The sequence below is a fragment of the Mesorhizobium sp. B2-1-3A genome, from assembly GCF_006442655.1.
GTDB lineage: Bacteria > Pseudomonadota > Alphaproteobacteria > Rhizobiales > Rhizobiaceae > Mesorhizobium.
In genome coordinates this window covers 1-455,331 of the sequence record NZ_VFWK01000002.1, presented here as the reverse complement: position 1 = coordinate 455,331, position 455,331 = coordinate 1, and the positions used below count along the sequence as shown (strand labels likewise).

411 protein-coding genes, 1 tRNA gene, 3 pseudogenes and 1 riboswitch (1 of these 416 only partly in view) are annotated in these 455,331 nt (G+C 63.7%); of the genes and pseudogenes, 175 read left to right on the top strand and 240 right to left on the bottom strand.

Annotated elements, in window-relative coordinates; translation table 11 throughout:
* The 7 genes from FJ977_RS08730 to FJ977_RS08700 all read left to right on the top strand — a co-directional run.
* Positions 1–201: the end of a GntR family transcriptional regulator gene (locus tag FJ977_RS08730; RefSeq protein ID WP_056568764.1), read on the top strand. The gene continues 570 nt to the left of window position 1, outside the view; the window shows 201 of its 771 coding nt (coding positions 571–771); the start codon falls outside the window, past its left edge; it ends in the stop codon at positions 199–201.
* 262 nt (positions 202–463) lie between these two features.
* Positions 464–1,528, top strand: coding sequence for a substrate-binding domain-containing protein (locus tag FJ977_RS08725; RefSeq protein ID WP_246682870.1), 1,065 nt, complete (start codon positions 464–466; stop codon positions 1,526–1,528).
* Positions 1,529–1,594: 66 nt separating this feature from the next.
* The gene (locus tag FJ977_RS08720; protein ID WP_140770469.1) at positions 1,595–2,662 is read left to right on the top strand and encodes a substrate-binding domain-containing protein; all 1,068 of its coding nucleotides are present in this window, start codon (positions 1,595–1,597) and stop codon (positions 2,660–2,662) included.
* Positions 2,663–2,730: 68 nt separating this feature from the next.
* Positions 2,731–4,233 carry a sugar ABC transporter ATP-binding protein gene (locus tag FJ977_RS08715; RefSeq protein WP_244735275.1) on the top strand — a complete coding sequence of 501 codons (1,503 nt, stop codon included), beginning with the start codon at positions 2,731–2,733 and terminating at the stop codon, positions 4,231–4,233.
* 3 nt (positions 4,234–4,236) lie between these two features.
* Entirely contained in the window at positions 4,237–5,265 is a 1,029-nt protein-coding gene (locus FJ977_RS08710; protein WP_140770463.1) for an ABC transporter permease, read from the top strand.
* A complete protein-coding gene (locus FJ977_RS08705; protein WP_140770461.1) occupies positions 5,262–6,230 on the top strand; it encodes an ABC transporter permease in 969 nt (322 codons plus the stop codon). The genes FJ977_RS08710 and FJ977_RS08705 overlap by 4 nt, the downstream gene beginning before the upstream one ends.
* Positions 6,231–6,232: 2 nt before the next feature.
* A complete protein-coding gene (locus tag FJ977_RS08700) occupies positions 6,233–7,114 on the top strand; it encodes an SMP-30/gluconolactonase/LRE family protein (RefSeq protein WP_140770458.1) in 882 nt (293 codons plus the stop codon).
* 9 nt (positions 7,115–7,123) lie between these two features.
* Here FJ977_RS08700 and FJ977_RS08695 read toward each other — a convergent pair whose 3' ends face one another.
* The 19 genes from FJ977_RS08695 to FJ977_RS08610 all read right to left on the bottom strand — a co-directional run bounded on the left by FJ977_RS08695 (position 7,124) and on the right by FJ977_RS08610 (position 25,770).
* Positions 7,124–7,816: an amino acid ABC transporter permease gene (locus tag FJ977_RS08695; protein ID WP_140770455.1), complete on the bottom strand. Its 693-nt coding sequence runs from the start codon at positions 7,814–7,816 to the stop codon at positions 7,124–7,126.
* A 3-nt stretch (positions 7,817–7,819) separates the two neighbouring features.
* Positions 7,820–8,485, bottom strand: a complete 666-nt coding sequence (locus FJ977_RS08690) for an amino acid ABC transporter permease (RefSeq protein WP_140770453.1) — start codon at positions 8,483–8,485, stop codon at positions 7,820–7,822.
* Positions 8,486–8,544: 59 nt separating this feature from the next.
* Positions 8,545–9,354 (bottom strand): transporter substrate-binding domain-containing protein, encoded by an 810-nt coding sequence (locus FJ977_RS08685; RefSeq protein ID WP_140770451.1) that lies wholly within the window; start codon positions 9,352–9,354, stop codon positions 8,545–8,547.
* Positions 9,355–9,540: 186 nt separating this feature from the next.
* A complete protein-coding gene (locus FJ977_RS36630) occupies positions 9,541–9,672 on the bottom strand; it encodes a hypothetical protein (RefSeq protein WP_281406808.1) in 132 nt (43 codons plus the stop codon).
* Positions 9,673–9,683: 11 nt separating this feature from the next.
* Complete coding sequence (locus FJ977_RS08680; RefSeq protein WP_140770449.1) at positions 9,684–9,899, bottom strand: hypothetical protein; 216 nt, start codon at positions 9,897–9,899, stop codon at positions 9,684–9,686.
* A complete protein-coding gene (locus FJ977_RS08675; protein ID WP_140770446.1) occupies positions 9,896–10,651 on the bottom strand; it encodes a COG4280 domain-containing protein in 756 nt (251 codons plus the stop codon). The genes FJ977_RS08680 and FJ977_RS08675 overlap by 4 nt, the downstream gene beginning before the upstream one ends.
* Before the next feature lie 79 nt (positions 10,652–10,730).
* Positions 10,731–11,774: an ABC transporter ATP-binding protein gene (locus FJ977_RS08670; protein ID WP_140770443.1), complete on the bottom strand. Its 1,044-nt coding sequence runs from the start codon at positions 11,772–11,774 to the stop codon at positions 10,731–10,733.
* Positions 11,771–13,594, bottom strand: coding sequence for an ABC transporter permease subunit (locus FJ977_RS08665; protein WP_181179710.1), 1,824 nt, complete (start codon positions 13,592–13,594; stop codon positions 11,771–11,773). The genes FJ977_RS08670 and FJ977_RS08665 overlap by 4 nt, the downstream gene beginning before the upstream one ends.
* 37 nt (positions 13,595–13,631) lie before the next feature.
* Positions 13,632–14,636 carry an extracellular solute-binding protein gene (locus FJ977_RS08660; protein WP_140770439.1) on the bottom strand — a complete coding sequence of 335 codons (1,005 nt, stop codon included), beginning with the start codon at positions 14,634–14,636 and terminating at the stop codon, positions 13,632–13,634.
* A 74-nt stretch (positions 14,637–14,710) separates the two neighbouring features.
* A complete protein-coding gene (locus FJ977_RS08655) occupies positions 14,711–15,604 on the bottom strand; it encodes a MurR/RpiR family transcriptional regulator (protein WP_140770437.1) in 894 nt (297 codons plus the stop codon).
* Positions 15,605–15,918: 314 nt separating this feature from the next.
* Positions 15,919–16,548 carry a phosphonate metabolism protein/1,5-bisphosphokinase (PRPP-forming) PhnN gene (gene phnN / locus FJ977_RS08650; protein WP_181179708.1) on the bottom strand — a complete coding sequence of 210 codons (630 nt, stop codon included), beginning with the start codon at positions 16,546–16,548 and terminating at the stop codon, positions 15,919–15,921.
* The gene (locus FJ977_RS08645) at positions 16,545–17,684 is read right to left on the bottom strand and encodes an alpha-D-ribose 1-methylphosphonate 5-triphosphate diphosphatase (RefSeq protein WP_140770435.1); all 1,140 of its coding nucleotides are present in this window, start codon (positions 17,682–17,684) and stop codon (positions 16,545–16,547) included. Before FJ977_RS08645 ends, phnN begins: the two co-directional genes overlap by 4 nt.
* A gap of 36 nt (positions 17,685–17,720) precedes the next feature.
* Positions 17,721–18,428, bottom strand: a complete 708-nt coding sequence (locus FJ977_RS08640) for a DUF1045 domain-containing protein (protein ID WP_140770433.1) — start codon at positions 18,426–18,428, stop codon at positions 17,721–17,723.
* A 153-nt stretch (positions 18,429–18,581) separates the two neighbouring features.
* Positions 18,582–19,394 (bottom strand): 5-deoxy-glucuronate isomerase, encoded by an 813-nt coding sequence (gene iolB / locus FJ977_RS08635; RefSeq protein ID WP_140770430.1) that lies wholly within the window; start codon positions 19,392–19,394, stop codon positions 18,582–18,584.
* A 199-nt stretch (positions 19,395–19,593) separates the two neighbouring features.
* On the bottom strand, positions 19,594–19,812 hold the full coding sequence (locus tag FJ977_RS08630; RefSeq protein WP_140770427.1) for a DUF3329 domain-containing protein: 219 nt from the start codon (positions 19,810–19,812) through the stop codon (positions 19,594–19,596).
* A 43-nt stretch (positions 19,813–19,855) separates the two neighbouring features.
* Entirely contained in the window at positions 19,856–20,773 is a 918-nt protein-coding gene (gene iolE, locus FJ977_RS08625; protein ID WP_140770424.1) for a myo-inosose-2 dehydratase, read from the bottom strand.
* 106 nt (positions 20,774–20,879) lie between these two features.
* Positions 20,880–22,730, bottom strand: coding sequence for a 3D-(3,5/4)-trihydroxycyclohexane-1,2-dione acylhydrolase (decyclizing) (gene iolD, locus FJ977_RS08620; protein WP_140770421.1), 1,851 nt, complete (start codon positions 22,728–22,730; stop codon positions 20,880–20,882).
* Positions 22,731–22,764: 34 nt separating this feature from the next.
* Positions 22,765–24,699, bottom strand: a complete 1,935-nt coding sequence (gene iolC / locus FJ977_RS08615; RefSeq protein WP_140770418.1) for a 5-dehydro-2-deoxygluconokinase — start codon at positions 24,697–24,699, stop codon at positions 22,765–22,767.
* 225 nt (positions 24,700–24,924) lie between these two features.
* A complete protein-coding gene (locus FJ977_RS08610; RefSeq protein ID WP_140770416.1) occupies positions 24,925–25,770 on the bottom strand; it encodes a MurR/RpiR family transcriptional regulator in 846 nt (281 codons plus the stop codon).
* Positions 25,771–26,008: 238 nt separating this feature from the next.
* On the opposite strand from FJ977_RS08610, the gene FJ977_RS08605 reads away from it, so the two are divergent.
* Positions 26,009–27,118 carry a Gfo/Idh/MocA family oxidoreductase gene (locus FJ977_RS08605; protein ID WP_140770413.1) on the top strand — a complete coding sequence of 370 codons (1,110 nt, stop codon included), beginning with the start codon at positions 26,009–26,011 and terminating at the stop codon, positions 27,116–27,118.
* 3 nt (positions 27,119–27,121) lie between these two features.
* Here FJ977_RS08605 and FJ977_RS08600 read toward each other — a convergent pair whose 3' ends face one another.
* Entirely contained in the window at positions 27,122–27,826 is a 705-nt protein-coding gene (locus FJ977_RS08600) for a YafY family protein (protein ID WP_140770410.1), read from the bottom strand.
* A 129-nt stretch (positions 27,827–27,955) separates the two neighbouring features.
* On the opposite strand from FJ977_RS08600, the gene FJ977_RS08595 reads away from it, so the two are divergent.
* A complete protein-coding gene (locus FJ977_RS08595; RefSeq protein WP_140770407.1) occupies positions 27,956–28,591 on the top strand; it encodes a LysE family translocator in 636 nt (211 codons plus the stop codon).
* 207 nt (positions 28,592–28,798) lie between these two features.
* Here FJ977_RS08595 and FJ977_RS08590 read toward each other — a convergent pair whose 3' ends face one another.
* The 9 genes from FJ977_RS08590 to FJ977_RS08550 form a co-directional block, all read right to left on the bottom strand.
* Positions 28,799–29,890 carry a 3-deoxy-7-phosphoheptulonate synthase gene (locus FJ977_RS08590; RefSeq protein WP_140770405.1) on the bottom strand — a complete coding sequence of 364 codons (1,092 nt, stop codon included), beginning with the start codon at positions 29,888–29,890 and terminating at the stop codon, positions 28,799–28,801.
* 192 nt (positions 29,891–30,082) lie between these two features.
* Entirely contained in the window at positions 30,083–30,319 is a 237-nt protein-coding gene (locus FJ977_RS08585) for a type II toxin-antitoxin system Phd/YefM family antitoxin (protein ID WP_140770402.1), read from the bottom strand.
* Between the two features lie 86 nt (positions 30,320–30,405).
* Positions 30,406–31,200 (bottom strand): SDR family oxidoreductase, encoded by a 795-nt coding sequence (locus tag FJ977_RS08580; RefSeq protein WP_140770399.1) that lies wholly within the window; start codon positions 31,198–31,200, stop codon positions 30,406–30,408.
* Positions 31,201–31,232: 32 nt separating this feature from the next.
* Positions 31,233–32,228 carry an inositol 2-dehydrogenase gene (gene iolG / locus FJ977_RS08575; protein WP_140770397.1) on the bottom strand — a complete coding sequence of 332 codons (996 nt, stop codon included), beginning with the start codon at positions 32,226–32,228 and terminating at the stop codon, positions 31,233–31,235.
* A 124-nt stretch (positions 32,229–32,352) separates the two neighbouring features.
* Entirely contained in the window at positions 32,353–33,120 is a 768-nt protein-coding gene (locus FJ977_RS08570; protein ID WP_027040720.1) for an ATP-binding cassette domain-containing protein, read from the bottom strand.
* A gap of 2 nt (positions 33,121–33,122) precedes the next feature.
* A complete protein-coding gene (locus FJ977_RS08565; RefSeq protein ID WP_140770395.1) occupies positions 33,123–34,199 on the bottom strand; it encodes an ABC transporter permease in 1,077 nt (358 codons plus the stop codon).
* Between the two features lie 108 nt (positions 34,200–34,307).
* Positions 34,308–35,249: a sugar ABC transporter substrate-binding protein gene (locus FJ977_RS08560; protein ID WP_140770393.1), complete on the bottom strand. Its 942-nt coding sequence runs from the start codon at positions 35,247–35,249 to the stop codon at positions 34,308–34,310.
* Between the two features lie 358 nt (positions 35,250–35,607).
* The gene (locus FJ977_RS08555; RefSeq protein WP_140770390.1) at positions 35,608–36,402 is read right to left on the bottom strand and encodes a hypothetical protein; all 795 of its coding nucleotides are present in this window, start codon (positions 36,400–36,402) and stop codon (positions 35,608–35,610) included.
* Positions 36,403–36,472: 70 nt separating this feature from the next.
* Complete coding sequence (locus FJ977_RS08550; RefSeq protein ID WP_140770388.1) at positions 36,473–37,504, bottom strand: LacI family DNA-binding transcriptional regulator; 1,032 nt, start codon at positions 37,502–37,504, stop codon at positions 36,473–36,475.
* A gap of 166 nt (positions 37,505–37,670) precedes the next feature.
* Between FJ977_RS08550 and FJ977_RS08545 the strand changes: the two genes are divergently transcribed.
* From FJ977_RS08545 to FJ977_RS08530, 4 genes are read left to right on the top strand one after another with little or no spacing between them, the layout of a single operon-like run.
* Positions 37,671–38,762 carry a fatty acid desaturase family protein gene (locus FJ977_RS08545; protein ID WP_140770386.1) on the top strand — a complete coding sequence of 364 codons (1,092 nt, stop codon included), beginning with the start codon at positions 37,671–37,673 and terminating at the stop codon, positions 38,760–38,762.
* 38 nt (positions 38,763–38,800) lie between these two features.
* Entirely contained in the window at positions 38,801–39,115 is a 315-nt protein-coding gene (locus FJ977_RS08540) for a MocE family 2Fe-2S type ferredoxin (protein ID WP_140770385.1), read from the top strand.
* A 5-nt stretch (positions 39,116–39,120) separates the two neighbouring features.
* Positions 39,121–40,350 carry an FAD-dependent oxidoreductase gene (locus FJ977_RS08535; RefSeq protein ID WP_140770382.1) on the top strand — a complete coding sequence of 410 codons (1,230 nt, stop codon included), beginning with the start codon at positions 39,121–39,123 and terminating at the stop codon, positions 40,348–40,350.
* A 40-nt stretch (positions 40,351–40,390) separates the two neighbouring features.
* Complete coding sequence (locus FJ977_RS08530) at positions 40,391–40,594, top strand: hypothetical protein (RefSeq protein WP_140770381.1); 204 nt, start codon at positions 40,391–40,393, stop codon at positions 40,592–40,594.
* 25 nt (positions 40,595–40,619) lie between these two features.
* On the opposite strand, the gene FJ977_RS08525 is transcribed toward FJ977_RS08530, so the two are convergent.
* The 5 genes from FJ977_RS08525 to hslV all read right to left on the bottom strand — a co-directional run bounded on the left by FJ977_RS08525 (position 40,620) and on the right by hslV (position 44,761).
* Positions 40,620–41,579, bottom strand: a complete 960-nt coding sequence (locus FJ977_RS08525) for a DUF1402 family protein (protein WP_140770379.1) — start codon at positions 41,577–41,579, stop codon at positions 40,620–40,622.
* Positions 41,580–41,752: 173 nt separating this feature from the next.
* A complete protein-coding gene (gene hslU / locus FJ977_RS08520; RefSeq protein WP_140770376.1) occupies positions 41,753–43,063 on the bottom strand; it encodes an ATP-dependent protease ATPase subunit HslU in 1,311 nt (436 codons plus the stop codon).
* 2 nt (positions 43,064–43,065) lie between these two features.
* Entirely contained in the window at positions 43,066–43,665 is a 600-nt protein-coding gene (locus FJ977_RS08515) for a DUF2585 domain-containing protein (protein ID WP_140770374.1), read from the bottom strand.
* 3 nt (positions 43,666–43,668) lie between these two features.
* On the bottom strand, positions 43,669–44,220 hold the full coding sequence (locus FJ977_RS08510; protein ID WP_140770372.1) for a GNAT family N-acetyltransferase: 552 nt from the start codon (positions 44,218–44,220) through the stop codon (positions 43,669–43,671).
* Positions 44,210–44,761 (bottom strand): ATP-dependent protease subunit HslV, encoded by a 552-nt coding sequence (gene hslV, locus FJ977_RS08505; RefSeq protein ID WP_137928919.1) that lies wholly within the window; start codon positions 44,759–44,761, stop codon positions 44,210–44,212. Before hslV ends, FJ977_RS08510 begins: the two co-directional genes overlap by 11 nt.
* Before the next feature lie 260 nt (positions 44,762–45,021).
* Here hslV and hisB point away from each other — a divergent pair, with 260 nt between their 5' ends.
* The 9 genes from hisB to coaA are packed head-to-tail and all read left to right on the top strand — an operon-like array spanning position 45,022 to position 50,742.
* On the top strand, positions 45,022–45,621 hold the full coding sequence (hisB, locus tag FJ977_RS08500; protein WP_140770370.1) for an imidazoleglycerol-phosphate dehydratase HisB: 600 nt from the start codon (positions 45,022–45,024) through the stop codon (positions 45,619–45,621).
* Positions 45,622–45,625: 4 nt separating this feature from the next.
* On the top strand, positions 45,626–46,102 hold the full coding sequence (locus tag FJ977_RS08495) for a DUF2628 domain-containing protein (protein ID WP_140770367.1): 477 nt from the start codon (positions 45,626–45,628) through the stop codon (positions 46,100–46,102).
* Between the two features lies 1 nt (position 46,103).
* A complete protein-coding gene (hisH, locus tag FJ977_RS08490) occupies positions 46,104–46,754 on the top strand; it encodes an imidazole glycerol phosphate synthase subunit HisH (protein WP_140770364.1) in 651 nt (216 codons plus the stop codon).
* Between the two features lie 3 nt (positions 46,755–46,757).
* Complete coding sequence (locus FJ977_RS08485) at positions 46,758–47,048, top strand: DUF1330 domain-containing protein (RefSeq protein WP_140770362.1); 291 nt, start codon at positions 46,758–46,760, stop codon at positions 47,046–47,048.
* 3 nt (positions 47,049–47,051) lie between these two features.
* Entirely contained in the window at positions 47,052–47,801 is a 750-nt protein-coding gene (gene hisA, locus FJ977_RS08480) for a 1-(5-phosphoribosyl)-5-[(5-phosphoribosylamino)methylideneamino]imidazole-4-carboxamide isomerase (protein WP_140770360.1), read from the top strand.
* Positions 47,798–48,634 carry an arginase family protein gene (locus FJ977_RS08475; RefSeq protein WP_140770358.1) on the top strand — a complete coding sequence of 279 codons (837 nt, stop codon included), beginning with the start codon at positions 47,798–47,800 and terminating at the stop codon, positions 48,632–48,634. The genes hisA and FJ977_RS08475 overlap by 4 nt, the downstream gene beginning before the upstream one ends.
* Positions 48,631–49,425 (top strand): imidazole glycerol phosphate synthase subunit HisF, encoded by a 795-nt coding sequence (hisF, locus tag FJ977_RS08470; protein WP_181179773.1) that lies wholly within the window; start codon positions 48,631–48,633, stop codon positions 49,423–49,425. The genes FJ977_RS08475 and hisF overlap by 4 nt, the downstream gene beginning before the upstream one ends.
* 9 nt (positions 49,426–49,434) lie before the next feature.
* Positions 49,435–49,758: a phosphoribosyl-ATP diphosphatase gene (locus FJ977_RS08465; RefSeq protein ID WP_140770354.1), complete on the top strand. Its 324-nt coding sequence runs from the start codon at positions 49,435–49,437 to the stop codon at positions 49,756–49,758.
* A gap of 24 nt (positions 49,759–49,782) precedes the next feature.
* Positions 49,783–50,742, top strand: a complete 960-nt coding sequence (gene coaA / locus FJ977_RS08460) for a type I pantothenate kinase (RefSeq protein WP_056568914.1) — start codon at positions 49,783–49,785, stop codon at positions 50,740–50,742.
* Between the two features lie 56 nt (positions 50,743–50,798).
* Here the strand turns inward: coaA and FJ977_RS08455 are convergent, their stop codons facing one another.
* From FJ977_RS08455 to FJ977_RS08440, 4 genes are all read right to left on the bottom strand, one after another.
* The gene (locus FJ977_RS08455) at positions 50,799–52,340 is read right to left on the bottom strand and encodes a DegQ family serine endoprotease (protein ID WP_140770353.1); all 1,542 of its coding nucleotides are present in this window, start codon (positions 52,338–52,340) and stop codon (positions 50,799–50,801) included.
* 254 nt (positions 52,341–52,594) lie between these two features.
* Positions 52,595–53,314 (bottom strand): MBL fold metallo-hydrolase, encoded by a 720-nt coding sequence (locus FJ977_RS08450; protein WP_140771354.1) that lies wholly within the window; start codon positions 53,312–53,314, stop codon positions 52,595–52,597.
* Positions 53,315–53,331: 17 nt separating this feature from the next.
* Complete coding sequence (locus FJ977_RS08445; protein WP_140770351.1) at positions 53,332–54,498, bottom strand: diphosphate--fructose-6-phosphate 1-phosphotransferase; 1,167 nt, start codon at positions 54,496–54,498, stop codon at positions 53,332–53,334.
* Between the two features lie 186 nt (positions 54,499–54,684).
* The gene (locus tag FJ977_RS08440; RefSeq protein WP_140770350.1) at positions 54,685–55,452 is read right to left on the bottom strand and encodes a L,D-transpeptidase; all 768 of its coding nucleotides are present in this window, start codon (positions 55,450–55,452) and stop codon (positions 54,685–54,687) included.
* 238 nt (positions 55,453–55,690) lie between these two features.
* Between FJ977_RS08440 and FJ977_RS36625 the strand changes: the two genes are divergently transcribed.
* Both FJ977_RS36625 and FJ977_RS08430 read left to right on the top strand, forming a co-directional pair.
* Positions 55,691–55,813: a hypothetical protein gene (locus FJ977_RS36625; RefSeq protein ID WP_080680899.1), complete on the top strand. Its 123-nt coding sequence runs from the start codon at positions 55,691–55,693 to the stop codon at positions 55,811–55,813.
* 157 nt (positions 55,814–55,970) lie between these two features.
* Positions 55,971–56,594: a LysE family translocator gene (locus tag FJ977_RS08430; protein WP_140770348.1), complete on the top strand. Its 624-nt coding sequence runs from the start codon at positions 55,971–55,973 to the stop codon at positions 56,592–56,594.
* 31 nt (positions 56,595–56,625) lie between these two features.
* On the opposite strand, the gene FJ977_RS08425 is transcribed toward FJ977_RS08430, so the two are convergent.
* Positions 56,626–59,415, bottom strand: a complete 2,790-nt coding sequence (locus tag FJ977_RS08425) for an autotransporter outer membrane beta-barrel domain-containing protein (RefSeq protein WP_140770346.1) — start codon at positions 59,413–59,415, stop codon at positions 56,626–56,628.
* Between the two features lie 225 nt (positions 59,416–59,640).
* Here FJ977_RS08425 and FJ977_RS08420 point away from each other — a divergent pair, with 225 nt between their 5' ends.
* Positions 59,641–60,963 carry a tetratricopeptide repeat protein gene (locus FJ977_RS08420; RefSeq protein WP_140770344.1) on the top strand — a complete coding sequence of 441 codons (1,323 nt, stop codon included), beginning with the start codon at positions 59,641–59,643 and terminating at the stop codon, positions 60,961–60,963.
* 81 nt (positions 60,964–61,044) lie between these two features.
* Entirely contained in the window at positions 61,045–62,499 is a 1,455-nt protein-coding gene (gene xylB / locus FJ977_RS08415; protein ID WP_140770342.1) for a xylulokinase, read from the top strand.
* 32 nt (positions 62,500–62,531) lie between these two features.
* Here the strand turns inward: xylB and FJ977_RS08410 are convergent, their stop codons facing one another.
* Entirely contained in the window at positions 62,532–62,894 is a 363-nt protein-coding gene (locus tag FJ977_RS08410) for a nuclear transport factor 2 family protein (RefSeq protein WP_140770340.1), read from the bottom strand.
* 113 nt (positions 62,895–63,007) lie between these two features.
* Here FJ977_RS08410 and xylA point away from each other — a divergent pair, with 113 nt between their 5' ends.
* From xylA to FJ977_RS08395, 3 genes are all read left to right on the top strand, one after another.
* A complete protein-coding gene (gene xylA / locus FJ977_RS08405; protein ID WP_140770338.1) occupies positions 63,008–64,333 on the top strand; it encodes a xylose isomerase in 1,326 nt (441 codons plus the stop codon).
* 88 nt (positions 64,334–64,421) lie between these two features.
* The gene (locus FJ977_RS08400) at positions 64,422–64,901 is read left to right on the top strand and encodes a GNAT family N-acetyltransferase (RefSeq protein ID WP_140770336.1); all 480 of its coding nucleotides are present in this window, start codon (positions 64,422–64,424) and stop codon (positions 64,899–64,901) included.
* A gap of 176 nt (positions 64,902–65,077) precedes the next feature.
* On the top strand, positions 65,078–65,281 hold the full coding sequence (locus tag FJ977_RS08395) for a hypothetical protein (RefSeq protein ID WP_140770334.1): 204 nt from the start codon (positions 65,078–65,080) through the stop codon (positions 65,279–65,281).
* Here the strand turns inward: FJ977_RS08395 and FJ977_RS08390 are convergent.
* Positions 65,278–66,258 carry a GlxA family transcriptional regulator gene (locus FJ977_RS08390; RefSeq protein WP_140770332.1) on the bottom strand — a complete coding sequence of 327 codons (981 nt, stop codon included), beginning with the start codon at positions 66,256–66,258 and terminating at the stop codon, positions 65,278–65,280. The genes FJ977_RS08395 and FJ977_RS08390 overlap by 4 nt on opposite strands.
* A gap of 136 nt (positions 66,259–66,394) precedes the next feature.
* Here FJ977_RS08390 and FJ977_RS08385 point away from each other — a divergent pair, with 136 nt between their 5' ends.
* The 7 genes from FJ977_RS08385 to FJ977_RS08355 all read left to right on the top strand — a co-directional run bounded on the left by FJ977_RS08385 (position 66,395) and on the right by FJ977_RS08355 (position 74,199).
* The gene (locus FJ977_RS08385) at positions 66,395–67,312 is read left to right on the top strand and encodes a 3-keto-5-aminohexanoate cleavage protein (RefSeq protein ID WP_140770331.1); all 918 of its coding nucleotides are present in this window, start codon (positions 66,395–66,397) and stop codon (positions 67,310–67,312) included.
* Between the two features lie 17 nt (positions 67,313–67,329).
* Positions 67,330–67,959: an HD domain-containing protein gene (locus FJ977_RS08380; RefSeq protein ID WP_140770329.1), complete on the top strand. Its 630-nt coding sequence runs from the start codon at positions 67,330–67,332 to the stop codon at positions 67,957–67,959.
* The gene (locus FJ977_RS08375) at positions 67,956–69,050 is read left to right on the top strand and encodes a carnitine 3-dehydrogenase (protein ID WP_140770327.1); all 1,095 of its coding nucleotides are present in this window, start codon (positions 67,956–67,958) and stop codon (positions 69,048–69,050) included. The genes FJ977_RS08380 and FJ977_RS08375 overlap by 4 nt, the downstream gene beginning before the upstream one ends.
* Positions 69,051–69,054: 4 nt before the next feature.
* Positions 69,055–70,218 carry an acyl-CoA dehydrogenase gene (locus FJ977_RS08370; RefSeq protein ID WP_140770325.1) on the top strand — a complete coding sequence of 388 codons (1,164 nt, stop codon included), beginning with the start codon at positions 69,055–69,057 and terminating at the stop codon, positions 70,216–70,218.
* Between the two features lie 85 nt (positions 70,219–70,303).
* Entirely contained in the window at positions 70,304–72,382 is a 2,079-nt protein-coding gene (locus tag FJ977_RS08365) for an acetate--CoA ligase family protein (RefSeq protein WP_140770323.1), read from the top strand.
* Positions 72,375–73,157, top strand: a complete 783-nt coding sequence (locus FJ977_RS08360) for a carnitinyl-CoA dehydratase (RefSeq protein WP_140770321.1) — start codon at positions 72,375–72,377, stop codon at positions 73,155–73,157. Before FJ977_RS08365 ends, FJ977_RS08360 begins: the two co-directional genes overlap by 8 nt.
* Positions 73,158–73,269: 112 nt before the next feature.
* Positions 73,270–74,199: an alpha/beta hydrolase gene (locus FJ977_RS08355; protein WP_140770320.1), complete on the top strand. Its 930-nt coding sequence runs from the start codon at positions 73,270–73,272 to the stop codon at positions 74,197–74,199.
* 444 nt (positions 74,200–74,643) lie between these two features.
* On the opposite strand, the gene FJ977_RS36620 is transcribed toward FJ977_RS08355, so the two are convergent.
* The 10 genes and pseudogenes from FJ977_RS36620 to FJ977_RS08310 form a co-directional block, all read right to left on the bottom strand.
* Complete coding sequence (locus tag FJ977_RS36620; RefSeq protein WP_281406807.1) at positions 74,644–75,159, bottom strand: dihydrodipicolinate synthase family protein; 516 nt, start codon at positions 75,157–75,159, stop codon at positions 74,644–74,646.
* A gap of 37 nt (positions 75,160–75,196) precedes the next feature.
* Positions 75,197–75,499, bottom strand: a pseudogene (locus FJ977_RS36615) (dihydrodipicolinate synthase family protein); the annotation flags it as partial.
* Positions 75,420–75,989, bottom strand: a complete 570-nt coding sequence (locus FJ977_RS36235; RefSeq protein WP_246682867.1) for a hypothetical protein — start codon at positions 75,987–75,989, stop codon at positions 75,420–75,422. The gene FJ977_RS36235 and the pseudogene FJ977_RS36615, both read right to left, overlap by 80 nt.
* 38 nt (positions 75,990–76,027) lie before the next feature.
* Positions 76,028–76,249 carry a hypothetical protein gene (locus FJ977_RS08340; protein WP_244735271.1) on the bottom strand — a complete coding sequence of 74 codons (222 nt, stop codon included), beginning with the start codon at positions 76,247–76,249 and terminating at the stop codon, positions 76,028–76,030.
* A gap of 16 nt (positions 76,250–76,265) precedes the next feature.
* Positions 76,266–76,457, bottom strand: a complete 192-nt coding sequence (locus FJ977_RS08335) for a hypothetical protein (RefSeq protein ID WP_140770314.1) — start codon at positions 76,455–76,457, stop codon at positions 76,266–76,268.
* A gap of 201 nt (positions 76,458–76,658) precedes the next feature.
* Complete coding sequence (locus FJ977_RS08330) at positions 76,659–78,317, bottom strand: FAD-binding dehydrogenase (protein WP_140770312.1); 1,659 nt, start codon at positions 78,315–78,317, stop codon at positions 76,659–76,661.
* Between the two features lie 73 nt (positions 78,318–78,390).
* Entirely contained in the window at positions 78,391–79,377 is a 987-nt protein-coding gene (locus FJ977_RS08325; protein WP_140770310.1) for a Gfo/Idh/MocA family oxidoreductase, read from the bottom strand.
* 290 nt (positions 79,378–79,667) lie between these two features.
* Positions 79,668–80,243, bottom strand: coding sequence for a YceI family protein (locus FJ977_RS08320; RefSeq protein ID WP_140770308.1), 576 nt, complete (start codon positions 80,241–80,243; stop codon positions 79,668–79,670).
* 68 nt (positions 80,244–80,311) lie between these two features.
* Positions 80,312–80,884, bottom strand: a complete 573-nt coding sequence (locus FJ977_RS08315; protein ID WP_140770306.1) for a cytochrome b — start codon at positions 80,882–80,884, stop codon at positions 80,312–80,314.
* 127 nt (positions 80,885–81,011) lie between these two features.
* Complete coding sequence (locus FJ977_RS08310; RefSeq protein ID WP_140770304.1) at positions 81,012–81,902, bottom strand: LysR family transcriptional regulator; 891 nt, start codon at positions 81,900–81,902, stop codon at positions 81,012–81,014.
* 96 nt (positions 81,903–81,998) lie between these two features.
* Here FJ977_RS08310 and FJ977_RS08305 point away from each other — a divergent pair, with 96 nt between their 5' ends.
* Positions 81,999–82,994 (top strand): aldo/keto reductase, encoded by a 996-nt coding sequence (locus FJ977_RS08305; protein WP_140770302.1) that lies wholly within the window; start codon positions 81,999–82,001, stop codon positions 82,992–82,994.
* 266 nt (positions 82,995–83,260) lie between these two features.
* Here FJ977_RS08305 and FJ977_RS08295 read toward each other — a convergent pair whose 3' ends face one another.
* The 9 genes from FJ977_RS08295 to infC all read right to left on the bottom strand — a co-directional run bounded on the left by FJ977_RS08295 (position 83,261) and on the right by infC (position 90,914).
* On the bottom strand, positions 83,261–83,863 hold the full coding sequence (locus FJ977_RS08295) for a nucleotidyltransferase family protein (RefSeq protein ID WP_140770300.1): 603 nt from the start codon (positions 83,861–83,863) through the stop codon (positions 83,261–83,263).
* Between the two features lie 83 nt (positions 83,864–83,946).
* Positions 83,947–86,355, bottom strand: coding sequence for a phenylalanine--tRNA ligase subunit beta (gene pheT / locus FJ977_RS08290; RefSeq protein WP_140770298.1), 2,409 nt, complete (start codon positions 86,353–86,355; stop codon positions 83,947–83,949).
* Entirely contained in the window at positions 86,352–86,774 is a 423-nt protein-coding gene (locus FJ977_RS08285; RefSeq protein WP_140770296.1) for a GFA family protein, read from the bottom strand. Before FJ977_RS08285 ends, pheT begins: the two co-directional genes overlap by 4 nt.
* A 99-nt stretch (positions 86,775–86,873) precedes the next feature.
* Positions 86,874–87,296, bottom strand: a complete 423-nt coding sequence (locus FJ977_RS08280) for an ASCH domain-containing protein (protein ID WP_140770295.1) — start codon at positions 87,294–87,296, stop codon at positions 86,874–86,876.
* The gene (pheS, locus tag FJ977_RS08275) at positions 87,293–88,390 is read right to left on the bottom strand and encodes a phenylalanine--tRNA ligase subunit alpha (protein WP_140770293.1); all 1,098 of its coding nucleotides are present in this window, start codon (positions 88,388–88,390) and stop codon (positions 87,293–87,295) included. Before pheS ends, FJ977_RS08280 begins: the two co-directional genes overlap by 4 nt.
* A 255-nt stretch (positions 88,391–88,645) precedes the next feature.
* Positions 88,646–89,047, bottom strand: coding sequence for a 50S ribosomal protein L20 (gene rplT / locus FJ977_RS08270; RefSeq protein ID WP_006201247.1), 402 nt, complete (start codon positions 89,045–89,047; stop codon positions 88,646–88,648).
* A gap of 93 nt (positions 89,048–89,140) precedes the next feature.
* Positions 89,141–89,344 (bottom strand): 50S ribosomal protein L35, encoded by a 204-nt coding sequence (rpmI, locus tag FJ977_RS08265; RefSeq protein ID WP_006201248.1) that lies wholly within the window; start codon positions 89,342–89,344, stop codon positions 89,141–89,143.
* Between the two features lie 182 nt (positions 89,345–89,526).
* A complete protein-coding gene (locus FJ977_RS08260) occupies positions 89,527–90,153 on the bottom strand; it encodes an isoprenylcysteine carboxylmethyltransferase family protein (RefSeq protein WP_140770291.1) in 627 nt (208 codons plus the stop codon).
* A gap of 224 nt (positions 90,154–90,377) precedes the next feature.
* Positions 90,378–90,914: a translation initiation factor IF-3 gene (gene infC / locus FJ977_RS08255; protein ID WP_010912915.1), complete on the bottom strand. Its 537-nt coding sequence runs from the start codon at positions 90,912–90,914 to the stop codon at positions 90,378–90,380.
* Between the two features lie 221 nt (positions 90,915–91,135).
* Here infC and FJ977_RS08250 point away from each other — a divergent pair, with 221 nt between their 5' ends.
* The 4 genes from FJ977_RS08250 (at position 91,136) to FJ977_RS08235 (ending at position 94,526) form a co-directional block, all read left to right on the top strand.
* On the top strand, positions 91,136–91,924 hold the full coding sequence (locus FJ977_RS08250; protein WP_140770289.1) for an alpha/beta hydrolase: 789 nt from the start codon (positions 91,136–91,138) through the stop codon (positions 91,922–91,924).
* A 2-nt stretch (positions 91,925–91,926) separates the two neighbouring features.
* On the top strand, positions 91,927–93,069 hold the full coding sequence (locus FJ977_RS08245) for a benzoate/H(+) symporter BenE family transporter (protein ID WP_140770287.1): 1,143 nt from the start codon (positions 91,927–91,929) through the stop codon (positions 93,067–93,069).
* 117 nt (positions 93,070–93,186) lie between these two features.
* Entirely contained in the window at positions 93,187–93,669 is a 483-nt protein-coding gene (locus FJ977_RS08240; protein WP_140770285.1) for a DUF2852 domain-containing protein, read from the top strand.
* Positions 93,670–93,767: 98 nt separating this feature from the next.
* A complete protein-coding gene (locus FJ977_RS08235; RefSeq protein ID WP_140770283.1) occupies positions 93,768–94,526 on the top strand; it encodes a M48 family metallopeptidase in 759 nt (252 codons plus the stop codon).
* Here the strand turns inward: FJ977_RS08235 and FJ977_RS08230 are convergent, their stop codons facing one another.
* Positions 94,527–94,745 (bottom strand): hypothetical protein, encoded by a 219-nt coding sequence (locus tag FJ977_RS08230; protein ID WP_140770281.1) that lies wholly within the window; start codon positions 94,743–94,745, stop codon positions 94,527–94,529.
* A gap of 120 nt (positions 94,746–94,865) precedes the next feature.
* On the opposite strand from FJ977_RS08230, the gene FJ977_RS08225 reads away from it, so the two are divergent.
* From FJ977_RS08225 to FJ977_RS08205, 5 genes are all read left to right on the top strand, one after another.
* On the top strand, positions 94,866–95,525 hold the full coding sequence (locus FJ977_RS08225) for a phosphoribosylanthranilate isomerase (RefSeq protein ID WP_140770279.1): 660 nt from the start codon (positions 94,866–94,868) through the stop codon (positions 95,523–95,525).
* Between the two features lie 33 nt (positions 95,526–95,558).
* The gene (trpB, locus tag FJ977_RS08220; protein WP_140770277.1) at positions 95,559–96,809 is read left to right on the top strand and encodes a tryptophan synthase subunit beta; all 1,251 of its coding nucleotides are present in this window, start codon (positions 95,559–95,561) and stop codon (positions 96,807–96,809) included.
* A gap of 2 nt (positions 96,810–96,811) precedes the next feature.
* Complete coding sequence (gene trpA, locus FJ977_RS08215) at positions 96,812–97,651, top strand: tryptophan synthase subunit alpha (protein ID WP_140770275.1); 840 nt, start codon at positions 96,812–96,814, stop codon at positions 97,649–97,651.
* Positions 97,652–97,747: 96 nt separating this feature from the next.
* A complete protein-coding gene (accD, locus tag FJ977_RS08210) occupies positions 97,748–98,674 on the top strand; it encodes an acetyl-CoA carboxylase, carboxyltransferase subunit beta (RefSeq protein WP_140770273.1) in 927 nt (308 codons plus the stop codon).
* Positions 98,675–98,857: 183 nt separating this feature from the next.
* Complete coding sequence (locus FJ977_RS08205; protein ID WP_140770271.1) at positions 98,858–100,183, top strand: folylpolyglutamate synthase/dihydrofolate synthase family protein; 1,326 nt, start codon at positions 98,858–98,860, stop codon at positions 100,181–100,183.
* Positions 100,184–100,213: 30 nt separating this feature from the next.
* On the opposite strand, the gene FJ977_RS08200 is transcribed toward FJ977_RS08205, so the two are convergent.
* From FJ977_RS08200 to FJ977_RS08135, 13 genes are all read right to left on the bottom strand, one after another.
* Positions 100,214–100,495 (bottom strand): cupin domain-containing protein, encoded by a 282-nt coding sequence (locus FJ977_RS08200; protein WP_140770270.1) that lies wholly within the window; start codon positions 100,493–100,495, stop codon positions 100,214–100,216.
* Positions 100,496–100,685: 190 nt separating this feature from the next.
* A complete protein-coding gene (trxA, locus tag FJ977_RS08195; RefSeq protein ID WP_140770268.1) occupies positions 100,686–101,009 on the bottom strand; it encodes a thioredoxin in 324 nt (107 codons plus the stop codon).
* Between the two features lie 77 nt (positions 101,010–101,086).
* Positions 101,087–104,593, bottom strand: coding sequence for a double-strand break repair helicase AddA (gene addA, locus FJ977_RS08190; RefSeq protein ID WP_140770266.1), 3,507 nt, complete (start codon positions 104,591–104,593; stop codon positions 101,087–101,089).
* A complete protein-coding gene (addB, locus tag FJ977_RS08185; protein WP_140770264.1) occupies positions 104,590–107,724 on the bottom strand; it encodes a double-strand break repair protein AddB in 3,135 nt (1,044 codons plus the stop codon). Before addB ends, addA begins: the two co-directional genes overlap by 4 nt.
* Positions 107,721–108,440: a nucleotidyltransferase family protein gene (locus FJ977_RS08180; protein ID WP_281406806.1), complete on the bottom strand. Its 720-nt coding sequence runs from the start codon at positions 108,438–108,440 to the stop codon at positions 107,721–107,723. The genes addB and FJ977_RS08180 overlap by 4 nt, the downstream gene beginning before the upstream one ends.
* Before the next feature lie 23 nt (positions 108,441–108,463).
* On the bottom strand, positions 108,464–109,975 hold the full coding sequence (tsaE, locus tag FJ977_RS08175) for a tRNA (adenosine(37)-N6)-threonylcarbamoyltransferase complex ATPase subunit type 1 TsaE (protein ID WP_140770260.1): 1,512 nt from the start codon (positions 109,973–109,975) through the stop codon (positions 108,464–108,466).
* A gap of 8 nt (positions 109,976–109,983) precedes the next feature.
* Entirely contained in the window at positions 109,984–112,536 is a 2,553-nt protein-coding gene (locus tag FJ977_RS08170) for a PAS domain-containing sensor histidine kinase (RefSeq protein ID WP_140770258.1), read from the bottom strand.
* Between the two features lie 199 nt (positions 112,537–112,735).
* Complete coding sequence (gene ahcY, locus FJ977_RS08165) at positions 112,736–114,136, bottom strand: adenosylhomocysteinase (RefSeq protein ID WP_064985125.1); 1,401 nt, start codon at positions 114,134–114,136, stop codon at positions 112,736–112,738.
* Between the two features lie 182 nt (positions 114,137–114,318).
* Entirely contained in the window at positions 114,319–114,615 is a 297-nt protein-coding gene (locus tag FJ977_RS08160; RefSeq protein WP_056569043.1) for an HPr family phosphocarrier protein, read from the bottom strand.
* Positions 114,612–115,013 (bottom strand): PTS sugar transporter subunit IIA, encoded by a 402-nt coding sequence (locus FJ977_RS08155; RefSeq protein WP_010912939.1) that lies wholly within the window; start codon positions 115,011–115,013, stop codon positions 114,612–114,614. The genes FJ977_RS08160 and FJ977_RS08155 overlap by 4 nt, the downstream gene beginning before the upstream one ends.
* 164 nt (positions 115,014–115,177) lie before the next feature.
* A complete protein-coding gene (locus tag FJ977_RS08145) occupies positions 115,178–115,639 on the bottom strand; it encodes an HPr kinase/phosphorylase (protein ID WP_140770254.1) in 462 nt (153 codons plus the stop codon).
* Between the two features lie 50 nt (positions 115,640–115,689).
* Positions 115,690–117,474, bottom strand: coding sequence for a sensor histidine kinase (locus tag FJ977_RS08140; RefSeq protein ID WP_140770252.1), 1,785 nt, complete (start codon positions 117,472–117,474; stop codon positions 115,690–115,692).
* A gap of 138 nt (positions 117,475–117,612) precedes the next feature.
* Complete coding sequence (locus FJ977_RS08135) at positions 117,613–118,314, bottom strand: response regulator transcription factor (protein WP_010912942.1); 702 nt, start codon at positions 118,312–118,314, stop codon at positions 117,613–117,615.
* Between the two features lie 343 nt (positions 118,315–118,657).
* On the opposite strand from FJ977_RS08135, the gene FJ977_RS08130 reads away from it, so the two are divergent.
* The 4 genes from FJ977_RS08130 (at position 118,658) to FJ977_RS08115 (ending at position 122,195) form a co-directional block, all read left to right on the top strand.
* Positions 118,658–120,268: a phosphoenolpyruvate carboxykinase gene (locus FJ977_RS08130; RefSeq protein ID WP_140770250.1), complete on the top strand. Its 1,611-nt coding sequence runs from the start codon at positions 118,658–118,660 to the stop codon at positions 120,266–120,268.
* A 97-nt stretch (positions 120,269–120,365) separates the two neighbouring features.
* Positions 120,366–120,803 (top strand): alternative ribosome rescue aminoacyl-tRNA hydrolase ArfB, encoded by a 438-nt coding sequence (arfB, locus tag FJ977_RS08125; RefSeq protein WP_140770248.1) that lies wholly within the window; start codon positions 120,366–120,368, stop codon positions 120,801–120,803.
* Between the two features lie 89 nt (positions 120,804–120,892).
* Complete coding sequence (gene lysM, locus FJ977_RS08120; RefSeq protein WP_140770246.1) at positions 120,893–121,357, top strand: peptidoglycan-binding protein LysM; 465 nt, start codon at positions 120,893–120,895, stop codon at positions 121,355–121,357.
* A gap of 220 nt (positions 121,358–121,577) precedes the next feature.
* Positions 121,578–122,195 carry an alpha-ketoglutarate-dependent dioxygenase AlkB gene (locus FJ977_RS08115; protein WP_140770244.1) on the top strand — a complete coding sequence of 206 codons (618 nt, stop codon included), beginning with the start codon at positions 121,578–121,580 and terminating at the stop codon, positions 122,193–122,195.
* A gap of 9 nt (positions 122,196–122,204) precedes the next feature.
* Here the strand turns inward: FJ977_RS08115 and FJ977_RS08110 are convergent, their stop codons facing one another.
* On the bottom strand, positions 122,205–123,752 hold the full coding sequence (locus FJ977_RS08110) for a hypothetical protein (RefSeq protein ID WP_140770242.1): 1,548 nt from the start codon (positions 123,750–123,752) through the stop codon (positions 122,205–122,207).
* An 89-nt stretch (positions 123,753–123,841) separates the two neighbouring features.
* On the opposite strand from FJ977_RS08110, the gene FJ977_RS35745 reads away from it, so the two are divergent.
* Positions 123,842–123,979, top strand: a complete 138-nt coding sequence (locus tag FJ977_RS35745) for a hypothetical protein (protein WP_181179706.1) — start codon at positions 123,842–123,844, stop codon at positions 123,977–123,979.
* 33 nt (positions 123,980–124,012) lie between these two features.
* Here the strand turns inward: FJ977_RS35745 and FJ977_RS08105 are convergent, their stop codons facing one another.
* The 7 genes from FJ977_RS08105 to FJ977_RS08075 are packed head-to-tail and all read right to left on the bottom strand — an operon-like array spanning position 124,013 to position 130,935.
* A complete protein-coding gene (locus FJ977_RS08105) occupies positions 124,013–125,482 on the bottom strand; it encodes a nucleotidyltransferase family protein (RefSeq protein ID WP_140770240.1) in 1,470 nt (489 codons plus the stop codon).
* On the bottom strand, positions 125,482–126,159 hold the full coding sequence (locus FJ977_RS08100) for a glycosyltransferase family A protein (RefSeq protein ID WP_140770238.1): 678 nt from the start codon (positions 126,157–126,159) through the stop codon (positions 125,482–125,484). The genes FJ977_RS08105 and FJ977_RS08100 overlap by 1 nt, the downstream gene beginning before the upstream one ends.
* Before the next feature lies 1 nt (position 126,160).
* Positions 126,161–126,913: a glycosyltransferase family A protein gene (locus FJ977_RS08095; protein ID WP_140770236.1), complete on the bottom strand. Its 753-nt coding sequence runs from the start codon at positions 126,911–126,913 to the stop codon at positions 126,161–126,163.
* Positions 126,910–127,959, bottom strand: a complete 1,050-nt coding sequence (locus tag FJ977_RS08090; RefSeq protein ID WP_140770234.1) for a serine kinase — start codon at positions 127,957–127,959, stop codon at positions 126,910–126,912. The genes FJ977_RS08095 and FJ977_RS08090 overlap by 4 nt, the downstream gene beginning before the upstream one ends.
* Positions 127,960–127,991: 32 nt before the next feature.
* Entirely contained in the window at positions 127,992–128,570 is a 579-nt protein-coding gene (locus tag FJ977_RS08085) for a PqqD family protein (protein WP_246682859.1), read from the bottom strand.
* Positions 128,567–129,667, bottom strand: coding sequence for a hybrid-cluster NAD(P)-dependent oxidoreductase (locus FJ977_RS08080; protein WP_140770232.1), 1,101 nt, complete (start codon positions 129,665–129,667; stop codon positions 128,567–128,569). Before FJ977_RS08080 ends, FJ977_RS08085 begins: the two co-directional genes overlap by 4 nt.
* 20 nt (positions 129,668–129,687) lie before the next feature.
* Positions 129,688–130,935, bottom strand: a complete 1,248-nt coding sequence (locus FJ977_RS08075) for an aromatic ring-hydroxylating dioxygenase subunit alpha (RefSeq protein ID WP_140770230.1) — start codon at positions 130,933–130,935, stop codon at positions 129,688–129,690.
* 115 nt (positions 130,936–131,050) lie between these two features.
* A riboswitch (cobalamin riboswitch) is annotated at positions 131,051–131,252 on the bottom strand.
* 494 nt (positions 131,253–131,746) lie between these two features.
* On the opposite strand from FJ977_RS08075, the gene FJ977_RS08070 reads away from it, so the two are divergent.
* The 3 genes from FJ977_RS08070 (at position 131,747) to FJ977_RS08060 (ending at position 132,528) form a co-directional block, all read left to right on the top strand.
* Positions 131,747–131,947, top strand: a complete 201-nt coding sequence (locus FJ977_RS08070; RefSeq protein WP_140770228.1) for a DUF680 domain-containing protein — start codon at positions 131,747–131,749, stop codon at positions 131,945–131,947.
* Positions 131,948–132,019: 72 nt separating this feature from the next.
* Entirely contained in the window at positions 132,020–132,223 is a 204-nt protein-coding gene (locus tag FJ977_RS08065; RefSeq protein WP_140770226.1) for a DUF680 domain-containing protein, read from the top strand.
* A 68-nt stretch (positions 132,224–132,291) separates the two neighbouring features.
* The gene (locus FJ977_RS08060; RefSeq protein WP_140770224.1) at positions 132,292–132,528 is read left to right on the top strand and encodes a DUF680 domain-containing protein; all 237 of its coding nucleotides are present in this window, start codon (positions 132,292–132,294) and stop codon (positions 132,526–132,528) included.
* A 77-nt stretch (positions 132,529–132,605) separates the two neighbouring features.
* Here the strand turns inward: FJ977_RS08060 and ugpC are convergent, their stop codons facing one another.
* From ugpC to FJ977_RS08035, 5 genes are all read right to left on the bottom strand, one after another.
* Positions 132,606–133,718, bottom strand: a complete 1,113-nt coding sequence (ugpC, locus tag FJ977_RS08055) for a sn-glycerol-3-phosphate ABC transporter ATP-binding protein UgpC (protein ID WP_140770222.1) — start codon at positions 133,716–133,718, stop codon at positions 132,606–132,608.
* Between the two features lie 31 nt (positions 133,719–133,749).
* Positions 133,750–135,414, bottom strand: a complete 1,665-nt coding sequence (locus FJ977_RS08050; protein WP_140770220.1) for an alpha-glucosidase family protein — start codon at positions 135,412–135,414, stop codon at positions 133,750–133,752.
* A 4-nt stretch (positions 135,415–135,418) separates the two neighbouring features.
* Positions 135,419–136,573, bottom strand: coding sequence for a carbohydrate ABC transporter permease (locus FJ977_RS08045; RefSeq protein WP_140770219.1), 1,155 nt, complete (start codon positions 136,571–136,573; stop codon positions 135,419–135,421).
* A 1-nt stretch (position 136,574) separates the two neighbouring features.
* A complete protein-coding gene (locus tag FJ977_RS08040; RefSeq protein WP_140770217.1) occupies positions 136,575–137,588 on the bottom strand; it encodes a sugar ABC transporter permease in 1,014 nt (337 codons plus the stop codon).
* A gap of 196 nt (positions 137,589–137,784) precedes the next feature.
* A complete protein-coding gene (locus tag FJ977_RS08035) occupies positions 137,785–139,140 on the bottom strand; it encodes an ABC transporter substrate-binding protein (RefSeq protein WP_140770215.1) in 1,356 nt (451 codons plus the stop codon).
* A gap of 363 nt (positions 139,141–139,503) precedes the next feature.
* Here FJ977_RS08035 and FJ977_RS08030 point away from each other — a divergent pair, with 363 nt between their 5' ends.
* Both FJ977_RS08030 and FJ977_RS08025 read left to right on the top strand, forming a co-directional pair.
* Entirely contained in the window at positions 139,504–140,526 is a 1,023-nt protein-coding gene (locus FJ977_RS08030) for a substrate-binding domain-containing protein (RefSeq protein ID WP_140770213.1), read from the top strand.
* A gap of 167 nt (positions 140,527–140,693) precedes the next feature.
* Positions 140,694–142,040 (top strand): FAD-binding oxidoreductase, encoded by a 1,347-nt coding sequence (locus tag FJ977_RS08025; RefSeq protein WP_140770211.1) that lies wholly within the window; start codon positions 140,694–140,696, stop codon positions 142,038–142,040.
* Between the two features lie 95 nt (positions 142,041–142,135).
* Here FJ977_RS08025 and FJ977_RS08020 read toward each other — a convergent pair whose 3' ends face one another.
* From FJ977_RS08020 to puuE, 14 genes are all read right to left on the bottom strand, one after another.
* Positions 142,136–143,584, bottom strand: coding sequence for a S8 family serine peptidase (locus tag FJ977_RS08020; protein WP_140770209.1), 1,449 nt, complete (start codon positions 143,582–143,584; stop codon positions 142,136–142,138).
* A complete protein-coding gene (locus tag FJ977_RS08015) occupies positions 143,574–144,242 on the bottom strand; it encodes an anti-sigma factor (RefSeq protein ID WP_140770207.1) in 669 nt (222 codons plus the stop codon). The genes FJ977_RS08020 and FJ977_RS08015 overlap by 11 nt, the downstream gene beginning before the upstream one ends.
* Positions 144,239–144,805: a sigma-70 family RNA polymerase sigma factor gene (locus FJ977_RS08010; protein WP_140770205.1), complete on the bottom strand. Its 567-nt coding sequence runs from the start codon at positions 144,803–144,805 to the stop codon at positions 144,239–144,241. Before FJ977_RS08010 ends, FJ977_RS08015 begins: the two co-directional genes overlap by 4 nt.
* Before the next feature lie 281 nt (positions 144,806–145,086).
* Complete coding sequence (locus tag FJ977_RS08005) at positions 145,087–145,926, bottom strand: alkaline phosphatase family protein (protein ID WP_140770203.1); 840 nt, start codon at positions 145,924–145,926, stop codon at positions 145,087–145,089.
* Positions 145,927–146,023: 97 nt separating this feature from the next.
* Positions 146,024–147,613, bottom strand: coding sequence for an ABC transporter substrate-binding protein (locus FJ977_RS08000; RefSeq protein ID WP_140770201.1), 1,590 nt, complete (start codon positions 147,611–147,613; stop codon positions 146,024–146,026).
* 172 nt (positions 147,614–147,785) lie between these two features.
* Positions 147,786–149,456, bottom strand: coding sequence for an ABC transporter ATP-binding protein (locus FJ977_RS07995; RefSeq protein WP_140770199.1), 1,671 nt, complete (start codon positions 149,454–149,456; stop codon positions 147,786–147,788).
* On the bottom strand, positions 149,456–150,280 hold the full coding sequence (locus FJ977_RS07990) for an ABC transporter permease (protein ID WP_056569126.1): 825 nt from the start codon (positions 150,278–150,280) through the stop codon (positions 149,456–149,458). Before FJ977_RS07990 ends, FJ977_RS07995 begins: the two co-directional genes overlap by 1 nt.
* Positions 150,281–150,290: 10 nt before the next feature.
* The gene (locus FJ977_RS07985; RefSeq protein WP_027055608.1) at positions 150,291–151,250 is read right to left on the bottom strand and encodes an ABC transporter permease; all 960 of its coding nucleotides are present in this window, start codon (positions 151,248–151,250) and stop codon (positions 150,291–150,293) included.
* A gap of 16 nt (positions 151,251–151,266) precedes the next feature.
* Positions 151,267–152,853 (bottom strand): ABC transporter substrate-binding protein, encoded by a 1,587-nt coding sequence (locus tag FJ977_RS07980; RefSeq protein WP_140770197.1) that lies wholly within the window; start codon positions 152,851–152,853, stop codon positions 151,267–151,269.
* 154 nt (positions 152,854–153,007) lie between these two features.
* Positions 153,008–154,993 carry a CocE/NonD family hydrolase gene (locus FJ977_RS07975; RefSeq protein ID WP_140770195.1) on the bottom strand — a complete coding sequence of 662 codons (1,986 nt, stop codon included), beginning with the start codon at positions 154,991–154,993 and terminating at the stop codon, positions 153,008–153,010.
* A 96-nt stretch (positions 154,994–155,089) separates the two neighbouring features.
* Positions 155,090–155,683, bottom strand: coding sequence for a nucleoside deaminase (locus tag FJ977_RS07970; RefSeq protein ID WP_140770193.1), 594 nt, complete (start codon positions 155,681–155,683; stop codon positions 155,090–155,092).
* A 66-nt stretch (positions 155,684–155,749) separates the two neighbouring features.
* Positions 155,750–156,241, bottom strand: coding sequence for an ureidoglycolate lyase (locus tag FJ977_RS07965; RefSeq protein ID WP_140771350.1), 492 nt, complete (start codon positions 156,239–156,241; stop codon positions 155,750–155,752).
* Between the two features lie 11 nt (positions 156,242–156,252).
* Positions 156,253–157,116, bottom strand: coding sequence for a bifunctional allantoicase/(S)-ureidoglycine aminohydrolase (locus FJ977_RS07960; RefSeq protein ID WP_140770191.1), 864 nt, complete (start codon positions 157,114–157,116; stop codon positions 156,253–156,255).
* 10 nt (positions 157,117–157,126) lie between these two features.
* Positions 157,127–158,545 carry an allantoinase PuuE gene (gene puuE / locus FJ977_RS07955; protein WP_140770189.1) on the bottom strand — a complete coding sequence of 473 codons (1,419 nt, stop codon included), beginning with the start codon at positions 158,543–158,545 and terminating at the stop codon, positions 157,127–157,129.
* Between the two features lie 183 nt (positions 158,546–158,728).
* On the opposite strand from puuE, the gene uraH reads away from it, so the two are divergent.
* The 5 genes from uraH to FJ977_RS07930 all read left to right on the top strand — a co-directional run bounded on the left by uraH (position 158,729) and on the right by FJ977_RS07930 (position 165,026).
* Positions 158,729–159,103 carry a hydroxyisourate hydrolase gene (gene uraH, locus FJ977_RS07950; protein ID WP_140770188.1) on the top strand — a complete coding sequence of 125 codons (375 nt, stop codon included), beginning with the start codon at positions 158,729–158,731 and terminating at the stop codon, positions 159,101–159,103.
* 3 nt (positions 159,104–159,106) lie between these two features.
* Positions 159,107–160,588 (top strand): xanthine dehydrogenase small subunit, encoded by a 1,482-nt coding sequence (gene xdhA, locus FJ977_RS07945; protein ID WP_140770186.1) that lies wholly within the window; start codon positions 159,107–159,109, stop codon positions 160,586–160,588.
* Complete coding sequence (gene xdhB / locus FJ977_RS07940; RefSeq protein ID WP_140770184.1) at positions 160,588–162,945, top strand: xanthine dehydrogenase molybdopterin binding subunit; 2,358 nt, start codon at positions 160,588–160,590, stop codon at positions 162,943–162,945. The genes xdhA and xdhB overlap by 1 nt, the downstream gene beginning before the upstream one ends.
* Positions 162,946–163,007: 62 nt before the next feature.
* On the top strand, positions 163,008–164,099 hold the full coding sequence (xdhC, locus tag FJ977_RS07935) for a xanthine dehydrogenase accessory protein XdhC (RefSeq protein WP_140770182.1): 1,092 nt from the start codon (positions 163,008–163,010) through the stop codon (positions 164,097–164,099).
* Between the two features lie 90 nt (positions 164,100–164,189).
* Positions 164,190–165,026 (top strand): PhzF family phenazine biosynthesis protein, encoded by an 837-nt coding sequence (locus FJ977_RS07930; protein ID WP_140770180.1) that lies wholly within the window; start codon positions 164,190–164,192, stop codon positions 165,024–165,026.
* Between the two features lie 11 nt (positions 165,027–165,037).
* Here FJ977_RS07930 and FJ977_RS07925 read toward each other — a convergent pair whose 3' ends face one another.
* The 3 genes from FJ977_RS07925 to FJ977_RS07915 form a co-directional block, all read right to left on the bottom strand.
* Complete coding sequence (locus FJ977_RS07925) at positions 165,038–166,285, bottom strand: LLM class flavin-dependent oxidoreductase (protein ID WP_140770178.1); 1,248 nt, start codon at positions 166,283–166,285, stop codon at positions 165,038–165,040.
* Entirely contained in the window at positions 166,282–167,292 is a 1,011-nt protein-coding gene (locus FJ977_RS07920) for an LLM class flavin-dependent oxidoreductase (protein ID WP_140770176.1), read from the bottom strand. Before FJ977_RS07920 ends, FJ977_RS07925 begins: the two co-directional genes overlap by 4 nt.
* Before the next feature lie 122 nt (positions 167,293–167,414).
* A complete protein-coding gene (locus tag FJ977_RS07915; RefSeq protein ID WP_140770174.1) occupies positions 167,415–168,335 on the bottom strand; it encodes a LysR family transcriptional regulator in 921 nt (306 codons plus the stop codon).
* A 132-nt stretch (positions 168,336–168,467) separates the two neighbouring features.
* Here FJ977_RS07915 and FJ977_RS07910 point away from each other — a divergent pair, with 132 nt between their 5' ends.
* The 4 genes from FJ977_RS07910 to FJ977_RS07895 all read left to right on the top strand — a co-directional run bounded on the left by FJ977_RS07910 (position 168,468) and on the right by FJ977_RS07895 (position 172,844).
* Complete coding sequence (locus tag FJ977_RS07910) at positions 168,468–169,685, top strand: urate hydroxylase PuuD (protein ID WP_140770172.1); 1,218 nt, start codon at positions 168,468–168,470, stop codon at positions 169,683–169,685.
* A 2-nt stretch (positions 169,686–169,687) separates the two neighbouring features.
* Positions 169,688–171,001, top strand: a complete 1,314-nt coding sequence (gene guaD / locus FJ977_RS07905) for a guanine deaminase (RefSeq protein ID WP_140770170.1) — start codon at positions 169,688–169,690, stop codon at positions 170,999–171,001.
* Between the two features lie 77 nt (positions 171,002–171,078).
* Positions 171,079–171,582: a heme-degrading domain-containing protein gene (locus FJ977_RS07900; protein WP_140770168.1), complete on the top strand. Its 504-nt coding sequence runs from the start codon at positions 171,079–171,081 to the stop codon at positions 171,580–171,582.
* Positions 171,579–172,844 (top strand): glycerate kinase, encoded by a 1,266-nt coding sequence (locus FJ977_RS07895; protein WP_140770166.1) that lies wholly within the window; start codon positions 171,579–171,581, stop codon positions 172,842–172,844. Before FJ977_RS07900 ends, FJ977_RS07895 begins: the two co-directional genes overlap by 4 nt.
* A 218-nt stretch (positions 172,845–173,062) precedes the next feature.
* Here the strand turns inward: FJ977_RS07895 and FJ977_RS07885 are convergent, their stop codons facing one another.
* The 4 genes from FJ977_RS07885 to FJ977_RS07870 all read right to left on the bottom strand — a co-directional run bounded on the left by FJ977_RS07885 (position 173,063) and on the right by FJ977_RS07870 (position 178,652).
* Positions 173,063–174,532 carry a UdgX family uracil-DNA binding protein gene (locus tag FJ977_RS07885; protein ID WP_140770164.1) on the bottom strand — a complete coding sequence of 490 codons (1,470 nt, stop codon included), beginning with the start codon at positions 174,530–174,532 and terminating at the stop codon, positions 173,063–173,065.
* Between the two features lie 2 nt (positions 174,533–174,534).
* Positions 174,535–175,770 carry a putative DNA modification/repair radical SAM protein gene (locus FJ977_RS07880; protein WP_140770162.1) on the bottom strand — a complete coding sequence of 412 codons (1,236 nt, stop codon included), beginning with the start codon at positions 175,768–175,770 and terminating at the stop codon, positions 174,535–174,537.
* 87 nt (positions 175,771–175,857) lie between these two features.
* The gene (locus FJ977_RS07875; protein WP_140770160.1) at positions 175,858–177,258 is read right to left on the bottom strand and encodes a glutamine synthetase family protein; all 1,401 of its coding nucleotides are present in this window, start codon (positions 177,256–177,258) and stop codon (positions 175,858–175,860) included.
* Positions 177,259–177,269: 11 nt separating this feature from the next.
* Complete coding sequence (locus FJ977_RS07870) at positions 177,270–178,652, bottom strand: aspartate aminotransferase family protein (protein ID WP_140770158.1); 1,383 nt, start codon at positions 178,650–178,652, stop codon at positions 177,270–177,272.
* Positions 178,653–178,809: 157 nt separating this feature from the next.
* Here FJ977_RS07870 and FJ977_RS07865 point away from each other — a divergent pair, with 157 nt between their 5' ends.
* Entirely contained in the window at positions 178,810–179,262 is a 453-nt protein-coding gene (locus FJ977_RS07865; RefSeq protein WP_140770156.1) for a hypothetical protein, read from the top strand.
* 18 nt (positions 179,263–179,280) lie between these two features.
* Here the strand turns inward: FJ977_RS07865 and FJ977_RS07860 are convergent, their stop codons facing one another.
* Complete coding sequence (locus tag FJ977_RS07860; protein ID WP_140770154.1) at positions 179,281–179,712, bottom strand: MarR family transcriptional regulator; 432 nt, start codon at positions 179,710–179,712, stop codon at positions 179,281–179,283.
* 64 nt (positions 179,713–179,776) lie between these two features.
* Between FJ977_RS07860 and FJ977_RS07855 the strand changes: the two genes are divergently transcribed.
* Entirely contained in the window at positions 179,777–180,232 is a 456-nt protein-coding gene (locus FJ977_RS07855) for a hypothetical protein (RefSeq protein ID WP_140770152.1), read from the top strand.
* A gap of 2 nt (positions 180,233–180,234) precedes the next feature.
* Here the strand turns inward: FJ977_RS07855 and FJ977_RS07850 are convergent, their stop codons facing one another.
* Positions 180,235–181,209: a WD40 repeat domain-containing protein gene (locus FJ977_RS07850; RefSeq protein ID WP_140770150.1), complete on the bottom strand. Its 975-nt coding sequence runs from the start codon at positions 181,207–181,209 to the stop codon at positions 180,235–180,237.
* A gap of 125 nt (positions 181,210–181,334) precedes the next feature.
* Positions 181,335–182,372, bottom strand: coding sequence for a GTP-binding protein (locus FJ977_RS07845; protein ID WP_140770149.1), 1,038 nt, complete (start codon positions 182,370–182,372; stop codon positions 181,335–181,337).
* A gap of 433 nt (positions 182,373–182,805) precedes the next feature.
* Between FJ977_RS07845 and FJ977_RS07840 the strand changes: the two genes are divergently transcribed.
* Positions 182,806–183,276, top strand: a complete 471-nt coding sequence (locus FJ977_RS07840; RefSeq protein WP_056569192.1) for a MarR family winged helix-turn-helix transcriptional regulator — start codon at positions 182,806–182,808, stop codon at positions 183,274–183,276.
* Between the two features lie 9 nt (positions 183,277–183,285).
* Here the strand turns inward: FJ977_RS07840 and FJ977_RS07835 are convergent, their stop codons facing one another.
* Entirely contained in the window at positions 183,286–184,158 is an 873-nt protein-coding gene (locus FJ977_RS07835) for an AraC family transcriptional regulator (protein WP_140770148.1), read from the bottom strand.
* A gap of 52 nt (positions 184,159–184,210) precedes the next feature.
* Here FJ977_RS07835 and FJ977_RS07830 point away from each other — a divergent pair, with 52 nt between their 5' ends.
* The 5 genes from FJ977_RS07830 to FJ977_RS07810 all read left to right on the top strand — a co-directional run bounded on the left by FJ977_RS07830 (position 184,211) and on the right by FJ977_RS07810 (position 188,264).
* Complete coding sequence (locus FJ977_RS07830; RefSeq protein ID WP_140771348.1) at positions 184,211–184,618, top strand: DUF2000 family protein; 408 nt, start codon at positions 184,211–184,213, stop codon at positions 184,616–184,618.
* Positions 184,619–184,759: 141 nt separating this feature from the next.
* Complete coding sequence (locus FJ977_RS07825; RefSeq protein ID WP_081295048.1) at positions 184,760–185,701, top strand: DMT family transporter; 942 nt, start codon at positions 184,760–184,762, stop codon at positions 185,699–185,701.
* 78 nt (positions 185,702–185,779) lie between these two features.
* A complete protein-coding gene (locus tag FJ977_RS07820) occupies positions 185,780–186,802 on the top strand; it encodes a LacI family DNA-binding transcriptional regulator (protein ID WP_140770146.1) in 1,023 nt (340 codons plus the stop codon).
* Positions 186,799–187,782: a 2-hydroxyacid dehydrogenase gene (locus FJ977_RS07815; protein WP_140770144.1), complete on the top strand. Its 984-nt coding sequence runs from the start codon at positions 186,799–186,801 to the stop codon at positions 187,780–187,782. Before FJ977_RS07820 ends, FJ977_RS07815 begins: the two co-directional genes overlap by 4 nt.
* 83 nt (positions 187,783–187,865) lie before the next feature.
* Positions 187,866–188,264: a hypothetical protein gene (locus tag FJ977_RS07810; protein ID WP_246682857.1), complete on the top strand. Its 399-nt coding sequence runs from the start codon at positions 187,866–187,868 to the stop codon at positions 188,262–188,264.
* Here the strand turns inward: FJ977_RS07810 and FJ977_RS07805 are convergent, their stop codons facing one another.
* On the bottom strand, positions 188,265–189,038 hold the full coding sequence (locus FJ977_RS07805) for a gamma-glutamyl-gamma-aminobutyrate hydrolase family protein (RefSeq protein WP_140770140.1): 774 nt from the start codon (positions 189,036–189,038) through the stop codon (positions 188,265–188,267).
* Between the two features lie 264 nt (positions 189,039–189,302).
* Here FJ977_RS07805 and FJ977_RS07800 point away from each other — a divergent pair, with 264 nt between their 5' ends.
* Positions 189,303–190,412, top strand: coding sequence for a TRAP transporter substrate-binding protein (locus tag FJ977_RS07800; protein ID WP_140770138.1), 1,110 nt, complete (start codon positions 189,303–189,305; stop codon positions 190,410–190,412).
* A gap of 89 nt (positions 190,413–190,501) precedes the next feature.
* Here FJ977_RS07800 and FJ977_RS07795 read toward each other — a convergent pair whose 3' ends face one another.
* From FJ977_RS07795 to FJ977_RS07780, 4 genes are all read right to left on the bottom strand, one after another.
* The gene (locus FJ977_RS07795) at positions 190,502–191,530 is read right to left on the bottom strand and encodes a zinc-dependent alcohol dehydrogenase family protein (RefSeq protein WP_140770137.1); all 1,029 of its coding nucleotides are present in this window, start codon (positions 191,528–191,530) and stop codon (positions 190,502–190,504) included.
* 13 nt (positions 191,531–191,543) lie between these two features.
* Positions 191,544–193,331 carry a TRAP transporter large permease subunit gene (locus tag FJ977_RS07790; RefSeq protein ID WP_140771346.1) on the bottom strand — a complete coding sequence of 596 codons (1,788 nt, stop codon included), beginning with the start codon at positions 193,329–193,331 and terminating at the stop codon, positions 191,544–191,546.
* On the bottom strand, positions 193,331–193,915 hold the full coding sequence (locus tag FJ977_RS07785) for a TRAP transporter small permease subunit (RefSeq protein ID WP_140770135.1): 585 nt from the start codon (positions 193,913–193,915) through the stop codon (positions 193,331–193,333). Before FJ977_RS07785 ends, FJ977_RS07790 begins: the two co-directional genes overlap by 1 nt.
* Before the next feature lie 188 nt (positions 193,916–194,103).
* Complete coding sequence (locus FJ977_RS07780; RefSeq protein ID WP_140770133.1) at positions 194,104–195,009, bottom strand: branched-chain amino acid ABC transporter permease; 906 nt, start codon at positions 195,007–195,009, stop codon at positions 194,104–194,106.
* Between the two features lie 149 nt (positions 195,010–195,158).
* On the opposite strand from FJ977_RS07780, the gene FJ977_RS07775 reads away from it, so the two are divergent.
* From FJ977_RS07775 to FJ977_RS07730, 10 genes are all read left to right on the top strand, one after another.
* Positions 195,159–195,770, top strand: a complete 612-nt coding sequence (locus FJ977_RS07775) for a CGNR zinc finger domain-containing protein (protein WP_140770131.1) — start codon at positions 195,159–195,161, stop codon at positions 195,768–195,770.
* On the top strand, positions 195,763–196,296 hold the full coding sequence (locus FJ977_RS07770; RefSeq protein WP_140770130.1) for a hypothetical protein: 534 nt from the start codon (positions 195,763–195,765) through the stop codon (positions 196,294–196,296). Before FJ977_RS07775 ends, FJ977_RS07770 begins: the two co-directional genes overlap by 8 nt.
* Positions 196,297–196,510: 214 nt before the next feature.
* Positions 196,511–199,990: an indolepyruvate ferredoxin oxidoreductase family protein gene (locus tag FJ977_RS07765; protein ID WP_140770129.1), complete on the top strand. Its 3,480-nt coding sequence runs from the start codon at positions 196,511–196,513 to the stop codon at positions 199,988–199,990.
* A gap of 91 nt (positions 199,991–200,081) precedes the next feature.
* Positions 200,082–202,397, top strand: a complete 2,316-nt coding sequence (locus tag FJ977_RS07760; RefSeq protein WP_140770127.1) for an EAL domain-containing protein — start codon at positions 200,082–200,084, stop codon at positions 202,395–202,397.
* A gap of 146 nt (positions 202,398–202,543) precedes the next feature.
* Positions 202,544–203,314, top strand: coding sequence for a hypothetical protein (locus tag FJ977_RS07755; protein WP_140770125.1), 771 nt, complete (start codon positions 202,544–202,546; stop codon positions 203,312–203,314).
* A gap of 159 nt (positions 203,315–203,473) precedes the next feature.
* Positions 203,474–203,623: a DUF3096 domain-containing protein gene (locus FJ977_RS07750; protein ID WP_019862764.1), complete on the top strand. Its 150-nt coding sequence runs from the start codon at positions 203,474–203,476 to the stop codon at positions 203,621–203,623.
* A gap of 164 nt (positions 203,624–203,787) precedes the next feature.
* Positions 203,788–204,012 (top strand): aa3-type cytochrome c oxidase subunit IV, encoded by a 225-nt coding sequence (locus FJ977_RS07745; RefSeq protein ID WP_140770124.1) that lies wholly within the window; start codon positions 203,788–203,790, stop codon positions 204,010–204,012.
* 87 nt (positions 204,013–204,099) lie between these two features.
* Positions 204,100–205,380: a Re/Si-specific NAD(P)(+) transhydrogenase subunit alpha gene (locus tag FJ977_RS07740; RefSeq protein WP_140770122.1), complete on the top strand. Its 1,281-nt coding sequence runs from the start codon at positions 204,100–204,102 to the stop codon at positions 205,378–205,380.
* Positions 205,377–205,805 carry a proton-translocating transhydrogenase family protein gene (locus FJ977_RS07735; RefSeq protein WP_027023845.1) on the top strand — a complete coding sequence of 143 codons (429 nt, stop codon included), beginning with the start codon at positions 205,377–205,379 and terminating at the stop codon, positions 205,803–205,805. Before FJ977_RS07740 ends, FJ977_RS07735 begins: the two co-directional genes overlap by 4 nt.
* A 1-nt stretch (position 205,806) precedes the next feature.
* Positions 205,807–207,204: an NAD(P)(+) transhydrogenase (Re/Si-specific) subunit beta gene (locus FJ977_RS07730; protein WP_056569240.1), complete on the top strand. Its 1,398-nt coding sequence runs from the start codon at positions 205,807–205,809 to the stop codon at positions 207,202–207,204.
* 72 nt (positions 207,205–207,276) lie between these two features.
* Here the strand turns inward: FJ977_RS07730 and FJ977_RS36230 are convergent, their stop codons facing one another.
* Positions 207,277–212,709: an autotransporter domain-containing protein gene (locus FJ977_RS36230; RefSeq protein ID WP_281406804.1), complete on the bottom strand. Its 5,433-nt coding sequence runs from the start codon at positions 212,707–212,709 to the stop codon at positions 207,277–207,279.
* 219 nt (positions 212,710–212,928) lie between these two features.
* Positions 212,929–213,846, bottom strand: coding sequence for a hypothetical protein (locus FJ977_RS07690; protein ID WP_140770121.1), 918 nt, complete (start codon positions 213,844–213,846; stop codon positions 212,929–212,931).
* Between the two features lie 575 nt (positions 213,847–214,421).
* On the opposite strand from FJ977_RS07690, the gene FJ977_RS07685 reads away from it, so the two are divergent.
* Positions 214,422–215,360 (top strand): dienelactone hydrolase, encoded by a 939-nt coding sequence (locus FJ977_RS07685; protein WP_246682855.1) that lies wholly within the window; start codon positions 214,422–214,424, stop codon positions 215,358–215,360.
* 80 nt (positions 215,361–215,440) lie between these two features.
* Here FJ977_RS07685 and gyrB read toward each other — a convergent pair whose 3' ends face one another.
* The 3 genes from gyrB to FJ977_RS07670 form a co-directional block, all read right to left on the bottom strand.
* Positions 215,441–217,912: a DNA topoisomerase (ATP-hydrolyzing) subunit B gene (gene gyrB, locus FJ977_RS07680; RefSeq protein ID WP_140770117.1), complete on the bottom strand. Its 2,472-nt coding sequence runs from the start codon at positions 217,910–217,912 to the stop codon at positions 215,441–215,443.
* A gap of 161 nt (positions 217,913–218,073) precedes the next feature.
* On the bottom strand, positions 218,074–220,692 hold the full coding sequence (locus FJ977_RS07675; RefSeq protein WP_181179704.1) for a caspase domain-containing protein: 2,619 nt from the start codon (positions 220,690–220,692) through the stop codon (positions 218,074–218,076).
* Positions 220,693–220,779: 87 nt separating this feature from the next.
* Positions 220,780–221,349: an NADPH-dependent FMN reductase gene (locus FJ977_RS07670; protein ID WP_140770113.1), complete on the bottom strand. Its 570-nt coding sequence runs from the start codon at positions 221,347–221,349 to the stop codon at positions 220,780–220,782.
* Positions 221,350–221,547: 198 nt separating this feature from the next.
* Here FJ977_RS07670 and FJ977_RS07665 point away from each other — a divergent pair, with 198 nt between their 5' ends.
* Positions 221,548–222,915, top strand: a complete 1,368-nt coding sequence (locus tag FJ977_RS07665; protein ID WP_140770111.1) for a cytochrome P450 — start codon at positions 221,548–221,550, stop codon at positions 222,913–222,915.
* Positions 222,916–223,089: 174 nt separating this feature from the next.
* On the opposite strand, the gene FJ977_RS07660 is transcribed toward FJ977_RS07665, so the two are convergent.
* The 7 genes from FJ977_RS07660 to FJ977_RS07630 all read right to left on the bottom strand — a co-directional run bounded on the left by FJ977_RS07660 (position 223,090) and on the right by FJ977_RS07630 (position 229,467).
* Positions 223,090–224,067: a complex I NDUFA9 subunit family protein gene (locus tag FJ977_RS07660; RefSeq protein WP_140770109.1), complete on the bottom strand. Its 978-nt coding sequence runs from the start codon at positions 224,065–224,067 to the stop codon at positions 223,090–223,092.
* A 110-nt stretch (positions 224,068–224,177) separates the two neighbouring features.
* On the bottom strand, positions 224,178–224,630 hold the full coding sequence (locus FJ977_RS07655; RefSeq protein WP_140770107.1) for a DoxX family protein: 453 nt from the start codon (positions 224,628–224,630) through the stop codon (positions 224,178–224,180).
* 342 nt (positions 224,631–224,972) lie between these two features.
* Complete coding sequence (locus FJ977_RS07650; RefSeq protein WP_181179702.1) at positions 224,973–225,974, bottom strand: Ldh family oxidoreductase; 1,002 nt, start codon at positions 225,972–225,974, stop codon at positions 224,973–224,975.
* Between the two features lie 147 nt (positions 225,975–226,121).
* A complete protein-coding gene (locus FJ977_RS07645) occupies positions 226,122–226,931 on the bottom strand; it encodes an ABC transporter permease (RefSeq protein WP_140770103.1) in 810 nt (269 codons plus the stop codon).
* Entirely contained in the window at positions 226,931–227,596 is a 666-nt protein-coding gene (locus FJ977_RS07640; protein WP_140770101.1) for an ABC transporter permease, read from the bottom strand. The genes FJ977_RS07645 and FJ977_RS07640 overlap by 1 nt, the downstream gene beginning before the upstream one ends.
* Positions 227,597–227,801: 205 nt before the next feature.
* Positions 227,802–228,599 carry a transporter substrate-binding domain-containing protein gene (locus FJ977_RS07635; RefSeq protein WP_056569263.1) on the bottom strand — a complete coding sequence of 266 codons (798 nt, stop codon included), beginning with the start codon at positions 228,597–228,599 and terminating at the stop codon, positions 227,802–227,804.
* A gap of 55 nt (positions 228,600–228,654) precedes the next feature.
* Complete coding sequence (locus FJ977_RS07630; RefSeq protein ID WP_140771343.1) at positions 228,655–229,467, bottom strand: ABC transporter ATP-binding protein; 813 nt, start codon at positions 229,465–229,467, stop codon at positions 228,655–228,657.
* Positions 229,468–229,686: 219 nt separating this feature from the next.
* Here FJ977_RS07630 and FJ977_RS07625 point away from each other — a divergent pair, with 219 nt between their 5' ends.
* From FJ977_RS07625 to FJ977_RS07615, 3 genes are all read left to right on the top strand, one after another.
* Positions 229,687–230,535 carry an arginine deiminase family protein gene (locus FJ977_RS07625; protein WP_140771341.1) on the top strand — a complete coding sequence of 283 codons (849 nt, stop codon included), beginning with the start codon at positions 229,687–229,689 and terminating at the stop codon, positions 230,533–230,535.
* On the top strand, positions 230,532–232,136 hold the full coding sequence (locus FJ977_RS07620) for a 5-guanidino-2-oxopentanoate decarboxylase (RefSeq protein ID WP_140770099.1): 1,605 nt from the start codon (positions 230,532–230,534) through the stop codon (positions 232,134–232,136). The genes FJ977_RS07625 and FJ977_RS07620 overlap by 4 nt, the downstream gene beginning before the upstream one ends.
* Before the next feature lie 237 nt (positions 232,137–232,373).
* The gene (locus FJ977_RS07615; protein ID WP_140770097.1) at positions 232,374–233,081 is read left to right on the top strand and encodes an SDR family NAD(P)-dependent oxidoreductase; all 708 of its coding nucleotides are present in this window, start codon (positions 232,374–232,376) and stop codon (positions 233,079–233,081) included.
* Between the two features lie 89 nt (positions 233,082–233,170).
* On the opposite strand, the gene rpsA is transcribed toward FJ977_RS07615, so the two are convergent.
* The 3 genes from rpsA to aroA form a co-directional block, all read right to left on the bottom strand.
* The gene (gene rpsA / locus FJ977_RS07610; protein WP_140770095.1) at positions 233,171–234,868 is read right to left on the bottom strand and encodes a 30S ribosomal protein S1; all 1,698 of its coding nucleotides are present in this window, start codon (positions 234,866–234,868) and stop codon (positions 233,171–233,173) included.
* Positions 234,869–235,075: 207 nt separating this feature from the next.
* The gene (cmk, locus tag FJ977_RS07605; protein WP_140770093.1) at positions 235,076–235,726 is read right to left on the bottom strand and encodes a (d)CMP kinase; all 651 of its coding nucleotides are present in this window, start codon (positions 235,724–235,726) and stop codon (positions 235,076–235,078) included.
* Positions 235,727–236,031: 305 nt separating this feature from the next.
* Positions 236,032–237,390: a 3-phosphoshikimate 1-carboxyvinyltransferase gene (gene aroA / locus FJ977_RS07600; protein WP_140770091.1), complete on the bottom strand. Its 1,359-nt coding sequence runs from the start codon at positions 237,388–237,390 to the stop codon at positions 236,032–236,034.
* A gap of 206 nt (positions 237,391–237,596) precedes the next feature.
* Here aroA and FJ977_RS07595 point away from each other — a divergent pair, with 206 nt between their 5' ends.
* Together FJ977_RS07595 and FJ977_RS07590 are read left to right on the top strand one after the other, a co-directional pair.
* Complete coding sequence (locus tag FJ977_RS07595; RefSeq protein WP_140770089.1) at positions 237,597–237,983, top strand: TIGR02300 family protein; 387 nt, start codon at positions 237,597–237,599, stop codon at positions 237,981–237,983.
* 172 nt (positions 237,984–238,155) lie between these two features.
* Positions 238,156–238,231, top strand: a tRNA-Ala gene (locus FJ977_RS07590).
* Positions 238,232–238,473: 242 nt separating this feature from the next.
* On the opposite strand, the pseudogene FJ977_RS36225 reads toward FJ977_RS07590, so the two are convergent.
* Both FJ977_RS36225 and FJ977_RS07580 read right to left on the bottom strand, forming a co-directional pair.
* A pseudogene (locus FJ977_RS36225) lies at positions 238,474–238,667 on the bottom strand (L-rhamnose mutarotase); the annotation flags it as partial.
* Between the two features lie 66 nt (positions 238,668–238,733).
* On the bottom strand, positions 238,734–239,408 hold the full coding sequence (locus FJ977_RS07580) for a GntR family transcriptional regulator (RefSeq protein WP_056569295.1): 675 nt from the start codon (positions 239,406–239,408) through the stop codon (positions 238,734–238,736).
* A gap of 450 nt (positions 239,409–239,858) precedes the next feature.
* Between FJ977_RS07580 and FJ977_RS36745 the strand changes: the two are divergent.
* The 3 genes and pseudogenes from FJ977_RS36745 to FJ977_RS07565 all read left to right on the top strand — a co-directional run.
* A pseudogene (locus FJ977_RS36745) lies at positions 239,859–239,945 on the top strand (acyl-CoA dehydrogenase); the annotation flags it as partial.
* A 62-nt stretch (positions 239,946–240,007) separates the two neighbouring features.
* The gene (msuE, locus tag FJ977_RS07570; protein ID WP_140770086.1) at positions 240,008–240,568 is read left to right on the top strand and encodes an FMN reductase; all 561 of its coding nucleotides are present in this window, start codon (positions 240,008–240,010) and stop codon (positions 240,566–240,568) included.
* 99 nt (positions 240,569–240,667) lie between these two features.
* Positions 240,668–241,153 carry a hypothetical protein gene (locus tag FJ977_RS07565; protein WP_140770084.1) on the top strand — a complete coding sequence of 162 codons (486 nt, stop codon included), beginning with the start codon at positions 240,668–240,670 and terminating at the stop codon, positions 241,151–241,153.
* Between the two features lie 5 nt (positions 241,154–241,158).
* Here the strand turns inward: FJ977_RS07565 and FJ977_RS07560 are convergent, their stop codons facing one another.
* The 6 genes from FJ977_RS07560 to FJ977_RS07530 all read right to left on the bottom strand — a co-directional run bounded on the left by FJ977_RS07560 (position 241,159) and on the right by FJ977_RS07530 (position 249,727).
* Positions 241,159–241,692, bottom strand: a complete 534-nt coding sequence (locus FJ977_RS07560) for a hypothetical protein (RefSeq protein WP_140770082.1) — start codon at positions 241,690–241,692, stop codon at positions 241,159–241,161.
* A complete protein-coding gene (locus tag FJ977_RS07555; protein ID WP_140770080.1) occupies positions 241,685–244,570 on the bottom strand; it encodes a sarcosine oxidase subunit alpha family protein in 2,886 nt (961 codons plus the stop codon). The genes FJ977_RS07560 and FJ977_RS07555 overlap by 8 nt, the downstream gene beginning before the upstream one ends.
* The gene (locus FJ977_RS07550) at positions 244,567–244,833 is read right to left on the bottom strand and encodes a sarcosine oxidase subunit delta (RefSeq protein ID WP_140770078.1); all 267 of its coding nucleotides are present in this window, start codon (positions 244,831–244,833) and stop codon (positions 244,567–244,569) included. Before FJ977_RS07550 ends, FJ977_RS07555 begins: the two co-directional genes overlap by 4 nt.
* Before the next feature lie 72 nt (positions 244,834–244,905).
* Complete coding sequence (locus FJ977_RS07545) at positions 244,906–246,159, bottom strand: sarcosine oxidase subunit beta (protein ID WP_140770076.1); 1,254 nt, start codon at positions 246,157–246,159, stop codon at positions 244,906–244,908.
* An 82-nt stretch (positions 246,160–246,241) separates the two neighbouring features.
* Positions 246,242–248,653, bottom strand: coding sequence for an FAD-dependent oxidoreductase (locus FJ977_RS07540; RefSeq protein WP_140770074.1), 2,412 nt, complete (start codon positions 248,651–248,653; stop codon positions 246,242–246,244).
* A 414-nt stretch (positions 248,654–249,067) separates the two neighbouring features.
* Positions 249,068–249,727: a TetR/AcrR family transcriptional regulator gene (locus FJ977_RS07530; protein ID WP_181179700.1), complete on the bottom strand. Its 660-nt coding sequence runs from the start codon at positions 249,725–249,727 to the stop codon at positions 249,068–249,070.
* Between the two features lie 273 nt (positions 249,728–250,000).
* Between FJ977_RS07530 and FJ977_RS07525 the strand changes: the two genes are divergently transcribed.
* The 3 genes from FJ977_RS07525 to FJ977_RS07515 all read left to right on the top strand — a co-directional run bounded on the left by FJ977_RS07525 (position 250,001) and on the right by FJ977_RS07515 (position 253,157).
* Positions 250,001–251,440, top strand: coding sequence for an aldehyde dehydrogenase family protein (locus FJ977_RS07525; RefSeq protein WP_140770068.1), 1,440 nt, complete (start codon positions 250,001–250,003; stop codon positions 251,438–251,440).
* Positions 251,441–251,494: 54 nt separating this feature from the next.
* A complete protein-coding gene (locus FJ977_RS07520) occupies positions 251,495–252,070 on the top strand; it encodes a DUF1349 domain-containing protein (RefSeq protein ID WP_140770066.1) in 576 nt (191 codons plus the stop codon).
* Positions 252,071–252,164: 94 nt separating this feature from the next.
* Positions 252,165–253,157 carry a DUF535 domain-containing protein gene (locus FJ977_RS07515; protein WP_140770064.1) on the top strand — a complete coding sequence of 331 codons (993 nt, stop codon included), beginning with the start codon at positions 252,165–252,167 and terminating at the stop codon, positions 253,155–253,157.
* On the opposite strand, the gene FJ977_RS07510 is transcribed toward FJ977_RS07515, so the two are convergent.
* From FJ977_RS07510 to FJ977_RS07480, 7 genes are all read right to left on the bottom strand, one after another.
* The gene (locus FJ977_RS07510) at positions 253,140–254,714 is read right to left on the bottom strand and encodes a glycosyltransferase (RefSeq protein ID WP_140770062.1); all 1,575 of its coding nucleotides are present in this window, start codon (positions 254,712–254,714) and stop codon (positions 253,140–253,142) included. The genes FJ977_RS07515 and FJ977_RS07510 overlap by 18 nt on opposite strands.
* Positions 254,711–255,934, bottom strand: a complete 1,224-nt coding sequence (locus tag FJ977_RS07505; protein WP_140770060.1) for a glycosyltransferase family 4 protein — start codon at positions 255,932–255,934, stop codon at positions 254,711–254,713. The genes FJ977_RS07510 and FJ977_RS07505 overlap by 4 nt, the downstream gene beginning before the upstream one ends.
* A gap of 168 nt (positions 255,935–256,102) precedes the next feature.
* On the bottom strand, positions 256,103–257,632 hold the full coding sequence (locus tag FJ977_RS07500) for a mercuric reductase (RefSeq protein ID WP_140770058.1): 1,530 nt from the start codon (positions 257,630–257,632) through the stop codon (positions 256,103–256,105).
* A complete protein-coding gene (locus tag FJ977_RS07495; RefSeq protein ID WP_140770056.1) occupies positions 257,622–258,971 on the bottom strand; it encodes a glucoamylase family protein in 1,350 nt (449 codons plus the stop codon). The genes FJ977_RS07500 and FJ977_RS07495 overlap by 11 nt, the downstream gene beginning before the upstream one ends.
* Complete coding sequence (locus tag FJ977_RS07490; protein WP_246682852.1) at positions 258,964–260,403, bottom strand: glycosyl hydrolase; 1,440 nt, start codon at positions 260,401–260,403, stop codon at positions 258,964–258,966. Before FJ977_RS07490 ends, FJ977_RS07495 begins: the two co-directional genes overlap by 8 nt.
* A gap of 109 nt (positions 260,404–260,512) precedes the next feature.
* Positions 260,513–261,259 carry an SDR family NAD(P)-dependent oxidoreductase gene (locus tag FJ977_RS07485; RefSeq protein WP_140770052.1) on the bottom strand — a complete coding sequence of 249 codons (747 nt, stop codon included), beginning with the start codon at positions 261,257–261,259 and terminating at the stop codon, positions 260,513–260,515.
* Between the two features lie 107 nt (positions 261,260–261,366).
* Entirely contained in the window at positions 261,367–262,176 is an 810-nt protein-coding gene (locus FJ977_RS07480) for an IclR family transcriptional regulator (RefSeq protein WP_140770050.1), read from the bottom strand.
* A 185-nt stretch (positions 262,177–262,361) separates the two neighbouring features.
* Between FJ977_RS07480 and FJ977_RS07475 the strand changes: the two genes are divergently transcribed.
* Genes FJ977_RS07475 through FJ977_RS07450 form a run of 6 tightly spaced genes read left to right on the top strand, consistent with a single transcriptional unit; the run spans position 262,362 to position 269,098 of the window.
* Positions 262,362–263,375 (top strand): ABC transporter permease, encoded by a 1,014-nt coding sequence (locus FJ977_RS07475; protein ID WP_140770048.1) that lies wholly within the window; start codon positions 262,362–262,364, stop codon positions 263,373–263,375.
* Positions 263,375–264,217 carry an ABC transporter permease gene (locus tag FJ977_RS07470; protein ID WP_140770046.1) on the top strand — a complete coding sequence of 281 codons (843 nt, stop codon included), beginning with the start codon at positions 263,375–263,377 and terminating at the stop codon, positions 264,215–264,217. Before FJ977_RS07475 ends, FJ977_RS07470 begins: the two co-directional genes overlap by 1 nt.
* 3 nt (positions 264,218–264,220) lie before the next feature.
* Positions 264,221–265,297 (top strand): ABC transporter ATP-binding protein, encoded by a 1,077-nt coding sequence (locus tag FJ977_RS07465; RefSeq protein WP_140770044.1) that lies wholly within the window; start codon positions 264,221–264,223, stop codon positions 265,295–265,297.
* Positions 265,294–266,331, top strand: a complete 1,038-nt coding sequence (locus FJ977_RS07460; RefSeq protein ID WP_140770042.1) for an oligopeptide/dipeptide ABC transporter ATP-binding protein — start codon at positions 265,294–265,296, stop codon at positions 266,329–266,331. Before FJ977_RS07465 ends, FJ977_RS07460 begins: the two co-directional genes overlap by 4 nt.
* 40 nt (positions 266,332–266,371) lie before the next feature.
* Positions 266,372–267,643 carry a CaiB/BaiF CoA-transferase family protein gene (locus FJ977_RS07455; RefSeq protein WP_140770040.1) on the top strand — a complete coding sequence of 424 codons (1,272 nt, stop codon included), beginning with the start codon at positions 266,372–266,374 and terminating at the stop codon, positions 267,641–267,643.
* A gap of 18 nt (positions 267,644–267,661) precedes the next feature.
* Entirely contained in the window at positions 267,662–269,098 is a 1,437-nt protein-coding gene (locus FJ977_RS07450; RefSeq protein ID WP_140770038.1) for an NAD-dependent succinate-semialdehyde dehydrogenase, read from the top strand.
* A 72-nt stretch (positions 269,099–269,170) separates the two neighbouring features.
* Here FJ977_RS07450 and FJ977_RS07445 read toward each other — a convergent pair whose 3' ends face one another.
* Both FJ977_RS07445 and otnK read right to left on the bottom strand, forming a co-directional pair.
* Positions 269,171–269,809: a class II aldolase/adducin family protein gene (locus tag FJ977_RS07445; protein WP_140771339.1), complete on the bottom strand. Its 639-nt coding sequence runs from the start codon at positions 269,807–269,809 to the stop codon at positions 269,171–269,173.
* Positions 269,809–271,185 (bottom strand): 3-oxo-tetronate kinase, encoded by a 1,377-nt coding sequence (gene otnK / locus FJ977_RS07440; RefSeq protein ID WP_140770036.1) that lies wholly within the window; start codon positions 271,183–271,185, stop codon positions 269,809–269,811. Before otnK ends, FJ977_RS07445 begins: the two co-directional genes overlap by 1 nt.
* Positions 271,186–271,301: 116 nt before the next feature.
* Between otnK and FJ977_RS07435 the strand changes: the two genes are divergently transcribed.
* Positions 271,302–272,039 carry a GntR family transcriptional regulator gene (locus FJ977_RS07435; protein WP_065005413.1) on the top strand — a complete coding sequence of 246 codons (738 nt, stop codon included), beginning with the start codon at positions 271,302–271,304 and terminating at the stop codon, positions 272,037–272,039.
* A 34-nt stretch (positions 272,040–272,073) separates the two neighbouring features.
* Here the strand turns inward: FJ977_RS07435 and FJ977_RS07430 are convergent, their stop codons facing one another.
* From FJ977_RS07430 to FJ977_RS07415, 4 genes are all read right to left on the bottom strand, one after another.
* Positions 272,074–273,321 carry an aminotransferase class III-fold pyridoxal phosphate-dependent enzyme gene (locus FJ977_RS07430; protein ID WP_246682849.1) on the bottom strand — a complete coding sequence of 416 codons (1,248 nt, stop codon included), beginning with the start codon at positions 273,319–273,321 and terminating at the stop codon, positions 272,074–272,076.
* 106 nt (positions 273,322–273,427) lie between these two features.
* Positions 273,428–274,972 (bottom strand): ABC transporter substrate-binding protein, encoded by a 1,545-nt coding sequence (locus FJ977_RS07425; protein ID WP_246682958.1) that lies wholly within the window; start codon positions 274,970–274,972, stop codon positions 273,428–273,430.
* A 102-nt stretch (positions 274,973–275,074) separates the two neighbouring features.
* Positions 275,075–277,249, bottom strand: coding sequence for an alpha-ketoacid dehydrogenase subunit alpha/beta (locus FJ977_RS07420; protein ID WP_140770032.1), 2,175 nt, complete (start codon positions 277,247–277,249; stop codon positions 275,075–275,077).
* Positions 277,250–277,491: 242 nt separating this feature from the next.
* Positions 277,492–278,271 carry a helix-turn-helix transcriptional regulator gene (locus tag FJ977_RS07415; RefSeq protein ID WP_140770030.1) on the bottom strand — a complete coding sequence of 260 codons (780 nt, stop codon included), beginning with the start codon at positions 278,269–278,271 and terminating at the stop codon, positions 277,492–277,494.
* A 110-nt stretch (positions 278,272–278,381) separates the two neighbouring features.
* Between FJ977_RS07415 and FJ977_RS07410 the strand changes: the two genes are divergently transcribed.
* The 5 genes from FJ977_RS07410 to FJ977_RS07390 all read left to right on the top strand — a co-directional run bounded on the left by FJ977_RS07410 (position 278,382) and on the right by FJ977_RS07390 (position 285,760).
* The gene (locus FJ977_RS07410; protein WP_140770028.1) at positions 278,382–280,523 is read left to right on the top strand and encodes a hydantoinase/oxoprolinase family protein; all 2,142 of its coding nucleotides are present in this window, start codon (positions 278,382–278,384) and stop codon (positions 280,521–280,523) included.
* A 14-nt stretch (positions 280,524–280,537) separates the two neighbouring features.
* Positions 280,538–282,742 (top strand): hydantoinase B/oxoprolinase family protein, encoded by a 2,205-nt coding sequence (locus FJ977_RS07405; RefSeq protein WP_140770026.1) that lies wholly within the window; start codon positions 280,538–280,540, stop codon positions 282,740–282,742.
* Entirely contained in the window at positions 282,739–283,224 is a 486-nt protein-coding gene (locus FJ977_RS07400) for an acetone carboxylase subunit gamma (protein WP_056569396.1), read from the top strand. Before FJ977_RS07405 ends, FJ977_RS07400 begins: the two co-directional genes overlap by 4 nt.
* A 78-nt stretch (positions 283,225–283,302) precedes the next feature.
* Positions 283,303–284,130: an SDR family oxidoreductase gene (locus tag FJ977_RS07395; RefSeq protein WP_140770025.1), complete on the top strand. Its 828-nt coding sequence runs from the start codon at positions 283,303–283,305 to the stop codon at positions 284,128–284,130.
* Positions 284,131–284,449: 319 nt separating this feature from the next.
* Positions 284,450–285,760: an O-antigen ligase gene (locus FJ977_RS07390; RefSeq protein ID WP_140770023.1), complete on the top strand. Its 1,311-nt coding sequence runs from the start codon at positions 284,450–284,452 to the stop codon at positions 285,758–285,760.
* A 243-nt stretch (positions 285,761–286,003) separates the two neighbouring features.
* On the opposite strand, the gene FJ977_RS07385 is transcribed toward FJ977_RS07390, so the two are convergent.
* Positions 286,004–287,263, bottom strand: a complete 1,260-nt coding sequence (locus tag FJ977_RS07385; RefSeq protein WP_181179696.1) for a polysaccharide biosynthesis/export family protein — start codon at positions 287,261–287,263, stop codon at positions 286,004–286,006.
* Between the two features lie 84 nt (positions 287,264–287,347).
* The gene (locus tag FJ977_RS07380) at positions 287,348–288,025 is read right to left on the bottom strand and encodes a sugar transferase (protein ID WP_140770020.1); all 678 of its coding nucleotides are present in this window, start codon (positions 288,023–288,025) and stop codon (positions 287,348–287,350) included.
* A 591-nt stretch (positions 288,026–288,616) separates the two neighbouring features.
* On the opposite strand from FJ977_RS07380, the gene FJ977_RS07375 reads away from it, so the two are divergent.
* The gene (locus tag FJ977_RS07375; RefSeq protein WP_140770019.1) at positions 288,617–288,892 is read left to right on the top strand and encodes an exopolysaccharide production repressor exox; all 276 of its coding nucleotides are present in this window, start codon (positions 288,617–288,619) and stop codon (positions 288,890–288,892) included.
* Between the two features lie 60 nt (positions 288,893–288,952).
* Here the strand turns inward: FJ977_RS07375 and FJ977_RS07370 are convergent, their stop codons facing one another.
* From FJ977_RS07370 to FJ977_RS07345, 6 genes are all read right to left on the bottom strand, one after another.
* Positions 288,953–290,797 carry an ABC transporter ATP-binding protein gene (locus tag FJ977_RS07370; RefSeq protein ID WP_140770017.1) on the bottom strand — a complete coding sequence of 615 codons (1,845 nt, stop codon included), beginning with the start codon at positions 290,795–290,797 and terminating at the stop codon, positions 288,953–288,955.
* An 8-nt stretch (positions 290,798–290,805) separates the two neighbouring features.
* Entirely contained in the window at positions 290,806–291,822 is a 1,017-nt protein-coding gene (locus FJ977_RS07365; protein ID WP_140770016.1) for a serine kinase, read from the bottom strand.
* Positions 291,819–293,762 carry a lasso peptide isopeptide bond-forming cyclase gene (locus tag FJ977_RS07360; RefSeq protein WP_140770014.1) on the bottom strand — a complete coding sequence of 648 codons (1,944 nt, stop codon included), beginning with the start codon at positions 293,760–293,762 and terminating at the stop codon, positions 291,819–291,821. Before FJ977_RS07360 ends, FJ977_RS07365 begins: the two co-directional genes overlap by 4 nt.
* Complete coding sequence (locus tag FJ977_RS07355; protein ID WP_246682847.1) at positions 293,759–294,217, bottom strand: lasso peptide biosynthesis B2 protein; 459 nt, start codon at positions 294,215–294,217, stop codon at positions 293,759–293,761. Before FJ977_RS07355 ends, FJ977_RS07360 begins: the two co-directional genes overlap by 4 nt.
* A 43-nt stretch (positions 294,218–294,260) precedes the next feature.
* On the bottom strand, positions 294,261–294,560 hold the full coding sequence (locus tag FJ977_RS07350) for a PqqD family protein (RefSeq protein ID WP_140770011.1): 300 nt from the start codon (positions 294,558–294,560) through the stop codon (positions 294,261–294,263).
* Between the two features lie 134 nt (positions 294,561–294,694).
* Positions 294,695–294,847 (bottom strand): lasso peptide, encoded by a 153-nt coding sequence (locus tag FJ977_RS07345; protein WP_010913078.1) that lies wholly within the window; start codon positions 294,845–294,847, stop codon positions 294,695–294,697.
* Between the two features lie 520 nt (positions 294,848–295,367).
* On the opposite strand from FJ977_RS07345, the gene FJ977_RS07340 reads away from it, so the two are divergent.
* The 8 genes from FJ977_RS07340 (at position 295,368) to FJ977_RS07305 (ending at position 303,831) form a co-directional block, all read left to right on the top strand.
* Positions 295,368–296,498, top strand: a complete 1,131-nt coding sequence (locus FJ977_RS07340) for a nucleotidyltransferase family protein (protein ID WP_140770009.1) — start codon at positions 295,368–295,370, stop codon at positions 296,496–296,498.
* Between the two features lie 65 nt (positions 296,499–296,563).
* Positions 296,564–297,586: a glycosyltransferase family 2 protein gene (locus FJ977_RS07335; RefSeq protein WP_140770007.1), complete on the top strand. Its 1,023-nt coding sequence runs from the start codon at positions 296,564–296,566 to the stop codon at positions 297,584–297,586.
* 288 nt (positions 297,587–297,874) lie between these two features.
* Positions 297,875–298,276 carry a hypothetical protein gene (locus FJ977_RS07330; protein ID WP_140770005.1) on the top strand — a complete coding sequence of 134 codons (402 nt, stop codon included), beginning with the start codon at positions 297,875–297,877 and terminating at the stop codon, positions 298,274–298,276.
* A 150-nt stretch (positions 298,277–298,426) separates the two neighbouring features.
* Positions 298,427–299,308 carry a family 16 glycosylhydrolase gene (locus FJ977_RS07325; RefSeq protein ID WP_140771335.1) on the top strand — a complete coding sequence of 294 codons (882 nt, stop codon included), beginning with the start codon at positions 298,427–298,429 and terminating at the stop codon, positions 299,306–299,308.
* 49 nt (positions 299,309–299,357) lie between these two features.
* Positions 299,358–300,689, top strand: coding sequence for a UDP-glucose/GDP-mannose dehydrogenase family protein (locus tag FJ977_RS07320; protein ID WP_140770003.1), 1,332 nt, complete (start codon positions 299,358–299,360; stop codon positions 300,687–300,689).
* Positions 300,690–300,774: 85 nt separating this feature from the next.
* Positions 300,775–302,220 carry a GMC family oxidoreductase gene (locus FJ977_RS07315; protein WP_140770001.1) on the top strand — a complete coding sequence of 482 codons (1,446 nt, stop codon included), beginning with the start codon at positions 300,775–300,777 and terminating at the stop codon, positions 302,218–302,220.
* A 13-nt stretch (positions 302,221–302,233) separates the two neighbouring features.
* Positions 302,234–302,683, top strand: coding sequence for a hypothetical protein (locus FJ977_RS07310; RefSeq protein WP_140769999.1), 450 nt, complete (start codon positions 302,234–302,236; stop codon positions 302,681–302,683).
* Positions 302,684–302,751: 68 nt separating this feature from the next.
* The gene (locus FJ977_RS07305) at positions 302,752–303,831 is read left to right on the top strand and encodes a glycosyltransferase (RefSeq protein ID WP_140769998.1); all 1,080 of its coding nucleotides are present in this window, start codon (positions 302,752–302,754) and stop codon (positions 303,829–303,831) included.
* Between the two features lie 46 nt (positions 303,832–303,877).
* Here FJ977_RS07305 and FJ977_RS07300 read toward each other — a convergent pair whose 3' ends face one another.
* The 5 genes from FJ977_RS07300 to FJ977_RS07285 form a co-directional block, all read right to left on the bottom strand.
* On the bottom strand, positions 303,878–304,900 hold the full coding sequence (locus tag FJ977_RS07300) for a phosphoribosyltransferase family protein (protein ID WP_140769997.1): 1,023 nt from the start codon (positions 304,898–304,900) through the stop codon (positions 303,878–303,880).
* Positions 304,901–304,953: 53 nt separating this feature from the next.
* Entirely contained in the window at positions 304,954–306,450 is a 1,497-nt protein-coding gene (locus FJ977_RS07295) for a lipopolysaccharide biosynthesis protein (RefSeq protein WP_140769995.1), read from the bottom strand.
* 209 nt (positions 306,451–306,659) lie between these two features.
* Entirely contained in the window at positions 306,660–307,448 is a 789-nt protein-coding gene (locus FJ977_RS07290; RefSeq protein WP_181179695.1) for a family 16 glycosylhydrolase, read from the bottom strand.
* Positions 307,445–307,588, bottom strand: coding sequence for a hypothetical protein (locus tag FJ977_RS35705; protein ID WP_181179693.1), 144 nt, complete (start codon positions 307,586–307,588; stop codon positions 307,445–307,447). The genes FJ977_RS07290 and FJ977_RS35705 overlap by 4 nt, the downstream gene beginning before the upstream one ends.
* Before the next feature lie 145 nt (positions 307,589–307,733).
* Positions 307,734–309,017, bottom strand: a complete 1,284-nt coding sequence (locus tag FJ977_RS07285) for a glycosyltransferase family 4 protein (RefSeq protein ID WP_181179691.1) — start codon at positions 309,015–309,017, stop codon at positions 307,734–307,736.
* A gap of 480 nt (positions 309,018–309,497) precedes the next feature.
* Here FJ977_RS07285 and FJ977_RS07280 point away from each other — a divergent pair, with 480 nt between their 5' ends.
* The 6 genes from FJ977_RS07280 (at position 309,498) to FJ977_RS07255 (ending at position 317,194) form a co-directional block, all read left to right on the top strand.
* Positions 309,498–310,670 carry a glycosyltransferase family 4 protein gene (locus FJ977_RS07280; RefSeq protein WP_140769989.1) on the top strand — a complete coding sequence of 391 codons (1,173 nt, stop codon included), beginning with the start codon at positions 309,498–309,500 and terminating at the stop codon, positions 310,668–310,670.
* Positions 310,671–310,685: 15 nt separating this feature from the next.
* A complete protein-coding gene (locus tag FJ977_RS07275) occupies positions 310,686–311,675 on the top strand; it encodes a glycosyltransferase family 2 protein (protein WP_140769987.1) in 990 nt (329 codons plus the stop codon).
* Entirely contained in the window at positions 311,675–312,625 is a 951-nt protein-coding gene (locus FJ977_RS07270) for a glycosyltransferase family 2 protein (protein WP_140769986.1), read from the top strand. The genes FJ977_RS07275 and FJ977_RS07270 overlap by 1 nt, the downstream gene beginning before the upstream one ends.
* Entirely contained in the window at positions 312,615–313,598 is a 984-nt protein-coding gene (locus FJ977_RS07265; RefSeq protein WP_140769984.1) for a glycosyltransferase family 2 protein, read from the top strand. The genes FJ977_RS07270 and FJ977_RS07265 overlap by 11 nt, the downstream gene beginning before the upstream one ends.
* A 74-nt stretch (positions 313,599–313,672) precedes the next feature.
* Positions 313,673–314,569 carry a UTP--glucose-1-phosphate uridylyltransferase gene (locus FJ977_RS07260; protein WP_056569474.1) on the top strand — a complete coding sequence of 299 codons (897 nt, stop codon included), beginning with the start codon at positions 313,673–313,675 and terminating at the stop codon, positions 314,567–314,569.
* Positions 314,570–314,806: 237 nt separating this feature from the next.
* Positions 314,807–317,194: a polysaccharide biosynthesis tyrosine autokinase gene (locus FJ977_RS07255; RefSeq protein ID WP_140769982.1), complete on the top strand. Its 2,388-nt coding sequence runs from the start codon at positions 314,807–314,809 to the stop codon at positions 317,192–317,194.
* Positions 317,195–317,292: 98 nt separating this feature from the next.
* On the opposite strand, the gene FJ977_RS07250 is transcribed toward FJ977_RS07255, so the two are convergent.
* The 3 genes from FJ977_RS07250 to FJ977_RS07240 form a co-directional block, all read right to left on the bottom strand.
* Positions 317,293–318,024, bottom strand: a complete 732-nt coding sequence (locus FJ977_RS07250; RefSeq protein WP_246682843.1) for a metallophosphoesterase — start codon at positions 318,022–318,024, stop codon at positions 317,293–317,295.
* A gap of 345 nt (positions 318,025–318,369) precedes the next feature.
* Entirely contained in the window at positions 318,370–319,452 is a 1,083-nt protein-coding gene (locus FJ977_RS07245) for an acyltransferase (RefSeq protein ID WP_140769979.1), read from the bottom strand.
* Between the two features lie 134 nt (positions 319,453–319,586).
* Entirely contained in the window at positions 319,587–321,494 is a 1,908-nt protein-coding gene (locus tag FJ977_RS07240; protein ID WP_140769977.1) for a propionyl-CoA synthetase, read from the bottom strand.
* A gap of 156 nt (positions 321,495–321,650) precedes the next feature.
* Here FJ977_RS07240 and FJ977_RS07235 point away from each other — a divergent pair, with 156 nt between their 5' ends.
* From FJ977_RS07235 to FJ977_RS07220, 4 genes are all read left to right on the top strand, one after another.
* On the top strand, positions 321,651–322,499 hold the full coding sequence (locus tag FJ977_RS07235) for a DUF2259 domain-containing protein (RefSeq protein WP_181179690.1): 849 nt from the start codon (positions 321,651–321,653) through the stop codon (positions 322,497–322,499).
* A gap of 447 nt (positions 322,500–322,946) precedes the next feature.
* Complete coding sequence (locus tag FJ977_RS07230) at positions 322,947–323,231, top strand: PqqD family protein (protein WP_140769975.1); 285 nt, start codon at positions 322,947–322,949, stop codon at positions 323,229–323,231.
* 39 nt (positions 323,232–323,270) lie between these two features.
* Entirely contained in the window at positions 323,271–323,705 is a 435-nt protein-coding gene (locus FJ977_RS07225; RefSeq protein WP_140769973.1) for a lasso peptide biosynthesis B2 protein, read from the top strand.
* Entirely contained in the window at positions 323,702–324,691 is a 990-nt protein-coding gene (locus tag FJ977_RS07220) for a serine kinase (protein WP_140769971.1), read from the top strand. The genes FJ977_RS07225 and FJ977_RS07220 overlap by 4 nt, the downstream gene beginning before the upstream one ends.
* A gap of 8 nt (positions 324,692–324,699) precedes the next feature.
* Here the strand turns inward: FJ977_RS07220 and FJ977_RS07215 are convergent, their stop codons facing one another.
* From FJ977_RS07215 to FJ977_RS07145, 15 genes are all read right to left on the bottom strand, one after another.
* Positions 324,700–325,722 carry a nucleotidyltransferase family protein gene (locus FJ977_RS07215; protein WP_140769969.1) on the bottom strand — a complete coding sequence of 341 codons (1,023 nt, stop codon included), beginning with the start codon at positions 325,720–325,722 and terminating at the stop codon, positions 324,700–324,702.
* A gap of 171 nt (positions 325,723–325,893) precedes the next feature.
* Positions 325,894–326,880 carry a dihydroxyacetone kinase subunit DhaK gene (gene dhaK / locus FJ977_RS07210; RefSeq protein ID WP_140769967.1) on the bottom strand — a complete coding sequence of 329 codons (987 nt, stop codon included), beginning with the start codon at positions 326,878–326,880 and terminating at the stop codon, positions 325,894–325,896.
* A gap of 32 nt (positions 326,881–326,912) precedes the next feature.
* A complete protein-coding gene (locus FJ977_RS07205; RefSeq protein WP_056569505.1) occupies positions 326,913–327,338 on the bottom strand; it encodes a hypothetical protein in 426 nt (141 codons plus the stop codon).
* An 11-nt stretch (positions 327,339–327,349) separates the two neighbouring features.
* Entirely contained in the window at positions 327,350–328,924 is a 1,575-nt protein-coding gene (gene ptsP, locus FJ977_RS07200; RefSeq protein WP_140769965.1) for a phosphoenolpyruvate--protein phosphotransferase, read from the bottom strand.
* Positions 328,925–328,965: 41 nt separating this feature from the next.
* Positions 328,966–329,268, bottom strand: coding sequence for an HPr family phosphocarrier protein (locus FJ977_RS07195; protein ID WP_140769963.1), 303 nt, complete (start codon positions 329,266–329,268; stop codon positions 328,966–328,968).
* Positions 329,269–329,286: 18 nt separating this feature from the next.
* Positions 329,287–329,676, bottom strand: a complete 390-nt coding sequence (gene dhaM, locus FJ977_RS07190; protein WP_056569510.1) for a dihydroxyacetone kinase phosphoryl donor subunit DhaM — start codon at positions 329,674–329,676, stop codon at positions 329,287–329,289.
* Complete coding sequence (dhaL, locus tag FJ977_RS07185; RefSeq protein ID WP_140769960.1) at positions 329,673–330,275, bottom strand: dihydroxyacetone kinase subunit DhaL; 603 nt, start codon at positions 330,273–330,275, stop codon at positions 329,673–329,675. The genes dhaM and dhaL overlap by 4 nt, the downstream gene beginning before the upstream one ends.
* Positions 330,276–330,347: 72 nt before the next feature.
* Complete coding sequence (locus FJ977_RS07180) at positions 330,348–331,991, bottom strand: dihydroxyacetone kinase subunit DhaK (protein ID WP_140769958.1); 1,644 nt, start codon at positions 331,989–331,991, stop codon at positions 330,348–330,350.
* 69 nt (positions 331,992–332,060) lie between these two features.
* A complete protein-coding gene (locus FJ977_RS07175) occupies positions 332,061–333,074 on the bottom strand; it encodes an ABC transporter ATP-binding protein (protein WP_140769956.1) in 1,014 nt (337 codons plus the stop codon).
* Positions 333,067–334,179, bottom strand: coding sequence for an ABC transporter ATP-binding protein (locus FJ977_RS07170; RefSeq protein WP_140769954.1), 1,113 nt, complete (start codon positions 334,177–334,179; stop codon positions 333,067–333,069). Before FJ977_RS07170 ends, FJ977_RS07175 begins: the two co-directional genes overlap by 8 nt.
* A 2-nt stretch (positions 334,180–334,181) precedes the next feature.
* Complete coding sequence (locus tag FJ977_RS07165; protein WP_140769952.1) at positions 334,182–334,388, bottom strand: hypothetical protein; 207 nt, start codon at positions 334,386–334,388, stop codon at positions 334,182–334,184.
* Positions 334,385–335,335 carry a carbohydrate ABC transporter permease gene (locus FJ977_RS07160; protein WP_140769950.1) on the bottom strand — a complete coding sequence of 317 codons (951 nt, stop codon included), beginning with the start codon at positions 335,333–335,335 and terminating at the stop codon, positions 334,385–334,387. Before FJ977_RS07160 ends, FJ977_RS07165 begins: the two co-directional genes overlap by 4 nt.
* Positions 335,332–336,279, bottom strand: a complete 948-nt coding sequence (locus FJ977_RS07155) for a sugar ABC transporter permease (RefSeq protein ID WP_140771331.1) — start codon at positions 336,277–336,279, stop codon at positions 335,332–335,334. The genes FJ977_RS07160 and FJ977_RS07155 overlap by 4 nt, the downstream gene beginning before the upstream one ends.
* A gap of 221 nt (positions 336,280–336,500) precedes the next feature.
* Positions 336,501–337,832, bottom strand: a complete 1,332-nt coding sequence (locus FJ977_RS07150; protein WP_140769949.1) for an ABC transporter substrate-binding protein — start codon at positions 337,830–337,832, stop codon at positions 336,501–336,503.
* A 233-nt stretch (positions 337,833–338,065) separates the two neighbouring features.
* A complete protein-coding gene (locus tag FJ977_RS07145; protein ID WP_140769948.1) occupies positions 338,066–338,764 on the bottom strand; it encodes a PIG-L deacetylase family protein in 699 nt (232 codons plus the stop codon).
* A gap of 28 nt (positions 338,765–338,792) precedes the next feature.
* Between FJ977_RS07145 and FJ977_RS07140 the strand changes: the two genes are divergently transcribed.
* The 5 genes from FJ977_RS07140 (at position 338,793) to nhaA (ending at position 345,414) form a co-directional block, all read left to right on the top strand.
* Positions 338,793–339,683 (top strand): DMT family transporter, encoded by an 891-nt coding sequence (locus FJ977_RS07140; RefSeq protein WP_140769947.1) that lies wholly within the window; start codon positions 338,793–338,795, stop codon positions 339,681–339,683.
* A 57-nt stretch (positions 339,684–339,740) separates the two neighbouring features.
* Positions 339,741–342,203, top strand: coding sequence for an ATP-dependent helicase HrpB (gene hrpB / locus FJ977_RS07135; RefSeq protein ID WP_140769946.1), 2,463 nt, complete (start codon positions 339,741–339,743; stop codon positions 342,201–342,203).
* Positions 342,204–342,229: 26 nt separating this feature from the next.
* Entirely contained in the window at positions 342,230–343,561 is a 1,332-nt protein-coding gene (locus FJ977_RS07130) for an ActS/PrrB/RegB family redox-sensitive histidine kinase (protein WP_140769945.1), read from the top strand.
* 64 nt (positions 343,562–343,625) lie between these two features.
* The gene (locus FJ977_RS07125; protein ID WP_140769944.1) at positions 343,626–344,189 is read left to right on the top strand and encodes an ActR/PrrA/RegA family redox response regulator transcription factor; all 564 of its coding nucleotides are present in this window, start codon (positions 343,626–343,628) and stop codon (positions 344,187–344,189) included.
* A 31-nt stretch (positions 344,190–344,220) separates the two neighbouring features.
* Entirely contained in the window at positions 344,221–345,414 is a 1,194-nt protein-coding gene (nhaA, locus tag FJ977_RS07120) for a Na+/H+ antiporter NhaA (RefSeq protein ID WP_140769943.1), read from the top strand.
* 26 nt (positions 345,415–345,440) lie between these two features.
* Here the strand turns inward: nhaA and FJ977_RS07115 are convergent, their stop codons facing one another.
* Together FJ977_RS07115 and FJ977_RS07110 are read right to left on the bottom strand one after the other, a co-directional pair.
* Complete coding sequence (locus FJ977_RS07115) at positions 345,441–345,941, bottom strand: MmcB family DNA repair protein (RefSeq protein ID WP_181179688.1); 501 nt, start codon at positions 345,939–345,941, stop codon at positions 345,441–345,443.
* Between the two features lie 170 nt (positions 345,942–346,111).
* The gene (locus FJ977_RS07110) at positions 346,112–346,408 is read right to left on the bottom strand and encodes a hypothetical protein (RefSeq protein WP_140769941.1); all 297 of its coding nucleotides are present in this window, start codon (positions 346,406–346,408) and stop codon (positions 346,112–346,114) included.
* A 271-nt stretch (positions 346,409–346,679) separates the two neighbouring features.
* Between FJ977_RS07110 and FJ977_RS07105 the strand changes: the two genes are divergently transcribed.
* Positions 346,680–346,934, top strand: coding sequence for a hypothetical protein (locus tag FJ977_RS07105; RefSeq protein ID WP_140769940.1), 255 nt, complete (start codon positions 346,680–346,682; stop codon positions 346,932–346,934).
* Positions 346,935–346,981: 47 nt separating this feature from the next.
* Here the strand turns inward: FJ977_RS07105 and FJ977_RS07100 are convergent, their stop codons facing one another.
* The 3 genes from FJ977_RS07100 to FJ977_RS07085 all read right to left on the bottom strand — a co-directional run bounded on the left by FJ977_RS07100 (position 346,982) and on the right by FJ977_RS07085 (position 349,978).
* Entirely contained in the window at positions 346,982–347,569 is a 588-nt protein-coding gene (locus FJ977_RS07100; RefSeq protein WP_140769939.1) for a hypothetical protein, read from the bottom strand.
* Between the two features lie 707 nt (positions 347,570–348,276).
* Positions 348,277–348,825: a hypothetical protein gene (locus FJ977_RS07090; RefSeq protein WP_140769937.1), complete on the bottom strand. Its 549-nt coding sequence runs from the start codon at positions 348,823–348,825 to the stop codon at positions 348,277–348,279.
* A 199-nt stretch (positions 348,826–349,024) separates the two neighbouring features.
* Positions 349,025–349,978 (bottom strand): IS1595 family transposase, encoded by a 954-nt coding sequence (locus FJ977_RS07085; RefSeq protein WP_140769936.1) that lies wholly within the window; start codon positions 349,976–349,978, stop codon positions 349,025–349,027.
* An 88-nt stretch (positions 349,979–350,066) separates the two neighbouring features.
* Here FJ977_RS07085 and FJ977_RS07080 point away from each other — a divergent pair, with 88 nt between their 5' ends.
* Positions 350,067–350,438 carry a hypothetical protein gene (locus FJ977_RS07080; protein WP_210243833.1) on the top strand — a complete coding sequence of 124 codons (372 nt, stop codon included), beginning with the start codon at positions 350,067–350,069 and terminating at the stop codon, positions 350,436–350,438.
* A gap of 567 nt (positions 350,439–351,005) precedes the next feature.
* On the opposite strand, the gene FJ977_RS07075 is transcribed toward FJ977_RS07080, so the two are convergent.
* Complete coding sequence (locus tag FJ977_RS07075) at positions 351,006–351,791, bottom strand: outer membrane beta-barrel protein (protein WP_140769934.1); 786 nt, start codon at positions 351,789–351,791, stop codon at positions 351,006–351,008.
* Here FJ977_RS07075 and FJ977_RS07070 point away from each other — a divergent pair.
* Positions 351,751–353,007, top strand: coding sequence for an AraC family transcriptional regulator (locus tag FJ977_RS07070; RefSeq protein ID WP_140769932.1), 1,257 nt, complete (start codon positions 351,751–351,753; stop codon positions 353,005–353,007). The genes FJ977_RS07075 and FJ977_RS07070 overlap by 41 nt on opposite strands.
* Positions 353,008–353,034: 27 nt before the next feature.
* Here FJ977_RS07070 and cueR read toward each other — a convergent pair whose 3' ends face one another.
* On the bottom strand, positions 353,035–353,448 hold the full coding sequence (gene cueR, locus FJ977_RS07065; protein ID WP_140769930.1) for a Cu(I)-responsive transcriptional regulator: 414 nt from the start codon (positions 353,446–353,448) through the stop codon (positions 353,035–353,037).
* A 227-nt stretch (positions 353,449–353,675) separates the two neighbouring features.
* Here cueR and FJ977_RS07060 point away from each other — a divergent pair, with 227 nt between their 5' ends.
* Positions 353,676–354,293, top strand: coding sequence for a L,D-transpeptidase (locus FJ977_RS07060; protein WP_140769928.1), 618 nt, complete (start codon positions 353,676–353,678; stop codon positions 354,291–354,293).
* A gap of 167 nt (positions 354,294–354,460) precedes the next feature.
* Here FJ977_RS07060 and FJ977_RS07055 read toward each other — a convergent pair whose 3' ends face one another.
* From FJ977_RS07055 to FJ977_RS07025, 7 genes are all read right to left on the bottom strand, one after another.
* Positions 354,461–355,030 carry a NifU family protein gene (locus tag FJ977_RS07055; RefSeq protein WP_056570395.1) on the bottom strand — a complete coding sequence of 190 codons (570 nt, stop codon included), beginning with the start codon at positions 355,028–355,030 and terminating at the stop codon, positions 354,461–354,463.
* Between the two features lie 145 nt (positions 355,031–355,175).
* Entirely contained in the window at positions 355,176–355,667 is a 492-nt protein-coding gene (locus tag FJ977_RS07050; protein WP_140769926.1) for a universal stress protein, read from the bottom strand.
* 255 nt (positions 355,668–355,922) lie between these two features.
* Complete coding sequence (trpS, locus tag FJ977_RS07045) at positions 355,923–356,990, bottom strand: tryptophan--tRNA ligase (protein WP_140769925.1); 1,068 nt, start codon at positions 356,988–356,990, stop codon at positions 355,923–355,925.
* A gap of 326 nt (positions 356,991–357,316) precedes the next feature.
* Positions 357,317–358,915: a murein biosynthesis integral membrane protein MurJ gene (murJ, locus tag FJ977_RS07040; protein ID WP_140769923.1), complete on the bottom strand. Its 1,599-nt coding sequence runs from the start codon at positions 358,913–358,915 to the stop codon at positions 357,317–357,319.
* 172 nt (positions 358,916–359,087) lie between these two features.
* Positions 359,088–361,889, bottom strand: coding sequence for a [protein-PII] uridylyltransferase (locus tag FJ977_RS07035; RefSeq protein ID WP_140769922.1), 2,802 nt, complete (start codon positions 361,887–361,889; stop codon positions 359,088–359,090).
* A gap of 150 nt (positions 361,890–362,039) precedes the next feature.
* Positions 362,040–362,837, bottom strand: coding sequence for a glycosyltransferase family 25 protein (locus FJ977_RS07030; protein ID WP_140769919.1), 798 nt, complete (start codon positions 362,835–362,837; stop codon positions 362,040–362,042).
* Positions 362,838–363,212: 375 nt separating this feature from the next.
* Entirely contained in the window at positions 363,213–364,016 is an 804-nt protein-coding gene (locus FJ977_RS07025; RefSeq protein WP_140769917.1) for a glycosyltransferase family 25 protein, read from the bottom strand.
* Positions 364,017–364,209: 193 nt separating this feature from the next.
* Here FJ977_RS07025 and FJ977_RS07020 point away from each other — a divergent pair, with 193 nt between their 5' ends.
* The 3 genes from FJ977_RS07020 (at position 364,210) to FJ977_RS07010 (ending at position 368,102) form a co-directional block, all read left to right on the top strand.
* A complete protein-coding gene (locus FJ977_RS07020; RefSeq protein ID WP_140769915.1) occupies positions 364,210–366,726 on the top strand; it encodes a heavy metal translocating P-type ATPase in 2,517 nt (838 codons plus the stop codon).
* A gap of 44 nt (positions 366,727–366,770) precedes the next feature.
* Positions 366,771–367,163, top strand: a complete 393-nt coding sequence (locus FJ977_RS07015) for a DUF305 domain-containing protein (RefSeq protein ID WP_140769913.1) — start codon at positions 366,771–366,773, stop codon at positions 367,161–367,163.
* 93 nt (positions 367,164–367,256) lie between these two features.
* Positions 367,257–368,102 (top strand): aldo/keto reductase, encoded by an 846-nt coding sequence (locus FJ977_RS07010; protein WP_140769911.1) that lies wholly within the window; start codon positions 367,257–367,259, stop codon positions 368,100–368,102.
* Here the strand turns inward: FJ977_RS07010 and mutS are convergent, their stop codons facing one another.
* Positions 368,103–370,790 carry a DNA mismatch repair protein MutS gene (mutS, locus tag FJ977_RS07005; RefSeq protein ID WP_246682948.1) on the bottom strand — a complete coding sequence of 896 codons (2,688 nt, stop codon included), beginning with the start codon at positions 370,788–370,790 and terminating at the stop codon, positions 368,103–368,105. It lies immediately after the preceding gene.
* 256 nt (positions 370,791–371,046) lie between these two features.
* On the opposite strand from mutS, the gene FJ977_RS07000 reads away from it, so the two are divergent.
* Positions 371,047–373,326, top strand: a complete 2,280-nt coding sequence (locus FJ977_RS07000; RefSeq protein WP_140769908.1) for an NADP-dependent malic enzyme — start codon at positions 371,047–371,049, stop codon at positions 373,324–373,326.
* Positions 373,327–373,354: 28 nt separating this feature from the next.
* Here FJ977_RS07000 and FJ977_RS06995 read toward each other — a convergent pair whose 3' ends face one another.
* Complete coding sequence (locus FJ977_RS06995; protein WP_140769906.1) at positions 373,355–374,059, bottom strand: antitoxin Xre/MbcA/ParS toxin-binding domain-containing protein; 705 nt, start codon at positions 374,057–374,059, stop codon at positions 373,355–373,357.
* Between the two features lie 436 nt (positions 374,060–374,495).
* Positions 374,496–375,488: an adenosine kinase gene (locus tag FJ977_RS06990; RefSeq protein WP_140769904.1), complete on the bottom strand. Its 993-nt coding sequence runs from the start codon at positions 375,486–375,488 to the stop codon at positions 374,496–374,498.
* A 228-nt stretch (positions 375,489–375,716) separates the two neighbouring features.
* On the opposite strand from FJ977_RS06990, the gene FJ977_RS06985 reads away from it, so the two are divergent.
* Together FJ977_RS06985 and FJ977_RS06980 are read left to right on the top strand one after the other, a co-directional pair.
* A complete protein-coding gene (locus FJ977_RS06985) occupies positions 375,717–376,619 on the top strand; it encodes an EamA family transporter (RefSeq protein ID WP_140769902.1) in 903 nt (300 codons plus the stop codon).
* A gap of 89 nt (positions 376,620–376,708) precedes the next feature.
* Complete coding sequence (locus FJ977_RS06980; RefSeq protein ID WP_140769900.1) at positions 376,709–377,410, top strand: sulfate transporter family protein; 702 nt, start codon at positions 376,709–376,711, stop codon at positions 377,408–377,410.
* A 15-nt stretch (positions 377,411–377,425) separates the two neighbouring features.
* On the opposite strand, the gene FJ977_RS06975 is transcribed toward FJ977_RS06980, so the two are convergent.
* The 6 genes from FJ977_RS06975 to FJ977_RS06950 all read right to left on the bottom strand — a co-directional run bounded on the left by FJ977_RS06975 (position 377,426) and on the right by FJ977_RS06950 (position 381,972).
* Positions 377,426–378,424: a proline racemase family protein gene (locus FJ977_RS06975; RefSeq protein WP_140769898.1), complete on the bottom strand. Its 999-nt coding sequence runs from the start codon at positions 378,422–378,424 to the stop codon at positions 377,426–377,428.
* Positions 378,425–378,440: 16 nt separating this feature from the next.
* Complete coding sequence (locus FJ977_RS06970) at positions 378,441–379,241, bottom strand: oxaloacetate decarboxylase (RefSeq protein WP_140769896.1); 801 nt, start codon at positions 379,239–379,241, stop codon at positions 378,441–378,443.
* 73 nt (positions 379,242–379,314) lie between these two features.
* On the bottom strand, positions 379,315–380,169 hold the full coding sequence (locus FJ977_RS06965) for a hypothetical protein (protein WP_140769894.1): 855 nt from the start codon (positions 380,167–380,169) through the stop codon (positions 379,315–379,317).
* A 73-nt stretch (positions 380,170–380,242) separates the two neighbouring features.
* The gene (locus tag FJ977_RS06960) at positions 380,243–380,902 is read right to left on the bottom strand and encodes an HAD family phosphatase (protein WP_140769892.1); all 660 of its coding nucleotides are present in this window, start codon (positions 380,900–380,902) and stop codon (positions 380,243–380,245) included.
* Positions 380,902–381,387: a dUTP diphosphatase gene (gene dut, locus FJ977_RS06955; protein WP_140769890.1), complete on the bottom strand. Its 486-nt coding sequence runs from the start codon at positions 381,385–381,387 to the stop codon at positions 380,902–380,904. The genes FJ977_RS06960 and dut overlap by 1 nt, the downstream gene beginning before the upstream one ends.
* 114 nt (positions 381,388–381,501) lie before the next feature.
* On the bottom strand, positions 381,502–381,972 hold the full coding sequence (locus FJ977_RS06950; RefSeq protein WP_140771327.1) for an Lrp/AsnC family transcriptional regulator: 471 nt from the start codon (positions 381,970–381,972) through the stop codon (positions 381,502–381,504).
* Positions 381,973–382,083: 111 nt separating this feature from the next.
* Here FJ977_RS06950 and FJ977_RS06945 point away from each other — a divergent pair, with 111 nt between their 5' ends.
* From FJ977_RS06945 to FJ977_RS06935, 3 genes are all read left to right on the top strand, one after another.
* Positions 382,084–382,332: a DUF6356 family protein gene (locus FJ977_RS06945; protein WP_140769888.1), complete on the top strand. Its 249-nt coding sequence runs from the start codon at positions 382,084–382,086 to the stop codon at positions 382,330–382,332.
* A gap of 15 nt (positions 382,333–382,347) precedes the next feature.
* Complete coding sequence (locus FJ977_RS06940; protein WP_140769886.1) at positions 382,348–383,148, top strand: class II glutamine amidotransferase; 801 nt, start codon at positions 382,348–382,350, stop codon at positions 383,146–383,148.
* Positions 383,149–383,301: 153 nt separating this feature from the next.
* Positions 383,302–384,675, top strand: a complete 1,374-nt coding sequence (locus FJ977_RS06935) for an amidase (RefSeq protein ID WP_140769884.1) — start codon at positions 383,302–383,304, stop codon at positions 384,673–384,675.
* Here the strand turns inward: FJ977_RS06935 and FJ977_RS06930 are convergent.
* Positions 384,669–385,742, bottom strand: coding sequence for an FAD-binding oxidoreductase (locus tag FJ977_RS06930; RefSeq protein WP_140769882.1), 1,074 nt, complete (start codon positions 385,740–385,742; stop codon positions 384,669–384,671). The two genes, FJ977_RS06935 and FJ977_RS06930, sit on opposite strands and share 7 nt — an antisense overlap.
* A gap of 227 nt (positions 385,743–385,969) precedes the next feature.
* On the opposite strand from FJ977_RS06930, the gene FJ977_RS06925 reads away from it, so the two are divergent.
* A complete protein-coding gene (locus FJ977_RS06925) occupies positions 385,970–387,562 on the top strand; it encodes a peptide chain release factor 3 (RefSeq protein ID WP_056569618.1) in 1,593 nt (530 codons plus the stop codon).
* A 175-nt stretch (positions 387,563–387,737) separates the two neighbouring features.
* Here the strand turns inward: FJ977_RS06925 and FJ977_RS06920 are convergent, their stop codons facing one another.
* Positions 387,738–388,205, bottom strand: coding sequence for a VOC family protein (locus FJ977_RS06920; RefSeq protein WP_140769881.1), 468 nt, complete (start codon positions 388,203–388,205; stop codon positions 387,738–387,740).
* Positions 388,206–388,470: 265 nt separating this feature from the next.
* On the opposite strand from FJ977_RS06920, the gene ilvD reads away from it, so the two are divergent.
* Positions 388,471–390,315 carry a dihydroxy-acid dehydratase gene (ilvD, locus tag FJ977_RS06915; RefSeq protein WP_140769879.1) on the top strand — a complete coding sequence of 615 codons (1,845 nt, stop codon included), beginning with the start codon at positions 388,471–388,473 and terminating at the stop codon, positions 390,313–390,315.
* Between the two features lie 165 nt (positions 390,316–390,480).
* Here the strand turns inward: ilvD and FJ977_RS06910 are convergent, their stop codons facing one another.
* Positions 390,481–392,235, bottom strand: a complete 1,755-nt coding sequence (locus FJ977_RS06910) for an ABC transporter ATP-binding protein (protein ID WP_140771326.1) — start codon at positions 392,233–392,235, stop codon at positions 390,481–390,483.
* Positions 392,236–392,440: 205 nt separating this feature from the next.
* On the opposite strand from FJ977_RS06910, the gene FJ977_RS06905 reads away from it, so the two are divergent.
* Both FJ977_RS06905 and FJ977_RS06895 read left to right on the top strand, forming a co-directional pair.
* The gene (locus tag FJ977_RS06905) at positions 392,441–393,721 is read left to right on the top strand and encodes an amidohydrolase family protein (RefSeq protein ID WP_140769877.1); all 1,281 of its coding nucleotides are present in this window, start codon (positions 392,441–392,443) and stop codon (positions 393,719–393,721) included.
* A gap of 387 nt (positions 393,722–394,108) precedes the next feature.
* Positions 394,109–395,032, top strand: coding sequence for a DMT family transporter (locus tag FJ977_RS06895; protein WP_140769873.1), 924 nt, complete (start codon positions 394,109–394,111; stop codon positions 395,030–395,032).
* Positions 395,033–395,077: 45 nt separating this feature from the next.
* Here the strand turns inward: FJ977_RS06895 and FJ977_RS06890 are convergent, their stop codons facing one another.
* The gene (locus FJ977_RS06890; RefSeq protein ID WP_140769871.1) at positions 395,078–395,980 is read right to left on the bottom strand and encodes a phosphotransferase family protein; all 903 of its coding nucleotides are present in this window, start codon (positions 395,978–395,980) and stop codon (positions 395,078–395,080) included.
* Positions 395,981–396,085: 105 nt separating this feature from the next.
* Between FJ977_RS06890 and FJ977_RS06885 the strand changes: the two genes are divergently transcribed.
* Positions 396,086–396,718, top strand: coding sequence for a class I SAM-dependent methyltransferase (locus FJ977_RS06885; protein ID WP_140769869.1), 633 nt, complete (start codon positions 396,086–396,088; stop codon positions 396,716–396,718).
* Positions 396,719–396,817: 99 nt separating this feature from the next.
* Here FJ977_RS06885 and FJ977_RS06880 read toward each other — a convergent pair whose 3' ends face one another.
* Together FJ977_RS06880 and FJ977_RS06875 are read right to left on the bottom strand one after the other, a co-directional pair.
* The gene (locus FJ977_RS06880; protein ID WP_140769867.1) at positions 396,818–399,259 is read right to left on the bottom strand and encodes an FAD-dependent oxidoreductase; all 2,442 of its coding nucleotides are present in this window, start codon (positions 399,257–399,259) and stop codon (positions 396,818–396,820) included.
* Positions 399,256–400,143 (bottom strand): phosphotransferase family protein, encoded by an 888-nt coding sequence (locus FJ977_RS06875; protein WP_140769865.1) that lies wholly within the window; start codon positions 400,141–400,143, stop codon positions 399,256–399,258. The genes FJ977_RS06880 and FJ977_RS06875 overlap by 4 nt, the downstream gene beginning before the upstream one ends.
* Before the next feature lie 513 nt (positions 400,144–400,656).
* Between FJ977_RS06875 and FJ977_RS06865 the strand changes: the two genes are divergently transcribed.
* Positions 400,657–401,433, top strand: coding sequence for a DeoR/GlpR family DNA-binding transcription regulator (locus FJ977_RS06865; protein ID WP_140769861.1), 777 nt, complete (start codon positions 400,657–400,659; stop codon positions 401,431–401,433).
* Here FJ977_RS06865 and FJ977_RS06860 read toward each other — a convergent pair.
* The 4 genes from FJ977_RS06860 to FJ977_RS06845 form a co-directional block, all read right to left on the bottom strand.
* Positions 401,430–402,329, bottom strand: coding sequence for an NAD(P)/FAD-dependent oxidoreductase (locus tag FJ977_RS06860; RefSeq protein WP_140769859.1), 900 nt, complete (start codon positions 402,327–402,329; stop codon positions 401,430–401,432). The two genes, FJ977_RS06865 and FJ977_RS06860, sit on opposite strands and share 4 nt — an antisense overlap.
* Positions 402,319–402,768 (bottom strand): Rrf2 family transcriptional regulator, encoded by a 450-nt coding sequence (locus FJ977_RS06855; protein ID WP_140769858.1) that lies wholly within the window; start codon positions 402,766–402,768, stop codon positions 402,319–402,321. The genes FJ977_RS06860 and FJ977_RS06855 overlap by 11 nt, the downstream gene beginning before the upstream one ends.
* 69 nt (positions 402,769–402,837) lie before the next feature.
* Positions 402,838–404,199 carry a HAMP domain-containing sensor histidine kinase gene (locus FJ977_RS06850; protein ID WP_140769857.1) on the bottom strand — a complete coding sequence of 454 codons (1,362 nt, stop codon included), beginning with the start codon at positions 404,197–404,199 and terminating at the stop codon, positions 402,838–402,840.
* A 10-nt stretch (positions 404,200–404,209) separates the two neighbouring features.
* On the bottom strand, positions 404,210–404,878 hold the full coding sequence (locus FJ977_RS06845) for a response regulator transcription factor (protein ID WP_140769855.1): 669 nt from the start codon (positions 404,876–404,878) through the stop codon (positions 404,210–404,212).
* A 290-nt stretch (positions 404,879–405,168) separates the two neighbouring features.
* Here FJ977_RS06845 and FJ977_RS06840 point away from each other — a divergent pair, with 290 nt between their 5' ends.
* The 8 genes from FJ977_RS06840 (at position 405,169) to FJ977_RS06805 (ending at position 413,259) form a co-directional block, all read left to right on the top strand.
* Positions 405,169–405,768: an rRNA adenine N-6-methyltransferase family protein gene (locus tag FJ977_RS06840; protein WP_140769853.1), complete on the top strand. Its 600-nt coding sequence runs from the start codon at positions 405,169–405,171 to the stop codon at positions 405,766–405,768.
* A complete protein-coding gene (locus tag FJ977_RS06835; protein ID WP_140769851.1) occupies positions 405,765–406,382 on the top strand; it encodes a DedA family protein in 618 nt (205 codons plus the stop codon). The genes FJ977_RS06840 and FJ977_RS06835 overlap by 4 nt, the downstream gene beginning before the upstream one ends.
* An 80-nt stretch (positions 406,383–406,462) precedes the next feature.
* Complete coding sequence (locus FJ977_RS06830; protein WP_056569659.1) at positions 406,463–407,374, top strand: LysR substrate-binding domain-containing protein; 912 nt, start codon at positions 406,463–406,465, stop codon at positions 407,372–407,374.
* Positions 407,375–407,590: 216 nt separating this feature from the next.
* Positions 407,591–408,745 (top strand): ABC transporter substrate-binding protein, encoded by a 1,155-nt coding sequence (locus FJ977_RS06825; protein WP_056570411.1) that lies wholly within the window; start codon positions 407,591–407,593, stop codon positions 408,743–408,745.
* Positions 408,746–408,959: 214 nt separating this feature from the next.
* On the top strand, positions 408,960–409,958 hold the full coding sequence (locus FJ977_RS06820) for an ABC transporter ATP-binding protein (RefSeq protein WP_140769849.1): 999 nt from the start codon (positions 408,960–408,962) through the stop codon (positions 409,956–409,958).
* A 14-nt stretch (positions 409,959–409,972) separates the two neighbouring features.
* Positions 409,973–410,923: an ABC transporter permease gene (locus FJ977_RS06815; RefSeq protein WP_210243836.1), complete on the top strand. Its 951-nt coding sequence runs from the start codon at positions 409,973–409,975 to the stop codon at positions 410,921–410,923.
* A complete protein-coding gene (locus FJ977_RS06810) occupies positions 410,913–411,728 on the top strand; it encodes an ABC transporter permease (RefSeq protein WP_056569667.1) in 816 nt (271 codons plus the stop codon). The genes FJ977_RS06815 and FJ977_RS06810 overlap by 11 nt, the downstream gene beginning before the upstream one ends.
* 103 nt (positions 411,729–411,831) lie before the next feature.
* Positions 411,832–413,259 (top strand): gamma-aminobutyraldehyde dehydrogenase, encoded by a 1,428-nt coding sequence (locus FJ977_RS06805; protein ID WP_140769845.1) that lies wholly within the window; start codon positions 411,832–411,834, stop codon positions 413,257–413,259.
* Positions 413,260–413,526: 267 nt separating this feature from the next.
* On the opposite strand, the gene FJ977_RS06800 is transcribed toward FJ977_RS06805, so the two are convergent.
* The 10 genes from FJ977_RS06800 to FJ977_RS06755 all read right to left on the bottom strand — a co-directional run bounded on the left by FJ977_RS06800 (position 413,527) and on the right by FJ977_RS06755 (position 423,668).
* Entirely contained in the window at positions 413,527–413,841 is a 315-nt protein-coding gene (locus FJ977_RS06800) for a hypothetical protein (RefSeq protein WP_023775764.1), read from the bottom strand.
* Between the two features lie 7 nt (positions 413,842–413,848).
* Positions 413,849–414,211, bottom strand: a complete 363-nt coding sequence (locus FJ977_RS06795) for a nuclear transport factor 2 family protein (protein WP_056570412.1) — start codon at positions 414,209–414,211, stop codon at positions 413,849–413,851.
* 81 nt (positions 414,212–414,292) lie between these two features.
* Positions 414,293–414,772 carry a carboxymuconolactone decarboxylase family protein gene (locus tag FJ977_RS06790; protein ID WP_140769843.1) on the bottom strand — a complete coding sequence of 160 codons (480 nt, stop codon included), beginning with the start codon at positions 414,770–414,772 and terminating at the stop codon, positions 414,293–414,295.
* A 108-nt stretch (positions 414,773–414,880) separates the two neighbouring features.
* Entirely contained in the window at positions 414,881–416,434 is a 1,554-nt protein-coding gene (locus tag FJ977_RS06785; protein ID WP_140769841.1) for an alpha/beta fold hydrolase, read from the bottom strand.
* Positions 416,435–416,546: 112 nt separating this feature from the next.
* The gene (locus tag FJ977_RS06780) at positions 416,547–416,855 is read right to left on the bottom strand and encodes a formate dehydrogenase subunit delta (RefSeq protein ID WP_140769839.1); all 309 of its coding nucleotides are present in this window, start codon (positions 416,853–416,855) and stop codon (positions 416,547–416,549) included.
* Positions 416,845–417,675, bottom strand: coding sequence for a formate dehydrogenase accessory sulfurtransferase FdhD (gene fdhD, locus FJ977_RS06775; RefSeq protein WP_140769837.1), 831 nt, complete (start codon positions 417,673–417,675; stop codon positions 416,845–416,847). The genes FJ977_RS06780 and fdhD overlap by 11 nt, the downstream gene beginning before the upstream one ends.
* A 2-nt stretch (positions 417,676–417,677) precedes the next feature.
* A complete protein-coding gene (gene fdhF, locus FJ977_RS06770) occupies positions 417,678–420,590 on the bottom strand; it encodes a formate dehydrogenase subunit alpha (RefSeq protein ID WP_140769835.1) in 2,913 nt (970 codons plus the stop codon).
* 10 nt (positions 420,591–420,600) lie between these two features.
* On the bottom strand, positions 420,601–422,157 hold the full coding sequence (locus FJ977_RS06765) for an NADH-quinone oxidoreductase subunit NuoF (RefSeq protein ID WP_140769833.1): 1,557 nt from the start codon (positions 422,155–422,157) through the stop codon (positions 420,601–420,603).
* Positions 422,154–422,633: a formate dehydrogenase subunit gamma gene (locus tag FJ977_RS06760; protein WP_056569689.1), complete on the bottom strand. Its 480-nt coding sequence runs from the start codon at positions 422,631–422,633 to the stop codon at positions 422,154–422,156. Before FJ977_RS06760 ends, FJ977_RS06765 begins: the two co-directional genes overlap by 4 nt.
* A gap of 135 nt (positions 422,634–422,768) precedes the next feature.
* On the bottom strand, positions 422,769–423,668 hold the full coding sequence (locus FJ977_RS06755) for a LysR family transcriptional regulator (protein ID WP_056569692.1): 900 nt from the start codon (positions 423,666–423,668) through the stop codon (positions 422,769–422,771).
* Positions 423,669–423,837: 169 nt separating this feature from the next.
* On the opposite strand from FJ977_RS06755, the gene FJ977_RS06750 reads away from it, so the two are divergent.
* The 3 genes from FJ977_RS06750 (at position 423,838) to FJ977_RS06740 (ending at position 426,744) form a co-directional block, all read left to right on the top strand.
* Positions 423,838–424,479 (top strand): DUF47 domain-containing protein, encoded by a 642-nt coding sequence (locus FJ977_RS06750; RefSeq protein WP_140769831.1) that lies wholly within the window; start codon positions 423,838–423,840, stop codon positions 424,477–424,479.
* 3 nt (positions 424,480–424,482) lie between these two features.
* Positions 424,483–425,487 (top strand): inorganic phosphate transporter, encoded by a 1,005-nt coding sequence (locus tag FJ977_RS06745; RefSeq protein ID WP_140769829.1) that lies wholly within the window; start codon positions 424,483–424,485, stop codon positions 425,485–425,487.
* A gap of 75 nt (positions 425,488–425,562) precedes the next feature.
* Entirely contained in the window at positions 425,563–426,744 is a 1,182-nt protein-coding gene (locus FJ977_RS06740; RefSeq protein WP_140769827.1) for an Mrp/NBP35 family ATP-binding protein, read from the top strand.
* Positions 426,745–426,760: 16 nt separating this feature from the next.
* Here FJ977_RS06740 and FJ977_RS06735 read toward each other — a convergent pair whose 3' ends face one another.
* Complete coding sequence (locus FJ977_RS06735; protein ID WP_140769825.1) at positions 426,761–427,210, bottom strand: carbon monoxide dehydrogenase subunit G; 450 nt, start codon at positions 427,208–427,210, stop codon at positions 426,761–426,763.
* Positions 427,211–427,360: 150 nt separating this feature from the next.
* Between FJ977_RS06735 and FJ977_RS06730 the strand changes: the two genes are divergently transcribed.
* The 4 genes from FJ977_RS06730 to FJ977_RS06715 all read left to right on the top strand — a co-directional run bounded on the left by FJ977_RS06730 (position 427,361) and on the right by FJ977_RS06715 (position 432,174).
* On the top strand, positions 427,361–429,166 hold the full coding sequence (locus tag FJ977_RS06730) for an IlvD/Edd family dehydratase (RefSeq protein ID WP_140769823.1): 1,806 nt from the start codon (positions 427,361–427,363) through the stop codon (positions 429,164–429,166).
* Between the two features lie 234 nt (positions 429,167–429,400).
* A complete protein-coding gene (locus FJ977_RS06725; RefSeq protein ID WP_140769821.1) occupies positions 429,401–430,219 on the top strand; it encodes a chromate resistance protein ChrB domain-containing protein in 819 nt (272 codons plus the stop codon).
* Positions 430,216–431,607: a chromate transporter gene (gene chrA, locus FJ977_RS06720; protein WP_140769819.1), complete on the top strand. Its 1,392-nt coding sequence runs from the start codon at positions 430,216–430,218 to the stop codon at positions 431,605–431,607. The genes FJ977_RS06725 and chrA overlap by 4 nt, the downstream gene beginning before the upstream one ends.
* Before the next feature lie 168 nt (positions 431,608–431,775).
* Entirely contained in the window at positions 431,776–432,174 is a 399-nt protein-coding gene (locus FJ977_RS06715) for a hypothetical protein (protein ID WP_140769817.1), read from the top strand.
* A 15-nt stretch (positions 432,175–432,189) separates the two neighbouring features.
* Here the strand turns inward: FJ977_RS06715 and FJ977_RS06710 are convergent, their stop codons facing one another.
* Entirely contained in the window at positions 432,190–433,779 is a 1,590-nt protein-coding gene (locus FJ977_RS06710) for a trimethylamine methyltransferase family protein (protein ID WP_140769815.1), read from the bottom strand.
* A 190-nt stretch (positions 433,780–433,969) separates the two neighbouring features.
* Positions 433,970–435,463, bottom strand: coding sequence for a PLP-dependent aminotransferase family protein (locus tag FJ977_RS06705; protein ID WP_056569714.1), 1,494 nt, complete (start codon positions 435,461–435,463; stop codon positions 433,970–433,972).
* Between the two features lie 299 nt (positions 435,464–435,762).
* Between FJ977_RS06705 and pgi the strand changes: the two genes are divergently transcribed.
* Both pgi and FJ977_RS06695 read left to right on the top strand, forming a co-directional pair.
* A complete protein-coding gene (pgi, locus tag FJ977_RS06700) occupies positions 435,763–437,406 on the top strand; it encodes a glucose-6-phosphate isomerase (RefSeq protein WP_140769813.1) in 1,644 nt (547 codons plus the stop codon).
* Positions 437,407–437,411: 5 nt separating this feature from the next.
* Entirely contained in the window at positions 437,412–438,134 is a 723-nt protein-coding gene (locus tag FJ977_RS06695) for an HAD family hydrolase (RefSeq protein ID WP_140769811.1), read from the top strand.
* A gap of 134 nt (positions 438,135–438,268) precedes the next feature.
* On the opposite strand, the gene FJ977_RS06690 is transcribed toward FJ977_RS06695, so the two are convergent.
* Positions 438,269–438,916, bottom strand: a complete 648-nt coding sequence (locus FJ977_RS06690; protein ID WP_140771324.1) for a 50S ribosomal protein L11 methyltransferase — start codon at positions 438,914–438,916, stop codon at positions 438,269–438,271.
* 71 nt (positions 438,917–438,987) lie between these two features.
* The gene (locus tag FJ977_RS06685; protein ID WP_140769809.1) at positions 438,988–441,009 is read right to left on the bottom strand and encodes a long-chain fatty acid--CoA ligase; all 2,022 of its coding nucleotides are present in this window, start codon (positions 441,007–441,009) and stop codon (positions 438,988–438,990) included.
* A 469-nt stretch (positions 441,010–441,478) separates the two neighbouring features.
* Here FJ977_RS06685 and FJ977_RS06680 point away from each other — a divergent pair, with 469 nt between their 5' ends.
* The 5 genes from FJ977_RS06680 to FJ977_RS06660 all read left to right on the top strand — a co-directional run bounded on the left by FJ977_RS06680 (position 441,479) and on the right by FJ977_RS06660 (position 446,744).
* Positions 441,479–443,071: an ABC transporter substrate-binding protein gene (locus FJ977_RS06680; protein ID WP_140769808.1), complete on the top strand. Its 1,593-nt coding sequence runs from the start codon at positions 441,479–441,481 to the stop codon at positions 443,069–443,071.
* Positions 443,072–443,121: 50 nt separating this feature from the next.
* Positions 443,122–444,129 carry an ABC transporter permease subunit gene (locus tag FJ977_RS06675; protein WP_056569725.1) on the top strand — a complete coding sequence of 336 codons (1,008 nt, stop codon included), beginning with the start codon at positions 443,122–443,124 and terminating at the stop codon, positions 444,127–444,129.
* Positions 444,130–444,199: 70 nt separating this feature from the next.
* On the top strand, positions 444,200–445,054 hold the full coding sequence (locus FJ977_RS06670) for an ABC transporter permease subunit (RefSeq protein WP_171883339.1): 855 nt from the start codon (positions 444,200–444,202) through the stop codon (positions 445,052–445,054).
* Between the two features lie 2 nt (positions 445,055–445,056).
* The gene (locus FJ977_RS06665) at positions 445,057–445,914 is read left to right on the top strand and encodes an ABC transporter ATP-binding protein (protein WP_056569729.1); all 858 of its coding nucleotides are present in this window, start codon (positions 445,057–445,059) and stop codon (positions 445,912–445,914) included.
* A complete protein-coding gene (locus tag FJ977_RS06660) occupies positions 445,911–446,744 on the top strand; it encodes a dipeptide ABC transporter ATP-binding protein (RefSeq protein ID WP_140769806.1) in 834 nt (277 codons plus the stop codon). The genes FJ977_RS06665 and FJ977_RS06660 overlap by 4 nt, the downstream gene beginning before the upstream one ends.
* A 33-nt stretch (positions 446,745–446,777) precedes the next feature.
* On the opposite strand, the gene FJ977_RS06655 is transcribed toward FJ977_RS06660, so the two are convergent.
* The 6 genes from FJ977_RS06655 to FJ977_RS06630 form a co-directional block, all read right to left on the bottom strand.
* Positions 446,778–447,254, bottom strand: a complete 477-nt coding sequence (locus tag FJ977_RS06655) for a GNAT family N-acetyltransferase (RefSeq protein WP_140769804.1) — start codon at positions 447,252–447,254, stop codon at positions 446,778–446,780.
* A gap of 1 nt (position 447,255) precedes the next feature.
* The gene (locus FJ977_RS06650) at positions 447,256–448,548 is read right to left on the bottom strand and encodes a cysteine desulfurase-like protein (protein WP_140769802.1); all 1,293 of its coding nucleotides are present in this window, start codon (positions 448,546–448,548) and stop codon (positions 447,256–447,258) included.
* 16 nt (positions 448,549–448,564) lie between these two features.
* Entirely contained in the window at positions 448,565–449,239 is a 675-nt protein-coding gene (locus FJ977_RS06645; RefSeq protein WP_056569735.1) for an amino acid ABC transporter permease, read from the bottom strand.
* 163 nt (positions 449,240–449,402) lie between these two features.
* The gene (locus FJ977_RS06640) at positions 449,403–450,200 is read right to left on the bottom strand and encodes an ABC transporter substrate-binding protein (protein ID WP_140769800.1); all 798 of its coding nucleotides are present in this window, start codon (positions 450,198–450,200) and stop codon (positions 449,403–449,405) included.
* 90 nt (positions 450,201–450,290) lie between these two features.
* Positions 450,291–451,481, bottom strand: coding sequence for a pyridoxal phosphate-dependent aminotransferase (locus FJ977_RS06635; protein ID WP_181179763.1), 1,191 nt, complete (start codon positions 451,479–451,481; stop codon positions 450,291–450,293).
* A 197-nt stretch (positions 451,482–451,678) separates the two neighbouring features.
* Positions 451,679–452,440, bottom strand: coding sequence for an HpcH/HpaI aldolase/citrate lyase family protein (locus FJ977_RS06630; protein ID WP_140769798.1), 762 nt, complete (start codon positions 452,438–452,440; stop codon positions 451,679–451,681).
* Between the two features lie 123 nt (positions 452,441–452,563).
* Here FJ977_RS06630 and FJ977_RS06625 point away from each other — a divergent pair, with 123 nt between their 5' ends.
* Entirely contained in the window at positions 452,564–453,655 is a 1,092-nt protein-coding gene (locus FJ977_RS06625) for an LLM class flavin-dependent oxidoreductase (RefSeq protein WP_140769796.1), read from the top strand.
* Between the two features lie 10 nt (positions 453,656–453,665).
* Here the strand turns inward: FJ977_RS06625 and FJ977_RS06620 are convergent, their stop codons facing one another.
* Positions 453,666–454,061 carry a RidA family protein gene (locus tag FJ977_RS06620; protein WP_140769794.1) on the bottom strand — a complete coding sequence of 132 codons (396 nt, stop codon included), beginning with the start codon at positions 454,059–454,061 and terminating at the stop codon, positions 453,666–453,668.
* A gap of 62 nt (positions 454,062–454,123) precedes the next feature.
* Entirely contained in the window at positions 454,124–455,272 is a 1,149-nt protein-coding gene (locus tag FJ977_RS06615; RefSeq protein ID WP_140769792.1) for an acyl-CoA dehydrogenase family protein, read from the bottom strand.
* Between the last annotated feature and the right edge of the window lie 59 nt (positions 455,273–455,331).

Below are 455,331 nucleotides of genomic sequence, written 5' to 3'. Positions count from 1 at the left end.
GACGTGGCGCATGTCACGGTGCGCGCCGAGATCGCCGACGAGGTGGTTGCCGCCGACCTCGGTATCACGCTCGGGAGCCCGGTGCTGACGGTGGAGATGCTCTACCAGTCGGCGGACCAGCGCAGCATCGAATTCTCCGTTGCCCGCCATCCCGCCGACATTTTCAGCATCACCTACGACGCGCCCAACGACCTGTCCTGAAGCGCGCCGGAGGCCGTATTTTATGCCGAGGTCGCATAGACAGGCTCATAAAATTATAATAGCATGATAGCTAGGCTGAAGTGCCGGCCACGGGAGAAGTCGCAAGGGAGGAAATCTGGCGAATTCGGCTCGCGGACGCAGCCTCGGGGAAGTCCGGTCAAATTGACATTCGCAATTGGTACCGGTATCAATTTTTCATCTTCATCCGATCAAGATGGCGCAGTCCATCACCGGCTGGACAGGAAACACTGGGAGGAAGATCATGAAATTGAGGAGCTTGAGCGCCTGCTTCGTGGCGCTGGCCGGGTTCGCAGTCTCGATGGGCGCTATGCCCGGCCATACCGCAACCCAAAAGCCTTACGTCATCTATCTCTCGAACAATTTCGTTGGCAATGACTGGCGCCAGCAGATGGAGCGCGTCGCCAATGTCGCCGTCGACAAGGGGCCGTTGAAGGGCCGCGTCGACCTCAAGATCGAAAACGCCGAGAACACCGTTCAGGCGCAGATCAATTCGCTGAACAACATTATCCGCCAGAAACCAGCCGCCATCCTCATCGATGCGTCCTCGGGCGAGGCGCTCAATCCGACCATCAAGAAGGCCTGCGACGCCGGCATCATCGTCGTCAGCTTCGACCAGACCGTTTCGGCCGAATGCGCTTACAAGCTGCATTCCGATTTCGATATCATGGCCAACAACCAGGCAGAATGGATGGCCTCTATCCTCGGCGGCAAGGGCAAGGTTCTCATGGATCGCGGCCTCGCCGGCGCGCCGATCTCGGAACAGTTCGAGAAGAATTTTGGCGCCGTGCTGAAAAAGTATCCCGGCATCGAGATCGTCGGCTATTTCAACGGCAACTATGCCGCGGGGCCCGAACAGGAGGGCGTCGCCAGCCTGCTCGCCGCCCATCCGGAAGTCGACGGCATCTTCTCGCAGGGCTACGGCACCGGCGCGATCAAGGCGCTGCAGAATGCCGACCGGCCGATGGTGCCGATCGTCGCCGCCGCCTTCAACGGTACCGGCGTGACGTGCGCGCAGACCAAGGGCGCCAAATGCTGGCTGGGTGCCAATCCGCCCTCATTGTCGGCCGAGGCGATCAAGCTCGCCGTCGACATTCTCGACACCGGCAAGAAGCCGGCCGACACCACCGTACTGTTCAACTCACCCGGCCTGACCACGGATATGGTCGATGCCAAATACGCCCCGAATTCCTCGGCGGTGAAGATCGAGCTAGGCAAGACCGTATTTCCGGATCTGGCGCCGGGACTTTCCCTGCCGGTGTCGCCGAGCTGGGTCCAGATCACGCCCAAGGAGGCTTCGGGAACCTGATTTGGTGGATGCAAGGCGCCACTTCAGGCGTCGCGATTTCGCAACGAAAAATGGGAGGAGAAAATCATGAAATCACCAAGCCGTAACATCGGCCTTGCAGCGCTTGCCGTCACCATGATGGCTGCGGGCACACAGGCCGGCCACGCCGAGGACAAGAAGCCCTACACCATCTATCTCTCGAACAATTTCGTCGGCAATGATTGGCGCCAGCAGATGGAGCGTGTCGCCACCGTGTCGGTCAACAAGGGGCCGCTCAAGGGCCGCGTCGACCTCAAGATCGAGAATGTCGAGAACACCGTCCAGGCGCAGATCAATTCGCTGAACAACATCATCCGCCAGAAGCCGGATGCCATCCTCGTCGACGCCGGCTCGGATTCGGCCTTGAACCCGACCATCAAGAAGGCCTGCGACGCCGGCATCGTCGTTATCTCTTTCGACCAGGTGGTGACCGAGCCCTGCGCGCTCGCCGTCGCTTCCGACTGGGACCGCATCCCTTCGGTCATGGCCGAGTGGATGGCAACGCAGCTTGGCGGCAAGGGCAACATCATCCTCGACCGCGGTCTCGCCGGTGCGCCTATCTCGGCGCAGCTGCAGCAGGGCTATGAGAAGGTTCTGGCCAAATATCCCGACATCAAGGTCGTCGGCTATTACAACGGCAATTATGCGCTTGGACCGGAACAGTCCGGTGTCGCGGCCCTGCTTGCCGCCAATCCGAAGATCGACGGCATCATGACGCAAGGCTATGGCTCCGGCGCCATCCAGGCGTTGAAGGATGCCGGTCGGCCGATCGTCCCGGTCGTCGGCTTCTCCTACAATGTCGCCGCCGTCACCTGCGCGCAGACGCAAGGCGCCAAGTGCATCCTCGGCTCCAACCCGGCCTATCTATCGTCGGAAGCGATCAAACTGGCGGTCGATATTCTCGACACCGGCAAGAAGCCGGCCGAGCGCTCCGTTTCGGTGAAGGGCGACTTCGTCACCACCGATCCCTTCGAGTCCAAGCTCTATCCGGGCACCAAGATGATCAAGATCGCGATTGGCGAAAATGCGTTCCCCGACCAGGCGCCCGGCCTGACGTTGCCGATCACGCCCGACTGGGTGGAGATCACCGCTGCGGAAGCTGCCGGCACCAAGTAACATCCCGTGACCACGACCGTGTCTCCCGGCATCGCAAGATGTCGGGAGAGCTTTTCGAAGGCGCATTCATGGACCTCGTCACCGTCAACGGCCTGTCCAAACGCTATGGCGGCATCGTCGCGCTGAGCGAGGCGACATTCAGCGCCCGCGCGGGCGAGGTGCACGCGCTGCTCGGTGAGAATGGCGCGGGCAAAAGCACCTTCATCCAGATCCTGTCGGGCGCCGTACGGCACGATGGCGGCTCGATCCTGGTCGATGGCCAGGATTATCGTCCCGCCGATCCGGATGCCGCGCAGGCGCTTGGCATTGCCGCCGTCTTCCAGGAATTGTCGCTGATCCCCGATCTCAGTGTGGAACAGAACATCTGGTTCCGCCACGAGCCAAGGACGCTGCTGCGCACGGTCAACCGCGCGGAGATGCGCCGCAAGACGTTGGCGCTGCTGGAAAAATACAACTTCCCGGCGCTCCGCCCCGACCAGGAATTGCGGCGGCTGACGCTGGCCGAACGGCAGATCGTCGAGATCGCCAAGGGGCTGGCCAAGGACCCACGCATCCTGATCCTCGACGAGGCGACCTCGGCCTTGCCGGCTCGTGAAGCCGAATGGCTGCTGAAGCTCACCCGGCAACTGGCCGCCGAAGGCCGGCTGGTCATCTTCATTTCGCATCGCATGGCCGAGGTGCGCGCCATCGCCGACCGGCTGACCATCTTCCGCAATGGCAGCACCGTGGCCGCGCATGAGGCCAATGCCGTCTCCGACAACGAGATCGTCACCCAAATGATCGGCCGGCATCTCGACCGGCTCTATCCCGAGCGCATTGCCACCGCCACCGACCGTATTGCGCTGAAGGTCGGGAATTTCTCCAGTGGCGGGCGGCTTTCCGGAGTCGATTTCGCATTGCGTGAGGGCGAAGTCCTCGGCGTGGGTGGCTTGCAGGGCCACGGGCAACGCGAGCTGTTCCAAGCACTGTTCGGAGCCTCAAGAGCGAGCGGCACGGTCGAGCTTTGGGGCAAGCCCGCCTCGATCGGCAATCCACGCCAGGCGCTGACCGGCAAGGACGGTATCGCGCTGGTGCCGGAGGATCGGCGCGGGCAGGGCCTGCTCCTGACCAAGAGCGTGCGCGAAAATCTGACACTGTCGGTGATCAGGCGCTTTACAGAGAACGGCTTGCTCAGCCGGCAAAAGGAAGCCGCCCTGGTCAAGGAAATGGTCGATTTCCTGCGCATCAAGGCCGGCACGCCGGAGCAGCTTGCCGGCACCTTGTCCGGCGGCAATCAGCAGAAGGTGATCTTCGGCAAGATGCTGCTCACGCAGGCGCGCGTGCTGCTGCTTTACGATCCGACGCGCGGCGTCGATGTCGGCACCAAGGGCGAGATCTTCCAGCTGATGCGCGACCTCGCGGCCAAGGGCTACGCGATCCTGTTCCATTCCAGCGACATGCCGGAACTCGTCCATGTCGCCGACCGCGTGCTCGTCATGCGCAACGGCCGCATCGCCGCGACGCTGGAGGGGGACCAGATCTCGGAGGAGCAGATTTTGCGCGCCGCCATGCTTGAAACCAGGGCGGCCTGAGGCATGGTGATGTCCGCGGAGCACCCTGTGGAGATGGCGCAAAGGCCAGCTGAGATCAAATCTGCCAGGCCCGGCATCGACTGGCGCGGCCGGTTGCTCGACCGCGCGCCGTTCCTGGTCGCCTGCCTGATGCTGGCCTTGATTGTTGGCATTTACGGCAGCCTGCAGTCCGGTGTCTTTTCGCTCGATGAGCTCAACCTCGACACGGCGGCGGCAATGACGCTGATGCTCGCGGCCACCGGCCAGACCATCGTGCTGGTGCGTGGTGGCATCGATCTGTCGATCGGCGGCATGATCAGCCTCGGCACGGTGATCGCGGCGACGCGCTTCACCGACGATCCTTCAACCACGGCACTTTGGGCGCTGATCATCCTGGCGCTCGGCTTCGTCATCGGCGCGCTCAACGTCCTGCTGATCTCGCTGCTCAGGCTGCAGCCCTTCCTGGTGACGCTCGCCACCTGGTCGATCCTCAACGGCGTCGCCATGATCATCCTGCCGACCGATGGCGGCAGCATTCCCTCGTGGTGGGTCGGCTTCGCGTCCGCACAGCTCATCGGCCTGACCAGCCCTGTCTGGATGCTATTGGCGCTGCTCGTCTTCTGGTGGTGGTTTCGCGCGACGCGCGTCGGCATCGCCATCCAGGCGACCGGCTCCAACGAAAAATCGGCCTTCTTGTCCGGCGTCTCGATCACAAGGGTCAACCTCGTCACCTATGGCCTGTCGGGCCTGTTCGCGGCCGGCGCGGCGCTGTTCCTGGTGACGCAGACCGGTGCCGGCTCGCCGACCATCGGCAAGGACTACATCCTGCCGTCGGTGGCGGCGGCGGTCATCGGCGGCGTCAGCCTGTTCGGCGGCCGGGGGCATCTCGCCGGCACGCTGATCGGCGCCTTCGTGCTGACCCTGATCGGCAATCTGGTCTTCGTCCTGCATGTGTCGAGCTACTGGCAGCCGGTCGCGTCGGGCGTCATCCTGCTGCTCTCGGTGCTCGCCAGTTCCGTCGCCGAAAAAGCCGCGAGGAGCCGGGTCCAATGAGCGCCTTCCTTGCCCGTAACCGCCTCATCGTGCTCGCCTATGCCGGCATGGTCGTGCTGCTCCTGGTTACGGCGCTGTTTTCGCCGGGCTTTCTGTCGATCTCCAACATGCGCTCGACTGTCGTGCTTGCCGCCTTCGTCGGCATCGTCGCGCTCGGCCAGACCTTCGTCATCATCGGCGGCGGCATCGACCTGTCGGTACCCTGGGTGCTCAACTCGGCCGCCATCATCATGGCGCTGCTATGCGGCGGCCAGGATCTGCCGCTGGTCTGGGTGATGCCGCTGCTGCTTGGCGGCGGCGCGTTCATCGGCTTGATAAACGGCCTCGGCGTCGCCCAGTTCGGCGTGCCGCCGATCATCATGACGCTGGCCACCAACGTCATTCTGCAAGGCCTGATCCTGGTGCTGACCGGCGGTTCGCCAACACCCTCGGCGCCAGCCCTGATCCAGTTCTTCTCGGTCGGCCGCATCGGCGGCTTTCCGGTCATTGCATTGATCTGGCTGGCATTGACGCTGGTTGCGACGCTGCTGCTCTCCAAGGCGGCGTTCGGCCGCCATCTCTATGCCTTGGGCACCAGCGCCACGGTCGCGGAATTCTCCGGCGTGCCGACGGCGCGCACCACCATCCTCACCTATGTCATCTCAGGCCTCACCGCCGCCTTCGCCGGCATGCTTTTGACCGGTTATTCCGGCCAGGCCTATCTCGGCATGGGTGACGCCTATCTGTTCACGTCCATAGCCGCGGTCGCCATCGGCGGCGCCTCGATCCTCGGTGGCAGCGGTCACTATCTCGGTACCGTCGCCGGCGCCATGGTGCTCACCATCCTCACCGGGCTGCTGCCGGCGCTGAACCTGTCGAGCGGCGCGCTGCTCATCGTATACGGCGCGGTGATCCTGCTCACCGTGTCGATCGGCAGCGAAACCTTCTCTGGTCTCGGCGGCCGGCTGCGCAGAAAAGAGGGCTGACCATGGTCGAAATTTCTTGTGTCGTCGACGCCAGGGCCGAGCTCGGCGAAGGGACGCTCTGGGATCCCCAAGCGGGCGTGCTGTGGTGGATCGACATCTGGAAGAAGCTGATCCATCGCTATGATCCGGCAACCGGCAAGGACGACGTCTTCGAGACGCCGGAGTATCTCGGCTGCCTCGGCCTGCGCGAAAAGGGCGGCCTGGTGCTGACCATGACCAACGGCTTCCATTTCTTCGATCCCGCGACGGGTAAATTCGAGGCCATCGTCGATCCGGAAGCGCATATGCCGGAAACCCGCTTCAACGACGGCAAGCCGGACCGCCAGGGCCGCTTCTGGTCGGGCTCGATGTTCGAGGTGCCGGGCAAGCCGATCGAATTTGTCGGCGCGCTGTACCGGCTCGATCCAGACCTCTCCGTGCACAAGATGATCGACGGCATCGGCTGCTCCAACGGGCTGGCCTGGAGCCCGGATTCGAAGACCATGTATTTCTCCGACAGCCATGCCGGCGCGGTGTGGGCCTATGATTTCGATCCCGTCAGCGGCGACATCGAGAACCGCCGCACCTTCATCGACATGACGGTGACCGGTGGCGTCGCCGACGGCGCCACGGTCGACGCCGAAGGCTGCTACTGGGTGACCATTCCGGTGACCAGCAAAATCTGCCGCTACGACCCCGACGGCCGGCTGATGCAGACGGTGCTGCTTTCGACCGACCTGCCGACCTGCTGCGAGTTCGGCGGCAAGGACCTCGACATCCTCTACGTCACCTCGGCCGTCCTCAAGCGTCCCGACAGCCACTTCATAGGTCAGCAAAACCCGGGCGGATTGTTCGCGCTCGACGTCGGCGTCAAGGGCCTGACACTGCCGGCCTTCAAGGGCTGACGTCCACACTCAAGCCGCCGACATCACTAGTGCTGTCTCGGCCTTCCTTGTCATTCCGGTAGCGAAACGACGCTCGAGATAGCCGGCATAGAGCGATAGCGGCCAGCACAGCGCGAAGTAGATGATCGACACCGTGCCGAACACCAATACCGGCTGGAAAGTCACGGTGTTGACCTGCGTGGCGGCACGGGCGAGCTCGGTCAGCCCGATCAGCGAGGCGATCGACGTCGTCTTGACGATCTGCACCATGAAGCCGACCGTCGGCGGCAGCATCAGCCGTATTGCCTGGGGAATGATCACCAGCCGCAATGTCCTGACAAAGCGGAAGCCGAGCGCTGTCGCAGCCTCCCATTGTCCCTTGGGGATCGCCTCGATGGCACCGCGGAAGATCTCGCCGAAGAAGGCGCCGCCATTGAGCGAGAACGTCACCGCCGCGGCTGCCCACGGGTCCGGCCTGTAGCCGAGGAACGAAGACCCGTAATAGGCCATGAACAGCTGGATCAGGATCGGCGTGCCCATGAAGAACTGGATGTAGCCGGCAGCCAGCCAGCGCAGCGGCCGCGCCGGCGCCACCCGGATCGCGGCGACCACGAGGCCGATCAGGCCGCCGCCGGCAAAGGCGATCAGCGCCAGAAGGACCGTCCAGCGCGTCGCGAGCAGAAGGAACATCAGTTCGTTGGGGCCGAAGTCACGCAGGCTCATGATTCAGACCTTCCAGCGGAACATGAGCTTGCCGATGCCGGCGAAGAGCAGGCTGGCGGCCTGCACCAGCACGAAATAGATGATGGCGATGATGATGTAGACCTCGAAGCTGCGAAAAGTCTGCATGACCAGATTGTTAGCGACCGCCGTCAGCTCTTCCGCCGCGATCGCACCGACGATCGACGTCCCCATGATCTGCAGGATGAACTGCGCCGACAACGACGGGTAGACCGCGCGCGCCGCCGGCACCAGCACGACATGGCGGATGATGCGGTAGCGGCCGAGGCCGAGCGACTTGGCCGCCTCGATCTGCCCCTCGGGAATGGCCTCGATGCCGGCGCGCAATATCTCGGTCGCATAGGCGCCGAGATGGATCGACAGCGCCACGACGGCGGCCGTGTTGCTCGACAGCTTGAAGCCGAACAGCGGCAGCGAGAAGAAGACGAAATAGAGTTGGATCAGAAGCGGCGTGTTGCGGATCAGCTCGACATAGGCAGCGATGAGCCACGACACAAAGCGCGGCCCGAAGCTGCGGCCGACGGCACCGAGCACGCCGATGGCGGTGCCGAACAGGATCGACAGCGCCGCCAGCTGGATGGTTTTTTCCAGGCCGCGCAGCAGCAGGTCGAGATGGACAAGGATCGGGCCGAATTGCAGGGCGGTTTGCATGGGTCACGAGGTCAAGGAAACGGGGCCGACTTGGCCCCGCCCGACTGCGGATGTGTAAATCAGAAGACCGGCAGTACCGGCAGCGGCTGGTTGCGGTACTTCATCGACAGCGCATCCAGCGTTCCGTCGGTCTTCATGGTGAACAGCCAGGTGTTGATCCACTGCCGCAGATTGTCGTTACCCTTGGCGACGCCGATGCCGAAGTAGAAGGTCTTCAGCACGTATTTCTGCTCGAAGGCGTCACCATTCTGCGCCTTCTTCAGATAGATTTCGCCATAGTCGCCACCGCCCATGGCATCGATCTGGCCCGACACCATCGCTTGCAGCAGCGAGGAATAGTCGTCGAAGCGCAGGATCTCGATGCCGGGATTGGCTTCGGCGGCCTTGGTCAGCAATCCGTCCTCGCCGGTGCCGCGCGTCAGGCCGACCTTTTTGCCGACCAGATCGGCGACACCCTTGATGCCGGTGCTTTTCGGGGCGATCACCACCGCCGACTGGCCGGCATAGGGGATCGAATAGTCGATCTGGATGGCGCGCGCCGGGGTGATCGAGAAGATCGAGATCACCGCGTCGACCTGCTTGGTCAGCAAGGCCGGGATGCGGCCGGGTGAGGTGACGGTGACAAATTCAACCGGCACGCCGAGCGCCTCGCCCATCTTGTTGGCGACCTCGACGTCGAAGCCGGTTGGCTTCAGATTGGCGTCGAGAAAGCCGTAGGGCGGTGTCGTGGTGTCGATGGCGACGACCAGTTTGCCGCGCGCGATAATATCCTCGACCGACTGCGCCGAAGCGATCGATGGCAACAGCGCCGCAATCGCCAGCACGATGCCGGCCAGCAAGGCGCCGGCCCCTCTCAGGAAAGTCCGCATGTTTTCCTCCCATGCATTTTTCTGGCGCCTTGCGTCGATATCGTTCGAGCGGGGCGCACTCGCCGCCCAAGGATTTGAAACAGATCGATCTCGCCCGCCGACATCCCTTGCAAACCGGGGACGCAGCGTTCCTCTGCGAGTTATAATGGTATGCTATTATAATGTTATTGGTCTGTCCATGAGCGTTCAGGCGACCTTTTTCATCGCCTCAATGCCCGTGCCTGCGGAGACGAGCCTCTCGCGGCGCGCCTGTTGGGCACGGCTGCCGATCATCTTGATCACGTGAGCGGCTGATGCCTGCAAGGCATCGAGCCGCATGGTCGCCGCCGTTATCGACCGGTCTGGCGTGCCGCGCGGCGAACGCTTTGCAACAGGATGGCGAGGCAGCCGACCAGCAGCAGCGCGCCGCCGATGAGCGGCGGCAATGCCAGCAGCTTCACCGCCGCAACGACGGCGGCCACCAGCACCAGCGCCAGCAGCGCCAGATTGCCGTCATCGACGAACATGCCGAAGAATTCCCTGGCGACAAGACGAACGGCATTCATCGGGCGAGCCCTCCAGCGGCCGCGGGATAGGTGCTGCGCAGCCAGCGCACCATGGCAAAGGACGCCAGCGCGACGATGGCGAAGATGGCGAGCAGGGCGAGATCGGCGCCCGGCCAGTCGGCACCGATGCCCTCGCCGGTCCAGAAGATGCCGAAGCTGGTCAGCATCAGTCCGACCACGAATTTCAGCGCATTCTCCGGCACACGCGCCAGCGGCCTGTGGACCGCCAGGCCGACAAGCATCACCAGGACGAAGGCCGCCAGCGCGCCCAGGCTGGCGTAAAGCGTTTGCCCGTGAGCCGCGCCGACGGCAATGACGATGAACACCACCTCGACACCCTCGAGCAGCACCGCCTTGAACGAGGCCAGTCCGGCGAGGTAGTCGGCACGACGGTCGTTGGCCTGCTGGTGCAGGACGGCGGTCTCCTTGGAGAAGGCCGCCGCCTCGTCATGCAGGGCGATGACGCCGACGCTGCGCAGGATGGCCTTTCGCAGCCAGCGCATGCCGAACAGGATGAGCAGGACGCCGACGACGAACTGCAGTGTGGTGATGGGCACCAGCGCCAGCAGCGGTCCGAACGTCAGCACCAGGGCCGCCAGCACAGCCAGCGCCAGGGCGGCACCGGTCAATGCCGGGCGCCAGCTGCGCGTCACGCCGACCGCAAGCACGATGGTGAAGGCTTCGACGACCTCGACGAAGGAGGCGAGAAATGCCGCCGTGACTGTCGAGAGTATGGGTGTCAGCGTCTGCATCAAGGCTTCCTGCGTTGTCTTGCTCGACCATGGTCTTTTTGGCCGGTCATTTCTAGCTTCGGGATCGTATCCAGATCACTTATGCGGTCAGCACCACACAGCGCTCCGGTGGCAGTGAAAAGATGAGCGAAGCGCCAATCGGCGGCGCTTCGGGCCAGTCGAGCCGCACGCGCTGCGGGCCAAGGTCAACCGCCAGCCGCCAGCATCGGCCCTGGAAGGCGCTCGACAGAACCTTGCCCTGCAGCCGGCTGTCGGGATAGGCGTCGGCCGGCCGCGCGTCTTCGGGGCGGATGACCAGCATTCCGGCGCCGGAGCGGGCGCCAGGCGTACGCACGGCTTCGGCATCGGTCTCGGCGATCTTGAAGCGTTCGTCGCGGACCTGACCGTGAACGACCGAAAAGCCGCCGATGAAGCTGGCCACGAAGGAATCGGCGGGTGCCTCGTAGATCGCGCGCGGCGTGTCGAACTGAACGATCTCGCCTGCCCGCATGATGGCGATGCGGTCGGAGACCGCCATCGCCTCCGCCTGGTCATGCGTCACATAGACGACGGTGATGGCCTCGCGGCGCACCAGCTCCATCATTTCGATGCGCATGTCCTCCCTGAGGGCAGCGTCGAGGTTACTCAGCGGCTCGTCGAACAGCATCAGCGCGGGACGCGCGGCGAGGCAGCGCGCGATGGCGACGCGCTGCTGCTGGCCGCCAGAGAGTTCTGTGGGATAGCGATCGCGGTAGGGGGCAAGGCGGGTGACGTCGAGCGCGTGGGCGAGCCGCTGGGCGATGTCGCGATCCGAAAGCCGTTGTGCCTTGAGCCCGAAGGCCAGATTGTTGGCGACCGTCATGTGCGGCCACAGCGCATAGTCCTGGAAGACCATGCCGATCCGCCGCCTTTCGGCCGGGATGACCGAGGTCTCGCTCCACACCACACGCCCATCCAAAGTGATCAGCCCTCTTTCGGGCTCGACCAGTCCGGCAATGATACGCAGGAGCGTGGTCTTGCCCGACCCGCTGGCGCCGAGAAGCGACACCACCTCGCCGGCATCGATCCTGAGGTCGAGGTCAGTCAGGATGGGACGTCCGCCGAGCGACTTGCAGATGCCGGCACAATGCAGGGAAGCAGTCATGACAGGGTTTCCGCGCTGGCGATGTGATTGCTGCCGGCATCGGCAACCCCTGCGCCGCGACGCGGTTTGACGAATCGCCGAAGCGGGTACCAGACCAGCGCCGCGCCGATACCGGCGGCCGCCATGGCGACCAACGCGATGGCCGATGCCAGCCCATCACGGTCATGGCTGAACAGTTTCAGGATCAGCGTCGGCGCCGGCGGCCCGCTCTGGGGAATGAGCATCTGCGAGATCGGCAGTTCGAAGACGGTGCGGATGAACGTCAGCAGGAAGGCCGTCACCACGCTGAGCAGGACCAGCGGCAAGGTGATCGAAAGCAGTCTTCGGATTGTCCCGACGCCATGCAGGCGCGCCGCGTCCGTCAGGCTCGGCGCCAGCTGGCCGATCGCCGAAAGGATCACCACCAGGCAATAGGGAAGGGCGGCGGCGACATAGCCCATGACCAGCAGCGACCCATCGCCATAATGGGGGAATGGCCAGTCGCGGAATCCCGGCAGGCGATTCCAGACCAGGATATAGCCGAAGCCGAGCACGATGCCCGGTATCGCCACCGCGCCCAGGGACAGGCCGATGACGGCTGTGCGCAGGACCGGGCTCGCGCGGTCGAGCTGCGCCGACAAAAGCAAGGCGAGCGCGCTGGCGATGACCGCCGTCAGTCCGGCATAGAAGAGGCTGCGCAACAGCCCGTCATTGGCCGCGGTGTCCGGACTGAGTGCCGCCGCCACATTGACCGTGGTGAAGTTGCTCCAGATCAGCCCATGGCCAAGCGTCTGCGTCAGCGCGCGCGCCGCGATCGCCGCAAGCGGCAAGGCGAGCGCCAGGAAGGCAATGGCAAGGGCCGCCGCGATGGCGGGCCATCGCCATGGGCCGAGAGTGTAGAGCCGGGCCGGCCTGGCGCGGCCGGAAATCAGGCGCGGGTCGGCGCGGCGGCGCAGCAGCCGGTCTCCCACAACGACCAGCAGGACAAGGCTGAGCAGCACGAGAGCCTGGGCGCCGGCGGCGGGAAAGTCGACGGGATAATCGCTGGCAGCGGCGTAGATGCCGTAGGTCAGGACACCGAAATCGGACATTCTGGCGATGGTCGAGGCGAGGCCGAAATCGGACAGCACCTCGGCGAAGGTGGCGATGAAGCTCAGGGCGATGGCCGGCGCCAGCAAGGGGCCGTTGATGCGCAGCCAGATCCGCAGCGGTGCGGCGCCGGAGAGCCGGGCTGCATCCTCCAACTCGCTGCCCAGTCCGGCAAGCGCGCTGCCGATGATGAAGGCCGCCAGCGGGAACAGGCTGAGTGTGTGGACGAACACCAGCCCGGTCAGCCCAAAAAACGAAGCGCCCAGCCAGGACGGCAGCAAACCGAATTGCGCCAGATAGCCGCCAGGCGACATCAGCAGCACCCAGGCGAGCGCCTTGAGATAGGATGGCGTCAGGAAAACCAGCCACGGCACCGCCGAAATCGCGGCACGCAACGGGATGTCGCAGCGCTGGACAAGGACGGCGAAGGCTCCGCCCAGGACCGTCGTGGTGCAAGCGACCAGCATGCCGAGTTCGAGCGAGTGCAGGACCGACCTGGCGAGATAAGGCGAATTGAACACGCGGGACAAGGGCTCGAGGCTCAAGCTGTTGTCGGGATTCTGCGCGGCGAACAGGTCCGGCATGACCGCCTGGACCAGCACCAGGGCAAGCGGCAATCCGATCAGCAGGGCAAACACGGCGTAGACGGCAAATGACCCGCCGCCGCGAACAAGCACCGTCAGCCCGCCTCGCGGCAGGCTGCTGGTGCCGGCGCGACGGGCTGATACCGCGGCGCCTGTATGCTGGATCATTGTCATTGCCAGAACAAGTTGGGCTCAGACAGCCGGATCACTGGACGAAATTATCCTTGTACCACTGCTTCCATTCGGCCTCATGGGCAGAGGCCATGGCGTCGTCGAGATGCGTGTAGGTGATGTTGGTTTCGCGGCCGGGCTTGGCGTTGACGCCCTTGATGACCGGAATGAAGAAGAAGTCCGTGTCGTCGCCGTTCTGCATGGCGGCCTGGCCCTCGGCGCTGGTGACGAAGTCGATGAATTTCTCGGCTGCGTCCATATGCTGGGTCTTGGCGCTGATGCCGAGGCCTTGCGGCAGCGACACCGAACCCTCGCTCGGATAGACCGCGACGACGGGCTCGCCGGCCGCGATCTTCGAAAAGATGGCGCTGTCCTGGTTGATGCCGACCGAGGCATCGCCGGTCAGCACGGCCTTGTTCACCTTGCCGCCGCTCGACAGGCCCGACAGCGCCTTGTTGGTCAGCGTCTTGGCCAGCAACGCCTTGCCGGCATCGAGGCCGTTGGTCTGGAAGAAGCCGGCCAGCCATTGATAGGCCGGTCCCGACAGGTTCGGATCCTTGGCCGCGACGCCGCCTGCGAAGGACTGAAGGTCGGCCCAGGATTTGGGCATCTTGTCGGCCGGCACCTTCTTGGTGTTGACCTCGATGGCGGTGGTGCTGGTGCCGGTCGGCAGGAAAGCGCGGCTTTGCGGGATCAGCGACTTGCCGAGATCGGTGAACGCCACCTTGTCGTAGGCGGCGGCGGGAATGGCCTGCAGCACGTGGTCGGCCGCCATGCGTTCCATCACCGCCGAGCCGTCGAGCCAGACGATGTCGAACTGCGGGTTGTTGCCTTCCGCGGCGATCTTGCCCAGCGTCTCGCCGGTGCTGCCGGGCTCGACGACGTCGACCGTAAGGCCGGTCTTGGCCTGGAAGGCCTTGGCCACCGGGCCGGCGAAATCGAGTGCGTCGTAAAGCACCAGGTCGGATGCCGAAACAGGCATCGTCAAGGCGAGCGTGCTCAAGCCAATTGCAAAGCAGAATGTCGTGCCGGTTTTCATGGTTATCTCCAGTAAATTGCCATGGGCAAAGTAATACCCATCATATCATACGAATGTTACTTGAACATTTTATGTCATTTCCCGGCGTTTTTTGATTTATTCCTTTTGACGCCTCGTTTGATCCACGCCTTGTCGATCGAGCCGCGCAGCGAGCTCAACCGTTCGAGGCTGTCAAAGGCGGCTTCGCTAGCCCGCTTCGCCAGCCCGATGATCATCGCCTCGAGGAGAACGATCGTGCCGCCATGCATGGCCAGGTGATCGGCCTTGCCGCGCGGAATCGGCAGCGTCTCGGCCACCTTGCCCGAGACAAGCGGAGCCAGATTGTCGCTGATCAGCACGACCGGGACGTCGATCTGCATGGCTTGCTCGAGAACAACCTCGACCTCGCGGTAGAGCGGCGCATAGGCCATCATCAGCACCGCGTCCCCCTTGCCCAGCCACAGCAGCCGGTCGGCGAGCGCAATTCCCGATACCGACAGCGCGCTGGTCGGCAGCCCGATCCGGTTGAACTGCAAACTGGCATAATCGGCCATGGCGCCCGACGGACCGATGCCGAAGACATGGCGGCGATTGGCCCGCGCCAGGATGTCGATACTGCGCTCGAATGCGGCCGCCATTTCCGGGCGCTTGAGCACATCGAGCACGCTTTCATGAATGTCGATCACGTGCCGCAACGCTGCCGCGCCGTCGTCGCCGGTCTCCTGCAAGGTGCGCGCCAGTCGCTTGCCGGGTGACGGCGTGCCGGTGAGGTCCGACAGCAGCATCTGGCGAAGCGCCGAGAGGCTATCGAAACCAAGCGAGCGCGCCGTCCGGACCACGGTGGCGTCGCTGGCGCCGGCCTGCTCGGCGATCTCGGCCGCGGACCCCAGGAGCACAGCCTGCTTCTGGTCGACGAAGAACCGCGCCATGCGCTGCTCGGCGGGCGGCAGGCTATCGAGCGCCGCCTGGACGAGGGCGTCGACCGTCATTTTCTGCTCTTCGGGTGCATCATAAATCATGGTGGCTGGCTCGTTCGCTGCCTGTAGTGATTACAACGAACGCCACGATCCGAAATGTCTGTTACAGCGGTGTGACAGTGGTGGCCAGGCGCGGGCGGGCATGCGGCCTGCCAGCGGCGAACAGCAGCGATGCACCGGATACGTGGCCGTGCGCCATGATGCCGCGAAATCAAATCTGGAGATTGCTCACGCCAAGGCGGCTCGCGCCGAGCGACTTCAGTCGGCGTGCCTCAAGTCGTCTTTCTAGGCAAGTCGTGGTGCCGGAATCACGCTGGCGAGTTGAATCAGATCATGCCCGACATGTCGGAGAAGGCCATTGCCTTGCGCAGCAGCTCGGCGAAACGTTCGCCGGCAACCTCGCGTTGGCCGCTGTTGTCGATCGAGGTGACGCCGGGGCCGGACAGGGTGACGTTGGCGCTGCGCGCCAGGCGCGCCAGCACTTCGCCGCGCGACTCGCGGCCCCGCATTGCCAGCCGCTCGGCCAGCACATCAGGCGAGGCGGTGATCTCGACAATGGCCAGATTGGCATAGCGCTCGCGCAAGGTGGGGATGATCGCGCGCGACACATTGGCGACTGCGACATGGCCATTGGCGACCGACCAGTCGACATCGGCGGGCAGGCCATAGCGCAAGCCGTGTGCTTCCCACGAGATTGCAAAGGCGCCGTCGGCCTCGGCCTCGACAAAGGCCGCGTCGGCCAGCGTGTCGTGATCCTCGCTCGCGGCATCGCTCGGCCTGGTGATGACGCGGCGGACGAACTCCAGCCGGCTCTCGTCGGCAAAGAGCGCGCGGGCGTAGCCGATCACCGTGTCCTTGCCGGCGCCACTCGGCCCCACGACGGCGACAAAGACGCCGTGGCGGATCGGAAACGTCTCGGCGGACAGTTCACGTTCGATCAAGGCCGACACCATCATGCGACCCGGCGCCCCTGACGCCAGACGGTGCGCACGACCGGAACATGGTCGTCGACACGCACGCGCACCAGATCGGCGCGGCGGCCCTGTTCGATGATGCCGCGGTCGGTCAGGCCAACGGCTTCCGCCGGGTTCTTCGAAACCATGGCGACCGCCTGCGGCAGCGAAATGCCTTCCACCATGTCGCCGAGGAAGAAGGCCGACTGGATCAGGCTGAACGGAATATAGTCGGATGACAGGATGTCGAGCAGGCCGTCGCTGGCCAGCGTGCGCGCCGAGACATTGCCCGAATGCGAAGCGCCGCGCATGACGTTGGGCGCGCCCATCAGCACGCCCAGGCCCGCGGCCTTCGAAGCGCGCGCCGCTTCCTCGGTGGTCGGGAACTCGGCGACCCGCACGCCTTGCTCGATCGCCTCGTCGACATGGCTCGACGTGGCGTCGTCATGGCTGGCGAGCACGATGCCGCGCTCCTGGCAGGCAGCGGCGATCACCGCGCGGTTCGGCGCAGAATAGCGCGCCGATTCCGCCATCCGCTTCTCGCAGAACAATTTGAAGTCGCGGTCGGTCAGCTTCAGCTTGCGCTGGTAGTAATAGGCATAGGTTTCGAGATTGACGAACTGACGCTGGCCGGGCGCATGGTCCATCAGCGAGGCCAACTTGACCCGGTCGTCCTGATCGAAATTGGCGAAGGCCTGCAGGCAATCCGGCGCCGAAACCTCGCAACGCAGATGCAGGAAATGATCGGCGCGCAGACGATCCTGCGCTACGCTGTCCTCGATTGCATCGGCCAGCTTGCGGATATCGGCCAAGGTGAGATCGGCGTCCTCATCCATGCCGACACGCAAGGCGTCGAGCACGGTGGTGATGCCGGCCGTCGCCACCTGGGCGTCATGGGCAAGCACCGCGGCGATCGGGTTCCAGCGTACCTTCGGCCGTGGTGCGTAATGGCCCTCGAGATGGTCGGTGTGCAGTTCGACCAGCCCCGGAATGACATAGTCGCCGCTCATGTCCTCGCCGGTGCGGGCAGCACCGGCATCGATGCCGGCGATGAAGCCGTCGCGCAGCACCAGCGACCCTTCGACGATCTCGTCGGCAAGCACGATGCGGGCGTTGGAAAGAACGGTCTCGGCGGTCATTTCGGGCAGTCCTTGATCATATGGGGCAGGGCTTGTTCAGGCGATTTTTCTGGCCGGTCGGCGTCCCAGCGCGTGCTGGGAAAGCACCATGAACGGCGCCCCGGGTTCGGTCTCGACAAACAGCGTCAGCGCGTCCACCAGCACAGGTTGTTGCAGCACTTCGGCGAACAGGCTGTCGATTGCTAGGCGAAGACGAGGGCTTTCCTGTGGCCCGACCCGACCCGACAGCGTCATGTGGAAGCGAAAGGTCTCGAAGACATAGGGGTAACCCCACTGGCAGAGATTGCGGAACTCGGCCGGCTTCAGCGAATCGGGGCTGCGCCGCTCGATCTCGGCCTCCGTCAGTGGCGCGCGAAAGCGGTCGAAGTCGCGCACGACCTCGTCGGCGAAACGGTTGAGCGAAGGCAACGGGCCCTCGGGCACCAGCGCGAAGAAGCTGTCGATCTGACTGACGACGAGCCGCGGTATCGTAACCACCGGCGTCGCTTCGGCGAAATGGTCGAGCCCCGCGCGCAGCGAGGTCTCGCTCTCGTTGGCCGCAAGCCGGAAGGGGGCTTTCAGTGTCGCGTGGAAGCCATAGCGGCGAGCCGAAGCGGTGTGGAAGGCAACTTCCGCCGCCGCCAGGTCGGCCACGGCCTCGACCGGCCTTGTCGCCGCGCCGAACGGGTCGCGGCCCAGCCAATTCGCGGCGATCCGCGCCAGCGGTTCGTCCTGCCGGGGGGTGAAATAGATGGCATAACGCATGGGAAGTCCTCGTCAGATCCGTTGCCATAGGTGATTTCCATGACGGATTGACGAAGCTTTGAAGGGTTTTCGAAGGCAAATCGAGCCAGGCGGTCCTTAGCCGACGATTTTTTCAAGCTGGACCAATAACTTCAGCCGGCACCGCCGGAATGATCAGGCCTTCATCAACCATTCGTGCTCGGGGGCATTGTGGAATTTCCATGTCCGCTTCGGCCCGGCCATGACGTTGAGATAGTAGAGATCATAGCCATGGCAGGCGGCGCAGGGGTGATAACCCTTGGGCACCAGCACGACATCGCCATCCTCGATCGCCATGGCTTCGTCCAGCGCGCGATGGCCGTTCTTGTCGGCGTCGGTGTAGACGCGCTGGAAGGCAAAGCCCTGCGGCGGGTTGAGACGGTGATAGTAGGTTTCCTCGAGATAGGATTCATCAGGCAGATTGTCCTGGTCATGCTTGTGCGGCGGGTAGCTCGACGTGTGGCCGCCGGGCGTGATGACCTCGACCACCAGCAGCGAGTCCGCCGGCTTGCCTTCCGGCAGGATGTTGGTGACGTAACGGGTGTTGGTGCCCTTGCCGCGCACCTCCTGGCCGAGATCGTCGGGTCCGATCACCCGAACCGGCAGGCCGCCGCCAAGACCGGGCGCCGAGCACACCGCCAGTTCCAGTTCGGTATCGGCCGTTACCGACCAGTCCGATCCCTCGGGGATATAGACCGACCAAGGCTTGCCTTCGAAGGGCGACATGCGTTCCCCGAGCAGGCCAAGATCCTTGCCGCCGGCTTTCGCGGTGCCCTTGCCAGTGACGAACACCAGGCAGACCTCGCGATCGTCCGTCTTTCCCGAGGCGCTTTCGCCAGGCCGCAGCCGATGCAGGTCGAAACCGACATAGGTCCAGCCGGCGCTTTTCGGCGTGACGTGGGCGACGCGGCCATGGCTCTTGTCGGCCTTCACGAGCAGCTTCGACATTTTTGTCTCTCCTATTCCACTGGCTTGAGGGGCTCCGTGAAGCCAAGCCGTCTGTTTGAAAGCGCCATCGCAAATCTTTGGTCGGCGCGCTTCCATCTTCGTCATCCTAGGGTCTGCGCTGCGTCGCTGCGCTCCTTGCTCCGTCCTAGGATGACGAAGGTGGAAGCGCCGCAAGCTAATCGCCAACGCACGCGATCAGTTACTCCTTCGGTTCGGCCTCGGCCGTCGCCTTGCTCTCATCAACCGGCTTGTACAGATAAAAAAACTGCCAGACGCCATAGCCGGCGAAGCCGAGCGCAATGACGCCCCAGAACGGCGTGCCGGTGGCGAACTCGATGATCGACCAGATGACGCAGACCGCGACGACGGCGACACGCCGCCACAAGGGCCGGAAGAACGGGTGCTCGGAATCTTTCATCGGGCCAATCTACAGCAACCTGCCTCGCCGTGAACCCACCGTGTCAGGCATTCGGAAAACCCTGGGTTTCGACCGTGTAACCGGCTGATGTCATCACCCGCATCAGCTCCTTGTGGCCGACCTGCGCCATCTTGAGCGGCGGGTTCTTCTTCGGGTCCTGCTCGGCCTCGACCACGAACCAGCCTTCATAGCCATGGTCGGCGAAGCGCTGCACGATGGCGCCGAAATCGAGCGAGCCATCGCCCGGCACGGTGAAGGCGCCGAGCGCCACCGCGTCCAGGAAGGACTGTTTCGTGCGGTCGAGCTTGTCGATCACGTCCATGCGCACATCCTTCACATGGACATGGCTGATGCGCTTGTGGTGGTTGTCGATGGCGCGCAGCACGTCGCCGCCGGCAAAGGCCAGGTGCCCGGCATCGAGCAGCAGCGGAATCCCCGCCCCGGAATGGCGCATGAAGGCATCGAGTTCCGGCTCGGTCTCGACCACCGCCGCCATGTGGTGGTGGTAGGAAAGCGGCATGCCTTGCTCGGCGCACCATTCACCGAATTCGGTCAGGCGCCTTCCATAGGCCTTCATTTCGTCACTGGTGAGCTTCGGCTTGGTGGCGAGCGGCTTCGAGCGGTCGCCCTGGATCGAGCGGCCGACCTCGCCATAGACGATGCAGGGCGCATTGACCGCCTTGAACAGGTCGATCATCGGCTGGATGCGGTCCTTGTTCTTGCCCATCTCCTCATCGACCAGCGTTCCGGAAAACCAGCCGCCGCACAGCGTCACGTCGGCCGCTTTCAGGATCGGCAGCATGACGGCGGGGTCGTTGGGAAAACGCCGGCCCATTTCCATGCCGGTGAAGCCGGCCGAACGCGACTGGCGCAGGCACTCCTCCAGCGACACGTCATCGCTCAGTTCCGCAAGATCGTCGTTCCACCACGCGATGGGGGACATGCCCAGTTTGGCTTTCAAGTCGTCACTCCAGATTAGAACAGTTCATTCTTTGGCCGCTGGCGCCGCCCCTCATCCGCCTGCCGGCACCTTTTCCCGTATAGGGACGGGGAGAAGGGAGCTCGCATCAATCGCCGACGCTCTGCATCTGGCGCTTCTCGTCATAGGCCTTGCGCGCCGCGTTGACCTGTGGTCGCGCCGAGACTTCCGGCACCGCCACGTCCCACCAGTGGCCGCCGGCATCGGTGGAAACCAGCGGATCGGTGTCGATGACCACAACGGTGGTGCGGTCGTTCTTCCTGGCCTTCTGCAGCGCGTTTTCGAGCCCGGCGATCGAGGGTACTTTCTCTGATATCGCGCCCAGGCTCGCCGCATGGGCGGCGAAGTCCACATCGGGCAGGATCTCGTGGCGCGCGTCCTTCAGGAGATTGTTGAAGTTGGCGCCGCCGGTCGCCATCTGCAGCCGGTTGATGCAGCCATAGCCACGGTTGTCGAGCAGCACGATGGTGAGCTTCAAACCAAGCATCACCGAGGTTGCGATCTCGGAATTCATCATCAGGTAGGAGCCGTCGCCGATCATGACGACGACCTCCTGGTCGGGCTTGGCCATCTTGGCGCCGAGCCCGCCGGCGATCTCGTAACCCATGGTGGAGAATCCGTATTCGCCATGGTACGAGCCGGGCGCGCCCGCCTGCCAGAGCTTATGCAGTTCGCCCGGCAGGCCGCCCGATGCATTCAGCAGCATCACGCCCGAGCCCATGGCCCGCTGCACGGCACCGATCACCTGCGCGTCGGACGGGAAAGCGGCGTTGGTCGACGCCGTCACCTTGGCCGCGTCGGCCTGCCAGGCCTTCTTGCCGGTGGCTGCATTGTCAGTCCAGGCGGCAGGCACTTTCCAGCCCTTCAGAGCGGCACCGAGTTCAGCGAGCCCTTCGGCCGCATCGGCGACCAGCGGCAGCGCCCGGTGCTTGCCGGCATCGAAAGGTTGGACGTTGAGCCCGATGATGGTCTTGCCGGAATTCTTGAACAGCGCCCATGAGCCGGTGGTGAAATCCTGCAGCCGCGTGCCGATGGCGAGCACCACGTCGGCCTCTTCCGCCAGCCGGTTGGCCGCCGAAGTGCCGGTGACGCCGACTGCCCCCATGTTGAGCGGATGATCGTCCGGCAGCGAGGATTTGCCGCCTTGCGTCTCGCAGACCGGAATGCCGGCGGCTTCGACGAATTTGGCCAGTTCGCTTGAGGCTTGAGAATAGAGCACGCCGCCGCCGGCAATGATCAGCGGCTTCTTAGCACCCTTCAGCGCCGCGACAGCCGCGGCAAGCTCATGGCGGTCCGGGCGCGGCCGGCGCTGGTGCCAGACCCGTTCGGCAAAGAAGCTCTCGGGATAGTCATAGGCCTCGGCCTGAACATCTTGGCAAAGCGACAGCGTCACCGGCCCGCAATCGGCCGGATCGGTCAGCACCTGCATAGCGCGGCTGAGTGCCGGGATGATCTGCTCAGGCCGGGTGATGCGGTCGAAATAGCGCGAGACCGGGCGGAAACAGTCATTGACCGTCGCCGTGCCGTCGGAAAAATCCTCGGCCTGCTGCAGCACCGGGTCGGGGATGCGGTTGGCAAAGACGTCGCCGGGCAAAAACAGGACAGGCAACCGGTTTACATGGGCAAGTGCCGCGGCCGTCACCATGTTGAGCGCGCCAGGGCCGATCGAAGAGGTCGCGGCCATGAAGCGGCGGCGGAAATTGGCCTTGGCGTAGGCGATCGCCGCATGGGCCATCGCCTGCTCATTGTGGGCGCGGAAGGTCGGCAATTCGTCGCGTACCTGGTAGAGCGCCTCGCCGATGCCGGCGACATTGCCATGGCCGAAGATCGCCCAGACACCACCGAAGATCGGCACTTTTTTGCCGTCGATCTCGGTCATCTGGCGTGACAGGAAGCGGGTCAGCGCCTGCGCCATCGTCAGGCGGATTGTCTTGCTCATTGTGTTTCCTCCGCAGTCCTTGTGCCGCGCCTTCTTATGCCGCCTTGCGTCCACGCGCGGCAAGCCACGCTTCGGTCAGTTGCTCGAAGCGCGATGCCATGTCGGCGACAGCCTCGTCATCCGACATCCTGCCGGCCAGCCACTCCTCGGCCGCGTGGACGAAGATGGTGCGGCCGACGGCAAAGCCCTTGACGATGGGTGCCTTGGCGGTGGCGGCGAAAGCCGCCTCCAGCTCGTCCTGCGGCGCTTCCAGGCCAAGCAGGACGATGCCGCGGCACCACGGATCATGCTTCAGGATCACCGCTTCGATCCTGGCCCAGGCGCCGCTCGAAGCCTGCGGCTCCAGCTTCCACCAGTCGGGGTTGATACCAAGCGCATAGAGTTCCTCCAGCGCGCGCGGAATGGTGGTGTCGTCGAGCTTGCCGTGCTTGCCGGCGATGATCTCGATCAGCAGTTCCCGGCCGACTTTGCGCGCCGCCTCGAACAGCGCACGCAGCTTCTGCTGCTGCTCTTCCTTGAGCGCCGCCGGATCGTCGGGGTGGTAGAAGCACAGGCACTTGATGCAGTGATCGACGGGCCATTCGGTAAGCTGCGACCCGATGTCCTGCGAGAATTCGAAGCGCAGTGGCCGCGAGCCCGGCAGTTCCACCGGCCGCCCGAGCCAGGCGAAGGGATGCCTGGCGAATTCGAACATCGCCTCGCGGCCATGCTTTTCGTCGATCAACATGCCGTAGCCGTCGCGGCCGGCGGCGACCTTGGCCGCCGCCTTGACCGCCAGAACCTTGAAATCGCGGATGCGCGCAGGATCGGCGCCGGCCTTGGCCGCCACGTGCTCGAGCTGCACACGATGGTCGCAGGCGAGCGCCATCAGCGAGGGAATGTCGCGCCGGCGGGTGGTCGCCCAATGGATGTGGTTGATCGCCTCGTCCTTTCGCAAGGCCCGGTGCTTGCTGCCGTTCTTGAGGAAGAACTGCAGCTCCTCGAAGGTCGGATATTCCGGCGCGCACAGCAGCCGCGACACGGCAAAGGCGCCGCAGGCATTGGCCCAGGTCGCCGCCGTCGCATGGTCTTCCCCACCCAGCCAGCCGCGCAGGAAGCCTGACATGAAGGCGTCGCCGGCGCCCAACACATTGTAGATCTCGATCGGGAAACCCTTGCCGACGATGCCGTCTTCCAGATCGTCGCTGATCGGTCCGTCATAGACGATGCAGCCCATGGCGCCGCGCTTCAGTACGATAGTGGCCGAGGACAGCGCGCGGATCGTCTTCAGCGCGCTCAGGCAGTCGTCTGCGCCCGAGGCGATCATGATCTCTTCCTCGGTGCCGACGATGAGATCGCAATCGGGTAGCACCGTCTTCAGCTGGGCCGAGACGCGGTCCGACTTCACATAGCGCTCGAAGCCTTCGGCATGGCCGGCGAGGCCCCATAAATTGGGCCGATAGTCGATGTCGAAGACAACCTTGCCGCCCCTGGCCTTCATGATGCGGATCGCCTTGCGCTGGGCGGCGTCGCTGTTGGGGCGGGAAAAATGCGTGCCGGTGACGACGATCGAACGCGCCGAAGCGATGAACGCCTCGTCGATGTCCTCCGGCGCCAGCGCCATGTCGGCACAGTCACTCCGATAAAAGATCATCGGCGAAACGCCTTCGCTCTCGACCGAGAGCAGCACCAGAGCCGTCAGGCGCTCCTTGTCCGTTTTCAGGCCGTCGGTGTTGACGCCTTCGCGCTTGAGCTGTTCGCGGATGAAGCGGCCCATCTGCTCGTCGCCGACGCGCGTCAGCAGCGCCGAGCGCAGGCCGAGCCTGGCCGTGCCGACCGAGATGTTGGCCGGGCAGCCGCCGACCGACTTGGCAAAGGAGGTGATGTCCTCCAGCCGCGAGCCGATCTGCTGGCCATAGAGGTCGACGGAAGCGCGACCGATGGTGATGACGTCGAGCGGCGCCTGTTTTAAGTCCACGGCTTCGCTCATTGGAACCTCCCGTCGGTCTTGTTGTCAGGAACAACATTTGTTTGGGTAACACGCGCGAGCGGCAGCGTGGTGCCGGGAATATGAAATAATAATTCCAATCCATAGTCAATATGGAATGAGCATTCCCGGATCGAAAAGTAAGGAATCAGGATCCCGCGGTGAAGGCGTGGGAAGCGAGAGCCGGCGCCCGATTTTGAGCCTGGCCCGAGGCCGGCGAAGACAGGCTCAGCCCTTGCGCTTGCGGCTTGCGTCGCGTCGTTTCTCGCCAACGCCGACGGTCAGCGCCATGGCCAGCGCCATCGTCGCCGACAGCGAACGGAAGCCGGCGAAGTCCGCCTCAGCAACCTCGAACCAGACCCTGGCGAACTGAGCAAGCGGTGAGAACGAGCTGTCGGTGATGGCGACGATCGGCACGCCCTGTTCGGAGATGGTGCGTGCTTCCTCAATGGTGGCCGGCGCATAGGGCGAGAAGGAGATGGCGATGACGGCGTCCGCCGGCGTCGCGAACCCGACCATTTCGGCGTTCAGGCCGGCGGCCGATTCGATCAGCTGGTTGCGGATCTTCAGCTTGCCCAGCGCATAGGCGATGTAGGTCGCCACTGGGTAAGAGCGGCGCTTGGCCAGCACATAGATGGTCTGCGCTTTTGCCAGCAGCGAAATAGCGTCTTCCAGATGCGCGTCATCCAGCGTGCGGGAAATGTCGTTGAGCGAGGTGCTGGCGGCGGCAACGAATCCGTCGAAGATGGCGCGATGGCCGGCGCCGCCCTCGGCCTTGGTGCGCAAGGCCTGCAACCGTTCGTCGTAGGACGAGTTGCGTTCGCGCAGCCGCTCGCGGAACACCTGCTGCAGGCTGGTGAAGCCGTCGAAGCCAAGCTGTTGTGCAAACCGGATCAGGGTTGACGGCTGCACGCCGGCCGAAGCGGCGATGCTGGCGGCGGTGCCGAAGGCGATGTCGTCGGGATTGTCGAGCGCATAGGCGGCGATCTGCGCGATGCGTTTCGGCAGGGTTTCGCGACGATCGAGGATCGTGGCGCGCAGCGTCTCGAAGTCGCGAGGTACCCGTTCGTCCATCGTCGGCCCGTCCAAGCTTGTCCAAGGCGCGTCAGCGCGCTTCAGACCGTTTGATTCCATGCATGTCGTTGTCTCAAAACCGCTACGCACTTTGGGCGACATGCATTGGAAGCGTCCTCTCTGCCCCATCATAGCGATGCTGCGCAAGAACGCCATAAAAAATGAGGCAGACATTCCATTTCGAGAGAAAATGGATTAATTCATCCACGCAGTGCTTCAGGCAGCGGAGAAATGGAAAATGGTTGGCGTCGGTCTTATCGGCACGGGCTTCATGGGCAAATGCCATGCCATCGCGTGGAGTGCCGTCGGCGCCGTCTTTCCGGATGTCGCCAAGCCCAGGCTCGTCCATCTCGGCGAGGTCAATGAGGAGTTGGCCCAGCGCAAGGCCGGCGAATTCGGCTTCGCCAAGGCCTCCGGCGACTGGCGCGCCGTCGTCAACGACCCGGAGGTCGACATTGTCTCGCTGACCACGCCCAACCAGTTCCATCCGGAAATGGCCATCGCGGTTCTTCAGGCCGGCAAGCATTTGTGGTGCGAAAAGCCAATGGCGCCAAGCTTTGCCGAGGCAGAGGCGATGGCGGCCGCGGCGAAGACCTCAGGCAAGATCGCGGCGCTTGGGTACAACTACATCCAGAGCCCGGCCATCCGCCACATCGGTGCGCTGCTCGAGGAGAAGATCATTGGCGAGGTCAACCATCTGCGCATCGAGATGGACGAGGATTTCATGGCCGATCCCGAGGCGCTGTTCTTCTGGAAGCACGAAGCGTCTTCCGGCTATGGAGCGCTCGATGATTTCGCCGTGCATCCGCTGTCGCTGGTCTCGGCGCTGTTCGGCCGCGTCGCCAGCGTCATCTGCGACATGGCCAAGCCCTATGCCGACCGGAAGCTGGCGGCCGGCGGACGCCGGGCGGTCGAGACCTATGATATTGCGAGCGTCTTGATGCATCTGGAAAACGGCATCGCCGGCACGCTTCAGGTCAATCGCTCGGCCTGGGGCCGCAAGGGCCGCATCGCCATCCAGATCTTCGGGTCGAAAGGGTCGATCCTGTTCGACCAGGAGCGGATGAACGAGATCCAGCTCTATGCCACCGCGGACCGTCCGACCGAACAGGGCTACCGCACCATCCTGATGGCGCCGCATCACAGACCCTACGACGCCTTCCTGCCGGCGCCCGGCCACAATCTCGGCTTCAACGACCTCAAGATCATCGAGTGCCACGAACTGCTGACGCGGCTCGCCGGCAGACCGGCGCGGCTCATTGAATTCGCCGAAGGTCTGGAGATCGAGCGCACCGTGCACGCCATGGCGCGCTCGTTCCAGGAAAAACGCTGGGTGGATGTGCGGTAATACCTACCCGCCTTGACCGCCGGCGGCCGGGGTTTCCCATCCGTCCACCCAGACCTGCCGCAAGCGGTCGCCTTCGCCCTTGAAGCGCAGCCCGGTCGGCCGGCAATCCTCGATCCGGTCACTGCGGAAATTGCGGATCGCCTGGCGAAGCTCGCACCAGGCGACGATGTTGGCGGTCTCGGCATAGTAGATAAGCGCGATCGGGCGGATGAGGCGCTCGGAGGCGCGGCCCATTTCGTCGCGGTAGGAGAGGTCGAGCTTCTCTTCGTCGCGGATGGCGCGGCGCACCAGCGCCAGGTCGATCGCGCCGGCCGAAGGGGCGGCGAACCCCCACGCATGCAGCGCATTGGCGTCGAGCGTCTGGCGCAAGATCGCCGGCACCGCGCCGGCGATCTTGGCACTGACCCGCTTGGCCGCCTGCTTGAGCTCGCTGTCGCCCGTGCGCTCCAGCAGCGCCAGCGACAGCACGATCGCCTCCATCTCCTCGATCGAAAACATCAGCGGCGGCAGGTCGAAGCCGGGGCGCAGTATATAGCCGATGCCGCGCCCGCCCTCGATCGGCACGCGCATCGCCTGCAGCGCGGCGATGTCGCGATAGATCGAGCGGATCGTCACCTCCAGCCGCTCGGCAATCATGGCCGCCGTCACCGGCTGCCGCGCCAGACGCAGGATCTGGATGATCTCGAACAGGCGTGACGCCTTGCGCATTTTCCTCACCCGGTTTCGATCCCAACTGACACACCATTGTCAGTTGGATCGACCTATAGGACTGCCTATCGAATTGAAAATCAACAGGTTCCGCTGCGGCTTGGTGGAACGAGGCGACAGGCAACTGACATGGGTTACGCGGAAAATCTCTGGCTTTTCTTTATCCTGCTGTTCGGCATCATCATCGTTCCGGGCATGGACATGCTGTTCGTGCTGGCCAATGCGTTGACCGGCGGCCGCGACAGGGGTTTGGCCGCGACCGGCGGCATCATGGTCGGCGGCATGGTGCACACGCTGAACGGCGCGATCGGCGTGGGGCTGCTGATGCATTTCGTGCCGATCCTGTTCAAGCCGCTGCTGATCGCCGGCGCCGCCTACATGGCCTTCATAGGCATCTCGCTGATGCGCAGTTCCATCACCGTCGGTCAGGACGGGCCTGCCGGCAGCCGCTCCGCATGGAAGGCGTTTCGGCAGGGGCTGGTGACCTGCCTTGTCAATCCGAAGGCGTATCTGTTCGTGCTTGCCGTCTACCCGCAGTTCCTGAAGCCGGACTACGGCCCGATCTGGATACAGGCAACGGTGATGGGGCTGATGACGGTGCTGACCCAGGCCGCGATCTATGGCGGGCTCGCGATCACGGCCGGCCGCAGCCGCAACCTTCTGATCGCCAATCCACGGGCGACCACTCTTGCGGGCCGGGCGGCCGGTCTGTTGCTCTTCGCGGTCTCGGTTTTCACCGCTTGGGAAGGGCTGAGGGCGGCGTAGCACATGGATTCTTGCGAAGAAGGACCCCCACCCTAGCCCTCCCCACAAGGGGGAGGGAATGCTGCCGCATGCCATGCCTTCTTTGGCATTGAGCGTCGGCAGTTTGCTGAGTCCAGCGCCTATGCAAAGTTCCCCTCCCCCTTGTGGGGAGGGGTTAGGGGTGGGGGTACGTGCCGGGCAAACGCCGGCAATACTGGCATCGGCTTCTCAAGCGGCTCCCTGCCGGCTCTCCAGCATGGCGCGGTGCGTCGACCGGCGCCATTCGACGGCGCCGGCAAGGCCGTGCAACACGGTCTCGGTGGTCGCCCAGTCGATACAGCCATCGGTGATGCTCTGGCCGTAGACCAGCGGCTTGCCAGGCACGACGTCCTGCCGTCCGGCGACGAGATTGCTCTCGATCATCAAGCCGATGATGCGCTCGTCGCCCGCCGCGACCTGGCCTGCTACGTCGGCCGCCACCTTGGGCTGGTTCTCCGGCTTCTTGCTCGAATTGGCGTGGCTGACATCGACCATCAGCCTTGGCGCGACGCCGATGCGGGCGAGCTCGACCGAGGCCGCCTCGACGCTCGCCGCGTCATAGTTGGGCTGGACGCCGCCGCGCAGGATGACATGGCAGTCCTCATTGCCGGTGGTGGTCGCGATGCCGCTGCGTCCGCCCTTGGTCACCGCCATGAAATGGTGCGGCTGGGCAGCCGATTTCACCGCCTCGCCGGCGATCCTGAGATTGCCGTCGGTGCCGTTCTTGAAGCCGATCGGGCAGGACAGGCCCGATGCCAGCTCGCGGTGGATCTGGCTCTCGGTCGTGCGCGCGCCGATCGCGCCCCAGGCGACGAGGTCGGCAATGTATTGCGGGGTGGTCATGTCGAGGAATTCGGTCGCCGCCGGCAGGCCGAGATTGTTGACGGCCGACAGCACATTGCGCGCCATGCGCAGCCCCTTGTCGATGTTGAAGCTGCCGTCGAGGTCGGGATCGTTGATCAGCCCTTTCCAGCCGACCGTGGTGCGCGGCTTCTCGAAGTAGACCCGCATGACGATCTCGAGTCGGTCGGACAGGGTCTCGCGCAGCGCCGCCAGACGGCTGGCATAGTCAACGGCCGCGACCGGATCGTGGATCGAACAGGGGCCGACGACGACAAGCAACCGGTCGTCGGTCCCGTTCAGAATAGCGTGGATGGCATTGCGCGATGCGCTGACGGTGCGCGTCGCCGTCAGCGTGCGCGGGATCTCCCGCATCACCTGGTCCGGCGTGCTCAGTTCTCGGATTTCCTTGACCCGAAGGTCGTCTGTGGTGGTCAACACGGCTTTCTGCTCCTGGTTTAGGAGACCTGCCGGCTGAAACAAAAAAGCCGCCAGGTCTGGCGGCTGTTCGGATGTTGTTGCTGCAATCTTCAGATCGAGCGCAATCCTCCCGCCGCCAGCGAGCTGCTAAAGTACCAATAGGTGGCGGACAGGTGGATCATGCGGCTCATATAATCGAAGCCGAGGCGTTTGTCACGTGCCTGATACAAGGAGATCGGCGCCGCGTAGCGGCGAGTTCAGAAGGAACTCCGCAAGGGTACCCTTTCGCGCAGTCTTCCGCTGCCATTCTTCGACCGAGACGACAACCGCGATTGGTTTGCCGTTTCTGGTTATCTTCTGCGGTGCCAACTGCGCGCGCTCAATGACCTCTGAGAACTGGGCCTTTGCTCCCATGACAGTCCAGTTGGTATCTCTGGACGCAGACTGCATTCCAACCCCCCCGACGGTTCTGATTTCACGGACTATGCGGGAATGGCAATGCTGCAGCAACAGGGCACGAGGCTACTTCGTTCCGACTACTCCGGTGACGACCCCGCAACGCTCTGGTCGTAGTCGACCAGCGACCCGGTCATCACCCCCGATTGCGGGCTGACCATGTAGCTGATCAGCCGGGCGAGCTGGTCCGGCTTCACCAACTGACCCATCGGCTGTGCGGCTTCGGCCTTTGCCAGCCAATCGTCGGATGCGCCGTGCCATTTCTTCTGCACAAGGTCCTCGCCCTCGGTGTCCATCCAGCCCGGCAGCACGGCGTTGCAGCGGATGCGGTTGAAGCGATAGGCGTTGGCGACGTTCTTGGTCAGCGTCATCAGCGCGCCCTTGCTGGTCGAATAGGGCGTCAGGAAGGACTGGCCAGTATGCGCCGACATCGACAGCACGTTGACGATCGAGCCGGGAGCCTTCTTCTCCAGGAGATGCGCCACCACGCCCTGCATCAGAAAGAATGGGCCGCGCACATTGGTGTCGAAAATCTGGTCGAACAGCTCTTCCGATGTTTCGACCAGCGAGCCTCGGGCCGAGGTGGCGGCGGCATTGACCAGCGCGTTGATGGTGCCGAAATGCGAGAGCGCGGTCGCCACCGCGCGCTTGCAGTCGGCCACCTTGGAAACGTCGGCGCTGATGAAGATCGCGTCGACACCCAACTTCTTGAAATGAGCGACCGCCTTGTCGCCCTTCTCCTGCGAGCGGCCGATGAGCGCCAGCGCCCGACAGCCCTCGTCGGCGAGTGCCTCGGCGACCGCGAAGCCGATGCCTTGCGCGCCGCCGGTGACGATGGCGCGTGTCTCATGATTGCGATCGGCGGATGCGCTCATCGCTTTGCTCCTGTGCCTTGGGTTCCGGGTTCTTACTTGTCGAGACGGACGGTCTTGCCTGTCGTCGCCGACTTCAGCGCCGCGTCCGCCAGCTTCAGCGCCACCAGGCCGTCGGCGCCGCTTGGCGCTGCCTTCTTGCCTTTCGTCGCGGCCGTGATGAAGGCAGCGATCTCATTGGCATAGGCGTCGAGGTAGCGGGTCATGAAGAAGTCGTGCAAAGGCGGGCGGGTATAGCCCTTCTCATTGGCCAGCTCGATCGATACCGGCCGCTGGTTCTCGGCCGCGATCATGCCTTTTGAGCCATGCACCTCGATGCGCTGGTCGTAGCCATAGGTGGCGCGGCGCGAGTTCGAAATGATCGCCTGCTTGCCGGACGCCGTCTCTAGGATGACGCTGACGCTATCGAAATCGCCGGCCTCGCCGATTTTCTTGTCGACGAGCACCGAGGCGTGCGCGCTGACCGCCACCGGCTCTTCGCCGAGCAGGAAGCGCGCCATGTCGAAATCATGAATGGTCATGTCGCGGAAAATGCCGCCCGAGCGCTTGATGTAGTCGACTGGCGGCGCGCCGGGATCGCGCGACGTGATGGTGACCATCTCGACCGTGCCGATGGCGCCGTCGTCGATGGCCTTGCGCACGGCGGCGAAATGCGGGTCGAAGCGCCTGTTGAAACCGACCATCAGCGTCGCCTTGGCCTTCTCGACCACGGCCAGGCACTTCTCCACCCGCTTGACGTTCAGGTCGATCGGCTTTTCGCAGAAGATCGCCTTGCCGGCCTTGGCGAAACGCTCGATCAGATCGGCATGGGTGTCGGTCGGCGTGCAGATGACGACGGCGTCAATGTCTTTGGCTGTCTCGATCGCGTCGATGGTGCGCACCTCGGCGCCATAGGCGCTCGCCAGCTCTTTAGCTGCCTTCTCGAAGGCATCGGCCACGGCCACCAGTTTTGCATCGGGGTTGGAGCCGACGGCGCGGGCGTGGACCTTGCCGATGCGGCCGGCACCGAGGAGGGCGAAACGAACAGTCATGGATATTTCCTCTGAGGGATGGGTTCGAGAGAGTTGTGTCCTGACCTTTCCTGTCAGGAAAAGGTGGCTGGGGTATTTTCCTGGCGCGGCGGATCGTCCCGGAACCGGGAGACCACGCCCGGCCTCAAGCCGCGAGTTCCGCCTCTCCGGTCTTGGCGCCGGTGATGTATGAGACGATGTCCTGGCCGTCGGTGTTCTCCTTGCGCAGATTAGCGACGATGCGGCCGCGCCGGAAGACGACGATGCGGTCGCACAGGTCGAACACCTGGCGCATATTGTGGCTGATCAGGATCAGCGGCTCGCCATTGTCCTTCAGCGTACGAATGATGTTTTCGACCTGCGCCGTCTCCTGCACGCCAAGGGCCGCCGTCGGTTCGTCCATGATGATCAGCTTGGAGGCGAAGGTGGCGGTCCTGGCGATCGCCACGCACTGTCGCTGGCCGCCCGACATGTGGCGGATGGTGTTGGAGAGATTGGGAATCTTCACCGCCGTGCGGATCAGCGCCGCCTCGGTTGCCTTGCGCATGTATTTGCGGTCGAGGATCGAGAACGGCCCGAGATTGAACAGCACCTTTTCGCGGCCGAGGAACAGGTTCGACGGCACGTCGAGATCGTCGGCCAATGCCAGGTTCTGGAACACCGTCTCGATGCCCGCCGTGCGGGCCTCGATCGGCCCGGCAAAATTCACTTCCTTGCCATCGAACCAGATCTGGCCGCTGGTGCGCTGCTCCACAGCGGTGATCTGGCGAACGAAGGTCGACTTGCCGGCGCCGTTGTCACCCATGATGGCGACATGCTCGCCCTTGCGCAGCTCGAAGTTGGCGCCTTCCAGCGCATGCACGCCGCCATAGCGTTTGGTGAGGTTTTCGGTCTTCAGGACGATGTCTGACATGATCAAGCCCTCAATGCCCGCAGGCGTTGGCGCCACTGGTCGAGAACCACTGCGCCGACGATGATCACGCCCTTGACCATCTCCTGGTAGTAGGCGTCGAGGCGCAGGAAGGTGAAGCCGGAGATGATGACGCCGAAGATCAGCGAACCGATCACCGTGCCGATGATCGAGCCGCGGCCGCCCGACAGCGAGACGCCGCCGATGACCGCCATGGCGATGGCGTCGAGTTCGTACATCACGCCCATGCCGGCCTGGGCGGTGAGGTTCTTGGAGGAGAGCACCACGGCGGCGAGCGAGGCGAGAATGCCGGCGATGACGTAGACCAGGATCTTGTGGTTGGCGATCTTGATGCCGGACATGCGCGCTGCGTCCTCATTGGAGCCGATCGCATAACAGTGCTTGCCGTAGCGGGTGTAGGTCAGGATCAGCTGGAACAGCACCGCCAGCGACAGGAAGATGATGACAGGCATCAGGCCCTTGCCGATCGCGGCGAAGCTGTCGGTGGGAAACGAGATCGGCTGGCCCTTGGACCACCATTTGGCGATGCCGCGCGCGGTCACCATCATGCCGAGCGTGGCGATGAAGGGCGGAATGCGCGTGTAGGCGATCAAGGCGCCGTTGACGAGGCCGGCCAGCAGGCCGCAGCCGATCGCGACCAGCAGGGGCACGATCACAGGCAGGTCGGTCCAGCCTTGCGCCAGGAACATCGCCTTGGGATTTGGATTGCCGTTGACGGTTGCCACCTGGGCAAAACTCATGGCGATCATGGCGGTGGCGCCTACAATCGAACCCGAGGACAGGTCGATACCTCCGGTGATGATCACCTGCGTCACGCCGATGGCGATGATGCCGACGATCGACACCTGCAGGATGATGATCTGCAGGCGCGCCTCGTTGAAGATCCCGCCGACGTCGCTGCGGGTGTTGAACAGGAAACTGTCGCCGAGAAAGACCCGGCCGATCACTTCAAAGGCGACGACGAGGATGACAAGCGCCAGGAAGACGTTGAGTTCGGCCGGCCATGCGCGCTTCTTCGCATCGTAGGTGAGCCCTCCGACGCCATGGGATGTCTGTGACAATCTTCTATCCTCCGTCAGCCGCGGTCGTTCCTCGATCGCCTTCAGGCGCTGAGGGAAAGAGGAGCGGCGCCTTCTTTGCGCGAAAGCGCCGCTCCGTATGTCCGCGGCTCAGTTCTTCTTCAGGAACTTGTCGATGTTGGCCGGGGTGACGAGCTGGAACGGCACGTAGACCTTGTGCTCGACCTTCTCACCCTTGGACAGCTTGAGCGCCGCATCCAGCGCGCCGGCACCCTGGCCGGCCGCGTCCTGGAACACGGTTGCATCAAGGTCGCCCGCCTGCATCGCCGCCAGCGCGTCCTGGGTGGCGTCGACGCCGCCGACGACAACCGACTTCATGTCGATGTTGGCGGCCTTCATCGCCTGGATGGCGCCGATGGCGCTTTCGTCATTGTTGGCGATGACGCCATCGAACGGCTTGCCGGTCGACAGCCAGTTGGTCATCAGGTTCTGCGCCTCGTCGCGGTTCCAGTTCGAGGTCTGCTTGTCGATGATCTTGATGAAGCTGCAGTCCGGCGTGGCGATCACCTCTTCGATGTCCTTGGTGCGCTGCACGGCGGCCTGGTTGGAAAGCTCGCCCATGATCACATAGACATTGGCTTCCTTCTTGCCGGCTTCTTTGAACAGGCGGCAGACTTCCTTGGTCTCGAGCGTGCCGGAATCGGCTTCGTTCGAGGCGACGAAGGCCTGGTTGTCCGGCAGCGAGTTCACATTGACCGGCTCGCGGTTGACGTAGACCAGCGGGATCTTGGCGGCCGCGGCGGCGTCCGACATCGCCTGCGTGGCCGATGTGTCGACAGGGTTGACGATGATGGCGTCGACGCCCGAAGCGGCGAAGTTCTTGATCTGGTCGAGCTGCTTGGCGACGTCGTTCTGTGCGTCCTCGACCTGCAGCTCGACGCCGCTCATGCCCTTGGCCTGCTCGATCATGCCGTTGCGCAGCACGGTGAGGAAGTTGTCGTCGAACTTGGCCATTGATACGCCGATCTTGGCGGCCATGGCCGATGAACTCATCAGCGCCGCGAAGGCGACGCCCAAAAGCAGTTTCTTCATTGTATCTCTCCTCCACTTTTGGTGTCCGGCTGCACCGATCTATCCGGAATCCCCGATCTCCCCGGGGAATCTCTCCCTGATATCGTTTCGTTCCGCGCTGCATTCCCTGCATCGGCTGGAACGCCAAACTCTCCGTTTGAAACAGACGTTCCGGAACGAAAGAACCAAAATGTACAGTTGGTGAAATATTTATTCCATTTTGCCACAAGGCGTCAAGGGCGATTCCAAAACCGGACGCGCGATTTTGGCCGATGCGGGAATGCGGCGTCGATGCGGGTTGGGCGAACGTGCTCGGTCCGAGGGCTGACCCAAGCCGAGGCAAGTCCGGGGATATCAGTGATGGGCTGCGGCTATCGGCCTAGAAGTGCCAGATGTCCCGCTGCATCAACAAGTCGAGCGGAGCCCGCCACACCCGGTATTTCGCCGCGGACTCTATCTGTTGACTTACGGTCAGACGATTGGCGCGCTCGAAAAAGGCTTCAATGCGCTGCCTGGCAAATAGCTTTCGACCCCTGGTGTTATAGTTCCGCAGGGGCAGCCAGTGTCCGCTTATGGAACGGCCGTGCTGCGATAACGCCACACCAATGCAGAACTGTTCGGACGTGTGTGCTCTGACCACGCCGATCATTTGCTCGATGGCCTGGTAAGCGTCAGCCAGCGCCGGAAGATTGGAATTGTGGACCCCTACGACGCCGCTATTCCACATCGGCTCGCGTCCGGACAGCCGCTGGTCCCCAAGCAAAAATCCCTTGTCCGCGATTGCCTGATAGGCGGCGGCCTTCGGCGTCCCTTCGCATTTTCTCATGATCGAGTGCGAGGCGGAGATTTTTCCGAAGCACCTCGATACATTGCCGACGGGGTAGATGTCGGTATCCATGAAAAACAGGCGATCGCAACGCCGCAACAGCTTAATGATGCCGGCCGCCTTGATGCCAAACAGGTACCGATCGCCAAAAGACATCTCGGTCATTTCTTTGGCGGTAAGCTCGATCGCTTCGATCGGATAGCCGTCGAAAACGCTTGGCCGGTCCGTCAGGACTGAAATTTTGGCTCCTGGCGTGTAGTGCAACAGCCGAAGGGCGCTGAAAAGCGCCCCGCGAGCATAGAGCTCATCCTTGCCAAAGGCGATGTACCCAAACCTGTCCTCACCCATTAGCGGTCTATATTGGCGACCGGATTCTGCGTCAACTCGGCCGGGCGACACTTGCAGGCGCAATACATCGCTAGATGTTTTCGGGCAGGTAGATTTCGAACGGCAGGAAGGTCTGTCCCGGCGCGTTCGCGGCGCCGGTCTCGATGGCATGCGCCATCAGGTCCATGAGTTCGCGGCAAAGTGCGGTCAGCGGCGTCGAGATCACCATCGTCAGGATGCCGTCGGCCAGGGCCGAACGCGAGATGGCCGTGATCTCGTTGCAGATCACCGCCGGCATCTGTGCCGGCCTGGCTTGCCTGAGTGCCGCGACCGCGCCTTCCATGCCGCCGCCGGCGACATAGCAGCCGACCAGATCGGGATGGCGGGCGAGAACATCGAGCAGCGTATCCTGCGTGATCTGGTTGGCCTCGAGATTGACCAGCGTTTCAAGCAAGGTGAAGTCCGGCGCCTGTTCGCGGAAGAAGGAGCGGAAGCCGATCTCGCGCAGCTCATGCCCGTGGAAGCGGTGGCTGCCGACGAACAGCGCGACCTTGCCCGGCCGTTTCGCCGCTTTCGAGATCATCCAGGCCGCGGTGCGGCCGACCTTGCGGTTGTCGAGGCCGACATAGCCTTCACGAATGCCGGCCGCGAAATCGGACAGCAACGAAAACACCGGCAACCCCTTGGCCTTCATCTCCTCGACGACGACCGTCAGCGTCGGGTGATCCGGCCCGACCAGCGCGACGGCCCTGCATCTGGCCGCCAGCTTGCGCGCGCGCTCGACGATTTCGTCCGGCGTCAGCGAGCTGGCGAAATCGATGATCGCGACGCCGCGGAAGCGCTGTGATTGCGACACCGCGAGCTCGAGCTGCCGCGCGAACTCCGAATAGAACACGTCATTGCCTCTCAACAGCAGGAAGCCGAGCCGGTACTCCGGCAGCTCATGGCGCATCCGCTGCTTGATCAGGCCGGCGGCGTGATAGCCGATCTCGGTCGCGGTCTCGTAGACGCGGCGGGCGGTTTCCTCGCGTACCGGCAGGCGGTTGTTCAGCACCCGGTCCACCGTGGCAACGCTGACGCCGGAAATGCGCGCCAGATCGGTGATGGTCGGCCGTTTCGCCATGATCGCCCTCGTTCCACTCCCAAACATGGATACATCATTCTGATAGGAAATGATAGAAACTATCTTTGTGATATTGAGTCTATCATGGCTCGGCGATATTTTTAGGCTCGAAGCCAATGGGTAAGCGGCATTCGCCTGGGCGGATGCCTTGCCGAGGGAGGCAATCATGACGACAACGCCGTCCCGGCGTGACTACAGCCTGATCGGCCGCGACGCCAAGCTCGCCGTGGAAAACGGCCTGTCGGCGGCCGAGTGGTATCACACCGACATCCCGCGCAAGCAGATGAAGGAGCTGATGCAACGCTCCGACGGGCCGGCGATCCGTGACACCGCGATCTGGCTGGCCGCCCTCATCATCAGCGGCGCTGGCGGCGCCTGGTTCTGGGGCACTTGGTGGTGCGTACCGTTTTTCTTCGTCTATGGCGTCCTCTACGGCTCCTCCACCGATTCACGCTGGCACGAATGCGGCCACGGCACGGCCTTCCGGACGCAGTGGATGAATGATGTGATCTATCAGGTCGCCTGCTTCATGATCATGCGCAACCCGGTGACCTGGCGCTGGAGCCATACGCGCCACCACACCGACACCATCATCGTCGGCCGCGACCCGGAAATCTCTATCATGCGGCCGCCGGACCTGGTACGCGCCATCCTCGGCTTTGTCGGCGTGCTCGATGCCTGGCATGCGATGTCGGACATGCTGCGCAATGCCGCCGGCAACATCAGCGCGGCCGAAAAGACCTTCATTCCCGAGCAGGAGCAGGGCAAGGCGATCCGTATAGCCCGCATCTGGACCGCGATCTATGCCGCGACCATCGCGCTGGCGCTCTACACCGGATCGTTCCTGCCCTTGATGCTGGTCGGCCTGCCCAGGCTCTATGGCGCCTGGCACCACGTCATGGTCGGCCTGCTGCAGCATGGCGGCCTCGCCGACAACGTCATCGACCATAGGCTCAACAGCCGCACCGTCTACATGAACCCGATCAGCCGCTTCATCTACTGGAACATGAACTATCATGTGGAGCATCACATGTTCCCGATGGTGCCCTACCACGCGCTGCCCAGGCTGCATGCGCTGATCAAGCATGATCTGCCGGCGCCGACGCCATCGATCCTGGCCGGCTACCGCGAGATGATCCCGGTCTTCCTGCGCCAGCTGCGCAACGAGGATTATTTCCTCAAGCGCGAACTGCCGCCGACCGCCAGGCCGTACCGCGAGGAGTTTCATAGCGATGCCGTCGCCGCCGCGGCGGAATGATCGCGGCATCCGATCCACACTCTTTTGCGGAGGACTGAATGAGCGACTGGGTCGAGGCCTGTGCTGCCGATGACATCGATGAAGAGGACGTGATGCGCTTCGATCATGGCGGGCGCACCTTCGCCATCTATCGCAGCCCCGACGACGAATACTTCGCCACGGACGGGCTCTGCACGCATGAGAAGGTGCATCTCGCCGACGGCCTGGTGATGGACGACATCATCGAATGCCCCAAGCACAATGGCCGCTTCAACTACAAGACCGGCGCGGCCAGGGGTGCGCCGGTCTGCGTCAACCTCAGGACCTATCCGGTCAGGGTCGACGCCGGCAAAGTCCTCGTCCAGATCGGGTGACGGAGATGGCGCGCGGAATGGTCATCATCGGGGCCGGCGAATGCGGCGGGCGGGCGGCGCTTACGCTGCGCGATCTCGGCTATGACGGGCCGGTGACGCTGGTCGGCGACGAGCCACACCTGCCCTACGAACGGCCGCCTTTGTCCAAGGACGCGATGGCCAGCGACGCGCCGGAAATCAAGGCGATCGCCAGCGACGCGATCCTGGCCGAGAAATCGATCCGGCACATCCATTCCGTCCGGGCCGTCGCGATCGATCGCGCGGCGCATACGGTGCGCCTGTCGGACGGTTCGGTCCTGCCCTACGACAAGTTGCTGCTGGCAACCGGCTCGACCCCGCGCAAACTGCAGATGCCTGGCCTCGGCAAGCGCTGCGTTTATCTCAGGACATTCGCCGATGCACTGGTAATTCGCGCCCACCTCGGTGCGGGCAACCGCATTGCCGTCATCGGCGGCGGCTTCATCGGCCTCGAACTCGCCGCTGCGGCCCGCAAGCTCGGCGCTGCGGTCACAGTCATCGAGGCACAGCCGCGCATCCTGATGCGCGGCGTTCCGGCCGAGATCGCCGAAATCGTCCATGCGGCGCATGCCGCCGAAGGCGTCGACATCCTGTGCGGTGAAGGCATCGCGTCCATCGCCGACGACGGCAACGAGGTGCGCGTGAGGCTTGCCGGCGGACACGAAATCACAGCCGATCTCGCTATCATAGGCATAGGCGCCCTGCCGGTGACCGGGCTCGCGGCCGAGGCTAGCTTGGCCATCGACAACGGCATTGCGGTCGATGCCGAGCTGCGCAGCAGCGATCCCGATATCTTTGCCGCCGGCGACTGCTGTTCGTTTCCGCTTGCCGTCTATGGCGGCCGCCGCGTGCGGCTGGAGGCCTGGCGCAATGCGCAGGAACAGGGCGCGCTTGCCGCGAAGAACATGCTTGGTGCCGGCGAGGCGCATGTGGCGGTGCCGTGGTTCTGGTCGGATCAGTATGGGCTCACTTTGCAGATATCCGGCCTTGCCGACGAAGGCCGCCGCACCGTGCGGCGCGATCTCGGCGACGGCGCCTTCATCCTCTTCCACCTGGCCGAGGACGGCAGGCTGGTGGCGGCCAGCGGCATCGGTCCAGGCAACGCGGTCGCCCGCGACATCCGGCTGGCCGAAATGCTGATCGGCAAGCAGGCCAGGCCGGCGCCGGAGGCGCTGGGATCGCAGGCGGTAAAGCTGAAATCGTTGCTGGCGGCTTGAGCCGTGCTAGCCTGCGCGGGTTGCTCGAGGTTTCCGGCTCATGCCTTATTCGATCCTCTACGGCATTTCGGTCGCGCAGATCAGGGATGATTTCGCCGCCGCGAAAGAGGCTGTCGCGCGTCTCGAAGCACTGCGGCGCGGCAAGGCCGTGGGTATCATTGTTCTGGACAAGAACGGCGCGGAGATCAGCGAAGCGCAGCTTAATTCACTTGCCAAGATCGAAGACGGCGACGGGCAGACGTAGGGTTCTGCGGTTTCCTTGAAATGCTCTAGAAAAGCGCCTTGAGTTCCGGCAGCTTGTCGTTGACCAGCCAGCCATAATAATTCTCTTCCGGCAGCTTCACCTGTTCACCGGCGGCGCGACGCTTGTCGTTCTCCGCCTTCAGCGCATAGGCGCGCTGCTCCGGATTGCCGACATTGTAGAGCGTGGCGGTCAGTCCCGGATTGCCCGAAATGTCGAACCCGGCGATGCTCTTGTAGGCATCGATCGATTTCCTGATCGTCGCGGCCACGTAGGGCAGCGTCAGGTCGGGATCCATGATGGTCTTGTAGACCGAATTGGGGTCGCCGACGTCGAGCTTCGGCAGGCCGGACACCTTGTGCACGAGATCGCTCATCTGCAGCGCCGTCAAAGGGTTGAGCTGGCCAAGGCCGAAGGTCTGGCCGGCATAGTAAGGCTGGAAGAAGGTGGCGCCGAAGCGGTCGTCGGGAAAGCTTGTCCCGCCGACGGATTTGCCGCGAAACGAATGGTTCCAGACCTGCTCGCGGCATTCCCAAAGGTCGTAGCTGTCCGACATTGCTGCGCATTTCTTGAACTCCGGCCGCTGTACGAAATCGGTGATGTCCTCGCCGTCATAGGCGAAGGACAGCTTGCTGGAGAGATAGGAGATCGCCTTGACGTAATAGGTCTGCAGCCGGTCATAGGCGTCGACATTGTAGGTGTGCTCGCCGACGATGGCGCCGACGATGTGCAGGGGATCGATGCCGTAGGCGGAAGCGGCCTTCTTGATCTTGGCGCGCAGATCGGCGTCGTTCTGCAACAAGGCGTAGACCTTGCGGTATTTCGCCTGGAAGGTGGTGTTGGTCGCCTGCGTGCGCCGGCTCGAGGCGCCGGGAATGTCGGGCTGCTCGGCATTGCGGTTTCCCGGCGGCACCAATGTCGCCGCATCAGCCGCGAACAGCGTCGCCGCCAGCGTCAAGCCGAGAATGACCAGTATGAGTTTTTTCATGCGCCGCCGCCCTGAAGTATTGCCGCGCAAACTAGGGTAATGCTCCGGGTTGAGTCGAGAGCACCCTTTCCGCCGGCAAGACGAAAGGTGGCCAGATGGTACCATCTGGCCACACATGATTTCCGCCGGAAGATATTGCCTGATCCGGCGCCGGAACGTTCCAGAGCTGTCGTTTACAGGATGAATCGCGACAAATCTGTGTTTCTGGACAGATCGCCGACATGCTTTTCCACATAGGCCGCGTCGATGGTGACGCTCGTGCCGTTGCGGTCGGGTGCGTCGTAGGAGATCTCGTCCAGCACCCGCTCCATCACCGTCTGCAGCCGCCTGGCGCCGATATTCTCGACGCTGGCGTTGAGATCGACGGCGATGCCGGCGAGCGAATCGATGGCGTCGTCGGTGAAGGTCAGGTCGACCCCTTCGGTCTTCATCAGCGCGATATACTGCTTGATCAGGCTCGCTTCCGTCTCGGTCAGGATTCGGACGAAATCCTCCTTCTCCAGCGCGCGCAGCTCGACGCGGATCGGCAGGCGGCCCTGCAATTCCGGCAACAGGTCGGACGGCTTCGAGACGTGGAACGCACCCGACGCGATGAACAGGATGTGGTCGGTCTTCAGCGGCCCGTATTTGGTCGCCACCGTGGTGCCTTCGACCAGCGGCAGCAGGTCACGCTGCACGCCTTCGCGCGAAGGGCCGCCCGAAATGTCCGATCTGGCCGCGATCTTGTCGATCTCGTCGAGGAAGACGATACCGTCGTTTTCCGCGGCATCGAGCGCCCGGCGCACCACCTCGTCCTGGTCGAGCAGCTTGTCGGACTCGTCACTGACCAGCAGATCGTAGGATTCCTTCACCGTCGTTTTGCGCTGCTTGGTCTTCTTGCCGCCCATCGCCTTGGACAACATGTCGTTGATGTTGAGCACGCCGATATTGGCGCCCGGCATGCCGGGAATCTCGAAACCGGGCATGCCGCCATTGCCGGTATCGGCCACTTCGATCTCGATCTCCTTGTCGTCGAGTTCGCCGTCGCGCAGCTTCTTGCGGAAGCTGTCGCGCGTCGCCGGGCTCGCCGTCTTGCCGACCAGCGCTTCCAGAACGCGTTCCTCGGCATTGATGTGGGCGCGCGCCTTGACGTCCTCGCGCATCTTTTCACGCACCAGGCCGATGGCGATCTCGACGAGATCGCGGATGATCTGCTCGACGTCACGGCCGACATAGCCGACTTCGGTGAACTTGGTTGCCTCGACCTTGACGAAAGGCGCACCGGCCAGACGCGCCAGGCGGCGCGAGATCTCGGTCTTGCCGACGCCGGTCGGCCCGATCATCAGGATGTTCTTCGGCATCACCTCTTCGCGCATCTGGCCTTCCAGCTGCTGGCGGCGCCAGCGGTTGCGCAAGGCGATGGCCACGGCGCGCTTGGCGTCCTTCTGGCCGATGATGAAGCGGTCGAGTTCGGAAACGATTTCGCGGGGAGAAAATGTCGTCATAGCTAAATTCCACTTTGCCACTGCTTGATGGCCTCGAACGGATGCAGCAGCATGATCACGTTGAGTGTCAGATTGTCCCGGATGAGGTAGCCGGTACCCAGTTCAAAAAGGATGGCGAGGCTGACGATCACCCATATAGGTAGCCTTCGCGCCATCACAAATCCCAGCACCATGGCCAGTGTGTCGGATACCGAATTGATGATCGAGTCGCCGTAATAGTCGAGCGAGATGGTGCCGGCGCGGTAGCGGTCGATGATGAACGGGCTGTTCTCGAGCAATTCCCAGCCGCCTTCGATGAGAACGGCGAATGCCAGCCTCAGGCCGATCGGCGAGCGTGGGAACAGGAACCGTGCCAGCGCGTAGAACAGGAAGCCGTGGATGATGTGCGAGAAGGTGTACCAGTCCGAAATGTGCTGGGAATTCTCGGAACTGTTCACCACGCCATGCCAGAGTTTGACGTAGCCGCATGTGCAGATCGGCGTCCGGCCCATCAGATAGAGCGTGACGGCCTGGACGATGATAAGCCCGGCAACGATCAGCAGCCCCATCCGCCAGCTGTTTTCGTAGGCCGAGAGGTTCTTCTCCTCGCCGGATGCGTCCATGCCCTATAGCCCCTCTTCCGCGTCGTCTTCCTCGGCATCGCCCCCTTCGGCATCGCCCTCTTCAGCATCGATAGCCATAAGCACCACGTTGCCATAGACCGATTGCCTGCGATCAATGGCCCGGAATCCGGCTTTTTCATAGGCGCGGATGGCCCTGATATTGGCCGGGTCCGGATCGATGATGACGCGCGGTACGCCTTCCCTGAACAGGTCTTCGACGAATTGCCTGGCGATGGCCGAGCCATGGCCGATGCCGATCAGTTCGGGCCGGCCGATCGACAGGTCGATGCCGAGCGTGCCGAACGGCTGGTCGGCATAGGGATGGTCGTCTTCCATATGCGGATCGTAGCTCTGCAGATAGGCGATCGGCTTGCCGTCGAGTTCGACGATCAGCGGCTCGACCGAAATCGAGTCGATATGATCGCGGATCTCGGCGATTTCCGTCTCCGGATCGTTCCACCACCGAGCGACTTCAGGCTCGGCGAGCCAGCCGGCGATCATCGGCAGGTCTTTCGTGGTCACCGGCCGAAAATCGTAGAGCTGCTCAGGCGGCATCGAGCGTTTCGACGACGAAGTTGTTGTTGGTGTAGACGCAAATGTCGGAAGCGATCTGCATCGCCTTGCGGGCGATTTCCTCGGCATCCTTGTCGGTGTCCATCAAGGCGCGCGCCGCAGCCAGTGCGTAATTGCCGCCCGAGCCGATGGCCATCACGCCATGTTCCGGTTCGAGCACGTCGCCGTTGCCGGTCAGCGCCAGCGAGACCGACTTGTCGGCCACCAGCATCATCGCCTCGAGCCGGCGCAGATAGCGGTCGGTGCGCCAGTCCTTGGCGAGTTCGACGCAGGCGCGCGTCAACTGGTCGGGATATTGTTCGAGCTTGGCTTCCAGTCGCTCCAGCAGGGTGAAGGCGTCGGCGGTGGCGCCGGCGAAACCGGCAATGACATTGCCGCCCTTGCCGATGCGGCGGACCTTGCGCGCATTGCCCTTCATGATGGTCTGGCCAAGGCTGACCTGGCCGTCGCCAGCGATCACCACCTTGTTGCCCTTGCGCACCGTCACGATGGTCGTGGCGTGCATGGTCAGATTATCAGACATTTCCTGGCTCCGATTCGCGCGATCCCAAAAGGCGATTGGCGCGGTACGAGTGATTTATCGGCCATATGTATGCACGGGACCAATGATTGCAAATCGCCTCTCCGGCAAGGCCCGATACCTCTGTCCGAGGCAACTGGCAATCGCCGGATCATGCTGATAGAAGGCATTCGTTTTCAAGCCCGCGAGCGCTTGGAGCCTGTGAACCGGTTTACCACGTGAACCCGGTTTACCACGTGAACCGCTGGGACAAGGATAGAGTGATGGCGCCCCGTTCCGCCGAAGCCAGCCGCAAGACCAGGGAAACCGACATCTCGGTGTCGGTCCATGTCGACGGCTCGGGCAAATCCGATATCGCCACGGGCGTCGGCTTCTTCGACCACATGCTGGACCAGCTCTCGCGCCATTCCCTGATCGACATGACAGTCAGGGCGAAGGGCGACCTGCATATAGACGACCATCACACGGTCGAGGACACCGGCATCGCGCTCGGCCAGGCGCTGACCAAGGCGCTGGGCGAACGGCGCGGCATCATGCGCTATGCCTCGATCGACCTTGCCATGGACGAGACGCTGACGCGTGCGGCAATCGACGTGTCGGGCCGGCCGTTCCTGGTCTGGAACGTGTCCTTCTCGTCGCCCAAGATCGGGACCTTCGACACCGAACTGGTGCGGGAATTCTTCCAGGCGCTGGCGCAGAATGCCGGCATCACGCTGCATGTCACCAACCATTATGGCGCCAACAACCACCATATCGCCGAGACCTGCTTCAAGGCGGTGGCGCGCGCGCTGCGCACGGCACTCGAGCCGGACCCGCGCCAGCCGGACGCGGTTCCCTCCACCAAGGGATCTTTGAAGGGATAGCGTCATGGCCGCCTATGTCGTGATGGAACCGCCCGGCCGCAGCGAGAAGGCCGACTCAACGGCGTTTGTCCGCGACGGCTTCACCTGGCTCGGCTTCTTGGTGCCGCCGTTATGGCTCGCCTGGCATCGGCTGTGGATTGAAGCCGGGCTTGCCTTCGTCGTCATGGGCCTGCTTTCGATGGCTGGTCAGAAGCTTGGCCTCGGTCTGGCCAGTTCACTACTGTCGCTGCTCGTCTCGTTCTATGTCGGCCTGGAAGGGCAGGGGTTGCGCATCGCGGCCCTTCGCCGGCGCGGCTGGCATGAATGGGGCGTGGTTCACGCCGGCAGGCTCGACGACGCCGACATGCGCTATGCGCTTGAGGCCGAGGGGCGCGCCGAGGAAGCCATTCCCGCGCCGCGCATGGTTCCGGATGCCGCCCTGGCGCGCCCGGCGCAGCCGGGCATGGCGCTGGGCCTGACCCACATACCGGGACGGCCCTGACATGCGGGTAGCAATCATCGACTATGGCTCGGGCAATCTGCGCTCGGCCACCAAGGCCTTCGAGCGCGCCGCGCGCGAAGCCGGCATATCGGCCGAGATCGAGCTGACGGCCGATGCCGACCGGGTGCGGACGGCCGACCGCATTGTCCTGCCCGGCGTCGGCGCCTATGCCGACTGCGCGGCAGGCCTGCGTGCCGTCGAGGGCATGTGGGAAGCGGTCGAGGACGTCGCGATCGCCAAGGCTCGCCCTTTCCTAGGCATCTGCGTCGGCATGCAGCTGATGTCGCAGCGCGGCCTGGAAAAGACCGTCACCAGCGGCTTTGGCTGGATATCAGGCGACGTCAAGGAGATCACGCCGGCCGATCCGGCGCTGAAGATCCCGCAGATCGGCTGGAACACGATCGAGCTTCGGCGCCAGCATCCGCTTTTTGCCGGCATTCCAACCGGAACCGCGGGACTGCACGCCTACTTCGTCCACTCCTATCATCTCGATGCGCGCAAGGCGGACGAGGTTCTGGCGGTCGCCGACTATGGCGGCCCGGTGACGGCCACCGTCGCCCGCGACAATCTCGTCGGCACGCAGTTCCATCCGGAGAAGAGCCAGGCGCTGGGGCTGGCGTTGATCACCAATTTCCTGAAGTGGAGGCCCTAGAGCATGAGCAAGAAGGGCTATTGGATGGCGATGATCGATGTTCGCGATCCCGAGGTCTACAAGCAATATATCGAGGCGAATGCTGTTGCCTTTGCCAAGTACGGCGCCAAATTCATCGTGCGGGCGGGCCGCCACGAGAACCCGGAACAGCCGACAGGCAATCGCCATGTCGTGATCGAGTTCGAATCCTACGACAAGGCAGCGGAATGCTATCATTCGCCGGAATATCAGCATGCCTCGAAATTCAGGCTGGCCGGATCGACGGGCCATTTCGTCATCGTTGAGGGCGCCTGAATCGTGATCCTGTTTCCTGCCATCGACCTCAAGGACGGCCAATGCGTGCGCCTGAAGCACGGCGACATGGCGACCGCGACCATCTACAACGATGATCCCGCCGCGCAGGCAAAAGCCTTCCAGGACCAGGGCTTCGAGTGGCTGCACGTCGTCGACCTCAACGGCGCCTTCAAGGGCCAGAGCGTCAACAGCGCGGCGGTCGGCGCCATCCTCAAGGCGACCAGGAACCCGGTGCAGCTCGGCGGCGGCATCCGCACGATTGCGCAGATCGAGGACTGGCTCGATCGCGGCCTCGCCCGCGTCATTCTCGGCACGGTGGCGGTGCGCGATCCCGATCTGGTCAAGCAGGCCTGCAAGGCTTTCCCGGGCAAGGTCGCGGTCGGCATCGACGCGAAGGGCGGCAAGGTGGCTGTCGAGGGCTGGGCCGAAGCGTCGAGCCTTGGCGTCATCGAACTGGCGAAGAAGTTCGAGGGCGCCGGCGTCGCCGCCATCATCTACACCGACATCGACCGTGACGGCGTGCTGACCGGCATCAACTGGGATGCCACCATCGACCTCGCCGACGCCGTATCGATCCCGGTCATCGCTTCCGGGGGGCTGGCCTCGATCGCCGACATCGTGCGCATGACCATGCCGGACGCACAAAAGCTCGAAGGCGCCATCTCGGGCCGCGCGCTCTATGACGGCCGCATCGATCCGGCCGAGGCGCTGGCGATCCTGCAGGGCCGGCCGGTGGCGGAGGCGAAATCGTGAAAATCACCATCATCCTCGCCTCCTATGACAGCGGCCACTACCATGGCGGCATGGGCCAGGGGCCGGACGCGCTGATTGCGGGCGGTCTCGTCGATGCCCTGACCATGGCCGGCCACGACGTCGCGGTCGAGGATATCGGCAGGGTCGGCGACGACCAGGAGCGGGAGATCGCCACCGGTTTCGCTGTCTGCAACGCCGTCTCGGGCGAGGTCCGCATTACCATCGACAGGGGACGGTTTCCTATCGTGCTGGCCGGAAACTGCCTGACCAGCGCCGGCGCGGTCGCCGGCGAAGGCGCCGATGCGATCATCTGGGCCGACCAGCATGGCGACCTCAACACGCCCGAGACCTCCGTATACGGCTTCCTTGACGGCATGGCGCTGGCGACCGTGCTCGGCCTGTGCTGGCGTCCGATGGCATCAGCCATTCCCGGCTTCCAGTCGATCGATCCCTCGCGCTGCGTGCTCGTCAACGCCCGCGATCTCGATCCGGCGGAGAAAAAACTTCTCGAGACCTTGCCGGTGATCCGCACCGAATGCCCCGGCGTGGCGCAAGCGACCGAAAGACTGAAAGCCGCCGGCGCCAAAAGCGTGCACATGCATCTCGATCTCGACGTGCACGACCCCCGGGAGCTGCAGGCCAATCGCTATGTCACACCTGGCGGGCCGAGCCCCGAACAGTTGCGCGACGCGGCCTGTGCCATGGCGCTTGCCGTGCCAGTCGTCGGCATCACCGTTTCCGCCTACGATCCGGCCTTCGATGCCCAGGCCGACGTGCCGCCGCTGGTCGGCCAGTTGCTCAACGACCTTATCGCCACGATAGAGGGCCGCTGATGCTGAAAGCCCGCGTCATCCCGTGCCTCGACGTCAAGGACGGCCGTGTCGTCAAGGGCGTCAATTTCGTCGATCTCATCGACGCCGGCGACCCGGTCGAGGCAGCCAAGGCCTATGACGCCGCCGGCGCCGACGAGCTGTGCTTTCTCGACATCACCGCTTCGTCCGACAACCGGGAAACCATCTTCGATGTCATCGCCCGCACCGCCGAACAGTGCTTCATGCCGCTGACCGTCGGCGGCGGCGTGCGCCAGGTCGCCGACATCAGGAAGCTGCTTTTGGCAGGCGCCGACAAGGTGTCGATCAACACGGCGGCGGTGAAGAACCCGGATTTCGTCGCCGAAGCCGCCGACAAGTTCGGCAACCAGTGCATCGTCGTCGCCATCGACGCCAAGAAGGTCTCCGGCGCCGGCGAGGCCGATCGTTGGGAGATCTTCACCCATGGCGGACGCGAGAAGACCGGCATCGACGCGGTCGAATTCGCCCGGAAAATGGTCGATCGTGGCGCCGGCGAGATTCTGCTGACCTCGATGGACCGCGACGGCACGAAGGCCGGCTACGACATCGCCCTGACGCGCGCGATTGCTGATGTGGTGCGCGCGCCAGTCATCGCGTCGGGCGGCGTCGGCACGCTCGATCATTTGGTGGAAGGCATTCGCGATGGCCATGCCGGCGCCGTGCTGGCCGCCTCCATCTTCCATTTCGGCACCTACACGATTGCCCAGGCCAAGGCACATATGGCCAATGCCGGCCTGCCGATGCGGCTGGACTCCCCAGGTAATCGGTCTTAAACGGCGGCCATGACCGAGTTTTCGCTCTCCGATCTGGAAAAAATAGTCCATGAGCGCGCCCATTCCGGCGATCCGGACTCGTGGACGGCGAAACTGTTCGCGCGCGGCATCGACAAGGCGGCGCAGAAGCTTGGCGAAGAGGCGGTCGAGACCGTGATTGCCGCCGTCAAGGGCGACAGGCAGGGCCTCGTTTCCGAAAGTGCCGATCTTATATATCATTGGCTCGTCGTTCTCGGCATTTCGGGTGTTCCGTTGCGCGACGTGCTCCAGGAGCTCGAAAGCCGCACCGCGCGTTCGGGTATCGCCGAGAAGGCGTCGCGGCCCAAGGGCTGAGCACGAGGGAGGGCAGGTATCTCGATGGATCAGCTCGCGCCAACCGAGAAATATTCCCCCTTTCGTTTCTTCTCCGCCGAGCAATGGTCGCAATTCCGAGCCGACACGCCGCTGACACTGAGCGAGGACGAGTTCCGCCGCCTGCGTTCGCTCAACGACCCGGTCGACCTCGAAGAGGTCAAGCGCATCTATCTGTCGCTGTCACGGCTTCTATCCGCGCATGTCGAGGCCAGCCAATTGCTGTTCAGGCAGCGCCAGGCCTTCTTCAACGCCGTCGATATCGTCAAGACGCCGTTCATCATCGGCATCGCCGGCTCGGTGGCGGTCGGCAAATCGACCACGGCCCGCGTGCTGAAGGAATTGCTGGCGCGCTGGCCGTCGAGCCCCAAGGTCGATCTCATCACCACCGACGGCTTCCTGCTGCCCAACGAGGTCCTGCGCCGCGAAAACCTGATGGAACGCAAGGGCTTTCCCGACAGCTACGATGTCGGCGCGCTGCTGCGTTTCCTCTCCGGCATCAAGTCGGCGCTGCCCAATGTGCGCGCGCCGGTCTATTCGCATCTCACCTACGACGTCATTCCCGGCGAATTCGTCACCATCGACCGGCCGGATATACTGATCTTCGAAGGCATCAATGTGCTGCAGCCGGGCAAGCTGCCGCAGGACGGCAAGATCGTGCCTTTCCTGTCGGACTTTTTCGATTTCGCCATCTATATCGATGCCGACGAGAAACTGATCCACCAGTGGTACATTTCCCGTTTCATGCGTCTGCGCGAGACCGCGTTCCGCAATCCGGATTCCTTCTTCCACCGCTATTCGCAGCTCTCGGAGGATTCGGCGCGCGCCATCGCCGAAGGCCTGTGGACAAACATCAATCTGAAGAATTTGCGCGAAAACATCCTGCCGACGCGCGCCCGCGCCGATCTCATCCTGCGCAAGGGCGCCGACCATCTGGTCGAGGAAGTGGCGCTGCGCAAACTCTAGATAGCGGCGGGCTCGTCGCGACGAGCCCGCCCTCGGTTCAGATCCGGCCCGGCGCCTCAGCCATTGGCGAATGGCACGGCGACATAGATCTGGCCGCCGTCGCGTTCGACCAGCAGCAGCACCGACTTGCGGCCCGACTTGCTGGCCTGGGCGATCGCCTGCGTGACCTGCCGGGCGCTCTTCACCGGCGCCTGGTTGACGGCGACGATGATATCGCCCGGCTGGATGCCGGCCGCGGCCGCCGCCTTGTCGGGACTGACGCGCGCAACCACCGCGCCATGCTCGTTGTCGGCAAGGTTCATTTCCTGGCGAATGTCGGGCGTGATATCCATCAGGCCGAGGCCGATCGCCGGCGCGCGTGAGCCTTGTTCGGCGCTCGGCATGCCGGAATCGTCAGTCGACGCCGTCTTCACGTCATCGCTGTTTTGCCCGACATTAACGGAAATCTGCATGGCCTTGCCCTTGCGCCAGACATCGAGCGATTCCTTGGCGCCAGGGGCGACATCGGCGACGGCGCGTGACAGATCCTTGGGATCCTTCACGTCCTGTCCGGCAAAGCCGGTGATGACGTCGCCGGCCTCGACGCCGGCGCTGGCGGCGGGCGAACTGTCATTGACCTTCGAAACCAGCGCGCCGCCGGGATGATCGAGCCCTATGGCGCTTGCCACGTCAGGCGTCACCGGCTGGATCTCGACGCCGAGATAGCCATACTGGATCGAGCCGTCCTTCATCAGCTTGGCCACGACCTTCTGCGCCTGGTCCGACGGGATGGCGAAGCCGACGCCGACACTGCCGCCATTGGGCGAATAGATCGCCGTGTTGATGCCGACAACATTGCCGTTCACATCCACCAGCGGGCCGCCGGAATTGCCATGGTTGATCGGCGCATCGATCTGGATGAAATCGTCGAACGGTCCGCTATGCAGGTCGCGGCCGCGGGCCGAAACGATGCCTGCCGTCACCGTGGTGCCGATGCCGAACGGATTGCCGATCGCCAGCACCTGGTCGCCGGTCATCAGCCGGTCGGAATCGCCCCATTTGACCGTCGGCAAGGGCTTGTCGGATTTGACCTTGAGCACGGCGAGATCGTTCTTGGCGTCGCGGCCGATGAGCTTGGCGGGAAGTTCGGTGCCGTCGTCGAGCGTAACCTTGATCGAGGAGGCGCCGTCGACGACGTGATTGTTGGTGACGATCGTGCCGTCGGCAGAGACGATGAAGCCGGAGCCGAGCGCTTCGGCGCGCTGCGCCTGCTGCGGCGGCGTCCGCGGAGCCGGCATGCCCTGGTCGCCAAAGAACTGGCGGAAATATTGGTCGAACGGGGAGTTGCCGAGAGGCATCCCATCGTCGTCATTTGCGGGCTGCGCTTTCATCACGGTTGTGACCGTCACCACCGCGGGCTTGTCAGCCGCCACGATCGGAGCAAAGGAGCCATTGGGGGCGGTGATACCGGCGACAGGGGTCTGGGTCGTCGCGACAACGTTGCTCACGCCTGTGTTACCGGCACTTTGAGCAAATGAAACGACGAAGGGGGAGATGATGAGGGCGGCGCCCAGCAATGCGGCGACGCGATGTCTGCGAAGAATGTTGTGGGATGACATGGTCGTTGTCCGTGCGAGACATTGGGTTCGGCGCCGTGGACTCCATGGGAGCGGCCCATTCGGCGTACCGGCCATCGCGGCCGCCTGTCTCGCTTCATGCGGCGGCCGTTCAGGTCGATGAAACCGGAATCTAGGACGCGGATGCGGACGAATTAGGTTTTTTCGGTTATATTACAAAGATTTAATTCTTCGCGGCCTGATAGGCGCCTGACCGTCGCAGGACCGCTCCTTGCAGTGTGCGGGCTTGGCGAAGTTCAGATATCGGCGCTTTTTCTGATGTAAGCCGTTGCAATCTCACGCATACGCTTGCGGTCGAAGCTCGGTCCGTGGCCGCCATGGCCGATGCGGATCGGCAGGTCGAGCAGGCGCTCCATGGTGCTGACATAGTCGGCCCGGTCGGAATCCGGCAGCGAGTCGATCAGCGTATCGTCGTAGATGGCGTCACCGCTGAAGAACAGCCCGTCGGCCTCGTCGAACAGCGCGATCGAATCCGGCGAATGCCCGGGAAGATGCAGGACGCGGAATTGCCGGTCGCCCAGGTCGACCACGTCGCCCTCGTCGAGGGTCCGCGTCAGCGGTGCCGATGGGATCTTGTAATCCGCCGACTTCCAGCCCGGCTCCGGCAGTTTCGAAACGGCACCTTCGAGATCGTGGAACATGTAGGCGTAGGTCGCCGCCTCATCCATGCTCTCGAACTGCGCGGCACTCATCCTCGGCCCGGCCCGCCATGGAAATTCGTGCAGCGAGCCGACATGGTCGAGATGGATGTGCGTGGCGACGACCAGCAGCGGCTTGTCCCGCGGCGTTTCGATCTCCGGCGCCAGCGGACAGATGCCCATGCCGGTATCGACCAGAAGGTCGGCGTCGCGACCCCGCAGATGCCAGATGTTGGCGCGGACATAGTCATGCACGAACGGCTCGGTCAGCATCGTCGTCCTGTCGTCGACGATGCTCTTGCTGAACCAGCCCGGCATCAGGTGTGAGCCTGACATCAGACGAACGGCTTCCCGACCTTGTACTTTTCCGGCACCAGACGCTTGAGATAGGCCATGCCGGCGTCCGACAGCTGGCTGACGTCGGGCTTCATGAAATTGTCCGGCATGTGGCGGGTCTTGCCGGCGACATTCTTCAGCGGCACCTTCTTCAGCACGGTCTTCGTGCCATCATATTGCAGCGCCACCGAGCCGCCGCCCTGTTCGGCGACGGAGACGGCGAAGGCGCCGGCATCGAATGCCTCCCGCGCGTCGACGGCGCTGATGGCGCCGACATAGCCGCGCGGCATGTAGCCGAGTGCGTCGACGCGGGCCCGCTTGCCCGGAAGCCCATCGGCCAATGCCCGTTCCAGCGCCGCCGGCAGGTCGCTGCCCGACAATTTGACGTTGCCGTGCTGGTCGCGTTCCAGTTTCTCCGGAGGCACCAGGCTCTCGACCAGTGCCTTGCCGTCGGCGGTGCTGACCCCTTCCGACACCGCGACGATGCAGCGCTTGTGGCGATCGAGCGTGGCACGCACGTCGTCGATGAAGCCTTTGGCCGAGAACGGCCGCTCGGGCACGTAGACGAGATGCGGGCCGCTGTCGGGATCGAGCTGCCAGGCGGCGGCGGCGGCGGTCAGGAAGCCGGCGTGCCGGCCCATGACGATGCCGACATAGATGCCGGGCAAAGCGCGAAAATCGAGGTCGACGGACAGAAAGGCGCCGGCGACGAACTCCGCCGCCGAAATGAAGCCCGGCGTATGGTCGTTCTCCTCGAGATCATTGTCGATGGTCTTGGGCGCATGGACGAAAGCAATGGAGCCGCCGGCGGCGTCGGTCAGGATCTGCTGTGTGCCCGACGTGTCGTTGCCGCCTATGTAGATGAAGGCGTCGGCCCCGGCCTTCTGCAATCCCTTGAGGATGACATCGCAGTAGGCCGCGTCCGGTTTGTCGCGCGTCGAGCCAAGCGCCGCGCTCGGTGTCCCGGCAATCAGTCGCAGCCGGTCCTCGGGGATGGCCGAAAGGTCGACATAATTGCCGTCACGAATGCCGCGCACGCCATGGAGGGAGCCCAGCACCTTGGCGCCGGGATGCCGCTTGCGGATCTCCAGCGTGGCGCCGACAACCGTCTGGTTGATGACGGCGGTCGGGCCGCCGCCTTGCGCGATAACAAAAGTTCCGGCCATTCCTGACGTCTCCCGAGGCGATGGGTCTCAAGACACCTTCGCCTGTCTCGCGGCATCGCGCAACGGGGGAGTCGCGGGCACGATCCCGAAAAATGGAAACCGGTTCTCTCGGACAAACGGTTTCCGTTTGTCCAGAAATCATGCTCGAACAAGACGATAAAGCGGCCGCGTTGGCCGCTCGAAAGATCACATGACGACGACCGGGTTCTTCTTCGAAACGCGGCTGTAGAGGTCGATGATGTCCTGGTTGATCAGGCGCACGCAGCCCGACGACATCGCCTGGCCGATGCTCCACCATTCCGGCGAGCCATGGATGCGGTAGCCTGTATCCTTGCCGTCCTGGTAGATGTAGAGCGCGCGCGCCCCGAGCGGGTTGGTGAGGCCGCCGGGCTGGCCGCCCTGCCACTTCACCAGTTCGGGCTTGCGCTGGATCATTTCGGGCGGCGGTGTCCAGGTCGGCCATTCGCGGCCATACTGGATGTTGGCGCGGCCGGACCAGCGGAAGCCGTCCTTGCCGATGCCGACACCATAGCGGATCGCGTCGCCACCCGGCTGGACGAGATAGAGCATGCGTTCCTTGAGATGGACGACAATGGTGCCGGGCGCTTCGCCGGTCGTGTCCACGACGATCTGGCGGCGGAATTCCGGCTTGACCTTCAGATATGGCACCTCGGGCACGTTGAACCCGTTGTCCGTCAACGCGGCATACATCAGGTCGGGGCTGGTGATGTTCTTGTCGACGCTGATCGCCGGCCGCATCGGCGGCACGGAACCGGTGACCGTATTGTCGAGATCAAGCGCCGGCATGCCGCCGCCGGAAGTCGAGCAGCCGGCGGCGCTGAGCAGCGCCAGCGCGCCTGCCCCGGAAAGGACGGCGCGGCGGGACAGATGATGGTCGGTTTCGATTGCGTCGCCGTTTCGTGGCGGCGTCAGACCTTGCGGCAACTCGCGCATATACCCAAACCTTACGCTGTCGGCGGGAAGCACGGTCCAGCCGGATAGCAGGTATTTTCATCATTCATGGTTGATAAAGCGTGAATACCTTGCACCGCCTGCATTTGGGCGTCGCCCGGCGGGGTTCGGCCCTCCCGGGTGACCGCCAACCGAGAGGTCCTGCACAAAAAGACCCAGTTCATGTCATAATCCCGGCGTCGGCGGCTCCTACGCAGCAAGCGATCAGCGAGGGGCCTCCATGTGCAAGACGTTAAAGACCGACATCAAGCTTTTTGCCGCTGCCATTGTCGCGGCCGCGCTGGTCCTCGGTGCCAATGTCAGCCTGGCCGATATCGTGAGCACGCTGGGCGGCGCGAACTGACGCCAACCTGCCGTTCGCGCAATTGATGGCGCGGCAATTTCAGGAAAAATGCGTGGTGGTCTTGCGTGCGCAATTGCGCAAAAAACAAAGATCATGCCCCTTTACATTCTCCCGGGGCTGAGGATTTATCCTTTTCCTTAACCCAAGGGAGACAGACATGTCCTTCGAAAACTGGGCCGCTTTCGCCGCCGCTTCGACGATCCTTCTCATCATCCCGGGGCCGACCATTCTGCTGGTCGTGTCTTATGCGCTGGGCCAGGGCTGGCGCACCGCCCTGCCGATGGCCGTCGGCGTGGCGCTCGGCGACTTCACGGCAATGACCTTGTCGATGCTGGGCATCGGCGCGTTGCTCGCCGCTTCGGCTGGTGTCTTCACCATCCTGAAGCTGATCGGCGCCGGCTATCTGATCTATCTCGGCGTGAAACTGTTCCGCGCCGGCGGCGCGCTGAAGGCCGAACCCCGGACCGATGCCGTATCGTCGGCAAAAATGATGGCGCATGCCTGGCTGGTCACCGCGCTCAACCCGAAAAGCATCACCTTCTTCGTTGCTTTCCTGCCGCAGTTCCTCGACCGGCACGCTGACTTCTGGACGCAGATGCTGATCTTCGAGACCACCTTCCTGGCGCTCGCCTTTGCCAATGCCTTTGGCTATGCGCTGATCGCCGCACGCGCGCGAAACGTCGTGCGCAATCCCAAGGCGATCCGCATCTTCAACCGAACCGGTGGCACATTACTGGTTGGTGCCGGCATTGCCACGGTGGCGATGCGTTCGGGCAATTGACGTCCTGACGCGAGGTGAGGCCCGGAGGGCCTCACCATTTGACACTGATCCCCAGATTGCCCTCGAGGATGCGGCGCTTGTCGCCGCCGATATTGGTCGTGTAGTCGCCGGTGGCGAAGATGCTGACCTTGTCCGTCACCTTGGCAACGACGCCGCCGCCGAACTCGAACGAGGTCGACCTGCCCTCGGTCGTGATGTCGGTGGTGTCGAAACTGACACGGTCAGTGCCGCCGAAATCGTGCCAGATGTTGGCCTTGAGATAAGGCTGCAGCGCCATGCCGTTGACCGTGGCCTCGCCCTGCAGCCGCGCACCCAGCCGGCCGCTGACGCTGTCGTCGGTGCCGAAGGAAACCGACGAGAAGCGGTCGTTGGTATCGTCCAGCGACAGATCCTGCCAGACCAGTTGCGCCTGCGGTTCGAGCGTCCAGCCCTGCGCCAGCGCAATGGGATAGCCGCCTTCAAGTGAAGCGGTGACGCCTGTCCCACCGATATCGATGCCGATGTCGCGCGACGATGTCGCGTCGCCGCCGAAGAAGGTGGCCATGAGGACACCGTCGAGGTACCAGCCGCCCTGGCCGATGCGGGTCCAGTAGCCGCCGACACTGGTGCCGCTGACGTCGAGGCTGCCGACGGACAGGTCGTTCCATCCCAGCGCCTGGCCGCGCACATCACCCTTCATGCTGGCATAGGCGACGAACAGGCCGGCGCGATCGATTCCGCCCGAGGCGGTGTCGCGGCCAAACACGTCGAAGCCCGCCTGCAGTCCGAACAGGGTGCCGTCGAAGGATGGCGACACCGTCCCCGACCAGCCCATCTTGGCGTCCTGGCCATAGATGCGGCCCCAGACCGGCGACAACTCCGTATCCGACAACAGGCTTTGCTCGCCTCGCCTTTCGTGGAAGGTGCCGAGCGTCGTCATCGCCAGGTGCTCGGCCACGGGCGGCAAGGCCGAATAGACCGGCACCTCGATGCGATAGAGCACGATTTCCTGACCGGCCGCCGGTACCGGCAGGTCGGGCACGGCAGTCGGCACCACCGGTGGCGGCGGTGGCGGATCAGCCGGAGGCGCCGGAGGCGGCGGCGGCGGTGGTTCGGGTTGCGGGTCGCTGGTTTGCACCGGCGGCGTCGGGTCGACCGGCGGATTGTTGATGTCGCCCTCGCTCGGCGGCGGCGTCGGCGGCAGTTCGGAGGGCGGCGGAGGCGGTGGCTCGGCCGCCGGGGGCACCGGTTCCACCGGTGGCGAGGGCTCGAGCACCGGTGGCGCCGCGGCCGGCGACGTCGGTGTTATCAGTGTCGAGCGCAGATACCAGTTTTCGTCGCTGCCGGCGCTGACGCCGCCCTTGAAAAGATAGTATTCGAAGGCGCCGGCGGCGACCGGCCCGTCAAGCGCGAAGGTCGAGGCGCCCGAGCTGGCCCCGTTGACCGCCTGGACGACCATGATGCCGTCCTGCGTGGTCGCCGCGCCCGCGCCGCCGACATTGACCACGGAAATGCCGGTCGAGCCGGAAGCTGTCCCGCCTGACAGGACCAGCCTGTCGGACGCGGAAGAATCGTCGCCGAGTTCGGTCTGGACAAGCAGCACGCCGCCGGCGCCGACATAATTGCCCGAAATCGTCAGCCGGTCGGTCGCTCCGGTGGTGCCGTTGGTCAGGTCGATGCGCCCGGCATTGGTGACCTGAGCCAGCTGGCCAGCCGTGAAGGCCTGGATCGTCGAGTTGAAGCCGCCGCCATAGAGCGTGCTCGAGGCATCGACGCTGAGCGAGCCCGTTCCGGTGCCGCTGTCGCCGAGCACGAGATTGCCGTCGAGCGTCAGCTGCGTGTCGTTGGTGGCGTCGATGCTCTCCCAGTTCTGGACCCGGGCGATCCCGTCCAGTTTGACGTTGTCGAAGGTCAGCGCGTCGGTGCCAAGGCCGCCATTTATGGCATCCGTGGCGCCGAGATTGGCGTTGGTGAGGTTGCTGAGCTTGGCGGTATCGTTGTCGGCGCCTAGATCGACCGCGCCATAGATGATGCCGCCGCCATTCCAGACGAAATTGTCGGAGCCGAAGCTCATCAGCACATCGCCACCGACCGTGCCGCCGGTGATTGTCACGCTGTCATTGCCGCCGCTGACGCTGATGTTGCCGCCGATCGTGCCGCCCGAAAGGATGATGGTGTCCTGGTCGAAGCCGGTGACGAGGTTGCGGTCGATGGTGCCGCCGGACATGTTGAAATAGTTCTTGTCGAGCTTCATGTTGACGCGGCCGATGCGGCCGCCGGTCATCACCGCACGATCCCCATCGTCGAAGAAATCGACGATGCGCCCGCCCGTCATGGTGAAGGTGTCGAGCCCGTCGCCCTGGTTGAGCGACCCGATCTGGCCACCGCTCATGTTGAAGTCGTCGATGCCGGCGCCCTGCTGGACGTTGCCTGCGACGGTGCCGCCGCCGATGGTGAAGAAATCCGTGCCGTCGCCCTGATCGACCGTGCCGGTGATGGTGCCGGACTGCATGTTGATGCGGTCCGTGCCGGGGCCGAAAGTGACGTTGCCGCTCACCTGGCCGGTGCCGCCGGCGGGAAAGGTGAGCGTATTGTCGCCGCTGGTGTCGGTGAGGCTGCCGCCTGAATCGCCGCTATCGCAGGTGAAGGTGGTATTTCCCGCCGATGGAACCAGCACGCAGGCCGCTAAAGCTGCGGACCCAGGCAGCAACACAAACGCTGTAGTTGCAAGAAGGCTAATAAACCATGGTCGAATTTGCGACGGCCTTCGCCGCGACAAAGAAACCAGCATATCAACGTGCTCCGAACGGCCGTTCGGAAGCCGTATTTCAAAATGCCGCATCGCGTCCCCTCTCAGATCGCGATTACAAGCCCTTCGCCGCGCCGCAATGAGGCCACAATCCGTTCGATTTTACAAAGCCTAATCTGCTCGCCATGGTTGATGAATTGCGACATCTACTGAAATCAGTGTGCGCGGCGCATTGTTGGCGCGTCCGTGGCCCATGCTTTAAGATCGCGTTGGACCGAGGGGCATCGTGCCCGCAACGCGCCGGTCAAGGGGGTTTGCATGGCGATCAAGGATGCATTCGATCTGGCACTTTCGGGTGCGACGCAAGCGGGATTCGTGCCCTACAGCCAAGCGGTGAGCCAATTGCAGTGCTTCATCGGCGATCCGGTGGCTTCCGTCGATCGCGCCATCGCGCAGGACCCCGGTTTTGTCATGGCGCATGTCTTCAAGGGCTATCTCTTCGGGCTTGCCACCGAACGTGAGGCGACGTCCGTGGCCAGGGCCTGCCACGAGGCGGCGTTGCCGCTTGCCGCGACAAGGCGCGAAAAGGCCCATGTCTCAGCCCTCGGTCATCTCGCCAACGGGCGCTGGCATGACGCCGCCAGGATCCTTGAGGATATCACCATCGAGACCCCACTCGACGCCGTTGCGCTGCAGGTCGGGCACCAGATCGACTTTTTCACCGGCAATGCCCGCATGCTGCGCGACCGCATCGCGCGCGCCTTGCCATCCTGGCAGAGCGGCATGCCCGGTTACCATGCCATGCTTGGCATGCAGGCCTTCGGGCTGGAGGAGATGGGTGACTATGTCAGGGCCGAGAAACTCGGCCGCGTGGCGGTCGAGATCGAGCCGCGCGACGGCTGGGCGCAACACGCCGTCGCCCATGTGATGGAAATGCAAAGCCGGCAAAGAGACGGCATTGCCTGGATGCGCGCCAACCCCGAAGCGTGGACGAAGGAGAGCTTCCTGCAGGTGCACAATTGGTGGCATCTGGCGCTGTTTCACTACGATCTCGGCGAGACCGACCAGGTGCTGGCGCTCTACGACGGGCCGATCTACGGCACACCATCAACGATGGCGCTCAATATGGTCGATGCGTCGGCACTCCTGTGGCGGCTCCATCTCGGCGGCGTCGATATTGGCGACCGTTGGGCCGCGCTGGCCGCCAATTGGCCGGGGGCCGGCGTCGGCGACTATGCCTTCAACGACGCCCATGCGATGATGGCGTTTGTGGGCGCCGGGCTGGATGCCCCGGCCCGGACCTTGCTCGAGGCACAGCGCGAGGCCATGAGTGGCAGCGACGACAACGCCGCCTTTACCCGGGACGTCGGCTATCCCCTGACGCTGGCGATCAAGGCGTTCGGCGAGGGCAACTACGCCGAGGCCATACGCCTGATCCGGCCGATCCGCGCGATCGCCCACCGTTTCGGGGGAAGCCATGCGCAGCGTGACGTCATCGACCTGACGCTCATCGAAGCCGCGCTGCGAGGCGGGGACGGCGTGCTCGCCAGGGCGCTCGCGGCCGAGCGATCGATGGCGCGGCCGGACAGTCCGCTGTCGGTCCTGTTTTCACGGCGCGCCGCCGATTTGTCAGAGAATTGACCCGGAGCGGATCTTGCCTTAAAAACTGGCTCGGCCAGATTTTTTCGGGACCCGAAAAAAATAAGGACGTGGGAGGAAAACATGTATCTCGGCCTCGACCTGGGCACGTCGGGCGTCAAGGCGCTGCTGATCGATGCCGGACAGAATGTCGTCGGCTCCGGCCACGGCTCGCTTGACGTCTCGCGACCGCATCCCGGCTGGTCCGAACAGGATCCGTCCCACTGGATACGCGCCTGCGAAGACGCGATCGCCGAACTCAGGGCTTCCCATCCCAAGCAGTTCGCGGCGGTTAAAGGCATCGGCCTGTCGGGCCAGATGCATGGCGCCACCTTGCTCGATGCGGCCGATCACGTGCTGCGCCCCTGCATCCTGTGGAACGACACCCGCAGCCATGCCGAGGCAGCAGTGCTCGACGCTGATCCACGCTTCCGCGCGCTCACCGGCAACATCGTTTTCCCTGGCTTCACCGCACCCAAGCTTGCCTGGGTGAAGAACAACGAGCCCGCTCTCTTCGCCAAGGTTGCCAAGGTGCTGCTGCCGAAGGATTTCCTGCGGCTGTGGCTCTCCGGCGAGCACATTTCGGAAATGTCCGACTCCGCCGGCACGTCCTGGCTCGATGTCGGCAAGCGCCGCTGGTCGGCCGAATTGCTGGCGGCAACGTCGCTCGACGAAAAGCAGATGCCGTCCCTGGTCGAGGGCACGCAGAAGGCTGGCGGGTTGCGTGCCGAATTGGCGTCGAAATGGGGCGTCGAGGCCGGTATCCCGGTTGCCGGCGGTGCCGGCGACAATGCGGCTTCCGCCTGCGGCATGGGCACGGTTGGCGCCGGCCATGCCTTTGTCTCGCTCGGCACGTCGGGTGTGCTGTTTGCCGCCAACGCGTCCTACCTGCCCAACCCGGCAAGCGCGGTCCACACCTTCTGCCATGCCCTGCCCAACACCTGGCATCAGATGGGCGTCATCCTGTCGGCGACCGATTCGCTCAACTGGCTGTCGGAGATCACGGGCAAGGGCGCGGGCGAACTGACCGCTGAACTGGGTGACGCGCTGATGGCGCCGAGCGGCGTGTCCTTCCTGCCCTATCTCTCCGGCGAGCGTACGCCGCACAATGATTCGGCCATTCGCGGTTCCTTCACCGGCCTAGCGCATGAGTCGAGCCGCGCGGCGCTGACGCAGGCGGTTCTGGAAGGCGTCGCCTTCGCCTTCCGCGACAGCCTCGAAGCCCTGAAGAAAGCCGGCACCACACTGACGCGCGTCACCGCGATCGGCGGCGGCTCGCGCTCGCGCTACTGGCTGAAATCGATCGCCACCGCGCTGCAAGTACCGGTGGATATTCCCGCCGACGGCGATTTCGGCGCCGCCTTTGGCGCCGCCAGGCTTGGCCTGATCGCGGCGACCGGCGCCGATCCGCTGGCCATCTGCTCCGCGCCCAGGACAGATGCCACGATCGAACCGGATGCTAAGCTCGGCAGTGCCTATGCCGATGCGTATCACCGTTATCGGGCGCTCTATCCGGCAATCAGGGGCGCCACGGCGTGAGCGGTTTCTCGCCCACGCCGCGGCTCGGCAACTCACTGCGCCGGCACCTTGTCGAGGAAGCCGGTGACGCTCTTCAGGCGGCCGTTCTCGATGACACCGATGTCGGTGCCCTCGATGATGGAAGGCGTGCCTTCCGGGCCGAGATTCCAGGAGAAGCGGATCTTGTCGGCAAACCCGTCCGGCGTGCCTTTCAGCGAGAACCGGAAGCCGGCAAAGCGCTGATGCACGCCGTCGATCAGCGCCGCGACGCCTTCATGGCCGTCGCCCTGCATGAGCGGATCGCGATAGCTGACGTCTTCGGTGAAGGTGGCCTTCAGCAAGTCGGCGCGGCGGCTGGCGTCGCTTTCGTTCCAGGCGGTGATGTAGCCCTCGGCGATCTTGTTGAGGTCGGTCATGGTCTGTCTCCTTTGTTTGATGGCTTTGACATCAGCCTTTTCGATCAGCCCAGGACCGAAACCAATTACGCCTGAGGTAATCAGGGCGAACTATTCGAGAGAGGACAGAAATCATGAGCAGCGGATTTTTCGGCGACATCCAGAAGATCAAATATGAGGGGCCGGATTCGACCAATCCGCTGGCCTATCGCTTCTATAACCCCGACGAGGTCGTGGCCGGCAAGCGGTTGGAAGACCATCTGCGCTTCGCTGTCGCCTACTGGCACTCCTTTGCCTGGCCGGGCGGCGATCCCTTCGGTGGCCAGACCTTCGACCGTCCCTGGTTCCCCAAGGCCGGCGGCGTCGACACGATGGAACTGGCGAAACTCAAGGCCGATGTCGCTTTCGAGATGTTCTCGCTGCTCGGCGCACCCTATTTCTGCTTCCACGACGCCGATGTCCGGCCCGAGGGCAAGGATTTTTCCGAGAGTGCCGCCCGCCTCGACGAGATCGCGGACTATTTCGCCACCAAGATGAAGCAGACCGGTGTCAAGCTCCTGTGGGGCACGGCGAACCTGTTCTCCAACCGCCGCTTCATGTCGGGTGCCGCCACCAATCCCGATCCGGACGTGTTCGCCTATGCGGCGGCGACGGTGAAGAGCTGCATCGACGTCACCAAGCGGCTGAAGGGCGAGAACTATGTGCTGTGGGGCGGCCGCGAGGGCTATGAGACGCTGCTCAACACCGACCTTGCCCGCGAGCAGGAGCAGGCCGGACGCTTCCTCAACCTCGTCGTCGACTACAAGCACAAGATCGGCTTCAAGGGCACCATCCTGATCGAGCCGAAGCCGCAGGAGCCGACCAAGCACCAGTACGATTACGACGTCGCTACCGTCTACGGCTTCCTCAAGCGCTTCGGCTTGGAGAAGGAGGTCAAGCTCAACATCGAGCAGGGCCATGCCATCCTGGCCGGCCATTCTTTCGAGCACGAGCTGGCGCTGGCCAACGCGCTCGGTGTCTTCGGCTCCATCGACATGAACCGCAACGACTACCAGTCGGGTTGGGACACCGATCAGTTCCCCAACAACGTGCCGGAGATGGCGCTGGCCTATTACCAGGTCCTGCAGGCCGGTGGCTTCAAGACCGGCGGCACCAATTTCGACGCCAAGCTGCGCCGCCAGTCGCTCGACCCGCAGGATCTGCTGATCGGCCACATCGGCGGCATGGATTCCTGCGCGCGCGGCCTCAAGGCAGCCGCCCGCATGGTCGAGGACAAGGCGTTGTCCGCGCCGCTGGCGGAACGCTATGCCGGCTGGAACAGCGCCGAGGCCAAGGCGATGCTGGCGGGCAAGCGCACGCTGGAGGAGATCGCCGAGCGCGTGGTGAAGAAGAAGATCGAGCCGCAGCCGCGCTCCGGCCGTCAGGAACTGCTGGAAAATATCGTCAACCGCTACGTCTGACGCGGGCGCTGGACCGACATCTGCCCGGTGTGGCTGAAAGCCGCCGTGATCGCCTTTTGCTAGTCCGCTCTCCTGAAGGGAGATAACAATGGCAAACCGGCCGATCACGGTACGCAAGGCACGGCTGAGCGATCTCGTGGCTCTCAAAAAGGTGCTGCGGGAGACGTTCGAGGGCACCTGGCTGCCGCACATCACCCAGGCATCGGCGCAGCGCTATGTCGAGACCGATCTTGGCGGGCATTATGTCGAGGAGAGCTGGCCGGAATTCACCATTGCCGAGATCGATGGCGAGATTGCCGGCCTGATCCATTGGCGCGGCGATTTCATCGAGGCTTTGCATGTCAGGGCCAGCCGCCAGGGCCAGGGCGTCGGCGGCAGGTTGCTGGCGCACGCCGAACAGGCTATCCGCGCTGCCGGATTCCGCCAGGCGCGGCTCGAGACCGATACGTTCAACGAGCGCGCCCAGAATGTCTACAAGGCGGTCGGCTATGTCGAAAAAGACCGCTATCCGGATGATGAATGGGACAGTGGTTTCACCACCGTGCTGTTCGAGAAGCGGCTGGGCTGACGTCACCTGATTCGGATTTTGGCGTGCGGAACGGCTTTGCGCCAAAGCGCTCATTCGGCGACAAGGTTTTGCCCCTGGGTGCCCCTCAATGACCTCGCTCTTGCCTTCAAACTGCCGTCACGTATCTCGTATAAAAGGGACCTTGTGGCGGGTGAAAAGGAAGGAGGCGAACCGATATGCAGCACGAACGCGAAATCGACGCCCTGCTCTCATCCGGTGAGACCGGATCGATCATCGACCGGCTGATGGCGCTGCCGCGGCCGACCGACGACGTGAAAAATGAATGGGATCGCGCCGTCAGCAGCCGCTTTGAAGTCCGTCTTGTGAGGCAGATGCGCTCACAGATCGACGCTGGCACCGATCGTCAGAACGCGGCCTAACCCCGACGAAGCCTGACCGGGGCTTCGCCAAATGCTCTTGAAAACGCTCTGGAAAATGCCGCGGCGGATGAGAATCCCGTCCGCCCGGCAATATCCGCCATCGCCACCCTGGTGTCGACCACCAGCCTGCGCGCCGCGCCAAGGCGCAGCCTCAGATAATAAGCGCCAGGCGTCTCGCCGATCGACTTGCGAAAAATGCTTTCCAGGGTCCGCGCCGTCACGCCGGCACGCTTGGCTATGGCTTCTATGGTGAGCGGCTGGTCGACATGCGCTTCCATCAGCCGGATGGCCTGCGCCAGGCGTGGATCGTAGCCGTCGAGCCGGCCAAGCGAGACCAGCGGCTGCGCATCGGTCGCCACCCGCGCCTGGTCGTAGATGAACGCGCTTGCCACATCCAGCGCCACGGCCATGCCGAGCCGGGTGCGGATCAGGTGCAGCATCAGGTCCAGCGTCGGTGACGCGCCGCCGGTGGTGAAGACCGGCCCATCGATGATGTATCGGTCGGGGCGCACGTCGACCCCGGGAAAGGCGGACGAAAAATCCTCCATGTCTTCCCAATGGGTGGTGGCGCTGCGCCCCTCCAGCAGGCCGGCGCGCGCCACCAGCCATGTGCCCGCCTCGACGCCGCCGCAGGCGCGAGCAGCCCGCGCCGCGCGTCGCAGGCCGGCGAGCAAGGCCGACGTGGCATAGTTCTGCGTGCCGAAGCCCGCGACCACGACCAGGACATCGGTTGGCTCCGTCGCATCGAACCGGCCGCTGACCGCCACGGGCAGGCCGCATGTCGTGACCGGCGCCTCCCCGGTCACCGAAACTAGTTTGAAGTCGAACAGGGTTTCGCCGGCAATGCGGTTGGCGGCACGCAGCGGATCGACGGCGCATGCCACGCACATGATGGACGCCCCGGAAAACACCAGCAATGTGACCTTGAGCGGCGACTGTTCGGCACGAAAGATTGTCGTCTTTTCGCTTTTTATCATGCGGCCTTCGTAAAGCGCAAAGCAGTCTCCCGCAAGTCGCGCAATGTTATGAGGGTCCCTATGCATGTCGTTGCCCCAAAACCGGTTCCCACTTTTGGGCGACATGCATGGCTGTTCGAATTGGGAGGAGAATTCCATGCCGCTTGCGATGAACCGTGAGGTCTTCATTACCTGTGCCGTGACCGGATCCGGCGGCTCGCAGGATCGCAGCCCGCATGTGCCGCGTTCGCCCAAGCAGATCGCCGATTCGGCCATTGACGCGGCCAGGGCCGGTGCCGCGATCGTCCACTGCCATGTGCGCGACCCCGAGACCGGCAAGCCCCGCCGCGATGTGCATCTCTATCGCGAGGTGACCGAGCGCATCCGCGCGGCAGACGTCGACGTCATCCTGAACCTCACCGCCGGCATGGGCGGCGACATGGTGTTCGGCTCGCCGGAGGCGCCGCTGCCGCTCAACGAGAAGGGCACCGACATGGGCGGCGCCACGAACCGCATGGAACATGTGCGCCAGTGCCTGCCGGAAATCTGCACGCTCGACTGCGGCACCATGAACTTCGCCGAAGCCGACTATGTCATGACCAACACGCCCGGCATGCTGCGCGCCATGGGTGGCATGATGACGGCGCTCGGCGTCAAGCCCGAGATCGAGGCCTTCGACACCGGCCATCTCTGGTTCGCCAAGCAGCTGGTCGAGGAAAAGGTGCTCAACCCCGACGCGCTGGTGCAGCTGTGCATGGGCGTGCCGTGGGGCGCGCCGGACGATCTCAACACCTTCATGGCCATGGTCAACAACGTGCCGTCGACTTGGAACTGGTCGGCCTTTTCCATCGGCCGCAACCAGATGGCCTATGCCGCGGCCGCGGTGCTCGCCGGCGGCAATGTCCGCGTCGGGCTGGAAGACAATCTCTGGCTGGACAAGGGCGTGCTGGCGACCAATGCGCAGCTTGTCGAGCGCGCCGCCAGCATCGTCACCAATCTCGGCGCCCGGATCCTGGGGCCGGAGGAGGTGCGCAAGAAGCTCAACCTGACCAAGCGGGCGCCGATCGCGGCATAGTTTGGAGGGCGTCGAGAATGACAACCGTCAAATTCACCGCGATGAAGGATGGCGACAAGGACGATTACGAGTTCCTGACCGCCCATGAAATCGACTATGCCGCCAGGACCGGTGAGCGGCTGCTCGACGCTTTGGTGCAGCTCGACGAAGGCCTGTCCGGCTACAAGATCACCCGGCTCGGCCATTCGCTGCAGGCGGCGACGCGCGCCTGGCGCGACGGCGCCGACACCGACTGGATCGCCTGTGCGCTGCTGCACGATATCGGCGACATCTACGCGCCCTACAATCACGATGAATACGCCGCTTCGATCCTGAAACCCTTCGTGCGCGAACAATGCACCTGGGTGGTGGAAAAGCACGGCGACTTCCAGCGCCTCTATTACGCCCACCATCTCGGCGGCAACCGCCATGCGCGTGACCGCTTTGCCGGCCATGCCTATTTCGACGACTGCGACCAGTTCTGCGAACGCTGGGACCAGTCGAGCTTTGATCCCGATTACGAGACGCTGCCGATCGACTTCTTCCGGCCCTTCGTGCTCGAAGTCTTCGCCCGCAAGGCCTACGACCCCGCGGTGATCCGCGCCGGCGAGCGTGTGCCTCTCATCGATCCCCAAACAGCCAGGACAAGAACCGGAGCTTCCGCATGAGCATCATCAACAAGGCGGCCGCCATAGGCGGCGGTGTCATCGGCGCCGGCTGGGTGGCGCGGCTGCTGCTCAACGGCATCGATGTGTCGATCTTCGATCCGGACCCTGAGGCCTCGCGCAAGGTATCGGAAGTGATGAAGGGCGCGCGCCGCGCCTACAAGCAGATGGTGCCCGGCGGCTTGCCGAAAGAGGGCAAGCTGACCTTCGCCAAGACCATCGCCGAGGCGGTGGCCGATGCCGACTTCATCCAGGAAAGCGTGCCGGAACGGCTCGACCTCAAGCACAAGGTGCTGGCCGAGATCGACGCCCATGCGCCGGCCAACGCCATTGTCGGCTCTTCGACGTCCGGCATCAAGCCGACCGACATGCAGGTGGCGATGAAGAAGCACCCGGAGCGGCTGGTCGTCGGCCATCCGTTCAACCCGGTCTACCTCCTGCCGCTGGTCGAAATCGTCGGCGGCGATCAGACCTTCCCCGAGGCCATCGAGGTCGCCAAGGAGATCTATGCCTCGATCGGCATGAAGCCGGTCGTCATCCGCAAGGAGATCGAGGCCTTCGTCGGCGATCGCCTGCTCGAAGCGGCATGGCGCGAGGCGCTGTGGCTGATCAAGGACGGCATCTGCACGGTCGAGGAACTCGACGACATCATGCGCTATGGCTTCGGCCTGCGCTGGGCGCAGATGGGCATGTTCCAGGTTTATCGCGTCGCCGGCGGCGAGGCCGGCATGCGGCACTTCATGGCCCAGTTCGGGCCGTGCCTCAAATGGCCATGGACCAAGCTCATGGACGTGCCCGAATTCAACGATGAGCTGGTCGACCTGATCGCCACCCAGTCGGACGACCAGGCGCACGGCCTGTCGATCCGCGAACTGGAAAAGATCCGCGACGACAATCTGGTCGCGATCATGGATGCGCTGTCGAAGCAGAACAAGGGCAAGGGCTGGGGCGCGGGCGCCTTGCACAAGGACTATACCAAGCAGTTGGCCAAGCTGGCGGCGAAGAAGCCGGCGGCCTCGAAGGCTGCCGAAAAGGCCAAGGCCTCCAAGCCGGTGAAGAAGGCGGAAAAGCCGAAGAAAAAGAAGAAAGGCTGAAACCATGGATTTCGGGCTGTCGGAGGAACAGAAGCTCATTGTCGAGACGACGCGCGCCTTCGTCGAGAACGAGCTTTACCCGCATGAACGCGAGGTCGAGCGCACCGGCGTGCTGCGCCGTGAGCTGATCGAGGAGATCAAGGCCAAGGCGATCGAGGCCGGTCTCTATGCCGCCAACATGCCGGCCGATGTCGGCGGCGCGGGGTTGGATACCGTGACCTGGCTGCTCTACGAAAAGGAACTCGGCCGTGCCAATTACGCGCTGCATTGGACCTGCGTGGCGCGTCCCTCCAACATCTTGCTCGCCGGCACGCCGGAACAGCGCGAAAAATATCTGTTCCCGTGCATCCGCGGCGAGAAATGGGACTGCCTGGCGATGACCGAGCCGGGCGCCGGTTCCGACCTGCGCGGCATGAAGGCGACCGCGGTGCAGGATGGCGACGACTGGGTGCTCAACGGCACCAAGCACTTCATCTCCCACGCCGATCTCGCGGATTTCGCCATCGTGTTCATGGCTTCGGGCGAAGAAGATTCGCCGCGCGGCAAACGCAAGAAGATCACCGCCTTCTTTGTCGACAAGGGCACCAAGGGATTCACGGTACGCGACGGCTACCGCAATGTCTCGCATCGCGGCTACACCAACGCCATCCTCGAATTCGACGATTGCCGGCTGCCGGCGAGCCAGGTGCTCGGCGAAGTGCACAAGGGTTTCGAGGTCGCCAATTCCTGGCTGGGCGCCACCCGCCTGCAGGTTGGCGCCACCTGTCTCGGCCGGGCCGAGCGGGCGCTCGGCCACGCCATCGAGTATTCCGCGCAGCGCCAGCAGTTCGGCCAGCAGATCGGCAAGTTCCAGGGTGTGTCGTTCAAGCTCGCCGACATGGCCACGGAACTGAAAGCCGCCGACCTGATGGTGTTCGAAGCCGGCTGGAAGTACGATCAGGGCACCGTCACCGACCAGGACATGGCCATGGCCAAGCTGAAGGCCACCGAAATGCTGGCCTACGTCGCCGACGAAGCGATCCAGATCCATGGTGGCATGGGGCTGATGGACGACCTGCCGCTGGAACGCATCTGGCGCGACGCCCGTGTCGAGCGCATCTGGGAAGGCACGTCGGAGATTCAGCGACATATTATTTCGCGGGCGCTGCTGCGTCCGTTCGGAGCTTAGAGCATGATCGCCCAAGCCGGGATTCGGTTTTGTCGGGCAAACGAGATCGTTTGTCCTGGGATCGCGCTCAAACGAAAAGATGACCATGCATAAACTCGAACGTCTCCTGCGCCCGAAATCCATCGCCGTCTTCGGCGGCGTGCAGGCCGCCGCCGTCGTCGCGCAATCGATCAAGATGGGCTTTGCCGGCGAAATCTGGCCGGTGCATCCGACCAAGGACGAGGTTGCCGGCCGCAAGGCCTATCGGTCCGTCGCGGATCTGCCCGGCGCGCCGGACGCCGCCTTTGTCGGCGTCAACCGTCATCTGACCATCGAGGTCGTCAAGGCGCTGGCCGAACGCGGCGCTGGTGGCGCCGTCTGCTTTGCCGCCGGCTTCCTCGAAACCGAGGCCTATGACGATGACGGCGAAAGACTGCAGGCCGAACTGGTCGCGGCCGCCGGCCAGATGCCGATCATCGGCCCGAACTGCTACGGCCTGATCAACTATGCCGACGGCGCGCTTCTGTGGCCCGACCAGCATGGCGGCATCAGGCTTGAAGAGGGCGGCAAGGGCGTCGCCATCATCACCCAGTCGTCCAACATCGCCATCAACATGACGATGCAGAAACGAGGCCTGCCGATCGCCTTCCTGATGACCGCCGGCAACCAGGCGCAGACTGGCCTGTCCGAAATGGCGCTCGGCCTGATCGAGGATGAGCGTGTCACATCGCTCGGCCTGCACATCGAGGCTTTTGACTCCGTAGCCGGCTTCGAACGGTTGGCGGCACGCGCGCGCGAACTGAAGAAGCCGATCATCGCCATGAAGGTCGGCCGTTCCGAGCAGGCACGGCAAGCAACTGTCTCGCACACTGCCTCGCTCGCCGGCTCGGATGCGGCTTCGGGCGCCTTTCTGAGGCGGCTCGGCATTGCCCGCGTCGATTCAATCCCGGCCTTCATCGAGGCGCTGAAGCTGCTGCACATCACCGGTCCGCTGCCGGGATACAAACTGTCGTCGATGAGCTGCTCGGGTGGCGAGGCTTCCGTCATGGCCGACAGCGCCGAAGGGCGCTGGGTCAATTTCCCGGTTCTGACGGAACAGCACCGCGCCCATGTCAAATCGACGCTTGGGCCGCTGGTCGCGGTCGCCAACCCGTTGGATTATCACACCTTCATCTGGAACAACGAACCGGCGATGACCGCCACCTTCACCGCCATGGTGTCGGGCGGTTTCGACCTCAACATGCTGGTGCTCGATTTCCCGCGTCCGGACCGTTGCTCGGTCACCGACTGGTGGGCGACGCTGCGCGCCTTCGAATCGGCTCTGAAGACCAACAAGGCGCACGGCGCCATCGTCTCCTCGCTGCCGGAAAACCTGCCCGAGGAATACACCGCCGAACTGATGGCGCGCGGCATGGTGCCGTTGTTCGGCATTTCCGAGGCGATGGATGCCGCGGGCGCGGCGGCCTTCATCGGCTGGGCGTGGGCTGAACCGCAGGCGCAGCCGGTCGACACGTCAGCTGCCGGTGCCGCCGGCGGCGAGCATGTCACGCCTGACGAGGCCGAAGCCAAGGCGCGCCTTATCAAGGCGGGGCTTCCCGTGCCGAAGGGCGAGCGTGCCGGCAATGCGGTCGAGGCGGTGATTTCCTCGATGGCGCTCGGCTTCCCCGTCGCCCTGAAGGCACTGGGCGTCACTCATAAATCCGAGGTCGGCGCCGTCAGGCTCAACCTCAAGGACGCTGAGTCCGTCAGCACGGCGGCGCATGATCTGCTTCCGCTCGGCACCGGCCTCTATGTCGAACGCATGGTGCGCGACGGTGTTGCCGAGCTGATTGTCGGCTTCACCCGCGATCCGATGTTCGGCGCGGTCATGACGCTCGGCACCGGCGGCGTTCTGGTCGAATTGCTGCGCGACAGCGTCACCTTGATGCTGCCGGCGACCCGCGACGATATCGAGGCGGCATTGCGCGGCCTGAAGCTGTTTCCGCTGCTCGAAGGCTATCGCGGCCGGCCGAAGGCCGACGTCGCGGCCGCCATCGACGCCATCGCGGGCATTGCCGGCTTTGTGCAGAAGAATGCCGGCGAGATCGAGGAACTCGACATCAACCCGCTGATCGTTTGCGTCGAAGGCAAGGGCGCCTGGATCGCCGACGCGCTGCTGGTGCTGGGAGAAAACAAGAATGTCTGACGTCATTTCGACCCGCCGCGAAGGCTCGATCCTCGAGGTCACGCTCGACCGGCCCAAGGCCAATGCCATCGACCTGAAGACGTCGCGGCTGATGGGCGAAACCTTCAAGGCGTTCCGCGACGATCCGGAACTGCGCGTCGCCATCGTCAAGACCGCTGGCGACAAGTTCTTCTGCGCCGGCTGGGATCTGAAGGCCGCCGCCGGCGGCGATGCGGTCGACGGCGATTATGGCGTGGGCGGCTTTGCCGGGCTGCAGGAATTGCGCGACTTGAACAAGCCGGTCATCGCTTGCGTCAACGGCATGGCGGTTGGCGGCGGCTTCGAACTGGCGCTGTCCTGCGACCTCATCTACGCCGCCGATCACTCTTCCTTCGCGCTGCCGGAAATCCGCGCCGGTACGCTGGCCGATGCGGCGACGATCAAGCTGCCTAAGCGCATTCCCTACCATGTCGCCATGGACCTCCTGCTCACCGGCCGCTGGATGGATGTGGCGGAAGCGCATCGCTGGGGCCTGGTCAACGAGGTGCTGCCCAAGGAAAAGCTCGAGGACCGCGTCTGGGAGATCGCCCGCCTGCTCGCCAGCGGTCCGCCGCTGGTGTTTGCGGCAATCAAGGAGACGGCACGCGTGGCCGAAGCGCTGACCTTCCAGGACGCCATGAACAAGGTGACGCGCCGCCAGTTGGCAACGGTTGATGCGCTCTACGGCTCCGAAGACAATATGGAAGGTTTCCGCGCCTTCGCCGAAAAGCGCGATCCGGTGTGGAAGGGGAAGTGAGCCACTTTACCCTCCTCTCGATGGAGAGGGTCGGACCGAAGGTCCGGGGTGGGGTGAAGCGCCGCCATCCCCGCGGCGACCTCCCCCATCAAGGGAGAGGTAAAGGAGTTCCATGACCGACTACACAAAACTCATCGACGCCGAGACCTGGGCCTTCATCGAGCGGACCAATTCCTATTATCCGCCCGATACGATCGACTACACGATCGCTGAGCAGCGTGAGATCTATGACCGCATGTGCCGGGAATTCTTTGCCGGCTATCCCGAGGGCGTGGTGGTTGAAACCTCAGCCATTGAAACGCCCACGCACGACATCCCGATCCGCATCTACCGAAGCGCCCCGCAACCGGCGGCGACAGTGCTCTACATCCATGGCGGCGGCTTCATCCTTGGCGGGCTGGACAGCCATGACGATGTCTGCGCCGAGCTCTGCGCCCGCACCGGCTACGAGGTTGTCTCGGTCGACTACCGGCTGGCGCCGGAGCATCTGCATCCGGCCGCCTTCGACGACGCGATGAGCGCGTTCGCATGGGTTGCGTCCACCCGCGACCGCCCCATCCTGCTCTGCGGCGACAGTGCCGGCGGCAATCTCTGCGCCGCCGTTGCGCACGCCACACGCGGCCGCGCGAAACGGCCGGTGGGCCAGGTCCTGATCTATCCCGGCCTTGGCGGCGACCGCTCGAAGGGTTCCTATGTCACGCATGCCGAGGCGCCGATGCTGACCATGCGCGATCTCGAATTCTACAAGCATATCCGCACCGGTGGCGCGGACCGGGCTGGCGACGTAACACTCTCGCCGCTGGCCGACACCGACTTCGCCAACCTGCCGCCGACGGTGCTGATCACCGCTCAGTGCGATCCGCTGTCGTCCGACGGCGAGACCTATCGTGACCGGATTATCGCGGCGGGCGGGCGGGCCACCTGGTTCGAGGAGCCGGGTCTGGTGCATGGCTACCTCAGGGCCCGGCACACGGTCGGTCGCGCTCGCGAAAGTTTCACGCGGATCGTCGGCGCGATCGCTGCGCTCGGACGTGGCGCCTGACGCTGGTGGCTGGCTTTCGTCACGAACCACCAGGACTTATGCGGCGTATATAATTCAGGCCGAAACCCCCTCTCGAATTCCTATGCCGCCAGCGATTATGTAGTTGCGGGCCGCTGCCTGACTGAGGCCCGATCAACAAACTGGCTTCAGACGACCATGAAATCACATTCAGCCTGGCTGACCTCCGGGGCCAGCCAAAGGGTGCCGACGGAGTATTTCGTCCTGGCAAACCTCAGGGAAAAAGGAACAATCATCGGGCGGCTCGCAGACCATCCGATCGCCGATATCGTCGTTGATGCGAGTGGACTGCAATACCGTTTTGTCGGCGTTGCACCCCGCGACCGTAGCGGTCGCTTCGATGTCGAAGCGCTCCGCACCGGGGAATGGATCGTCCAGCCGGGGCTGGTTTATGCCGTTGACAGCAAGGCGCCTTCGTCAAGGCCGCTACTGCACGGGCGAGGCCGGCACCGGTCTTGATTGCACGGTGCCGGCGATGCTCCCGTTCAGGGCCAGCATGGCCTCGCGTATCGCGGTCTCGGTTTCAGGACGAACCGGAGTCAGCGGCAAACGGACATCGGGGCTCATGCCCAGCGCCAGGCTCAGCGCGTATTTGACCGGCACCGGATTGCTCTCAAGCTCCAATGCGGCGATCAGCGGCCGCAAGCGATGATGGATGGCCCGGGCGGTGTGATGGTCGCCCTGCCTGCATGCATCATGCATCTCGACGCACAGTCGCGGCGCGACATTGGAGACCACCGAGATCGTCCCACGGCCGCCCATCGTGTTGAAGCCGAACGACGTCGCGTCGTGGCCGGAGAGGCAGATGAAGCGGCGCCTGAGCACAGCCGGAAGCGTGGATAGCCGGCTCACATCGCCGGTTGCGTCCTTGATGGCGACAATGGTTGGGATCTGCGCCAGGCGTCCGATCGTCTCCTCGGACGCCGGTTCGCGCCGGCACATTGTAGACGATGATCGGTATCCTGACCTTTCTGGCGACCGCCTCGAAATGGCGAAAGATCCCTTCCTGGCTTGGCCTGTTGTAGTAAGGCGTCACGATGAGAGCGGCATCGGCGCCAAAGGCCTCCGCGGCTGTCGACAAGGCGATTGTCGTCTCGGTGCTGTTCGTGCCTGTGCCGGCAATGACCGGCACCCTGCCGGCGGCGATTTTCACGCACAGCGCAATGATGTCGAGGCGCTCCTCCCACGACAGGGTGGGGGCCTCACCTGTGGTGCCGCATGGGACCAGCCCGTTGATCCCTTGTTCGATCTGCCAGCTTAACAGCGCGGTCAGCTGCTTCAGATCGACCTCGCCGTCGGTGAACGGCGTTACCAGCGCGGTCATCGCTCCGGTCAGGCGCATTCGGGCTTGTTCTGGTGTCATGGCAATCAAAGTCTCCTGGATGAATTTCTGAAGGCACCGTCTTTTCGAGATGCGAGGAAAGCAGGGCCGACAGCAGCGCTGCGGCCAGATCGATGTGGTCCGCTTCGGCCGTTGTTCCCGCGGATGTGATTTGAATGGAGCAGAACCAGCGCTCGCCGATCTTGCTGATGGCCGATACTGAACGTTCCGGCTTCGACACGGCGATCAGCAGGAGGACAGCGTCGAGCGTGGCGCCAGCCTCGACCAGACCGGCAAATCGCCTGCCTTGACGGGACGATCTGTCGAGCGGCAGGGCGCGTGCCGCCTCCCAAAGCTGGTGTTCGAGCAGCCTGCCGACATGCGGCAGGCGATCGAGCAATCCGGCGAGATCGGCGCCGTTGGGCCCAGCAATGGTGTTGGAATTGTCCATGGCCAGATCGTTCCGGTCAGTTCGGAACCGGGCGCGGATCAGTTGAACAGGGAAAGCCGCACGCTTGCCGGGGCGAAGCGTATCGCGCCGGCCCGATGGCCGCTTTCCATCGTGGCGAAACGGACAGCGGAATTCCTGTCGGCAAAGACGCCACCGGTCAGGCCTTCTTCGTCGCGAGCGATCCAATGGCCTTCGCCATCGCGCCCGACGACGAAGCGGTGGACGGCGTTTCCGTCGGGAGAAATGGGGGTAGTTTGCATGGTCATCTCCCGCTTCTCAGGAAAGCTGGGCGGCGATCGCGGCGGCAGCCACCAAGGCGCCGACGACCAGCAGCCACCATGTCGGTGTGAACGGCGCGACCAGGCTGCCCGGCCGGCGCTCGTTATTGGTCGCACGCTTCATCTGTTCGATCTGCGACGCCGGCAGCGGACGATGAGTGGGCAGATAGAGCCCGTCTGAGAGGAACATCGAAGACTTCCTTCTTTCTGGTACCGCCGCCACAAGGTGACGGCCGCCTGCAGCGGCTCAGCACCGGCTGCACTCGGAAAGATAAAAGCATCGGTATTTGTATTCGAGGCGGACGAAATCTGAAAAATATAAAAAAGTCATATGTTTATCGCCCGGACGTATAAGAGCCCGAGCTGGAAAAACAGGCCACGTTGGCGCCGTTCACGCCAGCGATGCGGCCGCCGCCCTGCCTGCGCTGCGGCCGGAGAAGATGCAGCCACCGAGGAACGTGCCTTCAAGCGCGGCATAGCCATGCACGCCGCCGCCGCCGAAACCGGCGGCCTCGCCAACGGCATAGAGACCGGCGACCGGCTGGCCATCCGCGCCCAGCACGCGGCTGTCGAGATCGGTCTGCAGGCCGCCCAGCGTCTTGCGGGTCAGGATGTTGAGCCGCACCGCGATCAGCGGGCCGTTCGCCGGGTCGAGCATCTTGTGCGGCTTGGCCGTGCGGATCAGCTTGTCGCCGAGATAGGCGCGGGCGCCGCGCAGCGCGGTGATCTGCATGTCCTTGGAGAACGGATTGTCGAGTTGCCTGTCGCGGGCGCGGATCTCGCGCTCGACCTGGGCGAGCTCCAGCAGCGGCTCGCCGCCGGCCAGCGCGTTCATGCGCGCGACCAGTTTCGAAAGATCGGCCTCGACGATGAAGTCTTCGCCCCTCTCCATGAAGGCTTTCACCGGACCCGGAATGCCCGATGTCGCGCGGCCGAGCACCTGGCGCCAGCTCTTGCCGGTCAGGTCCGGATTCTGCTCGGAGCCCGACAGCGCGAACTCCTTCTGGATGATTTTCCTGGTCAGGATGAACCAGGAATAGTCGAAGCCCGTGCTCATGATGTGGCTGAGCGTGCCCAGCGTGTCGAAACCGGGATAGAGCGGCACCGGCAGGCGCTTGCCGCGCGCATCGAGCCATAGCGAAGACGGGCCGGGCAGGATACGGATCGCATGCTCGGTCCAGATCGGCGCCCAGTTCCTGATGCCCTCGACATAGTGCCACATACGGTCGCGGTTGATGATCGAACCGCCGGCCGCCTCGGTGATCGCCAACATGCGGCCGTCGACATGGTCCGGCACCCCGGTGATCATGCGTTTCGGTGCGGCACCCAATCGCTTGGGCCAGTTTTCCCGTACCAGCTTATGGTTGGCGCCGATGCCGCCGGAAGCGACGATCACCGCTTGTGCATGCAGCTCGAATTCGCCTGATACCTCGCGCGAGCTCTTGTGGCCGCGCTCGACCGTGCTCGGCTCAAGGATATCGCCGCGCACACCGGTCACGACGCCGCCCGTCCGCGTCAGTTCATTGACGCGGTGGCGGAACCTGAAGCTGACCAATCCACGCTTTTGCGCCTCGCGCACGCGCAGCACAAAAGGTTCGAGCACGCCGGGACCGGTGCCCCAGGTGATGTGGAAGCGCGGCACCGAATTGCCGTGGCCGATGGCGTTGCCGCCGCCGCGCTCGGCCCAGCCGACGACAGGAAAGAATTTCAGGCCGCGCTCGATCAGCCAGGAGCGTTTCTCGCCGGCGGCGAAACCGACATAGGCCTCCGCCCATTTGCGCGGCCAGAAATCCTCCGGCCGGTCGAAGGCGGCGGTGCCCATCCAGTCCTCGAGCGCCAGATCGTGCGAATCGCGGATGCGCATGCGCAGCTGCTCGGGTGAATCGACAAGGAAAAGGCCGCCGAACGACCAGAACGCCTGGCCGCCGAGCGACTGCTCCGGCTCCTGGTCGACGATGATGATCTTCTTGCCGGCCTCGGCAAGCTCGGCGGCGGCAACCAGCCCGGCAAGGCCGGCACCGACTATGATCACGTCCGCGTCGTCAGCCATCTCTCCTCCCAGAATTAGCCGGCTAACGCAATTCCAGGTGTAACCGGTTTTCCGGAATTGCGTCAAACCAGAGTTAGACGGCCTCCCAGCCGTCCTTGCCGCCGGCGCGGAAGATGGCATCGATGACCTTCTGGTTGAGCACGGACTCCTCCAGGGTGAAAACACGTTCCTTGCCGCCCTGCGCCGCCCGCGCGAAAGTTTCGACCTCCAGCCGGTACTGCTGCGTGCCGGGGAAGCGGAACACTTGCGCTTCGGTGTGGTTCTGGTTGTGCAATTCGACGCGGTGATGGTCATAGAGCCCGGCATTGAACGGGGAAAAGACCTCGATGAAACCCTTCTCGCCGTGGAACACCATCACCTGGCGCGCCGCCATCTGCGTCGACAAATAGAAGGACAGCTCGAAATCGCCGAAATCGGCGCGGATCGAGGAATAGATGTCGGTGCCGAATTTCTTGTCGCGCTCGATCGTCGCCTGGACACGGCTAGGCTCTTTGCCGGTCGAAAACCGCGTCGACACTGTCGGGTAGACGCCGATGTCGGGCAGCGCGCCGCCGCCGAGATCGAGCTGGTTGCGCATGTTGTTGGGGTCGACATTGTAATAGGAGAACGCGCCTTGCACATGGCGCAGCCGGCCGATGGCGCCGCCGGCGATAAGGTCGCGCACCTTGATCCATTGCGGATGGTAGATGACCATGAAGGCCTCGCAGACCAGCACCTTCTTCCGGTCGCGCAGCTTGATCAGGGGGAGAATGTCCTTGGCGTCGAGCGCCAGCGGCTTCTCGACCAGCACATGTTTTCCTGCCTCGATCGCTTTGGCCGTCCATTCGACATGCTGCGATGTCGGCAGCGGAATGTAGACGCCGTCAATGTCCTTGGAAGCGAGCAGTTCCTCATAGGAGCCGAACGCATGGCGCGCGCCAAATCGCTCGGCCAGGGCCTTGGCCTTCGACAGGTCGCGGCTGGCAATCGCCGAAAGCACGCCGTTCTCCGCCTCGACCATTGCGGGCAACAAATGCTCGCGGCCGATCTTGGCCGTCGACAACACACCCCATCGGAACATCGCACTCTCTCCATGTCGATTATATCGATGGAGGTGTGCCCCAATTTCGGAGAAAAGCCAATCGCGGACGCGGATCACAAAGCGCCTTCGTCATCCTCGGGCTCGACCCGAGGATCCATGCCGTGACCTATCACGTAAATGCAACGGTGCAGAATTTTGTAACCGTTGCAACGCCTTAGCGTCACGGAATGGATCCCTTGGGCTGCGGAGCAGCTCCAGGGGTCTGCGCGCGTCGCTTCGCTCCTTGCTTCGCACTAGGATGACGAACCCGGAGGATGCGCAAATTAGAACTACCCCCGCTTGCCCGTCAGCGTCATGTCGAAATCGACGATGTTGGAATAGAGCGGCGTGCCGACATCCATGCCGTAGCGTGATCTCAGCACCTTGCCGGTGACATGGAATTTTATCGTGCCGCCTTTCAAGCCGTCGAGTTCGGCCGTGAATTTTTCCGGAAACGTCTTGCCGCGCGCCGTCAGCCTGCCGGTGACCAGGGCTGACGTGTCGCCGGTACGGGTCACGCTGGTCGAGCGGAACTGGATCTCCGGGCTGTTGGCCGCATCGAACACCGCGTCGGAGCGCAGGAAGGCGTCGATACGGCCCTGGCCGGTACCGACGCTTTCCGGATAGATGGTCAGATCGACTTTCGAATGGCCGATATCTCCGTTGTCGATGCGGATCGTACCTTTGAAACGGGCGAAGGCGCCATCGAAGCCGCCGCCACCTGCTTTGCCTATGGTGAAACGGATGCTGGAGCCCGCCGGACTGATCGTGTAGCTGCCGGCGGCGTCACTCAGCGCCACCGCAGCAGTGGCGGGCATGGCTAGGCATGCGGCAAGAGCCGCGAATCCAAGGATGCGCGCATGCATGGGATTGATCCTTTCCTGGAGGCAACGCGTTTCGCGTCCTCAGCCCACAAACGAGCGAACCGCCCGCTCTATTCCCTGTCTGACGAAGGCGTGATCATGCGCGTGAGCACGCTGTCGCGCAGCAGGAAATGATGGCGCAGGGCGGCGGCGGCATGCAGCGCGACAAGCGCGATGCCGGCATAGGCGAGATACCAGTGCGCCGCCGCCCAGAAGTTTTCCGCGCTGTCGGATTCCGCCAAAGGCAGGTTGGGCATTACGAACAGGTTGAACGGCATGGTCGGAATTTCCAGCGTCGACACGGAAACCAGCGCCCAGCCTGACAAGGGCAAGGCGACCTGGAAGGCATAGAGCGCCTGATGCGCGAGCGGCGCCGTACGCCGCTCCAGCGCGCCGACCGAACGCGGCAAGGGCGGCGCCACGTTGCCGAGCCGCCAGGCGATGCGCAGGATGATGAGGCCAAGCAGCAGAAAGCCCAGGGATTTGTGCAGCTGGATCAGCTCGAAGGCGGTGCGTTGGCTGGTCAGCCGCACCATGATGAAGCCGAGCACGAACTGGCCGATGAAGAGGATCCCGATCAGCCAGTGAAGGAGGATCGTCGCCCAGCCGTAGCGGGTTGGCGTGTTGGTGATGGAGGTTTGCATGGGAGAAGAACGTTGCTGAGTTGCGCTTTCTTCCAGCCTCCCCCTTGTGGGGAGGGTCGGCGCGAAGCGACGGGGTGGGGCAGCGCCCTACGACCCTCCCCACAAGGGGGAGGGTGAGGGGCGCTCCCTACCCACTCACCTTGAAGAAATCCACAAACGCCCTCAGCGCCGGGCGCATCTGCCGGCGGCTGGGATAATAGACAAAGAAGCCTTCGAAAGACGGGCACCAGTCCTCCAGCGCGCGGATCAGCCTGCCGTCGGCGAGCGGGGCGCGAACATAAGGCTCGAAGACGAAGGCGAGCCCGGCGCCGTCGACCGCCGCTTGCGCGATCAGATGGTCCTCGTCGAGGATCAGCGGCCCTTGCGCGGCAATCTCGATCTCCTCGCCGCCCTTTTCGAATTCCCAGCGGTAGAGGATGCCGCTGGAGAAGCGGAAACGGATGCAGCGATGATCGGCGAGGTCGCGCGGGTGTTGCGGTTTGGGGTTCACGGCGAAATAGGATGGCGCGCCGACTACCGCGCCGCGCATATCGGGTCCGATGCGCACCGCGATCATGTCGCGCTGCAGGCTCTCGCCGAGCCGCACGCCGGCATCGAAACCGCCCTCCACCACATCGGTGAAGCGGTCCTCGATAACGATCTCCAGCACGATGTCGGGATAGGCCGATGCAAAGGCACCAAGCCGCGGCGTCAGCACCAGATGCGCGGCCGTGCGCGGCACGCTGAGCCGCAGATTCCCGGCTGACCGCTCACGCGACTCGATCGCCGTCTCCAGCGCCAGGTCTATCTCGGATAGGGCCGGCCGCAGTCGCTCCAGGAGTTTCGCGCCTTCTTCCGTCGGCGCGACGCTGCGGGTGCTGCGCGCCAAGAGCCGCACGCCGAGTCGCGATTCCAGGCTGGATACAGCATGGCTGACGGCCGACGGCGCGATCGCCAATTCCCTGGCCGCGCCACGAAAGCTGCCGCATTGGGCGACCGTCGCCAGCACAGCCAGCTGTGAGAGATGCGCTCGGTTCATTGATCTATTTCTTGGAACAGCCTGTGAAAATGAGAGACGATTATCGAACATAAGGCAAGGCGCTATCTCTGTCGCATCACAGCAAGGAGATGCCTGATGCAAACCCGCAAACTAGGAACTGAACTGAGCGTCTATCCCGTAGGCCTCGGCTGCATGGGCATGAGCTTCGCCTATGGCGGCCAGCCGGAGGCCGAGGCGATCGCCACCCTGCATCGCGCCGTCGAGATCGGCGTCAACTTCTTCGACACGGCGGAAGTCTACGGCCCCTACGAGAACGAGATCCTGCTCGGCAAGGCGCTGAAGTCCGTGCGGAACAAAGTGACGATTGCGACGAAATTCGGCTTCAAGATTTTGGAGGAAGGCACGGGCCTCGACCGCATGGCCGGCGTCGACAGCCGCCCCGAGCACGTCAAGGCGGTGGCCGAGGCCTCGCTGAAGCGGCTGGGCACCGATGTCATTGACCTCTACTACCAGCACCGGGTCGACCCCAACGTGCCGATCGAGGACACGGTCGGCGCCATGGCCGAGCTGGTGCGCGAGGGCAAGGTGCGCGCGCTCGGCCTGTCGGAGGCAAGTGCGACGACCATCCGCCGGGCGCATGCCGTACATCCGATCGCGGCCGTGCAGAGCGAATATTCGCTGTGGAGCCGCGACCCGGAAGAGGAAGTGTTCGCCGTCTGCCGCGAACTCGGCATTGGCTTCGTCCCTTACAGCCCGCTCGGCCGTGGCCTTTTGACGGGCACCATCGCCAAGCCCGAAACGCTTGATGACAGCGACTGGCGCCGGACCCTGCCGCGCTTCCAGGCCGAAGCCATGCAAGCCAATGCCAAGGTTGTCGCCACGCTGGAAAGGATGGCCGCTGAAAAGGGCGTGACCTCGGCGCAACTGGCGCTGGCCTGGGTGCTGCACCAGGGCGATTTCATTGTGCCGATCCCAGGTGCACGAAAAATCCGCCATCTCGAGCAGAACACGGCAGCGGCCGGGTTTGAACTGAGCGTGGCTGAAGTGGCTGTGATTGGTGACGCGCTGTCGCCGGATAAGGTTGTCGGCAAGCGCTATACGGAGGAGCTGCTGGCGCTGGTGAATGGGTGAGCAGCATTCAGGATACGGAAAGGGGCGCTTCGGCGCCTCTTTTCGCAGCGTTGGAAATAGAAACGCCGGCGGGACAGCGCCCCCCTCTGTCCTGCCGGCATCTCCCCCCACGAGGGGGGAGATTGGATGCCGGCTCGGCTTTCGCCAATCGCCGTCGTTGGAGAAATGGACGGGGCACCGAAACTGCTGATCTCCCCCCAAGTGGGGGAGATGTCCGGCAGGACAGAGGGGGCGCCTCGCGCCGACATTTTTCTATGTCTGCGTCCCTACCAAGCCACCACCGTAATCTCCGGCCAGCACTCCCTCGCCCGCGCCCCCTTCGCCTCATGCGTCCGCTGGTTGTCCATCACCCGGTTCGGCGTGATGCGGAACGAAAAGACATCGTCGAGCCCGAATGGCGCCACCAGCTCAAGCCGCCCGCCGGCATCGTAGCGCATCCCGACCGCATGCGTCTTCGAGGCAAAATGGCTGATGGATTCGCTCGCGCTCGTATAGCGCGGGCAGGGCTGGCCGAATTTCTGCGGATACCACAGATGCACTCGCGCCTGGTTGCGCACTTCGACCGGCAGCGCCAGCCCCTCGAAATGCCGCGCCGCTCGGCGGATGACAGCGTCCTCGGCCTCATAGGACAGGTCGCTGTTGTCGAAATAGAACAGGTCGACATCCCTGATGCCGTAACCCGACGGCTTGCCGGTCAAATGGTTCCAGACGCTGTTGTAGAGTGCGCCGGAAACCACCAGCCAGTCCGGCAAAGCCAGCATGCGGGCACGCGCCAGGGCTTCGTGGATCAGCGGATCCCCCGATACGATGTCGAGAAACGCCTCGCATTGTGCTTCGAACGGCAGCCCGGAATAGCGCAGGTGGTCCATCGCCCTTTGGAGGACGATTCGCCATCTGCTCGCAATCCGTAATTCCGGTGGGAAAACCGCTAGGCACTTTCCCCGCGATCGCCTCAGCCGCGCAGAACGCCGCCCGTCTGCTTGCCGACATTCTCGACGATGCGCTTGGCCAGCGCCTCGAAATCCTCGTCGGTCAGCGTCTTCTCGACCGGCTGGATCGCCACTTCGATGGCGATAGACTTCTTGCCCTCGCCGAGCGCCGCGCCTTCGAAAATGTCGAAGACCGAAACGCCAGTGATCAGCTTCTTGTCGGCGGCAAGTGCTGCGCGCACCAGCGTGCCGGCCTCGATCGCTTTGTCGACGACAAAGGCGAAGTCGCGCTTCACCGCCTGGAAGGCGGAGAGCTCCAGCTTCGGCTTGGTTTTGGTCGGCTTGGCCTTCGGCTCGGGCACGGCGTCGACAAACACTTCGAAGCCGCAGAGCGGCCCGGAAACATCGAGCCCTTCCATCGTCTTGGGATGGAACTCGCCGAACGTGCCGAGCACGGTCTTCGGCCCGAGCTTGATCGTGCCGGAGCGGCCGGGATGGTACCAGGACGGGCCGCCTGCCTCGATCTGCAGCCGGTCGACCGGCGCGCCGCAGGCTTCCAGTGCCGCGATTGCATCGGCCTTGGCGTCGAACACGCCGACCGGACCCGAATTGCCGGCCCAGTTGCGGCCCGAGCCGTCGAGCTTGGCGGTGCCGCGGCGCACGCCGGCGGCCACGCGCCGCTGCTGGTCGGCGCCGTCGCCCTCATAGATGCCCGACACCTCGAACAGCGCCACGTCGCCAATACCCTTGTCGGCATTGCGCTGGGCGGCTGCAATCAGCCCCGGCAGCAGCGACGGCCGCATGTCGGACATGTCGGCTGCGATCGGGTTGGCGAGCTTCAGCGCCGTCTGGCCGCCGCCGAACAGTTCGGCATGCTTGGCCGGAATGAACGACCAGGTGACGGCTTCCATCATGCCGCGCACGGCAAGCGCGCGCTTGGCGGTGCGGGTGCGGACCTGCAGCGTGGTCAGGATCTTGGAATTGACCGCGTCATGCGCGCCGAGCGGCTGTGGCTCGATGTTGTCGACGCCGTGAATACGCATCACCTCTTCGACCAGGTCCGCCTTGCCGTCGACATCGGGACGCCAGGACGGCACCGCCACATCGACGACATCGCCGGAGCCCTGCGGCTTGAAGCCGAGACGCGACAGGATGTCGAGGCTTTCCGACTTGGGCACTTCGATGCCGGTCAGCCGCGTCACTTCCGACAGCGGGAAGGAGACGATCTTGGGCTTGTGGCCGGCATAACCGACGACCTCGGTCTCGGCCGGCTCTCCGCCGCAGAAATCGAGCACAAGCCTGGTCGCCAGCTCGACCCCGGGCACCATGAATTCAGGATCGACACCGCGCTCGAAACGGTAACGCGCATCGGTGATGATGCCGAGCGTGCGGCCGGTGCGGGCGGTGGTGATCGGATCCCAGAGCGCCGATTCGATAAGCACGTCGGTCGTGTTCTCGTCGCAGCCGGAATGTTCGCCGCCCATCACGCCGGCAATCGATTCGATGCCGTTGTCATCAGCGATGGCGCACATGTCTGATGTCAGCGTGTATTCGCGGCCATCGAGCGCCATCACCTTCTCGCCGTCGCGCGCGCGGCGCACGACGAGATTGCCGGCAACCTTCCTGGCATCGAACACATGCAGCGGCCGGCCGCGATCGAAGGTGACGTAATTGGTGATGTCGACCAGCGCGCTGATCGGCCTCAAGCCAATGGCGATCAGCCTTTGCTGCAGCCATTTCGGTGATGGGCCATTCTTGACACCGCGCACGAGGCGCAAGGCGAAGCCGGGGCAAAGCTCCGGCGCCTCGATCACCACCTTGACCGGCGTCTCGCCCTTGCCGGGGATCGCTTCGACCGCAGCGCTTTTCAGCGTGCCGAGCCCGCTCGCCGCCAGGTCCCTGGCGATGCCGTAGACGCTGGTGGCATCGGGCCGGTTCGGCGTCAGATTGATCTCGATCACCGGATCGTCGAGATGCGCGTAGGACGCAAAGCTGGTGCCGACAGGCGCATCCTCGGGCAGGTCGATGATGCCGTTGTGTTCGTCCGACAGTTCCAGTTCGCGCTCGGAACACATCATGCCATGGCTTTCGACGCCACGGATCTTGCCGACCGTCAGCGTCACGTCGATGCCGGGCACATAGGTGCCGGGCGCGGCGAAGGCGCCGATCAAGCCGGCGCGGGCGTTCGGCGCACCGCACACCACTTGCACGGGTGCCTTGCCGTCGCCCGTATCGACGGTCAGCACGCGCAGCCGGTCGGCATCGGGGTGCTGCACAGCCGTCAGCACCTTGGCGATGACGAAGGGTTTCAGGCTCGACTTGTCGTCGACATGCTCGACTTCAAGCCCGATCGACGTCAGCCGCTCGACGATCTCGTTGAGCGAGGCGTCGGTCTCGAGATGATCCTTGAGCCAGGAGAGGGTGAATTTCATGGGACTGTTCCGTCTGGTCTTTTGACGCTTGTTTTCAGATGTCTGGGCAAGTCGTCGGACATATGCAGGAAGGGAAGCTGCTCGCTGACATAGGCATGCAGCGTCGGTCTGAAATCGGCCGGCGCGTCCATGGCGCCGAGCATGAAGTAGATGTCGTCTTCCAGCCGCTCGTCGACATAGGCGATCGGCGAGCCGCAGACGCCGCAGAAGGAGCGCGTCACCGGGCCGTTCTCGAACATCTTCAGCGCCTTGCCGGTGAACGCCACCTGGCTGGCCGGGAAGCCGACAAAGGCCGATACCGGTGCGCCGCTGGCCCGCCGGCAATCGCCGCAATGGCAATAGCTGACGTGGTGCGGTTCAGCCGAAGCCTCGAACCGCACGGCGCCGCAGCGACAGCCGCCATTGTGGGGCGCTGTCATGCGCTCAGGCCCCAGAGCAGCTTCGGCATGCCGTATTTCAGCATGGCGATGCGGTCGATGCCCGTGCTCCAGGTAATGCCCTGATACTCGTTCATCCTCTCACACTTTCGCGTCTTCTTCAGCGAACACTTCGACCAGGCGGAAGCGTTCGCAAACCAGTTTCATGTCAGGCGCAAATCCGCCATTGCGCTCGAAATAGGCGCGATGGGCGTCACGCCAGTATTCATGGCTCAAATCGCCTTCGCCCTCGTCGCGGGCAAAGTCGGCGTCGACCTCATCGAAACGCCGCACGATCGCCTCGACCGTCTCGATCACCGCGGTGCGCCGGCCGCTGCCATCGAGCACGACATCCCGGCGCCCGACCTCCGGAACGGGCTCGGCGCCGCCATAATCTCGCAATGCGCCGCAGGTTGCCGTCTTGCGCCCCGACAGCACCAGCGCCAACAACTCGTCGGCAAGCTCCGGGCTGTCGCCGAAGCGGAAGGTCACAGCGTCCGCATAGGGATCGGCGGCTCCGCTCACGGGCTGAGGCCTCCAAACAGCGTCGGCATATCGAGCGGCCGGAAACCGTAATGCGACAGCCAGCGCACGTCCGCGTCGAAGAAGGCGCGCAGGTCCGGCATGCCGTATTTCAGCATGGCGATGCGATCGATGCCCATGCCCCAGGCAAAGCCCTGGTATTCGTCGGGATCGAGCCCGCCGGCGCGCAGCACATTGGGGTGCACCATGCCGCAGCCGAGGATCTCCATCCAGTCGGAGCCTTCGCCGAAGCGCACTTCACCGGGCCGCGAGCGGTCGCACTGAATGTCGACCTCGAGGCTGGGCTCGGTGAACGGGAAGAAGGACGGCCGGAAGCGCATCTTGACCGATGGCACCTCGAAGAACGCCTTGCAGAACTCTTCCAGCACCCACTTCATGTTGGCGACGTTGGCCGTTTTGTCGATCACCAGCCCCTCGACCTGATGGAACATCGGCGAGTGCGTGGCGTCGGAATCCTGGCGGTAGGTTTTTCCAGGAATGACGATGCGGATCGGCGGCTTCTGCTTCTCCATGGTGCGGATCTGCACCGGCGAGGTATGGGTGCGCAAAAGCTTCCGCTCGCCCTTCTCGTCCGGCTGGAAGAAGAAGGTGTCATGCATCTCGCGGGCCGGATGTCCCTCGGGGAAATTCAGCGCGGTGAAATTGTAATAGTCGGTCTCGATATCGGGACCTTCGGCGATGGCGAAGCCGAGATCGCCGAAGATCGCGGCGATCTCGTCGATGACCTGGCTGATCGGATGGATACGGCCGCGCTCGGCCGGCGACTGCCGCACCGGCAGCGTCACGTCGACTTTTTCGGCGGCAAGGCGGACGGCGATCGCCACGTCTTTCAATTCGGCCTTGCGGGCCGTCAGCGCCTCGGTGACGCGGTTCTTGAGGCCGTTGATGACAGGGCCTTTGATCTGGCGCTCCTCGGCGGTCATGGCGCCAAGCGTTTTCAGCATCTCGGACACGGTGCCCTTCTTGCCGAAGGCAGCGATGCGCACGGCCTCGATGGCAGGCTCGTCGGCGGCCGATGCGATGTCGGCCAGAAGTGAATCTTCCAGGGCTTCAAGATTTCCAGCAGTGGCGTTCACGGCGAAGCTCTCTCGGTCGGGCAACCCGCCATCACCGGGCGTGTCACCAATTTGGTTACATCAGGCATAAGAAAAACCCGCGCCAGCCGTGCCAGCGCGGGTTCCCCAAAATCAGAATTGCGAATGCTTGGGAAGCGCTGGGCTCGGAGCCCGATCCCGAAAAGTTGCAGACTTTTCGGAAAAGATCGTGCTCCTCGCTAATTTCCCTGGAGCATGATGTTGTCCAAAAAGTCATAGACTTTTTGGCATCATGCTCTAGGCGACAGCGCTTTCAAAAGCGTTCGGCGTGGTGTTCTTCAGATATTCGAGCGCCACCTTGGCCTTGGCCACGAGCGCGGCGAAAGCCTGCGGCTCATGGATGGCCATGTCGGACAGGATCTTGCGATCGATCTCGATGCCGGCCTTGTTGAGGCCGTCGATGAAGCGGCCATAGGTCAGGCCATGCTCGTGGGTCGCGGCGTTGATGCGCTGGATCCACAGCGCGCGGAACGAGCGCTTGCGGTTCTTGCGGTCGCGGTAAGCGTACTGCAGCGACTTTTCCACCGCCTGCTTGGCGATGCGGATGGTGTTCTTGCGACGGCCGTAGAAGCCCTTGGCGGCTTTCAGGACCTTCTTGTGCTTGGCGTGCGAGGTGACGCCTCTTTTTACGCGTGCCATGTCATGATCTCCTTAAAAGCAATTCCAGGAAAAGTGTCTTGCGGTTTTCCGTTCGGAATTGCGTAAAACTACTGCGTGTCCGGACCGAATGCCTTAGAGGCCGTTCGGCAGAAAATTCTTGATGACCTTCTTGCCATCCGGTTCAGCCAGAACCATCGTGCCGCGGGCATTTCGAATGAACTTGTTGGAACGCTTGATCATGCCGTGACGCTTGCCGGCCGCAGCCGACAGGACTTTACCCGTACCTGTGATCTTGAACCGCTTCTTGGCGGCCGACTTGGTCTTCATCTTGGGCATTTTGCTACTCCGTATTGTTGGCGCACTATCGCGCTTCTTGTTCGCTCCGGGCTGACCAAAGCCCGAAAAGCAAATGAAACCGCCACGGCATGCCCTGCCGGGCGGTTTTCTTGAACGGCGGTCCTATACGTCAAACAGGACTTGTACGCAACACCCGAGGCCGTGCGACGCTCTGTCTTCTGTCAGGGGAGCGTAAACCACACCGGCAGCATGCCCGACTGCTGGGCGCCATCGATCAGTTCGAAGGCCGGCAGCGCGATCAGGAACACCAGGCCGTCGAGCAGCGTGGTCAACAGCAGCCGCGGCTTGAAGCTGCCCGTATCGCCCTCCTGGTAGAGGGAAAGCTTCGGGAAGAAGCGCGGTACCCGCGCCAGATAGGCCGCATACGGCGCGCCGAGCGCTTCCTTGAGGAACTTCTCCTCGCGCAGGATCACGATGTGGAAGGCCCCGGCGCAGAGCAGCGCAAAGAGAACAATGCCGGAGAACGAGCCGATCTGGGCGCCGACACCAGCCGCGGCCACGGTCGAGAATACGTAGAGCGGATTGCGGGTGATCGAATAAGGCCCACCCGTCACCACTTCGGAGGATTTGCGCCCGCCTATATAGAGTGTCGCCCAAAGGCGTCCGACAATGCCGAGGAAAATCAAGAGCACGCCGAACATCTCGATCGATTCATGCACCGGCGTGTCCGGCGGGAAGGTCGATTGGCCAAACAGCAGCGCCAGAAACAGCACCACCACAAGCACGGCAAGCACCAGCCGGCGCATCTGCTGGTAGTTGCCCAGCCCGTATTTCACTTCATTGTCCAAGGGGGTATCCGATCGTCGAGGAGCCTATCGCAAATCGTCCAAAAGTGGCCCCGGTTCTGGGAGGACGACATGCATAAAAACAAAGCCGGCGATCGCAGCTTTCGCCAAGAAACAGGCGTCCCGCCGATCGTCGGGACGCCCTGTAGCACAATTCAGGCGGATTTAGAGCGTGATGACGGCGCCTAACCTTATCGTGATCCAGGCAGGTTCCGCAAAATATCCGCCTAGCGCGGCGCCAGCACCATCATCATCTGGCGGCCTTCGAGTTTCGGTTCCGCCTCGACCTTGGCGATGGTCGCCACTTCTTCGCGGACCTTGTTGAGGAGCTGCATGCCGAGCTCCATATGCGCCATTTCGCGGCCACGGAAGCGCAGCGTCAGCTTGACCTTGTCGCCTTCCTCGAAGAAGCGGCGAACCGCCTTCATCTTGGTCTCGTAGTCATGGCTGTCGATGTTGGGGCGCATCTTGATCTCCTTGATCTCGATGACCTTCTGGTTCTTGCGCGCCTCGGCTGCCTTCTTCTGGTTGGCGTATTTCAACTTGCCGAGATCGAGAATTTTTACGACGGGCGGCACCGCATTGGGCGATATCTCGACGAGATCGAGCCCAGCCTCTTCGGCGAGCAGCAATGCGTCGTTTATGGAAACATCGCCGCGGTTCTGGCCTTCGGCGTCGATAAGCTGGACCCGGGGAACCCGGATGTCACGGTTGGAGCGCGGCCCATCCTTGGTCGGCGCCGCTGCTTTGAAAGGTCTGCGAATGGTCGTGGTCTCCTTGGCCGTTTCGTTCAGGATTTGTCAGTCTGATGCGTGGACGCGCCAATGTGGTGAGCGCGCGGGCGGAGTCAATAGCACAGCATTGACAGAAAATCACCCTGATCGCTGGCCTGCACCAAACAAAGAAACGGCGCGAGCACTTTTCGCCACGCCTGTGGCTGTGCCACAAGAACGCCGTGCCAAAAGAGGGGCCTGAGGAAAAAGCCATGACCGTCACGCCCCCGACCTTTCTCGATGTCCCTTTCTCTCCGGATGTTGGGGGATCGCGCATCGCGGTGCGCCATATGGCGGGTTCGACGCCCGGCATTGTCTGGCTGGGCGGCTACAAGTCGGACATGCTGGGCACGAAGGCGCAGACGCTGTCGGACTGGGCGGCAAGGGAAGGCCGCGCCTTCCTGCGCCATGACTATTCAGGACACGGCGAATCCGACGGCGCCTTTGCCGACGGCACGATTTCGAAATGGCTTTCGCAAAGCCTCGCCGTGTTCCGGCATTTCGCTAGCGGCAGCCAGATCCTGGTAGGCTCGTCCATGGGCGCCTGGATCGCGCTGCGCATGGTGCAGGAATTGCGCAAGGCGGGTGACGCATCCGTCGTCGGCCTGGTGCTGCTGGCGCCGGCGCCGGATTTTACCGCCGAGCTGGTCGAGCCGGTGCTGACCCCCGCGCAGAAGCACGACCTCGCCGAAAAGGGCTTCTTCGCCGAGCCCTCCGACTATTCCACGGAGCCCTATATCTACACGCGCGCGTTGATCGAAGATGGGCGCGACAACCTGGTCATGACGGGCCCCATCCACACCCATTGCCCGGTTCACATCCTGCAGGGCCTGGCCGATGCCGACGTGCCGTCGAGCCATGCGCTGAAGCTGGTCAGCCTGCTGCCGGCCGATGATGTCACGCTGTCGCTCATTCCCGACGGCGATCATCGCCTGTCGCGGCCGCAGGATCTCGACATGCTGGTGCGGGCAGTTGGTGACATGGCCGGGCGGGGCAGGTGAGAATGCGCCTTTCCATCCCGATCTCGGCCTTTGTCGCGGCCATCGTCGGCTTCGGCGGCACGCTGGCCATCGTCATTGCCGCCGCCCACGCGGTCGGTGCGACGCAAGTCCAGACGGCGAGTTGGGTGACGACCATTTGCCTGGCCATGGCGGTCGAGAGCCTGTGGCTGTCCTGGCGCACGAAGATGCCCGTCATCACCGCCTGGTCGACGCCGGGCCTGGCGCTGATGGCTGCCTCAACCGGCTTTTCGATCGGCGAGGCCGTCGCCGCCTTCATCGTCACCGCCATCCTGTTGATCGCCACCGGCCTGTTTCGGCCGTTGACGCAATTGATCTCCAGGATACCGCCCTCGGTCGCCTCGGGCATGCTGGCCGGCATCGTCGTCACCTTCGCCCTCAATGCGGTCAAGACCGTTCCCGCCGACCCTTGGCTGATCTTGCCGCTGATCGCGGCGTTCTTCATCATCCGCCTGTTCAACCCGGCGCTGTCGGTGCTGGCGGTGCTGATCGGCGGCGGTCTCGCCGCGTTTCTCACCGGCCGTGTCGGTGGCCTGCCGACACCAGAGCTGTCGACACTGACGCTGATTGCACCTGACTTCACCGCCAAGGCGATGATTGGCCTGGCGCTGCCGCTCTACCTCGTCACCATGGCGTCGCAGAACCTGTCCGGCCTCGCCGTGTTGCGCGCCGCCGGCTACCACCCGGAGCCCGGCCCGCTGATCGGCGTCACCGGCCTGTTTTCGCTGCTGTCGGCGCCGTTCGGCGGCTCGACCACCAATCTGGCGGCGATTTCGGCGGCAATCTGCACCGGGCCGGACGTTCATCCCGACCCTGCCGAGCGCTGGAAGACTGGGCCGTTCTATGCGCTCGCCTATCTCGTCTTCGCGATCTTCGGCGCCTCGCTGGTGGCCATCTTCGCTGTCCTGCCGCAGAGCCTGATCGTGCTGGTGGCCGGGCTTGCGTTGATGGCTTCGCTCGCCAACGCGCTGGCGATCGCGCTCAAGGACGAGGCCGACCGGATGGCCGCCACCGTCACTTTTGTCGTCACCGCCTCGGGGCTGACACTGTTCGGCGTCGGCGCCGCGTTCTGGGGGCTGATTGCCGGGTTGGGCGTGCTTTTCCTCGACATGCTCAAAAAGCGATAATCATTTCAGAAGCTTGTCCGGTTTTGGCGGACATTGTCTTGAATCGCCGTTTTTGTCTTCCCATTTCGATTCCACGCAGCCGGTCCTGGCTGTCTCCAACCGAAGGAATGGGAGAAAATGAACACATCTGCATTGATCCGCCCGGCCTGGACGCCGGCAACCATCGCGTTGATGGTGATCGGCTTCATGGTGTTCTGGCCGCTCGGCTTCGCCATGCTCGCCTACATCATCTGGGGCGACCGGCTCGACGGCTTCAAGCGTGACGTCAACCGCGCGACCGACGGCATCTTCGCCGGCTGCCGCCGTGGTTCCGACAAGGCCGCGCGCTGGGGCAACGGCTCCGCCCGCACCGGCAACGTCGCTTTCGACGACTGGCGCGAAAAGGAGCTTGAGCGCCTCGCCGAGGAACGCCGCAAGCTCGACGACATGCTGACCGAGTTCGACGACTATGCCCGCGAACTGCGTCGCGCCAAGGATCAGGACGAGTTCGACCGCTTCATGGCGAAGCGCAACAAGTCGACCGCTCCGGCGAAGACCGATCCGAGCACCGGCACGACCCCGGCCAAGCGTGGCAAGGGATCGAACCTGCTTGACGACTGAGGCCGAGCGACAGGCCAAGGTATGAGAACGGCGTCGCGCGAGCGGCGCCGTTTCTTTTTTGTTCTAGTCGTTTTTCTCGAATCGCGTATCGTCCCGCCATGACCATCGGATTCTTTCGCAATCTGACGAAGCCCAAGCCCACGCCTGTCGTGGAGCGCGAATATTGCGTTGCCGGCCGCACGCTGCCGCTCAAGATCGTCGAGAGCGCCAGGGCGCGGCGGCTGACGCTGCGCATCGATTCCGGCGGCCAGGGCCTGCGCATCACCGTGCCGCCAGGCCTGCGCCGCGGCGAGGTGGACCGGTTCCTCGAGCGTCACCAGGACTGGCTGGAGCAGCGGCTCGCAAAAGTGCCGACGCGGCCACAGGTGCGGCCGGGTATCAGGATTCCGATCCGGGGCGTGCCGCACCGTATCGTCCATGAGCCGTCGAAACGCGGCACCGTCACGGTATCGCGCGACGAGCGCGGGCCGCTGCTGATCGTGCATGGCGACCGGATACATCTGCCGCGCCGCATCGCCGATTTCCTCAAGCGCGAGGCCAAGAAGGAGATCGAGAAGCTGGTGGCCAGACACACCGAGGCGCTCGGCAAGCGCGCCAAGGCGATCCGTTACAAGGACACGTCCAGCCGCTGGGGCTCCTGCACCTCGGAAGGCAATCTCTCCTTCTCCTGGCGCATCATGATGGCGCCGCAGCCGGTCATAAACTACCTCGTGGCGCATGAGGTGGCGCATCTCAAGGAGATGAACCACGGCCCGAAATTCTGGAAACTGTGCGAAAAACTCTGCCCCGACACCGACCGCTGTAAGGACTGGCTGAAGCGCAATGGCGGCGCGCTGCAGGCGATCGTGTTCGAGTAGTCAATCGTCGTTGGCCGCATTGAGTTCATCCGGCCGCAGCCCCTCATCGCCATGATGCGGCCAGGGCAGGAAATTCCGGTCAAACGTATCGCCACCGAAATACTCCAGCGCCCGATGCGCTTCGGCGCCGTTGAAGGCGGCCTTGTCCATCAGGTGCGCGATGACCTCGTGTGCCTGCGCGATCTTCTGCTTCAGTTCGGCAATGGTTGTGTCGGCCATGATCTTTCTCCCGCCCGGCATGCTGTCTATCCGTCCATCAATAGGTAGCGCCTTTGGCCCTGCCGGCAAACAGCATGCTTTTTCTCGACTCTGTCTCGATTTCATGCCAATTCCCGCGCCATGGCGCTCGACATCAAGATCTGCGGCTTGAAGACCGACCAGGCAATGGCCGCGGCGCTGGCCGGCGGTGCCAGCCATGTCGGCTTCATTTTCTTTGCCAAAAGCCCGCGCTATGTCGAGCCGGTGGAAGCCGGACGCCTGCGCGAAGCGGCACGTGGCAAGGCCTTGGCGGTTGCCGTCACGGTTGACGCCAGCGACGCCTTCCTGGACGAGATCGTCGAAAAAATGCAGCCCGACATGCTGCAACTGCACGGCTCGGAAACCCCCGAGCGTGTGGCCGAACTGAAAGCCCGCTACGGCCTGCCGGTGATGAAGGCGCTGCCGCTCAGTGAGGTCACCGACCTCGACCGGATCAAGCCTTTCATCGGCGTCGCCGACCGGTTCCTGTTCGATGCCAAGCCGCCAAAGGGTTCCGAACTGCCGGGCGGCAATGGCGTGGCCTTCGACTGGCGCATCCTCGGCGGCCTTGACGCCGGCGTCGATTACATGCTTTCCGGTGGGCTCAACGCCGCCAACATCGGCGACGCCCTTCGGCTTGCCAATCCGCCCGGAATAGACATTTCGTCGGGCGTGGAAAGCGCGCCGGGCGTCAAGGATCCGGCGCTGATCGAACAGTTTTTCCGGGCCGTCCGGGCAGCACGCGACGACCGCGCCGCCTGATCGGGCTTCTAATCAAGATTTAGGAGATCGGCGATGAACAAGCCGGCGACACCCAATTCCTTCCGTACCGGACCCGACGAACAGGGCATGTTCGGCATTTTCGGCGGCCGTTTCGTCGCCGAAACGCTTATGCCTTTGATCCTTGATCTCGAGCGGCACTGGAACGAGGTCAAGAACGATCCGGAGTTCAGGGCTGAGCTGACCGATCTTTCGACCCACTATGCCGGGCGGCCGTCGAAGCTTTATTTCGCCGAAGGCCTGACCAAGCATCTTCGTGAGGTTTCCGCCGCGAAGGGCCTCGGGGGCGGCGCCAAGGTCTATTTCAAGCGCGAGGACCTGAACCACACCGGTTCCCACAAGATCAACAACTGCCTCGGCCAGATCTTGCTGGCCAAGCGCATGGGCAAGAAGCGCATCATCGCTGAGACGGGTGCCGGCCAACATGGTGTGGCATCGGCCACCGTCGCCGCACGCTTCGGCTTCCCCTGCGTGGTTTATATGGGCGCGACCGACGTTGCCCGGCAAAGCCCCAACGTCTTCCGCATGAAGCTGCTCGGCGCCGAAGTGCGGCCTGTCACCGCCGGCCACGGCACGCTGAAGGACGCCATGAACGAAGCGCTTCGCGATTGGGTCACCAATGTGGAGGACACCTATTATTTGATCGGCACCGCCGCCGGGCCGCATCCCTATCCGGAACTGGTGCGCGACTTCCAGTCGGTCATCGGCACCGAGGCGCGGGCGCAGATCCTCGAGCAGGAAGGCCGGCTGCCGGACACCATCATTGCCGCCGTCGGCGGCGGCTCGAACGCCATCGGCCTGTTCCATCCGTTCCTGGATGACAAGGAGGTGCGCATCATCGGCATCGAGGCCGGCGGGCGTGGCCTCGATGGCATCGAGCATTGCGCCTCGATGAACGCCGGCGCGCCCGGCGTGCTGCACGGCAACCGCACCTATCTCCTGCAGAACGCGGACGGGCAGATCATGGACGGCCATTCGATTTCGGCCGGTCTCGATTATCCCGGCGTCGGCCCGGAGCATTCCTGGCTGCGCGACTCCGGCCGTGTCGAATATGTGCCGATCCTAGACGACGAGGCGCTGGAAGCCTTCAAGCTGACGACGCGCGTCGAAGGCATCATCCCGGCGCTGGAATCCGCGCACGCCATCGCGCATGCGGTGAAGATCGTGCCTGCCATGGACAAGGACCAGATCGTCATCGTCAACCTGTCGGGCCGTGGCGACAAGGACGTGCACACGGTGGCCTCGATGCTGGGCATGGAGATCTGATCATGGTGACCCGCATCGACCGCCGCATGGCGAAGCTCAAATCCGAAGGCCGTCCGGCGCTCGTCACCTATTTCATGGGCGGCGACCCCGACTACGACACCTCGCTGTCGATCATGAAGGCGCTTCCCGGCGCCGGCTCCGACATCATCGAACTCGGCATGCCGTTTTCCGATCCGATGGCCGATGGTCCGGCGATCCAGGCGGCAGGCCTGCGCGCGCTGAAAGGCGGCCAGACGCTGGTCAAGACGCTGAAGATGGCGTCGGATTTCCGCGCCGGCGACAATGAAACCCCGATCGTGCTGATGGGCTATTACAACCCGATCTACATCTATGGCGTCGACCGCTTCCTGAAAGATGCGCTGGCCAGTGGCATCGATGGCCTGATCGTCGTCGACCTACCGCCGGAAATGGACGAGGAACTCTGCATTCCAGCGTTGAAAGCAGGCATCAATTTCATCCGCCTGGCGACGCCGACCACCGACGACAAACGCCTGCCCAAGGTGCTGCAGAACACGTCCGGCTTCGTCTATTACGTCTCGATGACCGGCATCACCGGTTCGGCGCTGGCCGACACCGGCAAGGTGGCCGCCGCCGTCAAGCGCATCAAGGGCCACACAGACCTGCCGGTCTGCGTCGGCTTCGGTGTCAAGACCGCCGAACAGGCGCGTGTCATCGGAGCCAATGCCGATGGCGTCGTCGTTGGCACCGCGATCGTCAATGCGGTCGCCAATGTGCTGGGGCCGAAGGGCGAAAAGACCGCCGACCCGGCCGAGGCCGTCGCCACGCTGGTCAGTGGGCTTGCGCAAGGCGTGCGCTCGGCCCGCCTTGCTGCCGCCGAATAGTTCTCCTACCTCAAGTTTGTGCATGTCGCCCAAAACCGGTTCCCACTCTTCGGTGACATGCATTAGCAACTCTTCGTCAGGACAGGAGCCGAAGCGATGAACTGGATCACCAATTACGTTCGCCCGAAGATCAATTCGATGCTCGGCCGGCGCACCGACATGCCCGAGAATCTCTGGATCAAGGATCCGGAGACCGGCGAGATGGTGTTCCACAAGGATCTGGAATCCAACCAGTTCGTCATCCCGTCTTCCGGCCATCACATGAAGATCTCGGCCAAGGAGCGGCTGAAGTACTTCCTCGACGACGGCAAATACGAACAGCTCGAAAACCCGAAGGTGGTGCAGGATCCGCTGAAGTTCCGCGATGAGAAGCGGTACACCGACCGGTTGAAGGACGCCAAGGCCAAGACCGGGCTGGAAGACGCGATCGTCAACGCGCTGGGCACCATCGAAGGCCTGCCGGTGGTGGTGACGGTGCAGGATTTCGCCTTCATGGGCGGTTCGCTCGGCATGGCCGCCGGCGACGCCATCGTGCACGCATTCGAGGTCGCCCTGCAGCGCAAGCGGCCGCTGATCCTGTTCGCCGCCTCCGGCGGCGCGCGAATGCAGGAAGGCATTTTGTCCCTCATGCAGCTGCCGCGCACAACGGTCGGCGTCGACCGGCTGAAGGAAGCCGGCCTGCCCTACATCGTCGTGCTGACCAATCCGACCACCGGCGGCGTCACCGCCTCCTATGCCATGCTGGGCGACGTGCACATCGCCGAGCCCGGCGCGCTGATCGGCTTTGCCGGCCCGCGTGTCATCGAGCAGACCATCCGGGAAAAGCTGCCGGACGGCTTCCAGCGCTCCGAATATCTGATGGAGCACGGCATGGTCGACATGGTGGTGTCGCGGCTTGAGCTGCGCCAGACCATCGCGCGGCTGTTGAAGATGCTGCTCAAGATGCCGGAGGAGCAAAAGCCGATCGAGCCGGAAATCCTGCCGCCGGCGGTGGTTACTACCGAAGCCCGACCGCAAGCCTGAGGACCCGACACTGTGCATGTCGCCCGAAAGTGGCCTCGGCTTTGGGAAAACGACATGCACAAAACACGACTTTGGTCGGCGCGACCGCGATTGCACGAGGGCGGTCGCGCGCTGTAGCCTTTTGATTGCCATGGCCATTCCGGGATTGATTCTGGTCCTCGGGCCGTGCGCCGGGATTTTGCCATGACAACGCTTGCCGCCGACCGCGAAATCGAAGCCCTGATGGCGCTTCACCCGAAAGGTTTCGACCTTTCGCTCGACCGTATCACGCGGCTTCTGGAGCGGCTGGGCAATCCGCAGGATCTGCTGCCGCCGGTCATCCACATCGCCGGCACCAACGGCAAGGGCTCCTGCGCCGCCTTTTCGCGCGCGCTGCTTGAAGCCGCCGGCCACCTTGTCCATGTCCACACCTCGCCGCATCTGGTGAGCTGGGCCGAGCGCTACAGGCTCGCCGCCGAGGGTGGTGGCAAACTGGTCGACGACGAGACCTTTGCCGAGGCCATTGCCCGTGTCGCCAAGGCCAATGACGGCCAGAAGATCACCGTCTTCGAGATACTCACCGCTGTCACCTTCATCCTGTTTTCCGAACATCCGGCCGAAGCCGCCATCATCGAGGTCGGCCTTGGCGGACGCTTCGACGCCACCAATGTCGTCGCCAGGCCCGCCGTGTCGGTGATCATGCCGGTGTCGATGGACCACGAAGCCTATCTCGGCGACCGGGTCGAGCTGATCGCGGCTGAAAAGGCCGGCATCATGAAGCGTGGCTGCCCGGTGGTGATCGGCGCGCAGGAAAGCGAGACGGCGCTGCAGGTGCTGATCGAGACCGCCGAGCGGCTGGAGTGCCCGACCTTCGTCTACGGCCAGGATTTCCTCGCCTTCGAGGAGAACGGCCGCATGGTCTACCAGGACGAGGACGGTCTGATGGACCTGCCGCCGCCGCGTCTGCCGGGGCGCCACCAATTCGCCAATGCGGCGGCGGCGATTGCCGCCGTCAAGGCGGCCGGCTTCGAGATCAGCCACCGCGCCGCCGAGAAGGCGATGACCAATGTCGCCTGGCCCGGCCGCATGCAGAAACTGGTGCAGGGCCGACTGGCGGAGCTGGCGCCGAAGGGTGCCGACATCTGGCTCGACGGCGGCCACAATCCCGGCGCCGGCGTGGTCGTTGCCGAAGCGCTGGCCGAGCAGGAGGAAAAGAACCCGCGCCCGCTCTTCCTCATTTCGGGCATGATCAACACCAAGGACCAGAGCGGCTATTTCCGCGCCTTCAAGGGCCTCGTCCGACATGTCTACACCGTGCCGGTGAGCATGAGCGACGCCGGCGTGCCCAACGACGAACTGGCGATACGCGCCGCCGAAGCCGGGCTGAGCGCCGAGCCGGTCAGCTCCGTCGCCAGTGCGCTGATGCTGCTGCGCGACACCTGGGACGGCCCGGCGCCCCGCATCCTGATCGGCGGTTCGCTCTATCTGGCTGGGGCAGTACTGGCCGAGAACGGCACGCCGCCGACGTGATGCCGTTCATCGCTTAGTCAATGCGGCCGTTTACTTCAGCTCGATCTCGATGAAAGCATATTCGCCGTCATTGGCGCTGATGACGTCGTGTTCGACGCCTTCCTTGCGGAAATAGGGAGCGCCTTTCTTCATCTCGGCGAAAGTTTCGCCGTCCTTGGTCTTGAGCTTCAGCTTGCCGTCCATCAGCGGCACCACGACATAATCGTGGCCGTGGCGATGCCAGCCGGTGTTGTCACCCGGCTGGAAGCGGTATTCGGTGACGATGACACGCTCATTGTCGATGAAGACGGTGGCCTTGGCGGATCCGGTCATGTCGCTCTCCCTGTTTCTGCTGCCAACAGAAGACATGGCGTGCCCTGATGTGAGGGCCAGAGCGGGTTGGCCGATGGCGCCAACAAAAAGCCCGGCGTGACGGCCGGGCTTTTGCTATCGGGAATTTCAAAGCAATTCCAAGAAAAGCGTGAAGCGGTTTCCTGTCCGAAATTGCGTCTAAGCAGATGGATCAGAGGCTGCCGTTGATCCAGTGCGACAGCGCGGTCTTGGGCGCGGCACCAACCTTCATGTCGGCCACTTCGCCGCCCTTGAAGATCATCAGCGTCGGGATCGAGCGCACGCCGAACTGCGCGGCAAGCTCGGGGTTCTCGTCGATGTTGAGCTTGGCGATCTTGACCTTGCCGCCGAGCTCGGTGGCGATCTCTTCCAGCGACGGGCCGATCATCTTGCACGGGCCGCACCATTCAGCCCAGAAATCCACCACGACCGGCTCCTTGGCGTTGAGCACGTCGGCCTGGAAATTGTTCTTGTCGACCTTGACGGTGGCACCCATGCGGAAAATTCCTTTCGAGAGTTTTTTGTCCCACCAAATGTGGTGGTTGTCGCGCCCTTCTTCAAGCAGGTCTTGTGTCACGCTCCCGTGAGTCGGGCAAGGGCGTCATCCATGGCCTGGGCCGGCAGTTCGACCAGCCTTGGCGCTTCGGTGAACAAGAGGGCCGCCTTCACCTCGCGCCCGGGATAAAGCGGCTTGAGCAGCACTCGATAAAGCGCCAACTGCAAAAGATAGGCCGGCGGGACTTCAGCCAGCGAGGCAGGCGCCGGCCGGTTGGTCTTGTAGTCGACGATAGAAACCGTGTCGGCGGTCACCGCCAACCGGTCGATCTTGCCGGAAATGGAACGCTTTTTCCCCCTCACATCCAGCTTGCCCATGATCGCCACCTCGGCGCGGGAAGATGGCGCGAACAGTTGGCCGAGGCGTGGATCGTCGAGGATGGAAATGACCGACGCAAGCGCCTTGTCCCGCTCGGACGGTGGCCATGCGGCACCTGTTCGCGCGAGATAACGTTCGGCCGCGCCCTGGCGCTCACCCTCGGCAATGCCGGGCAACATCTGCAGCAGCTTGTGCAAAGCGAGCCCGCGCAGCACGGCAAAGCCCGGCTCGGCATCGGCGTCCAGCACTGGTGAAGCCCTGTCGACCACCGCTTCCTTGCCTTCGTCGATCAGCGCCGAGGCGCCGGATGGCGACAGCGGCCGCGGCAGGTCCTCGAAGGGTGGCAAAGGCCGGAACAGGGTCGCCGGCAACGGGTCAAAACCACTGGCCTGCCGCGCCTGTTCACTGGCGCCCGCCGCGACGGGCGGCAGGTTGGTCACGTGGAAACGATGCACCGGGTCGCCGCCGGCGGGATGTGGACGCTGTTCGCTCTCGGGCGCACCGATCAAGGCGCGGCTCACGATCGAGTGCCAGGTCCCGGCATTCGGCGCCCGCTTGCCATGGTAACCGCAGACGATCAGCCGATCCTCGGCACGGGTCATGCCGACATAGAGCAAGCGGCGGTATTCGTCGTCGGCGAGTTCCCGTGCCCGCACCGCCGCGGCCCTGGAAAAGCCGTTGGCGACATCGCTGGCCGAGCGCCAGAGATAGCCCTTGCCGTGCCAGTATGTGCCCGAGCCCTTGAAAGGCATCAGGCGCGGCAGATGCTGGTCGCTGAACGGGGCGGAGCCGCCATCGACCAGGAACACGACCGGCGCCTCCAAACCCTTGGCCGCGTGCACGGTCATGACGCGGACCTCGTCACGGGTCTGGTCCATCTCGCGCTTGATCTCGGGACCGGCATTTTCCAGCGTCGACAGGAAGGCCTCCAGCCCGGGCAGGCCGGTCCGCTCCTCGGCAAGGCAGAAGCTCAGGAATTCGTCGAGAATATCGCCGGCCTCCGGCCCGAGCCGCGCGATCATCTTCCGGCGCACGCCATCGCGCGCCAGCAGGCCGGCATAGAATTCGAACACCGGCTTGAAGGCGGCCTCGTCAGCCCAGACGTCGAGTTGCGCGACAGTCTTCGCCAGGCGCCCGTTTTCTTCGGCCTGCTGGCGCAGTGACGCTGCCAGCGATACGCCGGGCTGTCTCTGTGCGGCGAGCGTGAACAGCGTCTCCTCCGGCAGGTCGAAAATGGGGCTGCGCAGCACGGCCGCAAGCGACAGATCGTCCTGCGGCTGGATCAGGAGATGGCCGAGCGCGATCAGGTCCTTGACCGCGATATGGCCGGGCAGGCTCAGCCGGTCGGCGCCGGCAACCGGAATGTCGCGCCGCTTCAGCGCCCGCGTCAGCGCGTGGACAAAACTGTCGCGCTTGCGCACCAGCACCAGCACGTCGCCCGGCCGCAGCCGCTTGCCACGGCCCTCGATGATCTCGCCCTTGCCGATCCAGCCGGCAATGGTGGCCGCCACATTTTCGGCGACGCGCACCGCCGGCGCGTGGGCATGGTCGATCGCCTGCGTCCAGTCGTCGGGCTCATCGACGGCTTCAGTGCCGAGCGACGGCCAGACCTCGACATAGCCCGGCGCATCGGTGCGGATCGCCTTGTGGCTCAGCGGATCGGGATCATGGCTGATGCCGCGCCGCACGACGGGATCGGCAAAGACGCGGTCGACGGCGGCCAGTACGTCGTCGGTCGAGCGGAACGACCAGGTCAGCTTGAGGTCGGCGAACGACGCCTCGGCATCGCGCACCCTGCCGGCAAACAGCAGCCGGCTGTCGGCGAAGGAGTCGGGCGCCGCGCCCTGGAAGGAATAGATCGACTGCTTTTCGTCACCGACGGCAAAGACCGTGCGGTGGACCCTGTCGCGCGCGCCGAGCCCGGCGAAAAATTCCTCCGCCAGCCGTTTCACCACCTCCCATTGATCCGGGCTGGTGTCCTGCGCTTCATCGAGCAGGATGTGGTCGATGCCCTGGTCGAGCTTGTATTGCACCCATGGGCCGGCATCGGGCCGTGCCAGCAGGTTGACCGTGCGGGTGATCAGATCGTTGAAGTCGAGAAAGCCGCGACTGCGCTTCAGCACCTCGTAGCGGGCGATCAGCCAGTCGGCGATGGTCAGCGCCGCACGCGTGCCTTCCAGCATCCGGAACAGCGCCAGCCGGTCGACGGTTTCGATGATGGCTTTAGCCGCCGAGACATAGCGCTCGGCCAGATCCGGCAGGCGGTCGGTCAGAGCCTTCTTGAAGGCCTTTGCCGGATCATAGGGATCGCCATCGGTCTTGAGGAATGCTCTGGCGAGCAATTGCAGGCGGTGAATGGAATCGCTCTCTGCGAAGGCCTGACGCGCATAGGGCAGGATGTTGTTCAGCACCGATCTGGCATCGGTGGATTCGGCGGCCTGGGCAAAGCCGGCGAAATAATCCGGCAGGAAGCCCGGCAGTGGCCACACCGATGCGGCCAGGCCCTCGGCGGTCTGGCCCGGGCGGAAATGGAATTCGTCGAACAAAGGTTGGAAGCCGTCATGCCCGACCGCATCGAGGAAATCGCGCAAGCCATCGCGCTTGCGCACGATCTCGCCGAGCAACGCATCGAGACCGGCTTCACCGCCGCGCTCCAGAACAGTGGCGAAGGCCTCGGTCAAATCCGCGTCGCCGGCGGCTGAAATCATTTCGCGGCGCGCAGCGGCGAAAAGCGACGCCTCCATCTGGCTGTCGAGCATCTCGAAATGGGCGGGAATGTTGGCTTCCAGCGGGAACTGGTGGAGCACGGATTCGCAGAAGGCGTGGATGGTCTGGATCTTCAGCCCGCCCGGCGTCTCCAGCGCCTCGGCGAACAGGCGACGGGCGCGCCGCATGGTATCGCGGTCCGGCCGGCGCCCTTCCAGGGCTTCGATCTTCACGGCCAGCTCGGCATCACCGAGCACGGTCCAGTCCGACAGCGTGGAAAAAACCCGGTTCGACATGTTGGCGGCGGCGGCGCGCGTATAGGTCAGGCACAGGATCTTCGACGGGTCGGTGCCGTTGAGCAGCAACCGGATGACGCGCTGGGCCAGCACATGGGTCTTGCCTGAGCCGGCATTGGCAGACACCCAGGCGGAATTCATGGGATCGGCGGCGCGGGCCTGGCTGGTCGCGGTGTCGCTCGGGATGGGATAGGCCTTCTTCATGCCTCACCTCCCTCGTCGCCGGCATCGCCGCCGGCCGACCATTCGAGCACGCGGGCGAGATGATCGTAGTCGCCGTCGGTCTCGCCTTCACGAAACGGCAGTGCGCGCGACAGGTATCCGGTTTGCGGATCGGCGTAGTGGACCAGCAGCTTTTCCAGCCGTGCCCAGGCTTCCTCGGCGAGATCGGCCGCGGTTCGCGGCTGGCGGTTGTGTTCGAGGATGGACTCCTCGAACACCTCGCCATTCGGCTTCAGCCTGATGAAGGCCAGTTGCGACGGTTCACGCGCGCCCAGATCCTTGAAGGCGCCGCGCCTAAGAAGAGCGCCCTCCAGCGCCAGTTGCGGCGCCAGCAGCGTGTGCGCCTGCGCCTTGGAGGGCGAGGAGCCTGTCTTGTAGTCCAGAATATCGGCCATCCCGCCGGCCAGCAGGTCGACGCGGTCGGCGTAGCCGGACAGCGTCACGCCGGACTGGCCGACGACGGTCTTTCCCGCCCTCTCTTCCGCATGTCGTTGGACCACCGCATCGGCGCGTGTGCGCTCCCATTCGATGATGTTGGCGGCGAGCTTCTCGAAGCGCGGCCACCACACCGCCTCGACATCGGCTGGAAGGGCAGCCTCGGCAAAGCAGGCTCGGCCGGCGGCAATGAGGCCGGCCAGCGCCTCGGGCGCGCGCGGATCGGCCACCTTGGACGAGAACAGATGCAGGATGGCATGGAACAGCGTGCCGCGCTCGGCCGCGCCGGGGTCGCGGATCACAGGATCGAGCGGCATCAGGCCGAGGATCCGTCTTGCGTAGACGGCGTAGGGATCGCGGCGCAACGTCTCGATCTCGGTGACCGAGAAATGCGTCGGGCGCACCTGCAGCGGCGGCTTCGGTTGCGGCCGCGGCGCGAAATCCTGCTTCGGTCCGGTATCGAGAGCACGAGCCCAGGCGAGCAGCTCGTCGCCGCGCCCGCGCAGGGTTGCCGCCTGCTCGTTGCCGATGAAGGTGAGCAGCCGCTGCAGCCAGCGCGATGGCACGGCGGGTGCGTCGCCGGAACGCGCCGAGCGGGCCAGCAGAACCTTCTTCGCACCCATGGCCATCTGGAAGTCATGCGCGGCAAGGCCGATGCGCCGTTCCGGCGGTTCGAGATCGATGCCGGTCTTCATCAGCCGCGACATGAAGCGGTCGCTCTCCGGCTTGCGCGGCCAGACGCCTTCGTTGAGCCCGCCAATGACCAGCGTGTCGACGTCCTGCAGCCGCGCTTCCAGCGCGCCCCAGATGGCGATGTTCCGGTCGGTGCCTTGCGCCGGCTTGACCGTTTCGGGCGCGATCAGCGCGTCCATCACATCGGGCCATTCGCTCGCCGCGAACGACAGCGGCGCCGAAGCGGCGACCAGCCCGCGCAGCAGTTCGGCAAGCTTTTCCCCGGCGTCACCGGCATAGAGGTCGGCAAGGCCGCCATCGGCGGCGCGGCCGAGATTTTCCAGGGCCACAACGCTGGCTTTGACCAAGGCGGCAAGATCGGCATCCGCCTGGCCGCGAAAGGCCATCAGCGGAGCCAGGGCTTGCTTCAGACCTTCGAGCAAATTCCGTGCGCTTTCGATGGCGCGCACGGTCAGACGGGAAAACCAGAAGGGCGGCCGGCTGTCATCGCCGAGCCCAATGAGGCGGGTTTCGAACAGTTCCGGCAGTGATGCGATGTCGGGACGGCCGGTGCCGCCGCGCAGCGCCACCAGTTCGACCAGTTCCGCCGCATGGCGCACATCAGCGCGTTCGAGACCGAGGCCGAGCAGCGGATGCTTGAGCAGTGACAAGAGGCCGACCGGATCGCCCGGCCGGAACACCGCCTCGAGCGCCAGCCTGACCAGGCTGGCCGCCGGACTGTTGGCGAGCGGCGTGCCGCCGGAATCATCGGCGACAACGCCGAAGCGCTTGAGTTCGACCGAGACACGCCGCGCCAGCGCGCGATCGCCGGTGACGAGGGCAGCTCTTTGGCCCGGCTCCTCTACCGCCTGCTTCAGGGCAACCGCGATGGCGACGGCTTCGTCGCGCTCGCTGGCTGCTTCAAGCAGGGTCACGCCGGCGAAGGCACCTGCAATATCGGGTGCCGAAAAACCATTGCGCGTTTCGGCCCATAATTCGGTGGTCTCGGCTGGCCGCAGTGCTTCGCCGACAAGCGCGGCGCGAAGCGCGAGGTGCGGTTCGGCGGCGCTGACTTCCTCGACATCCGAGCGCAGCACGCCGATCTTGCCGATCAGCCTGGCGAGGCCATATTGCGGGTGGCCAAGCACCGCAGGCCGCGCGCCGGGAGCGATGAGCGCCTGGAAGGATGCCTCGTCCAGCGTGCGGTCAAGCCCGGGCAGCACGATGGCCCCGCCGGGCAGGCGGGCGATCGCGGCAAGCAGCTCCGCCGTGGCCGGTATCGAGCCGGTCGATCCCGCTGCGATGACCGGTCCAGCCGGCGGATTGCGCCGCAGCCGCGCCGCCTCGGAGCGGATCAGCGCGCTGCGATGCGCGGCCGGATTGGAGCGGTCGCTTTCACTGAGGAATTTCGGCCAGGCATCGGTGACGATGCCGAGGAATTCGAGCGTTACCTGCCACCAGCCGGCGAGGTTGCCGGTCACCAGGCCTTCAAGCTTTGCCCAGTCGGTGCCTTCCGTCTCGATCTCGTCCATCAGCGCCGCGAGGTCGCGCGCCAGCCAGATCGCGTCTGCGGTGGACGCGGGAATGACGATCTCCTCCGCGAAAAGCTTCGCCACATGCTCCGGCAGCCGGCGCTTCCAGGCGCGCACCAGCGGCGTCAGCAGCAACAGGCGTTCGATTGCCGAGATCGGTGGCGCGAGATCGATCGCCGCCGATGGCTCGGCATCGAACGCCGCTTCGTCCTCGTCGAACTCGCCGAGCGGACGGATGACCGGCAGGATCGCCGAACCGCCGCCGCCGCGCGCCGCGAGACTGTCGACGAAGACACCGCGCAAGGCGCGCGCGGCACGACGCGTCGGCACATAGATGGTGACATCGGCCAGAGCGAGCGGATCGCCGTCGAAGCGAAATCCGGGAACCAGTCGACCGGCAAGCAGCGCCTCGGCCAGCGTCGGCAGAAACGGCGCTCCGGGGGGGATGGAGAAAACGCGGCCTGTGCCGCTCATTGCGACTCGGTCAGCGCGCCGGCGACTGCCGCTTCAGCGAGCGCAATGGCATCGGGCGTGCCGACAGTGATCCAGTGGCCGTGCATCGGCATGCCGAACAGGCGGCCGGTGGCGATGGCTTGGTCGAAATAGGCGTTGAGCGAATGCGGTTCGGCGGATGCGTCCGCGAACAGGCGCGGATGGACGATCGCCGCGCCGGCATAGATCAGGCCTGCCGGATCGCCTTTTGAACGCCGCAAGGTGCCGTCCGGCGCCACCAGGAAGTCGGTTGAGCCGCAGTGTCCGGTCGCTTGATGGAAATCCGCCAGCATCAGCAGAATATCCATTTTCGCGGCGTCCCATGCAAGGGCGAGGCGGCCGAGATTGAGTGGGCCGTGGTCGATCCAGAACGTGTCGGCGTTGAGGATGTAGAAGGGTTGTTCGCCCAGTTCCGGCAGCGCCTTGACGATGCCGCCGGCCGAATCGAGCAGCCGGTCGCTCTCGTCGGAAATGACGATGCGGGGCTCATGGCGCGTCGCGACATGGGCAACGATCTGTTCGGGAAGATAGTGGACGTTGACGACGGCCTTGGCGACGCCGGCGGCGGCGAGGCTGTCGAGACCCCAGTCGAGCAAGGTCTTGCCGGCGATCCTGACCAGCGGCTTGGGGATGGTGTCGGTGATCGGCCGCATGCGCTTGCCGAGCCCGGCGGCGAGTACGATTGCAGTTTGGGGCACGATGGCAGTGTCCGGTCTTGCTGTCACAGCGCTCGTTCCTCCAGCAGCCCGTGCGTGCCGTAGAAATCCTTCAGGCTGGCGAGCGCCGGATGGGACAGCGCCCGGCGCAGATAGTCGCGGATGCGCGGCAGGTGTCTGAGATAATAGGGTTTGCCGTCGCGCTTTTCGAGACGCACGAAAATGCCGAGGATCTTTGAATTGCGCTGCGCGGCCATGATTGCATAGGCTTCCAGGAAGCTCGCTTCGTTGAAAGCCCCTGCCGCATGTCGCGCCGCGACATAGGCATCAAGTGTCTGCTTTTCGATCGCGGGCGACAGGGTGACACGGGCATCCATGGCAAGCGAGGCGACGTCATAGGCCGACGGGCCGATAAGCGCGTCCTGGAAGTCCACGATGCCCAGCCGGTCATGCCCGGAGCGGTCGCCGCGCCAGATGATGTTGGGCGAATGGAAGTCGCGCAGCATCAGCGTGTATTCGCTTGCCTGCAGCCGGTCGAAAAGCGCGTTCCATTGCCTGGCGTAGCCCGTGCGCAGATCTTGGCTGGCCGGGCCACCCGATATGGCCGGCACATACCAGTCGATCAAAAGATCGGCTTCGATCATCATCGCATCGCGATCGAAAGGCGGCACCTCGTGGAAGCTGCCCGGTCCGGCTTGCAGGCGCCGCGGCCAGGTCTTGCCATGCATCATGGCCAGCAGTTCGGCGGCCGCCGCGTAGCGTTCGGCCACCGGCTCGCCGTCCTTGCCTAGAAACCCTTCGGAACCGAGATGCTCGAGCAGCAGAAACCCCTGGTCCTGGTCCTCGGCATGGATTTGCGGAACGCTGACGCCGCCGGCCTTCAAGGCGCGGTCGATGGCGACGAAGGCGGAGACCGACTGGGCGGTGTGCGCGATCACGGCATAGGGCTTGCCGTCGCGCACCGGCGGGCCAAGCACCAGCCGCGGCGAGTTCATCAGCACGCGCGGCTCCTGGCCGGCAAGCGTTACGATCTCATAGGAACGGGCCGAGGCATCGCCGATGAAATGGCGGCGCCGCGCTGTCCCCCAGCCGGCGCTGTCGAGAAAATCGCGCATGGCCAGGGACCGCGCCGCCCGCTCGAAGGTCGCGCCTTGCCCCGACAGCCGCGCCAGCCGCCCTTCGCCATGCTGGACGAGTTCGATCGACAGCGCTGTCTTCGGCAGGTAGCCCTCCGCCCGTTCGGGCCATTCGACCAGGGCTGCCCCTTGCGCCAGCGCTTCATCGAAGCCGAGTTCGTCGAGCTCGCTCGCAGACGCCAGGCGGTAGAGGTCGAAATGATGCACCGGAATGCGCGTGTCGTAGCTCTGCACCAAAGTGAAGGTCGGGCTCGGCACGTCGAGGCCGGCATCGTCCGCAAGCGTTCGGATCAGAGCCCGCGCAAGTGTCGACTTGCCGGCGCCGAGATCGCCTTTGAGCGCCAGCACATCGCCGGCACGCAGCGCCAGCGCCAGATCCTCGCCCAGCCGCGCGGTCTGTGTCTCATCAGGGAGCAAACGCTCCAGCACAAGCCCCGTCATCGAGCGCGCTACTCGGCCGCGGCGCGGATGCCGGGCATGTCGGGGAAGGTGCAGATGACGGTCGTGCCCTTGTCCTTGCCGGTTTCGATGCGGACGCCGCCGCCATGCAGTTCAACGAAGCTCTTGACGATCGACAGGCCAAGGCCGGCGCCGCGCCTGCGGCCGCCATTGGTACGCGGTTCGAAGCGGCGGAACACCGAATCCAGCACATCCGGCGGCATGCCGGGGCCGTCGTCATGAACCGAGAATTCCACCCCGTCCGCCAACTGGCGGCAGGCGAGCCGGATGCTGCTGGCTTCCGGCGCGTAGTTGGCGGCGTTGCTGAGCAGATTGTAGAGGATCTGGCGGATGCGGGTTTCGTCGCCGTGGAAGGTCTTCGGCGCAGCGGTGGCATCGACCACGAGTCGGATCGAATGCTCCTGCAGCCTGTCGGCAACCAGTTCCGCCGCCGCCGCGATGGTGCGGTCGACATGAACCTCTGAAATGTCGAGCTGCATGATGCCGGCGTCGACGGTCGCAAGGTCCAGTATGTCGTTGACGATGGTCAGCAGGACCGAGGAGGACGAGCTGACATGCTCGACATATTCGCGCTGCTTTTGATTCAATGGCCCGGTCGTGGGCACTGAAAGCAGTTCGGTGAAGCCGATGATGTTGGTCAGCGGCGAGCGCAGCTCGTAGGACACGTGCTGGACGAAGTCGTTCTTGAGCTGATCCGACTTTTCCAGCGCCTCGTTCTTGTCCTTCAGCGCGCGTTCGACACGGACGCTGTCGGTGACGTCGACGAAGGTCATCATCACTTGCCCGTTGGGCAGCGGAATCACGGCGTAACGCAGCACGGTGCCGTTGTTGAGCTCGCTCTGGCCGTGACGGTCGCGGCGCTCATCGTCGAACCCGGTGATGGCGGCAACGAAGCCCGGCCAGGGGCTGTCGACCGCCTGCCGGTCGCAAAGATCACGGATCGTCGACACGTGCACGTTAGGCTTGGCGGCGTCCGCGCTCAGCCCCCACAGCGTGGCAAAGGCCGGGTTCGACAGCCGCAGCCGGCCATCGGGGCCGAACACCGCCACACCCTCGGCGAGATTGTCGAGCGTTTCGCCCTGGACCCGCACCGCGGTCCGGTAGCGGCTTTCCAGGTCCATCTTCTCGGTCAGGTTCTCGAACACCCAGGTGACGCCGCCCTTGGGCTGCGGGTTGGCAACGACGCGAATGGTCTTGCCATCCGGTAGATGCCACCAATGTTCCTGCGATTCGACCGCGCGGTAGGCGCCGAGCAGGCCTTCCTTCCAGCGGCGCCATTCGGGTTGTTCGGCGATCTTGCCTTCGCTGCGCAACCGGTCGAGCAAAAGCGCATTGTCCGGGGCGCTGTGCAGGAAGCCGCTGTCGAGCCCCCACAGCTTCTGGAATGCCTGGTTGAAGAAGCGCAGCTTCTCGTCGGTGTCGAAGATGGCAACGGCGGTGTTGAGCTGGTCGAGCGTGTCGGCGTGGCTGCGCACCGTTCGCTCATATTCGCCGCGGATGGTCTCGATCGCGCTGGTGTCGCAGGCTAGGCCGGCCGAACCGTCGCCGCCGGCGACGTCGGTCACCGCGAACACGCGGCGGTCGCCTTCGATCACAGTGGAAAGCGACTGCTCGAAGACCGGATGCGATTTGTGTTGGGTGGCAATGGCCTCGCGCGCCTGGCCGCCAAGAAACTCCTTGGCGTCGCGGACGGCGGCTTCCGCACTCTCGGCTTCGACCGCGTCGGCATAGGCCCGGTTGACCCATTTCAGGCGTCCGTGCTCGTCACGCAGCCATGCCGGCATCTTCAGCGCCTCGAGCAGGCCGATTATCGTGTCATGGTCGGCGGCCAGCCGCTGGTTCTCGATCCTCAGCCGGGCCTGGCTGCGCTGCGTCTCGGAAAGCGAGACAAACCGCACCAATACATGCGCGGCACTCTTGCGGCCATGCACTTCGAGCGGTGCGCCGGCCTGCGATTCGATGACCAGGTCGAAAGGCCTCGCCTTTTCGCGCAAGCCCGCGACCGCATGTTCGAGTGCCGCCGCCGAGCGCGGCATCAGCCAGCGGCCGAAAGCGAGGAAAGCCGCCCTCTCCTCGGGGGCGCCGCTTTCGACCGGCAATGTGCCGACGAGTTCGGGTTTCTTGTTCTCCGAGGCCCAGACGACCACGCGCTGGTCGCGCAGATTGAGCAACGCTTCCGACCGGCGCAGTGCCGCGTTGACGTCGGCGACGCGACTTCTCAGTTCGACATTCTCCGCCGAGGTGCGGGCCCGCTCGCGGATGAGAACGATGGCCGACAGCAGCGCCGCGCCCGTCACGCCGACGAACACCGCAAGCTGCATGACTTCGACCGTGCTGATCGACAGGCCGGCGGTCGCCACGGCGGCGGTCTCGGCATGCGCCACGGCGCCGGCCAAAGGCCAGGCCAGTGCCGAACTGGCCAACAGTCCCGCACGGGCACGCCATGAAAGGCGTCCGCCCTGGATGGCTGAGCCTAAGGTCCCCGAATCGTCATGGCCGCCGGAAACGGCCGATCCCGCTCCGTGCGGGTTTTGCCCCGGCATGTCTTGGTCCTCTCCGCCGCCTGAATGCAAGACCGCCCTGAAACGCGCCTCTCTGATCCCCTCTCGGGCCGGAAGCGTCGCGAATCACCTGACAATAAACCCTCGCCGAATCGCCGTGAAGGCTGATCGCGCGCAAAAATAAAGCCGGGCGAAAAGTCAATCGCCCGGCGTCAATATATGGTAGTAAATTTAGCTTTGGTTAATAGCGGTAGTGTTCCGGCTTGAACGGACCCTGCGGCGTGACGCCGATATAGGCGGCCTGCTCACCCGACAGTTCGGTCAGGCGGGCGCCGAGCTTGTCGAGGTGCAGGCGCGCGACCTTCTCGTCGAGATGCTTGGGCAGGACATAGACCTGGTTCTGGTACTGCTCGCCCTTGGTGAACAGCTCGATCTGGGCCAGAACCTGGTTGGTGAAGGAGGCCGACATGACGAAGCTCGGATGGCCGGTGGCATTGCCGAGATTGAGCAGGCGGCCTTCCGACAAGAGGATCATCCGCTTGCCGTCCGGGAAGGTGATCATGTCGACCTGTGGCTTGACGTTGGTCCACTTCAGATTGCGCAGCGACGCGACCTGGATCTCGTTGTCGAAGTGGCCGATATTGCCGACGATCACCATGTCCTTCATCGACCGCATGTGGTCGAGGGTGACGACATCCTTGTTGCCGGTGGTGGTGATGACGATGTCGGCGGTCGGAGCCGCGTCTTCCAGCGTGACGACTTCAAAGCCGTCCATCGCCGCCTGCAGGGCGCAGATCGGATCGACCTCGGTGACCTTGACGCGGGCGCCGGCGCCCTTGAGCGAGGCTGACGAGCCCTTGCCGACGTCGCCATAACCGCAGACGACCGCGACCTTGCCGGCCATCATCGTATCGGTGCCGCGGCGGATGCCGTCGACCAGCGATTCCTTGCAGCCGTACTTGTTGTCGAATTTCGACTTGGTGACCGAGTCGTTGACGTTGATGGCCGGGAAGGGCAGCAGGCCCTTCTTCTGCAACTGGTAAAGCCGGTTGACGCCGGTGGTCGTCTCTTCGGTGACGCCGCGGATCGCCGCCTTCTGCTTGGTGAAGAAGCCGGGCGAAGCCTTCAGGCGCTTCTTGACCTGGGCGTAGAAATATTCCTCTTCCTCGCTCTGCGGGTTGGACAGCACGTCCTCGCCGGCCTCGGCGCGGGCGCCGATCAGGATGTACATGGTGGCATCGCCGCCGTCGTCCAGGATCATGTTGGAGAGGCCGCCGTCTGTCCACTGGAAGATCCGGTCGGTGTAGTCCCAGTACTGTTCGAGGCTCTCGCCCTTGACGGCGAAGACAGGAATGCCGGCCTCGGCGATCGCCGCGGCGGCATGGTCCTGGGTCGAGAAGATGTTGCAGGACGCCCAGCGGATATCGGCGCCGAGCGCCTTCAGCGTCTCGATCAGCACCGCGGTCTGGATCGTCATGTGCAGCGAGCCGGTGATGCGCGCGCCCTTCAGCGGCTTCTTGGCGCCGAATTCCTCGCGGCAGGCCATCAGGCCCGGCATTTCGGTTTCGGCGATATCGAGTTCCTTGCGGCCCCAGCCGGCAAGCGAGATGTCGGCGACCACATAATCCTTGCTACCCGTCATGGCAGTGCTCCGATGCGAATTGTTATGCTGCGAATTGGTTGCGGATGCGCCCGCGCCGGTCGGCGCGTCGAAGGGCGCGAATTGCCGGCCTGACTAGCAGATCGGTGTCGAAACGACAATGGGATATAAAGAAATCTTTATCCCTGCATGTCTCGCAAGCATGCCTTGGCGATGCAGTGGGATCAGCATTCCTCGCCGAAGCGGGACGCGACAAGCTGCTCCAGCGCGTCCATCACCTCGAGCGCCTCGGGTCCGCTGGCGGTGACGCGGATCGAGTAGCCCGGGCTGGCGGCCAGCATCATCAGGCCCATGATCGACGTGCCGCCGACCTTGACGCCGTCCTTCTCGACATGGACCGCGGCATTGAAGCCGCTGGCGAGCTGGACGAATTTCGCCGAGGCGCGTGCATGCAGGCCGCGCTGGTTGACGATCGGAAACTCCCGGACAATCTGGTCTTTTTCCGATGATAGCGCGTTCATTTGCTGCTCAGAAGCTGGCTGGCGACATTGATGTATTTGCGGCCGGCAGCCTGCGCCTCATCGAGCGCGGCCGCCATGTTGTCGCCCTTGCGGATCGACGACAGCTTGATCAGCATCGGCAGGTTCATGCCGGCGATCACCTCGGTGCGGCCGGACTCCATCACCGAGATGGCAAGGTTCGACGGCGTGCCGCCGAACATGTCGGTCAGCACGATGACGCCGGCTCCGGTATCGACACGGGCGACGGCGTCGACGATATCGCGGCGACGCTGTTCCATATCGTCGTCGGCACCGATCGCCACGGTTTCGAAATTGTCTTGTGGCCCGACGACATGTTCGACGGCATGTCGGAACTCGGTGGCCAGTTGACCGTGCGTTACAAGCACGAGTCCGATCATTCTTTGGTGGCTCCCGTCATCGCCGCTTCACAGGCGCATTTTATGCTCGCCAGCCATTCCAGGCGGCGGGAGCGCTATCTTGTCGACGCGCGGCCCGTTGACAAGCCCAAAATTGCGCCTGCCCATGCCATTTTGACGCATTGCAGCAAAAAATGCCGGGCGGATCATAGAAAAGGCATGATGGACAGCCGCGCCATCACGGCGGGCAGGGCAGCCTGGACATTGCGTTCGGCCAGATCGATCCGTGGCGCCACGCACCCGGCGATCTCGTCACTGGCGTCCTCCTGGAAGCGCGCGATCTCGCCGGCCGGCAGCAGGCGTATATGCAGGTCGACGACGCAGGCGGGTTCGAACGGCAGCGGCCGGGGTCCAAGTCCCGGCACTTCGGCAAGGCCGGCGATGGTGGTGGGTACGCGGCATACCAGCCGCCCCGCATGCGCCTCCCCCCCATGCGCCTCGATGAGAAGCTGGTCGTCGCCGACCAGCCGTGAGAACAATCCGCGCTGACGGCAATGGTCGATGAGCGTCAGCGCCAATGTCGTCTTGCCTGAACCGGACGCGCCGCTGACCAGAATGCCACGTTCGCCGATCAGCACCGCCGTCGCGTGAATGTTTTCAGGCCGCACGGATCACGTCTTTTGCAACGAACATGATCCCGCTGCCCTTCGGTTCGGGATCATGCTTCGGCCGGCAGCGTCACGACGAAGCGCGCGCCCTTGATCTCGCCGGGCTTGGTGCCGGGAATGTTCTCGGCGGTCAGCGTGCCGCCATGGGCTTCGACGATCTGCCTGGAGATCGACAGGCCAAGGCCCGAATTCTGGCCGAACGCCTCGCCGGCCGGCCGGTCGGTGTAGAAGCGCTCGAAGATGCGGTCGATGTTGTCGGCGCGGATGCCGGGACCGTTGTCGTCGACGGTGAGGATATTGAACTTGCCGGCGCGCGCCAGCGAAAGGCTGATGTGGCCGTGGTCCTCGGGAACGAAGGAGCGCGCATTCTCGATCAAATTGGTGATGACCTGGCCGATACGCAGATCGTGGCCGACGACGAAATAGCCTTTGACGCCCTGCGGCAACTTGGCGACCTTGAGTTCGATCTCGACCGCTTTCTTGTTGCGGGTGGCCTCGCGCGACACGGCGACCAGATCGGTGACGAATTTCTTCAGGTCCACGGTTCCCGCGTCTTCGCGCGCGAGTTCGGCGTCGAGGCGGGAGGCGTCGGAAATATCGGTGATGAGCCGGTCCAGCCGCCGGACGTCATGCTGGATGATCTCCATCAGCCGGCTGCGCGAATTGTCGTTCTTGGCCAGCGGCAGGGTCTCCACCGCGCTGCGCAGCGACGTCAGTGGGTTCTTCAATTCATGGGAAACGTCGGCGGCGAAGCTTTCGATCGCCTCGATGCGGGCATAGAGCGCGTTGGTCATGTCGCGCACCGCGACCGACAGATTGCCGATCTCGTCCTGCCGGTCGGAAAAGTCTGGGATCTCCTCGCGGCTCTTGACTCCGCGCCTTACCCGCACCGCCGCCGCCGACAGCCGGCGCAGCGGGTTGGCGATGGTCGAGGCCAAAAGCATCGACAGGATGGCGGTGACGAGTGCCGCGATGCCGAAGACGCGCAGGATCGCCTTGCGCTCGGCGGCGACGATCTTGTCGATGTCGCCGCCCTCGGTCGACAGCATCAGCACGCCGAGAACGGCGCGGAAGCGCTGGATCGGCACCGCCACCGAAACGATCTGCTCGCCCTGTTCCGAGACGCGCACGATGGTCGACGGGCTGCCGGTCAGCGCCTTGACCACTTCCGGGAAGGCCGCGCCATTGCCGCCCGGCTGTTCGTGATAGACCGGCAGGTCGGTGTTGCGGAAGAAGTCGAAGATGAACTTCTGGATGCGCTCGACAAGGTCGGGCTCTTCCTCGTCGACCGGCGGCAGGTCGTAGCGCAGGATCTGGCCGCGCGAATAGAGATGGCGCGAATCGAGCAGCAGATTGGCGTCGCGGTCATAGATGCGTGCCCGCGTCCGGGTCGGCGAGATCAACCGCCGCAGCACCGGCGCGACACGCTCGGGATTGATCGGGAAATCCAGATTGTCGAGCTGGTCTGAGCCCGGCCCCAGGCTTTCGCCGGCCTGCAGCTCAAGCAGCTTTTCCGGGTCGATGCTGATCGAATCGGTCTCGACCGTCGCCGATGCCGCGATCGCGCCGGCGATGATCTCGCCCTGCGTCATCAGGCTTTCGACGCGGGCATCGATCAGCCCGTCGCGGAAGGTGTTGAGGTAGAGGATACCGGTGACCAGGACAGCCAGGCCGGCAAGGTTGAGGAATAGAATGCGCCGCGTCAGGCTGGAGAAGATGTGATGGCCGAGGAAGCGGCGCATCGGCACGGTAATCTTCGACACGAAGGACGGCATGATGCGCGACGGCCGCCTGGCAGCGCCCGCCGGTCTTGTTCGCTGTGCTTCCACTGCCATCGAATAGCAGGCCCTGCCTAGTTAGTGAGTGGTGAGTAGGCAGTAGGGAATAGAGAAATGGTTGGCTGAGATCGCGGCGATGGCCGCTCGCACCATTCAAAACTGACTACCGACTATTCCCTACTGCCTACTGCCTATTCAAGCTTCGCGGAACCGGTATCCGACTCCGTAAAGGGTTTCGATCATTTCGAAGTCGTCGTCGACAGCCTTGAACTTCTTGCGCAGCCGCTTGATGTGGCTGTCGATCGTGCGGTCATCGACATAGACCTGCTCATCATAAGCCGAATCCATCAGCGCATCACGACTTTTTACGACGCCAGGGCGCTGGGCCAGCGAATGCAGGATCAGGAATTCGGTGACGGTGAGCGTTACCGGTTCGCCTTTCCAGGTGCAGGTGTGGCGTTCCTGGTCCATGACGAGCTGGCCGCGTTCGAGCGAGCGGGCCTGCTGGCTGGGCGCCTTTGCCGCAGCCTCGCGGGCGCTGGCACGGCGCAGCACGGCGCGAACCCGCTCGACAAGCAGGCGTTGCGAGAACGGTTTGCGGATGAAATCGTCGGCGCCCATCTTGAGGCCGAACAACTCATCGATCTCATCGTCCTTGGAGGTCAGGAAGATCACCGGCAGGTCGGACTTCTGGCGCATCCGGCGCAAAAGCTCCATGCCGTCCATGCGCGGCATCTTGATGTCGAGGATGGCGAGATTCGGCGGACGCGCCGCCAGGCCTTCCAGCGCGGACGCACCATCCGTGTAGGTCTCGACACGATACCCCTCGGATTCAAGGGCGATCGACACCGACGTCAGAATGTTGCGGTCGTCATCGACAAGCGCGATTGTTGCCATTTCAAGCGGCTCCCTCATGAGCTGTCCCTTCTTTCGTAGAGAAGGGGCTTTTGCAGGACAAATTAGGTACAAAATGTGGCATAGGCCTTGTCCGCTGTCACGCGCGGGGTGCCGCAGGCCACAATTCTACCTCGACATGGATTGGACGAACGAACGCGGCCAATCCTTTGGGCAACCGTGAAACTTTTTGCATATATAAACGATTTAAACAACTTTCAAAATATTTAAATCGATTAATGATTTGATATCATTTGGCTTTTCTGGTTCTGACCATCTCAGCTCGTACAGCGGGCGTGCCGGAAATACGCCGGCAAAGACGCAGCAAATCGAAGAAGGGACACCAATGTCGGAAGTCGGCAAACGCAATCCTGCTTGCGCGATCGATCGTATCGGCCTGAAAACCACCGGCGTGGTGCGCTACAATTTCGGGGCGGCCGCCCTTTACGAGGACTCGATCCGGCGCGGCGAGGCCCGGCTGACCGCGCATGGCGCGCTGGTCGCCGAGACCGGCCAGCACACAGGCCGTTCGCCCAAGGACAAATTCGTCGTCCGCGACGCAGCCACCGAGCCGCATGTCTGGTGGGACAACAACAAGGCGATCTCTCCGGCCCAGTTCGAGACGCTGCTTGCCGATTTCCAGGCCCACGCCGCGGACAAGGATCTTTACGTGCAGGACCTGGTCGGCGGCGCCGACGCGGAGCTGAAGCTCCCCACCAGAGTGATCACCGAATTTGCCTGGCACTCGCTGTTCATCCGCAATCTGCTCATCCGTCCGGATAGCGCCGAACTCGAACAGTTCGTGCCCGAGATGACGATCATCGACCTGCCGTCCTTCCGCGCCGATCCCGCCCGCCACGGCAGCCGCACCGAGACGGTGATCGCCGTCGATCTCAGCCGCAAGATCGTGCTGATTGGCGGCACCTCCTATGCCGGCGAGATGAAGAAGTCGGTGTTCACCATGCTCAACTATCTCCTGCCGCAGAAGGGCGTGATGCCGATGCACTGCTCGGCCAATGAGGGGCCGGCCGGCGACGCCGCCATATTCTTCGGGCTGTCCGGAACCGGCAAGACGACGCTCTCTGCCGATCCGTCGCGCACGCTGATCGGCGACGACGAACATGGCTGGGGTCCGCATGGCATCTTCAACTTCGAAGGCGGCTGCTACGCCAAGACCATCAAGCTGTCGGCGGAAGCAGAACCGGAGATCTTCGCCACCACGCAGCGCTTCGGCACCGTGCTGGAAAATGTCGTGCTCGACGCCGACGGCGTGCCCGATTTCAATGACGGCCGCCTCACCGAGAACACCCGCTGTGCCTACCCGCTCGACTTCATCCCCAACGCCTCGAAGACCGGGCGCGCCAATCATCCCAGGAACATCATCATGCTGACCGCCGATGCCTTCGGCGTGATGCCGCCGATCGCGCGGCTGACCCCGGCGCAGGCGATGTATCATTTCCTCTCCGGTTACACGGCCAAGGTGGCTGGAACCGAAAAGGGCGTCACCGAGCCCGAGGCGACGTTCTCGACCTGTTTCGGCGCGCCGTTCATGCCGCGCCATCCGTCGGAATACGGCAACCTGCTGCGCGCGCTCATCGCCAGCCATGACGCCGATTGCTGGCTGGTCAACACCGGCTGGACCGGCGGCGCCTATGGCACCGGCAAGCGCATGCCGATCAAGGCGACGCGCGCTCTGCTTGCCGCCGCGCTCGACGGCTCGCTGAAGACCGGCGCGTTCCGCACCGACGCCAATTTCGGCTTCGAGGTGCCGGTGGCCGTGCCTGGTGTTGACAGCTCAATTCTCGATCCGCGCTCGACCTGGGCCGACAAGGCTGCCTATGACCGTCAGGCGGCAAGACTGGTCGGGATGTTCGCGGTCAACTTCGAGAAATTCGAGCCGCATGTCGATGCGACCGTCATGGGTGCGGCGCCCCGCATGCAGGAAGCGGCGGAGTAGTCGTCAGATCGCTTGGCATCATTGCTGCTCGGCACCAGTGAAGGCCCGGTTTCGATCGGGCCTTTTCTTTTTCGGTCCGCCGCGCCATGACTGCGGCATGCCGATCGATGACAACATCATCATATCAGACGAAGCCGTGATCCATCCGGGCGACCTGCACGAGGATTTCATCCGCTCGTCCGGTCCCGGCGGCCAGAATGTCAACAAGGTGGCGACGGCCGTGCAACTGCGCTTTGACGCGGCCAACGCGGCCGGCCTCTCGGAGCGCGTGCGCGCACGCACGATCAAGCTTGCCGGTCAGCGCGCCACCAAGGACGGCGTCATCGTCATCGAGGCCGGGCGCTTCCGTACCCAGGAGCAGAATCGCGCCGATGCAAGGGCGAGGCTGGCGGCACTGGTGGCCAAGGCCGCGGAGCCGCCACCGCCGCCGCGCAAGAAGACGCGCCCCTCGAAAGGCGCGGTGGAACGGCGGCTGAAAAGCAAGGCCGGGCGCGGCACGATCAAGAAGCTGCGCGGCCGGGTGGAGAACGATTAAGCTCCACACCAGCCGCGTGCATAAAATGGCTTTCCATTTGACGCCTCAGATGCAAGGTTTCGCCATTGCCACAGCAAGGGAGACTAAAGATGGGCATGTTCGATTTCGTCAAAAGCGTCGGCAAGAAGCTGGGCATCGGCGGCGACGAGGAAGCCGCACCCACTGCCGACACGCTCAAGAAGGAACTCGATTCGCACAAGCTCGGCACCGATGGCGTGCAAGTCGTCGTCCAGGGTGACACGGCGGTGCTGAAGGGCGTGGTCAAGGACCAGTCGATCTTCGAAAAGGCGGTGATTGCCGTCGGCAACACGCTGGGTGTCTCCAAGGTGCAGGCCGACGAATTGCAGGTCGCGCCGGATGCCGGCAAGGCAGCTGCGCCGGCCAAGGAACCGACTTTCTACACCGTTCAGAAGGGCGACAACCTCTGGAAGATCGCCGAGAAAAGCTATGGCAAGGGCCAGGGCGTCAAGAATACGGCCATCTTCGAGGCCAACAGGCCGATGCTGACCCACCCGGACAAGATCTATCCAGGTCAGGTGCTGCGCATCCCCTGACTTGGTAACCAGATCGCGCCGTTTCGATACGGCGAAGTCAGGCGCCGCGCATCCGAAAGGACGCGCGGCGTTTTCGATTTTACCAGTTGCGCTCCGCGCAGACAACGTCGTGAATCCCCACATCAATAGCCGCGACGAGATCGGCGGCCGCTTTCGGGTCGCCGTCTTTACTTGATGGTGGCATCCTGCCGGCTCGAACCATCTCAAGGTGCGCAAATCCATGCTCGTTCTGCCCAAGGGAGTCCGCCACATGCCGGCCTATCTGCCGCGCACTGTTCAGGAGGCGCTTGTCGAAGCGGTGAGAAGCATCGTCCAGCAGGCTCCGCTTTACGTGCCGGCCATGCCGCGCACCGGCAAGGAGATGAGCGTGCGCATGACCAATTGCGGCACGCTCGGCTGGGTCACCGACAAGGAGCGAGGCTATCGCTACCAGCCGACGCATCCGTTGATCGGGGAACCATGGCCGCCGATCCCGGAGGGCCTGCTCGACCTTTGGCGGCAAGTGTCGGGCTATCCAAATCCGCCGGAGGCCTGCCTGATCAATTTCTACACGGCGGACGCGAAGATGGGCCTGCACCAGGACCGCGACGAGGCCGATTTCTCGGCACCCGTCGTCTCCATCTCACTGGGCGACGATTGCCTGTTCAGGGTCGGTCAGACGACGCGCGAGGGCGCGACCAAGTCGTTCAGGCTGAAAAGCGGTGATGTCGTCGTGCTCGGCGGCGAGGGGCGCCTCTGCTTCCACGGCGTCGACCGCATCTATCCCTCGACCTCGGCGTTGCTGAAGAACGGCGGCAGGATCAATCTGACGCTGCGGCGGGTGACGAAGCCGGTTTGACGGGGACGTTCACGGCGAGGCGCCAGTGCCGTTGCGAAGCAGCACCTTGACCGTATCGTCCTCCGCGATCTGGTGGTAATTCTGCATGAAGCGGACGATCTCCGGCCGAGCGAACAGTTTTGCCGTCCACATTGCGTCGCCTTTCTGCACGACGACCAGCGATGGCCTGGCGGTTTCCAATTCAGCGAGCTTGCCATCAATGTAGCGGTCTGCGATCCGCGTGTAGTGTTGAGCGTCCGCCTGATTGCCGCTCTGCGCCTCGACCTGCGAAAAGTAGGTAGCGAATGTCCCGAGCCAGTCGCTGCAGTAGGTCGAGATCCAGTTCCCGCCGACCATCCGCGTCAGCGGATGGCCTGCGGCGATGTCGGAGCCGATTAGCGCGACTGTTGGATGCTCAACCGCGTCATTGATCGTGGCGATGAGTTCGGCGCTAGGCTTCTGGGTTGGAAGGAAAGGAATTGCGTTGGCCACAATCGTCGCGGCCAGCAGCAACTTGCGCGGGGTACCCATCGCCATTCCGGCTGGGGACTGTCCGGTCGGATCAATCTGTGTCGCCCTCAGCAGCAGCGCCGCCGCCATCAGGCAGAGTGCTGGGAATGCATGGTAAGGCCAGCCCTTGGCCTGGTAGATGAGAGGTCCGGTGGCTGCCAGTGAAGCCAACACGAACACAGTTACAAGTGGCGACAAGGGCAGGCCCGGGCGAAGGAAGCGCAACATGTAGAGCGCGATCAGATAGGCTGGGCCATATTTAATCAGCACCGGCTGCAAAACTCGAAGCCGCATGTAGGTATCGGCCAGCACCGGATAAATGACGTCGAGAAATTGCGGGTAGAAATAAAGGACCGCGACTAGATACCCCAGGCAAACCAAACCGATCACCCAGTATTCGATGGCGAAAAGCATCCAGATCGAGCGGCGTCGCCATGCCACGTAAATCGCCGGGACGAGGACCACCAGTGCGTAATGGGGCTTTACCAGCACCAGGACGCTGCCGCAAAGTCCGGCCAGCACCACCACCAGCGGGCCGGGCGCGCGCTCATCGGTCGGCGCCGCACGCCATGCCATCAGCACCAGCAATGGCAAAAGCAGTGCAACGCCTAGGTGTTCGCGCTCGCTGAAGGCGTTGCCGGGAAAGATCACCAGCAGGGCCAGGAACAAGGGCAGCATCGAGAGCAGCGCCCGGTTCTCGGCAAATCCGGCCGCCCTGACGATCAGTGCCGAGAAGCCCAGCCCGAGAAGGCAGATCGCATAGGCATAGATATGGATCATGACCTCCGGCGACAGGCCAAGGGTGTGAGCCAACGCCACGGCGGGTAGGAACATCCAAGGTGTGAAGGGCGGATTGACCTCGAAGAGATCAACGTAAAGGCGCATGCCTGCGAGCATTCGCTCGCACATCGTGATGATCCAACTCGTATCGGGTATTACCCCCCACCGCAATTGCCAGGGCACGGCCGCCGCAAGGATGAGCAGGCAAAGAACCATGGTACGCGGTTGCTCTTTGCGCTCGGCGAGACTAACGGCATTGGACAAGGTCTGATTCTGGAAAGCGGTCACCGTGCATTTCTCCACGACGCTGCTTTTCGGGCTCGGCAGGTTCCCATGATCATCGGGCAGCTACCAGGATGGCGACTTTTCGGAGGACGATGACGTTCGAGATCGGCATCAGCACCGATGCCAAAGCCGCGTGCCCTGCGGCAATGCTCGCATCGATCACCGGCTGCTCCCGAAATCCGCTGAAATTCGCCTCTAAAATTAGCTTCGATTGCCTAAAGCGCGGTTAACCGGGCCGTCGACCACTCGTTCCGACTTCCATTTCAGCCAATTGGCGAGAACGTCGCCGAGATCAGGTGGAAGGGCAGTGCGCCATAAGCGGCGACGGTCGCCGCGTCGTCCCATTGGCGGAATTGCCGCGATGGCCGCGCTTCCAGCGTCAGGGCATGCCTTTCGCCATCAAGCGTCACCTTGCCGCGAAAATGCAGCACCCGTTCCCTCCCCGACCGGCTGATGGCCATGGCGCGCAGGCGCGCAACATGGTGGTCGTCGGCATTGATCTCCAATTCGATGCGGCGGCGGACCGGTGGAACGCTGACCCTGACCATGATGTCCAGCATCATCTCGCCCACCGTTCGCGGGCAAGGTATGGTCTGTGAGAAGACCGACGGCGGCGCCGTTTCCGACGGCTCGCTGCGGGCTGGCTTGCCGCGCCAGGCCTTGGCTGGCGGCTCCTGGCGCAGCCTGCCGCTCTTGCGCCTCAGCCGCAACTGCTTGGCAAGGCCGCGCGACAGCCAAACCAGCCTGCCGAAATCGGTCCGCGGCTTGGCCTGCAGCACGGCCGACCAGCGCGAGAGGCCGGAGCGGTCGGCCATGTCAAGCACACCCGCCAGCACCCGGTCCGGCGTCGTCACGCCTGTTTCAAGCGTCAGATAGGAGAGCGCCACCGCCGCTGCAACGGCAAGGCCGCGCCTGGCGACAACATCGAGGAACACGTCCCAGTCGACGTCGCCGCCGCGAATGGCCACCGCGCAATCGACCAGCCAGTCGCTGTGGGTGTGGGCGTCGAGGCCGCCATGCGCGATGGCAAGCGCGATGCGGTCGGCCGGCGACGGCACCAGCACGCCGACCCCGCTGAATTCGGCGCTATCGGCCCGTTGCCAGATGGCCAGGTCATCTTCCTCGCTCCGTTGCGAGCCGTCATAGGCGAGCTGGTGCAGGTCGATGTCGCCGAGATTGCCCTTGAAGAAATTCATCGAGCGCAGCGACGCCAGTCTTGTCCGCAGATATTGCGGGCTGACGCCGGTGGCGATCTGCCAGTCGCCATCGCGCAGCACGTCGAAGGCCGTCTGCATGTCCTGCGGCCGCACCAATATGTCGATGTCGTGCGCCACCCTGCCGCGCTGTGCCGATGCGTTCAAGGCAATGCGGCTGGCGCCCTTGATCAGCATCACCTGGCATCCCGCATCCGCCATCGCCTTCAGCGCCGGCTCGGCCTCACGCATGGCCATGCGCGATTTGGTCCAAAGCATCTTCTGCAGGCCGACGAGGCGCGGATAAGCGGAATGACCGGCGAGCTTCCTGCCGAACCTGTCGGAGATCGCGGCCAGCAGCCGGTGCTCGCGGAACGAGACGAGATCTATATCGTTCTCGTCCAGCCAGCGTGCTGCGCAGGCGGCAGCGGCGTCCTCGTCGGCAAGGAGCGCTGCCTTGAGCAATTGATCGAGCCCACCAGTAGGCCATGACCAGCCATAGTCCGGGAAGCGTCGCTCGATACGGCGGATATCAGCCATCAGCCCGAGCCGGCCTTGTTTCGCGCCCGCCGCAGCATGGCGAGCCGCGCGACCTGGAGATAGCCGCGATCGCGTGCCGGATCGCGCCCGTAGGACAGACTGCCAGGCCGGATGCGGCGCCGTGCCAGCACCTCGTCCAGCATGTCGAGGGCAAGGCCCGCTTCGCGCACCCGGGCGATCCAGTCGATCATTTCGCCACGGCCGCCCGGCGGATCGACGATCGGCCCAATCGTCTCGGCGACCTCACGGCGGATCATCATGGTGGTACGCGACCAGCCGGGCACCGCCTCGGCCTCGGGCACGTCGGGCCGGTCGTTGCGGAAATTCCGCCAGTGACAGAAAACCCCCGATGTCGTGGGAAATCTCTCCAGATGCGCGAGCTGCCTCTCGATCTTGTCCGGCAGCCAGAGGTCGTCCGCATCGAGCGTCGCGATGAGCGGCGTCGACAGCGCCGCGATGCCCCTGGTCGTGGCGCTGCCGGGCCCGGCATTTGCCTGGCGCAACAGGCGCACCGGCAACTCCGTTCCGCTGATCGCAGAAGCGAGATCGTCGGTCGAACCATCGTCGACGATCACCACCAGTTCAGGCAGCACCGTCTGCGCCGCGACCGAGAGCAGCGTCTCGGCGATCGTGCCGCTTGCGTTGAAGGCCGGTATGACGACGCCGTAGTTCCGCATGTTACATGAACCGCCAATTGGCGAGTTCCTTGACATCGAAGATGCCTTCGACGCCGCGCAAGGAGGGGTCGGCCTTGCGCCGTCGCATCGATTTGTGGATGGCCCGCATGAATTCCCGAAGGGATGTGTCGGCCTGTTTCGTCATATTGCCGGGGTGACGTCTGTAATAAAGCGCCACGGTATCCGGCGTGACGAATCTGGGTCCACTTTCAAAGGTCCGCAGCAGATAGTCGGTGTCCTCCGCCTGGTGGAAGGCCTCGTCGAAGCCGCCGATCCGATCGACGAGCTTGCGCGAGAAAATGCCCGATGACAGATGAATTCCCCTCACGGTCATGAAATGGCTGCCTGGCTCGGGTTCCAGCCTGTCGTCGTCGATGCCGTCGACCAGCATCATGAGGGAATAGGTAAGCTCGAGATCGGGGTCGGCTTGAAAGAACGCAATATCGGCCTTGAATCGTCCGACCGGCGAGACATCGTCCGAATCGAGGAACGACACGAGCTCCGTTTCCGGTTTGAGCAGTTTGAGGCCGATGTTGCGGGTTCTGGTCACGCCCATGTTCTCTTGCCGGAACAGGCGGATGCAGGGGTTCTCGCCCATCATCGAGCGCACGGCCTCCGCCGAGCCGTCGGTCGAGCCGTCATCGATGACGATGATGTCGAGATCGGCGGCGTCGCGCTGGCGCACCAGCGAGCGCAATGCCGAAACGACATAACGTTCGCGGTTGTAGACAGGCATGATCACGCTCAACTTCACGAAGCAACTCGCGTTAGAAAATCTGCAATGGTGCCGGCGATCTCCTCGGGATGCGTTCCCAAGGACAGACGGTAGCTTGGCAGCAGGCGGGTGAGATCGCCGAAGAAACGAAAGCCGCTTTCGCGTTCCCCCGGCATCTGCATGATGCCCGACGGCGCCAGCGCTATCATGGCGTCTCGCCGCGGCACCGGCACGATCGAACTCGCCTCGCCACCGCCGATATGTGGCACCACCAGCGCAACGATGTCCAGCGCCGGGGGTACCGGCCGGGGCGCTATGTCGACAATGTGAAAAGTGTGCTTGCCTTGCCAGTTCAAGGGGCTCTCGACCCCCAGCCGCTGCTTCAGGCCCAGCCGCGCGAAACCGCGCGCATCCTGCTTCAGCGTCGAAAACAGAGGCCGCGCGGTTACGCCACCGGCGAGATCGATCAGCACATAGTCATCGCCGACGCTGTCGAGCCCGTTGAGCAGGCCGGCGGCGACGGTGCCGGATTTGCCGGCGCCCCCCGCGCCGGCAAGCAGCACGCCCTTGCCATTGGCACCGAGCGTGCCGGCATGGGTCAGCCGCATGCCGCGCGCCGCATATTCCCAATGCAGGAAGGCCCGCAGCGGCGCTGTCGGCTCCCAGGGTGGGAAGGCATCGGCCGACGCCATCAGTTGCACGCCAATGCGGCGCTCAGGATCGTAGACCTGCCAGAAATCCAGATCGTGAAAATAGTGGCCGCGCAGCCCGTCCCCGGCGAGCCGTTCGGCAAAGCCGTATTCGGTGAAATGCGCGTCGCCCCAGCGTGCCGGCTCGGGGATGCCGTCGATGCCGGGATGAACGGTGAAGATACGGCATGCCGACGGCTCCGTCTGGTCATCCGCTGCCTCGACAAAGGCGTGGCCGAGCGCATCCGCAAGCACGCCGGGAGCGACATGCGCGGTCAGTTGCAGCCGGGGCAGGCGGACCGTCAGCGGGGCCGGATAATGTGCAGCGGCTCCTTCCGCGGCGGTGATGAGATACCGTGCGTAATCCGGCAAGGTTTCGAGCGTGACGCGCGGCATCCAGCGCCCTCTATCCCGGACGCAGCCGCTCTTCAGGATGCCTGCTTGACCGCCGGCCAGCCGAGGGGTTCCTCGACCTCGTGGATGGGATCCACGATGATCAGGTCGGCGAGGTCGTCGTGAATGCTCACATTGAGCGGTTCGTTCGTGGCGGCAAGCTCGGCCGATAGCTCGCCCGGCAGCGCTTGTGCAACCTGATCTGAACGCACCAGCAACCCCATTTCGAGCAGTTGCGAGATGAAGTGTTCGAGTTCCGCCGCGCCCAGTGTCGAGCCACCGGCGGTCAGCCCGATCAGGGCTTGGGCGTTGACCCCGGACGAGAGCGCCTGCCAAACCCTGCTGCCGGAATCGGAGAAGCCGAAATACTTGCCATTCGCAAGGTTGAGCACGACGGCCTCGCCATCGAAGGATTCGAAGACGATGTCCCTACTCGCAACCGCATAGGTGTCGCAATCATGCGTCATTGTTGCCCCCGCTTCACAATTCCCGCCCGCCAGCGGGATCGCTTCCACTGACAACGCCTGTAAACGCTCGGTTCTTTCTTGGCAAGGCAACCGGCGCCGGCAGGGCGCCGACATTTCTGGGGGCCAATCGAGGCCCGTGCGGATCACGCCTCGATTTCGAGCGCCGATAGCGGCTTCGAGCAGCAGGCGAGGATGAAGCCGTCGTCGATCTCGTGGTCGAGGATGCCGCCATTGTGGCTCATCTCGACGGCACCGAAGACTTTCTTCACCTTGCAGGTCCCGCACAGGCCGAATTCGCACGCCGCGGGTATCCGCACGCCGGAGGCACGCGCTGTCTGCAGCACGGTCTGGCCGGCGACGCATTCGGCGTCGACGTCCGAAAGCGCGAAGCGGATCGGCGTTGCGGCCTCGACGGGAACGGCCACGCCATCCTGCGGCGGCGTTGCGAACGGCGCCGGGATTTCCTCCACCGCAGGTGCGGCAAAGCTTTCCTGGTGGTATTTCGTCATGTCGAAACCGGCGGCTTCCAGCATGCCGCGCACGGCGCGCATGAAAGGGTCCGGACCACAGCAGAAGATTTCGCGTTCACGGAAATCGGGCGCCAGCAATGGCAGCCGGATGGCGTCGATGCGCCCCATATGGCCATACCAGCCCTCGCGGCTTGACCGCTCCTCGATCATGAAGCCCAGCGACAGGCCCGGCATATGACTGCCGAGCAGTTCGAGCTCCTTGCGGAAAATGATCTCTTCGGCGCGACGCGCGCAATTGACGAAGCCGACATCGGTCCATGGCGCGCAGTCGTTCAGCCAGCGCAGCATCGACATCATCGGCGTCACGCCGGAACCGGCCGAGATGAACAGGTATTTGGCCGCCGGATGGCTGTGCAGTGAAAAGTCGCCGCTCGGCCCATAGGCCTTGACGTGCGAACCGGGTGTCAGGTGATCGAACATCCAGCGCGTGCCGATGCTGCCGGCCTGCGCCTTCACCGTGACCGCGATCGAGAAGGGCCGCGACGGCGAGGAGGACAGCGTATAGGTGCGCATCAGCGGCCCGTCCGGCGCAGGCAGCTCCAGCGTCACGAACTGGCCCGGCTTGTAGCGGAACCAGGTCTGGTTGTCGGATCGGAAAGTGAAGGTCTTGACGTCAGGCGCCTCGTCGCTGACGCCGATCACTTCCAGCACCTGCAGCCTGTCGTTCCAGGGGGCCATCTGATCGAGATGGCGATAGAGGCCAAGGTCGGTCATCGCATTCATCCCTCAACCTCTCAGGCGACGCTGCGCAACGCCGGCCGGCCGCCTTCGGCAAGGCGCGGACCGATGAAGCGGGCGTACCAGTCGACGAACTGGATCACGCCGCCCTCGTGAAGCTCCGAATAGGGGCCGGGCTCATAGGCCGGCGACAGGATGCCGAGGGCATTTTCCTCGACTATGCGGCGGTCCTGATCGTTGGTCTCGGTCCACACATGGGTGAGCTCGGCAAGATCGTAGTCGACGCCCTCGATCGCATCCTTGTGCACCAGCCATTTGGTCGTCACGGCGGTTTCGGTGGCGCTGATCGGCAGCACGCGGAAGGTGACGGCATGGTCGATGAGGATATGATTCCAGGTCGTCGGGTAGTGATAGTGCATCAATGTGCCGATACGGTCGGCCGAGACGCTGTCGGAGAGGTTCTTCTTCACCGCCCGCTTGCCGTTCATCGTGTAGCTGACCGCATCGCGCAGCAGCGGCGCCCGCGTGGCGCGGTATTGCCCCGCCGGGTCGATGCGGAACTTGCTCGGCAGGCCGGCCGCTTCGCATTTGGCCCAGTGCGCCAGCATCTCCGGATCGCTGTCGGCGCCTTGCACTCCGGTCACGGTCGGTGCTTCCGGGAAGGTTTTGCACAGCTCCGGGTGATTGCCCGCGCAGTGATAGCACTCGCGGTTGTTTTCCCAGACGAGCTTCCAATTGCCCTTTTCGACGATGGTGCTCTCGAAGGCGATCTTTGCCTCGCTGAGCCGGTGCGGCTTGAGATAGGGTTCGATCATCGCCCGCATCGGGGCGAAGTCGGCTGGATCCTTCGCCAGGCAGATGAAGATGTAGCCGGCGACGCTTTCGCAAGCGACCGGCTTCAGCCCGAACTGGCTCTTGTCGAAGCCATCGGCCATCTGGCGGGCAAACAGGAGGCGACCGTCGAGCTCATAGGTCCACTGGTGATAGGGACAGACCAGTTTGGCGGCCGTGCCCTTGTCCGTGTTGCAGACCCTGCTGCCGCGATGGCGGCAGGAATTGTGGAAGGCGTTGATCTTGCCCTGCTGATCGCGCACCAGCACGACCGGGTAGTCGCCGATCTGTACGGTGATGAAGCTGCCGGGCTTGGGCAATTCGCAATCATGGCCGATGAAAAGCCAGTCGCGGTACCAGATCAGCTCCATGTCGAGCTTGAAATAGTCCGGGCCGGTGTAGAAAGGCTGCTCGAGCGAGAAACCCTCTCTGCGGCTGTTCAAGAGCCTCAGCATATCGTTGCGCACATCCATGTCCTGTCCTCGTGTTTAAGGACTGACTATGGTGGTGATGGAGGAAGGATCGGATGCAGTCCCGGCGAAGCGCTGGTCATGCACTATCCACCTCTTGACCGCCCACCGCGATCAGTCGAGTTCAAAAATCTCGGGCTGGTTTCCGGGCTCTGGAGTGTCCTTTCGGACGGTCGCGACACCTTCCCAGGCTTCCGCCCAGTGGTCTCCCGTTGCGACTTGAACTCCACCACCGTTGCGGGGGCAGCGCCGGACTTTGACCGGCTTCCCAATTCTCCGCCCCGTCGTCACGAAGCGGCACCTGAGATGGCCATGATCTAATCACGACAGCGCATGCGACATCGGCATGAAAGCGACATCGCATCCATGTGGCGCGACACGCTTCAGCAACCATGGAGTCAGGAAGAACGGCCACGAAACGCGTCTCGGTGACGACGATGCCGGCTATCGAAATCGTCCCGGAACCGAAGCAAAAAGGGTTAACGGTTTCGAAAAGTGACTATTAGCAGATTCTAAAATCGAACCGAACGGTTCGTTTCTGTTGACGGTGCGTACAGCACGCTGTGAACGCTGAGCCTTCGATACATCAGGTGATCGTATTGCTGGTTTTATCTAATCGATTGATATCAAAAAGAAAAATGTTTGCAATGGAATGCCTTGGTACAATTTCAAGTGGTGGATTCTTGGTCCACACGGAACAACTTCGTGATTGGAAACGGCCACATGGCTTTCCCACATCGGGGCTGTCCGAACGACGCGATTTTAATCCCAAGACACGCCGCTAGACGGACGGGAAAATACTGGAGTACCAAAAATGAAAAAGATTGTTCTCACTGCCGCCGCCCTTCTGGCCATTTCCGGCAGCGCCTTCGCTGGTAGCGATCACTATGGTTCGAATGCCGCTGCAGCCACTGCTGCCGTCGACAATTCGTACACCGCTTCGACCAAGAAGTCGGAACCGGCTGCTCAGGCGCCTGTCACGGGTGCCGATCGCAACCTCTTCGGCAACAACTAACAGTCGATTTCCAGCAGGCGGTGGCCCTGGCTCGCCGCCTTGGCGGAACTCGAAGAATTCAGGAGACTTGAAATGAAGAAGATCATCCTTGCTGCCGCCGCCGTTCTGGCTATCTCCGGCAGCGCCTTCGCCGGCAGCGACAACTACGGCTCCAATGGCGCCAACCAGCCCGCTGTCACTTCGACCGACAGCTCGTACACCGCTTCGATCAAGAAGTCGGAACCGGCTGCCCAGACACCTGTCCAGGGTGCCGACCGCAACCTCTTCGGCCACTAACGGCCGATTCTCCGGGGTGGCGGGCCTGCCTGCCGTCCCGTTGAAACTTGAAATTCAGGAGACTTGAAATGAACAAGATCATCATCGCCGCCGCCGCCGTTCTCGCTCTCTCGGGCAGCGCTTTCGCCGGAAGTGACAACTTCAACTCCAATGGCGCCAACCAGCCTGCCGCGACTTCTGTCGACAACTCGCGCACGGCTTCGATCCGCAACGGCGATTCGCCCGTCTACAAGCTGCTCAATTCGTCGGGCGATGTGCAGAAGTCCGCGCCCCAGGGCGCCGACCGGAACCTCTTCGGCCACTAACAGCCAAAGTCGATCGTAAAAGAGAGCGGCGGGCCTTGCCCGCCGCTCTTTTTGTTTCTGCCGTCAAGACGGGCTTCTTAAGCGGCCTTTGCTTCCGCTTCATGCAGCGCGAAGGACCGCCCGTCCGTGTCGAAGATATGCAAGTCCTCGGCATTGGCGGTCAGCCGCAGCGTCGAGCCGCGCTTGACCTCGACATTGCCCGGCAGCTTGGTCACCAGGGGCAGGTCGGCGCGGCCGATGTCGGCATAGACCAGTTGAACCTCGCCGAGCTGCTCGACGTAATCGACCGTTCCCTCGAACAGATAGTCCGCGCCGGTGGCGATGATCAGGTCCTCCGGCCGCACGCCGAAGCTTACAGCCGCACCCTTCGCCGAGGCCGGCGTCGTGATCGGCACCGTAGCCTTGCGCCCGCCGACATGGCTGACGACGGTCGGGCTGCCTGATTTGTCGATCGTCGCCGGCAGGATGTTCATGGCCGGCGAGCCGATGAACTGGGCGACGAACAGATTGCCGGGCTTCTTGTAGAGATCCATCGGCGTGCCGACCTGCTCGATGTGGCCATCCTTGAGTACGACGATGCGATCGGCCAGCGTCATCGCCTCGACCTGGTCGTGGGTGACGTAGATCATGGTCGTGTTGGGCATCGATTCCTTGAGCTTGGCGATCTCGATGCGCGTGGCGACGCGCAGTGCGGCGTCAAGGTTCGACAGCGGCTCGTCGAACAGGAACACTTTCGGATTGCGCACGATGGCGCGGCCGATGGCGACGCGCTGGCGCTGGCCACCCGACATCGCCTTGGGCAGCCGGTCGAGATATTTGGTCAGCTGCAGGATTTCCGCCGCCTGGCGCACGCGGCGGTCGATCTCGGCCTTGTTCTCCTTGCCGATCTTCATCGAGAACGCCATGTTGTCGTAGACGGTCATGTGCGGATAGAGCGCATAGGACTGGAACACCATGGCGATGCCGCGCTTCGACGGCGGCACGTCGTTGACGACCTCGCCGTCGATCTTGAGCTCACCCGAAGTGATTTCCTCGAGCCCGGCGATCGAGCGCAGCAAGGTCGACTTGCCGCAGCCGGACGGACCGACGAAGACGATGAATTCGCCCGATTTGATATCGAGGTCGATGCCGTGGAGAATATTGAGATTGCCGTAGGACTTCTTCACTTGTCTCAGATTGACATCGGCCATTGGTTTCCTCCCAGTGATCTCTCAAAAAGATTCAGTCGATGCGCCCGAACCAGGCGCCGTAACCACCAAGTTCGATCGAACCGGTGCTCGCCTGCCCGGAAAACCCGTGTCCCGGCAAGGGTTGCAGTGATGGTCCGCCTAGGTCGACCTTGGCCGGCTTGGCGCCGAGGTTGAAGACGCAGACGACTTGCTCATTGCCCGCCCGGCGCGTGAACGCGACAGTGTCGCCCTCGCTTTCGATGAAAGTGATATCGCCCTTGGCCAGCGCCGGATGGGCACGGCGGAAGGTGAGGAAGCGCCGGTAGTGTTCGAGCAGCGAAGCCTGGTCGCCCTGCTGGACATTGACCGCTTGCGCCAGATGTTTTGCCGGCACCGGCAGCCACGGCTTTGCCTGGGAGAAGCCGCCATTCGTGGCGTTGCCATCCCACACCATGGGCGTGCGGCAGCCGTCGCGGCCCTTGAATTCCGGCCAGAAGCGGATGCCATAGGGATCTTGAAGATCCTCGAAGCGCAATTCGGCTTCGCCGAGCCCGAGCTCCTCGCCCTGATAGATGCAGACCGAGCCGCGCAGCGACATCAGCAATGCCGAGATGACCTTGAGATAGGCGGTCGGGTCGGCCTCGTCGGCAGCCCAGCGCGAGGCCGGGCGCATCACGTCATGGTTGGAAAACGCCCAGCACGACCAGCCGTCGCTGGCGACCTTGCCGAAGGCTTCCAGCACCGAGCGGACCTTGGCCGCGCTGATCTTTTCCGGCGCCAGGAAGTCGAAGGAATAGCACATGTGCACGCGCTTGCCGCCGGCGGTATAGGCGGCCACGACTTCCAGCCCGCGCTGCGAATCGCCGACTTCGCCGACCGCGGCGGTCGCCGGATATTCATCGAGCAGGGCGCGGAAGCGTTCGAGGAAGCCGAGGTTTTCCGGGCGGCTCTTGTCGTAAAGATGGTCCTGGTAGTTGTAGGGATTGACCGCTGGCGCTGTCTGGTCGTTGCGCTCTTCAGGCGGCAGCGGCGGATTGTTTTCCAGGCCCTGGCTGTGGAAGTAGAAATTGATCGTGTCGAGGCGGAAGCCGTCGACGCCGCGTTCCAGCCAGAAGCGGGTGACGTCGAGCAGGGCGTCCTGGACTTCGCGGTTGTGGAAGTTGAGGTCGGGCTGTTCGGCCAGGAAATTGTGCATGTAGTATTGCTGGCGGCTGGTGTCCCACTGCCAGGCCGATCCGCCGAAGATCGAAAGCCAGTTGTTGGGTGGCGTGCCGTCCGGCCTGGCGTCCGCCCAGACATACCAGTCCGCCTTTGGATTGGCGCGGCTCGACCGGCTTTCCTTGAACCAGGGATGGTTGTCGGCGGTGTGCGACAGCACTTCGTCGATCATCACCTTGAGGCCCAGCCGATGCGCCTCCGCCGTCAGTGCATCGAAATCTGCCAGCGTGCCGAACATCGGGTCGACGTCGCAATAGTCCGAGACGTCGTAGCCGAAATCCTTCATCGGCGATTTGAAGAAGGGCGAGATCCAGATGGCGTCCGCGCCGAGCGCGGCGATATAGGGCAGCCGCCCGATAATGCCCTTGAGGTCGCCGATCCCGTCGCCGTTCGAATCCTGGTAGCTGCGCGGATAGATCTGGTAGATCACGGCCCCTCGCCACCAGTCGCGATCGACGGCGAGGTCAGGCTTCGAGCTGGCCTTCAAAGCGGATTGCATGGTTTCAGCCTCCTTTCACCGAGCCGGCAAGCAGCCCGCGCACGAAATAGCGCTGCAGCGAGAAGAACACGATCAGCGGCACGATGATGGTGATGAAGGCCGATGTCGTCAGGATCTCCCAGTTGCCGCCGCGAGAGCCGAGCAGCGCATTGAGCTTGGCTGTCAACACGATCTGGTCGGGTGCCGTACCGAGGAAAACCATCGCCACCAGCAGATCGTTCCATACCCACAGGAATTGGAAGATGGCGAAGGAGGCCAGCACCGGGAAGGACAGCGGCAGCACGATCTTGACGAAGATCTCGAAATCGCTGGCACCGTCGATGCGGGCCGATTCCATGATCTCGCGCGGCAGGCCGGCAATATAGCTGCGCAGCAGATAGATGGCGAAGGGCAGGCCGAAGCCGGTATGCGCCAGCCAGATGCCGAGATAGGTCTTCGACGGCACCCCGAAGAAAGTGCCGACGCCGTTGTAGAGTTTCAACAGCGGGATCAGGGACATCTGCAGCGGCACCACCAGGAGGCCGATGATGACCGCGATCAGCAGCGCACGGCCAGGAAAACGCATCCAGGCCAGTGCGTAGGCGGCAAACGCGGCGATCAGGATCGGAATGACGGTCGCCGGGATGGTGACGGTCAGCGAATTCATGAACGAGCGGCCGATGCCTTCCGAAAACAGCACGGTCTGGTAGTTGTCGGTGGTGAATTTCGGCGGCGCCGACGAGGCATAGTAGACGCGCTGGCCGCGATCGCCTTCGAACGCCTTGGGCGAGGCCATGACGAAGCTGCCATCGGCATTGACCTGCAAGGTCACGCCGTCGCCGAGGTCTGCCGATGTGCCGGCCGGATACTGTGTCGGTGACGCCGCCTTGACGCCGAACGCACTGATGCTGCGCCTGGCGCCGTCGCCGAAAATGTTGCCCTCGAGGACGAACTTGCCGTCCTTCTGGGTCTGTGCCGAGGCGGGGGGCAGGCGCCCGGCCTCGGTCTGGCTGGAACTGGCGAACGAATTCCACCAGCCCGAGGCAACGATCTGGTCCTTGTCGCGCAGCGACGAGACCAGGATGCCGAGTGTCGGAATGGTCCAGATCGTCACGAAGACCAGCACTGCTATATGGACGCCGAAACGGCTGGCGAAGGAATTTCCGGTCGCGACGGCCATTTCAATGCCCTCCCGTCTCTTTGTTCGCCTGGCGGATGTTCCAGACCATGATCGGGATGACCGCGATCATGATGATGATGGCGATTGTCGCGCCACGCCCGAAATCGCCACCGCCGCGGAACATCCAGTCGAACATCAGATTGGCCAGGACCTGACTGTTCCATTGGCCGTTGGTCATGGTCAGCACGATGTCGAACACCTTGAGCACCAGGATGGTGATGGTGGTCCAGACAACCGCGATCGTGCCCCAGATCTGCGGCACCATGATCTTCCAGAAGATCTGGAACGGGTTGGCGCCGTCGATGACGGCGGCTTCCAGCGTCTCCTCCGGGATGCCGCGCAGCGCCGAGGACAGGATGACCATGGCAAAACCGGTCTGGATCCAGATCAGGATGATCATCAGGAAGAAATTGTTCCAGAACGGCAGCGATATCCAAACCTGCGGCTGGCCGCCGAAATGCTGGATGATGGCGTTGAGCAGGCCTATCTGCACCTGGCCCTCGCCGCGATATTCGTAAATGAACTTCCAGATCACGCTGGCGCCGACGAAGGAGATGGCCAGCGGCAGGAAGATCAGGCTCTTGGCAATCGTGCCCCACCAGATCTTGTCGGTGAGCACGGCAATGATCAGTCCGAGGAAAGTACAGGCGGCGGGCACCACGGCCAGCCACAGGATGTTGTTCAGGATCGAGTTTCGCAGATCCTGATCGCGAAGCGCCCACTCGTAATTGGCGAAGCCGACGAAGTTCTCGCCGCCGCGGTCGAGGAAGGAGAGCCACAGTGTCGCGATCACGGGGTAGATCAGGTAGATGGTGAGAATGATCAGCGCCGGGCCGACGAACAGCCATGGCCGCACCAGGCCCTGCCGGCGCAGATTGTTCACGGCGGCCGTGCCGGAAACTCCGCGCGAGGGGAAGGTCAAGTCGAGCAGTTTGTTGGCGCCCCAGAAATAAGCGACACAGCCGCCGACGCCGATGATGATGACAAATATGGCTGAGAAGATCTGAGCCGCCATGGTCCCTCTCCCTGCGCATGATCGGCCAGGCAGTGCTGGCGATTGGATGCACCGATTTCGTTATTCGGAACAATCGAACGCGAAAGGCTTCCGGCATGTGCTGCCGGTGAATCCGGGCCGGAGGCCCGGATTCGGTATGAGGATCAGGAAAGTCTGGATTGCACCTGAACCCGGGCTGGTCACTTGCCCGGGCTGGTCATTTGATCGCGTCCCAGCTCTTCTGGATGTCGGCGGCCACGTCCTGGGCGGATTTGCCACCGACCAGATCGATCATGCCGGTCCAGAATGAGCCGGCGCCGATCTTGCCGGGCATCAGGTCGGAACCGTCGAAGCGAACCGTCGTCGCTCCGACCAGGATCTCGCCCTGCTTTTTCAGCGCATCGCTGCCATAGGCGTCCTTGTTGGCACCCTTGAAGGGCGTGACGAAGCTCTTCTGCGCCATCCACAATTCATGCGCGAGCGGCATTTCGAGGAACTTGATGAACTCGCGCGATGCCTTGGAATCCTTGGTGATCATGACCAATGTTCCGGCCACTTCCAGCGGCGTGCCGAGTTCCGGCTTGGAGGCGTAAGGCGGATAGTTGAAGAAATCCGCATCCTGGCCGAGCTTCACGCCCTCCGGGAAGAAGGAGGGGATGAACGATGCCTGATGGTGCATGTAGCACTTAGGCGGCACGGTGAAGAGGCCCTTCGGGCTGTCGCGGAAGTCGGTCGCCGCCACTGCCTTGGCGCCGCCATCCACCATCTTGTCGTCGGTGGCGATCTTGCCGAAGATGTCGATGGCGTTGACCACCGCCGGATCGGTGAACGGGATCTCGTTCTTGACCCACTTGTCGTAGACTTCCGGCGGTTGCGTCCTGAGCATGATGTCCTCGACCCAGTCGGTCGCCGGCCATCCGGTCGCACCGCCCGAGCCAAGCCCGATGCACCAGGGCTTGCCGCCGTCGGCGATGATCTTCTTTTCGAGCTCGGCCAGTTCCTCTTGCGTCTTCGGTACCTTGTAGCCGGCTTCGTCGAAATTGTCGGGCGAGTACCAGACCAGCCCCTTCACGTCGATCTTGTAGGGAAAGGCATAGAAGCCCGGCTTGCCGTCCTTGCCATTATACGTGCCGAGCTTGGCCCAGGAGTCGCCGGCGGCATAGTTCTCCTTGATCCAGGCAGCGACGTCGTCGCCCAGCGGGGTCAGGACGCCCTTGGAAGCAAGATCCTGGATCAGGCCCGGCTGTGGCAGGATGGCGATGTTTGGCGGACTGCCGGCCTGGGTGTCGATGACGATCTGCTGCTCATAGTTCTCGGAAGAGGAGTACTTCACCTCGGCGCCGGTCGCTTCGGCGAAATAATCGAGCACCGAACGGGCAAGCGCCTCGTCCTCGCCGCGCCACGGCCCGAAGATGGTCAGGGTCTCGCCCTTGAGATCGACTTTCTTCAGGTCTTCGTAATTTGCCCAGTTGAAACGCTTGTCATCGCCCGGCTTGAACTTCAGCTCGGCATGCGCGGGCGCGTTCAGGGCGAGCGTGGCAAACGCAGCACCCAGCAAAAGCATTTTCTTCATCGGTATTCCCTCCCAGTGGGTCACACACACCGGACGGAACCTCCATTCCGCCCGCCGACGCCGCAGGACTGTGACTCAGTCGCAAGGGAACCGCAACCTTTCGAAGAGTCTTCCAAAGCGCTTTGGCTTTCCTGATCTCGCCACTGAATCGACCGGAAGTCAAGAGGTTCGGTTAGCTAATCGATTTAATCTCGCCGATTCTGGCATCAAAAAGTGCACCGCAGCATGCTTTTTGGCAGCGCAACAGCAATTTTCTGTTTCAAACCGATCCCGACCCCGCTTATGGTTGTGTCGATACCCTGGCGGCCTTGTGGCACTTGGGTCGATTCAATTTAAAAGCGCTTTGAGGGAATGGAGGCCGTTGTGAACCTCAAGCAGCTCGCGCATATGCTGGCGCTTTCGCAGACCACGGTAAGCCGGGCGCTGAATGGCTACCCGGAGGTCAACGAGGAAACGCGCAGGCGCGTGATGGACGCCGCCAAGCGCCATGGCTACCGCCCCAATCCGAGCGCGCGCCGGCTGGCGACCGGCAAGTCCGGCATGATCGGTTATGTCCTGCCGACGGGTGCGGCCGTCGACATCGATCCGCATTTCGTCGAATTCCTGTCCGGCCTCGGCGACTATGCCCGCTCGCATGAGCTTGATCTTGTGCTGTCGCCGGCCGATGCCGACGACCAGGAGACCACTTACCGGCGCATCGTCGCCAACCGGCAGGTCGATGCCGTCTACATCTCGTCGCCAAGGCCGCAGGACAGCCGGGTGGCGCTGGTCAGCACGCTCGGCATCCCTTATCTGGTCCACGGCCGCAGCGAAGGCCTCGATTTCGACTATCCCTATCTCGACATCGATAATGAGGGTGCCTTCCACGAGGCGGCGCGGTTGCTGGTCCAGCTTGGCCACCGGCGGCTGGCGCTGATCAATGGCGACGACCGCGAAACCTTTGCCATCCATCGCGAACGCGGCGTGCGCCGGGCGCTCGCCGCGAGCGGACTGACCCTCGGCGAGCGCCACGTCTGCTCGGTGGCCATGACCGAAGAAAACGGCTATCGCGCCACCAGGCGATTGCTTGAGGCGAGCGACGCGCCGACGGCGATCGCTTGCTCAAGCCTGATCATGGCGCTGGGCGTCGTGCGCGCGGTGCGTGACCTCGGCCTCACTATTCCCGGCGATGTCTCGCTGATCGCCCATGACGACGTTTTCCCCTGGCTGAAGCCGGAAAACTTTTCCGTACCGTTATCGACGACGCGCTCATCCATCCGTCTCGCCGGCGAGCGCGTCGCCGAGCGGCTGGCGGCACGGATATCGGGCCTGGAAGAAGGCGCCCGCGGCGAGGTCTGGCCGGTCGATCTGGTGGTGCGGGGCTCGGTCGCCGGTGCGCCGGCGTAGGAGACAGACCCAATCACCCTGCGGAGCCGGCCCCTTGCGGACCTTGCCGGACGATCGATTGCCGTGTCGTGGGATAACGGTCCGCCTGCGTCTGCTCTTGATTTGGCTTTTGGAGGGTGGCAACCAGTAAGCCGGAGCCATCGATCATTCCTCCCAGGATGCGCCACTTGCCCATATTCCCGTTCTCCGAAGCGGATCCAATCCGACATGCCGGTCCGCCGCCGAAGACTTCGGAGGTGGTCATTGTGGGCGGCGGTATCATTGGCGTGACGACCGCTCTTTTCCTTGCGCAGCGCAACATTCCGGTGACGCTGCTGGAAAAAGGACGCGTAGCGGCCGAGCAGTCCTCCCGAAATTGGGGCTGGATTCGAAAGCAGGGGCGAGACGCGGATGAACTGCCGATTGTTATCGAGGCGTCTCGCCTATGGCGGCAGCTGGCTGAGGAATGCGGCGAAGACATCGGTCTGAACCAGACAGGTGTGACCTACCTGGCAAGCTCGGACAAGAAAATGGCCGGCTTCGAAAAATTCATGAAGATCGCCGCGATCCATGAACTCGACACTCGCCTCCTGGACGCGGACGAAACCGCAAAACTCATCAAGGGCATGTCGCGCAGGTTCAAGGGTGCGATGACGACGCCCTCCGACATGCGTGCGGAGCCTTGGTTGGCGGTGCCCGCGCTTGCGCGGCTTGCCGCCCGAAAAGGTGCCAGGATCGTAGAGAATTGCGCCGTGCGGACCCTCGAAATCTCGGCGGGCAGGATCAAGGGCGTGTGGACCGAGGCGGGGTACATCGAGACCTCCAGCGTCCTGGTCGCGGGCGGCGCCTGGTCATCCCTGCTCCTGGCAAGACACGGCGTGTCCGTCCCTCAGCTCAGCGTCAGGGTAACCGTGGCCGCGACGGAACCCCTGCCCGAAATCTATTCCGGTGCGGCGGCCGACGACCACATCGCGTTCAGGCGCAGACAGGATGGCGGATACACGCTCGCCCCGGGAGGCAGCAATTTGCTTTACGTCGGGCCCGACGCGTTCCGGCACGCCACCAAGTATCTTCCAGCCCTGATGGCCAACCCGTTCGGGACACGTTACTTTCCGTTCGCTCCGTCAGGCTACCCCGACAGCTGGTCAACGCCGCGCGACTGGGCACCGGATTCCCGCAGCCCCTTCGAAAGGATGCGGGTGCTCAACCCAGCCGCCGAACGCTCCGGCCTCCGTTCGATAGAACGCAATTTCAAACACCTTTTTCCACAGTTCGAAACGCTTCGCCTAAAGGCGGGCTGGGCAGGCATGATCGACGCCATGCCCGATGTCGTTCCTGTCGTGGATCGCGTGGAGGCGGTCGGCGGTCTTTTCGTCGCCACCGGCATGAGTGGTCACGGGTTTGGTATCGGGCCAGGAATTGGTCGCGTCGTTTCCGACATGATACAGGGAAACGAGACTGGGCATGATCTCAGCCGCTTCCGGCTGTCGCGCTTCTATGATGGAAGCGCCGTTCGATTGGGCCCATCTCTATAGCGGATCGCGCCAAGCATGGTCCATCGCCATGCCGGTGGGCGACGGTGGTCCATTCATCGCGGCCGTTGCGGATAGCCAGGTGTCGGTGCCCAGGCTCATTGCCTCGCCGCTTCGGCCGCCTTGATGTCCAGTAGTCCGTAGCCGAAGTCGTTGTCGCGCCCCTTGGGGCCGAGATCCTTCGCTGTCGCCGCCAGTGCTTTCTCGATGTCGTCGGCCGAGCGGCCCGGCGCGGCATGGAGGAGATTGGCGATGGCGCCGCTCACGATCGCCGCGGCGAACGAGGTGCCGGTGACCACGTCCGAGCCGGCGCCGCTTGGCGCCACCATCTCGACGCCGGGCGCCGAAATGAAGACGTAGGCGCCGCGATTGGCCTGCGGCATCAGAGCGTCCTTGGCGTCGGTCGCGGTCACCGCGATGACGCCGTCGAAGGCGGCCGGATAGCCATAGGGCGCCTTCGGCCCGTTATTGCCGGCAGCGGCGACCAGCACCATGCCGAGCGCCCGTGCATTGCGGCAGGCGGCGCCGAGCAGGTCGTTCTTCGGCCCGACGAAGCTCATATTGATGATGCTGACATTCTGCTCGGCCGCCCAGTCGAGTGCCGACAGGATGACGTCCATGGTCGACTTGCCGCCTTCGAAGGCGCGGGCATGGTAGATCCTGGCGCCCGGCGCCATGCCTTCCAGCGCGCCGACGCCGGCGATCAGGCCGTCGATCGAAGTGCCATGGTCGCGCTTTTCGATCGGCACGTCGGGCATGGCGTCGAACTGACCGGCGATGACGCCGGCCAGCGCCGGATTGGTGTCGTCGATGCCGGTGTCGATGACGGCAACACGAACGTTTTCGCCGCTGGCCTGTTTGGCATCGAGCGCGATGCGGTCGAAGGCATAGTTGACGATGCCGGCCGCCTGCTGCAGCGAGTAGATGTGGTTGGGCTCGCGGCGCTGCGTGCGGCCGTCGGCGGCAAGCTGCGCCAGTACGACACCGACAGGGCGGCCGTCGGGAATGCCGAAACGCACCAGCGTGGTGCCGAGCAGCCGCGACTGGCGCTGCGAACGAACCTGAAGGCCGAAAGAGGCGGCGATCTGCTGCACGGCGCCGGCATCGCCGTCGACGGTCACCAGCACCTCGTCGGGCACGAAATCGCCCATCACCGCGCGCGGCGGCTGAACGGCGATGAGATCGGTGGGCGAGACGATCGGGCCCCCGGCCGAGGTTCCCGGTTGCGTATCGGCGGGGGCGGCCGGCGGCGTGCCCGGATCCTGGCGCGGTGCGGGTGTCGGCACGGGGACCGGAGTTTCGGCGGGATTGGGAAAGAGGTCGACGATCAGGGCCGGAAGAAAGACGGCGCCGGGCCGCGATGCCCCTGAACCGTCCTTTTCGTTGTCCTTGGCGCAGTCGGCTCCTGCCGCATTGGTGCCGTTGCGGCAGTCGATCTTCGTCTGGTCGCCAGTAGTGCCGTTGGTCTGTGCCGATGCAGGCACGGCGGCGATTGTCATCGCCGCCGCAAGGACCACCGCAAATCGAACGACCGCCTCAGCCGCCATCAGCCGGTTTCCTTCCCTCGATCACAGTCTCGGTGAACGGCTGGGCAGCAATAAGGCCGAGCTGCTTGGTGTAGTCGGCTGCGTTGGCCGCGGGAATGCCGAGCCGGAACACGCCATCGGCGGTCGGTCCGCCAATGACCTTCAACCCGCTGCTGCCGAGGAAGCCCGAAATATCGGACATCTTCGCATCAGGCTTGAACTTGACCAGCGCGAACGGCATTTTCGCCAGATCGTCTTCGGCGCCGGCGATCTCGAAGTCCTTGCCCTTGCCGCCGGGCTGCACCAGCGACTGCACCGCGATCAGTGCCAGCAGGACCGCGGCCGTGGCCCAGGCGACACCGGCCGGCACCGCCATGAACCGCCCCCAGGCCTGCGCCAGCCAGGAGGAGCCCCCCGGTGCCCGTGCCGGCCCCGCTTCGGCATCGAGTGCCCTGGCGAAGCGGCTGAGCGCATCGGCCGGCGGACGGATCGCCTCATTGGCGGCCGATATGCCGGAGAATTCGGCCTCGGCCTCGCCAAGGGCAGCCATTGCGGCCGGATCCGTCGCCAGCCATTCTTCGACGGCTTCCAACTCCGAGCCTTCCAGCGAGCCGTTCAGGTAGAACGGCAGCAGCGTTTCCATTTCGTCGCGGCGCGACATTTTTTCAGCGGCGCTCATGGCCACCCCCTGTCGTAACCGGCGGCCTTGAGGGCCTCTCCGAGTTTCTTGCGGGCGTAGAACATCCGGGTCTTGACGGTCGCGACCGGGATGCCGAGCACCTCGCCGATCTCGGTCACCGACTGTCCGTGATAATAGGCAAGGTCGATCACCGTGCGGTGCTCTTCGGGCAAGGCATCGACAAAGCGGCGCAAGGCGGCGGCCTTGTCCTCTTTCATCGTGACGACCTCCGGCGTGTCGGCGCCGTCGGGCACCGCGGCGGCAGCCTCGTCGTCGATCCAGTCTTCCTTCCTCTTGCGCAGCAGGGACAGCGCCTTGAACCGGGCGATGCCGAGCAGCCATGTCGAGACTTCGGAGCGTCCCTCGAAACCTGGCGCCTGGCGCCACAATTCGAGGAAGACTTCGTTCGCGATATCGTCAGCCATCATTTCCGATCCCGTCTGGCGCGCCACGAAGCGGTAGACCCGCGCGTGGTGACGCATGAACAGGAGCCGCACGGCGGCACGATCACCCTTCGCGACACGGTCGACAAGCGCGCGATCGGTATCCGTCGCTGCCGTCATGGCCGGTCGAGCCGCCTGGCTCCTGCCTGCTCTGTCGCTGATCGGTCCAAAAAGGTTCATCCTCCGCCAAGGAATTCGCGGAGGCTAACCGAAGAAAGGGGAGGTTGCCAGTAGGGGCGCCTCTTCCTTCCCCCCTTGTGGGGGAAGGTGGATCGGCGCGCAGCGCCGAGACGGATGAGGGGTGGGTGACGGAGTGCCGTCGTCGCCAGGCTGGAGCAGCCTCATCCGACCTCGCTTCGCGAGGCCACCTTCTCCCACAAGGGGAGAAGGGAAAGTTGCGCTCACCCCAGAAACGTCTTCGCCTTCATCGTCGCCGGCACCGGCACGCCGAGCCGGCTCAACACGGTCGGCGCCAGCTGCAACTGGTCGAGCAGCGTGTCGCCCTCGGGGCCTTTCGCCGGACCGAAATAATACAGCGCGAAATCCTGCATTTCGTCGTCATGGCCGCCATGGTGGCCACGGTCGGTCTGGCCGTGGTCGGCGGTGACCATGACCTCGTAACCTGCTTCGATCCAGCTCGGCAGGAAGGCTGCCAGCATGCCGTCCATCGCATAGACGGCATGGTCCATCTCGTGGCAGTCGTGGCCGAAGCGATGGCCCATCGAGTCCAGCGTGCATGTGTGCAGGATGCCGTAGTCGATGCCGTGGCGTTTCGTCAGCATGGTCAGCGTCGCGAACAGGTCGACGTCGCTCGGTGTCATCTGGTTACGGGCATTGTAGCCGGTCATGGTGTGGAACCGGCCATGCGTGATCGGACCACCAGGCTCGTCATATTCCATGTCCTCGACCAGGTCGAACGGATAGGACCGGAAGAATTCGGACCAGTAGGAATGCGTCACCGCGCCTGTCTTGCCGCCGGCCTTGCTGACTTCCGAGAAGATGTCTGGCTGCGCGACCCGGAAGCGGTTTTCGTTGGAAAGAATGCCATGCACCTGCGGCGACACGCCGGTGTGGATGGAGGCATAGCAGCAGGCCGAGGTCGACGGCAGCACCGAACGCATCTTCCAGACCCGTGCCTCGCCCGATTGCACCCAGCCCTCGAGATTGCCCATCAGCCGGCGCCAGTTCCTGTAGGGAACACCATCGAGGATGATCAGCAGAAGCTTGGATTTGAGCGCCATGGGCAGCTCCATGATGTCTAGCAGTTGAAACGGGAACGCCGTGTGCCGTTTCGGGCACACGGCGTTCTTACACGTGAATCAGACAGGCAGGGTTCGACTAAGCGTTGAGCCAGCACTCGCCGAGTGCGTAGCCGTCCATCATTTCGCCGATAGGGCTCTTGGCAAAGCCGCTGATCTTGTTGGTGGCGGCGGCATCGATGAATTGGTTGAAGAACGGCACGATCAGGCCACCCTCGTCGCGCATCAGCACCGCCATGTCGTGGTAGATCGCCTTGCGCTTGGCCTGGTCGAGTTCGCCGCGCGCCGCAAACAGCATCTTGTCGAATTCCGGCCGCTTGAAGCGCGTGTCGTTCCAGTCGGCGGTCGAAACGTAGCCGGTGGAATACATCTGGTCCTGCGTGGCGCGCCCACCCCAGTAGGAGAGCGAGAAGGGCTGCTTGTTCCAGACCTCCGACCAGTAGCCGTCGCCCGGCTCGCGCTTGATCTCGATCTTGATGCCGGCCTTGGCGGCGCTCTGCTGGTAAAGCTGGGCCGCGTCAACGGCGCCGGGGAAGGCGACGTCGGAGGTGCGCAGCAGGATGGAGCCGCTGTGGCCCGACTTCTTATAGAGCGCCGCCGCCTTTTCCGGATCGAACTTGCGCTGCTCGATGTCAGTGGAAAACAGCGGGTAGGCCTCGTTGATCGGGAAGTCATTGCCGACCGAGCCGTAGCCGCGCAGGATCTTTTCCAGCAATTCGTCGCGGTCCATGGCGAGCTTGAGCGCCATGCGAAGGTCATTGTTGTCGAACGGCGCCGTGTCGCAGAACATGTTGAACGGATAGTAGCCCTTGCCCGACACGTTCTCGATGGTGACGCCCGGGATGCGCTTGACCAGGTCGACGACCTTTGGCTCGACGCGGTTGATCATGTGCACCTGGCCGCCCTGCAGCGCGGCCAGCCGCGCCGTGGCGTCATTGATGACGACGATCTCGATCTGGTCGGCATGGCCCAGCTTGTCGCCTTGCCAGTAGTTGGCGAAACGCTCGCCGCCATGGCGCACGCCGGGCTGGTTGACTGTGACCTTGTAGGGGCCGGCGCTGATGCCGGCATTCGGATTGTCCTTGCCGCCATTCGGCTGGATGACGAGATGGTAGTCGGCCATGAGGTAGGGGAAGTCGGCGTCCGCATCGCCGAGCGTGACGATGACTTCCTTGCCGCTTGCCTTGACGCCCTTGATGTTCTTGAGGATGCCGAGCGCGCCGGATTTGGACTTCTCGTCGGCATGGCGCTCGATCGTGGCGGCGATGTCTTCCGCCGCCACCGTCTTGCCATTGTGGAACTCGATGCCGTCACGCACCTTGATCGTCCAGGTCTTGGCGTCCTTGGAAGCGCCGATCTCCTGCGCGATCATGTTGGTCAGGCTGTTGTCGGGCATCAGCCGGACCAGATATTCGCCCCACTGCTTGCCGAAGCTGTAGGTGACCTGGCTGAGGTTCAGCGCCGGATCGAGGCTGTTGGTCGATTCGCCGCCCTGCAGGCCGGCCTTGAGGATGCCACCCTTGACCGGCGTCTGTGCGAAGGCTTTCCCGGCCAGCGTCGTTGCCAGCGCCGCCGACACACCCAGCGCCGCGGTGCGGCCAAGGAAGTCGCGACGTGATATCCGGCCCTGGCCGGCGAGCTCAGCGAGATGGTCGAGTTCAGTCTTCATGTCCTACCCCTTGTTGAAAATAACGTCACACCAGCGGCGCCCGTCCGGAAGGACCTGTGGCGCCCTAGTGTTGCATGCTGATGACGATGGTCGCTCCCCGGCCAGCCGCTTCAGTCCATCCCTTTGCTTCAGCGCAATTCCGACCGGAAACCCGCTCGCCTTCCCGAATTGCTCAGTTCCCCGCGCTGGCCATGCGCCGCCCCTTGATGGCCTTTTCCAGCCAGCCGATCTCCATTTCCGGAACCGACGACAAGAGAAGGTCCGTATAGGCATCGAAGGGCGGCGTGAGAACCTTGCTCTTCGAGCCGTAGCGCACCACTTCGCCGCGATACATCACCGCGATCGAATCGGCGATCGACTTCACCGTCGCCAGGTCGTGGGTGATGAAGAGATAGGCGACCTTTTCGTGCTCCTGCAGGTTCAGCAGCAGCTTGAGGATGCCGTTGGCCACCAGCGGGTCGAGCGCCGAAGTGACCTCGTCGCAGATGATCAGCTTCGGCTTGGCGGCAAGCGAGCGCGCGATGCAGACGCGCTGCTTCTGGCCGCCCGAAAGCTCGGCCGGATAGCGGTCGAGGAAACCCTTGCCCATCTCGATCTCGTCGAGCAGTTCGGCAACGCGCTTGTCGCGTTCGCGGCCGCGCATGCCGAAATAGAATTCGAGCGGGCGGCCGATGATGGTGCCGACGGTCTGGCGCGGGTTCATCGCCACGTCGGCCATCTGGTAGATCATCTGCAACTGGCGCAGATCCTCCTTCGGCCGGTCGGCAAGCCGGTTGGCCAGGGGCCGTCCGTCGAAGGTGACGTTGCCCTGCTCGGGCGGCAGAAGTCCGGTGATGGCGCGCGCCAGCGTCGACTTGCCGGAGCCGGATTCGCCGACCACGGCCAGTGTCTGGCCGGGGTAGATATCGACCGAGACGTTCTTCAGCACCTTGACCTGGCCGCCGCCATAGGCCGCGGTGACGTTCTTCACCGAGAGGAACGGTGTCGCGCCGGGCTTCTGTTCGGAATGTTCTATCTCATGCACCGAGACCAGCGCGTTGGTGTATTCCTGGCGCGGCTCCTTGATGATCTGCCTTGTGCCGCCCCATTCGACCAGCCGGCCATGGCGCAGCACCATGATCTCGTCCGACACCTGGGCGACCACGGCAAGGTCGTGGGTGATGTACAAAGCCGCGACATGGGTGTCGCGGATGGCGTCCTTGATCGCCGCCAGAACGTCGATCTGCGTCGTCACGTCGAGCGCTGTCGTCGGCTCGTCGAAGACGATCAGGTCCGGTTCCGAGCACAGCGCCATTGCCGTCATCACGCGCTGCAGCTGGCCGCCCGAGACCTGGTGCGGAAAGCGTTCGCCGATGGTTTCGGGGTTTGGCAGGCTGAGCTTCTTGAACAGTGCCACAGCGCGCTTTTCCGCCTCGGCGCGTGTCGCTGTGCCGTGCAGCAGCGTGGCTTCCACCACCTGGTCCATCAGCCGGTGCGCCGGATTGAAGGCGGCGGCCGCTGATTGCGCGACATAGCAGACCTCGCGGCCGCGCAGCTTGCGGAAGCCTTCCTTGCCGCCCTTCAGGATGTCGCGGCCATTGAGGATCACCTCGCCGCCGGTGATCCGCACGCCGCCGCGGCCATAGCCCATGGAAGACAGGCCGATGGTCGACTTGCCGGCGCCGGATTCGCCGATCAGGCCCAGCACCTTGCCCTTTTCCAGTGTCAGCGAGACATCGTGCACCAGCACGATGTTCTTTGGCGCCTCTCCGGGCGGGTACACCGTGGCCTCGATGCGCAGGTTCCTGATATCGAGCAGCACGCCTGGCTTGGGTTGTCCGGGTTTCGCTTTGCTGTCGGCCATCACCCGCGTCCTCCCTTCAGGCTTGTCGTGCGGTTGAGGATCCAGTCGGCGACAAGGTTGACCGAAATGGCGAGCGCCGCGATCGCTCCCGCCGGGATGAGCGCGGCGGCAATGCCGAAGACGATGCCGTCCTTGTTCTCCTTGACCATGCCGCCCCAGTCGGCGTCCGGCGGCTGCACGCCAAGGCCGAGGAAGGACAGCGTCGACAGGAACAGCACCGCGTAGATGAAGCGCAGCCCGAGTTCCGAAACCAGCGGCGACAGCGCATTGGGCAGGATTTCGCGGAAGATGATCCAGGCACTGCCTTCGCCGCGCAGTTTTGCCGCCTCGACATAGTCCATGACGTTGATGTCGACGGCGACAGCGCGCGACAGGCGGTAGACGCGTGTCGAGTCGAGGATGCCCATGACCAGGATCAGCGTCACCAGGTTCGTCGGCAGCACGGAGAGCACGACCAGGCCCATGATCAGCGTCGGGATCGACATCAAAAGGTCGACCAGACGCGACAGGATCGTGTCGAACCAGCCGCCGAACACCGCCGCCGAGAAACCGAGTATGGCGCCGAGCGAGAAGGACAGCGCGGTGGCCAGCACGGCGATGAACAGGGTGATGCGCGCGCCGTAGATCATGCGCGACAAGAGATCGCGGCCGAGATTGTCGGTACCCAGCCAATGCGTTGCCGACATCGGCTCCCAGACGTCGCCGACGATCTCGGCATTGCCGTGCGGGGCGATCAACGGTGCGAAGACCGCCGCCAGCACGAACAGGGCGGTCAGCACCAGGCCGATCAGGGCGGGGATGGGGATGCGTTTTATATCGAGCATGCCCGCCCCCTCACTTTGGATGTCTGAGACGCGGATTGGCGACGATCGCCGCTATGTCCGCGATGATGTTGAGGCTGATATAGACGGCGGCGAAGATCAGGCCGACCGCCTGCACCACCGGCACGTCGCGCTTGGTGACGTGGTCGACCAGATACTGCCCCATGCCGGGATAGACGAAGATCACCTCGACCACGACCACGCCGACGATGAGATAGGCGAGATTGAGCATGACGACGTTGATGATCGGCGCGATCGCGTTCGGGAAGGCGTGCTTGCGGATGACCGCGAAGGCCGAAAGGCCCTTGAGCTCCGCCGTCTCGACATAGGCCGACTGCATGACGTTGAGGATCGCCGCGCGGGTCATGCGCATCATGTGGGCGAGCACCACAAGGGTGAGCGCCGTCGCCGGAAGCGCGATGGCCTGCATCCGCTCGCCGAACGGCATGCCGTCATAGACGGTCGAGATGGCGGGGAAGATCTGCCATTTCACGGCGAAGAAATAGACCAGGAGATAGCCGATGAAGAATTCGGGGAAGGAGGTGGAGGCGAGCGCCAGCCCGGAGATCAGCTTGTCGACCCAGCCATTGCGGTAGCGCACGGCGATCAGGCCGAGGATGATCGCCAGCGGCACCGCCACGATCGCCGCCCAGAAGGCGAGGAACAGCGTGTTCCACAGCCGGCCCTTGATCGAGGTGGCGATATCCTGGCCGCTCGACATGGCCGTGCCGAGGTCGCCGGTCAGCACACCGCCGAGCCAATGGAAATACCTGACATAGGCCGGATCGTTCAGCCCGAGCTGCTCGCGTAGGTTGGCGAGCGACTCCGGTGTCGCCGATTGTCCGAGAATGGCTTGCGCGACGTCGCCGGGCAGGATCTGTGTGCCGGCGAAGATCAGGACCGATATGGCCAACAGAAGGAGGATGCCCAGCGCAATGCGCTGGGCGATTAGTTTCAGGATGGGTGAAGACATCTCTGCAAAGCCGGACTCAGGCCTGCAGCCAGCACTTCGCCAGGGCGTAGCCGTTCATCAGTTCCTGGTGCGGATCGTCCACCCAGCCATCGACCTTGGCGCCGGTGGCGTCGATGAACTGGTTAAACATCGGCAGGATCAGGCCGCCTTCGTCGCGCACCAGCACAGCCATGTCGTGGTACATCTGCTTGCGCTTGGCCTCGTCGAGTTCGGCGCGCGCCGCCAGCACCATCTTGTCGAAGTCCGGACGCATGAAGCGCGTGTCGTTCCAGTCGGCGGTCGACAGATAGGCGGTCGAGTACATCTGGTCCTGCGTCGAACGCCCGCCCCAGTAGGAAGCGCAGAAGGGCTGCTTGTTCCAGACTTCGTTCCAGTAGCCGTCGCCGGGTTCGCGCTTGAGCTCGATCTTGATGCCGGCCTTGGCCGCGCTCTGCTGGAAGAGCTGGGAGGCATCGACCGCGCCGGGGAAGGCAACGTCCGAGGTCCGCAGCAGCACAGTGCCGTCATGGCCCGACTTCTTGTAGTGGAACTTGGCCTTGTCCGGATCGTACTTGCGCTGCTCGATCTCGGTGAACAGCGGGTAGGCGGCGTTGATCGGGAAGTCGTTGCCGAGCGAGCCATAGCCGCGCAGCACCTTGGTCAGCATCTCCTCGCGATCGATAGCGAGCTTCAGCGCCATTCTGAGGTCGTTGTTGTCGAACGGCGCCGTGTTGCAATGCATGATGAAGACATAGTGGCCCGGACCCGCATGGTTGCGGATGGTCACGCCCGGCACGCGCTTGATCAGGTCGACAATCTTTGGCTCGACGCGGTTGATCATGTTGACCTGGCCGCCCTGCAGGGCCGCCGTGCGCGCCGTCGCGTCATTGATGACGATGACTTCGATCTGGTCGGCATGGCCCATCTTGTCGCCCTGCCAGTAGTTGGCGAAACGCTCGCCGCCATGGCGCACGCCGGGCTCGTTGGTCTTGACCACGTACGGGCCGGCCGAGATGCCGGCATCGGGCTTGTCCTTGCCGCCATTAGGCTGGACGATCAGGTGATAGTCGCTGAGCAGGTAGGGCAGGTCGGCATTGGCCTCTTTCAGGGTCAGCACCACTTCCTTGCCGCTGGCCTTGATGGTCTCGATGCCCTTCATGTAGCCGAGCGCGCCGGATTTCGACTTCTCGTCCGAATGGCGCTCGAGCGTGGCGGCCACGTCCTCGGCGGTCACGGTCTTGCCGTTGTGGAACTCGACGCCGTCGCGGATCTTCAGCGTCCAGACCTTGGCGTCCTTGGAAGAGCCGATGTCTTCGGCGATGCGGTTCTCGAGCTTGCCGTCGGGGGACAGCTCGACGATCATTTCACCCCAGCACTTGCCGAAGGCGAACGGCACCTGCGTCATCATCAGTGCCGGATCGAGGCTGTTGGTGGATTCACCGCCGACCAGGCCGGCCTTCAGCGTGCCGCCCTTGACCGGGCCTGCCGCGCGCGCCGCACTTGAAAGAAGCGAGTTGGCGAAAGGTGCGGCGATGCCGAGTGCCGCCGCCCTGCCGAGAAAGTCGCGACGGCTCAGCTTGCCCGCTGCGACACGCCGGCTAAGGAATTCCAGTTCGTTTGACATATTGAGTTCCTCACTCTGTTGGTTCGACTCTACGGTCGATTTTTGTTTTTAATTCTCCCTGAATAATGAGGGTAAGCCAATGCCGTAAGCAAGACCGAATGCGACATGCCGTGGCGTAAATCGTACGTCGCATTTGGACCAACGCCTTGGGATCTCAAACGAGCGCGCGTGGAATCTTTTCCTCGAAATTGCGCTCGAAGACGATTTTTTCACCCTCATAGGCTTCGATTCTCGCGCTTACGATGAAGTTTTCCGCGTCCGACCGCATCTCTGCCCATGTCTCGGTACGGACCGACCATTCATTCCGCGACAGGGTCTGGGTCCAATGGGTTTTTCCCGAGGCGGACAGCGGATCGTCGGGATGGATCGCCCAGGTCTCGCGGACGACGCTGCCGTTGACCAGGCCATGGTCGAGATCGCGCACTTCGCCAAAATCATCAGATATGGAAAGCGTGACGATCCCCGTCTTTTCGTCGCGATCGACATGGCGCTCGGAATTGGCTGGCCGGACTGTTTCCGTGGCCCAGGGCGCAGCGCCTTCCGGTTCGGCGAACGTCGTTTCGTCGCCGGTCGCCAGCGGGCGCAGCGGCAGGGCCAGCGTCGCGGCCGACAAGGCGAGTTGCGCCGGCTGCGGCGAGGGCCAGATGACAGGCCAGTAGGCGTTCGACACCGCGATGCGCAGCCGGTGGCCCGCCGGCACGCGATAGGCGCATTGATCGAGCACGACGCGCGCCGACACGGTTTCGCCCGGCACCAGCGCCTGCGGAAATTCGTGCGACACCCGGTGCGTCAGGTTGAGCACGCCGTAGGAGATCAGTTCCGAAGCGCCGTCGGGATGCACGTCGCACAGCCGGATCGCGATGTTGGCCTGTGGGCGGTCGCAAGAGAACGTGACCTCGACTTCCGGCGCACCGACGATGTCGATCACCTCCGTGAGCAGCGGCTGATCAAAAAACACCGACAGCGCATCGTCGGGGCGCTGGTCGCCCGGCAATTCCGGTCCGAAGGTGAACGGAAAATATTCGCCGCCGGCGAGGCCGCAATTCTGCGGCGAGGCGACGATGGAAGGTTGGCTCCCCTTGGGGAGCAGATCGATCGTCTGGATCTTGATGGTGGGCGAGGGCCATTGTGTCTCGGCCACCCAGCGGCCTGGCCGCTCCGGGTGCCAACGTGCCGGGCGCACGCTGTCCATCACATAGGCGCGGTAGGCGGGATCGTCCTCGACGCCGGTCTCGGCGCCTTTCAGCCAATGGTCCCACCAGCGCAGGGCCTCCTGCAGAAAGCCGATGGCCGGCTGGGGGCCGGCATAGTGCGGATATTTGTGGATCCACGGGCCGACGATGCCCTTTACCGGCGCCTCGATGTTGGTCACGAGGTGCGAGATCGTGTTGCGGTAGCCGTCATGCCAGCCGCCGATCGACAGCACGGCGGCATGAATGGCGGAAAAATCCTCGCAGATCGAACCGCGTTTCCAGTAGGCGTCGCGGTGCTGGTGCTTCAGCCACAGCGGTGCAAGGAACGATTGGTTCTCCAGCCGGGTCAGCCACAGGTCCCGCCATCTGTTGTCGCCGGCGATCAGCGGATCCGGCGGCCGCGACGAATAGGACAACATCGTCGAGGCCCAGCCGAAATTCTCGATCAGCAGGCAACCGCCCTTGTAGTGGATGTCGTCGGCATAGCGGTCGACGGTCGAACACAGGCTGATCACCGCCTTCAGCGCCGGCGGCTGCTTGGCCGCCACCTGCAAGCAGTTGAAGCCGCCCCAGGAGATGCCCATCATGCCGACATTGCCGTTGCACCAGGGCTGGGCCGCCGCCCAGGCGATGACGTCGCAGGCGTCCTGCAATTCCTGCTCGGAATACTCGTCGTCCATCAGCCCTTCGGAATCGCCATTGCCACGCATGTCGACGCGGATCGAAGCGTAGCCGTGGCCGGCAAAATAGGGATGCGTCAGCTGGTCGCGAAAGATGGTGCCGTCGCGCTTGCGGTAGGGCAAATGCTCGAGGATGACAGGCACCGGATCGTCGCCGGCATCTTCCGGCATCCACACCCGCGCCGACAGCCGGCAGCCATCCGGCATGACGATGCCCATGTCAGGAAATTCGACGACTTTGCGGGGGAATTCGGTAATGGTTTTCATGGTGCGCATAACGCCCCGCGGCACGGCAACTTTCAATCGCAATTCGCGACTGGAGCAGCGAAATATGCGACCTGTGCTGCTACCTGCTCTACACGCTCAGTTGAGCGGAATATCGTTCTCGGCCTTGCTCGCTTGGTACGCTTCGGACAGTTCGTCGTAGCGTGCCGAGATCGTGCCGATGCGCGTCTCCAGCCGCCGGCGTTCGGCCTCAGGCAGCGCCCGCACCAGCCTGCGGATCGAAAAACTCTTCCAGTAGGCGTTCTCGGCATTGTAGCCGCCGGGATCGAGGGTGAAGACCTCTTTCAGGATTTTCAGATCGTGCGGGATGGCGAAACTGTCGCGCGAATCCTCGTGGCTGAAGAGATAGTAGAAATTATCGAAGCCGGTCCAGGTGATCGCAGACAGGCAGAGCGAGCAGGGTTCATGCGTGGCGATGAACAGCGCGTCCTTGGTGTCGACACGCTCAGCCCTGGGCATTTCGTAAAACCGCTTCAGGCAATGCACCTCGCCATGCCAGAGCGGGTTTTCGATCTCGTTGTTGGTTTCGGCCAGCACCAGCGAACGGTCGTCCTTGCGCAGGATCGCCGCGCCGAACAGCTTGTTGCCGTGGGCGACACCTTCCGCCGTCTTCGGCACGATGTCGTGCTCGATGACGTCGAGCAGGCGGTCGATCAGCGAAATGTCGGTCATGACGGGGGCTCCTGCTGCATGCCGGCCAAAGGTGCCCCGGTCTTGGGGTGGCGACATGCACAAAAATCAAGGGAGATGGATCTCGTAGGCGTGCGAGAAATGAAACTCTTCGAGGTTGGAGCCGTCGCCGCCACGGTCGACGATCAGGAAATCCTGAGCCTCGCCGAGCGGCGTCAGCACGCCGTGCCAGAGGTTACGGGAATAATTGATGCCTTGTCCCGGCGCGGTGATGAAGGCATGCGGTTCGCCCGGCCCCTCCTTGCCGTCATGGCAGACGACGACCAGGAACGGGCGCGGCGACAGCGGAATGAAAGCCTGGCTGCCGAAGGGGTGACGCTCGACCATGGTCAGCTTCAGTGGCAGTTCGTAAGGCGCGCCGCGCACCATGGAGATCAGCACGCGGGCGTTCGGTCCCGCCGCCTCGGCGGTCGCCAGGTCATGGTAGCGCTCGGCCCTGCCGCCATTGATCGGGTAGTGGTTGTCGCCGCCCATGTCGATGACATCACCGAATTCGGCAAAGGCCTCACGGGTCAGCGGCCGCGCGACGATATGAGCCAAGATGGGGCGGGTCACCGCGAGCGGCCGCCAATGCCAGCCCCGCCGAGCTTGGCGTGCCGGTTGACGTCCTTGTAAAGCAGATAGCGGAATTTGCCGGGGCCGCCGGCATAGCAGGCCTGCGGGCAGAAGGCGCGCAGCCACATATAGTCGCCGGCCTCGACCTCGACCCAGTCCTGGTTGAGGCGATAGACCCCCTTGCCTTCCAGCACATAGAGCCCGTGCTCCATCACATGCGTCTCGGCGAACGGAATGACGGCGCCGGGCTCGAGCGTGACGATGGTCATGTGCATGTCGTGGCGCAGATCGGCCGGATCGACGAACCGTGTCGTGGCCCAGCGGCCTTCGGTGCCAGGCATCGGCGAAGGCGCGATATCCTGCTCGTTGGTGAAGAAGGCTTCAGGCGTTTCGAGACCGTCGACCGCTTCGTAGGCCTTGCGAATCCAGTGGAAACGGACGGCAGCCGTGCTTTCGTTGCGAACTGTCCAGCCGCTGGACGGCGGCAGGAAGGCGAAACCGCCTGGTCGCAAGACATGCTTCTTGCCGCCGAGCAAAACGGTCAGTTCGCCTTCGACAACGAACAGGGCGCCCTCGGCGCCGGCATCGGGCTCCGGCCGCTCGCTGCCGCCGCCGGGCGCGACCTCGACGATGTATTGCGAGAACGTCTCGGCGAAGCCGGACAGTGGGCGCGACAGGATCCAGACGCGGGTCTTGTCCCAGAACGGCAGGGCGCTGGTGACGATGTCCTGCATCACGCCTCTGGGGATGACGGCGTAGGCCTCTGTGAAGACGGCGCGGCCTGTCAGCAGTTCGGATTGACCGGAATGGCCGCCATGCGGCGCGTAGTAGGTTCGGTCGGGCATCCTGATTGTATCCATGGTTTCAAACCTATTGCGGTAGCATGTCCTTGAGGCGGAGCAGCGCGATGCGCTCGACCTGTTTGCAGGCGGTTTCGAATTCGACGCCGCGGCTGTTGCCGATGCGCGCCTCGAATTCCGCCAGGATTTCCTCCTTGGTCTTGCCTTTCACCGCGATGATGAAGGGGAAGCCGAAGGTGGTGACGTAGGCGGCATTGAGCTTGGAGAACAGTTCGCGTTCCTTGTCCGTCAGCGCGTCGAGGCCGGCCGAGGCCTGTTCCCGGGTCGATTCCGCCGTCAGCCGCTTGGCCTTGGCCAGCTTGCCGGCAAGGTCCGGGTGTGCGTTGAGCACACCGAGCCGCTCGGTTTCGCTGGCGGCACGGAAAACGCGGCAAAGCGCATTGTGCAAGCCACCTGCCGTATCGTGCGCCGGCCCCAGTTCCAGTTCGTAGGCCCGTTCGGCAATCCACGGCGAATGCTCGAACACACCGCCGAACGTGTGGACGAATGTCTCGAATTCCATCTTCGAAGGCCTGAGCGCCGCCGGCTTGTAGGGATGGTTCTCTTGCCAGTGGCGGGCGATGTCGATGCGCCGCGCCAGCCAGACCTTGTCGTGCGACTTCACGTAGTCGACGAAGCGCTTCAGCGCCGCGACCCGGCCCGGCCGCCCGACGAGCCGGCAATGCAGGCCGATATTCATCATGCGCGGCCGTCCTGCCTTGCCTTCGGCATAAAGCGTGTCGAAACTGTCCTTGAGGTAGGCGAAGAACTGGTCGCCCGAATTGAAGCCCTGCGGCGTGGCGAAGCGCATGTCGTTGGCATCGAGCGTATAGGGGATGATGAGCTGCGTGCCGCTTGCATGCTCGAACCAGTAAGGCAGTTCGTCATCATAGGTGTCGGAGACATAGTCGAAGCCGCCTTCCTCGGCGACCAGACGCACCGTGTTGACCGAGGTGCGGCCCGTATACCAGCCGGTCGGGCGCTGGCCTGTCACTTCGTAATGCAGCTTGATCGCCGCTTCGAGGTCGCCGCGCTCGTCCGCGGCGCTGTGGTCGCGGTAGTCGATCCATCTCAGCCCGTGCGAAGCGATCTCCCAGCCGGCGTCCTGCATGGCCGTCACCTGGTCGGGCGAGCGTGCCAGCGCGGTGGCGACGCCGTAGCAGGTCACAGGCACTTGCTCCTCGCTGAACAGGCGAAGCAGCCGCCAGAAGCCGGCCCGCGCGCCATATTCGTAGATCGATTCCATGTTCCAGTGGCGTTGACCCACCCAGGGTGCCGCGCCGACGATTTCCGACAGGAAGGCTTCCGATGCCTTGTCGCCGTGGAGCACGCAGTTTTCGCCGCCCTCTTCGTAATTGACCACGAATTGTACGGCGACATGCGCGCCGCCAGGCCATTTCGGATCGGGCGGATTGGCTCCGTAGCCACGCATGTCTCTTTCGTAACGCATCGTCCCTCCCGCCGGGCATCGCCCGAGGTATGATCAGGATATCGAAAGGGTGCTTCTCGCATTCCCCCGAAAATTTTTGAAAGTGTTTTTGTCGCGCTCCGCTCGACCGGGACTTATGCATCGCCTTTAATTGGCGCACAATTCATCACTGTTGTTCTGATGTACCTGGATGGGAGGCGGCCAATGGCTGAAACGTCGAAAGCCGATGGCGGGCGCCTGACGACCCATGTGCTGGACACGGCGACCGGCAAGCCGGCGGCCGGACTGTCGATCGCACTCTATCGTCTCGACGGTTCGGCCAGGACACATCTGAAGACTGTCGCAACCAATGCCGATGGCCGTTGCGACGCGCCGCTGCTGGTAGGCACTGAGTTCCGCACCGGCGAATACGAACTGGTGTTCGCGGCCGGCGACTATCTGCGCGGCCAGGGCACAAGGCTGCCCAAGCCCGCTTTTCTCGACAGCGTGCCGATCCGCTTCGGCATGGCGGAGGCGGTGCACTATCATGTACCCTTGCTGATCTCGCCCTACGGCTATTCGACCTACAGGGGGAGCTGAGGCATGGCCAAGGTCACACTCCGAAACGAAATCCGCTTCATCCTGAATGGCAGGGATGTCGTGCTGTCGTCGGTTGCGCCTGACGCGACCCTGCTCGATTGGTTGCGGCTCGACCGCTCGCTGCGCGGCACCAAGGAAGGTTGCGCCGAGGGCGATTGCGGTGCCTGCACGGTGCTTGTCGGCAAGCTCTCCGCCGGCGGGCTGGTTTATGAAAGCGTCAATGCCTGCATCCGCTTCCTCGGCTCTCTCGACGGCACCCATGTCGTGACGGTCGAGCATCTGCGCGGTGAGCCCGGTAAGCTGCATCCCGTCCAGCAGGCGATGGTCGATTTCCACGGCTCGCAATGCGGCTTCTGCACGCCGGGCTTCGTCATGTCGCTCTATGGCCTGTGGATGAAGTCGCCGGACCCATCGAACGCGGCCATCGAAAAGGCCTTGCAAGGCAATCTTTGCCGTTGCACCGGCTATGAGGCGATCATGCGCGCGGCGCACGCCATCTCCAGCTACGGCAAGGCGGCAAAAGATCCGCTGGCGGTAGAGCGCAAGGCGATCACGGCGAGGCTGGAAGCCATGCATGACGGCGCCCGTATAGAGATCGAGTCGGGCAAGAAGCGGCTCATCGTGCCGGCCAATGTCGATGACTTCGCCGCCATGCTGGACAAGGAACCCGGCGCCACGGTCGTTGCCGGCTCCACCGATGTCGGCCTGTGGGTGACCAAGCACATGCGCGACATCTCACCGGTGATCTTCATCGGCAATCTCGACGGGCTGCGCACCCTCTCCGAGGACAAGGGCGTCATATCGATCGGCGCCGGCGTCACCTACACGGAAGCCTTCTCGACCCTGGCCAAACGCATCCCGGCGCTCGGGCCGCTGTTCGATCGCATCGGCGGCGAACAGGTGCGCAACATGGGCACCATCGGCGGCAACATCGCCAACGGCTCGCCGATCGGCGATACGCCGCCGCCCTTGATCGCGCTTGGCGCGCGCCTGACGCTGCGCAAGGGCAAGAAGCGGCGCACGATCCCGTTGGAGACCTTCTTCATTGCCTATGGCAAGCAGGACCGGCAGCGGGGCGAGTTCGTTGAGGCGGTACATGTCCCTGTCCCGGCCAAGGACACGAAGTTCGCGGTCCACAAGATCACCAAGCGGCGCGACGAGGACATCACGGCTGCCCTCGGCGCCTTTTTCCTGACGCTGGCCAGGGACGGCACGGTCGCGGAGGTGCGCATCGCCTATGGCGGCATGGCGGCGACGCCAAAACGGGCGTCTTTCGTTGAACAGGCGCTCCTCGGCAAGCCCTGGACCGAAGAGACGGTCGAGGCGGCGATGGCCGAATACGCCAGGGATTTCACCCCGCTCACCGACATGCGGGCGTCGGCCGAATACCGGGCTCTTGCGGCCAGGAATCTGTTGCTGCGCTTCTTTGTCGAAACCACCGGCACCAGGGCACCATTCCAGGTGTCACGCAACGAGGCTGCCTGATGAACAAGCACGCCACGTCAAATCTCAAGGCCGAGAAGATCACTGGCGGCGTTGCCACCGATCAGCGGCATGATTCCGCCCACAAGCATGTCAGTGGCACCGCCGTCTATATCGACGACATGCCGGAACCGGCGGGTACGCTGCATGTTGGGCTGGGCCTGTCGAAAGTTGCGCACGGCACCCTGAAGAGCATCGACCTTTCGGCGGTGCGGACGGCACCCGGCGTGGTCGACGTGCTGACTTATGCCGACGTGCCCGGCGAGAACGATGTCTCGCCGAGCGGCATGCATGACGATCCCGTCCTGGCCGAAGGCAAGGTGCAGTTTTTCGGTCAGCCGATCTTCGCGGTCATCGCCGAAACAAGGGAAGCGGCGCGCCGTGCCGCGCGACTGGCCAAGATAGAATATGACGAACTTCCAGCCATCCTCGGCATCTGGGGTCTGGATCCGGCCAAGGACAGGCAGGTCACCACGCCGCTCACCTTGCGGCGCGGCGACGCGGCCGCCGCCATCGCCGCCGCGCCCCGTCGGGTGAAAGGGCGCATGAAGCTTGGCGGACAGGACCACTTCTACCTCGAGGGCCAGGTCTCGTTGGCGGTGCCCGGCGAAGACGACGAGGTCACCGTCTATTGCTCAACCCAGGGGCCGAGCGAGACCCAGCACCTTGTCTCCCATGTGCTCGGCGTGCCGAGCCATGCGGTGACGGTCGAGGTTCGGCGCATGGGTGGCGGCTTTGGGGGCAAGGAAACGCAGGCCAACCAGTGCGCGGCGATCGCCGCCATTGCCGCCAAGAAGCTGAACCGTGCGGTCAAGATCCGGCTCGATCGCGACGAGGATATGACTGCTACCGGCAAGCGGCACGACTTCGCCATCGACTATGAAGTCGGCTTCGACGACGAGGGCAATATCCTCGGCGTCGACTTCATGTTCGCGCTCAATGCCGGCTTCTCTGCCGACCTGACCGGTCCGGTCGGCGACCGCGCGTTGTTCCATTGCGACAACGCCTATTTCTATCCGAATGTCCACGCCAAGTCGGCGCCGCTCTACACCAACACCGTTTCCAACACCGCTTTCCGCGGCTTCGGCGGCCCGCAAGGCATGATCGGCGCCGAGCGCGTCATCGACGAGGTCGCCTTCGCCGTCGGCAAGGATCCGCTCGAAATCCGCAAGCTGAATTTCTACGACCCGATGGAGGCGATCGGCGGCCGCAACGTCACGCCCTATCACCAGAAGGTCGAGGACTGCATCATCCAGCGCATCGTCGCCGAGCTTGAGGAGATTGTCGGTTACGCACGGCGTCGGCGTGAGATCCAGGCCTTCAACGCCAACAGCCGCTTCATCAAGCGCGGCCTGGCGCTGACGCCGGTCAAGTTCGGCATTTCCTTCACCAAGACCGAGTCCAACCAGGCCGGCGCGCTGGTGCATGTCTATGCCGATGGTTCCGTGCACATGAACCATGGCGGCACCGAAATGGGGCAGGGCCTGCACCTCAAGGTGGCGCAGGTTGTCGCCGAGGAGTTCCAGATTGACCTCGAGCGCGTGAAGATCACCGCGACCACCACCGCCAAGGTGCCGAACACGGCGCCGACGGCCGCGTCCTCGGGCGCCGATCTCAATGGCATGGCGGCGCAGAACGCCGCGCGCCAGATCCGCCAGCGGCTGACCGATTTCGCCGCTGAGAGATACCAGGTCCCGGTCGACCAGGTGGTGTTCCTGCCCAACCGGGTGCGCGTCGGCAACCAGGAGGTCTCCTTCAACGACCTGGTCAGGCAGGCCTATATTGCACGCGTCCAGCTTTCGGCCGCCGGCTTCTACAAGACGCCGAAGATCCACTGGGACCGCAGCAAGGGCCAGGGCCACGCCTTCTATTATTACGCCTATGGCGCGGCCTGCTCTGAAGTGTCGGTCGATACCCTGACCGGCGAATATGTCGTCGAGCGCGCCGACATCCTGCATGACTGCGGCCGCTCGCTGAACCGGGCGATCGACATCGGCCAGGTCGAAGGTGGCTTCATCCAGGGCATGGGCTGGCTGACGACGGAAGAGCTTTGGTGGGACGACAAGGGCCGGCTGCGCACGCATGCGCCGTCGACCTACAAGATCCCGCTGGCGTCGGATCGCCCGAAGATCTTCAACGTGGCATTGACCGACTGGTCGCAGGCCTATGAGCCGACCATCCATCGCTCCAAGGCCGTCGGCGAGCCGCCGCTGCCGCACGGCATGTCGGTGCTGCACGCCCTGTCGGATGCGGTGGCCAGTGTCGCCGATCATAGAATTTGTCCACGCCTTGATGCGCCCGCGACGCCAGAACGCGTGCTGATGGCGATCGAGAGGTTGAAAGCGGCAAAACCGGCCTGATCGAGCCTTAACGTGCAAATCGGGCCGAAAAACGCTATATTTCCCGGGTGGGAATGCAGACGATGAACTCGAACGTGCAAAGCCTGAAAGCCTTCCTCGCCAGTGCCGGCCGGCTTGCTCTGGTCGAGGTGGCGGGCACCAAAGGCTCGACGCCGCGCGAGAAGGGCGCCTTCATGCTCGTCTCGCAAACGGCGATTTTTGGCACGATCGGCGGCGGCCAGCTCGAATATATGGCCATCGACAAGGCCCGGCAGATGCTTTTCTCCCCCCTCGAGGGGGGTGAGAAGCGATCGGTCGAAGACCGAGAAAAAGCCAACGATTTGGCTTTTTCAGCGACGAACGCCCGGAGCCATAGCGAAGGGCAAACCGCAAAGCGGCCAGAGGGGGGCCTCTCAGGAGGCACCGCTGGGGCGTCGAGCACTGCCGCGACGATCCCACCCGGCGGCTTCGCCGCCACCCTCCCCTCAAGGGGGAGGGGAACCCGTATCGAGGTCGACGAAATCTGCGCTACCCTCGACGTTCCGCTCGGACCGGAGATTGGCCAGTGCTGCGGGGGCCGTGTCGAGGTGCTGATCCGCCTGATCGACAGGGCAATCGAACAGAGGCTGATTGCCGACGCTGAAGCCGAGGAAGCCCATCTGCCGCATGTCTACATCTTCGGCGGCGGTCATGTCGGCCAGGCGCTGGCGTCGACGATCGCGCTCCTTCCCGTGCACGGTGTCGTCATCGAGACACGGGCCGAGGCGCTGGAGGGCATGCCGGAAACCGTTGAGACGCGGCTGACGCCGATGCCCGAGGCCGAGGTGCGAAACGCCCCTGCCGGCACGGCTTTCGCGATCCTCACCCACGACCACGCACTGGATTTCCTGATCGTCGCCGAAGCGCTGAAACGGAACGACGCTGGCTATGTCGGCATGATCGGCTCGAAGACCAAGAAAGCGACGTTCAAGAACTGGTTCCTGAAGTCGGCTGAAGGCAGCGAAGCCGAATTCTCCAGCCTCGTCTCGCCGATCGGCGGCGACGCCGTCAAGGACAAGCGCCCGCCAGTCATCGCAGCACTTGCCGCTGCCGAGATCATGACGGCGCTGGTGGTTCACAGCGCTTCGTCAAATGCCAACCGTCAGGTCCAGCAGGACAATATCATGGCCGGTTAGCCAAGGGCTGCTTGTTGGCCTGCCTGTTTTAATCGCAGGAAAAATGCATTTGCGGTATCCACCCGGCGTTGCTGCATGAGGTGAGGATAGATGGACGTTCTGAAAATCGCGGCCTTCTCGGATGGCAACACCGGCGGCAATCCTGCCGGGGTGCTGATAGGCGACGTCTTGCCCGATGCGGCCGAGATGCAGCGCCTGGCAGCGGAAGTCGGGTTCTCGGAAACCGCCTTTGCCGCGCCGGATGGAGAAAGCTGGCGGGTTCGCTATTTCTCGCCGGAAACTGAAGTTCCCTTCTGCGGTCATGCCACTATCGCCTTGGGGGCCGCCCTTGTCCGGCGGTTCGGCGACGGGATTTTCCCGCTGATCCTCAACCAGGCCAGCATCACCGTCGAGGGTTTTCGCGATGGCGCGACTATCGCCGCCGCGTTGCAGTCGCCGTCGACACGCAGCAAGCCGGCGGCGCCGGAGCTGATCGCCGAGGCGCTAGCGCTGTTCGGCTATGCCGCGACCGATCTCGATCCGGCGATTCCGCCGGCACTGATCCATGGCGGCGCGGACCACCTTGTGCTGGCCCTCAAGTCGCGCGAGGCACTGGCGGCCATGCGCTACGATCTGAAAACCGGTCAGGCCTTGATGCGGGCCGCAGGGCTGGTGACGATCCTGCTCGCCTATGCGGAAACGCCGCGGCTGTTCCACACGCGCAATCCCTTTGCCTCTGGCGGTGTCTATGAGGACCCGGCGACGGGCGCCTCGACGGCCGCCTTTGCCGGTTATCTCAGAGACATCCGATGGCCGCATGGCGGCGCGATCGATGTCATCCAAGGCGAGGATATGGGCATGCGCTCGCGGCTGCATGCCGATATCCCGCCCGAGATCGGCAGCTCGATCAGGGTTTCGGGCAGCGCCCGGATGATGGACGAAGCATAGAAACCGCCGGCTCAGGCCGGCTGTTTCAAACCCAGATGGTCGCGCAACGTTCGGCCTTCATAGTCCCGGCGGAACAGACCGCGCCGCTGCAGTTCCGGCACCACCAGCGTGGCGAAGGCATCGAGCTCGCCCGGGAAATAAGACGGCATCACGTTGAAGCCGTCGGCGGCACCACCCTCGAACCGCGCCTGCAACTCGTCGGCGACCTGCGCCGCCGTGCCCACAATGCGCCAATGGCCGCGCGCGCCGGCGAAATGGCGGGCAAGCTGGCGGATGGAAAGGCCGTCGCGGCGCGATTGTTCGACGACCAGCGCCTGGCGGCTCTTCATGCCCTCGCTCTCCGGCAGTTCGGGCAGCGGCCCGTCGATCGGATAGCGCCAAAGATCGGAGATGCTGAGATAGCTGGAGAGCAGCGCCACGCCGACATCGTCGGGGATCAGTTCCTGCAATTCCTCATGCTTCTCGCGGGCCTCAGTCTCGGTTTCCGCCACCACGGGCGAGACGCCGGGCATGATCTTGATGTCGTCAGGCTCGCGCCCATAGGTCGCCATGCGTCCCTTGAGATCGTCGTAGAAGGCCTTCGCTTCCTCGAAGGTCTGCGCCGCCGTGAACACCACGTCGGCAGTGCGGGCGGCAAGATCGCGGCCGACATCCGAGGCGCCGGCCTGGACCATGACCGGCGCGCCCTGCGGCGAGCGCGGCAGGTCGAGCGGGTCGCGCACCGAAAAGCTCTGGTCGTCGTGGCCGGACGCCTTGCCGTGCCAAAGGCCGGTGACGACCTCGGCGAATTCGCGCGCTCGTTCATAGCGGTCGGCATGGGGCTTGAGACCTGTCGCACCGAAATTGGCGGCTTCGATCGGACTTGCCGAAGTGACGAGGTTCCAGCCGGCGCGGCCGCCGCTCAGATGGTCGAGCGACAGAAACGTCCGCGCCAGGCCGTAGGGCTCGTTGTAGCTTGTCGAGGCGGTGGAAACGAGGCCGATGCGGCTGGTCTGCACGGCCAGCGCCGAAAGCAGGCTGATCGGCTCGAAGCCGATCGAGCGCGACGTCTGGCTGGCGATGCCGACATTGGCCTCGCGCAGCCCGGCGGCGTCCTCGCAGAAGATCATGTCGAACTTGGCCGCTTCCGCCGTGCGCGCCAGCTGGATGTAATGGTCGATGTCGATGCCAGCCGTCACATGGGACTTCGGATGGCGCCATGCGGCGATGTGGTGGCCTGTTGCCCACAGAAAGGCGCCGAGCTTCATCTGCGCGCTCATTGCTCACCTCCGCCGGCAAGGCCAAGATGCGAGCGCAACGTCGTGCCGTAATAGGTCTCTCGAAGAAGGCCGCGGCGCCGCAACTCCGGCGCGACACGATTGATGAAATCGTCGAATACCGAAAGCTGTGACAACTGGATGCTGAACCCGTCGCAGCTTCTTGCGCGAAATTGGGTTTCCAGCCTATCGGCCAAGGTGGCCGAGCTGTCATCGGGCGCTAGCGAGATATTCGTCAGCACCTTCACAGCATCCGGATCGCGCCCAGCCGCCGTGGCGCGACGCTTCAGATCATCATAGCGTACTTTCGCGTTCTCGACCGACCCGCTCTCCAGCAAGATGACATCGGCGATGCGGGCCGCAATATCCAGGTCAGGCTCCGACAGACCGGAGAACACTAGCACCGGCGTATCCTGCGGCGAACGCGCGACGTTCAGCGGCCCGCGCACGGAGAAGAACTCGCCCCTGTGGTCGAGCAGGTGCATTTTTTCGGGATCATGGAAGCGTCCGCCGGTCTTGTCGAACAGCAGCGCATCCGCATCCCAGCCTTGCCACAGGCCCTGAACGATGCCGATATATTCCTCGCCGCGGCGGCGAAAGTCGGTGTCGGAAAATCCTTCCGGCCGGCTGAAATTCGCGGCCTCGCGAGGGCTCCGCGCCATCGTCGCGTTCCAGCCGGCGCGGCCATGGCTGATGATATCGAGCGAAGCGAAACGGCGCGCCAGATTGTAGGGCTGGTGGGCGACTATCGAGGCCGCCGCGACCAGTCCGATCCGGCTCGTCACCGTTGCCAGCGCGGCGAGTAAAGTCGTTGCTTCGAAGGGCATCGGATTGTTCACTGTACCGCTGTCGGAAGCCGGGGCGGAATCGGCAAGCAGCACCAGGTCCAGCGCTGCCGCTTCGGCTTGCTGCACAAACCGGACAAGGCGGCGGAATTCCGGTTCACCCGTTAGGTCGGAAGTCCCCGGCAACAGCGAAACGGCAAGATGCATTGTGGCGCCGTTGTCCATCGATGGTTCCTGCGAGACGAAATGGAGCCGGGACTATGTTCGCCGCCCGCAGCGATGGCAACCGCTGACGCTGGGCCAACTGCCGCTCACTTGCCGGCCAGCAATTGGTTTCCAGTCAGCCATCACTTACCAGCAAGAATGTCGTTGATCAGGCGCTGGCAGCGCTCGGCCATGAAATCCAGCAGCAGCCGCACTTTCGGGTCCTGCAGCTTCTTATGCGGATAGACCGCGGCAAACTGTACCGGCGTCGGTGGTGTGTTGGCCAGGATCACCTTCAATCGCCGGTCGCGGATGAACGGTTCGACCTCGAAGCGCGGCTTGTTGATGATGCCGCGTCCCGACAGCGCCCAGCCGGTCAGCACGTCGCCGTCATCCGTGTCGTAAGGTCCGTGCACTTCGAATTTCTGGGGCCCGGTGGGGGTCTGCAGCGTCCAGACATATTCGCGCGCGCCGGAATAGCGCAGCATCAGGCAGTCGTGCTTTCGTCCGATCAGCTCCTGCGGCTCCACGGGCTCGCCGCGCGCTTCCAGATATTTCGGTGCCGCCACCAGCACGCGCTCGCATTCCATGATGCCGCGCATCCGCAGGCTGGAATCCTCGATGATGCCAAGCCGGAAGGCGACGTCGATGCCTTCCTTCATGATGTCGACATTGTGGTCGGAGAGCCTCAACCGCACTTCGATATCGGGATACTTATCGTGGAAATCGGGAATGCCCGAGGCGACGAGCCGCCGGCCGAGGCCAAGCGGCGCGGTCACGCGGATGGTGCCGCGCGGCTGGCCGGAAAGTGCCGAGACGGCGGCCTCGGCCTCGGTGATGGCCTCCAGCACCTGCTTGGCGCCGGCGTAGAAAACCGTGCCATGTTCGGTCGGCATCAATTGCCGCGTCGTGCGATTGAACAGCCGCACGCCCAGATGCTTCTCCAACTCCTTGATGCGGTTGGAGGCGACCGCCGGCGAAATGCGCATGTCGCGCCCCGCCGCCGACAGATTGCCGAGTTCGACGACGCGGACGAAGACGGCGATGTTGTCGAGATAGGCCATACGGAGCACCTTCGCCGCTTTTCGGCGATCAGCCTAGTATTTTCCATTTTTTTTTGAAAGTCATCGTACACCTCGCCTCTTTCCGTTTGCGCGCCACACCGTAAAGTCACCCAATCGGCAGGGACGACTTCAATGATGGATTTCGCGATTTTCTGGGACTGGCTGAGCTTCGCCGTGCGGTGGCTGCATGTCATCACCGGCATCGCCTGGATCGGCTCGTCTTTCTATTTCGTCGCGCTCGATCTCGGCCTGCGCCAGCGTCCCGGCATGCCAGTCGGCGCCTTCGGCGAGGAATGGCAGGTGCATGGCGGCGGCTTCTACCACATCCAGAAATATCTGGTGGCGCCGGCCGAGATGCCCGAGCATCTGACCTGGTTCAAATGGGAGTCCTACGCCACCTGGCTGTCCGGTTTCGCCATGCTGTGCGTGGTCTACTATGCCGGCGCCGACCTGTTCCTGATCGATCCCAATGTGCTGCCGATGTCGGTGCCGGTCGGCATCCTTTTGTCCATGGCCACGATCGGCGTCGGCTGGGTGGTCTATGATCTGCTGTGCCGTTCGCCGCTTGGAAAAAGCGATACCGGCCTGATGCTGGTGCTCTACTGCGTGCTGGTGTTCATCGCCTGGGGGCTCACCCACCTGTTCACCGGGCGCGCCGCCTTCCTGCATCTGGGCGCCATCACCGCCACGATCATGTCGGCCAACGTCTTCATGGTCATCATTCCCAACCAGAAGATCGTCGTCGCCGACCTCATCGCCGGCCGCCAGCCCGATCCGAAATACGGCAAGATCGCCAAGCAGCGTTCGCTTCACAACAATTATCTGACGCTGCCCGTCCTGTTCCTGATGCTGTCGAACCACTACCCCCTGGCGTTCGGCACGCAGTTCAATTGGGTCATCGCCTCGCTGGTGTTCATCATCGGCGTGCTTATCCGGCATTATTTCAACACCGTGCACAAGCGTGCCGGCAATCCGCACTGGACGTGGCTCGGCGCCCTTGTCCTGTTCATCATCATCATCTGGCTGTCGACCGTGCCGAAGGTGTTGACCGGCGAACCGAAGGCGTCGGCTTCGGCGGAAGTCTATATCGCCTCGGCGCATTTCCCGGCGGTGCGCGACACCGTGCTCGGCCGCTGCTCGATGTGCCATGCTCAGGAACCGGTCTATGAAGGCATCTACCACGCGCCCAAGGGCGTGATGCTGGATACCGACGCCAACATAGCCGACCACGCCCGCGAGATCTATCTGCAGGCCGGCCGCAGCCACGCCATGCCGCCCGCCAATGTCTCGCAGATATCGGACAAGGAACGGGCGTTGCTGGTGGCCTGGTTCGAAGGCGCGGGGAAATAGGCATGACCTCGACACTTCTGCGCGGCCGCACGCTTTCCTTCGTGCGCTGGCCGCAGACCATCGATGACCATTCGGCCTGGCGTTACGAGGAAGATGGCGGCCTGCTGATCAACGACGGCCGGATCGTTGCATCAGGCGCCTATGCGGATGTCGAGAAACAGGCCGGCGAGGGTGTAAAAAAGATCGATCACCGGCCGCATCTTTTGCTGCCGGGCTTCATCGATACCCATGCGCATTTCCCGCAGATGCAGATCATCGCGTCCTATGGTGCCGAACTGCTCGACTGGCTGAACACCTATACTTTCCCGGAAGAGACGAAGTTCGCCAACGCGCAGCACGGCCGCCGCATAGCGCGCCTGTTCCTCGACGAGATGGTGCGCCACGGCACGACGACGGTGGTCGCCTATTGTTCGGTGCACAAGGCGTCGGCCGAAGCCTTCTTCGCCGAGTCGCATGACCGCAACATGCTCAACATCGCCGGCAAGGTGATGATGGACCGCAATGCACCCGACGGTGTGCTCGACACGCCGCAATCCGGCTATGACGACACCAAGGCGCTGATCGCGCAATGGCACGGAAAGGGGCGCCAGCATTATGCCATCACGCCGCGCTTCGCGATCACCTCCTCGCCGGAGCAGATGGAGATGGCCGGAGTGCTCTGCCGCGAGCATCCCGACCTGCACATGCAGACGCATCTGTCGGAAAACCACGCCGAGATCGCCTTCACCCAGGAACTCTACCCCTGGTCGCGCGACTACACCGATGTCTACGAGCATTACGGGTTGCTGGGCAAGAAAAGCCTGTTCGGCCACTGCATCCATCTGTCGGAGCGTGAGGCGGACGCGCTTTCGGACAGTGGCTCGGTAGCGGTGTTCTGCCCGACCTCGAACCTGTTCCTCGGTTCCGGCCTGTTCGATTATCAGCGCTACCGCACGCGTGACAAAGCCGTCAGGATCGCCGCCGCCACCGATGTCGGCGGCGGCACCAACTATTCCATGCTGCGCACCATGGACGAAGGCTACAAGGTGATCGCCCTGAACGGCGAGAAGCTCAACCCGTTCCAGTCCTTCTGGCAGATCACGCGCGGCAATGCCGAGGCGCTGTCGGTGGCTGACAGGATCGGCACGCTGGACGAAGGCACCGATGCCGACATCGTCGTCCTCGATGCCAGGGCGACGCCGGCGATGCGGCTCAGGATGGAAACGGCGCAGACGCTGGCGCAGGAACTGTTTCTGCTGCAGACGCTGGGCGACGACCGCGCCGTGCACGAGGTCTATGTCGCGGGGCGGGCTGCCAAGAGCGACATGGCGAGTTAGAATGTCAGGTGCGTTCCTTGCTTGACCCGGCGGCAGCCTTAGGTCAAAGCGTGCGGCGAAGTTGACAGGGGAACGACATGGCCGTTGCTGACGACATCGCACTGATCAGGAGACAGGAAGAAACCCTTGTCTTTCCCGCCTTCGACGAGGCCGTCGCCTTCAAGATCGGTTCAGCCATCCGCGAGCGTGCGCTCGCCGAAAACCTGCCCATCATCGTCGACATCAGGCTGTGGGACCGGCCGCTGTTCTATGCTGCCATGCCGGGGTCGAACGCTTCCAATCCCGACTGGGCGCGGCGCAAGATCAATGTCGTCAGGCGTTTCCTCAGAAGCACCTATCGCATGGTGCTGGAACAGCAGCGCCCGGACCGCACCTTCAAGGTCGGCGAGGGCCTCGACATCTCGGACTATGTGCTCGCCGGCGGCGGCTTTCCGGTCACCGTCAGGGGCGCCGGCGTCATTGGCGTGATTGCTGTGTCCGGTCTGCCGGAGCGTGAGGATCACGGCGTTGTAGTCGATGCGCTGTGCGACCATCTCGGTATCGACAGTCGTGGGCTGGCATTACCTTCGGAATCCGAATGACCGTGCGCGATCCCAAGGCCTTTCTCACCTCCATCTTCGAAGCCGCGGTGGCCGCCGCCGATCCGGAGCGGACCATCCGGGACCATCTGCCGGCGAAGCCTAAAGGCCGCGCCATTGTTATAGGCGCGGGCAAAGGCTCAGCGCAGATGGCGGCGGCCTTTGAGAAAATCTGGGATGGGCCGATCGAAGGGCTGGTCGTTACCCGCTATGGCTATGGCGCCAAATGCGAGCGCATCGAGATCATCGAGGCGGCGCATCCGGTGCCGGACGCCGCCGGCCTCGAGGCCTCGCGGCGCCTGCTCGCCAAGGTCCAGGGTCTCACTGAGGACGATCTGGTCGTGGCGCTGATTTCCGGTGGCGGCTCGGCGCTGCTGCCGTCGCCGGCCGCCGGCCTGACGCTGGCCGACGAGATCGCCGTCAACGAGGCGCTGCTCGCCTCCGGAGCGCCGATCGCGGCGATGAACACCATCCGCAAGCATCTTTCGACCATCAAGGGCGGCCGCTTGGCCGCCGCCGCATGGCCGGCCAAGGTGGTGTCGCTGGTTGTCTCCGACATTCCCGGTGATAATCCGGCCCTTGTCGCCTCCGGCCCGACCGTGCCGGATACCGGCAGCCGTCAAGACGCGCTGGCGTCGATATCGGCCTATGGCATGAACCTGCCGGCCTCGGTGATGGCGCATATCAATTCGCCGGCGGCCGATGCGCCGGATCCCGGCGATCGGCGCTTTTCGCGCAATGAGGTTCACTTGATCGCCTCGGCCGGTGTGTCGCTGGAGGCGGCGGCAGTGGAAGCGAAGCGGCAAGGCGTCGAAGCCGTCATCCTCTCTGATGCTATCGAGGGCGAAGCGCGTGAGGTTGGCGGAGTTCATGCCGCGATCGCGCGCGAAGTCGCGACGCGCGACCGGCCTTTCCAGAAGCCGGTGCTGATCCTGTCCGGCGGCGAAACCACGGTGACACTACGCGCCAAGGGAAAGGGCGGCCGCAATTCCGAATTCCTGCTCGCCTTCGCTGTCGGCATCAACGGTGCCGAAAATATCCATGCGCTGGCCGCCGATACGGACGGCATCGATGGCTCTGAAAACAATGCCGGGGCCTTCGCCGACGGCTCGACCGTGTCGCGCATGCGCGCGGCGGGTGTGGATGCCAAAGCGATGCTGGCGAGCAACGATGCCTGGACGGCCTTCAATGCGGTTGGCGATCTGTTTGTGCCTGGGCCGACCGGCACGAATGTCAATGATTTGAGGGCAATCCTGATCTGGTAGAGGGCATGCAGCGCTCTTCACACAAACGTTGGCGCTGCCCCTCATCCGCCTGCCGGCACCTTCTCCCCGTATAGTGACGGGGAGAAGGAAGCTAAGCGCACCCTTCTTGCCACGTTAATAGTTTGCGAAAGCGCCGATGACCGCGTCTTTCTCCCCGTCACTATACGGGGAGAAATGCCCGGCAGGGCAATGAGGGGCGGCGCCGACTGACAGCCAGATCAAGCCGCCATCAGCCGCTTCACCTCTCTCATATCCTGCAAAAACCGCTCGCGCTCCGCATCCTTCTCCGCCGGTTCCTGAATGCGCAGGATGAAGGACGGGTGGATGGTGATGAACACGCGCAAGCCGTCCTCGCGTTCGATGACCTGGCCGCGCATCTTCGTCACCGGGATTGCCTTGCCGAGCAATGACAGTGCAGCCGTTGCGCCGAGCGCCACGGCAAGCTCCGGCTTGATCAGCGCGAATTCCCTGTCGATCCACCAGCGGCAAGCCTGCACCTCACCTGCATTCGGCTTGGAATGGATGCGGCGCTTGCCGCGCGGTTCGAATTTGAAGTGTTTCACCGCGTTGGTGACGTAGACTTTCTGGCGATCGACGCCCGCATCGTCCAGTATCGAATCGAACACCTTGCCGGCCGGGCCGACGAAAGGTTTGCCGGCGAGGTCCTCTTGGTCGCCGGGCTGTTCGCCGACGAAGATGACGCTGGCGTTGTCAGGCCCTTCACCGAACACGGTCTGCGTCGCGTCGCGCCAGAGCGGGCAGCGGCGGCAGCCTTTCGCGGCCTCGCGCAACTCTGAAATGCTGCTGGCGTCGTCGTCTTCCTGCGCCTGCGTTGGTTCACGCTTCGGCCAATGCTTTGCCTGCACCTTGGCGTGATGCGGCGCTGGCGTCGTCGGCATTCTGGCAATCATCTCCTTGGCGGCCTTGTCCGCTCCTGCGATCAGATCTGGAATGAGCGAGGCCTCGGGAAGGTTCCGCCAATATTTCTTCGGCATCTCCTTCTGCATGGCTTTCACCTTCAGCCGTGCCGGATTGAAGATGTTCTCGAAATAGGTGCGCCACAGCGCCTCGGTGTCGTCTTGTGCTGGGGCATCGGCCTTGGCGGCGCCGGGTCCGATGGCCAGCCTTTCGCCGTCCCAGTCGGCCGAGGCGTGCGGCGTCAGGATCGTCCAGCGCATGCCGGTGAAGCGCCTGACGAAGAAATCCGCGTTGCGTTCGACGATGAAATGATCGGGCTCGAACCAGGCGACATAGCGCTCCTCGTCGCCGTCGCCGATCTTCCGGAAGCGAACGAAGGCATGCATCTTGTGGCTGTCGCGCCGCACCGCCTTTTCCATGGCTTCAAGCCGCCTGGTATCGGGATCCGATGCGATCGCCAGCAGCTTCGGCTCCGTGCGCAATCGCCAAAGCATCCGGTAAAGAAAGGCGAACCGGCCGGGGTCGGAATGGCAGAAGGCGGTTTCGGCACGCGCGATGAAGTCGCGTGATACGACCAACTGCGCACCGGCAGGAATGGCTGGCAAGTCCGTCTGGCCCTGGTCAGAGTTGGATACGGCATGCCAGCTGATGTCTTCGGGCCGGACCTCGTTCAACGCCAGCCGCCGTGCCGCGTCGCGCCAGCCGGCAAAATCAGTCTCGCTGTCGAGCCGCACACTATACCGGGCCAGGTTGAGCTCGGCCGGCCGCATGGTCAAAACAGCGCCAGTTGTTCGCAAGGTTGCACGATTTTGCCGCGCAAGCCCGCCTTGTCGGTGAGTGCTCCCGGTGACCAACCCTCGGCGATGATGAACGGCCTGAGCTTGGCGATCGACTGGCAAATCCGCCCGACATCTTCGAGCCGCATGCGCCGGTGGCGGCGGGTTTCCAGGATTTTCGCCACCACCTTGGTGCCGAGACCGGGAACTCGCAGCAGCGCTTCGCGGTCGGCGCGGTTGATGTCGACTGGGAACCGCCCCCGGTTGCGCAGTGCCCAGGCGAGCTTTGGATCGATGGTGAGATCGAGCATGCCGTCGCTGCTGCCGGCCAGGATTTCCGGCTGTGAGAAACCGTAGAACCGCATCAGCCAGTCGGCCTGGTAAAGCCGATGCTCCCGCATCAATGGAGGCTTCTGCAGGGGCAGGGACGACGATGAATCCGGGATCGGACTGAAGGCCGAATAATAGACGCGCCGCAGATGATAACTGCCATAGAGCCGGGCGCTGGTATGCAATATGCCGTCGTCGGATGTCTTGTCGGCGCCGACGATCATCTGCGTCGACTGGCCACCGGGAGCAAAGCGTTCGCGCTTTTTGGTCCGAAGTGTCGGCTCGGCTTTCTCCTCCATCTTCTGGCGCAACTTCGCCATGGAAAGGCGGATCGTTTCCGGCTTCTTTTCCGGTGCCAGTCTCTTGACGCCCTCGTCCGTCGGCAGCTCCACATTGATCGACAGCCGGTCGGCATAGAGGCCGGCCTTCTCGACCAGTTCGGCAGAGCTTTCCGGAATGGTTTTGAGATGGATATAGCCGGAAAATTTCTCCTCCAGCCGCAGCCGTCGCGCCACCTCGACCATCTCGCCCATGGTCTCATCAGGCGAGCGGATGACGCCTGAGGACAGGAACAGGCCCTCGATATAGTTGCGCCGGTAGAAATCCATGGTGAGCTTCACCACTTCGTCGATGCTGAAGCGCGCTCGCCGCACATTCGAGGACGAACGGTTGATGCAATAGCTGCAATCGTAGATGCAGAAATTGGTGAGAAGGATTTTCAAGAGCGAAATGCAGCGCCCGTCCGGCGCGTAGGAATGGCAGATACCCATCCCCTCCGTGGAGCCGATGCCGCCGGATGTCAGCGAATCCTTTTTCGCCGAGCCGGAAGAGGCGCATGAAGCGTCATATTTGGCGGCGTCGGACAGGATCGCAAGTTTTTCACGAACAGTGAGTGCGCTCATATGTTCATGATATGTTCTGGAGAGGCAGTATGCTACCTCATTTGATGCAGGCGGCGAAAAAGTGATCGCCGCCTGGTCACTCAGCCATCAGACCTCGTGCAGGTAGAGATGATAATCCAGTTCGCTGACCGTGCGCGCCACGCGCAGATATTCGGATTGTTTGATTGCCACGAAGGTGCGGTGCAGGTCCTCGCCGAGCGCGCCTTTCAGGAAGCTGGAGGCTTTGGCCGCTTCGATCGCCGCGCGCCAATCCGCTGGCATCGTCGTACGCGTGACGGCCGCTTCATAGCCGTTTCCAGTCGTTTCAGGGCCGGGATCGAGCCCTTCATCGAGGCCTTTGATGATGCCGGCGAGCACGGTTGCGGCGATCAGGTAAGGATTGGCGTCGACGCCGGACGGCCGGTGCTCGATGCGCCGGTTCCTGGCGTCGCCAGCCGGCACGCGTAGTGCCACCGAGCGGTTGTTGACGCCCCAGGTCGGTGCCACCGGCGCATAGGACTGCGAAACGAAGCGCCGCCAGGAATTGGCGTGCGGCGCAAACACCAGCATCGATTCGGCCATCGTCTGGATCAGGCCGCCGAGCCCCTGCAGCAGGGGCAGCGACCAGCTCTCGCCGCCGGCCTCGGCAAACACGTTTCGGCCGGCCTTGTCCTGCAGTGAGACGTGGAAATGCATGCCCGAGCCGGCATATTTCTCGATCGGCTTGGCCATGAAACAGGCGGTGACACCATGGCGGCGCGCCTGCGCCCGCACCAGTCGCTTCAGCATGACCAGATCGTCGGCCGCCCGCATCACATCCTTGCGGTAGTTCAGCGTCAACTCGTATTGGCCCGGCGCATATTCGGAAATAACCGTCTCGGCCGGAATGCCCTGCGCCTTGGCCGCAGCGTAGATGTCCGAGAACAGCGGCTCCATGCCGTGCAGATGGTCGACCGAATAGACTTCCGTCTTGCCGGACACGCGGCCGTCGAGCACGGCACGCGCCGGCTGCACCTTGCCGTCGGCATCGCGCTCGTTGGCCAGGAGAAAAAATTCCAGTTCGAAGGCACCGGCCGGATAAAGGCCCTTGGCCGCGAGGATATCGACCTGCCGTGCCAGCGCCAGCCGCGGATCCGAAGACATGGGTTGGCCATCGAGATGGTACATCGCCATCAGCACCTGGCCGCGCGGCGGGCTGGTTCCATAAAGCGGCACCAGCGTGCCGGGAATCGGCCAGGCCCGGAGGTCGCCGTCGCCTGTGGTCCAGATCAGCCCGGTCTCGTGCACATCCTCGCCGGTGATGTCGAGGCCGAGGATCGAGATCGGCATGTGCCGGCCGCCCTCGAAAATGCTTTTAAGTTCATGCCGGCGCACGATCTTGCCGCGGCCGACGCCATTGGCGTCGGTCAGCACGATATCGAAGGCCTCGATCTCGGGATGGGTGTCGAGAAAGGCTTGCGCCTCGGTGGGCGAGGAGCCCGAAGGCGAGGTCACGATGGCATTGTCCATGGCCGCTTGTCTCATGCCGCAAGCTTTGCCGCAACCGCGCCGAAGGCGGTGATCAGCCGGTTCACCTGGCTGCCTGTGGTCGCCGGCGAGATCAGCATCATGTTGTGGAAGGGCGCGATCAGCACGCCGCGATTGACCAGCGCGACATGGATGGCGGCTTCCAGTTCCGGCGCGTGCGCGCCTTCCGCCTCCGCACCGTTGCGCAACGGGCCGGGTGCGCAGATGAACTCGACGCGGGCCCCGACACGGGCCACATGCCAGGGCAGGCGGTAGCGGTCGATCACCCCGGTCAGCCCGGCATCCAGACGCCGGGCGAGATGATCCATGCGGTCATAGTTCTCCGGCGTCATCACCTCCTCGAGCGTGGCGCGCATGGTGGCGAATTGCAGCGGGTTGGCCGACAGCGTCGTGCCCATGCCGGAATAGCCGGGCTCTTTCGTCCGGTTGTAGTCGGCGTAGCGGGAAGCGACCTCCTCGCTCATGCCCCACACACTTGCCGGCACGCCGCCGGCGATCGGCTTGCCCAGTACGAAGAAGTCGGGGTCGAGCCCGTATTTCCTGGTGTAGCCGCCGGGGCCGGTCGAGATGGTGTGCGTCTCATCGATCAACAGCAGCGTCCCGGTTTCGCGTGTCAGCTTGCGCAGCGCGTCATGGAATCCGGGGTCGGCCAGCACCATGCAGGAATTGGTCAGCACCGGCTCGGCGATGACGCAGGCGACGTCCCGGTCCTTCAGCGCGGCCTCGAGCGCGGCGACGTCGTTGAACTCGATGACCTTGGCCGTGCGCGTCAGGTCGCGAAATTCGCCCGCCAGCCCCGGCCGGTTGACCGGCTTGCCGTCGACCAGCCGCACCATCGTCTCGTCGACCGAGCCATGATAGCAGCCGTTGAAGACCAGGATTTTCTCGCGCCCGGTGACGGCGCGGGCGACGCGCAGCGCGAAGCGGTTGGCGTCGGTCGCGGTGGTCGCGATCTGCCAGAACGGCAGGCCGAAGCGCTGCTGCAGCAGCGGCCCGATGGCAAGCGCGTCTTCCGAAGGCAGCATGTAGGTCAGGCCGCGCCCGGCCTGGCGGCGGATGGCGCGCGCCACCGGCAGCGGCGAATGGCCGAACATCGAACCGGTATCGCCAAGGCAGAAATCGTCCAGCCTGTTGCCGTCTATGTCGGTGATCGTGGCGCCCCTGGCGCTGTCGACCAGGATCGGAAACGGTGTCGGCCAGTCATTCATCCAGTGCATCGGCACGCCGCCGAAGAAGCCCGGCAGGCCGTTACCGATCTTGGCTTGCGATTTCGGCCGCGCCGCGCGGAAGGCCGCCCCCTCGGTCTCGCGCAATTGTGCGATGCGGTCACGGCTGATGCCGCCGATGGACGTCGTTGAACTGTCGCTGCTGTGCATGGAAACCCCTCTGGCTGGTCCCTCTTAGCCAATCCATGTCCGCAACCGCAATTGGCCGCGCGTCTGTTCTGCATTGGCTCAGCGTCTGGCAGCGCCGCTTGACCGTGCTGTCGAAGTCAGCGCCAATAAGAGTGGGAATTGGTGTGGGGGACCAAGGATGCGAACAATCATCTGTGTGGCAATGCTTCTGGCGTCGGCCGCCCCGGCCTTCGCCTCTGGCGGCATCTGGTGCAACGTCGACGATACGGCGGTGACATTCGACGTCGGCGCCGGCGTCACCAGGGGCATGGGCGGCCCGACCTTCAACTTTCGCGGCGATCTCGAAATCAAGGCGAGGCCGGCTGGCGATGGATTGCGCAAGACGGCGTTCGAGGATTCCAACCTGACCCAGTACTGGCTGGACGACAAGGAACTGCGGCTGAACATCTACCACGAGCACGAGGTGGCGGACACCTTCGATTCAGTCGAACTGACGATCCTGACCAAGGCCAGCGACGAAGGCGTCTATGACGGCCGGTACACGCTTGCCGTCTATGACAGCACCGCCGACAAGGACAAGGATGGCAAGCCGGCTGAATTGACGGGCAAGGTGTCGTGCGGAGCCGAGTAGACTCGCCGATCGGTCGTGTCAGCCTGCCTGCATCGAGGCGATGGCGCGTCGCATCAGGTCGAGAAACACCAGCCGCTCGTCTTCGCTGAAGCCGGTCAGGGCGACCTCGTTCTGTAAACGCGCGGCCTGTGTCGCCGGCTCGCGCAGGCCAACCGCCTTCGCGGTGAGATGGATCGACTGCGAGCGCCCGTCTTCGGGGTGCAAGCGTCGTTCGATCAGCCCGTCACGTTCCATGCGGATCAGCGTGTTGGCCATTGTCGCCTGTTCCACGTTGAGACGCCGCACGAGCTCGCGTTGCGTGAGGCCATCTTCATCCCACAGCGCCAGCAGCGTCATGAACTGGGCGGGCGCCAGGCCAAGCGGCCGGATGCGCTGCTGCAGCCCGTTGGCAAACAACCGCGCCATGTGGTTGGCCAGGAATCCGGCGGATCGTTCCTTCTGAAATGCCATGCCCACCAGATAATGGTTGAATAGCATGCTATGCAATGATATATAGCTTGCTATGGAGATGAAGATGAAAACCAGAATTCATGCAGCGGCGGGCGCCGTCGCCCTCGTCACGGTTTCTGCTTTCTGGCTGTCGACGGCCACTGTTGAACTGCTCGGCGACACGGCCGCGATCACAGCGGTCAAGAACTACGTGCTGGCCGGCATGGCTGTGCTCATACCGGCGATGATCATCGCCGGCGCGTCGGGCTTCTCACTCGGCAAAGGCTGGAAGAGCCCGGTCGTGGCACGCAAAGCGCGGCGCATGCGCATCATCGCCGCCAATGGATTGCTGGTGCTCGTGCCCTCGGCCTTCCTGCTCAGCGGCTTTGCCGCGGCCGGTCGCTTCGACAGCCTTTTCGTGATCGTCCAGACGATCGAACTGGTAGCCGGCGCGACGAACATCGCACTGCTGTCGCTCAACATGCGCGATGGGCTGTCGCTGCGCCGCAAGCCTCTTCGGCTGGCCGCGCGGGCGCGGTGAGGTCAGGCCGTGATGTCGATAACCCCGCAGTCGCCGGCGGCACTGCCGAAGGCGATGCGGCGTTCTTCCTTGTCCCACATCATCGATGTGATGGCGCCCTTGCCCTGCCGGCGCAACAACACTTCCTTGGCATCGGCGAAACGGGCGGCGATCACCATGCCGTCGTCATAACCGATCGCCACGACATCCTGGCTTGGATGGCAGGCGACGCAGGTCACCATCGTATTGCCGCGCGTACCGAGTTCCAGCGGCGCCTTGCCCATCGGCCCGTCCTTGCCGGAAAACGGCCAGACGATCGCCGCCGGGGCTCCGGAACTCGCCAGCCATTTGCCTTTGACGCTCCATGACAGGCTTTTGACCTTGCCGGGATAGCCGCTCATGCGCATGTGCTTGCCGTCGGCTAGCTTCCAGCCATGCAGGGCATTCTCCTGCATCGTTGTGACGAGGAAGGCGCCATCGGGCGAGAAGGTGATGCCGGTGTGAGCGCCGGCCCATTCGAGCTCCACCGGCTTGCCCTCGGCGGCCGGAAAATGCAGCGTCGCGCCATTGTAGCGGGCAACACCGAAGCGCATGCCCTTGGGCGAAAACGCCAGACCCTCGACCGAACGCGGATGGGCGAATTCCCTGGTCTTGCCATCGGCGAAGCGCACGAAGGCGGTCTTGCCCGTGGCGTAGGCGATGGCGCCCTGCGGCCCGGCGGCGACGCTGGTGATCCACTTTTTTCCGGCGCTGGCCAATTCCCCGACATTGCCGCCCGCAGCAACGGCAAACACCTTGCCGTCCTCGCCGCCGGTGATCAGCCGATCGTTCGCCGCATCGTGGAAGGTGGCGAGCAACCCGTCATTGGCCTGCGTCGTCTTGTGGCCGTTGTCGAGCCTATGGATGGCACCATCGGCCAGCGCGAAATGCGGCACGTCGCCAAGGAAGACGGCGGCTAGGCAATGGCCTTCGAGATCGAGGGGGGCGACTGTGGGCATCAGAACCGTTCCAATGAGATTTGTCGCCATCCCCGGAAGTCGCCAGCGCGGCCAGGTGTGGCGCCAACCTTCCCCCACAAGGGGAGAAGGAAAAAAGGCAGCGCTAGCGTTATAAGGCTTGGAAATCAAGCCGCCTGGCAGGCATCAAAACTCTTCTTCAGCCGCTCGGCATCCAGTTCGCGGCCGATGAACACCAGCCGGCTCTCATGCTTCTCGCCATCCTTCCAGGCGCGCTGGTGGTCGCCTTCGATGATCATGTGCACGCCCTGGATGACATAGCGCTCGTCATCGCCCTTGAGCGCGATGATGCCTTTCAGCCGCAGGATGTTCGGACCTTCCATCTGGGTGATCTTCTCGATCCACGGAAAGAACTTCTTCGGGTCCATCTCGCCGCCGCGCAACGACACGGACTGCACCGTCACGTCATGGATGTCGGAAGCGTGCGCGTGGTCATGGTGATGATGGTCATGCCCGTCATGATCATGGTCATGATGATGGTGGTCGTCATGCGCCTCGAGGAAATGCGGATCGTTTTCCAGCGCCCGGGACAGGTCGAAGGCGCCGCGGTCGAGCACTTCGGACAGGGCGACGCCGGCGCGCGTGGTGCGGTGGATCCTGGCCGCCGGGTTGATGGCGCGGATCGTCGCCTCGACCTTGGCGAGTTCTTCCGGAGTGACAAGGTCGGTCTTGTTGAGCACGACGACGTCGGCAAAGGCGATCTGGTCCTCGGCCTCCTTGGAATCCTTGAGCCTGAGCGGCAGATGCTTGGCGTCGACCAGCGCCACCACGGCGTCGAGCTTGGTCTTGGAGCGCACGTCGTCGTCCATGAAGAAGGTCTGTGCCACCGGCACCGGATCGGCGAGACCGGTGGTCTCGACCACGATGGCGTCGAAGCGGCCGGGGCGGCGCATCAGGCCCTCAACGACGCGGATCAGGTCGCCACGCACCGTGCAGCAGACGCAGCCATTGTTCATCTCGTAGATTTCCTCGTCGGATTCCACGATCAGGTCGTTGTCGATGCCGATTTCGCCGAATTCATTGACGATGACGGCGTAGCGCCTGCCATGGTTCTCCGACAGGATGCGGTTGAGCAGCGTCGTCTTGCCGGCGCCGAGATAGCCGGTGAGAACGGTTACGGGGATCTGCGTCTGTGCGTCGCTCATGGCTTGCCTCGAATGACCGGGCCTTGAAAATCCAGGCCGTGAAAAAGGGATTGTTGGTCCCATATAGGGTGTGTTTCGGGCTTTTGCACGGGGTAAACCAATGGGCCAAAGCGGCCGGCCATGACTATCCCTGTGGTTACTGTCGGGGGAAAGATCCGCGCCTCGGCGATGCTGAAAGGCGGGAACGACAAGGGAGGCGTCTTGGCAGGGGCTGTCAATGTCACGTCGCGCCTGGGACGCGGTCGCCGTGAATCCGGTATTTCAGAAACTCGTTTGTCATCTAACTGAAATAAACATCTGGCATCACCACGGCGGACACCGCAATGCTTGCCGGCAAAGCTGTTTGGAGCGCCGGAATCTTTTCTATCGTCGATTGCCAACCGGCCGGCTGCGTCTATGCTCCACGCACCGGCACGGCCGAAGAGGGATGACCATGGCCAAGGCGGACAAGACTGCAACAATGAGCCGGCTGCATTCGGCGGCCAGGCTGGCAAGAACCGCGTTGGCGGCCCGGCTTCTGGCGCACGGCTTCTATGCCGGCCAGGACCAGATCATGCTGGCGCTCGACCGCGAGGACGGCCAGACGCCGGGTAATCTTGCCGGTCGCCTTGGCGTGCGCCCGCCGACCATTACCAAGACCATCAACCGGCTGCAGGCGCAGGGTTTTCTGGAAAAGCGCGCATCGGAAGCCGATGCCCGCCAGGCGCACATCTTTCTCACCGACACCGGCCGGGAAACCATCCGCGCCATCGAGAAGTCGGTGAAGAAGACCGAAAAGCAGGCGCTGAAGGGCCTCGACAAGAAGGATCAGAAGGCGCTGTTCAAGCTGCTTGCCCGCATCGAGGCCAACCTCTCCAACGAGGAATTGGTGCTGATCGACGACGACGCCGAGTCGGACGACTGATCGCAGCGGTCAGGCTGCCGCCGGGACAGAATCCCTGATCAGCGAGGACCAGCGTCCCGGCGTCATGCCGAACGCCCTCTTGAATTGCCTGTTGAAGTGGCTCTGGTCGGTGAAGCCGGCCGCGACGGCGATCTGCGCCAGGGGTTCGCCGGCGGTGATCATCCGCCGCGCGTGTTGAAGCCGGCGCATCACCAGGAAACGATGCGGGCTGGTCGAGAAAGCGGCGCGGAAATGCCGCGACAAGGCGTAGCGGTCGAGTCCGGTGATGGCTTCCAGTTCGCCGGAACGCACGGGGCGCGTGACGTTCTCCGTGAGATAGTCCCGCGCCAGGGCGGCGGCCCGCCAGGCCGTCCTGGCCATCGGCTTCGCTGGCTGGCCGGCATGCCGCGCCAAGCTCTGCATCAATTGCGTCAGGAAGTCGTCGACAAACAACTCGTCGAGTTCCTGTTGCAGCGGCCCCAGTGCCGAGAGCAGCGTTGCGCAGAAGGCGTCGTCGCTCACCACCGCATCCCCGACGAAGGGCAGGGACGCGCCGCCAAGGCAGTCCAGCATCAGCGACGGTTCGAGATAGAGCATCCTGTAGCGCAAACCGTCCTCGGTACCGGCGCCGCCATCATGCAGTTCGTCGGGATGCAGCACGATGATCTGGCCGGGCAGGCTTATCCGCGCAGCACTGCGATAGCGAAATGTCTGCACGCCCTGCAGCGTCACCCCGATCGCGTAGGTGTCATGGCGATGCAGATCGAAGGCACTGCCGTGGAACCGCGCCTCGATCCGCTCCATCCCCGCGGGGTCGGGAGCGGAAATGATGCAGTTCTCAGCCGCATCGGCGCACAAACGTCCAAGACCCTCGAAGGCCTGGCGGTCTAGTTCCAACGCCATCGTCTCCTTCGGCCTCGCAGTCGAGGCCCAACCTCGAATGGTCTATTTTCTCATGTTCGATACGAAATTTGCAATCGTCCTGCGGGAAGACCTGCCCGTCTGGCAGAAACTCAATGTCACAGCCTTCCTGACCAGCGGCATCGTCGCGCAGTTTCCCGACATCATCGGCGAGCCCTATCGCGACCGCGCCGGCAATCTCTACAACCCCCTGTCGATACAGCCGGTCATCGTGCTGTCGGCCGACCAGGCGACGGTAGGCGCGATCCAACGGCGCGCGCTGGAGCGCGGCGTGACGACTTCGCTCTATGTCGAGGAGATGTTCTCGACCGGCTTTGATGCCGCCAACCGCGCCGTCTTCGCCGAGTTCGCGCCCGAGGACGCCAAGGTGGTCGGCGTCGCGCTGCGCGCCGAGAAGAAGCTCGTCGACAAGATCACCAAGGGCGCCCGCATGCACGCATAGCAGGGGAAGCCTGGCCTAAGCCTGCCGGCTTCTGTTGTTGTGCCAGCCGGCTTTGGCGCAGCAGCGGGCGACAATTGGCTTGCCGGCAAGCCACAATTCCCGCAAAGGTGGGTTCCAGCCCAGCTTTTCCCCGGCCTGCAAGTGAGTGCTTCCCAGAGATATGTCGAAAGCGCGACGCCGCCGGTGGCGATCCTGTGCATGCTTGCCACCTATGTCTTCTTCACTTTCCTCGACACCTCAAGCAAATATCTCGTTCTGGCTGGCGTTTCCGCGCTGATCGTCGCCTGGGTCCGCTTTGCCGTGCATGTCGTGTTGGTCGGCGCATTGCTGCGCGGCTGGCGGCAACCCATGCGGTTTCGCCCGGTCAACCTGCCGGCGCATGTGCTGCGCGGTGTTTTCCTGTTCGGCTCGACCATGTGCAACATCCTTGCGCTCCGCTCCCTGCAACTGGCCGAGACGACATCGATCTATTTCTTCGGGCCGATGGTGATCACCGCACTTGCCGGCCCGCTGCTTGGCGAATGGGCGGGCTGGCGGCGCTGGCTGGCCATCCTCGCCGCCTTCGCCGGAGTTCTGATCATCACAAGGCCAGGTGTCGGCGTTTTCGGTATCGGGCATCTCTTCGCGCTCGGCTCGATGCTGTCGAACAGCTTCTATGTCATCATGACGCGCCGCATGTCGGCCACCGAGACGTCGGAAAGCCTGATCCTGTTCTCGGCGCTGGCGCCGGCGGTGCTGCTTTTGCCCATGCTGCCGTTCTCATTCTCGCTGCCGCATGATGGCTGGCACTGGTTCGTCCTGCTCATGCTTGGCGTGTTCGGCGGTGTCGGGCATTGGCTGCTGGTGCAGGCCTATCGGCTGGCGACGACCACGGCGCTCGCCCCCTATCCCTACTCGCAGATGGTGTGGATGATCATTTCCGGCTGGATCGTCTTCAAGCAGTTTCCCGACCGCTGGACACTGGTCGGCGCGGCCATCATCGTTGCCAGCGGCCTATACATCGTCCATCGCGAGCACCGGCTCCGGCTGCGGAGCCGCGCGGCCTCCGATGTCGAGGCGGAAGCGCTGGCAAAAAAACTTTGATTTGCTCCCGATCGGTGGCATAACGCCGCCTTTAAACAGTTTAGGTCGCAATTCAGGTCGTTCGGGGAGCGCAAGGCGCTGGCACAAAAAATCAAGCTTTCGACGATCGCCGATGCACTCGGCGTGTCCACGGCCACCGTGTCCCTGGCGCTGCGCGACAGCCCGCTGGTTGCCGGCTCCACGCGCGACCGCATCAAGGAACATGCGCGCGCCATCGGCTATATCTACAACCGCCGCGCCGCCAGCCTGCGCACCTCGCGCTCGGGCATTGTCGGTGTCGTCGTGCACGACATCATGAACCCGTTCTTCGCCGAGATATTGCGTTCGATCGAAAGCGAACTCGATCGCAGCCGGCAGACCTTCATCCTGTCCAATCACTATGACCAGCTCGAGAAGCAGCGCACCTTCATCGATACGCTGCTGCAGCTTGGCGCCGACGGCGTCATCATGTCGCCGGCCATCGGCACGCCTGCTTCCGACATCCTGATGGCCGAGGAGAACGGCCTGCCGGCGGTGCTGATCGCGCGCACCGTCGAGGGCGCCGACGTGCCGGTCTTTCGCGGCGACGACGCCTATGGCACCGGGCTTGCCACCAACCATCTGATCTCGCTCGGCCACAAGCGCATCGCCATGATCGGCGGCACCGATCAGACCTCGACCGGCCGCGACCGCTACCAGGGCTATGTCAATGCCATGGAGGCGGCCGGGCTCGAGGTCAGGCCGTCCTGGCGCATCGCCGGCCCGCGCACCAAGCAGGCCGGTTTCGAGGCGGCCGGACAGTTCCTGGCGCTGAAGGACAGGCCGACCGCCGCCTGCTGCTGGAACGATCTCGTCGCCATCGGCCTGATGAACGGCATTGCGCGAGCCGGCCTGGTGCCGGGCATCGACATCTCCGTCACCGGCTATGACGATCTGGAGGAGGCGGCGATCGCCACGCCGGCGCTGACCACCGTCTGGAACGGACAGCGCGAGGTCGGCCGACGCGCCGCCAGCGCGCTGCTCGACAAGCTCAACGGGCAGACAGTGCGGCCCTCGCAGGAATTGATCAAGCCGGAACTGCATGTGCGCCAGTCGACCGGCAGACCGGTGGAGCGCGCATGACCAGGGCCGAACAGCTGCAAGCCGTTGCCATTCTGGTGCCGGCGGGCTTCAGCGACCATGCCGTCGGGCGCATCGGCCGTACCTTCAAACAGCTGAGGATCGAGCGCGCCGATCCGGCGCTGGTCACCGAGGAGATGCGCCGCACGGTGCGTGGCATTGCCTCCTTTGCCGGCATCAGCGCGGCGATGATGGATGCGCTGCCCAATCTCGAGCTCATCGCTTCCTTCGGCGTCGGCTATGACTCGGTCGATGTCGGCCATGCGGCGGCGAAGAACATCATGGTCACCAACACGCCCGACGTCCTGACCGAGGAGGTCGCCGACACCGCGATCGGGCTGCTGATCAACACGATCCGCGACCTGCCGCGCGCGGAAAACTGGCTGCGTGATGGCAGCTGGGTGCGCAAGGGCAACTATCCGCTGAGCCGGCTGACCTTGCGCGCGCGCCGGGTCGGCATTTTCGGCATGGGCCGTATCGGACAGGCCATAGCCCGGCGGCTGGAGGCGTTCGGACTGCCGGTCGCCTACCACAACCGGCGCCGTGTCGAAGGCCTTTCCTACCAGTACCATCCGACGCTGAAAGGTCTTGCCGAAGCGGTCGACACGCTGATTTCGGTGGCGCCCGGCGGTGCTTCGACGCAAAAGGCGATCAATGCCGAGATCCTGTCGGTGCTCGGCGCCAACGGGGTCTTCGTCAACATCGGCCGCGGTAGCACGGTCGATGAGGCAGCACTGGCGGCAGCCCTTGCCGAAGGCACCATCGCTGCGGCCGGGCTCGATGTCTTCGCCGACGAGCCGAACGTGCCCAAGGCTTTGCTCGACGCTCCCAACACCTCTCTTTTGCCGCATGTCGGCTCGGCCTCGGAGCACACGCGCCGCGCCATGGCCGATCTGTGCGTCGACAATCTGGTTTCCTGGTTCACCGAACGCCGGCCGCTGACACCGGTGCCGGAGACGGCGCATGTCAAGGATCGCGGCTGAGTGGCAGTTTGCCACACTTATTAACGCCAGCTTAACCCTTTGAAATCATTATTCATCCCGTCCGCAAGAATGGATGAACAATGATGAAAGCGCTTTCCGTCCTGATCGCTGCCACCGCGCTGTTTGGCGGCGTTCAAATGTTTCAAGGCGGCGGCGGTGAAAGCGTTGCCGACGAAACCGTGCCATCCAACAGCTACAAACTGGTCGCCAATGGCGACGAGGGAGCCTGCGCGGTGACGCGCGGAGCCACGATTTCGGATGGGCTGTCGCTGTTGACGGTGGCACCAAATTGCCGCCGGCTCTTGCCGGGCATCGAGCGGGCGAAATTCTGGCGCGACCAGAATGACGGTACGGTCGCCTTCAGCGCCAACGGCATCGATCCGATTGTCGCTTTCAGCGTTGCCGACGGGGATGGTTACGAATCCTACGCACCGGCCACGCCCTTGTTGTCGCTGGCGGGCGACCGGAAGACCGACGACTGATTATTCCGCCGCGGCCCGTGCGCCAGCCTTCGCGGCGGCATGCAGGCGCACCGCATCGCCGAAGGCGCGGAAGATCTTGGCCGAGTTGCTGTCCGATTTGACCCAGTATTCGGGGTGCCACTGGACGCCGACGGCGAAGGCACGGGCGCCCTTGACCGAAACCGCTTCGACCGTGCCGTCGGCGGCGACAGCCTCTATCTCAAGCTTCGATCCCAACCGGTCGATCGCTTGCCGGTGCAGCGAGTTGACCTTGATGTCGCCGGCGCCGAACACGCCAGCCAGGCAGCTGCCTGGCTTGATCGAGATGGTCTGGTGGATGGCGAAGCGCTCATCCTGTTTGTCGCTCACCGGCGCACGGTGGTCGAGCGAACCCTCGCGCTCCTGGATCTCGGTGCCCAGTGTACCGCCGAGCGCGACGTTCAGCTCCTGAATGCCGCGGCAGATGGCGAGCAGCGGCACGCCGCGCTCGATCGCCCGGCGGATCAGCGGCAGCGTGGTGGCGTCGCGCGCCGGATCATAAGGGCCGTTGGCTTCGCTGGCATCGCCGCCGTAGAGCGAGGGGTGCACGTTGGATTTCGAGCCGGTGACCATGACACCGTCGACCGAGGACAAAAGTTCGTCGAAGTCGAGCCTGTCGCCGAACGACGGCACCAGCAGCGGAAACACGCCCGCACCGGTGATGGCGGCTTCCAGATATTGCTGAGGGGCGGCATGCCAAGTGTAGTTGTCGAACTGACGGACGTCGGTCGATACGGCGACGAGCGGCTGCTGCATTTTGGCTCTGGTTTCCATCTGGCAAGGTATGTCCTGCCTTCAAAATAGGCGATCCGCTGTGGTTTTTCCATGGCAAGTTTCAGCGTGTCGCATGGGCCACCAAATTCCTCGTTAGACTATAGTTGCAGGGCGGCAAGGCTTGGTTACCAAATCAGACCGCCGTGCTGGACTAGGCTTCTTGCCCGTGTATTGTTTCGGCCAACCGATACGGGAAGCCGAGGATTTCCCGAATGTTGGTCTGTTGATCCAAAAGGGAGGAACTGCATGGATCGTCGTTCGTTCATTCGCAAGGCCGGCGTGACCGGTGTCGGCGCTGCGGCGGCGGCGGCAACGCTGGCCGCTCCGGCAATCGCCCAGTCCAATCCCAAGGTGACATGGCGGCTTGCGTCGTCCTTCCCGAAATCGCTCGACACCATCTATGGCGGCGCCGAGGTCTTCTCCAAGATGCTGTCGGAAGCCACCGACGGCAATTTCCAGATCCAGGTCTTTGCCGCCGGCGAGCTCGTGCCCGGCCTGCAGGCCGCCGACGCCACCACGGCCGGCACGGTTGAGGCCTGCCACACGGTGGCATATTATTACTGGGGCAAGGACCCGACTTGGGCGCTCGGTGCGGCGGTTCCCTTTTCGCTCAACGCGCGCGGCATGAACGCCTGGCACTACCATGGCGGCGGCATTGACCTGTTCAATGAGTTTCTCGCCACGCAAGGTCTTTTCGGGCTGCCGGGCGGCAACACCGGCGTGCAGATGGGCGGCTGGTTCCGCAAGGAGATCAACACGGTCGCCGATCTCTCCGGCCTCAAGATGCGCATTGGCGGCTTTGCCGGCAAGGTGGTGCAGAAGCTCGGCGTCGTGCCGCAGCAGATCGCCGGCGGCGACATCTACCCGGCGCTGGAAAAGGGCACCATCGACGCCGCCGAATGGGTCGGCCCCTATGACGACGAGAAGCTCGGCTTCTACAAGGTCGCGCCCTACTACTACTATCCCGGCTGGTGGGAAGGTGGTCCGACCGTCCACCTGATGTTCAACAAGGCGAAGTACGAAGAGCTTTCGCCGGCTTACAAATCGCTGTTGCACACCGCCGCGCAAGCCACGGATGCCGACATGCTGCAGAAATACGACTATGTGAACCCCGCGGCGGTGAAGCGGTTGGTGGCCGGCGGCGCGAAACTGCGTCCGTTCAGCCAGGAGATCATGGCCGCCTGCTTCGAAAAGGCCAACGAAGTCTATGCCGAGATGGAGGCCTCGAACGCGCCGTTCAAGAAGATCTGGGAATCGATCAAGGGCTTCCGCAAGGAGCACTATCTCTGGGCGCAGGTGGCCGAGTACAATTACGACACCTTCATGATGGTCCAGCAGCGCAACGGCAAGCTGTAAGAGGCGAACATCGGCTCAAGAGACCCGGGGAGCTCGGCTCACCCGGGTCTTTCATTTGGCCGCGTGGTGATCCCGGAAGGGCCCGCCGCCTAGTTTCGACCCGGCACCACCAGCACCTTGACCTCGCCCGGCGCCGGCGGATTGGCGATCACGTCGGCCGCCTCTTCGAGCGGCACCTGCCTGGAGATCAGCCGGTCGATCTCGATCGCGCCCGACGCGATCAGCTCGGCGGCGCGGCGATGCGTATAGGGGTTGAGGAAGGAGCCAACCACCTTCAATTCCCGGAACAGCAGGTCGAAGGGCTCGAACTCCGCCTTCATGCCTTGCGGCGTCACGCCGACGATGACGACCGTGCCGCCGGCCCTTGCCAGCCGCATCGATTGCTCGACGGTCTCGCGCACGCCCGCACATTCGAACACCACGTCGGCGCCGCCCGGCATCAGGCCCGCCGGTCCGGAAATGGCATCGATGACATCTGCGGCGGTGGGGTCGACCGTCGCCGTCGCACCGAGCTCCTCGGCAAGCGCGCGCCGTGAGGCCTGTCTGGTCGACAGGATGATGGTCGTGGCACCGGCCAGCCTTGCCAATTGCACGGTGAGCAGGCCGATGACGCCGCCGCCCAGCACGATCACCGAACTGCCGGGCCTGATCGCGGCAAGATCGACGCCATGCAGGCAGCAGCCGAGCGGCTCGCAGAACGCGCCATGCGTTGGAGGCAGATCGGCGGGCAGGATGAAGGCCTGCTTCCGCGGCAGAACGACATACTCGGCAAAGCCGCCATCGCGATGGATGCCGATGGCATTGAGATTGCGGCAGAGATTGACCCGGCCGGCATGGCAATGCGGGCATCGCCCGCAGGCGATGTTGGGATCGCCGGTGACGCGGTCACCGACGGCGAAGCCGGAAACCGTGTCGCCGACTGCCTCGATGATGCCGGAGAATTCATGCCCGGGCGTCACCGGTGGCCGGCAGGGGAATTCGCCATGGAAGAGGTGGCGATCGGTGCCGCAGACACCGCAGGCTTCGATACGCACCAGAAGTTCGTCCGGGCCGGGGACAGGTTTGACGACCTCGCGCAGCGCGATCCTGCCCACTGCCTCCAGCCGCACCGCTTTCATGGCGTCGTCCCTCTCAATTGAAGCTCGGCGGTTGCGAGAGGTCCGGCGTCGGTGTCGCCGGCTTGGCCGGCGGCGCATCGCCGAAGCTCGGCGGTTGCGACAGGTCTGGCGTGCCGGGCGCGGCCGGAGCGCTGCCGCCATTGGCGGGCGCGCCACCATCCTGCGGGGCGCCGAGCGGCGACAGGCCGGGCACTTCCGGCACCTTGTAGTCGATCGTGCCCGGATCGATCGCCGTTCCCTTGTAGCGCATCACCATTTGCGGGAAGGCGATGGTCAGTCCGATCATCACCACCTGGATCAGGACGAAAGGCACCGCGCCCCAATATATCTGGCCGGTGGTGACCGGCGCGATCTGCTTGCCGGTAATGCGGTCGAGATAGGGCACGCGCGCGGCGACCGAGCGCAGGTAGAACAGCGCGAAGCCGAAGGGCGGGTGCATGAAGCTGGTCTGCATGTTGACGCCGAGCAGAACGCCGAACCAGATCAGGTCGATGCCGAGCTTGTCGGCCGCCGGCGCCAGGAGCGGCACGATGATGAAGGCCAGTTCGAAGAAATCGAGGAAGAAGGCCAGGAAGAAGACGAGGATGTTGACGCCGATCAGGAAGCCGATTTCGCCGCCCGGCAGCGAGGTCAGAAGATGCTCGACCCAGATCTGGCCGTTGACGCCGTAGAAGGTCAGCGAGAAAACGCGCGCGCCGATCAGGATGAACAGCACGAAAGACGACAGCCGCGTCGTCGAGGCCAGCGCCTGCTTGATCACATCCAGCGACAGCCGGCCCTTTGCCGCGGCCATCGCCAGCGCGCCGACCGCGCCCATGGCGCCGCCTTCCGTCGGCGTGGCGATGCCGAGGAAAATGGTGCCCAGCACCAGGAAGATCAGCGCCAGCGGCGGGATCAGCACGATGACGACCTGCTGCGCCAGCCGCGACATCATGTTGATGTTCAACCTTCTGTCGGCGATCGCGACGACATAGATCAGGATCACGCCGACGCAAGCGCCAAGAATGTCGGCATCGTCGCCATGGGTCGGCGCGAGATAGCTGTACGCCGCATAGGAGATGGCTACCGCCGCCGCCAGCGCCACCAGCAGCGAAATCACGCCATGGCCGAGCGTGCGCGCTTCGAGCGGCAGCGCCGGCATCATCTTCGGCCGGAAGATCGACACGATGAGAATGTAGAGTGCGTAGAGACCGGTGAGCACGAGGCCCGGGATCAGAGCGCCCGCATACATGTCTCCGACCGAACGGCCGAGCTGGTCGGCCAGAACGATCAGCACCAGCGAGGGCGGGATGATCTGGGCGAGCGTGCCGGAGGCGGCGATGACGCCGGACGCCAGACGGCGGTCGTAGCCGTAGCGCAGCATGATCGGCAGCGAGATTAGCCCCATGGCGATGACCGATGCCGCCACCACGCCGGTGGTCGCCGCCAGCAACGCGCCGACGAAGATCACCGCATAGGCGAGGCCACCGCGGATCGGTCCGAACAGCTGGCCGATCGTGTCGAGCAGGTCCTCGGCCATGCCCGATCGTTCGAGCACGATGCCCATGAAGGTGAAGAACGGAATGGCCAGCAGCGTGTCGTTCGACATCACCCGGCTGCCGTAGAAATTGTCCGGCAACGCATAGAGCAGCGGCCAGGCGAGGTTGATCGCCCCGCCCGAATGGGGCGTCAAAAGCACGCCGATGAAGAAGAACATCAGGCCGTTGGCGGCCAGCGAGAAGGCGACGGGATAGCCGATCAGCATGAACAGGATCAGCGAGGCGAACATGATCGGCGCCATGTTCTGGGCGATGAACTCCATCACGAGCGCACCTCGTCGGCCAGCGCCTTGGCTTCGAGCTCAGCCTGTTCGTGCACGGAAACGAAGGGGTTGGGATCGTCCATGACGCCGCGCATGATGGCGATCTTCTTGATGATTTCGGAAATGCCCTGGAGCGCCAGCAGGAAAAAGCCGACCAGCAGGATCGCCTTGGCCGGCCAGACGATCAGGCCGCCGGCATTGGTCGACATTTCACCGCTGTGGAACGACAGCGACACGTAGGGCACGAAATAGACGACCATCAGCGTCACGAACGGCATCAGGAAGAGGATATGACCCAGAAGGTCGATCCAGTGCTGCACGCGGCGTGAAAACAGGCCGTAGACGATGTCGATGCGGATATGCTCGTTCTGCTTCAGCGTGTAGGCGGCCGCCAGCATGAAGGCGGCGCCGAACAGGTACCATTGCAGCTCCAGCCACGCATTCGACGAGATGTCGAAGATCTTGCGGATGACGGCGTTGGCCGCGCTCACCAGGATCGCCAGCAGGATCAGCCAGGATACCGATTTGCCGATGAATTCGTTGAGGCGGTCGATGCCCCGCGACAGATCGAGCGGCCCTTCCATGCAGTCCTCCCTTGTATCCGAGGCGTGCCGGCTCCCCCTTTTTTGCCGTCACGCCGCGTGGCCCAACGGTATGCCGCGCGTGGCCGGACGGGTCAACACGGATGGCGGCTGCAAAACGGTATCGGATGAAGGGTGGCGCGGGACAAGGGCGGTCTGCCCCGGCGTCATGCAACCAAAGTCTGATGGGCTCAGACGACCTTGCCGGTATCGCGGCCGGCGCCGATCAGGATCAGCATGGCCACCAGGAACAGATACATCCACGCATCGCGCCATTCGACCGGGAAATAGCCGGCCCACAGTGATTCGGCCATGCCGAAGGCAGCCGCGCCCAGTGCTGCCCGCGGCGGCGAAAGGTAGCCGCCGACCGCTGTCACGAACAGTATCTTCAGGCCGTAGACCAGACCGGAGCCGAAGCTGACATTGCCGTAGTAGAGGCTGGCCATGACGCCGGCCAGCGCGGCGCAGAAGCCGCCGAGCAGCACGGCGCGCCGGAACACGCCGCGCACGTCGACGCCGCACAGGGCGGCGGCGCGCGGATCATCGGAGACAGCGCGCCAGCACCGGCCGAAGGTGGAGTGGGCAAATGCTGAGGTGGCGAGTGCGACCGCCGCCAGCACCACCGCGCAGTCGAGCACCTGGATCAGCGTCAGCGTCGCCTTGAAGCCGGAGCCTTCGGCGAAGACGATGGGCTGGGCCAACATTGGCGGCAGCCACAGATCATGCGTGTCGGCCGCGATACGGCTCGCCTCCGACAGCACGAGCAGGATGCCGAGCGTGGTCACCACGATGGCATTAGGCGAGCGGTCGGCCAGCGGTTCGAAGATGCTGCGCGACAGGACATGGCTGATCAGCGCGGCATAGAGGAACGCCGCGACGACACCGAACAGCACCGACGCCAGCAGTGTCAGCCACAGAACCTGGTAGCCGAAGGCGACGCTCAGGATCATCGCCTGGCCGCAGAACGCAAACAGCGCGCCATAGGCGAGGTTGGTGCGGTGCAGGATGCCGTTGGTCAGCACGTAGCCGAAGGCGAGCAGCGCATAGAGCGCGCCCGAATGCAGCCCGTTCAGCACCTGCTGAAAGAAATAGAGCATGCTCAACACCAGAAGCGTCTCGCCCGGAATGCGCGGTGGTCCGGGACGACGAAAATGCTCAAGACAAAGGCGACGATACCGTGCGCATCGGAGGTTTGCATCGTAGAATCTAACTTGTCAAATGCGATTTATCGGTTAGATTTTACGATATGACAGTTGCTTGGACCCCGCACCGCTTCACCGGCGGCCTGCTCGCGCTCGACACGGCGAACACCGTCGTGCTGCGTGGCGATCCGCAACGCACATTCGACCGCTTCGACGATCCGGTCGAAATCGCCCGCTTTGCCGATGCGGCCAGCGGCTTCCGATCCGCCGAGCTTGGCGACAGGCGGCTGGCGGTATCCTCACCGGCGGCAATCGCGCCTGTCGTGCTGTCGATTCGCGAGACGACCGACCGGCTGTTTCGCGGCGCGGTGTCGAAGGGCGCGCTCGCCACCGCCGACCTGCCGGATTTCCTGCGGGCCTGTGCCGAGGGCCTTGCCGGCAGCCGCACCGAAATCGGGTTGCCGGGAAAGCCGTTCGGAAATCCCTCGACGCCGATCGCTTTCGAGGCGGCGCTGGCGGTTTCGGCACTCTCGCTGCTGCGTGACGACACGGTCGCCAGGCTCAGGATCTGTCCCAACTGCACCTGGCTGTTTGTCGACAGAAGCCGCAATTCCAGCCGTCTTTGGTGCGACATGTCGGTGTGCGGCAACCGGCAGAAGGCAAGTCGTCACTATCGCCGCCGCCGCATGGCGGCCCATGAGGTCAAGGATGCCTAGGGGATTTTCACGCGCGTTCGTTGCCGGCGCCATCTTGATCGCCGCCGCCGCGCTCGGCGCCTGCCGCGATACCGGCGGCGAGGGCAAGCTGTTCGAGGTTTCCGGCAAGATATTCGTCTTCAACTACCGCCTCGCCAGGGCGACCTACGTCGTGACGCTGCGGCCCTTGCGGCCGATGGGTGAGGGGCAGGTGGCGGTCGCCAGCTTCCAGAATCCCGCCGGCGGTGCGCCTTTGGTGGTCGAACAGAAGGTTTGGCCGAAGCTCGACAAGGTGAGCCTGGAGAGCCCGGCGCTGACCTGCATCGTCAAGAACAAGCCCTACGCCATCGCCATCAGCATCAAGGGTGCCGACGGCGCCGTCCTGCAGACGATCGACACCACGCTGATGTCGACGGAGGACCAGTCGATCCTGCCCGACCGGCCGCTGGTCATCGACCAGCTCTATACGGCCAATCCCGACCTCGCGGGCCATCCTGACGGCAAACTGCCGGGCGAGCCGAAGCCCGACTGCTCGAAAGCCGGCTGACACCTTTCGGCCGAGCCGGTCTCGGCTGGAATTTTAGTGCGCCATCGCGCTGTTGGCGCACGGTTTCATACGCGCTCAGGCGCCTGCCGGACTGTTTGTTGCGCGTCGCCTGGTCCCTTCGATTTTGTTTGACCTGCCTTGCAAGGGGAGAAAGGATGCGCCATCCGATCCCGACGTTGGCTGCTGCCCGCGGCCTTCGCAGAGGAAATGCCCCATGACGCTGCATGATGTCGCGCTCGACGACAAGTTCGACCTTGGAAAGGAGCGCATCTTCCTATCCGGCGCGCAGGCCGTCATCCGCATGCTCCTGATGCAGCGCGAGCGCGACCGCCGCGCCGGCCTGAACACGGCTGGGTTCGTCTCCGGCTATCGCGGCTCACCGCTCGGCGGCCTCGACATGCAGCTGTGGAAGGCGAAGAAGCAGCTCGCCGGGGCCGACATCGTCTTCCAGCCCGGCCTCAACGAGGAGCTTGCCGCCACCGCCTGCTGGGGATCGCAGCAGACGGAACTGCTGGGCGAGGGCACCCATGACGGGGTCTTTTCGGTCTGGTATGGCAAGGGTCCGGGCGTCGATCGTTCAGGCGACGTCTTCCGTCACGCCAATCTCGCCGGCTCGTCGAAACACGGCGGCGTGCTCGCGCTCATGGGCGACGACCACATGGCGGAATCCTCGACCAACGCGCACGCCACCGAATTCCTCTTCGTCGACACAATGGTGCCGATCCTCAACCCGGCCGGCGTCCAGGAGATCATCGACTACGGCCTGTATGGCTTTGCCATGTCGCGTTTCGCCGGCACCTGGGCGGCGATCAAATGCGTCAAGGACAACATCGAATCGACAGCCTCGGTCGACGCCTCGCTCGAACGGCTCAACATCGTCCTCCCGGAATTCGACATGCCGCCGGGCGGCCTCAACATCCGCCATGAGATCGACATGCTCGGCCAGGAGGAGCGGTTGCATGAACACAAGCGTGCCGCAGCCTCCGCCTTCATCCACGCCAACGGGCTGAACCACATCGTCTATTCGGGTGGCCGCAACCCGAAGCTCGGCATCATCACGCTGGGCAAGAGCTATCTCGATGTCCGCCAGGCGCTGGAGGATATCGGCATCGACGAGGCGGCCGCCAACCGCATCGGCGTGCGGCTGTTCAAGGTCGGCTGCCCCTGGCCGCTCGACCTGCAGCACATCGCAGACTTTGCCCGAGGCCTCGACGCCATCGTCGTGGTCGAGGAGAAGCGCTCGCTGATCGAGGTGCAGCTGCGCGAGAACCTCTACGGTACCGCCATCCAGCCGGTCATCGTCGGCAAGAAGGATGAGCGCGGCGACTGGCTGTTTCCCGCCAAGGGCGCGCTCGACCCCAACGAGATCGCCATTGCGCTCGGCGAGCGGATCGTGAAAACCATCGGTCCGTCGGAAGAGATTTCGGCGCGGGTGGCGAAGTTGCGCCAGTTCCAGGCGATGCTGGCGGACGCCACCGACATCGGTTCGCGCACGCCCTTCTTCTGCTCCGGCTGCCCGCACAATTCGTCGACCAAGGTGCCGGACGGCTCGATCGCCGCCGCCGGCATAGGCTGCCATTTCATGGCGCTGTGGATGGACCGCAATACGCTGGGCTTCACGGCCATGGGCGGCGAAGGCGCGCAATGGGTCGGCCAGGCGCCTTTCTCCAAGCGCGGTCATATCTTCCAGAACCTCGGCGATGGCACCTACAACCATTCCGGCACGCTGGCGATCCGCTTCGCGCTGTCGAGCGGGGCCAACATCACCTACAAGATCCTCTACAACGATGCCGTGGCCATGACCGGCGGCCAGCCGCACGAGGGCGGCCTGACGGTGGACATGATCGCCAGGCAGGTGCGGGCAGAGGGCGTCGACCGGATCGCCATCGTCACCGACGAACCCGACAAATATGCCGGCAAGGCCGAATTCCCCGCCGGCGCCACCATCCACCACCGCGACGACCTCGACCTCGTCCAGCGCGAGCTGCGCGATGTCAAGGGCGTTTCGATCCTGCTCTACGACCAGACCTGCGCGGCCGAGAAGCGCCGGCGCCGCAAGCGCGGCACCTTTCCCGATCCCGACAAGCGCGTCTTCATCAACGAGCTGGTCTGCGAAGGCTGCGGCGATTGCGGCGTGCAGTCGAACTGCGTCTCGATCCAGCCGGTCGAGACCGAATTCGGCCGCAAGCGCCGGATCGACCAGTCGAGCTGCAACAAGGACTTCTCCTGCGTCAACGGCTTCTGCCCGTCATTTGTCACCGTGCACGGCGCCAAGATCAGGAAAGCCGAGGGCCTGGCCGGCAAGACCGATCCGCTCGACGGCGTGCCGGCACCGGCCGAATTTCCTCTGGGTGCCGAGGGCTGGGCGGCGATCATCGATGGCGTCGGCGGCACCGGCGTCGTCACCGTCGGTGCCGTGCTCGGCATGGCGGCTCATCTCGAGGGCAAGGGCTGCGGCATGATCGACATGGCCGGCCTCGCCCAGAAGGGCGGCTCGGTGTTCACCCATGTCCGTATCGCCCGCACGCCGGACGATATCCATGCCATTCGCGTTTCGGCGGGGAAGGCCGACCTCGTGCTTGGCTGCGACCTTGTCGTGTCGGGCGCCAAGAAGGTGCTGACGGCGGTACGCGAGGGCCATACCATCTTCCTCGCCAACACCGCCGAGATCATGCCCGGCGAGTTTGCCCGCTCGGCGGATTTCTCGCTGCCCATCGAACGCCTCAAGAAAGCGATCCGCACCGCCGCCGGCGAGGACAAGGCGCATTTCTTTGACGCCACCCGCACCGCCACATCGCTGTTCGGCAATTCGCTGGGCGCCAACATGTTCATGCTCGGCTTTGCCTTCCAGCATGGCGGCCTGCCGCTATCGGCCGAAGCCGTCGAAAAGGCCATCGAGCTCAATGGCGAAGCGGTGGCGATGAACATCGCCGCCTTCCGCTGGGGCCGCCGCGCGGCACACCAGCCGGATTTCGTGCGCGGCCTTGTCGCCCAGCCGGGCAAGGCGGGACAGGCCGCCCCGGTCGCGCAGACTCTGGACGAGATCATTGCCCGCCGTGTCGCCTTCCTGACCTCCTATCAGAACGCCGCCTACGGCAAGCGTTATGCCGACAGGCTGGCGCTGCTGCGCGCCGCCGAGGCCAAGGCCGTGCCCGGCTCGACCGCCGTGACCGAGGCGGCGGCGAGGAACCTGTTCAAGCTGATGGCGATCAAGGACGAATACGAGGTGGCCCGGCTCTACACCGACGGCTCCTTTGCCGCCGAGCTTGGAAAGCAGTTCCAGAGCTACGAGAAGCTCGAATTCCATCTCGCGCCGCCGCTCATGGGACGTCGCGGCAATGACGGAAGCCCTCGGAAGTCGAGCTTTGGCCCCTGGATGATGAAGGGTTTTCGCCTGCTGGCGGCGCTGAAGGGCTTGCGCGGCACTGCTTTCGACCTGTTCGGCTACACCGCCGAACGGCGTGCGGAATGGCGGCTTTTGGCACAGTATGAGGGTGATCTGCAGCTTGTCGCCAAGTCGCTGGCGCCTGGCAAGGCCGATGCGGCGGTCGCTCTCGTTTCGGTTCCCGCGCTCATCCGCGGTTATGGCCATGTCCGACAGGCCAGCGCCGAAAAGGCCCTGGGTGAGCGCCAAAGACTGCTCGATCGCCTGGCAAACGCACCGGCAAGGCCGGAACTTCAGGCCGCCGAATGATCCAAAAAGCGCCTAAAACCAGGCGTTTCGGCCCAGGCTAAAGGTTTTTTAATGGGACTATGCCAAGGCTGGGGCTCATTGGGCGCCAGTAATGGGCAAAACAAAGACCGATAACATCCCAGTGGATGTTTATATCCAGTTTGTGCGCTCGTTGTTCGACAACGCGCATATGCTGGTGATCGGCGCGCTTTGCCACGCCACGATCAGCCTCATGGTCTACTGGCGCCACGGCCAACCTATTTTCCTGGCTCTCGCCGGCACGCTGCTCGGCATCGGCGTCTGGCGTTACTTCAGCCTGCGGCGGTTCCACCGCTCGGGCGGTGAGATCCGGGACGCCGCCGATGCAACGAAGTGGGAGCGCGAATACATCCTGAAGGGTAGCCTTCAAGGGCTGTTGCTGGGGTTCTTCTGCTTCATTTCCATTTATGTCTACTCGGATTCCTATGCCGAGATCGGGGCGCTGTCGGTGACGATGGCCTCCCTGGTGACTGTCGTCGGCCGAAATTACGGCTCGCCGCGCATGGTCATGATCTTCGCGGTCACCTTCGTCGGGCCGATCGCCGCGGCGCTCATTCTCAGGTTCGACTTGCCCTATGTCGTGCTGGGCCTGCTGATCATCCCCTTCATGTTCATCATCAAGGGCAGCGCCGACCACGTCCGCAATGTGCTGTTTTCGGCCGTTGTCGGACACAAGCAGGCGAGGCAGATCGCGCAGCGCTTCAACCGCGCCCTCAACACCATGTCGCATGGCCTGGTCATGCTCGGCCCGGACGGCAAGGTGGTTGTCGGCAACGCCGAGGCCGCCCGTCTCATGTCGCTGAAATCGCCCGACCAGTTGCTCGGGCGGTCGATCCATTCACTGCTGCTGCGCGGCGTTGCCGGCGGCATGCTGGCACCGAAGGACTGCCGCTATGTCGAGGCGCAGCTGACGCGTGCCTTGCGCGAGGGGCGCGACCGCAAGGTGCTGGTTTCCTTTTCCAATGGCCAGCACTTTGAATTCTCCGCCCGCGAAGGCAACCAGGAATTGGGCGTCATCACCTTTGAAGACGTGACGGCGCGTGTCGAGACGGAGGAAAAAATCCGTTTCATGGCGCGCTACGACAACCTCACCGGCCTGCCGAACCGCGCCTATTTCCACGAATTGGTCGGCGAATTGATGGCCTCCGGCGAGCGCGACCGCTTGTGCGGCCTGGCGGTGGTCGACCTCGACGATTTCAAGAGCGTCAACGACACGCTCGGCCATCCTGTAGGCGATGGGCTGATCTATGCCGTAGCGGAACGGCTCGCGGCGATCGCCGGGCAAGGCATCACCGTCAGCCGCTTCGGCGGCGACGAATTCATGATGTTCTTCGATCGCGTCGAGGACGAAAGCCATCTCGCCAGCCTGCTCGACCAGATTTTCGCCGACCTGCAGGGCGAAGTCGACGTCGCCGGCCATGGCTTGCGGATCCAGGCCAGCGCCGGCGCGGTGCTGTCGAAGGTCGAGGGGACCGACGTCGACGCCATGATCGTCAAGGCGGACCTGGCGCTCTACAAGGCCAAGGAGCTCGGCAAGAACGGCTGGCGGCTGTTCGAGGCGGCGATGGATGCCGCGTTCCGCAACCGTCAGCTGATGAAGGCGGATCTGCGCACCGCCGTGGAAAGCAAGAACCTGCGGGTCGTCTATCAGCCGATCGTGGCCATGAAGACCATGCGCATCGCCAGCTGCGAGGCGCTCTGCCGCTGGGACCATCCCGATCTCGGGCCGATTTCGCCCGGCGTCTTCATCCCGCTGGCCGAGGAGATGGGCATCATTTCCGAGATCAGCACTTTCGTGCTCCAGGCGGCCTGCGCCGAATGCGCCAAATGGCCTGACCAGACCAGCGTCTCGGTCAACCTTTCCGCCAGGGATTTCCGCAATGGCGATGTCATCCAGAAGGTCCGCGACGCGTTGGCCAGTTCAGGCCTTGCCGCCGGCCGGCTGGAGATCGAAGTCACCGAAACCGCGCTGCTCGACGACAAGTCGCAGACGCGTCAATATATCGAGGAACTGAAGCGGCTTGGCGTGCGCATCGCCCTCGATGATTTCGGCACCGGCTATTCCAGCCTGAGCTATCTCCACAAGCTGCCTCTAGACAAGATCAAGATCGACCGCTCTTTCGTGATGGATGTTACCCAGAATCCACGCTCGCTCGAGCTGTTGAAGGGCGTCGTCGACCTGGCCCGTATCCTGGGTCTCACCGTCACCATCGAAGGCGTCGAGACATTCGAGCAGCTCAAGATCCTGCTGCATTCGGTGAAACCGGATCTTGTCCAGGGCTTCCTCTTCGGCGCCGCACTCAGCGCGTCGGGCATCGAAACCATGTCCAATGTGACCTGGCCTTTCGCCGCCGAATTGCAGCCGGTCGCCAAGCGCGCCGCCCCCTGAAATCCAGTCGTCAAGACCCAGATCTTCCGGTGGCCGCAATTTACCATTTGTTAACGTTAATTTAGGGTAAACGCAAAAGCTCGGAATTTTGCTTCTGGTTCCTTCTGTGCTTCGCTATTGTCGTTATGCGGCGGTGCGAGGACAGAATGGAAAACAAGTTGTTGGGTACGCCCGTGGCGGCGACTGCGGGCAAGGACAAGAATAGCCCCTCAGTGTTTTCAGATCACGTCATGGATGTTCTGGAGCATGTGGAGTATCGCCTTTGCGATGGCGCCGAGGATCTAGAGGCGATCTATAGGCTGCGCTATAATTCCTATCTTCACGCCGGCATGGTGAAGCCGGATGCCTCCCGCATGGTGAAGGACGACTTCGACGACCTGCCCAATTCATACCGCTTCGGCGTCTTCTTCGACGGCGCGCTCGTCAGCACCATCAGAATCCACTACGCCAGCGCGAGATATCCAGTGTCGCCCAGCACCGATGTTTTCGGCGACGTGCTGGCGCGGCGACTGGCGACTGGCGAGACTTTCGTCGATCCAAGCCGGTTCGCGGCCGATCTTGAGTGGTCGAGCAGCTTGCGCGTGCTGCCGTATGTCACTCTCAGGCTGGCGGTGGTTGCTTGCAGCCATTTCAAGCCGACCTATTGCCTGACGGCGATCAAGGAAGAGCACTCCGCCTTCTATCATCGCATCTTCCGATCGGAGCAGGCGGTGCCTCCGCGAAATTATCCTGGTCTCACCGTCCCCGTGCATCTCTTCCAGTCGAAGTGCTCCGAGAACATGCAGGCGACGCTGGATCGCTTTCCGTTCTTCAACTCGACGGCGTTCGAGCAACGCATGCTCTTCCAGCGCCCCGGCAGGGGCGAGCTGGCACCGCTGACCATCTTGCCCACCGCCAAGTACTTCGAAGCAGCCTGATTTCACGCGCTTTGGCCGCGTCCTCGGGCATGTGCTCGCTCTGAACCGGTTTCGGCTTTTGAGCAATGTCCATCACGATGGAGCTTTCCCAGCGTGAAGGCGTTGTATAGGGCGACATCGCCGTAAGTTGGTGGGCATCGCTTCTGGAAAGGACCCGACATGCATATTTCCCAGCTCGCGCTCACGCCGCTTATCTCGCTGATCGCCGGCGTGCTGATCCTCATCATGCCGCGGCTGCTGAACTACATCGTCGCGCTCTATCTGATCGTCGTCGGATTGCTCGGTCTTTTCCCGCACCTCGCCGGCTGAGGCCGCCGATCAAGCCTGGCGCGAAGGCTGTCCCTCGCCGGGATACGCCCGCAGTTTCAATTTTCCCTTGAGGCAGTTGTCGGTCGCGATGCGGCAATAGCGCCATTGCCCTCGGCCCGGCTTTTCGCTATGTGCCTGAAAGATGTCTTCGAAGGGGTATTCCTATGGCTGATCACTCGCCGACCGGTCCTGTCGAACTGGGCGCGAAGATGGACTATGCCGAGCATGACCGCACCTATGCGGGCTTTCTCATGCTGGCTAAATACGGGTCGCTTTTCTGCGGCGCGCTTCTTCTGGCGATGGCTTTCGGCTTCTTCGCTGGCGGCTTCTTCTCGGCGCTTATCCTGTTCTTCCTGATCATGGCCGCCGGCGCCTTCATTCTGCGATAGACCTTCCAAAACCCCGTTGCCATTGACGTCGCCGGATGTTCCGGCCGACACTTTGCGCAAACAGGTTCCAGCCGAAAGGATCATGCGGTGGGACAGACGGTTTTCATCCCTCGTGAGCTTGACGCGAACGAGCCGCGTGTCGCGGCCTCGCCCGATACGGTCAAGCGGCTGGCGGGGCTCGGCTTCGATGTGATTGTCGAAACCGGCGCCGGCACGAGGTCGCGCATCCCCGACGAGGAGTTTGCCAAGGCTGGTGCTGCCATCGGCAAAGCCTCTGATGTCGCCAAGGCCGATGTCGTGCTGAAGGTTCGCCGGCCGACGGATGCCGAGCTCAAGAGTTACAAATCCGGCGCCGCCGTGATCGCCATCATGGATCCTTACGGCAATGACGCCGCCGTGGCGGCCCTGGCCAAGGCCGGTGTCACCGCCTTCTCGATGGAATTCATGCCGCGCATCACCCGCGCCCAATCGATGGACGTGTTGTCCTCGCAGGCAAACCTTGCCGGCTACCAGGCAGTGATCGACGGCGCTTCGGAATATGATCGCGCCTTGCCGATGATGATGACGGCGGCGGGCACCGTGCCGGCGGCCAAGGTGTTCATCATGGGTGTCGGCGTCGCCGGCCTGCAGGCGATCGCCACGGCGCGTCGTCTCGGCGCGGTCGTCACCGCCACCGACGTGCGCCCTGCCGCCAAGGAACAGGTCGCTTCGCTCGGCGCGAAATTCCTGGCCGTCGAGGATGACGAGTTCAAGGCCGCGGAAACCGCGGGCGGTTACGCCAAGGAAATGTCGAAGGAATACCAGGCCAAGCAGGCGGCGCTCACCGCCGAGCACATCGCCAAGCAGGACATCGTCATCACCACGGCGCTGATCCCCGGCCGTCCGGCGCCGAAGCTGGTCTCTGCGGCGATGGTCGCCTCGATGAAGCCCGGCTCGGTGCTCGTCGATCTCGCCGTCGAGCGCGGCGGTAATGTCGAAGGTGCTGAGCCAGGCAAGGTCGTCACCACGGCCAACAATGTGAAGATCGTCGGCCACCTCAATGTGCCGGGCCGCGTCGCCGCATCAGCCTCGCTGCTCTATGCCAAGAACCTGTTCGCTTTCCTCGAGACGCTGGTCGACAAGACCACGAAGACGCTTGCCATCAATCGGGATGACGACCTGGTCAAGGCGACGATGCTGACCGACGGCGGCAAGGTTGTTCATCCGGCCTTCGCCAAGGCCGACCAGCAGCCTCATGTCGAGCCGGCCGCGATCCCGGCCACGACCATGGTCGCCGATGCTTCCACGCCTGCCGCGCCGAAAAAGGCCGCGCCCAGGAAAACCGCCGCATCCAAGTCGCCCTCGCCCAAGTCGAAAGGGACCGCGTGATGGATCAGACCTTGCAGAAAGCCCTCGACCAGCTCGATCAGGCAAGTGCTGCCGTCCGGCTGGCGGTGCAGAACCTGGCAAATGCTCCAGGCGGTGCCGAAGCGGCGGGTGATGCCGCGCACGCACTCTCCGGCGGCGCCATTGATCCCTTCGTCTTCCGTTTCGCCATCTTCGTGCTGGCGATCTTCGTCGGCTACTACGTGGTCTGGTCGGTGACCCCCGCTTTGCACACGCCGCTGATGGCCGTCACCAACGCCATCTCGTCGGTCATCGTCGTCGGCGCGCTGCTGGCTGTCGGCATTGCTGCCTCCGGCGTTGCCGCCGGTTTCGGCTTCGTCGCCCTGATGCTGGTTTCGGTCAACATCTTCGGCGGCTTCCTCGTCACCCAGCGCATGCTGGCCATGTACAAGAAGAAGGACAAGTGACGTGACCGTCAATCTCGCTTCCTTCCTCTACCTCGTCTCCGGCATCCTGTTCATCCTGGCGTTGCGCGGCCTGTCGCATCCGACCACCAGCCGCCAGGGCAATCTCTACGGCATGATCGGCATGGGCATCGCCATCGCCACCACGCTGGCACTGGCAACCCCGTCGGCCGGCCGCTTCGGTCTGATCGTGCTGGGCCTCGCCATTGGTGGTGGTGTCGGCGCCGTCACCGCGCGCCGCATCGCCATGACCTCGATGCCGCAGCTGGTCGCCGCCTTCCACTCGCTGGTCGGCCTTGCCGCCGTCATGGTGGCGGCCGCCGCGATCTATGCGCCGGAAAGCTTCGGCATCGGCACGGCGGGCGACATCCATGCCCAGGCCCTGGTCGAAATGAGCCTCGGCGTCGCCATCGGTGCCATCACCTTCACCGGCTCGGTCATCGCCTTCTTGAAGCTCGACGGCCGCATGTCGGGCAAGCCGATCATGATCGGCGGCCGCCATTTCATCAACGCCGCCCTTGGCATCGCGCTTGTCGTGCTGATCGTGCTGCTGGTAACGACCGAATCGAAACTGGTCTTCTGGCTGATCGTCGCCGCCTCGCTGGTGCTCGGCATCCTCCTGATCATCCCGATCGGCGGCGCCGACATGCCGGTCGTCGTCTCGATGCTGAATTCCTACTCGGGCTGGGCCGCCGCGGCACTCGGCTTCACGCTCGGCAATCTGGCGCTGATCATCACCGGCGCGCTGGTCGGCTCCTCCGGCGCCATCCTGTCCTACATCATGTGCAAGGGCATGAACCGAAGCTTCATCTCGGTCATCCTTGGCGGCTTCGGCGGCGAGACGGCCGCTGCGGCGGATGACGGCATCGAGCGCACCGTCAAGCAGGGCTCGGCCGACGATGCGGCGTATCTGATGATGAACGCACAGAAGGTCATTATCGTGCCGGGCTACGGCATGGCGGTCGCCCAGGCGCAGCACGCGCTGCGCGAAATGGCCGACAAGCTCAAGGCCAACGGCGTCGATGTCAAATACGCTATCCACCCGGTTGCCGGCCGCATGCCCGGTCACATGAACGTGCTGCTCGCCGAAGCCAATGTGCCTTACGACGAAGTCTTCGAACTGGAGGACATCAACTCCGAGTTCGCGCAGGCCGACGTCGCCTATGTCATCGGCGCCAATGACGTCACCAATCCTTCGGCTCGCGACGACAAGTCCTCGCCGATCTACGGCATGCCGATCCTCGACGTCGACAAGGCGCGTACCTGCCTGTTCGTCAAGCGCTCGCTCGGCTCCGGCTATGCCGGCATCGACAACACGCTGTTCTACAAGGACGGCACCATGATGCTGCTCGGCGACGCCAAGAAGATGACCGAGGAAATCGTCAAGGCCATGGATCACTGATCCGGCAGCAGCGTTGCGATGCAAAAGCCCGGCAGGTGCCGGGCTTTTTTCTTGCAGGCGGGCAGGGCACCGTCAGAACCTGATGTTCAGGTCGGCCCGGAATGCATGATTGCGAGCCTGTTTTGCGATCTGGCCGTTATAGGCTAGGGCAAGCGTCGCGCCGGGGGTAACGGCAAGGTCGAGTCCAGCTTCGGCGATGGCGCTATCGCTGGCGATCGGAGCCCCGGCGATAGTGAAGGCGGACGAGCCTGCGAAAGCCTGGGTGATCGTCGGCGTCGTATCGCCATAGGCATGCTGCCAGCCGATTGTGCCGCGCGCGGTGGCTTTCAGGCCGCCAATGGCGAAGTCGCCGGAAGCGCGCAGCCCCAATGTGGTAAAGGTGACGTCGTTGGAGCCGCCCTCCACGGCCAGAGCGGCAGCGCCTCCCGTCTCATGGAAGCCGCTGGTACCCAGGTTGACATAGGCGAGGTTGGCGAAGGGCTCGAACCCGATGCCGCCTGCCTTGATGGTGTAGCCGAACTCGCCGAAGGCCTGGCTTGTGCCTGCCCGGTAGTTGCCGCTCAGGCTGTCGGTGAAATCGGGGAAGGCGACCGAACGGCCAGTGTCGATGTTGCTCCATGTGTAGGCAAGGCCCGTGCGGAAGGTGAGCGCGCCCCATTCGCCGCCGCCATAGATGCCGAGATGATAATTGTCGCTCGATGCCGAGCCCTGGTCGGTATTGAAGCTGGAATGACTGTAGCCGGCGAGCATGCCGGCGAGCCAGTTGTCGGTGACGAAGCCATCGGCGCCAGTGACGAAGCCACCGGTCGAGTGCGAGAGTTTTGCGGAGTTGCCGTTGCCGTCGATACTGCCCCAGGAGCCGAAGGCCGAACCCCAGGCTGTGAAGCGTTGGGTCGATATAGAGCCGGTAGGCAGGCTCGCATCGTCGCCGTAGGCCATCACCGGCAAGGGCGCCTCGCTCGGGTTCGCAAAAGCCGACTGCAGCCGGTTGTCGATCGCATCGCGCAGTTTCTGGCTGTCCGCGATCAGGCCGGTCGCGGTCGAGCCGTGGATTTCGCCTGACAGCCCGTTGAATGCCGCACGCGCCTCGTCGGCCGACAGAAACAGCAGCTTGTTGTACAATGCCAGCGACGGGCCGCTCTGCTGCAGCGTGTCCAGCGCACCGGCCGTCTCCTTGCTGTTCGGGCCGTCGGCGACACCGGCAAAGGACACGCCTTTCACGGCGATCTTGAGGTCGACGCTGTCGGTGTCCTGCGAAAGCTGCCCGAACAGGAAGGCCGAGTTGGACAGCACGACCGGATCGAAGCTGCCCTCGACGCCGCCGTCGGCGGTCAGGATCGTGTAGGTCTTGCCCGTCGTATAGCTGGTCTGGCTGTCCAGCGCCTTCACTTCGACCTTGCCGCCGCCAAGCGTCGCCTTGCCGCCGGCAGCGATCCTGTCGCTCGAGCCGTTGCCGGCAAGCTCGACCGCGAAGATCGATCCTGCTGTCATCGTCACATCCCCGTTCACCGTCAGCGTGCCGATGGAATTGCCCGGCGCGGCCGTGCCTCCGGCGTTGACCGTCAGTGCGCCGATCGTGCCGATGCCGCCGAGTGCTCCACCGTTGTTGACGGTCACGGCACCGGCGAGGCTGGCGCCGGCATGGCTGTCGTCGCCGACGATCAGCTTGCCGCCGCTCACCACGGTTTCGCCGGTATAGGTGTTGATGCCGTTGAGTGTCAGCGTGCCGCCCTCGAGTGCCAGCTGACCACCCGATGCGGCCGAGGCGCAGCTTGCTCCGTCCGTGCCGCAGTCGCTGATCGACCCGCCGAAGACGCCATTCGCATTGGTCACATGCAATTTGGTGCCGCCGAGATAGACAGCGCCGCCGCCTGTCAGCGACTTGACCGATACGCCCGCCGTTGCCGTGCTTGCCGAAACGTCGAGGACGCCATCGGCTGCGATTCCGCTCGAGGTGGCCAGGCCGCCGTCACCCGAGAGGCGGAGCGTGCCGCCATTCTCGATCGTGGTGGACCCGGTGAAGCTGTTGATTCCCCACAGGTCCAGCAAGGCGCCATCGGCCACCACCAGGCTGCCACCGGTCCCGTTGCCCAGACCGCCGTCCTGGATCTCGCCCGCGAACTGGGAATTGCCGGTAACCGTCAGGGTCTTTGCGCCAAGGGCGACAATGGAGCTTCCTGCAAGGTCGCCAATGCCATTGACGCTGGTGTTGGTGTCGGCCTGCGAAATGTCCAGGGTTGCGCCGCCCTTGCCGAAGCTGATGGCGGCCGAATCGGCTATTGAGCCTTTGCCCTTGATGGCCAGCGTCGCACCGCCATCGATGAACGTCGTACCCGTATAGGTGTTCTCACCCGACAGGGTCAGCGTGCCGCCGGCGATCTCCAACTGGCCGAGAAGCCCGCTGTCGCTGATCGTTCCGGCGAATTCGGATCCCGCATTGCCGATGATGAGACGCTTGGCTCCGAGATAGACAGCGCCGGAAGACGACCCCGCGAGATCGACGATGGTCGAGCTGGTGGAGATCGTTCCCGAGATATCGAACGTGCCATCTTCGACTGTGACTTTGGAATTGGCGATGCCGCCGGCATGGCTGAGAGCAAGCGTGCCGCCTTCGATCCTGGTGGCGCCGGAATAGGATTGGCTGCTCTTCAGGGTGAATGTTCCGGTACCGGTCTTGGTCAACCCCGTCGTGGCGTGCGCGCCGTCCTCGATCAGGCCTTCGAAATCGGTGGAGGAGTTGTCGCCGCCGATGGTCAGTATCGCGTTGGTCGTGCCGCCATTGGTGAGCGTTCCCTGGCCCGTCAGCGAGCCGGCTTCCTGATCGAATCCGCCGAGATCCAGCGTCGCGCCGCTGTCCACGGAAAACGCGCTGCTGGCGGAGAAGGCGCCGGCAATGCCTGCCGCCAACGTGCCGCCGCTGATTGTCGTCGTGCCGGAGTAGCTGTTTTGCCCACCGAGCGTCACGGTGCCGGTCGTGGATTTTTCGAGCTTGCCTGTTCCGGTCAATGCCGCCGAGATCGCTCCCGCCTGCAGGTCGAAAATTCCCGAAGAACTCAACGTGCCGTTCTCGATCGAGCCCCCGGCCAGGGACACGCCGCCATCCTGTGTCTGGGTCGTGCCGCCGAGGTCGAGTGTTCCGCCGTTCACGGCAAGGCTGTTGGTGGTAGCCCCCAGTGTTCCGCCGCCGCTGATCTTCAGCGTGCCGCCGCTGACACTGGTTCCACCGGTATAGCTGTTGGCACCGGACAGCACCTGTGTGCCGCCGCCGGTCTTGGCGAGTTTCAGGGAGCCACCGCCGCTGCCATCCTCGATACTGCCGGAAAAGGTCGCCGTGCCGCTCGTCGCGCCAAGCGTCAGCGTGGCGTTTGTCGCCGCGCCGTTGGAGACACTACCGCCGCCTGCCGATCCGTCGTCCGAGAGCGACGCGACCGTGTTCGAAAATCCATTGAGCTGCAGTTCGGCGCCGCTCGCGATCGAGAACGCGGAACTGGCCGACAGCGCCGAGGTCGACAGCGCCTGGACGATGCCGGATTTGATGACCGTGTTTGCGGAATAGGTGTTGGAGCCGGCGAGGTCGGTTGTCCCCGAGCCCAGGAAGGTCAGTGTGCCGCCCCCGCTCGTGGCGTCCGTGATGTTCCCGTTCAGCCCGAAAATGTTGCCGTTGTTGTCGATGGATCCGCCCTTGGCGGTCAGCGCGATATCGTTGGCGACGGTGAAGGATCCGCCCGCCTGCAAGGTGGCGCCGTCCAGGGTCACATCGCCGGTGCCAAGCGCCGAGGACACGATCGCGCCGTGGCTGCCGACGGTGTCGACGCCGACGACGATCGTGCCGGCGCTGATCAGCGTGCCGCCCGAATAGGTGTTCGCGCCCGAGAGCGTCAGAGCGCCGGCGCCGGTCTTCTCCAGCGAGAAGGAACCGCCGGATTCGGAAATTGCTCCTGACTGTTCGGCCGAGCCGGTGTCGACGTTGAGCTTGGTGCCGTCGGCGTCGAGTTCGATCGGGTTGGCGACGGTGATGCCGTCGGCATAGTCGATGGTGGCGCCCAGTGCGGTGATGGTGCCCGTGCCCGCCGCGTTGCTGTTGCCGAGGCGAACCCTGCTCTGGACCGACATGCCGCCGGCGAAGGTGTTGGCGCCGTTCAGCACAACCGTGCCGCCTGTGATCGCGATCGCCGCGCCGCAGCTCGGGCCGACCACGCAGCCCGCGCCATAGCTCTGGCCGGTAGGCAGGCTCGACTGGCTGTCGTCCGCGATCGTGCCGTTGATGGTGAGTGTCCCGATCGGATTGAAGGTGGTCACAGTGCCCGACATCAGGAAAAGATCGCCGCCGGCGCCCGCGCCGGCTGTATACCCACTCCCGCCGGTGGCGGTGCCGCCCTCGAACGAGCCGTCGGCAATGGTGATGGAGGCGCCGGAACGCACGAAAACGGCGCCGCCGAAACCAGCGCCGCCGCCACCCGACTGGTAGGCATACCCGCCGCCGGCGCCGGGGGTGCCGGGACCGCGCATGTAGCCATAACCGCCGCCTGCGCCGCCGCCGAAGCCGCCATTGCCGCCGTTGCCCCACGCGCCCATGCCGCCGCCGCCGCCGCCGAAGCCGCCACTGCCGGCGACACCGAAGCTGGTGGTGTCGCCGCCGCCGCCGCCGAAGTCGCCGCCGTTGCCGGCACGGCCGGAGTCCGACGCGCCGCCGCCACCGCCGCCTTCCGTGCCATCGCTGTTGGGGTTGCCGCCCATGCCGGTCGGCAGTCCGCCGCCGCCGCCATTGGGGCCGGCGCCGCCATTGATGCCGCCGCCCTGGCCCGCTCCATTGGAGCCACCGTAGCCGCCGGGGCCGGTGCCGCCAACGGACGGCGGGCTGCCATAAAGTGCTACGGGAGCGCCGCCGCCGCCGCTGTAACCGCCGCCGCCGCCGCCTGAACTCTGACCGCCCCCGCCGCCACCGCCACCCAGTCCGCCGCCGCCACCGCCGCCGGATGTTCCGCCACCCGGCACACGGACGCCGCCATTGCCGCCGGTGGCACTGTTGTCGGCGAAGTCGACATTGGCGATCGTCAGCGAGCCGTTGTTGACGAAGATCGCGCCGCCGGCACCCATGCCGCCGCCACCGCCCGCGCCACCGCCGTCATAACTGGCGCCATTGCCATTGCCGCCATCGCCGCCCTTGGCCGCGCCGCCTTTCAGCGTGACGTTTTCGATCGACACAGCCGGCATGGCATCCTTGCTGTCGAGGAAGAAGATGCGGTTGTTGCCTTGCGCATCGATCGTGTGGCCCTGGCCGTCGATGGAAATGTTGGTCAATACGGGCGGCAGCAGCGTTGTGCCGAGCGCGATGTCGTTCTGCAGGATTATCCGGTCGCCGCTCGACGCATTGCTGATCGCGCTGGAGAGGCCGGCGGCATCGCTGACCATGATATCGGCGGCTCTCGCCTGGGCCTGCAGGCCAACCAGCGCCGTGCATGCCATAAGAGAACGGAAAAGGATTGAAGTGGTGGTATTCGGCAAGACCCTGTCTCTCCATGCTGACAGGGATCATTCAGATAGCCCAAATTTTTGCCAACGCCACCAAGATGTTGAGGGTCGCCGAACCCCTCCCAAAAATAGTCAGGTGGTGGACTTCATGGTTGCTGGAAGCAACCCCCGCTGTTTCAAGCAAAGGAGCACGGCGTTGCCGCCGTGCCCTGATCTACCGGAACTGCCCTGAACTGCGGCAGGGATGGCGGTTCAGCGGCTGGTCAGGAAAACCGCTTCCTCTTCGTCGCGCTGCCTGCCGCCGAGGGCCGCGGCGGCGCTGGCGATGAAGGCGCCGATGACCAGCGACAAAGCGCCGAGCAAGGCAAAGGTCGCGCTGCCCTTCCGGGCGGTGTCGGCCGCTTGCTTGGCCTTGACCTTGGCGTCTTCGACCTTGGCGACCATTGCATCGACACGCGCCTTGGCGTCGGCCTCCGAAAGACCGGTGCGGGCAGCAACCAGTTGCGACAGATAAGTCTTGTCGTCGGCCGAAATCTCGCCCGCCGCGGCGCTGGCGACCAGGATGCGCGAGGCCTGCCCGACCGCGGCAGCGTCGCTGTCTGGATTGGCTCCCGCGAGCTTGGCCGGATCGGCCGGACGGAAGAGCGAATCCACCAGATAGGAAGTCGCATTGTTGGCCGACGCGCCACCGGCATTGGCGGAGGCGCCAGCCGAAGCACCCATGGCAGCGCCCGACGCCACCGTGGAGACCGCCTGCACGCCGGAACCAAGTGCCGCCGAGAGCGCCGAGCCAAGCACGCCGACGACGAGCAAGGTGGCCAATGCCCAGGCGAGGAAACCGTGCGCTGTGTCACGGAAATAGACCTCGTCGGTGTGGATCCCGACCCATTTGGTGCGCAGGCGTCCGGCAAGATAGCCGCCGACGCCGGAGGAAAGCCACTGCACGACGATCAGCCAGATCGCTGTCGACACAGCGAAGGTGGTGATCGAAGCGCCGGACCCCGACCATGGCGAAACCATGCTGAGCCCAAGCCCGGAGCCAAGCAGCATGAGGATGAAAGTCAGCGTCGAGGCCGCGAAGGCACCGGCAATGATAGGGCCCCAGCTGACGGCTGTAGCGGAGGATTCTTCTGAGGAGGATAGGTCGATAGCCGGTAAGGTGGGCTGCATCAACGCCCCCTACCGTACGAACAGCATGATGAGAATGATGATCGGAATCGGAATGCCGAGCAACCAGAGCAAAATGCCACGTCCCATGAAGGCCTCCTGTGAGAAACTGTGATCGATGTTGTCACAATGTCCCGGGAGGACTTCCGTTCCGGCAGGCTATAAAATGATTTTGTTTGCCGGCGATGGAACAATTCGGAGCGCCGCTTCGCACAAATGCCTCAAGCGATCATGTTGTTGTGATTTGACCCATAGGCCGAGCCGGGCAAAAGCGGAAATCCGGCTTCGTCCTTGCCTCTCACAAGTCTCGCTGGATCCGACCGTCAGTCCTACGAATTTTCTTCGAACTGCCTTGCCGAGCAGGAAGACAAATGACTCCAAGGAAATTCCAGAAGAAGCAAAAAGCAAAGGCCCGGCGCATTTGGGCCCCAGTCAGCCGGCCGCGCTCAGCAATTTTCGCCGGCCTTGTCTTGTTCTCTGGTCTGTTTATCGGGGCCTGGATTCCTGCCGCCGCGGCCGGCACACCGATTGGCGCGCCGTCGGCCAGTTCAGCCGCCGAAGACACCGCGCATTCTCCAGTGGGCTTCGAAGCCGTGCGCGTTCCCAATGGCGGCGAACCGCCGTTGGCCGCCGGCATCTGGTACCCGACTTCGGCCGAGCCGCGCGATGTGCCGCTGGGAAGCTTTACCCAGCACGTCGCGCCTTCGGGGCCGCCAAAGGGCCATACGCTGCCACTCATCGTGATTTCGCATGGCGGCGGCGGATCCTATGCCGGCCACTATGATACGGCGATCGCCTTGGCGAAAGCCGGGTTCATCGTCGCCGCGGTCAGCCATGCCGGCGATACTTTCGACGACCAGAGCAAGGTGCTGATGCCATGGCGCCGGCCAGCCCAGCTAAGCCGGCTGATCGATTTCATGCTGAAGGACTGGCAGGCGCACGCCGACATCGATCCCCAGCGCATCGGCGCCTTCGGATTCTCGAATGGCGGCTTCACCGTGCTCGTCGAAGCGGGCGGAATACCCGACCTCGACAAGATCGACCCATACTGCGCGGAAAATCCTCGGCACGATCTTTGCACTGCGCTGGCCAAGGCGGGGGTCCATTCTGTTGCAAAAACGGTCCTAACACCGCCGGATGCGTGGAAGCCGGATCGGCGGATCCGCGCCATCGCGGCTGCCGCGCCGGCGTTCGGCTTCACCTTTGACCGTACCGGCCTCGCTTCGGTTCAGATCCCGGTGCTCCTGTGGCGCGCGGCCGACGACCGGCATCAGCCCGACCCCTGGTATGAAGAACACCTTCGTTCGGCGCTGCCTCGACCGCCGGAGTATCATGTCGAACCCCTGGCCGGTCACTATGCGTTCTTGCCGCCATGCAGCGCGCAATTGCGCGGCGCGGCCCCCGAGATTTGCATCGACGAACCCGGCTTCGACAGGGCCGCTTTCCATCAGCGCCTGAACGCCGCCCTGGCAAGCTTCTTCAGCGCATCGCTACAGTCTCAAAGCGCGTCGCACTGAAGCGGATTCAGACGACGCGGCCTTGAGTTCTTGTGCATTTCGCTCTGCCCAAACCGCCGTGCGGTTTTGGGTAACATGCATCAAATATCCAGATTGGCGACCGACAGCGCATTGTCCTGGATGAATTCGCGCCGTGGCTCGACTTCGTCGCCCATCAGCCGCGAGAACAGACTGTCGGCATCGGTCGCATCGTTGACCTTGACCTGCAGCAGCGAACGCACATTCGGGTCGAGCGTGGTCTCCCAGAGCTGCTCGGCATTCATCTCGCCGAGACCCTTGTAGCGCTGCATGGTCAGGCCCTTGCGGCCGGTCGCAAAGACCGCGTTGAGCAGCGCCAGCGGCCCCGAAACGGTTTCCGACACATCCTTGCGGCGCAGCACCGGTGGCGTCCCATAGACATCACTGAGGCGTTGCGCGTAGCGGTCTAGCTGCCGGGCGTCGGCCGAATTGATCAGCCCCATGTCGAGATGGGCATATTCCTTGACGCTGCGCACGGTGCGCTCGAAGACATAGCCGCCGCTGCCGTCGTTCGAGGTCGACATGCGGCCGGTCCAGCCGCGCTCGGTGTCCTCGGCGATGATGTCGAGGCGTTGCGCGATCCGCTCCGCCATGGCGTTGGCGCCGCCGAGATCGCCGAAGACCTCGGGGTTGAGCCCGCCGGCGATCGCCGCCTGCTCGACGACGTTGCGGTTGTAGCGTGTGTGCAGGCCGTTGATGAGCTGGCGCACAGCCAGCGCATCGGCCACGGCACTGTGCAGGTCCTGTCCGGTCCGCACTTCACCCGAGCCCAGCGTAAGCGAGGCCTCCTCCAGCCCTGAATCGATCAGGAACTCCTCGAAGGCGCTTTCATTCTTGATGTATTGCGAGCTCTTGCCGCGCGTCACCTTGTAGAGCGGCGGCTGGGCTATGTAGAGATGGCCGCGCTCGATCAACTCCGGCATCTGCCGGAAGAAGAAGGTGAGCAGCAAGGTCCTGATATGGGCGCCGTCGACGTCGGCGTCGGTCATCAGGATGATCTTGTGATAGCGCAGCTTGTCGGCGTTGAACTCGTCCTTGCCGATCGACGTGCCGAGCGCGGTGATCAGCGTGCCGATCATGTCGGACGAGAGCATGCGGTCGAAGCGGGCGCGCTCGACATTGAGGATCTTGCCGCGCAGCGGCAGGATGGCCTGGTTCTGGCGCGAGCGGCCGCCCTTGGCCGAGCCACCGGCCGAGTCACCCTCGACGATGAAGATTTCCGATTTTGCCGGGTCGCGCTCCTGGCAGTCGGCCAGCTTGCCCGGCAGCGAGGTGACGCCGAGCGAGGTCTTGCGGGTGATGTCGCGCGCCTTGCGCGCGGCTTCGCGCGCCGCCGCGGCCTGGATCACCTTCTCGATGACCACCTTGCCTTCCGTCGGATGCTCTTCCAACCAGGTGCCGAGCGCCTCGTTGACCAGCCCCTCGACCACCGGCCGCACTTCCGACGAGACCAGCTTGTCCTTGGTCTGCGAGGAGAATTTCGGGTCGGGAACCTTGACCGACAGCACCGCCGTCAGGCCCTCGCGGCAATCGTCGCCGATCAGCGAGACCTTCTCCTTCTTGGTCTGACCCGAGGATTCGCCATAGCCGGTGATCTGGCGCGTCAGCGCGCCACGGAAGCCGGCCAGATGGGTACCGCCATCGCGTTGCGGGATGTTGTTGGTGAAGGCCAGCACGTTCTCGTGGTAGCTGTCGTTCCACCACATCGCCACTTCGACGGTGATGCCGTCGCGCTCGGCCTTGATGGCGATCGGCTTCTCGATCAGCGGTTTCTTGACCCTGTCGAGATATTTGACGAACTCTTCGAGGCCTCCATCATAGTGCAGTTCATGCCGCACGATGTCGGCGTGACGGGCATCGGTCAGAACGATGCGCACGCCGGAATTGAGGAAGGCGAGTTCGCGCAGCCGGTGCTCCAGCGTGCCGAAGTCGAACTCGACCATGGTGAAGGTCTCGGCCGACGGAAAGAAGGTGATCGAGCTGCCGCTGCGGCCCTCATAGGTGCCTGGCTGCTTGTCCTGCTCGTAGCTGCCCGTCGCCTTCAGCGGCGCATCGGCATTGCCGTGCGTGAAGCTCATCTCGAAGATCTGGCCGTTGCGGCGGATCTTGAGCTTCAGCCATGCCGAAAGGGCGTTGACCACCGAGACGCCGACGCCATGCAGGCCGCCCGACACCTTGTAGGAGTTCTGGTCGAACTTGCCGCCGGCATGCAGCTGCGTCATGATCACTTCGGCGGCCGAAATGCCTTCGCCGGTGTGAATATCGGTCGGAATGCCGCGGCCATTGTCGATTACCGTCACCGAACCATCGGGGTTGAGCGTCACAGTGACGAGATCGGCGTGGCCTGCCAATGCCTCGTCGATGGCGTTGTCGACCACCTCATAGACCATGTGATGCAGGCCGGAACCGTCGTCGGTGTCGCCGATATACATGCCAGGGCGTTTGCGGACAGCATCCAACCCCTTCAAAACCTTGATGGAATCGGCGCCGTATTCGGCCTCGGCGCCGTTGGTGTTCTCGGTCTGGTCGCTCATGAAAACCTATTGTCTAGATGCCGCTTGTACAGCGCGAAAAATCGGCCCCGAATCGCGCGTCTGATATGCACTAGATATAGGCGCTAAAGGCGGTTTTTCCAAGGTTTGCGGGCATTTCCCCGGGGATGAGCCGGCTGTCCATGGCTGGCTCCCGCCGGGCGCTATTTCGCCTTGGCCACGCGCTCCCTGAGAAACTTGATCATGAACTTGTATCGCGGCGCCAGCCGCCCGGTCCGGTCGAGTTCCAGCGTCATGTCGAGCGCCTGGGAAAGTACCGCCTTGGGGTTCTTGGCGACCTGGGCGTAGTCGACCATGGCGACCACCAGGTCGCGCTGCCATGTCGCATTGTCAGGGTCGGACCGGGCAAGCTGCTGGCGGATGTCGAGGCTGTCCTGAAAGGCCTGCCGTGCACCTTTGACGTCGCGCTGCTTGACCTTGAGCATGCCGATCTCGGACAGCGTGATCGACAGGTCGCGTTGCCAGTCGGCATTCGCCGGATCGAGTTTCGCCAGCCTGTCGGCGATGGCGAAACTGTCCATGTAGGCTTTGAGCGCCCCGTTCTGGTCGCCCTGGATGGCGAGAACCCCGGCGACCTTTTCGATGGATACCGAAAGGTCGCGCTGCCAGTCGGTGTTGCTCGGGTCGCCGGCTGCCAGAACGCGGGATATTCGCAGCGCCTCCTGATAGGCGGCCAGTGCCTCCGGCCATTTCTCCTGGTCGCTCAGCGCATTGCCGATCTTGGCGTTGCCGACCGACAGGTCGCGTTTCAACTCGCTGTTGTCGGGATCGCGGCTGACCAGTTGGTCGACGATCGCGTGGCTCGCCTGGTAGGCCGCGAGCGCACCGGCGGCATCGCCGCGTTCACGCTTGAGATCGCCGATCGTCTCATGGCTGACGGAGACGTCGCGCTGGCGCTCGGCATCCCGCGGCTTCTTCTCGGCTAGCGCCAGCCGGATCTTCAGGCTCTCCTCATAGGCCGCCTCGGCATTGTCGAACTGGCCGGTGCTGTGCGCCAGATTGCCGATCTCGTCATAGGTGATGGTCAGGTCGCGTTGCAGGTCGGCGCGTTCGGGTTCGTTGGCGACGAGCTGTTTCTTGATCGACAGGCTTTCCTGATAGACCTGCGAGGCGCCCGCCAGATCGCCTTGCGTCACCAGCACGTTGCCGATCTTGTCGTCGGCCATGGCGAAATCGCCGAACCATGGCAGGCGGCCGGGCTCGGCCGCGGTCAAATCCATGAGCATGGTTCTGGCGGTCCGGTAATTCTCCAGCGCGGCCGGCAGGTCGCCTTGCGCCATCCTGATATTGCCGAGCTTGATATGGCTGACGGCAAAGTCGCGCTTGACGCTCGGATCGGTTTCCCGGGCGGAGCGCAATTCGAGATTGGATACGAGCGCCGAGAAGGCGCGGCCCGCAGCGTCGGTGTTGCCGACAAGCGTGTAGAGCTTGCCGAGTTCGTCCAGGGTGCGGATCTGGCGGTCGGCATCCTCCAGCGCCAATGAGGACTGCCCGGCCTCGCCATAGAGCGAGAGCACCGTTTCATAGTCCTTGATGGCGGTGGCGTAGTCGAGGTCGGCGCGCGCCGCACCGCCCGACAGATAAAGCGTCGCGGCCTCGGACAGGGTGCGGCTGACGAAATTGACCTTCAGCGCCTGGCGCGAGACATTGTCGATGTCGGCTGCCTTGGCGAGAAGGGTGCGGGCGCCATCGAAGGCGCCGAGCGAAAGCTGTTCCTCGGCCTGCCGGCGCAACTCCGCCACCCGCGGGTCGTCGGAGGCGAGCGTCTTCATTTCGCCGCGCACCTTGACGAAGGCGTCGGCAGCCTCGCGCAGCCGGGCGTTCAGGCTGTCGGCGGAGAGATGGCTGGCGTCGGCGCTGATCAGCGCGCCATAGAGCGGCGCCAGCGGCATGTCGGCGTCGCTGGCGATCTGCTCGACCTCGCCGCGCATTTCCGGAGTCACATCGGCCATGGCCAGCAGCAGGCGTTCGCGCTCCGGCAGTTGTTCCTTGGCGGCAGTGGCGAAGAACAGCTTCGGCAGGCCGCTCTCGACATAGGGCAGCTGTTTGCCGCGTGTGAGGTCATAGACCTCCTGCTGCACCAAGGTCAGCACCGAGCGGATCTCGAGCCCGTCCGTGCCGAGATATTTGGTCAGTGCCGTCGTGAAGGGTGAGTTCTGCCCAGTGCCGTCGGCGGCCGTTTCGCCGGGTGCGGCCGAAAAGGCGAACAGGATGTTTTCCGCTCGTCCGACGCGGCCTAGGCCTGGCTTGACCTTTTCGGCGACATCCTTCGCCAGCGAGGTAGCGCCGCGCCCGTCACCGCTGCCCCCCGAGAATGGATCGCTGCGGCAGGCGTCGAGCACGATCAGCCCGACCTTGGCGGTGGCGGCGACGGCGTCGCGCACCTCTTCCAGCGGCAGGCTGGTCTTGTCCAGTTGGTCGAGCGAGGAGGCGTCGACATCGACCGGCAGCAGCCGGTTGTCGCCGGCGATTTCGACGCCATGGCCGGAGAAATAGACCAAGGCCACATCGGCGCCCTTGGTATCCTCGCGAAAATCGTCGAGGGCGCGGCGCATGCGCCTGAGGTCGCGATTGGTTTCGAGCACGACCTCGAAACCGAGTTTCTTCAGCGCCGCTTGCATGGCCTCGCCATCATGGAGGGGATTGGCAAGCGGCCGGACCAGCCGGTAGTCATCCTCGGCGATGACCAGCGCCACGCGCCGTTCCGCGACCGCGGTGGCGGTGGTCGCGAGCATCAGCAGCAAGGCAAACAGCAAACGCAAGTCGAACCGCCCCCGGCTCAGTCCTTTGCCGACCATTCCACCTCTTCATGGCGCGGGCAAGCCTGGCATTTGGCCAAACCGGCTCCTTCAGCCGGCACGCATCGGTTTCAACGCCTCGCTCCAGCGCAACAGCTCGTCCAGCATGGTCCTGGCGCCACCGGCCACCTGGTCGCTGGCGCTGAAGGCACCGTTCTCGTCGAGCAGCTTCTGGTACATCGGCAGCGCGACGCCCTCGGGGATCGGCATGATCCCCACGGCGGCCAACAGAGGCTTCAGCGCCTGCGCCGCGCGCAGCCCGCCGGAGACGCCGCCATAGCTCAAAATGGCGGCGGGCTTGTATTTCCATTCGCGCGCGAGGTAGTCGATCGCGTTGATGATCGCGGGCGCCGCGAAATAATTGTACTCGGGAGCCACGAAGACAAAGGCGTCGGCGGCGTCGATCGCCTTCGACCATGCCTTGGTGTGGTCGTTCTGATAGTTGCCCAGCCTCGGATGATGCGGCTCGTCGAGCACCGGCAGGTGAAATGCGGCGATGTCGGTCAGCACCGGTTCGAATTTCCCGTGCTCGCGCGCGAACGTCTCCAGCCATTCCGCAAAAACAGGACCGGCGCGCCCTGGCCGCGTGCTGCCGATGATGATGTTCAAGTGGTGCTTCAAGACAGGCTCCTTTGTCGGCGGTATCTGTTGGTGACTGTCACTACGGCAGAGCGTCCCGTCGGACAAGCTTGGACGCCAGGCGCAGCGGTCACGATCGGATGAACAGACTGTCTGCTTCGTGCCGCGAATTGCCTGCCGTTCGGTCACATGGACGTCCGGGGTGCCAGCCACTACATTGAACCAGCAGCGGAGCACTTCATGGACACTCAGCCCGCCCCCTTTGTTCCTCCCGCACCGAAGCCGCGCACGTCGCCGCCTTCGACGCTGGAGATGATCCGCATCGTCTACCGCAATCCGCTCGAACTCTGGGGCGAGCCGACCTACAACGAACCCTGGATTTCGGCCAAGGGCGCGGGCGGCCCGCTGGTCATCGCCAACGATCCCGGCCTCATCCGCCATGTCCTGGTCGACAACGCCAAGAACTACAAGATGGCCACGGTGCGCCAGAAGATCCTGCGCCCGATCCTGCGCGATGGCCTGCTGACCGCCGAGGGCGAGGTCTGGAAGCGGTCGCGCAAGGCGATGGCGCCGGTGTTCACGCCGCGCCACATCTTCGGCTTTGCCCAGCCGATGCTGAAACGCACGCTCGAGTTCGTCACCCGCTACGAACAGGGCGGCACATCCGACATCGCCCATGACATGACGCTGCTCACCTACGACATCCTGGCCGAGACGCTGTTCTCCGGTGAGATCGCGGGCGAACCGGGCAGTTTCGCCAACGAGATCGACCGTTTGTTCGAGACCATGGGCCGTGTCGATCCGCTCGACCTGTTGCGCGCGCCCGACTGGCTGCCGCGGCTCACCCGCATCCGCGGCCGCAAGACCATGGCCTATTTCCGCAAGATCGTGACCGATACCGTCAAGATGCGCGAAGAGAGATTCAGGCGTGATCCCGATGCCGTACCACAGGATTTCCTGACGCTGCTGCTCAAGGCCGAAGGCCCGGAGGGGCTGACGCGTCCGGAAGTCGAGGACAACATCATCACCTTCATCGGCGCCGGCCATGAGACGACGGCGCGTGCGCTTGGCTGGACGCTCTATTGCCTCGCCGAATCGCCATGGGAGCGCAACCGGGTCGAGCAGGAAATCGACCAGGTGCTGGCGCGCGAACCCGACCCGACGAAGTGGCTCGACGCCATGCCGTTGACCCGTGCCGCCTTCGACGAGGCGCTCCGGCTCTATCCGCCGGCGCCGTCGATCAACCGCGAGCCGATCGTGCCCGAGATGTGGAAAGATCTTTATATCCCCAAGCACGCGGCCGTGCTGGTGATGCCGTGGGTCGTCCATCGCCACCGGAAGCTGTGGGACCGGCCAGATGCCTTCCTGCCCGAGCGCTTCCACCCGGGGAACCGTGAAAAGATCGACCGTTTCCAGTATCTGCCGTTCGGAGCCGGCCCGCGCGTCTGCATCGGCGCCAGTTTCGCCATGCAGGAGGCGATCATCGCGCTCGCCATCCTTTTGTCGCGCTTCCGCTTCGACACCACGGCCGAAACAAAACCCTGGCCGGTGCAGAAATTGACGACCCAGCCGCAAGGCGGGCTGCCGATGCAGGTCACGCCTCGCTAGAGCAATTCCAGGAAAAGTGTATAACGGTTTTCCGTCCGGAATTGCGTAAAAACAAATAGTTAGAGCGGTTCTACGTTTCCGTGAAACGCTGAACCGCGCTAGGCATGCCGATATTCAGGTGATGCCGGCCTGCGAACGATGGCGGCCCGACCTGAATATCAACACACCTTGGGGTTATGCCGCGGGCTTGCGCTGCTGGAACTGGCCGGCGGCGCGGAAGCGCCAGAGGTAGCTCGGCAGGATCGTCGCGATCGACTGCGGCTGGATGCCAAGCCCGGCAAGTGTCCGGTTGGCCTTGGCGGCGGCGTCCGAAACGATGTTGTGCTCGCGCAGCTGCATCACCTGGTCCTTGGTCAGCAGCGGATTGGGCAACAGGCCGAGGATCGAGGCCTGGATGTTGGCCACCCACCACGGCACCGGGACCAGCAGGCGCTTGCGCTCGATCACCGCGAGCAACTCTTCCATGCACTCCTTGAAGGTGAGCACGTTGGGGCCGCCGAGCTCGTAGATCTGGCCGCCATTGATCTTGCCATCGACCGAGCGTGCCACCGCCTCGGCGACGTCGCCGACATAGACCGGCTGGAACTTGGTCTGGCCGCCGCCGATCAGCGGCAGCACCGGCGAATAGCGCGCCATGTTGGCGAAGCGGTTGAAGAAGCTATCTTCGGGTCCGAAATTGATCGACGGCCGGAAGATCACGGCGTCGTTGATCGTCTCCAGCACCGCCTTCTCGCCAAGCGCCTTGGTGCGCGCGTAACCCGATTCGGAGCCAGCATCGGCGCCAAGCGCCGAAACATGCGTCAGCCCGGCGCCAACGGAGCGCGCGGCCTCGGCGACGGCGCGGGCTCCGAATTCATGCACGGCGGAGAATCTCTGCCGGCCGCTCTCATGCAGGATGGCAACGAGATTGACGACATGGTCGGCCCCTTGCACGGCGCGGTCGACCGACCAGCGCACCCGCACATTCGCCTGCACCGGCTGGATCTGGCCGACATTGCCGAGCGGCTGCAAATGGCCGGCAAGGTCGGGCCGCCGGCAGGCGACCCGGATGCGGTAGCCGCGCTTGGCCAGCGCGCGCACGACATGGCGGCCGACAAAGCCTGACCCGCCAAAGACGACGACGAGCTTTGGGGTCTGCAGGATTTCGGTCATGGCGGGCTCCGGCGCACTTTCCAGATGGCTTGGCTGAAGCCGTTTCATAGTCCGTTTTGCGCCAAAGGCAAAGGGTGACGCGTCGTCGCGTCACCGCTCTCGAAAGCTTGTTAGAATGCCTTGCCGATACGGGCGTCGACCGAGTGGCGGTTGCCGCCGCGAATGACGAAGAAGAGCAGGATCGCCGCCCACAGAAGCGACTTCTCGGCACCGGAAAAGCCCTGGCCCATGGTCACCCAGTGGAACCAGACGGTGACCAGCAGCACGAACAGGCCGGCAAAGGCGGCGGGGCGCGTCAAAAACCCGATGGCGATGAAAATGCCGCCGAAAAATTCCGTGCAGGCCAGAAGCAACGACCAGAAGGCGCCGGGATAGAAGCCGAGGCCTTCGACCATCTCGGCGGCGCCGAACGGATTGGTGATCTTCTGCGAACCGTGGATGGTAAGAAAGATGCCGGCAACGGCGCGCAGCAGGGTTTCGCCGGCATCGTGCAGCGACGAATACAGGCGGCCAAGCGCCGGAATGATCAGCTTGCCGTGGGAAGCGTCGGTGGTTGCGGACATCGTGGCTCCTGTTGTTGTGATGATCCCCTTGCAAACGCCCGATGGTTCCCACCAAGTCAAGTTAACAAAAGTTAACTTTCACAATCATGTTTATGTGCGCAAAATGAAACGCAGAAAACCCCGCCGAAGCGGGGTTTTCCGGGTGAAGCTCATGTCGAAACCAGGGTCCAACGAGACGGCCTGACCTGAGACGGTATCAGCTTGGCGTGAAGCAAGCACGCGCGCCCCAGCCCTGGACGCATCCGACAGAAGACACCGACCGGGCACCCCAACCCGGACAGTCATGGGTCGCCGCGACGCGCGCAAAGGTTCACCAAGGCGCGGAAAAAATCGTCGATTTCTTCAGGCCGAATAACGTTCGGCGAATTCCGAAATCCGCTGCACCACCGCCTTGGGCGCGGTGATGCCGCGCGCCTGCGCCTTCTCGGCCGCCTCGGCCCGGGCGCGGCCCGGCACATGCACGCCAAAGCGGCGGCGCAGGCGGTCAAGCTGGTCCTTCATGCGCTGCTCGAAATCCGGGTCAAGCAGCTTGGGCTCGATGGCCAGCACGAACAGGCCGGTTCCGGGGCTGTCCGGCCCACCGGTGAACCATGGCGCGTCGAGCGACCAGTTGGCCCCGGAAATGCCCGCCGCCAGCACTTCGACCATCAGCGCGATGTTGGCCCCGCGCTGGCCGCCAAAGGCAAGCATGGCGCCCTTCATGGCCGCTGCCGGATCGGTGGTCGGGTTGCCGCTGGCGTCCAGCGCCCAGCCTTCGGGAATTTTCTTGCCGTCCTCGGCCGCCTTGCGGATGTTGACGAAGGCGGTGGCGCTCGAGGACTGATCGATGACAAGCGGCGCGCCGTCGGCGGCCGGCGCGGCAAACGACATCGGGTTGGTGCAATAGACCGGCTTGACCGAGCCCGAGCCGGCGAGAATGGCCGGGCCGTTGGTGGCGGCGAACGATACCAGTCCCTGTGCAGCCAGCCTTCCGGTGAAATAGCCAAGCGCGCCGCATGTATAGGCGTTCTTCTGCGAGAAGATGGCAACGCCGAACAGTCTTGCCGCCTTGGCGAGATCGTCGATCGTCCGGTCGAAGCCGGTATGCGCCAGCCCGCCGCGTGCGTCGGAGAGATAGACGGCCAGCGCCGGCCTGGTGATCACCGGATCGGCATTGCCGTCGATGCGGCCGGCCTCGAGGGCCTCGAGATAGTCGATGAAATGCGAAAGCCCGACGGCCGAAAGCCCTTCCGCCTCGGCTGCGATGATCGAGGCCGTGAGCGATTGCGCGGCTTCTTCATTTGCGCCGGCACCGAGTGCCGCCATCCGGCACAGTCCTCTTGCCTGGTCGAGACTGAGTTGCATTATGGCCGTCCTGGGGTCGCGAGAACTGGTTGAGTTGGTCGGGTCCGTGCGTAGCAGCAGATGAGCCGGCGTTGGTGTTGAAAATCGTCCGCAACTGCAAGAAAAGCGGCGGATATCTCCATCGTGCCGTGTGCGATCGGTGCGCCTCTAGCCGACCTTGACCGGTATCCGCGCTTCGATCCGGCTGAAGGCCAGGACGAGAATGCCGGTGATCGCCATATAGATCAACGCCAGCAGCAGCAAGGGCTCGTAGGTGAGGTAGGTATCCTGTCGCACCTTGGACGAGACGGCGAAGATATCGATCACGCTAATCGTCGCCACCAGCGGCGTCGACTTCAACTGCAGCACGGTCTCACCGGTCAAAGTCGGCAGTGCCCGGTAGAAGGCCTGTGGCAGCCAGATGCGCTGGAAGATCTTCCAGCGGCTCATGCCGAAGGCGCGGGCGGCTTCCAGCTGTCCCTTGGGCACACCGGCAAAGGCGCCGCGCATCACCTCGCCCTCGTAACCGGCGAAGGACAGGGTCAGCGCCAGCACGCCATATGGCCAGGCCTGTCTGAGATAGGGCCACATCCAGGATTCGCGGATCCATGGATATTGCGGGAACAGCGAACCCAGCCCGTAATAGAGCAGCCACAGTTGCAAAAGCAGCGGTGTGCCGCGGATGATGGTGCAGAAAACCTTCGCCGGCGCCGCAACCCAGATTGAACCGGCGGCCTGCGCCAGCCCGACCGGCACGGCGATCAGGAAGCCGAGCGCGCAGGTGACGGCCAGGATCCACAGGGAGCGCCAGATGCCCATCAGGCCCAGTGCCCAATATTGCGGCAGCCAGTCCCAGCGCATGAAAACGGCGGCTGACAGCACCAGCCCCAGAGCAATCACGATGAGGACGATGCGATGCGGCTGCAGCCATAGCGAGGCGCGCGCCGCCGTGTTGATGATGGCAGCCTCGCCCACCATCAGCGTGCATCCTTGATCGAAGGCATGCCGCGTCGCGCCCATTTCTCGGCGCGGCTGAGCAGGAGGTTGGAAAACAGCGTTACCGCGAGATAGAGCACGCCGGCGGCGAGATAGAATATCAGATAGGCCTTGGTCACGCCTGCCGCCTGCCGTGTCGCAAGCGTCAGTTCGAAGAAGCCGACGACGGCCAGCAGCGCGGTGTCCTTGGTCGCGATCAGCCACAGATTGGCCAGACCCGGAATGGCAAAGGGCAGCATCGCCGGCAGCGTGATGCGCCGCAGGAGAAGGCCGGGAGACATGCCGTAGGCGCGGGCAGCTTCGATCTGGCCTTGCGGGATGGCGAGGATCGCGCCGCGCATGACTTCCGTCGAGTAGGCGCCCTGGACGAAGCCAAGCACGGCTATGCCGGCCACCAGCCCGTTGATATCGACCCGCTGGTAGCCGATCGCGGTGAGCACCTGGTTTATCAGGTCGGTGCCGGCGTAGTAGAGCAACAGGATCAGCACCAGTTCTGGCACGGCGCGCACCACGGTGGTGTAGACCGCAAGCAGGTCGCGCACGACAGGCCCGCCATAGAGCTTGCCATAGGCACCGCAGGTTCCGATGAACAGGCCGACGATCGTGGCGCCGACGGCGATCTCGATCGAATGCAGCAGCCCGAGCATGAGTGTCCCGCCCCAGCCGACCGGCGCGGGCGAGAGGAGTTCGATGATGCCGGCCGCCGAGGCCTGAAGAAACGCGTCGATCAGCTTCGCCCCCGGATTGCTGGCGCTATCCGCCGACGTCAGTGGCCGACGGCAAGCACGCGTGGGAAGGGTCGGCCGGAGAGCATGACCCTGGCGTCATGCCCTCCGGCCAGTGCGAGGGGCGTCAGTTCGACTGCGTCGAGCCGCCGTAAATGTCGAAATCGAAGTACTTCTTCGAGATTTCGTCATACTTGCCGTTGGCGCGGATCGCCTTGATGCCGGCGTTGATCTTTTCCTTCAGGGCGGTGTCTTCCTTGCGCACGCCGGCGCCGACGCCCGGTCCGAGCACTTCGTCGTCCGGAGCCACCATGCCCTTCAGGTCGCAGCAGGCCTTGCCCTGGTCGGACTTGAGGAATTCGCCAAGAGCGATGGAGTCTGCCTGCACCGCATCGAGGCGGCCGGCGGCGAGATCCTGGTTGGCTTCGTCCTGGGTCTGGTATTCCTTGATTTCGGAGGCCGTGGCGCCGAAGTGCTTCTTGGCGTAAACGGCGTGCACGGTCGATACCTGGACGCCGACGACCTTGCCCTTGAGGTCATCCGGCGTCGAGCCGAACTTCTGGTCCTTCGGTCCGATGATCGCCGTCGGCGTGTTGTAATACTTGTCCGAGAAGTCGATCGTCTTCTTGCGTTCGTCGGTGATCGACATCGACGAGACGATGAGATCGATCTTCTTGGTGGTCAGCGCCGGAATGATGCCGTCCCAGGCAACGGGCGTGATGACGCAGTCGAGTTTCTCCTCGGCGCAGACGGCGTCGATGAAGTCGATCTCCCAGCCGACCCATTTGCCCGAAGCATCCGGCGAGGTGAAGGGCGGATAGGGCTCGGCGGCGACGCCGATCTTGACCGGGTCGGCCTTGGCCACGCCCATGGCGGCGACGCCGAGCAGCAGTGCCGCGGCGAATGTCTTCAGAACAGTCTTCATTTCGTGACTCCCAGTTTGTTGTTGGTTCCCGGTTTTCTTCCGTCCCGGCCTGTCCCTAGCCGATGTTGCGGATGAACTGCTTGAGCCTTTCGGATTTCGGCGCGCCGAAGATCTGTTCCGGCGGGCCTTCTTCCTCGACCAGCCCGTTGTAGAGATAGACGACATGGGTCGCGACCTCGCGGGCGAATTTCATCTCGTGGGTGACCAGCACCATGGTGCGGCCTTCGCGCGCCAGGTCGCCGATCACCTTCAGCACCTCGCCGACCAGTTCGGGGTCGAGCGCCGAGGTCGGCTCGTCGAACAGCATGACGCGCGGATTGATGGCCAAGGCGCGCGCGATAGCGGCGCGCTGCTGCTGGCCGCCCGACAGATAGGCGGGATAGACGTCGCGCTTTTCGGCAAGTCCGACGCGCGCCAGCAGCTTTTCGGCCTGGGCGATCGCCTCGTCGCGCCTGACGCCCAGCACATGCACCGGAACCTCGATGACGTTTTCGATCAGCGTCATGTGGCTCCACAGATTGAAATTCTGGAATACCATGCCGAGCTTGGAGCGGATGCGCTCGATCTGCTTGCGGTCGGCCGGAACGGTGTGGCCGTGGCTGTCCGCCTTCAGCTTGATCTCCTCGCCATTGACGCGGATGATGCCGCTGGTCGGATTTTCGAGGCAGTTGATGCAGCGCAGCAGCGTCGATTTGCCCGAGCCTGAGCCACCGATGATGGCGATCACCTCACCATCGCGCGCCGAGAGCGACACGCCCTTCAGCACATGCAATTCGCCGAATTTCTTGTGCAGGTTTTCGACATGGATGGCTTCGGCGGCGCCGTCCTGCGCCGTTTGTTCGAGGACGGATGCGGCGCCCTGCGCCATCATCCCTTCGACGCTCCGCGGAGCGGTCGAGCCCATCGCTGCTGGATTGTTTTACCCATTACCCATCACTGGACAGAGTTCCCATTCTCAAGATGGACCGTTCCGCTTGCCTCCGTCAACCATGGTTTTTGGACCATTGATCACGGCTTGCTGTAGTGGTTAGTGGCGGAAGGGATGTTTCGGGAGAATTTAGTGGGCAAAACATACGGTTCGCAGTCCATGGCAGGACCGCTCAAACGCGTGCTGATGCGGTCCGCGTCGAGTGCCATGCGCCACGCGAAGGCGCGGGAATGGCACTATGGCCCGGGCTTTGACCCGCAAAAAGCCGCCGCCCAGCATGAGCGGCTGACGCAGTTGGTCGCGGCTTCAGGTGCCGAGATCGAATGGCTGACGGACGCCGATGACGGGCTGGCCGATTCCGTCTTCACCCACGACCCTTCGCTGATGACCGATCACGGCGCCATCATCCTGTCCATGGGCAAGGCCCTGCGCCGGCCGGAGCCCGACCTGCACGAGGCCGCCTACACCAGCATGGACATTCCGATCCTCGGCCGCATCGAGCATCCCGGCCAGGTGGAAGGCGGCGACTGCGTATGGGTCGATGCCGGCACGCTGGCCATCGGCCGCGGCGTACGCACCAACCAGGACGGCATCCAGCAGCTCGCCAACCTGCTCTCGCCCAAGGGCATACAGGTCTATGGCTTCGATCTGCCGCTGTGGCACGGCGAAGAGGCCTGCCTGCATCTGATGTCGGTGATCAGCCCGCTCGCCGACGATCTGGCTTTGGTCTATTCGCCGCTCCTGCCGGCGGCTTTCTACCAGATGCTGCGGGCACGCGGCATCAAGCTGGTCGAGGGCGATGCCGATGAATTCATGGCTTCCAGCGGGCTCAGCCTCAACGTGCTGCCGACCGCGCCGCATCAGGTGATCGCCGTCGCAGGTTTTCCCAAGACGGCGGCGGCCATGGAGGCGGCCGGCTGCACGGTTTCCACCTTCGAGGCGGATGCGCTGTGTATCGCTTGCGAGGGCGGCCCGACCTGCCTGACACGTCCGGTGCTGCGCCAATGACGACAGCTGTGACGACCATTGGGCCGACCATCGGCGAGGCCCTCATCACGCTGCTCGAAGCCCACGGCGTCGACACCGTCTTCGGCATTCCGGGTGTCCACACGGTGGAGCTCTACCGTGGCCTGGCGCGTTCGAAAATCCGCCATGTCACGCCGCGCCACGAACAGGGCGCCGGCTTCATGGCCGACGGCTATGCCCGCGCCAGCGGCAGGCCGGGTGTCGCCTTCGTCATCACCGGACCGGGGCTGACCAATACCATTACCGCCATGGGCCAGGCGCGCGCCGATTCGGTGCCGATGCTGGTCATCTCGGGTGTCAACGCCACGCCGACACTGGGCAAGGGGCTTGGCTTCCTGCATGAACTGCCGGATCAGCGCGGCATGATGGAAAAGGTGGCGCTGTTGTCGCAGCGTGTCACCGAGGCCAGCGAATTGCCCGGGGCGTTGGCACGGGCCTTCGCCCTGTTTTCGTCCTCGCGGCCGGGTCCGGTGCATATCGAGATCCCGACCGATGTCATGGTCAAGCCGGCCGACGATATCGCGGCGCTGCTGAGCAATGCGGCACCGCCGGCGCCGGACGGCGCGGCAATTGCCGGTGCAGCCAAAATCATCGCGGCCGCGCGCCGGCCGCTGATCCTGGCCGGCGGCGGCGCCAAGGGTGCCGAAGCGCCATTGCGGCGCCTGGCCGAGAAACTGGGTGCGCCGGTCGTCGAGACCACCAATGCGCGGGGTCTGCTGCACCGCCACCCGCTCTGCGTGCCGGCAAGCCCCAGCCTGAAGGCGGTCCGCGCGCTGATGGCCGAGGCCGATCTGGTGATTGCCGCCGGCACCGAATTCGGTCCGACCGATTATGACGGCTACGGCGATGGCGGCTTCGTTCTGCCTTCCAACCTGATCCGCATCGACATCGGCGCCGACCAGCTCGCGCGCCGGCCGGTGACGATCGGCATCCAGGCCGACTGCGCCGAGGCGATCGAGGCCTTGCTCGCCGCGACCGGCTCCGCTCATCCTGCGGCGCCAGACGGCGAGGCACGCGCCGCCGCGGCGCGGAAGGCGGCGTTCGCCGAGCTGAGCCCTGCCTATGTGGCGCAGGTGCACGCGGTGGAAATGATCCGCGATGCCTTGCCGGGCGCCATTGTTGTCGGCGATTCGACGCAGCCGGTCTATGCCGCCAACCTCTATTACGACCACGACCGGCCAGGCGGCTGGTTCAACGCCGCCACCGGCTTCGGCGCGCTTGGTTACGGCCCACCGGCGGCGATCGGCGCGGCACTTGCCGTGCCCGACGCGCCGGTTGTCTGCCTGACCGGAGACGGCGGTTTCCAGTTCACGCTGCCCGAACTCGGCGCGGCGCTCGATGCCCAGGCACCGGTCATCTTCGTGGTCTGGAACAACAGGGGCTATCGCGAGATCGAGACCTCCATGCTTGATGTCGGTGTGGAACCTGTCGGGGTGTCGCCGGCGCCGCCGGATTTCTGCAAGCTGGCCGAAGCCTATGGCATCGGTGCCGAGCGGCTGGCCGATATCGGCGCCTTGCCGCAGGCGTTGAGGCAGGCCCGGGCGACCGGGTTGCCGCGTGTCATCGAAATCACGGTCGATTGAGCGCCAAGGCCGGCGTTGATTTTTCAACCTGTATCGGCCATTCGCCGGCTTGCCTGTCGCACGGCGCGAGCCGCAGGGCTGACGAAATCGCGAGGGCCAGCGAGCTGACGCATGCAAAGACGCTACAACTGCCATGTCGAGATATCAGTTGAGTGATCGCCCGAAAGGCGCGACGCTTCGCGTCGGCGCGGCGCAACAAGCGAAATAATCATAAGAATACGACAGGAGCGATCCAGGATGACGGAAACACTTCAAGGCAGGCATATCGTCGTGACCGGCGGAACCGGTGCGCTCGGCGGCGCTGTGGTTGGTCGGTTGCTGGAGCAGGGCGCAATCTGCCATGTGCCGAACGCACATGCCGCGGCACCCCAGCATTTTCCTTTCGCCGCGCACGAGAGCGTCAAGCTGGCGCACAATGTCGACCTGTCGGACTCCGCCAAGGTTGAAGGCTTCTACGCCCAGGTTCCCGCCTTGTGGGGATCGATCCATCTCGCCGGCGGCTTCGCCATGGCGCCGGTGGAAAAGATCGAGTCGGCGTCCTTTGCCGAGATGATGGACACCAACGCCCGCACCACCTTCCTGTGCAGCCGCGCGGCTATTCGTTCGATGCTGGCTTCGGGCACATCAGGCCGCATCGTCAATGTCACCGCGCGCGCCGGGCTTGACCCCAGGCGCGGCGCCGGCATGGTCGCCTACACGGCCAGCAAGGCGGCGGTCGCGGCCATGACGGTGGCGATGGCCGAAGAGCTCAAGGCCAAGGGTATCCTGGTCAATGCCGTGGCGCCGTCGACGCTCGACACGCCGGCAAACCGCGCCGACATGCCGGATGCCGATTTCACCAAATGGGTCAGCCTCGAAGCGGCTGCCGAAGCCATCGCCTATCTCGCCTCGCCCGCCAACCAGGCGATGAGCGGAACGCTGGTGCCGCTCTACGGCCGGGCGTAGCTCCGCAAACGAACGACCTGGCTTTCGCCAAAGAAAAACCCCGCCGGATCGCTCCGGCGGGGTTTTGTTTTGGGAGTGGAGGAAGAGGCTTAGTTGCCCTGCTTCTTCAGCGCGGCACCCAGGATATCGCCCAGCGAAGCGCCGGAGTCGGTCGAGCCGTATTGGGCGACCGCTTCCTTCTCTTCGGCGATTTCCAGCGCCTTGATCGAGACCTGCAGCTTGCGGGTCTTCTTGTCGAAGGCGATGACGCGTGCATCGACCTTCTGGCCGACGGTGAAGCGCTCGGGGCGCTGCTCGTCGCGGTCGCGGCTCAGGTCCGAGCGCTTGATGAAGGTCTCGATGCCGCTGTCGACCAGCCGCACTTCCAGACCGCCATCCTTGACGCCGATGACCTCACAGGTGACGACGGCGTTCTTGCGCAGTTCGCCTGAAGTCGCCGCTTCGCCGACCGAGTCGCGGGCCAGCTGCTTGATGCCGAGCGAGATGCGCTCCTTCTCGATGTCGACGTCGAGCACCTGCGCCTTGACGATGTCGCCGCGATTGTACTCTTCGATGACCTGCTCGCCCGGACGGGTCCAGTCGAGGTCGGAGAGGTGCACCATGCCGTCCACGTCGCCTTCCAGGCCGATGAACAGGCCGAACTCGGTCTTGTTCTTGACCTCGCCCTCGACCTGGCTGCCGACCGGATGGTTGCGCGCGAAGGCTTCCCACGGATTCTCAAGCGTCTGCTTGAGGCCGAGCGAGATGCGGCGCTTGGCCGGATCGACCTCGAGCACCACCACGTCGACTTCCTGGGTCGTCGACAGGATCTTGCCGGGATGCACGTTCTTCTTCGTCCACGACATTTCCGAAACGTGGATGAGGCCTTCGATGCCCGGCTCCAGTTCGACGAACGCGCCGTAGTCGGTGATGTTGGTGACGGTGCCCTTGATCTTCTTGCCGATCGGGAACTTGGTGCCGATCTCGGACCACGGATCGCTCTCGAGCTGCTTCATGCCGAGCGAGATACGGTGGGTTTCCTGGTTGATGCGGATGATCTGCACCTTGACCGTCTGACCGATGTTGAGGATTTCGGTCGGATGGTTGACGCGGCGCCATGCCATGTCAGTGACATGCAGCAGGCCGTCGATGCCGCCGAGGTCGACGAACGCACCGTAATCGGTGATGTTCTTGACGACGCCTTCGACAACCTGGCCTTCTTCGAGGTTCTGCACGATTTCCGAACGCTGTTCGGCGCGGCTCTCCTCGAGCACGGTGCGGCGCGACACCACGATGTTGCCGCGGCGGCGATCCATCTTGAGGATCTCGAAGGGCTGCGGGTTGTGCATCAGCGGGGAGACGTCGCGGATCGGGCGGATATCGACCTGGCTGCGCGGCAGGAAGGCCACGGCGCCGTCGAGGTCGACGGTGAAGCCGCCCTTGACCTGGTTGAAGATGACGCCTTCGACGCGCTCACCCTTGGTGAACTTCTCTTCGAGGCGGACCCAGCTCTCTTCGCGGCGGGCCTTCTCACGCGAAAGCATCGCTTCGCCAAGCGCGTTCTCGATGCGCTCGACATAGACTTCGACGGTGTCACCGACCTTGAGGGTGGTGTCCTTGCCCTTGACGCCGAATTCCTTCAGCGGCACGCGGCCTTCAACCTTGAGGCCGACGTCGATGATGGCCATGTCCTTTTCGATCGCGGTGATCGTGCCCTTGACGACCTGACCTTCGCCGGAGTGGCCGGTGGTGAATGATTCTTCGAGCAGGCTCGCGAAATCGTCGCGAGTGGGATTTGCAGCTGACATTGTTTCTCCTGGAGTGCCCCGCATCTCTGAGCGGGACGGGCGCCGTGGGTTAGCGTTGCGTTGGCCTGCCGGCGTTCCGGGCTTTAAAAAGCCCTGGGCCGCTTTGAAGCGGCAATTCCGGCGCATGAAGAATGCTGGCAGGCTGGTTCGTGCCCGATATGGGTATTTTCTTCGCTTCCGGCAACGGAAACAGCACGAAAACCCGGATCAGGCCTTGTTTCTCCTGGCCAGCACGTCGTCGATAACAGCCATGGCCGCGAGAAACGCGGCTTCTATAGCCATTTCGCTGGTATCAAGCAAGTGCGCGTCGGCGGCCGGCTTCAAGGGCGAGTCGGCACGGCCCATGTCGCGCTCGTCGCGGCGCACGATGTCGGCGAGGATTTCGGCGAAATTGGCGGTGCCGCCGATGCTTTCGATCTCGGCCAGCCGGCGCTTGGCCCGCACTTCGGCGCTCGCCGTCACATAGAGTTTGATGTCGGCGTCGGGGCAGACGACCGTGCCGATGTCGCGCCCGTCCAGCACCGCGCCCGGCGGCGTCTTGGCGAAGGCACGCTGCTTCTCGACGAGGATACGCCGCACCGTCGGGAACACCGCGACCTTCGAGGCCGCCTCGCCGACGGCATGCGCTGACAAGACCGCGCGGTCGAGCTTCGCCAGGTCGACCTGGCGGGCGGCGGTTTCGGCCGCCGAGACATTGTCGAGCGGCAGCGCGTGCTGGATCAGCGCATAGGCCACCGCGCGGTAGGTGAGGCCGGTATCGAGCAGGTTCAGCCGGTAATGGTCCGCGAGACGCCGGGCGAGCGTGCCCTTGCCGGCACCGGCGGGGCCGTCGATGGCGATGGTAAGGCCTGTCGTCATTCGAAACCTCGATGCAAGTGCTTCGCCCCATCGGCGTTCGAAATCAGCCGCTCTGACTTCAGAGGCCTCGAACTGGCTGTCCGAATTGATCTCTGCGAGATCAGGAAAGCTTTCTGTCGAATTACCTGTCCCTCCGACCTCCACATCTTCCGACCCGTCGACGGCGGCGCCCCGAATGGCAAAGCCCACGGAACCATCGCTATAGAACTCTATGGTCCGGTTCTGAAAATTGTCATCGGCAATTTCATACCAGAGGTGGGCAGGTTTCTCCGGAATTTCATGTCTCCAATAAACGTAGACGTATCTCACTCGATCTCCGCGCCCAGCCCCGTCATCAGCCCCATGAACTCCGGGAAACTCGTCGCGATCATCGCCTGATCATCGATGGTCACCGGCTTTTCCGTCGCTAGCCCCATGACCAGAAAGCTCATGGCGATGCGGTGGTCGAGATGGGTTTGCACCGTCGTATCCTGGCCGTTGGGATGCCCGCCCAGGCCCTTGCCGCCCGGCTTGCCGCGCACGGCAAGTGAAGCCTCGCCCTCGGTGCAGTCGACGCCGTTGAGTTTCAGCCCGTTGGCGACGGCCGACAGCCGGTCGGATTCCTTGACCCGCAGTTCTTCCAGGCCCTGCATCAGCGTCTCGCCCTCGGCGAAGCTCGCGGCAACAGCCAATACCGGATATTCGTCGATCATCGATGGTGCCCGCTCCGGGGGCACGGCGACGCCCTTGAGCTCGGAATAGCGCACGCGCAGGTCGGCGACATCCTCGCCGCCGGCATTGCGCGGGTTCAAGATGTCGATCTTGCCGCCCATTTCCTGCAGCGTCAGCAAAAGCCCGGTCCGGGTCGGGTTCATCAGCACGTTTTCAATCACAATGTCCGAACCCGGCACGATCAGCGCCGCGACCAGCGGGAAGCCAGCCGAGGACGGGTCGCCCGGCACCGCGATGGTCTGGCCGGTCAGCTTGCCCTGGCCCTCGATGAAGATGTGGCGCACGCCGCGTTCGTCGGTCTCGACCGACAGGTTGGCGCCGAACCCCTTGAGCATCTTTTCGGTGTGGTCGCGCGTCATCACCGGTTCGATCACCGTGGTGATGCCGGGCGTGTTGAGGCCGGCAAGCAGCACCGCCGACTTCACCTGCGCCGAGGCCATCGGCACGCGGTAGGTGATGGGTGCGGCGTGCTTGGGGCCATGCAGCGTGATCGGCATGCGGTCGCCCGGCGTCGCCTTCAGCACCTGCACGCCCATCTGGCGCAAGGGTTCCAGCACGCGGCCCATCGGCCGGCCCGACAGCGAGGCGTCGCCGATGAAGGTGGTTTCCATGTCGTAGGTGCCGACGAGGCCCATGGTAAGCCGTGAGCCGGTGCCGGCATTGCCGAAGTCGAGCGGGCCTTCCGGCTGCAAGAGCGCGCCGTTGCCGGTGCCGCGGATCACCCACTCGGCGCCGTGCTTCTCGATATGCGCACCCATGGCCTTCATGGCCGCGCCCGTGCGCATCACGTCCTCACCCTCCAGCAGGCCGGTGATGCGGGTTTCGCCGGAGGCGAGGCCGCCGAACATGAAGGAGCGGTGCGAGATCGACTTGTCGCCCGGCACCCGGGCCGTGCCGGAAAGGGCTTGAGATTTGCGGGCGGTGGCCGGCTTGGCAGCGGCGGCGTGAGACATGGAATTTCCCTGGACGGAATGCCGGCGGGCCGGCGCTTTTCATTTGTTGCGGCGGTCTCGTATCACGGCGGGGCGAAATGGTCATCCCCATGGTCGTCACTTGCCGCGAGGCCTTTCAGGACTTGGTTTTGTGACGCCGGCTTTTGGCTTTGACAGCGCCGCAAACAGTGGTTAAGGGGACCACTCTTTTATTCACGAGGCTTGCCGTGGCAAAAACCGAACTTGGCACAAAGCGTATCGATCCCGAAACGGGTCGAAAATTCTACGACCTGAACAAGGACCCGATCGTCTCGCCCTATACCGGCAAGACCTATCCGCGTTCCTATTTCGAGGAGGGCAAGATCGCCGCCATCGAAGAGGAAGAGGAAGTGGCCGAGAAGGAAGTGGACGCCGAGGACGAAGAGGGCGTTGAAGTCGTCTCGCTCGAAGAGGCCGACGAGGACGTCAAGGGTGACGACCTGCCGGATCTCGGCGATGACGAGGACGTTGATCTCGGCGACGACGAGGACGACACCTTCCTTGCCGACGAAGAGGAAGAAGACGACGACGTTGCCGACATGATCGGCGTCGGCGACGACGACGACGAGGTCTGATCGACCCGAGGGACAGGCGTTTGCAGGCTTTCTTGGCCTGTGAACAAAAAGCCGGCATTGAAGGCTTGATATCTGGGAAAGGCGGGGTTAGAAGCCGCCTGCACTAACGGCGCGGTGTTCCAACCCGCGCTGATCTCTTCGCCGGAAACGGCGCCGGTTGACTGCCGGAAGTGGGGCCATAGCTCAGTTGGGAGAGCGCTTGAATGGCATTCAAGAGGTCGTCGGTTCGATTCCGATTGGCTCCACCAAACAGTCTCTCAGCCACCCGCAACCGGTAAATGGATCACACGGTCCCGTCCGCGCTCGCCCCGGGCGATCCGGAAACAAGCTCGGCTCACCATGGTTCGCCGACAATCCGGGGCGATTGCCGGGATAGAGCCGGTTCTCGATGCGGGTCTCACCGCCTCGCCGTCTGTTGCCCATTTCGGCGAGATCGATGACGAGCCTCGCGCCGGGCTCTCCTCGGCGTGCTTCTCGGCTCCGGTCACATTCTCGGCATCGCGGCCGCCGTGCCCATTCGCGCGGCATCCTGAGAGAAATCGCTGCCGTGATACTCCCAATAGGCGAAAAAGCAGGTTCTCGGGCTCACGCAGGAAGATGGAGTAGTTGCGGATGTTGGCGCGGCTGATGACTTTCCAGCATGTCTGGCCAGACGGCGGCGTGAACGCGCTTGTCTTCGGCGATCGCCTAGGCCTTCAGGCCGATGCAAAGTCCCATTTTCCGCATGTGCGGGCCGTCTCCGGTGCGGGTTCAGCCGAGAAGGTCGGCGGCGACTTCGAGCGTGTTGCGGAACGACGTCTCGAGATGGTGCTCCATTGCCTTCGCGGCGCCTTCGGCATCGTGTCGCTTCAGCGCGTCAAGGATGGCCTCGTGCTGCTCGATCGTCTGTTCGCCATAACCGGGCTTGGGAATGGCGAGATAACGGCCACGATCCATCTGCGCCTTGGAAATGTCGACGGCCCGCCAGATCATCGGCAGGCCGCAGATCTCGGCAATGGTACGATGGAAGACGTCGTCGAGCTGGATCGCGGTGGCGTACCGGCCGCGCGATATGGCCAGCCGGTGCGCCGCCATGTTGTCCTCAAGCAGTTCGGCGGCTGCCGGCGTCAGCTTCACGGCCGCACGCCTGGCGCTCTCCATCTCGAGCGCCCGGCGGATCACATAGGCCTCTTCCAGGTCGGCCCGGCTGATCGGCGCGACATAGGTGCCGGTCTGCGCCAGGATCTTGACCAGGCCCTCGTCGCTGATGCGCTTGACCGCTTCCCGAACCGGCGTCCGTGAGACACCGAGTGCCTCCGCGATTGCCACCTCGTTGATCACTTCCCCCGGCTTCATCTGTCCGACGACGATCAGGTTACGGATCTTCTGATAGATCTGATCGCGGAGCGGCAGAGCCCGATTGAGGGTCGTGGGGTCCAGGTCCATGGCAAATCCGTAGCTTCGTTCACCGGAAATGATCAGATTATATTAGAATGTAAATTGGAATGCACCCAATGCGCGTTGGAGCACGGTTCACCCGGGCCGGCCCTTCGGCCGTCTCCGCCCTTATGGTCCGAAGAGAAAAAATCTAATCGTGGGCAACGATTTAGAATAAACTAACTCTACAGAATTTATAGAATAAGCAATCTGCATCGGCGATCTGTTTTCCGGACAGGACCACGCCATGCCAGCCCTTCTGCGCCCGCTTTCAACGCCGTCAGGTATAGCCCGCCGCTGGATCGCGGGAGGCCGGCCGTGACCGGGGACGTTTCCGATCGCAACAAGCTTCTCCGCTTCCCGCCGACGCTTGGCGACAGCCATTATCCCGGCACGACCGAAGGCGGCAGGGCCGTCGATCTCCCCTATCCGATAGAGGTGGCGAAAGCCGCCGACATGCTGCACCATCCGGTGCGATGGAAGGACTCGATCCTCCGAAAATATATCCCTAGTGGCGACAGTCCGCCGCTGCACGCCTGGAGCTGATTTCCCACCGGCGGGCGGACGGTCCGCACAGCAAAACTTCGACCATCAAGAGGCCCACTGCTATGTCAAACCCAACAGTCGTCGGCTTTTCCGGCAACATCACCCGGCCGTCAAAGACGCGCGCCTTCGTCGATCTGGTCACCAAGGACATCGCCGCGCGCCATGGCCTGTCGGCGAGCACCTATGACATAGAGGATGTCGGCCCATCGCTGGGCACGGCAAGGTGGGCGCGCGACCTCGACGGCCAGGCTCAACCGATCCTGGCCCAGATCCTCGCGGCCGATGTGCTGGTGGTCGGTTCGCCGACCTACAAGGGCAGCTACACCGGCCTGTTCAAGCATTTCTTCGACCTGATCGATCCGGCGGCGCTCCGGGGCAAGCCCATCGTGCTGACCGCGACCGGCGGCGGCGAGCGTCATGCCCTGATCGTCGAGCATCAGCTGCGGCCGCTGTTCGGCTTCTTCGAGGCCTTTGCCCTGCCGACCGCCGTCTATGCCACCGACAAGGATTTCACCGACGGCGTGCTGCGCTCCGAGGCCATCCTGAAGCGCGCGGCGCAGGCGGTCGACGAGGTCGGCTTCGTGCTCGCCAACCGCTCGGCCGGCAGGATCGCCGCCGAATAGCAACCGATCGAAACCCGCACGGGCGGCACCCTCGCTTACCTGCAATTTACGACCGCCCGCTAGAAAGTTCCTGTCTGATTCGTCCGGGACAGGAACACCATGAGCAAAGCCCTCACGACCTTCGCACTCGTCGCGGTGCTGACCGCCTTGCTGATGGCGTTGAGCCTGGCGGTGGCGCGGCATGGCTATCCCTATGGCGCGATCGGCGTCAGGCGCCTCGACGGCATTGCCGATGCTGGGACCTTCATTCCGCTGGCTGCCGTCTTTTTCTTCAGCGCGCTGTTGATGATGATCCTGCCGATCAGGGCGGCCAGCATCGTGCTGACCCATGCCGCCGACGCGATCTTCTGGACGGTGATCGTGCTGTTCGCCACCATCGTCGGCGGCCTGCTCGCCCGATGGGCTTTCGGTCAGGGCAACGCTCTCATGGCGTTGCTGAACTGGCGCTTCCTGTTTGCCGTGGCGGTCGTCGGTTGCCACTTCGTCATGAACGAACTGCGCCGCAACGTGCTGTTGCGCAGCCTGTTCTTCGTGATCTTCGCCGCCGCGACGCTGGCCTGCCTGTTCTGGTCGTTCACGCTCTGACCTGGCTATTTGCCGGCCGCGATGTGGCCGGCAGCCTGCGTCACCCACGTCCAGAGATAGGCCGCGAGACCGCGGTCGACATGGATGCGCAGCTTGCTTTCATGGCGATAGACGATGGCGCTGATGCCGGCGAAGGACAGTGCCGCACTGGCGCTTGACGGTCCGGGATCGAGCGTCGTTCCACGGGCGATGAAAGCGTCAAGCGCCGCGCCCTCTGCCTCGAACACCTGTAGCCCGGCGCTGATCTCCGTCACCGCGAACCCTTGGCTGAACCACCCCGTGGCCATGCCGATGGGCGTGGCCGACACGGCAAGCAATCGGTCGCGTGCCAGACGAACCGAATAGCGTGCGCCCTCGGCCAGGCCGAACGCACCGACGGCCGTTCCATCGAAGCCGGATGCCCCGGCCCATGCCGCAAGGTCGCCGCTGACCAGACGTTGGTGCAGCCCGACTACCGCAGCTATCTTGAGCCCCGGCACCTCGATCGTGGCGGTCCGCCAGTCAGGTGCAACCGACCATTTTTCCGCCAGATCACGCATGGAGCCGCTCTCCCGCCGGGTCGAAGGCACAAGGGGCGGCAATCGTCGCCGTCCGAACCTTGCCGAGATGCTGGATTTCGATCGTCTCACCGTGGCGGGCCGCGCCGCGCTCGATCAGGCCAAGCGCGACAGGCCGGCCAAGCGTCGGGCTCTGGTAGCTCGAGGTGACGAAGCCCTGGCTGTGCAGTCTGCCGTCGTTCCGCTTGATGCCGTGGGCGCCAGTTGGTAGCGGCGCTTCGCCAGACGGCACTGTCAGTCCGACAAGCTGCAGGCGGTTGCCGCGCGAGGCCTCCTCGGTGAACAGCGAACGGCGGCCGACATATTCGGTCTGTCGTTTGGTGCGGGGCGCTTCGCTGCCGAGGTCGTGCGGCAGCGTGGTGCCGTCGGTATCCTTGCCGATGACGATAAAACCTTTCTCGGCGCGCAGGATCATCAGCGCCTCGAGGCCGATGATAACGGCGTCGAACGCCTGGCCGGCCTGGCGCAGATGCGCCCATAGCGGCTCGGCGCGATCGGCTCGGATCGAAATCTCGTAGCTCCTGTCGCCGGTGAAGCTGACGCGGGCGACGCGGACCTCGTCACCGTCATAGCTGCCATGGCCGATCGCCATATGCGGCAGGTCGGCCTCGTCGAGCGAGAGGCCGAGATCGAGTGTCTGGAGCAGCTTGCGGGCGTTCGGCCCCGAAACGGTCAGCGTCGCCATGTCCGATGTGGCGTTGTGGATATAGACCGCGTCGCGGCCAAATCGATCCTGGCGCCATTCTTCCAGCCGCGCATGAACGGCGGCGACATGCGAGGATGAACACGACACGACGAAGCGATGCTCGTCCAGCCGAACCAGCACGCCGTCATCGAAGACCACGCCGTTCTCCGACAGCATGAAGCCGTAGCGGCAGCGGCCCGGCTTCAGCGTCGACATGGTGTTGTAGTAGAGGAAATCGACGAATTCGGCCGCCCTCGGGCCGATCACCTCGATCTTGCCCAGCGTCGAACCGTCGAACAGCGCGACCGACTGGCGCGCGCGCAACGCCTCGCCCTGGATGGCGCGATCCGCGTCAGCGCCGCGACCGCCATAATGGGCCGGCCGCAGCCAGCCGCCATATTCCTGGAAGACGGCGCCGCTGGCGCGATGCATAGTCTCCAGCGGCAGCCTGCGCACCGGTGCCATCAGCTCGCCGACGCGCGCGCCGGCAAAGCTTGCCAGTGGCACCGGCGTGAAGGGCGGACGGTAGGTGGTGGTGCCGACTTCCGGCACCGTGCGGCCGGTGATGCCGGCCATCAGCGCCAGGCCGGGTAGATTGGAGGTCTTGCCCTGGTCGGTTGCCATGCCGAGCGTGGTGTAGCGCTTCAGGTGCTCGACCGAGACGAAGTTTTCGCGCGCCGCCAGTTCGACGTCCTTTACCGTCACGTCGTTCTGGTAGTCGATCCAGATGCGCCCTTTCGAACCGGGCACCGGCCAGGCCGCCGCTACGCCGCCCGTTGCTTCCGGTCCCGTGCTGCGCGGCACGGCTGCCTTCGTCTGGCCGAGCAAGCCAACAGCTTTCTCCGAGCCGGCGAACACCTCCGACAAGGAGACCGCGCCAGCCGCGGCGCCGACGGCGGAAATGCCGTCGACCGGATCGCCTGGCAGGAAGGCGGCGCGTGCGTCGCTCCAGGCCAGCTTGCCCTTGGCCTGGCCGAAGAGATGAATGGTCGGTGTCCAGCCGCCCGAGACCAGCACGCAATCGGCATCGAGCCTGGTGCCGTCATCCAGCGTCACGCCCTCGACCCGCAGTCTGCCCCTGGCGGAAGCAAGCGCCCTCCCTTTGACCAGCCGCACCTTGGCCGGTGCGTCCGGCATGCCGTCGCGCCTGATGTCGAGGAGCGTGACTTCGGCGCCGGCCTCGGCCAGCGCGCGAGCGACCTCGTAAGCACTGTCATTGTTGGTGGCGACGACGATGCGCCGCCCAACCAGCACCGCATGGCGCCTGAGATAGGCAAGTGCCGCGTCCGCCGACAGGATGCCCGGAAGGTCGTTGTTGGCAAAGGGCAGCGGCCGTTCGATGGCGCCGGTCGCCAGCACGATCTGGCGCGGCCGAACCCGCCACAGCGTGTCGCGCCGGCCATCGAAATGACGCTGGTTCAACCCCACCAGATTGTGGTCGTAAATGCCGAAGGCGGTGGTCGCTGTCAGGATCAGGTGACCGCCCGTACCAAGTTCCGCAACCGTCTCCTCGACCCACACGGAAGCTGGCTTGCCGTCGATCTCGCCGGCGCGGTGGCCAAGGGATCCACCTGGCCTCTGCTGGTCGTCGACCAGCGTGACGGAGAGGCCGGCGCCTGCCGCCAGCCTGGCCGCCGCCAATCCGGCTGGTCCCGCGCCGACAACCAGCACGTCGCAATGATGGTTGATCTGGTCAGCCGTGCCCGGCGATGTCCAGTCGGTGTCGGCCTTGCCCAGTCCGGCCATGGCGCGGATGCGCGGCTCGAACATGTGCCAGTCCGGCCACATGAAGGTCTTGTAGTAAAACGCCGCCGGAATGAAGCGCGAGAAGCGGTCGAGGAAGGCGTTGCGGTCGGCCAGCGCGCTGGGCGTCGCGTTGACGCTTTTCGCCACCAGCCCGTCGCGTGCCGGCTCGGTCGTGGCGCGCGTGTTCGGCGTTGCCCGTGGGCCGCCGACATCGACCAGCGCGTTTGGCTCCTCGACGCCGGCGCCCCAGATGCCGCGCGGCCGGTGATATTTGAAGCTGCGGCCAACGACCGCGACATCGCCGGCCAGCAGCGCCGAGGCGATGGTGTCGCCGGCAAAGCCGTCCACGGTTGCGCCATCGAAGCTGAATCGGATCGGGCGCGAGCGGTCGATGGCGCTGCCGCCGGTGGCGAGGCGCGAGGCGGTCACGCCGCGTGCTCCCCGCCAAGGGAGGTCGAGGACAGCACCTTGTGCGTGACGGTGTCACGTTCCATGACGAAGAACTCGCCGCAATTCATGTGCACCCAGATCTCGCGTGCCGCGCCCTTCGGGTTGCCGCGCAGATAGAGGTAATTTGCCCAGTGCTCGATCGGCACGTCGGCGCCATCGGGCCTGACATTGCCGGCATCGCCGCCATAGTGGAATTCGGTCTCGTCGCGCGGGCCGCAGAACGGGCAAGGGAAGAGCTGCATGATTGCCTCTGGTCTTTAGTCGTTATGCATGTCGTTGCCCCAGAACCGCTGCACACTTTTGGGCGACATGTATTAGTGCGCGATGCCGGAGCCGGCCGCTTCGTCGATCAGTCGCCCGCTGGTGAAGCGGTCGAGATCGAAGGGACGGCTGACGTCGTTGTGCTTGCCCGTGGCCAGCAGGTTCGCCAGCAGCGTGCCGCCGGCGGGAATGGCCTTGAAGCCGCCCGTGCCCCAGCCGCAATTGAGGAACAAATTGGGCAGCGGCGAGGGACCGATGATCGGCGAGGAATCCGGCACGACGTCGACAATGCCGGCCCATTGCCGCATCAGCTTCAACTGGCCGAAGATCGGGAACATCTCCAACAGTCCGGCAATGACTGCTTCCAGCGTCGGTAAATTGCCGCGTTGCGCATAGGAGGGGATGCGGTCGAGCCCGCCGCCAATGACGATCTCGCCCTTGTCCGATTGGCTGACATAGACGCCGCAGCCGGGCGACAGCACCACCGTGTCGAGGATCGGCTTCACCGGTTCGGAAACGCAGGCCTGCAGGGCGTAGGAATTGATCGGAAGCCGGAAGCCGGCCTTGGCCGCCAGCACCGAGGAATGGCCGGCCACGGCCATGCCGATGCGCTCGGCTCGGATCGCGCCGCGCGTCGTCTGGACGCCGCGGCAGCGGCCGCCCTCGACGATGAAGTCGGTGATCTCGCAATTCTGGATGATATCGACGCCGAGCCGGTTCGCCGCCCGGGCATAACCCCAGGCGACGGCGTCGTGGCGGGCCGTGCCGGCGCGACCCTGCCAGATGCCGCCGAACACGGGAAAGCGCGCATCCGGCGAAAAATTGTAGATCGGCGCCACGCGACGCACATCCTCGGGTGAAAACAGCTCCGCATCGATGCCGTTGATCTGCATGGCGTTGACGGTGCGGGCGCCGATCTCCATTTCGGCGGTCGAATGGCAGAGATTGACCATGCCGCGCTGTGACAGCATCACGTTGTAGTTCAGGTCCTTCGACAGGCCTTCATAGAGCCGGTGCGCCAGCCCGTAGAGCTCGACGCTTTCCGGATAATAGTAGTTGGAGCGCACCACCGTGGTGTTGCGGCCGGTGTTGCCGCCGCCGATCCAGCCTTTTTCCAACACGGCCACCCGGGCGATGCCGTGATTCTTGGCCAGGTAATAGGCTGTCGCCAGCCCATGGCCGCCACCGCCGATGACGATCGCGTCATAGGACGGTTTCGGCTCGGGTGAGCGCCAGGCCTGCTTCCAGCCGGTCTGGCCGGCCAGGCCTTCCTTGAACAGCGACAGAGCGGAATAGCGTCTGGTCATGGCGTGCCGGACAGGCCTGATTTCAGGGAGCGGGCGTGGATCATGGCATGGTCTTCAGCATGGACGGCACCGGTTCGATCGGTCATGCCCGCATCGCCTTGCCCAGTGGATCGTAAGGCGACGAAGCGATGACGCGCGCACCTCTTTCGACGCCGACGATATGGGTTGTCAACTCAGTATCGACATCGGTGACATCGCCATCGACAAGCGCCATGGCGAGGCTCTTGCCGACCGTATGGCCATAGCCGCCGGAAGTGACGAAGCCGGCAAGCTTGCCTCCGCTCCAGACCGGTTCGTAGCCGCTGGCGTCGGCATCCGCGGCATCGATCTCGATCGTCACCAGCGTGCGCCTGGCGCCGGCCTTCCGCTCTTTCAGCGCCGCTTCGCGGCCGATGAAGTCGCCCTTGTCGAAAGCGATCCAGCGGTCCATGCCGGTCTCGGCCGGTGTGTAATCCTGCGTGAACTCACGCGACCAGATGCCAAAACTCTTTTCGAGCCGCAGCGAGTTGACCGCGCCGAAGCCGTATTCTGTGACGCCGAGGTCGCTGCCTGCCGCAAGCAGCGCTCGGCGTAGCCCCGCATGCTCATTGGCCTGGCAATGGATTTCGTAGCCGAGTTCGCCGATGACCGAGAGCCGCCCGACCTTGGCTCGAACCAGGCCGACATCCAGCGTCTTGCAGGTGAGGAAACCGAAGGCCTGGTGCGAGACATCCTGGTGCGTCAGCCGTTCGAGCAGACGGCGGGCATTGGGGCCGGCGAGCGAAAAGCCGACGACCGCGTCCGAAATGTCGCGTACGGCAACGCCCTCGCCGAGATGCTGTTCGAACCAGCGCATGTGCCATTGGCGCAGATAGTAGGACCCCATGATCCACCAGCTGCCGTCACCCCAGTTGAAAACGGTCAGGTCGCCCTTGAGCTTGCCGTTTTCGCCCAGCATCGGCGCCAGTTTCGCGCGGCCCGGCTTGGGAAGGGCGCAGGCCAGCAACCGGTCGAGCCAGGCTTCCGCTTGCGGTCCGGAGACCTCGTAGCGCGAGAAGGCTGATATATCGAGCAGGCCGACGCCTTCGCGTACCTTGCGGCATTCCCGGGCGATGATGTCGAAGGCATTGGAGCGCTTCAGCGTCGGTGTTTCGACGAAACCTTGCGGCGCGAAATAGAGCGGCACTTCCATGCCCCAGGAATTGCCCCAGCGCGCGCCGGACGCATCCATGGCGTCATGCGCGCCTGCTGTCTTCAGCGGTCGTCCCGCGGGCAATTGCTCGTTGGGATAGCTCATGACGAAGCGGCGCGAATAGAACTGCCCCGTCGTCTGCTTGATATATTCGCGGTTGGAGGCGAAATCGCCGTAGCGGGCGATGTCCATGCCGTAGACGTCGGCTTCCGGCTCGCCATGGATCATCCACTCGGCCAGCGACTTGCCGACGCCGCCGCCTTGCAGGAAGCCGGCCATGACACCGCAGGCCACCCAGTAATTGGGAACGCCGCGCACCGGGCCGACCAGCGGATTACCGTCCGGCGAGAAGGTGAAGGCGCCGTTCACCCAGCGCTTGATGCCGGCCGTCTCCAGGCAGGGATAGCGGCTGAAGCCGAGCGCCAGCTCGTTGGCGATGCGGTCGGTGTCCTCCTGGATCAGCTCGATGCCGTAATCCCAGGGTGCGCCGTCCATGTTCCAGTGCTTGTGGTTGATCTCGTAGATGCCGAGCAGAAGCCCCTTCTGCTCCTGGCGCATATAGGTGAAGCCCTCGAGGTCGACGATCAGCGGCAATTCCCGGTCGAGCGCCTGGATCTCGGGCAGCGCTTCGGTGACGAGATAGTGATGCTCCATTGGCGAAACCGGCAGGTCGATGCCGGCCATCCGGCCGATTTGCTTGGCCCACAATCCGCCGGCGTTGACGACGTGCTCGGCAATGAGAGTGCCTTTCTCGGTGACCACGTCCCAGCTACCGTCGACGCGACGGTTGAGTTCCAGAACGCGGTTGTGCTCGATGATGTCGGCGCCGCGTTTCCTTGCCGCCTTGGCATAGGCGTGGACGACGCCCGAGGGGTCGATATGGCCTTCTCGTGCCGCATAAAGGCCGCCCAGTATGCCGTCGGTATTGAGGATTGGGCAGCGTTGCTTGATCTCGTCGACGCCGACCAGATGGACATCGTCTATGCCCATGGTCTGGAAGATGCGGTAGGAGGCTTTCAGCCATTCCCAGCGCTCCGGTGCCGAGGCAACCGAAATGCCGCCGGTCATGTGCATGCCGATGTTCTGGCCCGATTCCTTTTCGACCTCCGACAGCAGATCGATCGTGTAGGCCTGCAGCGCGGCGATGTTGGGGTCGGCGTTCAGCGCGTGGAAGCCGCCGGCCGCGTGCCAGCTCGACCCGGCTGTCAGCACCTCGCGTTCGATCAGTGCGACATCACTCCAGCCGAACTTCGCCAGGTGATAGAGCACCGAGGCTCCAACCACGCCGCCGCCAATAACGATCGCCCTGTATTGGGATTTCATCCTGCTGCACTCCACCTGGTATGGCGGCGCACCTTAACGGCATTGTACATATGTGTCCAGTGTGTTGCAAACAACGGATAGCACCATCATTCCGAGACCTCTCGCCATGTCCAAAGAGGCGAACATTCATCGCTTCGTCATCTTGGGGCGAAGCAAGGAGCGAAGCGACGCAGCGCAGACCGCTGGAGCTGCTCCGCAGCCCAAGGGATCCATGCCGGGACTCCTGAGCGTTGCAACGGTGCAGAATTCTGCTCTGCTGCACTCCACGGTTAAGGCCACGGAATGGATCCCAGGGTTTCCGCGACGGAGCTTCGCTCCTGCTTCGCCCGGGGATGACGAAGTTGGGGAGGTTTCGGCCAACCTCGTGTGGCGTCGGGCAGGATCGTCAGGCCGAGGCGGCCGATGGTTGCGCGCCTACCGTTTGCCGGAAAGCGTCTTCTCGACATAGCGCGCGAAGTCCTCGACATCTTCCGCCGGAGGCTCCTGACCGGTGAAGCTGCGCAGATAGGAGGCGACGTGGGTGAGGCGGGTGCTCATCGGTTCGTTGAGCTCGAGCGAGTAATAGCCGATCTGCATGAAATAGAGGACACGGGCCCGCACGAATGCGTCTTCTTCCTCGTAGCCATGGCGCTTGAACATGTCGCGTATGGCACTGACACGCTCTTCGTCGGCCTCGTCGAGCGCGCGCCGGATTGCGGGCGAGCGGCGGGCCCAGGCCCTGATCGCGAAGTCCAGCCGGGGATCGAACAGCTTTTCATCCACCCAGCATTCAAAAATGCTCATCACGCCACGAATGACGGTCGCCGAGGGCCGCGAGGCGCGTTCGACGATGAACCTCGTGTTGGTCTGCCGCCAGTAGCCCAGCAATTGATCGAGCAGATCCTGCCGGCTCTTGAAATACCAGTAGAAGCTGGAGCGCGAGACGTCGAGCTGCTGGCCAAGCGTCAACACGCGGACGCGTTCGACACCGTCGGAGATCAGTGTTTCAAGCGCCAGCTTCAGCCAGTCTTCACGAGTGGCCTTGATGTTGCCGGTGGCGCCGGCGCGCTGGATCGTCGTTTCGATTGCTGCCATCAGCACGACGCATGACATGCCGGATCAGGCAAATCAAGGTCGTGGACACATATGTACAGGGCAATTCGTTTAAGCCGCGATGACATCTGGCCGACGTTGGCCGGATTGCAGGTTCATGGGTGCCGGCCCCTGCCGTCCCATCAAAGCCAGGACAGGCCCGGGGTTTTGTCGCGGCGGCTCGGCCAGTGCGTGCTTTCCCGCAACACAATTGTCTGGCAAATACCAGTTCGGACAGATGCCGCCGCGCGGCCAACCAGCAGGAAAGACCAGGACATGGCTCAGTTTCGAAAAAACCTCATCGATGGCGAATGGGTCGGCGACGCCGGGTCCCGCAACATCAACCCCTCGGACACCGGCGACGTCGTCGGCGAATACGCCTCGGCCGGCGTGGAACAGGCCAAGCAGGCTATCGCCGCGGCCAAGGCTGCGTTCCCGGCATGGTCCCGCTCCGGCCCGTTGGCGCGCCACGCGGTGCTGAAGAAGGCGTCCGACGAGATCATGGCGCGCAAGGACGAGATCGGCCGCAACCTGGCCCGCGAGGAGGGCAAGACGCTGGCCGAAGGCATCGGCGAAACCATACGCGCCGCCCAGATCTTCGATTTCTTTGCCGGCGAAACATTGCGCCTGACCGGAGAGATGGTTCCGAGCGTTCGGCCGGGCGTCGGTGTCGAGATCACGCGCGAGGCGGTCGGCGTCGTCGGCATCATCACGCCGTGGAATTTCCCCATCGCCATTCCGGCCTGGAAGATCGCGCCGGCGCTGGCTCACGGCAACACCATCGTCTTCAAGCCTGCCGAGCTCGTGCCTGAAAGCGCCTGGTCGATCGTCGACATCCTGCATCGAGCCGGCCTGCCCAAGGGCGTGCTCAATCTCGTCATGGGCAAGGGTTCGGTGGTCGGCCAGGCCATGCTCGACAGCCCCGACGTCAATGCCATCACCTTCACCGGCTCGGTCGGCACGGGCAAGCGCGTCGCCGCCGCGAGCGTGGAACACATGCGCAAGTTCCAGCTCGAAATGGGCGGCAAGAACCCGCTGGTCGTGCTTGACGATGCCGATCTTGCGGTCGCCGTCGATTGCGCGCTCAACGGCGCCTTCTTCTCGACCGGCCAGCGCTGCACGGCCTCGTCCAGACTGATCGTGACCGAAGGTATCCACGACCGTTTCGTAGATGCGCTGAAGGAGCGGATGGGCAAGCTGGTGATCGGCGATGCGCTCGATGCGCAGACCCAGATCGGCCCGGTCGTCGATGCCACGCAGCTGAAGCAGGACGAGGACTATATCGCCATCGGTGTCAGGGAAGGTGCCACGCTCGCCTTCGGCGGCGAGCGGCTCGACCGCAAGACGCCGGGCTTCTATCTGAGCCCCGCGCTGCTGACCGAGGCCACCAATGCCATGCGCAGTTCGCGCGAGGAGATTTTCGGGCCGGTCGCCAGCGTCATCCGCGTCAAGGACTATGACGAGGCGCTTGCCGTCGCCAACGACACGCCCTTCGGGCTGACGTCGGGCATCTGCACCTCGAGCCTCAAGCACGCGACCCACTTCAAGCGCAATTCGGAAGCCGGCATGGTGATGGTCAACCTGCCGACGGCGGGTGTCGATTTCCATGTGCCCTTCGGCGGCCGCAAGGGCTCGAGCTACGGCCCGCGCGAACAGGGCCGCTATGCCATGGAGTTCTACACCACGGTGAAGACCGCCTATACATTCGCAGGATGATGAGGCGCCGGCCTGTCGGGCCGGCGAGCCTCCGCATGGAACCGGCATGAGGCAATGACATTGCAGGACCTGACCTGGCTGAACCCGCCGCCGCATCACGCCATTGACGGTGATGCGGTGCGCGTGCGCACCGGCAAGGAGACCGATTTCTGGCGCGAGACCTTCTACGGCTTCTGGCGCGACAACGGCCACTTCCTGCATCGGCAAGTCGAGGGCGATTTCACCGCCGAAGTCACCGTCAAGGGCAACTACAAGGTGCTCTATGACCAGGCCGGGCTGATGGTCCGGCTGAGCGAAACGCACTGGATCAAGGCCGGCATCGAATACACCGACGGCCTCGCCTATTTCTCCGTCGTGGTCACCAACGACACATCGGATTGGTCGCTGGTGGCCATTCATGCCGGTCCCAATGGCGTCAGCATCCGCCTGACCCGCCATGGCGAGGCGATCCGCGTCCAGTATCTCGATGCTTCGGACGGTCACTGGAAGCCGGTGCGGCTCGCCTATTTCCCGATCTCGAAGACGGTCGATGTCGGCATGATGTGCTGCTCGCCACAGCGCGAGGGTTTCGAAGTCACATTTTCCGGATTTTCGGTCGGCCCGCCGATTTCGAGGGAATTGCACGTCTGACGATTGGAATCGCGGGCTCTCGCATGGCCTGTGGGCACAGACCGGCAGGACATTGCTGCCGCTACCGTGTCTGGGCTAAGCGTTGCCGATGGGCATGAAGCGTTGGTGGGCCAAACGCAAAAAAGCTGTGTATTCCAAGGCGCTGAGATTCTTCAGCGTTCCTCCCGTGCTGTGGTCGCAAGGGATCGGGCATTTCTGCGATTTTGCCGGGCCTGACTGGTATCGCCGCGCACTGACCGAATCGACCCAGGGCGAGGCCTTTTTCCGCGACCACTATAGCGGCGCGCACGGCATCGTCTGGGTTCGGCTGAGCAGCTTGGCCAGGGTTTCGCGAACCTGCGATCTCGACACGTTCTCCCGGGTAGCCCTGCCCACCATCAGGGCGCCCTTCATCCTGCTGACCACCGACGGCGATGCATCGGTGCCATCGGACCTGGCAAGAGATACCGTCGAGCGGCTTCTCGCCAACCCCTATCTGGTGTCCTGGTACAGCCAGAACTGCGACGGCGATCATCCCAGGATCAAGCCGTTCCCGATTGGGCTGGACCTCCATACGCCACGTTCCCTTGCCACGCCCACCGGCATGGTGCGGCAGTTGCAAGCCTTGCGCCGCCGGCAGGGGGATGCGGATCGCCGCCCACCCAGGGTGTTCTGCGATTTCAGCATCAGCAGGGGCTCCAGCCAGCGTCGAGAAGTGCTTGATGCCCTGGACGGATGCCCACATGTCGATTTCCTCGGGAAACGTGTGTCGCAGCGCGCGATCTGGGAGCTGTATGCGCAATACCCGCTCGTGCTCTCGACCACGGGAAATGGCCTGGACTGCCACCGGACATGGGAACTGCTTTATCTCGGCTGCATCGTGGTGACCAAGACATCACCGATGGACCCTCTCTACGAAGGCCTGCCTGTCATCATTGTCGAGGATTGGCACGAGGTCAGGGATCCAGAAGCGCCGCAACGCTGGATCGACGAAGTCGCCCATCTGACGGACCCGAACTATGTCTGGGAGCGCTTGCGCCCGCAAACCTGTCTGGAGCCGCTCAGGCAGGCGCTTCGGCAGGCCGACGCTTCACCAGGGGACGTGTAGTATCTCCAGCTTCGGCAGGCCGACCGGCCTGATGCCGAGATCGTTGGCGAGCACGCCAAAAGCTTCGGTCTCGATCAGGTCGCGGTAGGGAATTTCAGGGAAGCGAAGGCCGCCGCGATGCAAGGCGGCATCGACCAGCAGCATCGTTCCGCCGACCGCGTCCAGGTCGATGATGTCGAGATGCCTGACATCACTGAGATGATATCGACTTGGTGTCTGCGCCGAAGGCTGGTGAAGGCCGCCGCGTATCTCGCGGTAGTAGCGATAATCCTTGATCTGCCGCCTGATGATGAAGCTGTTCAGGTCGAAGCTGCCGCCATTGGCGATCTTCACGCAGTTGGGCACCGCGATGCGATGCCCGGTGGCGATCAACTGGTTCAGCGCATCGCCGGGAAAGCGCCAGACGTCGATATCGATCCACAACGCCCAGTCGTCGTCTTCCTTCAGCCCGTGATCGATTAGGTAATTCCGCACCTTGGCGATCGCGCCGCGCCTGACGCGTTGCATCCGAGGCTTTGCCCGCTTTGTCCTGTCGAGCTTGGTGCCGACCTGTCGCTGCAGCAGCACGACGTCGCGATATTTGCCGGCCAGTCCCGCTGTCGCGGCCTGTAGCCGCTCCCAACTCCCGTCCAGGCTGTCGCCTTCGCAGAAGACAAGCTTGATTCTGTCCTTGGGGTAGTCGAGCCCGTCCAGCGCATCGAGAAAAGGTTGGATAAGGTCGGCGGCATCGCGAAGCGGCACCAGAACGGCAATATTGCCGCCCAGGGGCGGCGGTGCCGAGAGGACAGCCTTGTCGACGCTCGCTTTTGCCACGGCCTCATCCAGATACGCACCGCGCGTCAGGAGGTACCAAAGCCGATAGGCCCGGTTGCGAAGCTTGGTTGTCCATTTCGGCGGCGGCTCCGGGGTCCACCATGTGCCGGCCCAGTGATGGATCGAAAGCGGCGCCGTATCGTCGCCGGCCTCGCGCTCCGTGCTCCCGACCGACGTCACCGGCGCGAACAGGCCGGAGGGATGGATGGCGAAGGCCGCCTGATCGCTGTAGCCGCGCTGGGCGGAGGTCAAAAGGCAGGGACCGGTCGCGTCGAGTATGTCCTTGGCGCCGGCGAGCCCGGGCATCATCGACAGGAGATGCATCCAGAACGGATGACGGGGCGGGCTCGCCATCGTCCCGTTGAACAGGAGGTAGGGCAGGCCCCGGAAATCCGCCTGCACGGCCGCATGCGAAGCCGGTTCCTTGCACAGCACGACACGGGTCTCGTCCATGATCGGATCGAAGGCCGCGACGCATTCGCAGTCTATGTCGGCATAGACCCCGCCAAAATGATGCAGCAGCATGTAGCGCGCCGCATCCGAGCGCTGCACGCCGTTCGTGTAGCTGCAGAACATTGGCAGGAAATCAGGGTAGTGCTCGGCCACGAATTCGAGCAGCATCCGGTCGCTCCAGAACATCACCGTCCAGTGTGGATTGTGCCGTTTCCAGCTCTCGGCATACGCCTGGAAGCGTGCGGGAACGCTGTCGGTCTTCCATGTCTGGTGCAGGATCGGCGGGATCATACGGTCGCACCGTTTAGTCCAAGCCCGTTGCGAACGGCGTCGCGGATCGCTTGCGGGCCGAACCTTGCCCATACCGCCTGATACGCGCGAAGGCGTTGCCGCGCCCTGCGTTCGGGGTCCAGACAGAGTTCGATGGCCGTCTCGGCAAGCGTTTCGTCGGAGTGAGACAGCAGCACCTCCTCATTTTCGACCAGGTCCAGACCTTCGGCCGCGATCGGCGTGGCGACCACCGGCACGCCCGCGGCCATTGCTTCCAGTATCTTGATGCGTGTGCCGCCGCCCGCCGTCAGCGGGACGATGGTGAGATGCGCGCTGGACAACAGTGGCGCGACATCCGCGGGATCTTCGATGAGCTCCACACCAGGCAATCCGGCCAGTGCCCGCACCTCCGATCTTGGGGTGCGTCCACCCAGGACGAGCCTGGCATCCGGCAGGGCGTTTCGGATACGGGGCAATATGACACTGGCCAACCGCTGCGCGGCATCGACGTTTGGCGGATAGGCGAGATGGCCGATGAACACGATCACCGGAAAGCCGTTGCCGGTTGACGGCTCGGCAAGCAGGCGCCCGGGACCATTGCCGGCTTGCGGAATTCCGTTCGGAACGACGTCGATCGGGATCTTGTGCCGGGAAAGCGTCATCAGCTTCTGGCGATCCAGGTTCGAGCAGACCCATACCCTGTCGACAAGGGATAGTGCCTTCCTCTCGAGGAACCTGACGCCGAATGCAGCCGCGGTTCGCTTGGCGCTGAGATGCCTGATCTGTCCTGCCAGGTCGGATTCGACATTGTGCATGTCGAGAATGAGCTGCTCCGCCAGCGGTCTGAGGGGCCGCATCAGCTTGAACAGGCTGATGCTCTCGATGACGATAGTGTCCGGGCGGAATTCACCGATCAGCGTCTCAAGCCGCGTCAGGGCGGAACGCGGTATGCGATTCTCCGCCCTTGAGCGCCACCAACCGATCGAGGCCGTGCGGGGCTCTCCCTCGGCCGACAGGGCCTCTACGCGGATCAATGGATCAGGCACGTTTCCTCCTGTCTTTGGTCGCACCGAAACCAGGCAGACCGGGCCGAACCCGGCGGCCGCTTCAGCGTTGCGGTAGTTTCTCAGATCCGAACCCGAAGCGGGCGGGAAGCTCGGGTCGTGCGACACGATCAGCGTACGCTTCCGGGCCGTCCGGTCGGGCGAGCCGACAGCCGGTCGCGCGCCTGGGCCGTTCAAGGCGGACGCCTGGGGCGTTATTCCAGGCAGAGGCCCCAATTCAGATGGCATTCATAACGATTCCGTGACCACAAGCATCGATGCCACCTTGTTTAGCTGAACAAGGCTCTCGTCAAGCACTGTATATTTCTGAATACTTCAGCCCCGAGCCCTCGGTGGCCGCGAGGTTCATCGCCTGGACCAAGCCAGCCAGCGCACCGTCAGGCGCCTGCGCAAGGAGGTGAACCGGGTCCGCCTGTAAGCATCGCCCGCCATCTTGATACCTTGTGCCTGAGTCGGGAAGGGATGAATGACGTCGGCCAGGGCGTGCAATCCCATGCCCGACCTGATGGCGAGCGTCACTGCGTTGATCATCTCGCCGGCATGGCTGGCGACGACAGTCGCTCCCAGGATACGGTCGGACCCCTCCCTGACATGGATCTTGACGAACCCCTCCTCCTCGCCGTCCATCACGGCACGGGCGACGTCATGCATCAGCACCGTATAGGTCTTGACCGGAATGCCGTTGCGGCGCGCCTCGATCGGATAGAGACCGACATGGGCGATTTCCGGATCGGTATAGGTGCACCAGGGAACGACGAGTTCGCTGAGCCTCTCGCGCCCGCGAAACAGCGCATTGCGCACGACAATACGCGCCGTCGCTTCGGCTGTATGGGTGAACTTGTATTCGAGGCACACATCGCCCGCCGCGTAGATGTGCGGGTTCGTGGTTCTCAAGTGATCGTCCACCTTGATGCCGCTGGCGTCATACGCCACCCCGGCGTCTGCCAGGCCGAGACCTTCGACATTGGGCGAACGGCCGACGCCGGTGATGATCTCGTCGACGGAAATCGTCGTCGTGTCGCCATCCCGCATCAGATCGGCGAGCTTCTTGCCGCCCTCCGCCCGCACCGCCACCACTTCTGTGTTCAGGCGAACCTCGATCCCCTCGCGCGCCAGCGCGTCCGACAGGATCTGCGCGGCGTCTCGTTCCTCGCCGGGCAGGAACATCGGATCGCTCTGCGCCAGGATCACCTTCGCGCCGAGCAGGCAGAAGGCCTGCGCCGTCTCGCAGCCAAGCGGCCCGCCGCCGATAACCAGCAGCCGCTCAGGACGTTGCGTGAGGTTGAACATGCTCTCATTGTCGAGATAACCGGCCTCGGCGAGCCCTGGAATCGCCGGCACGCTCGGATGCGCGCCTGTCGCGACCAATGCCTTCTTGAAAGGCAGCGTCTTGTCCGCGACCACCACCGTGTCCGGTCCGGCAAAGCGGGCTTCGCCGAAATAGAGGTCGATGCCTTCGGCCGCGATGGCCGCGGCCGATTCGGCGCTGCTTATCCGCTGCCGGATCTGCCGCATCCGCGTCATGGCCCGCTCGAAGTCGACCTGAAGACGCTCCGGCGTGTCGCCACCGAAATTCTCGGCATCACGCATGTCCGCATAGAGCCTCGCCGTGCGGATGATCGACTTTGACGGGACGCCGCCGACATTGACGCACGCACCGCCGATCAGCCCGCGCTCGATCAGCGCGACTTTCGCGCCGAGGCTTGCCGCGTCACGCGCCGCGGTCAGCCCCGCCGGGCCGGCGCCGATGATGACGAGATTGTAGAGACCGTCGGGGGTAGGGTTCTTCCAGCGCGGCGGATGCGCGCCCCGGATCAGTTCGACGTCGTTGCGGTCGACCGGGAAGCTGGCGGCCTTTGTCCGTTCACGCGGCATCATAAGCCCCTGAAGTGGAGCCTGCCGGCCGCGCCAGCCAGCCGCCGGTGAAGCCTGCTTTTCCCAGGCCGCGGCGAATGTGCGGATTGGACCGCATCAGCTCCCAGATCAGGCGCGAGCGGTGGTTCTCGATCATCATCACCACGATGCCCTGGTCCAGCCCGTAATGGCCTTCCGACACCCAGCCGTTGCGGCCGAATTTTCGCCGGTTGGCCAAGGTCGGGTTGAATCCGCTCGGCAGCCGGAAATTCTCGATCACCTCGGGATAATGCTCGCCGAGATGGCGCATTGCTGCCATGCAGATGTCGGGAGCAAAAGGCAGCGATGCCGGATAGGACCAGGGCGAGATCGTACCATCATCCGGCCCGAAGGGAGCGCCGCGCGCCGCATAGCCGGAAAACCGGTGTCTCCGTCGCTCGACACTGGCGCGAAAACCGCCGGGCCCGTCTCCCGCCGAGAGGCCCCAAAGGTTCTCGCCGTAGCCGTCGAAGCCATAGGGGTTGTGGCGCGCATAGTCCCGATGGAGGTAGGTCGAGCGGCGGCTGTTTTCGAAATAGTCGGAGTTCTTCTCGCGCATGAAGGCGTCGCGGATGCCGGCGAAATCGATCCAGGCGTGCGAGAACTGGTGCATGAACAACGGCCCGCCATAGAGCACGTCATGGCCGTAGATGTTCTCCCACTGGTAGGTCGCCGTCCAGGCCTCGTAGCTGTCGTCGGAGGTTGGGTTGTCCGGCGCGGCCATCGACAGCACATAGAGGATGGTCGCCTCGTTGTAGCCCTCCCAGCCATAATGCAGAAAACCGCTCTTCGGCTTCCAGCCTTGCCGCAAGGTCGGACTGCTGCCTTGCGCCCACCGCCAGTCGACGCGTCGGTAGAGCGCTTCGGCCAGGTGCCGGATTTCGGCTTCCTGTTCGTTCTCGCCGGAGAAATAGGCGCCGGCCACCAGGATACCGGCCATCAGCAGGGCGGTGTCCACCATCGACAATTCGCAGCGCCAGACGCGCAACCCGGTCCGCATGTCGAGAAAATGGTAGTAGAAACCCTTATGGCCGGTGACGTCGTCACCGCCGCCTTGCGGGCTGGCCGAGAAGAAACGCAGCGCCGCGAGCGTCAGCTCCACTGCCTCCGTGCGCGACATCCAGCCGCGCTCGACGCCGATCGGATAACAGGACAGGGCGAAACCGACGACGGCGATGCTGGCCGGCGAGTTCGGCCGCGACGTATCGGCGACCAAACCGTTGTCGGAGTTCACATTCTCCAGGAAATAGCCGAAGGCGGCGCGCTGGTAGCGGTCCAGAAGCTCTTCATCGGACAATGCGGCAGGATCTGCTTTAGGCAAGCGATGCGAACTCCAGCCTGATGCCCGCCACACCCAGCGGTGGAACGGTGACATCGAATCCCAGGGTGCGATCGCTCCAGGCGACCGATTGTTTCTGCTCCGGCATTGCCGAAGCCGCATGCAGTTGTTCGACCATTGCGGGGCTCAGATAATCAGGCTTTCCCATCGTCTCCCACACCGCCTTGGCGTCGGCATTTCCGGCGCCGATCCGTTGGATAATCGCGGCGGCGGGCCGCGGCGCATTCTTGAGTTCGATATGGACCGTCTCGTCGGTGACCGGATGTCGCGGCAAGGCGAAATTGGAAATCAGCACGGTCAGCGAATTCCCGTTGCGGATACACCAGCTGTCCACGGTTGGGTGGCTCCCGTCCACGGGCAGGATTTCCGTTCCAAGTCCGTGCAGCATTTCGAAGGCACGGTAAGCCGGTTTGGCGATTCCGTGAAGGTTCATCAGGCCAAAGCCGCCATGGAAGGGCACGGAGGGGAAATAGTTCTCCTCGAAAATATCCGAAAAGGTCCAGTAGCTGTAGCCCTCGACCAGTCCTCTCGCCTCCATCACCGTCTTGACGATGAAGGCGGCGGCATACGGCTCGTCATGCATGGGGTCGCGCGGGTTCGAAGACGTGCACCATTCGGTGTAGTAGAGCGGACGGTCACCAGCCTGCTGCCGCGCGGTCCGCGCCTCCTCCCGCAACACACTTCGCGTGCTTTCCGAAAGCTGAGTTTCGGTGTCGTCGCCAGGCTTGCCGAAGGCATCGGTTGGATAGTGATGCGTGCTGATGAAGTCAGTCGGAAGGTTGTTCTGGCTGCAATAGGTGACAAACTCATCGATCCAGGCATTGGCGGCGGTGGCCGGTCCGCCGACCTGCAACTGCATGTCGACGGATTTGATCGCCTTTGCCGTGTAGGCATACAGCTTGAAATAGTCCTCCTGCTTGCCACTGCCGAACGCCTCGAGATTGGGCTCATTCCAGACCTCGAAGAACCATTGTCTTATCTCGTGCAGGCCGTAGCGATCGACCCAATGGGCGACGAGCCTCGAGATCAGTGTCGACCATTGGTCGTAGTCCTTCGGCACGCTGACATTGGCGCGGTAATGAAAAATGATCTGCCCGGAGGATGACAGCATTGTCGGCATGAAACTCAACTCGACGAAGGGCCGCATGCCGATCGATAGCAGGAAATCGAAAATCTGGTCGGCATTGAAGAACGAATAGAGCGGCTGGTCGTCCTGGTCGATGAGCGTACCCATGTCGTCATCGAGCAGCCCATGAAAACGAACATGGCGAAAGCCGAGTTCGTCATGCGCCCGCTGCATCTGCGCCTGCCAGTCGGCGCGCAAAGCCAGCGTCGCGTGGCCGCTGCCGACGGTATGTTCCCAAAAATGCGGGAAGTCCTCGCCCTGGACGCCGAGATCGCAGCGAAAGGTCACGTCTTTGGAATTGTCCGAGGGAATGTCTGCCTGTCGTATGCTCTGCATTGCCGACTATACGCCGGCCAGACCGCATTCGTTGCCTGCTCACGCGGATTTGTAGTTGTCGTCAATAGGTGGCGCGGCCGCCGGAAACGTCGAACACGGCGGCCGTCGTGAACGAGCACTCCTCCGAGGCGATCCAGCAGATCAGTGCCGCCACCTCCTCGACCTCGCCGAAGCGCGCCATCGGTATCTTGGACAGCATGAAGTCGATGTGTTCCTGGCTCATCTGCTTGAAGATCGCGGTGCGCACGGCCGCCGGCGTCACGCAATTCACCGTCACCTTGGTCTTGGCCAGTTCCTTGCCGAGCGACTTGGTCAGGCCGATCACCGCCGCCTTGGAAGTGCTGTAGGCGGAGGCATTGGGATTGCCTTCCTTGCCGGCGATCGAGGCGATGTTGACGATGCGGCCATACTTGCGCTCGAGCATGTGCGGCACCAGCGCCTTGTTGCAGTAGAAGACGCCATTGATGTTGATGTCGATGACCCTCTGCCAATCCTCGGCCGAATAGGCCCAGGTCGTCATGTTCGGCCCGGTAATGGCCGCGCTGGTGACCAGGATGTCGACACCGCCAAGGGCCTCGATGGTGCGTGCGGCGGCGCCTTCAACGCCGGTGGCATCGGCGACGTCGACGGCAACACCATGCAGGCCAGGGATGATGGTCTTCGCCTGTTCGATCTGGGCCGGATCGCGGTCCCAGACGCTGGCGCGTCCACCTTCCGCGACGATCCTTTGCGCGACCGCCAGGCCGATGCCCGAGGCGCCACCGGTGATGACAGCCGTCCGACCGTCGAAGCGCCCCGCGAAGTTCATTTGCTTCTCCCTTGTCCGCAACTGGCTTGATCGGCCGCAGCGACTGTGATGTCACGGCCGGGCAAGTTCAAGCCGTCATGGAGCCCCATTCTCTGGGCCAATGCCGATTAGGCCGAATTTCCCTCGAGCTCTCGGCGCAACGCTTCCACCATCGCCACCAGTGCCGGTCCGATTTCGGCATGCGCGCGTTGCTCGGTGATGATCTCGCCGATGCCGCCGCAAGTGATGGCGACCAGCGGCGAGCCGTCTCGCGGACGAAACGGCACGCCGACCGCGTGGATGTAGCTGTGCCAGGCGCCGAACGAGGTCACGTAGCCAAGCTGGGCGTACTGGGCGATCGCCTCCTCGATCGCCGTGGCGATCATCGCTGCCTTGTCGGGCTCGGCCTCCTGCAGCGCCCGTACCAGGCTGGTCCGCTCCTCGGGCAGAAGTCCCGCCGCATAGGCCAGCCCCATCGAGGTCTTCCAGATCGGCAGATAGGAGCCCGGATTGAGCCGCAGCGTGACCAGGCTCTCCGACCGGCAGTTGGCAAGATAGACCATGTTGAGGCTGTCGCGCGTGCCGATCGCCACCGCCGCGCCGGTCAAGTCGGCCAGCGGCTGCATCAGCGGCCTTGCGATGTGGACGACGGCGCTGGAGCTCAGCGCCGAATAGCCGAGCGCCACGGTCGCCGGGCCCAGGCTGTAACGGCCGAGCTCCTTGTCATAGAGCAGATAGCCGAGTGCGCTGAGTGTGTAGGTGATGCGCGAAACCGTGGCCTTGGGCAGTCCGGTGCGCGCGATGATGTCCTGGTTGCCAAGCGAGGCGTCGCCTGGCCGGAAGGCGCGCAGGATGCCGAGCCCCCGCACCAGTGACGTCGAAAGCTGCGCGCCTTCGCCATCGACTTCCGTCTCGTCCCGGGTCGCTCGCTTGCGCACGCTGGCGGTCTTTCTGGCGGAGTGCCCACCTGTCGGGCCGGTCTCGCCGGCGCTGTGCAGTCAAAAATGAAATTAAATTCCATTTATATTGACAGCCGCTTTTGCAGCCTGTCAATATGCCCCTCGATGGTATCTTCCAGCGCCTTGTGCCATCTTACGAAGCCCGTCCTTGTGAAGGTAGCCACGTGTCCCGCTATATTTTGCGCCGGCTTATCGCGATGCCGTTCCTGGTGCTTGGCATCGTCACCATCGCTTTTCTGATCACCACGGTGACCAAGGGCGATCCGCTGACGGCAATCGTCGCCGAACAGCAGATGAGCAATCCCGAAGTGGTCGCCGCCGCCAAGGCGCGCTGGGGTTTGGATCGTCCTCTGCCCGAGCGCTATATGATATATCTCGGCAATCTGCTGAGCGGCGACCTCGGCACATCCTTCATCACCAAGCGCAATGTCGGCACTGATATTCTCTATCGCCTGCCGGCAACGCTGGAGCTGGTCTTCGCCGCCATGATCTTCGGCACCACGCTCGGCATCGCGCTTGGCGTGCTGGCCGCCTATTTCGGCAACAGCCTGATCGATCACGGCGCGCGGCTGTTCGCTCTGTTCGGCTCCTCGCTGCCGGTGTTCTGGTCCGGCCTTGGCCTGCTGTTCATCTTCTCGGTCATGCTCAACTGGCTGCCGGGGCCTGGCCGGCTCGATGCCCGGCTGCCGCTGCCGCCCGGCGTCACCGGATTCCTGACCATCGATTCGCTGCTGGCCGGCGACCTCACCGTCTTCAAGGACGCTGTGTGGCATCTGCTTTTGCCGGCTTTCGTGCTCGGCTGGACGGTGTCTGGAACCATCTCGCGGCTGGTGCGCGCCAACATGCTCGATGTGATGAGCCGCGAATTCGTGCTTACCGCACGCGCCAAGGGCGCAAGCGAATTCCGTGTCGTCATCGTGCATGCGCTGCGCAACACCATGGTGCCGACCTTGACCGTCATCGGCTATTCCTTCGCCTATCTGATCACCGGCGCGGTGCTGACCGAGACCATCTTTTCCTGGCCCGGCATGGGTTCCTATGCCGTGGAGGCGGCCCGCGCGCTCGACTTCCCGGCCATCATCGGCGTCACCATTGTCGGCGGCCTCGCCTTCCTGGTCACCAACCTCGTCACCGACATCCTCTATGTCGTGGCTAATCCGCGGGTGAGGTTGAGCTGATGTCGGCCGTCGTCACCAAATCACGCTCCGCCGGCATTCCCGAATGGCTGACCGCACCGCTGGTCATCGGCACGGTCGTCATCCTGTTCTGGCTGTTCATGACCGTGTTCGCCAATCTGGTGGTGCAGTTCGATCCGCTTGAAATGGTCGCGCGCCGCCTGCAGCCGCCGAGCTGGGCGCACTGGCTGGGCACCGATGCGCTCGGCCGCGACGTGCTGGCCCGCACCTTGCACGGGGCGGCGCATTCGCTGCCGATCGCGGTTCTGGTCGTCGTCTCCGCCGTGGTCATCGGCTCGCTGCTCGGCGCCATTTCCGGCTTCGTCGGCGGTCTGACGGGCGCGGCGATCATGCGGCTGGTCGACGTCACTCTGTCCTTCCCGCCGATGCTGCTTGCCATGGCCGTCGCGGCCTCGCTCGGGCCGGGCCTCGGCAATGCGGCCATCGCCATGGTGCTGGTCTGGTGGCCGGTCTACGCCCGCCTGATGCGTGCGCAGGTGCTGGAAGTGAAGGAGCGCGAGCATGTCGAGGCGGCGATCGCCGCGGGTGCTCGGCCAAGCCGCGTCCTCTTCAAGCACATATTGCCGCTCTGTTGGACGCCGGTGCTGATCAGCGCGACCATGGACCTCGGCCAGGTCGTGCTGCTTGCCGCATCGCTCTCCTTCATCGGCCTTGGCGCCACGCCGCCAACGCCCGAATGGGGCTCGATGATCTCCGACGGCGCCGTCCATTTCTATCAGTGGTGGATCGCCTTCGGCCCCGGGGTCGCCATCCTCACCATCGTGCTCGGCTTCAACTTCATCGGCGACGGCCTGCGCGACATTCTCGATCCAAGGTCGGACTAGACGATGAGCGCACAGCTATATTCAGCGCGTTCCGGCGCGGCCGGCAAGGCGGGTGAGCGCGAGCCGCTGCTGTCCATTCGCGGTCTGCGGGTCGGATTCCGCAAGGCGGGCAACCAGTTCGAGGCCGTGCGCGGCATCGACCTCGACGTCGCCAAGGGCGAGGTCGTCGGCATCGTCGGCGAGTCCGGCTCGGGCAAATCGGTCGGCATGCTTGCCGCTCTCGGCCTGACCTCGAAGAACGCGGTCGTGACCGGCTCTGTCCGGTTCAAGGGAGAAGAACTGGTCGGCAAGCCGGCGCGCGAAATGCGCAAGATCAGGGGCGCGCGCATCGCCATGATCTTCCAGGATCCGCTGTCCTCGCTCAATCCTGTCATGACGGTCGGCGCCCAGATCGCCGAGGCGGTCAGGCTGCATCAGCGCCTGACCCACAAGCAGGCCATGGCGCGCGCGGTCGAGTTGCTCAATCTTGTGGCGATCCCGCAGCCCGAGCGCCGGGTCAGCCAGTACCCGCATGAATTCTCCGGCGGCATGCGCCAGCGTGCGGTCATCGCCATGGCGGTGGCCAACGATCCTGATCTGTTGATCGCCGACGAGCCGACCACGGCGCTCGACGTGACCGTGCAGGCGCAGATCCTGACGGTACTGCGTTCGCTGCAGGAGCGGCTCGGCCTCGGCCTGGTGCTGATCACCCATGACCTCGGCGTCGTCGCCGGCCATGCCGACCGGGTCGCGGTGGTCTATTCCGGCCGTGTCGTCGAGCAGGCTGATGTGTCGGAGCTGTTCGCCGATCCGCGCCACCCCTACACGCGCGGCCTGATCGCCTCGATCCCCAATCTGGAGGAAAGCCGCGAGCGGCTGTTTTCGATCGATGGCTCACCGCCGGCGCTCGGCCGTCTGCCGGGCGGCTGCGCCTTCCATCCGCGCTGCATCCATGCCGAGGCGCGCTGCCGGATCGAGGATCCGCCGCTGCACGATATTGGCGGCCGCTTCTCGGCCTGCCATTTCGCGACCACCTTGCCGCCCTTCCACGGCGTCTCGCCGGCGGCGGCTGGCCTGGAGACTGGAAGCGTGACCCCATGAGCGCAGTGGCCGAACACAAGACCGACGCGGCATCGGACACAGCGCCTGCGCTGTCGGTTCGCCATCTGGTCAAGGACTTCCCGGTTCGCGGCGGCCTCGTCTTCGACCGCGCAATTGCCCATGTGCGGGCCGTCGCCGACGTCTCCTTCGATGTGGCACCGGGCGAGACGCTGGGCCTGGTCGGCGAATCCGGTTGCGGCAAGTCGACGCTCGGACGCTGCCTGATGCGGCTGATCGAGCCGACCAGCGGCGAAAGCTGGTTCCGCGGCCAGAATCTTCTGGCGCTGAACCACGAGGACATGCGCCTGATGCGGCGCTACATCCAGCTCGTCTTCCAGGATCCGTACGGCTCGCTGCATCCGCGCATGCGCATCGCCGACAACATCGCCGAGCCGCTGCGCATGAGCGACATGTCGAAGGCCGACCGCCGCGGGCGCGTCGCCGAGCTGCTCGAACTGGTGCGGCTCAATCCCGAGCACGGCCGTCGCTATCCGCATGAGCTCTCCGGCGGCCAGCGCCAGCGTGTCGTCATCGCCCGCGCGCTCGCGCTCAACCCGCAGGTGGTGATCCTCGACGAGCCTGTCTCGGCGCTCGATGTTTCGGTGCAGGCCGGCGTGCTCAACTTGCTGAAGGACATCCAGCAATCCTTCGGCACGTCCTATTTATTCATCGCCCACGATCTTTCGGTCGTGCGCCATATCTCGCATCATGTCGCCGTGATGTATCTAGGCAAGATCGTCGAGATCGCGCCGGCGGCCGAACTCTATTCAAGAGCACTGCATCCCTACACACAGGCGCTTCTGTCGGCCGTGCCGCTCGCCAATCCCGAGAAGGAACGCAAGCGTGAGCGGATCGTGCTGTCGGGCGACGTGCCGAGCCCACTCAATCCGCCATCGGGCTGCCGCTTCCGCACACGCTGCTTCAAGGCGCAGGCGATTTGCGCGTCCGTCGAACCGCCGCTCGGACCATCAGGCGAAAGGCACCGCGTCGCCTGCCATTTTCCGGAACCCGTCAACGCCTTCAAGGCTGTCTGACGGGCCGCAAGGCCAGCCGCCGCCGCAAAGGATTTTGATCGTGACTGAAGACCACTCCAAGGATGCCGGCAAGGCAAGCCGTCCGCGCCTGCCGCTCGAAGGCATAAAGGTGCTCGACCTCTCGCGCGTGCTCGCCGGTCCATGGGCAACGATGAGCCTTGCCGATCTCGGCGCCGAGGTCTGGAAGATCGAGAACATCGATGGCGGCGACGACACCCGCGCCTGGTCGGTGCCGAGCTACAAGGGCGTCTCGACCTACTATCTCTGCGCCAATCGCGGCAAACAGAGCATCGCGCTCGACATGAAAAGCCCGGAAGGCCTGGCGATCGTACGCGAACTGGCGGCCAAGGCCGACATCGTCGTGGAGAATTTCCGCTCCGGTACGGCGGACCGTCTTGGCGTCGGCTTCCAGGAACTCAGCGCGTCCAATCCGCGCCTGATCTACTGCTCGATCTCCGGCTATGGCCAGACCGGGCCCGACGCCGGCCGGCCCGGCTATGATTTCGTCATGCAGGCCGAAAGCGGCCTGATGGCCATCACCGGCGAGAGCGACGGCGAGCCGATGCGCGTCGGCGTCGCCATCACCGACATCGTCTGCGGCATGGTCGCGACGCAGTCGATCCTGGCTGCCCTCTATGAACGCACCACCACCGGCAAGGGACAGTTCCTCGACCTGTCGCTGATCGACTGTGCGCTCAGCCTGCTCATCAATGTCGGCAGCGGCTACCTCAACACCGGCCGCGAGGTCGCCCGCTACGGCAACGCGCATCCGACTGTTGTGCCCTACCAGATATTCGAAGCCTCCGATGGCGGCTTTGCGTTGGCGGTCGGCAATGACAAGCAATTCGCCGCGCTGTGCGAAAAGGTCGTCGGCTTGCCGCACCTGGCAAAAGATCAGCGCTTCATCAAGGCGGGGGCGCGTGCCACCAATCGCGAAGCGCTGATCCCCGAATTGGCGAAGGTCTTCAGGACCAAACCGCGCGACCATTGGATGGCGGCCTGTGCCGCGGCCAGTGTGCCAGCCGGCACAGTGAAGTCGATACCAGAGGTTTTCGACAGCCCCAATGTCCGCGAGCGCGGCCTCGTCCAGACCTTGCCGCATCCGCATCTGGGTTCCGTCGCCATGGTGCGCCCGGCGCAGGGGCTGGCCGCCCAGCTGACCGCCGACTTCACGGCACCGCCGATGCTCGGCCAGAACACAGCCTCTGTGCTGACCGACATCCTCGGCTACAGCCCCGAGACCATCGACCAACTGGCCGGCTCCGGTGCCATCGGCATCTACACGCCCGCCGCCGAACCTGTTCCCGCCTGACCTTTCACGGAGCCCGCCATGTATCCTGACGTCCATCTCCACATAGACGGCTCGTGGCGCCCCGCTCGCGACGGCAGCACAATGCCCGTGATCAATCCGGCGACGGAGGCCGAACTCGGTTCGCTCGCCCATGCAGGCATCGACGATCTCGACGAAGCGCTCGCCGCCGCGGCGAAGGGGTTCGACGCCTGGCGGCGCGTCTCGCCTTTCGACCGCTCCAAGCTGATGCGCAAGGCCGCCAACATCCTGCGCGAGCGCAACGAACATGTCGCCACGCTGATGACACTGGAGCAAGGCAAGCCGATTGCCGAATCGCGCATGGAGGCGTTCGCCGCCGCCGACATCATCGACTGGTTCGCCGAGGAAGCGCGCCGCGCCTATGGCCGCATCGTGCCGGCGCGGCTTGAGGGGGTAAGCCAGTCGGTGGTCAAGGAACCTGTCGGCCCGGTGGCTGCCTTCACGCCGTGGAATTTCCCGCTCAACCAGGCGGTGCGCAAATTGTCCGCCGCTCTTGCCGCCGGTTGCTCGATCATCATCAAGGGACCGGAAGAAACGCCGGCTTCGCCCGCCGAACTGGTACGCGCCTTTGTCGATGCCGGCCTGCCCGACGGTGTCTTGAACCTCGTCTACGGCACGCCGTCGGAAATCTCCGCCTATCTCATTCCACATCCGGTGATCCGCAAGATCTCCTTCACCGGTTCGACGCCTGTCGGCAAGCAACTGGCGTCGCTCGCCGGCCTGCACATGAAACGCGCGACGATGGAATTGGGCGGTCACGCGCCGGTCATCGTCCTGCCCGACGCCGACCTCGACCGCGCCGCGCGCGCGATGGTGGCGTCGAAATTCCGCAATGCCGGCCAGATCTGCGTCGCGCCGACGCGCTTCCTCGTCGATCACGCCGTCTATGATGATTTCGTCGGCCGCTTCGCCGAGGCGACAAGCCGGATCAAGGTCGGCGACGGCCTCGCCGAAGGCACGACCATGGGCCCGCTCGCCAATCCTCGCCGCGTCCAGGCGATGGAAGAACTGGTCCACGACGCCGTGCAGAAAGGCGCAGAGTTCGTCACCGGCGGCAAACGCATCGGCAATTCAGGCTATTTCTTCGAGCCGACCATCCTGTCGAATGTAGGCACCGACGCCCGCGCCATGAACGAGGAGCCGTTCGGCCCGCTGGCGCTGATGACGCCGGTGAGCGGGCTGGACGAGGCTCTGGCCGAAGCCAACCGGCTGAACTACGGGCTCGCCGCCTATGGCTTCACCCGCTCGGCGGCGAGTGCCGCGAAGATGTCGTCGGGGATCGCCAGCGGCATGGTGTCGATCAACCATTATGGCCTGGCGCTGCCGGAGGTTCCGTTCGGCGGCATCAACGATTCCGGCAACGGCACCGAAGGCGGCGCCGACGCGCTGGAGAGCTATCTGAACTCGAAGTTCGTCTCGCACCTGCAGGTCGACTGAGCAATTCCAGGAAAAGTGTGAAACGGTTTGCCGTCCGGAATTGCGTTGAGCCGAAGAGACTGACCTGACCGGTTACTTCTGCTGGCCGTAGGTCTTGTAGCGCCCACGAATGGCGGCAAGCTCGCCGCCCTCGATCAGCACCGGCGTGCCGGCGCCGCGTGCGAGCAGATATTGCCGTGCCAGGGTTTCAAGCTTGATGGTGCGGATCAGCGCCGTGTCGAGATCGCTGGCGAAGGCGATCATGCCGTGATTGGCGAGCAGGCAGGCATTGCGGTCCTTGAGCGCCACGACAGCCACCTTGGCCAGTTCGCTTGACGCAAACAGCGCATAGTCCGAGCAGCGCACATCGTCGCCGCCGAAACCCGCCACCATGTAGTGGAACAGCGGCAGTCCTTCGCGCAGGCAGGACAGCGCTACGCAATGGTCGGGATGGGCGTGCACCACGGCGCCGGCCTCGGGAAACGCCTTGTAGATCTCGGCATGCATCTCCCATTCGCTCGACGGCTTGAAGGCGCCGTCCCAGGATCCGTCGAGCCGCATCGCCACCATCTGCTCGGGCCGCAGCGCGCTCGTGGCAATTCCCGTCGGCGTGATCAGCATGCCGCTTGCCGTGCGCACGCTGATATTGCCCGTGGTGCCGACATTCATCCCGCTGGCGTCCAGCGTCTCGGTCGCGGCGATCAGTTTGGCGCGTGCGGTTTCGGTATTCATCACGAAGTCTTTCCAGTCCTTGGCTCGATGGTTGGCTTTGCCGGTGGCCATGCGTCGATCGCGGGCGCGATGGTGGTGGCCCGCGTCATGTCCTGCAACACATCGGCGAAGATGTCGGGGCCGCCGAGCTTCCCGGATTTCAGCATCATCGCCAGCGGATCGTCGGGCAGGCCGGGGACGTCGGCGATGGCCCGTGACAGGCCGGGGCCTTCATAGGCGCCCATGGCGATCCGGCTGATGCCGAGCGCCTTGACCACGGAGCCGGCCGTCTCGCCGCCGGCAACGACCAGCCGCCGCACGCCGAAATCGCGCACCAGGATTTGCGCAATCCCGGCCAGTATCTCTTCCGCCCGCGCCGCCACCGCGTCGCGGCCATGCGCCTGCTGCAACGTCTCGACCATCGCTTGCGGTGCGGTTGTGGCAATCGCGATCATCGCACCGGGCAGATGCCGACCTGCAAAGGCGCGCGCTTCCGCGACGACGTCCTTGCCGCCAAAGGCCTCGGCGAGATCGATCGTCAGCACCGGATTGTTTTGCGCGAAGCGTTCGAGCTGTTCGATGGTGCGATCGGCGACACTGCCGGCCAGTACCGCTGCCGGACCATTGACTGCCGGCAGGCTGGCCGCAACGAGATCGTCTCGGTTCAGCAGCCCGTGTGCCATCCAGGCTGGCGGCAGATGCGCCACGACCGAGGAGTTGCCGGTCATCAGCGGCAGGTCGAAGGCGGCTTGCGCGATCGCCGCCAGGTCGCGCTCGCGCAGCGTGTCGGTGACCAGCAGCGTCTCCCCGCGCGCGCTTTTCTCCCGCACGGCTTCGCGGATGGCTTCCGGGCCGGCATCGATGGTGAGCCAGGGGACCAGCCCGGCTCTGCCCCTGCTTTGCGCCTGCAGCACGAGGACCAGGTTGGAATCCGTCATCGGCGTCAGCGGATCGAAGCGCTTGGGCGACTCGGCCAGCAATTGCGCACCGCCGAACATATGCCCCTGGTAGACGGTGCGGCCGGTCTCGCACAACGCCGGCGTGAACAGCGTCGCGCCGCCGCCCAGCCGTTCGAGCAGCGCTTCCGCGCAGGGGCCGATATTGCCGGCGGGCGTGGAATCGAAGGTGGCGCAATATTTGAAGAAGATCTGCCGCGCGCCCGCTTCGGCCAGCCGGTCGGCGGCCTCGAGCACCTGGCGTACCGCCTCGCCGGCGGCGATGACGCGGGTTTTCAACAGGATCACATGGGCAAGATTGCCCGATGGGATCGCCGCTTCGAGCCCGACCGTACAGCCGGTCGGAATGCCCCTGGCCACCAGCATCGACGCCAGTTCGGTGCCACCGGTCAGATCGTCGGCAATGGCGCCGAACAACAGGGAAGGCGTCGACGCGGTCATGCGCTTCGTCTCATTTTTGCGTGTCCGACGTCGATGGTCAGGCGGCTTGTGATATCATATACACAGCCCGCTCGACTCAGGCGACGCCTGCGCCCCTGCAAGGACGGAGACTGGATGTGACTGCTTCCATCGCGCCGATCGCGCGCGACAATCTGACGACACGCGTCTACGAAGAGCTGCGCCGCGCCATGATGGAAGGCCGCTTCTGGCCCGGCCATCGCTTCAAGATCCGCGACCTCGCCGCCAGTCTTCAGGTTTCCGAAACGCCGGTGCGCGAGGCGTTGATGCAACTGGTCCGTGAAAAGGGCCTGGAGATGGAGGCGGGCCGGTCGATCACCGTCGCCCAGCTGTCGCTCGCCCAATATCTGGAGCTGCGCAGCATTCGCCTGCATCTCGAAGGCATGGCCGGTGCCGCGGCGACGACGCGCATCGAACCGCGCGAGATCGACCGCCTGACGGCGGTGCATGAGAGGCTGATCGACGACGAGGACAATGGCCGCTGGTTCGAGGCCGTCCGCGACAACTGGGAATTCCACCACTCGATCTACCAGGCCGCGGGCATGCCGGAGCTGCTCGCCATCATCGAGGGCATCTGGCTGCGCAACGGCCCGCTGGTCAACTACCAGTACCCGAATGCCAGGCCGACCTATGACGGCCGCCACCGTCATCTCGACATACTCGACGCGCTGCGGGCGCGTGACGAGAACGGTGTGCGCAAGGGCATCCAGCAGGACATGATCGAAGGCGGCCGGCTGCTGGTCAAGGTTCTGGAAAGGCTGAACGACGGTTCGGTCACGCCGGAGGAACTGCGCCGCGCCGCGCAGAACGGCCGCCTGGTCTCGGCGGCCGGCTGAGCGATCCTTTCCCCCCAAACGCATCGGCACCGGCTCACGCCACCTGCGCAGCCGCGGCCATGCCAGCATCGGCGGCCTGAAGCGCAAGGTCGACGTCCCCGGCGGTGTGCGCGGCGCTCAGGAACATGTTGTGCCGGGGATGGAAATAGGCGCCTTCGCGCAAGGCGGCCGAACAGAAGGCATCGGCCTTCCTGAACTCGGCATCGCCGTCGAACAGCACCATCGGCATCGACATTGGCCCGGTCTGGCGAAGCGAAAGGCCATGCTTCCTGGCGGCCGCGTCGAGGCCGGAGCGCAACCGCTCACCGGCGGCATTCATGCTGGCGATCGCATTGGTGTCGCGCAGCGTCTTGATGGTGGCGATCGCCGCGGCCATGGCAACGGCGCCATACCAGAACGAGCCCGTCACATAGACTTTTGTCGCGGCCTCGCGGAACCGGTCCGTGCCGGTGATGGCGGCCAGCGGATAGCCATTGGCGATAGCCTTCGAGAAGGCGGAAAGGTCCGGCCGCACACCGAGGGGCTCCCAGCTGCCGGCGAGATCGATGCGGAACCCGGCCCTGACATCATCGACGATCAGCGCCGCGTCGGCGGCCGTGGTGAGTTCCCGCGCGCGCCTGGCAAAGGCGGCGGTCGGCAGTTCCTGGTCGCGGGCGACGTCGTGCCGGAAGGCGGTGACGACGACAGCGGCAAGATCATTGCCGGCCTGCTCGACGGCGGCTTCCAGGCTGGCAACGTCATTGTAGTCGAAATGGATCAGATGGGCTCGATCCTCGGCGGTGACGCCGGCGAGCGAGGGCGTGCACCACGGCACCGCGCCGTGATAGGAGCCGCGCGCCACCAGCACCTTGCGCCGGCCGGTGCCGGCGCGCGCTATGGTCACGCAGGCCGTGGTGGCGTCGGTACCGTTCTTCTGCAGCATCGCCCAGTCGGCATGCGCCACGGTCTTGACCAGCAGTTCGGCGAGTTCGACCAGCACTTCGCCCGGGCCGTTCATGGCGTCACCCAGGCTTCGCTGCCGCGCCGCCGCTTCCTCGACCGCGCGATGGTGATGGCCAAGGATGTTGGGACCCCAGCTGCACATCAGGTCGATGTATTCGCGCCCATCGACATCCCAGACCCTGCAGCCGTCGGCGCGCTCGAAGAATTGCGGATAGGCGGAGCCGAGATAGCGCGTGGACATGTGCCCCCACATGCCGCCCGGAATGACCGAGGCCGCGCGCTCTCGCAGCATCTGGTCCTTGGAGTTGATCAGGGAAGGCATGGCGAGGTCTCCGCTCATTGATATATCATATATTAGTTTTGAATACTGGAAGAATAGGATTTTGCGATCTTCCAGAGGGGCAGAAACGGGAAGGCGGTCTTGCGCCTCCCCGTCATCTTTTCGCTCAGTGGCTGAGTTCGGCCAGCGGCAGGTTACAGCAGGCGCTGTAGCGCACGCCCTTGACGTCGGACTTGTAGGCCAGGATCAGGTTCGGGCTGACCAGCGGCAGGATGACCCTGTCCTTGATCATCTCCTCGCCGGCTTGATGCCAGAGCTTGGCGGCCTCGTCGCCGCTCGCGGCGAGCGCCGCCTTGTAGAGCTCGGACTCCTTCGGGTTGAGCACCGAAGGCTCGCGTTCCGCGCCGGCGCGCCGCGCCCACGGGCTGCCCTTGGTCATGGCGAAATACTCGATGTACTGCGAGGTGCCGTAATAGTCCGGCGCGTAGAACACCGCGGTCATCGGGATGCCGTCGCCATTGATGCGTTCGCGCCAGTTGGCGAAGGGGATCGGCTGCAGATCGAGCTTGATGTTGACCTTGGCCAGGTCCTGCTGGACCTTCTGCATCAGGAGCGACAGGTCGACGCCATAGACGTTCATGCCCGGGAACGCCGCTTCCATCTCGAAGCCGTCGGCGTGGCCGGCCTTGGCCAACAGGTCCTTTGCCTTGTCGAGATCATAGGGCTGTGCCTCGAAGCCCGAGCCGCCGGGGAAGCCGAGCGGGATCGGTGCACTGATCAGCTGACCCTCGGAGCCGATGGTGAAGTCGAGGATGCTCGGACGGTCGAGCGCAAGCGAGATCGCCTCGCGCACCTCGGGCGTCAAGGGCACCTTGTTGGCCTTGGCGCCGGGCGACAGCGCGACATAGATGAAGTTGTAGGACGGCACGGTCTCGATCTTGACGTCGCTGCCCGTCATCGTCTTGGCGGTATCCGGGTCGATCTGCATGGCGATGTCGGCGGTGCCGCTCTGCAGCATCTGCGCCTGCGCCACCGCGTCCTTGGTCTGGCGGATGACGACTTCGCTCAGTGCCGGCGCCTTGCGCCAGTACTTGTCGTTGCGCACCAGGCGCACTTCCGAGTTGGGCTCATAGGATTTCAGCACGAACGGCGCGCTGCCGGCCGAATGCGCCAGGAACCAGGCCTCGGCATTGTCCGTGGTCGAGGCGTCCGCACCGGCCTTGGCGCCGGCCTCGGAAGCAACCTTGCTGTTGACGACAGCCGTATAGGGCGCCGCCGCGATATTCAGGAATTCCGAGCTCGGCGCGACCATCTTGACGACGACGGTATGTGCGTCCGGCGTCTCGATCGAGGCGACATTGTCCATCAGGAACGAGGCGCTGCCCTTGAGGTTCTTCAGCCGCTCCCACGACCATTTCACGTCCTTGGCTTCGACCGGCGAACCGTCCGAGAATTTGGCGGCCGGGTCGAGCGTGAAGGTGAAGCTGGTCTGGTCGGCATTGCCTTCCCACTTGGAAGCCAAGAGTGGGACCAGCTTGTTGTCCTTGTCCAGCGTCAGCAGCGATTCATAGACGCTGGAATTGTAGATCTGGCAGGTATCGCAGAAGGCGCGGTGCGGATCGAGCGAGTTGAGGTCGATGTTGCGCGCGATGACCAGCGGTTTCTCGTCCTGAGCGAAGGTCGACGGAGCCCAGAAGGCGCTGGTGGCCATAAGCACGGCCGCCAGCATCGTCGCCCTGGTCTTGGTTCTCGGTAGGATGTTCATGTCAGTTCTCCCATTTTCTTGTCGGATCTTTGTGGCAATGCATCAGCTCTACCCGCTCACGCCGGTGAGGGATCGAAGAGCGGCCTTGAGCTTGTCAGCGCCGCCCAGTGCGGCCCGGTTGAGCGGGGCCGATACGACGGGAGCCGAAAGGCTGCCCGTCACATGCAGGACCTCGTGGTCGAGATAGTCGAACACGCGGTCCTGAATCTCCTGTGTCAGCCGTCCGCCGAGCGCCAGCCCGCGCTGTACCTGCTCGACGATGGCGACGCGGTTGGTCTTGCGGATGGAGGCTTCCACCAGCTTCCAGTCGAGCCCGGTCGGGTCGAGGCTGCGCAGGTCGATGATCTCGGCATCGACGCCGGTCTCCTCGGCCACCTGCCTGGCCACGGACACCATGCTGGCCGAGGTGAGCAAAGTGCAGGCGCTGCCTGGCCTGACGATTTTCGCCTTGCCGAGCCGCACGCAATAGTCTCGGTCATCGGTCGGAATGGGGCCCTCGCTCGGGAACAGTTCGACATGCTCGATGACGACGACCGGGTCGTCGCATTTCAGCGCCGAATTCATCAGGCCGACATAGTCGAAGGGCGTCGTCGGCGCGACGATGCGCCAACCGGGATAGAGTGCGAACAGGCCGGACGGGTCACCCGAATGCTGCGAGCCGTAGCCGGTGTGCGGCGAGACGCGCACCCTGACCACGATCGGCACCGGGAAGCCGCCGCCGAACATGTGCCGCACCTTGCTGACCGCATTGAAAAGCTGGTCGGCGGCGACCAGGCAGAAGTCGCCGAACATGATCTCGACGATCGGCCGCAGGCCGCACAGGGCCGCGCCCAGCGCCACGCCGACGAAACCGTTCTCGGCGATCGGCATCGCCAGCACGCGCTCCGGCCAGCGCTCCAGCGCTCCCTTGGTGGCGCCGGAGACGCCGCCGCGCAGCCGGTGCACATCCTCGCCCATGATGATGATGCGCGGGTCCTGCTCCATGGCGCGCGCGATCACTTCCGATGCGGCAACCATGAACTTGACCGGCCTGGTCTCGGCCGGCGGCACATCCTCGATCTCCAGGAAGCGTTCGTCCTTGAGTTCCGAAAGGTCGCCGCGGATCTGGTTGTCGACTTCGTCAGGGCTTGGCCACAGATGGTCGGGAATGCGCAACGCGTTGCCGCTCATTTCGGTCAGCGAGTCGGCGGCGGTATTGACCACCTCCACGACGCGCTGGTCGAGCGTAGCGAGGTCGGAGGCATTGAGGATGCCCATCGTCTTCAGCCGCGCGGCCATCGTCGTGAGCGGGTCGCGCGCCTTCCAGACGTCCTCCTCGGCGCGTGTGCGATAGCCGAATTCGCTGCCCGGCCGCGCGCCGCTCTGGTGCAGGAAACGGTAGCAGAGCGCCTCGACCAGGACCGGCCCGCCGTCTTCCTCGATGGCCCGGCGCGCCTCGCGCATGGCGTGATGGACCGCCACCACGTCCATGCCGTCGCATTCGATGCCGCGAAAGCCCAGCATCGGACCACGTGACGCCAGCCGCGTCTCGCGCGTCTGTTCGTTGACATGGGTGGAGACGGCGTAAAAATTGTTCTCGGCGAAGAAGATCACCGGCAGCCGGTAGAGCGCGGCGATGTTCATCGCCTCATAGGCCGGTCCGGCCATCATTGTTCCGTCGCCGAAGAAGGCGACCGAAATGTTGCCGGTGCCAAGCAGCTTGTCGGCCAGCGCATAGCCCGCCGCATGCGGCAGGTTGCCGCCGATGATGGCGCTGGTGCCGGGAATGCCGGAAGCATCGTCGCGCATATGCATCGAGCCGCCGCGGCCGCCGCAGTAACCCGCGTTGAGCCCCATGATCTCGGCCATCAGGCCCCGCACGGACCCCTGCATGTCCGCACTGAAAGCGTCGTGCAGCGGGTTGAAGCCAGCCGGTGTTTGCGCGTTGACGAGCTTGGCCAGCACCTGATGGTGTGCGCGATGCGTACCGTTTATGCGGTCGCCGGTGCCAAGCATCGACATGGCGCCGACGGCCGTCGCCTCCTGTCCTATACTGGCGTGCGCGGGCCCATGCACCAGTCCGGCATTGGCAAGGTCGAGCACCTTTTCCTCGAAACGGCGGATGAGCAGCATCTGGTGATACCAGCGCACGAGGTTCGACACCTCGGCGGCGTTCCAGTCGGACTCGTCGACGTCGAGCCGCAACCAAGGCGCCGATGGCTGGATCGCTGTCTGCTGAACCATTTATGCTAGTTCCGTTTCGGTAGATGATATATCAAATATTATCTCAGTCGATTGTGTCAGGCTATTTTCTCGGCACGACAGTGGCTTGCGGGGTTCGACAGGTAAATGGAATTAAATTTCATTTTCTGCGCGATGCCGAGACTAAGCTGGGACGACGCGGTTCCGCAAGTGGAATTTTGAGGCTCGTGATCGGATCGTTTCGGCAGCACTTGAGGCCACTTGGCGCAGACAGTAGAGGCCGGCTACCGGTCGGCCCGGTGCTGGAAAAACTGCAGGAACAATTCCCGCTCGGTGGTGATGTCGAGCTTCTCATAGATGCGCCGGCGGTGGTTCTTGACGGTGCCGACGGTGATGCCGAGCCGCTCGGCGATGTTGGCGGTCGGATGGCCGGCGAGGATCAGCTGCACCAGCTCGCGCTCGCGCAGCGACAGTTCCGGCCACAGGCTCGTCGGGATGGTCGGCTCCTGCCGGGGTGAGGCGCCCGGACCGGTCGGCGCCGACGTGCGAAAGAACTCGCGTCCTCGCGCCTTGATGTCGAGCGCGTGCAGCGCCTCGAACACCGGCAGCCGCTCATCCAGAAGGGCGATCTCGCTCTCCTTGAACGCGCTGGCCGATCGGTCGAGGAAGATGCCGAGGCACCAGTCGCCGCCATCGGCGAGCATGATCCCGACCTCGTCGCAGATCTCCGATTGCGTCAGGAAGCCGGCTATGTACTGGCCGCGCTTGGCTTCGTCGTCGGCAAGCCGCTTCAGTGGCATGATGCCCAACCGGCGATCGCGCCGCCAGGAGGCATAGAACGGGTCGAAGACGTAATAGGTGGCGAGATAGCGTTGGACCATCTCGTCGGAGAAGCGCCGGTGCTTGACGAATTCCGGTGTCTGGGTGGTCGAGTAGCGCGTCACAGTGACAAGGTCGTGATCGATGTCGGCGCCGATCAGATCGATCAGGCAGTCGACATGCTTGTCCGTGCCGGTGGCGGCGATCGCCCTTGCGAGCGGCGCCCAGATATTGCCCATGCGCATGCCTCTTTGTCGGTGACGAGTTCCCGCTCGTCATTGTGCCTTTAGGCATATGGCGCGATCCGCGCGATCGAATCTAGCCTGCGGTCATTCTCGAAGAGGGAAGGCGACCCGTGGACCAGATCACTACCAACCCCATCGTCATCGGCATCGACGCCGGCGGCACCATGACCGACACCATCCTTGTCGATCAGGACGGCCACTTCAAGATCGGCAAGTCGGCGACCACGCCGAAGAACGAGGCCGAGGGCTTCCTCGCCTCGGCGGAGGATGCGGCCGATGCCTGGGGCATCTCGCTGGAACAGCTGTTTTCGGGCGTGAACGTGGTGCTCTATTCCGGCACCGGCATGCTCAACACGCTGTTGTCGCGCACCGGCCGCCGGCTTGGCCTGATCACCACCAAGGGCCTCGAGGACATGATCCTGATGGGCCGCGGCCTGCAGGCCTGGGCCGACTATTCCTACGCCGACCGCCTCCATGCGGTGACGCATCAGCATCCAGATCCGCTTGTGCCGCGCCGCCGCACCCATGGCGTCACCGAACGCATCGACCAGTTCGGCGACATCATCCTGCCGCTCTACGAACACGAGGTCGTTGCCGCCGCCAGGAAGCTCATCGCCGACAAGGTCGAGGGCATCTGCATCATGACGATCTTCTCGCACGTCAATCCGGTGCACGAGAAGCGCATTGCCGAGATTTGCCGAGAGGAAGTCGCTGCCGCCGGCGCCGGTATCCGCGTCTACGCCAGCCATGAGGTTCGCCCGGTCATCCGCGAACAGTCGCGGCTGAACTCGGTGCTGATCGAGGCCTATGCCACCTCGCGCGGCCGCAAGCAGCTCAAGGGCATCGAGGACGTCGCGAAGAAATACGGCTTCAAATACGGCGTGCAGACGCTGCTCTCCTTCGGCGGTCTGACCTCCATCAATCACCCGCGCCTGCACGAGACCATGATCTCCGGCCCGATCGGCGGCATCCTCGGTGCGGCCTATGTCGGCAAGCTGATCGGCAATGATTCGCTGATCTGCTCGGATATGGGCGGCACCTCCTTCGACATGGGCGTCATCACCCGCGGCCAGACCCGGATCGAGAACGAGCCGCTGATGGACCGCTTCAAGCTCAATGTCCCGACGCTGCATCTCGATACGATCGGCGCCGGTGCCGGCATGATCCTGAAGGTCGACCCGCTGACCAGGAAAGTCTCGCTCGGGCCGGAAAGCGCCGGCTCCGACCCCGGCCCGATCTGCTTCGCCAAGGGTGGCACGGAGCCGACCATCGCCGATTGCGACGCCATCCTCGGCCGCCTCAACCCGCACTATTTCCTCGGCGGCAAGGTCGTGCTGCAGGTCGAGAAGGCGAGAGCCGCCTTCGAGGAAAAGTGCTCACGCCTGCTCGGCGTCGGTGTCGAGGAGGCCGCGGAAGGCATGATCGACATGCTGGAGGCCGACGCCAACAATGCGTTGCGCCGCGTCATCTCTGGCCAAGGCATCCACCCCTCGGAATTCACGCTGCTCTCCTATGGCGGCTCAGGCCCGCTGCATCTGGCCGGCTGCTCCAGGGGCATCGGCTTCAAGGACATCATCACCTTCCAGTTCGCCGCTGCCTTCTCGGCCTTTGGCTGCACCACAGCCGATTTCATGCGCCGGCATTCGGTTTCGACGCAGCACGACATTGGCGCGCGTGCCAGCGATGACGAACTGCTCGCCTTCGGCAAGAAGGTCACCAATGTCTGGGACGACCTCACCAAGGCGGCGGTCGACGAGATGATCGAGGACGGCCATGCGCGCGACAAGATCAGGACCGTGCCGTTCCTGATGATGCGCTACACCGGCCAGCTGGAGGACGTCGAGGTGATGGCGCCGCTGTCGGCCGTCCATTCGGCCGAAGACATGCGCAGGGTCATCGACGAGTTCGAGGCGGTCTATGCCAAGGTCAACCATCGCGTCTCGCGCTATGGCGAGGCTGGCTTCTCGATCACCGAACTTGGCCTCATCGCCACCGCCGACAAGGTCAAGCCGGTGCTGCTCAAGCGCCCGCTCGGCAAGTCGGATCCGGCGTCCGCCCACAAGGGCGTTCGCGATGCCTATATTGGCGGACGTTGGCACAAGGCCAATCTCTACGAGATGGACCTTCTGCAGCCCGGCCACGAGGTCATCGGCCCGGCCATCATCGAACACCCGGCGACAACGCTCGTCGTTCACCCGCAAGACCGCGTCCATGTCGATGAATGGACGCTGCTGCACTACACCCACGCTTGAGAAGGGCTGTTACCATGCTGGACAAACCCGCCTCCGCGCTGCGCATCCGCGAACGGCTGATCGAATCCGAACGGCTCATGGAAGAGACCGGCTGCTATGACGGCATCACCGACCTCGAACTGCGCAACCAGGACCCGTTGAAGTTCGAAACATTGCACACCAAGCTGCGCGCCTACTGCGTCTCGGCACGCGAGATGGCCCGCCGCATCTCCGCCTCGCCCGGCGTGCGCGAAGTCGGTGAAATGGTCGTCGCCATCTACACGCCGGAAGGCGATGCGATCGCGCTCTCCAACGGCATCATGGTGCATGTGCACACGATGAGCCGCTTCATCAAATGGATGATCCGTAACGGCTACGAAGAGAACCCTTGCATCCGCGACGGGGATATCTTCGCCAACAACGATGCCTTCATCGGTACCGTGCAGGTGCCCGACGTGATGGACGTTGTGCCGATCTTCCATTCGGGCAAGCTGGTTGGCTGGGCCGGCGCGGTCTGCCACGAACTCGAGGCTGGCGGCATCACGCCCGGCGGCGACGTGGCACTGGCGCAGGAGCGCTTCACCGAGGGTCTTTTCGTCTGCGCCGAAAAGGTCGGCGAGAACGACGAGATCCGCCGCGACTATGTCATCCGCTGCGAGCGCAATTTGCGCATGCCGATCTACTGGGTGCTCGACGAGAAGGCCAAGGTCGCTTCTTGCATCGACATGCGCGAAAGCGTCAAGGCGCTGATCGACGAGATCGGCCTCGACTACTGGATGCAGGTGTCGAAGGAGTTCATCGAGGAAGGCCGCCGCGCCCAGCTCGCCCGCACGCGCCAGCTGACAGTGCCCGGCATCTATCGCGGCCACACCTTTTACGGCCACGTCACCAAGGGCAAGCCGGGCTACCAGCCGCTCGGCGATCCCGACTGGCTCTACAACATACCGATCGAGATGGAGATCACCACCGACGGCAAGATCATCATGGACTTCGAAGGCACGCAGCCCTGGGGTTACCATTCGATGAACTGCACGCCGGCCGGCATGGATGGCGGCATGTTCGTGACGCTCACCCAGCACATGAATTTCGAAGGCCTGGTCAATGACGGCGCCTGGATGGCGACCGAACTGAAACTGCCGCACGGCACCTGGACCAACCCCGACAACGAGATGGTTGCGACCGCCACCTCATGGGCCCTGCTGCTTCCTGCCTATGGCGTGTTCCAGCGGCTTTTGTCGCGCTCCTTCATCGGCCGCGGTTTTGTCGAGGAAGCCTTCGTCGGCCAGGTCAACAGCCCGATGATCGAGATGGGCGGCACCAGCCAGTACGGCAAGCTGTTCGGCATGGCGCATTTCGAATGTGCTGCCGCCGGTTCCGGCGCGCTGGCAATCAAGGATGGGCTGGACACTGCCTATGTCGGCTGGAACCCTGAATCCGACATGGGAAACATCGAGATCTGGGAACAGAACATGCCGATGGTCTATATCGGCCGCTCGATCGTTCCCAATTCCGGCGGCGCTGGCAAATATCGCGGCGGCTGCTCCTTCCTGTCGACATGGCTGGTCTCGAAGACCGACCATCTCAGGCTGGTTACGTCGGAGCATTCCTCGCGTGTGTTTGACAATGGCGGCATGTGCGGCGGCTATCCGGCGCCGACTTGCCAGAAGCATCGCGCGGTGCGCGACTCAAACATCTTCGAACTCGCCGAAAAGCGGGCGCCGCTGGCGCACCACACCGGCACCAACCCGCATCGCTCCGAACTCGAAGTCCGGCTGCAGGGCGAGCACGTCACGATGGAAGGGCCCTACATCACCGCACCGCACAAGACTGGCGACGTCTTCACCCATTCCTATAATGGCGGCGGCGGTTATGGCGATGTGCTGGAGCGCGACCCGATCAAGACGGCGATGGATGTCGAGAACGGCTATCTGACCAAGGAAGCGGCGGAGGGCATCTTCGGCATCATGCTGGACGAGGACGGGGACGGCGACCCCGTCGCCAACCTCGAGGCCACCAAGCGTCATCGAGCCGAGATGCGCGCCAGACGGCTCGCGCAGGCAAGGCCGGTCTCGGAGTGGATCGCGACCGAACGCGGCCGTGTCGAACAGGCCGACTTCGCACCCGAGGTGAAGAAAATGTATGCCAGCGCGATCAAGCTGTCGTCGCGCTTCACCAGGGAATTCAGCGATTTCTGGAACGTCGACGCCAAATCGATCTTCATGCCGGGAGCAAAGCCATGACCTCGTACAGCAAGGAAGTCATTGCCGATCTGGTCGCGGGCACGCTGCCCTGGCCGCAGACGCGCCGCGTCATGAGCGCCTACAAGGACGACGACCGCTTCTTCAAATACGTCGCGGTGCTGCAGGACCGTGTCGGCTGGAAGGATCCGATCCTGTTGCCGGTCTCGGATCATCTCTTCATCTGCCAGAGCGGCGACGAGAGGGTGACACGCTGCGAATGCGGCCATTCCTTCGGCGACTATCGCAAGAACTGGAAGCTGAAGGCTTCGATCATCGTGCGCAACACCGAGGAATCGCTGCGCGAAATCTATCCCAACAGCGATATCCCCGATCCGCAATGGATGGAGATCCGAGAATTCATCTGCCCTGAGTGCGGCACCATGCACGAGGTCGAAGCGGCGGCACCCGGCTATCCCATCGTGCACGATTTCGAACCGGATCTTGAAGGCTTCTATCGCGAATGGCTGGGCAAGCCTCTTTGAGGGGAGGTGAAGCCGCGACCCGCGTCGACAAACACTCCCGGACCTGATTGCCTGCCCAAACCAACGGAGAACCACGCGATGACAAACCTTTCCGGCCGCAGCGCGATCGTGACCGGCGGGTTTTCAGGCATGGGTTTCGCCATTGCGACGGCCTTGGCGCAAGCCGGCGCCAATGTTGCCGTCGGCTCCTACATCGCGCCAGCGGACACCGATAGATCCGACGCCGCCTACTATCCGGGCGCCGACGAAATTGAGCGCGTGCGATCGGCCCTGTCAGCCTATGGCACCAGGGTTCAGGCCGCTCATCTCGATGTCCGCGACAGTGAGATCACCAGCCGTTTCATCGACGAAGCCGAAGCCGCTATCGGCCCTGCCGACATACTGGTCAACGCCGCCGGCACCACCGCCGAGCAGCCGGTCTGCGGCCATTCCGATGCGCTGTGGGACAAGATCGTCGACACCAACCTGACCGGCGCCTTCCGCGCCACCCGCGCCGTGCTTCCCGGCATGATCGGGCGCGGCTGGGGGCGCATCGTCAACATCGGCTCGACCGCCGCTTCCGTTGGCTGGAAGGACAACCCCGCCTATTGCGCGTCGAAGGCCGGACTTCTCGGACTCACCCGCTGCGTGGCCCTGGAAGGGGCCGCGCACGGCGTCACCTGCGTCATGATCAGCCCGACCTGGGTCGAGACCGAACTGATGCGGCGCAATGTGGCGCAAGTCGTCGAGCGCGAGGGCAAGGGGCGGACGGCGGAAGAAGCCATGGCCGAGATTGCCAGGGGCAACCCGCAGCAGCGCATGCTGCAGCCGCAGGAGATCGCCGCTCTGGCGGTATTCCTGTGCTCGGATCTCGCCAAAGGCATCACCATGGAAAACATACAGATCACCGGCGGAGCCCTGTGGTAGCGTTCTCCTCGCCTGATCCGGGGGGCGTGCTGGGTGGGCCACCGGCTGATCTCTCCCCGTTCGCTAAAGCAATTCCAGGAAAAGTGTGAACGGTTTTTCGTTCGGAATTGCTTAAAAAACAAAGAGTTAGAGTAGTCTGCCGTTTCCGTGAAACGGTGAACTGCTCTGACAAGGTGACCGGATTTGCCATTGAGCATGCGGTGCGATAGGTTATATTGCACTGCACAATGGAGATGCCGTTTATTGCACGCCCCTGTTCGCGGATATGCCGGCCGGCTTGCGGCCTGCCGGACTTGGGTCGCATCGACGGGACTCTGAGATGAAGATTCCAAAGTCCCTGCTGGTCGATCCCGAGAAGAACTCGGTCTATGGCGCGTTTGCCGTTGCCCTCTCGATCTGGGCGTTCTCCTATTCCGTTATTTTCGGCCAGGTGCTGGTCCTGGCCTACTACGCCGTCTGGCTTCCGCTCATTCTGGTCGACTACCGGCGCTTCCTGCGGCAGCTGTCCAGCGCGTGGCTGCCGCTGCTGTTCGCGGCCTATGTCTGCTTCTCCGTCTTCTGGTCGCAGGCACCCGGCATCACCGCCAGGACGGCGATCCAGTACCTTTCCCACATCGCCTGTGCCTATGTCGCTGCGCGCACCGTCAGCGTGCGGACCCTGACGCTGGGCGCGCTGATCGGGATATTCGTCGTCCTCCTCTATTCGCTCAAGGTCGGCGGCTATTCCGAGGACGTGCTTGATGGCACCTACAATTTCGTCGGCGCTTTTGCCTCCAAGAACCAGATCGGCTTTGTCGGCTCCCTCGGCATCTATTTCTCCGTGGTGTTCCTCGCTTTCCTGCGGCGTGGCCGGCTGAGCTTCATCCTGACCGTGCCCGTCGTGCTGTTGTCGGCCTATGTGCTGGTTGTCTCGCATTCCGCCACCTCGATGGCCTCGATACCGGCGGTCCTGGCGCTGATCGCGCTTCTTGCCATGACCAAGCTTTTGTCACGGCGCTATCGCCGGGTGATCTTCCTGGTCGGCGCCGGCCTGATTGTCGTGGTGGCCTTCGTTGCCCTCAATCTTGGGCTCATGGACTTCGTGCTTGGCCTTTTCGGCAAGGATTCGACGCTCACCGGGCGGACCTATCTGTGGGAGCAGGGTTGGAACGCCGCGCAGCGCTCGCCGATCCTCGGCGTCGGTTATGCCGCCTATTGGGTGCAGGGTTTTGCCGAGGCCGAGCGGCTGTGGAACGAATTCTACATCACCACCCGCACAGGCTTCCATTTCCACAACACCTATGTCGAGGCGCTTGTCGAGCTCGGCTTCACCGGAGCGGCGATGGTATCGCTGATCATGCTGCGCACGCTTTACGGCCACGTCTCGACGGTGATCTTCAAGGCATGGCAGTCGGAATCGGTGATTCTCTTCGGCGTGATGGTGCTGCTGCTTATCCGCTCCTTCGTCGAGGTCGAGATCCTCAACCCGTACATCATGGGCTCCTTCCTGATGTATTTCAGCTACTTCAAGCTGGCCCGGCTGCCGGTCACCCGCACGCGGTGGTCGCCGGCTTTCGAGCCGGCGGATGCGGCACGGGGCGAGCCAGCTTGGCCCCGCAATGTCGGTCGTCCAGCCGCCGACGCATCGTGAGCTGGAGCAATTCCAGGAAAAGTGTAAGCGGTCCCGGGAAAGGCGCGTAGCGCTTTCCCTTGGGAATTGCGTTAAGACAAAGAGATAGAGCGGTTCGCCGTTTCCGTGAAACGGTGAAGCGCTCCAGTCGTTTGGCGGCGCGAAAACCGCACCAATAAAAGCCTCCACCAGGTCGGCCTGGCGGAGGTGGGAATTCCCTGAATAATGGATCGAAGTGCGGGATCGCGCCGAAGTCCCGATGCCTTACTGGCTGGCCAGCGGCGCCAGCTTGACCTTGATCACATCGCCGGGCAGCACCAGCGTGTCTTCCTTGGCGGCGATTTCGCTGGTCTTGCCGTCGACATTGCGCACCAGCGAATAGAGCAGGGTAGGCTGCTGGTCGTTGGTGATGGCGGCCGTCGTCGCGGGATCGCTGGCTTGGGCTATCAGGCCTCTCTGCATATTCACCTTCAACGCGGCCTCGTTCAGGTCGGCTTCGGTCTGCTGCCGGTCGGCGGCGAGGCTCGAGCTCAACGTGTTCTGGGCATCGATGGCGTCCTGCGTCGCCTTGCTGATCGCCTGCTTGGCGGTGAGGATAGCCGTCTCATAGTCGAGGATCTTGCCCTGCAGGTCGGTAACGGACTGCTGCGAATCCAGAAGCCGCGCATTGGCGACCAGGCCCTTTTGCGCCAGCGGACCGATGCTGGCGAGCTGCTGCTGCGCCAGGTCGACCTGCTTCTGCTGGTTGACGATCTTCTTCTGCAGCGATTCGATTTCGGCCTGCAGGACACCCTTGAGATCGTCGAGCGCCTCGAGCTTCAGCTTCAGCGCCTTCTGGTCCGCGGTCAGGATCGTCATCTCGTCATTGACGATGGTCGGCAGCCTTGGGTCGCCCTCGACCTCCTTCGGCGCTTCGAAGCTCGTCTTCCCGGCCAGATCGGCATCGATACGGGCACGCCTGACGAGCAGCCGCACGCGCTGGTCGTCGGAAATATCGAAATTGCCCTTGGCGGTGACCAGATCCTTGCCGAGCTGGGGGCCGTAGTCGGTGTTGCGCCTGATGCCGCCGGCGACGCTGAGCGCTTTCAGCACCGTAAGATCGGGCACATAGGGGAACTGGCCGGGATTTTGTACTTCGCCCGAGATGTAGAATGGCCGGAACTGCGCCATTTCAACCGAGGCTTCGGGCTTGTCCGACAAAGCGAGCTTGTGCTGCAGCGCCTCGCCGATCGCCGCCGCGACTTCCGCCGTGGTCTTGCCGGCCGCCGGCAGTTCGCCGACGAAAGGCACCGACAGTGTTCCGCCTGGTCCGACCGTGTATTCGCCGTTCACCGCCGACCAGTCGCGGAACGTGCCTTCCACGGTCTGCCATTCGGCGATGCGGATGGTGAGCTTGTCCTGCGAGCCGAGATGGTATTCCTCGGCTGCCGCGATTCGGGGAAGAAAAGCGAGCGATGCCGCAAGGCATGTGGCCATGAGCCGAGAGCGGCCGGAAAAGCGGCCGCTGCCAAAGGCTTCGAACATGTCTGTTTTCAACTGAACGTTCCGATCCGTTTTAGCCCCATCGCCCGATGAGCTTGCCGCCGGATGCCTGGTGCCGGCGGCCGGTCAGTAAGAGCCGCGTGACATCCAGACGGCCGGCACGGTTTTGATGATGATGCGCACGTCGCCGAACAGCGACCAGTTCTCGACATAGTGGCGGTCGAAGGCGACGCGGCTGTCGTAGGAGACGTCGTTGCGGCCGCTGACCTGCCACAGGCCGGTCAGGCCGGGCCGCGATTTCAGATAGTACACCGCGGCACTGCCGTAGATTTCCAACTCGTCACGCACCACGGGGCGAGGCCCGACAAGGCTCATGTCGCCCTGCAGGATGTTGATGATCTGCGGCAGTTCATCAAGGCTGAGCTTCCGCAACACTGCTCCGACGCGGGTGACGCGCGGATCGTTCTTCAGCTTGCGGGTCGCCATCCACTCCGCATTGGCATCCGGATTGGTGGCGAGATACGCGGTCAGCACCTTGTCGCCGTCCGGGACCATGGTGCGGAATTTCAGGCACGGAAAAATCCGTCCACCGCGCCCGATTCGCCGATGGCCATAGAAAATCGATCCACCGTCGGAAAACTTGACGAGCAGCGCAATCATCACGAACAGCGGGCTGAGAGCGATCAGACCGACCAGCGAACCGGCGATATCGAAGCTGCGCTTGATGAGGCCGCCGATCGGCGGCGGAAAATCGGTGTCAGCCTGCGAAAAGCCCGCCGTGGCCGACTTGGCAATATCCCTCATGCGGAAACTCCATGCGTTGAACGAATGGTTCACCACACGATATCAAAAAAATGTTGCAGCGCAACACACAATTTCCCGGCCCATTGAAATAGTCACGTCATGAATTGACTAAATAATAAGCTAGCAATGCACATTTTTCGGGATATTTAGCACAATTGTGACAATAAATGGGCAAACGGAAAAAAATACGGACCTTTTTGGGGCGATTTTTGGGCAGGGCGTACTCGTCCGCTCGAGGCGACACATATTAGTGCTTTAGAAAGGTGCGAGGCTAACGACTATTAACATAAAATACTACTTAATATTATGGATTGTACTGAAAAAGCTCGTCGAGTGAAATGCCGTCGTGTGCGTTGCAGCATGAAAGAGTCGATCGCGTAAGCTCAATCAAAAATATGTGCGGTTGCCCTTGCCGCCTCCTGCCCGCCTTAATAGAATTGCAAATTATACCTGTCACAGTGGCGACAGGTTGAAAGGCCGGAAGCAACCGGCCGAGAGCGGGTGATTTTAACAAGCCCGCATGACAAGGGACGGCGCTCGGGTGGGGCAATTATTGGATATGACCCGAGCCGGTTTATGGGCTGTTGGGTAATGTCGCTTCCAAAATTCATCGTTGGGATGCTTTTCGCTCTTGCGATTGTCGTCGCCTGGTCCTGGCTTGGCGGCGCCTCGCTGGGCACGACGCTGCTGCGCCTCGTCATCTGCGCGGCGGTTATCCAGGCCGGCTATTTCGTCCTCGTCTATGCAATGATCGCCAGGAGCGCACCGACGCATGCGGACAGGCTACGTGAAGCCGAAAGAAAGCTGAGCTCGCCCGAAGTGCCCGAAGGCGAGAAGCTGGGCAGCGCCCGGCGCAGCCTGCATTAGGCAGTTCGGATATTCAGGTGATACCGGCCTGACCTGAATTCTCAACACCCCGATCGAGCCTCAGGCCACATTGGCGGGTTCGGTTTCCGACTGTTCCCCCGACAGCATCCTGGACAGCCGGCTCGCCGGCTTCGCCTTCAACCGCTGATACTGTCCGACCTCCACCACACGGCCGTCTTCCATCGCCACCACCCAGTCGGCGAAGGCGATCATCGATGGCCGGTGCGCTATCGTCAGGATGGTCATTGCGCCGCGCAATCCATCGATCGACCTGGCGATCAGCGCCTGGTTCTGCCAATCGAGCGCGCTGGTCGCCTCGTCGAGAATGAGCAGCGACGGCTTGCGCAGCAGCGCGCGCGCCAATGCAATGCGCTGGCGCTCGCCACCTGAGAGGCGCGCGCCACGGTCGCCGACCACGGTATCGAGCCGCTGGTCGAGCTGTTCGACGAATTCGCTCGCATGTGCGGCGCGCAGCGCGGTCCATAACGCGTCGTCGCTGGCCTGTGGCGCGGCAAGTCGCAGGTTCGCCGCGATCGTGTCATGCAGCAGGAACACGTCTTGCGGCACATAGGCCACCTGGTCGCGCCAGCGCCGGCGATTGCCGGCATTGATCTCGACACCGTCGACCAGGATCTTGCCGGTGGTCGGCTCGAGCAGGCCAAGCAGCATGTCGGCGATCGTGCTCTTGCCTGATCCCGAAGGTCCGATCAGGGCGGTGACCTTGCCGGCCGGAAGCCCGAAGGTGATGTCGCTCACCACCGCCTTGCCGGCGCCGTCGTCGTAGCTGAAGGAGACGCCGCGAATGTTCAGCCCGGTATCGAGCGACAGCTTTTCGGCATTGTCGAATTCGGCATGGCCCGGCTCGCGCTCCGCGTCGAAGCGCGCCTGCAGGCTGCGCATGGCCATATAGGCGGGCAGGTTGATCAGCACCTGCTGGGCTTGCGTCTGCATGTCCATGAAGCGGGGCGCGATACGCATGAAAACCAGGAGCAGCACGACAATCTCGGCCAGCGACAGGTTGAAGCGGACCAGCGCCACGTAGATGAACAGGCTGAGGCCCACGACGCTCGCCACCTGGAACACGGCGGTACCGATCGAGCTGTTGCGTACATAGTCGATGTTGTCGGCCTTCATCCTTTCCAGGGTTGCCTGCAACTGCTCGAAATAGCTGGCCTCGACATTCAGGCTCTTGGCCACCTTGATGCCGCCGAGGAATTCCGAGACTGTCCGGTATTGATCCTGGCGATTGCTGGTCAGGACACGCCCGAAGGCTGTGGCGCGCGAGCGAAACGGCTGCAGCGCTATGAACATCACGATGCCGATGACGATCGCAAACGCCGTCATGATCGGCGAGATGAACATGGAGATCACGAGATAGCCCACCAAAAGCACCGCGATCTGCACCAGCATCAGCAGCGAGAAGGCGGCGCCCTGGACGCGATCGATGTCGCCGGTCAGGGCATGGTCGAGGTCTGAGCTGCGCATGCGCGAGAACACGCCCCAGCGGGCCTTGCCGATGCTCTCGAACAGGTTCATGCGCAGGCGGTTGATGAAATCGAACAGAAGCCTGGCCATGTAGACCGACTTGAAGCGGTTGAATGCTGCCTGCACGGCAACGAGCCCGACCAGCGCGCACAGCACCGTCGTCAGCTGCAACGTTCCGTCCGGCACCAGCCAGCGCACGAAATCGTTGTTCGGCAACCGCACCGCGAAATCCTGGTCGGCGCGCCCGACCAGGTGAAGCAGCGGCACAAGCAGCAGGATTGAGATGCCCTCCGTCAGGCTGCCGAGGATGAGGAACAGCAGCGCCGTCCAGGTCCGCCGCCCGCCGATCTGGGCAATGACGGCGCCGAACGCAGCGACATCACGAAACAGCGACAGGCGAAGGATCGAGGACTTCGACATGATTGCCCTCACCGCTGCCGACAGCCGGCCGCCGGCTCCCCGGCGGCTAAATTGCCAACTGCAAGGTCGGCTTCGATCAGCTCCACCGCCTCGCCTATCCTGTCGAGGCCGGTCGGAACTTCCAGTCGGAACACGCCGACATGGTTAGCGATTGCTGAACATTGGCGAAAATGCAGCGCCGCGAAATCGCCGGCCAGCGCCGCGCGGCCGAACCGCGTCACATAGGAGAATTTGATGATGGCCGGCAGGGCAGCGATACCGGGCAAGGGCGTGATCTCGGCCTCTTGGCCTCGCTCGAGCACATAGATCCTGGTCGCCGGCACCGTGCCGCCGGAGAAGGCGCCGTGCAGGCGATGTTGCATCTTCTCGATCGCCGGATGCACTTGCGGCCGCACCTCCGCCTGGCCAAGCGAAATCGCGGCCGCGGCATCTGCGGCAAGCTTGATCTGGGGAAAGCCCGGAACGATCATCGGCGCGACGGGGTTGGCCAGGTCCAGCGCCACGACATCATCGGTAAGCAAATCATGCCCGGCTCGGATCAGCGCGCTTGCCGTCGTCGACTTGCCGGCGCCCTTGTCGCCCATGAAGATGGCGCCCCTGCCGGCCACCGCGATGGCGCTGGCATGCAGGACGAGCAGGCCGCGCTGGTGCAGCAACAATGCCATCACCGGCCCGAGCAGCGGGAAGGCAAGCAGCGCGTCGTCGACGCCGGGCGCCGGCTCGATATCGATGCGGCTGAAATCGCTGATCAGGAAGGCGCCGACGGCATGCCATGCCAGATATTGCTGGTCCGGCTCGAAGCGGAAGATTGTCGCGGTCTCGGACGAAGGCTTCGGCATGTCGATCGTGCCGATGGCGATCAGGATATCCGGCGTCGCCGGCTCCGCCGGCTGCAGTTCGGGCAACGCCACGTCGGATGCGACGGTCAGACCATAGGCCCGGTAGTAACGCCGCTTCCTCGTCATCCCATCACGGGAAGGACGATCACCAAGGTAGGTGGCGAACGGCTGGTTACGAGGCATCATGCGGGGCTCCCGCTGTGCTGGACCTGCCGCAGCCAGAGTGACAGCGAGGCCGAACGCCACACATACTGGACATCGAGAGGGGTTGCCTGATCGGGCTGGCGCAGCAGCCGACCATATGCGGCGCTCACCTGTGGCAGGTTGACATAGGGCGCGATGCGCCCGGCATCCGAGACCAGCAATTGCTCCAGCAGGTCGCGGTGGTTGCGCACCATGCCATTGACCAGATTGGCGGTGAAATCGATCTTGTCGCGCCGCCACTGGACCGCCGCCGGCAGGATGCCCTCCATCGCCCGGCGCAACACGTAGCGGCCAAAGCCGTGGCTGAGTTTCTCCTCGCCCGGCAGCGCCAGGCAGAATTCGACCAGCGGCTTGTCCCAGAAGGGATACCGTGGCTCGACGCCGAAATTGGCAGCCGCCTTGTCGAGCACCTCGAAGGAGTGCGGCACATAGCCGTTCAACAGGATCCAGCGATGGCTCAAGGCGTCGCTGGCCTGGACGCCCGGCGGCATGTATCCGGCCCGGCGGAAACGGTCGATGATCTCGGTGCGCCTGGCCAGGTCCGGATTGATCAGGTCGCGCCAGCTGCGGCCGCGCTGTATCCGCGTGGGCTTGCGTATCCGGTTCAGCGCCCGGTTCGCCAGCTGTCTCAGCCTGGCGATCCGCCATGCCGGCCCATAAAGCGTCAGGAACTGGAAATAGAGGGCGAGCGTGCTGTCGCCATAGGTGTTGGAGGCGCTGCGGACCTCGCGCCAAAGGTCCAGCCACCTGCCGCCATTGGCAAGCTCGTGCAAATGGCCATGGCCCGGCGAAACGACCTCGTCGCCGCCATGGCCGTCGAGCAGCACCTTGATGCCCTTGGCGCCCGCGGTCCTGTAGATGCCGCGGGTCAGCGTCAGCCCGGGCGCCAGGAAAGTGCCTTCCTGCTCCTCCAGCACCCGCTCGAATTCGGCGAAGGGTGCATAATTGCCGACAGGGATCAGCGTCGGATCGGTTTTCTGCTGATCCAATACCGCATCGATGAAGAACCGCTCATCCATCGACGAGCCCTTCTCGAAAATCAGCGAGAAGGTCGGCAGCCTGGGTTTCCGCTCGGCGGCATTCTGCAGGCCGGCGACACAGGCGATCGAGGAGGAGTCGAGGCCGCCACTCAGCATCGCGCCGATCGACTGACTGCCGCGCATCCGGTTGCGCACCGATTGCGCGAACAGATGGCTGAATTCCTCCGCCGCATCCGATCGCAGCGGCCGCGTCGATGGTTCGATCTGCCAATATCGGCGCAGCACCACCTGTTGTGCTGTGACGGTGAGGCTGTGACGCGCGGGCAGGCTGAAGATATCGCTGTAGGGGGTGGACTGCGGGTCGTCGGGAAGTCCGGCCAGGAATCCCGAAATGCGGTGTTCGCTGATGCGCGCATCGACCCCCTCGAGGCCAAGCATCGGCCCGATCTCGGAGGCAAAGGCAAAACGCCGGTCCGCGGCGTGGTAGTAGAACGGCTTGACCCCGAAATGGTCGCGCACGCAAAACAACAGCTGCCGCTCGGCATCCCAGATGGCAAAGGCGAAGTCGCCCTGCAGGTGGACGGGGCAGGATTCGCCCCAGCGCAGATAGGCCCGCATCAGCAATACTGCGTCAGCGACCGATCTGTCGCGGACACCCAGCCTGGCCATCAGCTCGTCGCGATTGTCCAGCCGGCAATCGGCGGTGATGGCGAGCTTGCCGCCGGCCATGGTCAGCGGACCCGGGGCGGCCTCGTCCGTGGTGTTGAGCCAGGCGTGGCCAAGCGCGATGCCGTTGTCCAGCCACCACGAGTTTCCGTCGGGGCCACGGTGGCGCATGCGTGCCAGCATCTGCTGGATGTCGGTCGCCGCGTCGGCCGGCGCGGATCCCCGGACCGCGAACGCTTGTCCCTGTCGCAGCAGGATTCCGGCCACGCCGCTCATCGGCTGCCGTGGTCGACCAGATGCGCGAAGCCGTCGACGGAGCCGCCAAGCACGACATGGTTGTCGCTGACCAGCCAGGCATGCGCCTTCAATTGCTCGCCCGTGCCGCGTTCGATGCCGATGCGGATGTTGGAGGCATTGCCCTGGCGTGCGAGAATGTACTGACCCGAGAGCGCCTGGGTGAGGCAAGTGGCGCGCGGCACGAACCGTGCAGCCGCGGCGACGCCCCAGGCGACGAGCCGGAGCTCGCCCATACTGGCGCACTGGCGCGCGTTGAGCCGGGTCACCATGCCGCGAACACGGTTGTAGGAGAGCAGTGTCAGCCCCAGCCGGACGGCCGCGACCACCAGCAGGCAGTGGCAGAGGAAAAGGGCTTCAGAGCCGCTCAGCGACAGAATCCTGGCCAAACTCCACCGGCCGGGCCGCCGGGTCGTCGGCTTGGGTCTTTGTTCCATCGCAGGTCTTTGCCGCGGGATCATGGCCTTTTGCGCAGCCTGCCTAGACGAGTGCCTCATGCTGCACCCTCGCAAGCCCGTTTTCGGCGAGGCCGTGCAGCAATGCGTCGACGTCGGCCTTGCAGCGCTCGGCGTCTACATTGTAGCGCGCAAGCACGGCGCCGCGGATATCGGCGATCGACTTCGGCTCCTGGATCAGCTCCCAGATGAACGCGCCGACGCCGTTGAGGCTGTAATAGATATTGGATTTGAGATTGAGAAGCGCGAGGCCTTCGCCAAATTCGCAAGCCACGGCATCCCCGGTCGCACTTACGCTATCGTGCTCGGATGGGTTCCAGTTCATGCCAAAACCTCGTTGCAACACACGGTCCACGCGTCGTCGGTTCAAGAGGGAAAGTCGGGGATTTTCATCCCCGGCTCCATTTATGGTCTTGGATCCCGGAAGCCCAACGTCACTCCCCCGGAATCAGGTTGGTCTCAGGAGAACGTCAGGTCGCCAATTGGGGTGTGCGCGGGAAACGACGCGTCGATTGCCGTGCTGCCACCACCGCCCTGGGTGATGGTTTCAATGGAACCATGTACCGTCAGGCTTGGCGTTTCGTACTCGTGCTTTTCAACATTCTGTTCCATTTTACTCTCCAAAATGAGGACTGGAAACGGCCTGTCGAGTGCCGTCAGCACTTTCATGCTGCGGTGCAATAGCTGCATGGCAGCATTTATGAGTCAAGCCTGATTTACCTCTGGTTAATCAATTAAAGGTTGAGGGCGTCACCATGTGTGTGCGGGCTGCTCAAAATTCCGCCGCTTTTGAACTGAAGCTCGAACCATCTGACTTCGGCGATGTCGATTCTTTAAGCAGTTGATTTTATTTGCATAAAAAGTTCGTAGTGCTGATGCTTTTTTAGGCGTCCCTAAAAAAGATGGATTTCTGTTAGCCGACCCGCGGTGATGATCGGCCGAAACGCCTCGATGGCGGTTGCAATTCCAACCGTATATCTCACGGTCTTCGGAAGGCTCGGCAACCGCTCTGGTTGCAAAATTTCGCACTGCGAAAGGAAAGACTTTACGTCGCCGAGGTTTTTGAGGATGCTTTGCTTCGCACCTGCAGCATACGCGTCGCGCAAACCGCGTTTTGGAGACCATGCGCTCGATGGCCTTGCCGGAAAGTTCCTATGAACGACTGCGCGCCGCCGACTGCGCCGACGAGATTGCCTATGTGCGGGCCTGCCTGCGGTTGTATTTCTCGGGGGCGGCGGCCTCGACCGGCGATCTATCGCGACCGGGCCTTTCCGATGCTGCCGTCGCCGACATCGCCAGGCTGAACAAGGTCGCCACCTTCGTTCTGAAGGCGCTGTCGCGCGCCCCGGCGGGCGACAGGCCGGCTGAGCTTTTCCGATGGCTCGATACCTATCGCCGGCAGACGGTTTCGATGAACGCCGCCTGCCTCATGGATTCGATGGCGATCCACCAGGCACTGCGCGACAGGCAGATCGATTTCGTCTTTCTGAAGGGTCCGTTTCAGCAGCATCTGCTCTACGACGACCATTTCATGAAGCCATCGGGCGATGTCGATATCCTGGTTTCGCCTGCAGGGTTCTCGAGGGCGCGCGACGCGCTGCGTTCGATCGGCTACGAGGTATCAGGCAAGTCGCGCTCCGTCTGGTGGGTTCGCTTCCTTGGCGAACAGCACATGATTCGTGGAAGCGGGCCGAAATCCTCCACGGTCGACCTTCACTATCGGCTCCAGCAGCCCGGCTCGCCCAGCCCACGCGATGCCGACGGGTTCCTGCGGCGCAAACGGCTGGTCGAGATCACCGGCACCGGAGTGCCGTTCACGTCGGTCGCCGACACGCTGATGCTGTCCTGCATCAGCGTTGCCAAGGCCTTGTTCAACCGCGAACCCTGCGCGGGCTATGTCTGCGATATCAGGGCCAGCGCCAATCGTCTCGACGAGGCCGATCAGCGCCGTGTTCTCGATGCGGCGGTGAGCCAGGGGCTGGACGATACGCTGTTGCTCGGCCTGCGTGCCGCCGACGTGCTGTTGGGCGGCACCGACACGCTCTTGTCGGAGCGGGCCAAGCCGATCCTTTCGCGCATCGGCAACGAGGATCTGCTCAACATGGTCATCGCGCCATGGCTGTCGTCACTGCGATGGCCGCAGCGGCGAACCGTTTTGTGGGAATTGTGCGGCCGGGCTCCCGTCCGCTATCTGGCAGAAGCCGGCTGGGCGGCATCGGCGGATATCAGCCGCCGCATCTTCGAAAGGCCGGCCAGTCCGTGATGGCGGTGGGCATCGAATACGTACAGGGCGAGGGCAGATCGAAACCTGTGCAAGAGGCAAAACCCATGTCGATGACGAAATCCGAGGTTTGCGTGATCATCGCGGCCAAAAACGCGGCACGCACGATCGCGGTAGCCATCGCATCCGCGTTGCGCGAACCGGAAGTGACGGAGGTCGTCGTCGTCGATGACGGCTCCACCGACAACACCGCCGAGGTTGCCCGCTCGGCCGACGACGGCAGCGGCCGGCTTGCGGTGATGCGCCTCGATGTCAATCGCGGCCCGTCCTTCGCCCGCAATGCCGCGATCGCCGGCTCGAAGGCGCCGTTCATCAGCATTCTGGATGCCGACGACTTCTTCCTCGAGGGCCGGTTCCGCAACCTGTTTGCCGGCGCCGATTGGGATTTCGCGGCCGACAACATCATGTTGATCAGGGACGACGCGACCAGCGACGCGACGAAAATCGTCGCCCCGGATTTTGCCGCCGAGCCGGAATTCCTCGACTTCGAGCGCTTCGTAGAAGGCAACATCTCCAGGCGCCGCGTGCAAAGAGGCGAGCTTGGCTTTCTGAAGCCCGTGATCAGCCGCGCCTTCCTCGACCGGCACCGATTGCGCTATGATGAGAGCCTGCGGCTGGGCGAGGATTACGAACTCTACGCCCGCGCGGTCGCCCACGGGGCGCGGTTCAAGGTCATCCGCTCCTGCGGCTACGGCGCCATCGTGCGCGCCGATTCGCTGAGCGGCCGCCACAAGACGCAGGACCTGAAGCGATTGGCCGACGCGGATCTGGCGCTGCTGGCGATCGACAGCTTGCCGGAAGGCTCCAAGGCGGTGCTGCGGCGGCATGAGCGGCACGTGCGCGACAAATACCGGCTCCGCAACTTCCTCGACGTGAAGGCCGAGCGCGGGCTGGCTTCGGCCGCGGCCTACGCCTTATCAAGTCAATCCAACCTGGTCCCCATCGTCCAGGGCGTGGCGTCCGACAAGCTCGAGGCGCTGTTTCGCCGCGTTGGCCTTGCGTCCGGGCAAAGGCATGTGCCGCCGTTGCGTTTCCTGATGGCCGGGACCAGCGCGGGCAAGGAACGGTAAGGCGCTGGGAATGCTCGGTTTATCCCGCCGACAACACGTCACCGCGCAAACCATTTCCACCGGATTTATGAGTTTACGAATTGGGTGGTTGCCTCACGGCTCCGACGATGGCAGTCTATGTTGCGGTGCAGCAAATTAAACGACCAACCGAACTGGCCCCCGATCGGATTGGTCTGAAGTCTCTCCCGTCAGTGGAGTGGACAATGCGGTACGAGTTGTTCGGCCCCCGGTTGCGGGGGATTGGCCAGTAGCCCGGCACGCAAGCCGGCGATGACAGGAATTTAAGCCATGGCCTCGATATTCGGCTTCAGATCAAGGGATCCTGCCCGCGACCGGCAGGCCGACGTCTCGCGCCTCGACCGGCTGGCGAAACTCTTCGAGCAGATTGCAGCCGAGATCGAAGCCGAGAAAACCGGCCTGGAGAGCCGCTACCGCAAGACGGCCACCAATGCGGCCTTTCTTGTCGAAGCCATGGAAAACGGCTCTGCCTCGCGCAGGCGCTCATCCGAAGTCACCGCGCTGACGGAGTCGATCCTGAATTGCGAGCGTCGCATCGCGGCATTGTCGCGCCAGAACGGCATGATGAGGGAGCTCCGTCATTCGCTGGATATGGTCTTCGACGAGGGTGGGGCGTCCGATTCTGCCGCCGCGGTCGATTTCGCCAGGCCCGCTGGCGCCGGCCGAGCGTGATCGTGAAGGCGCGGGACCGCCGCAAGGATGCGGTGCAAGACAGGAGAGGGATTTCGGGAGGGTCAAGGAGGAGGTCAAGGTTGGCCCGTTTGGAAGCGGTTCAAACGTCGACTTTGGGTTGGGGACACACAGCACAAAGGTGAGTTTGGTATGAATTCGGGTTCGAAATCCACATCCACGACTGCAATTGACGCATCGCCCTTCGCGCACCAGGCCCGGCGGACCGGCCTGTGGCTGCTGGGTCCGGCCGGGGCGCTGCTGTTGGCCGCTCTTGCCAGTTTCCCGGCAGTTCCCGCCCATGCACAGAATATCGAGACGGCCCCCTCTTTCGTCGACGATTTCACAAGTTTCAACCGTGAACGCTGGTACGTTTCCGACGGCTGGACGAACGGCAGTCACCAGAATTGCACCTGGTCGAAGGGGCAGATCAGTCTGTCCGATAGCGTATTGTCACTAGGGTTCGAGAAGCAGAAGACGAAGGATCGCGAATTCGCCTGCGGCGAGATCCAGACCAAGCAGCGCTTCGGCTACGGCACCTACGAGGCGCGGATGAAGACCGATACCGGTCCCGGCCTGAACGCGGCTTTCTTTTCGTATATCGGCCCGTCCGACAAGCAGCCTTGGGACGAGATCGACTTCGAGATCCTGACCAAGGACACATCCAAGGTGCAGGTCAACGCCTATATCGACGGCAAGGGCAAGAACGAGAAGCTGGTCGAGGTGCCCGGCGGCACCGACAAGGCCTTCAACGACTACGCCTTCGTCTGGGAGAAGGACAGTTTGCGCTGGTACGTGAACGGCCAGCTGGTGAACACCATCACCGATCCGGCGAAGCTGCCCAGCCATGCGCAGAAGATTTTCTTCAGTTTTTGGGGCAGCGACACGATGAACGGCTGGATGGGTGCGTTCGCGGATCCGGGCCGCAAGCTCTCGCTGCAGGTCGAACGCGTCGCCTTCACCGCGCTCGGCGAACCCTGTCAATTTCCTGAATCGCTCGTATGCACTATAAAACAGTTGGGAACGTCGAATTGAACCGGCCGGACCCAAAGCGGTTCGCGGCCCTGGACAGGAACGAAATCGAATGAACTTGACGGTGTTTGGAATTGGCTATGTCGGCCTCGTGCAGGCGGCGGTGCTTGCCGAGGTCGGCCACCAGGTTGTTTGCGTCGACATCGACGCAAACAAGGTGGAACGGCTCAACCAGGGCTTCGTCCCGATCTTCGAGCCGGGCCTCGAAAGCATCGTCAGGGAGAATCACGCCGCCGGCCGCATCAAGTTCACCACCGATGCCGCCGCCGCCGTCAGGCATGGGGAAATCCAGATGATCGCGGTCGGCACGCCGCCCGGCGAGGACGGTTCGGCCGACCTGAAATATGTGCTGGCGGTCGCCGAGACCATCGGCCGCGAGATGGAGACCGCCAAGATCATCGTCGGCAAGTCGACCGTGCCGGTCGGCACCTGCGAAAAGGTGAAGGCCAGGATCGCCGAAACACTGAAGACGAGAGGGCGCGAGGACCTGAGCTTCGACGTCGCCTCCAATCCCGAATTCCTCAAGGAAGGCTCGGCCGTCTCCGACTGCATGAAGCCCGACCGCATCATCGTCGGCACGTCCAGCGAGGACACCGAGGCGGTGATGCGCGAGCTCTACGCGCCGTTCAACCGCAACCACGAGAAGATGATCGTGATGGACGTGCGCAGCGCCGAGTTCACGAAATACGCCGCCAACTGCATGCTGGCGACCAAGATCAGCTTCATGAACGAGATGGCCAATCTGGCCGAGCAGCTCGGCGCCGACATCGAGGAGGTGCGCAAGGGCATCGGCAGCGACCCGCGCATCGGCTATCACTTCATCTATCCGGGCCTCGGCTATGGCGGCTCGTGCTTCCCCAAGGACGTCCGCGCCCTGATCAAGACCGCCGAAGGCGTCAAATTCGACGCCAAGCTGCTGCGTGCCGTCGAGGAACGCAACAACGACCAGAAATCCGTCCTGTTCGACAAGGTGAACCGCTACTTCAAGGGCGATCTCGCCGGCAAGACCTTCGCGCTGTGGGGCCTGGCCTTCAAGCCCAACACCGACGACATGCGCGAGGCGCCGGCGCGCGTCCTGATGGAGGCGCTGTGGAAGGCCGGCGCGACCGTGCAGGCCTATGATCCCGAGGCGATGCAGGAATGCCAGGCCATCTACGGGCTGCGCGACGACCTGATGCTGTGCGGCACCAAGGAAGCGGCACTGCGCGGCGCCGACGCGCTGCTCATCGCCACCGAATGGAAGAGCTTCCGCGCGCCGTCCTTCGACGCGCTCAAGGACGCGCTGACCACACCGGTCATCTTCGACGGGCGCAACCTCTATGACCCCAAGGTCGTGGCGCGCCATGGCATCGAATATCACTCGATCGGCAGAATGGCGGCATGAGGCTGGAATGGTGAGACTGGTCTCGGACATGAAGAACGGTCGCAAGGACCCGATGGGTGCGTATTTCTGTGCGGAGTTGTAGCTGATGGTGCTGGACGTAAAGCCCGAGCAAATCACCAGGGATCATTTCGATCTTGTCGCAATCGGTTCCGGCTTCGGTTCGGCCTTCTTCCTGCACGAGTTCGCCAGGCGGCGTAAGGCGCGCATCCTGGTGCTGGAGTGGGGCCGCCACAATACGCATGAATGGCAGCTCGACCAGGACGCCAACACCGACATCGACGACGAGACGACCTACAAGACCGACAATTCCGACAAGCCGTGGAATTATACGATCGGGCTGGGCGGCGGGACCAACTGCTGGTTCGCGCAGACGCCACGGTTCCATCCCAATGATTTCAGGCTGAAAAGCACCTACGGCATCGGCAATGACTGGCCGATCAGCTATGACGATGTCGAGCCATTCTACTGCGATGCCGAAGAGATCATGTCGATCTCGGGCGACCCCGACATGGCGGCGATGTTGCCGCGTTCAAAACCGTTTCCGCAACCGCCGCATCGCATGTCGACGCCGGACAAGATGATGAAGGCGGCCCAGCCCGACGAGCACTTCGTCATGCCGACGGCCCGTGCCCGGGTCCCGACCTCGCAACGCACCTCGTGCTGTGCCAATCTGCGCTGCTGGCTGTGCCCGGTCGACGCGAAATTCACCGCCAACAACGGCCTGATGCACGTCTTCGAGCATCCCGACGTTTCGGTCTGCCTCGGTGCGGAAGTGCGGCGGCTCGATCATGTCGGCGGTACGGTCCGTTCGGTCACCTTCGTCCATGACGGCAAGCAATATCAGGTCAGTGGCGACCTCTTCATTCTCGGCGCCAATGCCATCCAGAGCGCCGCGATCATGCTGCGTTCCGGCCTGGGCGATCAATTCGTCGGGCGTGGCCTGCATGAATCCTATGGCTGGAATTTCGAGGTCTATCTCGACGGCGTCGACAATTTCGACGGCAGCACAATTACCACCGGCCTGAATTTCGGCCTCTATGACGGTCCGCACCGGTCCGAGCACGCGGCAGCCCTGGTCTATTTCGAGAACCGCTGGCAGCACGGGATGCGTGCCGAGAAGGGCCGTCTGCGCCAGACGCTGCCGCTGGTCGTGGTCACTGAGAACCTGCTCGATGACGAGAATTTCGTCACCCTCGACGAGGACGACAATGCCTTTGTCTCCTTCAAGGCGCCGTCGGACTACGCGGTCAAGGGCATGGCCAGGGCACTGGATAAATTGCCCGGGCTGCTCGCCCCGCTGCCGGTCGAAAGGCTTTTCGACCGCGGCATCCGGCCAACCGAATCGCATGTGCAGGGCACGCTCAGGATGGGCACCGGCCCCGCCGATTCGGTCATCGACAGCGACATGATCCATCACCGGTTGAGAAACCTGGTTGTCGTCGGCACCAGCACCTACCCAAGCTGCTCCTGCGCCAACCCGAGCCTGACCGCGGCAGCGTTGTCGCTGCGCGCGGCGAGCCGGATCGCATGAAAGGAGCGGGCCGATGATCGAAGTCACACGGCGCTCGGCACTGGCCATCCTGGCGGGAGGCGTTGCGTCGACAGGCGTTGCCTACGCGGCCGTCTCCTCGTTTTCGGACGAGGATCTGGTTCGGGTCACGCTGGAAAAATATCTCGGCAGGCTGAACATGCGCATCGAGCATCTGCAGCAGTTCGTGCTGGAGTTCCGCAACCGGAATCCCTGGATATTCCCGAGCGAGAAGCTGGGTGATGCCGTCACCTTGCTTGAAAAGACGAAGCTCGGCCAGGCGCGCGGGTTGCTGCCGCAGCGCAAGCGGCGCGATCTCAGGCATTTCGATCGCTGGCTCGTTGCCGAATTCCACATGCTGACGGACTATGCCGGGCGCAGTTCGCCTGACGATCCGATCCGGTTCACCGGATGGCACTCATGCACCAACCCGTTCGCGACGCTTGATCCGCCACAGAGTGCCTGAGGCGGCTTTCGACGCGGCCCTCGATCGGGCCGCAAGAATGAAACGCGAAAAGACCAGGAGCCAGGATCATGAAAGTTCTTTTTGCAGGCGGCAACGGCTACCCGCCGGAATTCAGCGGCGGCGTCCAGTCGAGCACGCATCATCTGGCCGAACAACTGATCGAGCATGGGCATGAGGCCGCGGTGCTTGCCGCCCTGTTCGGCGACGGCGTCTTCGGCCTCAAGGCGCGCGCCAAGATGAAGCTTTTGCGCCAGCCCGCGGTCGTCGATAGTTTTCCCGGCTACCCGGTGATCCGGGCGTGGTTCCCCTGGGAGGCGGCGGGCTTTGCCGTCAACCGCGTGAAGCCGGATGTGGCGGTGGTCCAGTGCCACAAGTCGGTTCCGCTCGGCAAGGCGCTGCAGGCCGAGGGCGTGCCGCTGGTCGTGTATCTGCGCAACGTCGAGTTTCATGAACTGGCCGGCGACCTGCGCGAATTGCGCTCGGCACTCTACATCGCCAATTCCGAATTCACCGCGCGCACCTACAGCAGGGAGTTCGGCATCGAGGCGACGGTGATCCCGCCGACCATCAACCCGACGCATTACAGCACGCCGACCACGGGCCAGTTTGTCACGCTGATCAATCCCTATGAGGAAAAGGGTTTCGAGTTGGCGGTACGGATTGCCGGTGCTTGCCCGGAAATCCCGTTCCTGTTCGTTGAAAGCTGGAAGCTGGAGGACGATCACCGCGCGCGCATCGAAGAGACGATCGCACCGCTTGGCAATGTCACGCTGGAAAGCCGCACCAGCGACATGAAGACGGTCTATGGCCGCACCAGGATCCTGCTTGCGCCCAGCAAATGGGAAGAGGCCTGGGGGCGCGTCGCGTCGGAGGCCCATTGCAGCGGAATCCCCGTCATTGGCTCGCGGCGCGGCGGCCTGCCCGAAGCGATCGGCCCGGGCGGCGCGGTGCTGGATTACGACGCTCCGCTCGCCGACTGGGTCGCGGCCGTCAGGCGGTTGTGGAACGACAGCAAGGAATATGATCGCGTCTCGGGCCTCGCGCGCGGTTTCGCGGCGCGCCCCGAGCTCGATCCGGACCGCCAGTTCGTCACCTTCTTCTCCATCCTGGACAGGGCGGTGCGGCAGCGCGCCCGCCAGGCGGCGTAGCCATGGCGGGTGGCGAGCTGCTCCACGGCAGCCGCCACGGTGCTGATCAGGCCGGGCGCTTGACCCGGCTTTTCAGCGTCTCGTAGCCGCGGGCGCCAAGCAGGGCGCGAACAAGGGCCTTGGCGGCGCCCTTGCGGCCTTCCTGCGAGTTGATCTGCCGCAGCCTCGCCGGCAGGTTGCGCGCTGCCTGGCCGAGCGCCGGCAGCGACAGCGCGTCGGGAACGCTGACCATGTGCGTTTCGACGCACAGTACCGGCTTGCCCGACAGTTCGGTGATCTTCAACGCCTGCGCATGCTCGCTTTCGATGAACAGGATGGCGTCGGATTTGCGGTAGAAATCAGCCTTGAAACTGCCATGCGCGCCAAGCCGCTGGCGCTCCGCCTTGCTCGGCAGGTCGAGCATGATCAGTTGGTCGTACTGGATACCGTTCCTTGCGAGCCATGCCTCGGTCAGCGCGCGGTATTTCTCCAGCCGGCTGGTGACCAGCCAGCCGATCCTGTGGGTCGGGGCATGAAGAGGGCGCGCTTCGCTGAGGAATTTTTCATAGGCTGGGCCGTCGTCGTTTTCCGCTTCGGTCGGGTCGAGGCACAGCACCCCGTCTATGTCGACACAGCATTGCGCCAGGAATTTGTGATGCATGAAATTCCATTGGAACATGCGTGGATGCGGCACGACCTCGAAGACGACGTCGGTTTCGGCATGCCGAGGCTGCAGGCCGAACACGGCGGCAAAGGTGAAGTCGGCTTCGATGCCGGCAGCCTGGATGCGGGCGCGGGCGTCGCGCATGGCATTGCCGCCCGCCACACTGTCGTCGATCACCAGCACCTTGCGCATCTCGGAGACCTTGCGGTCGAGTGCGGCGCGGCGCTTGGTGATGCCTGAGGTGTAAACACGGCCTTCCAGGAAGCTGTCCAGGTCGGTCATCGGAATGTTCGCCGCAAGGCTCACCAGCGTCGCCGCCAGCACGCCGCTTCTGGGAACGCCGACCACGAGGTCGATGTCACGCGGCAGCCGGTGAAGGTTGCTGACGATGGTGTCGTTCATGTCGGATATCGACCGGTAGTGCATGGATCGGACCTGATGCTCGTGTGGATATTGGGTAGCCGGCAAAGGCGTCGAAATTATTGCGCCTCGCGTGGCGTTGCCGCCGGCTGCCTTGCCGGCAGCATTTTCAGGGCCTCGCGCAAGGCCTCGCGGCCGGATGCGAAGGCCAGCGCGACGACGATGGTGATCAGGTAGGCAAGAACGGCGCCGCCGGCCAGGGCGACGACAGGCTGTTGCGGCAGCATCGGTTTGATCAGCCAGACCGCCGCCAGCGCCAGATGCGCGCCGAGCACGAAGGGCGTCGCCGCGCGCAGCACATGACTGGCCCGCAGCGGTCCGCTCTTGCCGACATAAAGCCACAGGAAAGGCGTGCGCAGATATTCGCTCACCGCATAGGCGACCGCCACGCCGAGCGCGCCATAGGGCAGGCCGATCGCGAAGGCGAGCACCGACGTCACCGCGGTGACGATGCCCCAGCGCATGAAGTCGCCAGAGCGGCCCTGGCTGACGAAAAGCCAGCCCGCCGGGTTGTTGAGCGGCTGCAGCAGCCCGGCAAAGCCGAGCGCCAGGAAGATCGAAGCGCTTGCGCGCCACTGCTCGCCGAGCACGAAGGGGATCAGCACATCCGACATGGCGGTAGCAAAGGCGACGCCGGGCAGCGCCACCAAAAGGATCAGCGGCATGACGCGCAGATAGGCGCTGCGATAGCGGTCCGGTTCGTCCTTCAGCCTGGACAGCGCCGGCACCATCACCTTCGACAGCGGATTGGTGATCTGGCTGAGCGGGAACAGAAGCAGCTTGTAGGCGCGGTCGTAAAGGCCGAGTTGCTGCTCGCCCCAGTATTTGCCGATCAGCACATTGTCGAGGTTGCGGGCGAAGAAATTGGCGAAGTTGAAGCCGGTGATGCCGGCGCCGAAATTGATCAGCTCGCCGATGCCCGCGACCTTGCGCGGCATGCCGGGCCGCCACCGCGAGCTTGCCCAGTAGCACAGCGTCGGCAGCACCGCGCCGGTCAGCGTGCCGGCGAACAGCGCCCAGTAGGAACGGTCGATGAAGGTCCAGGCGATCGATACCACCAGCCCGGCGACGGCGCTGGCGACATCGATGATCGCCAGCCGCCCGAACTGCATGCGCCGCGTCAAAAGCGCCAGATGCTGGGCGCCAAGCCCATAGGCCATGATCTGCAGGCCGAACGCGGCCACCAGCCCGGTCACGCGCGGCTCGCTGTAGAAGGCGGCGACCAGCGGCGCCGCGCCCGCCAGCACGCAGGCCAGGATCGCACTGACCGCGACATTGATCCAGAAGAGGTAATTTACCTCCTCGTGCCGGATGCCCGATTTCTGGATCGTCGCCTGGGTCAGGCCGAAATCCTGGAACAGCGCGATGAAGGCCAGCACCGGCGCGCACATCGCCACGACGCCGAAATCCTGCGGTGACAGCAGCCGCGACAGCACGATGACGGATATGATCTGTGTCGCGACCCGCACCGATTGCGACAGGGCGGTCACCACCGCGCCGCGCCCGACCGATTTGCGCAACGAGCCTTCTGGCGGGTCGAATGGATTGGCTTCCAAATTCAGGATTCCTGATCTTTGCGCGGATTCCGGAAATCCGAAATCCACAACCGCCGCCCACCCCAAACTACGGCAATAATTTTGCAGTGCAACAGAAAACGTGGATTTTTGCTACACTGCACCAAAAATGCTGCAATGCAGCATATCTGGATCGGCGCTTGCGCCCGTCCTCGAGGCTAGGCGTGACGGCGCAAGAAGTTACCTCATGGCTAAATGTCGGTCCGCCTGTATCCGTGAACGGTCATGACCAATCTCTCCGACGGAGCCATCGGCTCCCATTTGCCGGCCCAGCGCGGGTCCATGATGGCACCTGCGGCCACCCACAGGTCGAAATACGGCTGCATGGGCTTGTTCGGAAAGGCACCGCCGGTGGTGTCGGCCGGCGTGACGACCGCGGCTTCCTTGCCATCGATGGAAAAGACAACCCGTTTTCCGGCCTCATATTGCAGGCCGAGGCGATATCGTTTGCCTGAAAGGTCGCCAACCAGGATCCATTTTACCCAGACCGCCTTGTGCTGGTTGTCGACGTTCGCCCAGACGGTGAGTTGCAATCCCCTGGTGCCGACGATCTCGAAATCGACCTCCTCATGGGCCTTGTCGTTGAAGATCCAGAGCGGCGCCGCGATCAGCCCTGGCTTCATCGTCGGCAGCGTTACGTCCACCTCCCATTTCGCCGATGCGGATGCGGAATTGCTGCCCGAGATCACCTCGGCGGAGGCTTTCTCGCTGACGGTAAGCTGAAGGGCGCCGTCGACGATTTTGACATTGGCGGCCTTCCAGTCATAGCCTCCAAGCTTGGGCTCGCTCCACTGCGACGGTGCGAAGGGATTGGAGTATTTCCAAAGCTGGAGCTTCACATCGGCCCAGTCGGGAAGCTTGTCGAGGGCGACGTCCCCGCTTCCCGCTACGACGCTCTCGGCCAGTGCCTGGCTGGCGACCGATTGTACCGCCGTGGAGGCGGCCAGAAGCGCCAGGAGTTTTCTGCGTGTGTAATTCATCGGTAGCCTCCATTGGCCGCCTTGCCCTTGTCGGCGGCGACGTACTCGATCCGGCCGTTCGATGCGGCCTTGGCGCCGTGGCGCTGGGCATGCGCCATCTTTGAGGAGTCTTGCAGCCCGGTGAGGCGGTTTTTTGCCACGCCACATCAAAATGTTGCGATGCAACAAAAAAATTCGTTTCGGGTGTCGGCTCGATCCGGGCAGTGAGAATAGGCGGAGTGGTCCCTCTCGATCGGTGGGCCAACGCCCGGGGCAAAAGACCTCTGTTGCGATGCTCGGCGGTGCTCAGGCCGCGGAGGCTGTCGGAATGCCGTGCCCCATTGCACTCTGCGGGTCAGGGGCAAACGGCAATAACACGGGCTTAAGGGATTCAAGCGGCAGGGATTGGGGAGACGAAACGTCTAGGGCAGGATCGATTTGTGCCGGCTGGCGGGCTTTTTCCACCGCGACACGATCGTAGAGCGCATCAAAGAACGCGCCTGCCGGCTCCGCCGCGAACATGACCTCCGCGGTTCTGCGGGCTTCGCGCCGCAGCGGCGCCATCAAGGCCGGTTGCCCGATATACGGCTTCAGCCGTTCGATGGCCAGGCTGGCGAGCCGTTCGACCTCATCGCGGAAATACTGTGCGTATTTCGCCTCCCCGCGCGCGTCGTATCCCGGGCTGGACCAGTCGCCGGTATCGTCGAGCTCCACAGGCAATGAGATCCCGTTGACGCCATCCTCCAGGAATTCCGGCAAGGCGCAGACTTTCGTTCCAAGAACCGGCGTGTGCTCGGACATCGATTCCAGCGCCGAGTAACCGAAAGTGTCGCCAAAGGTGGCGAGGACGCCGAAATGCGAGTTGCGCAGCAATTGCCGCACCTCCTGGTTTGGCAACACCCCGTGATGCCGGACATTCGGCAGTTCGAGCAGCTTGATGTAGGGGTCGAAGAAGCCCGGGCTTGTCGGATCCGTCCATATGTGGCCGCCAACCTGGAGACTGGACACGATGTTCACTCGAATTGGCAGATTTTGCTCGGCTGCCTTTTCCGCGATCTTGACCGCCACGCATCCGCCTTTGCGGCCAAAGTGGGCGCCGATGAATGTCAGCACCAACTCCTCGGCAACGTCTTGCGCCATCGCGTCTTGCGTTGCCGGCACCACGATGTTCGGGTGGCGGACCAGCAGCTTTTTCGTCAGCAGGTCCAGTTCCGGATGGTCGGAGTGCTGGGCGAGCAAACTTCTGCGGGCAAAATGCGACAAGGCGATGATGCGGCGGCAGCCGGGGTTGGTGATCCGCGACATCAGGTAGCGCGCCACCAGCCCACGTTTGCGAAGGGCGAATTGCCGGGGCAGATGGGATTCGAACGACATGATGTATTTGGAGGAATTGACCGGTATCCGGTTGAACGCATGCACCATGTCGACAGACAGGGCAGGTTCGATCAGCGTCACGCCTTCCAGCTTCGACGAGACCAGGTTCAGCGGCAGAAATCGCTGTCGCAAGATCGTATGCCTGGATGTTCGCGGTGTAACAAAACTGGTCGGATACTTATCGTCATAGACGGCAATACGAAGAGCCTTGCTCATACAGCACCACCCGTATCGACACAGTGGCATCAGGGGGTATTCGCAGGCCATTCCAAAGCTGCAGCAGCGCTGCAATCACATACCGCGCTGCAACACAATGCAGGCGCGGATCCCCTAGCCAATCTCCAAAACCCAACTTCCCTGGCAAGAATTCAACATCATTTTTTGTTGCACTGCAATACAATATTTAGGAATTGATTAACCACCATCTCCGCTGCTGGGGGCTTCGCGGCTCGCCCGGTGAGATCGCCATGGTGCCTTGAGATGGGTGAAACTGCCCGAAATTGCTTGCGAGGCGGGCCATATTGTTTCCGCAAGGCGCTACCACGCGGTCATTCTCAAGAGTTGTGGACCGCAAGCGATATGTTTGTGCGGCGCGGCAGAGGTGACTAATTTTGCTACACTGCACCAAAAATGTTGCGATGCAGCAAGAGCTGTACTAGGCTCCCCATGGGTGGGTCAAACAGCGGTCGAGTTTTCATGCTGCATGTCTTGTACCTGGTGCACGATGTCTCCGATCCGGCGGTCCGCCGGCGGATCACAATGCTCAGGACAGGTGGCGCCCAGGTCACCCTGGCGGGCTTCCGCCGCACCGCCACCCCGATTGCCGATATCGAAGGATTGCTGCCGGTTGACCTTGGCGCGACACGCGACGGACGATTCGCCCAGCGCCTGGCGGCGGTCGCAAAAGCGACGGTTTCGCTTCGGGCGAAGCTGAGGGGCACGCCGCGGCCCGATCTCATCATAGCGCGCAACCTGGAAATGCTGGCGCTTGCCCGTCGCGCCGGGTCGGCCTTCGGCGCAAAGGTGCCGATCGTCTATGAATGCCTCGACATCCACCGCCTGGTGCTCCGCGACGATGTCCTCGGCAAGGCCTTGCGCGCCACCGAGCGCCACCTGGCGCGCGACGTGAAGCTGCTGGTGACAAGTTCGCCCGCCTTCATCGCCAATTATTTCAAACCTTTCCGCCAGGTCGCCGCCCCGGTCGAACTGGTCGAGAACAAGTATTTCGAGGCGGCGGCGATCCAGCCTGGCACGGGCGAGGCGATGGAGGGGCCTGTCGCCCCGCCATGGCGGATCGGCTGGTTCGGCGCGCTGCGCTGTCGCCGCTCGCTCAGGCTGCTCGCCGATTTCACGCGCCGCATGGATGGACGTTTCGAGGTCGTGCTGCGCGGCCGTCCGGCGCTCTCGGAATTCCCGGATTTCCATGATTTCGTCGATGCCGAGCCTTATCTGTCGTTTCGTGGACCCTACCGCAACCCGGAGGACATGGCGGCGATCTACCAGGACGTCCATTTCGCCTGGGCGATCGATTTCTTCGAAGAGGGCCAGAATTCGGAATGGCTGCTGCCCAACCGCCTTTATGAAGGCTGTCGCTTCGGGGCGGTGCCGATCTCGATGGGCCATACCGAAACGGGGCGGTTCCTCAGCCAGCAGGATATCGGCGTTCTTCTGCCCCAGCCGACTTCCCAGGCGCTCGAGACCGCGCTTGGCAAGATGGAAGAGCACCGCTTCGGCAGGCTGAAGGCGCGCGTGCTTGCCCATAATCCGAGGACATGGAGCTACGACCGCAGCGACTGCAGGGCGCTGGTCGAAAAATTGCGCCGCCTGACCACCGTGCGCGAACCCCTCGCGGCCGAAGCCATGGCATAGGATGGACATCGCCTGATGACGCAAGCGCTTCCCTCCAGCCTGATCGTGATCCCCTGCCTGAACGAGGCAACCCATATCGGCACGCTGCTCGATCAATTGCGGCCCGCGGCGCAAAGGCTGGGCGCCAGGATCATCGTCGCCGATGGCGGCAGCACCGATGGCACGCTGGCCATTGTCGAGCAGATCGCCGCGAAGGATCCGCGCGTCATCCTGCTTCACAACAAGCGTCGCATCCAGAGCGCGGCGATCAATCTCGCCATTGGCACTTTCGGTGAGGGCGCGGACTATCTGATCCGCATCGACGCGCATGGCGGCTATCCCGACGATTATTGTGACCGGCTGGTTGAGGAAGCACTGGCCACATCAGCGGATTCGGTCGTGGTTTCGATGCTGACCAGCGGCAGCGGCGCGGTACAGAAATCGGTTGCGGCGGCGCAGAATTCGAAACTCGGCACCGGTGGCTCCAAGCATCGCCACCTCTCCGCCGGAGAGTGGGTCGACCATGGCCATCACGCGCTGATGCGGATTTCGGCCTTCCGCGCTGTCGGCGGCTATGACGAGACGTTCAGCCACAATGAGGATGCAGAGCTCGACTATCGGCTGCGGCAAGCCGGCTACAAGATCTGGATGAGCGGCAAGACGCAGATGGTCTATTACCCGCGCGCCTCGCTCAAAGGTCTCTATTTCCAGTATCTCGGTTATGGCCGTGGCCGCGCCAAGAATGTGCTGAAGCACCGCGTCATTCCGAAGGTCCGGCAGATGGTGCCGCTGGCGGTCTTCCCGGTGGTTCTTCTGGCTGCCTTCTCCTTCGTGCATTGGATCGCGGCTGTGCCCTTGCTGGTCTGGGCGGCGGTATGCCTGGGCTACGGCCTGGTGACGGCCATCCGCCAGCGCAATGCCGACATCGCGCTCGCCGGCGTCTCGGCGATGGTCATGCATTTCGGCTGGTCCGTCGGATTCTGGCTGCAGCTTCTCGGCCTCGGCGCGCGACGCGGGGTGGCGTGATGGCGGTTCAGGCCAAGAACCGCAGCATCGACATCGGCGTGTGCACGTTCCGGCGGCCGGAGCTGGCCGATACGTTGCGCTCGCTCGCCGCCATGGAAATGCCGACGGGGTTTGATGTCAGCGTCATCGTCGCCGACAATGACGACACGCCAAGCGCCCAGGCCCTGGTGACGGCGCTGTCGCGGGATTTGAAATTGCCGGTCCGCTACCGGCACGCTCCGGCACGCAACATCTCGGTCGCCCGCAACGCCTGCCTCGATGGCAGCGAGGCGGATTTCCTCGCCTTCATCGACGATGACGAGACTGCCTCGCCCCGTTGGCTGGCCGAACTGGTCGCGACGGCTGAGGACAGCGGCGCAACAGCCGTGCTCGGCCCGGTGCGCGCGCTCTACCGTCCGGATGCGCCCGAATGGATGCGGCGTGGCGATTTCCATTCGACCTTGCCCGTCTGGGTGCGCGGCGAGATCCGCACCGGCTACACCTGCAATGTCCTGCTGCGCATGGGATCGGACAGCTTGCGCGGCCGTCGCTTTAGCCTGGCGCGCGGCCAGACCGGCGGCGAGGACACCGAGTTCTTCGATCAGATGGTCAAGGCCGACGGCCGCATCGCCTTCTCGCAGGACGCCTGGGTGGACGAAGTGGTGCCGCGCTCGAGGGCCGCGTTCGACTGGCTTGGCCGGCGGCGTTTTCGCGTCGGTCAGACGCATGGTCACCTCCTGGGCAGCAATGCGCGCGGCATCGGGCTGATCAAGCATGTCGGCCTTGCCTCCGCAAAAGCAGCCTTTTGTTTCGCCGCGGCACTTCCCGTCGTCGCCAGTCCGGTACGCAGGAACCGCAGCGTGTTGCGCGGCATCATGCATGTCGGTGTCGTCAGCGGTCTTGTCGGCGTCCGCGAAATCCGCCTCTATGGCCAGCCCTCGCCGGGGGAAGGAGGCAAGCGTGCAGCCTGACGTTTCCCCGATCCCCGCCGTTTCAGCCCCCGACGTTTCCGTTGTGATCGCGGCCTACAATGCGGAGGCGACGCTCGACAGGGCGATCGCCAGCGCCATCGCGCAGAAGGATGTCAGCGTCGAGATCATCGTTGTCGACGATCAGTCGCGCGATGCCACGCTCGATGTGGCGCGGGCCTATCCCGGGGACATCGTGCGTGTCGTTGCGCTCGCCAGGAATCGCGGCCCCGGCGGCGCCAGGAATGCCGGCCTCGACGTCGCCCGCGGCAGGTGGATCGCGGTTCTCGATTCCGACGACGCCATCTTTCCCGGCCGTCTCGCCGCCATGATCAACCGCGCCGAAAAAGCCGATGCCCAGATCGCCGTCGACAATCTCCAGGTCATCCGCGAGGACGGTGTGGTCGAGGATGCGATGTTCCCGCGGCAGTATCTGGAAGGCTTGCGCGAAATTTCGCTGGCCACCTACATCGCCGGCAACATCGTCTTCGAATCGAAGTTCAATCTCGGCTACCTCAAGCCGATCTTCCAGCGCCGGTTCCTGGATGAGAACCGGCTTCGCTATGACGAGAAACTGAGGATCGGCGAGGATTATATCCTGTTTGCCGAGGCGCTCGCCAAGGACGGCAGATGCGTGGTCGAGCCCGATATCGGCTACGCCTATCACATTCGCAGCGGCTCCATCTCGCGTGTGCTCGAGCTTCATCATGTCGAAGCGATGCGCAAGGCGGACGCCGTATTCGCTCAAACCCATCAGATGGATGAGGCAGCTCAGGCGGCCTTTGCCCGGCGCGGCCGCAGCCTGCGCAAGGCGGCCTCCTTCCTGGCGATGGTCCAGCACATCAAGGCGCGGTCCCCGCTCAAGGCGATCCGAACGGCGCTCAGCGACCCGGCGGCGGTCAGGCATATGGGCATGCCGATCGCCGTGCGGTTGCGACGAGTAGCGGCACAATTTGCCGTGGGGGTGGGGAGGTGAAGATGCAGGCACATGGAGGGATTTTTCGTGGCCTGTGAAGGAACTGCAGTCGATCTCCTCAGAAGGAATTTGCGATGAAGAAAATCAGGAAGGCCGTGATACCGGTGGCGGGGCTTGGAACACGGTTCCTGCCGGCGACCAAGTCGATGCCGAAGGAAATGCTTCCCGTGGTCGACAGGCCTGTCGTGCAATATGCGGTGGACGAGGCCTTCGAAGCCGGCATCGAGCACATCGTGTTCGTGACCGGCCGCAACAAGGCGGTCATCGAGGACTATTTCGACCTGCATCCGGAATTGATCGGCACGCTGGAGCAGACCGGCAAGAAGACCCAGCTGGAGGCGCTCGAAAGCATGCTGCCTGTGGCTGGCGCCACCTCCTTCATCCGCCAGCAGTCGCCGCAAGGCCTCGGCCACGCCGTCTGGTGCGCCCGCGAAGTCATCGGCAACGAGCCTTTCGCCCTGCTTCTGCCCGACATGGTCTCCTTCGGCGGGCGCGGCTGCCTGGCCGAGATCACCGATCTCTACGCCGAGACGGGCGGCAATGTGATCGCCGTCGAACGCTGCGATCCGAGCGAAACCAACAAATACGGCATTGTCGGTCGCGGCGCCGAGATCGGCGGCGGTTTCGAGGTTACGGCCATGGTCGAGAAGCCGGCCCCGGCCAACGCGCCGTCGAATTTCTACATCAACGGCCGCTACATCCTGCAGCCCGAGATATTCGCGCTGCTGGGCAATCAGCAGCGTGGCGCCGGCAACGAGATCCAGCTGACCGACGCCATGGTCCGCCTGTCGAGGGACCAGCCGTTCTTTGCCCAGCCTTTCCTGGGCCGCATGTTCGACTGCGGGTCCAAGGAAGGGTTCATCCAGGCCAACATCGCCTTCGCGCTGGCACGCAACGACATGAAGGGTCCGGTTTTCGAGATGCTTCAGGAGTTCGTCCGGTCGCATGAACGCCAGGAAGAAGCCGCATAATGCCCATCTTTCGGGAGCATTGTCACATGACTGTTGGCGAGGGACTGGCAGGTTCCTCGCTGATTGGCATGAGGCTTGCGTTGCCCACGGCAATGCTCCCGGCCATCGAGGCAACTGCAAGCCAAGGCACGATCCCGGAAAGTCAGTCCCGGTTTTCGGAAAAGATTGTGCCCAAACAAAGAGATAGAGCCTAAACCCGATGATCGGGACGCGACAGGCTCTGGGATTGGACCGACGATGAACTATGCCAACTTTCCTCTCGACAAGAGGATGCCATTGCCGAATTCGGATGCAGGAGGCGGCGAAGACTTCATCGATATCGAGCGTCTGCTTGGCATGGCTGCGCGGCAGGCCAAGGTGGTTGCCGTGTGCGCCGCCATCGGTCTTTTCCTAGGCATGCTCTATCTGCAGACCACGCCGCCCAAATTTGTGTCGGTCTCGAGCGTGCTGATCGACGAGGGCCTGAACAAGATCGTCGACGACATTTCGGCGGCGTCGACCACCATGCAGACCGATTCCGCCATTTTGAGCCAGATCGAGATATTGACCTCGACGCGGCTTGCCGCGGTGGTCGTCGACAAGCTCAAGCTCGACCAGAACGATGCCTTCATGAACCCGCCGCAGTCGGCACTTGCCCAGGGCGTCGGCCTGATCCGCGGCCTGATCCAGTATGTCCGCCCCAGCCCTCCCATGCCGGGCCTTGGTGACATCAGCAAACTCGACCCGGCCGCCCGCGATGCGTTGATTGCCGCGTCACGCCGCGACTACGCCATCCTCAAGCTGCAGAACGAAATCCGGGCGGATCGTGTCGGACGAAGCTATGTCATCGCGCTTGGCTATCAGGCGACGGATCCGGGACTGGCGACCGCGATCACCAAGGCCTATGCCGACGCCTATCTTGCCGATCAGCTCGACGCCAGCTTCGACGCCACCGAGCGCGCAGCGGTTTGGCTGCAGGGCCGGCTGACGGAACTGCGCGAGAGTTCGCAGCAGGCATCGCTCGCGGTCGAGAAATTCAGGGCCGAGCACGGCCTGTCCGCCAACAGCGATGGCCAGCTGATGAGCGACAAGCAGCTTGCCGACCTCAACGCCCAGCTGATCGTGGCGCAGGCCGACACGGCTCGCGCCAGCGCCCGCTACCAGCAGTACAAGTCGATTGTCGATAGCGGCTCCGAGAACGCCTTCAAGGACGCGGCCATATCGGCCGACCAGCCGAGCAGTTCGGTCATTTCGGCGCTCAAGACCCGCTACCTCACCGTCGCCAAGCGGCAGCAGGACGTCGAGGCGAATTTCGGTCCCGAACATCCGCAGGCGGTCGCGCTTGCCAAGGAAAAGGCCGACATATCGGCGCAGATATTCGGCGAGCTGAAGCAGCTCACCGAAAGCTATCGCAACGAATATGAAGTGGCGCTGGCGCGCGAGACCGCGCTCCGGGCCAATGTCGCCGCCGCACAGGGCAAGAGCTCCATCGACAACCAGTCGCAGGTCCAGTTGCGCGACCTCGACCAGAAGGCGACGGCGCTCACGACCCTCTACCAGACGTTCCTCGGCCGCTACGAGGAAGCCGCGCAGCAGCAATCCTTCCCGGTAGGCAAGATCCGCATCATCTCGGACGCTTCGACACCGCTCTCCGCCTCGAGCCCGCGTACCATGGTCGTGCTCGGGCTGTCGCTCGTGCTCGGTGTGCTGATGGGCGCCGGCTTCGGCGGCCTCAACGAATTCAACGAGCGGTTTTTCCGGACCGGTGAGGAGGTGCGCGACCGCGTCGGTCTCAAATTCCTCGGCTACCTGCCGACCATCGGCAGCAAACCCGCCAAGGACGACAAGCCGGCCGAGGCTCAGCCGGATGCCAAGGCAGCCAGATCGCCGGCCGCCATTGAAAGGCGGGCGCGAATGAGGGTGAGCATCGACGCTCCGGCATCGATGTTTGCCGAAACGCTGCGCAGCGCCAAGATCGCCTTCGACGTCGTGATGGAAGGACAAGGCAGCCGCGTCATCGGCGTCATCTCCGTGCTTCCCGGCGAAGGCAAGTCGACGGTGGCGGCCAATCTCGCCGGGCTGCTTGCCGCCAACGGCGCCAAGACGCTGCTCATCGACGGCGATTTGCGCAATCCCGGTCTCAGCCGCAGCCTCGGCATGGAGGCCGAACAAGGCCTGATGGAAGCGGTGGTGAGCGGTCAGACATGGCAATCCGTCGGCAAGATCGACAGGCAGACCAAGCTTGCCATCATTCCGGCCGTGTTGCGTGGGCACTTCTCGCACACGAGCGAGCTGCTTTCCTCGGCCGGAATGCGGCGCTTCATCGATAATGCCAAGGAGACGTTCGAATACATCGTCGTCGATCTGCCGCCGCTCGGGCCGGTGGTCGACGCCAAGGCCTTCGCGCCACTCGTCGACGGCTTCGTGCTCGTCACCGAATGGGGCCGCACGCCGCGCGCCATGGTGCGGTCGATGCTGGAATCCGAGCCCTATGTCGCCAACAAGATCGTCGGGGCGGTGCTGAACAAGGTCGATCTGAAGAAGCTCGCCAAATACGGGTCGTTTGGGGCGTCGGAGAAATTCTTCGACAAATATTCGACCTACTATCTCGACAAGTCGGAAGTCCGCAGCAAGGCGCCGGTCTAGGGCATTTCGCCGTTTCACGGAAACGGCGAACCGCTCTAACTCTTTGTTTTGATGCAATTCCCAGGGGAGGGCGCTACACGCTTTTCCTGGGAGCCTGATCAGGAGAAGATCAGCCGGCCCTGCTTGTCGGCGATCCTGACCGCCGTCAGGCGGCCGCTCTGGAAGGCGGCGGTGTCGATGCCCAGCCTGCGTCCCTCAAGTCTCGGGATGTCCACCGGCGTGTGGCCATGCACCACCCAGCGGTCGAGCAGATGCGCCGCGTCGAAGAAATCCGAACGGATGTGCAGGAGGTCACGGTCGTCCTGCGCCGCGAGGTCGACGCCCGGCCTGATGCCGGCATGGACGAAGACGAATTTTCTCGAGCGGACCATGATCGGCAGCCCACGCAGGAAGCTGACATGCTCGGCCGGGATGACATCCCTTATGTGCCGGTCGATCTCCGCGCTTCTTTCGTAAAGACCGGCCAGCCGCTGCGGGTCGAGGCTATAGGAGAACAGGGTTTGCAGGCCACCTGCCGCCAACCAGGGTTCGCGTGACAGATTGCCGTCGAGATAATGCAGCATGGCCACCTCGTGATTGCCCGCGAGGCAGATGCGCTGGAACCCCTTCGGCGGCGGCGCAAGGAGATGGTCGAGCACCCGCGCCGATTGCGGCCCACGGTCGATATAGTCGCCGAGCATGATGATGATCTTGCGGCCCTGGAAGCGCAAGGAATCGAGCAGGATCTTCTGCTCCAGCGAGCGCAGCTCCCTGTAGCAGCCATGCACGTCGCCGATCGCATAGACGGTGGTGTCCTGCAGGTCGATATCGAGGCGTGCACGCGCCGCCATCCGGGGTTTTCGCTGAAACAGGTTCACTGGCGAAGGCTCTCGATATCGAAAAGCGGACAGTCATGCACAAAACATGACTGTCTGTTATCACGCGTGAAGCGGAGCGTGCCAAGAGGCTAATTTACGATCCCGAAGCGGAATCCGGATGTCGGAAAGATCGTGCCGCGCCAGACGGATAGGGCGTGCCGGGCCGGCTGGGTGTGTTGACGCCACGGGCGCAATTCCGGCAAAGGTGCGAGGCGATTTTCCCGGGAAAATCGCGTAGCGCTTTCCCCGGGGAACTGCGTCAGGATAAAGAGATGGATCGGTTCGCCGTTTCTGCGAAAACGAGAACCGATCTGGCCTCTAGGCGGCCTTGAGCCGGTAGCGGAAAACCGTGTGGTCGAGCAGCAGACGGATGCGCGGCTCGGCCTCGGTCGCCACCAGCCAGCTTGCCGCGATCATGGTCGCGCCGACGATCGCCATCGACGGGAGATAAGGCGCACCAGCGCGGACCATCGCCCCAAGCATTGCCGCGCCGACGACATCGTGGATCAGATAGAGCGGATAGGTCATCAGGCCGATCCGGCGCCAGCCGCTCCAGCCGAGGTCGAGCCGCAACGACCATGCCATCAAGGCTATAGCGACGAGGAAGATCAGGATTGGCGGCGCATAGGGCATCACGGCATTGACCTTGATGCTGTGGACGTCGACCGAACTGGCGATCTGCAGCACGCCGCCGCCAAGGAACAACAGGCAGAAGCCAAGGCGGGAAGGCGTCAGCGCCTTGAACCGCATCAGCCAGAGCAGCACGCCCACCGCGAAGAAGCAGCCATGGTGCACCAGGGTAAGCTGCAGCCAGCGCGTCTCGGCGAAGTCGGACCAGTCGAAGAGATAATAGAGGCACCAGAACAGCGTGCTGACAAGGCCGATGGCGATGGCGACCATTTCCATCAGATGGAAGCGGCCGAGCCGCAGCAGGACCCAGACGATGGCGTAGAAGGCGATCTCGATGCCGAGCGTCCAGTAGACACTGTCCACCCATGGGCCATAAGGCGCGAACAGGCCGGTGCGGACGAGCCTGACCACCGCATCGGTCGGCCAGCTCAGGCCGATGAGCAGCAAGAGCAACGCTGTGATCGGCGCGCAGATCCACACCGCCGGCGCCAGCCTTTTGAATCTTGCCTCGAAAAACCGCAGCGGCGTCGATTTCTCGGCGCTGAAGGCGATCACGAAGCCGCTGATGACGAAGAAGACCTCGACGCCGACCCAGCCGGACCCGACCCAGGCGCCTATCGCTGGCTGCGCCGGCACGCCGCCCGTGGCCTGTGCCGAAATGCCATCGGGATAGGCCCACACCCAGAAGCCATAGTGGTAGATCATGACGAGCACGGCGGCGAGAAACCGCAGGATGTCGACGCCGCCGAACGTAATTTTTTGCTGAGCCATACCGCATCGCCGGATGGCCCCCCACCCGTCACTGTAGGGTGGCTTGCTGCATTGCACAATAAAAGTATTGCTTGCCGATCAGGATAGGCCGACCGGCAAGGAAGGACGGCGCGAAACCGCTCGCCGTGTCGGCCTCAAACCCCGATCCCGCGCGCCTTCAGGGCGGCGGTGATCTCGTCCAGGATGGCAGGGTCGTCGATGGTCGCCGGCATCGCCCACTCCTCCTTGTCGGCGATCTTCTGCATGGTGCCGCGCAGGATCTTTCCCGACCGGGTCTTGGGCAGGCGCTTGATCGTCACCACGGTCTTGAAGGCCGCGACCGGGCCGATGCGCTCGCGTACCAGCGCGACGACCTCCTTTTCGATGGCGCCGCCGTCGCGCGCGACACCGGCGTTCAGCACCACGAAGCCGAGCGGAATCTGGCCCTTCATCGCATCGGCGATGCCGACGACAGCGCATTCGGCGACATCGGGATGGGCGGCAAGCACCTCTTCCATGGCGCCGGTCGACAGCCGGTGGCCGGCGACATTGATGATGTCGTCGGTGCGGGCCATCACGTAGAGGTAACCGTCCTCGTCGATCATGCCGGCATCGGCTGTCTTGTAGAAACCGGGGAACTCATCGAGATAGGCCTGGCGGAAGCGGGCATCCGCGTTCCACAGCGTCGGCAGGCAGCCGGCGGGCAGCGGTAGCTTGACCACGACGTTGCCGAGCGTCCCGCGCGACACCTCGTGGCCGGCATCGTCGAGCACGCGGATGTCGTAGCCGGGCATCGGCACGCCGGGCGAGCCGTATTTCACCGGCAGCAGCCCGAGCCCCGCCGGGTTGATGGTCATCGGCGAGCCGGTCTCGGTCTGCCACCAATGGTCGACCACCGGCACGTTCAGCTTCTGCTCCGCCCATTTGATGGTTTCGGGGTCGGCGCGCTCGCCGGCGAGGAACAGCGTGCGGAATTTCGACAGATCGTATTTGGGAACGAACTCGCCTCTGGGGTCCTGCCCCTTGATGGCGCGGAAGGCCGTCGGCGCGGTGAACAGCGCGACGACGCCATGATCCGAGATGACCCGCCAGTAGGTGCCGGCATCCGGCGTGCCGATCGGCTTGCCCTCGAACAGGATGCTGGTGCAGCCATGCAGCAGCGGTCCGTAGACGATGTAGGAATGGCCGACCACCCAGCCGACATCGGACGCCGCCCAGAACACTTCGCCCGGCTTGACGCCGAACTCGTTCTCCATCGTCCATTTCAGCGCGACCATGTGGCCGCCATTGTCGCGCACGATTCCCTTTGGCTGTCCGGTCGTGCCCGACGTGTAGATGATGTAGAGCGGATCGGTGGCGAGCACCGGCACGCAGTCGACATTGGCGCCTGCGGCCCGCTCGCGCGCGACGGCATCGGCATAGTCGATGTCGAAATGGCCCTTCAGGTCACAGCGCAGCTGGTCGCGCTGCAGGATCAGGCAAGCGTCCGGCTTGTGGCGGGACATCTCGATCGCTTTGTCGAGCAGCGGCTTGTAGGCAACGATGCGGCCTGGTTCCAGGCCGCAGGAGGCCGAGATGATCAGCTTTGGCTTGGCGTCGTCGATGCGGGTGGCAAGCTCATGCGAGGCAAAGCCGCCGAAGACCACCGAATGCACGGCGCCGATGCGGGCGCAGGCGAGCATGGCGATGGCCGCCTCCGCCACCATCGGCATGTAGATGATGACGCGGTCGCCCTTGCCGACGCCCCGGTTCTTCAGCACCGAGGTCAGCGCCACCACTTCACGCTTCAGCTCGGCATAGGTGAATTTTTTGACCGTTCCGGTGATGGCGCTGTCGTAGATCAGCGCGATCTGGTCGGCGCGTCCGCCGGCGACATGCCGGTCGATGGCATTGTAGCAGGTGTTGCAGGTCGCGCCCGTAAACCAGCGGCCGTAGACGCCGGCGGTGGCATCGAACACCTTGTCCCAGGGCGAATACCAGTCGATGGCACCGGCCGCGTCCGCCCAGAATTCTTCCGGCTCGCGTTTCCAGCCGTCATAGACCTCATGATAGCGTGAAGCCATCCGTAACCTCCCCAGGAACCATTTGCCGTCTTTGCAAACAGCCTATGCTGTTTTTTCCGGCGCTGTCTTCCCTGATTTTCGTCTGAGCCGGTCTCGTCTTGACCCCTGGTGCGCTGTGTCGTGAAGTGGAGCCTTCGCGGGGGGAGGATCCGAACGATGCGCCATCCATTGCCGATCATGGCAAAACCGGCATTTGCGCTGACGATCGGCGCGCTGCTCGCGATCTCCACCGCATCCGCTCTGGCCGGAGACGCCGCGGCACGGCGCATCATCGGCTTCTCGCCCGACGGGAGCTATTTTGCCTTCGAGCAATATGGAGAGCTCGATGCCGGTGCCTCGGCGTCCGGTTATTCGCAGATCGACATCATCGACACGCGCACCGACGAGTTTGTCGGCGGCAAACCGATTCTAGTCGTTGACGAATCCGAGGAATCGACGCTGAGCCTTGAACAGGCAAGGGCGCAAGCGGCTGCGAGGGCAAATCCCATCCTGGCCAGATACGCCATCGCATCGCGCGGCAAGCAGACCGCCTCCGACAAGTTCACCTTTCCCGGCGAGATGGTCGCCTACGCCGACATCTCCCGCCTCGAGCAAGTGTCGCAGAAATGGCTTTCGCCGCTCTATGGCGAGACAGGCATTTCGACGATCCAGCTCGACCAGATCCTGGCCACCAGCACGGCGGATTGTTCGGCGAGTTTCGACGAAGCCCAATCGGGCGACCAGGCCCTACAGGGTGACGAGGCTCCTCAAGGCGACAAGACGGGCAAGGCGCTCGGTTTCCGGCTGTCGCTGCAGGGCCAGGACGGCAAGCCGTTCAAGACCTTGCATGAGGACAAGGCCGTGCCTGGCTCGAGGAACTGCCCGACTTCCTACAGCCTGTCGGAATCCTATGAATACACACCTTCAGGCAAACCGGCGGTGATTGTCGTGCTGGTGCAGCGCTTCAGCCAGGGCTTCGAAGGGCGCGACCGCCGGTTCATTGCCGTGACGGGGCAGGCCCGCTGAGGAGCCGGCCCGATAGCCGTCTAACGAACGGTATTCATTGGACAAATTTCGATTGTACTAGATCGGCAGGGCCACAAGCATGAGGCCTACGCCGCCGAAGATCAAAATCGCCGCCGCCAGGGCTTTTCGATGACGTTCGAAAGTCGTCGGAGCCCGCTCCCAGTTGTAACGCATACGCTATCTCCCCAAAACCCGTGGAGTCTTTACCTTACTTAAGGGAAGAAAAGCAACGGTCCCATCGGTCAACGCACTTGCCTGTGGCGTCATGGCGACGACTATTTCTGGGACGATTTTCGGTTGGGAACGGGTGATGGCGCTTCTGCGGCCGGCAGGAATCCGTCGCATCGCAAAGCCGCATCGGCGATCTCTCCCGGCCGGCCGATAGACAGCGCCGCACCGCCGCGCTATCTCATTTTCGGGTTCTGGCGCGGCTTGTTGGGGTTGGTGATGGAAATTGTCTCTGGAACGGTTTTGCGGCTGGCGGACGACGCCTCGGTCCAGCATGTCGGCGACGGTGCCGTCGTGCTTCTGGCGCGCAGCGGCCAGCTCTATACCTGCAACGGCACGACGGAAGCCTTTCTCGACAAGGTGGATGGTGCGCGAAGCCTCGATCAGATCGTCGGCCTGCTTTGCGAGGAGTTCGATGTCGACAAGGATACGCTCGATGAGGACATGGCGGCATTGGCCAACGATCTGGTCTCGGAAGGTATCCTCGCCGCCCCAAATGCTTGATGGCCAAAGGTGCCGCTTGATGGCTAGAGGTATCGCCTGATGGCTGACGGTCCGCTCCTGCGTGCCCTGTTTCGCTGCCATCTCTGGACAAGCGCGCGGCTGATGCCGGCGCTCATTGCCGGGCGCAGCTTCGAGGACGTGCTGAGATGGGCCCCGCTCGCCTCCTCGACCCCCTATCGCGGCCTGCCAGCCGCCTACATCGTCGCTCGCGTCAACCGCATTGTCCGCCATCCCTGGCTGATGCGCGACCGCAGATGCCTGCGGGAAGGCCTGCTCGGCCATCGCTTCCTGCGCCTTGCCGGCTTCGATCCGGAGCTGCGTTTCGGCGTCGACCCGAAGTCACTGCAGACGCCGCGCGTTTCGGCGCATTGCTGGGTCTGCCTCGACGGCAAGCCCGTGGTCAGTGACAGCCTTCCCGGCATGGTGGAGATCTATCGCCACCATGCCGATGCCTCAAAGGTGCGCCCCGCTTGACCAAGCCTTCAGCATGCTACGACCTCAACGGTCAGGTCTTCGGCATATCGGCCGAACGCCCCGAGCTTTGGCAGGACTTCGACAGGATGCTGGGCGTCCTGCGAATCACCGGCGATACGGCGCCGGGCTTTCGTCTCGATATCACCGAGGCGGACGTTCTGGACGAGGAGCCCGGCGGATCGCTCGTCTTCGACGGTGAGATACCGGAGGACGGCTACTGCAGGATGGTCGCTGTGGGCGGCACCATCCATCTCATCTTTCCCGGGCGCCAGACCGTTGCCGTCAATGACGAGGAAGGGTGGGCGAAACTTCGGGTTCGCCCTGGGGCGAAAGCAGCCTGGACGCCATCGATGCTGGTGTTGGACGCGGCACTCGACGCCGGCGGCCAGCATATGCTGCACACGGCCGGCCTGACACTGCCGGGCCGCGACACCATCGTGCTGATCCATGCCCCAAGCGGCACCGGCAAGACCACGACCTCGCTGGCGCTGGCAACGCAAGGCTTTGGTCTCTGCTCCGACGACGCCATGATCCTGGATCTGGCTTTGGAGAAGCAGCCCATGGCCTGGGGTCTGCCGCGCCACGTCAAGATCCATCAGAAGACCGCCGAAATGATCCCGCAGGTTGCGCCTTGCCTTGGTCCGTCGTGGGACCGCAACGGCGAACAGGCCGTCTCGCTGCAGCGCTTGAGCGAGATCGGACGGATCGAAAGCCCGGTCGCCCGGCCGGTGGCGGCCGTGCTGCACCTGGCGCGCTCCGCCGACCGTGAGACCCGGCTCGTGCCCATGGCTCGGACCGACGCGATGGTGGCGCTGGCAATGGACAATGTCCGCACCAGCATGACTGGCCTGCTGCCCTCGCAGAAGCGCCGGCTGGCGACGATCGGCAAGCTGGTTTCCTCGGTGCCGACATTCACTCTGGAAGTGGGCGCACGCCCGGCCGACGCGGCGGCGTTGATAAGCGCCACGTTGACATCACCGGGTTGACGGCAAGTTCAAGCGGCGTATGGCCTGGCCTTGGCCAGCCGCTGGATCCAGCGGAAGGCATCGCGCCGCAGACGCGAGCCGATCTTCTCCCGGGAATTGACCCTGAGCAGCGTGTTCGTCGTGATCAGCCGCCTGGCCAGCCTTATCGAGAGATCGGGCTTGATCCGCCCGGCGAGCTCAAGCGCGCGACCCTCGCCGAACAACTGGCCGGTGACATTGAGCACGATCGCCAGTTCGAGCTCGATGCCGGTCATCCGGGCCGCGTCGAGCAGGCGGCTTTCCGATTCGGCTGACTGCAGCGCCCGCACCCCTTGCAGCACGTCGACGCAGAGCTGCAGCCGGTGGAATTTGTGGCCGCCGGCGGCGTGCACGATGGCGATCGTCAAAAGCGCGGCCGGCGTGTCCCTCACATCTCCGTCGATGACGTCCAGTTCGCGAAAACCCAGCGACAGGCGCCGCCGCATGCCGGTGTCGTGCACCAGGTCGCCATGCAGCTCGACCAGCAGGCTGGAATTCTCCTTTTCCAGCCATTTGAATTCCTGCAGCTGGTAGGATTCGGCTTCGTCACTGCCGAGCTCGAAGCCGCAGGACGCGATCACCTGGTTTGCCCGCGCAAGGTTGGCGGGTTCGACAAGGATGTCGATGTCGGTGAACGGCCTGTCCGACACATTGTGATAAAGCTTTCGCGCGAAGACCGGTCCCTTGACGATCCGCGCCGGAATGCCCTGCACAACCATCTCCTTCATGATGCGGTCGCCATGATATTGCAGCAGCATCGACTGGCCGGTGGCGATCGTCGCTTTCTGGCGCAAATCGTCGAGCTTGTCCCGCAAGCCGGCGTCGGGCGGCAGGCGTGCATCGCCGCGCTCCCTGAGCTTGCGCAGCATGATCGGCAGGATGCCGTGGAATTCGGCATTGTCGAGCAGCGCGGACAGGGACTTTGCCGACAAATTGTCCTCGACCGCCGCCGCCTCCGGATCGGCTAAGCGCAGCAGCAGTCTTTCTTCGGCGGAGGTCAGGGATGGCAGCATCGGGCCGGACAAATCTTATCGCTAGAGCAATTCCAGGAAAAGTGTAAGCGGTTTTGCGTTCGGAATTGCGTAAAAACAAAGAGTTAGAGCAATTCGCCGTTTCCGTGAAACGGTGAAGCGCTCTAGGGAGATGTCCAGGATGGTTGCAGAAAAGCGCTGTGGAAGCCAGTCTTACATGCCCCAGCGCAGTGCTGCCGTGTGGACAGGCGCGTCCCACCAGCCGGTCATCTCGTCATCGAGCATGGTCAGCGTGATCGAACATCCAGCCATGTCGAGCGAGGTGACATAGGTGCCGACCAGCGAGCGGGTTACCGTCACGCCGCGCTTCTCGAAAATCCGGCGGGCACTGTTATACATCAGATAGAGCTCCATCAGCGGCGTGCCTCCGAAGCCGTTGACGAACAGCAGCGCCGGGCCTGTCGCCTTGTCACCAAGATCGCCCAGGATCGCGGCGCAGATTTCCTCGACGATCGCATCGGCGCTTTTCAACCTGTCGCGGCGACGGCCGGGTTCGCCATGGATGCCGACCCCGAATTCCATTTCGCCGTCGCCGATGTCGAAGGTCGGTTTGCCCGCGGCCGGCACGGTGCCGCTGGTCAGAGCCACACCCATCGACCGGGTGGCTGCGTTGACGCGCTCGCCCAGCGTCTTCAGCACGGGCAGGGCCAGGCCATGCTCGGCCGCCGCGCCGACGATCTTTTCAACCACCAGCGTGCCGGCGACGCCGCGCCGGCCGGTCGTATAGGATGAATTCTCGACGGCGACATCGTCGTTGGTCACCACCTGCAGGACGCCTTCCGACATTTCGGCGGCCATGTCGAAGTTCATCACATCGCCCTCGTAGTTCTTGACGATGAACAGGCAACCGGCGCCGGTGTCGACGGCCTGCGCCGCCGCCAGCATCTGGTCCGGCGTTGGCGAGGTGAAAACCTGGCCGGGGCAGGCGGCATCCAGCATGCCATGGCCGACAAAGCCGCCATGCAGCGGCTCGTGGCCCGAGCCGCCGCCGGAGATCAGCGCCACCTTGCCCGGCCGCAAGGTCCTGCGGCGGACGAATTTGTGCTCCTCGCCAAGCACCAGTATATCGGCATGGGCGGCCACGAAACCATCGAGGCTCTCGGTCAGCACCGTGTCCACCGCGTTCATAAATTTCTTCATGGCGTCCTCCCAAACAGCCCGGCAAGGAATAGTCAGCCGCCACCCTTGCCGGCGATGCTGGTGATCTTCTGGATGAATTCGTTGATGGCCCGGTCGAGCGCCGCATTCTGCTTGTCGTCACCGAAATCGGGAACGACAAGCGAAACGTGCCGGGTTTTGCGCATGCCCGCGGCCACCGACATCTTTCCCGGATGCGCCTGGTGGTAGGCCGCGAGGAACTGGTCCCGCTCGGCCGGGCTGAAATGGCAGACGGAAAAGATCGAAGGCAGATGCTTTGAAGGGATAGGGATCGTATAGGCCGGGCTGGAGATCTGCGTGACGAAACTGCGGTGCTTGCCAAGCGCGTCGGCAAGGCGCTGGCGCATGCCGGACGGGCGCTGGTCGATGACCTGCGACAGGATCGTCTTGTAGGCGCGGATCGCCTCTTCGGAACCGGGTTCGGGTTTGATGTCGACCATGCCAGCCGCGCCTAGACCGAAACATCCGCGATGGCCGCCTTGGCCATGGCGAGTTGTGCCGGCGCGACGGACAGATCGCGCAGGCCCGCTTCGAGCAGCGACGGGATCGCGACGGGATCGCCGCCGGCATCGCCGCACAGGCTGACGGGAATGCTGTTGTCCCGTCCAAAGGCTACAACCGAGCCGATCAGCCGCAGCACCGCCGGATGGCGGACCGAATTGAGGTGGGCCACGGCAGCGTTATCCCGCGCGGCCGCCATCACATATTGCATCAAATCGTTGGAGCCGATGGAGAAGAAGGCGACGCCGGCGAATGCTTCCGGCGCGATGGCGACTGAAGGCACTTCAACCATGATGCCGAGCGGCGGCATACCGTGCGCGACACCACGCGCGGCAAGGGCTGCCTGTTCCTCGGCGAACAGAGCGGCTGCGCGCTCATACTCATCGGCGATGGCGATCATCGGAAACATGACCCTGAGATTGCCGTGTGGCGCGGCGCGCAGCAATGCCCTGATCTGCACGCGAAAAATGTCGAGCCGCGCCAGCGACAGTCTGATCCCGCGCAGCCCGAGGAACGGATTGCCTTCCTCGACGGTGAAGCCCGGCACCGGCTTGTCGCCGCCAGCATCGACAGTGCGGATCGTCACGGGTTTGTCGCCAGCCCACTCAAGCACCTTGCGGTAGGCGCGATACTGCGTCTCCTCATCCGGCAATATCCTGCCGAACAGGAATTCGGTGCGCATCAGCCCGACACCGTCGCAGGTCGCGATGTCGATGCCGTCGACATCGGACGGGTCGGCGATGTTGACCTGCACCCGCACCGCCGTGCCGGCTCTTGTCGCAGCCGGCCGCGCCAGAAAAGTCCTCGCCTTGCCTTGGCGGGCCGCGAAGGAAGAGGACGACTGCCGGAACGATCCGATCTCCGCCGGCGACGGCGCCAGGACGATATTGCCGTGTTCGGCGTCGAGCAGCGCCATGCCGGCAAGACCGGCAAGCGGTTCGCGCAGCCCCACCACCATCGGCACGCCACGCGAGCGCGCCAACATGGCGACATGGCTGGCGGTGCTGCCTGCCTTCAGCGCGATCCCGCCGCCATGGCTCCAGTCGGTTTCGAGAAAACGAGTCGGCGCGATGTCCTCGCCGCAGAGGATGGCACCGGTAGGCGCCGTAGCGCCGCCGTCCTCGGTCAGCGCGCGCAGAACCTGGTCCCTGATATCGCGCAAATCCGTGGCGCGGGCGCGGAAATAGTCCTGGTCGGAGGCCTCGTAGCCGGCGATCTCAGCGTCGAGCGCCTCCCGCCATGCCGCGTCGGCGGTCCGTCCGGACGCGATCGACGCGAAGGCGGGGCCGCTCAGTGCATCGTCCTCCAGCATGGCGATGTGGAATTCGAGTATGCCGGCGGCGTCGCTGTCGGCGGTTTCGACTATTGTCGCAAGCCGGCTTACCGCCTTGCCGATCGCGGCTTCCAGCGACGTCTTCTCTTCCGTCGATGTGGCCTTGCTTGCATAGATGGCCGGCGGCCGGTCGAGGTCGAACAACGGCCCTTCGGCATAGCCGGCCGAGGCCGGAACACCCTCAATCCGCATGGCCCGTGTTCCTTGCAGGCCGGCGAAGGCGCGCGCCAGCGTCAGGCCGACCGGACATGACCGGCGTCCTCGTCGAAATCGCGCTGCACCAGTTCGATCAGCGCGCGCACGGCGTCATCGGCGCCGCTGCCGCTGGCCCTGATGTGCAACACCGTGCCCTTCGGCGCCTTGGCCGCCATCACCTTGACGATGCTCTTGGCGTCGAACCATGGGCCGTTGGCGGCAAGCGCGATTTCCACGTCGGCGGCAAAGGTCTTGGCCAGCTTGGTGAACTTCACCGAGGGACGCGCATGCAGGCCCACATCGTGGGTGATCAGGACGGTCGCTTCGGCGGCTGCGGACATTTCAGAAATCCCGTTCACTCACGATGGCGACAATTCGTGCGCCGTCGCTACCACTTCCTTCAGCGAGGCGCCGCCGGAGGATTCTGTCGCCGCCATCACGGCGCCCTCGACGATCGGCGCGTTGCAGACGGTGATCTTCTGCGCACGCGGCTCACCGATCATCTCCACCGCCATTTCCGAATTGGTCTCGGCTCCGCCGAGATCGACCAGGATGGCGACACCAGCTTCCGACCAAGCCTTGTCGATGGCACCCATGATCGCCTCGACACTGGTGCCAAGCCCGCCATGGCCGTTTCCGCCGCACCATGCAAGCGGCACTTCGTCGCCCACCATCTGGCGTACCATGTCGGCCGTGCCCTCCGCGACCAGCGGCGAATGCGACACAATCACGATCCCGACATTGCTCATGCGCTTTCCCCGATCGCTTGCCCCAATGTGCGCACCAGCAGCGCGGTCGAGCGCGCGCCGGCATCCATATGGCCGATCGAGCGCTCGCCTAGGAACGAGGCGCGGCCGCGCAGCGCCTTCATCGGTACGGTCGCTTCGGCGGCGGCGTCGGCGACGTCGGCGATTTGCGCCGCCGGCTTGCCTCCCGCCAAGGCGTCATGCACCGGTTGCAGCACATCGAGCATGGTTTTCTGTCCGACCTGGGACTTGCCACGCGCGGCCACCGCTTCGATCGCCTTGCCGAAGGCCGTCGTCAAATTGGCACGATCGGGCTCCGCCGCGATCTCCTTGCCCAGCGCCATGAACAATGTGCCGAACAGCGGGCCGGAGGCACCGCCCACCGTCATCACCAGCTTGGTGCCGATCGCCTTCAGGGCCTCGGGCAAGGGCTTCGCGGCGAACGCATCGGCCTCGGCCCGCACGGCCTCGAAGCCGCGCTTCATGTTCAGCCCATGGTCGCCGTCGCCGATCGCCTGGTCGAGCGCCGTCAATTCCTCGGCATGCGCGGCAATCGTATCCGCGGCGACCGTGATCAGCCTGGCAAGGTTCAACGCCGCCATGTCGTCCAAGGTCCCGGTTTTCACCTTGCCGGCAGTAGCGAAAGAATGGTCATTCGACAACTGGTGCATGCGTCAGGCCGTGACGAGCAGCGCGGCGACGGCTGCGAAAACCTCGGCCACGGCATGGGCGCCGGGGTCGACAACGCCCTGCAATTTGGTGCCGACATAGGCGGACCGTCCTGCTTTTGCCTTCTCCATGGCGGCCGTCGCCTCGGCTCCGCGCCGGGCCGCGATCGCTGCTTCGCCAAGGCCATTGCTGTCGAGCGCCTTGAGCGCCGGCTCGAGCGCATCGACCATGGTGCGGTCGCCCGGCTTGGCGCCGCCATAGAAGGTCATTCGCTCAAGTCCGGCGAGCAGCGCCTTTTGCAGGCTGGCGCCGCCGTCCAGCGCCTGCGCCGCCGCCGTGAAGAAGATCGACAGCAGCACCCCGCTGGAGCCGCCCATCGATGCGCTCAGCGTGTCGCCGACGGCGCCAAGGGTCGCCGCGGGGTTGCCCAGCGGCAGCGCGTCAAGCCGATCGAGGATGCTGCGCGCGCCGGTCGCCACAGTCGAGCCGGTGTCGCCGTCGCCCGCCTTGGCGTCGAGCCCGTTCAAGGTTGCTTCCAGGGAAATCAGCTTTTCGCAGACCGTAACGATCAGGCGCCTGGTGCCGGCATCCTGGCTGGCCTTGCGTGCCGCACTTTGTCCGGCTGCTTTCGCCATAGGCACGACAACAGGCGCTGCGACCGGCTTGGCCGGCATCCAGGCATGCGGGCCGACCGGCGCCAGCAAGGCGGCCTCGCGCGCTGGATCGAGCCGGATCAGCGACAGCGAGAAGCCGTTCATGTTGAGCGCCGTCATCAGCGGCCCGGGGCCGATCGTCAGCTTGACCGTTTTGGCGAGTGGGGAAGCGAGCACCGCATTGGCGACCAGCGACATTTCGAGCGGCGGCACCGAACCCAGATTGTTGATCAGCAAGGCATGGCTGGCCTTCGGATCGAGCAGCACTGCCAGGCGCTCGGCCATGATCGCCACCAGCCGGTCCGCGCTTTGCACCGCGATGCGCTCGACGCCGGGCTCGCCATGGATACCAAGGCCGAGTTCACCATCGTTCTCGCCAAACCGTTCCTCATGCTGCTGGCCGGGAATGGAGCAGGACGATAGCGACATGCCGAGCGAGACGATATCCTTAGCCGCCGCTCGCGCCGCCGCCGCGATATCGGCCAGATCATGGCCGGCCTCCGATAGATGGCCTGAGATCTTGTGCACGAACAGCGTGCCGGCGACGCCACGCGGCTGGGCAATGTCGGGAAGCGCGATGTCGTCGCCGACAATCACCATCTCGACGCGAAATCCCTCGGCGCGCGCCTTCTCGGCCGCCAGGCCGAAATTGAGGCGGTCGCCGGTGTAGTTCTTGACGATCAGCAGGCAGCCGGCCGGGCCGGTGACCGCGCGGATGGCCGCCAGCACCGCTTCGACGCTCGGCGAGGCAAAGATCTCGCCCGAGACCGCCGCCGTCAGCATGCCCTTGCCGACAAAGCCGGCATGCGATGGTTCGTGCCCAGCGCCGCCGCCGGAGACGACGCTGACCTTCGACTTGTCCCAATCGGCACGCAGCACGACTTTGATCTCGGGATATCCGTCGAGGCGCGCGAGCTCGCCCGAACCGATCGTCCGCAACAGGCCGTCCAGCGCCTCGGTGACGATCGTTTCCCGGCGGTTGAAAAAGTGCTTCATCGAATTCGTCCCGTATTCGCAATCGTCAATCAGAGGCGGCGTGAACCCTTAGCGGGAGCGCCGAACCCTTCACATCAACCGTTGTCCGTCGGCACCGAAATAGAGCGGCGAGCGATAGCGGATCATCACTCTGTCGCCTTGCGCCAGATCGGTGTCCGGATCGGTCAGCGTCACCAGTTTCTTTGAGCCCACCGTCACATGCAGATGGTTCTGGTCGCCGAGATGCTCGACCCAGTCGACGACGCCGTCGGCATGGCCATTTGTTGCCTTCTCGATGGTCAGATGCTCCGTGCGCGCGCCGATCGTCTTGGTGCCCGCCGGCGCGCTGCCATCGGGCAGCAGGCCGGTCGGCAGAAGATTGATCGCCGGCTGGCCGAGCCTTGCCGCGACATGCAGGTTCGCCGGCTCCGAATAGATCGTCCTTGGCGTGCCGATCTGCACCAGAATGCCGTCGGCGAGGATGCCGATGCGGTCGGCCATGGTCATCGCCTCGATCTGATCGTGGGTGACATAGAGCATGGTAGCGCCCAGTTCGGTCTGGATGCGCTTCAGTTCGAGGCGCAGATCCGCCCGCAGCTTGGCGTCGAGCGACGACAGCGGCTCGTCCATGAGGTAGATCGAAGGCTTGCGCACCAGCGCGCGGCCGATGGCGACGCGCTGCATTTCGCCGCCCGACAGTTTGGTCGAGCGGTTGGCGAGCTTGTGGTGGATGCGCACCATTTTCGCCACCTCCTCGACGCGGCGGCGGATCTGGTCTTCCGGTATTTTGCGTGCCGGTGAACGCAGCGGGAAGGCGAGATTGTCGAACACCGACAGATGTGGGTACAGCGAATATTGCTGGAACACGAAGGCGGTGTCGCGCTCCGCCGGGGACAGCGTCGTGGCGTTGTGGCCGCCGATCTCGATGGTGCCGGCATCCGGCCGCTCCAGCCCGGCGATCAGCCGCAGCGTCGTCGTCTTGCCGGCTCCGGTCGGTCCGAGCAGCACGACGAATTCGCCATCGGCGATGTGCAGGTCGAGACCGTCGACGGCGACATGTTCGCCGAAGCTCTTGGTCACGTTCTTGATGTGCACGTCAGCCATGCTGCGCTCTCCCCTGAGAGGCGGTATCGTGGATCGCGGTTCTCACCGCCCGGCCGGAGCCCTTGTCGAACAGCGACAGCCGGGCGCTGTTCAGGGCCAGGCCGACATGATCGCCGGCGTTGAGCCGGATTTCGGCCGGCACGCGCGCCTTGATGATGCCGTCCGCCGTTTCCACCGCGACGATCTGGGTGGTGCCGAGATATTCGGTACCGTAGATGGCGCCGCGCAGTTTCGAGGCATCGTCGAAGCGGATGTGTTCAGGCCGGATCCCAAGCGCCATGTCGGCCGGCGCAATGTCCTCGCGCACTTCCGGCACCGTGACCTTCGCGCCCTGGACGACGACTTCCCTGGCGCCCTTGGCCAGCCCGCCGCCGAAGCCCAGAAAGTTCATCGGCGGCGAGCCGATGAAGTCGGCGACGAACATGGTTGCCGGTCGGTCGTAGATTTCGCGCGGACTGCCGAACTGCTCGATGACGCCGTGGTTCATGACGGCGATCTTGTCGGCCATCGACATCGCCTCCATCTGGTCATGCGTGACATAGACCGTGGTGGCGTGGATGCGGTTATGCAGTTCGCGCAATTCATGGACCATCAGGTCGCGGAATTCAGTGTCGAGCGTGCCGAGCGGCTCGTCCATCAGGAAGCATTTCGGCCGCCGCACGATGGCGCGGCCGAGCGCCACGCGCTGGCGGTCGCCGCCGGCAAGGCCGGAGACGGATTTGTTGAGCAGATGGTCGATGCGCAAAAGTTTTGCCGTCTCCTCGACGCGGCTGCGGATTTCGGCCGACGGCATGCCTTGTGCCAGCAGCGGAAAACCGATGTTCTTGCGCACATTCATGTGCGGATAGAGGGCGAACAGCTGGAAGACGAAGGCGATGTCGCGCTCGCGGGCCCGCAGCATGGTGACGTCGTCGCCGCCGAGCAGGATCTGGCCGCCAGTCGGCAGTTCCAACCCTGCGATCATGCGCAAGGTCGTCGTCTTGCCGCAGCCCGACGGCCCGAGCATGACGAAGAACTCGCCATCCTCGACGACGAAGTTGGAATCCTGCACGGCGACGAAATCGCCGAAGGCCTTTCTCAAATTCTGGACGCGGATTTCGGCCATGATTATTCCGGGAACTTCGAGACGATGATGAACATCACGGTGCCGGCTAGCATGGTGATGAAGGAGTAGGTGTAGAGCGACAGCGCGAAGGGTTGGAACAACATCAGGAAGCCGATGGCGATCAGCGCCGTCGCGATATTTTCCATCACGCCGCGCCGGGCCCAGGCCGGCCAGCGCGATTTGCGTTTGGCTGATTTGGTCATGCTCATTTGCGCACCGCGCCGAAGGTGATGCCGCGCAGCAATTGCTTGCGAAGCAGGATGGTGAAAACCAGGATCGGCACCAGGAAGATGGTCGTGCCGGCCGCCACCGCCGGCCAGTCCTGGCCGCCTTCGCCGATGATGGTCGGGATGAAGGGCGGCGCGGTCTGCGCGGTGCCCGATGTCAGCAGTGCGGCGAAGGCATATTCGTTCCAGGCGAAGATCAGGCAGAAGATGGCGGTCGCGGCAATGCCGGTCGTCGCCTGCGGCAGCACGGTGCGCCAGAAGGCCTGCAGCCGCGTGTAGCCGTCGATCATCGCCGCTTCCTCATACTCGCGCGGGATCTCGTCGATGAAGCCCTTCAGGAGCCACACCGCCAGCGAGACATTGACCGCCGTGTAGAGCAGGATCATGCCGAGTGCCGTGTCCGACAGGCCAAGCTCGCGGTACATCAGGTAGATCGGGATGGCGACCGCGATCGGCGGCATGAAGCGTGTCGACAGGATGAAGAACAAAAGGTCGTCGGCGAGCGGCACCTTGAAGCGCGAGAAACCATAGGCCGACAGCGTGCCGAGAAACACCGCGCAGAAGGTCGAGCCGAAGGCGATGATCAGCGAGTTGACGAAGCGCGGCAGGAAGTTGGACGGGCCGGCGATCACCATGTTGCGCTTGCGCACCGTCTCGTCGCAGAAGCCGGTCGCCGGTCCGAGCGAGTTGATGTATTCCGGCGTCTGCCGTGTCCGGGTGGTGAACAGGTTGCAGTAGCCCTCGATACTCGGCTGGAAGACGATCTTGGGCGGATAGGCGATCGAATCCGGCGGAGTCTTGAAGCTGGTGGCGAAGATCCACAGCAGCGGCACGATCGAGATCAGCGCATAGGCGATGATGATCGCGCCGGCGATGCGCTTCGAGTTCGCCGAAGGGGAGACGACCGAATGGGCTGTGGTCAGGCTCATCTCTGCTTCACCTTGTTGAGCGCCTTGACGTAGATGTTGGCGAGGCCGAACACGGCCACGAACAGGATGATGGCGAAGGCCGAGGAATAGCCGGTGCGCCAGCTCTCGAAGGCCTGCCGCTTCAGCGTGATCGAGGCGACCTCGGTGGTCGACCCCGGCCCGCCGCCGGTGAGCAGGTTGACCATGTCGAACATCTTGAAGTTCTCGATGCCGCGAAACAGCACCGCCAGCATGATGAAGGGCAGCGCCATCGGCAGCGTGATCGACCAGAATTGCCGCCAGTTGGAGGCGCGGTCGACCTCGGCCGCCTCGTAGATGTATTCGGGGATCGAGCGCAGGCCGGCGAGGCAGATCAGCATCACGTAGGGCGTCCACATCCATGTGTCGACGATGACGATCGACCACGGCGCCAACTCGACGTTGGAGAGCATCTGGATGCTCGTCGGCGGAATGCCGCTGACGAACGAGATGACATAGGAGAACAGGCCGATCTGCGGCTCGTAGAGGAAGCGCCAGAAATTGCCGACCACCGCCGGCGACAGCATCATCGGCACCAGGATCAGCGTCGTCCAGAAGGCGTGGCCGCGGAATTTGCGGTCAATCAGCCAGGCCAGCGTGAAGCCGATCAGCGTCTGCAAGAGGATGGTCCAGAACACGAAGTGCGCGGTCGTCTGCATGGCGATCCAGATGTCCTTGTCGCCGAGGATACGCTGGTAGTTGGCAAAGCCGAGATTCTTCACCACCTCGTTCGGCCGGTTGGCCCGGTAGTTGGTGAAGGAGAGATAGATCGCCCAGAACAGCGGGAAGATGTTGATGGCAAGCAGCAACAGGATCGTCGGCGAGATGAACAGCCAGGCGAGGCCCTTGTCGCTGATGCCCCGGACCTTGCGGGCCAACGGTTCCGGGGTCGCCCGGGCAACGTTCTCCGCGGTCCGATTGAGCATGGTCAGTCCTGCTTCGGTCACTTGGGTCGTCTCTGTCATGGAATTTATCTGAACTGCGTCCCGTGCCAAGGGCGGCACGGGACCAAGAGCATGATGCCGAAAAGTGTGAAGCGGTTTTCGGACGACATCATGCTCTCTCTCGTTGAGGCCGGAGGCGGATGATCCCTGGTCGATTCGACCTGAAATCATCCGGCTCCGGGTCCTAGCTCGGGAGGAGCCGGTTACATCTTGCCGTCATCCTGGAACACCTGGGTCCAGTCCTTGACCAGGCCGTCGAGCGCATCCTTGGCGGAGCCCTGGCCGGCAACGACATAATCATGGAAGCGCTTCTGCGAGGCCTGCAGCAGCGGCGCGTAGCTCGGCTCGGCCCAGAAGTCCTTCACGATGGCCATCGAGTCGAGGAAGGCCTGTGCGTAGGGCTGGCTGGCCGGGAATTTCGGGTCCTTCACCACCGCGTTCAGGCAGGAGTAGCCGCCAAGCGACCACCACTTGGCCTGCACGTCCTTGTTGGCGAACCACTTGATGTATTTCAGCGCCGATTCCTGCTTGTCGGAATAGGAAACCACCGAAATGCCCTGGCCGCCGAGCTGTGCGAACTGTGCGCCGCCGGGACCCTTCGGATTGACGAAATAGCCGATCTTGTCGCCGCCGACATTCTCGTCCTTCTGCAGGCCGGGCCATGTGAAGGTGAAGTTCATGTGCATCGCCACCTGGCCGGACTTGAAGGCATCGACGCCTTCGCCCATGTAGCTGTTGGAGGCGCCCGGCGGGGTGCAGCAGTCATAGAGCGCCTTGTAGAATTCCAGGCCCTTGACCGCGTCGGGCGAATTGACGAAGCCTTCCATCTCGTAGGGCTTCTTCGGGTTCTCATACTGGAAGCCGTAGCTGTAGAGCACATCCATGGCGCCCATGGTGATGCCTTCCGAGCCGCGCTCGGTGTAGATCGAGGCGCCATAGACGGTCTTGCCGTCGATCTGCCGCTTCTGGAAGAATTCGGCGATCTGCTTCAGCTGGTCGAAGGTGGTCGGCGGGCCGAGATCCCAGCCATACTTCTCCTTGAATTCCTTCTGCAGCTCGGGCTTGGAGAACCAGTCCTTGCGGTAGGTCCAGCCGACGACGTCGCCCATGGCCGGCAGCGCCCAGTAGTTCGGCGTGTTCTTCGGCCATTCCGAATAGCCGACGACGGTCGCCGGCACGAAGTCGTCCATGCTGATCTTCTCCTTGTCGAAGAAGTCGTTCAGCTTGACGTAGTGGCCGTTCTCGGCCGCGCCGCCGATCCATTGGCTGTCGCCGATGATCAGGTCGCACAATTTGCCGTGCGAGTTGAGCTCGTTGAGGAAGCGGTCGGCATAGTTAGTCCACGGCACGAATTCGAATTTCATGCCGATGCCGGTTTCCTTGGTAAAATCCTTGGACAGTTCGACAAGCGCGTTTGCCGGGTCCCAGGCGGCCCAGCACAGCGTCAGGTCTTCAGCGTGCGCGACGTTCGACACGGCTGTCGACGCTGTAATCGCCGAGGCCAGTCCCAACGCCAGTTTCAAGCTCGATTTCATGTCTTCCTCCCATTTGCGAAACGCGCCCGGATGACGGTTTCAAGAGCCCTCGAACCTCTCTCCTCAGAGGCCCAAACACGGCGGTGTCTCGGCACCGCGGATGTTTAGTAATTTGTTTAGTGATGCAATTTTTACTAAACAAGGCAAGCGAATTCGTCGCTGCGCCGCAACATGACGAAACGGATGATTGAAATCGTTGGGAAATGACCGCCGGATGGTTTTCCGGCAGCCGCTCAGTTGGCCTCGCCGATGACGTTCGTCTGTGGCGTCACCGGCCGGACCGGCGGCGCGGGCGGCAGCAAGGCGCGTATGTCGGCGAAGGGAAATGTCGGCTCGAAACGAAAGGCCTCGGCCAGTGAACCGGGGAGGCCGTTGCACTGGCCGGCGCGAAATTCATTCTGGATGCGCGCCCGGTCGACATATTGCTCCGGCCGTTGCGATTGGTGCGCGCGGATCGCCTGCGTCTTGATATCCCGGTAGGCGGAAACATCGACGTAGTGCGTCGGCGCAAACCCGGTGCCGCCCATCGTGTCGGCATGCAGCACGGGGACGCCGAACGAGGCCGCGATGCGCACGCCGTCCGACAGCGCGCGATGGTCGGCGTGATAGTCGTTGGGCGCGTGCGTGATGACCAGGTCCGGCCCGGTCTCGCGTACAAGCGCCTTCAGCGCACCGATCAGCGTCGCATCGGCCACCAGTTCGCCATCGGGAAAGTCGAGGAAGCGCGGTGCAGCACCCAGCAGCGCCGCCGCCGCCGTCGCTTCCTCGCGACGGATACGCGCGAGGACCTTGGCATCGCTCTTGCCCCCCTTGGCACCATCCGTGGCCACGGCAAAAGTGAGTTCTGCGCCTTGCGCCGCATAGGCGGCCATCGTACCGAACATGAAGATCTCGATGTCGTCCGGATGCGCACCGAGGGCCAATATTCTCAAGCTACTCTCTCCCCGGAAATGGAAAAACGTGCCGAACGGAATCCTGCTCGCCCTGATCGCCTATGCAAGCTATTCGGGCAGCGATGCCGTGATCAAGAGCCTGGGCGGACAGTTCACCGTCTTCGAGATCGGCTTCTTCTCCACCCTGTTCGCCGGCTGTTTCCTGTTCTTCAGCCGCCCCGCGGGTGAACGCTGGCGCGATTTCTGGCGCATGAAGCGGCCATGGGCCGTGCAGGCGCGGGCACTGGCCGGCATCGCGTCGGGCGTGCTCAGCGTCTATGCCTTCACTCACATTCCCCTTGCCGAAGTCTACGCGCTGATCTTCCTGGCGCCTTTGCTGGTCACCATCCTGTCCACCGTCATCCTGAAGGAAAAGGTCGGCCCCTGGCGATGGCTGGCCGTTGTCGCCGGCTTTGCCGGGGTGATGCTGGTGGTGCGGCCGGGTTTCCGCGAATTGAACCTTGGCCATCTGGCCGCCTTCGTGAACGCCTTTCTCGCCGCGGCCAGCGTCATCCTGCTGCGGTCGCTCGCCCAGCAGGAGAAGCGCACATCGATGCTCGGCGTGCTTGTCGGCTATGGCCTGCTGTTCAACGGCGCTGGCGCCGCCGCCAGCTCCTTCACCTTGCCGAATGCCATGCAGCTTGTCTGGCTGGCGATGGCCGGCGCCTTCACCGCCGGCGGGCAACTCATGCAGCTCCTGGCGGCCAAATACGCGCCCGCCAACCGGATCGCGCCGACGCATTATTCGCAGATCGTGTGGGCGGTCATCCTCGGCGCGCTTTTCTTCCAGGAATATCCCGATTGGCTGTCGCTGGTTGGCCTCGCGGTTGTCGGTGCCTCCGGCCTGCTGACGATGGTGCGCGAGGAGGCGAGGCTCGGCACGGTGCGCTGGAACCCGTTTTCGCGCACCCGGCTTTGACCAGGCGTTAGCGCGATAAAGTTGCACGGCGACCGGGACCGCTGATATGCGGGCGCGATGAAGACGAAACCGTTGCCGGAGCTTCCGGTCACAGCTGTGTTGCCGGCGCTCGGCGAAGCGCTTGGCAATGGCAACAGCGCCGTGCTGGTGGCGCCGCCCGGCGCCGGCAAGACGACGCTGGTGCCCTTGGCGCTGCTGGACGCGCCATGGTTGGGAGCCGGCCGGATCGTTCTGCTCGAACCGCGCCGGCTCGCCGCCCGCGCTGCCACGCGGCGCATGGCCGAATTGCTTGATGAGGAGCCCGGCGGCACGGTCGGCTACGCCATGCGCATGGAGAACCGCACCTCGGCCCGGACCAGGATCCTGGTCGTCACCGAGGGTGTGCTCGCACGCATGATCCTCGACGATCCCGAACTGCCCGGTGTCTCGGCGGTCATTTTCGACGAATTCCACGAGCGTTCGCTCGACGGTGATTTCGGCCTTGCCCTGGCACTCGACGTGCAGGGTGCGTTGCGGCCGGATCTGCGCCTTGTTGTTATGTCGGCGACGCTGGACGGCGCCCGCGTCGGCAGGCTCCTGTCGGGCGCGCCGGTGATCGAAAGCGAGGGCCGGGCCTTCCCCGTCGACATCCGCTACGACGAACGGCCGGCCGGTATCCCGATCGAGGATGCCATGGCCAAGGCGGTCCGCTCGGCGCTCACCGACGAAAGCGGCAGCGTGCTTGCCTTCCTGCCCGGCCAGCGCGAGATCGAGCGCACCGCCGAGCGGCTGGCCGGCAAGGTCGGCGCCGACACCGACATCGTGCCGCTCTATGGCCAGCTCGACGGCAAGGCGCAGGACGCCGCGATCAAGCCCGCGTCGCCCGGTCGTCGCAAGGTGGTGCTGGCCACTTCCATCGCCGAAACCTCGATCACCATCGACGGTGTGCGCGTCGTCATCGATTCCGGCCTGTCGAGGCTGCCGCGCTACGAGCCGGCGAGCGGACTGACGCGCTTGGAAACCGTGCGCGTCAGCAAGGCTTCCGCGGATCAGCGCGCCGGCCGCGCCGGGCGCACGCAAGCCGGCGTCGCCATCCGACTGTGGCGCGCCGAACAGACGGCGGCGCTTCCCGCTTTCACGCCGCCAGAAATCCTCGAGGCGGACCTGTCGGGCCTGCTGCTCGACTGCGCTGCCTTCGGTGTCGCCGATCCGACGGCGCTCGCCTTCCTCGATCCGCCGCCGGCGCCGGCTCTCAACGAGGCGAGGGTGCTGCTGCGCGCGCTGGACGCCATCGATGAGGCAGGCCGCCTGACGGAAGCGGGCATGGCCATGCGCAAGCTCGCTCTGCCGGTGCGGCTGGCGCATATGGTCGCCGAGGCGGCGAAGAGCGGCCATGCCGGCGAAGCGGCTATGGTGGCCGTACTGCTGACCGAACGCGGCCTTGGTGGCGACGGCGCCGATCTCGAACGGCGGCTGATGCGCTTTCGCGCGGAAAGGTCGCCGCGCGCCGTCGCCGCGCGGCAGCTAGCGGAGCGGTTGGCAAGACAGGCGAGCGGCCAGAAGGATAGCGCGGCCGTTCCTGCTGGTCCCTTGCTCATCCACGCCTGGCCGGACCGCGTCGCCAAGGCGCGCGGCGAGCGCGGCCGCTTCGTGCTGGCCAATGGCTCCGGCGCCATGCTCGATGCCGCCGACCCGCTGGCGGGCGAGCCGTTCCTGGTTGTCGCCGACCTGCAGGGCAAGGCGCAGAACGCGCGCATCGCTGCGGCCGCCGCAATCGGCGAGGACGACATCCGCGCCACGCTGGCCGACCGGATCGAAACGCGCCGGCAAACGAGCTTCGATCGCGACCGGCGCGCCGTGCGGGTGCGCGAGACTGTTCGCCTCGGCGCCATCACGCTCGCGGAGCGCATGCTGCCCGCTCCCTCAGGCACCGAGGCCGACCGCGCCATGCTTGACGCCTTGCGCGAGCACGGGCTGTCGCTGCTGAGCTGGAGCAAGGAGGCCGAGACGCTGCGCCAGCGACTGTCCTGGCTGCACCGTGGCCTTGGGTCGCCCTGGCCCGACATGTCGGATGAAGCGCTGATCGAGCGCCTCGACGACTGGCTGCTGCCCTTCCTGTCAGGTGCCGCATCCCTGGCCGCCATCAATTCCGGTGTTGTCTCGGCCGGCCTGGCTTCGCTCGTGCCGCACGACCTGCAGCGCAAGGTCGATGCGCTGGCGCCAACGCATTTCGACGCGCCGTCGGGCAGCCACGTGCCGATCCGTTATGACGGCGAATGGCCGGTGCTGGCGGTGCGCGTGCAGGAACTGTTCGGCCTCGACCGCCATCCCTCGATCGCCAACGGCACGGTGCCGCTGACGCTCGAACTGTTGTCGCCGGCGCACCGGCCGATCCAGACGACACGCGACCTGCCCGGCTTCTGGCGCGGCTCCTGGGCCGACGTGCGCGCCGACATGCGCGGCCGCTATCCCAAGCATGTCTGGCCGGAGAATCCACTGCTCGCCACGGCCACCGCTCGCGCAAAACCGCGCGGGACCTAGCGCTTGTCTTCCTGCGGCTGTAATCCATGGCCATGATCAATGTTTTGCGTGCGCCCGATTTCCAGCAAAGTCAGAGGCTGCGTCTCAACACGCTGATCCGGCTGCGCTGGCTTGCCATTGTCGGCCAGAGCGTGGCGGTGCTCGTCGTCGCCTATGGCCTGAAATTCCCGCTGCCGGTCAGCCTGTGCTTCGCGCTGATCGCCTGTTCTGCCTGGATGAACCTGTTCCTGGCGTTCCGCTTTCCGGCCGCGCACCGGCTCACCCCGTTCGCCGCTTTCGGCATCCTGATCTTCGACAGCCTGCAGCTTGCCGGCCTGCTCTACATGACCGGCGGCCTGACCAATCCGTTCTCGCTGCTGATGACCGTGCCCGTCGTGATCTCGGCGACGTCGCTGCCCTTGCGCCTGACCGCCATTCTAGGCGGGCTGGTGATGATAGCGGCGACCTTGCTGGTTTTCATCCATCTGCCGCTGCCCTGGTATGAAGGCGCGCCGCTGGTGATGCCCTTCATCTATGTCGCCGGCATGTGGATGGCGGTGCTGTCCTCGATCGCCTTCACGGCCATGTATGCCTTCCGGGTGGCCGCCGAAGCCCGGCTTCTGGCCAATGCGCTTGCCGCCACCGAACTGGTGCTGCAGCGCGAGCAGCACCTTTCCGCGCTCGACGGCTTGGCGGCGGCCGCCGCGCATGAGCTTGGCACGCCGCTCGCCACCATCACGCTTGTCGCCAAGGAGATGGAAAAAGCGCTCGGCAGCGACCCGAAATACGGGGAAGACGTGAAGCTGCTGCGCTCGCAGAGCGAGCGCTGCCGCGAAATTCTCAAGCGCCTGACCAGCCTGTCGTCCGAGGGCGAGGCGCATCTTTCCCGCTTGCCGCTGACCTCGCTGGTCGAGGAGGTCACCGCGCCGCATCGCGACTTCGGCATCTCGATCAAGCTTCGCCCCGGCGAGCGCACCGGGCCCGAGCCGGTCGGGCGCCGCAATCCGGGGGTCATCTATGGCCTCGGCAATCTGGTCGAGAACGCCGTCGATTTCGCCCGCAAGAGCGTCACCGTGCGCTGGAGCTGGGACGAGGCGACCGTCACCTTTTCGATCATCGACGACGGGCCCGGTTTTCCCCCCGAGATCATCGATCGCATCGGCGAGCCCTATATGTCGACACGTCAGGGCACCGAGGCCGGCGGAGGCCTTGGGCTTGGCCTGTTCATCGCCAAGACACTGCTCGAGCGCTCGGGTGCCGCGCTGGATTTCCGCAATTCAAGCGGCCTGGGCGAGGGCGCCGTGGTGCAGATTTCATGGCCGAGAACAGTCTTCCTGAACCCGGAAACGGCCCCCGCCACCATGTTTGACACTGCATAAATTGGACAATAGCGGCGCAAAACTATATCTGCGTAAAATTAAGGCAGCAGGAATTTTCAAGACGATGACAGGCGATGAAAATAGTGGCGCAATGGTTGAAGGCGAAGACACCTCGCTTTTGATCGTCGATGACGACAAGCCGTTCCTCACCCGTCTGGCCCGCGCCATGGAAACCAGGGGCTTCGTGGTCGAGACCGCCGAGAGCGTCGAGGAGGCCGTGGGCAAGGCCCGCGCCAATCCGCCGGCTTACGCCGTGGTCGATATGCGGCTCGGCGACGGCAACGGCCTCGACGTGGTCGCCGCCATCCGCGAGAAGCGCGAGGACTCCCGCACCATCATCCTGACCGGCTACGGCAACATCGCCACCGCGGTGACCGCCGTGAAGCTCGGTGCCGTCGACTATCTGTCGAAGCCCGCCGACGCCGACGACATCTTTGCCGCGCTCACCCGCACCTCGGGCGAGCGCGCCGCGCCCCCGGAAAACCCGATGTCGGCCGACCGCGTTCGCTGGGAGCACATCCAGCGCGTCTACGAAATGTGCGAGCGCAACGTTTCCGAAACCGCGCGCCGGCTCAACATGCATCGCCGCACGCTGCAGCGGATACTGGCCAAGCGCGCACCGCGCTGAGCGGCAGGCCGGGTGACCAGGCGGAGGCGACATGCAGGATTTGAAGCAGCGGCCGGTTTCCGTCTTCCGCGAATTTCTCGATAGCGAAGCGGCCGGCGGCATCATCCTGATGGTGGCGGCGGCCCTTGCCCTGATCGTCGCCAACTCGCCGCTGTCGGGAACCTATTTCTCCGTGCTCCACGCCTATCTCGGCCCGCTCAGCGTCTCGCACTGGATCAATGACGGGCTGATGGCGGTGTTCTTCCTGCTCGTCGGGCTGGAGATCAAGCGCGAGATGCTGGACGGCCAGCTTTCGACATGGCCGCGCCGCGTCCTGCCTGGCATCGCGGCGGCGGGCGGCATGCTGGTTCCGGCACTGGTCTATGTCGCCATCAATCGCAACAATTCAGCCGCACTGCCCGGTTGGGCGATCCCGACCGCCACCGACATCGCCTTCGCGCTCGGCGTGCTGTCGCTGCTCGGCAGCCGCGTGCCGGCCTCATTGAAGGTTTTTCTCACCGCGCTCGCCATCATCGACGACCTCGGCGCCGTCATCATCATCGCCATCTTCTACACCAGCGGCCTGTCGCTGGCCTATCTCGGCGCCGCCTTCGCCGTCATTGCCGTGCTCGTCGTGCTCAACCGCATGCGGGTGATGACGCTGGTGCCCTATCTCGTGCTCGGCGCCATCCTGTGGGTGCTGGTGCTGAAATCGGGTGTCCACGCCACGCTTGCCGGCGTCGCCTTGGCGCTGACCATCCCGCTCGAACGCTCCGCCGGGATCGGCCACGACTTCGACCATTCGCCGCTTCACCGGCTGGAGCATGGCCTGCACAGGATCGTGCCCTTCGTCATCATCCCCATTTTCGGTTTTGCCAATGCCGGCGTTTCGCTTGCCGTCCTTAGCCTTGGCGCGCTGATCGAGCCGTTGACGCTGGGTGTCGCCGCCGGCCTGGTGGTCGGCAAGCTCGTCGGTGTGCTCGGCTCGTCCGCGCTTGCCATAAGGCTCGGCCTGGCCGACCTGCCGGCCCATGCCGGCTGGTCACACATGCTCGGCATCTCGCTGCTCTGCGGCATTGGTTTCACCATGAGCCTGTTCATCGGCCTGCTTGCCTTCGCCGGCGACGTGGCCCTGCAGGACGCGGTCAAGGTCGGCATTCTCGCCGGATCATTCATCGCCGCCATCCTCGGCGCCGCCGTGCTGCTGATGGCGCCTGCTGCTGGAGCGGAGGGCGGTGAAGAGTAGCGGCGGATGCCGTGAAGGCCCGCGAACTACTCGCTTTCCCCTTCCAGAGCCGGCACCGAGACGCCGGCCAGTTCCGCCGCCAGCAGCCGCGAGGCACCGGCGCGCGCAATCCGCAGCATCAGCGCCTTGCGCGTCGCCGCCGCCATGCGGTGCTCCGGCGCATCGCGCATGATTTCGGCGCCGTAGCCGTCGGACAGGATGAAACCGCACTCGTCGGGAAATATCTCGGCCGGCACGCCGGGATGGGTGGCGAAGAAGAAGCGGTCGGAATGCAGCCGGTAGTCCGGCCATTTGCGGTCGACCCTGAAATCCTCGATCGAGGATTTGATTTCGATAATCCAGATATCGCTCTGGCGGGTCAGTGCCACGAGGTCGGCGCGGCGGCCGGTGGCCAGCGACAGTTCAGGCAGCACATGCGCGCCCATTTCCATGAGCAGACGCTGCACGCCACGGCGCACCAGCATGGCGCGTTCCGACTGGCGACCGTCAATGAGAGGGTTGATTGCGATGGGAGAGATGATTGGCATGACAAGCACCATGCCAGATTCTGTTCACGGTTTGAACCCGTTTGTGTCGGGCGATTATCTGGTTGACAAACCCACAAGGAAATAGGAATATGGTCCTCGACAGGCCGGCACCCATAATCCACGTATCTGACTGCGCATTTCATGCCGACGAGGCGTGCGACTGCGGCGGTCTAAATCTGGCAAAATATGTAGCTGAAGATTTTCGCCCCACGCTTATACCCAGCACGGGGCGCTTCGGATTTTTCGTTGATCACAGCGGCGGTGAATGCTTCATCGAGCCGCATAGTCTTCCAGCCGACACGTTCATTGCTCTCGCTACCGCCGCGCACTTGGTAGACGCTCATCCCCTCATTGCCGGAGGTCAAGGTGCCAACGGTATGGACCTCGACCACTCGCGCGAATCCATCATAGCGAAGCTCAAGGCGCTTGCCTTGGCGTAGTGCGTCACAGGCCACAGACTTCCACATTGCGTCCCCTCCCTCAAGGAGGGATAGGAAAGCACGGAAGCCGATGCAAAGGCGAATCCGCTACAGCCAATAGTAGGGAATGGGCCAACTTCGTGCTAAACGTCAGCGATGAGTTGGCTCGCTATAGCAGTCGTCATTGTCGGCATCGGTATTCCAGCCATTATGGCTGCTGCCTATTTTTGGACCGACCTCGAAACCCGAAAAGGTCGTGGGTGGAATTGGCTCAAAGACAAGGGCTTCTAGCGCCACCCAGCCGTAGAGGAACGTGGCCTTGGTTTTTCAATCGCTGTTAATCGGTTGGCGGCAGTTCTGGTCGCGCAAGCTCATCGCCAAGTACTACGTGAAGGCCCAATATTTCACGGTCTCGTTCAAAGTCTACCAGTCAGATGATGGTGAACGGATATGCCGCATGAGCGTCGTGTCGGGCGAAGATTCGAACTTCTCCCCGATGCGCGCAGTCGACCTCGACCTCCTTATCGAAGCCGCTCAGGAAGCTAGGGCGCAGCTAGGGGCTACCCAGCCGTAGGGGAATGGCCATCCGCCCATCTTTCGTTGCGAAAGTTGAAGTATCCGTCAGGCCCGGCGGTAGGCCGGGTGGAACGTCACTTCTGCGCCGTTGTCGTTGACCGTGGGTTCCTGTTTGACAAATTCGAACGTGGCGTCGAGCGAGAATCCAAACAGGACCTCCCAGGGATTCTTTCTGGCCTCATAGCCGAAACACGCCAAGGCTATCACGCGCGGCAAAACCGCTTCTGGTTTAGCGATAAAATCCTGAATGTTTCGAAGGCTTCTACCAAGTTCGGCAGCAGCTTGAGCGCGCGTAAGATTATTACGGGCTAGAAATTTCTCAAAATCCGCCCCGGTCATTTGCTCTTCAGCAAGACGCTCGACAGTCGTTACGGCCATATCAAAATCGCCTTCCTGCCATTCAAGTATCGCTCCATCGTTGCCGGCGGCTAGCGATTCAAATAGCTTCCGGTCGCTTCGAAGCGGCGCATAGACTCGGTATTTGTTGATGGCGGAAGACAGGTCAACGACTTCTGTCCTACCGATACGAGTCCCAGCGATCCAGCGAACCTCTACGCACAAATCATCCATAGGGCGCGCTGACTCAATTCGAGGCATCGGCCTTGGGTCAAACTTCGTCTTGATCCGGCTCATTTTGTTCTCTCCAGACACGCCAGAGCGTTTCTAGATTCTCACTTGCCCACTTGACAATATCGTTATGGAGGCCACAACCGCGACCCCTTATGATGTCAAGCGTCTCCAGGCTGACCTGGTAATTGCAGCAACCTCCTGCCCAAACGTGGAAATGAGGAGGGGGATGATCATCCGGAAAAACCTGGATCTTATGGGCTCCTATCCGGTGGACAGTAGGCATCATGTCCCCCGATAACGCATAACATAGTGCAAAAGTTGCACATGTTGCAAGGACGAACGTGCATTCATTGCATGGTCCGGTTGATTTGGTGGGTCGTGGTAAATATCGGGTTACGAGCTTGGAGGCTCTTTTTGGCGCAATTGCCTGGCTAGCGCCTTTATCTCGTCATTCGTCAATTTCGGGGATGTCGCCACCTTCGCCACAGCAGCTTCGAACGGAGCGTCCGAATCATCGATTTTCAGTTTTCGCGCGGCTTCGCGGAATTTCTCAATCTGCGGCTTATCCTCTGGCTTAGGCATAGGAATATAGACTCCGATTCCACGGTATGATAAACCATGGGCAGGGGATTTCTCCTCCTGCCCATGGTCCTCTTTCTTATGAGGCGCGGAAAAAATATCGCCGCGCCTCGGTTCAGACGGAAGATCATGGAAACCTCCAGTCCCCCAGCATCTACCAGTGCTGGGTCTGGCCGCCGACCAGCGGAAGTTCACTCAAATACGCCGTCGCGTGCTTGAGTCTCGATAGGCGAAGCGTCAACTTCGCCGGCGACTTTAGAAGCGCTTTCCGATTGCTCGGGGAGCGCTTCATTCGTTTGGGGCGCCTTCCGACCCCATTCAGTTAACGACCACAAGCCGGTCTCTTTGCCCTCGAACGTGAAAATGTCCCGTCGCGTTGAGAACTTGGCCGTCATGTTTCCCTTTGGCGAGTTTCCGGCGATCTTCACGCCGCGCCGCATAAGCTTATCGAAGATGTCAGCTGCCACCATAGGCTTCCCCGCCTCTCGCAAGACGGATTGCGCCTCTGCAATCACCATGGCGGTAGGGGATGACGGAACAAACACGGACCTGCCGTTAATGGTGCGGATCGAGCCAGTCTTAGGCTCGCCGCCAGACTGCTCTGGCGAAACGGCGGGTGCACTCTCTGTACCATCCGCGAGAAGGGCTTCACCAGTCGCAATCCACTCTTCCAGGCGGTGAATTGCGCTTTCATAAAAGGCGATCTTGTCGCGTGCTTTTTGAAAAGGATCGTTGCTCATGGGCCAGCATTAGAGCAGGACCCGTGAGTCGTCAAGCTCTCTCTAGAGAGCCAAGGAGAGGTTTCCTCTCTGTTCTTCACAGACTAGAGATAGAGCTCTGACAAGGGTATGCACATATCCTTATGTCAGCCTACGTTTTGCCCGCCGCCAAAGCGGCAACTCTAGCTGCACCGGTTTGCGGGAATGCGTCCGCTTCTCGTCAAGCAGGTCTATGATAGGTAAGGCGCTTACCAGCGGCACCCTTCAACGCGATAAATGCGCGGGTACCGTCATCGACGCCAAGGGCAATGCGGTTGCTGTAGCGGAAGTCGAACTCGGCCAGATAGCGGTGCAGATGGTGTTCGGCGCAATGCTGATAGACGCCCTTCATGCCGCGCTTGAAGATCGAATAGTAGCCTTCCACGGTGTTGGTGTGGACGGTCTTTGCGCCTTCGTAGCGGACATATTCGTCCTTGGAATGCGTGACGACATCGTGGGAAGCGAATTCCTGGCCCACGCGGCGGTACATGCCAGCTTCGTGAGTCATCAACGCGCTTTCCTTGGCGATGTTGGCGCGAACGATTGGCATGACGGTACCAATGCGGGCGGTATCGACGTGGAAGGAACGAGCGCGGCCACCACGCTCTACCAGCGTAACGACAGTGTTCTTGTGAGCGCCGCCACCGGTCTTGACCGGGGTTCCCGCCAGATGGCCAATGTAGGTTTCGTCAACCTCAACGGTCTTGCCATTGCCACCCATCGGGGACAGATCGCCAGACGCCATTGCAAGGCGAATGCGGTGGCACAGGAACCAAGCGGCTTCATAGGTGCATTCGAGTATGCGGTGCATCTGGTGGGCGCTGATGCCCTTCTTGGAGGCGCACATAAGGTGGATAGCCTGAAGCCACTTGGTCAGCGGCAAATGGCTTTCCTCGAAGATCGAACCCATGCGGACTGTGAACTGCGAGCGGCAAGCGCTGCACTTGTAGAGGCCGTGGCGCTCGACGCCGTTTGGGTTCTTCTTGGAAGGCTTGGTGCGAACGCCCTTCAAGGAATAGTGGCGATCCACGCTGCCGCACTTGGGGCAGACCGGACCATTCGGCCACAGGATGCCTTCCACATGCTCGAAAGCCTTGGCTTCGTCATGGAACTCGGGGCGGGACAGAACGGACATGGCGAAAGTTCCTAAGCTGTTGGAATCTTTCTACCTCTCCGGTTTGGGTTTGTCAACCAGATAATTGCCTTGTGTCGAGCGATTAGGATTGTCAGAATCGAGCTATTCGCCCGATCACAAAGGCTTACCTGGAAACATGCGCGTTTCTCAGGCAAAGGAACTGGTGGCCGGAAGCGTCCGCAAAGGGGACGGACAGTCAGGGGCAACGATGAGCGAGAACGGAAACCTCATTATTTATCCCATCCCCAGTCTTGTAGCGACCTTGCTCAATCGCGAGAGAGCAAAGGGAACCCCTTTGACAGAGGATGAGGTCATCCAAATCCGTGATAGCTGTCCGGCCATTGCGCTCACTCAGGAAGACGCCAGGCGGGTGGATGAGTCGCGAGGCTATCTCGATATTGATCCAGAAAATTGTTGGGAAGAATGGCAGCGAGTTCGGTTGGAACTGGCCGAGGATTAAGGCATTCGTCGAGTTCGCAAGCTTGGTTTGTCAACCGGATGTCCGCCTTGTGCAGGGCGGTTCTATTTGACAGAGCCGTTGGACCGTGAGCGACCTTCCGCGATCGCGCCATAATCCGGTCAAGTGCAGTCTGGTATTGACCTGTTGCGAGACGGCCCTATCTCGCCTCGATCAACTTCCGATCCTAACCATAGGACGGCAGGACTAAAGTCTTGCGCCAGAAAAGCAAAGGTCTGACGTTACCGTTTTGGTTCCGTCAATGTCCATTGGACGTTCCATTACTTTAGTTATTCAGCATATAAGGCCTGACGTTAGGGAAGGTGGCTGGCGGAATGGCCGGCGCAGTTTGGCTTTGGGTCTATAGGGGGGCTGCGCCGGCCATTGCGGGTTTGGGCGTTGGGTGTGATTATCCCCGCGAGGACTAGCCTACATATATATTAGCAACTACGCAAATAAGACTGAAGTCCCTGGTCGACCGAACCGTGGCGAGCAGATTGCGTATGATGGCGTTCAACGCGGCGGCCGATGGAAAGCGCCTCCCTCGGCCCGCCAGAAATCCCCTGCCTGCTATGGTTTCGCGGAAACATCGCTGCCGCCGTGCAAGGCGCTGCCTCTCGCCTCGTCGGCATTGAAACGATAGACGAGCGAGATCGAAAGGGTCTGTACCGTAGGCTTGAATGCGATGGCATGGTCCGCGGCACCGGTGGCATCGACGTACATCTCCGCGTTCTCACGGCCGTAGTCGGCAAAGCGGTATTCGGTCTTCATGAACCAGCCTGGGGACGATACACCCGTGAAGTCGAGCGCGTTTTCGACACCGCCGCCCACGAACCAGCCGTCATGGTCATGTCCCGCGACACTGAGGGGGACGAGTGGGGTCGGATCCAGGCCGGAGCCCGTAAAGGCGGCGTGACTGTAGCCGCCGTCGACATAGATCAGGGCGTCGGGCGTTGCGAGCACGCCGAGACGAAGTCCCGCGGCATAGTTCAGCCTGTTGCGTGTGGTGCCGGAATACTCCTCGAAGGGCGCTTGGATCGAACCTCTCAGATCGCCGAACTGAACGTCGGCAAAGGCGCCGGCAACCCAGGAGGGAACGAACTGCCAGTCGAAGCCTGCGCCCACGGTGCCGAACCCGCCACTCCCGTTGGTGTGTGCGGACGGCCCCGGCGCGGGGATGCCTTCAAAATCCGTGTATTGGTTCGCGCTCCACCATCCGAACCCGCCGCCGGCTGAAAGATAGAACCCGCTCCAGTCACCAGCTTGGGGTGACCCCGCCGCGCCCATATCGGCCGCCACTGCTCCTGAAGGCAGCATGATCGCGATCGCGATACTGCCCGCAAACAAAAGTCTCATGCAGAAATCCCCAAGCTGCGTTTTGCCAACACTCTTGGCGCATTCCGCGGCCGTCGTCTTGGACGCATGGGCTCTGTTATTGGACGAATGGGCCTTGCGCGGCATCAATCCGGCACAAGCATGTGCTCCCCGGCCAGCGCCGCACTATCTGGCGACCGGAATCGCTCGCCTTGTCCCGCCCGGCGGTCCCGGGCGCCTTCACCCGCATGGCCTCTGTGATATAAGACGGCTGACCGAGCGGGCACGCAAAATGCAGAAGATTGATTTTTCTTCGGACAGCCTACCCACGCATTTGAGCGACCGGGATCGTTTTCGCCTGTGGCGCGACATGTGGATGGAACAGCTCGGCGCGGCCGAGATAAGGCACGCCGAGGACAAGCCATTCGCCACGGCGACGAAGATGCGTTTTCTGGGTGACCTGCGCGTCGGCCTGTTTGAGACCACGACCGAATATTATGTGCGCACCCGCCGCCACGTCGCCAACGACCGCGACGAAATCTTCGTGGGATTCTACCGCAGCCCAAAGCCGCAGGTGTGGTCCGTCGCGGATTGCGATGTTTCGCTGCAGCGGGGCGACGCCATCGCCTACAATATCGCGCAGCCTTGCCGGAGCTTTACCGACGGGGTCACCGCCTGGGTATTGGCCTCCATTCCCAGGGCCCAGCTGCTCAGGCTGGTGCCGCATGCCGACGACCGCCCGGTGACTCGGCTCGACCTGGCAAATCCAGCAATGCGGCATCTTGAGCGCACGATCGATTTCCTGATCCACTCCGAGGAGTTGGATCATGCGCCGGCCCTCGCGCAGCAGACCGGAACGGCACTGGCGGACCTGATCGCGTTGGCGCTGGGAGCCGGTGGCGACGCCGCGGAGATCGCGGCTGCGCGCGGGCTGCGCGCGGCGCGGTTGCGCGAAGCGATAGCGGTCATCGAGGCGCGGTTCGCCGAGCCGGCCCTGTCGACGGATATGGTGGCGCGCGCGGTCGGCCTGTCACGCCGCTACCTGAACACACTTCTTCTCGAAAGTGGCCACACCTTTGCCGAACGAGTCCTGGAGCTCAGGCTGCAAAGGGCTTGCGCCATGCTGGCGGACGTCCGCAAGGATGCGATGAAGATAAGCGATATCGCGCTTGCCGCCGGGTTCAACGACGTGTCCTATTTCAATCGGCGTTTCCGGGTGCGTTTCGGTGCATCGCCCACCCAATATCGTGGCGGGTAGGTTTTTCCGGCGGCGGGGATGTTCCAGTCAGCCGAACGCCTGGTCGGCTCCCGCCGCCGTCCCCGCCATGTCATCTAGGATCGGGCAGTCCGGCCTGTCGTCGCCGTGGCAGGCATGGATCAGCTTCTGCAGCGTCGAGCGCATGGATTGCAGTTCGCGCACCTTCTCCTCGATTGCCGTGACATGAGCGGCGGCGATCTCGCGCACGTCGGCGCTAGCGCGGCCGCGATCCCGGTAGAGTGCCATCAACTGACGGCAATCGTCGATGGAAAAGCCGAGGTTGCGCGCGCGGCGCAGGAAGGCCAGCCGGTGGACGTCGTCGCCGGAATAATCACGGTAGCCGTTGGCGGCACGCGCGGGCGCGATCAGGCCGATCTCCTCATAGTAGCGGATGGTCTTGGCCGGCAGTCCTGAACGGTGGGCGGCGTCGCCGACATTCATGGCGGAGATCCTCGATCCTGTGGCCCGCGCGGTTCAGGCCCATTGAATTTACTTCACAATCTGGTGAAGGCTGTTGCCGAAATGCCATACTGATACGCTTACCAGCACGTAAGGCCACGGATATAGGCATCGTGTGCTTGGCAAGCAAAGCAAATGCCAGCATGAATGATGGAGAGAAAGCGGCCGACTCGTGCCGCTGGCGTTTGGGCAGGGCACCGGATCATCACATGCGCATGAAGTCGCTCGCAATAATTGCCGCATTGGCGCTGTCCACTGCTATCGCCGGTTGCAGCACCATCGGCGGGCAGATTTTCTCAAACGACTACGGCGCGGTGACCGACGCTGGCTACCAGCTGCCGCGCATCCCGATCGAAAAAGTGCCGAGGCAGTATCACCGGCAGGAAGTGAACTACGACACCAAGGAAAAGCCGGGCACCATCATCGTCGATACGCAGAACAAGTTCCTCTATTTCGTCGAGGGTGATGGCCGCGCGATACGCTATGGCATCGGCGTTGGCCGCGAGGGCTTCGAGTGGCATGGCACTGCTCATATCGCGCTGAAGCGCGAATGGCCGACCTGGACGCCGCCCCGTGAAATGATCAAGCGCCAGCCCGAACTGGAGAAGTTCGCCAACGGCATGGAGCCGGGCCTCAAGAACCCGCTCGGCGCGCGCGCCATGTATCTCTTCAACAAGGGCGGCGACATGGGTTACCGCCTGCACGGCAGCCCGGAATGGAATTCGATCGGCAAGGCGATGTCGTCTGGCTGTATCCGGCTGATGAACCAGGACATTATCGATCTCTATGACCGCGCCTCGGTCGGCGCCAAGGTCATCGTGATGTAAGCATCCTGATCTCAGGATCAGGGTCAAATCTTTCGTGCGCGGACCGTCTAGGCAACAACGGACGTCCCAAACAGAAAACCGGGCAATTCGGCCCGGTTTTTTGTTATTCACGAACAGGATGTTTTGAGGTCGCGCCCGCAGGCCGAAGCGGCGGCGCGCGGAAAGTATCAGGCGACCTGCTCGACCTGCTGCACTTCGGGCACAAAATGGCGAAGCAGATTCTGGATGCCGTGCTTCAGCGTCGCCGTCGATGATGGGCAACCGGCGCAGGCGCCCTTCATGTGCAGGAACACCGTGCCGTTCTCGAAGCCGCGGAAGGTAATGTCGCCACCGTCCTGGGCCACTGCCGGACGCACCCGTGTGTCGAGCAGTTCCTTGATGGTGATGACGAGTTCCTCGTCCGCCTTGTCATAGAATTCGCCGGTCTGGCTGGTCTCGGCGGCCGGGCCGGTCTTGGCCATGACCGGCGCACCGGACATGAAATGCTCCATGATGGCGCCGAGGATCGCCGGCTTCAGATGCTGCCAGTCGGGGCCATCCTTGGTCACGGTGATGAAGTCATAGCCGAAGAAGACGCCGGTGACGCCGGGAATTTCGAACAGCCGGCCGGCCAGCGGCGAGGCCGTGGCCGCGCTATCGGCGTCGCGGAAATCGGCGGTACCCTCCAGGAGCACTTCCTTGCCGGGCAGGAATTTCAGCGTCGCCGGATTGGGCGTCGATTCGGTCTGGATGAACATGGCCGTCTCCGTGCCCATTTCGGGCAACTAGTTTGGAATAGTTCTAAATAGGCTCTATTGGCTGGACATTCAAGCGAAACGCGTCGCCCGAACGGCTGGCTGGCGGAATGTTTTTGCTGGCTGGGGATCGAATCCCTGGCTGGTTTCAGGCGAGGCTGTCGATTTCCTCGTCCGAAAGGTTTTGCGGCACGACCGTGACCGGAATAGGGAAGGCCGCACCCTTGCCGGCAACGGCACCGACCAGCGGTCCCGGCCCTTCCTTGCCGGCGCCTGCCGCCAGCACCAGGATGGCGATATCCTGGTCTTCCTCGATCAGCCTGTGGATCTCTTCCGTCGGCTTGCCTTCGCGCACCACCATTTCCGGCTCGATGCCGAGCTTCTGGCGCACCTTGTTGGCATAGCCGTCGAGGGCCGCGCGCGCCGTTGCGGTCGCCTCCTCGCGCATGATCTTCTCGACGCCCAGCCAGTGCTGGAAATCGTCCGGTACGATGACATAGAGCAGCACCAGCGTGCCGCTGGTGCTCAGCGCCCGCTTCGAGGCATAGGCGACGGCACGCTCGCACTCGGGCGTGTCGTCGATGATCGTCAGGAATTTCCTGCGATGACCGGCTTCGCGGCTAAGGCGTTTGGAGACCATGTCTATCTACCTGGTGTCGTGATTTCGAAGTTCGCCTGCTTTCGATATCTCGCCCCGAGCGAACTTCGAAATCAAAAACGACACTAGAAATCAATAGTTTGCTCGTGTCCCTGATTTTGAAATTCGCATTACAACTCTGGCGAATTTCAAAATCAGAGACACGAGTGTGTTTTCGGTCGCAATCTGCCACCCGCTTCGGCCGGCCGCAAGCGGCCGGCCTTGTGCCAGTGTCGATGCGATGCACCGACGCCGGGATCAGCCCTGCAGCAGGCCTATAATGTCGCGCACCGTCTTCATGGTTGTTTCGGCCAGCACGCCGGCGCGTTCGCCGCCATCCCTGAGCACCGCGTCGACATAGGCGCGGTCGCCCTGGATGCGGCGCATTTCGCCGGCGATCGGCGCCAGCTTCTCCACCGCGAGGTCGGCCAGCGCCGGCTTGAACACCGAAAACTGCTGGCCGCCGAATTCCTTGAGCACGTCGGCTTTCGAAATCTCGGCCAGGCCCGCATAGATGCCGACCAGGTTTTCCGCTTCCGGCCTGCTTTCCAGCCCGTCGACCTCGCTCGGCAAGGCTTCCGGATCGGTCTTGGCCTTCCGGATCTTCTTCGAGATGGTGTCGGCATCGTCCGTCAGGTTGATGCGCGACAGGTCCGACGGATCCGACTTCGACATCTTCTTCGATCCATCGCGCAGGCTCATGATGCGTGCCGCCGGGCCGCCGATGACCGGCTCGGTGATCGGGAAGAAGCCGTTCACCGTCTCCTCGCCAACCTGCATCTCGACGCCGACGCCAAGGCTGGCAATGCGGCTCGAAAAGTCATTGTTGAATTTCTGGGCGATGTCGCGGGTCAGTTCCAGATGCTGCTTCTGGTCCTCTCCCACCGGCACATGCGTGGCGCGGTAGAGCAGGATGTCGGCAGCCATCAGCGAGGGATAGGCAAGCAGGCCCAGCGAGGCATTCTCGCGGTCCTTGCCGGCCTTGTCCTTGAACTGCGTCATCTTGTTCATCCAACCGATGCGCGCGACGCAATTGAAGATCCAGGCAAGCTCCGCATGCTGCATCACTCGCGACTGATTGAAGACGATGTGCTTCTTGGGGTCGATGCCGGACGCAAGGAAGGCGGCGGTGATCGAGCGCGTCTGGTCGGCGAGGTCGTCATGGACGAGCTGTGCCGTCAGCGAATGCAGGTCGACGACGCAATAGATGCAGTCGGACGTGTCCTGCAGGGCGACGAATTTCTTGATGGCGCCGAGATAGTTGCCGAGATGCAGATTGCCGGTCGGCTGGACGCCGGAGAAGACGAGGGGCTTGAAGGCGGACATGGGGTTCCTCAGGGCTTGTGGAGGGCCGTTTCGCGCGCGGCGAAAGTCTTTTCGACGGCGCGCTTATGAACGAGAGTGTGGGGAGGATCAAGAGGCAGGAGAGCCCGCAGAGCCATTGCTTCAGGCTGAATTGTTTGTTCAATGCGGGCGTCGCGCTTGTTGCGCCTGTTTCCCAGTCTGACAGGTTCGCGCCGCCCCTCATTGTCCTGCCGGACATTTCTCCCCGTATAGTGACGGGGAGAAAGACGCCGCCACTGCCGCGCCAGGTCTACGACGAATTGTCTGGCGAAGACTGATGCTTGTCGGCGACACCGCCACCGTTAGGCTTACTGATCTGGAGACTGTTCCTTAGGCGCCGCTGATCCCTTGCGTTTGACATTGCGCCGGATCATGCCGAAATCGGCGCCACCCGTGGCAAAGGCGGTGACGAAGTAGAGCAGCGCCCCGCCGGCCACCAGCGTCAGCACCGTCGTCGCCTTGACGACCAGCGGCGAACCGGGGCCGAGCCTGACGGCCAGCCAATGCTCGGCGAAATACAGCGCCACCGCCATCACCGCCGCCGACAGAACCAGCCGGGGAATGCGCTTCAGGAGCGCCACGTCGCGGCCCCAGTGGCCGCGCCGGATCAGCACGGCAAGCAGCATCAGCGCGTTGACCCAGCCGGCCACGGCCGAGGCGACAGCAATGCCGGGTGCGCCCATTCTGGGGAACAGCGTCAGCGCGGTGGCGACGTTCACCGCCACCGAGATCGCGGCGAAGATCATCGGCGTGCGCGTGTCCTCGCGGGCGAAATAGCCCGGGGTGAAGGCCTTGATCAGTACGAAGGCCGGCAGGCCCAGGCCGAAGATCGCCAGGATCGCCGCCACCGTCGGCGTCGAATGGTTGGCGGCAAAGGCGCCGCGCTCATAGACCAGCCGCACGATCGGCTCCGACATCACCCAGAGTGCGGCGGCCGCCGGCAAGGTCATGAACAAGGTGAACTCGACGGAACGGTTCTGCAGGTTGGCGGCCTCGATGAGATTGCCTGACTTCAGCGCCCGCGACAGTTCCGGCAGAAGCACGATTGCCACCGCGACCCCGACGACACCGAGCGGCAACTGATAGACGCGGTCGGCATAGGCGAGCGAGGACACGGCACTGTCCTGCGCCGAGGCGATCGCGGTGCCGATCAACTGGTTGATCTGCGTGATGCCGCCGGTGATCGCCGCCGGCAGCGCCAGGATCAGGAGGCGTTTTACGTTCGGCGTCATCTTCGGCCGGCGGAAGCCGATCGAGATGCCGGCGTTGCGCACCGCCACCCAGACAATGGCGAGTTGCACGATGCCCGCCGCCAGAACGCCCCAAGACAGGCTGAACCCGACAGCATGTGCATCCAGCCCATGATACCAGGCGTAGCCAAGCACGCTGATCAGGATGATGTTGAGGAAAGCGGGCGCGATCGCCGCGGCGAAATAGCGGCGCAGGGAATTCAGCATGCCCGCCATCATGGCCGCGAGCGACATGCAGATCAGGTAGGGGAACATGATCGTCGCGAGCCGGACGGTCGTCTCGAACTTGCCCGGCGTGTCGGCGAAGCCGGGCGCCACCAGGTAGCGCACGATCAGTGGCATCGCCAGTTCCATGGCGATGGTCAGCACCAGCAGCGCCGAGAACAGGACGCCGAACACTTCCTCGGAAAAACGCTTGGCGCCGTCTGTGCCATGCGTCTCGATCTCCTTGGCGAACAGCGGCACGAAGGCGGCGTTGAAGGCGCCTTCGGCGAACAGCCGGCGAAAAGTGTTGGGAAACTGGAAAGCGGCGTTGAAGGCGTCGGCGACCGGTCCGGTGCCGAGTGCCGCCGCCATCAGCATCTCGCGGCCAAAACCCAGCGCGCGGCTCATCAGCGTGCCGGAAGCGACGGTAGCGAATTTCTTGACGAGGCTCATGCGTTTGAAGACTGCCTTGGAGCAATTCCAGGAAAACTGTGAGCGGTTTTCCCGGGCAAAGCGCATGGCGCATTGCCCTTGGGAACTGTGTTAAAACAAAGAGTTAGAGCGGTTCGCCGTTTTCGTGAAACGGTGAACAGCTCCAGGGATTGGGACAAGGTGGGGATGGCAGTCACTCGGCGGCCGCCTTGGCCTTGCCGCCGCGTTCGGGCGTGATGCCTTCGAGCGTCGCCATCAGCCGGTTGCGGATGGTGGCGATGCGGGCCGGGCTGTCGATCTTCTGGCCGGTAAGGTCGGTGACATAGAAGGTGTCGATGACCTTCTCGCCGAAGGTTGTGATGTGCGCCGATGCGATATCGAGCGACAGGTCGGACAGCGTGCCGGTGATCTCCGACAGCAGGCCAGGGCGGTCGAGCCCCTCGACCTCTATGACGGAAAAGCGGTTCGACAGCGTGTTGCGGATCTCGGCACGCGGCGGGATCTTGAACACCTTGGACCCGCGCCTTGGCTTGGTGCGCTTCTCGATCATCTCCGGCAGCCAGCTCTTGCCTGACAGCACGTCCTCGATCAGCCGTCCGACGCGCTCGGCGCGCCGGCGCTCATCCTCGTCGCGGTCGAATTCCCGCGAGATCAGGATCGTGTCCAGGGCGCGGCCGTCCGAGGTGGTGAAGATCTGGGCGTCGACAATGTTGCCGCCGGCACCGGCGCACGCCCCGGCAATGACCGAGAGCAGACGGGGATGGTCCTGCGCCAGCACGGTGATTTCGGTCACCGCCTCGAACTGGTGGGTCTTGACCATGGTGGCGAGCCTGTTGCCGGCAGCGTCCGCCTCGCGGATGAATTCGGCGTGGCGAAGCTGGTCCGGCAGATCCACGGCCAGCAGGTAGTTTTCATAATGCAGCCCGACATAGCGCTTGCGGGCCTTGTCGGGCCAGTCGGCGAGCGCCTCGGCCAGGCGTTCGCGCGCCGCCGCGGTGCGCTGTGCCCGCGACACTTCCGAAAAGCCGCCGGTCAGGAGCAGTTCGGTCTCGTAGTAGAGCGTGCGCAGCAATTGGCCCTTCCAGCCGTTCCACACCCCTGGGCCGACGCCCCTGATGTCGCAGACAGTTAGGATCAAAAGCAGTTTCAGCCGCTCGACCGATTGCACGATCGAGGCAAAATCCTCGATGGTCTTGCGATCGTTGAGATCGCGGGTCTGCGCCGTCATCGACATCACGAGGTGGTTTTCGACCAGCCAGGCGACCGTTTCCGTATCCGCCGCCGACAGCCCCATATGCGGACAGATGCGCCGCGCTATGCGGGCGCCTGCCTCGGAATGATCTTCCGGCCTGCCCTTGGCGATGTCGTGCAGCAGCACGGCGACATAGAGCGCCTCGCGGCTCTTCTTCAGGCCCGGCATCAGCGAATGCGACAGCGGATGGATCTTCTCGCCGTCGCCGCGCTCGATCTCGGCCAGCACGCCGATGCAGCGGATCAGGTGCTCATCCACCGTGTAGTGGTGGTACATCGAGAACTGCATCATGGCGACGATCTTGCCGAAATCCGGGATCAGCCGGCCCAGCAGCCCGGCCTCGTTCATGCGCCGCAGGTTGAGCTCGGCGTTGCGGTCCGAGGTCAGTATGTCGAGGAACAGCCGGTTGGCTTCCTCGTCGCGCCGCAGCGACTTGTTGACCAGGCCGAGCGAGCGGGTGAGCAGCTTCAGCGCATCGGGGTGGAACTCCAGCCCGTGCTTGTCGGCGAACCAGAACAGTCTCAGCAGATTGACCGGATCGCGTTCGAACACCTGATCGTCGGCGATGTTGATGCGGTGGTTGTCGACGATGAAGTCCGACGTGCCGGCGAGTTTGCGCTTGCGGCGCTGGAAGGTCAGGAAGATGCGGTTGAACCCCGGCACATGCTTGGCCTGCTCCTCCTCCAGCGCGGCGCAGAAGATGCGGGTCAGGTCACCGACATCCTTGGCCACCAGGAAGTAGTGCTTCATGAAGCGTTCGACCGCCGACAGGCCGGGATGGGTGGTGTAGCCCAGCCGCTCGGCGATCTCGCGCTGGATGTCGAAATGCAACCGCTCCTCGGCCTTGCCGGTGAGGAAATGCATATGGCAGCGCACCGCCCACAGAAAGTCCTCGGCTTTCTGGAACTCCCGGTACTCGGCATCGGTGAAAACACCCTTCTCGACCAGTTCCTCGCCGGTGCGCACCCGGTAGAAATACTTGCCGATCCAGAACAGCGTCTGCAGGTCGCGCAGGCCGCCCTTGCCGTCCTTCACATTGGGCTCGACCAGATAGCGGCTTTCGCCGGCCTTGGCGTGGCGCTCGTCGCGTTCGGCGAGCTTGGCCTGCACATATTCCGGGCCGGTCGTTCGCACCACCTCGTGGTCGAAGCGCAGCATCAGCTCGTCATAGAGCTTGTGTTCGCCCCACAGGAAGCGCGCTTCTAGGATCGAGGTGCGGATGGTGATGTCGGTGCGCGACAGCCTGAGGCACTCGTCGATGTTGCGGGTGGCGTGGCCGACCTTCAAGCCCAGGTCCCACAGCATGTAGAGCATGTATTCGACGGTCTGTTCGCCCCACGGCGTTTGCTTGTAGGGCAGCAGGAACAGGAGGTCGATGTCGGATCCCGGCGCCAGCGTGCCGCGGCCATAGCCGCCGACGGCGACAACGGCCATGCGTTCGGCCACGGAGCGGTTCTTCACCCGGTAGACATGCGTCGCCGCGAAATCGTAGAGCGCCCGGATCAGCTCATCCATCAGATGCGACAGCCGCTCGGCGCAGGCGTTGCCGCCGCCATCTTGCCTCAGCATGGCCTCGGCGATCTTTCGGCCTTCGGCGAGGCGGGCCTTGAGAAGCTGGAGCACACCGGCGCGGGCGGCCTGCCCGGAACCGTCGCCGGCCGTGGCGTCCGTCAGCGCGGTCATCTCGCGGCGCAAGGCTTCGCCATCGATCAGTTCATCGAGCTTCAGGGAGATTTTCGCCATAGGTACCGGTCGGCCTTGCCTTTTGGGCGGCGTCTATAGCGCGTTTTCGCGGCGCTGGGTATGGGGCCGGCTCGAGGGCTGAAGCAAGTCCAGGAAAGTGTGAGACGGTTCTCTCGGGAAAGCACTCGGCTTCCGTGAAGCGATGAACCGCTAGTTCGCTGCCTCGACCGGATCGAGGGGTATGACAATGTGTCGCCGGAATCTGCAGAAGTCGGCGATCCGCCGTATGGTTCGTCCGGCCTCTCTCGTGATTCTCACCGCTGTCGGCTTCCTGCGCCTTGTCATGAGCCCGCTCGCGGTTCGCGCGGCATCCCGTTCCTGATCGAGCAGGCTTGGCAGCCTGTCGGCAACGAACTGGTCCTGTGCGCACAAGGCGGGAACAAGTTGGTAGACCATCTTGCCGGCTGACATGATGGGGTCGAAGATGAGATCATCGACAGCTATGTTGATCTGCGCCGTCGCCTCCAGAAAGTCGCGTGCCGTTTGCCGCGAGAGGAGATAACCCCCGGCCCCCGGATGGCCCTTGCGGAGCCGGGCCACGGAAAAACCGTTGCCGGCGGCGATCCTTCTCCTCTGGACCACGGTTCTGGAGAAGAACGTCTCGAGCTTCACGACATCCGCGTCTGCCGGCACCCAACTGATATCGCCCAGCAAGGCCCCCGCCTTGCAGGAGAAGACCATATCGTCTTCGAACACGGCGCCGTACGGGGCATCGTCTTGGGCAATGATCGTCCAGCAGGCACGATGGCTGTGCAGGCAGGCGATCTCGCTGCCGGCAAGCGGCCGGATGGCGTGTATCGCGTGCTGTGGCTGCAGCGCCAGCTCGGGATGCTGCTTTGCATCGATGCCCGCGACCCGCTCGAACCCGATGTTGATGCGGGCAAACTCCGCTGTCATGTGGGCAAGCCGGTCGGCAGAGCGATCGAGATTGATGACCAGGCACTTCATGTTCTACCAGCGACTTTTGTGCGAAACCTTTGCTTTCACGGAACCTGCACAACCGTCCAGCAGGAACCCTCTAGCACAGGTGACGTTACGATTGTTGATCTTTTATGGGAGTTTTTTGCATCGGATCAGAAAGCCAAGATTTAAACCCGGTCCATCTTGCCGGGATTACTGGCAGAGTACATGCGACGGGAAATGGGGTGATTTTTCTATTCGAGGTCGCCGGCGGCAAGGCGAAATACGAGACAGAGCCTAAGTTTTTCTGTGATGAGTTTGAGAAGTTTCCGAGTCGCAAGCGCGAGATGATCTCGCTTTCACGGATATCTACGTAGGTTTCGTCCGTTCTGTGTGTCAGGCTGCCTGAGCCTGGAAACAAGTCTATCGGTCTGCTTCGGGCGGATCGAAAGGAACGACCGTGTATCGCCGCATTCGGCAGTGATCAATGATCCATTCGACGACGCGTCTGGTCTCCGTCAATATTTTCTCGGTGACCGGCCTTCTGCGTTTGATGGTTAGCCCGCTTGCGTCCCATGCCGCGTCGCGTTCCTCGACAAGCAGGCTTGGCAGTCTGTGGCCGACGAACTGATCCTGTGCGCAAAGCGCGGGGACAAGCTGATAGATCGTCTTTTCGCCCGACGTGGGGAACGCCGGATTGAAGACGAGATCATCGGCCGCCGCGCTGGCCTGTGCGGTAGCATCGAGGAGGTCGCGCGCCATTTGCCTCGACAGGATGTAGCCGGCGGTTCCGACGTGGTTCCTGCGGAGCCTGACCAAGGAAAAGCCGTGACCGACGGCGGTTCTTTTCCTCTGGGTCATGGTTTTAATGAAGAATGTCTCGAGCTTGACGACATCGGCATCGGCCGGAATCCAGCTCACATCGGCAAGCACGGCGCCGGCTTTCGCGGAAAACACGATGTCGTCCTCGAAGACAGCGCCATAAGGGGCGTCGTCCTGCGCGATGATGGCCCAGCAGGCGCGATGGCTGTGCATGCAGGCGATCTCGCTGTGGGACAGGCGCCGGATGGAATACATCGCATGCTGCGGCTGCAGCATCAGGTCGGGATGGTCACGCGCGTCGATCGCGACGATTCGCTCGAAGGCGATGCCGACGCGGGCAAACTCCGCCGCAATATGGGCAAGGCGGTCAGGAGACCGATCAAGATTGATGACCAGACACTTCATGTCTTAACGGGATCGGCATCGCGTTGGAGGGATCGGCATTATATTAGCAGGCTGCGCTACGGAATGTGGGCTTTTTTCCGGGCGAACAGCCTGGGCTGGATCTGGAAACACGAAAAATCAAAACAGCCCTTGACCTTCCAGTTACTGGAAGCACTACCTCCGCAAACAGGCAGAGGATAGAGGCATTCCTGGAATGACGCATTCAGACCATGACCATCGCGGCGACCACCATTCGCATGGCGCACACGGAAGCTGTTGCGCTTCGAAGGGTGCCGATACGGCCGTTCTGCGCGATCCGGTCTGCGGCATGACGGTGGATCCGGACGCCGGCAAGCCGACATCGGAGCATGGCGGCCGCCTCTATCATTTCTGCAGTGAAGGTTGCCGCACGAAATTCCAGGCCGAGCCGGAAAAATACATGACGACCACCGACCCTGTCTGCGGCATGAGCGTCGACCGCTCGACGGCGAGGCATTTCGTGCGCCATGAAGGCCAGGGCTTCTATTTCTGCTCCGCCGGCTGCAAGGCGAAATTCGAGGCGGCACCGCAAACCTATCTCAGCGACAGGCCGGCGCCGGTGCCGGCACCCAAAGGCACGCAATACACGTGCCCGATGCATCCCGAGATTATCCGCGACAAGCCCGGCTCCTGCCCGATCTGCGGCATGGCGCTGGAGCCGATGGGCGTACCATCCGGCGATGAAGGGCCAAATCCCGAACTGGTCGACTTCACCAGGCGGTTCTGGGTCAGCGCGGCTTTGTCGATCCCGCTTCTGATCATCGCCATGGCGCCGATGGTCGGCCTGAGCTTTGAAAACCTGGTCAGCGATCGGACAAAAACCTGGCTGGAGCTGACCCTGGCAAGCCCGGTCGTGCTTTGGGCCGCCTTTCCCTTCTTTCACCGCGGCTGGGAGTCGATCCTCAACCGCAGTCCGAACATGTGGACGCTAATCTCGCTCGGCGTCGGTGCGGCCTATCTCTACAGCGTCGTCGCCACGCTTTTCCCGGACATCTTTCCGCATCAGTTCCGCGGCCATGGCGGCGCGGTGCCGGTCTATTTCGAAGCTGCCGCCGTCATCGTCGCGCTGGTCTTCCTCGGCCAGGTGCTGGAGCTGCGCGCCCGCGAAAAGACCGGATCGGCGATCCGCGCCTTGCTCGATCTGACGCCAAAGACCGCGCGGCGCATCGCCGAGGACGGTTCCGAGACCGATGTGCCGCTGGACAGCGTCCAGGCTGGAGACCGCCTGCGCATCCGGCCCGGCGATGCCGTGCCGGTCGACGGCACCGTGATTGAAGGGCGCTCCGCCATAGACGAATCGATGATCACGGGCGAGCCGCTGCCGGTCGAAAAGGCCGAGGGCGACGCGCTCACCGGCGGCACGCTCAACAGGAACGGCTCGCTGATCATGCGCGCCGAGCGGATCGGCGCCGAGACCACGCTGGCGCGCATCGTCGAACTCGTCGCCAAGGCACAGCGTTCGCGCGCGCCGATCCAGGGCTTGGCCGACCGCGTTTCCTTCTACTTTGTCCCGGCGGTCGTCCTTGTCGCCATCGTGGCGTTCATGGCCTGGGCGGTCTTCGGCCCCGAGCCAAGTCTGATCTTCGCCGTCGTCTCGGCGGTCTCGGTGCTGATCATCGCCTGCCCCTGTGCGCTCGGCCTCGCCACGCCGATGTCGATCATGACCGCCACCGGGCGCGGGGCGCATGCCGGCGTACTGATCAAGGAAGCCGCCGCCCTCGAGCGCTTCGCCTCGGTCGACACGCTGATCGTCGACAAGACCGGCACGCTGACCGAAGGCCGGCCGAAACTGACCGATGTTGTCGCTGCCGGGGGCATCGTTGAGAATGAATTGCTGGCGCTTGCCGCCGCCCTGGAAAAAGGCTCGGAGCATCCGCTTGCCGAGGCAATCGTCGAGGGCGCCGGCTCCCGTGCCCTGAAGATCGCGGAGGCCAGCGATTTCGAGGCGGTCACCGGCAAGGGTGTTCTCGGCGCCATATCGGGACAGAAGGTCGCGCTCGGCAATGCGGCGATGATGGCCGATCTCGGTATCGACATCGCCTCCATCGCTACCAGGACGGAGGCGCTGCAGGCTGAAGGCAAGACGGTGATGTTTGTCGCTGCCGGCAAGACGCTGGCCGGCATCGTCGCTGTCGCCGATCCTATCAAGGCAACCACCGCCGAAGCGATCAAGGCCCTGCATGACAGCGGCCTGAGGATCATCATGGCGACGGGCGACAATGAGCGCACGGCCAGGGCTATCGCCGGGAGTCTCGGCATTGACGAGGTTCGTGCCGGGCTGCTGCCGGAACAGAAGGCAGCTCTGGTCGACGAACTGCGCGGCAAGGGCGCCGGTGTCGCCATGGCCGGCGACGGTGTCAACGACGCGCCGGCCCTGGCCGCCGCCGATGTCGGCATCGCCATGGGCACCGGCGCCGATGTCGCGGTCGAAAGCGCCGGCATCACCCTGGTCAAGGGCGACCTCAACGGCATTGTTCGGGCTCGGACGCTGGCCCAGGCGACGATCGGCAACATCCGGCAGAACCTGTTCTTCGCCTTCCTCTACAATGTCCTTGGCGTGCCGGTGGCCGCCGGCGTGCTCTATCCGCTCACCGGCATGCTTTTGTCGCCGATGCTGGCGGCGGCGGCGATGAGCCTGTCCTCGGTCTCGGTCATCGCAAACGCATTGCGGCTGCGGACGTTGAAACTCTGATCCAAGCCCCCAAATACGAAACCCAAACCAACAGGAGACCATGAATGACCTTGGCCAAGAAACTCGTGCTTTTGCTGATGGCGGCCGGAATGCTGCTCGCCGTCTTCCTCGAAAGCGTTCCAGCGCAGAGCGAAGAGATGAAACACGACATGGCCGGCATGTCGACGGACGCGACCAGCCCTTCGACCGAAGGCTACAAGGCGGCGATGGACAAGATGCATGCCGACATGATGGCATCGCAGTATACCGGTAACGCCGACGTCGATTTCGTTCGCGGCATGATCCCGCATCATCAGGGCGCCATCGACATGGCCAAGGTCGAGCTTGCCAACGGCAAGGACCCGGAGATCCGCAAGCTGGCCGAAGGCGTCATCGCGGCCCAGGAAGCCGAGATCAAGCAGATGCAGGACTGGCTTGCCGCCCATCCGGTGAAATAGAGCTTTCGAGGCATCGCAAGGTAGGCTGCGGCGAGAACGCTCTGGATTTCTCGTCCGGCCTGTGATGCGATCGGGCCTCAACTGGAGCCTGCCATGCCGTCGAGCGTCAGAACCATCGCGTTGCCGTCTGGCGAGGCCATACCTGTTCTCGGCCAGGGCACATGGAAGATGGGCGAGGATTCCCGCCGCCGTGCTGGCGAGGTCGATGCGCTCAAGCTCGGTATCGACCTTGGCATCACGCTGATCGACACCGCCGAAATGTATGCCAGCGGCGGTGCCGAGGAAGTGGTGGCAGAGGCCACTGCCGGGCGCCGCGCCGAGGTCTTCCTGGTTTCAAAAGTTCTACCGTCGAACGCTTCGCGCGCGGGCGTGCAACGCGCCTGCGAGAACAGTCTGAAGCGCCTGCGCACCGACCGCATTGATCTCTATCTCTTGCATTGGCCGGGCAGCGTGCCTTTGTCGGAGACGGTCGAGGCCTTCGAGGCCTTGAAGAAGGCCGGCAAGATCCGCCATTGGGGCGTCAGCAATTTCGACACCGAGGAAATGGAGGAGCTCGCCGGCTTGCCCGAAGGCGGCAACGTCCAGACCAACCAGGTGCTCTACAATCTGGTCCGGCGCGGCCTCGAGTTCGATCTGGCGCCCTGGAGCCGCAAGCGCGGCATTCCGTTGATGGCCTATTCGCCGGTGGAGCAGGGCGCGCTAGCACGCAATGCCAGGCTCGATGCCGTCGCCGCCCGCCACCATGCGACCGCCGCTCAAGTCGCCCTGGCCTGGGTGATGCATCAGGACGGCGTCGTCGCCATTCCCAAGGCCAGCAGCCAGGAGCATGTCCGCCAGAATTTTGCCGCGCTCGACATCGCGCTTACGGGCGAAGACCTCGCCGATCTCGACCGCGCCTTCCCCCCGCCGACCCGCAAGCGCGGGCTGGAGATGATCTGACTACTTCCCGGCCAGCCCCTTCAGCCGGTACAGCGCTTCCAGCGCTTCCCGTGGCGTCATCTCGTCGGGATTGATCTCGCCGAGGGCAGCGCCAAGCGCATCGCTTTTCACCGGCTTGGGCGCTTCCTGCTTCATCGCCACGGAAAACAGCGGCAGGTCGTCGACCAGCCGGTTGGTTTTGCCGGAAACCTCGCCTTCTTCCAGCTGGTGCAGGACTGCCTTGGCCCGATCCACCACCGCTTCCGGCAGGCCGGCCAGCCGTGCCACCTGCACGCCGTAGGAGCGGTCGGCCGCACCCTTGCCGACCTCGTGCAGGAAGACGACGTCGCCTTCCCATTCCTTGACCCGCATGGTGACGTTGTGCAGCCGCGCCAGCTTGCCGGCCAGCGACGTCATCTCGTGGAAATGGGTGGCGAAGATCGCCCGGCAGCGGTTCTTCTCATGCAGATACTCCACCGCCGCCCAGGCGATCGACAGGCCGTCGAAAGTGGCGGTGCCGCGGCCGATCTCATCGAGGATCACCAGCGCCCGCTCGCCGGCCTGGTTGAGGATGGCCGCCGTCTCGACCATCTCGACCATGAAGGTCGAACGGCCGCGTGCCAGGTCGTCCGAAGCGCCGACGCGCGAGAACAGCCGGTCGACGACACCGATATGGGCCGATGCCGCCGGCACGAATGACCCGGTCTGTGCCAGGATCGCGATCAGCGCGTTCTGCCGCAGGAAGGTCGATTTACCGCCCATGTTCGGGCCGGTCAGCAGCCAGATCGCGCCGTTCTTGGCGCTCCCCTCCGGCGAGAGATCGCAATCATTGGCGACGAACGGCCCTTCGCCGGAACGGCGCAAGGCCTGTTCGACCACCGGATGCCGGCCGCCGGAAATCTCGAAGGCGAGGCTCGAATCCACCACCGGACGGCACCAGGCTTCGCTTTCCGACAGAAGCGCCAGTGCCGCCGACACGTCGAGTATGGCGAGCGCGTCGGCGCCGGCGCGGATCGCCTCGGCCTCGCCGACCGCTTCCGCCGTCAGCGCATCGAAGGCGGCCAGTTCGATGCTCAGCGCGCGGTCGGCGGCATTGGCGATCTTGGTTTCGAGTTCGGCAAGCTCGGTGGTGGTAAAGCGCATGGCGTTGGCCATGGTCTGGCGGTGAATGAAGCGCGCCTTGGCGCCATCGCTGCCGGTCATGACCGCGTGGTGGTTGGCGGTCACCTCGATATAGTAACCCAGCACGTTGTTGTGCCGGATTTTTAGCGAACGGATGCCGGTTTCCTCGATCAGCGAGCGCTCCAACGCGGCGATCACTTTTCGCGACTCGTCGCGCAGCGCCCGCATCTCGTCGAGTTCCGGGTGGTAGCCCCCGCGAACGAAGCCGCCATCGCGTTTGAGCAGCGGCAGTTCCTCGCCCAGCGCCTGCACCAGATGCTGGGCGAGCGCCTGGGGCAGCGCCTGGATAGCGGCCATTGCGCCAGCCAATTCCTGGGGCAGGGTGATCGCTGCAAATATCTCGGCGATGGCGCCCGCCGCCTCGAAGCCGGCGCGCAACGCGCCGAGGTCGCGCGGGCCACCGCGGTTGAGCGCCAGCCTGGACAAAGCGCGCGGCATGTCGGCGACGCTTTTCAGGCTCGCCCGCACCGCCTGGCAAAGCCGCGTTTCGGAGCGGAAGAACGACACCGAGTCCAGCCTTGCGCCGATCGCCGCCGGGTCGGTCAGCGGCGCCATCAGCCGGTCGGCGAGCAGCCTTGCGCCGCCGCCGGTCACCGTGCGGTCGATCGCCTTGAACAGCGAGCCTTCGCGGCTGCCCGACAATGTTCGCAACAGCTCGAGATTGCCGCGTGTCGCCGGATCGATGAACAGGGTAGAGCCCTGCTCTTCGCGTTCAGGGCGCGACAGCGGGGGGCGTTCGGCCTTCTGCGTCTTCTCGACATAGGCGATGGCGCCCGAGATGGCCGACAGTTCGGCCCGCGAAAACGTGCCGAAGCTGTCCGGTGTCGCCACCTCGAAGAAACGGGCGATGCGCCCGGTGGCAGAGGCCGAATCGAACAGCGATGGCGGTTGCGGGTTGGCGACGCGGCCAAGCACGTCGAACACAGGCTTCAACTCCGGATCATGAAACACCGGTTCGGCGACGATCAGCTCGCGCGGATCGACACGGAAGATGTCGGCGAGCAGCCGGTCGGCGGTGGTCTCGGCGACGCGGAAAGCGCCTGTCGAGATGTCGATCCAGGCAATCGCGAAAGAATGGTCCGCGCCGCCCTTCACCCGCCCCAGCGCCATCAGGAAGCTTGATTCCGACGGCGCCAGCAATTTGTCCTCGGTGATGGTGCCCGGCGTCACCAGCCGCACCACGTCGCGGCGCACCACCGATTTGGAGCCGCGCTTCTTGGCCTCGGCCGGATCCTCGATCTGTTCGCAGACGGCGACGCGGAACCCTTGGCCGATCAGCTTCTGCAGATAATCGTCGGCCGCATGCACCGGCACGCCGCACATCGGGATGTCGTGGCCCTGGTGCTTGCCGCGCTTGGTCAGGACGATGCCCAGCGCGCGGCTCGCCTTTTCGGCGTCGTCGAAGAACAGCTCGTAGAAATCGCCCATGCGGTAGAACAGCAGCGAATCCGGATTTGCGGCCTTGATCTCGATGAACTGCTCCATCATCGGCGTCACTGCGGCCGTGCCGGGCTGTGGCGGCGTCATCACCTCGGGGGCGTCGGGCTCGTTGGGGCTGTGCATGTTCATGGCCCGGCACGCTAGCAGATGTGATGGCCGGGTTTAATGCCGGGGCTTCGAAAAGCAGGGGAAGACCGAGGCGGGAAGTGCCGGCAATTTCCCCCATGATCCGCGATTCAGGCGTGGTGGCGGTTTACACGCGGCGGTGCGTGGTCTTAATTCGGACCGAAACAAAGCACCCGCTTCAAGGAGGTGCTGCACCGGCGAGGAAATCAAAAGCATCATGGCCAGGAAAACCGAGAACAGCGGTCCGTCCGTCAGCGCGCAGGAAGCGCTCGAATTCCACGCCATGGGCCGGCCTGGCAAGCTGGAGATCGTCGCCACCAAGCCGATGACGACGCAGCGCGATCTGAGCCTCGCATATTCGCCAGGCGTCGCCGTGCCGGTGCGCGCCATCGCCGAGGATCCGAGCCGCGCCTTCGACTACACGACGCGCGGCAACATGGTCGCCGTCATCTCCAACGGCACCGCCATCCTTGGTCTCGGCAATCTCGGCGCGCTGGCCTCCAAGCCGGTGATGGAAGGCAAGGCGGTGCTGTTCAAGCGCTTTGCCGATGTCGATTCCATCGACCTCGAGGTCGACACCGAGGATGCCGACGAGTTCATCAACTGCGTGCGCTTCCTCGGTCCTTCCTTCGGCGGCATCAACCTCGAGGACATCAAGGCGCCGGAATGCTTCATCATCGAGCAGCGGCTGCGCGAGCTGATGGACATCCCCGTCTTCCATGACGACCAGCACGGCACCGCCATCATCTCGGCCGCCGGCCTGATCAACGCGCTGGAAGTCACCGGCCGCGACATGAAGACCACGAAGCTGGTCTGCAACGGCGCGGGTGCCGCCGGCATCGCCTGCATAGAGCTGATGAAGGCGATGGGCTTCGCGCCGGAAAACATCGTCCTGTGCGACACCAAGGGCGTGGTCTTCCAGGGCCGTACCGAAGGCATGAATCAGTGGAAGTCGGCGCATGCGGTCAAGACCGACGCGCGCAGCCTCGCCGAGGCGCTCGACGGCGCCGACGTCTTCCTTGGCCTCTCGGCCAAGGGCGCGCTCACCACCGCCATGGTGCAATCGATGGCCAAGAACCCGATCATCTTCGCCATGGCCAATCCCGATCCCGAAATCACGCCGGAGGAAGTGGCCGAGATCCGCACCGACGCCATCATGGCGACCGGGCGTTCGGACTATCCGAACCAGGTCAACAACGTGCTCGGTTTCCCCTACATCTTCCGCGGCGCGCTGGACGTGCGGGCCACCACCATCAATGACGACATGAAGATCGCCGCGGCCAGGGCGCTCGCCGAACTGGCGCGCCAGGACGTGCCCGACGACGTCGCCGCCGCCTACCAGGGCAACCGGCCGAAATTCGGCCCCAACTACATCATTCCGGTGCCGTTCGATCCGCGCCTGATCTCGGCCATTCCGCTGGCCGTCGCCAAAGCGGCGATGGACTCCGGCGTCGCCCGCAAGCCGATCCTCGACCTCGACCGCTACGCACAGGAACTGTCGGCCCGCCGCGACCCGATCGCTTCGACCCTGCAGCGCATCTACGACCGCGTGCGCCGCCAGCCCAAGCGCATCGTCTTCGCCGAAGGCGAGGAAGAGCAGGTGATGCGCGCCGCCGTCTCCTATGTGAACCAGCGGCTCGGCACCGCCATCCTGCTTGGCCGCGACGATGTCATCAAGGAAAACGCCAAGCACGCCGGCATCGACCTCAACAAGCAAGGCGTCGAGATCATCAATGCGCGGCTGTCGCGCCGCAACGGCATCTACACCGACTATCTCTATGAGCGCATGCAGCGGAAGGGGTTCCTGTTCCGTGACTGCCAGCGCCTGATCAACAATGACCGCAACCACTTCGCCGCCTGCATGGTGGCGCTGGGCGATGCCGACGGCATCGTCACCGGTGTCACCCGCAACTATTCGACCGCGCTCGACGATATCAGGCGCGTCATCGACGCCAAACCCGGCCACCGCGTCATCGGTGTGTCGATCGTGTTGGCGCGGGGCAAGACCGTGCTGGTCGCGGACACCGCCGTGCACGACATGCCGAACGCCGAGCAGATCGCCGACATCGCCGAGGAGGCGGCAGGCTTTGCCCGCCGCATGGGTTATGAGCCGAGGCTCGCCATGCTCGCCTATTCCACCTTCGGCCATCCGCAGGGCGAACGCTCCGAGCGCGTCCAGGAAGCGGTGCGCATCCTCGACAAGCGCCGCGTCGATTTCGAGTATGACGGCGAAATGGCCGCTGACGTCGCGCTCAACGCGCGCGCCATGGCGCAGTATCCGTTCATCCGCCTCACCGGTCCGGCCAATGTGCTGGTCATGCCGGCCTTCCACTCGGCCTCGATCTCGACCAAGATGCTGCAGGAACTCGGCGGCTCGACGGTCATCGGCCCGCTGCTGGTCGGCTTGAACAAGCCGGTCCAGATCGTCTCGCTGAACGCCAAGGATAGCGACATCGTCAACATGGCGGTGATCGCCGCGTACACGGCGGGGACTTGAGGAGCGGTCCGGGCAGCGGATGAGAGCCTCAGCCCGGCGCGAACACCCGCGCCGCTTCAATCACCTCCTCGACCTGATCCGCGCGCAGCAGGTCGATTGGAATGCGCCCGTCGAGCTGTGCCGCGGGGCGTGTCAGCCATAGCCACGCCAGCCTCGGATTGCCGATCTGCTTGAGAACGTCGCTTATGCCCGCGACAGGCCTGCCGTCGACGAACTGCGCCAGCGGGAAGACGTGTTTGCGGCCGCCCTTGCGTAAGGCGATGACGTCGCCGCGCCTTTGCCAGCGATGCAGGGTCGAGCGGGCGATGCCCAGGTTTTCTTCCAGATAGGTCGAACCGGCGACACGGCCGGCCCAGTCCTCGATCAACATCGATTCGAGGTCGTCGGACCGTGGCGGTGCAGGAAGTAGCGGCTCATCGGCCAGCAGAGCCGTCGACGGGCTCGTGGCCCCGGCAGTGCCGGCTTCGCTGCGGCGCGCGGCTTCCGCTGCCAGCGCGCGCACGAATTTCGAGGCAAGGCCGGGAAGGTCGGCATGGATGGCGTCGATGGCGCGCTGGTGTTTCGGCGACAGCAAGGTGACGGCGGACGCTATGCTGCCGGCGATCTTGCCGACCGACACCACGGTGGACTGGTTTATGGCCTCGTCATAGTGGGCAAGCGCGCGCTCGACGTCCTCCGCGACCATTTCCGCGAAGTCGTCCTGTCCAGGACCAGGTGGCTGAAATCTGCTCATGCATATGTCTTCTGGCCGCGCGCGTTCCTCCCTCAGCCGCGGCCGATTGCTGAATTTTTATTGCGGAAAACGAAGATCGTGGCGGCAACGCATCGCGCTGCCCGACAGCTTGCTGTCTTGCATCTTTCAACACCCCCATCTGGCTGCGGGCGTCCCGAAATGTCAGTCACGGGACGCTCACGATTTCGTGTACGGGCGGCATGTGACAGTAACGCGACGGTGAAGTTGCCGATCTCCCCCCTCGTGGGGGAGATGCCCGGCAGGGCAAAGGGGGGCGAAGGATCGCTACATAGCGATGCTTATGCCGTGCCCCCGGCTCTCGGCAGGTGTTGAGCCCTGAAGCTATGAAATAAAACGTCGGAAATGCCAGCGGGACAGCGCCCCCCTCTGGCCTGCCGGCCATCTCCCCCACAAGGGGGGAGATCAGCAGTTGTCCCTACAACAACCCCGCCAGTTCCGCCTCGCGGCGCAGATTCTGCCTTGGCCTTGGGCCGATCTGCTGGATCACCAGTCCGGCCGCCAGGGAGCCGAGGTCGCCGCAGGTCTTGAGGTCGCGGCCTTGCGTGTAGCCATGCAGGAAACCGGCGGCGTAGAGATCGCCTGCGCCCGTCGTGTCGACCAGTTCACGGATCGCCGTCGCCTGGATGACCACGGTCTCGTCGCCGCGCACGATGACCGAGCCTTTTTCAGAACGGGTCACCGCGGCTATTCTGCAGTCCTTGCGGATCTTGGCCACCGCCTCGTCGAAGGACGATGTCTGGTAGAGCGACTTGATCTCGTGGCTGTTGGCGAAGACGATGTCGACCGTGCCCGAGCGCATCAGCTCGAGGAACTCGTCACGGTAGCGGTCGACGCAGAACGAATCCGAAAGCGTCATCGACACTTCGCGGCCTGCCGCGTGTGCCAGCCTGGCCGTCTGCCGGATCGCCTCCTTGGCGCGCGGCGGGTCCCACAGATAGCCCTCGAAGTAAGTGACCTTGGCGCCCGAGGCCTTTTCGGCCTCGACATCCTCGGGGCCGAGTTCGACACAGGCGCCGAGATAGGTGTTCATCGAGCGTTCGCCGTCGGGGGTGACGAAGATCATCGAGCGCGCCGTCGGCGGCTCGCCCTTGAGCGGCTTGGTGTCGAAGGCGACGCCCTGCGCATGGATGTCGTGCGCGTAGATTTCGCCCAGCGCATCGTTGGATACCTTGCCGAAGAAGGCAGCGCGTCCGCCGAAGGAGGCGACGCCTGCGGCCGTGTTGCCGGCGCTGCCGCCGGAGGCCTCGATCGCCGGGCCCATGCGGCTGTAGAGCAGTTCGGCGCGCCGCGTATCGATGAGGTTCATCGCGCCCTTGATGATGCCGTTGGTTTCGAGGAATTCCTCCTCGCACTGGGCGATGATGTCGACAATGGCATTGCCGATGCAAAGCACGTCATAATCCGGCATCAATATCTCCGCCAAAACCCGAGCCGGCTTCTTGCCACGCTGGCCGGGCGCGGGTTTAGCGATTAACGGCAGCTTTGCCTAGAGCACGACACTCAACTTTGGCGGGATCGCCCCAGAACAGGGCACCAACAGCCAGGCGCTACGACAATTCGACCGTGGACGAAGCGTTTCATCGCCGCATTGCCTACAAATCTGGCCTGATCGACCGCACCCGAAGACGGCAAGCCCATGTCCGCGAAGAACGACACGACCATCGACCTGGCGTTGCTTGCCGTATTGGCGGTGCTGTGGGGCGCCTCCTACACTTTTATCAAGATCGGCGTCGAGACGATCCCGCCGGTCACCTTCATCGCCGCCCGCACCTTGATCGCCGGCGGCATCCTGTTCGCCATCATCCGCTGGCGCGGGCTGGCCATGCCGGGTGATGCGGCAAGCTGGCGCCGCTTCGCCTTCCAGGCATGCCTCAATAGCGTCATACCATTCACGCTGATCGCCGCCGCCGAGCGCTCGGTCGATGCCGGCCTGGCCACGATCCTCAATGCGACCTCGCCGATCTTCACTTTCGTTTTCACAGCGCTCATCACTCGCCATGAGCCGGTGACTGTGCGCAAGCTGATCGGTGTCGGCGCCGGCATAGCGGGCATCTGCTTCATTGTCGGCACGCAGGCGCTGGGTGGTCTCGGTCACGAACTCTGGGCGCAGGTCGCCATCGTCGTGGCAACGATCTGCTATGCCGGTGCGGCGATCTTCGGCCGTGGCTTCAAGGGCCTCGATCCGATGCTGCCGGCCGCCGGTTCGATGCTGTGCGGCGCGGTCATGCTGGTGCCGCTCAGCCTGTTGGTCGACCAGCCATGGGCGCTGACACCCTCGATGACATCGATCCTGGCCCTGCTTGGCCTGTCGGTGTTTTCGACCGCGCTGGCCTTCGTCATCTATTTCCGCCTCATCCACACGCTGGGTTCGGTCGGCACGACATCGCAGGCCTATCTGCGCGTACCGATCGGCGTCGGCATCGGTGCTGTCTTCCTCGGCGAAAGCCTGGGGCCAACGGTATGGCTGGGCATGGCCTTTGTCGTGGCCGGCGTCGCCGCCATGACGATCCCGGTCAGAAAGCCGGCGTTTGCCCGATAGCGATACGCGCTTGTGCTGACGAGCCGCGCTGCCTATCTCGTGAACGTCCCGCCTTTACGGCGCTGTCGCTGACTTGGGGTTGAAGCACGGTGATTTTCGACGCTGCCCGCACTGCGGCCCTCGAGTTGCTCTCGCCGCCGTTTCGCGCCGTGTTCGTCAAGACGCTTGGCCTGACCGTGCTGGCCCTGGTCGCCTTGTGGTTCGGCCTGACCAGCCTGGTCGAGTGGCTGGCGCTCCCGTGGCTCCAGGCCTTGTTGCCCGGCATGCCGTCCTGGGCCGGCTGGCTGGGCGGCATCATCGCGGCAATAGCGCTTGCCTTCGGCACGGCGCTGCTCGTCGCCCCGGTGACGGCGATGATCGCCGGCCTGTTCCTCGACGATGTCGCCGAAGTGGTTGAGCGCACCGACTATCCCGGCGAGCCGATTGGGCGCGCCATGCCGGCGCTGCGCTCGCTGGTGCTGGCGATAAAATTCCTCGGCGTCGTCATCCTCGGCAACATCGTCGCCTTGCTGCTCCTGCTGGTGCCGGGCATCAACATTGCCGCCTTCTTCGTCGTCAACGGCTATTTGCTCGGCCGCGAATTCTTCGAATTTGCCGCCATGCGCTTTCGCGGCGAAGACGAAGCCAGGGCCTTGCGCCGGCAATATGCCGGCACGGTCTTTCTCGCCGGGCTGGTCATCGCGGCCTTCCTCGCCGTGCCGTTGCTCAATTTGGTGACGCCGCTTTTCGCCGCCGCCATGATGGTGCACCTGCACAAGGCGATTTCGGCACGGGAAGCGGCACGTCGATAGCGCAGCTAGCTCGGCTCAACGCAGCAGGAAACCTCGCCCCAGCTCGTCATCGGGCTCGACAATGAATTCCGCCCGCCCGGAGTAGTAGGCGCGGCCGCCGACGCGGGCGATGATCGCCTCATGCGGGCCGGCCCGCGCCGTCCGCGCCACCGCGCCGGAAAAGCGTGAGCCGGCGATGCTATCGAAGGTCCGCGTCTGCCCGATAGCGATCTCGCCCTTGGCAAGCATGGCGGCGAGACGGGCGGTGACGCCGGAGCCGGTCGGCGAGCGGTCGACCTCGGCCTCGGCGAAGACGCAGATGTTCTTCGTCACCTCGCCGGAAAACGCGTCGCGTCCGTCGGTCAGGATGGTGCCGTAGAGAAAGGCGAGGTCGGCGTGGTCGGGATGCGACAGCGGAAATTCCGCCTTGAGCCTGTTCGTCAGCGTCGTTGCGGCATCGACAAAATCGCGCACGCGGTCACGGCCGAATTCCAGCCCGAACTGATGGCAGTCCGCCAGCGCGTAGAAAGCGCCGCCATAGGCGATGTCGAAGCCGATCTTGCCATACCTTGTCAGCTCGATCTGCTGGTCACCGGCAAACAGGAAGGCCGGCACGCTCTCGAACGACACGGCGCCGGCCTTGCCGTCCAGAACCTCGACCGAAGCGACGACCAGGCCGCACGGCGCTTCGATGTTGACGGTCGTGATCGGCTCCTGTTTCGCCACCAGCCCTTCATCGATGGCGTAGCGGCCGAGCGCGACGATGGCGTGGCCGCACATGGTCGAATAGCCCTCATTGTGCATGAACAGCACCGCGAGATCGGCGCCCGGCAAGTCGGGCTCGACCAGCAGGGCGCCGTACATATCGTAATGGCCGCGCGGCTCGAACATCAGGATTTTTCTGAGATGATCGAGATGGTCGCGCACATAGGCGCGCTTTTCCAGAATGGTGCCCTTCGGGATGCGGGGATAGCCGCCGGTGACGATCCTCAGCGGTTCGCCGCCCGTATGCATGTCGACGACGGTCAGCGTCATGCGCCCAGCCTGTTCATCATGATGGCTTGCTGTAGAGCGCCTGCAGCTTGCCGAAAGGCATGGCGGCGCGGGTGAAGCCGAACGTGCCGTCCTGCTGGATCTCGCGCGCCGCCGTCTCCAGCATGCCGTAGGCGAAATTGGTCAGCCATGGCCCGAGTGAAATGCGCTTCACGCCGGCCATGGCAAGATCGGCGATGGTAAAGCCCGGCTTTGCCATGACGTTGACCGGCTTGCCGACCGCCGAGCAGATCGTACGCACCATCTCGATGTCGCCGATCCCTGGCGCATAGAGCACGTCGGCTCCAGCCTTCTCGAAGGCCTGCAGCCGCTTGATCGTGTCGTCGAGATCGGTTCTGCCCCAGAGGAAATTTTCGGCGCGCGCGGTGAATACGAAATCGCGCTTCAGCGCCCGCGCCGCCTCCACCGCCGCGGCGACGCGCTCGACCGCATGCGAAAAATCATAGATCGGCTTGTCGGGATCGCCGGTGTGGTCCTCGATCGAGCAGCCGGCAAGGCCGGCCGCTTCCGCCGCGAAGATGGTTTCGGCGGCCCGCTCGGCGCTGTCGCCCTTGCCCCTCTCGAGATCTGCCGAGACCGGCAGGTCGGTCGCCGCCGTCACCTCGCGGCAATGATGGATCATCTGTTCAAAGGTCACCGAGCCGTCCGGCAGGCCGCGCGAAAAGGCGAAGCCGGCGCTGGTCGTCGCCAGCGCCTTGAAACCGAAGGAGCCGAGCAGCTTGGTCGTGCCCGGATCCCAGGGATTGGGCATGACGAAGGTCGAGGCATGCAGGTCGCGAAAGATCTTGCCCTTGTCCATGAATGCTCCCCATCACGAGTTTTGAGCGGATGCTACCGCGCTGTCTCAAGTCGGGCAAACGAATGCGTTTGGTTCAGAAGCGCTTCGCGTTCTCTGCTGACAATTTCTCGAACGCGTCGGAATCCTTGACGTAGTGTGAAGTCTTCGTGTCCCAATGGTAGGCGACGGAAATGTCGTGCGAGGCCGCCTCGGGCGCCGCCTCATCGCAACTTTCACCACTCGGCACCGTGGCGTCGGTCGCCGTCACCTTGATCGCCGCATAGGGCTTTCCGTCGTCCAGCGTCAGGAAGGCCAGGTCCTGGGTGCGTTTGTAAGCGCAGACGTTTTCGTCGAACGTGTTGATCGTGTCGACCAATTGAAGGCGATCCTCGCGAGGCAGGATCAGTAGCGTACTCACATAGCCCTGGTTCGAATTGAAATGCGTGCTCATGGAGATGAGCACGTCGTCGCCGGCGCCGATCGAAAGCTTGTTCGGCTCGCGGAAATAGGTGCTGCGGTCGACCGCGACATTGGCCGCATCGAGCAGTTTCGGCTTGGCTGTCACGTCGTAGAGCGCCAGCACGGCATAGCCTTCGGCACTGTCGGGAGAATCGCCGAGATCGAACAGCATCGCCAGCCGATCCTTGCCGCCGGCCTTGATGGGAAGCACTGCCGCATTGGGCAGGCTCGTCGTCTCCGGCGGCGAGCCGCCGTCATCGTCACCGGCAATGTGGCGCATGTCGATCGGCAATCCGCCCTTGTAGAAACCGTCCTTGTCGGCGGCGAGGTCCGGGATGACCATTTTGGCCAGGTCGAGATAGGTGACATCGCTGCGGCCGGGCAGCGGGCTGTTGAGTTCGGGAGAGCTCACGGCCTGCGCGCCGGCCGCAGTCCAAAAGAACGGCAGCAGCATCAAGGCGAGCATGAGGCGGAGCAGGTTCGTCGGCATGAATATCCCCCCGGAGATCAGGCCAGTCACGCTAGCACGGGTTCCGGCATCGTGCAGCCGTGTCGGAACAGGATCAGTGGATCGGCACCAGGCCGGCCAGCTCGCGCATGTCATCGAACAGGATGCCGCCGGCCTGGATCAGGCCGTCGCGGTCGGAATAGGGATCGCCATGATAGGAAAACACCCGCATGCCGGCGGCAATGCCGGCCTGCGTGCCCGCGACGCTGTCCTCGATGACGATGCAGTCGGCGGGCGCGAAGCTCATGGTCTTGGCCGCATGCAGGAACAGGTCGGGGAACGGTTTGCCGCGCCCGACCATGGTGGCACTGAACATCGCATGTTCGAAGAGCGGCAGCAGCCCGGTCTGGCCAAGCGTGATGTGCATCTTCGAAATCCTGGCCGAGGTGGCGACACAATAGGGGATGCCGGCCCCGCGAACCGCCTCGATGAACTCCCGGACATAGGGGATCGCCTCGACGCCATGGGAAAACAGGTCCGGCAGGCCGGCATTCCAGCGATCGACGAAATCGGTGCCGAGGCGGACATCGGTCTGCTCTTCGATCTCTTTCTGCACCGAGGCCATGCTGCGGCCGGAGAAATTCTTGCGGCAATATTCGAAGCTCGTCGGATAGCCAGCCGCGCTCAGCCACTCGGCAAGGCGCCGGTTGGCAAGGTTCTCCGTGTCGACCAGGATCCCGTCGCAGTCGAAGATGACAAGTTTCGGGATGGGCATCAGGCGGTGCCGGTCGATCCGAACCCGCCCGAGCCACGCGCCGTGCCACCGGCCAGCGACCGTTCTTCGACGGCCACCTGCGTCACGGCGGCGAAAACGATCTGGGCGATGCGCATGCCGCGCGTCACGGCAAAATCCTCATCGCCGAGATTGACCAGCAGCACCTTCACCTCGCCGCGATAGTCGCTGTCGACCGTGCCTGGCGAATTGAGGACGGTGAGGCCATGCTTGAAAGCAAGCCCGGAGCGCGGCCGCACCTGGCCTTCCATGCCTTCGGGGATTTCCAGGATCAGCCCGGTCGGCACCAGGGCGCGTTTTCCGGGAAGGATCAGCAGCGGCCGGTCGTCGGGCACCGCGGCGCGCAGATCCATCCCGGCGGCGCCGGCGCTTTCATAGGCGGGGAGGGGTAGTCCTTCAGCATGCGGCAACCTGACGAAGCCGACGGTCGGACCGATGACGGAGGAGTTTTGGAGGGCTGCGCGCATAAAATCGATCCTATCGGCGCGATTGCCGATTCGGTCAATTCGCCCGCAAGGGTATCAACGGCTTTCTTTCGGGCATCACTATGACCTCGGGCATCACTATGACCTTAGCACGCTTCAGCGCACTTCCATCGGAACCACCGTCGTTTCCTTGATTTCCTCCATCACGAAGGAGGCGGAGACATCGGACAGCGCTACCTTGGCGATCAGCCGCTGGTAGAGCCGGTCATAGGCTTTCACGTCGGCGACACGCGCGCGCAGGACATAGTCAAGGTCGCCGGACATGCGGTAGACGCCGGTGATCTCGGGGAAGCCGGTCACCGCGGCGCGGAATTTGTGCAGCCAGTCCGGATCATGGTTCGACGTCCGGACCAGGATGAACACAGACAATCCAAGCCCGAGCTTGTCGGCATCGACCAGCGCCACGCGTCCGGTGATGACGCCTTCTTCCTCCAGCCGCTTGACGCGCCGCCAGCAGGCATTGCGCGACAAGGCTACCCGTTCCGATAGCTGGTCGACCGACAGCGTGCCGTCGCGTTGCAATTCGGCAAGCAGTTTTCGGTCTATTTCATCGATATCCAGCGCCATATTGGGATATTTGTCCCATTGAATGGCAAAATACAAGGACATTTTGAGACCGATGAACCGGCGAAGCGTGTCAGGATACTCATATCGGAACTCACGCTGAAGGGGACCAGCATGTCAGTCGCAAGCATCTTCACCTCTCATCCGGCCAAGGTTGGCGAGACCTATTTCGGCCATATGGCCTTCGCTGCCTGGTTTTCGTCGCGTTTGCTGATGGCGGCGGGTGCCGCGCTCGTTCACGCTTTCTTGCCATTTCTCTTCGAGACTACCGCCAGCCGAATCGTCCGTGAGCTTTACGAGCGGACGCACAACAGAGGCACACACGCGACCAAGGAGCCCGCGGCTCTTCCGGATCGCGCCTAGAGGACGACAGAAGCGATGTGCCGTTGGGCGGCCTATCTCGGTGAAGCGGTCTTTCTCGAAGATATCCTCACGGCGCCCTGTCACTCGCTGATCGCCCAGAGCCATTGCGCCCAGGAGGCGAAGTCACCGACCAATGGCGACGGCTTTGGCCTTGCCTGGTACGGCGACCGTCCGGAGCCCGGCCTCTACCGCGACATCCTGCCGGCCTGGTCCGATCCCAATCTGACGAGCCTGTGCCGGCAGATCAAATCCGGCCTGTTCCTCGCCCATGTGCGGGCCTCGACCGGCGGCGCGACCAGCCGCATGAACTGCCATCCCTTCATCTCCGGCCGCTGGTCGTTCATGCATAACGGCCAGATAGGCGGTTTCGAGAAAATCCGTCGCGCGCTGGAGAATTCATTGTCCGATGCCGTCTTCGACCAGCGCGAAGGCACCACCGATTCCGAACTCTTTTTTCTCCTTATGATCGACGAGGGATTGGCCGGCGACCCGCAGGGTGCGGTGTCGCGCGCCACCAGCCGGGTTCTCGAAGCCTCGCGCCGAGCCGGCCTCGAACCGGCGCTGAAGCTTACCGCCGCCTTCTCGGACGGGCAGGCGCTGCACGCGGTTCGATATGCCACCGATGCGCATGCGCCGACACTCTACACCTCTACCCTGCGCAAGGGTGGCGGCCGCTGCATCGTCTCCGAGCCTTTCGATCGCGAAGGCGGCGACTGGCAGGCGATCCCGCCGTCGAGCTTCGTCACCATGACTGGGGACGGCATCAGCATTCGGCCATTCGCGCCGACGGCGGCGAGGCTGGCGCTGGCAGGGTAATCTAAGTCGGAAACGCCGCAGGCCAGCGCCCCCCTCAATTGGCCTCGGCACAATTCCGATCAAACGGAGCCAAGCTCCGAATGCTCAACTCCGCTTGAAGTCGTGCCGCTGTCCGCCATTTTCCAGGCAAGCGGCCAAGCCGGAGCATCCACCATGGACGTCGCCTTCTCCTCAACCGTCGACCTCGCCGCCGCCATTGCCCAACGCAAGATCTCCGCTGTCGAAGCGCTCGACGCCCATCTGGCGCGGATCGACCGACACAACGAAGGCATCAACGCCGTCATTTCGCTCGACAGGGAAGGCGCTCGCGAACGCGCCAAAAACGCCGACGCGGCGCTTGCACGCGGCGAGGCGCTCGGGCCATTGCATGGCGTTCCCCTCACCCTGAAGGACACGCACGAGACGGCAGGCATGAAAACCACGGTCGGCTTTCCGCCCTTCGCCGACTATATCGCCAGCCACGACAGCTCGGTGGTTGCGAGGCTGAAGGCCGCCGGCGGCGTGCTGATGGCCAAGACCAATGTCGCGACCATGCTTTCCGACTGGCAGTCGAACAATCCGTTGTTCGGCCGCACCAACAATCCGTGGCACCTTGAGCGCACCGCCGGCGGCTCCAGCGGCGGCGCCGCGGCAGCAGTCGCCGCCGGAATGACATCGTTCGATGTCGGCACCGATATGCAGGATTCGATCCGACTGCCTGCCGCATTCTGCGGTGTCTATGGGCTGAAGCCGACGGAACATCGCGTCTCGCTGGCCGGTGCCTTCCCGGACCCGGACGGCATGGCGCGCAGCGTGCGGCTGATGTCCTGCCTCGGACCGCTGGCGCGCAGCGTGGGCGATTTGTCGTTGATCTATCAGATCATCGCCGGGCCGGACGGGCGTGATACCGATCTTGCGCCGGTGCCGGTCGAGGCCATGCCGAAGCTCGACCTCAAGGCACTGCGCGTCGCCTTCGCGCCGTCCTTTCGCGGCTTCCCGGTGGCGGCGGACATCAGTGCGGCGGTCGAAGATCTCGCCGGGAATCTGCGCTCGGCCGGGGCGACCGTGGAGGAAGCGAAACTGCCCAGGCTCGACCTGCACGACGATCTGGCGCAAGGCGGCGCACTGATCGGCATGATGATGGAAGCTGCCCAACCCCTGCCCTCGGCGCAGCCGACACCGGTTTCGCGCTGGTTCGAGGCGCTCGCCCGCCGCGACAAATCCATTCTCGCCTGGGACCGGTTCTTCGACGACTGGGATGCGCTGCTCTGCCCGGTCGCCATGACCACCGCCTTCCCGCATTGCGAGCCGGGCAAGCCGATCAAGGTCGACGGTCGCGAACAAAGCTACTGGATGCTGTCGGCCTACGGCGCTGTCTTCAACTACAGCGGCCATCCGGCACTTTCGATGCCGTATGGTGAAGATCCCGACGGCCTGCCGATCGGCCTGCAACTGGTCGGCAAACGCTGGTCGGAATCCCAGCTGCTTGGTATTGCGGCGGCGATGGAGCCGCTTATCGGCGGCTTCCGCCGTCCGCCGGGCTACTGAGCGAAGCGCGACAATCCATAGGGCGCCAGCAGCGTGTCGCGCTCGCCGTCGAGGATTTCCCGCGCAGCGAACAGGCCGACGGCCGGCGCCAGCGTGATGCCGGAATGCATGACGGCAATATACAAGCCGTCCATGCTCTCCGCGCGGCCGATGATCGGAAAGCCGTCGATCGGCGTCGGCCGGTAGCCGACCGTGTGGAAATCGAGCTCCAGGTCCCCGGCGCCGCGCAACGCTGCCTTCGCTACTGCAAACAATTCGCGCGCCGTGGCAGCGGGGTCATCGCCTGGGTCGCCGCCGGCGAAATCCGAGCCGGCGATGATGCGGCCTTCAGCCGTCTGGCGCATATGCAACTTCTCGTCGTGCACCAGGCCGTTGAGCAGCTTTTTGTGTGGCCGCGAATGGACGATCAGGCCAGGCGGCGTCTCGATCGGCAGGCTGATCCCCGCCGTCGCGGCAATGTCCGGAGCGCCGACGCCGGCGGCGATCACCACTTCGTCGGCGGCAATCAGCCCATGCGATGTGTCCACGCCGGTAATCCGGCCATTGGTCTGGGCCAGCGCCGAAACCGTGCTGGCAATGACCCGCGTGCCATGCCGTTCGGCATCGGCCAGCAGGGCCCTGGCCGCGGCAACCGGTTCGGTCACGCCTTCCTCGGCGACATAAACAGCGAATTCAGGGGGCTCGACGAGGTTGGGCTCGATTTGCGCCGCCCGCTTGGCGTCGACGCGTTCGATGCCGTAGCCCCATGAAGAGTGTTCGGCCGCGTAGGCTTCGAGCCGGTCGGCCGGCAGGTCCCAGCACAGGCCACCGCACCAGGCGAGCGGAAGCCCGGGCAGCTCATTTGCCAGCCGTTTCCACTCGGCCATGGCGCGGATGCGCAGCCGGAAATAGATTTCGGGGTTGCCCCAACTGGCGTTGATCCAGGCAAAGGAATTGGGCGTCGCGACGCCACCTGCGCCGCTTTCGGAAACGACCGTCACCTGTGCACCGGCCTTGGTCAGGTGCCAGGCGATCGAAGCGCCGATGATGCCGGCGCCGATGACGATGACTTGTTTCGCCGCTGCCATGCTCGCTCCTCTGTCTCGTGATTCCAACGGATGTTTATCCAAGTGGCATTCCTATAGCCGCTTGCCAATGTCGAAATGTCCGGCTCTCGGCCAGTGTGGAGCAGGGACGGTCGAATTGCGGATCTGGACAGCGAGACGGCATCCGGCGGCGTCAGGGCCGCCGGACCGGTCGACAGCCCGGCACTGCGCTGCTAGAAACCCGGCCTGTCACACGGAAATCCCAGAGAATGCCCGAAACAATACCAGAGGAAGTGGCGCGCCGCCGCACCTTCGCGATCATCGCCCACCCCGACGCCGGCAAGACGACGCTCACCGAAAAGCTGCTGCTGTTCGGCGGCGCCATCCAGCTTGCCGGCGAGGTCAAGGCCAAGAAGGACCGCATCCAGACCCGGTCCGACTGGATGAAGATAGAGCGCGAGCGCGGCATTTCGGTCGTCACCTCGGTGATGACGTTCGAATATGAGGACAATGTCTTCAACCTCCTGGACACGCCCGGCCACGAGGATTTCGCCGACGACACCTATCGCACGCTGTCGGCGGTCGACTCGGCCGTCATGGTCATCGACGCCGCCAAGGGCATCGAGCCGCGCACGCTGAAACTGTTCGAAGTCTGCCGGCTGCGCGACATCCCGATCATCACCTTCGTCAACAAGATGGACCGCGAAAGCCGCGATCCTTTCGAGATTTTGGACGAGATCGAACAGAAGCTGGCACTGGACACTGCCCCCATCACCTGGCCGATCGGCCGCGGCAAGACGTTCTCCGGTACCTATCACCTGGCGTTGAACGCGGTGCGCAAGGGCGACGACGAGAAGGAACGCACGCCGGTCAACGGTCCCGATTCCAACCGCGTCGCCGGCCTGCTGCCGGAAAACGAGCGCGAGGCCTTCATCGAGGAGCTGGAGCTCGCGCGAGAAGCGTGCAGACCCCTTGATATAGACGCCTTCCGCGAGGGCCATCTGACGCCGGTCTATTTCGGCTCGGCGCTGCGCAATTACGGCGTTCGCGACCTGATCGAGGCGCTCGGCGCCTTCGGCCCGCCGCCGCGCGCGCAGGATGCCGACACGCGAACCGTCGAGGCGACCGAGGACAAGATGACCTCCTTCGTCTTCAAGATCCAGGCCAACATGGACCCCAATCACCGCGACCGCATCGCTTTCGTTCGCGTCTGCTCGGGCAAGCTCGAGCGCGGCATGAAGGCCAAGCTGGTGCGCACGGGAAAGCCGATGTCCCTGTCCGCGCCGCAATTCTTCTTTGCCCGCACCCGCGTGACGGCGGACGAAGCCTTTGCCGGCGACGTCGTCGGCATCCCCAATCACGGCACACTGCGCATCGGCGATACGCTGACCGAAGGAGAGGAAATACTGTTCCGCGGCGTGCCGAATTTCGCGCCGGAGATCCTGCGCCGCGTCCGCCTCGGCGACGCGATGAAGGCGAAGAAACTCAAGGAAGCGCTGCACCAGATGGCCGAAGAAGGCGTCGTGCAGCTGTTCTCGCCCGAGGACGGCTCGCCGGCCATCGTCGGCGTTGTCGGCGCGCTGCAGCTGGACGTGTTGAAGGAGCGGCTGAATTTCGAATACACACTGCCCGTCGAATTCGAGATGTCGCGCTTTTCCGTCTGCCGCTGGATATCGGCCGACGACAAGGCGGAGGTCTTGCGCTTCATCGAGGCGCATCGCGGCGACATTGCCCGCGACCTCGACAACGATCCGGTGTTCCTCGCCCAGCACGCCTTCTCGCTGAACTACGAAGCGGAACGCTGGAAGGCGATCCGCTTCGCCACGATCAAGGACTACCAGGTCCGCGACAAGGCGGCGTAAGGGTTGTTTTTCCTTCCCCCCTTGTGGGGGAAGGTGGCCTCGCGAAGCGAGGTCGGATGAGGGGTGCTCCAGGGAACGCAAACGCCTCACTCCGCTGGAACACCCCTCATCCGTCTTGCCGCTTCGCGGCAATCCACCTTCCCCCACAAGGGGGGAAGGGAAGATCGCGCAGTGCTTAACCTTTGGCCGCCGCTTCGATCTTGGCGATGTCGATCTTGCCCATCTGCATCATCGCCGACATCACCCGGCCGGCCTTGGCCCTGTCCGGATCCAGAAGCAGCCTCGGCAATTGCTCCGGCACGACCTGCCAGGAGACGCCGAACTTGTCTTTCAGCCAGCTGCAGACGCCCGGCTCGCCACCTTCCGTGAGCTTTTCCCAGAAATAATCCACCTCTTCCTGCGTCTTGCAGTCGATCGACTGTGACATCGCCTCGTTGAACTTGAAGTTCGGGCCGCCATTGAGCGCCTGGAACGGCACGCCGTCGAGCTCGAACGTGGTCATCAGCACTTTGCCCTCACTGGCGTGTCCCTTGGGCCAGCGCAGAACGCTCAGCACCTTCGAATTCTTGAAGATGGAGACATAGTGGTTCATCGCCTCTTCGGCCTGGCCGTCGAACCACAGGCAGGTGGTGATCTTTTGCATGTCGCGCTCCTCGCTTGCTCTTGCTGCTAGTGTGAAACGGCTGACCCCGAGAATGGTGCCATTTCCGTGCCGTCTGCCCAAGGACGGTCGCGCGCCGCGCAATCCGACAGCGGCGTGCGATTTTTCCTGGTCTCTCGTTTTTCGGCGGAATCTGGCGCATCGCAAAAATGTGGCCAGACCAAGCTCTGGCGTCTATAACGCCTGCGATCCAAATTCAGCTCCGCCGCGCCATGCCTTGGCCGCGGCCAGCCACCAAGGAAAAAACATGCCTGCCTATCGCTCCCGCACCACCACCCATGGCCGCAACATGGCCGGCGCCCGCGGCCTGTGGCGCGCCACCGGCATGAAGGACTCGGATTTCGGCAAGCCGATCATCGCGGTGGTCAATTCCTTCACCCAGTTCGTGCCGGGCCATGTCCATCTGAAGGACCTCGGCCAGTTGGTCGCGCGCGAGATCGAGAAGGCCGGCGGCGTCGCCAAGGAGTTCAACACCATCGCCGTCGATGACGGCATCGCCATGGGCCATGACGGCATGCTCTATTCGCTGCCGTCGCGCGAATTGATCGCCGATTCCGTCGAATACATGGTCAACGCCCACTGCGCCGACGCCATGGTCTGCATCTCCAATTGCGACAAGATCACTCCCGGCATGCTGATGGCCTCGCTGCGCCTCAACATCCCGACCGTGTTCGTCTCGGGCGGACCGATGGAGGCCGGCAAGGTGGTGCTGGCTGGCAAGACGCAGGCGCTCGACCTGGTCGACGCCATGGTCGCGGCCGCCGACGACAAGATCTCCGACGAGGACGTCAAGGTCATCGAGCGCTCGGCTTGCCCGACCTGCGGTTCCTGTTCGGGCATGTTCACCGCCAATTCGATGAATTGCCTGACCGAAGCGCTCGGCCTGTCGCTGCCGGGCAACGGCTCGACGCTGGCGACGCATGCCGACCGCAAGCGGCTGTTCGTCGAAGCCGGCCATCTCGTCGTCGATCTCGCCCAGCGCTATTATGAACAGGATGACGAGACGGCGCTGCCACGCAGCATCGCCTCGAAGGGCGCCTTCGAGAACGCCATGACGCTCGACATTGCCATGGGCGGTTCGACCAACACGGTGCTGCACATCCTGGCCGCGGCCCATGAGGGCGAGGTCGACTTCACCATGGAGGATATCGACCGGCTGTCGCGGCGGGTTCCTGTGCTCTGCAAGGTGGCCCCGGCAAAGTCCGACGTGCATATGGAAGATGTCCACCGCGCCGGCGGCATCATGGCCATCCTTGGCCAGCTCGACGAAGCAGGGCTGATCAACCGCGACCTGCCGACGGTGCATACGGCCAGCCTCGGCGAGGCGCTCGACCATTGGGATATTTCGCGCACCTCCAGCCAGAATGTCCGCGACTTCTTCCTCGCCGCGCCCGGCGGCGTGCCGACGCAGGTCGCCTTCAGCCAGGACCGGCGCTGGGACGAGCTCGACACCAACCGTGAGACGGGCGTCATCCGTTCCGCAAAGACGCCGTTTTCGAAGGATGGCGGTCTTGCCGTGCTGAAAGGCAATCTGGCGCTCGACGGTTGCATCGTGAAAACGGCGGGCGTCGATGAGTCGATCCTGAAATTCACCGGCCCGGCGCGCGTGTTCGAAAGCCAGGACGCTTCTGTCAAGGCAATCTTGTCCAACGAGATCAAGGCCGGCGATGTCGTCGTCATCCGCTATGAGGGACCGCGTGGCGGTCCCGGCATGCAGGAAATGCTCTATCCGACCAGCTATCTGAAGTCGAAGGGCCTCGGCAAGGCCTGCGCGCTGGTCACCGATGGCCGCTTCTCCGGCGGCACGTCGGGCCTGTCGATCGGCCATGTCTCGCCCGAAGCCGCCGAAGGCGGCACGATCGGGTTGGTCAGGGAAGGGGATACGATCGAGATCGACATTCCCAACCGCACCATCCGCTTGGCCGTCAGCGATGCCGAGCTTGAGGCACGGCGCGCGGCGATGGCGGCCAAGGGCGCCTTGGCCTGGAAGCCGGAGGAAAAGCGCAAGCGCAAGGTGACGACCGCGCTGCGCGCCTACGCCGCCTTCGCCACCAGCGCCGACAAGGGCGCGGTGCGGCACGTGCCGGAATAAGGGTTTCTTCCTTCTCCCCTTGTGGGAGAAGGTGTCGCCGCAGGCGACGGATGAGGGGTGTTCCAGGGAACGCCAACGTCTCACTCCGCTGGAACACCCCTCATCCGTCTTGCCGCTTCGCCGCAATCCACCTTCTCCCACAAGGGGAGAAGGAAAGGCGCCGTGCTACGGCATCAGCTGATATTCATAAAGCTTCTGATAAAGCCCGCCCTGATTGAGCAGCGCACGATGTGGCCCGCTCTCCACCACCTTGCCACCCTCGAGCACAACGATCGTGTCGGCCTGGTGCACGGTCGACAGGCGGTGGGCGATGACGATCGTCGTGCGCCCTTCGGTCAGTTGCTGCAGTGCGTCGCGGAACAGCGCTTCGGATTCGGCGTCGAGCGCGCTGGTCGCCTCGTCGAGCAGCAGGATCTCGGCATTGCGCAGCATGGCGCGTGCGATCGAGATGCGTTGGCGCTGGCCGCCCGACAACAGGCCGCCATTCTCGCCGACATCGGTCTCATAGCCTTTCGCCTGCGCCATGATGAAGTCATGCGCGTTGGCGGCCTTGGCGGCGGCGATCACTTCGTCGTCGGTCGCGCCCTCTCGCCCGAGCCTGATGTTGTGCATGATCGTGCCGGCAAACAGGAACGTGTCCTGGCTGACATAGGCGATCTTTTCCCTGAGCGAGGCGAGCGTCGCATGCGAAATATCCTGGCCGTCGAGCAGGACCTTGCCGCTCTTCGGGTCGTACATGCGCATGATCAGGTTCAGGATCGTCGATTTGCCGCCGCCGGAGGGGCCGACCAGCGCCGTCATCTTGCCCGCTGAAAGGGTCAGGTCGAATCCGTCGAGCACAGGCGGACCGTTCTGATAGGCGAAGCTGACGGCGTCGAACCGGATCTCGCCTGGTCCGGCCCGAAGCGGCCGCGCGTTCGGTTTCTCGGCCAGGGTCAGCGGCTCGTCGGCGAGCTGGAACATCATGCGCACGCCGACAATGCCGCTTTCCAGCGAGATGCGCACGCGCGCAAGTCGCTTTGCCGGCTCATAGGCAAGCAGCAGCGCCGCGATGAAGGCCATGATGTTGCCAGGCATCTGGCCGCCCTGCAGGACCAGGAGACCGCTGACCATGACGGCGCCGGCGATCGCCAGTCCTGCCAGCGTCTCCATCACCGGGCTGGTGACCGCTTCCAGCGCGGCGATGTTGTTGGCCCGATCCTCGACGTCCGCCACCGCCTTGTACATGCGCTTGCGCATCAGGCTTTCGAGGTTGAAGGATTTGACGACGCGCACGCCGATCGCGGTTTCCTGCATCACCTGGATGATCTGGCCGACCGAGCGGAACTCCATGGCGGCGAACTTGCGCACACGCTTCAGGATGCGATTGACGCCGTAGATGGCCAGCGGACCGACGACGAAGCAGATCAGCGACAGCGCCGGTTGCTGCCAGATCATGACGCCAATCAAGGCGAGCAGGGTCACCAGATCGCGGACATAGGAAGTGACGATCAGGTCGAGCACGTTGCGTGCCGCCTGGGCATTGTTGGTCATGCGGGTGATCAGGTCCGATGACGAGGTCGAATGGTAAAATTCGATGCCTTGCGCCAGGATGCGATCGTAGATCTTGCGCTGCCGGTCGGCAATGATGGCATTGCCGACCCGGCTCATGAAGTAGGCCTGGACGAAATTGGCGAGGCCCTTGAGGATGAAAATCCCGGCGACCGCGCCGGCAATCATGTTGACACGGTCGATCCGCTTGTCGATCACGAACTCATTGGTGATTTCGCGCAGGATCCAGGCGCTGGCAGCCGTCATGCCGGCCACCACCAGCATCGACAGGATGGCCGCCCCGTATCCGAACTTATGCTGTCCGAAGGACTCTTTGACCAACCGCACGATAAGGCGCTGGTTCTCCGCCGAGCGTTCGTCGCGTTTCAGGAACGGCAAGTTCAAGTTCACACGAGACTTCCATGGTTTGCGACTGTGGCCTTGAGTCCGAAGCCGATCGCTGCGTGGACGAAAGGCGGCTTATAGAGGGAGTTGTCGCCGGAGGAAACCTTTCGCGGTCGCCGAAAGAAACGGCTGCGGCAAGCTGTCTTTTGCGCCACCATGGCTGGGTGATTCTGGAATAGGATGACGGCAGATGGATTTCGACCTTATCGTTCGTGGCGGCACGCTGCCGGATGGCAGGATTGCCGATATCGGCATCAGCGGCGAGACGATCGCGGCGATCGAGCCGAAACTGCAAGGTTCCGCCCGAACCGAGGTCGACGCAAGCGGCAATCTGGTTTCGCCGCCCTTCATCGATCCGCATTTTCATATGGATGCAACGCTGTCCTATGGCATTCCGCGCATCAATGCCTCGGGCACGCTGCTCGAAGGTATTGCATTGTGGGGTGAACTGAAGCCGCTTTTGACGCATGAGGCTGTGCGCGACCGCGCGCTCGCCTATTGCGACTGGGCGGTGTCGATGGGCCTGCTCGCCATCCGCACCCATGTCGATGTCTGCGATGACCGTTTGCTGGCCGTCGAGGCCTTGCTCGACGTCAAGAAAACGATCGCCCCTTACATCGACCTGCAACTCGTGGCGTTTCCGCAGGATGGCTTCTACCGCTCGCCGAAGGCGCGTGAAAACACCATCCGCGCGCTGGACATGGGCGTCGACATCGTCGGCGGCATACCGCATTTCGAGCGTACCATGGCCGACGGCACGCGCTCGGTGACCGAGCTTTGCGAGATCGCGGCAAAACGCGGCCTGATGGTCGACCTGCATTGCGACGAGACCGACGACCCGCTGTCGCGCCACATCGAGCAGCTGGCCTATGAAACGCAGCGCCTGGGCCTGCAGGGCAGGGTGGCCGGCTCGCACCTCACCTCGATGCATTCGATGGACAACTACTACGTCTCGAAGCTTCTGCCGCTGATCGCCGAGGCCGGCGTTTCCGCCATCCCCAACCCGCTGATCAACATCATGCTGCAAGGCCGTCACGACACCTTCCCGAAGCGCCGCGGGATGACCCGGGTCAAGGAGATGCAGGCGCTCGGCATCCGTGTCGGCTGGGGCCAGGATTGCGTGCTCGATCCCTGGTATTCGCTGGGCACCGCCGACATGCTCGATGTCGCCTTCATGGGCTTGCACGTCGCCCAGATGTCGAGCCCGGCCGACATGGCGCGCTGCTTCGACATGGTCACCAATGTCAACGCCGCCATCATGGGGTTGGATCATCTGGGCCTGGCCGTCGGCAAGCGCGCCAGCCTCGTCGTTCTCGACGCCGGCAATCCGATCGAGGCCCTGCGCCTGCGCGCCGAGCGCATTTGCGTCATCGCCAGGGGCAAGGTGGTGGCGGAACGGACAAGGCAGGATACCAGGCTTTCGATCACGGGCCGGCCGGCACTGGTTAACCGCAGGCACATATCCGGCTAGTTCCTCGGCGCAGAAGGTTTGACGAATCGCTTGCATTGACAGGCAGCAAGCCTTGGCGATTGGCTCAAACGCCGATCATTTCGTCATCCTGGGGCGGAGCAAGGAGCGAAGCGACGCAGCGCAGACCCCAGGATCCATGCCGCGACGTCAAAGCGCTGCGACGGTCCAGAATCCATTCCGCTGCATTCCTCGGCTAATGTCGCGCATGGATCCTCGGGTCTTCGCGACGCCGCTCCGCGGCTGCTCCGCCCGTGGATGACGAAGTTGGGAAGGCCTAGCCCCAGCCGATTCCCGGCACTGGCCTTGCCGATTTCCGGATTTCTCCTCGTCAAAGCGGCCGCTTCCGTTTACGACGCGGCCTTACGCGAGGGAGGAATCGGGATCGGCATGACGCAGCCCGTGGCGCAGAGTTCCACAATCAGGAACGTTCTTCTGGCCGGCATTCTGCTGATGCTGGCCGGCGATTTCATGTTTGCTTTGAACGATGCGATGGGCAAATGGCTGGTCGCAAGCTTCTCCGTCGGTCAGGTGGTGCTGATCCGCTCTATCGGGGCCTTCATCGTGCTCGGACCGATGATCGCCAACCAGGGCGCCGCAAAGCTTTTCCACTTGGAGCGGCCTATCCTCCAACTCCTGCGCGTGGTCGCGACCACGGCCGATACCGGGCTGTTCTACGCCGCGGTCGTCTATCTGCCGCTCGCCGACGTGATGAGCTTCTACATGGCCGGACCGATCTACGTCGCGGCGCTGTCGCACCTGCTGCTGGGCGAAAAGGTTGGCTGGCGGCGCTGGCTGGCGATCCTGGTCGGCTTCTGCGGCGTGCTGATCATCCTGAAGCCGTCCTCGGAGGCGTTCTCGCTATCCTCGGCCTTCGCCCTTGTCGGCAGCATCGCCTTTGCCTTCGCCATCATCCTCAACCGGCGTTTGCGCGGCACCAGCGATACCAACCTTGTGACATGGCAGACGATCGGCACGTTGCTGGTCGGCGGCGCGCTGACCATCGGCGCGTGGCGGACACCCTCGGCGCTCGATTTCGGCGCCATGCTCCTGCTTGGCATCGTCTCCTGTGCCGCTCATCTGATGATCACCAGGGCATTGAAGCTGGCGCCGGCCTCGACGCTGGCACCGCTGCACTACACGCTGCTGCTATGGGCCGTGGTGTTCGGACTGGTGTTCTTCGGTGACGTTCCCGGCCCACGCATCCTGATCGGCTCCGGCATCGTCGTCCTGGCCGGCATCTTCATTTTCCACCGCCAAAAGGTGGTCGACACCACCGTGCCGCCCGAAAACGTGCCGAAGGGCGTGAATTGACGCCTGCCGCCCAAAAGTGCGCAGCGTTTTGGAACGAGTGCGGGGCTAACCCCGGCGTATTGCCGCCAGATGCCGCGAAAATTCCGGCGTCTCCATCAACGCCTTGCAGCGCGCGAAGCGGCCGTCGGCATAGGCGCGGAAATCGTCGACGGGATTGTTGTTGGCAAGCTGGATCAGCCCCCACAGCGTCCATAGAAGATCGCACATCGCCTTGTAGATGACGATACGGCCGCGCTCCGCCGGCTTTGCTTCCCCGCCAAAATAGGCGCGCATCATCTCCTCATCCTGCGCAGCGTCGAACTTGCCTTCGACACTGAGGTCGCCGAGGTCCCAGAGCGGGTCGTTCATCCCCGAATATTCCCAGTCGACGATCCACATCCGCTCGCCCGTATCGAGGAAGTTTTCGCAGAGCGGATCGCAATGGCAGGCGACGAGCGGCAAGGGATGGCTGGCCAGTGCCGAGCGCACGCTCCCTGCCTCGCGAACCACGTCATGATAACCGGCGGGCAGGTCGACATCCTTGGTCGACAGGACCTTGAGATAGTCGTCGATCATCGCGAACAGTTCGAAGCGGAAGGGAAACACCGCACCGGACGCGTGCAGCTTGCGGAACGCTTCGCCGGCGCGGGCGGGGCTGCCCGGCCGTTCCCTGAATTTCTCCGGTGACATCGTTTCTGCACCGGCGATGAAGCGCGTCACCATCACACCGGTGCCGGCGTCGGCATGAAGCACTTCAGGGCTGACGCCGGCCTTTGCCGCCTCGCGCGCCGCCACCGCTTCGTTGGCGCGGTTGATGTATTCCTCGGTGCCCTTGCCCGGAATGCGCAGGCAGAAGTCGCCGGCCTTGAAGACGAGATTGGTGAGGCCGCCAAGCCGGTCCAGCGGTCCGGCATAGCCGGCCAGCGCCGGAATGGCGGCAAGTTTTGCCCGCGCCTCGTCTGTCACCATGCCTGCGCCCCCACGCGATTATTTCTCATTGCAACGGTTCCACAATTTTCGCCGTTTGGCTATCATCCGATCGTGGTGAGCGAGAGAGCGGCTGGCGGAACGACGATGGTGGACAGCAAACATCATGGCGCGCTCGGCGCCGCCTACGCGGCGAAGCGGCCAGAGGAAGTGGCCGCCCTCTATGACCGTTGGTCTCAGACCTATGACGCCGACATGTCAGCCGCCGGCTATCGCCATCCGACGATCTGCCTTGCCTTGCTCGCCCGCCATCTGCCGCGTGGCTCCGCACCGCTGCTCGACGCCGGCGCGGGCACCGGGCTCATCGGTGAATGGTTGAACATTGCTGGCTATCCCGAAGTCGAGGCGCTGGACATCTCGCAAGGCATGCTGGATCAGGCCGCTCGCAAGGGTGTCTATTCCGCGCTGCATTGCCTCGCGCTCGGCGGCAGGCTGCCCTTTGCCGACGATGCCTATGCCGGAATCGTTTCGGCCGGCGTCTTCACCTCGGGCCATGTCGGCGTCGAAGGGCTGGACGACCTGATCCGCATCTGCCGGCCCGGCGGGGTGATCGTGCTGACGGTCAAGAACACGCTGTGGGATCAGGGTTTTGCAGCGCGCATCGCCGAACTCGAGGCGCAAGGCATCATCACCCGCGCCGAGGAGACGCGCCCTTACGTCTCCATGCCAGGCGAGGCCGACACCGTGCCCAGCCGAGGCCTCGTCCTGCTGGTAAACTGAAGTAATTCCAGCAAGAAAGAAGTGTATCGCTGTGTCCCCTTGGGGATTGCGTCACCACAAAGGAGCGATTCGGCGTTTCGGTGAAACGATGAACCGTATCTAGGCCTTTACCCTCTCCGCTGTCGGATCGTACATCGGCTCGAGATGGATCTTGGCCGGCGTCCGCTCCATGGCGACCACCAGTTCATAATCGCCCGAGGCGAGGAAATCGTCGCTCACCCCGTCGCCATTGCGCACATAGCCATAGCCGATATTCCTGCCGATCGTGTAGCCATAGCCGCCGCTGGTCAGGTAACCGACCGGCTCGCCATCGCGCAGGATGGTCTCCCGGCCGAGCAGCACGATCTCCGGATTGTCGACCGTGAAGCCGGCAAAGCGCTTCTTCAAACGCATGCCATCGAGCTTCTCAAGCGCGCGCCGTCCGACGAAATCGGTGTTCTTGCGCAGCTTGACCGCCCAGCCGAGCCCGGCTTCCTGCGGCGTGTCGTTGGGCGTGATGTCGGAACCCCAGGCGCGATAGCCCTTTTCCAGGCGCAGCGATTCCAGCGCCCGGTAGCCGACCGGGCGGATGCGGTGCTTCTCGCCCGCCGCCGTCAATGCGTCGAAGACTTCACCAGTGGCCGCGATCGGCACATGCAATTCCCAGCCGAGTTCGCCGACATAGGTGACGCGCAGCGCCCGCACCGTGTGGCCGGCAATGGCGATCTCGCGCACATGGCCGAACGGGAATGCCGCGTTCGACACATCGGCCTCGGTCACTGCGGAAAGCACATCGCGGGCGCGCGGTCCCATCAGCGACAGGGTGCCGAATTCCTCGGTGACATCGGTCAGTCCGGCATCGAGGCCCTCGCCGACATGGTCGCGGATCCAGGAGGCGTCATGCGTGCGGAAACCGGTGCCGGTGACGATGTAGAATTTGTCTTCGGCCAGCCGCGCCACGGTCAGGTCGGCTTCGATGCCGCCGCGCGTGTTGAGAAGTTGTGTGTAGGTCAGCCGGCCGACCGGCTTGCTGACATCGTTGGCGCAGATCCAGTCCAGCGCCTTGGCCGCGTCGGGTCCGCTGAGCTCGTATTTGGCGAAGGACGACTGGTCGAAGATGCCGACATGCTCGCGGACATGCCGGTGTTCATCGCCGACCGCCGCGAACCAGTTCTGCCGGCCCATGGAATAGATGTCCTCCGGCTCGACATCCTCTGGGGCGAACCAGTTCGGCCGCTCCCAGCCGAGCTTGGAGCCGAACACAGCGCGCCGTTGCTTCAGCCTGTTGTAGAGCGGCGATATGATGCGCGGCCGGCCGCTGGCATATTCCTCGTGCGGGAAGCCGATCGTATAGTGCTTGCCATAGGCCTCCAGCGTGCGCTCGCACACCCATTGCCGGTCGCGGTGCAGCGCGGAAAAACGCCTGATGTCGACCACCCAAAGGTCGAACGGCGCCTCGCCGTCGACCACCCACTGCGCCAGCACCCAGCCGGCGCCGCCGCCCGAGGCGATGCCGAAGGCGTTGAAGCCGGCGCCGACGAACATGTTGGCGCATTCGGGCGCTGTGCCGAGAATGAAATTGCCGTCCGGCGTAAAGCTTTCCGGCCCGTTGATCATCTGCTTGACGCCGACGCTTTCCAGAGCCGGCACCCGCGCGATCGCCTGTGTCATGTGCTGTTCGAAATGGTCGTAATCGTCGTCGAACAGACGGAATTCCCAGTCGTTGGGCACATCGCCTGTCGTCCATGCCTGCGGGTTGGGCTCGTAGCCGCCCATCACCAGCCCGCCGACCTCCTCCTTGAAATAGGTGCGCCGGTCGGGGTCGCGCAGCGTCGGCGCGTCGGTCGCCAGTCCATCGATCTTCTCGGTGATGATGTATTGGTGCTTCACCGGCTGCAGCGGCACATTGATGCCGGCCATGGCGCCCACCTGCCGCGCCCATTGGCCGGCGCAGTTCACCACCTTGTCGCAGGCGATGTCGCCTTGATTGGTCTTGACGGCCGTGATGCGGCCGCCCTTCATCTCGAAGCCGGTGACGCGGACCTCCTCGAACAGCTTCGCGCCATGCATGCGCGCGCCCTTGGCCAGCGACTGCGTGATGTCGGAAGGGCTCGCCTGGCCGTCGGTCGGCAGCCAGGAGGCGCCGACGAGATCGTCGGTTTCCATCAGCGGCCACATCGCCTTGACCTCGGCCGGCGACAGAAGATGCATGTCCATGCCGAAGCTCTTCGCCGTCGTCGCCAGCCTTTTGTATTCGGTCCAACGGTCTGCATTGGTGGCGAGCCGCAGGCAGCCGGTCATCTTCCAGCCGGTGGCAAGACCGGTTTCAGCCTCCAGTCCCTTGTAGAGGTCGACCGAATATTTGAGCACCCGGGTGATCGATGCCGACGAGCGCAATTGCCCGACCAGGCCGGCGGCGTGCCAGGTCGAGCCCGAGGTCAGCTTGCCCTGTTCGAGCAGCACGACGTCGGCCTTGTGGTCGCGCGCGAGATGATAGGCCGTCGAGCAGCCGATGATACCGCCGCCGATGACGACGATGGCGGCCTGGCTGGGCAATGTCATGATTTCAGGATCCCGTATTTTGTCCGGTAGTTTTCAAGCGCCGCGTCGAGCCGCACCAGATTTTCCTCGGTGTAGGCGACATAGTCGATGCCTGGCGCGTCGAGATAGAGTTCCGACACCATGCTCCACATCGCCTCGCGCAACAGCGAGGCGCATTGCATGGCGGCGTGCGAGCGGCGGATCGCCTCGTCCGGTTCCTTCATGAAATAGGCGGTCAGGAAGGCGAAGGATTCCTCGTCGCTCATGCCCGCATTCGAAGCGACGCCGGCAAGATCGAACATCGCCGTGTTGAAGCCGGCATATTCGAAATCGATCAGCCAAAGCCTGCTGCCGTCGTCGAGAATATTAGCCGGCAAAAGATCGTTGTGGCCGAAGACGATCGGCAGCAATTTCTGCGCCCGCTCCAACTCGTCTGCCAGCGTCAGCAGCCGTGGCAAGTCACCGCGCTTGCGGCTGCCGCCTTCCTCAAGCGTGCGCGCGTAGTCGCGGATGACGTGGAAGACCCAGAACATGAAGCCGGCGCCGGAAATATGGTTGGGCATCTCCCGGTGGAAGCCGCGCATCAGGGCCGCGACGCGGCCGAGATTGGTGCGCACGTCCTCGGCAAGATAGGTCCTGGCGCCAAGGAAAGCCGTCACCATGATGCCCGGTTCGGCGTAATGGACCGCCGGTGCGAAACCGGCGGCGTGGGCCGCCCGCGCGGTCATCACCTCGCGTTCGCGGAAGACATGGTGGAACGGGTAATCCTGACCGAAGCGCACGACATGCCGTCCGGCACCGTCGCTGACCACATAATTGGCGTTGCTCAGGCCGCCGGGCAGCGGGGCGATCTCGACGGCGCCGGTCCAGCAAGGCAGGGCGCGGATGCGGTCTTCGGCAATCACGGGATCATCCCTGGTTTGCTGGGCTTCGACTAAAGCGCGTCGTGTTGAAACGGATCCATGCGACGCGCCTTAGGCCCTTGTTTTCATGCATGTCGTTCTCCCAAAACCGAGGTCACTTTCGGGCGACATGCATTAGGCGCCATGGACAGCGCAGCGACGGCGGGGAGAAGCGTAAATCTCGTCGGTGCGGGACGCCAGGATCGGTATCCCGCACCGCACCGACGAGCCCCTTGGCCAGGTTTTTGATCCCGGCATCCGCCCCCGCGGATCTGAAAATTCCTTGCGTCAGGCACGTTCAAGACTGCCTGGCCAGTGAGTTGCGGCTCTGCCATCGCCCTCCCGTTGCAGCTCCGAAACGCCTGTCGATGATTGGATTTCACGCCAAGGTTGCCCGATTGTCAACAAAAAGATGTGACTTTTTTTGGGTGTTTTGCCCGAAACTAGGGGTCAGTCCCTTTAAAAGCGCTTGAATTACCTTAAAAGCGGTCAAAAGCATAAGCCCGGGAAAACCCAATGGTCCATTCCAAACGCCACGGCGAGATCCTTCGGCTGCTGCAGGAAGAGGGAACCGTCACCATCGCCAGCCTGGCCAACCGGCTGGGTGTTTCGCTCGAAACCGTGCGCCGCGACGTCAAGCCGCTCACCGTTGATGGGTCGGTGCTGAAGATGCATGGTGCGATCGGCCTGCCGTCGATGATCGGCGAAGCGCCGTTCGAGCGACGCATGCGCGAGAATGCCGATGCCAAGCGCGTCATCGCCCGCATGGTGGCCGCCACCATCCGCGATGGCGAGTCCATCATGCTCGATACCGGCACCACGACCTCGTTCCTGGCGCGGGAACTACTCGGCCATCGGCGGCTGACGGTCGTCACCAATTCGTCTGACATCGCCCGCACGCTGGCCACGATCAACGGCAACAAGGTCTATATGGCCGGCGGCGAACTGCGCAGCGATTCAGGGGCCGCGTTCGGGATTTCGGCCATCGAGTTCGTCAGCCGCTTCTCCGTCAGCCATGCCATCATCTCCACCGGCGCCGTCGATGCGGTGACGGGTGTCATGGACTACGATCTGGAGGAGGCTGAATTCGCCCGCATGGTGCTGTCACGCGGCCAGCGCTCGCTCGTCGTCACCGACCATACGAAGTTCGGCCGCCAGGGCCTGGTCCAGGTCTGCGGCTTCGACGGCTTTTCCGAACTCGCCACCGACTGCGCGCCGCCGCACGATGTAGCCGCGGCGCTGGCGCAGGCGGGCGCGCGGCTCAGCATCGCCGGTGGCGAAGTCGCTTTTTAGCTGAACACCAGGGATTGGTGGGCGCACACGCCCGCGAAAGTCCCGCCCGATACGGCAAAGGCGATGTTGTGCATCGCGCGCGCTGCGTCGCCGGCAGCGTAGACGCCGGGGATCGTCGTCTGCTGCCGGTCATCGACCGTGATCACCGGGCCGAGAAAGCCGTCGGTGAAGCCGCACCCAAGTTGTTCGGCAAGCGGGCTTGCCATCATGTTGCGCGGTGCGGTGAACATCGCCATGACACCAACCTGTCGGCCGCTGTCGAGCTGGACGATCAGGCCGCCGGAGCCGTCCTCCCTGAGTTCGCTGACTGTCGCGGGTTCGAACCTGACACCCTTGGCCTCGATGGCCAGCATCTGCTCGGTGTCGGGCTCGATCTGGCCGTTGCCGAACAGCGTGACGTCGCCCCAGTCGGTAATCAACTGCGCCTGATGCATGGACATGGGGCCGGTTGCGAGCACGCCAAGTGGCCCGCCGGAAACCTCGTAGCCATGGCAATAGGGGCAGTGCAGCACGGTCTTGCCCCATTGCCCGGCAAGCCCGGGAACCTCCGGCAGGATGTCGCGCACGCCGGTGGCGAGAACCAGTCGCGCGGCGCCGAATGTCTCGCCGCCATCGGTGGTGATCTCGAAATCACTGCTGCTGTTGGCAACGGCATTGTTTGCACGCGCCTGAACAAACCTGGCTGTCGGATAGGCAAGCACTTGCCGCCTTGCATCATCGATTATGGCGCTGGGTGTGCGTCCATCCTGGCCGAAAAAGCCATGCGAATGCGCGGCAAAGCGGTTGCGCGGCTGGCCGGCGTCGATCACCAGGACGTTGCGCCGGGCCCGCACCGCCTGAATCGCGGCGGACAGGCCGGCAAAGCTGCCGCCGACGACGGCGAGATCATATTGCATGGCTCGAGACTCCAATGAGATCGTAACGGCGGCGGAAATCGGCGGTCAGGTCGGCCAGGGTGATGCGACTGAGCTTCTCCGCCAGCAGCTTCTCCGCCGCGACGCGAAAATCATCGAGCACGGCGATCACCGCTCGCTCGACGAGGCAGCCGGGGCTTTCCGGCTCGGTGCTGAACGGCAGCAGCGTCTCGCCAAGTGCTGCGCTGATCTCGGCCAGCGAGATGTCCTCGGGCGTGCGCCCGAGCAGCCAGCCGCCGCCATGCCCACGAGACGAGGTGACGATGCCGGCATCGCGCAAGCCGGCGATGGTGCGGCGCACCACCACCGGATTAGTGTGGATGAAGGTGGCAAGCTGCTCGGAGGTCAGCGCGTGCTCTGGCTTCTCGGCCATGTGGACGAGAATGTGCAGGGTTGAGGACAGTCGGCTGTTGCGTTTCATGTAACTTATTTAGTTACGATTTCGGCGATGTCAATCACGCCAACGCAATTTCTACCGTTCACGGTGGTGCTATGCCGGCAAGGCGCGAAAACTCATCCGGAAGCAGGCGCCGCACGGCTTGCCATCGAAAATCTCGATGTGCCCGCCATGCAGTTGCATGATTTCCTGCACCAGGTTGAGGCCGAGCCCGGCACCGTGATCTTGAGGGCGCAGCCGGTAGAACGGCTCGAAGATGCGTTCGCGCTCGGCTGGCGGCACACCGCCGCCTTCGTCCCGCACCTCGATGACGGCCGGAGCTGCAACGCTGACAGTGATCTTGCCCGCGCGGCCGCCATGCTCGATGGCGTTCAGGACGATGTTGGTCACCGCGCGTTCGATCGCGGTGCGGTCTCCGGTCGCGAAAACCGTATCTCTTGTCGGCTCGAACGACATTTCATACCCGGCAGAGAACGCCATCGGCGCGAGATCGACGATGACGCCGCGCGCGATGGCCACCAGATCGACTTTCTCGAAAGGCGAGGTCTGCCGGTCGAGCCGTTGCAGGTCGAGCAACTGGTCGGTCAGCGTCGAAAGCCGTGCTGCGTCCTGCAGCAGCCGGGCCCGCTCGGGTGTTGCCGGCAGCGAGGCCAGGCGTGTATTGAGGATGGCGACCGGCGTCCTGAGTTCATGGGCGGCATCGGTCAGGAAGCGCTTGTGGCGCTCATAGCCCTTGTCCAGGCGTGCAAGGGCGGCGTTCACCGCCTTGACAAGCGGCGCGACCTCCTTTGGCACATCCTTCAGCGGCAGTTGCACGCCGCGCTGGTCGATGTCGATGCGCTCGGCCTCGGCCGCCGCATGGCCAAGGCCCGACAGCGCGCCGCGCACCACCCAGGGCGTCGCGAACAGCGTGGCCAGCGCCATCAGGCCGGCCAACGGCAATATGCCTTGCAGGAAGAATTGCGGCGCCTGTCCGAGCAGGCGCAGCAGCGAAAGCCCGCCCTTGGTGCCGGTGAAGATCTGGACGTTGCCGGCGGCCGTTTCGGTCCAGCGGATCTTTGCATCCGGCGGCGCGCTCTCGCCGATGGATTTGTCGATACGCGCATCGCTGATGGTGTCCAGCAGGCCGGCGAAGGGCTGGAAGATGGCCGGCACCGTGCCTTCCTGCAGCCGCTGCCCCTGCTTGTCGCGGATGATGAACCACAGGCCGGGGACATCGGATCGCAGCTTCGTCAGATCCGAAGTCTCGCGCAGCACAAGCTTGCCGCCGGCGTCGCGTGCCACGGCATCCGCCAGCACGTCCATCGTGCCGTCCTCATAGTCGTGTGGGATGAGGCCGGTGGCGAGCAACGCGCCGAGAATACCGACGATGATCAGCGTCAGCATCGCGCATTGCAGCAAGGCGATGCGCAGCACCAGGCTCCATTTGAGCGAACGTGGGCGGTTGAGGCTCATCGATCGAGGCTCACGTCGTTTCGCGCAGGAGATAGCCGACGCCGCGAATGCCGTTGATCGTCACCCCGGCGTCGGCGAGCTTGCGGCGCAGGCGTGAAACATGAGTATCGAGCGCATTGGACTGGATCTCGTCGTCGAGACCGAACACTGCTTCCATCAGCGCCTCGCGCTGCACCATGCGGCCGGTGCGCCGCATCAGCGCTTCCAGAACCAGCAGCTCGCGCCGCGGCAGGCTGAGCGGCTCGCCATGGATCGCAGCCTCGCGATGTCCGACATTGAGCACCAAATGGCCGGCGCGGATGAATTGCGACTGCAACGGCGCCGGCCGCCTGAGCAATGCGCGCAAACGGGCCAGCAATTCCTCGAAGGCGAACGGCTTTGCCAGATAGTCGTCCGCGCCCATGTCCAGCCCGTCGACCTTGTCAGACGTGTCGCCCCTGGCCGTCAGCACCAGAACCGGCGTGGTGTTCGCCGCCGAGCGCAATCTCGGCACCAGCGACAGCCCGTCGCCGTCAGGCAACTGGCGGTCGAGCAGGATGGCGTCGTAGCTGTCGACGGCAACGAAGCCTTCCGCCTCGAGCAATGTGCCGGCGTGATCGACCACCATGTCGTGGCGCTTCAGCGCCGCACGCAGCGCCGAGACCATTTCGGGCTCGTCTTCGACCAGCAAGATACGCATCCACACTCCCCGGCAACGAGCACACCGTATCAGGCGCTACCGCGCCAACATTGCGTAGACATGGCAAAGCCGAATGGCCCGAGGCCGGCAAGTCCTTTCTTTGCGTCCGCGCTATTGCGCAATGTCTATGCAATCCAGCCACGGCAAACAGCGCCGGTCGGCACGAACCGCCATGCCGGCGTCAAGGCGTCGGGCCTGACGATGCAACAGGTTCGGGACCGACGCCGAAACGAAATCGAGCGGCCACGCCAAATTGGTTGGCGTGCTGTTGTCCGGGATTGAGGTTGCCTATGCCTGCACATGATGCCCTGTCTTTTCTCATGGCGTGGACCGTTGCGCCGTTCAGGGTCGGCTCCGTCACGCCGTCCAGTTCCAGCCTGGCGGCCTTGATGACGCGCGACATCGGCCCCGAAACCGGCCCGGTGCTGGAGCTCGGTCCTGGAACCGGCCCGTTCACACGCGCGCTGCTGTCACGCGGGGTGAGGGAAGAGGATCTGACGCTGATCGAATCCGATTCGGATTTCGCGGCACTTCTCATGCGCCGCTTTCCCGCCGCCCGGATTTTCGAGATGGATGCCGTCGGCCTGCGCCATCTGTCGCTATTCTCCGGGCCGGTGGTCGGCGCCGCCATCAGCGGGCTGCCCTTCCGCCTGATTTCACCGCGCAAGACGCTTGCCATTCTCGAAGGCGTTTTCGCGAACCTTCGTCCGGGCGGGGCGCTGTATCAGTTCACGCTCGGCTGGCGCTGCCCGTTCGACCAGTCGCTGCTCGATCGGCTCGATCTCGAGGTCACGCGGGTCGGCCATACCTTTCGCAATTTCCCGCCGGCAACGGTCTACCGCATCGCCAGGATCAAGACTGTCACGTCCTCCGACTGGCGCTTCGCATGACCGGCCCGCTGTCGGCCATTCTCGGCTTCGGCCTGTTCGGCGTCTTTTGCCTTGCCTTCACCGAGAAGATCCTGCCGGTTCCGCCCTCGCATGTGCTGCTGCTGTTCCTCGGCATGACGGCTGCACCGGATGGCTTCACACTGGCGATCCTGCTGGTGGTGACGACGCTTGCCTCCTTCCTTGGCTGCCTTGTCTGGTATGGGGTTGGCCGCCGGATCGGATTTGACCGTGCCGACAGGCTGATCGAACGTGTCGGCAGATATGTCTTCCTGCGCCCCACGACCTACCGCAGGCTCGGCCAGGCCTATCGCCGCAATCATGTCAGGGTGTCCTTGCTGGCGCAGTTCATCCCGACCGTGCGCAACTACATGCCGATCGCGGCGGGTGCCCTCAGTCTGCCTGCCTTGCCCTTTGCAATCGCGACACTGCTCGGCGCCGCCATCTGGAATGCGGGCTTTCTCCTGACCGGCTATCTCCTGCGCGGCAGCGGTCAGGACACCTTTACGGTGGGTTTGCGCATCATCGTCATCGTCGTGGCGCTGGAGATGGCCTTCATGCTGGCATTGCGTTATGGTCCTGCGTGCCGGCGGCGCATCATGTTGGTGTTCGGCTGAGCGCACGGCAACAGCCTCCAGCCATGGGATAAGCCCGCCGTTGGCTTTCCTTCGCTTCGCCGCCGGTGTTTAGTCCGGCCATGGCCTTCACCATCCGACAGTTGCAGTTCTTCATCGCCGTCGCCGAGCAAGGCACGGTTTCGGGCGCGGCGCAGAACCTCTCCATCTCGCAATCCTCGGTCACCGAAGCGATCAAGGAACTCGAAAGCGATCTCGGCGTCGAGCTGTTCGAGCGCCATCCGCGTGGCCTCAACATCACCCACAAGGGCCATCAGTTCCTGCGTCATGCGACCAAGATCCTCGCCGACGTGTCCGATGCGCGCCGCTCTTTCTCCGGCGAGCAGGCTGTGGCGGGCGGGCGGCTGCAGCTCGGCGTCACCTCGCTGGTCGCCGGCTATGTGCTGTCGGATCTGCTCGCCCGCTATCGCCGCGCCTATCCGGGTGTCGAGGTCTCGGCCATCGAGGACAATGGCGACTACCTCGAACATCTGCTGATCGGCGGCAAGCTCGACATCGCCGTCATGGTCACTTCCAATTTGCGCGATCGCACGGCGCTGCAGTCCGAAATCCTTGAGGTCTCGGCCTACCGCCTGTGGCTGCCGCTCGGCCATCCGCTCGCCGGCGCCGACATCATCGGCATTGGCGACATCGCCGGCGAACCGCTGATCATGCTCACCGTCGACGAGATCGAGGAGAACACCGGCAAGCTGCTGACGGCGATCGGCGCCAAGCCGCATGTCGCCTTCCGCACCCGCTCGGTCGAGGCAGTGCGCAGTCTGGTTGCCACCGGGGCCGGCGTGGCGCTGCTGCCCGATCTTGTCTACCGGCCATGGTCGCTGGAAGGCGACCGCATCGAATCGCGCGATATTTCGGGCTCCTTGCCGGTGGTGCAGGTCGGCATGGTCTGGCGGCGCGGCTCCGGCCTGCCGCAGGCGGCACGGGACTTCGTCGGCCTTGCCCAGTCGCAGCGCACGGTCCGCCAACGCCCCTGATTGAAGCGTGTCAATCTATCGGAAAAACCGATATCGCCTTTCTGATAAATGAATTTGCGAAACCGGAATTTTCCAAGCACCTTCCGTACCAGGGACCAAAGCCGCCACCAGAGCGACATCAAGTCCATAGGACGAACCGACAGTTTTTCAGTCCGCGCTTGATCTGGCGAAAACCGAAGCGGTTTCGGGATCAGGCGCCAAAATGGGAGATCGATGATGAATTCATTCCTGAAGTCATGCACTGCGCTGACGGTCGCGCTGACCTTCTCTGGTCAGGCCATCGCCCAGGTCAAGGAACTCGGCAAGGGCGAAGGCCAGGTCAACATCGTTGCCTGGCCGGGCTATATCGAGCGCGGCGAGACCGACAAGGGCTATGATTGGGTCACCGCCTTCGAGAAGGAGAGTGGCTGCAAGGTCAACGTCAAGACCGCCAACACGTCCGACGAGATGGTCTCGCTGATGAACGAAGGCGGCTTCGACCTCGTCACGGCTTCAGGCGATGCCTCGCTGCGTCTGGTCGCCGGCAAGCGCGTGCAACCGATCAACACCGATCTCATCCCGAGCTGGAAGGCGGTCGACGATCGCCTCAAGGACGCGCCCTGGTTCACCGTCGACAAGGTGCATTACGGCGTTCCCTATCAGTGGGGCCCCAACATCCTGATGTACAACACCGAGGTGTTCAAGGAAGCGCCCAAGAGCTGGAACGTCGTCTTCGAAGAGATGAAGCTGCCGGACGGCAAGTCCAACAAGGGGCGCGTCCAGGCCTATGACGGACCGATCCATATCGCGGACGCCGCCAACTATCTGATGTTCCACAAGCCGGAACTCGGCATCAAGGACCCCTACGAGCTCAACGAAGACCAGTACAAGGCCGCCCTCGATCTGCTGCGCGTCCAGCGCACGCTGGTCGGCCGCTACTGGCATGATGCCGCCATCCAGGTCGACGATTTCCAGAATGAAGGCGTCGTGGCATCCGGTTCGTGGCCGTATCAGGTCAACACGCTGGTCGCCGCCAAGAAGCCGGTCGCCTCGACCGTGCCGGAAGAAGGCGTCACCGGCTGGGCAGACACCACCATGATGGAAGCCGACGCGGCTCATCCGAACTGCGCTTATATGTGGCTTGAGCATTCGCTGTCGCCGAAGGTGCAGGGCGATGTTTCGGCCTGGTTCGGTTCGCTGCCGGTCGTGCCTGCCGCCTGCAAGGGCAATGAATTGCTCGGCGAGGAAGGCTGCAAGACCAACGGCTACGACAATTTCGACAAGATCAAGTTCTGGAAGACGCCGGTCTCGAAATGCGTCACCCAGAACGACCAGTGCGTGCCTTACTACCGCTGGGTGTCGGACTATATCGGCGTCATCGGCGGACGGTGATTTCGCTTACCCTCCCCCTTGTGGGGAGGGGCGATGCGCAACGTCGGGGTGGGGGGCAGCGCGGACGTTCGTGCCGGATCACCCCCACCCGCGGCTTCGCCGCGACCTCCCCCATCGAGGGGGAGGTAAAGTGGCGCGCGAATTTGCCATCCAAGCCATGATTTGCAGGCGAAGATGGTTCAATAGAACAAAACCGGCAACAGACTGACAGCCCATGACCTCTGCCGTCTCCTTCCAGAAAGTTTCGCGCCATTTCGGCAGCGTTCGCGCTGTCGACGCGGTCGATCTCGACATAACGCCGGGCGAGTTCTTCGCCATGCTTGGCCCGTCGGGTTCGGGCAAGACGACATGCCTGCGCCTGATCGCCGGTTTCGAACAGCCGACCGCCGGCTCGATCTCGATCTTCGGCGAGCGCGCCGAGGGTGTTCCGCCCTACCGCCGCAACGTCAACACCGTCTTCCAGGACTACGCGCTGTTCCCGCACCTCAATGTGCTGGACAACGTCGCCTATGGGCTGATGGTCAAGGGCGTCGGCAAGGCCGAGCGCCACAAGGCGGCCGAGGAAGCGCTGTCGCTGGTGCGGCTTCCGGGCTACGGCGCCCGCCGGCCCGGCCAGCTTTCCGGCGGCCAGCGCCAGCGCGTCGCGCTGGCCCGCGCGCTGGTCAACCAGCCCAAGGTGCTGCTGCTCGATGAGCCGCTCGGCGCGCTCGACCTCAAGCTGCGCGAGAACATGCAGGAAGAGCTGAAATCGCTGCAGAAGGCGCTCGGCATCACCTTCGTCTTCGTCACCCACGACCAGGGCGAGGCGCTGTCGATGGCGGACCGCGTTGCCGTCTTCAACGACGGCAGGATCATGCAGATCGGCACGCCGGAGGACATTTATCAGCGGCCGAGAACCCGTTTCGTCGCCGATTTCGTCGGCTCCTCCAACGTGCTGCCACCGGACTTCGTCCAGCGCTATTCCGGCCAGCATCGCTGGGGCAGCCTGCGACCCGAATCCATTCGCGTCGGCCGCGCCGCAAGCGGCGAAGGCGTTGCCGCCCGCCTCGTCTCGACCAACTATCTCGGCGCCACCACCAGGCTGGCGCTCGATGCCGACGGATTGAAGTTGCATGCCGTCGTGCCGGCCGGCACTGCCCTGCCGGCGGAAGGCGAGGCGGTGGTGCTCACCTTCAACCGCGAACACCTGCATCTGATGGACGAGCCGGCATGAGCGTCGACGCCACCATGCCGCGCGCCACGGCTCCCGCGATCCTGCCCGGCAGCGGCGGCATGCGCGGTGCGCTGTCGGACCTGTTCTGGCGCCGGCCGCAAATGCTTCTGCTCCTCATGCTGCTGCCGCCGGTGCTGTGGCTCGGCATCGTCTATATCGGCTCGCTCTTCGCGCTCTTGGCACAGAGCTTTTTCTCCATCGACGAGTACTCCGGCCTCATCAACCGCCAGTTCACGTTGAAGACCTATGGCGACCTGTTCCAGGCCGCCAATCTCGACATCATCCTGCGCACGGTGACCATGGCGGCACTCGTCACGCTGGCCTCGGCCATCGTCGCCTTTCCGATCGCCTACTATGCGGCGCGCTATGCACGCGGCCGCTGGAAAGCGCTGTTCTATCTCGGCGTCATGCTGCCGCTGTGGTCGAGCTACCTGGTCAAGATCTACGCGTGGAAGCTGATCCTGGCCAAGGAAGGCATTTTGACCTGGCTGCTCGCCAAGCTGCATCTGCTGTGGCTGCTCGATGCCTGGCTGTCGCTGCCGGTCGTCGGCGGCAACTCGCTGTCGGTGTCGTTCACCGGCACCTTCATCGTCTTCGTTTATGTCTGGCTGCCCTTCATGATCCTGCCGGTTCAGGCGGCACTCGAGCGCGTGCCCGGCAATCTGGTCGAGGCCTCGTCCGATCTCGGGGCCTCGCCGGGGCAGACCTTCCGCAATGTTTTGTTCCCGCTGGCGCTGCCCGGCATCGTCGCCGGCTCGATCTTCACCTTCTCGCTGACGCTGGGCGATTACATCATCCCGCAGATCATCGGCACCTCGCGCCTGTTCATCGGCCAGGCCGTGTATTCGCAGCAAGGCACGGCCGGCAACATCCCGCTCGCCGCCGCCTTCACCGTGGTGCCCATCGTCATCATGGGCTTCTACCTCTGGGGCGCCAAGCGCATGGGGGCTTTCGATGCGCTCTGACCGTGGTCAATCCGCTCCGCTCGGCCTGAAGATCGCTGCAGCCTGCGGTCTGCTCTTCCTGCATTTGCCGATCCTGCTGATCTTCGTCTACGCCTTCACCACCGAGGAGAAGAGCTTCGTCTGGCCGCCGCCTGGGCTGACCACGCAGTGGTTCGCCGTCACCTGGAACCGGCCTGACGTCTGGGAGGCGCTGTCGCTGTCGGTACGCGTCGCCGCCATCTCGACAGCGATCGCACTTGTGCTCGGCACGCTGTGTGCCGCCGCGGTGTCGCGCACGAGATTCTTCGGCCGCGAAACCATTTCGCTTTTGGTCATCCTGCCGATCGCGCTGCCCGGCATCATCACCGGCATCGCGCTGCGCTCGGCCTTTGCGCTGGCCGACATTCCCTTCTCGTTCTGGACGATCGTGCTCGGCCACGCCACCTTCTGCGTCGTCGTGGTCTACAACAACGCTGTCGCCCGCTTCCGCCGCACCTCCGGCTCGATGATCGAGGCCTCGATGGATCTCGGCGCCGATGGTTTCCAGACCTTCCGCCATGTCGTGCTGCCCAACATCGCCACCGCGCTGCTTGCCGGCGGCATGCTGGCCTTCGCGCTGTCCTTCGATGAGGTCATCGTCACCACCTTCACCGCCGGCCAGCAGCAGACCGTGCCGATCTGGATGTTGGAGGAACTGATCCGTCCGCGCCAGCGTCCGGTCACCAATGTCGTGGCCATGGTCGTCGTGCTCGTGACGCTGTTGCCCATCCTGTTTGCCTACTACCTGACCCGCGACGGTGATCAGATCGCCGGTTCGGGCAAATGAGAACAGTGAGTAGTGAGTAGGGAAATCCACAGCCGGAGCCTGCTCATCACTGACTACCAACTACTCACTATTCACTACTCACTTCTGTTCAAGGAGAAACCCAATGGACACCCAGATGCTGATCGGCTCGAAGTTCGAGAAGGGCGCCGAGACCGAGGAGCCGATCCTCAATCCGAAGACAGGGGCGACCATTCTCAACCTGCCCGAGGCCAGCCAGGCGCAGATCGAGGCGGCGGTCAGTGCCGCCGAACAAGCGTTCGTCTTGTGGTCGCGCACCACGCCGGCGCAACGCTCCGGTTATCTGCTGAGGATCGCAGACCGCATCGAGGCCGAGGCCAAGGAGTTCGCCACGCTCGAGGCGCTGAATTGCGGCAAGCCGATCAATGCCGTGCTCAATGACGAGATCCCGGCGATCGTCGACTGCTACCGCTTCTTTGCCGGCGCGGTGCGTTCGATGCCGGGCGTTGTCGCCGGCGAATATCTGCCTGGCCACACCTCGATGGTCCGGCGCGACCCGATCGGCATCGTCGCCTCCATCGCGCCCTGGAATTACCCGCTGATGATGATGGCCTGGAAACTGGCGCCGGCGATCGCCGGCGGTAACACGGTCGTCTTCAAGCCCTCCGAACAGACACCACTCACGGCGCTGAAGCTGGCGAAAATCCTGGCCGAGATCCTGCCCGAAGGTGTCGTCAATGTCGTGCTCGGCCGTGGCGACAGCGTCGGCAACACGCTGATCAACCACCCCAAGGTCAACATGATCTCGATCACCGGTGACGTCGCCACCGGCAGGAAGGTGCTGCAGGCCGCCGCCAAGTCGGTCAAGCGCACGCATCTCGAGCTTGGCGGCAAGGCGCCGGTCATCGTCTTCGACGACGCCGATCTTGGCGCCGTGGTCAATGGCTTGCGTGCCTTCGGCTATTACAATGCCGGCCAGGATTGCACCGCCGCCTGCCGCATCTATGCCGGCAAGAAGATCTACGAGAAGCTTGTCGCCGATCTGTCCTCGGCGGTGTCGACCATCAAGTACAATTTGCCCGACGATACCCAGAACGAGATCGGGCCGCTGATCTCGCGCCGTCAGCGCGATCGCGTGTCGAGCTTCGTCGAGCGCGCCTCGGAGCTGAAGCACATCGAGATCACCACCGGCGGCAAGCCGGGCGAGGGCAGCGGTTTCTACTATCAGCCGACCGTCGTCGCCGGCGCGCTGCAGGAAGACGAGATCGTGCGCCGCGAAGTCTTCGGCCCGGTCGTCTCGGTCACCCGGTTCTCGGAAGTCGACGAGGCGGTGAACTGGGCCAATGACAGCGACTACGGCCTGGCCTCGTCGGTGTGGACGAAGGATGTCTCGCGCGCCATGGCGACGGCCGCCCGCCTGCAATATGGCTGCACGTGGATCAACACCCACTTCATGCTGACCAACGAGATGCCGCATGGCGGCCTCAAGCAGTCCGGCTACGGCAAGGACATGTCGCTCTATGCGCTGGAAGACTACACCGCCGTGCGCCATGTGATGGTGGCACACGGGTGAGAAGCGGTCCGCGTAGCGGACGAAAAGCGAATTGCTTGGCTTTTCGAGCTTCGAACGCCCTGAGCCTGCGAAGGGCCGGGAGGCGGCCATTTTCCCTTCTCCCCTTGTGGGAGAAGGTGGATCGGCGCGCAGCGCCGAGCCGGATGAGGGGTGTTCCAGCTTGGCGCCAGCTTACCCCTCACCCGGATTGCCAACCGATTTGTGAAGGACAAATCGGGGCAATCCGACCTCTCCCACAAGGGGAGAGGTAAGACCGCTGCGCAGCCGCTACTCGACAATACGATAGATGTTCCACAGGCTGGTGCCTGACACGACATAGGGCTCCATCTCCTTGCCCCATTTGGCGTGTGCGTCGATCTTGCCGATCTTGGCGAAAAACGCCTCCAGCTGGGCCAGGCTCTCGACCTGGTGATGAGATTCGACCGTCGCCTCCCGCGCACCGATCGAGCCGGTCATGATCTGGAACTGGAGGTCGGCGAGACCGACCTGTGAGCCAATCTCGCGTTCCCATTTCTTCAGTAATTCGAGCACGGTCTGCTTGTGGCCGAATTTGGCGTCGATCTGCCATCTGGCGCTGAACATGGCGGCCTCACTCGTCCCAGGCCTGCACGACCGTCTGCCGTGCGATCTGCCCGTTCTTCAGTTCCAGCATCGCCGCGGCGAACACTTTTGTGCCGTCCGGATAGGCGCAGGCCTGGGTGAAGGCGAGGCTGTTGCCGTCGGCGATCGTTGTATCGACTTTGTGGGTCATTGCCCGGCTGCAGATATCGTCCCAGAAGGTGGTGATCGCCGCGCGCCCACGGATTTCGCGCGGTTTGCTCGGCGGGTTGTTGCGGTCGATCACCCGCACCAGCGCATCATCGGCATAGAAGCTCGACAGCATCTTGCCGTCACGGGTTTCGATCGCCTTCTTGATGGCCGCGCCATCCACGGCTTGGGTCTTGGTCAGCATTTTATCCTCCTTGGCCCGTCTTCACGATCGGGCGGTTGACGTTCGCAAGGCTGCCCGGCGCTTATCGGCGGGCAGCGTCTTTCACTGCGACTTCGCCTTGACGGCAGCGAAGACGTCGTCGGTCTGCTTCTTGAAAGTGGCGAGATCGACCTGGCTGCCATTGAGCATCGTCGACCAATGGCGAACGATCGCCGCCATGGCGATCGCTTCCTTGATCTCCTCGTCGCTCGCGCCGTTGAGCTTGGCCGCCTCGGTGTGGAAATAGATGCAGTACTGGCAGGGGATCTGCGAGGCCACCGCAAGGCCCATCAGCTCCTTGGTCTTGCCGTCGAGCGCGGTCTTGGGGTTGAGCTGCACCCCCTTGATCTCGGCCCAGGCGCCGGCGACCGCGACGTCAGGCAGTGTCTTGAACATGTCCGGCACCGAGCCGAGCGTCGCCTGGATGTCCTTGTAGGCGGCTGTCGCCGATGCATCCTCGGCCTTTGCGGGAGCGATCGCGGACAGCGCGCCAATGCCTGCCGCGATCACAAATGATCTGACATTCAGTTTTGACTTGAGCATTTCATCCTCCGTTCGCAGCGCCTTCCCGGCGGCATCCGCCCGGCCTGCATGGGGGAAATTGATACGCCTGCATCGGCATGCCCGCTTCGCCCGAAAGCGCCATGGCCCTCATGGCCCGTCCGGGCCAGTGTGCCTGACGGAAAATGCCGCCGCCGCGGCTCGCGATGGCAGGTCGAGTTTCAGCAATATGTTGGCGACGTGGCGCTTGACCGTGTGCTCGCTCAGCCTGAGTTCGGCCGCGATCGCGGCATTGCTCTTGCCGTCGGCAATCAAATTCACCACCTCGCTCTCGCGCGCCGTCAGGCAGGCCGGCTCGGTCGCCTTGGCCTTTGGGCGGCAAGCCGGTTCCAGATGCTGTTCTGACATCGCCAGGACAAGCGCCAGCGGCTCGTCCAGTTCGTCGATGCCGATGCGGCCGGCGTCGGTGAAATGGAGCCCTGACCCGGCGGCCAGGTCGGCGACAAGCCGCGACGCCAATATGTCGCCGCGCCCGGCATGCGTGGCGAGGTGCATCGTCACGCGGCCCGTCAATCCGGTCGGTGGCCCGCGCAACTCGATCTCGCCGACATGCGCCCCTTGGGCGCTCGCCACGCCGATCTGCTGCGCCGCCTCGCGCAACGACGCCGCGCAACGCAAGGCGCGCCCTGGCCCATCGAAGCGCGAAATCATCGTTTCGCCATGCATGTCCACGCAGCGCCCGCCATGGCGCCCGACAAGCGTCCGCCAGGTTTCCTGGAAACGCTCACAGCGTTCGCTCCACATCCGGTCGCCAAGCCGCGCGGTGTCGTAGATGCGTGTCACAAGAAGCGCGGCCAGAACGCGTTCGGCTTCCGCCACGGCGCACGCGCCGGTCAGGAACTCCTCGATCAGGTCGGCCACCCGGTCGACATCGCCGGTCCAGATCGGATGGTCGCGTCCCGGGATTTCGGCCAACCGCGCATTCGGGATCTTCCTGGCCAGGAAGCGGCTGGCGTCGGGATCGACCCGGGCATCGTTGCGGCGATGGATCAGCAGCGTTGGCGCGCTGATTGCCGCCAGCACGCCGCGCACGTCGATCTCCGCGTTCATCCGCGCCAGTGCCGCAGCTGCTGTCGGGCTCGCCGACAAGCGCTCGAAGCGCGCCCACCAGGTTGAAAAACGGGTGTCATCCACCCGTCCCGGCGCGAAACTGGGCAAGGTGGCGCCGGTGCCCCAGGCCGTTTCGGCCGTTGCGATGAAGGCATCGAGGCGTTCGGGCGGCATCACCCATTTGTGGAAATGCGCATAGCCGCCATAGAGCGCCAGCGCCCGCGTCCGTTCCGGATAGGTGGCGGCGAACAGCATTGCCATCGGCGCGCCTTCGGAAGCGCCAAGCAGTGCCGCCCGGCCGCTGCCGGCCGCGTCCATCACCGCGCGCACATCATCCATGCGTATCTCAAGGCTGGGCAAGTGATGAACATCGACACGATCGGAAAGACCCGTGCCGCGCTTGTCGAACAGGATCAGCCGCGAGAATGCCGACAGCCGCCTCAAGAGCCTGGTATAGCCCTCGTCTTCCCAATGCAGGTCGAGATTGGAAATGAAGCCCGGCACGAAAACGAGATCAAGTGATCCCTGGCCGACCACCTGATAGGCGATCCGCACCTCGCCACTGAGGGCATATCGGGTCTCGATCGGCCTCACGAGTTCTTCCGCCCGGCCTGACGATTTCTGATCGTCAAACATAGCAGAGCCGCATCGATAGCGGCAGCTCAAACTTTAGCGAAAGGAAATATAAGTCCGTGCGGTCCGGAGGCTACTTTTGCGAGGCAGCAACGTCGGCTGGGGAGGGTTTCAGTCCGAGCTTGAGATCGGCATCGGCCGGCGAGATCGGGCGCTTGATCCTGGCGGATGCGGCCACGACGAGTTCGTCGAAGCCTTCGCCGCTGTCCAGCAACTCGAAGAACTGCCGCCGCATCCTGGGCTCCCAGAACTTGTTGATATGCTCGGCGACGCCCGCAACGCCTTCCTCGCGCGGCCTCGAATGAAAAAAGGTCGCGATCTGGTTGGCCATGCGCACCAGCTTTTCGCTCGTGCTCGTGATGTGGTCTTCGTCATGCGACATGCTGGGCGGCTCCATAGATCACCCGGTCGGGGTGGGTGAAAACATCGAAATCGTCGCCGCGCACCAGCGCCACCAACGTCATGCCCGCCTCCTGCGCGGTGCGGATGGCAAGCGCGGTCGGAGCCGAGACGGCAATGATGAAGCCCGAGCCGATCGCCGCCGTCTTCTGCACCATCTCGACCGAGACGCGCGACGTCACCACCACGGCGCCCGACGTGCCGTCGATGCCGGCTTTGGCCAACGCACCGGCCAGCTTGTCCAGCGCATTGTGGCGGCCGACATCCTCGCGTGCCATCACGACGCCCTTGCCCGGGATGTAGAAGCCGGCGGCATGCACGGCTCCGGTTTCCGTGTGCAGCGGCTGCACCTTCGACAACAGCTTGACGGAGCGCACGATGTCGTCGGCATCAAGAGTAAGTTTTGACGCACCAACGGCATCAACCGATCGCATTGCTTCCTCGATGGATTCAATGCCGCACAAACCGCAGCCGACCGGCCCGGCAAGCCTGCGGCGCCGCGCCTCGAAGCGCGTATTGGCGAGGTCTTTCAGCCGGATCTGGATGTCGATGCCGGCGCCATGATCCTCGACCTCGATCGCTTCGATCTCTTCAGGGGAGGCAATGATGCCTTCGGTCAGCGAGAAGCCAAGCGCGAAATCCTCGAAGTCCGCCGGGCTTGCCATCATCACCGCATGCGTGGTGCCGGCGAAGGAGAATGCCACCGGCGTCTCCTCCGGCACCATGCGGTTGGCCGCAGCCGTGCCACTGGCGCGATGCGCCAGCCGCGATATCTCAGTCGTTGCTTTGCGGCGCGCGGCCAAGGTTACTCCGCCGCTTGCAGCGAGGCGATGCGGCGGCTGTTTTTTGCCTGTTCATCGTACTCGCGTTGCCATTCCGACGGCCCGTTGGAGGCGCCGACCTGCACCGCCGTCACCTTGTATTCCGGACAGTTGGTCGCCCAGTCGGAGAAGTCGGTGGTGATGACGTTGGCCTGCGTGTCGGGATGGTGGAACGTCGTGTAGACCACGCCCGGCGACACCCGGTCGGTGATCAGCGCACGCAGCGTCGTTTCGCCGGAGCGGCTGGTCAGCCGCACCCAGTCGCCATCGCGCAGGCCGCGGTTCTCGGCATCGTGCGGATGGATCTCCAGCCGGTCTTCCGAGTGCCACATGACGTTGTCGGTGCGCCGCGTCTGCGCGCCGACATTGTACTGGCTGAGGATGCGGCCGGTGGTCAAAAGCAGCGGGAAGCGCGGGCCGGTTCTCTCGTCCGTCGCCACATATTCGGTGCGGATGAACTTGCCCTTGCCGCGCACGAAGCTGTCGACATGCATGATCGGCGTGCCGAGCGGAGCCTTCTCGTTGCAGGGCCATTGCACCGACCCGACACGGTCGAGCAACTCGAAGGAGACGCCGGCGAAGCTTGGCGTCGTCTTGGCGATCTCGTCCATGATCTCGGAGGGGTGCTGGTAGTTCCAGTCGAGCCCGATCGCGCGGGCGAGCTCCTGCGTTGCTTCCCAGTCGGCGTAGCGTGCCTTCGGCTCCAGCACCTTGCGCACCATGTTGATGCGGCGCTCGGCATTGGTGAAGGTTCCGTCCTTCTCCAGGAAGGTCGAGCCCGGCAGGAAGACATGCGCGTAGTTTGCCGTCTCGTTCAGGAACAGGTCGTGCACGACCACGCATTCCATCGCCGCAAGGCCGGCGGCGACATGCTTGGTGTCTGGATCGGACTGCAGGATGTCCTCGCCCTGGATGTAGATGCCCTTGAACGAGCCGTCGACGGCGGCATCCAGCATGTTGGGGATGCGCAGGCCAGGTTCGTCGTCGAGCTTCACACCCCAAAGGCTTTCATAGATGTCGCGCACGGCTTCGCCGGAGATATGGCGATAGCCCGGCAGTTCGTGCGGGAAGGAGCCCATGTCGCACGAGCCCTGCACGTTGTTCTGGCCGCGCAGCGGGTTCACCCCAACGCCTGGGCGGCCAATATTGCCTGTCGCCATCGCAAGGTTGGCGATCGCCATGACGGTGGTCGAGCCCTGGCTGTGCTCGGTGACGCCGAGGCCGTAGTAGATCGCGCCATTGCCGCCCTTGGCGTAGAGCCGGGCAGCGCCACGGATCAACTCGGGATCGACGCCGGAAAGCTTACCGACGGTTTCCGGGCTGTTTTCCGGCAATGCGACGAACGACGCCCAGTCCTGGAACTCCGTCCAGTCGCAGCGTTCGCGGATGAAGGCTTCGTTGAAAAGACCTTCGGTGACGATGACATGGGCCAGCGCCGTCAGCACCGCGACATTGGTGCCGGGCTTCAGCGGCAGATGATAATCCGCCTCGATATGTGCCGATTTCACCATTTCGGTGCGACGCGGATCGAGCACGATCAGCTTGGCGCCCTGGCGCAGGCGCTTCTTCAGCCGCGAGGCGAAGACCGGATGGGCGGAAGCCGGATTGGCGCCGATGATGACGGCGACGTCGGTGAACTCGACGGAATCGAAATCCTGCGTGCCGGCCGAGGTGCCATAGGTCTGGCCGAGCCCATAGCCGGTCGGCGAATGGCAGACGCGCGCGCAGGTGTCGACATTGTTGTTGCGGAAGCCCTGCCGGACCATCTTCTGCACGAGATAGGTCTCTTCGTTCGTGCAGCGCGACGAGGTGATACCGCCGATCGCGGTGCGTCCATACTGGTACTGGATCCGGCGGAATTCCTTGGCCGTATGGGCGATCGCCTCTTCCCAGCTCACTTCACGCCAGGGATCGCTGACCTTTTCCCGGATCATCGGCGACAGGATGCGGTCCTTGTGGGTGGCGTAGCCATAGGCGAAACGGCCCTTCACGCAGGAATGACCATGGTTCGCCTTGCCATCCTTGTAGGGCATCATGCGGATGACTTCGTCGCCCTTCACCTCGGCCTTGAACGAGCAGCCGACGCCGCAATAGGCGCAGGTGGTGACGGCGGAGCGCTCGGGCATGCCTTTCTCGAGCACTGTCTTCTCGCGCAGCGCATCGGTCGGGCAGGCCTGCACGCAGGCGCCGCAGGACACGCATTCGGAGGCGATGAAGTCCTCGTGCATGCCGGCAACCATGCGCGACTCGAAACCGCGGCCCTCGATAGTCAGCGCGAAGGTGCCTTGCACCTCCTCGCAGGCGCGCACGCAGCGCGAGCAGACGATGCACTGCGCCGGATCATAGGTGAAATAGGGGTTGGATTCGTCGCGGGCGATGTAATCGACCGCCAGCGAACCATGGCCGGGCGCCACGCCGTCTTCCTGCTTGACGTGGTTGCGGCCCTCGATGCCGTAGCGGTTCTCTGTCAGGCCGACCGACTTCGCCACCGCGTCGAACTCGCTGGCGCCGGTTCCGGCCTTCTCGTTCCAGCCGGTCGGATGGTCGGAGACATAGAGTTCCATGACGCCGCGGCGGATCGCGTCGAGCCGGTCGGACTGCGTGCGCACCACCATGCCTTCGCCGACCGGTGTCGTGCAGGACGCCGGAGTGCCGCCGCGCCCTTCGATCTCGACCAGGCAGACACGGCAGGAGCCGAACGAGTCCAGCATGTCGGTGGCGCAGAGCTTCGGGATCTCAACCCCGCCTTCCATCGCCGCCCGCATGATCGAGGTGCCTTCCGGCACGCTGATGCTGCGGCCGTCCACGATCAGCGTGACCTGCTTTTGCGCCTTCGATTCCGGGGTCCCGTAGTCGAGTTCTTCGATGAGTGTCGGGAAGTCGGCCTTGATGTTCATCTGCCAGCTCCTATTCAGCAGCCACGCGCGCAGGCGCGGGCTTGAAATCCTCGGGGAAATGGGTGATCGAGCTCATCACCGGGTAGGGCGTGAAACCACCCAGCGCGCAGAGCGATCCGAACTTCATCGTGTTGCAGAGATCGGTGACCAGAGCGAGGTTCTTTTCCGGCTCGATGCCGGCGGCGAGCCTGTCGATGGTCTCCACCCCACGCGTGGAGCCGATGCGGCAGGGCGTGCACTTGCCGCAGCTTTCGATAGCGCAGAACTCCATGGCGAAGCGCGCCTGCTTCAGCATGTCGGCCGTATCGTCGAACACGGTGATACCGGCATGTCCGATCAGCCCGTCCTTGGCGGCAAAGGCTTCGTAGTCGAAGGCGGTGTCGAACAGCGAGCGCGGGAAATAGGCGCCGAGCGGGCCGCCGACCTGCACCGCCTTCACCGGCCGGCCAGTGGCGGTGCCGCCGCCGATATCGTCGACGATCTCGCCCAGCGTCAGGCCGAAGGCCGTCTCGAACAGGCCGCCATGCTTGACGTTGCCGGCGATCTGGATCGGGATCGTGCCGCGCGAGCGGCCCATGCCGAAATCCTTGTAGAAGGCCGCACCCTTGTCCATGATGATAGGGACGGAAGCCAGCGAGATGACATTGTTGATCACCGTCGGCTTGCCGAACAGGCCCTGGATCGCCGGCAGCGGCGGCTTGGCGCGCACGACGCCGCGCTTGCCTTCGAGGCTGTTGAGCAGCGAGGTTTCCTCGCCGCAGACATAGGCGCCGGCGCCGACGCGGATTTCCATGTCGAAGGCGTTGGGCGAACCCAGCACGTTGACGCCGAGCACGCCTGCCTTGCGGGCGATCTCGACGGCCTTGTTCATCGTCGCCACCGCATGCGGATATTCCGAGCGGATATAGACGAAACCCTTGGTCGCGCCGGTCGCGACACCGGCGATCGTCATGCCTTCGATCAGCACGAAGGGATCGCCCTCCATGATCATGCGGTCGGCGAAGGTGGCGCTGTCGCCTTCATCGGCGTTGCAGACGATGTATTTTTGGTCACCCGCCGTATCCAGCACCGTCTTCCATTTGATGCCGGTCGGGAAACCCGCGCCGCCACGGCCGCGCAGGCCCGATTCAGTAACCTGCTTGACGACATCGGCGGGCGCCATGGCCACCGCGTTCTGCAGGCCTTTCAGCCCGCCGAGCGACTTGTAGGCGTCGAGCGACAGCGGATCGTTGATGCCGCAGCGCGCAAACGTCAGCCTGGTCTGTTTGGCCAGGAAGGGGATCTTGTCCGGCGCGCCCAGCCAGCGCTTGTGATGGCCGCCGGTGAGGAAGCCGCTATCGAACAGGCTCTTGACGTCCGACGGTTTGACCGGCCCGTAGGCGACACGGCCGTTGGCGGTCGCCACCTCGACCATAGGCTCGAGGAAATAGGCGCCGCGCGACCCGTTGCGCACGATCTTGGCCTCGATGCCACGCTCGGCGAGTTCAGCGCGAATGGCGTTGGCGACCTTTTCCGCACCGAGCGCCAGCGCGCCGGAATCGCCGGGAATGTAGATGCGGGGGATCATGAGCGCACCTCGGCAACGATCTCGTCGATCTTGTCGTCATCGAGCCGCCCGATCACCTCGCCGTCCAGCATTGCCGACGGCGAACAGGCGCAAAGCCCGAGGCAATACACCGGCTCGAGCGTGACCGATCCATCGCGGGTGGTCTCATGGAAATCGATGCCGAGCAGCTGCTTGACCCTGGCGGCCACGGCATCCGAACCCATCGACTGGCAGGCTTCCGCCTGGCACAGCTTGAGCACGTGGCGGCCTGCCGGCCGCGCACGGAAGTCATGATAGAAGGTCACGACGCCGTGCACCTCGGCCCTGGACAGGTTCAGTTCATCGGCGATGACGGGCACGGCGTCCTGCGGCACATGCCCGAACTCTTCCTGGATGCCGTGGAGGATCGGCAGCAGCGGGCCTTCGAGGCCTTTCAGCTCGTGGATGATCGCGGCCGTGCGCGATACGATCTCGGTACTTGCAGGCTGCATCGTCATGCAGCGCCCTCCCTGGTCGGTAGCGTTCTAGCGCTAAGTCGTTACAAAAACAGAGGAAACCCGCGAAATCAATAAAGCTGATCCGTCGCTTGATAGAAATCTTCTATCAATCACGTTCAGCCCCTTGTCTCTAACCTAGCGATGGGCGCGGAAATCGTCTGCCAGCGCCATTGCCTCGTCCAGCAGCGCCTGCACCAGCGGCGTGTGCGGTTCGCGCGGCGCGGCCACCAGGCCGACCGTGTGGCTGGCATCCGGCTCGACGATCGGAATGGCCCGGATCGGTTCCGAAAAGCCGAATGTTTCCGCGAGGTTGAGCGGCATGATCGACGACCATTTGCCAGTGCGGATATGCGAGAACAGCACGATCATCGAGTTGGATTCGAGCGTCGGCCGCACCTGCACGCCGGCCTCGGCCAGATGCTGGTCGATGAGGCGGCGGTTCTGCATGTCGGGCGTCAGGAGGCACAGCGGCAACTGGCTGATCTCGGCCCATGACACTTTGTCGCGATCCGAATAAGGATTGCCTATGGCTGTGATCAATTGATAGCGCTCGTCGTAGAGCGGCACGCTGGTCACCCGTCCAAGCGGCTCGTTGTCGAGATAGGTGATGCCGGCGTCGATGTCGAAATTGCCGAGCAACGACAGCACCTCGATCGATGTGCGCGACAGCACCGAGAAGGTGACGCCCGGGTGCTTTTCGCGAAACGGCGTCGTCAGCCGCGCCACCATGGCCAACGCAGTCGGAATGGCGGCAATGCGGATGCGGCCGGAAAGGCCGTGGCGCGCCGCCCGCATCTCCTCGCGCATGGTCCTCGAATCGCCGACGATGCGGCGCGCCCAGACCAGCACCTGCTTGCCCTCCGGCGTCAGCCCCTGGAAACGCGACCCGCGATTGACCAGCATGACACCGAGCTGCCCCTCCAGCTGTTTGATGCCGGCCGACAGGGTCGGCTGGGTCACGCCGCATGCTTCCGCCGCCCGGCCGAAATGCTCTTCCTTGGCCAGCGCGATGAAGAATTCGAGTTTGTCGATCATGCCATCCTTCCGGTCGTCACGCACAGGCTCGGGGAAATTGTCCTTTGCCGCAAGCGGTATGCGCAATCGTTCCGCATCCACATCTTTCAGCCGGCTTACTGTTTCCCGCAGCATCGCGCGGCGTTATGTCAATGAAACGGTCGTGGACCGGGCGCGAGGGGAGACTGACATGCTGGGCTGGTTCCGCAAGCTGCTGCCACGCGAAGATCGTTTCTTCGACCTGTTCGAGCGGCATTCCCGCACGGTGGTCGGCGGCGCGGAGGCGCTGCAGCAGCTTCTCCAAGGCAAGGACATCGATCGCTGGTGCCAGAAGATCGTCGATCTCGAGGACGAGGCCGATCACGTCACCGCGGAAGTCCTGCTGGCCGTACGACGCTCCTTCATCACCCCTTTCGATCGCGGCGACATCAAGGATCTGATCCAGTCGATGGATGATGCCATCGACATGATGCACAAGACCGTCAAGACGGTAAGACTGTTCGAGAAGCGGGAGTTCGATCCGCTGATGCAGGAAATGGGCGCCGTCATCGTCGACGCCGCGCGGCTGGTCGCGGAGGCGATCCCGCTGCTCGCCAAGGTCGGTGCCAACAGCGCACGCCTCAACGCCCTCGCCGAGGAAGTCATGCGCGCCGAGGGCCGGGCCGACGATTTGCATGAGCAGGGCCTGAAGGATCTGTTCAGGCGCCACGGCCGCGGTGACGCGATGGCCTACCTGATCGGCTCGGAAATCTATGGTCAGCTGGAGAAGGTGGTCGATCGCTTCGAGGACGTCGCCAACGAGATCAGCGGCATCGTCATCGAGAACGTCTAGGCGATGGACGTCGCGATCGCCTTCCCCCTGCTGGCCGGCCTTGTCGCCGTCGCGCTGTTCTTTGATTTTCTCAACGGCCTGCACGATGCGGCCAATTCCATCGCCACAATCGTCTCCACACGCGTGCTCAGGCCGCAATATGCGGTGCTGTGGGCAGCCTTCTTCAATTTCATCGCCTTCATGTTCTTCGGCCTGCATGTCGCCGAGACCGTGGGGAAAGGCATTGTCGACGTCGGCATCGTCACGCCGGCGGTGATCTTCTCGGCTCTCGTCGGCGCCATTGTCTGGAACATCGTCACCTGGATTGCCGGCATCCCTTCGAGCAGTTCGCACGCGCTGATCGGCGGGCTGGTCGGCGCTGGCGTCGCCAAGGCGGGCATCGGTGCCATCGTCTGGTCGGGACTTGGCAAGACGGTCGCCGCGATCGTGCTGTCGCCGGCGACCGGTTTCATCCTGGCGCTTGTCCTGATCCTGGTGGTTTCGTGGTTGTTCGTGCGCCAGACGCCGTTCGCCGTCGACAGCACCTTTCGCGTCCTGCAGTTCTTTTCCGCCTCGCTCTATTCGCTCGGGCATGGCGGCAACGATGCGCAGAAGACCATGGGCATCATCGCAGTGCTGCTCTATTCGCAAGGCATGCTCGGCGAGAAATTCTACGTGCCGCTCTGGGTTGTCCTCACCTGTCAGTCGGCACTGGCGCTCGGCACGCTGTTCGGCGGCTGGCGGATCGTCCACACGATGGGTTCGAAGATCACCCGGCTCAATCCGATGCAGGGCTTCTGCGCCGAAACCGGCGGCGCCATCACGCTGTTCGCCGCCACCTGGCTCGGCGTTCCCGTATCGACCACGCATACGATCACCGGTGCCATCATCGGCGTCGGTGCCGCCCGCCGCGTCTCGGCGGTGCGCTGGGGCATCGCCGGCAACATCGTCATCGCCTGGATCATAACCTTGCCGGCGACGGCGGCGATTTCGGCTCTCACCTATCTCGCCGTCAACCTGGCGGGTTGACCGCGGGCATCGTGGCGCTTGGAGTCGGCTTCAATCTGCACTATCTGAGCGGCAGCCCAACGCCAGGATAAAATCATGTCCGTCACCAAGGAAATCGTCACCGAGCGTCTGAAGACGGTCAATGGGCCGGATTTCACCGGCAATATCGTCGACCTCGGCATGGTTTCGGAGATTTTCATCGCCGATTCGAAAGTGTTCTTCTCGATCACTGTTCCAGCCGCCAGGGCGCAGGAGATGGAGCCGCTGCGCGCCGCCGCCGAACGTGTCGTCAAGGCAATTCCAGGTGTTGCCGGCGCCGTTGTCGCATTGACCGCGGAAAAGAAGGGCGGCGGCATGGAGGCACCGGTTCCGGCGCGCACCGCGCCCAGGCCGGCACCGTCTGCTCCGCCCGCCGCTGCCGCATCGCGTGCTGCTCCGCATGCCCCTGCTTCGCACAGCCAGGGCAAGCGCGGCGTGCCCGGTATCGAGGCGATCATCGCGGTTGCCTCGGGCAAGGGCGGCGTCGGCAAATCGACCACCGCCGTCAACCTGGCGCTTGGCCTTGCCGCCAATGGCTTGCGGGTCGGCGTGCTCGATGCGGACATCTACGGCCCGTCCATGCCCAAGCTGCTCGATATCCATGGCCGGCCGCAGACGGTTGACGGCAAGATCCTGAAGCCGATGGAGAATTACGGCCTCAAGGTGATGTCGATGGGCTTCCTTGTCGATGAGGAAACGCCAATGATCTGGCGCGGGCCCATGGTGATGTCGGCACTGACACAGATGCTGCGCGAGGTCGAATGGGGCAGGCTCGACGTGCTCGTGGTCGACATGCCGCCCGGCACCGGCGATGCGCAATTGACCATGGCGCAGCAGGTGCCGCTGGCCGGCGCCGTCATCGTCTCGACGCCGCAGGACCTGGCCCTCATCGACGCCCGCAAGGGGCTGAACATGTTCAAGAAGGTCGACGTGCCGCTGCTCGGCATCGTCGAGAACATGAGCTATTTCATCGCGCCGGACACCGGCAAGCGCTACGACATTTTCGGCCATGGCGGCGCACGCCGCGAGGCCGAACGCCTCGGCGTCACCTTCCTCGGCGAAGTGCCGCTGGAAATGGGCATCCGCGAAAGCTCGGATGCCGGTACGCCGGTGGTCGTCTCGGATCCTGACGGCGCCGCTGCGAAAACCTATCGCGACATCGCCGCCAAGGTCTGGGACAGGGTCAATGAAGAACGCGGCGCGGCCGAAGCGGCGGTGCCGAGCATCGTCTTCGAGTGACCTCCCGGGCGGAAGGTCAGCCGCCGACCTTCTCACCAAATGTCGAAAAGAACTGCCCGGCCAGCTTTTTCGATGTCGATTCGATCAGCCGGCTGCCAAGTTGGGCGATCTTGCCGCCGACTTCGGCCTTGGCGGCATATTTGAGCACCGTGGCATTCGGTCCGTCCGCCGTCAGCGTCACGTCGGCGCCGCCCTTGGCGAAGCCGGCGATGCCGCCCTTGCCTTCGCCCTGGATCGTGTAGGAATGCGGTGGCTTGAGGTTCTTCAGCGTCACCTCGCCGTTGAAGGTCGCCTTGATCGGTCCGATCTTCAGCACGACCGTCGCCGCCATCTCGGTGTCCGACGTCTTCTCCAGGCTCTGGCAACCGGGAATGCTCTCCTTCAGCACCGCCGGGTCGTTCAGAGCTTCCCATACTTTCTGGACGGGCGCCGTGATGCGTTCCTCGCCTTCGATCACCAAAGCCATCAAGACCTCCCGTGCAACTGATGTCGATTGGTCCTAGCGCGCGGCCCGATACATGTCTATCGCACCAAAGTCCGGATTCAGATCGCGCGTGCCCCTTGCCTGCATCCGCGCGTTGTCATATCGATTTGTCATACAAATACGGAGACCATGATGGCTGGCGCCCCCACAGGAAAGAAGAAATTTCGCTCGCAGGAGTGGTTCGACAACCCCGACAATCCGGGAATGACGGCGCTCTATCTGGAGCGTTACCTGAATTACGGGCTGACCCGCGCCGAGTTGATGTCTGGCAAGCCGTTGATCGGCATTGCCCAGACCGGCTCGGATCTGTCGCCTTGCAACCGCCACCATATCGAGCTCGCCAAGCGCGTGCGCGAAGGCATCGTCTCGATGGGCGGCATCCCTTTCGAGTTCCCCTGCCATCCGATCCAGGAGACCGGCAAGCGCCCGACCGCGGCGCTTGATCGCAACCTTGCCTATCTCAGCCTGGTCGAGGTGCTCTACGGCTATCCGCTCGATGGCGTCGTGCTCACCATCGGTTGCGACAAGACCACGCCGGCGCTGCTCATGGCGGCGGCCACCGTCAACATCCCGGCCATCGCGCTGTCGGTCGGCCCGATGCTCAACGGCTGGCACAAGGGCAAGCGCACCGGGTCCGGCACCATCGTCTGGGAATCGCGCCAGCGCCTGTCGGCCGGCGAGATCGATTATGACGAGTTCATGGACATCGTCGCCTCCTCGGCGCCCTCCACCGGCTATTGCAACACGATGGGCACCGCCACCACGATGAATTCGCTGGCCGAGGCGCTCGGCATGCAACTGCCGGGCTCGGCCGCCATCCCCGCGCCATATCGTGAGCGCGGCCAGATCGCCTACGAGACGGGAAAGCGCATCGTCGATATGGTGCATGAGGATTTGAAGCCCTCCGACATCATGACGCGCAAGGCCTTCGAGAACGCCATCGTCGTCAATTCGGCGATCGGCGGCTCCACCAACGCACCGATCCATCTCAATGCCATCGCCCGCCATCTCGGCGTGCCCCTCGACAATGACGACTGGCAGAAGATCGGCCTCAAAGTGCCGCTCATCGTCAATCTGCAGCCGTCCGGCGAATATCTGGGCGAGGACTATCATCATGCCGGCGGCGTGCCGGCCGTGGTTGCCGAACTGATGACGGCCGGGCTTCTGCCCTATCCTGAAGCCGTGACCGTCAACGGCAAATCGATCGGCGATAATTGCAAGGGTGTCGCAAACGAAAACGCCGACGTCATCCACAGTGTCGACAAACCGCTCAAGACCAATGCCGGCTTCATCAACTTCAAGGGCAATCTGTTTGATTCCGCGATCATGAAGATGAGCGGCATCTCGCCGGAATTCCGCGAGCGCTATCTGTCCAACCCGAACGACCCGGAAGCCTTCGAGGGCAACGCCATGGTCTTCGACGGTCCGGAGGACTACCACGCCCGCATCGACGATCCGGCGCAAGGCATCGATGAGCACACCATCCTGTTCATGCGCGGCGCCGGCCCGGTCGGCTATCCCGGCGGCGCCGAGGTCGTCAACATGCAGCCGCCGGCCTATCTCATCAAGAAGGGCATCCACTCGCTGGCCTGCATCGGTGACGGCCGCCAGTCGGGCACGTCCGGCTCGCCATCGATCCTCAACGCCTCGCCGGAAGCCGCGATCGGCGGCGGACTGGCGCTGCTCAAGACCGGCGACCGCGTGCGCATCGACTTGCGCAAAGCCACCGCCAATATGCTGATCAGCGATGAAGAGCTTGCCAGGCGGCGCGCCGAGCTGGAGAGCGATGGCGGCTACCACTACCCCAAGCACCAGACGCCATGGCAGGAGATCCAGCGCGGCATGGTCGACCAGTTCTCGGAAGGAATGGTGCTCAAGCCGGCCGTGAAATACCTGGACGTCGCCCATACCAGCGGCGTTCCCAGGGACAATCACTGATTGCTCCGGGGACAATCACTGACATCGGATCGACGGCTGGCGGCTTGATCAATCAAACCGCCGGCCGTTCTTCCATTTGGCATTGTGCGTCCTGACCGCGGTGCGAGACCGGTCACGATCCTTGACAAGCGCGCCCAACAAATCCACGATCATGACAAGGGGTGCATCGCGACGACCCCGTGAGGCGTCAGCCCAACGTTCGCGTCCAGGCTTCTCTATCAGGAGGTGGACGCCATGCCGTCAACAACCGCTATCACCGTATCGCAACTATCCCGTCTGGTCGGCCTGCCGGGCGCGCCTGCAATCATCGATGTCCGCATTGATGAGGATTTCGACGCCGATCCGCGCCTGCTGCCGGCCTCGGTCCGCCGCGATTTCAAAACCGTTTCGACCTGGGCGTCCGACTTCGCCCGCAAGCCCGTCGTGGTGGTCTGCCAGAAAGGCCGGAAACTCTCGCAAGGTGTAGCCGCATGGCTGCGCCACGAGGGGATTCCCGCCGAAACCCTCGAAGGTGGCTTCGAGGCCTGGCGCGATGCGGACGGGCTTCTGGTCCGCACCGACAAATTGCCGCCGCGCGATGAAAAGGGCTGCACGGTCTGGGTGACGCGCGCCCGCCCCAAGGTCGACCGCATCGCCTGCCCCTGGCTGATCCGGCGTTTCATCGATCCTCGCGCGGTCTTCCTGTTTGTCGAGGCGGCCGAAGTGCCTGCCGTGGCCGACCGCTTTCAGGCCGAGCCGTTCGACATCGACAACGTGTTCTGGAGCCATCGTGGCGAACGCTGCACCTTCGATACGATGATCGAGGAATTCGGGCTGGAATCCGCCGCACTCGATCGCCTTGCCGTGATTGTGCGCGCGGCCGACACTGCAAGTCTCGATCTGGTGCCCCAGGCCGCCGGCTTTCTGGCTGCCTCGCTTGGCCTGTCGCGGATGTTTCGCGACGACCTGGAGCAACTGGAAGCAGGCATGCTGCTCTACGATGCGTTCTTCCGCTGGTGCCGCGACGCCACCGAGGAAACGCACAACTGGCCCAGCGCGGGTAAACCGTCATGAGCGCCGTTGTGCCTGCACACAGGTCGGGGAACGTCGAAGCGCCGGCGGCACCGACCTTTGCCGAAGCCCTGAAGGTCTGGGCGAAGATCGGACTGCTCAGCTTTGGCGGGCCCGCCGGGCAGATCGCGCTGATGCACAAGGAACTGGTCGAGGAACGACGCTGGATCGGCGAACAGCGTTTCCTGCATGCACTGAATTACTGCATGCTGCTGCCCGGCCCGGAAGCCCAGCAACTCGCCATCTATATAGGCTGGCTGCTGCACAGGACGATCGGTGGCCTTGTCGCCGGCGTCCTGTTCGTCCTGCCGGGCGCGCTCGTCATGCTCGTCTTGAGCAGTCTCTACGTGCTCTATGGCGACATGCCGCTCGTCGAAGCGCTCTTCCTCGGCGTGAAGGCGGCAGTGCTTGCCATCGTCATCGAGGCGGTGATCCGCATCGGACGGCGTGCGCTGAAAAACCCGGCCATGGTGTCGATCGCGGTTGCGGCCTTCATCGCCATCTACGCTTTGAACGTGCCGTTTCCGCTCATCGTCCTGCTCGCGGGCCTGACAGGATGGCTGGGAGACCGCATTGTTCCCGGCCTGTTTTCCGGCGCCTTGCGCGGCAAGGACGACATTGCCGATATCAAGGGGGCGGTCGACCTGATGTTCGAGCGCGGCGAACTGACCCATGTCGAACCGACCAGATGGCATGCGCCGCGCACCGTCGCGATCTGGCTGCCGATCTGGCTCGGACCAGTTGTTGTTATTTGGTGGTTCACCGGCTCTGCCAGCGTATGGACCGAGATAGGCCGGTTCTTCAGTCTGATGGCGGTCGTCACCTTCGGCGGTGCCTATGCCGTGCTTGCCTATGTCGCGCAGGCGGCTGTCCAGTCTTTCGGCTGGCTCGCGCCCGGTGAGATGGTCGATGGTCTTGGGCTTGCCGAGACCACGCCTGGTCCACTCATCCTGGTGTTGCAGTTTGTCGGCTTCATCGCCGCGTTCCGTCACGCCGGGTCGCTGAACCCGCTGCTTGGCGGATCGCTTGGCGCGCTGCTGACCTTGTGGGTGACGTTTACGCCGTGCTTCTTCTGGATATTCCTTGGCGCGCCCTACATCGAGGCCTTGCGCGGCAATAGGGCATTGTCGGCCGCGTTGGGGGCGATCACCGCCGCTGTTGTCGGCGTCATCATGAACCTTGCTTTGTGGTTTGCCTTGCACGTCGTTTTCCGTGAGGTGCACGCGATGGGTCTCGGTATGAATGTCCCGGTGCTTTCGTCGATCGACTGGCGTGCGGCACTGCTTTCCTGTGCCGCGATGATCGCCATCCTGAGGCTGAAGATCGGCATGCTGCCGACGCTCGCCGGATCGGCCCTTGCCGGTGTCTTGCTGCTGGCGGCGAGCGGCTAATGCATGTCGCTCAAAGGTGACCTCGGTTTTGGGAGAACGACATGCGTGAAAACAAGGACCTGAAGCGCGTCGCATGAATCCGTTTCAACGCACCGCGCTTTAGATCCTCGCCTGCCTTTGTATTCCGCTCGCCGACCACTTAAGTGGTTGGAAACGGATTGGAACATCATGGCGCAGCGACGCTCTTCCCTGGGCTTTCTCGGAATGTTCGGACGATCGGGCGATCTGAGGCAGCTTGATGCGGCATTGCGCGGCGCCGACCTTCATCCCGCCCTTGTGCCGGAGGGCGTGAAACTCACCCTCGTCAATCTGATGAAGGATCGCTGGTCCGACGAGCCGCCGCCGCAGGCCTACCCGGACGCGGCGCGGCTGTTCAGCTATTGCGTTGCCGGACCGGAGGCGTTCGAGCGCTCCCAAGGCCTGCAGCAGCGGCAGGAGGTGGAGCGCCGTATCGAGGACGCGGTCGAGGCCGGCGACAGTTTCGACGCCCAGATCGTGTTGATGACGCTGCACGCCAAACTGATCAACGCCGAAGTCGTCGAACGCTACGGCCTGGGAGCCGACTGACTGCTTTGACGCGGCTCAGCCGCCCATATTGGCGCGCGGCAGCTTGATCATGTCGCCGAAGCGCGCGCGCAGCCTGTCGTCGAGCAGCTTCGGCACATGGCGCGGGAAGCGTTCGGCAAGGACGCGCTTCTTCTCGATGATCGCGCGCTGCAATATGTCGGGCCGGCCCTTTTCGTTCCATTCCTTCGGCGAAAACCGGTCGCCGACGGCCGGATAGAAATACTCGGTCTGCATCAGCCGCAGCGTCTGCTCGTTGCCGAGATAATGGCCCGGTCCCTTCAGGCAGACTTCGGCGATGGTGTCGATCGACAGTGCTTCATCGGTCACCTCGATGCCGCGGACGCAGCGCAGGCAATGTCCGAGCATGTCATTGTCGATGATCAGGCTTTCCAGGCAGAAGCCGAGCAGCGAGGCATGCATGCCGGCCGATTCGTAGACCAGGTTGAGCCCGGCAAGACCGGCCATCACGTCGGTGATGCCTTTTTCATAGCCGGACTGGATGTCGGGCAGTTTCGAATCCGTCATGCCGGCGGCCGAGCCGCCGGGTAAATCGTAGAACTGCGCCATCTGCGCGCAGGCAGCCGTCAGCACCGCCTGCTCGGCCGAACCGCCCGACATGGCGCCGGTCCTCAGATCCGAGACGAACGGCCAGGTGCCGAAGATCGCCGGATGTCCCGGCTTGATGGCGTTGACATAGACGAGGCCGGCCAGCACTTCGGCCACCGCCTGCACCACGGCACCGGCAATCGCCGCCGGAGCCGTCGCGCCGGCCTGGCCGGCCGACAAAAGCAGGATCGGGATGCCACCCTCGACACAGGCCTCGAGCACGCCGCAGGCGTCCTCGGCGAATTTCATCGGCGGCACGACGAAGCAGTTGGAGTTCGAAACGAACGGCCGGGCACGGAAATTCTCCTCGCCGCCGGCAATTGCATAGAGCATCTCCAGCGCCGGTTGCACGTTCTCGCGCACCGTGAACGAGGTGCCGACATGCTTGGATGTGCCCATAACGCAGGCGTAGAGCGTGTTGAAGTCCATTTCGAGCGGATCGGGAATGTCGCGCGGCACCATCGGCCGCTGGAAGAAATGGATGTTGTCGAGCCCCTCGACGATGCGGGCCGCGTCATAGATGTCCTGTAGCAGCGATTCGCGATATTCGCGCTTCTCCACATCGACCAGATGCACGGCGGCACCCGCCGTGCCGTAGTGCACGCGCTTGCCCTGGATCACCATGTCGTGTTTCGGGTCCTGGCCGTGCAAGGTGAAGTTGCGCGCCGCCTTCTTGATGGTGTCGAGCACCAGCGCGCGCGGGAAACGGATGCGGCCATCATCGCCATGGGAGGCGCCGACCCTGGTCAGCGCCTCGATGCAGGAAGGGATGGCATTAGCGAAGCCGACCGTCTCCAGCAGCGTCAGCACCGCCTCGTGGATGCGTTCCTGGTCGTTCCCGCGCAACGGCCCGTAGCTGCCGCCTTCGAGGCCGGCGCGCACCGGCCTGATGTCGTCGGCGAGCGGCGCTGCCCGCATGGCGCGGCGCGCTTCGCGTCCACCGGAGCGGCGCGAGCGCTGATCCGCCGCCGCTTCCTGCTTTTCAAGAACCACTGACATGGAGACACTCCAGCTTTCTCGGAAGCAGGGCGGCGGTTGGTCCACCATCGGCTGCTTCTTCCCCTTTGTGCCACGACTATGCCGCCGGCTTTGGCACAGCCTATGGGCCAGCCTGTCCGGTTGCATGTGCCAGAGCTAAAGGAACCGGAGCCGCCTTTGGGGGCTCCGGTCAAAGGATCGGGTGAGTGGATCAGGCTGCGGCCGGCCTGCGCCCGGCCGCGGTGGCGAGTTCGCGGATGCCGGGCTCGATGTGCTGCAGCGCGATCGAGGAAATGCCCAACCGCATGAAACGCGAAGGCTTTTCGGTGCGGTCGAAGAAGCGGTCTCCCGGCTCGATGATGACGCTGCGCGAGGCGGCGGCCTCGGCCAAACCACGGGAATCGGTGCCCCGCGGCCCTTCGAGCCAGAGCGACGTGCCGCCGGCCGAATCGGTCGAACGCCATTCCGGCAGGAAAGCGGAAATCGCATGGACCAGACGCTTGCGCCGCTCGTCGAAGGCGCTCGACAGACGCCGCACCAGGGCCTCGTGATGGCCGAGCGACAGGAACAGCGCCACGGCGCGCTGATTGTTGGCCGGCGGATGGCGCAGCATGAAACGGCGCAGTGCCCTGAGTTCCGCGATTAGTCCAGCCGAGGCGACGATGTAGCCAAGCCGCAGGCCCGGAGCCAGCGTCTTCGACATCGAGCCGACATAGACAACGCGGCCGGAGCGATCGAGGCTCTTCAGCGCCTGCTGCGGCGCCTCGTCGAGAAGCTGGCTGTCATAGCCGTCCTCGATGATGATCTGGTTGTGACGGTTGGCACGTGCCAGCAGATCCTGCCGCCGTTCGGCCGACAACGGCACCATGGTCGGGCAATGATGGCTGGGCGTGACGAACACGAAGCCGGAATCATTGGGGATGGAAGAGGTTACGATGCCGGACTGGTCGACAGGCACAGGCTGGATCTCAGCGCCCGCAAGGCGGAAGATCGAGCGCGCGTCGGGGTAGCCGGGATCCTCCATCGCGACCTTCGAGCCCTTGGTCATCAACAGCGAAGCCAGCATGTAGAGCGCGTTCTGGGCGCCAAGCGTGACGATGATCTCGTCGGGATTGGCGAAGATGCCGCGCCGGGGCAGGAGCCGCGCCTGGATCTGCTCGATCAAGAGCGGATCGTCGCGATCGACCATGTCGGAAGCCCAGTTGCGGATCTCGAGCACGGCCAGCGCCATGCGGTTGCACTCGCGCCACTCGGCGGTCGGGAACAGCGCCGGGTCGAACTGGCCATAGACGAAGGGGTAGGACGACTTGATCCAGTTCTCGTGCTTGGCCGGCGGCGGCATGTCGCTGGCGGCGATCTGCCGGCGCGCCTTCCAGTCGATCTCATTGGCCTGGTCGGGCGCCTTCTGGTGCGGCTTGGCCGGTGTCGCCAGCACGTCCGGATTGACGAAATGGCCGCGCCGTTCGCGCGCCACCAGGAAGCCCTGGTCGACGAGCTGCTGGAAGGCGAGAACCACGGTTCCGCGCGCCACGCCGAGTTTTTCGGCCAGGATCCGGCAAGAGGGAAGCGGCATCGAAGCGGCGATCTGGCGGTCGAGAATGGCGGCCACGATGGCTTGCCGGATCTGCGCCTGCAGGGTCTGGCCGGATTCAGCCGAAATCCGGAACAGGCCGGACCATATCGCCGTGTCGTTTCTCTGTGGCATGGAAGATGTTCCTCGATGGCCAGCTTTTTTCACTTGGCTGGACCAGTCGAATGTAACGGTGGCACAAGGGGTTGCGCCAATCAATTTTTCTGATCTTTGGGATTTATGCCAGTGATCCTTCAGCCGAAATCCGACGCCGCATCGTTCCTGTGACAAACCATGCCGTCACTTCGTGATGCGCTGCGTCATCGCCGCGTATTGACCGGACGGAATTCGGCTCAATAGTTTTGTCGCGACGACACGCGCCGGAAACATCCGGTCTGATAGAGTGCGTCGAAAAACGCCAGGAGTCCCCGCCAGTGGATAAGTCAGCCTTCCAGAAACAGCTTGCCGCCTTGCGCGATCATCGCGCCGCGGCACCTGCCGACATGCGTCAGGCCTTCGCCGCCGATCCACAGCGGTTCAAGACATTCTCCGCCACCGACGGCGACCTTTTGCTCGACTGGTCGAAATGCGCCGTCGACGCCACCACCATGGATTTGCTGGAGAAGCTGGCCGCCGCCGCCGATCTCGAAGGTCGCCGCGCCGCCATGTTTGCCGGCAAGAAGATCAACATCACCGAAGACCGCGCCGTGCTGCACACGGCGCTGCGCAACCTCAGCGGCAAGGGTGTCACTGTCGACGGCCAGGACGTCAAGGCGGATGTCATTTCCGTGCTCGACGCGATGGGTGCCTTTGCCGATGCGATCCGCTCCGGCAAGGCAGCCGGCGCCACCGGCAAGAAGATCACCGATATCGTCAACATCGGCATTGGCGGCTCCGACCTCGGCCCGGCCATGGCGACGCTGGCGCTCGCCCCCTATCATGACGGACCGCGCGCGCACTATGTCTCCAACATCGACGGCGCCCATATCCACGACACGCTGAAGGACCTGTCCGCCGAGACCACGCTGTTCATCATCGCCTCCAAGACCTTCACCACGGTCGAGACGATGACCAACGCGCAGACGGCGCGCGACTGGGTGCAGAAGGCGCTCGGCAAGGAAGCGGTCGGCAAGCATTTCGCCGCCGTCTCGACGGCGCTCGACCTGGTGGCCAAGTTCGGCATCGAGCAGGATCGCGTCTTCGGCTTCTGGGACTGGGTCGGCGGCCGCTATTCGGTCTGGGGCGCGATCGGCCTGCCTGTCATGATCGCCGTCGGCCCAAGAAATTTTCGCGCCTTCCTCGACGGCGCGCATGAGATGGACGAGCACTTCCGCACCACTCCGCTGGCCAGGAACCTGCCGGCGCTTCTGGGGCTGGTCGGCTGGTGGCATCGGGTCATCTGCGGCTATCCGGCGCGCGCGGTCATCCCCTATGACCAGCGCCTGTCCAGGCTGCCGGCCTATCTGCAGCAACTCGATATGGAATCGAACGGCAAGGGTGTCACCCTCGACGGCACGCCCGTGACGACGCCGACCGGACCGCTGGTCTGGGGCGAACCCGGCACCAATGGCCAGCACGCCTTCTTCCAGTTGCTGCACCAGGGCACTGACCTCATTCCGGTCGAATTCCTCGCCGCGGCCGTTGGCCACGAGCCGAACCTGCGGCATCAACACGATCTGCTGCTCTCCAACTGCCTGGCGCAGTCGGAAGCCCTGATGAAGGGTCGCACGCTGGACGAAGCCCGCGCGCAGATGCTGGCCAAGGGCATGAAGCCGGCGGATGTCGACACGATAGCGCCGCATCGCGTCTTCTCCGGCAACCGGCCGTCGGTGACCATCCTCTATCGCAAGCTCGACCCGCGCACCTTTGGCCGGCTGATCGCGCTCTACGAGCACCGCGTCTTCGTCGAGGGTACGCTGTTCAACATCAATTCCTTCGACCAGTGGGGTGTCGAACTCGGCAAGGAACTGGCGACCGGCCTGCTGCCTGTCGTGGAAGGCAAGGAAAGCGCCGCAAACCGTGACGCCTCTACAAGGGGCCTTGTGGAACGCATCCACCAATTGCGTGGTTCGGAGTGAACGACTTGGCAGACATCAAGGGGATATTGTTCGACAAGGACGGGACACTTGTCGACTTCAACGCGACGTGGCTCGGCGTTGCCGACTTCATGGCCATGGACGCATCCGATGGCGACCGCTGGAAGGCCGACAGGCTGCTCGCGGCCGCCGGCTTCGATTTCGCCAACCGGCGCTTCAAGCCCGACTCCATCTTTGCTTCCGGCACCAATCTCGACGTCGTCGAACTTTGGTTTCCGCGCCTGTCGAACGAAGACCAGATGCTGGCCGTCGCCCGCTTCAACGAGATCACCTCGGTGCAAGGCTCGGCGATGGCGGTGGCCCTGCCGGGCGTCGTCGACACCTTGGTGGTGCTGCATAAAAAATCCTACCGGCTTGGCGTCGCCACCAACGATTCCACCAGCGGCGCGGAAAAGACCTTGGTCACGCTCGGCGTCGCGCAGCTTTTCGACGCGGCCTATGGCTACGACGCGGTGGCCAACCCCAAACCCGCGCCCGACACCATCCAGGCCTTCTGCGACCTCACCGGGCTGAAGCCGGCGGAGATCGCCATGGTCGGCGACAACCGCCACGACCTCGAAATGGCGCGTGCCGGCGGTTGTGGCCTGGCGGTCGGCGTGCTTTCCGGCACCGGTACGCGCGAATCGCTGGCCGAGATCGCCGACGTCATCCTGGATTCGGTTGCCGACCTGCCGGATTTCCTTTCAACGCGGGTCAAGGAGACGGTTTGATCGCCTCCGCTGATGCATGTCGCCCAAAGTGACTTTGGTTTTGGGAGAACGACATGCATGAAAGCAAGGACCCAAGGTGCGCCGCATGGATCCGTTTCACCGCGGCGCGCTTTTCCGTGAAACGGTGAAATGCTCTAGGCAGGGGCGGTCTCGGCCACGAAGCGAAAGACGCCGCTCGGTTTTAGCGTGGCGTCTCTCGCCTCGCCGAAGTCCGGCACCTTGTATTCCGCAAGCAGGCGCAATCGCGACCGCGGCAGATAGGCCCGCCCCGGATCTCCGACCAGGATCTCGACGCCGGCGGCGAGGCAGCGATCGAGAAAAGGCATGACGCGCGCCGCGACGTCCTGTCCGTAGAACACATCACCGGCAAGCACGAGATCGACAAAGGGGGGCGAACCCCCTGTGATATCGCCATCCACCACCGTGATGGCGACGCCGTTGGCGGCTGCGTTGAGGCCGAGCGCGGCGATGCCGTTGCGATCGATTTCGGCGGCAACCACCTCGCACGCGCCGGCCTTCGCGGCGGCGATGCCGACCAGGCCGGACCCTGCGCCCAGGTCGAGCACGCGGCGGCCCGCCACGCTCATCGGATGGTCGAGGATATAGCGCGCCAGAACGGCGCCGCCGGCCCAGGCATAGGCCCAGTAGGGCGGCTTGGGCTCGGATGTGTCCTCGTTCGCTTCGTCGTCGCCTTCAGGCTCGACCAGCCGTCTCAATCCGCTGCCCGGATGGGCGGTGTAGAGCCGGATTTCGGGAAGCGCGGGCACCGGGACAAGGCGCATGTTGGCCTTGATGAATTCCGCCGCATCGAGGCGAGGGCGCCGGTCTGGTGCATCATTGTCGGCAAGGATCACTAGCCGCGCAGCGCCCGCCGCAGGATCTTGCCGACTGGCGTCTTCGGCAATTCGGTCCTGAACTCGATGTATTTGGGCCGCTTGTAGCCGGTAAGGTTCTCGCGGCAAAAAGCGGTGATGGCTTCCGCGGTCAGGGCTGGATCCTTCTTGACGATGAACAGCTTCGGCACTTCACCCGAATGCTCGTCCGGCACGCCGATCGCCGCGACTTCAAGCACGCCCGGATGCATGGCCACGACCTCCTCGAGTTCGGTCGGATAGACGTTGAAGCCGGAGACCAGGATCATGTCCTTCTTGCGGTCGACGATCTTGGTGTAGCCGCGCTCGTCCATGAAGCCCATGTCGCCCGACTTGAAGAAGCCGTCCTTGGTCATCACCTTGGCGGTCTCGTCGGGCCGGTTCCAGTAGCCGGCCATCACCTGTGGCCCCCGGATGCAGATCTCGCCGACCTCGCCCAGCGGCAAATTGTTGCCGTCATCGTCGCGGATGGCGATTTCGGTCGAGGGCAGCGGCAGGCCGATGGTGCCCGTGAAGTCACCCGATGTGAACTTGTTGGCGGTCGCCACCGGCGAGGTTTCCGACAGGCCGTAGCCTTCCGAGACCGGGCAGCCGGTCAGCGCCTTCCAGCGCTCGGCAACGCCCTTCTGCACCGCCATGCCGCCGCCCAGCGTCAGGATCAGCGGCTTGAAGTCGAGTTTGCGGAAATCCTCATTGTTGAGCAGCGCATTGAACAGCGTGTTGAGACCGGGAAAGATGTGGACCGGATATTTCCCGAGTTCCTTGACGAAGCCTGGGATGTCGCGCGGGTTGGGGATGAGGATGTTCTGGGCGCCTTGCTGCATGCCCATCAGCGCGTTCACCGTCAGCGCGAAGATGTGGTAGAGCGGCAGTGCGCAGACGAAGTTGAGATGCGCGGGCTTCGGCTTGATCGTGTAGGCGTCTTCGATCCAGAGCGAATTCTGCGCGACGTTGGCCAGCACATTGCTGTGCAACAGGGTAGCACCCTTCGATATCCCCGTTGTGCCGCCGGTATATTGCAGGAAGGCCACATCATTGGCGGCCACCGTGGCCGGCTTGAAGTTCATGCCGCTGCCAGCCTTCAGCGCCGCGTTGAACTTGACATGGCCGGGCAATGACCAGGCCGGCACCATTTTCTTGACGCGGCGCACGACCAGATTGACGATCGTGCCTTTCAGCCCGCCGAGCATGTCGCCCATGGAAGCGACCACGACATGCTTGACCGAGGTCCTGGAAACCACCGCCTGCAGTGTGCCTGCGAAGTTTTCGAGGATGACGATGGCCTGCGCCCCGGAATCCTTGAGTTGGTGTTCCAGTTCGCGCGGCGTGTAGAGCGGATTGACGTTCACCACCGTATAGCCGGCGCGGGCCACCGCCATCATCGCCACCGGATACTGCAGTACGTTCGGCATCATCAGCGCGACGCGTGCGCCCTTCTGCAGTCCCGTCGATTGCAGATAGGCGCCGAATGCCGCCGAGAGCCGCTCAAGCTCCGCATAGGTGATCGACTTGCCCATGCAGGTGAAGGCCGGCTGGCCGGAAAACTGCTTGCACGCGGCGACAAGGAAGTCGCCGATGGAGCTGTGGGGAAGGGGGCCGATCTCGGCCGGCATGTTCTTCGGATAGCTTTTCAGCCATGGTTTTTCCGGCAGGCCGGCGACGAGCTCGGTGAGTGCCTTCGGCAGTCGCCGGCCTGGTGCGGGCGGCGGTGTCGGTGCCGCCTTCGCTGGCGATGCAGCCTTCGTTGCGCCGGCCTTGTTCGCCGCTGCCTTTATGGGAGAAGACTTCGTCGGCGAGGTCTTTGCCGGAGCGGCTTTCACGGCCGGCTTGGCGGGGCTCTTGGCCGTGGTCGCCGCCTTTGCCGCCGGTGCCGTCTTGGCGGGCTTTGCGCCTGCCTTGGCGGTCGCGGCTTTGGCGGCAGCTTTGCCTTGCCCGTCGGCGGCGGCTGGTTTCGAAACCGCCTTGGCCGACACTTTCACCGGCGCCTTCGATGCTTTTGCCACCCGTTCCTCCCTAGCAATTCTTGTTCGCGCGTCTCTTGGTCGTCTGTGCCGCGCCCGCCTCCAGATGATAGAGACGTCCTCCGCTGCCGCCAGCCCACCATCTATGTATTGCCTCTATCGGCGGCGGTGCAAGTCTTGCCCTTGCGGCAAGGCGCGGAAAGATTTGCCGCCGAAAATCTTCCCCGCCGGCGACACTTGGAACGGTATCTTTCCGCTTCCGAGGCCGGCTGAAGACGCGATGCGGCAACGATGTCGCCAAATGCCGGATCAATAAAAAAATGCGGTCGTTAATAATATCGTGAATGGAAAAAACTGCTAATTTTTTCTGCCATTTAGCAAAATTACGGATTTTTTTCCTGCTTCCCGCGGGGTAAGCAAACGGGGTGTTCCAAAGCCGGAAAAACGGTGCTTATATGCGCGCTTCGCGAGCCTGATAGAGGGGCTTGGAAGAACATTCAGGGAGTGCTCAATGAAGAAGAAATTGACTTTTGCAGCCGCGTTGCTGGCTGCAAGCGTCCTGGGAGGCGTGGCCAACGCGAAAACCCTGGTCTATTGCGCGGAAGCATCGCCGGAGGGTTTTGATCCGGCGCCGTACACCGCGGGCCAGACGTTCGACGCGTCCTCGCGTACCGTTTTCAACCGCCTCGTCGAATTCGATCACGGCAAGACCTCGATCTCGCCCGGCCTGGCTGAAAGCTGGACCATTTCCGACGACGGCAAGGAATATACGTTCAAGCTGCGCAAGGGCGTCAAGTTCGCGCCCACCGACTATTTCACCCCGACGCGCGATCTGAACGCCGACGACGTGGTTTTCTCGTTCGAGCGCCAGGTCGACAAGAACGGCCCCTGGTTCCAGTACATACCGGGCATTGCCTATCAGTATTACAATGACCAGTTCGGCGACAACATCACCAAGGTCGAGAAGGTTGACGACCAGACGGTGAAGTTCACCCTCAAGGAACCGGCAATCACCTTCATCCCGACGTTGGGCATGGATTTCGCCTCCATCGTCTCCAAGGAATATGCCGACAAGCTGCAGGCCGACAAGACGCCTGAACTGTTCAACCAGAAGCCGGTCGGCACCGGTCCGTTCATCTTCGTCGACTATCAGACCGACGCCGCCATCCGCTACAAGGCCAACCCCGACTATTGGGGCGGCAAGCAGAAGATCGACGATCTCGTCTTCGCCATCACCACCGATCCGGCGGTGCGCGCGCAGAAGCTCAAGGCCGGCGAATGCAACATCATGTCGTACCCGGCGCCGGCCGATATTGCCGGTCTACAGGCTGATCCGAACCTGACGGTCGCGGAGCAGGAAGGCCTCAACGTCGGCGCGCTGATGTACAACACACAGCAGAAGCCGTTCGACGACGTGCGTGTCCGCAAGGCGCTCAACATGGCCATCAACAAGAAGGCCATCATCGACGCCGTCTTCCAGGGTGCCGGCCAGGTGGCGATCAACCCGATCCCGCCGACCATGTGGTCCTACAACAAGGACGTGAAGGACGATCCGTACGATCCGGACGCGGCCAAGAAGTTGCTTGAGGAAGCCGGCGTCAAGGATCTCAAGATGAACGTCTGGGCGATGCCGGTCTCGCGTCCGTACATGCCGAACGCGCGCCGCACCGCCGAACTGATCCAGGCGGACTTCGCCAAGGTCGGCGTCACCGTCAACATCGTCAGCTATGATTGGGGTGAATATCTCAAGCGCGCTTCGGCGGTCGATCACGACGGCGCCGTCATCGTCGGCTGGACCGGCGACAATGGCGATCCGGACAACTTCCTCGGCGTGCTCCTGAGCTGCGCTTCCGTCGGTTCGAACAACCGCGCGGAATGGTGCAACAAGGACTTCGATGCGCTCATCAACAAGGCCAAGACGGTTTCCGACCAGGCCGAGCGCACCAAGCTCTACGAACAGGCACAGGTCATCTTCAAGGAACAGGCACCGTGGGCGACGCTCGCGCATTCCAAGGTGTTCATGCCGATGCAGAAGACCGTCTCCGGCTTTGCGATGGATCCGCTCGGCATCCACCGCTTTGACGGCGTCGATATCGCCGAATAAGGTTCGCGAAACGGGGCGGCGCCACAAGGTGCCGCCCCACCTCGCCCGCCATGCTGCGTTATATCCTAGGCAAGCTCGCCCTCATCATCCCGACCTTCATCGGGATAACCATCCTCGCTTTTGGCTTCGTGCGCATCCTGCCCGGTGATCCGGTGCTGGTGCTTGCGGGCGAACGTGGCCTGTCGCCCGAACGTCACACGGCGCTGATGCACCAGTTCGGTTTCGACCTGCCGATCTGGCAACAATACCTGACCTACCTGACGAACATCCTCAGCGGCGATTTCGGCACCTCGTTTTCCACCAAGACGCCGGTGCTCAAGGATTTCCTGGTGCGGTTCCCGGCAACGGTTGAGCTCGCCATCTTCGCCATGATCTTCGCCGTCGTCTTCGGTGTCGCCTTCGGCATCTTCGCCGCGATCCGCCGCGGCTCCTGGTTCGACCAGCTCACAATGGGCACCGCGCTGGCCGGCTATTCCATGCCGATCTTCTGGTGGGGTCTGCTGCTGATCATCGTCTTTTCCGGCACGCTGCACTGGACGCCGGTCTCCGGCCGCATCGACCTCCTCTATTTCTTTAAGCCGGTGACCGGCTTCATGACCATCGATTCCTTGATTTCCGGGCAGAAGGGCGCGTTCCGCTCGGCGGTGTCGCACCTCATCCTGCCGACCATCGTGCTCGGCACCATCCCGCTGGCGGTCATCGCCAGGCAGACGCGCTCGGCCATGCTCGAAGTGCTGGGCGAGGATTATGTGCGCACCGCGCGCGCCAAGGGCCTGGCGCCGCGCCGCGTCATCGGCCTGCATGCCTTCCGCAACGCGCTGATCCCGGTCGTCACCACCATCGGCCTGCAGGTCGGCACGCTGCTCACCGGCGCCATCCTGACCGAGAGCATCTTCTCCTGGCCCGGCATCGGCAAGTGGATGATCGACGCCATTTCCAAGCGCGACTATTTCACCGTCCAGGGCGGGTTGCTTCTGATCGCGCTGATCGTCATGTCGGTGAACCTCATCGTCGACGTGCTCTACGCCGTCATCAACCCGCGCATACGGGCCAATTGACATGACCAACGAAGGCCCAGCCACCGTCGAAGCCGCCACCGTCGTCAAGCCGCAGGACGCGCGGCTGCAGATGTTCGCGGAATTCTGGCACTACTTCTCCATCAACAAGGGCGCGGTGATCGGCCTCTTCGTCTTCGCGCTGCTGATCCTGGTCGCTCTCTTCGCGCCGCTGCTCGCCCCGCACTCGCCTGACGATCAGTTCCGTGACTTCTTCCTGACGCCACCGGCCTGGCAGGCGGGCGGCAATGCCCAGTTCCTGCTCGGCACCGACGCCGTCGGCCGCGATATGCTGTCGCGCCTGATTTATGGCTCACGCTTCTCGCTGGCCATCGGCTTCGTCGTCGTCACCACGGCGCTGATCTCCGGTGTCATCCTCGGCCTGCTCGCCGGCTATTGCCGCGGCTGGGTCGATACGCTGATCATGCGCATCATGGATATCATCCTGGCCTTCCCGTCGCTGCTTCTGGCGCTGGTGCTGGTCGCGGTCCTTGGCCCTGGCCTCGTCAATGCCATGATCGCCATCGCCTTCGTGCTGCAGCCGCATTTCGCGCGGCTCACCCGCGCCGCCGTAATGGCGGAAAAGAACCGCGAATATGTCATCTCGGCCAAGGTTGCCGGCGCCAGCCATCTCAGGCTGATGCTGGTCACCATCCTGCCCAACTGCATCGCGCCGCTGATCGTGCAGGCGACGTTGTCCTTCTCCAACGCCATTCTCGAGGCGGCCGCGCTCGGTTTCCTCGGCATGGGCGCGCAGCCGCCGACGCCGGAATGGGGCACCATGCTTGCCGAAGCACGGGAGTTCATCCTGCGCGCCTGGTGGGTGGTGACGTTCCCCGGCCTCGCCATCCTGATCACCGTCTTCGCCATCAACCTGATCGGCGACGGTCTGCGCGATGCGCTCGACCCCAAGCTGAAGAGGTCGTGAGCATGCCTCTGCTTGAGATCAAGAACCTCACCGTTTCCTTCGACACCGCTGCCGGACCGTTCATGGCCGTGCAAGGCATCGACCTTTCGATCGAACCGCGCGAGGTGCTGGCGATCGTCGGCGAGTCCGGCTCCGGCAAGTCGGTGTCGATGCTGGCGGTGATGGGGCTGTTGCCCAACACGGCGACGGTCAGGGCCGACCGCATGGCCTTCGATGGCGTCGATCTGTTGAAGCTCAGCCCGTCCGAACGGCGCAAGATCGTCGGCAAGGACATATCGATGATCTTCCAGGAACCGATCGCCAGCCTCAATCCGTGCTTCACCGTCGGCTTCCAGATCGAGGAGGTGCTGCGCTTCCACATGGGCATGGATCGCGCCCAGCGCCGGGCACGGGCCATCGAACTGATGAAGCTGGTCGGCATTGCCGATCCGGAGGAACGGCTGAGTTCGTTTCCGCACCAGATGTCGGGCGGCCAGTGCCAGCGCGTCATGATCGCCATCGCCATTGCCTGCAATCCCAAGCTGTTGATCGCCGACGAGCCGACGACCGCACTCGACGTCACCATCCAGAAGCAGATCCTCGATCTCCTGGTCTCGCTGCAGGCCAAATACGGCATGGGCCTGATCATGATCACCCACAATATGGGCGTGGTGGCCGAGACCGCCGACCGCGTCATCGTCCAGTACAAGGGCCGCAAGATGGAAGAGGCCGACGTGCTGTCGCTGTTTGAATCGCCGAAGAGCAACTACACGCGCGCGCTGCTGTCGGCGCTGCCGGAAAACGCCGTCGGCGACCGGCTGCCGACCGTGTCCGACATGCTGTTCGAGCCCGCTCCCTCCGCCGCTGGAGCCTCCGCATGAGCACCACGGTCCTCGAAGGCAAGAACATCGTTCGCGACTATCACATCGGCGGCGGCCTGTTCACCGGACCGCGCACCGTGCATGCGGTCAAGGGCGTCTCCTTCACCGTGGACAAGGGCAAGACGCTCGCCATCGTCGGCGAAAGCGGCTGCGGCAAGTCCACGCTTGCCCGCATCATCACCTTGATCGATCCGGCGACCGCGGGCGATCTGTTCATCGACGGCAACAAGGTCGACATCGCCAGGGGCGGATTGACCAAGGAGATGCGCCGCAAGGTGCAGATCGTCTTCCAGAACCCCTACGGCTCGCTCAATCCGCGCCAGAAGATAGGCGACGTGCTGGGCGAGCCGCTGCTGATCAACACCGACAAACCGGCCGCCGAGCGGCGTGACCTCGCCATGAAGATGCTGAAGAAGGTCGGCCTCGGTCACGAACACTACAACCGCTATCCGCACATGTTCTCGGGCGGCCAGCGCCAGCGCATCGCCATCGCCCGCGCGCTGATGCTGAACCCGAGCCTCTTGGTGCTCGACGAGCCGGTTTCGGCGCTCGATCTTTCGGTGCAGGCGCAGGTGCTCAACCTGCTCGCCGACCTGCAGGACGAATTCCAGCTGACCTATGTCTTCATCAGCCACGATTTGTCCGTGGTGCGCTACATCGCCGACGATGTGATGGTGATGTATTTCGGCGAGGCGGTCGAATACGGCTCGCGCGACGAGGTCTTTTCCGACCCCAAGCACAGCTACACCCGGACGCTGTTCGCCGCGACGCCGCGCGCCGACGTCGCCTCGATCAAGGCGAGGCTGGCGAAGAAGAAGGCGGCGGCCTGACTCCGGTCGCCGCTGCCTTCCGGCGAGGGCCAGCTAGACTGGTGCCTCAGGCATCAGCGTCTTTGCGAGCAGGACATTGGCGTGGCCGCGCGGGAAGTCCTCGAGTTGCACCAGCCGCTGAAATCCATGCTTTTCATAGAAGTCCGGCGCCTGGAAGGTGAAGGACGCGAGATGGATGACATGGCACCCGCGCAGCCGAGCCTCCTTTTCTGCGGCTGCAAGGAGGCGCGAGCCGAGGCCCTTGCCGCGCTCGCTCTCGGCGATCCATAGCGTCTTGATTTCGCACACGCCCGCCCAACTGTGCCCGTGGAGACCTGCGTAGATCGTCCCGTCATTCCTCTTCAGGAAGATCGACAAATAGCGGCCGTCATCGACGCCGGTCGCAGCGACGTTGAAGCCGTAAAGGCCATCTTCTAGGGCGACAATGTCCTCTGGCGTGGGTTCGCTGAGGACAACAAGATATGTCGCCCCATTCGCGCTCTCATCATCGTTCTCGCCAAGACCAGTCATGTCACGATAACTTGGCGATGATCGCCTGCAGCGCCTCGCCGAAGCGGTGGATTTCCTCGACCGTGTTGTAATGCACCAGCGAGGCGCGGATGGCGCCGCTGTCCATCGACAAATTGAGGCGCTTCATCAGGCGTGGCGCGTACATGTGTCCGTCGCGGATGCCGATCTGCATCTCGGCCATCTCCTCGACGATCCTTTGCGGCGACAGCTTGCCGATGTTGAAGCAGAAGGTCGGCACGCGCTCGTTGATGCGGGCCTCGTCCGCGACGCCGTAGATAGTCGCGCCGCAGCCCTTGAGCACACCAAGCATCTCGCGCGCCAGAACCAGCTCGTAGTCACGGATGGCGGTCATGCCGGCAACGATGTTTTCGCGCCGCGAGCGATTGTTGGAGGGCGCGAGATTGCGGCCGATCAGTTCCAGATACTGCACGGCCGCGTCCATGCCCGACACATTCTCATAGATAAACGTACCGGCCTCGACCTTGTAGGGTGGTTCGTCCGGAATGAAATCCTCGCGGAAGGTCGGCAGCCGCTTCAGCGTGTCGAAGCGGCCCCAGAGGAAGCCCATATGCGGCGAGAAGTTCTTGTAGCCGGAGCAGACGAGGTAGTCGCAATCCCAGGCCTGCACGTCGATCAGCCCATGAGGTCCGTAATGCACGCAGTCGAGGAATACTTCGGCACCGGCCGCATGCGCGATCCTGGCAACGGAAGCCACGTCGACGATCGAGCCGATCGAATGCGCCGTCACCGTGCAGGCGACGAGGCGGGTGCGGTCGGAAACCAGCGGGCGCAGATCGTCGACATGCAGGTTGCCGTCCTCGCGCATGCGCCACCACTTGAATTTCGCCCCGGCCGATTCCAGCGCCAGCCAGGTGGCGATGTTGGCGTCATGGTCCATGTCGGTGACGACGATCTCGTCGCGTTCTCCAAGCATCTGGCCAATGCCGAGGCTGACGAGGCGGATGAACGAGGTGGCGTTCATGCCGAAGCAGATTTCCGCCGGGCTGTAGGCGTTGATCAGCAGCGCCACGCTTGTGCGGGCATCGGCGACCGACTGGTCGACGGTGACGCTGCGGCCATAGCGGCCGCCGCGCTGCACATTGTGCGAGACAAGGTGGTTGGTCACCGCGTCGAGCACGCTCTGCGGAATCTGCGCGCCGGCGGCGTTGTCCAGGAAGATGAAATCGCCCGCCCGCTGCAGGGCGGGAAACATGGCCCGGATGGTGGCGACGGGGAAGCCGCCGGTGGCGGTGGCCTGGGAATTGCTCAAGGGATGTCTCCTGCGAAGTGCCATGGCGAACGGTCTATGGTCAGCGCGTCTTTTCGGTCTTGAAGCGGGCTTCAAGCAGGCTGACGAGGCGCACCATCGGCCAGAGGAAGATGAGATAGACGAGTGCCGCGCCGATCAGCGGCGAGGGGTTGGCGTAGAGCGACTGTGCGTTGGTCGCCTCCTTCAAGAGTTCCGGCAGCGCCACGGTTGAGGCGAGCGAGGTGTCCTTGAACATCGAGACGCAGTTGCTGGTCATTGGCGGGATGACCACGCGCACCGCCTGCGGCAGCACCACCTTGCGCAAGGTCAGAAGGAACGGCAGGCCGAGCGCCTGCGAAGCTTCGAACTGGCCGCGCGGAATGCTCTCTATACCGGATCGGAAAACTTCCGCCGAATAGGCCGACATGATGATGGCGAACGCTGTGACCGCGGACGCCCAGGACGACAGGCGTATACCGAGGAAGGGCAGCGCGTAGTAGATCAGGATCAGCACCACCAGCACCGGCAAGGCGCGGAAAATGTCGGTATAGCCGACAGCCAGCCACCGCAGCGGCTTTGGCGCATAGAGCCGCAGCAGGCTGATCACCAGGCCGATAGGAATGCCGATGCCGATGCTGAGCAGGCCGAGCAGCAGCGTGTTCAGGAATCCGCGCAGCAGCGCAGGCAGGCTCGACGCGATGACGTCGGCGTTGAAGAAGGTGTCGATCAGCGACATGGGAGCGTTCCCGAACCGTTTTGCGTCCCGTGACGCTGGAGCAGGGCCCGGAAACACCGAAAGCGGTTTTGCCGCGCGGACCTGTGGCTCCGGGGAAGGATCATCAATGAAAACGAGGCGTGCCGGCCTTTTGAGCCGTCACGCCCCTGTTCTCGGTCGCCGCTCAGGCCTTCGGCATCGGCATTTCCTTGACGGTCGACGAATCGGCCGGCGCGTCGCTGCCGAACCACTTCTTGTGGATCGCGGCCAGCGTGCCGTCCTTCTTCATCGCCGTCAGCGCGTCGTTCAGCTTGCCGAGCAGCGGGTGGTCCTTGGTCATCATCAGTCCGTATTGTTCGCCGGTCTTGATGCGCTGCTTCACCTTCAGGTCCTTCATCTTGGTGAAGGAGTATTCCATGCCCGGAATGTCGCTGACGGCGGCGTCGACGCGGCCGGCGCTGAGGTCGAGCAAAAGGTTCTGCTGCGTGTCATAGCCCTTCACGTCGCTGAAGCCATCGGCTTCCTGATGCGCCTTGACCCAGGTCTCGCCGGTCGAGCCGGACAGCACGCCGACGATCTTGCCCTTGAGGTCGGCCTCGGTGTTGACAGCGCTATCGGTCTTGGTGGCGATGCCCATGTCGGAATCATAGTAGGGCTGGGTAAAGGACTGCGACTTCAGCCGCTCCGGGGTGATGGTGATCGAGGAGATGGCGACATCGATACGCTTCGAGGTGGTGGCCGCGAACAGCGCCTGGAAGCCGAGGTCGGCGATGTCGGTGGTCATGCCGATGCGCTTGGCCGCTTCGTTGACGATATCGACTTCAAAGCCCTCGAAAGTGCCGCTCTCGTTCTTGTATTCGAAGGGCGGATTGGTTGGGTAGGCGCCGACATTGAGCACATCGGCGGCATAGGCGGTGGCGGGACCGGCGGCGATGCCGACGGCGGCAGCGAGCAGGATGAGATTGCGACGGGTGAGCTTCATTGGTCGTCCCTCTGGGGTGTTCCCTCTGGTTGTTGATCGGGCGGGGCTGGCCCCGCACGGTTTCTTGCCGTCCCGCCTCCCAGCGGGGCGTCAATTCATGGCTGCGACCATGCGGTCGAGCGCGGTCGCTATCTGGTCGCGGTCACGGCAGACGCACATGCGCAGGAAGGCCGTTGCCGAGCTTCCGAAGAGATGGCCGGGCGCCAGCCCGACGCGCGCCGTCTCCAGGATTTTGGCGCAGGCGCGACTAGCATCGCTTTCGCCTTCCATGGCAAAGAAGGCATACATGCCGCCACGCGGTTTCGTCGGCAAAATGACGCCCGGAATCTGTGCCAGCCTCATATAGGCGAGGTCGAGGCCGGTCCTGATCCGCTGCCTGATCTCTTCGACCAGTGGCTCGCCCTGGCGAATTGCGGCAACCGCGCCAGCCTGGATCGGAGCGGCAGTGCCGCTGTTGACGTATTGGGTCATGGCGCCGAGTTGGTCGGCCACTCCCGATGGATGCGTCAGCCAGCCGATGCGCCAGCCGGTCATGGCCCAGGCCTTGGAGAAGCTGTTGACCGACAGCACCCGGTCGCCGTCCTCGGCGATCTGCAGGATCGAGGGCGCGACGTCGCCGTCGAGATAGAGCCGGCCATAGACCTCGTCGGAAATGATCCAGATGCCGGTGCGCCGGCTGAAATCGAGCAGGGCCTTCATCTCCTCGGCCGAGGCGGTCCAGCCGGTCGGGTTGGATGGCGTCGACAGGAAGATGGCGCGGGTGCGCGCGTCGCAGCTGGCGAACAGCCTGTCGAGGTCGAGACGCCAGTCACCCTCGAAGTCGAGCGAAAACGGCCGTGGTTCGCCGCCGATCAGGTGGATGGCGTTGTGGATGTTGGGCCATTGCGGCGCGACATAGACGACGTTTGTGCCGGTATCGACCAGCAGCTCCAATGCAAGGTATAGCGCCTGCATGCCGCCCGGCGTGACGGTGGTCCGTGCGATCGGGATCGGCCGGCGGTGGATGCGCGTCTGGTACTCCGACAGCGCTTCATTCAGAGCCCCAAGCCCGCGCATGTTGGGCACATAGAAAGTCTGACCTTCGTCGAAGGCCGCTTTGGCCGCGTCGCGGATGAAGGCGGGCGTCACCATGTCGCCTTCGCCGTACCAGAGCGCGATGACGTCGCCCAATTCACGCGCGCGCACGGCAAGGTTGGCAATGTTTTCGGTATGGAGATCACGGATCTGCGCGCGTACGCCATCGAAAGCATAGCGCGCGCTGGACGATGACTGGGGCAGCATGAACGACAAGGACTGAACCCCTCCCACCCGAAGCACTGCGATGAACTGGCCGGCAACCCCTCCGGCATCGCGGTCACCATCGATCCTTGGATGCTATCCAAAGTGCGGCACTTTTCAAGGCGAAAGTTTTAAGCTTAAAAAGTTTGGGTGGCCTGTTGCCTTGCCGATACGCCTTTTTTTGCCCTGATGCGCTCGTTTCATGCCAATTCGTCGCGCGCCGCGGCGAAGTTGGCCGCCGCGCCGGCGCCCAGAAACATCGTGTCGCTGGCCAGCACGAAGAAACTCGCACCGATGGCTGCCCAACGGCCGATCGTCTGTGGGCTGGCGCAAAATATGCCTGATGTCTTTCCGTGTGCGATCGTGGCAGCAATGATCGTCCGGATCGCCGCATTGAGCTTGTCGGCGCCTTGCGGTCCGATCGCGTCGATCGACACCGAAAGGTCGCCGGGGCCGACGAAGATCACGTCGACGCCGTCGACCGCCGCGATCGCGTCGATGTTGGCGAGCCCCTCCGCTGTCTCGACCTGGACCGCGACGACGGTTCTGTCGTTGGCGCCGGCAAGATATTCGGGGATGCGATAGCCATAGCCCGCGGCCCGGCCGGGTCCGACGCCGCGCTCGCCCTGTGGTGGATAGCGCGAGGCTTTCACTGTTGCTTCGGCCTGGGCGGCGGTCGAGACGCGCGGCACCAGCACGCCCTGCGCGCCGCTGTCCAGCGCCGCCTGGATGGCCTCCGGCGCATGGCCGGGAACGCGCACCATCGCCGGCACGCGATGCACGTCGGCGGCTCGCACCATGGCCTCGATCGTGTCGCGCGAAATCTGGGCATGCTCCCAGTCGATGCAGAGGAAGTCGAGGCCGGATAGCGCCATCACTTCGACCGCAACGGGATGGGGAATGGCGGCAAAGGAACCGACAAGGCTCGTCTTGCCGATGCATTTCTGGCGGAACTCGCTCATGTCCATCCTCTTTTTCGACCTGTTCAAATCCATATCCGCAAACGACCGCGAGGCGAAGCTATTTCAGGCTTGAAATATTCTGGCGCGGGCCTAGCGTGTGGCCTCCCGCCGCGAGTTTTCAAGATGATCAAAGCGCATCCCCTGCACGGCCCGAACAAACTGAAGCTCGGCGTCTTCTCGACCAATGCCGATGGCGGGCTTGCCATCACCGATGTGCCGGAACGTTGGACGGCGAGCTGGCAGGACAATCTGACGGCGGCGCAAATCGCCGACCGCGCCGGGCTGGAGTTTCTGCTGCCGATCGCGCGCTGGCGCGGCTTTGGCGGCCGCAACAAGGTGCGCGAATGGTCGTTCGAGACCTTCACCTGGGCGGCGGCCCTCAGCATGGCGACCGAACAGATCGGCCTGTTCATGACCGTGCATGTGCCGCTGGTGCATCCGCTCTATGCCGCCAAGGCGCTGGCGACCGTCGACCATGTCAGCCAGGGCCGCGCCGGCCTCAACATCGTCTGCGGCTGGAACCCGAAGGAATTCGGCATGTTCGGCACGCCGCTCGTCGAAAAGGGTTACGACCAGGCGGCCGAATGGATCGAAATCCTCGAAAAGCTATATGCTTCTACCGAGCCTCTCGACTATGAAGGCACCTACTATCGTCTCAAGGAAGCGGTCAGCCGGCCGGCCAGTTTGCAGACCCCGCGTCCGGTGACCATGAACGCCGCATTCGGCGGTCCGGGCCGCGATTTCGCCGCCGCCCGGTGCGACTATCTGTTCACGACCTTTTCCGAAATGAGCGACGCCGGCAAACACGTCGCCGACATCCGCGAACGGGCCGACAAGGTCGGTCGTGATGTCGGTGTCTATACGGTGGCGCACGTCGTCTGCCGCCCGACGATGGAAGAGGCGCAGGCCTATTATAACAGATATGCGGTCGATCTGGCCGACCATGACGCGGTCGATGCCCACATGGCCGGCAAGAAGGAATTCTCGCAGTCGCACGACCCGCACGCCTATGACCGTTACCGCCAGCGCTTCGCCGGTGGCGCCGGCACCTATCCCCTGATCGGAACCCCGGAAACGATCGCCGCCGACATGGCCGCAATTGCCGGGCACGGCTATCAGGGCATCGCGCTTTCCTTCGTCAACTACACGCAGGAGCTGCCCTATTTCTGCGATCACGTGCTGCCGCTGCTGAGGCAGGCAGGCCTTCGCGGGTAATGACGACAGATTAATCCGGTATGACCGCTGTCGCCTGGATCTCCACCTTGGCGCGGTCCTCGACCAGTGCCACCACCTGCATGGCGGCCATTGCCGGAAAATGCCGGCCGATCACCTCGCGATAGGCTTCGCCGATGCCCCTGAGATTGGCCAGATATTCGGCCTTGTCGGTGAAATACCAGGTCATCGAGGTGATGTGCTGAGGCGTGGCGCTTGCCTCCGCCAGCACCGCCACGATGTTCTCCAGTGTCTGTTTCACCTGGCCGACAAAGTCGTCGGTCTCGAACTGGCATTGGCCGTTCCAGCCGACCTGTCCGCCGACGAAGATGAGACGCCCACGCGCCGCGACGCCATTGGCGTAGCCGACCGGTTTGGTCCAGCCTTCAGGCTGCAGAACCTCGTGCATTTCAAGCCTCCCCGTATTCCAAAAACCAAGTGTCAAAATCGAATGCCGTCAATGTCTCGCGGTCAGCCCGCGCTCATCACTTGCCTGGCGATCACCACCTTCTGCACGTCGGAAGCACCCTCATAGATGCGCAGGGCGCGGATCTCGCGATACAGGCTCTCGACGATATGGCCTTTGCGGACGCCGTCGCCGCCATGCAACTGCACCGCTCTGTCGATCACCTCTTGCGCCTTGTCCGTCGCGAACAGCTTGGCCATCGCCGCCTCGCGTGTCACCCGCGCCGCGCCCATGTCCTTGGTCCAGGCGGCGCGGTAGACCAGAAGTGCTGCCGCGTCGACGTCGAGCGCCATGTCGGCGATGTGACCCTGCACCATCTGCAATTCGGCCATAGGCGCGCCGAACAGTTTGCGCTCGGTCACCCTTTTGATGCTTTCATCGAGTGCCCGGCGGGCAAAGCCGAGCGCCGCCGCGCCAACCGTCGAGCGGAACACGTCGAGCACCGACATGGCGATGCGGAAGCCGTCGCCGGGCTTGCCGATCAGTGCGGCGGCGGGCAGGCGGACCTTGCCGAAGGAAAGCCGCGCCAGCGGATGCTGCGCGATCACTTCGAGGCGTTCGGCGATGCCAAGGCCCTTGGCGTCGCCTGGCACCAGGAAGGCCGACAGCCCCTTGGCGCCCGGCGCCTCGCCGGTGCGGGCAAAGACGACATAGAGATCGGCGATGCCACCATTGGAGATCCAGGTCTTCTCACCTGTCAGAATGTAGCTGTCGCCATCGCGGGTCGCCGTCATCTCGGTGTTGGCGACATCTGATCCTGAACGCGGCTCCGACAGGGCAAAGGCCGAGATCGCCTTGCCGGCACGCGTCTTGGCCAGCCATTGCTGCTGGTTCGGTGTGCCGAACAGGCTGAGCGCGCCGGTGCCCAGCCCCTGCATGGCGAAGGCGAAATCAGCGAGCCCGTCATGGCGCGCCAGCGTCTCGCGCGTGATGCACAAGGTGCGCACGTCGAGCGGCCCCGGATTGTCGGTATCAACAGCCGTCGGCTTCAGCCAGCCGTCGCGGCCAAGCTTGGCCACCAGCTCGCGGCAGGCAGCGTCGACGTCATGGTGATCGACGGGGAGGTTCTTGGCGCACCATGCCTCCAGGCCTTCGGCCAGTTCGCGGTGGCGGTTTTCGAAGAAGGGCCAGTTGAGGAAGGAACGGTCAGGCATTTTGGCCTCCGCAGTATTTGGAGCGTCGCGCCCTACGGCGCCCCCCTCTGTCCTGCCGG

Bases quoted from the DNA above. Each gene is read 5' to 3' on its own strand.
- FJ977_RS07625 (WP_140771341.1), top strand. From the start codon at position 229,687: ATGGCAGGACCGCTCAAACGCGTGCTGATGCGGTCCGCGTCGAGTGCC.
- FJ977_RS07915 (WP_140770174.1), bottom strand. From the start codon at position 168,335: ATGGCCTATCTCGACAACATCGCCGTCTTCGTCCGCGTCGTCGAACTC.
- FJ977_RS06655 (WP_140769804.1), bottom strand. From the start codon at position 447,254: ATGACTGGTCTTGGCGAGAACGATGATGAGAGCGCGAATGGGGCGACA.
- otnK (WP_140770036.1), bottom strand. From the start codon at position 271,185: ATGACCGCGTCGACGCCTTCCCTGTTGTTCGGCGCCATTGCCGACGAT.
- FJ977_RS06840 (WP_140769853.1), top strand. From the start codon at position 405,169: ATGCCTGCACATGATGCCCTGTCTTTTCTCATGGCGTGGACCGTTGCG.
- FJ977_RS07300 (WP_140769997.1), bottom strand. From the start codon at position 304,900: ATGCACTACCGGTCGATATCCGACATGAACGACACCATCGTCAGCAAC.
- FJ977_RS06975 (WP_140769898.1), bottom strand. From the start codon at position 378,424: ATGACGCTGACCGTCGTCGACATGCATACGGGCGGCGAACCGCTGAGG.
- FJ977_RS07415 (WP_140770030.1), bottom strand. From the start codon at position 278,271: ATGCGCATGGGCAATATCTGGGCGCCGCTCGCAAGGGCGATCGCCGCC.
- rpmI (WP_006201248.1), bottom strand. From the start codon at position 89,344: ATGCCCAAGATGAAGACCAAGTCGGCCGCCAAGAAGCGGTTCAAGATC.
- FJ977_RS07320 (WP_140770003.1), top strand. From the start codon at position 299,358: ATGAACTTGACGGTGTTTGGAATTGGCTATGTCGGCCTCGTGCAGGCG.
- FJ977_RS07465 (WP_140770044.1), top strand. From the start codon at position 264,221: ATGAGCGCACAGCTATATTCAGCGCGTTCCGGCGCGGCCGGCAAGGCG.
- FJ977_RS07360 (WP_140770014.1), bottom strand. From the start codon at position 293,762: ATGAGCGGCGTGGCCGGAATCCTGCTGCGACAGGGACAAGCGTTCGCG.
- iolD (WP_140770421.1), bottom strand. From the start codon at position 22,730: ATGAGCAAGACAATCCGCCTGACGATGGCGCAGGCGCTGACCCGCTTC.
- FJ977_RS08230 (WP_140770281.1), bottom strand. From the start codon at position 94,745: ATGGCCGACACAACCATTGCCGAACTGAAGCAGAAGATCGCGCAGGCA.
- FJ977_RS08585 (WP_140770402.1), bottom strand. From the start codon at position 30,319: ATGCAGTCTGCGTCCAGAGATACCAACTGGACTGTCATGGGAGCAAAG.
- FJ977_RS07850 (WP_140770150.1), bottom strand. From the start codon at position 181,209: ATGCCCACAGTCGCCCCCCTCGATCTCGAAGGCCATTGCCTAGCCGCC.
- trpS (WP_140769925.1), bottom strand. From the start codon at position 356,990: ATGTCCGCCTTCAAGCCCCTCGTCTTCTCCGGCGTCCAGCCGACCGGC.
- FJ977_RS07035 (WP_140769922.1), bottom strand. From the start codon at position 361,889: ATGGCGAAAATCTCCCTGAAGCTCGATGAACTGATCGATGGCGAAGCC.
- FJ977_RS06810 (WP_056569667.1), top strand. From the start codon at position 410,913: ATGCGCTCTGACCGTGGTCAATCCGCTCCGCTCGGCCTGAAGATCGCT.
- rplT (WP_006201247.1), bottom strand. From the start codon at position 89,047: ATGGCACGCGTAAAAAGAGGCGTCACCTCGCACGCCAAGCACAAGAAG.
- FJ977_RS07840 (WP_056569192.1), top strand. From the start codon at position 182,806: ATGGCCAAGGCGGACAAGACTGCAACAATGAGCCGGCTGCATTCGGCG.
- FJ977_RS07960 (WP_140770191.1), bottom strand. From the start codon at position 157,116: ATGGATACAATCAGGATGCCCGACCGAACCTACTACGCGCCGCATGGC.
- FJ977_RS07995 (WP_140770199.1), bottom strand. From the start codon at position 149,456: ATGGCCGACAGCAAAGCGAAACCCGGACAACCCAAGCCAGGCGTGCTG.
- FJ977_RS07390 (WP_140770023.1), top strand. From the start codon at position 284,450: ATGAAGATTCCAAAGTCCCTGCTGGTCGATCCCGAGAAGAACTCGGTC.
- FJ977_RS08580 (WP_140770399.1), bottom strand. From the start codon at position 31,200: ATGAGCGCATCCGCCGATCGCAATCATGAGACACGCGCCATCGTCACC.
- FJ977_RS07075 (WP_140769934.1), bottom strand. From the start codon at position 351,791: ATGAGACTTTTGTTTGCGGGCAGTATCGCGATCGCGATCATGCTGCCT.
- FJ977_RS07510 (WP_140770062.1), bottom strand. From the start codon at position 254,714: ATGATCCCGCCGATCCTGCACCAGACATGGAAGACCGACAGCGTTCCC.
- FJ977_RS07885 (WP_140770164.1), bottom strand. From the start codon at position 174,532: ATGCGGCCGGCCGAGCTCAACCTGGCCCGGTATAGTGTGCGGCTCGAC.
- FJ977_RS07070 (WP_140769932.1), top strand. From the start codon at position 351,751: ATGATCGCGATCGCGATACTGCCCGCAAACAAAAGTCTCATGCAGAAA.
- FJ977_RS08655 (WP_140770437.1), bottom strand. From the start codon at position 15,604: ATGACGGTCGACGCCCTCGTCCAGGCGGCGCTCGATAGCCTGCCGCCC.
- FJ977_RS06670 (WP_171883339.1), top strand. From the start codon at position 444,200: ATGTTCGCGGAATTCTGGCACTACTTCTCCATCAACAAGGGCGCGGTG.
- FJ977_RS07180 (WP_140769958.1), bottom strand. From the start codon at position 331,991: ATGAAGCACTTTTTCAACCGCCGGGAAACGATCGTCACCGAGGCGCTG.
- FJ977_RS07580 (WP_056569295.1), bottom strand. From the start codon at position 239,408: ATGGACCTGGACCCCACGACCCTCAATCGGGCTCTGCCGCTCCGCGAT.
- FJ977_RS07060 (WP_140769928.1), top strand. From the start codon at position 353,676: ATGCGCATGAAGTCGCTCGCAATAATTGCCGCATTGGCGCTGTCCACT.
- FJ977_RS08610 (WP_140770416.1), bottom strand. From the start codon at position 25,770: ATGGACGAACGGGTACCTCGCGACTTCGAGACGCTGCGCGCCACGATC.
- FJ977_RS07400 (WP_056569396.1), top strand. From the start codon at position 282,739: ATGACCTCGTACAGCAAGGAAGTCATTGCCGATCTGGTCGCGGGCACG.
- FJ977_RS08015 (WP_140770207.1), bottom strand. From the start codon at position 144,242: ATGAGCGCCGCTGAAAAAATGTCGCGCCGCGACGAAATGGAAACGCTG.
- FJ977_RS08685 (WP_140770451.1), bottom strand. From the start codon at position 9,354: ATGCGGACTTTCCTGAGAGGGGCCGGCGCCTTGCTGGCCGGCATCGTG.
- tsaE (WP_140770260.1), bottom strand. From the start codon at position 109,975: ATGACGGGGCTTGTGCTGGAGCGTTTGCTCCCTGATGAGACACAGACC.
- FJ977_RS08335 (WP_140770314.1), bottom strand. From the start codon at position 76,457: ATGTTCCTCTCAGACGGGCTCTATCTGCCCACTCATCGTCCGCTGCCG.
- FJ977_RS07015 (WP_140769913.1), top strand. From the start codon at position 366,771: ATGACCTTGGCCAAGAAACTCGTGCTTTTGCTGATGGCGGCCGGAATG.
- FJ977_RS08370 (WP_140770325.1), top strand. From the start codon at position 69,055: ATGGATTTCGGGCTGTCGGAGGAACAGAAGCTCATTGTCGAGACGACG.
- FJ977_RS07990 (WP_056569126.1), bottom strand. From the start codon at position 150,280: ATGCTCGATATAAAACGCATCCCCATCCCCGCCCTGATCGGCCTGGTG.
- FJ977_RS07385 (WP_181179696.1), bottom strand. From the start codon at position 287,263: ATGTTCGAAGCCTTTGGCAGCGGCCGCTTTTCCGGCCGCTCTCGGCTC.
- FJ977_RS06940 (WP_140769886.1), top strand. From the start codon at position 382,348: ATGTGCCGTTGGGCGGCCTATCTCGGTGAAGCGGTCTTTCTCGAAGAT.
- FJ977_RS35745 (WP_181179706.1), top strand. From the start codon at position 123,842: ATGACGTTCGAGATCGGCATCAGCACCGATGCCAAAGCCGCGTGCCCT.
- FJ977_RS07815 (WP_140770144.1), top strand. From the start codon at position 186,799: ATGACCAGGGCCGAACAGCTGCAAGCCGTTGCCATTCTGGTGCCGGCG.
- FJ977_RS07615 (WP_140770097.1), top strand. From the start codon at position 232,374: ATGACGGAAACACTTCAAGGCAGGCATATCGTCGTGACCGGCGGAACC.
- FJ977_RS08645 (WP_140770435.1), bottom strand. From the start codon at position 17,684: ATGACCGCCGAGACCGTTCTTTCCAACGCCCGCATCGTGCTTGCCGAC.
- FJ977_RS06730 (WP_140769823.1), top strand. From the start codon at position 427,361: ATGGCTGGCGCCCCCACAGGAAAGAAGAAATTTCGCTCGCAGGAGTGG.
- FJ977_RS06735 (WP_140769825.1), bottom strand. From the start codon at position 427,210: ATGGCTTTGGTGATCGAAGGCGAGGAACGCATCACGGCGCCCGTCCAG.
- FJ977_RS07235 (WP_181179690.1), top strand. From the start codon at position 321,651: ATGCGCCATCCATTGCCGATCATGGCAAAACCGGCATTTGCGCTGACG.
- FJ977_RS08720 (WP_140770469.1), top strand. From the start codon at position 1,595: ATGAAATCACCAAGCCGTAACATCGGCCTTGCAGCGCTTGCCGTCACC.
- FJ977_RS06880 (WP_140769867.1), bottom strand. From the start codon at position 399,259: ATGACATTGCCCAGCCAGGCCGCCATCGTCGTCATCGGCGGCGGTATC.
- FJ977_RS07530 (WP_181179700.1), bottom strand. From the start codon at position 249,727: ATGGCAGCAATCGAAACGACGATCCAGCGCGCCGGCGCCACCGGCAAC.
- FJ977_RS07485 (WP_140770052.1), bottom strand. From the start codon at position 261,259: ATGAACTTCGCGGGGCGCTTCGACGGTCGGACGGCTGTCATCACCGGT.
- FJ977_RS07285 (WP_181179691.1), bottom strand. From the start codon at position 309,017: ATGAGCAAGGCTCTTCGTATTGCCGTCTATGACGATAAGTATCCGACC.
- FJ977_RS07930 (WP_140770180.1), top strand. From the start codon at position 164,190: ATGGACGTTCTGAAAATCGCGGCCTTCTCGGATGGCAACACCGGCGGC.
- guaD (WP_140770170.1), top strand. From the start codon at position 169,688: ATGACCTCGACACTTCTGCGCGGCCGCACGCTTTCCTTCGTGCGCTGG.
- FJ977_RS08320 (WP_140770308.1), bottom strand. From the start codon at position 80,243: ATGCATGCGCGCATCCTTGGATTCGCGGCTCTTGCCGCATGCCTAGCC.
- FJ977_RS07310 (WP_140769999.1), top strand. From the start codon at position 302,234: ATGATCGAAGTCACACGGCGCTCGGCACTGGCCATCCTGGCGGGAGGC.
- FJ977_RS06995 (WP_140769906.1), bottom strand. From the start codon at position 374,059: ATGAGCAGATTTCAGCCACCTGGTCCTGGACAGGACGACTTCGCGGAA.
- FJ977_RS36235 (WP_246682867.1), bottom strand. From the start codon at position 75,989: ATGGACAATTCCAACACCATTGCTGGGCCCAACGGCGCCGATCTCGCC.
- FJ977_RS08250 (WP_140770289.1), top strand. From the start codon at position 91,136: ATGACCGTCACGCCCCCGACCTTTCTCGATGTCCCTTTCTCTCCGGAT.
- FJ977_RS07665 (WP_140770111.1), top strand. From the start codon at position 221,548: ATGGACACTCAGCCCGCCCCCTTTGTTCCTCCCGCACCGAAGCCGCGC.
- coaA (WP_056568914.1), top strand. From the start codon at position 49,783: ATGGATCAGCTCGCGCCAACCGAGAAATATTCCCCCTTTCGTTTCTTC.
- FJ977_RS06780 (WP_140769839.1), bottom strand. From the start codon at position 416,855: ATGTCGCATGACGAAGACCACATCACGAGCACGAGCGAAAAGCTGGTG.
- FJ977_RS08045 (WP_140770219.1), bottom strand. From the start codon at position 136,573: ATGGCCGTCGCGACCGGAAATTCCTTCGCCAGCCGTTTCGGCGTCCAT.
- mutS (WP_246682948.1), bottom strand. From the start codon at position 370,790: ATGACGCCGCCACAGCCCGGCACGGCCGCAGTGACGCCGATGATGGAG.
- FJ977_RS06760 (WP_056569689.1), bottom strand. From the start codon at position 422,633: ATGACGATGCAGCCTGCAAGTACCGAGATCGTATCGCGCACGGCCGCG.
- FJ977_RS08315 (WP_140770306.1), bottom strand. From the start codon at position 80,884: ATGCAAACCTCCATCACCAACACGCCAACCCGCTACGGCTGGGCGACG.
- FJ977_RS08495 (WP_140770367.1), top strand. From the start codon at position 45,626: ATGGCCGCCTATGTCGTGATGGAACCGCCCGGCCGCAGCGAGAAGGCC.
- FJ977_RS06830 (WP_056569659.1), top strand. From the start codon at position 406,463: ATGGCCTTCACCATCCGACAGTTGCAGTTCTTCATCGCCGTCGCCGAG.
- FJ977_RS07780 (WP_140770133.1), bottom strand. From the start codon at position 195,009: ATGCTCTATTTCTTTCAGCAGGTGCTGAACGGGCTGCATTCGGGCGCG.
- FJ977_RS07010 (WP_140769911.1), top strand. From the start codon at position 367,257: ATGCCGTCGAGCGTCAGAACCATCGCGTTGCCGTCTGGCGAGGCCATA.
- FJ977_RS07775 (WP_140770131.1), top strand. From the start codon at position 195,159: ATGACAGTTGCTTGGACCCCGCACCGCTTCACCGGCGGCCTGCTCGCG.
- FJ977_RS08090 (WP_140770234.1), bottom strand. From the start codon at position 127,959: ATGCCGCGCGTCACGCTCGAAACCTTGCCGGATTACGCACGGTATCTC.
- ugpC (WP_140770222.1), bottom strand. From the start codon at position 133,718: ATGGCCGATGTCAATCTGAGACAAGTGAAGAAGTCCTACGGCAATCTC.
- FJ977_RS07150 (WP_140769949.1), bottom strand. From the start codon at position 337,832: ATGAAATCGAGCTTGAAACTGGCGTTGGGACTGGCCTCGGCGATTACA.
- FJ977_RS06825 (WP_056570411.1), top strand. From the start codon at position 407,591: ATGAATTCATTCCTGAAGTCATGCACTGCGCTGACGGTCGCGCTGACC.
- addA (WP_140770266.1), bottom strand. From the start codon at position 104,593: ATGAAGAAGGCCTATCCCATCCCGAGCGACACCGCGACCAGCCAGGCC.
- FJ977_RS07895 (WP_140770166.1), top strand. From the start codon at position 171,579: ATGACCGTGCGCGATCCCAAGGCCTTTCTCACCTCCATCTTCGAAGCC.
- FJ977_RS07250 (WP_246682843.1), bottom strand. From the start codon at position 318,024: ATGGCGGCGCGTGCACGCCTCGATATCGACCTGCAGGACACCACCGTC.
- rpsA (WP_140770095.1), bottom strand. From the start codon at position 234,868: ATGTCAGCTGCAAATCCCACTCGCGACGATTTCGCGAGCCTGCTCGAA.
- FJ977_RS07020 (WP_140769915.1), top strand. From the start codon at position 364,210: ATGACGCATTCAGACCATGACCATCGCGGCGACCACCATTCGCATGGC.
- iolB (WP_140770430.1), bottom strand. From the start codon at position 19,394: ATGTCGAAGCTGCTCGTGAAGGCCGACAAGAGCCATGGCCGCGTCGCC.
- FJ977_RS08395 (WP_140770334.1), top strand. From the start codon at position 65,078: ATGCAGCACGAACGCGAAATCGACGCCCTGCTCTCATCCGGTGAGACC.
- FJ977_RS07500 (WP_140770058.1), bottom strand. From the start codon at position 257,632: ATGCCGCGTGAACGGACAAAGGCCGCCAGCTTCCCGGTCGACCGCAAC.
- FJ977_RS08725 (WP_246682870.1), top strand. From the start codon at position 464: ATGAAATTGAGGAGCTTGAGCGCCTGCTTCGTGGCGCTGGCCGGGTTC.
- FJ977_RS06890 (WP_140769871.1), bottom strand. From the start codon at position 395,980: ATGGTGACAGACGAGGCGCGGGCAAAACTTGCCGCCATTCCGGCGCTG.
- FJ977_RS06630 (WP_140769798.1), bottom strand. From the start codon at position 452,440: ATGAGCGAGTTCCGCCAGAAATGCATCGGCAAGACGAGCCTTGTCGGT.
- FJ977_RS07460 (WP_140770042.1), top strand. From the start codon at position 265,294: ATGAGCGCAGTGGCCGAACACAAGACCGACGCGGCATCGGACACAGCG.
- FJ977_RS08410 (WP_140770340.1), bottom strand. From the start codon at position 62,894: ATGACCGACCTCAACAAGATCGCCGAGGGCTACATCACCGCCTGGAAC.
- FJ977_RS06705 (WP_056569714.1), bottom strand. From the start codon at position 435,463: ATGCCACAGAGAAACGACACGGCGATATGGTCCGGCCTGTTCCGGATT.
- FJ977_RS08445 (WP_140770351.1), bottom strand. From the start codon at position 54,498: ATGGCCGGAACTTTTGTTATCGCGCAAGGCGGCGGCCCGACCGCCGTC.
- FJ977_RS08065 (WP_140770226.1), top strand. From the start codon at position 132,020: ATGAAGAAGATCATCCTTGCTGCCGCCGCCGTTCTGGCTATCTCCGGC.
- trxA (WP_140770268.1), bottom strand. From the start codon at position 101,009: ATGGGTGCCACCGTCAAGGTCGACAAGAACAATTTCCAGGCCGACGTG.
- FJ977_RS06710 (WP_140769815.1), bottom strand. From the start codon at position 433,779: ATGTCAGTGGTTCTTGAAAAGCAGGAAGCGGCGGCGGATCAGCGCTCG.
- FJ977_RS06645 (WP_056569735.1), bottom strand. From the start codon at position 449,239: ATGTCGCTGATCGACACCTTCTTCAACGCCGACGTCATCGCGTCGAGC.
- FJ977_RS06820 (WP_140769849.1), top strand. From the start codon at position 408,960: ATGACCTCTGCCGTCTCCTTCCAGAAAGTTTCGCGCCATTTCGGCAGC.
- accD (WP_140770273.1), top strand. From the start codon at position 97,748: ATGAACTGGATCACCAATTACGTTCGCCCGAAGATCAATTCGATGCTC.
- FJ977_RS08135 (WP_010912942.1), bottom strand. From the start codon at position 118,314: ATGGCAACAATCGCGCTTGTCGATGACGACCGCAACATTCTGACGTCG.
- FJ977_RS08450 (WP_140771354.1), bottom strand. From the start codon at position 53,314: ATGCCGGGCTGGTTCAGCAAGAGCATCGTCGACGACAGGACGACGATG.
- FJ977_RS08390 (WP_140770332.1), bottom strand. From the start codon at position 66,258: ATGATAAAAAGCGAAAAGACGACAATCTTTCGTGCCGAACAGTCGCCG.
- FJ977_RS07835 (WP_140770148.1), bottom strand. From the start codon at position 184,158: ATGGCGTTGGAACTAGACCGCCAGGCCTTCGAGGGTCTTGGACGTTTG.
- FJ977_RS08100 (WP_140770238.1), bottom strand. From the start codon at position 126,159: ATGCGGAACTACGGCGTCGTCATACCGGCCTTCAACGCAAGCGGCACG.
- xdhB (WP_140770184.1), top strand. From the start codon at position 160,588: ATGAACAAGCACGCCACGTCAAATCTCAAGGCCGAGAAGATCACTGGC.
- FJ977_RS07090 (WP_140769937.1), bottom strand. From the start codon at position 348,825: ATGAGCAACGATCCTTTTCAAAAAGCACGCGACAAGATCGCCTTTTAT.
- FJ977_RS07630 (WP_140771343.1), bottom strand. From the start codon at position 229,467: ATGGCGCAGGGCGCCGCATCCGTCCTCGAACAAACGGCGCAGGACGGC.
- FJ977_RS07690 (WP_140770121.1), bottom strand. From the start codon at position 213,846: ATGCAGCCCACCTTACCGGCTATCGACCTATCCTCCTCAGAAGAATCC.
- FJ977_RS07055 (WP_056570395.1), bottom strand. From the start codon at position 355,030: ATGTTCATCCAGACCGAATCGACGCCCAATCCGGCGACGCTGAAATTC.
- FJ977_RS07405 (WP_140770026.1), top strand. From the start codon at position 280,538: ATGCTGGACAAACCCGCCTCCGCGCTGCGCATCCGCGAACGGCTGATC.
- FJ977_RS07565 (WP_140770084.1), top strand. From the start codon at position 240,668: ATGAGCAAAGCCCTCACGACCTTCGCACTCGTCGCGGTGCTGACCGCC.
- FJ977_RS07325 (WP_140771335.1), top strand. From the start codon at position 298,427: ATGAATTCGGGTTCGAAATCCACATCCACGACTGCAATTGACGCATCG.
- FJ977_RS07560 (WP_140770082.1), bottom strand. From the start codon at position 241,692: ATGCGTGATCTGGCGGAAAAATGGTCGGTTGCACCTGACTGGCGGACC.
- FJ977_RS06740 (WP_140769827.1), top strand. From the start codon at position 425,563: ATGTCCGTCACCAAGGAAATCGTCACCGAGCGTCTGAAGACGGTCAAT.
- FJ977_RS07395 (WP_140770025.1), top strand. From the start codon at position 283,303: ATGACAAACCTTTCCGGCCGCAGCGCGATCGTGACCGGCGGGTTTTCA.
- FJ977_RS06845 (WP_140769855.1), bottom strand. From the start codon at position 404,878: ATGCGTATCTTGCTGGTCGAAGACGAGCCCGAAATGGTCTCGGCGCTG.
- FJ977_RS06745 (WP_140769829.1), top strand. From the start codon at position 424,483: ATGGACGTCGCGATCGCCTTCCCCCTGCTGGCCGGCCTTGTCGCCGTC.
- FJ977_RS07805 (WP_140770140.1), bottom strand. From the start codon at position 189,038: ATGCAGCAGCCGCTCGTCGCCGTATCGACCGACGTCCGTCAGTTCGAC.
- FJ977_RS08540 (WP_140770385.1), top strand. From the start codon at position 38,801: ATGAGCGACTGGGTCGAGGCCTGTGCTGCCGATGACATCGATGAAGAG.
- FJ977_RS07165 (WP_140769952.1), bottom strand. From the start codon at position 334,388: ATGAGCATGACCAAATCAGCCAAACGCAAATCGCGCTGGCCGGCCTGG.
- FJ977_RS08140 (WP_140770252.1), bottom strand. From the start codon at position 117,474: ATGGCAGTGGAAGCACAGCGAACAAGACCGGCGGGCGCTGCCAGGCGG.
- FJ977_RS07270 (WP_140769986.1), top strand. From the start codon at position 311,675: ATGGCGGTTCAGGCCAAGAACCGCAGCATCGACATCGGCGTGTGCACG.
- FJ977_RS08485 (WP_140770362.1), top strand. From the start codon at position 46,758: ATGAGCAAGAAGGGCTATTGGATGGCGATGATCGATGTTCGCGATCCC.
- dut (WP_140769890.1), bottom strand. From the start codon at position 381,387: ATGCGCGCAGCCCTCCAAAACTCCTCCGTCATCGGTCCGACCGTCGGC.
- dhaL (WP_140769960.1), bottom strand. From the start codon at position 330,275: ATGGCGGCGTTGAACCTTGCCAGGCTGATCACGGTCGCCGCGGATACG.
- FJ977_RS06850 (WP_140769857.1), bottom strand. From the start codon at position 404,199: ATGAGCCTCAACCGCCCACGTTCGCTCAAATGGAGCCTGGTGCTGCGC.
- FJ977_RS06960 (WP_140769892.1), bottom strand. From the start codon at position 380,902: ATGCCCATCCCGAAACTTGTCATCTTCGACTGCGACGGGATCCTGGTC.
- FJ977_RS07795 (WP_140770137.1), bottom strand. From the start codon at position 191,530: ATGAAAGCGGTGCGGCTGGAGGCAGTGGGCAGGATCGCGCTGCGCGAG.
- FJ977_RS08525 (WP_140770379.1), bottom strand. From the start codon at position 41,579: ATGAAAAAACTCATACTGGTCATTCTCGGCTTGACGCTGGCGGCGACG.
- FJ977_RS06855 (WP_140769858.1), bottom strand. From the start codon at position 402,768: ATGAAACGCAACAGCCGACTGTCCTCAACCCTGCACATTCTCGTCCAC.
- FJ977_RS06990 (WP_140769904.1), bottom strand. From the start codon at position 375,488: ATGCCGGATTATGACGTGCTTTGCATCGGCAATGCCATTGTCGACATC.
- FJ977_RS06660 (WP_140769806.1), top strand. From the start codon at position 445,911: ATGAGCACCACGGTCCTCGAAGGCAAGAACATCGTTCGCGACTATCAC.
- FJ977_RS08400 (WP_140770336.1), top strand. From the start codon at position 64,422: ATGGCAAACCGGCCGATCACGGTACGCAAGGCACGGCTGAGCGATCTC.
- FJ977_RS07970 (WP_140770193.1), bottom strand. From the start codon at position 155,683: ATGACCGACATTTCGCTGATCGACCGCCTGCTCGACGTCATCGAGCAC.
- FJ977_RS08380 (WP_140770329.1), top strand. From the start codon at position 67,330: ATGACAACCGTCAAATTCACCGCGATGAAGGATGGCGACAAGGACGAT.
- FJ977_RS08560 (WP_140770393.1), bottom strand. From the start codon at position 35,249: ATGAAGAAACTGCTTTTGGGCGTCGCCTTCGCGGCGCTGATGAGTTCA.
- iolC (WP_140770418.1), bottom strand. From the start codon at position 24,699: ATGAGCGAAGCCGTGGACTTAAAACAGGCGCCGCTCGACGTCATCACC.
- FJ977_RS07880 (WP_140770162.1), bottom strand. From the start codon at position 175,770: ATGAGCGCACTCACTGTTCGTGAAAAACTTGCGATCCTGTCCGACGCC.
- FJ977_RS07785 (WP_140770135.1), bottom strand. From the start codon at position 193,915: ATGGAAGGGCCGCTCGATCTGTCGCGGGGCATCGACCGCCTCAACGAA.
- FJ977_RS08440 (WP_140770350.1), bottom strand. From the start codon at position 55,452: ATGCGCGAGTTGCCGCAAGGTCTGACGCCGCCACGAAACGGCGACGCA.
- FJ977_RS07980 (WP_140770197.1), bottom strand. From the start codon at position 152,853: ATGTCAAACGAACTGGAATTCCTTAGCCGGCGTGTCGCAGCGGGCAAG.
- FJ977_RS06930 (WP_140769882.1), bottom strand. From the start codon at position 385,742: ATGGCAGCGGCGAAACAAGTCATCGTCATCGGCGCCGGCATCATCGGC.
- FJ977_RS07340 (WP_140770009.1), top strand. From the start codon at position 295,368: ATGGCCTTGCCGGAAAGTTCCTATGAACGACTGCGCGCCGCCGACTGC.
- FJ977_RS08600 (WP_140770410.1), bottom strand. From the start codon at position 27,826: ATGCGCAAGGCGTCACGCCTGTTCGAGATCATCCAGATCCTGCGTCTG.
- FJ977_RS06895 (WP_140769873.1), top strand. From the start codon at position 394,109: ATGACGCAGCCCGTGGCGCAGAGTTCCACAATCAGGAACGTTCTTCTG.
- FJ977_RS08640 (WP_140770433.1), bottom strand. From the start codon at position 18,428: ATGCGTTATGCCATCTATTTCACCCCCCGGCAGGACGAACCGCTGGCG.
- FJ977_RS07100 (WP_140769939.1), bottom strand. From the start codon at position 347,569: ATGAGCCGGATCAAGACGAAGTTTGACCCAAGGCCGATGCCTCGAATT.
- FJ977_RS07635 (WP_056569263.1), bottom strand. From the start codon at position 228,599: ATGAAGACTGTTCTGAAGACATTCGCCGCGGCACTGCTGCTCGGCGTC.
- FJ977_RS08555 (WP_140770390.1), bottom strand. From the start codon at position 36,402: ATGGGTGAGGACAGGTTTGGGTACATCGCCTTTGGCAAGGATGAGCTC.
- FJ977_RS36625 (WP_080680899.1), top strand. From the start codon at position 55,691: ATGTGCAAGACGTTAAAGACCGACATCAAGCTTTTTGCCGCTGCCATT.
- FJ977_RS08595 (WP_140770407.1), top strand. From the start codon at position 27,956: ATGGGTTACGCGGAAAATCTCTGGCTTTTCTTTATCCTGCTGTTCGGC.
- FJ977_RS07420 (WP_140770032.1), bottom strand. From the start codon at position 277,249: ATGGTTCAGCAGACAGCGATCCAGCCATCGGCGCCTTGGTTGCGGCTC.
- FJ977_RS08515 (WP_140770374.1), bottom strand. From the start codon at position 43,665: ATGGACGCATCCGGCGAGGAGAAGAACCTCTCGGCCTACGAAAACAGC.
- FJ977_RS07000 (WP_140769908.1), top strand. From the start codon at position 371,047: ATGGCCAGGAAAACCGAGAACAGCGGTCCGTCCGTCAGCGCGCAGGAA.
- FJ977_RS08665 (WP_181179710.1), bottom strand. From the start codon at position 13,594: ATGATCCAGCATACAGGCGCCGCGGTATCAGCCCGTCGCGCCGGCACC.
- FJ977_RS08155 (WP_010912939.1), bottom strand. From the start codon at position 115,013: ATGATCGGACTCGTGCTTGTAACGCACGGTCAACTGGCCACCGAGTTC.
- FJ977_RS07755 (WP_140770125.1), top strand. From the start codon at position 202,544: ATGGAAAACAAGTTGTTGGGTACGCCCGTGGCGGCGACTGCGGGCAAG.
- FJ977_RS07620 (WP_140770099.1), top strand. From the start codon at position 230,532: ATGACGACAGCTGTGACGACCATTGGGCCGACCATCGGCGAGGCCCTC.
- FJ977_RS07870 (WP_140770158.1), bottom strand. From the start codon at position 178,652: ATGCACAGCAGCGACAGTTCAACGACGTCCATCGGCGGCATCAGCCGT.
- FJ977_RS07655 (WP_140770107.1), bottom strand. From the start codon at position 224,630: ATGTCCGCAACCACCGACGCTTCCCACGGCAAGCTGATCATTCCGGCG.
- dhaK (WP_140769967.1), bottom strand. From the start codon at position 326,880: ATGAAGAAATTTATGAACGCGGTGGACACGGTGCTGACCGAGAGCCTC.
- FJ977_RS07855 (WP_140770152.1), top strand. From the start codon at position 179,777: ATGAAAACCAGAATTCATGCAGCGGCGGGCGCCGTCGCCCTCGTCACG.
- FJ977_RS07370 (WP_140770017.1), bottom strand. From the start codon at position 290,797: ATGTCGAAGTCCTCGATCCTTCGCCTGTCGCTGTTTCGTGATGTCGCT.
- FJ977_RS07875 (WP_140770160.1), bottom strand. From the start codon at position 177,258: ATGGACAATGCCATCGTGACCTCGCCTTCGGGCTCCTCGCCCACCGAG.
- xylB (WP_140770342.1), top strand. From the start codon at position 61,045: ATGTATCTCGGCCTCGACCTGGGCACGTCGGGCGTCAAGGCGCTGCTG.
- FJ977_RS06885 (WP_140769869.1), top strand. From the start codon at position 396,086: ATGGTGGACAGCAAACATCATGGCGCGCTCGGCGCCGCCTACGCGGCG.
- FJ977_RS07030 (WP_140769919.1), bottom strand. From the start codon at position 362,837: ATGAAGTGCCTGGTCATCAATCTCGATCGCTCTGCCGACCGGCTTGCC.
- FJ977_RS07335 (WP_140770007.1), top strand. From the start codon at position 296,564: ATGTCGATGACGAAATCCGAGGTTTGCGTGATCATCGCGGCCAAAAAC.
- FJ977_RS08355 (WP_140770320.1), top strand. From the start codon at position 73,270: ATGACCGACTACACAAAACTCATCGACGCCGAGACCTGGGCCTTCATC.
- FJ977_RS08225 (WP_140770279.1), top strand. From the start codon at position 94,866: ATGGCGCTCGACATCAAGATCTGCGGCTTGAAGACCGACCAGGCAATG.
- FJ977_RS07985 (WP_027055608.1), bottom strand. From the start codon at position 151,250: ATGTCTTCACCCATCCTGAAACTAATCGCCCAGCGCATTGCGCTGGGC.
- FJ977_RS07085 (WP_140769936.1), bottom strand. From the start codon at position 349,978: ATGTCCGTTCTGTCCCGCCCCGAGTTCCATGACGAAGCCAAGGCTTTC.
- FJ977_RS07470 (WP_140770046.1), top strand. From the start codon at position 263,375: ATGTCGGCCGTCGTCACCAAATCACGCTCCGCCGGCATTCCCGAATGG.
- FJ977_RS08420 (WP_140770344.1), top strand. From the start codon at position 59,641: ATGGCGATCAAGGATGCATTCGATCTGGCACTTTCGGGTGCGACGCAA.
- puuE (WP_140770189.1), bottom strand. From the start codon at position 158,545: ATGCGTTACGAAAGAGACATGCGTGGCTACGGAGCCAATCCGCCCGAT.
- FJ977_RS07760 (WP_140770127.1), top strand. From the start codon at position 200,082: ATGGGCAAAACAAAGACCGATAACATCCCAGTGGATGTTTATATCCAG.
- FJ977_RS08660 (WP_140770439.1), bottom strand. From the start codon at position 14,636: ATGAAAACCGGCACGACATTCTGCTTTGCAATTGGCTTGAGCACGCTC.
- iolG (WP_140770397.1), bottom strand. From the start codon at position 32,228: ATGACTGTTCGTTTCGCCCTCCTCGGTGCCGGCCGCATCGGCAAGGTC.
- FJ977_RS06865 (WP_140769861.1), top strand. From the start codon at position 400,657: ATGGTCCATTCCAAACGCCACGGCGAGATCCTTCGGCTGCTGCAGGAA.
- FJ977_RS07770 (WP_140770130.1), top strand. From the start codon at position 195,763: ATGCCTAGGGGATTTTCACGCGCGTTCGTTGCCGGCGCCATCTTGATC.
- FJ977_RS07280 (WP_140769989.1), top strand. From the start codon at position 309,498: ATGCTGCATGTCTTGTACCTGGTGCACGATGTCTCCGATCCGGCGGTC.
- FJ977_RS07520 (WP_140770066.1), top strand. From the start codon at position 251,495: ATGACATTGCAGGACCTGACCTGGCTGAACCCGCCGCCGCATCACGCC.
- FJ977_RS07845 (WP_140770149.1), bottom strand. From the start codon at position 182,372: ATGAGCGACGCACAGACGCAGATCCCCGTAACCGTTCTCACCGGCTAT.
- FJ977_RS06970 (WP_140769896.1), bottom strand. From the start codon at position 379,241: ATGGACAAGGGCAAGATCTTTCGCGACCTGCATGCCTCGACCTTCGTC.
- FJ977_RS08295 (WP_140770300.1), bottom strand. From the start codon at position 83,863: ATGGACCACCTGCGCTATTCCGGGCTGCCGTTCGAAGCACAATGCGAG.
- FJ977_RS08115 (WP_140770244.1), top strand. From the start codon at position 121,578: ATGCTCGTTCTGCCCAAGGGAGTCCGCCACATGCCGGCCTATCTGCCG.
- FJ977_RS07910 (WP_140770172.1), top strand. From the start codon at position 168,468: ATGATGGATTTCGCGATTTTCTGGGACTGGCTGAGCTTCGCCGTGCGG.
- FJ977_RS06945 (WP_140769888.1), top strand. From the start codon at position 382,084: ATGTCAGTCGCAAGCATCTTCACCTCTCATCCGGCCAAGGTTGGCGAG.
- FJ977_RS06680 (WP_140769808.1), top strand. From the start codon at position 441,479: ATGAAGAAGAAATTGACTTTTGCAGCCGCGTTGCTGGCTGCAAGCGTC.
- nhaA (WP_140769943.1), top strand. From the start codon at position 344,221: ATGCAGGATTTGAAGCAGCGGCCGGTTTCCGTCTTCCGCGAATTTCTC.
- FJ977_RS07540 (WP_140770074.1), bottom strand. From the start codon at position 248,653: ATGAAATCCCAATACAGGGCGATCGTTATTGGCGGCGGCGTGGTTGGA.
- ilvD (WP_140769879.1), top strand. From the start codon at position 388,471: ATGCCTGCCTATCGCTCCCGCACCACCACCCATGGCCGCAACATGGCC.
- FJ977_RS08675 (WP_140770446.1), bottom strand. From the start codon at position 10,651: ATGCAGACGCTGACACCCATACTCTCGACAGTCACGGCGGCATTTCTC.
- FJ977_RS08040 (WP_140770217.1), bottom strand. From the start codon at position 137,588: ATGGCGGCTCAGATCTTCTCAGCCATATTTGTCATCATCATCGGCGTC.
- hslU (WP_140770376.1), bottom strand. From the start codon at position 43,063: ATGACGACATTTTCTCCCCGCGAAATCGTTTCCGAACTCGACCGCTTC.
- FJ977_RS06620 (WP_140769794.1), bottom strand. From the start codon at position 454,061: ATGCACGAGGTTCTGCAGCCTGAAGGCTGGACCAAACCGGTCGGCTAC.
- FJ977_RS07900 (WP_140770168.1), top strand. From the start codon at position 171,079: ATGGCCGTTGCTGACGACATCGCACTGATCAGGAGACAGGAAGAAACC.
- FJ977_RS07050 (WP_140769926.1), bottom strand. From the start codon at position 355,667: ATGGTCTCCAAACGCCTTAGCCGCGAAGCCGGTCATCGCAGGAAATTC.
- FJ977_RS07550 (WP_140770078.1), bottom strand. From the start codon at position 244,833: ATGCAGCTCTTCCCTTGCCCGTTCTGCGGCCCGCGCGACGAGACCGAA.
- FJ977_RS08670 (WP_140770443.1), bottom strand. From the start codon at position 11,774: ATGACTGCTTCCCTGCATTGTGCCGGCATCTGCAAGTCGCTCGGCGGA.
- FJ977_RS08305 (WP_140770302.1), top strand. From the start codon at position 81,999: ATGCAAACCCGCAAACTAGGAACTGAACTGAGCGTCTATCCCGTAGGC.
- cmk (WP_140770093.1), bottom strand. From the start codon at position 235,726: ATGACGACAGGCCTTACCATCGCCATCGACGGCCCCGCCGGTGCCGGC.
- ptsP (WP_140769965.1), bottom strand. From the start codon at position 328,924: ATGCGGATTGAGGGTGTTCCGGCCTCGGCCGGCTATGCCGAAGGGCCG.
- FJ977_RS07425 (WP_246682958.1), bottom strand. From the start codon at position 274,972: ATGGCCACCAGCGCCTTCTGGGCTCCGTCGACCTTCGCTCAGGACGAG.
- FJ977_RS06950 (WP_140771327.1), bottom strand. From the start codon at position 381,972: ATGGCGCTGGATATCGATGAAATAGACCGAAAACTGCTTGCCGAATTG.
- FJ977_RS07230 (WP_140769975.1), top strand. From the start codon at position 322,947: ATGGAAATTGTCTCTGGAACGGTTTTGCGGCTGGCGGACGACGCCTCG.
- FJ977_RS07790 (WP_140771346.1), bottom strand. From the start codon at position 193,331: ATGGAGTTCATCGCCCAGAACATGGCGCCGATCATGTTCGCCTCGCTG.
- FJ977_RS07430 (WP_246682849.1), bottom strand. From the start codon at position 273,321: ATGAGCGGAGACCTCGCCATGCCTTCCCTGATCAACTCCAAGGACCAG.
- FJ977_RS07355 (WP_246682847.1), bottom strand. From the start codon at position 294,217: ATGGAACAAAGACCCAAGCCGACGACCCGGCGGCCCGGCCGGTGGAGT.
- FJ977_RS08360 (WP_140770321.1), top strand. From the start codon at position 72,375: ATGTCTGACGTCATTTCGACCCGCCGCGAAGGCTCGATCCTCGAGGTC.
- uraH (WP_140770188.1), top strand. From the start codon at position 158,729: ATGGCTGAAACGTCGAAAGCCGATGGCGGGCGCCTGACGACCCATGTG.
- hisH (WP_140770364.1), top strand. From the start codon at position 46,104: ATGCGGGTAGCAATCATCGACTATGGCTCGGGCAATCTGCGCTCGGCC.
- FJ977_RS08160 (WP_056569043.1), bottom strand. From the start codon at position 114,615: ATGAACGCGCTATCATCGGAAAAAGACCAGATTGTCCGGGAGTTTCCG.
- FJ977_RS07745 (WP_140770124.1), top strand. From the start codon at position 203,788: ATGGCTGATCACTCGCCGACCGGTCCTGTCGAACTGGGCGCGAAGATG.
- FJ977_RS07170 (WP_140769954.1), bottom strand. From the start codon at position 334,179: ATGGCCGAAATCCGCGTCCAGAATTTGAGAAAGGCCTTCGGCGATTTC.
- FJ977_RS08000 (WP_140770201.1), bottom strand. From the start codon at position 147,613: ATGAAGACTGAACTCGACCATCTCGCTGAGCTCGCCGGCCAGGGCCGG.
- FJ977_RS07750 (WP_019862764.1), top strand. From the start codon at position 203,474: ATGCATATTTCCCAGCTCGCGCTCACGCCGCTTATCTCGCTGATCGCC.
- arfB (WP_140770248.1), top strand. From the start codon at position 120,366: ATGCCGATCGATGACAACATCATCATATCAGACGAAGCCGTGATCCAT.
- FJ977_RS08240 (WP_140770285.1), top strand. From the start codon at position 93,187: ATGAACACATCTGCATTGATCCGCCCGGCCTGGACGCCGGCAACCATC.
- FJ977_RS06925 (WP_056569618.1), top strand. From the start codon at position 385,970: ATGCCCGAAACAATACCAGAGGAAGTGGCGCGCCGCCGCACCTTCGCG.
- aroA (WP_140770091.1), bottom strand. From the start codon at position 237,390: ATGTCTCACGCCGCCGCTGCCAAGCCGGCCACCGCCCGCAAATCTCAA.
- FJ977_RS07315 (WP_140770001.1), top strand. From the start codon at position 300,775: ATGGTGCTGGACGTAAAGCCCGAGCAAATCACCAGGGATCATTTCGAT.
- FJ977_RS06790 (WP_140769843.1), bottom strand. From the start codon at position 414,772: ATGCTCAAGTCAAAACTGAATGTCAGATCATTTGTGATCGCGGCAGGC.
- FJ977_RS07365 (WP_140770016.1), bottom strand. From the start codon at position 291,822: ATGATGCCTCGTAACCAGCCGTTCGCCACCTACCTTGGTGATCGTCCT.
- FJ977_RS07155 (WP_140771331.1), bottom strand. From the start codon at position 336,279: ATGCTCAATCGGACCGCGGAGAACGTTGCCCGGGCGACCCCGGAACCG.
- xylA (WP_140770338.1), top strand. From the start codon at position 63,008: ATGAGCAGCGGATTTTTCGGCGACATCCAGAAGATCAAATATGAGGGG.
- FJ977_RS08375 (WP_140770327.1), top strand. From the start codon at position 67,956: ATGAGCATCATCAACAAGGCGGCCGCCATAGGCGGCGGTGTCATCGGC.
- FJ977_RS07445 (WP_140771339.1), bottom strand. From the start codon at position 269,809: ATGAATACCGAAACCGCACGCGCCAAACTGATCGCCGCGACCGAGACG.
- FJ977_RS06625 (WP_140769796.1), top strand. From the start codon at position 452,564: ATGATCAAAGCGCATCCCCTGCACGGCCCGAACAAACTGAAGCTCGGC.
- FJ977_RS07160 (WP_140769950.1), bottom strand. From the start codon at position 335,335: ATGAGCCTGACCACAGCCCATTCGGTCGTCTCCCCTTCGGCGAACTCG.
- FJ977_RS08050 (WP_140770220.1), bottom strand. From the start codon at position 135,414: ATGCAATCCGCTTTGAAGGCCAGCTCGAAGCCTGACCTCGCCGTCGAT.
- FJ977_RS07640 (WP_140770101.1), bottom strand. From the start codon at position 227,596: ATGCTCGGGCTGCTGCATTCGATCGAGATCGCCGTCGGCGCCACGATC.
- FJ977_RS07925 (WP_140770178.1), bottom strand. From the start codon at position 166,285: ATGAGCGCGCAGATGAAGCTCGGCGCCTTTCTGTGGGCAACAGGCCAC.
- murJ (WP_140769923.1), bottom strand. From the start codon at position 358,915: ATGAGCCTCGTCAAGAAATTCGCTACCGTCGCTTCCGGCACGCTGATG.
- FJ977_RS08710 (WP_140770463.1), top strand. From the start codon at position 4,237: ATGGTGATGTCCGCGGAGCACCCTGTGGAGATGGCGCAAAGGCCAGCT.
- FJ977_RS06860 (WP_140769859.1), bottom strand. From the start codon at position 402,329: ATGCAATATGATCTCGCCGTCGTCGGCGGCAGCTTTGCCGGCCTGTCC.
- FJ977_RS06750 (WP_140769831.1), top strand. From the start codon at position 423,838: ATGCTGGGCTGGTTCCGCAAGCTGCTGCCACGCGAAGATCGTTTCTTC.
- FJ977_RS06640 (WP_140769800.1), bottom strand. From the start codon at position 450,200: ATGAAGCTCACCCGTCGCAATCTCATCCTGCTCGCTGCCGCCGTCGGC.
- FJ977_RS08550 (WP_140770388.1), bottom strand. From the start codon at position 37,504: ATGGCGAAACGGCCGACCATCACCGATCTGGCGCGCATTTCCGGCGTC.
- FJ977_RS07660 (WP_140770109.1), bottom strand. From the start codon at position 224,067: ATGACCGAAATCCTGCAGACCCCAAAGCTCGTCGTCGTCTTTGGCGGG.
- FJ977_RS07515 (WP_140770064.1), top strand. From the start codon at position 252,165: ATGAAGCGTTGGTGGGCCAAACGCAAAAAAGCTGTGTATTCCAAGGCG.
- FJ977_RS07305 (WP_140769998.1), top strand. From the start codon at position 302,752: ATGAAAGTTCTTTTTGCAGGCGGCAACGGCTACCCGCCGGAATTCAGC.
- FJ977_RS08425 (WP_140770346.1), bottom strand. From the start codon at position 59,415: ATGCGGCATTTTGAAATACGGCTTCCGAACGGCCGTTCGGAGCACGTT.
- FJ977_RS07115 (WP_181179688.1), bottom strand. From the start codon at position 345,941: ATGCCAATCATCTCTCCCATCGCAATCAACCCTCTCATTGACGGTCGC.
- FJ977_RS06650 (WP_140769802.1), bottom strand. From the start codon at position 448,548: ATGGCACTTCGCAGGAGACATCCCTTGAGCAATTCCCAGGCCACCGCC.
- FJ977_RS07545 (WP_140770076.1), bottom strand. From the start codon at position 246,159: ATGACCAGACGCTATTCCGCTCTGTCGCTGTTCAAGGAAGGCCTGGCC.
- FJ977_RS36630 (WP_281406808.1), bottom strand. From the start codon at position 9,672: ATGCGGCTCGATGCCTTGCAGGCATCAGCCGCTCACGTGATCAAGATG.
- FJ977_RS07345 (WP_010913078.1), bottom strand. From the start codon at position 294,847: ATGGAACAGAATGTTGAAAAGCACGAGTACGAAACGCCAAGCCTGACG.
- ahcY (WP_064985125.1), bottom strand. From the start codon at position 114,136: ATGACGGGTAGCAAGGATTATGTGGTCGCCGACATCTCGCTTGCCGGC.
- hrpB (WP_140769946.1), top strand. From the start codon at position 339,741: ATGAAGACGAAACCGTTGCCGGAGCTTCCGGTCACAGCTGTGTTGCCG.
- FJ977_RS06835 (WP_140769851.1), top strand. From the start codon at position 405,765: ATGACCGGCCCGCTGTCGGCCATTCTCGGCTTCGGCCTGTTCGGCGTC.
- FJ977_RS06965 (WP_140769894.1), bottom strand. From the start codon at position 380,169: ATGCCGACGAACCTGCTCCGCCTCATGCTCGCCTTGATGCTGCTGCCG.
- FJ977_RS08005 (WP_140770203.1), bottom strand. From the start codon at position 145,926: ATGGCGCTCAAATCCAAGCTTCTGCTGATCATCCTCGATGGTGTTCCC.
- FJ977_RS07215 (WP_140769969.1), bottom strand. From the start codon at position 325,722: ATGCTGCCATCCCTGACCTCCGCCGAAGAAAGACTGCTGCTGCGCTTA.
- FJ977_RS07290 (WP_181179695.1), bottom strand. From the start codon at position 307,448: ATGAATTACACACGCAGAAAACTCCTGGCGCTTCTGGCCGCCTCCACG.
- hisB (WP_140770370.1), top strand. From the start codon at position 45,022: ATGGCGCCCCGTTCCGCCGAAGCCAGCCGCAAGACCAGGGAAACCGAC.
- FJ977_RS08510 (WP_140770372.1), bottom strand. From the start codon at position 44,220: ATGCCGCCTGAGCAGCTCTACGATTTTCGGCCGGTGACCACGAAAGAC.
- FJ977_RS08310 (WP_140770304.1), bottom strand. From the start codon at position 81,902: ATGAACCGAGCGCATCTCTCACAGCTGGCTGTGCTGGCGACGGTCGCC.
- FJ977_RS06800 (WP_023775764.1), bottom strand. From the start codon at position 413,841: ATGTTCAGCGCCAGATGGCAGATCGACGCCAAATTCGGCCACAAGCAG.
- FJ977_RS06690 (WP_140771324.1), bottom strand. From the start codon at position 438,916: ATGCGCCTTGTCCCGGTGCCCGCGCTTCCCGAAATCCGGCTCTACACC.
- FJ977_RS08070 (WP_140770228.1), top strand. From the start codon at position 131,747: ATGAAAAAGATTGTTCTCACTGCCGCCGCCCTTCTGGCCATTTCCGGC.
- FJ977_RS08205 (WP_140770271.1), top strand. From the start codon at position 98,858: ATGACAACGCTTGCCGCCGACCGCGAAATCGAAGCCCTGATGGCGCTT.
- FJ977_RS07330 (WP_140770005.1), top strand. From the start codon at position 297,875: ATGGCCTCGATATTCGGCTTCAGATCAAGGGATCCTGCCCGCGACCGG.
- FJ977_RS07830 (WP_140771348.1), top strand. From the start codon at position 184,211: ATGTTCGATACGAAATTTGCAATCGTCCTGCGGGAAGACCTGCCCGTC.
- FJ977_RS07450 (WP_140770038.1), top strand. From the start codon at position 267,662: ATGTATCCTGACGTCCATCTCCACATAGACGGCTCGTGGCGCCCCGCT.
- FJ977_RS08075 (WP_140770230.1), bottom strand. From the start codon at position 130,935: ATGGATGTGCGCAACGATATGCTGAGGCTCTTGAACAGCCGCAGAGAG.
- FJ977_RS07255 (WP_140769982.1), top strand. From the start codon at position 314,807: ATGAACTATGCCAACTTTCCTCTCGACAAGAGGATGCCATTGCCGAAT.
- trpB (WP_140770277.1), top strand. From the start codon at position 95,559: ATGAACAAGCCGGCGACACCCAATTCCTTCCGTACCGGACCCGACGAA.
- FJ977_RS07245 (WP_140769979.1), bottom strand. From the start codon at position 319,452: ATGGCTCAGCAAAAAATTACGTTCGGCGGCGTCGACATCCTGCGGTTT.
- FJ977_RS07110 (WP_140769941.1), bottom strand. From the start codon at position 346,408: ATGTGGAAGTCTGTGGCCTGTGACGCACTACGCCAAGGCAAGCGCCTT.
- FJ977_RS08695 (WP_140770455.1), bottom strand. From the start codon at position 7,816: ATGAGCCTGCGTGACTTCGGCCCCAACGAACTGATGTTCCTTCTGCTC.
- pheT (WP_140770298.1), bottom strand. From the start codon at position 86,355: ATGAAATTCACCCTCTCCTGGCTCAAGGATCATCTCGAGACCGACGCC.
- FJ977_RS06675 (WP_056569725.1), top strand. From the start codon at position 443,122: ATGCTGCGTTATATCCTAGGCAAGCTCGCCCTCATCATCCCGACCTTC.
- chrA (WP_140769819.1), top strand. From the start codon at position 430,216: ATGAGCGCCGTTGTGCCTGCACACAGGTCGGGGAACGTCGAAGCGCCG.
- cueR (WP_140769930.1), bottom strand. From the start codon at position 353,448: ATGAATGTCGGCGACGCCGCCCACCGTTCAGGACTGCCGGCCAAGACC.
- FJ977_RS07380 (WP_140770020.1), bottom strand. From the start codon at position 288,025: ATGAGGGATATTGCCAAGTCGGCCACGGCGGGCTTTTCGCAGGCTGAC.
- FJ977_RS08570 (WP_027040720.1), bottom strand. From the start codon at position 33,120: ATGTCAGACATCGTCCTGAAGACCGAAAACCTCACCAAACGCTATGGC.
- FJ977_RS08385 (WP_140770331.1), top strand. From the start codon at position 66,395: ATGCCGCTTGCGATGAACCGTGAGGTCTTCATTACCTGTGCCGTGACC.
- FJ977_RS06920 (WP_140769881.1), bottom strand. From the start codon at position 388,205: ATGCAAAAGATCACCACCTGCCTGTGGTTCGACGGCCAGGCCGAAGAG.
- FJ977_RS07865 (WP_140770156.1), top strand. From the start codon at position 178,810: ATGCGAACAATCATCTGTGTGGCAATGCTTCTGGCGTCGGCCGCCCCG.
- FJ977_RS08530 (WP_140770381.1), top strand. From the start codon at position 40,391: ATGCCTTATTCGATCCTCTACGGCATTTCGGTCGCGCAGATCAGGGAT.
- phnN (WP_181179708.1), bottom strand. From the start codon at position 16,548: ATGATGGTGTCGGCCTTGATCGAACGTGAACTGTCCGCCGAGACGTTT.
- FJ977_RS08700 (WP_140770458.1), top strand. From the start codon at position 6,233: ATGGTCGAAATTTCTTGTGTCGTCGACGCCAGGGCCGAGCTCGGCGAA.
- FJ977_RS08020 (WP_140770209.1), bottom strand. From the start codon at position 143,584: ATGGCGGCTGAGGCGGTCGTTCGATTTGCGGTGGTCCTTGCGGCGGCG.
- FJ977_RS08245 (WP_140770287.1), top strand. From the start codon at position 91,927: ATGCGCCTTTCCATCCCGATCTCGGCCTTTGTCGCGGCCATCGTCGGC.
- trpA (WP_140770275.1), top strand. From the start codon at position 96,812: ATGGTGACCCGCATCGACCGCCGCATGGCGAAGCTCAAATCCGAAGGC.
- FJ977_RS08705 (WP_140770461.1), top strand. From the start codon at position 5,262: ATGAGCGCCTTCCTTGCCCGTAACCGCCTCATCGTGCTCGCCTATGCC.
- FJ977_RS06905 (WP_140769877.1), top strand. From the start codon at position 392,441: ATGGATTTCGACCTTATCGTTCGTGGCGGCACGCTGCCGGATGGCAGG.
- xdhA (WP_140770186.1), top strand. From the start codon at position 159,107: ATGGCCAAGGTCACACTCCGAAACGAAATCCGCTTCATCCTGAATGGC.
- FJ977_RS08130 (WP_140770250.1), top strand. From the start codon at position 118,658: ATGTCGGAAGTCGGCAAACGCAATCCTGCTTGCGCGATCGATCGTATC.
- FJ977_RS07650 (WP_181179702.1), bottom strand. From the start codon at position 225,974: ATGCAACTCAGTCTCGACCAGGCAAGAGGACTGTGCCGGATGGCGGCA.
- addB (WP_140770264.1), bottom strand. From the start codon at position 107,724: ATGAGCGGCACAGGCCGCGTTTTCTCCATCCCCCCCGGAGCGCCGTTT.
- FJ977_RS06985 (WP_140769902.1), top strand. From the start codon at position 375,717: ATGTCCGCGAAGAACGACACGACCATCGACCTGGCGTTGCTTGCCGTA.
- FJ977_RS07195 (WP_140769963.1), bottom strand. From the start codon at position 329,268: ATGTCCGCAGCCGCCGAAGCGACCGTCCTGATCACCCACGATGTGGGC.
- FJ977_RS06765 (WP_140769833.1), bottom strand. From the start codon at position 422,157: ATGATCCCCCGCATCTACATTCCCGGCGATTCCGGCGCGCTGGCGCTC.
- FJ977_RS07375 (WP_140770019.1), top strand. From the start codon at position 288,617: ATGTCGCTTCCAAAATTCATCGTTGGGATGCTTTTCGCTCTTGCGATT.
- FJ977_RS08010 (WP_140770205.1), bottom strand. From the start codon at position 144,805: ATGACGGCAGCGACGGATACCGATCGCGCGCTTGTCGACCGTGTCGCG.
- FJ977_RS07175 (WP_140769956.1), bottom strand. From the start codon at position 333,074: ATGGCTGACGTGCACATCAAGAACGTGACCAAGAGCTTCGGCGAACAT.
- FJ977_RS08035 (WP_140770215.1), bottom strand. From the start codon at position 139,140: ATGAAGAAAATGCTTTTGCTGGGTGCTGCGTTTGCCACGCTCGCCCTG.
- FJ977_RS08340 (WP_244735271.1), bottom strand. From the start codon at position 76,249: ATGCAAACTACCCCCATTTCTCCCGACGGAAACGCCGTCCACCGCTTC.
- FJ977_RS08235 (WP_140770283.1), top strand. From the start codon at position 93,768: ATGACCATCGGATTCTTTCGCAATCTGACGAAGCCCAAGCCCACGCCT.
- FJ977_RS07645 (WP_140770103.1), bottom strand. From the start codon at position 226,931: ATGGTGGGCGAGGCTGCCATCATCAACACGGCGGCGCGCGCCTCGCTA.
- FJ977_RS07225 (WP_140769973.1), top strand. From the start codon at position 323,271: ATGGCTGACGGTCCGCTCCTGCGTGCCCTGTTTCGCTGCCATCTCTGG.
- FJ977_RS07765 (WP_140770129.1), top strand. From the start codon at position 196,511: ATGACGCTGCATGATGTCGCGCTCGACGACAAGTTCGACCTTGGAAAG.
- FJ977_RS07275 (WP_140769987.1), top strand. From the start codon at position 310,686: ATGACGCAAGCGCTTCCCTCCAGCCTGATCGTGATCCCCTGCCTGAAC.
- FJ977_RS06725 (WP_140769821.1), top strand. From the start codon at position 429,401: ATGCCGTCAACAACCGCTATCACCGTATCGCAACTATCCCGTCTGGTC.
- FJ977_RS08465 (WP_140770354.1), top strand. From the start codon at position 49,435: ATGACCGAGTTTTCGCTCTCCGATCTGGAAAAAATAGTCCATGAGCGC.
- FJ977_RS07525 (WP_140770068.1), top strand. From the start codon at position 250,001: ATGGCTCAGTTTCGAAAAAACCTCATCGATGGCGAATGGGTCGGCGAC.
- FJ977_RS06815 (WP_210243836.1), top strand. From the start codon at position 409,973: ATGCCGCGCGCCACGGCTCCCGCGATCCTGCCCGGCAGCGGCGGCATG.
- FJ977_RS06755 (WP_056569692.1), bottom strand. From the start codon at position 423,668: ATGATCGACAAACTCGAATTCTTCATCGCGCTGGCCAAGGAAGAGCAT.
- FJ977_RS06665 (WP_056569729.1), top strand. From the start codon at position 445,057: ATGCCTCTGCTTGAGATCAAGAACCTCACCGTTTCCTTCGACACCGCT.
- FJ977_RS08365 (WP_140770323.1), top strand. From the start codon at position 70,304: ATGCATAAACTCGAACGTCTCCTGCGCCCGAAATCCATCGCCGTCTTC.
- gyrB (WP_140770117.1), bottom strand. From the start codon at position 217,912: ATGAGCGACCAGACCGAGAACACCAACGGCGCCGAGGCCGAATACGGC.
- FJ977_RS07920 (WP_140770176.1), bottom strand. From the start codon at position 167,292: ATGGACAACGGCGCCACAATGCATCTTGCCGTTTCGCTGTTGCCGGGG.
- FJ977_RS07810 (WP_246682857.1), top strand. From the start codon at position 187,866: ATGAAAGCGCTTTCCGTCCTGATCGCTGCCACCGCGCTGTTTGGCGGC.
- FJ977_RS08455 (WP_140770353.1), bottom strand. From the start codon at position 52,340: ATGTCATCCCACAACATTCTTCGCAGACATCGCGTCGCCGCATTGCTG.
- FJ977_RS08285 (WP_140770296.1), bottom strand. From the start codon at position 86,774: ATGACAGCGCCCCACAATGGCGGCTGTCGCTGCGGCGCCGTGCGGTTC.
- FJ977_RS08430 (WP_140770348.1), top strand. From the start codon at position 55,971: ATGTCCTTCGAAAACTGGGCCGCTTTCGCCGCCGCTTCGACGATCCTT.
- FJ977_RS08325 (WP_140770310.1), bottom strand. From the start codon at position 79,377: ATGTTCCGATGGGGTGTGTTGTCGACGGCCAAGATCGGCCGCGAGCAT.
- FJ977_RS06805 (WP_140769845.1), top strand. From the start codon at position 411,832: ATGGACACCCAGATGCTGATCGGCTCGAAGTTCGAGAAGGGCGCCGAG.
- FJ977_RS06935 (WP_140769884.1), top strand. From the start codon at position 383,302: ATGGACGTCGCCTTCTCCTCAACCGTCGACCTCGCCGCCGCCATTGCC.
- FJ977_RS07205 (WP_056569505.1), bottom strand. From the start codon at position 327,338: ATGGTCGACATCAAACCCGAACCCGGTTCCGAAGAGGCGATCCGCGCC.
- hslV (WP_137928919.1), bottom strand. From the start codon at position 44,761: ATGTCTGATAATCTGACCATGCACGCCACGACCATCGTGACGGTGCGC.
- FJ977_RS08630 (WP_140770427.1), bottom strand. From the start codon at position 19,812: ATGAAAGATTCCGAGCACCCGTTCTTCCGGCCCTTGTGGCGGCGTGTC.
- FJ977_RS07130 (WP_140769945.1), top strand. From the start codon at position 342,230: ATGGCCATGATCAATGTTTTGCGTGCGCCCGATTTCCAGCAAAGTCAG.
- lysM (WP_140770246.1), top strand. From the start codon at position 120,893: ATGGGCATGTTCGATTTCGTCAAAAGCGTCGGCAAGAAGCTGGGCATC.
- FJ977_RS06795 (WP_056570412.1), bottom strand. From the start codon at position 414,211: ATGCTGACCAAGACCCAAGCCGTGGATGGCGCGGCCATCAAGAAGGCG.
- FJ977_RS07125 (WP_140769944.1), top strand. From the start codon at position 343,626: ATGACAGGCGATGAAAATAGTGGCGCAATGGTTGAAGGCGAAGACACC.
- FJ977_RS08690 (WP_140770453.1), bottom strand. From the start codon at position 8,485: ATGCAAACCGCCCTGCAATTCGGCCCGATCCTTGTCCATCTCGACCTG.
- FJ977_RS07800 (WP_140770138.1), top strand. From the start codon at position 189,303: ATGGATCGTCGTTCGTTCATTCGCAAGGCCGGCGTGACCGGTGTCGGC.
- FJ977_RS08680 (WP_140770449.1), bottom strand. From the start codon at position 9,899: ATGAATGCCGTTCGTCTTGTCGCCAGGGAATTCTTCGGCATGTTCGTC.
- FJ977_RS08535 (WP_140770382.1), top strand. From the start codon at position 39,121: ATGGCGCGCGGAATGGTCATCATCGGGGCCGGCGAATGCGGCGGGCGG.
- FJ977_RS07260 (WP_056569474.1), top strand. From the start codon at position 313,673: ATGAAGAAAATCAGGAAGGCCGTGATACCGGTGGCGGGGCTTGGAACA.
- FJ977_RS07975 (WP_140770195.1), bottom strand. From the start codon at position 154,993: ATGAAAACCATTACCGAATTCCCCCGCAAAGTCGTCGAATTTCCTGAC.
- xdhC (WP_140770182.1), top strand. From the start codon at position 163,008: ATGAACTCGAACGTGCAAAGCCTGAAAGCCTTCCTCGCCAGTGCCGGC.
- FJ977_RS08200 (WP_140770270.1), bottom strand. From the start codon at position 100,495: ATGACCGGATCCGCCAAGGCCACCGTCTTCATCGACAATGAGCGTGTC.
- dhaM (WP_056569510.1), bottom strand. From the start codon at position 329,676: ATGAGCAATGTCGGGATCGTGATTGTGTCGCATTCGCCGCTGGTCGCG.
- FJ977_RS08060 (WP_140770224.1), top strand. From the start codon at position 132,292: ATGAACAAGATCATCATCGCCGCCGCCGCCGTTCTCGCTCTCTCGGGC.
- FJ977_RS36620 (WP_281406807.1), bottom strand. From the start codon at position 75,159: ATGTGCCGGCGCGAACCGGCGTCCGAGGAGACGATCGGACGCCTGGCG.
- FJ977_RS07860 (WP_140770154.1), bottom strand. From the start codon at position 179,712: ATGGCATTTCAGAAGGAACGATCCGCCGGATTCCTGGCCAACCACATG.
- fdhF (WP_140769835.1), bottom strand. From the start codon at position 420,590: ATGAACATCAAGGCCGACTTCCCGACACTCATCGAAGAACTCGACTAC.
- FJ977_RS06635 (WP_181179763.1), bottom strand. From the start codon at position 451,481: ATGCTGCCCCAGTCATCGTCCAGCGCGCGCTATGCTTTCGATGGCGTA.
- FJ977_RS07240 (WP_140769977.1), bottom strand. From the start codon at position 321,494: ATGGCTTCACGCTATCATGAGGTCTATGACGGCTGGAAACGCGAGCCG.
- FJ977_RS07025 (WP_140769917.1), bottom strand. From the start codon at position 364,016: ATGAAGTGTCTGGTCATCAATCTTGATCGGTCTCCTGACCGCCTTGCC.
- FJ977_RS08170 (WP_140770258.1), bottom strand. From the start codon at position 112,536: ATGCCGGGGCAAAACCCGCACGGAGCGGGATCGGCCGTTTCCGGCGGC.
- FJ977_RS08715 (WP_244735275.1), top strand. From the start codon at position 2,731: ATGGACCTCGTCACCGTCAACGGCCTGTCCAAACGCTATGGCGGCATC.
- FJ977_RS08545 (WP_140770386.1), top strand. From the start codon at position 37,671: ATGACGACAACGCCGTCCCGGCGTGACTACAGCCTGATCGGCCGCGAC.
- FJ977_RS08605 (WP_140770413.1), top strand. From the start codon at position 26,009: ATGGTTGGCGTCGGTCTTATCGGCACGGGCTTCATGGGCAAATGCCAT.
- FJ977_RS06715 (WP_140769817.1), top strand. From the start codon at position 431,776: ATGGCGCAGCGACGCTCTTCCCTGGGCTTTCTCGGAATGTTCGGACGA.
- msuE (WP_140770086.1), top strand. From the start codon at position 240,008: ATGTCAAACCCAACAGTCGTCGGCTTTTCCGGCAACATCACCCGGCCG.
- FJ977_RS08330 (WP_140770312.1), bottom strand. From the start codon at position 78,317: ATGGCTGACGACGCGGACGTGATCATAGTCGGTGCCGGCCTTGCCGGG.
- FJ977_RS08080 (WP_140770232.1), bottom strand. From the start codon at position 129,667: ATGACCGACCTTGGCCTCTATCGCCATCTCGATCAGATGGCCCCCTGG.
- FJ977_RS08105 (WP_140770240.1), bottom strand. From the start codon at position 125,482: ATGGCTGATATCCGCCGTATCGAGCGACGCTTCCCGGACTATGGCTGG.
- FJ977_RS06615 (WP_140769792.1), bottom strand. From the start codon at position 455,272: ATGCCTGACCGTTCCTTCCTCAACTGGCCCTTCTTCGAAAACCGCCAC.
- FJ977_RS07350 (WP_140770011.1), bottom strand. From the start codon at position 294,560: ATGAACTGGAACCCATCCGAGCACGATAGCGTAAGTGCGACCGGGGAT.